Raw genomic sequence first — 461,373 nt, 5'->3', positions numbered from 1 at the left:
CTGAGAGTTTACTATTTCATAAAACATTTACTCACCCTACGAGCGATGAGTGGGTTGTATTTGTGCATGGCGCAGGAGGCAGTTCCTCCATCTGGTTCAAGCAGATCAAAGCGTATAAACAGCATTTCAACTTACTTCTCATTGATCTGAGAGGGCACGGTAAATCAGACAATATACTAAAAGGGCTGATTTCGAATCGTTATACGTTCAAATCGGTGACGCTTGATATTCTTAAAGTGTTAGACCATCTCAAAATCCGTTCTGCACATTTCGTTGGCATGTCTTTGGGCACGATTATTGTGCGTAACGTTGCAGAACTAGCAGCTGGCCGTGTACGTTCAATGGTACTAGGTGGTGCCGTGACTAAACTCAACACTCGCTCACAAGTGTTAATCAAGTTGGGTAATCTCAGTAAGCACATCATTCCTTACATGTGGTTATACAGCCTTTTTGCTTATGTTGTGATGCCACAAAAAAGCCAAAAAGAGTCTCGTCATCTTTTTATCCGCGAAGCTAAAAAGCTGTGTCAAAAAGAGTTTAAGCGCTGGTTTATCTTAACGGCTGATGTAAACCCCTTGATGAAATATTTTAAAGATAGAGAGCTACCAATACCGACTCTTTATTTGATGGGTGAACGTGACTACATGTTTATTAAGCCTGTAAAAGAAATGGTCGCAGCGCATGAGTCGAGCGAGCTAGTAGAAATCCCGAATTGTGGACACGTATGTAACGTGGAAAACCCTGAAGAGTTTAATCAGCGTTCGATTGCGTTTATTCAAAAACAAATTCAGTGATTTTCTAGGCGTGAAATCAAAGATGATGATTTAATCGAATTGAAATAAAAACGGGAAGCTAAATTTAGCTTCCCGTTTTTATTTGGAGGAGGTATCTGACCGAATCGTTCTATCAGATCACTGAAACCTTGCTATTCAGGTGAGGCAGCACCGCACTGCCAGCAAGAGCCGAATTGAGCTTCGTTGACTTCATGACACTCACCACAACGCCACTCTTCATAGATGATCGAATCTTGCTGCTTTTGGTAGTCATTTACGAGCATGCGAGCTTTACTGGCCAATTCTGGCTCATATAACCATACGTAAGGGTCAGTTTCTTCAGTGAATGGGATTTCCCCTTTCAATCCGAACAATCCCTCACCACGGACTTCACAGGCAATATTCTCGCTTTCTAACAATCCACAGATGATATGAGCTTCTGTTGGATTCGATGCACTGAAGATTTTCATTGAAATAGAACCTTATTCGGCTATCTGTGTTATTTAGCTATTATAAACTACTCTGCTATATACATTATTCAGCTACGGGCGCTGAGCGAAACTTACCCATTAACCATTTAGCCACTATTGGGAATATCCCCAATAACGCAAATGACAATAGTACTGAAGGGGAGATGATGCCCGAAAGTGAATCAATTTCTGCGAGCTGAGTACCAGCATTCAAGAAAACCGCCGTCCCCGGTAACATCCCGATTTGACTCGTAAGGTAGTAACGACTCACTGACATCGGTGTTAGACCCATCAATAGGTTGATAAGGAAAAATGGGAATACAGGAATCAGACGTAGAGAAAACAGGTAAAATGCGCCATCTTTTTCAACCCCCTTGTTAATCGTCGCCAATTTGTCACCAAACTTGGTTTGAATCCAGTCACGCAACAGGTAACGGCTACTTAAGAAGGCTAAGGTCGCACCGATCGCACTTGCGAAAGATACCAGCAGCAAGCTGTTCCAGAAGCCAAATAGCGCGGCCCCTAATAGGGTCACAACAGCGGCACCAGGAATGGAGAAAGCCGTAATCATGACATACGCGACAAAATAGATAGCGGCAGCCGCAATAAAGTTGCTGTCAATGTAGTCATTTAACACAGCTTGTTGGGCCTTAGCATTTTCAAGCGTTAAGTATTGGCCGAAATTGATGCCTAACAACACGATGGTCACGACCAACACAATACCCAATATCATTTTCTTACTCATTGATACTTCCTCTAAATTTTCAATGCATACCGATAGTATAGATAGACAGGCAAAACATAGATTAACTTTCACCAGTTAATAAAAAACTATTTATTCTAGACGATGGATTTGGGGTAAACAGCTAGCCTAATTGCTTAATCTTATCTTGCCGACAAGTATTGGCGAAATAGAGGTGGAAAAAGATTCGTTGATTAGAAGGTTGTGACTCTCTGCTAGCGACTTGTTTTGTATGCATTATTTTAATAGCGATAATTTGTACCACGTAAAAAGTAACAAAAATTTGAAAGAGTTTTGGTCTTGGCTCGTTCTATATACGTAACAATCGTGGCATGAAGATTGTTTTAGATAATTATTCAGGCAGACAACTAAGGAGCTAGCTATGAAATTATTATCAATGATTACGGTTATTGCTACAACGGGCCTATTCTCTTTCCAAGCCATGGGATCGGGCGTCTATCACCGTGCGGCTGTTGAGTCTAAAGTATTTAAAGGCGATGTAGTGGCGAGCCAATCACAGGCTTACGAATCTGGAAAAAAAATCTGGATGGATATAAACAGTAAGCGCTCATATGAATTGAGCAAAATCTTACCGCAAGCCTCTGAAAAAGTAGATGTACGCTCGTTTGAAATCAAAAACGGTACCATCAAAGTAAAAGAAATAATGGATTCCTCTGGAGAAATTAACTTCATTCCGATGGTTAAAGTGGATTACAAATACTATTACCGTCCATCTTTTTGATCACAGTGGTCCAGCTATACATAAGACTAGTCTTGTCGACATAAAAAAAGCCGCAGTAAATGCGGCTTAGTTATGTATATAGATTGCACTGACAATGTTAATTGACGCGATTGATAAGCTCTTCGCGACGCTGCTGCGGTATAACAGACCAATGTGTACCATTGATCGCGCCTTCTAGCGCCCAAAGTAGTTCAATACTGACAGAAGACGCATGCGATTCTTTGATGGCGTTAAATGCGTTTACAGAGCCAGATTCATATAAACGTTCTACAGAATCGATCCCTGCCTTTTTCAACATACGCTCGGTAGCGAGTCGAAGATTAGGCAGATCTTTGAGTCGGGTCGGCTTAGCAGAAGACTGCTCAGCTTTTTCTTCTTTAGCAAAACCTAGAGACGTGGTTGCAAGCTGCAAGATTTTCTCTTGGTCTTGCCAGAGGCCTTCAGGTAAAGCGAAATATTTAGTAACGACAGGGAAACCACGTTTTTTGTAGACGTACGGTTGAAACCCTTGTTGTTCGAATTGTTTCGTTGTGCCTTTGTCTGCGCGTATGTGCAACTGGTCATTTACAACCAGAGCAAACATAGTGTCATCAGCAAAAAGACCGAAGCCACCAAACATTGAGCGTGATTTTATTTTTCCTAGGGACTCAAATAACTTCATTGAGTCCTTTAGTATCGGTTTATCCATGTTATTTATCTCGGTGTATTTGAACTACGCCACCAAATAAGCAGGTCCGAGAGATTAGCAAAATGTTGCAATTAAATTGTCAATAAGCCGTAAATTACTAAATTATTAGTAGTTACTGCATTTTGCCATCGGTAACCCCGCTACCATACCAACGAGTGGTTTAGGCCGGAAGCTTTGCGTCTCACTCTTTCGAGTGGTTTGCCCTGTGCGTGACTGATTGAATAGAATAAAGTTTTTGTTGAATGAAGCTCACAGTTGATATTTCAAAGTGTGATATTGCTTCAATTAATGATCTTTCTATTGTGCATATGGGTTCATTATAGTTGCTGATAAAAAAAGCGCACCTAAAGGTGCGCTTGATGAAATTAAACTCGAATTATCAATTAATTTAACGTTTTAACTGTACTTCGTTCAACAATTTCAGGGTGCATTTCGAAGACGCGTTTTTCGTGGTCTTTGTCTTTGATGCGCTCTAATAGAATTTCGAATGCATTCTTACCAACACGACGTTTTGGTTGGTGAACGGTCGTTAGCGGCGGAGAGAAGTATTCAGCCAGTTCGATGTTGTCGTAACCGATCACTGAGATATCTTCTGGAATGCGAATGCCTTTTTCTTGCAGGCGGCTCATTAAGCCGAGTGCCATTGTGTCGTTAAAGCAGAATACCGCTGTTGGTCGATCTTCCATCTCAACGATTTGTTCTGCAGCAAGAACAGCCGTATCACACTCGAAGTTACCTTCGATGATCATATTTTCATCGGCAGAAATCTTTGCTTCGTTGAGTGCGCGCTTGTAACCGGCAATACGTTCAACACATGCTGCTTTGTCTAAGTGGCCACTTAAACATGCAATCTTAGAGTGACCGCGTTCAATAAGGTATTTGGTCGCTAGGTAGCCACCTTCTTCAGAGTTATCGATGATCTTATCAGCCTGAGAGCTCTCAGGGCCCCAGTCCATGATAACTTTAGGAATGTCAGCGTGACGGTCTAACATCTCTCTTAGTTCTTCAGTTAGGTCAGAACACATAACTAAGATGCCATCTACACGTTTCTCTGCAAGCATTCGAATGTAGTCACGTTGCTTCTCATAGATACCGCCCGTATTACACAGGATCAAAGTGTAACCTTGACGGTAGCAGTAGCTCTCAACACCATCGATAACTTCAGAGAAGAATAGGTTAGTTGATTGAGTCACTAGCATGCCGATGGTGCGTGTTGTATTACACTTCAAACTACGAGCAACAGCACTTGGTGCATAGTTCAGTTCATCTACGGCTTTGTTCACTTTTTCTTGAGTTGCTTCTGCAACAAAGCGAGTTTTATTGATTACGTGAGAAACGGTTGTTGTTGATACGCCGGCTAAGCGAGCGACATCTTTTATAGTGGCCATGGTTTTATCCTATTAGAAGCTACTTTCCCAAAGTACGGAATAAAGTAGCCGTTAAGCTACCTAACTAAGAGCTTAAATTTGTAGGGCTCTTTGGGTACTAAAGTGCTAAAAAACAAAAAACCGCTATTGAGCGGCTTGTCTTAACACCGAAATGCTCTGAACTTTAATAAGCATAGCATTTCGTGAATGTTTCATATTTTATCGTTTGCGGTCACAATTTTAGACTGACTAGAAATTACTCGCAATAAAATTCACCCAGAAATCCGGGTGAATTGTCACATTCTACTGAATTTATTTACCTAGTCATCCAATAAGCTATTCACCAGCTAAATATTGAGTGTCTAATTGACAGAATGCGAGTAGCAAAGATGAGACACTAGCGTAGAAACCGAATTCATCAACGTCATGACATTTCACGTTGAACTTTGGTACCCAAGTCAGCAGTTGTTGTTCGATAAACTGCTGTTGAACGGCAAATGAATTCTCTAGCTCTTCTTCAATATCCGTTTCGTTTGAACGAATGATCAAGTTACCAAGGAAATCGAGTTCAATAGCAATGTGGTCTGCTGGCTCTTTTAGATCTTGGTTCACAACTAAGTTGTGCTTAGCCATGATCTCTTCCATATCTTTTGCTGGCTTATCATTCAAAAGGCCAGTTTCGCCGATATACATAGAAGCGTAAGGAAGAGCACCGTGTTTATCTGTCTTTAAGAAAAGATCGCAAAAGTCTGCAGACAGTTCTAGCTGAGCATCTTCGCGTGTTTGTAGGCGGTTCAGCGCATCCACTAACTTATCAATCGCTGGCTTTAGTGTTTCATTTTCGCCTAAACCAGTTAGGAAAGAACGAATTTCAACAGAGTGGTAGTGATCGAGTTCTTCTTGAGTGAGCTCTTTGGCGAATAAGCTTGATAGCCACCAGTATATTTCTGCTCTTTGCTCGTTGAACGCTTTCGTATCTTTCATTTCTTAGATCCTGATTTAGTCTTGTGATGTTGCTTGTATGCATCTTGTAGTCACTTGGGCATAAGCACACCAAGGCTGAATAACAAGGTTATTTGCGAAACGCAAAGTTACTCGTTAGTAGTAATGCCTATATTGAATTGCGATGGACGATAAATAGCAAGGTTTAAGATTGTCTTGTATCAAAAAAAATCCATGTTTCTGGCTTTTATCTTCTGTACCACTAGAATTGTTACTAGTTATGAATAGAATAGTCACTGAAACTATTAAATAAGAAAAGTGGTGTAGATGAGCTATCACGTATTAGTCGTAGAAGATGATGTGGTAACCCGCAGTAAACTGGTTGGATACTTCCAGAACGAGGGTTACACAGTGAGCGAAGCAGAAAGCGGCGCTCAAATGAGAAACGTGTTAGAAGAAAACAACGTTGACCTCATTATGCTGGACATCAACTTACCAGGCGAAGATGGATTGATGCTAACTCGCGAATTACGCAGTCAATCAGACATTGGAATTATTTTAGTTACTGGACGCACGGATAGCATCGACAAAATCGTTGGCCTTGAAATGGGCGCTGACGATTACGTTACTAAACCCTTCGAACTTCGCGAGTTATTAGTTCGAGTTAAAAACCTACTTTGGCGTATTTCTGCCGCTCGTAAAACAGCAGCGGGCGCAGTAGAAGAGACATCAGATGAGTCTGTGGTTCGTTTTGGTGAGTGGACATTTGATATCCCTCGTCGCGCGTTAAGCAAAAACGGCGAACCGGTGAAACTGACCAAAGCAGAATACGAACTGCTAGTGGCTTTGTCTTCTTACCCTAACCAAGTATTAAGCCGCGAACGTATTCTGAATATGATCAGCCACCGAGTGGATGCACCGAATGACCGTACGATCGACGTACTGATTCGTCGCATGCGTGCAAAAATGGAATTCGACCCTAAGAACCCACAAATCTTTGTGACGGTTCACGGTGAAGGTTACATGTTCGCTGGTGACTAATGTTCTTCGTGAACTTCTAGTCAGCAACGATATATGAACGAAAAAGCCGAGACATCATTGATGTCTCGGCTTTTTTTACTTAATTGTACCGTCCTAAATGTTTTATGCGGTTTGATTATTGAGGCTGCGCTGCAGAAACGTCACCGCCATCAACTAGGCTGGACGCCTCTGGAACAACAATAGGATCTTGAATAGGGTCATTGCTTGTATCTAGCCAATCACGCAGGCTTTGCCAAACCAATCCCATGGTTTCGTGCCAGTAACGCTCAGTCTGCTCAAGGTAAAGAGCTTTTGGCATGTACTTGTTCCAAGGCTCAACAATACCTTCTTGTGCAAGGTAGTTAGTTGGTGCCGGCAGTGGTTTCATTCCAGCAGCATTGAATTCGTTCAGTGCGCGAGTCATATGGCTCGCTGAAGTCACCAACACCATTCTTTTATTCTTAACGAACGCAGCGGCTTGGCGGGCTTCTTCCCAGGTGTCTTTTGCTGTTTCAAGCAGAATGATGTCGGGCTTTGCTACGCCAAGTGCTAATGCAACTTTAGCCATCATTCTTGCGTTACTTACTTCAGTGCCTGCGCCATAGCCAGACAAAATGAGTTTTGCACCAGGGTAAAGACGTAGAATACGAATCCCTTCACTTAAACGCATCAGGCCGGTGCGGCTAAGTTCTGATGTCGGTGGAATTTGGTCGTCTACGACGTGACCACTTCCGAGAACCATCACGTAATCGACGGTTTCATCGACAGGTAAAAATGCGGTGTGTTGCCTTTCCATTGGCATTAAAAGTTGACTAGAAACTGGTTGGAAAGCGATTAGGAAAATACCACATAGGGCTGAGAGGGTGATTAGGCAACCAGTCTTCCTTTTGGTAGTAAACATCACTAGGGCTAAACCCAGAAAAGCGAGAATTAACATTGCTGGCAGTGGCATCAATAGCGAAGACACTACTTTTTTCAGCTCAAACATATCCGAATAGTCCGAAAAAACATCACTTAGTAGTAAAAAGAGACATCGCCTCTTTATTCCTGAAATTCCTGTGACAGAATAGCAGGCACGATAGGACATAATAACTCAAGTAGCCGTGACTGAAGACCGTAATTTCGACGATATTGCCCACAAATTTGCAAAAAATATTTACGGCTCTGACAAAGGAGAGATCCGTCAGATCATCGTATGGGAAGATTTAGAACAAGCTTTGAGCAAATTTGAGCAATCAGCTTCGCCGCTGCATGTGCTTGATGCTGGAGGCGGACTTGCACAGATGTCGCAAAAAATTGCGTCGCTTGGGCATAACGTTTCTCTGTGTGATCTCTCTTCTGAAATGCTGAAGCTCGCAGAAGAAAGTATCAGCGAAGCGGGTTTGCTAGAGCAATATCGATTTATTCATTCACCGGTACAAAAAGTCGCAGAACATCTCGATGAGAAAGTCGATTTTGTGATGTTTCATGCCGTAATGGAATGGTTAGCCGATCCTAAAGAGGCGCTTGATTTATTGCTTGAACAAGTTAAACCGGGTGGTGTTGCCTCGATAATGTTTTACAACCACCACGGATTAGTCCTGAAAAATGTGATTTGTGGCAACATTCCTCATGTATTGAATGGGATGCCACATCGAAAACGGTTTAAGCTGCAACCACAAAAAGGCTTGAAGCCGGAAGAGGTTTATCAATGGATAGAAGACGCTGGTCTAGAAATCTGTGGTAAATCAGGCATTCGCTCTTTCAGTGACTACATAGGTAATATGGAGTACATGGGCGATTACCAATTTGAAGATGTATTGGAACTGGAAAAACAGCTATGTCGCCAAGAGCCATATCTGTCACTAGGCCGTTATATTCACGTTTGGGCTCAAAAACCTGCGCAATAACAGCGGTGAATGTGGTAAAAGAAGCCACAACATGCGCTATGCAATCGTAAGAAGCCCGCGTCATAAAGAAATAGGCGTCATATCTAATACATTCGATATGACGAAGAACAGTAACAGGAACCACAATGAGTGAAATGACTCAAACTGCCGAAGAGCAGCCAATTGATGAGTTGGTGGGCTGGGTCAAGCAGCATGATTTTTCATTAAACTTGCCACCAGAGCGCTTAGCATTTTTGATTGCTATCGCAGTACTAAGCAATGAAAGGTTCGATGAAGAGTTGGGCGAGGGTGAACTGCACGATGCATTTACCATCGTCACTCGACTGTTTGAAGATACTGGCGAAGCGTCCGCGTTTCGTGCCAACAATGCCATCAACGAGTTAGTTAAACAGAAGTTGATTAGCCGCTTTACCAGCGAAATCACTGATGGTGCGAGTATTTATCGCTTATCACCATTGGCGATTGGTATTTCAGATTATTATTTACGCCACCGTCAGTTCTCTAAGTTGAAACTGTCTATCCAGCTTTCTATGGTTGCGGACGAGATGGCAAAAGCCATTGAAGCAGCACAAAAAGGCGGAACGCCAGGACATTGGAGAAAGAATGTTTACGGCGTGCTTAAGTATTCTGTTGGTGAAATTTTCGATCAGATTGATCTTAACCAACGTGTTATGGATGAGCAGCAGCAAACCGTTAAACAGCAAATTGCCGACCTTTTAAACAAGGATTGGCGAGAGGCGATTAACAACTGTGAAACCTTGCTTTCAGAAACCTCTTCCACGCTGAAAGAATTGCAAGACACCTTGCAAGCGGCGGGTGATGAACTGCAAACACAGATCCTCGATATTCAAGAAATTGTTTACGGTGACGATGAACTCGAGTTCGTTGGCGAAACCCTGTTCGGCTTGCAGATGAAGCTAGACCGAATCACCAGTTGGGGCCAACAAGCCATCGATTTATGGATCGGCTACGACCGCCATGTTCACAAGTTCATCCGTACCGCGATTGATATGGATAAAAACCGCGCCTTTAGCCAGCGCTTGCGTCAGTCGGTTACCGACTACTTTGATGCGCCTTGGCTTTTGACCTACGCCGATGCTGAGAAGCTGACGGATCTTCGTGATGAAGCGCTCGTGCTTCGTGATGACGAAGTGATGGGACAAGCACCAATCGACGTTGAGTACGAAGAATTTGAGCAAGTGAATGACCTGCTTTCAGATCGAATTGCAGAGATGTTAAAAGCTCACAAACAGCAAGGCGCGCCAATTGATCTTGGCCTTGTGCTACGCGATTACCTCGCTGAACACCCTCGCACACACCATTTTGATTTAGCCAGAATTGTTGTCGACCAAGCCGTGCGCTTAGGTTACTCAGAATCTGACTATCAGGCTATTCAGCCAGATTGGCAGGCAATCAACGATTTCGGTGCAAAGGTACAAGCAAATGTCATTAACAAGTACTGATGATTACATGCCAGAGAAACTGGTAAAAGCGATAGCGAACCCATTGTTCCCTGCGCTAGACAGCATGCTGCGTTCAGGTAAGCATATTTCAACAGAAGACTTAGATAACCACGCGTTACTGTCTGATTTTGAAGTTGAGCTTCAGCATTTCTATCAACGCTACAATACGGAACTGGTGAAAGCGCCAGAAGGCTTTTTTTACCTGCGTCCGCGTTCTACGTCGCTAATCGGTCGTAGTGTTTTGTCTGAGCTAGACATGCTTGTTGGTAAGGTACTGTGTTTCTTGTACCTAAGTCCAGAGCGTCTAGCACACGAAGGTATCTTTACTAACCAAGAGCTGTTTGATGAGTTGATGTCGTTAGCGGATGAGAAAAAACTCATGAAGCTTGCGACAAACCGTGCGTCGGGTTCTGATTTAGACAAAGAAAAGCTGTTTGAAAAAGTGCGTACTTCTCTACGTCGCTTACGTCGTATCGGCATGTTGATTGCGATTGGCGAGACGGGCAAGTTCCGTATCAGCGAAGCAGTATTCCGTTTTGGTGCTGACGTACGTGTTGGCGATGATATGAAAGAAGCTCAACTGCGTCTTATCCGTGATGGTGAAGCTGTGGTGCATACTCAAGAGCCTAACCAAGGCAGCTTGTTGAATGAAGAACAAGCGGAAGCCGTATCAGAAGTAGATGCAGGCGTAGACGAAAACGGTCAACAAGACATTTTTAACGATCAAGCTGACTTTGACCTTGAGTCAAACGACGGCGAACCAACAAAAGTAGAAGGTGAAGCATGATTGAAAGAGGTAAGTATCAATCATTAACCATGGTCAACTGGAACGGCTTCTTTGCGCGTACTTTTGATATTGATGGATTGGTTACAACGCTTTCTGGCGGTAACGGTGCAGGTAAGTCGACCACTATGGCGGCATTCATCACAGCGCTGATTCCTGACCAAAGCCTTCTGCATTTCCGTAACACAACGGAAGCGGGTAGCTCGCAGTCATCTCGTGACAAAGGTCTATACGGTAAGCTTCAACCTGGCGCATGTTACGCTGCGCTGGATGTGGTGAACTCTCGTAACCAACGCCTACTGTTTGCAGTAAAACTGCAGCAAGTTGCGGGTCGTGACAAGAAAGTAGACATCAAACCGTTCGTAATCCAAGGCCTGCCAAGCCATGTGAAACCAACGGATGTGTTGATTCAGAACGTTTCCGACAGCCATGCTCGCGTATGTCAGTTGAACGACGTAAAAGCCGCGGTAGCACAGTACGAAGGCGCGCACTTCAAAGCCTTCTCTTCGATTGTTGATTACCACTCGCAAATGTTTGAATACGGTGTGGTACCGAAGAAACTGCGTAACAGCAGCGACCGTTCTAAGTTCTACCGTTTGATCGAAGCATCGCTTTACGGCGGTATTTCTAGTGCGATTACGCGTTCTCTGCGTGATTATCTCCTACCGCAAAACGGTGGTGTGAAGAAAGCATTCCAAGACATGGAATCAGCACTACGCGAAAACCGTATGACGTTAGAAGCGATCAAAACGACTCAGTCGGACCGTGACCTGTTCAAACACTTGATCACTGAATCTACGAACTACGTGGCAGCAGATTACATGCGCCATGCCAACGATCGTCGTAACAAGCTTGATCAAACCATGAAGTTTCGTGGTGAACTGTTTGGTTCGCGTGAAACCTTGCATGATCAAAATAACTTGTTGAACCGTGTTCAAGAAGAATTAGAGCTGTTGGTCGATCAAGAGTCGGCACTAGAGCAAGATTATCAAGCGGCTTCGGATCATCTTCAATTGGTTCAAACTGCACTTCGCCAGCAAGAGAAAATTGCACGCTACAGTGAAGATCTAGAAGAGCTTAATGAGCGTCTAGAAGAGCAGATGATGGTGGTTGAAGAAGCTCAAGAGCGAGTACTTCTTGCTGAAGAGCAGGCAACCATTACCGAAGAAGAAGTGGATAGCCTGAAAACTCAGCTTGCTGATTACCAACAAGCGTTAGACGTTCAGCAAACTCGTGCGCTGCAATACCAGCAAGCCGTTCAAGCATTAGAGAAAACCAGACAGTTACTTGGTGATGAGTCTATTACGGCAGAAAGTGCATTAACTCTTGTTTCTGAGCTAAAAGCACAAGAAGAATCAAGCACTCAAACGCTACTGTCTACTAAGCATAAACTAGACATGTCTTCTGCAGCTTCTGCACAGTTCGACAAAGCACTGTCTTTAGTTAAAAGCATCGTTGGTGACGTTGAGCGTAAAGAAGCGTCTAGCAGCGCTAAGCAAGCTCTAGAAAAAGGCCGTAACGCAAAACACGTTGTTGAGAACGAACAGCAATGGCGTGCTCAGCACCGCGACATGGCTCGTGATGTGGCTCAGCAGCGTCAAGCAAAAGAGCTTGCGACTGAATACCAAAAACAGCACAACATCTCACTGACTGATGAAGCGGTTTTCGATGAAGAACGTGAACGTCACGCTATGCAGATCGAGTCCCTTGAGTTCGCTCAAGAAGAACTGCGTGAAGCGAAGAGTGAGCAACGTCGTGTACAACAAAACCACGACCAAGAGATTCAAAAACTTGAGTCAATTGCTCCTGCGTGGATCACGGCAAATGATGCACTTGAAGCTTTAAGAGATCAAACAGACGCTGAGCTAGAAGATAGCCAAGCGGTAATGACTCAAATGCAGCAAGTACTTGAAGACGAGAAATCTCAAGCGGTAGCAAAAGATCAGTTGGCAACGCGCCGAGCTGAACTTGAGCAAGAGATTGAGCGTTTAGCTTCGCCAGGTGGTTCTAACGATCCTCGCCTGAAAGGCCTGGCGGATACGCTTGGTGGCGTACTGCTTTCTGAGATCTACGATGACATCACGATCGGTGATGCGCCGTACTTTAGTGCGATGTACGGCCCAGCTCGTCACGCGATTGTGGTTTCGGATCTTGATGGTATTAAAGAGAAGCTGGTGGATCTTGATGATTGTCCAGAAGACCTTTACATCCTAGAAGGCGATGTAGACGCGTTTGATGACAGCTCGTTTAATGCCGATGAGCTTGAAGGCGCGGTATGTGTTCAGCTGAACGATCGCCAAATGCGTTACTCTCGTTTTCCTGAGATCCCACTGTTTGGCCGTGCGGCTCGTGAACAGCGCCTAGAGAAATTGCGCGAAGAGCGTGATGTTGTCGTTGAGAACCACGCGAAAGCAGCGTTTGACTCTCAAAAACTGAATCGCTTATACCAAGCATTCAACAGCTTTGTTGCGAAGCACCTACACGTTGCGTTTAACGCAGACCCAGAACAAGCACTTACTGCGATTCGTGATAAGCGCAATCAAATTGTTCGTTCTCTGGCTGAGCTTAACTCTAAAGAGCAGCAGCAACGTAGCCAGCTTCTACAAAGCAAGCAGGCACTCGGTGCGCTAGATAAATTAGCACCAATGGTTCGTATTTTAGAAGACGAAACATTGGCTGAGCGTTTAGCTGAATTAGAAGCGCAACTAGAGCGTTTAAGTGAAGCTAAGTCTTACTTGAATACTCACGGCAAAGCGCTTACTTCTCTAGAGCAAATTGTATCTGCACTAGACGCTGACCCAGAGCAGTTCGAAGCTTTGGAAGCCGAATATCGTCAAGCTGATAACGCGCTACAAACGCTAAAAGGCAAAGTGTTCGCGCTGTCTGATTTGATTGAGCGTCGTCACTACTTTGCTTACGCGGACTCTGTTGATTTGCTTAACAAGAGCAGTGAGCTGAGCGAGCAATTAAAAGCGAAATTGGTTCAAGCTGAACAAGCAAGAACCAAAGGCCGCGATGGCTTGAAGCAAGCTCGCGAACAGATGAACCAATACAACCAAGTATTGGCGGCACTGAAGAGCTCACATCAAGCGAAGCAAGAAACGGTTCAAGAGTTCAAACAAGAGCTACAAGAGTTTGGCGTAAACGCTGATGAAGGCGCTGAAGAGCGTGCTGTACGTCGTCGTGACGAGCTTCAAGAGCGTCTGCACACATCTCGCAGCCGTAAGAGTGAATACGAGCGTACGATTACGTCAACAGAACTTGAGATGAAAGCCCTAGCTAAGCGTCTTAAGAAAGTTCAGAAAGAGTACACAGAACTTCGTACCTTCGTTGTTGCAGCAAAAGCTGGCTGGTGCTCAGTACTTCGCTTAGCTCGTGAAAATGATGTTGAACGTCGTTTGCACAAGCGTGAACTGGCTTACCTAACGGCGGGCGAGCTTCGCTCTATGTCGGATAAATCACTGGGTGCGCTACGTCTGGCTGTGGCTGACAATGACGACCTACGTGACTCGCTGCGTCTATCGGAAGACAACGCACATCCAGAGCGTAAGGTTCTGTTCTACATTGCGGTTTACCAACACCTTCGCGAGCGTATTCGCCAAGACATCATTCATACGGATGATCCGGTTGAAGCAATCGAAGAGATGGAAGTTGAGCTAGCTCGACTAACAGAAGAATTGACTCAACGTGAAAACCGCTTGGCGATCAGCTCTGAGTCGGTAGCAAGCATCATCAAGAAAACGATTCAGCGCGAGCAGAACCGTATTCGAATGCTGAACCAAGGTCTGTCTAACATCTACTTTGGTCAGGTTAAGGGCGTACGTCTGAACGTTAAGATTCGTGAAAGTCACGAGATCTTGCTATCAGGTCTAGCGACTCAGCAAGAACAGCACAAAGACTTGTTTGAATCAACGCGCTTTACCTTCTCAGAAGCGATGGCGAAGTTGTTCCAACGTGTGAACCCGCATATCGACATGGGTCAACGTTCTCCGCAAGTTCTGGGTGAAGAGCTACTTGATTACCGTAACTACCTAGAGCTAAGTGTTGAAGTTAACCGTGGTTCTGATGGTTGGTTACAAGCGGAATCGGGCGCACTGTCTACGGGTGAAGCGATCGGTACTGGTCAGTCTATCCTACTGATGGTTGTTCAAAGCTGGGAAGAAGAGTCTCGTCGACTTCGCAGTAAGGACATCGTTCCATGTCGTTTGTTGTTCCTTGATGAAGCAGCTCGTCTGGATGCGAAATCCATCTCTACCTTGTTCGAACTGTGTGACCGTTTAGGTATGCAACTTCTGATTGCAGCACCGGAGAACATCAGCCCAGAGAAAGGCACAACCTACAAACTGGTTCGTAAAGTCTTTAAAGATCACGAACACGTGCATGTTGTTGGCCTGCGAGGTTTTGCTCAAAACAAACCGGCATCTCCAGTTCAAGAGCTTATCGAAGAAACTGAGCAATAACCTTGATAGCCGAGTTATAACCTTGATAGCGCAACTATAAGCTCGAAAGCGACTCAATGATATTTGTTCAAAGCCCCTAATCAATAGGGGCTTTTTTATATCTTGAATCTAATTCCTTACTTCTTACTTCTAGATCAGAACTCCTCCCGCTTAATCCTCTCTTCAATACTGATAAGACCACTCATACCTTAGGTTTATTATCAATGGAACTTGTTTGAGGTCACACGCACAAAACCACAAATAATGTATGGTAATGACATAGATTTAATAATATTAATAATATTGTATTACTTAAATTTTAATTATTGATAACTCGCGTGTGCGAAAGGTAAAGGTAGGACTTAGGTATGATTCAAATCGTTATTGATGGGAAATATCGAATCGTCGAGCAAGGACAAACCGTTCTTGAAGCGGCAAAAACATGTGGTTTGGAAATCCCATCTTTATGTGGTTTGAATAAAACAGCGGATAAAGTGCCGTGTGATTTGTGTGTCGTTGAAGTTGATGGCGTTGGTGTTACTCGCTCTTGTGAGCTTGAAGTGTCTAATGGGCTGAATATTACCACTCAGTCAAAACAGTTAACGAACCATCGACAAGAAGCGTTGAATCGCATCATGACCGATCACTACGCTGACTGTGAGGCGCCATGCCAAACAGCCTGTCCTGCTAGGGTCGATATCCAATCTTACCTGCACCATATTGCTCAAAATGATCACATCAAAGCGATTGAAGTGATCAAAAAGACATTACCAATGCCGCTTTCAATTGGTCGTGTGTGTCCTGCTTTCTGTGAAACCGAATGTCGTCGTAACTTGGTCGATGAATCCATCGCGATTCGCCAACTCAAACGACACGCTGCCGATGCGGATTTAGCGGCTCAAGAGAGCTACATGCCAGCGAAGAAACCAAATAAAGGCAAGAGCATTGCTATTGTTGGTAGTGGCCCCGGTGGTCTTACTGCGGGTTATTATCTATCTAACGAAGGTTATGATGTCAGCGTCTATGAGTCGATGCCGCAAGCGGGTGGTTGGCTGCGTTACGGTATCCCTGAATATCGCTTACCCAAGTCGATTCTAGATAAAGAAATCGAGCTGATGTGCCGCAACGGAATGGTGGTTGAGTGCGGTAAAAAACTCGGTGTTGATTTTACACTGTCTGATTTAAGTAACGATTTTGATGCAGTTTGTTTAGCGGTTGGCGCATCGCAAGCGGTCGAGATGAACTACCCGGGTAGTGAACTCGGCGGTTGTTATTTGGGTGTCGATTATCTCAAAGATTACGTGACCGATCAGCAGTATGTCACTGGTAAAAAGGTCGCAGTAATTGGTGGCGGTAATACCGCGATTGACTGCGCTCGAACAGCGGTGCGTGATGGAGCGGATACTACGCTGATTTATCGTCGAACTCGAGATGAGATGCCGGCAGAAGATTACGAGATCGAAGAAGCTGAGCATGAAGGTGTGAAGTTCCATTTCTTAACCAACCCTGCAGAAAACATAGCCGATGATAATGGTCATGTATCAGAAATACGATTAGAACGAATGGCTTTGGGTCCTGCTGATGCTTCGGGCCGCCGGAGCCCTAAACCAACTGGCGAGTTCTTTGGTGAAGCGTTTGATACGGTTATTGCCGCCGTGTCGCAAAAGCCTGATCTGAGCTTTATGGACAACGAAGCGATTGATATTCCTCTTACTCGTTGGAATACCGCAGATGCTGATCCGCAAACTATGCATACCGGAACCGGAAATATTTTCAGTATTGGTGATTTCCGACGCGGTCCTGCAACCGCAGTCGAAGCGGTAGGAGACGGGCGTATTGCTGCACAAGCGATCGATCGCTTCTTCCACGGTGATATGGAAAATATTCCGGCTAAACCGTTTAACTCAAGAAAGCACAAACAGCTCAAAGCGGTGGATCCTGAGCAATACCAGTCGATACAGCGCATGGCTCGTAAGATCATGCCAGAACTAACGCCCGAGCAGCGTGAACAAAGCTTCGATGAAGTAGAAACAGGGTTTGATAATGCCGATGCAATAGCGGAAGCAGCAAGATGTCTAGAGTGTGGCTGCCAAGCTAATACAGATTGCGACCTACGAGACTACTCGACCGAATACCAAGCAACGCAGACACATCCAGAATACAAAATCGATGTGGCTTCGAATGAGAGTTGGCAGGCGATTCGTGCTGAAGAAGCGAAGGTCGGGTTAACAAGACAAAAATTTTCGGTCGATGACAGTTCTGAGTTCATTATCTTTGACGCCAACCGCTGTATTAGTTGTGGCCAGTGTATCCAAGCGTGTCGCGAACAGAACGTCCATGGCGTTCTAAGCTTCATGAACCAATCTGATGGCAAGCCTGCATCAAGACCCGAATGTCGTCCTAACTTTGGGGCGGACAAGACCTTAATGGGCGACTCAAACTGCGTTCAATGTGGATCGTGTATTCAGGCGTGTCCAACCGGTGCAATGGTGGATGCTCGCGACAGAAAGCAGGGAGACACAGACGTACTCAAGAAAGTCGATACCATCTGCACCTATTGCGGTGTCGGCTGCAAGCTAACCATGCATATCGATGAGCAGAAAAACAAAATCCGCTATATCGAAGGCGGAGACTCTCCGGTTAATGAAGGCATGTTGTGTGTTAAGGGACGATTTGGCTTCGATTTTGTGGGCAGCGATGCGCGTTTAACCACACCATTAATTCGTAAAGATGGTTGGTTGCAACCTGCAAGTTGGGATGAGGCAGTTAAGCTCATTGCCGAGAAGTTTACTGCGATTAAGCAAGGCTTTGGCAGTAATGCTTTAGCGGGGTTCTCGTCGGCGAAAACCACCAACGAAGATAACTATGCCTTCCAAAAATTCATACGTCGTGAACTTGGCACCAATAACGTCGATCACTGTGCACGTCTTTGTCACGCATCGACTGTTACTGGTTTAGAGGCTTCGCTAGGTAGCGGGGCGATGACCAATGATATTCCAAGCATCAAGCACTCAGATGTGATCTTTATTATTGGCTCAGACACGACTTCAGCACACCCAATTATTGGCTCGCATATCAAGCAAGCGGTGAGACATGGTGGAGCAAGACTAATCGTTGCCGATCCAAAACGGATTGATATTACTGACCATGCTGAGCTTTACTTAGCGCACCGACCGGGTACCGATGTAATGTTGATTAATGGTGTGATGCAGCAGATCATCAAACACGGTTGGTATGACCAAGAATATATCGAAGACCGTGTGGATGGCTTTGATACCTTGCTTCAAGAGGTCATGTCACCAAGTTATTCGTTAGACAAAGTGGAGCTGGTAACTGGCGTTAAAGCGGAAGACATCTTCGCAATGGCACGATTGATTGGTACTGCAGAGCGTACTGCGGTGTACTATTCGATGGGCATTACGCAACATACCACTGGTCACGATAATGTTCGCTCAATCGCTAACCTGCAGCTCTTGTGTGGCAACATCGGTATTGAAGGTGGTGGCATCAACCCTTTACGTGGTCAATCCAATGTTCAGGGTGCGTGTGACATGGGCGCATTGCCAAACAACCTTCCGGGTTATCAGAAAGTGTATAACCCAATGGTTCGTCAAAAATTTGCGATGGAGTGGGGCGTTTCTGACTTACCGGCTGAAACAGGCTTAACGCTGACCGAAATTATTGATGGTGCGTGTCATCGAGATGTTCGTGGCCTTTACGTAATGGGCGAGAACCCAGTGCTGAGTGACCCGAACCAAGCGCATGTGATTGAAGGTCTTGAAGCGTTAGATTTCCTCGTGGTTCAAGATATTTTCTTAACCGAAACCGCGCAGTATGCCGATGTGGTTCTGCCATCTTGCTCGTTTGCTGAGAAGTCTGGTCACTTTACTAATACCGAGCGTCGTGTTCAGCGTATTAATCCTGCGGTATTGCCTCCAGGTGAAGCGAAAGAAGATTGGGTGATTATCCAAATGTTGGCCAACGCAATGGGCGGTAATTGGGAATATGGCTCGGTTGCTGATATCACCAATGAGATAGCGCGTGTCACACCACAGTATGGTGGTTTACGTTGGGAGAACATTACGGTCAACGGCGTGCAATGGCCAAGTAATAAGAACAACCCAGATGGCACACGTATCATGCACCAGACCCAATTTACGCGTGGGCGTGGTCAAATGGAGGCGATTCCGTTTAGATATGCTGCTGAGCTACCGGATGCTGAATACCCGTTAGTGTTAACGACAGGCCGCATTCTAGAACAGTTCCACACCGGAACCATGACACGTAAAACCAAAGGGTTGGATAACTTAGCAGGACCGCGTGCCATGGTGAGTGTTCATGATGCTGAGGCGCTAGGTATCTCGAATGGTCAGATGCTCAAGGTCTCAACACGTCGTGGTGAAATCGAAATCGCGGCGTTTGTCACTAAACGAATGCAAAAGGGTGTGGTGTTTATTCCATTCCATTTTGTTGAATCGCCGGTTAACCGCTTGACTACCACAGCGACTGATCCACACGCGAAGATCCCTGAGTTTAAGGTGGCGGCTGTGCGTATTGATCCCATTCGTGAGCCTGAAAGTGAAGTAACAGAGGCTTAGTCATATTAGCTAGGTAAAAGACGGCAGACATTAAAAAGCCGCGTAACTCTCAGAGTTATGCGGCTTTTTTATCGAGCTAGATTCAGTATGAATTACTTACTGAGTCGTTTCGCTTTTAATACAGATGAGCTTAGTTTGGAACAATTTCGCTGCCGTGAACACCAAATTGCTTAGCAGCGTAGGCAACGCGCTCGGCTGGTTTTGGGTATTCAGCTGGTGTGCCCAGGTTTTCAATATGATGCAAGCGAGGTAATAAACCTGCGCCGTTTGCAATCTGTATTGCTAATCCAGGACGAGCGTTTAGCTCCAGTACCATTGGGCCTTCTTCTTGGTCTAAAACCATGTCCGTACCCATGTAGCCAAGGCCTGTCATTTCCCAAGCACTTGATGCAAGAGTTAGCAGCTTTTCCCAATGGGGTACTTGTAGTAGCGCCAACTCTTTACCCGTATCTGGGTGGTGGGTCACTGGGTGGTCGAATTGAACCGCACGAACAGCTTTACCTGTAGCGATACAAATACCTACGCCCACAGCACCTTGGTGCAAGTTAGCTTTACCATCAGAAGCTGAAGTCGATAGACGCATCATCGCCATTACAGGGTAGCCCTTGAATACAATGATTCGTACATCTGGCACACCCTCGTAACTGAAGCCGTCAAAACACTCGTCAAACTTGATTAGGTTCTCAACTACAGCGACATCGTTCTTACCACCGAGTGAGAAAAGACCCGCGAGAGCGTTACTGATGTGACGCTCTACGTCTTCTTCATTGATAGTAGAACCTGATGGCTTGGTGTAAACGCCGTCCTTGTGAGAAGTCACAACAAGGATACCTTTACCACCACTGCCTTGAGCAGGCTTGATTACGAAACCCGGCCACTCTTTTACCATCTTATGGATTGTTTTTACTTCAGCTTGATGACCAATCACGCCAATCAGTTTTGGTACAGTAGCACCAGCCTGTTCAGCAATGATCTTCGTCTTAAGCTTGTCATCAACGAGTGGATACTTGGAACGATCATTGTAGCGACCAATATAACTATGGTTACGCTTGTTCATTCCCATTATGCCTTTGTCTTTCAACCTAAACGGTGAAGTAAACTGATCAAACATAACTTAGTCCTCCGCTAGCGGTTTAAAGCGACGAAGCTCGGTTAGACGGTATCCTGTGTAGTTACCTAGTAGCAAGATGGTCGCTAGAATAACAAGTTGTAAACCAATAAAGTTAAACGTTAAGTGCTGAATGAACGGGTTAGTCATGCCTAAGTAAACAAGAACTGCAGTGAATAGAGAACCGCCACCTTGTAACATTACTTCTTTCGCGCCTTCTTCTTCCCATAGGATAGACATACGTTCGATAGTCCAAGACAGGATAATCATTGGGAAGAACGTAATGGATAGACCTTCAGTCAGACCCACTTTAAATGCGACCACAGTAAACACAGAGATAATCATGATTACCGTGATGATTACGGCGGATATCCTGGCTACCAGTAGCAAGTTGAGTTTGGACAAGTAACTTCGAATAATCAGACCCGTACCTACAATAAGTAGGAAGCCAACAATACCCGTTACCAGTTGTGTTTGTACAAAGGCTACCGCAATCAGTACTGGCATGAACGTACCAGACGTTTTCAGACCGATGATGACACGTAGGAACACAACAATCAGAGCACCGATAGGAATCAGCATGATGGTTTTAAACATCGCTTGTTCTTCTAGCGGTAGGCTGTGAATGGAAAGGTTTAACAGTTGATCAGCAGAGACTTTACTATTGGTTGCTTCCGTTGGTGAAACCTCTTGAGCAATCATAGAGAAGTGAACTTTACTGTTCTGACCGCCAACAACATCCAGTAGAGAAACGTTTGATTCGTCCCAGATGAGTAGGTTTGGTTGAACTTGTTGTTCGCTTGATTCAGGAGAGAACAGAATCCACTCGTCGTTATCCCAGATCTGAATCATGTTTTGAATCGACTGACGACGACGACCATCTTCTAGCTCGATAACACCAACCACTTTGTTGTGTATTTTCGCCGCTGAAAGTAGCTTGTGTGTCGCTTCCACTTTGGTCATGTTGTTCAGAATCAGCGCTGAGTTTTGGCTGTCTGGATCATTAAGTGTTTTGATGAGCTCACGGGTAAAAGTGATATTGTCTGCAGAACGTTTTGTCGCTCTATCAATCAATGCAAGAGAAGCCGCTTCTTCAGGGCCGTCGAAGCTTGGTTGCGAGACTTCACCTTCTGGTGCGATAGCATCAACTTTTGCTTGGTTGTCGACTAGGAATTGTGTTTTGTAGTAGATGGTTTGAGGGCCATCTGCGTATCGAATAGACCACTCTGCGCGGCGACCTGATTCGGTATTCAAGTAAGAGATACCGTAACCTGGCGATGAAGCCGATTCGCCGATAAGTGTGTAGTTAGACTGAGTATGAGGAGCCGCTAAGGAAACTTTTGCTTCTTTGCCTACTGCGTTGAACTCGATGCGAGCTTCAACGTCCCAAACCTGTCTGGTTTCCCCTGGAGTCCAAGGTACACCGTAGGTCGTATGTCTGAACATACTCAGTGTTATACCTGCCACGATAAGCAGGAATATAGAGATATAAAATGGAATTCTTGACGTCATAGCTTACCCTACTATTGTTATTTAACTTCCGTTTGTACGTACTTTTTACTTACATCTACTAGCGCTATGTCTTTGATAAATTCGCGCCCTAGTAATACAGGGTGACTCATTTGAGAGCGATCCGCCAATGTAAATTGCGCTTTTTCATGGATTTTTCCAACTTTCACCCATAATTCGATCACAGCTCGACGTTCTGTTTGATCATTGGTTGATTGACGGATTTTTACATAACGTACAACAGGCGCTTCAATCCATTTCTGGTCTTCTTCAGCTTGGGCTTTGTCGTCTAGGTGAAATTTAACCCAGTTCTTGCCGTTACGTTCGAATTCTTTGATATCGACAGCGTTTAAAGAAGAGGTGGTTGCGCCAGTATCTACACGAGCATCAAAGCTTTGCTTGATAGAGTCGATAGACACTTTTTCGATGCCGCCAAGGATAGTCGGTTGTGATATAGGAGCGATAGGAGCAACGGCAACAGCGACCGGTTCTTCTTCCTCTAGCTCTTCAAGAACCTTGTGTTCCATGCTCGTTAGATGGGTATCTAATTGACTAGAAAGGGTAGTAATTTCGTCTTCTAAGCTTTCAATATAATCACTTTGATTGCTTAGTTGCAGTTCAAGATTTTGAACCTTATTTGCGATGTTTGTCTCTGAGCGGGAAATAGCGTCGAGAGTTTCTTGGTGGTAGGTAGCACCGTTCGTGAGGGTACAACCAGAGAGCAAACCAACCGCCACAATAGGCGATAATCGCTTAAACATAAAAAAAACCTTTGAGAATTAGAGAATAGTTCAGACTATTTAGAAGTTTAGCCCACAAAAAAGGATGCGTGAAGCATCCTATTGTAAGAGTCTGGTCATATTGAATCGCAATGTGAGCGCTACGCCAATTATTGCTATTTGAAATAGCTCACTTATTAAACATAAGTCAATTTTTGTTCAATTCGTGAGCTCAGGAAGCAAAGTTCACCGCGAAATTAACGGTGGCTTTTGACCATGCAAGCAATTGTTTTGCTGCCTTAATAGGCTTGTGCTTTATTTACTCAATATGCCACTGCTTTGTGGGCAGTAAATCTATGGCTTTGTTGCTACCAGAATCGCACGTCTCGGTGCAGGGTGACCTTCAACCGTTTTACTTGGATCGTTCGGATCTAGGTAATCTGGAAGAGAGTTGTGTGTCATCCATTCTGTGGTGCGTTGTTCACCAATTGTCGTGACATTTTCGTCAACGATTCGTACGTCTTCAAAACCAACTTGTTCTAGCCAGCGTTTCAGTGCGCGAGCTGAAGGGAAGAAGTAGACGTTTCTCATTTGCGCGTAACGGTCAACCGGAACCAGTACCGCATTTTCGTCGCCTTCGATAACCAAGGTTTCAAGAACCAGTTCACCGCCTGATACCAATTGGTCTTTTAGTTGAATCAAATGGTCCAGTGGCGAACGGCGGTGGTAAAGCACCCCCATGCTGAATACCGTGTCGTAGGCTTCTAGCTTTGGCAGCTGCTCAATACCTAGAGGTAATAGGTGAGCTCGTTGGTCATCGCCCATTAACTTACGAATCGCTTCAAATTGAACCAAGAACAGGTGAGAAGGATCGATACCAACCGTTAAGCGAGCACCTTCACCCAGCATGCGCCACATGTGGTAACCATTGCCACAACCTACATCGAGAACCGAACGGTTTTTCAATGGAGAGATATGTGGAAGCACACGATCCCATTTCCAGTCACTGCGCCACTCAGTATCGATATGAATATCGTGAACTGTGTAAGGTCCTTTTCTCCATGGGTGGAACGTCTTTAATAGGCTTTCTAGCTTTTTAAGCTCGCCCGTGTGAAACGGTTTTGAGCTACCAATCGTCACTGAGTTTTTCAGGTCAACTTGGTCTGGCACACCCTGTGGAATCTTGTTTAGTGCACGTAACCAGCGGTCGAAGTCACCGTGCTCTGCATTTTGCCAATCGGTCAGTTGCTGTGGCAGGACATTTAGCCACGGCTGAAGGCGAGTATCTTGGGCAATAAGTTGATAAAAATTGGCAAAATTAAACATAGGTTTTCACTGAGTTGGTGGTGTGGAAATTAAATTTGTCACTCCATTAAGAGTGTGGACAAACATGCTAGGGAATCTCGTTTATCGTGTTTGATAAGAGATCCCCAACTCGCTCGTTCCTCGCTCTTGAGGATGACATTTTAGTACGTGCTAACGGTGTCGCGACTGTTACGTAATCGAAAATATTTACTTTATCGCGAACATTGAACCAAAGTTGAAACATTGGAACCAGACTTCGCTGCTTGAGAAACCAATCTTATCAAATCGCTCTCTGTGAACAGGGATCGAATCAGGGCGCATCACGTTTTCAATTGCGCTACGTTTCTGACTTACTTCTAGCTCGCTGTACCCGTTAGCACGCTTGAAATCATGGTGCAGGTCTATAAGCAGCTCATTTGAGCTTTCATCTTCGAATACGTATTTTTCTGACAGGATTAAGATCCCGCCTGGGCGCAGGCCAGCATGAATTTTCTCAAGCAGAGCGTATCGATCGTCCGGAGAAAGAAATTGCAGCGTAAAGTTAAGTACCACAACAGAAGCGTCTATGATTTCCACTTCACGGATGTCTGCTTCAATCACTTCTACCGGCGTGTCACTGCGGTAAGCATTAACGTGCAATTTGCAGCGCTCAACCATGGCTTCTGAATTATCGATCGCGAAAATCGTGCAGCCTTCTTGCTGAATGTGACGACGCATAGAAAGTGTCGCAGCACCAAGCGAGCAGCCAAGGTCGTAAATATTTGAATGTGGCTTTACAAAGCGCTCAGCCAGCATGCCGATTGCAGAGATGATATTGCTATAGCCAGGCACCGAACGTTGAATCATATCCGGAAATACTTCAGCAACCCTTGCATCAAAGGTGAAGTCTCCAATTTTATCAATAGGAGCGGAAAAGATATTGTCTGTGTTGCTCATAGCATTTTCTCTCGACAGTCAGCGTAATTGGCACAAAATTCGTACCAAATAAAAGGGGACGTATTTTACGTAAAAAAAGCGCTACTGTCACGAAAACTGAGATTTAGCTCAAGGTTCGAAGTTACTCATAGATGATGGGTTAAAACATCGAGATTTGATGATTGCCTTTTTGAGCCGGAAACTGAGCCAGATCGGGCAGTAATAATGATGTATTTTCAGACACTTGCTTTTGTAGTCGTTTATAGATAGCAATCGCAAGTTCAGGTGCGTGGTTGTTGTCTGGGGTGTGGATCATTAAATAGGGCTGCTTGCCTTCATTAAGCCAGTTTGGGATTTTGGCAAACCAAGGCTTAAAAAACTCAATATTAGGTTCTTGGTCTGGGTGGCCAATAAATCGAATCATCGGGTTATTGGCGGTCGCAATTGCATGAACAGGAACACGCGGTTTTTTCTGATGCGCATCGATCACCGCTTCTGTGGTTGGTGGCGCAGAAAAAACGGGGCGGCTGTCCATAATGATGCGATTGATGCCTTCCTCAACCAGCCATTGGTTGAAGCGTTTTTCCGCATCACCCTTATCAAAGAAACCCAAGTGTCGAACTTCGACGCCAAGCTGCATATCTTTTGGGAATAAGGTGCAAAACTTTTGTAGGGCAGGCAGCATGCTGGGCTCAAAACTGTGCGGCAGCTGAATCGTCCATTGACCAATGCGGTCATGCAGTGGCGACATCGTCATCAAGAACTCTTTGAGTTCGGCTTGGCAGTGTCTCAGTTGTTGCTGGTGGGTGATAAATTTAGGTAGCTTAAACGTGAACCTGAAATCATCGTGACTCGCTGCTTTCCAGTTATGTACGGTAGACATACTTGGCGTAGCGTAAAAGGTCGTGTTGCCCTCGACGGTATGGAAAACTTGGGTGTATTTTTCCAAGCGTTCGGCAGGCTTGGTGCCTTTACCGTAGAACTGACTTTGCCACTCAGAGTGAGACCACATGGTTAATCCAAGTCTTAGAGGTAAAGTTTCTGTTATTATTACACGATTATCCATCTATTACACCGTTATCCATCACGCCATCAGTCATTACAAAAAGTTTTTGGGTTGAAACGAAAATCTACTTTACGAGAGTTTTGCTGATTAAGGTACTTTCGAGATATAATTATCGCAATTTTTTCGGTTTTGATGAATCTTTGCGCACTTGATGGGCTAAAAAGCAGCAAAGCCAGATAAAACACAATAAATTCGAATGTGGAAGGTCGATTTTAAGCGAGTTTCCGCGTATAAATGTTCCTTTGCTCTGTTGTGTGGAATGACCACTGACAGCTTGGAAATTAGTAAATAATTAAGAGATTGGGAAATTCATTATGCGTACCCATTACTGTGGTAACCTGAACAAGTCCCTGGCGGGACAAACTGTAGAATTGTGCGGCTGGGTAAACCGTCGCCGTGATTTAGGCGGTCTTATCTTTATTGATATGCGTGATCGTGAAGGCATCGTTCAGGTTGTTGTCGATCCAGATATGAAAGATATCTTCCCGATCGCTAACCAACTGCGTAATGAATTCTGTATCAAGTTTACTGGTGAAGTACGTGTTCGTCCGGACAGCCAAGTAAATAAAGACATGGCTACTGGTGAAGTAGAACTTTACGCGACTGGTCTAGAGATCATCAACCGTTCAGAAGCGCTTCCACTAGACTTCAACCAAACGAACTCTGAAGAGCAGCGTCTTAAGTACCGTTACATCGATCTTCGTCGTCCAGAAATGAGCGACCGTATCAAGCTTCGTGCACGTGCTTCTAGCTTCGTTCGTCGTTTCCTAGATGAGAACCTATTCCTAGACATCGAAACGCCAGTACTAACGAAAGCGACACCAGAAGGTGCTCGTGACTACCTAGTACCAAGCCGTGTTCACAAAGGTAGCTTCTACGCACTTCCTCAATCTCCTCAGCTGTTCAAGCAACTGCTGATGATGTCTGGTTTTGACCGTTACTACCAAATCGTTAAATGTTTCCGTGATGAAGATTTACGTGCTGACCGTCAGCCTGAATTTACTCAAATCGATATCGAAACATCTTTCATGACTTCTCAAGAAGTACGTAACGTGACTGAGAAGCTTGTTCACGATATGTGGAAAGAACTTCTAGATGTTGAACTAGGTCAATTCCCAGTAATGCCTTTCTCTGAAGCGATTCGTCGTTTCGGTTCTGATAAGCCAGATCTACGTAACCCACTAGAGCTAGTTGACGTTGCTGACCTGGTTAAAGATGTTGAGTTCAAAGTATTCTCTGGCCCTGCTAACGACGAAAAAGGTCGCGTAGCGGTTATCCGTGTACCAGGTGGTGCTAAGCTAACTCGTAAGCAAATCGACGGTTACGCTGAACACGTAAACATCTACGGCGCGAAAGGCCTAGCTTGGATGAAGGTTAACGACCGTGCTGCAGGCATGGAAGGTATTCAATCTCCAGTTGCTAAGTTCCTAAGCGAAGACGTAATCAACGGTATTCTAGATCGCACTCAAGCTGAATCTGGCGATATCATTCTGTTCGGCGCAGACAAAGCGGGCATCGTTGCTGAAGCAATGGGCGCACTTCGTCTTAAACTAGGTACTGATCTAGAGCTAACAGACACATCTGCATGGGCTCCACTGTGGGTTGTTGACTTCCCAATGTTTGAAGAAGACGGCGAAGGTAACCTACACGCAATGCACCACCCATTCACATCACCACTAGGTGTGAATGCGGAAGAGCTTAAAGCGAACCCAGCAGCAGCAAATTCTGATGCATACGACATGGTAATCAACGGCTACGAAGTAGGCGGCGGTTCTGTACGTATTCACAACGCAGAAATGCAAACGGCGGTATTCGGTATCCTAGGTATCGAAGCACAAGAGCAGCAAGAGAAGTTCGGCTTCCTACTTGAAGCACTTAAGTACGGTACGCCACCTCACGCAGGTCTAGCATTCGGTCTTGACCGTCTAGCAATGCTGCTTTGTGGTACAGAGAACATCCGTGACGTTATCGCATTCCCGAAAACAACAGCTGCAGCATGTCTACTAACAGACGCGCCAAGCCTAGCGAACCCAGCATCACTGGAAGAGCTAGCAATCGCAGTTAAATTGGCAGAGAAAAAAGAGCAAGCGTAAGCCTGTTATCTTTTCTTGTTGATGAAGAGATCCTAGTTGATAGAGAGCTCTTAATTAATTAGCCAGACTAGCCAGTAAATTAGAAAATGCCCGTTAATTTGACGGGCATTTTTTTTTGCGTTCGATATACTAAGCTCATAAAGCATGTATAAATAATCAGTATTGAAGTTATGTCTATTATCTTAGGGATTGACCCTGGCTCGCGTATTACCGGCTATGGCGTGATTCGTCAAAATGGTCGCCATCTATATTACTTAGGTAGCGGTTGTATTCGCACCTCTGAAAAAGAACTACCGGGCCGACTCAAACAAATCTACGCCGGTGTGAGCGAAATCATCACTCAGTTTCAGCCGGATGTGTTTGCGATAGAACAGGTCTTCATGGCTAAGAATGCGGATTCTGCACTTAAGCTGGGTCAAGCTCGTGGCAGCGCGATAGTGGCAGCGGTAAATGCGGATCTCCCCGTTCATGAATATGCGGCTCGTTTAATCAAACAAGCGGTGACAGGCAATGGTGGTGCTGACAAGTCGATGGTGCAGAATATGGTGATGAGCATGCTTAAGTTGCCTGCCAAACCACAGGCCGATGCTGCCGATGCTCTAGGCGTAGCGATCACTCACGCCAACACCAATAAAACCTTGGTTGCACTGGCAGGTAAAGCGACAGGCGCGAGAAAAGGGCGCTACCGTTAATTCCATCCCTCAATTTTCTGAAAGCTTGCATTACTTGAGCCTGACGCCCTGTTTGGCTCATATCAAAACAATACGCACCTAAATCCTTGATGAAATGAGATCTTTCGAACATAACCCAGATAATAACATTGCGTATCATTTAACATGTTATTAACATTGGTCGGAGGTCTTACAAGTTAATCAAGGATGATCACTGATGAACCCAATCAAGCTGTGGCGCGCGCTGTTTCTACCCAAAAGTAATGGATGGAATAGCAACGAAGTCAGACAAGCGGATATCTTATTACTTTTCACTTTTATCGCATTCTTCGTGGGTGTCTACAGCCTCATCAAGTGGACCAAGCATGAAGAGCAACTGCTGATTGCCACTTCCATATTTCTTATCGCCTTTGAATTAGTCTCTGCATTGCTATTACGCATTACCCGCAAGCCTAGCTTGGCATTGAACTTTGGCTTTGTTGGCATGGCGGTGCACGCCCTGAATATCATCTATCAAAGCGGTGGTGTGGTTGAGTCTACTCAGGCTTATTGGGTGCCGTTGTTAGTGGTTGCTTTTTTTCTGTCAGGAACTCGAATTGTCGCCCTTGTATGGAGTGGGTTAGTGATTGGTGTTTCACTGGTGATGACTTCGGCTCATCTTGATGGCTTTGAATTTCCGCAGTTAGTACTTACTCCGGAAGCGGTAGTGGTTGAGACGTGGTCTGGTGTGATCATGCCGCTGGTGGTGATTTGCATTGCTCAAGCCTTTACTGCTAAGCAAAAAGAGGTGGCGATTGAAATGGCAGAAGATGCGATTTCGGAAAGCCAACAGATTGCCAATCAAGCGACGCAAAGCGAAGGTCGACTTTCCATTGTCCTTGACCAAGCGAACTCAAACTCTGAAAGCTTACAGGGCGTATCTGTCCATTTAGATCAGCAGTCTCAAGACCTGCATGCTCAAGTTGAAGTGTTGAACATCAATTGCGAATCTCAGGCGAGTGCAGCAGAACAGATGAGCCAACAACTGCATCAAATGACTCAAGGCATCGAGGAATCTAATTCATTTGTGGGTGAGCTAAAAGAGCGTAGCGAAGCCGTGGGAACGAAAGCGCAAAAGAGCTCAGAATCACTAGAAGCCTCAACCAGTGCAATCAGCCAGATCATTCAAAGTAATCAAGAAATCATGAAAGTCGCTGATTTGATTACTTCCGTAGCCGAACAAACCAACCTATTAGCTCTTAACGCAGCAATAGAAGCAGCACGCGCCGGAGAGCAAGGACGAGGCTTTGCTGTCGTCGCTGACCAAGTGAGAGAGCTATCGGCGAAAAGTAGTCACTCCGCGATAGAAATTCGAACCTTATTAGACCGAAGTAAAGAAGAAGTGGAGCATGGCAGAGCAATCATTGAAACCACGGCCAATGAAATGAACGGCATTATCTCCGAGGTTCAGACTATCTCGACCGACGTTAATCAACTGACTAATATTATGGCGATGCAGATGAGCTCATTGAAAGAACTCGATCTCGCGAGTTCAGAAGTGGCACAGAGCGTTGCAGAAACCAAATCCGTGTCAGGTTTAGTCGCTAATTATGGTTCTGAACTGACCGGGCATGTCACCTCGGTAAAAGAACTGGTCGAAAGCTTAAACAGCGTGGTTTCCCAAGCTAAGCAAGCTTAAATAAATCATCCTAATAAACACAAAGAACTGGATAAGCATCCAGTTCTTTTATATTCTGTCCCTCAAATTATATTCCATCAAGAGAGTGAATTGTGATCGGACGTCTACGCGGTACATTAATAGAAAAACAGCCACCAGAATTACTAATCGAAGTGAGTGGCGTTGGCTATGAAGTTCAAATGCCAATGAGCTGTTTTTATGAATTACCAAACGTGGGCGAAGAGGCAATCATCTATACGCACTTTGTTGTACGTGAAGATGCGCAGCTACTTTATGGTTTTAACACGGTTAAAGAGCGTGCGCTGTTCCGTGAAGTGATCAAAGCAAACGGTGTGGGTCCTAAGCTTGGCCTTGGCATTCTTTCAGGCATGACAGCTAGTCAATTTGTGCAGAGTGTTGAGCGTGAAGACATCTCGACGCTGGTTAAACTTCCGGGTGTGGGTAAGAAAACCGCTGAACGTCTGGTTGTTGAAATGAAAGACCGCCTGAAAGGGTGGGGCGCAGGTGACCTATTTACTCCAGCGACGGATGCAGCTCCGATTGATTCTATGCCTACCGTTCACGACGCGGAAGAAGAAGCGGTAAGTGCACTACTTGCATTAGGCTACAAGCCGACTCAAGCTTCTAAGGTGGTTTCTCAAGTGGCTAAAGATGGCATGACTAGCGAACAGTTGATTCGCGAAGCTCTGAAATCGATGGTTTAATACCCAATATACTTGTTCGACAAAATAGACTTATTCACTTTGCCTTTACACAGAGTCAAGAAGCGCAGAGTCAAGAAGCGCAGAGTCAACAAGAGCATAGTTAGGAATAGCAGAATTTATGATTGAAGCCGATCGCCTTATTGCACCGGATAACCCAGTATTCAAAGATGAAGATGTCATTGATCGTGCAATACGCCCTAAAGCACTTGCTGACTATCAAGGTCAGGATCACGTTCGTGGCCAGATGGAGATTTTCATCAAAGCGGCACAACTGCGTAACGAGGCGCTCGACCACCTGTTGATATTTGGTCCTCCTGGCTTGGGTAAAACCACGTTGGCGAACATTGTTGCCAATGAGATGGATGTCAACATTCGTACGACTTCAGGCCCTGTTCTAGAAAAAGCGGGTGACCTAGCGGCGCTGCTGACCAATCTTGAAGAAAATGATGTCCTGTTCATTGATGAGATTCACCGTTTAAGCCCTGTGGTTGAAGAGGTGTTGTACCCAGCAATGGAAGACTACCAATTAGATATCATGATTGGTGAAGGCCCAGCGGCACGCTCTATCAAGATTGACCTTCCTCCTTTTACTTTGATTGGCGCAACCACTCGTGCTGGCTCACTGACATCGCCGTTACGTGACCGTTTCGGTATTACTCAGCGTCTTGAGTACTACAAGGTTGAAGACCTACAAAATATCGTGCAGCGCAGTGCAGATTGCCTTGGTCTTTCTATGGAGTCCGAAGGGGCGCTAGAAGTTGCTCGCCGAGCTCGTGGTACGCCACGTATTGCTAACCGTCTACTGCGCCGTGTTCGTGATTATGCGGAAGTAAAAGGGGACGGACATATTTGTCCAGAGGTTGCTGACAAAGCGCTAAACATGTTGGATGTCGATGCTAAAGGTTTCGACTACATGGATAGAAAGCTTCTGCTGGCGATTATGGAGAAGTTTGGTGGTGGTCCGGTTGGTATCGACAACATGGCTGCCGCGATTGGTGAAGAGAGAGATACCATTGAAGATGTGTTAGAACCTTACTTGATTCAACAAGGTTACCTACAAAGAACGCCAAGAGGTCGAATCGCGACCGACAGAGCATATTTACACTTCGGAATAGATAAGCCGTCTAATCGTTAAATTATTCATTTTTAAAGATCCCAGTTGCATAAGCGCTGGGATTTTTTGCTTTTTACTGAATAACAACTCTTTGAGCGAGTCGATAAAAAGACTGAATAGCGGTCATCAAAAATGAAAACTTTGATTGCAGGTTTGATTTGGCTAACAAAAAATGAAATAAGTTGTCATATTTTTTGTTAATACTTTATAGGTAGTTGTAATTCGTATGTTGAGGCGGTGCTGAGCTTTTGTCACAGATATCATGCGCTGTTATTAACTGAGGCTAAATTGGTGTGATTTTAATCATGATTGTTCAAAAATAACTCTAATTTGCTCGAATAAAATTGATACAAATCAACGCAAGGTTCTCCTATAAACCTTTTGAAACATACTGATTTTACCAGTAATATTAGCGCCAGCTATATTAGCTCATGCTTAACAATAATCTAACTATAACGGTACGTTTTTGCTACAAATTTCAATTTGTAATAACAATTACACAAATTGTTTTAACATGGATTTTTGCGGTGATTAATCACACAAGTGTCATTCAGCCGACACAAAGGAGTTACCATGATTGATGTTGTTGATCTGTCGCGATTGCAGTTTGCATTTACAGCGATGTATCACTTCCTATTTGTTCCACTGACACTAGGTATGGCATTTCTACTTGCCATTATGGAGTCAGTTTATGTAATGACTGGCAAGCAAATTTACAAGGACATGACTAAGTTCTGGGGTAAATTGTTTGGTATTAACTTTGCTCTTGGTGTAGCGACAGGCTTAACCATGGAGTTCCAGTTCGGTACTAACTGGTCTTACTATTCTCACTATGTTGGCGACATCTTTGGTGCTCCGCTGGCTATCGAAGCGCTTGTTGCATTCTTCCTAGAGTCTACTTTTGTTGGTCTTTTCTTCTTCGGTTGGGACAGATTGTCGAAGCGTCAACACTTAGCGGTAACTTGGTTAGTAGCACTTGGTTCTAACTTCTCTGCGCTTTGGATCTTGGTAGCTAACGGCTGGATGCAAAACCCAGTGGGTGCGGAATTTAACTTTGAAACTATGCGTATGGAAATGGTGAGCTTCGCTGAAGTTGTACTAAACCCAGTAGCACAGGTTAAATTCGTACACACAGTAGCGTCTGGTTACACAACGGGTGCAATGTTCGTCCTTGGCATCAGCTCATACTACATTCTTAAAGGTCGTGACCTTGCCTTTGCTCGTCGCTCTTTCGCGATTGCAGCATCTTTCGGTATGGCAGCGATCCTGTCAGTAATCGTGCTAGGTGATGAATCTGGTTACGAGCTTGGTGAAGTTCAAAAAGTGAAGCTAGCAGCTATTGAAGCAGAGTGGCACACTGAAGAAGCACCAGCCGCATTTACTGTTTTTGGTATTCCAAACCAAGAAACAATGGATACTGACTACGCAATTAAAATTCCTTACGTAATGGGTATCATCGCAACGCGTTCGCTTGATACTGAAGTAACGGGCCTACGTGACCTACGTGATGACCACGTTGATCGTATCCGTACTGGTATGTACGCGTACGAGCTGCTTGAAAAGCTACGTGCAGGCGATAAGTCTGAAGAAAACATGGCTGCGTTCGACGAAGTGAAAGGTGACCTAGGTTACGGTCTACTTCTTAAGCGCTACACAGACGACGTTGTTGATGCAACAGAAGACCAAATCCAAATGGCTGCGGATGATTCTATCCCAACAGTTTGGCCTCTATTCTGGTCATTCCGTCTGATGGTTGCTTGTGGCTTCATCATGCTGTTTGTATTCGGTGCTGCGTTTGTTCAAACGTGTCGTCAGAAAATCGAACAGAAACCATGGGTACTTAAAGCTGCGCTATTCTCAATCCCACTTCCTTGGATTGCGATTGAAGCAGGTTGGTTCGTTGCTGAGTTTGGTCGTCAACCATGGGCGGTTGGTGAAATCCTACCGGTTAACGTTGCTGCATCAGCACTGACTATTGGACAGCTTTGGACTTCTCTATTCGCTATCCTGGCACTTTACACAGTGTTCTTGATTGCTGAAGTTTACCTAATGCTGAAATTCGCACGTAAAGGTCCAAGTAGCTTGAAGACAGGCCGTTACCACTTCGAACAAAACGATAACTCTGTTGAAGACAAAGTTAGCCGTTCAGTTGAAGTATAAGTGAGGGAATATTATGTTTGATTACGAAAGCTTACGACTTATTTGGTGGGTATTGATCGGTGTTCTACTGGTTGGTTTCGCCGTAACTGATGGCTTTGATATGGGTGTTGCCGCTCTGTCACCTGTTATCGGTAAGAGCGACACTGAACGTCGTATTATGCTAAACACGATTGCCCCTCACTGGGATGGTAACCAAGTTTGGCTTATCACTGCGGGTGGTGCATTGTTTGCTGCATGGCCACTGGTTTACGCGACGTCTTTCTCTGGTTTTTACTTCGCAATGTACGTAACGCTAGCTGCACTTTGGTTACGTCCACTTGCTCTTGACTACCGTTCAAAGATCGAAGATCCAAAATGGCGCAAAACTTGGGACTACGCACTTTGCTTTAGTGGCGCAGTACCACCAATCATTTTCGGTGTGGCATTTGGTAACCTACTACAAGGTGTTCCATTTGAACTGAACGAGTTTATGATGTCTAAGTACCATGGTACGTTCTTCGCTCTGCTTAACCCATTTGCATTGCTTTGTGGTGTGTTGGCTCTGATGTTGTTCGTGATGCAAGGTGCAACATGGCTTCAAATGAAGACAACAGAAGAGCTGCACGCTCGTGCTCGTAACGTTGCTCAGATCACTGGCCTAATTGCTATTGCTCTATTCGTTATTGGTGGTTTCTGGGTTCAATCTATCGAAGGCTATGTAATTACGAGCACTATCGATACGTTTGCTGACTCAAACCCACTAAACAAAGAAGTATCACTTCAAGTGGGTGCTTGGATGACAAACTTCGAAACTTATCCAGCAATGTGGGCTGCGCCGATCCTTGGTGTAGCAATGCCACTGCTTGCTGTGATTGCATCTCGCTTTGAGCGTGGTGGTTTCGCATTCTTGTTCTCAAGCCTATCGAACGCTGGTGTTATTTTAACGGCTGGTTTTGCAATGTTCCCATTCGTAATGCCATCAAGCCTGAACCCTAACCAAAGCTTGACTATGTGGGATTCAACAGCGAGTGAGCTAACGCTTGGTCTTATGACTGTCGTTGCGGCGGTAATGGTTCCTGTGATTCTTGGCTACACAACTTGGACATACTACAAAATGTTCGGTCGTCTAGATAAGAAACACATCGAAGATAACGACGTTTCAGCTTACTAAGCTAGAAGTTAAATAACTTAGGAGAAATTTTATGTGGTATTTCGCATGGATTTTGGGTGTACTTCTAGCATGTGCATTCGGCATCATCAATGCTCTATGGCTAGAGCATTCAGAAATGATGGACAAAGACAGTGAGTAATCTCGCAGAGCAAATCGCTAAACTGCATCAACCAATGGATAAGACTCTGCTTAGAGCCTTATCCCTAGTATTGGGTTTCATGCATGTGGGTTTAGTGATGTGGGATCCTGAAGCGTATGCGACAAGTATCGGTGGCTTTAACGCGATCATCGGGCCAATGTTCATTTGGGCAGTATGCTCAAGCATGGTTTACGGTATCGGATTTAAGCCAAGAGCTTGGATGTGGCAGCTACTGTTTAGCCCATATGTTTCACTCACAATTTTGCTCTACCTAACGACGCTGCGCCTTCTATAAAAGGCAAAGGATTTAGGTTCATAACAACGTGAACCTTTATACTTGTTGGGTTTTTAGCCAAAAAGAGGTCATCTTATACAGATGGCCTTTTTTTTCGTCTCTCAAATCAAAAAATTCACAGCGATATACTATTAATGATAAGGAGTTAGGTTATAGTGAGATCTTTATCGTTTGGGATTGTGGTATCAAATTGCAGGGATTATCTAAGCCATTTACGTGGCCAGTGACAGTGTATTACGAAGACACCGATGCGGGTGGCGTTGTATACCATTCAAACTATCTTAAGTTTTTCGAACGCGCTCGAACTGAGATGCTGCGCTCAATTGGCGTTTCTCAGCAAGTATTGTTAGAACAAAACATCGGTTTTGTAGTCCGACATATGGACATTGATTTTATTCAAGGCGCGCGTCTTGATGATTCTTTACAAGTCATTACAAATATTTACGAGTTGAAGCGAGCTACCTTGGTCTTCTGTCAAGAGATCGTAAATCCTGATGGCAAAGCATTGTGTAAAGCAATGGTTAAGGTAGCATGTATCGACAATCAAAAAATGAAACCAAAGGCAATGCCAACATTTATTCTTACGGAGCTAACGAATAGTGACTGCTGAAATCTCAATCTTAGGCCTAATTTTAGAAGCTAGTTTACTAGTTAAGATGGTCATGCTGACTCTTATGGGCATGTCTGTTGTTTCTTGGGCGATGATCATAAAAAGAAGTAAAGTGTTATCTCAAGCTTCTAAACAAACAGAAGTGTTTGAAGACAAATTTTGGTCAGGCGTTGATCTTGCAAAACTGTACCAAGAGAGCAACAAGCGCAAAGACGAGCTTTCTGGTACTGAAGAAATTTTCTACGCAGGCTTTACTGAGTTCGCTCGCCTTCGTAAATCGAATGCAACATCACCTGACTTCATCATGGAAGGCACTGGCCGTGCGATGCGCGTTGCCGTTGCTCGTGAAGTAGATGAACTAGAAACTAACTTACCTTTCTTGGCGACTGTTGGCTCTATCAGCCCATACATCGGCCTATTTGGTACGGTTTGGGGCATCATGCACTCATTCATCGCATTAGGTGAAGTGAAGCAAGCGACGCTCGCAATGGTTGCTCCTGGTATTGCAGAAGCACTGATCGCAACAGCTATGGGTCTATTCGCTGCGATTCCAGCAGTAATGGCGTACAACCGCTTCAGCAGCCGAGTAGGCAAGCTAGAGCACAACTACGCGACTTTCTCTGAAGAGTTCCACAGTATTCTTCACCGTCAAGCGATGGCTGGCAGGGAATAATAGATGGCTGGATACCAACCTAAAAAACGCAAAATGACAGCAGAGATTAACGTTGTACCTTACATCGACGTTATGCTTGTTTTGCTGATCATTTTTATGGTGACTTCGCCGTTTGTTACTCAAGGCGTTGACGTTGAATTGCCTCAGGCTTCAACGGCTAAATCGGCACAAGACCTATTGGGTGACGACAACGCAAGTTTCATCATCGTTGAAGTGAACAAGGACGGTGAACTTGGCTTGAGCGTTAATGACGAAGAAGTACAGCGTGGCTTATCTATGGAAGATATTATCGTCCGAGTGAAAGCTGAGTTGTCTTTGAAGCCAAACTCTCCAGTGGCGGTTGGTGGTGATGCCGCAACGCCATACGCCGAAGTGGTTTTATTACTTGATGAATTAAGCCGTGCAGGTGTGCCAAAGGTTGGCCTTTTAACGGATATAAGGGAATAGCTCCGTAGCATTCATGAAAGCGAATAATAAAAAATCCAATAATTTCAGATCACCGCTTCTTATTTCTCTTGGGCTGCACGTCATTTTATTCGTTGCGCTCATTTGGGGAGCGGATTTCACGATGTCAGAGCCAAAGCCTACAGGGCAGATGGTTCAAGCTGTGGTGATTGATCCTCAGTTGGTTCGTCAGCAAGCCCAACAGATTCGTCAACAAAGAGAAGCGGCGAGCAAGAAAGAGCAAGAGCGTCTAGACAAACTGAGACGTGAAAGCGAACGACTTGAAAAGAATCGTAAAGCTGAAGAAGAAAATATTCGCAAGCTAAAAGAACAGCAAGCGAAAGAAGCTAAAGCAACTCGTGAAGCTGAAAAGCGTCGAGTTGAGAAAGAGAAACAACGCAAAGCTGAAGAAGCGCGTTTACAGCAAGAGCAAAAGAAAGCCGCTAAAGCAGAAGCTGACCGCAAGTTGAAAGAAGCGGCGTTAGTGAAAGCTGAAAATGAGCGCAAAGCCAAAGAAGCGGCAATCGCAAAAGCTGAACAAGAACGCGTGGCAAAAGAGAAAGCCGCGAAAGAGGCAGCAGACAAAGCTCGTAAAGAGAAAGAAGCCGCTGAACGCGCTGAAAAGCAACGTATAGCGAAAGAGAAAGAAGCGGCAGCCGCAGCAGAGAAAGCCCGTAAGGCTAAAGAAGCTGCAGCAAAAGCAGAAAAAGAGCGTAAACAACAAGAAGCAGCATTGAACGATATCTTTGCTGGGCTTGAAACGGAAGCGACTCAAAACTCTTCAGCAAGACAACAATTTATTAGTGATGAAGCGCAACGTTACGGTGCTATCTATACCCAACTGATTCAACAGAACCTGTTGTTAGAAGACAGCTATCGAGGACGTTCATGTCGAGTGAACCTTAAGCTGATTCCAACGGGCTCTAACGCGATATTGGGTAGTTTAAGTATCTTAGATGGCGATAGCCGTTTGTGTGCAGCAACCAAGCGTGCGGTGGCACAAGTGCAATCTTACCCGTTGCCTAAAGACCCAGACATTGTGAACTCACTGAAAGACATTAACTTAACTGTATCACCAGAGTAAAAGGACGAACTTGTGTTAAAGAAACTATTACTGAGTTTTGTTTTCTTAATAGCTACAAGCAGCCAGTTTGCACATGCAGCGCTGGAGCTGGTTATTACAGACGGTATTAACTCTGCAAGACCTATCGCTATTGTACCTTTCCGTTGGGAAGGCGCAGAGCCATTGCCACACGATGTATCAGCGGTTATCGCTTCTGACTTACAACGCAGTGGTAAATTCAGCCCAGTAGCAACTAGCAAAATGCCTCAAACGCCTTACAGCGAAGGTGAGGTGAATTTTGATGCTTGGACTAACCTAGGCGTTGATTCACTGTTAACCGGTAGCATCACTAAAAATGCCGAAGGGCAGTATGTGGTGAACTACCAACTGATCGACATTGTTCGTGGTCAACTGACTAAAGGACAAAGCCGTGCACTAAGCGATGAAGGCCAATTGGTACTTTCTAAAGATCACGTGTTGTTCAACAAGAAAGCGACAGTACCTGGTAAACGCTTGAGAGAGTATGCACACCGTATCTCTGACTTAGTTTATGAAGAACTGACTGGTGAGAAAGGCGCGTTCTTAACTCGTATCTCTTACGTAGTTGTAAACGACAAAGACCAATACCCATATCAACTTCGTGTTGCTGACTATGATGGCTTTAACGAGCGTTTAGTCCTTCGTTCTAAGCAACCTCTGATGTCACCTGCATGGTCACCAGACGGTAAAAAGCTTGCTTATGTGAGTTTCCAAAATGGCCAAGCGGAAATATTCATCATGAATATTTACACTGGTGAACGTGAGAAGGTGACGTCATACCCTCGTCATAATGGTGCGCCAAGATTCTCGCCGGATGGAAAAACATTGGCATTGGTATTGTCGAAAACAGGCAGCCTTCAGGTGTACACACTTGACCTTGCTAGCCGTAAGCTGACTCAAATTACCCGCGGCCGTTCTAATAATACTGAACCATTCTGGCACCCAGATGGCAAGTCTCTTATTTTCACATCGGATCGTGGTGGTAAACCACAGATTTATAATGTAAATTTGTCCAATAATTCGACTTCTCGTATTACTTGGCAAGGTAGCCAAAACTTAGGTGGCCAGATCACTCCTGATGGTCGATTCCTTATTATGGTGAATCGCAGTAACTCAGGCTTTAACTTGGCTAAGCAAGATTTGGAAACCGGTGCGGTTCAGGTACTAACAAAAACATTGTTAGATGAGTCTCCAAGTATTGCACCGAATGGAGGTATGGTTATCTATAGCTCTATTTACAACAAAACAAATGTACTATCGATGGTTTCTATCGATGGCCGTTTTAAAGCTAGATTACCGGCAACCAACGGACGTGTAAGAGCGCCTGCATGGTCACCGTTTCTCTAGTTAATTTGATACATTCTTTTAGCTATTGATAGTGTTAACTATTGTGGCATTTAACTATCTATAGCACTCTTAGTCGCTGTAGAAACTAAGTTTGATAACGTAAGGAAAAAAAGATGCAACTTAACAAAGTTCTTAAAGGCTTGATGATTGCACTACCAGTGATGGCAGTAACGGCATGTAGCTCAACTGATGAAGCAACATCTGCAACATCAGGTACAGAAAGCAACCAAACAACTTCAGGTTCAGAAGGCAACGTAGACACAACTGTTGTAACGCCAATTGACGCTAACGGTCAACTGTCTGAGCAAGAGCTTAAAGAGCAAGCGCTACGTGAAACTCAAACAATCTACTTCGCATTCGATAACTCTACTATCGCTGGCGATTACGAAGAAATGCTAGCAGCTCACGCAGCATACCTAGTTAAGAACGTTGACATGAACGTTACTATCGAAGGTCACGCTGATGAGCGCGGTACTCCTGAGTACAACATCGCACTTGGCGAGCGTCGTGCACAAGCTGTAGCGAAATACCTACAAGCACTAGGTGTTCAAGCTGACCAAATCTCTATCGTAAGCTACGGTGAAGAGAAGCCACTTCTTCTAGGTCAATCTGAAGATGTGTACGCTAAAAACCGTCGCGCAGTACTAGTTTACTAATTTTAGTAGACTATATAATTGAGGAATTGCCTCATGTTCAGTAACACAAAGCGAGTCATTTTGCTTTCGTTACTGGCAAGTGCAGCGAACACCGCGTTCGCTGCACCAGCTCCAGTATCCGATCTCAATAGCACCGCAACCAATTCATCATCTTCCTCTCGATCAGCATCTAACGAATCAGATATTGAGCGTTTAGAGCGCCTGCTTCAAAATCGCAATCTCGTTCAGCTTCAAATGCAACAGCAAATCGACGACATGGCACTGGAGATCAGTGAACTTCGTGGTGAGCTGGAACGAAACAGCTACGATATGAAGCAAATGCTAGAGCGCCAGCGTGAACTGTTCATTGAACTGGACCGCGTAAGAGGCGAGGTGAAAGCAGCAGGAACAGCAACGGTAGCAGTGGCGGCGAGCGAAGGCTCTAAAGACGCTTCTGGTACGTTCAGTACTGATGTGGATGAGCAAACTGCTTATCAAAATGCTGTAGATATGATTCTAAAGCAACGAGACTACACGGGTGCTATCGCTGCATTCCAGAAGTTTCAAAAAGACTTCCCAGATTCTACTTTCACACCTAACTCACATTACTGGTTAGGTCAGCTTTATTTCGCTAAGAAGCAAGATAAAGAAGCGGTGAAGAGCTTCGCTGCTGTTGTGTCTTACAAAGACTCAAACAAGCGAGCAGATGCACTGGTTAAGCTTGGTGACATAGCTGCGCGCAACAACAACGCGACGCAAGCTAAGAAATATTACCAACAAGTCGTAACCGAGTACCCAAACAGTGCTTCGGCTAAAGTGGCTAAAACCCACTTATAAACAAAATAGGGGTGCTTAGGCGCCTCTTTTTTATACCTGTTCACTTCCGTTTAGTGTTTACTTCTCTTGCTAGTGATGCCAACGCATTACCTTGTTTATGCGTTTTAAGCATTAGCTAGCCACCGCTTGCAACCAATCCTTTTTGATCCCAATCGCTGTCCTGTGTAGAATACTCTAATTCTCGGAAGAAGTTGCGTAGAGCAAGAGCAATGAGTCATATACTAGATAAAATCGATACAGTTTACCCGTTTCCGCCTAAGCCAGTTCCACTGAGCGACGCTCAGAAACAGGCCCACATCGCAAACATCAAAAAACTACTTCAAGAAAAAGATGCAGTTCTAATTGCACACTACTACACCGATCCTGAAATTCAGGCTCTGGCAGAAGAAACTGGTGGTTTCGTTGGCGATTCATTAGAAATGGCTAAGTTCGGTAACCGTCACTCAGCAAGCACTTTGATCATCGCTGGTGTTCGTTTCATGGGTGAGTCTGCAAAGATTCTTACTCCTGAAAAACGCATTTTAATGCCAACACTTGAAGCTGAATGTTCGCTTGATCTTGGCTGTCCAGCTGACAAATTTACAGAATTTTGTGATGCTCACCCTGACCACACCGTGGTTGTATACGCGAACACCTCTGCGGCTGTTAAAGCTCGTGCAGACTGGGTAGTTACGTCGAGCATCGCTTTAGAAATCGTTGAAAGCCTAGACGCTGAAGGCAAACCTATTATTTGGGGTCCAGACCGTCACCTAGGTTCTTACATCGCAAATCAAACTGGCGCTGACATGTTGCTTTGGCAAGGTGAGTGTATCGTTCATGATGAGTTCTCAGCTGATGCTTTGAAGAAAATGAAATCGGTATACCCAGACGCGGCTATCTTGGTTCACCCAGAATCACCAGCAAGCGTGGTGGAACTGGCAGATGCAGTGGGTTCAACAAGCCAACTGATCAAGAAAGCAAAAGAGCTGCCTCATCCACAGATGATTGTTGCGACAGACAAAGGCATCTTCTTCAAGATGCAGCAATTGGTTCCTGAAAAAGAGCTGATTGAAGCGCCGACAGCGGGTGCTGGTGCAACGTGTCGTAGCTGCGCGCACTGTCCTTGGATGGCAATGAACGGCCTTGAAGCGATTGAAAACGCGCTTGAGAATGGTGGTGAGCAACACGAAATTTTCGTTTCTGACGAACTACGTGTGAAGTCTCTTATTCCATTGAACCGCATGCTAGATTTTGCAGAGCAGTTAAATGTGCAGGTAAAAGGTAACGCGTAAGCCGTTCTTTTATCTAACCAATAAAAAAAACCAGCCAATAGTGCTGGTTTTTTTTGTATCTGCGTATAGGCCGCCAATATCAATCTTGTGGTCATGTATCTTTTTCTGATGATACATCTTGTTGATATCGCGTATTTTTTCTAGCATGTAAGTAAGAGGAAAAGATTAGAGGCTCGAATGATAATCTGGTTACAACTCAAACGCTGGATCAAAGCAAACATCTTTGTTTTGAATGGCAAAAACTTACTGTTCACTTTTCTTGGCTACATCGCTTTATCGTGGTCGATGCTGTATTTGGCGGGTGAAACAGATTTAACCAGTTCGGTTACCGTATTCGCTTACTACTTGGTGGTGACGGCTTCTACGGTTGGTTATGGTGATTTATCACCGACCACGGTAGCGGGGCAGTGGATCGTTATTCTATTTGTGATTCCAGGCGGGTTGAGCCTTTTTGCCGCGTTGCTCGGTAAAGTGGCGACAGAAGGTGTTGAATATTGGCGAGCGGGCTTGCTAGGAAAAAGGAGAGTTAGAGTGGACAACCACATTTTGATGTTGGGGTGGAATGAGCAAAGAACCATTCATCTCATTCGGATGCTACAACACGAAGAAACGGGTAAACGACCAATCGTGTTATGTACGCGTTCAGATATCGAGAACCCGTTACCCGGTGAAATCAATTTCGTTAAAGTAAACAGCTACACCGATGGCAAAGAGATGGAGAAAACGGGCATTGAGTCTGCAAGTTGCATCTTGATTGATAATCCAGAAGACGACATTACGTTATCTGCGGCGCTTTACTGTGCCAACCGAAATCCTAAGGCACACCTTCTTGTTTACTTTAAAGACGAAGCGCTGAGCGATTTGCTGCACAAGCATTGCCCTAACTCAGAATGTATTCCAGCGGTGGGTGCTGAGATGCTAGCAAAGGCTGCAGTAGACCCAGGATCAAGTGCGCTTCATCAAGAGTTATTGAGCTCAACAAGAGGCATGACACAGTATTCAACGTATTTCCCTGAAGACGCTGAGCCTGTCACCGTCGCGCCTATTTTCTCTGTGTTTAAAGAGAAGTATCAAGCAACACTGATCGCGATTGATACGGGGAGTGGTATTGAGCTCAACCCAGAGTTAGACCAAGTGGTCAGCAGTGGCACTAAGCTGTTTTATATTGCCGATGAGCGAATTGATGACTTCGATTGGAAAGGCTTCTAAAGCAACTATTTTAATTTCGTCTGAAAACTAAAAAAGGCCTCATAATGAGGCCTTTTTGGCATGTATAAAGCTAACTTTTATTGAGCTTCAGCCAGTGCAATGCCACGCTGCGTTAGACCGCAAAGCATCACAGGAACCGCGTTAAAGATCTCTTCGAACTGCTCTAGGCCTTCGATGCCTTGCTCTGCAAGCGTCGCGATTGACGTTTCTGGATCGTAAAGCATGCTCAGTGACAGCAGCACACCGCCAACGAGCGCATTATCTTCGCTCTCTTCAGGCATCAGTGTTTCCCAATCGTCACGAGCAATCTGCCAGCCTTGAAGTAAGCCTTCACAAAAATCACGAGCGGCAGTGTTCACCACTTCTTCGTCGTCTAATTGACAAGCTTCAGGCCAAACCCAAGTCCCTTCAATCAGTTCTGGGCGGGTTTTATTCCAAAGCTCGATGATAACTTCAATGTAGCTTTCTAGCTGTTCACCATCCGTAAAAGGTGCGACTTCTTCGCCACCCCATAAGAACGGTAGCCACTCATGCGGGGTTAACACATTCGGTGCCGCTGCCATTGCAGTGACAAAGCCCATTGTTTTGTGTTCTGTGATTAGCTTTCCTTCCAACTCTGGAAGCGCAAGAATATCTTGTAAAGTCAAAGTGAGGTACCGTAAAAGGGAACATATTTGCGCTTATAGTACCAATGAACTTGTGCCAATCAAGCTTCAATCTAAAAAGGCTTGATGTCATGGATGATAAACACTAGGTTTAACAGAAAAGAAAACAATAAAAGAATTATGCAGATACGGTCGTCTTTAAAGAAAAAAAGCATGGTAGCGCTTGGATTATACCTTGCGATGTTTATTGCCATTGTCGGTAGTGTGACGTATTACGTCGTAGAATCCCCTGTGCGCGCCAAATTACAACAAAACCTCGACTTGCGTACGCAACTGTTATCCGCATTGATTACAGAGCCACTCAGTAGTTCTCAAGGCTTTGTAGACAGTCTCGTTGGGTTTGCTCAAGCGCATCGTAACGGTGATGATGTTATTCCGCTCTTTAAGTCCATGCTGGCGGCGAGCGACGATACGATTGTCAGTGCCGGTATTTGGCCTGAACCTTATGCGCTCGATTCTAAAAAGCTTCTCAACAGTTACTTTTTTAATAAAGCCGACGATGGAAGAATCGATCAGATATATTCTTACAACAACCCCAAAAACGCCCCTTATCAAGAAGAGTATTGGTACACCTCTGTCGTCAACCAAAAACAAGGAACGATCTCTTGGAGCGATGTGTATATCGACCCATACACACACGTTCGAATGATTACGGCGTCTTCCCCTTATTATTACGACGGTATTTTTGCCGGTGTTGCCACGGTGGATCTCTCGCTCGAAGAGCTGCTTGGTTTTATCAAGAACCACGCCGAAGAATACAACCTTGGCATTACGCTCAGAGATAAGCTCAACCAAGTGTTGGTTTCGCATAACTTTAATCTCGTTGAAGGCATTTACATCAGTAGCAATCAATTTGGTGATTTCGGCTGGCAAGTGGATGTGGTGAACTCCAAATCACGAGTAGAAGACGAAGTGTTTCGTCAGGTGATGAGCATTGAAGGCGGTATTGTTCCGCTATTGCTACTTTGTGTCATGGCGGGGTATTACTTATTGAACCGTTATTTGATTAGTCCAATCACAAGGATTGCCGCACAGGTTGATAGCTCGAAAGCGGGCGAAATCATTGATGTGGATTACTCGAGTGATGACGAAATCGGCCATTTGATTAAAACCTTCAACGAAAAGACCATTTATCTCGAAGCGGAAAAGGTTAAAGCTCAGGCGTCCACTAATGCAAAAACCGCTTTCCTTGCGACCCTGTCACATGAAATTCGCACCCCTATGAATGGTGTGTTGGGTACCGCTCAGATCCTATTGAAAACGCCTCTAAATTCTGAACAAGAGAAGCATCTTAAGAGCTTGTATGAGTCCGGCGATCATATGATGACCCTGCTCAACGAGATCTTAGACTTCTCGAAGATCGAGCAGGGCAGGTTGGATCTTGATGAAACGCGTTTCCCGCTTGACTCGATCATCGGCAGTATTAACAGTGTTTACTACACATTGTCTTCCGAGAAAGGGCTTCAATTCAAAGTGTACTCTGAGGTACCTTCGGGTCGTTGGTACTTCTCAGATAAAGCACGTCTAAGACAAATCTTATTTAATCTATTGAACAACGCGGTGAAGTTCACCTCCAGAGGCTTTGTTGAGGTGTACCTGAAAGAAGTGGTTGAGGGGAGTGACACCTATCTGAGTATTCGAGTTCGTGATACAGGAATTGGTATTTCTAAAGAAGCTCAGAAGCGTATTTTTAAACCGTTTGAACAAGCGGAGTCTTCGACCACAAGGCGTTTTGGCGGTACTGGCCTTGGCCTAGCGATTGTGAAGAAAATTGCCCAGTTGATGGATGGCAGTATTACCGTCACCAGTGAAGAAGGGATAGGCACGAGCTTTGATGTTCGCTTGAAGATTCAACCATGTCAGCCAGGTGAAATCGAGAGCTTGCCACACAAGAAGTTGGACTACTCAGGCTTAAAAGTACTGATCGTCGAGGACAACCGAACTAACACGGTGATCATTGAAACCTTCATGAGCAGTAAAGGCTTTACTTGTAAGAGCGTCGAAAACGGTGAACTTGCAATACAAGCCGTGGTTGCCGAGCGCTTTGATTTGGTACTCATGGATAACCATATGCCTGTGATGGACGGTGTTGAATCAACCACTGCGATTCGTGCTTTGATAGGCGACGTGTCATCGGTATTGGTGTTTGGTTGTACGGCTGATGTCTTTAAAGAGACTCGCGAACGTATGCTGGGGGCGGGTGTGGATTATATTATTGCTAAGCCGATTGATGAGCGTGAACTGGATGATGCTTTGTTCCGCTATTCAAATAAGCTTTACCAATATCATGAAGTAAAAGCGGATGAGTTCGAAAGCCAAGACGCAAAACCACACGATTCGAAAAGTAAAAGCGAGTCACTGCCTAAACCTGATCTTCGAAACAAAGATAACACTGAAGAGCTGTTAGTGACGCTGTATGTGGCGCTAGAAGACAACAACCTAGAACTGATTCAATTTGCACTAGAGAGTCTACGTGGCCACGTTGAACCTATGAACAACGCGGAACTTACTGAACAAGTCGGTAAAGCCTTAGAGCAGGTTGCTTTAGGATCACCACCAACACAAGATGTCATTAATATCATTACTGTAAATCTACCGATGGCTTAAATGTTGTTTAATTACGGTAAGTAAATGACGAATTGTCCAATATTTGACCTTTGTTGGATTTTTTGGTGGAAGTGACTGCTTTTAAAGTGGTTTTTGGTTGTTAATTTACAACTTGATTTTTAATTTGGAATGTATGACTACTAATCTTGTGATTTAATAGCGACATTATCTGGTGAGGTGCAAATGCGCCTTGTTTATATGTTACTAAATCACTAACTAAGCAGTGATATATTTTAGGTTTGTCGTCGATGAAGTCTCGTGGTCCATTTTGTATTCGAAACGCAGCTGCGGATACATTTGCTATGGTCGTTTTCTGTTTTATTTCTGGCATGATCGTAGAAGTGTTTATTTCTGGTATGACGTTTGAGCAATCTCTTGCTTCTCGAACGTTATCTATTCCAGTAAACATTGCTATCGCTTGGCCTTATGGCGTTTTTCGTGATTGGTTCTTGCGCAATGGTGCAAAACTTTCACAAAGCTCATTGATGAAAAACTTGTCTGATTTGATGGCATACGTGTTATTCCAGTCTCCTGTGTATGCGGGTATTTTGTTGGCAGTGGGTGCTTCAGGCGACCAGATCGTTACGGCTGTCACCAGTAATGCAGTTATCTCGTGCGGTATGGGCGTACTTTACGGCTACTTCCTCGATATGTGTCGTAAATGGTTTCGAGTTCCAGGCTACTATCAACAAGCTTAAGAAAAGCAACAAGCGTAAGTGCAGCGAAAGAATGAAATTTGGTTTGTTTTTGATCTAATGAGTTAATTTGTAATCGAACAAACCGAAAAAGCCACTTTTTTTGAGAATGCCCCTTGACCAAAGCAAGCAGAATCAATAAAGTAGCGCCTCGTTGAGTGACATGCTCAACACACAATTTGTGGAAGGATGGCTGAGTGGCTTAAGGCGCTCGCCTGGAAAGCGAGTATACGTTTATAGCGTATCTGGGGTTCAAATCCCCATCCTTCCACCACTATTCAAAACCCTAGCAGAAATGCTGGGGTTTTCTCGTTTTAGAGCCCTTATATTCCACCTAACCTGTATATCTCCCTAGTATCCGTTCCTTTAATCATTTCTTTATAGTTATTACCTCTATTAATACCGTCGCAGAACCAACCATATTAGGTGTTTTTATCATCGATAATCGCTTGATTTTTTGGCATGAACCTAGATTATTAATAGTACGCAATATTATGAATAATCTAACTATTAGGAATCCATAGCCCCATGACAGAAACCCTAGTTTCTCCAATGCTCTCTTTTACGATCGCGATTTCGTTACTGTTTATCGGTAAAGGTTTGATTGAGCGATCTGAGGTATTAAGAAAGTATTCACTGCCAGAGCCTGTGATTGGTGGCTTTGTCTGCGCAGCGACCGTAGCGGCGCTTTACTATATTTTTGAAATCCAAATCACTTTTAGCCTAGATGTCAGAGACTTTTTGCTTCTCTACTTTTTTGCTGGCATCGGGCTCCAAGCGGATATTAAAACACTGATTAAAGGCGGGCGACCGTTGTTCATCCTACTGTGTCTTGCTGCCATTTTTATCGTGTTGCAAAACGTAGTCGGAATGGCAGTCGCTTCTGGCTTTGGAATGGATGCGAAAGCAGGCTTGCTGTCCGGCTCAGTTAGTTTAATAGGCGGCGTAGGCACAACGTTAGCGTGGGCGCCAATGTTTGTGGAAGAGTTTGGTATTGCTAACGCGCTCGAACTTGGTGTCGCTTCAAACACGGTTGGTTTAATTGCAGCGTGTGTGATTGGTGGCCCGATTGCCAACTACCTACTCAATAAACACAAAGTGAGCCCTTCTAATGAAGAAGAGGTTACGGTTGGTGCATTCCAAGAGAGTGAAACAAAGACAGAGCTAAGCCACTATGGCGTTCTTTGGGCATGGCTGATTCTTAACTTAACACTGATGCTGGGTTACAGTTTGAGTGAAGTTATCGACTCAATGGGCCTAAAACTGCCGTTATTCGTTAGCTGTTTAATCGCAGGTATCCTAATCGGAAACGTCGGTCGAGCACTGTTTAAGAAGCGTCGTACACAAGAGAAAATCGCTCAAGGCCGAAAAGGCTTAGCGATGATCTCTGATATCTGCTTAGGCATGTTCTTAACCATGGCATTGATGGGACTTCGCATCTGGGATCTTGATGGGTTGTTTGGCTATATCTCTGTTGTCATGAGTATCCAGATCTTGCTTTCGCTGCTATTTACTGTGTTTGTCGTTTATTACTTGATGGGAAGAAACTACGACTCTGTGGTGATATGTTCAGGCTTTGGTGGTATCACTCTAGGCTCGACAGCAACGGCAATTGTGAACATGACCGCAGTAACTCATCGCTATGGCGCAAGCCCACAAGCATTCATTGTGGTGCCCTTAGTATGTGGTTTCTTTGTTGATTTGATTAATGCATTGGTGATTAGCTTTTTTGTTGGTATGTAACCTTGTCGGCTAGTTCCTAAACGTAGACTTCAAAGCCTAGCGTTGATGCTAGGCTTTGTTGTATTCAAGTATGAGCATTCTCTTCTACTAAGTGTATGTTTAGCTCCGAAGGTAATTGGCTGCTATTGGTGTATATGCGGTCAAAGTCATTCAGTGACGCTACCTTTAGAGCGGCAAAGCGTCCCCATTTACTGGCATCTGCAACAAGCCAACTTTCGCGGCTGTTCTTAATAATCGACTTGGATAGGTCTGCTTCAACTTGCTCATGCTCCATAGCGAAATGACTGTCTGTTACTGAGCCACACCCACAAATACCAATGTCAGCTTCAAAATCGGAAAAGAAGTGGACCACGCTACTGCCTACCATATCTTGGTGTTCTCGTCTGAACAAGCCGCCAGCCAAATACACTTCGATTTGTTCATTTGCTTCAAGGATGCGAGCCACCTGAAGGTTATTGGTGATCACTCGCAAGGCTGGTTTTGCCAACAAATATTGAGCGATACGAGTGACGGTCGTACCGATGCCCATCATAACCGTTGAACCTTCGGGTATTGCGTCGGCAACCGCCATCGCAATACTGTCTTTTGTCTCTGACTCAACACCAGCACGGAATCTGTAGCTCGTGTTGGTGAGCGTAGTGGGTAAGCTCACACCTCCGTGCACTCTTCGTGCTAGGCCTTGCTCGCACAAGTGATTTACGTCACGACGAATGGTTTGAGTGGTGACAGAAAAAAGCTCGGCTAAGTGTTCTATCTGTATATCTTGGTTAGCCTTAAGCGTTGCGAGTATTTCTTTCTGACGATGGTTCAGTTCCATAGAGGCTCACTAAAATTGGTTTGGTACGTCGGTGATGATGTTATCGACGCCAAGGTTAAAATATTTAGCCGCCAATTGTGGATCGTTCAAAGTCCATATTTTCAGAACCGCGCCTGAAGCTTTGATCGCCTTCGCCGTTTTCTCATCAAGAATTCGGTGGTCAATATGAATGCTGTAAAGGTCGAGTGATTTGAGTGATTCCAAGCTGGAATCATTCCACACTTCGCAGATAAAGCCACGTTTAACCTCTGGCATCATCTGTTGGCAAAGGCTTAGTGCCTCTTTTTTGAAGCTTGAGATGAGTAGCTTTTCAGTAGGGAACTGCTTTTGTTCAATCAGTGCCGCGACTTTCTCAACTAAAGGTTGGATAGCCTTATCGTCGTAAATTTTGATTTCAAGGTTCAAAGTCACATCGAGCTCTAGGCACTTGTCGAGCGCTTCACTCAACGTAGGAATAGTTGTCCCCGCGAACTCGCTACCAAACCAGCTGCCAGCATCTAGCGCCTTGAGTGCAGTTAAATCTAAGTCGGCGATATTGCCCGTTCCGTTGGTACAACGATTTACCGTCTTATCATGAAAAACCATTGGGGTGCCATCAGCGCTTAACTGGGTATCAATTTCAATCCATTTAGCACCAGCTTTCGCGGCTTGTTCAATACTAACTAACGTATTTTCTGGTGCTAAAGAAGCAGCACCGCGGTGGCCTGTGATCATAATTCAATCTCGATGTTCATTTGAAAATTCAGGAAACAGTATATCTACTTTATTACAGATTTATTATCTACCCGCCATATCTGCTTATTTTAAATGAGAGCTAGCTTAAAGGTGTTGTACAGAGTTTATACAATAGTGAGACCTTATGCTCACAATGTTCAAATCGCTAAGATTAATGTTCATATGAATGTAATAATTCACTTACATACTCTACGAAAACTTAATAACACCCTCTATATTTAGAAAACGATAGCCAAGAAAAGGTGATTAGAAATGAAAAAGCTATTAGGTACAGTAATTATGGCGGCAACGCTGCTTGTTGGTTGTGGTGAAGCTGACAAGGCTGGTTCTGAAGCTAAAGATGAGCCGATTAATATCAACATGAGCCTTGTATTCACTCAGAATGAGTTGCTAACACAAGAACTTATCAAAGCGACCGACAAAATTAGAGAAAGAACCGATGGTTCGGTCAACATTAAAGTTTTCCCAGGCGGTCAATTACCTGTTTATAAAGATAACTTGGAACAAGTGGTTAACGGCGCAAACTGGATCGCTGTAGAAGATTTGACTTACCTAGGTGATTACGTACCTGATTTCGCAGCACTTGCTGGCCCAATGTTGTACAACACCTACGATGAATACTTAGCGATGATGGACACTGAATTTGTCGCAGGCCTAAAGGCCAAAGCCGAAGAGAAAGGCATCAAAGTACTGAATGCAGACTACATGTTTGGCTTCCGTCACATGATCACTAATAAAGAGATCGTGAACTCTGAAGACATGAAAGGCATGCGTATTCGTGTGCCACAAAGTCAGCTGTTCATTAGCACGCTTTCAGCAATGGGCGCAGCTCCAGCTTCTCTTCCATTCCCTGAAACCTATGCAGGCGTTCAACAAGGTGTTGTTGACGGTCTTGAAGGTTCTATCTTGACGATGTACTCAACCAAGATCTATGAAGTGGCGAAGAACATGTCTTTGACTAAGCACTTCCTAGGCACTGTGGGCATCTACATTTCACCAACGCTTTGGGACAAATTTACGCCAGAGCAACAGCAGATCATTAACGAAGAGTTAGAAGCGGGCGCTGAATCTAACACTGCTGAGCTAGTTAAACTGGATGTTGAATACACTCAGAAACTTGAAGAGCTAGGCGTTACCTTCAACGAAGTTAATTCTGATGAGTTCAACCAACTGACTGCGGATGTATACAACCAATTCCCAACATGGAGCGAAGGTATACACGCAACGATCATGAAAGAGTTGGAAACGATTCGAGCGGTACAGTAGTCCTGCACACGTAAATTAATTAGTTAATGATTACGGCCTAAACATCTTTAGGCCGTTTTATTCCTGAAATACCCACGTTGTATTAGGTATTTCGTTGGAGAAGTCTTTTGTTTTTATTGAAAAATATTGAAGAAATCCTCGCTTCTATCGCTATTTCGATCACCGTTTTGGTTGTTATCGTTAACGTCGTCTTGCGTTATGGATTTGGCTTTGTTGTCCCGTGGAGTGAAGAGCTGTCGGTTATTTGCTTTATCTGGGCTGTCTACTTAGGAATTAGCTCCTGTTACAAACACAAGCTTCACATGGGAGTCGATGTGGTGGTTGCCATGTTGCCAGAAAAAGCAAAAATCCCATTTAGATTGTGTGTTTCCGTTTTCCTACTGGCTCTCAACATCTTGATGGCTGTTCTGAGTTATCAATACCTGATGTTATCCAACAAGGTAACGCCAGTAATGGGCGTGTCATATTTTGTTATCAATGGCGTGCTGTTGCTTTGTTTCTCATTGATGGCAATCCACACCGTTCGATTTATCGCGAGCGATGTCGCTTCTCTAAAGCGCTCTTCTAAGTAGGTACGATTTATGGAAAGCTATCTTCCAATCCTTATTCTGTTTGTTCTATTTCTATTGAACATACCCATCGCGTTTTCTCTGATCGCATCGGCGATGGTTTACTTTCTTTTTATCAATGACTCTATTCCGGTGAGCTTGGTAATGCAGCGCTTTATTAGCTCTGCTGAGTCTTTTCCGTTGTTGGCTATTCCGTTCTTTATCATGGTGGGTTCGGTGATGAACTATGCGGGGATCAGTAAGAGCTTACTTGCTTTTGCTGACTCAATGATTGGCCATAAAACCGGTGGTCTTGCTCAAGTGAATGTCGCACTGAGTACACTGATGGGCGGTATCTCGGGCTCTGCAAATGCGGATGCGGCGATGCAGTCGAAGATTCTAGCCCCTGAAATGACCAAGCGTGGTTATGATTTGCCATTCACGGCCGCTGTAACAGCTGCGTCTTCAAGTATCAGCCCTGTGATTCCGCCGGGTATCAACTTAATCATTTTTGCTTTATTAGCGAACGTGTCAGTCCATCAAATGTTTATTGCGGGCTACGTTCCTGCATTTTTGATGGCTCTATCGCTGATGGTCACTATTGCGTTTATCGCGCGTAAACGTCGTTACAAACCTTCTCGTTCGGAGCCTGCGTCTGCCAAAGAGCGTTTTCATTACTTCCTGAAAGCGATTCCGGCACTGCTGATCCCGTTCGGCATTATTCTAGGCATGCGTTTTGGTTTGTTTACTCCGACAGAAGCGGGGGCTATTGCCGTATTGCTTTGTGCGATTATTGGCATCTTCGTTTATCGTCAACTGGGTTTGCGTCATATCCCGCTCATCATGCGTGAAACCGTGCAGGGCACAAGTAGCGTTATGTTCATCATTATTGGTGCCATGGTGTTTGGGTACTACATGACGCTAGAGCAGATCCCTCACAATGTTGCTTCTGCGTTGATTGAGCTTACCGACAACAAGTTAGTTTTGCTGTTGTTGATTAACGTATTGCTGTTAGTGGTCGGCATGTTCATCGAAGGCGGCGCTGCAATGATCATACTCACGCCATTGTTACTTCCCGCTGTGCTTAACCTAGGCGTTAACCCGGTTCACTTCGGCATCATCGTGATAGTGAATATCATGATTGGTGGTGTGACTCCGCCATTTGGCTCGATGATGTTTACGGTTTGCTCGATTTTAAAAGTTCGTATGGTCGACTTCGTGAAAGAAGTGGCTCCGTTGTTGCTAGCACTACTCACGGTTCTGATGTTGCTGACTTTCTCTGAAAGCTTGGTGATGTTTTTACCGAATTTGCTTTAACACTGTTTAGTGATTGATTATTTAGAGGTGTAGAAATGAATTCGGTATCGAATGAATTGAACCAAAATTGGAAAAAAATAGATTGGGTGTTAACCGATGTGGATGACACCTTAACGTGGCAAGGTCAACTGCCGCCTGAAACCTTGATCGCGTTAAGTAAGCTTCGTGATTCAGGGAGAAAAGTGGTTGCGGTAACGGGCGCTTGTGCTGGTTGGTGTGATCACATTGCTCAGCTGTGGCCTGTTGATGCGGTTCTCGGCGAGAACGGCGCGTTTATTATGGAAAAGAAAAATGGCTATCTGACATTGCGTTCTGATGTCCCTTTACCAGAAATCAGTGCCAATCAGAGTAAGCTGAAAGAACAAGTATTGGCTATTTTGGGCGATTACCCAGAGCTCAGTTTAACGCTGGACCAGTCTTACCGCCTGTGTGAGGTGGCAATCGACATCGGTCAAAACCGTCCTAAAGTCGACGATGCCATTATCGAAGAGATTGTCTCTAAGATTCAAGCATTAGGTGCACATGCGACAGCAAGCTCTATTCACATCAATGCTTGGTATGGTGAGCACTCTAAGAAAGCGACATCGACCGCTTTTCTTAAGGAGAAGGGGTTATCTGACCAAGAGATACTTGAGCGTAGTTGCTATGTCGGTGACTCGATGAACGACCAATATATGTTTGAAATTTTGCCGAACAGTGTCGGTGTAGCAAACATCCAGCATTACTGGGCGCGACTTGAGCATCATCCATCAGTGGTGATGAGCAAGCCGGGCGGGTACGGTTTCTCAGAGTTTGTCGATAAGCTGCTTGCCTTAAAATAGCGACCGTTTATCGGCTTCAAACAGCTGATTGTGAACATTAAACACAGCTCTTTTCTTCGTTGAATTGAGCTGTGTTTTTGTTTTCTTTGGCGCGAATGCATACTTTTTCTATATCGTGCCTATCGCTCTTAAAGGGCTTGTGTTGGTGACTCAGCCCACAACTTGCAAACTTGTTGTGCCGGTAACTCAATTCCTAGATGGGCAAATGAGAAAATTGTGAGACGCTTGATTACGTGTTAGTCGAATCACAAGGAAGTTGAATGCACCACTTTAATATCCGTGCTCTTGAGTATTTAAACGCGTTGTCAAAATATGGGTCGTTACGTAAGGCATCTAAGATGATGAACGTTGATCCTGCGGCAATGAGTAGAATGCTGACACAGTTAGAAGCGCAAGCGGAAATGAAAGTATGGGAGCGCAACAACCGTCAATCACTGTTAACCGAAGCGGGTAATGAGCTGCTGAATTACTACCGTTCCATTGTTCGTGGAGAGGCGGCAGTGCTTGCTCGACTAACCAAGCTTAAAAACCTCAAAGGAGGCAATGTCAGCATTGCCATCGGTGAAGGGTTTATTACTAACTTGGTGTCAAAGCCGATGCAAACCTTCATGACTCGTTATCCTGATATCAATTTATCGATTGAGATTGCGGGTGCATTGGATGCAGTCAAGATGTTGGAAGATCAGCAGATAGACTTTGCGATAACTTATGCCTCTGCACCGCACCCTAAACTGCACTCCCACGTTGAACGCAGCCATCCGCTCGAATTGATTGCTCCTAAGGGGCATTTCCTTACGATGAAAGAAGCGCCTGTGGTAATGCAAGATATTCAAGATGCTTCTCTCGCCTTGATCGATAACTCGACCGGTATGGGGAGGCTAGTAAAGCAGGCTGAACAAATTTCCCATCTTACCTTGCAGCCAAAGCTGCAAACTAACTCAGTCACGGCACTGACTAACTTCGTTTCAGCAGGGTTGGGCGTAACCTTTATGCCTAAGCTCACTGTGATCGATGAAATAAAGTCAGGGCAGATTGAAGTGGTTGCGACCGAGTTGGAGATGCTATCGAAGGCGACGGTTAAGGTTCAATCTTTGAAAGGCCGTGCACTCACGCTACAAGCCGAAACCTTGTTGGATTTCTTACTCGAAAACGCCACTTTCTTAAGTCATGACGCTTACAATATCTAAGCTTAATCGATTTACTTAGCGACTCCGAACTAAGCTTCCAAATACCGCCAATATCACACTTCCAAACTGCCGAATTTGTTTTCGAGTTGAATTGATTATTTATCAACGCCCCCTCTATTGTTAAGTCAACACACGCGGAATAAGTTACAAATTATTAACGAAACGAGTTTTAGACTGACAGCTGTGTTCGACAGATTTTAGTTTTGTCGGGCATTAGGGGAGGAGAATGGAAGTTATTGTAATTGGCAGCGGTGTTATTGGGTTGACCAGCGCTTGGTACCTTGCGAAGGAAGGTCATTCGGTTACGGTTATTGATCGTCAAGATAACAGTGGCAAAGAAACCAGCTTTGCGAATGCTGGGCAAATCTCTTACGGTTATTCTTCACCATGGGCGGCGCCAGGTATTCCATTGAAAGCGATGAAGTGGCTTACCCAAGAGCATGCCCCTTTAAAAGTTAAGCCTTCACTTTCTCCAGAGTTAGTTTCTTGGGCGACTAAGATGCTCGCCAACTGCAATGAAGCCAAATACGCACAGAACAAATCGCGGATGTTGCGAGTCGCTAACTACAGTCGAGATTGCCTGACTCATCTAAGAACCAGTGAACAACTGGCTTACGAAGGCAGGCAAAAAGGCACCTTGCAAGTATTCAGAAGCGAGAAGCAATTAGACGCTATTCAGCAGGATATGAAGCTATTAACAGAGAGTGGAATCGAACACTCGCTGTTTGATGTTGAACAGTGTCTGGCAGTGGAGTCGGGTTTAGCAGACGTGAAAGATAAGCTGGTGGGCGGCCTGTATTTACCGCACGATGAAACCGGTGATTGTCATCAGTTCTGTTTAACCTTGACAGAAAAAGCCAAGCAACTCGGCGTTCAGTTCGTGTTTGATACTGAAGTCGTCAAGCTCAATCATCTGAATCAAGCCATTGAGAGTATTACAACGACTCAAGGCGAATTCAAAGCGGATGCTTATGTGGTTGCTTCAGGAAGCTATTCTCGAGAATTGCTGAAGCAAGTCGATTTGTCGATTCCGGTTTACCCAGTGAAAGGGTATTCGTTAACACTACCGATCGTGAATGCAGATAAGTCACCAACTTCGACTGTGATGGATGAAACCTACAAGGTAGCGATGACGCGATTTGATGACCGTATTCGTATCGCGGGTACGGCCGAGCTTGCGGGTTTTGACTATCTAATTCCAGAAAAACGCAAAGCCACGATTGATATGGTGATTAAAGACCTTTTCCCACAAGCGGGGGACTTTTCTAAAGCCGAATACTGGACTGGGTTAAGACCAATGACGCCAGATGGCACGCCTATCATAGGAAAGACGCCTATCAAGAACCTATTTACCAATACGGGCCATGGAACTCTAGGTTGGACGATGGCATGTGGCTCAGGAAAGATTTTGGCAAGTGTGGTCAGTGGCTCAGCTAGTAATATTAAAACTGATGACTTAAGTATCCACCGCTATTTGTAGCGAGATGATATTTGATTGGCACTAGCTAATTGTCCATTAATTGATCTTAATTATAAACTTTAAATTTATATAAAATTTAAACAGCAAGAAAATCTTAAAACTATACCCCAAAAAATTATTCTAGAATTACAACCTACACATAGAATGCGAGCATCAAGCTTAACATTGGTCTATTGCTCGCTCCGTTCGTTTCTGCAAAAAATTCACAAATCGAAATGCGTCAAAGGCATCAATCAGCGATAGAAAATCACTCTTCTATCAATTGACAATAGTCGTCCAAGAAGAACAATCAACACAAATGGGTGTATTTATAAATGATCTCTAGCCTATTTATAAATACACGTTTTTGAAGCGATCTTCGATAATCAACCTCGTTAAACACTAGTTGTTTATTTTTTCCAAATCGAGGTCTTCGAAATGTCAAATAGAAAAAATGTTAAAATCTTTGGGTTAGCAATGGTTATGTTGGCTAGTGGTATTTCCACTAACGCTGCCGCATCTATAGAAGCTGGTGATTGGTTTCAATGGCAAGGACGTGTGCCTTTAGAAACAGTAGATGATATAGCATGGAAGTTAGTACCTAAAGATACGTCCACCCCAGACTTTACTGTTGGTGAAAGAGGGGAATTAGAATTTACGAACGGTGCCGGTGAAGGTGAATACACTTTAACAAGCGCGTCGACTATTGGCTTTAAATTAGAAGATATAGCTACTCCAGGAACATTTGCTACAGACTTTACTTATGAAGTTATTGCTGCGGATTATTCTATTGATGGTTCTTATGGTCAGGATATCAATGGTCGTCATTTTGATGTAATTGCTCCTGGTGGTGATAGTTTGATTCATAACCCACAGCAAGCTACATCAGGAGAAGGTACGGTAACAGTTGTCGCGGGGACTGAGTCGATAGTGGCAAATCCTCATGACAACGTCGTAGTTCAAGCTTATGTAGAAGCTAGTACGATCACTTTATAAAAATCATGGTGACCTTTAATATAATTATTGAAGGTCACTTGACTTGGTGGTTATATGAAGCTAAAAATTTCAAATTATCTAATTATGATTTCAGTGTTGTTCTTAGCGAAAAGTTATGCATCTGAAATAGAACATACATTCTATCCTTATAGCGACATTTTTTCTCCGGTAGAATCAAGTAGAATAAAAATCGTCTCAGAACAATCTAATTATGTTGCTAAATATGATGTTTCAGATCAGATGTTTGAGCGTATTTTAGTTGATTTTGATGTTATGAGTCCAATATCAGAGTCATCTCAAGGTTATATATTAACATTGAACCAATCAAGACATTATTGTGACTCGTCGCCTCTCATTGGAGTTGATATAACAATTGATGGCACTGTACTTCAAGAGGGGGACAGTTTGATTGAGGAACAGGTTTTTACTGAGTCAAATTCGGTAAATAAATGGCGAAGTCATGAATTGAATTTTTCTTATCCTACTATTTTACAAACGGATTCTGAAAAGATATGCAATGGATTTGCAGGAGTTGTTGTTGAGCTAAGTATATGATGTTAAATAAAACTAATTGTGCGGCTTTGGGGTTGATATTTTATTCAACAACATTGCTTGCTGATGCTCTATATCCTGAAGGGTTTTCTGATTTTTTTATCGAAACAGAAAAAAAAATTGGTATCTCAATTGCTGGTGAAAAGTCAATAGAAGAAATTAGTGCAATAGTAAACTATGAAGAGTTTAGGGTTGAAAAATATAGCGATGACTATGATGTAATCCAATCATATTTAACTAAGTTAGGTATTCGCTCCGAAATAATAAAACAAATTCTTGGTGATCTAACCCGTGGAGTCGTTACTGATAAAGATTGTGAAGGTAGACTTGAACAGTGTGTTTTAACCTCACAAGAGGCAACTCGCTATGTATTTGATTTTGACTCGGCTACGTTGAAGTTGTTTTTACCGATTAATTCACTGCGTACAGATTTAGGTGTAGTGGAATATGAGTCTCCGATAAACAAGGAAAACGCATTAATTAATTGGATGAATGTTTATGGTTTTACTGACTTTGATAACAATGACTATGCCAATGTATCGAATCAATCTATTTTAGGTTTGCCAGTCGGTCACGTACATCTTGATACACAGTTTAGTACAAAAAACAGTGAATTTGAGGTCTATAAAGCGATGTATGACGCCGATTTTAATGGACATAGGCTACAGGTTGGGGTAAATCAACACAATTTATCATTCAATACTACCGACTTTTTGAATAATAATGCCAGGCTTGGTGGTGAGTCGATTTTTTTTGGTTCAAGTCGAAATTTACTTAAAAATGCGACTAGCAATCAACAAAAAATTTATTTTTATGTACCTCAAAGTGCACAGCTAGAAGTTTATAGGGAAAAGCAACTACTCCTAAATCGACCTGTAACCGAAGGGCGAAAAGCAATTAGTTACAGTGAGTTACCTGGAGGCGCATATGAAATAACAGTTGTTTTGAAAGTTGGCGGGGAAATTATTCTCAGTGAACAAAGACAAGTTGTTAACAATGACAGATTTTCGCTAGAAGAGGGTAGCGTTGATTACGTTATTGGAATGGGCCAATTAGATGATCACTACAGCCTAGAAGACGAAATTGACAAGCAAGATAAATATTATGGAAGAGCTCTAGTTGGTTATCGTTATAATGACTATTTGATAGCGAATTTGGGGTTTAGCTCCAATGCAAATGAACAATATTACCAAGCTGGTGGCTCTTTTTTTTATGGCGATACATTGTCGCTTGATCTAATGCTCGGTCTATTTTCGAAGCAAAGTGAAATGTACTCTGCGAGGTTATCTTTAGCGCCATTTTATATAGATTACCGGGTTTTTGATAATGAAAAGACATCAACTAGCACCAGTTTTTCCAACCTACTTTATGGCGAAGATTCATATAAAGAATATGGTGTTGGTTGGTCAGGAGATTTTCTACAGGGTAGTATTTACGTTCGGTATGATTATTTTAGTTCTGAGGATTCGATACCAAATAATGATTTTACAACGGGGTCTAGCAGCGAGCGTTCTAGCATATCCAGTGGTTGGTCCCGTTCATTGCCTTTTGGGGACATCAGTCTAAATTTTAATTATGACCAGTATCGTAATGATAACGACGATTATCATTTTGGCATTACGTGGAGTAAAGATTTAGGTACTTCTGGAATCGTAGCACAGTCGAGTATATATACAGGGAAAAATGGGTTTGACCGCAATATTACAGCATTACGAGCAGAAAGAACTTATGACAACGCTCATGTGACAGGTAGCGCGGGCACTATCATAAACAATGATAATCAAATAGTAGGTGAATTGTCGGGAACACTTAATAGTAGCAACGATGTAGGAAATTTTAATTCTTATGCTTATGTCAATGATGATGGTCGAAAAACTGTTTCGGGTAACTTTACTGGGTCACAAATTTTTGGAAGGCAGGGTTTTGACGTAACAAATAAGCGTTCAAGTGCTTTTGTTAAAGTTAACAAAACTGAACAACGGGTTCATGAGGATCCATTCAGAGAATTGAAAGTTGTGATAAACCAAGATGACAGTTACCGCCACCGTGTGGAACTCAAAAGTGATGCCTCAATTGTAGACGTGCGTGAATTCCAATCGCTTGACGTAAAAATAGACGAGGGAAGTGAGAATGTCGATGTTGAAGGTAGAAGATTACAGGCGTTTGTACATCCAGGGTCTTTGTATCAGTTAGACACTAATATAGTAGAACTATTGAGTCGTATTGTCGTCTTAGATGATTTACATAACAATCCAATTGAGCACTTACAATGCGTTGGACAAGGGTGTGTAAGTGTCGAACCACTAAGTGAAGATGGCGTATATCGCATCAATTTCAGACAATCTAAACCATACCGACTAATATCGAAGCAAGGACTGTGTGTATTAGATGAATCTCTCACAGATGAATATGTGACAGGCTATTGTTTACCAGGGCTGTCTGAAGAAAATAAAGGATTAAGTATCTCTGAATTAAATGAAAACTTGCTTTCGAAAAATAACACAGGTGAGCTCATGATTTATTTAGGTATGTTTAATAGAGAACTAAGTGAAGTCTCGGTAATAAAATCAAATTTAGAACGCGTGAATATAAATTATAGAGAAGTTGTTGTTGGTAGAGATGTTCATATTTACGCTGTTAATAATGAGTCATTTAATAGTGCACAAAAATACTATCTAGAGGAATTAGATTCATACATTATGATTCAAAGTTCTGACTCAGAATCTTACACTCTTAATTAAAAAGTTACTAACCATGTTAAAGATAATGTTAAAGTTTTTTTTATTGATACCTTTTGTAATGTATTATCCGACTCAAGCAATGGCAATACAAATCAATAGCATGCTTATTATTGCGGATGACAATGATAGCGGTATTATAACCATAACAAATACTCAGAATCATAGGGTTTTTTTAAACGGTCTGATGTCAGAAATACGCGTTGTGGATGGTGAAATCGAGCGTCACCACTATGATCGCAGTAATATTGACAAATGGAAAATTGATATTCGTCCCGCTAGGACAATAATCGATCAAGGACTTGAAAAAGATTTTAAGATTAACCTTAAATGCGCGCCAAACTGTAAACGCGAATATGATGAGGTGTTTAAATTATCTCTGATTCCAACGCCTTATTTAGGTGATGACGATGATAATCATACGGTTCAAATGGCAGTAGGTTTTGCACCTGTTTTCATCGCTCCTGGAAAGGAATATCCTCTTGACTATAGTATAAATAATGATGAGGAAAAGGTTACAATTCATAATAAAGGCGAAAGCTTTATTAAAGTAAAGCTATCCTCATGTGAAACGAATAAACCAAAGTTGTCGAAGACAAATTGCAATAGGACAGTATATGTTTTAGCTGGAAGAGTACTGTCATTGGATTTATCCGAAGATATGAAAGGGGAGGAGCTTCTTGTATCTCTATCTACGTATAAAGACAAATATGTAGAGCGTGTAAAGTTAATAAACGAGGGATAACCATGAAGTTCATGATGCTTATGGTTGTTTGTCTTTTTTTAGAAACTGCAAACGCAAGTATAACTATCAGGGGAGAGACGTCAGGAAGTCATTTTCGGTGGGTGACAGGAGCTACTGCATTCGAAGATTACTCAATTCCATTCGATGCCTATTTTAATCGAGGACAACAGGGCGCCACGGCAAAATGGATTCCGGGCGGTTTGTACAATGTTGCGAACGCCAATTCAATAGTTTTAACTCTGGATGGTGGAGTGACTCAGGTGACAGTTCCTATTGAATTATCAGGAATGATGTATGGCATGGAGGCTGCGAGCTCCGAAGGAGATAGCCAAAATATAGCAAGTGTGTGTCCAGAAAATACGTCAAGTACCCCCTACCTCTACGTGATTGGTACTAATTGCTTCTATGATAAATACATAGAACAAGACTATTTAGATGGTGCATATCATTTTGCAAAGCCAATCTTGAAATTGAATGAGACCGCTGTGGCGAGTGCTTTTAAAGGCGCACCTGATGGAGTTTATAAAGGTACTGTGCCAGTTAAATTTAACCATCGCTGGACAAATTTCAACGGTACATGGACTCAAACTATTTATGATGAGCTATTGACTATTGAGATCAAGAATACAGCTAACGAGATAACAAATGTCATTGTAACGCAGCGCGATGAAATGACCCCACAGTATGATTTGTTAAATGAAACTGTGTCTGGAAGAACACATTATCCTGTGCTTGCTCAAGGGCGCTTTCATACAGGATTAAGGTTAAGTTTAAAAGACGTCAATAGACAATATAAGCTAACAGGTCCAAGCGGGAGTGAAATCCCTTACAGTATAGAGTGTAGTGAATGTCAAGATTCGACGTTGGTTGATAGCGGGCAGGTCTTGAATTCAACAACTTTAATATTGGATGCTGGTGCGACAGAAATTAACTTCAACATTGATGTTTTTTATGAAGATGCTGATTTAAATTCCATAGAACATGGTCGTTATCAGGATAGTTTTGTTTTGCTATTTGAACCAGAGATTTAATATGAAATATAAAAATCGCGCCTTAATCATTGGATCTGCGCTCTCTGCTTGTTTCCCTCTTGTGACGATAGGTGGTGAAATTGGCGTCAGCGATGAAGAGCCAGAGAGTTTTTTCGATAAGCTTTATTTAAATGGCGTTGCAGGAGTAGCACTCGGTAAATCAAATGAAGAAAGTGAGGCATTTGGGCGAATTGCTATCGGTTATGGCATTTCTGAATATTTAGATTTTCAATTGGCAAGCAGTCATTTGAAATATTCTGGGTTTGATAATAATAACCAAACTATAGAGGCAGCTATGAGAGCTAATTTCCCCGTCGATGATGAAGGTGAAGTGAAGTTCTATTTAGACAGTGGTGTTATTTTAAATAATGGAAGCGCAACGGTTGGAACGGGCTTACTCTATAAATTATCCCAAGATATTGATTTTGACATAGGCTATCGTTACTACCAAGAGCCAAATCAAGCTGCGCAGGGAGATGTGTATTCCTTAGCCATTGGGTTAAAATACTATTTTAATGATAGGGAACCTGAAAAAGAAGAACAATATCTAAGTTTGAACTCGGGTAGTTCAAGACCAAATCAAGCAAATGAAAAGTCTAAGATAAAGAATGTTGAATTAGTAAATAACAAAATTAAAACCGTTGATGACTATTGTGTTGAGGTTATCGATAATTGGGGGCGAGATGAACGAGATAGATACCCGCTAAAAAGCTACAAGATATCTCAAGGTGATTGGCCTATTCGAATTGCAAAGCAGCATTATTTGACCATTGAGGTCCTTGAAGAAATAAATTCTTGGTTGAGAGAGAGGAATAAAAACAAGGAATACATATTCCCAGGGGAAACACTTCTCATACCTAATATTAGAGAAAATCAGTGTACTGATGCTCATGGTCGTAAAGATACTAATCATATCGATGATAATTATTACACTATCTTAAAAGGTGATTGGCCACTACGAATAGCAAGGAACTTGCGGACAACGCTCGATGAGTTGGAAAAAAGTAATCCTTGGCTAAAGTCTAGAAATCGTGATGAAAAGTATATTTATCCTGGTGAAACTTTGGTTTTTCCTAGTTATAAAAATGATGTTAATAACGAATGAAAAATTGGTTATTTTTGAATGCTATTTAGCAAATATTGTAAGGTTCTATAAAATGCGAATGATATTAAAATGATAAAACTTTTTATTATATTACTTGTCATGTCAATAAGTGGATGTGATTTAGAAGAGGCAAGCGGTGGCCAAGATGTAACAGAGCCGTCAGATTCTGTAGTTCAAGCTACGCCGGGTGTGTATGGCGTCAGTACGAATAATGGCACCATAAATTTAAAAGAAAGCATAGTTGGAAATGCAAATGCGACGCTAATTGACGTTGTTGCCGATATTAGAGACACGCATTGCCTAGCCAGTATTCAGGATGATTTTATGTTTGAGTATACAATGGGTGATACGCAGCATAATGTAAATTCATGCCGATTTTTCTATACAATAGAGGCACCTACTGGGCAACAAACTGAACAAGTGACGGCAGTGCTTACTCAGGCTATGGATCCGTTACTTCCTCCTATTATTGATAGCATGCTCATTGGGACTGCTACCAATATTAAGATTGACTCTGATTACGCAATAGATCGTATAGTTTCGGTTTCTGGTGTCGATCAAAGCAAAGTAGAAATTACTGAAGACTCCTCAGGTATCGATCTGACTGCTGACGTACCATTCGCCTCTTCGATTACCATCGAGTATTTAGCAACAGATCGTGTTGATGAAGATATGGCCAAGTTCGGGTTAATCTCAATATCTGTTTATGAATCGGCTTTGCCAGGTCTAATCGCTGGTAATGGCGAGGTAGAAGACGTTGAAATAAATACAACTGTGAAGGTGGATATTAGTTCCTTTGTTGAGAGTGCTAGTGCAGATTATACAATTTTAGATGTTCATTCATTGACAGCACAGGTTTCCTTGAGTGAACCAAACGATCCATCAAATAAGTCGTTTGATTTTGTAACTTCAACACCTATTTATCATTATGTACATTACACAGTAAGTGATACAAAAGGAAATGTATCTTCGAATACAGTTCGGCTCGATGTTATTGTACCTCCGCAAACAAAGAGGTGGGGGTCCTTAAGTATTGATGGGAAGACATATTTTGGGCCTTTAACTTTTAACGAGGCACACCAATTACACGGACGAGACACATGGAATTATCATATTGATGGTAGTGCTGGGGGAGTATATGTTGCAACAGGCGATTATGCTAGAGCTACTAATAGTTGCCATAGCGCTTATGGCAACGAAACTTCGCTTTTGAATGTTCAGGAAGTTACTGACTTATTCTTGGAGAATGTTGGTGAAAATCATAGGTGGCCAATTGAAAAGCTTTACGTAGTTCGTGATGATCGCTCAGATGATCTTCGCTATGTTGTATTTGATATGAAGACAGGGGAATATCAGGATAGTTCTGATAGCGATATTTATACCGCTTGTGTCGAACGATAAATCAAATTTGTGCGAAATATACTTTAACCAATATAAATACTGTGAAATTTTTAACCATTACCAAATATTATGGTTATTCAATGATTGCAATAGTCAATTGTTTAATTACCTTCATGAGGCGAAATGAAATACATATTTGAAAAAGTCGCTATGTTAACTTTGATTTGCTTTCTTTCAGCTTGTAAGGAAGAGTCTCAAGATTATAGTAGTGAAAATACGAGACCAAGTGAGACGTTTGTTCAGGCAACACCAGCCTTATATTCCGTATCTTCCGAGTCGGGATTCTTGAATATAGAAACCAATATTATCGGATCTCAGGATGCCGAACTCATCGAATTACTAGCTTTGGAAAATCATTCACATTGCTCTGCTAGTATTTTACAAAACTTTAATTTTGAATATGCTATAGCACACACTTCAAATAATACTAAAGTGTGTGACTACATTTACACTATTAGTACACCTAATGGAACTCAACAGGAGTTAGTTCGTGTCTTTCTGACAGCTGCTGAAAATCCGATACTCGCGCCTATTAATGAGAACGTTACTATTGGTGAGTCTATCAGTATATTACCACCTCCTGGAAGCTTAATTGATAGCATTACTTCTGTGAGTGGTATTGATGATACATTGGTATATATTTCAGATGATTCCCACAGTGTTAAGTTGAAGGCCGATGTTACGGAATCTACTATTGTTGAGATCGAATATTTAGCTGTGGATGTTAACGATACCAATAAGCTTCGCTTGGGTTTGATGTCAGTTGTCATTAATGAGCATAGCAATTCTGACTTTGTTGCTAACCCTGGATTTGTTGAGATAATTAGGAAACAGCCAAGCGTTCCAAACACGATTGATGTTAGACAATTTGTAAGCGGTGAAGGCCAAGATTACCAGCTTTTTGGGGTTTCCTCGTTGAGTGGTACAGCAGTTTCAAGTAATTCTGACGACCTATTTAATACGAGTTTTGACTTTTTCGGAACTTTTGGGACACATTATATTCAATATTCGATTTATGATCACAATCAAAATTATTCGGCGAATGTGATTGAATTGGAGTTGTTGGTGCCAGATCAAACGCATCCATGGAAAGATATAGACGTTGGTATCGATACATATACAGCACCAGTTACATTAAGTGAAGCTATTGAAATAATGATAGGAACAGCGTCTGTAAGTTCAACTGCAGAGGATGATATGTACTTGGCTACTTTTACACATAACAAGCTTGGGGAATTTTGTGGTTACTACGGGAGGAGACCTACTCTCGCCGAGTTACAAAATCTGGTTGCTGCTGATGCGGCAGATGTGCACGGATGGCCTATATTGCGACCTTATATGTCATCTAACCTCTCAGAAAGCGGAAACCCTCTTGGCGTCTATTTAGATACTGGTGAAGTAGTAGAGTTTTCGAACTCTACAATCGGTGTGACTGGATACGGAACATGTAAAGTACATGATATTTTGAACCTGAAAGTAGATAAAAGCACTGCAATAGCAAACAGCAATGAAGAAGTAGAAGTCACTGTTACTTTAAATGATATGGGTTCTCCTATTGTTGGTGAACTGATAACCGCACAAGCTAACGGCAATGCAAATGTTTCACCTAGTAGTGGACATACTAATAGTCAGGGAGAGGTTAAGTTTTTTGTTACCAATACAGCAGTTGAAAGTACACGTATCGATTTTTCTTCATTAGAAGACACTCGTTCGGCTTTTTTTAACTTCATTGCTGACGAGAGCAGCGCAGAAGTCAGATTATTAGAGGTAACTATTAATAATGCAGAGGCAAATGGTACCGACGAGAATAGGGTGAGAGCCTCTGTTGAAGATGATTATTCCAATCCTGTAGGTGGCGTAGAGGTCTCGTTTTGGACAAGTGACGCCCATCTCCAACGTTATGATCGTGTTACTGATGTAAATGGTAAAGCTATTTTCAATGACACATTCCAAGGCACACGTGATGACGCGGCAACGGTGGACATAACTGCGCGAGTTCGTTTTGGCGGCACCTTATCAGAAAAAGTGACAGTGTCGTTCACTGGTCGACAACCACACCCTGTAATAACCACTCATGACAATGGAACTAGATATATGCTGCCTCCGTTTGAAACTGATGAAATTATTGAACTTATTGATGCAGGAGTGAATGTTCCAATGTACCAATCTACTATTTCTTTTGATGACGACGCGGCCGGTCCTGCTAACAAGACATATGGAATATATAATTTTAATAACGCTGTTCAATTTTGTCGAGAATTGGTGTTCGAAGGGCATAGTGATTGGACTATTTATGGAAGTGAACAACCTGACCATTTTGCTGAGCAATTGCATAACATGTGGATTTATTGGGCTTGGCCTGGGGAACTAGGGTATTGGTTCAGCTCGGCTGCGAGACCTGGCTTCGCAATTAACGGGAACTTAATGTCGCAAACGAAGCATTCAGAACCACATCAAACTGAACTATTGGTTACCTGTGGTCGAGAGATTTAGACCAAATTTTTAGTATCCAAAGATAAGTAACGCTTTTGGGATCATCGTGAGCCACCAAAAGCGTTTTTTATAAGGGATTAAAGCTTTTACTTTTACTTTATATTTAACAAAACTGTGTAATATGCGCTATTTCCTATGAATCGAAACCAAGCCCAAGCAACTAACAATAACATAGCCTGTAGGCTTTCAATAGAAAATATGCCTTTGGTGACATTGGGTTTAGTATTTAGTGGAGGGCAGGTTTTTTTTGTTGAAGTTTATTTGTTCAGAAGGTTAAAAAAACCACTAATACTTCTCGGTAAGTGGTTATTTTCACTGTGGTGTTCTTAAATTCTTGAGCTTTGGTCAAGTTTTTTTAAAATCGTCATTAAGTGTTTTCTATATTCAATATATGTTTTGTTGTGACGCATCAATAACTTCACCTCTCCATGTATGCCTAGATATCTCTCCATATCACCTATTGATATAAATGTCTGTTTTTTAATGTTATTCAATTTATCGCTCACATTTGTTCGTTATTAAATTGATATCTTATATTGTGATTTTTTATATTCAATGGAACGCTTTGTTCCCTATGATTAAGGTGATTTGCGTTTTTCGAGTTTTTACATTTGGCTCTGCGTTTTTATAGTTTATATAAAAGTGTAGATGCTCTATTTATAAATATGAATGGTATCGAAGATTTAATAAACTACACTTTATTAGATAATCAACTAGGAAAATAATTGTATGAAAAAAATGATGTTGTGCTTTGCCTTTCTTCCATTTGCATGTAACGCCGATTACTTCGTTGGAGGTGGTTACTCTTATTATAATGCTGAGTTAAGTTCAGGGGCATTCTCTGAAGACACTAATCGTTCATCTGTGTCTCTAAGAACCGGTGCTATTTTAGATAATAATCATCGACTTTACCTCGATCTGGCAACTGGATTTGAGGCTGATGATATTAAATTGAATACATATACAGCGAATTACGAGTATTTAGTTCCAATTAATGATGACTTCAATTGGTTTGCTGGGGGACATATTGGGTTAACTACAATTGATGATATCGCCTATGATGAAAACTATAGCGAGTTTTTATATGGCGTTCAAACAGGAATTGATTATCAGCCGACACAAAATATAACGACGACTTTAGCTTATCGATATGGTGCTTCAGAAATCGACGCGTATGAACGACTTGACCTCAATACTTCGGGGTTCCAACTGTCTTTAGATTATACTTTTAATTAAAAGTATTTTTACGTTAAAAACAAACAGTGATTTATAGGCGTTGAGATAACTAGTCTTTACGTCTATTTTTCTTTTTCTTTTTCTTCATTTCTCTGTTTTGACGTAAAGCACCTGCGGTTTTTGATAAATTTGAGCGAGTTAGTCATTCGGTTGGTGATAAGGGTTATCTGAAACTCAGTCTGATTCTTTCCCTGTTTTCGACTAAGATGGGTGTGAAACGCTTTGTTTCGTTGTGAGTCATATCTCAAATGTTAAGATTGCTTCATGTTCTAATGTAGAGTGGTGATGTGATGGAATCTTATAGTTGTCCTCAGTTTTTTTTGTTTGATAATAAGAAGTTTTTCGATGATGGGGTTGTTATGAATCGTGATGGTGAATACATCTGTCGGTTATCTAAAGCAGCTTATCGGGTTTTGTGGCTTTTTGTAGAAAACACGTCTGTAATCTATTCTAAATCTGATCTGTTAAAAATTGGGTGGGGGGAGCAAAGTGTAGCAGAGGCATATGTTGCGATAATCATTTCCAAGTTGAGATCATTGCTGTCTAAGCATTATATCGCTACTGTTAGAGGCTTAGGTTATGTTTGCAACCCTTAAATTGAGCTTTTTATAGGAGGTTATGTATCAACAAGATTATTCAAAGGTTACTTACATTTGTTTCCGTTTATGAAAAAAAGACTTTTCGTAACGCTTCAGATAGTTTGAATGTATCTTTAGCTACAGTATCACGGCATATAAAGTGGTTGGAAGATGACATTAATAAAAAACTATTTATTAAGACAACTTCAGGTGCGATTCCTACTCCGGACGGCGATGCATTGTATATTGTCATTAAGAAATATATAGGAGAAATATGTGGTGCCGTTGAAAAGTTTAAATCTGACAAGCACATAATTACATATGTGCACCCTCATTTATTTCAGGATTCGATGGTTAAGTACTTATACAGTGATTCAATGGAACAAAGCTGTCGATACTTCGAGTTACAACCTCCTTCTAGTCGCGATATGTTGATAGAAATGTTGAAATATGGGGAGCTCGATTTTGCAATTGATTATGTTGCAAGTAACGATCCAGCAATCGAGTCAATCGAATCCATGCCTGTAGATCTTTCTATTTATGGTTCGCGTAAATTCTATAGTGAGACACTGTTTTGTGTAAAGGATAATCAGTTTAAAGTAAAAGATGATGCTTTTTCTATTGATGATTTTTTTTATGTTAAACATCAGTGGCTAAATTATGTTGGTGAGTTGCTAAATATTAAGCTTGGTGTTGATTGTGATTCTAATATCGGTTCGATTTGTTTATCTAAGAAAAGTGTTAACTTCTTGGTTTGCGAAACGCCATATTTATCTCTTTTTGCTAAAACTATAGAAACTGAAAGTGATATATTTAATTTGAGCGATGATTATTTAAGTCAGTCATTTTATATTTTGGTTTCTAGAGCTAAGCTCAAGAGTAAGCCATTTCTCGAAGGTGTTATATCTGAACTAAGACAAAAATTTTGTGTTTCATGATTAATTTCATCGCTATTCTTCAGGCGTAAGTTCATCTGTGAATGTACTAAGAGCCTGCGGTTTACATTCCTATCATTGGCACCTGTCAAGAACCTATTCACCAATACAGGCCTTGGAACTCTAGGTCGGACGATGGCATTAGGTTCAGGAAAGATTTTGATACGCGCGACAGTTGGTTCAACTAGTGGTAGTGAAACTGATGACTTAAGTATCCACCGCTATTTGTAGTGATATGATGCAGTGATAATTAACAACCCCATTCTTAAGTTTTCAAATGGGGTTATGGGACAGAGAGACAAGATTATCTGGTGGCGGTTTCTAGCACGTGGGTAAATCTATCCCAGGATTTTTGGTTAGCTTCTTGTTGATAGTTGTTTGAGCCGAATACGGTAAAGGCATGTGGCGCACCACTGTAGGTAATCATTTCATGGGGAACTTTGATCGTTTCAAGTTGAGCGGCGAGGCTGCTAAAGTCTTCCATTGAGATCACGGCATCAGCTGTACCATGGAACACCACAACAGGAGCTTTTGTCTCTGAGTAGTCTTGCCCTTTTGGTGTTGATAAACCGCCATGGAAGGTGACATAAGCTTTCGATGGGATACCCGCACGAGCGGCTTCTAAAACGGCTGCGCCACCAAAACAGTAACCCATCATCACGTTGTTATCTAAGTTACCACCAAGCCTTTTCGCTTCCATTGCTCCCGCGCTAAGTAGCGCACGCATTTTTTCTCTGTCTTTATACAGCTCGCCGGTGTGTTGTTTTTTATCTTTTACTTCGGTCGGGCGAATGCCTTTACCAAATAGGTCGATGGCGAACACGTTGTAACCGAGTTCGTTGAGCATCTCAGAACGTTTCTTTTCGTAATCGGTTAAGCCATCCCAATCGTGTATTAGCAGTACCAAAGGTGCTTGGTCACTGGCTTCACTCCAATAACCTTCGTAATCCATTCCATCGACTTGGTAAGTGACGTTTTCTCCTGATATCGCAGAGAAGGGCAGTAAAACTGAAAACAGGCCGAGCGTGGTGAGTTTTCGCATGCGTTATTCCTTTCGAAGACAATTGACGTTTCAATCGAAAGTATAGATAACGCGATGATTCTCGCCAGATTTTATATCTAACGTGAAATGTCTGGCTGGGATATCTGGAAATCTATATCTGATGAACACAGAAAATGGCTTTTGACATTATAACTAAGCATTTTTAAGGTAGGGTAAGTGTGCCAGGGAGGGGGGGGCAAAGCTTCAGAACGATATGCGTGTATTATTCAGGAAAATCTCGACCGCTCATAATCGTATATCCATCAATTTGATCGAAATAGTGAAAGCTGACGAATTTTAGCTCTTTCTGAATGACAGATACCACCTTAATTGGCGGTATCTGTGTTGATATTAGATCGCTAGTTCGCAGGCGCTTTCGCTATAAATTGCAGATTATATACAAAATTAAAGGTGTTTGTGTTTGTGTTTTTGTTATTAATATGCCGATTGGACATTAATGCATTTACTATTGAATCAAAAAGCGTCCGTGGGCTTTGTTATTAATCCTCTGATATAAATATGGCCGTTTCTTCGAAGCCAAAATCCCATGTCAGGTTGACCATTAATCTTCTTGAGGTAAATTCACCGTTTGAGCTGTCACCTATGCTTGGAGTGAAGTGATAGCCGCCTTGGATGGTGAAGTCATCAGTGATACGATAAAATACACCACCTTCGAAAATGAGACTCCAACCATCGCTTTTGAAGTTGGTTTGGAAGTGGGGATCATCTGGTAGTTTTTTCTCTAAGTCCCACTTGGCTGTACCTAAACGAGCATATAAACCTAGGTGGTTGGTTAGGTTTAAATCATACTTTCCCGCGATTTCCCACTGTTTATATTCAATGTTAATTCCTTCATCTTTAAATGGAGCATCACTTGGGAAGAAGTAATTAAATTCAAGAGCCCAATCTGGTGACAATCGCATGCCAAATAAAAGGTTAAAATTTGATTCTGCGGGTTTATCGGCTGCTTCACTATCCAAGGCGACTCCTCGTGAAGAGCCACCGCCAATGTAATATTGGTTTGGAAAGATTAGGAAATAACCTTGATCATTTTTGGTTTGACTTTCTGAGTCATTTTCATCCTTATGCAGCATGAGCTCATGTTCGGGTGGCACACTTTGTGTCGTTGTGATTTGTTTTGACTTGTTAGACGTAGTCCTATTGGAATCCTCATGTATTACAACTCGACATTGTCCGGCTGCGTGCATTTCATTGTTATCAGAGGTAGATGCGCACCCAGAGGTAATCAGAGTGATGATAAATGCAGTGATGGACTTGATGATAAATTTCATTAGTTATCCTTCAACTGCAATAATATTGTTTGCATTAATGGTGATGATGTTTGACTTCATTCCATTAAAGCTTGCCTGGAGCCTCGCAATACCGTCATGCATTACAATAACATTGGAGTCAGTGAGCGATACGCTCTCATTGTTCGAACTTGTCCAGTGAGCGCTGTCGCTTAAATCTGTAACAACACCATCGCTGTGCTCGGCGTAAGCGAACACTTTTTGCTTAGATTCATTAAGTTCAATACGAATCGAATCGATAGGAGCGTTCGTTACTCTTAACCAAGTCGAATTAATGTAGTTACCGTAACTTGATAGTTCCAGTGTAAAGTTGCCTACTCTATTAGGTAAAATCCAAGAGTTAGCTTCTACTTGAGCGATGTCGTTTTGTGCAGATCTGAATTGAGCTTTATTTATACGATTAACATTTGGGTTTAGTAATGAGGCAATTTTCTGTTTTGAATTTAAACGAACCCCCGTCACTTTGGGGTTGATTGGGGCTGAGAATGTAGCAGGGGTTACATGTACACTAACATCTGTTTTACAAACCCCTCCGAAAGCAGAGCAATCACCATCATTGTAAGTTCTCAATTTGAACGACACTGGTATCGAGGTGTTTACCGGTGTTTGTTTCTTTCCTACAAAGTACCAGTTGGTGTCGTCAAAAGAACCTATAGACACATAATCGTTTACATTATCACAGTTAGAATCGTTACTTAGGTTGTAGCATATTTCTAGATCATTTGAGATCGTCGACACAGGGAAGATATCATAACCATCATTGTAAATGGTTAGTACTGTGAATGGTTCAGTTTGTTGGCCTTCTTCGATCACGAATAGTGTTGGCTCGGGGGTGCCGGACAGTTTGATGTCTGTAATAACGTAAGGAACGAGGTTAACGTTAATGGGTTCGCTTGAAAGCACAGTTGACCCGTTATCAACGTAATGAGCGATGATTGCAGCTTCAGTCCCTGATGCAAGATTGCCACCTTGAATATGAAAGTTGTAAGCATCATCGTTGACAGCCTGGGCAACATCTGGATTTGTAGAGCTGATGTTTAGTGTGTCATTAACTGGTACTGATAATTCACAGTCACCGGAATACTCAGCTTTAACACTAAATGATTCACGACTTGGTTTATTTTCGGGAATGGTGATATTTAGCGGATCGTCTGAACTTGCTGATGGAACGATACGTAAGTTAGTGATTGTTTGATTTTTTACCGTAACTTCAATATGAGCCATTACTTGATCGGAGAAGCGAGCAAAGATCATTGCTTTACCACCACCAATCGCAGTAAGTCGACCTTTGTACGCGTCGTTATTTACTTCAACAACGTTAGTGTTTTCACTGTGCCACTCAGAGTCACGAGTCACATCCGTAACTTTACTTTCACCTGTTATGTTTGTGGTAATACTCGCGAATGCTTGACCTAACTCCTTAGGGCAGTAGGCAAATTGACCATCTTCAAGGTTTATGTCGAAATCTTGAACGTAGTTCGTGTTTGATATAAATAATGTTGATTCGTTGTTATCCGTTGGAAGAGAATCGTGCTGGAACGAAACGGTACCTATTGACTCTACGTCAACTAAATCATCAGTAAATGTGTAACCCGTGGGTTTACCAATACAGCGAGTATCCATACCAATGTTGTCGTCATCACCTGCATTACAAACCGTGATATTATTTGGGCCTTCAGAGTCAGAACTCCAAGTTACGGAACTCGAAATGTCCTGAAGCTTAATCTCATCGTAACCGTTTATTTCAAAATATGCGGATGCCTTGTACTGAACATCACCACCTTGAGGGATTTGGTAAAAGTTAGGTGAAATGTTTACGTCACTAAGTGTATCTATGAACAGGATATCTACATGTTCACTATTACTCACATATTGATTTAAGTAGTGAGCATTTACCGTAGTAACTTCATCTTTCCCGGGAGTCAATTCACTGGAGGTAAGGAGACCTGTTGCGTTAATAGATGTATTGCTGTTAGAGGTGCTCCATTCAACTTCATTTGTAACATCGACTGACTCACCAGTGTTAGTGTTCGTATAGGTTGCACGAAATTGTCCTTCGGTAAGAGAGGTTATTGAAGGTTCGGTGATACCAGATATAGGATTTATTAATTCAATCCTCAGTTCACGATTTGCTTTGCCCGCACCTTCGGAGCCTAGGCAACCTACAAGAAATAAAGGGGCAGTTAGATAGAGAGCTTTTTTAAATTGATTACTCATTGATGTTTTTCTCTGTAATTTTATTTGTGTTTTCGATCGTTTCTTTCTTACTAGCCATTGGTATAGGTTCATCTAAATGGGTGAAGTAGGTAATGATAAATGCAGAACTAAAGTCTTTATCCATAGATATGTTGTCACGGACTGCTTTGATTTTGTCGTGTTCGTAAGGACCTAGGACAACTTTGTATCGGCCTGATGTTTTTATCACTGCAGAATTGTCAGGGAAGCGAGGTTTTACAGCATTAAGTACGCGGTTAGCATTTTCTTTAGTTTTGGAGGTGAAGATTTGAACATAAAACGCTTCTCGTAAGTTAATGCGTTGTTCCGTAATGACGTCTTCACATCCAACGCTTTCGATGTGTTGTTTTTCTATATTGCGTTTTTGCACGCAACCTGTACTAAATGCAATAATAGTTAGCACTAGTAATGGTTTTATTAGTCTTTTCATAAAATTATATTTTTTATATTGTGATGAGTATTAAGGGTATCAAAATCTATTACAAACAAAGGATGGGATATTTCAAGAAGCCAATGTTTCACTTCAGAAGAAGAGTTAGCAACCTATTTTTGTATTTCGAAAAGAAACTATATAAAGGTCATCGTTGTCTTAATTTTGACCACTGTCGTTACTTGACGAGATATAAAGTGGTAAGTATGCTTTATTTTTTACATTGCTTGGAAAAATCAAAGAATAGCTAAAGTCGATCTTGATTATAATTATCACTTAAACTTAAGGGTTTTCTGAGGAAACATATTGGAATTATGTTGTAATAAACCCCTTACATTCGCTTGTTATATAAGTTCATCGGGAGGAGTTAGTGATTTCATTAAGTTTAGTTGTAATTATTCAGCTTACTGCTTTTATATTTTTCTAAGGCAAGCTTGAAAGTAAATTATGCTTCGGTAATACAATATTAAACTAATTTATTTTTCGTATATTGAATTTATAGCTTATCTGGAGTGTGGAAAAAATAGCCTTGTAAATAATCAGCATCAATTTTTTGAGCTCTTTTGAATAGTGCCTCATCTGAAACGCCCTCTAGAATAACTTTAGCTGTCGGGGTACTGTTGCGAATCAGGTTTACAAGCTTCTTTATGTTACTTAGTGGTAGTGATGTGAAGGATTGCGCACTGATTTTTACATAATCAGGTTGTATCCTCTTGAGTTCTAGCTGTGAGAACTTATTGTTTATTATGAAGTCATCTAGCGCGATAGGTATTTTGGTGTTTTTCAGTGTCATTATAGCTTTCATCCCCTCAGTATGTTGCCATGAAATTAGGGACTCTGTGATTTCAACAACTATTGAGTTTTGGTTGTGTGTTAGCGATTTCATGATCTTTTCAAAATTTTTTTTGTGAAGTGAACTATTAGTTAGATTTACAAATACTTTCTGCGACTTCGGGAACTTATGAATATTTAATTGATCTAATACTTCAAGGTCTAATATATGACCTCTTTCGTTTCTTTCCAAATTGTTAACAAAAGTTTGAATGTCGACATCCCTTTTAGAGCGGGTCAATATTTCGAGTAAATTTGTGTTAGAGCCTTGTGCGGTGCAAATATGCTGCTTCACAAGTTGAATATCGGTCTGTTGAATGGTTGTATTCATCATTTTACTCTTAGTGTTTTAGGTGTTGTTATTGATAGTGTGTTATGTTTCAGATCTTGGGTTATAACCATATCTGTTATGGTAAGGCTGCCCTTTTTTTGAAAGAAAAAATATCAGTAAAGCCATTCCCATACCAGGGATAAGTAGCATAAATATGAGCCATCCAGAGTGTCCAGTGTCATGGATGCGTCTGATAAATAAAGATATGAGTGTTAATGTACTGAGACATATGTAAAGTGAAAGCACTGCATTGCTGGTAACACCAATTAGGTAGCCATAAATAAGGTAAAGACAAATGATAATATGCGGTATCATGAAAGATACAATATCGGTACGGGTGCTACGACCAGAGGTTGTTAGAGTGTTTGATAGGGCTTTACAATATAACTTCATGGTTCTTCTATTAAATATTAACGCTAAAGAATTTAGTATTTTCTGACGTCCTCTTCTTATTGTCGATTATAAATCGATTATAAATTACATGAGAGTAAGGAAAGAGCATTAAAATAGAGAATGATAGTCTTGGATAGCTAACTTGAAATGTATGGCAGGGGTAACAGGTGGCTATTACTGATAAACAGCCATCGAAAGGGAGTGCGATGGCTGTTCATGATGCGCTGAGAAATTCTCAGTTCGCAGAAACGCGGGGTATTAGAGTAGAAAAGAACGGATTACTACCAAGTAGCGTTATCAGCGGTGTGACTACTTCGAAGTTCTGGGTACTTACGTTGATAGCGCGGCAACATCGACTCATTACCTAAGATGCCACCTTGATGGATATAGATGACAGTTTTGGTTGGGTTCTCTTCTTGCCATTGTTCTAAGCACTGCCACATCAATGGGTCGTAAAGCAGGTCAAACTCGATGTCGGTTTGCTCTTGTAGATCCAACCAAGTTTGATAGTCCTGCTGGTACAACTTACCAAAGTGGTGTTTGGCTTTAAGCGGTAATATCTGCGGGTGATCGGTTTCGCCAAGCTCGTTGAACTGTTGCGTTAGGTAATCACTGCCGCCAACACACGCACAGGTTAATACCGGGATGTTGTGTACTTTTAAATGCTTATGTAGATACAGAGCCGTGCTGCCTGTGCCTGCTGGCAGTGCCACCACGAAATCGTGTTTGTTTTCGAAACGTGTCCAGCTGAGGATTTCAATCGCCAGTTGCTTCACGCCGTATTCAGAAAGCTGAGAGCGTCCACCTTCTGGTAACACTATGCATTGTGAATCTGGTTGTCTTACTTGCTCAATATACTCTTGTGGATGAAGCTCAGTGCCTGTTTCTTTGACTGAAATAACCTTAGCCCCAAGGTCGATAGCGCCACGGTAGTTGCCGAGTGGACGTTCTTGTAGCCATTGAGGCAGGTGGTCTACGTAAAACTCAAGCGTCCAACCTTTGATTTTTGCAAGTGCGGCTAGTGAGAACAAAGAGTTAGCTTGAACGGAGCCATAGCTTATTAGAGTGGTGGTGTTTGGGCTATCGTCTTCCAATAGCTTCATGAACTTTCTGGCTTTGTTGCCGCAAAAGTGGGAGTGAAGCTGATCGTCACGCTTTAAGAAAAAGGTGTGCTCGTTGTATTGATGTTGAGTTACAGGGCTATTATTTAGTTTCATCGCACTTAGACAAAATGCTGACTCAAGAGCCAGCATTTATTGTTCGAATAGGACTAACGAGTATCTAGTAGCTAGGGACCGCTGTAAACCAACTAAATCAAGTTTTCGCTCGATATTGAGCCGCGAACTACGAATTCATTTGCTCTGAGGTTGATGTGGATAGATCGGTTTGAAAGGTGATTTTAGCGTTACATCCACCACAACTGCGATTGACCAATTCAAAGCCCCATTGGAAGCGTTGACATAAGTCCTCGACAATCAATAAACCTAATCCATGCCCATTCGGATTGTACTGTTCTTGTAGGCCTTCGCCTTGATCTTCAATCACAACACTCTCTTGGGACAGAGTGACCGTTACGGTGCCACTATTGGTCGCTGCAATGGCATTTCTCAACAAGTTTCCGACCAACATATTCATTATCGCGCTGGTGGCTTGAATGGTGGGTTCGGATTGAACGTGCATGGAAATTTCGACGTCTTTCTCATCCGCCTGTGCTGAGTTTTTTGAGACGATAGCCTCTAACTCTTGTTGGCTAAACAGTCGCAGTGGCGCATCGTCACTGTTTCTTTCGTAACGCACCAGGCCGAGTAGGGCATCGACCATCTCCGACATCTGAACAATGGCTTCATCAATTCGCTCAATTTGGCGAGATTGAAACTCGGTGGTTTCGCTTCTTAGTAGCAATTTATTTGCGCCACGAGCGACGGTTAACGGTGTTCTCAATTCGTGACTTGAGTAACGAGCAAACGCCTGTTCACGTTTGAGTAAGGAATTGATTTCTCTTCGATACTGATTGAGTTGGTTAGTGAGCTGACGAAACTCAACCGCGGCGTCGTCATTGACACTAAATTCTTCATTGAGGTTAAGCTTATTCGATTCCAGTTGTTCGGAAATAGAATTGAAGGGTTCAATTAGCCGTTTAGATAATCGATAGAGTAGGGCGCCAAAGCTAAAAATTAAAATAGAGAGCAGAGTCAGTACAAAAGTGGTCGCATACACCAATTCGTAAACATCAATTTCGACACGGTCAATCTCAGAAAGCAGGATTATCGGATGGGTTTCTCCCTCATCAGAATACTCGCCCACATACACCATTCGTGATTCAGGCTCTTCACCCACCTCGCCAACAAAGCTTTCTTTGTCTTTAATGTACTTGAGGTATTCTGCAGGTATCAATGAAGGGTCGTTGTAGGCGATCGTCAGGTCATCAATTCTTAACTCACCGCTTTCGCCGGCTTGGAATAAACCAACCGCATAGTTACGGTCAATCAGGATGCGTCTTTCACCGACGCGATCTTCTGACATGTAAAGTGCAGCAATAAAAACTAAATAGACAAAGGCCGATACAATCACGGCCATTAACCCAAAGAAAACCGCTAAGCGACCCGTTAGGGTTTTGGTGCTCGTGAGAACATTTAAAATCAATTCGATGACTCCAGACGGAATCCAATTTTAGGGACGGTAATTAGCATCTGAGTATCAAAAGGCTTGTCGAGTTGGTTACGTAATTGATAGATGTGACTGCGTAACACATCATTGTTGGGTTCGTCTTCTTCCCAGAGTTTGTAGGAGATATCTTCGCGAGTAACCACTTCTGGTGCTTTTTGGCACAACATTTCAAGGATGGTGTAAGTGGTTGGGTTGAGTGCGAGCAGCTTATCCTGACGGTAGGCTTTACGCGTTTTTTGGTCGATGGTGAGTTCATCAAACTGCAATTTAGAAGACGCCACTTTTCCGCGGTAACGACGAACCAGTGCGTTCATTCTCGCTTCTAAAATATCCAAGTCGAAAGGCTTGGTTAGGTAATCATCGGCACCGTGTTCAAACCCTTTCAACATGTCTTCACGGCTATCAAGCGCGGTAAGCATCAGGATCGGAGTTGTATTGCCTTGGTCTCTTAGCTTGTTACAAACCGTTAGGCCGTCCATTCTCGGAAGCATCAGATCTAATATGATGATATCAAAAGAGTTATCCATCGCGAGTTGCAAGCCAAGCTCACCGTTGTCCGCGTAATCGAGCTCCATCCCAATGCACTCAAAATAATCAAATAATACGCCTGCAATTTCGCGGTTATCTTCGACTAATAGAACTCGTTTCATTTTGATTCTCATACAGAAATAGACGGTAACATTATCCTGAGTGAGCGTGAAAAATATGTCAATAACATAACTTTCACTTATGAGGGGGTAGATTGGATTCAGATTAAAAAATTAGAAGAACGTATTATGTCTGAACTTCATATTAGCCGACCTAAAGTCTCCACATCACGGATCAATCCTGCCGTTTCACTATCGATCATTGTGCCGTTTTACGATGAACAAGAGGTGTTAGAAGAGTTTCATTCTCGCTTAACCAAGGTGCTGGATAGCTTACCCATCACCAGTGAAATCGTTTATGTCGATGATGGCAGCAAAGACAACAGCTTGGATTTGGTGAGTTCATTCACTTCAATCAATAGCTCAATTTCTGTGATCGGTTTAAGCCGCAACTTTGGTAAAGAGTCCGCGATGAGTGCTGGCCTCGAACACTGCCGAGGACAAGCGGTAATCTTACTTGACGCCGATCTGCAAGATCCACCCGAGCTGATTCCTCAAATGATTGCCAAATGGCGCGAAGGTTATGACGTAGTCAATATGCAGCGCAGCCAACGTGACGGTGAGACGTGGTTTAAGAAGTTTTCAGCAGCAAGCTTTTACAAAGTCATGAACGTGGCAGCGAAGATCGATGTTCCAGAAAATGTGGGTGATTTTCGACTGTTAAGCCGAGAGGTTGTCGACCATATCAACCAACTGCCTGAACGTAACCGTTACATGAAAGGCATCTTTTCATGGCCAGGTTTTAGACAAGCAACGATTCAGTTTAAGCGCGATGCTCGCTTCTGTGGCGAGACCAAGTGGAACTACCTCAAGTTAATCGGATTGGCGATGGATGGCATCACATCGTTCTCTATCCGCCCACTGCGTATTGCGACGGCCGTCGGAGGCTTAGTGGCACTTACTGCTTTCGTGTACGGCGTCTTCATCGTGTTCAAAACCATGATGTTTGGTGAGCCTATTACTGGCTACCCATCCATGATGGTGGTCCAACTTGCCCTTGGCGGCATTCAACTTCTGAGTATTGGTTTAATGGGGGAGTACATAGGTCGTATTTTCATCGAAACCAAGAACCGTCCTTTGTATCTGATTCAATCGGTGGTCGATACCCCAGCATTAAAAACACATTTTAAATTAGAGGAGTCAGCATGAGCCTGAACCGAACGCACCTATGGTATTTGTTGGCTTTTGCATTGGTTCTAAGGCTCTTATCTCTGGCGACATACCCTTTAATGGATACTACGGAAGCGCGCTACGGTGAAATGGCTCGCTTGATGGTAGAAACCGGCAATTGGTTAACCCCTCAATTTGATTACGGTATCCCTTTCTGGGGTAAACCACCGTTGTTCACATGGATGAGTGCGGCTGGGATTGAGCTGTTTGGTTTGAGTGAGTTTGCTGTGCGAGCGCCACACTGGTTAGCCGGTTTCGCGACGATTCTGTTGGTTGCGTACATGGCCAAGCGTACCGGACAAAGTGCCTTGGTGGCGGCTGTGGTATTGGCGACATGTGGGATTTTCTCTATTGCGGCGGGTGCTGTGATGACCGACATGGCGTTAACGTTAGCGATGACCATTGCCATGTTAGGTTTTTATCTATGTTGGTTAGGAGGAGAAGGTTCGAAGGGAGAAGGCAGTGCGAAGACTAAGCGGTCTTGGGGCTATGTTGGTTTCATTGGTTTAGCACTAGGCTTGCTGGCAAAAGGGCCGGTAGCGATTGTGATCATGGGTATCGCTGTTTTCCCTTGGTTAGTATTACAACATGGCTTGTTTGGCGCTTTCAAAGTGTTATGGCAACGCTTTCCACTGTTGTCTGGCTTAGGTGTGATGCTGGCGATTGCTTTGCCTTGGTACATCATGGCTGAAATGGCAACACCGGGCTTTATCGATTACTTTATTGTTGGCGAGCACTTTAAGCGTTTTGTTGTGAGTGGTTGGGAAGGGGATCTTTATGGTTCGGCACATGATGAAACAAGAGGGATGATTTGGGTTTTCTGGATTCAAGCGGCTGCGCCATGGTCGATTGTGTTGCCTATTTTGACTTTCGCCCGTCGTAAGAAAATCGCAGAAGTTAACGCTGAACATAGTGGGTTGTTTTCATTCCTTGTGTGTTGGTTGGTCTCTCCTTTAATTCTTTTTACCATGGCAGGTAATATTCTTCCTGCGTATGTGTTGCCGGGTATTCCGGCCCTTGGCTTGTTGGTTGCTATACTCATAATTGAAAAAGATAAGAAGTGGTTTTCGAGTGTGGCTTTGGTGCTACCTGTGCTGTTAATGATTGCGATGGTCTACTTGAATTTAGGTAAAGCGAACGAGAAAAGTGACCGTATTATCTTTGAACAGATTACGGATGAAGCGCCCAGCTTTTATGTAGGTAAACGACCATTCTCTGGGCAATTTTATAGTCATGGTCAAGCGAAAAAACTTCTCGATATCGAGCTGCTAGATGGCATTGATAAGTTCTATCTGATTGGTAAAAGATCTGAAGTGGAAACCAAGATTAAAGACAACGCGTTAACCTGTATTTTAGAGCCGACGGTGAAAATAAAGCGTGCTTTATTCAGTTGTCATAGCCAAAACATTAAACCAAATTTATCGTTGAGTCATATTCGAAGTGAAAGTGATGTCCAGCGTTAACTCAAGGCTAAGAATGTTCAATAATAAGCTTCAAACACACAGCCAGAGGTTACAGTCTCACCACAAGATGGTTCGATTTGCGGTGGTCGGCGTTGGGGGATTTGTTGTTGATTGCTCTGTGTTTGTGTTGCTGCATTACGTTATTGGACTGCCGCTGATGCGTGCTCGAATTGGCTCTTTCATCGTTGCTGCAACGACAACCTGGTTTGGTAATCGAGTGCTGACCTTTGAGTTCAAAGGTCAGGGGAGTTGGTCCGAAAAGCTGATTCAGTGGCAAAAGTTCATGTTTTCAGCATCGATATCGGCGATTCCTAATTTGCTGTGCTTTAAGTTGATGGCTGAATTGCTGCCTGCATTTACTGGGGCTGTGTTTATCGCTATGGCGGTTGGTATCTTGGTGGGCATGGTCACTAACTATTTGTTTAGTCAGTATTGGGTCTTCACCCGTTAAGCTTTCTTGCAATCAATTAGCCAAGTGAAAACTGGTACAGACACAAAAAAGCGCAGCTAAATAGCTGCGCTTTGTGTTTTTACGATAGCGAAGTAAATTGGCTCGCGATATTAGCGTTGTGCTGCGCGCTGGCGGTTCTTGCCGTTGCCAGCAGGTTTGCCACCTTGACCATTACCTGCTTTGTTGCGGTTTCCGCTGCCATTGCCTTGTGATTGACCACCAGGACCTTTCTTAATGAAGCCAGTCGCTGGTTTACGACCGTTGCCATTACCGCCGCCTTGGTTAGCATTACCTTGGCTACCGTTGCCGTTACCAGTCGGCTTCTTGCCACCCGGTTTCTTTCCGGAGTGGTTACGTGGACTTTCGCCACCAAGACCTGGCTGAGATTTACTGTGCTTAGTCGCAAAGCGCTGTGAACCGTGACGACCAGATTTACGACGTTGTGCAGGTGTTTGCGCATCAAAATCTTCTGCTGGTACTAGGCAGTTTGCTTTGTCACCAATTAGATGCTGTTTACCCATGCTGATCAGTGCTTCACGGATGATCTTCCAGTTTTCAGGATCGTGGTAACGAAGCAGTGCTTTATGCAGGCGACGTTGACGATCACCTTTCGGTACAGGAACATCTTCACGCTTCTTATATTTCACGCGTTTCAGAGGGTTAGTCTCTGAGTAGTACATCGACGTTGCGTTACACATTGGCGATGGGTAGAAGTTCTGTACTTGGTCACACTCGTAGTTGTGCTTTTTAAGCCACATTGCAAGGTTAAGCATGTCTTCATCTTCTGTGCCCGGGTGAGCAGAGATGAAGTAAGGAATTAAGTACTGTTTCTTACCGGCTTCAGCGCTGTACTTCTCGAACATCTCTTTGAAACGATCGTAAGTGCCCATACCCGGCTTCATCATCAGATCCAGTGGGCCTTTTTCAGTATGCTCTGGAGCAATCTTCAAGTAACCACCCACGTGGTGAGTCACAAGCTCACGAACGTATTCTGGAGATTCAATCGCTAAGTCGTAACGAACACCAGAAGCGATCATGATCTTCTTAACGCCCGGTACTTTTCTCGCAGAGCGGTACAGGTCGATGGTGTGTTGATGGTCTGTGTTTAGCTTTTCACAGATTTTCGGGAACACACATGATGGACGACGACAGTTAATTTCAGCTTTTGGATCGGAACAACCTAAACGGTACATGTTCGCCGTTGGGCCGCCCAAGTCAGAAATAGTACCTGTAAAGCCCGGTACTTTATCTTTAATGTCTTCGATTTCATCCAAGATAGATTCTTTCGAACGGTTCTGAATGATACGACCTTCGTGCTCTGTGATTGAACAGAAAGAACAACCACCAAAACAACCACGCATGATGTTAACCGAGGTTTTGATCATGTCGTATGCAGGGATTTTCGCTTTGCCGTACATAGGGTGCGGAACACGCTTATAAGCAAGGCCAAACACGTAGTCCATCTCTTCTGTGGTCAATGGAATTGGCGCTTGGTTAACCCAAAGCTCGCGATCACCGTGACGTTGAATCAGAGCACGACCTGAGTACGGGTTTGTCTCAAGGTGCAGAATACGGCTAGCGTGAGCGTAAAGAATACGGTCATTGTTTAGCTTTTCGTAACCTGGGATACGAACCGCTGTAGTTTTTGCATCGTGACGAGAAGGGCGAATAGTAATAGGTTGCGCTTTTACTTCTTCTTTTTCGTCTTTCTTGGTATCACACTGGGTTTCAACTTCGTACGGGTTCACCGGAACGTACGCTTTGTTCGGCTTTTCGATACGAGAAGAGTCAATGATCTTGAAGCCTTCAGGGGCCGCAGGAAGATTGATAGCAGTACCGCGAATATTGGTCAGCGTAGACATGTCTTCGCCGTCGGCGATGCGGTGTGCCACTTCAACCAGTGCACGCTCAGCGTTACCAAAAAGAAGAATGTCAGCTTTTGCATCAAACAATACAGAGCGACGAACTTTATCTGACCAGTAATCATAGTGAGCCACACGACGCAAGCTCGCTTCAATACCACCAAGCACGATTGGCGTGCCTTTGTAAGCTTCACGACAACGTTGAGAATAAACCAGAGTTGCACGGTCAGGACGCTTGCCACCTTCATTGTTCGGTGTGTAAGCATCATCGTGACGTAATTTGCGATCAGAGGTGTAGCGGTTGATCATGGAATCCATGTTACCCGCTGTGATGCCGAAGAATAGGTTAGGTTTACCTAGCTTCATGAAGGCATCTTTATTGTCCCACTTTGGTTGAGCAATAATGCCCACGCGGAAACCTTGAGCTTCAAGCAGACGGCCGATGATAGCCATACCAAAGCTCGGGTGATCGACATAAGCGTCACCAGTTACAATAATAATGTCACAGCTATCCCATCCAAGAGCATCCATCTCCTTTCTACTGGTAGGCAAAAAGGGTGCAGTTCCGTAGCACTCGGCCCAGTATTTTTTGTGTTCGTGAATAGGAGTGATATCGCTGTACATATTTCAACCTCTGATTTTTGAGGCGGGAATTATAGCGGCATGAGCCTAGACTAGCCAGTAGAACATGCCCCTGTTAGTTCTGGTGTCTTTCGTCTTTTCACGGTAAATGGCGACAAAAGAGCCATACAACAGCATAGTTGAAGCCTTGAATAACGTCGCTAATTTGTGATTTTGATTAGTGTTCGCAGCAGTTTTTGATATTATTCGCGAAAATAAGTCTGAAGAAGTAGATCCACAATGGTCGAAACGTTATTAGTACAATTTGCTCCGATGCTTTTAGGAGCCCAACTGATCTTAACCCTTATCTTGGTGAAAGGGGATATTTGTCCAGGGCAACGTGGTCGTATCCACAAGATGTTACCTGCGATTGGCGTGCTGTGGCTTGCCGTTGCCTCAGTAAAAATTGAAGCCTTTCTGGTCGTGTTTGCGATATTTTATTTCTATTCTCAAGTTCAAACCAAGAAGACACGTGATTCCGGCCCTATTTGGGTGATGTACTTAGCTTGTGGTTTGGCATTGTCTTACGTTGCTATTCAAGCGACGGAACAAGCAACCACTGTCGGTATCATTACTACTGTATTGCTAGTGGCACTGTTAGGCTCAGCGTTTGGCCATTTATTGCTGACGATTGCAAGAACACGCTTACAGGCATTTCACCGAGTTCTGCCCGTTGTTGGTGTGCTGACTGGGATGTTAGTGGTTTTGGCGACAGTCGTGAGTGTTTATTCTCTTTCTGAAGCTCAATTAGAGCCTGTGATTTCAACGCTACTGTTCAGCTTTGCTTTGTTAATCTCCGCTATCGTGGTGTGGTGTTGGCATTTACTGTTCGTTAAAACCCCGGAAAAACTTCAATTGACGATTTCGTTGTTGATGTTATTGGCAGCGGCTGTGGGTTTAACGCCAGTGTGGGCACTTTAATCGCGCACTTTCATTAAATACGTTCGCTCATTAATCACGCATTCTCTTTAAGAAGTGTGATCAGTTTTTTAGCATGGCGTTGGTAAGCGTTCTAAACTTAATTCTAGTCGGTGTGTTCGTAAGGAGTACGAGATGGATTTAAGCAACGTCAAAGGTTTCGATAGCATTATCTTGCTGGGAATCGTGAATGAAAAACTTCGCCTAGAGTGCGATAGCTTTGAAGAGCTGATCAGTATGTATGAAATGGATATAGAAAGTGTCGTGGGTAAGCTCGATATGCTTGGCTATCAATACGACCCATTGACTAACCAGTTTAAGTCTTATCCAAGATAGTCTATTTTCGCGAATCAACAGATATCGAAAATCATCGGTACTGAAACTAAAAAGTCACAGATTATCTGTGACTTTTTTTGTTTCTGGCGTTTGCCTTTTCGATGTAACACAGGCTTAAGCTAACCCAATAATGAACCTCTTAAACGACCTCAATACCATCTAAGTGACTCTTGCTTTGCTGTCTTGCTGTGCTAAAGAAAGCCTGTAGGTAACGTTTGTCTTTTTCTGAGTTTCTTACTGCGGCAAACAGTCTTCTTGAAAGCCCTTTACCTAACGGTTTGCTGGCTATCAAACCTTGTCTTGAGAACTCACTGATCGCCCAGTTTGGCAATGCCGCCACACCTAAACCCGCCGATACCATTTGCACCAACATCAAGGTGTTGTCTGCTTGTTTCCACTTCTTAGGTTCTACGCCTGCAGGTTGCAAAAAGTGTTTCACGACGTCTAAACGCTGTTTTTGAACAGGATAGGAGAGCATGGTGAGATCGCTAAGATCTTGCGGATCAATACTCGCTTTATCGGCCAAAGGCGAGTTGATCGCGGTGATAAGGCGCATCTCAAAATCGAACAGCGGTTCGTAGTGAACTTCAGAACGAGGCTGTATATCTGATGTGATCACCAAGTCCAATTCACCAGCCATTAACGCCGGTAGCGGTTCAAAACCAAACCCTGACGAGAAATCTAGGGTCACGCTTGGCCATGCAACTTGATATTCCTTCAAAGCGGGCATTAGCCATTGGAAGCATGAGTGACACTCAATCGCCATGTGCAATCGACCATTCACATCCTCTTTCAGGCTCGCTAACTCATTCTCTGCTTTAGCGATTCTTGGCTGTATCTCATCTGCGAGCTTAAGCAAGATCTCACCCTCAGAGGTGAATTTTACTGGCCTAGTTTTACGCAGGAAAAGCTGACCACCAATACGTGCCTCTAGGTCTTTCAATTGGTGTGAAAGTGCCGACTGAGTCAGGTGAAGAGAGGTTGCAGTCGCTGTCAGTGAGCCGCTGTCTCTTAAGGTAGTTAATGTTCGAAGGTGTTTAAGCTCTATCATGAGTATTCCTCATATTCCCTAAGCCAATTCAATATTTCTTAATAATCACCCTACGGGGTTTTTTATCATTTGTAAACGTCTAGATGTCCAGATGGATTTGTTTCGTTCATCTTAGGTTTGTTCAAGATGAATATTTTTAATAAACAAGATGAATATTTGGACGTTGTTCATCGTTCAGATTAGGTGGATAGTTTAGCCATCCAGACGCCTTTTTGAGTAATCATAATTACGACAGGCCGTTTGAACAGAAACGAGGGCGTGTTGATCTTTCGAGCTGATTTTTGCAGCGAGTTGCTGGGTGTTTCTACAAGGCAGAGGCTTTGATGTGTAGTTAGCCTACATGAGAAGCCGATAACGCAGTAGAAATGACCAGCAAACGCTGCCCGAAGGGTTCGAGCTGGGCGCCCCCGCAAAAAGCGTTTTACTCTTTGTTGAGGGAGATTTGCTTAGAATGACTAGGCTACTTCCCCCTCGCCGCGATTAAAACGCTTTTGACTAGGCGTCCCCATCCGAACAAAATTTAACCGCGAAAGGTCAACACGCCCTATAACTATTGAATAAGGAACAGGTTCATGACTACAACAACGCATATTCTTGGCTACCCACGTATCGGCGAAAAACGCGAACTCAAATTCACACTAGAGAAGTACTGGCGCGGTGAGATTAATCAATCTGAGCTCAAGCAGCTCGGCAGTGAATTGAGAAATCGTAACTGGAATGTACAAGCCGACGCGAATCTAAGCTTTGCAACTGCGGGTGACTTCGCATGGTACGACCATGTTCTAACAACGACTCTACTGCTAGGTCATGTACCTAAGCGTCACGCTGGTGGATCAGAAGATGAAAAAGCCTTCCCAGATTTAGATACCTTGTTCCGCGTTGGTCGTGGACAATCTCAAACACAATCCACCTGTTGTGGCGCTAAGCACGGCTTTGAAAGCGCTAAAGATGGTGCAGCAGCATCAGATATGACGAAGTGGTTCAACACTAACTATCACTACATTGTTCCTGAGTTCAGTAAAGACGACACCTTTGAAGTGAGCTGGCCACAACTGTTTGACGAAGTGAGTGAAGCGATTAAAGCGGGGCATAAAGTGAAGCCAGTTCTTCTAGGCCCATTATCTTACTTATATCTCGGCAAAGAAATGGAAGAGGGCTTTGACCGTTTAACCTTGCTTCCACGCTTGCTTACTGCTTACCAAGCGATTCTGGCAAAACTGGCCAAGTTGGGTGTTGAGTGGGTTCAAATCGATGAACCTATCCTTTCTCTGGAACTTGAAACTAAGTGGGCAGATTCATTCAAATTGGCGTATCAAGTGATTCAAGGCGATGTGAAGCTACTCCTTACTACGTACTTTGATTCTGTGACTGATACGTTAGATAAAATCGTAGAGCTGCCCGTCAACGGTTTACACATCGATTTGGCTGCCGCACCGCAGCAACTTGATGAAGTGGTGAATAAGCTACCTGAAAATTGGGTGCTTTCTGCGGGTGCAATCAATGGACGCAATGTTTGGCGAGCAGACTTAGCTGCGCAGCTTGAGTTGCTGCAACCTGTGAAAGACAAGCTAGGCGATAAACTATGGGTCGCAAGTTCATGTTCACTGCTGCATAGCCCGATTGACCTTGAGTTAGAAGAGACGCTTAGCGAAGAAGTGAAGAGTTGGTTTGCCTTTGCAAAACAGAAAGTGACAGAGGTGAGCTTATTGGGTGCAGCGTTAGACGGCGACCAAAATGCCATTTTAGCGTGTGAGACTTACAGCCAACCTATTGTTGCACGCAAGAGCGCGACTCATGTGAACAAGCCGCAAGTTCAAGCTCGTATTAACACGATTACTAAAGCGCTAGCAGAGCGCACTACTCCATACGCAGAACGTGCCGCGCACCAGTCTGAGGTGTTGGGTTTACCGTTACTGCCAACCACAACTATTGGTTCGTTCCCACAGACAGGCGAGATCCGTGTTCAACGTAGCGCTTACCGCACTGGCAAACTGAGTGAAGCTGAATACACAACCGCATTGAAAGGCCATATTGCGGATGCTGTTAAGCGCCAAGAAGCTTTAGATTTGGATGTGCTTGTTCATGGTGAAGCCGAGCGTAATGATATGGTGGAGTACTTTGCGGAAAACCTAGCAGGCTTTCAAACCACTAAGTTTGGTTGGGTACAAAGCTACGGCTCTCGCTGCGTGAAGCCGGCGATTGTGGTCGCGGATATAGAGCGTGAGAAGCCGATGACAGTAGAATGGTCAACCTATGCCCAATCTCTGACCTCGAAGCAGATGAAAGGGATGCTGACAGGCCCAGTCACTATCTTATGTTGGACATTCCCACGTGAAGACATCTCACGTAAAGAGATCACTAATCAACTGGCGTTTGCTCTACGTGATGAAGTGTCTGATTTGCAAGAAGCGGGCATCAACATTATCCAAATCGATGAACCAGCGATTCGTGAAGGTCTGCCACTGAAAAAGCGCGACCATGCAGAATACCTAGAGTGGGCGGTCGATGCCTTTAAGATCTCAGCGGCAAGTGCTAAACCAGAAACTCAGATCCATACCCATATGTGTTACAGCGAGTTCAACGAGATCATTGATTCAGTAGCCGCGCTAGATGCCGATGTGATTACCATTGAGACTTCTCGATCGAACATGGACCTGCTGAAAGCGTTTGAAGAGTTCAACTACCCGAATGCGATTGGACCTGGCGTTTATGACATTCACTCACCAAACATTCCTTCAGAAGAGTGGATTGTTGATTTACTTAAGAAAGCGGCAGAGAAAATTCCAGCGGAACGTTTGTGGGCAAACCCTGATTGCGGGCTGAAGACGCGTAATTGGACAGAGACGGAAGCGGCGCTGACTAACTTAGTTTCGGCAACTAAAGCACTGCGTAAAGAGTGGGGATCAGCCGAGGCATAATTCAGTCTAGGATTTTGATTGCTTCATAAAACAAAGGCCTCGCAAATGCGAGGCCTTCTGGTTTGATACTTGTTCGAATCTCGAGCTAGAAACTAGCGGCTGCTCTGACACGTCTCTTTGCTGATCAACTTCTCAACCATCAGTTGTCCGCGAGTGTTGCGAATCTTGATGTTGTAAGCCAAGCCCATATCGAGGTTTGCTCTCACTTCAGAGTTGGTGCAGTAACTATTCACGCTCATGTCTACAACTTGGTTTAAAGGCTTAGCACCTTTTGCATCTTGGTTGTAGATCATCATGATTTCGATAACCGTGTTTTTTGCTAGCACGCGCATGACCGACAGTGGGCCATACTCAATCGGCAGGCCTGCAGATAAAACGCCAGCTCGGTGCTGCGCCATCATCTCTAGCTGTCTTTGTTCGTCTTGCTCACTTGAAGCACAGCCTGCAAGCAGAGTTAAAGCCAGTGAGCCAATAATCCATTTTTTCACGTTAAAATACTTTCTTGAATGGTTTTACAATCACATTTTGGTAAACGCCAGCATCAATGTACGGGTCAGCGTCTGCCCATGCTTGTGCATCTTCCAAAGAGTTAAATTCAGCAATCACAGTTGAACCTGTAAAGCCCGCTTCGCCAGGGTTATCTGAATCAATAGCCGGCATTGGACCCGCTGTTAACAGTCGGCCTTCATCGTGAAGTGTTTGTAGGCGTTCTAGATGTTGTGGGCGAACACTTAGGCGTTTTTCTAATGAATTTTCGACGTCTTGAGAAAAAATCACGTACCACATATTGAGATATCCTTATTTTACTTCACTAAATTTGGGGCGTTTAAATTCGCTATCTTGCTAATTTACGCGAACTAATTGGTATTGGAAGGGTTAATGATAAGAAATTGTGAATTGGTGCGAGAGAGTTGTATGGTCGTTAGGGCGTGTTGACCTTTCGTGGTTAAATTTTGTTCGGGTGGGGACGCCTAGTCAAAAGCGTTTTAATCGCGGCGAGGGGGAAGTCGCCTAGTCATTCTAAGCAAATCTCCCTCAACAAAGAGTAAAACGCTTTTTGCGGGGGCGCCCAGCTCGAACCCTTCGGGCAGCGTTTGCTGGTCATTTCTACTACGTTATCGGCTTCTCATGTAGGCTAGCTACACATCGACGCCTCTGCCTTGTATAAATACCCAGCAACTCGCTTAATAAAAGGTGTTATTTGTTGATTGGGCGAGGCTTACCACTTTCATCAACCGCAACGTAGTTGAATGTCGCGCCACATACCTTGTAGCGGTCACCGATACCGTGGTCAAGTACAGGTTTAACCCATACTTCTAGGTCGATATTCATCGAGCTGCGACCAATCTTAGTGCAGTCACCATAAACACACACAACATCACCCACAGAAACTGGCTGTTTGAACTCGATACTCGATACTGAAACCGTGACTATCTTGCCGTTAGAGATCTCTTTCGCCAGTATGCCGCCCGCAAGGTCAAGTTGAGACATTATCCAACCACCGAAAATCTGGCCTGCTGCATTTGTATCAGAAGGCATCGCTAATGTGCGAAGAAGTAAAGAACCAATCGGGTTCAAAGTTGATTGAATAGTCATTGTCGTACTCTTAATGGTATTGATTGTTTTATATAAAAATAGATGTGTTTACGAGACTCGCGGTGGTCGAATTTTTAACGTCTTCACCGAACACAAATAATCAGCGGCCAATGATCACGAGTATCATTGGCCAATCGCATATTGATAATAATTGTATCAAATAGGGTATGAGGACTCATCCCTAAGGGTTACTTCTCGTCGGTATTTTTATCCGTTAACTCTTTCTGCTGGTCTTTTTGTAGATGCTTGTAGATGTAGACACCAGTAAGCAAGGTGAAGAGCAAGGTAGCGATGAGCAAACCAAACACTTTGAAGTTCACCCAAACATCCAACGGTAGGCTGAAAGCAACGTAAACGTTGAGAACGGCACATAGGGTAAAGAACAGAGTCCATGCCCAGTTGATCTTGCCCCATACCGAATCAGGCAGTGTGATCTCTTTGCCTAACATACCTTTAATTGCTGATTTGCCCATGATGTGACTGACCGTCAAACCGATAGCAAACAGTGCGTAAACGATGGTGACTTTCCATTTAATGAAGTTGTCATCGTGCAAGAATATGGTCATGCCACCAAATATGGCAACCATTAGAAAGGTGATGATCTGAATTTTTTCGACTTTCTTGTAGATGAAGTACGTCAAAATAATTTGAACTGCAGAGGCAACGATCAAAGCACCGGTCGCGGTATAGATGTCGTACATCTTGTAGAGCGCAAAGAAAATAATGAGAGGAATGAAATCAAGAATTTGTTTCATGAGACACTGACTATCCAGTTAGTTGAGTTGCTGACAGTCTAACGAAAACTGTCTCGATGCTAAATAGCCCGAGACAATTGGGTGCTAATTAATTCCATGTAAATGCTTTATCTAGTCGGATCTTTTCAACATCGAGTTGGATAACGTTATCGCATTGATGTGGTTTGGTAGCGAGGTATTAGCTTCTTGATATCTTCAAGGTAACCTTCGCTCTTTAAGCTGTCTAAGGTGTTTTCGAGCTCTTGCTCACTCATGGCAAAACACGTCGATTTGCCTGTCGTTAGGTCGAGATACTCGTGATATTCACGCTCTGTGAAGTGGCCAATTCTGTCCATTAATAAGGTTTTAATTCCATGGTGAATCAAGCCGTAATACGTATGTCTTTGTAAGGTCATAGCCTATCCTCCGTGACAAGCTGCAGTGAAACTGTTGCAACCTGCTGTATATTGGTTGGGTTATCTATGACAAAGCAATTCGAATGCCATTTTCTCTAATTGAACGGAACATTTTCCCTACCAAATAGAATTGAACTTCTTTTCAAATAGTTAAAGCAAGATACGTTCTATTCTCTGACAACCAATACGTAACAGACATAAAATAGTTTCATTTTGAGAATGGTGAATTTCTCATTATGACGTAATACTGCCGATTATAGTGGAGCCTACCAACGATGATTGCCGCTAATCGACGAGCCAATCAACCAGCGTAGATAAGGATGTATTTTGTCGATTCTTAGGCTGCAGCAAGAAGTAACCATTTCCAGAAAAGACACTGCCTTCACTCACTTTCACCAACCTGCCCAAATCAATATCTTGCTTAGCCAGCGTGATATCGCCTATGGCAATGCCAAACCCTTGAATGGCTGCGTTCATCGCTTGATCGAGTGTCGCGAATTGTTGGTTGTTCTTGCTTGAAAGGTCGTGGCTGCCTATGTGTTCCAACCAAAGCCGCCAATCACTCTGCTCATTGTTGGCGTGCAACCAAGTGTATTGGGCGAGCTGATGTGGCTTGATGATGGTCGACGCGTCGTTGACAAGATGGCTTTGCGTAATGCTTTGCGCTTGGCAAACGGGCGCTAGCTGCTCGTTAAACAATAACTGGCTGATAATCGATTGCTGGTTTGGCTTCTTACCATAGGTAATTACGGCATCAAACGGGTCAAAGCTTGGTTCGAAGACGTGCTTGATGGTCGATGTGAGTTCGACATCAATTTCAGGATAGGCTTGCTGAAAAGACATCAACTTAGGTAGTAGCCAAGAGGTAATACAGCTCGGTGCGTTGAGTTTGATCTTGGAGGGAGAGCTAGCCACTTGATTTAGAGCCGATTGCAGCTGATGAATCGTTCCTTGTATCAGGGGAACCAGTTCTTCTCCTTTCGGCGTTAAAGACAACCCACGAGCATGGCGATAGAAGAGATCACAGCCAAGGCTTTCTTCAAATGACAATACCTGACGGCTCACTGCACCTTGCGTAACATTGAGCTCATGTGCGGCGCGCGTAAAGTTGAGATGTCTTGCCGTCGATAAGAACGCGAGCAAGGTTTTGGTTGAAGGAAGTGTGCGATTCATATCTTTACCTATGATTTTTTATCATGGCAATTATGTGATTATTTCGATTCATTTATCAATAGTGTTCTGTTTGAATGTAAATACTTAATCATCATTTGTGATTCAATATGTGTATTAGTCGCATTTTTTGAATATGAAGGCAATGGTGAAGACATTGTGATTTTGTGAAAGGGATAGCTTCTTGACATCTTTTATCGATAGTTTAGTACCTCAGGCTGTAAAAAAATTAATACCTTATCAATCAGCAAGAAGAATTGGTGGTGATGGACGTGTCTGGTTAAACGCCAATGAATTGGAAAGCTCGCTGTTTCTAGGAGAAGCAAGCCACAACCGATACCCAGACTTCTTACCACAAGATATTGCTAAGGCTTACCAAGATTACTGTGGCACTGATGCCTCGACTGTTGCTGTTCGTGGTGCAGATGAAGCGATTGATTTGCTGATCAGAACATTCTGTAAACCGGCGAGCGACAACATACTTATCTGCTCTCCAACGTATGCGATGTATGAGTTTTGCGCTGATGCATTGGCGATCGATACCTTGGACTCTCCGTTGCAGGAAGATTTCAGTCTTGATGTCGCTGATATCGTGAATAAGGCAGAACTGGCGAATATCGTGTTTCTTTGCTCACCAAACAACCCAACGGGTAATGTGATTCCTAAATCGGATTTGATTCAGGTACTGGAAGGCACGATTGGGAAGTCGCTAGTGGTCGTCGATGAAGCGTATATCGAATTTGAACCACAAACGTCAGCCGTTAGCCTTATTGAGCGTTATCCGCACTTGGTTGTGATTCGCACCTTGTCTAAGGCATTTGGATTGGCTGCGGTTCGCTGTGGTTTTATCCTAACGAGTCAAAATGTGATGCAGTATGTCGCGAAGCTGATTCCACCGTATCCGATGCCAGATTGCTCATCGCAAATCGTGCTAGACGCTTTGTCTGATGAACGAGTCTCAGTGATGCAAGACGCGACGCAGAATCTGGTTGAGCTGCGTAACTGGTTTGCTTGTGAGTTAACGCAGTTTGATTTCATCGAGTCTGTTTACCCTTCATCGACAAACTTCATTTTGCTGCGTCAAAAAGCTGGGCACGAAGTGTTCAGTGTCTTGGCGAAGGATGGCATTGTGACAAGGAACCAAAACCATGAACCTGCTTTACGTAACTGTGTTCGAATCAGTATTGGTAGCCAAGAGAGCATGCTAGAAGTGATAACGTCACTAACACGTTACCAAACCGAATTAGAACAGAGTCAACAAGGCAAACAAATTCAACAAGCTCAACATAAAGAAACTCAATCTCAACTCGATAAAGATCATATCTAGGATGGCAATGATGAAAAAGATAATACTAGGACTCGCTTGTGCGGCCGCTTTACTTGGTACAACGGTACAGGCGAAAGAAATCCGTTTGGCGTCGGACTTTACGTATCCGCCATTCAACTATAAAAACAGCGACGGTGTGCCTGTCGGGTTTGATATTGAGATAGCTGATGCCTTGTGTGAGCAAGCTAAACTCGATTGTACATGGGTTTCACAAAGCTGGGATTCTCTAATTCCAAGTTTGTTGGCAAGAAAGTCAGATGTGATTATGGCTTCGATGCGTATTACTGAAGATCGTAAGCGTAAGATCTTATTTACTGATAAGTACTACCAAACACCAGCCGTATTTGTTGCTGCTAAAAGCGCAGAATTCAGCGTTGATGAGGCAGGCTTAGCGGGCAAAACCATCGGTGTCCAGCAAGGTACGATTCACGATCGCTACGTAACCGACAAGTTTGGCAGTGTTGCCAACATTAAGCGTTATACAGGGCAAGATGAAGTGTATCTGGATCTGCAAAATGGTCGTTTAGATCTAACCTTCGGCAACTCAGATCAACTTTCATTGGCTTTCTTAGATAAGAAAGAAGGTGAGGGTTTTGAATTCAAAGGCAAAGCAGTAACCGACAAAGCCTACATTGGCGAAGGTACGGCGTTAGCACTAAGAAAGCAGGATTCAAAACTGGCGAAAGAATTCAATGCCGCCATTGAAGAGATCAGAGCAAACGGTACTTACGACAAGATCGCCGCTAAGTACTTTACGTTTGATATCTATGGCGCTGATTTGTAATTCGTCTAACGCCTAAAAATTAGGACGCCAAAAACAAAAATCCGAGGGCTGTAAGGCGCTCGGATTTTTGTTACAAACAATTCATCCTCTCAAGCTTCTTTCTATTGCCTTTATCTATTCTTGTTACCTAAATCCAGCCGAAAACCTTGCCTTCATCACCTCACAAAGCACTGTTCACGACTCGCGTTTTCGAACGAGGAGACCTTCTTTGTCGTGCTCCATAACTGAATTTAATGTCTTAAAATAGCATAAATATATCAGTTCTTTTTTGCTAAGAGATTGTTCTTAAAGTAGTTGAAAGTAATCAAAATTCCCCAAAAATCCAAAGTAGGGCTACTTAATGGTCTAATTAGTCCCAAATATGATTGGTATCACAATCAATTAGGTTCTCAGGCTAATAGATAAACCTTAGCTCACAAAATATACACATATTATTGTAATACAAAATTCATAGGGTAAGAATATTGTAATGAAACGTTACTGCTATGAGCGATGTGCAATTGAACGTTAGATTTCAAACTTAGCTATAGCGTTGCATATAAAAACTGTACCTCTTACAAAATGGATTCTGGAGAAGAACATGAAAAAACACCTACTGACGATTGCAGCGGCTTCAATTCTTATGGCATTTGGCGCTCAAGCAAAAACTTTGACGTTAGGACATGCAATGTCATTAGAAAGCGCAGCTCACCAAGGCATGGTGATCATGGCTGATAAAGTTAAAGAAAAATCGAATGGTGACCTTACGATTAAGATCTTTCCAAACGGTCAATTAGGCTCTGAACGTGACCAAGCGGAGCAAGTTGTTACTGGCGCGATTGATATGGCCAAAATCAATGGTGGGTTAGCCGAATCTTTTGAACCAACGTTTAAGGTTAATGCACTGCCTTTCTTATTCCGTGACGTTCCACATATGAGGACCTTCATGCGAAGTGAAGCTGCACAAGAGATGTTGCTTTCAAGTGAAGGTAAAGGCTTCATCGGTCTTACATTCTATGATTCAGGCACACGTAGCTTCTACGCTAAGAAAGCCATCAACTCACCAGCTGATCTAGCTGGCATGAAAGTTCGAGTTCCTGGTTCTCCAACCATGATGGAAATGGTTAACCTACTTGGTGGTAAAGCAACGCCTGTACCTTTCAATGAGGTATACACGGCTCTGCAACAAGGTGTAATTGATGGCGCTGAGAATAATATTTCTAGCTTAGTTGAAATGAAACACAGTGAAGTTGCCAAATTTTACTCTATGGACCAGCACATGATGACACCTGACGTGATCATCATTTCAGAATACAAATGGGGTTCTTTAACGGCTAACGAGCAAAAAATCTTAAAAGAAGCTGCAGCTGAGTCTCTTGAAGAGCAAATCAAAATCTGGGACGCAACAGATGACATGAACAAAGAGAAAGGAATGAAAGCAGGCGTGACGTTTGTTGAAGTTGATAAAGCCCCTTTCCGTGCCGCTGTTAAACCTATGATTGATGAAGCCAAAAAAGACCCTAAATTAGCTTCATTCATTGAAAAAATTGAAGTTCTTTAATCAGTCTTAGTGAAAATATAATTTTGCCTTGGCTTTGCTAAGGCAAAATTTTTTGAGGTATCACATCATGTTAGCAACTTTCAGAAACCTACTTGATAGGTTGATTCTTTTTGTCTCTTCTTTTGCATTAATGTTACTTGTCGTTACTGTCACTTGGCAGGTTTTTAGTCGCTATGTTTTGAATGACCCAAGTAACTGGACTGATGAACTTGCTCGTTATGCGATGGTATGGCTTGGATTATTAGGAGCAAGCTACTTATTCGGTATCAAAGGGCACTTAGCTATAACGTTATTAGATGGTTATCTTAAGGGTAAAGCGCATATAGCATTACATCTACTCATCAATGTAATTTCTGGCGCATTTGTATTTCTTGCAATGCTTCAAGGTGGCATCGCCTTAATGGGAAGAACCACGCAACAACTCTCTCCAGCACTGCAATTACCGATGTCGACGGTGTATTCAATATTGCCGATTTCAGCCGTTATCATCCTCATCTATTTGGTCATGAATACGTTTGATCTTTTTTGTGAACCCAACAAAAAGTAAGTTTTAAAAGGACTCTATATTATGGATTTGTCCATTGGTGTTTGGCTGCTAGGCCTATTCTTATTCATGATCGCGATAAGCATGCCGATTGCGATTGCAATTGCCATGTCATCTTTAACCATCATGTATTTCATCTTACCGTTTGAAGTCGCGAGTATTACTGCGGGTCAAAAAATCATTACCGGTATCGATAGTTTCAGTTTATTAGCCATCCCTTTCTTTATCCTCGCTGGGAATATAATGAATGTGGGTGGCATCGCGAGTCGACTTATCAACCTTGCAAAGCTCTTGGTTGGTTGGATCCCTGGCTCACTTTTTCACGTGAACATCTTCGCCAATATGATGTTTGGCGCCGTTTCAGGATCAGCCGTTGCAGCAGCAGCTGCGGTTGGTAAAACCTTAGGTCCTGAATTAGAAAAAGATGGTTATGATAAAAACTTAGCAACAGCAGTAAACGTTGCATCCTGCCCAGCAGGCTTACTAATACCGCCGAGTAATTCACTGATCGTATTTTCAGTGGTATCGGGTGGAACATCCGTTGCGGCGTTGTTTATCGCAGGTTATGTCCCAGGTATTTTAATGGGCTTAAGTTGTATGGTCGTCGCCTATTTCATCGCTAAAAAGAAAGGCTATAAAACAAGTGCCAATGACGGCTTCACAGCGAAAGATGTGCTGAATATTGTTTGGCAAGCAACGCCAAGCTTAGGGCTTATTGTTGTGGTTATTGGCGGTATTATTGGTGGTGTTTTCACTGCGACAGAAGGGGCGTGTATCGCGGTTCTTTACTCTTTTATACTGTCACTCTGTTACCGAACCCTCAAATGGGCACACTTCCCGGTAATTTGTAGAGAAACCGTTCAGGTCACTGGCATTATGTTGTTCTTGATTGGTGCTTCTACCATTATGTCATGGGCAATGGCTTTTACTGGTCTACCAACCATGATCAGTGATTGGATGCTCTCTATTTCAGACAATCCGATTATCATCTTTATTCTGATGAATCTGATTCTACTGATCGTGGGTATGTTTATGGATCTGACGCCAGCCGTATTGATCTTTACCCCTATCTTTATGCCGATTGCTGAGCATTTGGGCATGCATCCCATTCACTTTGCGATGATGATTATCTTCAACTTATGTATTGGTATTGCAACGCCACCCGTTGGCACGGCGCTATTTGTAGGTTGTAGCGTCAGTGGCTCCAAGATTGAAAACGTTATAAGAAGTATCATGCCGTTTTGTGCCGTATTGATCGTCACACTGTTGGCTATTACTTTTATTCCTGAAATTAGTTTGGCTCTGCCTCGTGCGTTTGGATTAATCAATTAGCCTTACAAGGGTAAGATTTGCCGACTCAATATTGATCATCACCTAATAAAAAACCGCCTGTATGAAGGCGGTTTTTTTAATCAAAACTGAAGCTTAATATTACGCTTGCTGTTTTTGTAGCTCAGCTTCTTTCGCTTCGTCTTCAATTAGAGAATCAACGATGACTGCACATGCTGCATCACCAGTGATGTTCAGAGCAGTACGGATCATGTCGAAGATACGGTCTAGAGCGAACAACAGAGGTAGACCTTCGATAGGGATACCAGCCGCAAGAAGAACCGCAACCACTAGGAAAGAAGGACCAGGAACACCTGCTTGACCAACTGCACCTAGGGTAGACGTTACGATGATAGCAACGTAAGCACCCATAGACAGGTCGATGTTGAACAGCTGTGCGAAGAAGATAGCAACTAGGCCGTAGTAAATTGCGTTACCAGACATGTTGATCGTCGCACCAAGAGGCAGAACGAATGAAGCCGTAGAGTTGCGAACGCCAAGTTCTTTCTCTACCGTTTCCATTGTTACAGGCAGTGTCGCCATTGAAGAGGCTGTTGATAGTGCAACCGCTTGAGGCTTCTTCATTGCTACTAGGAACTTCTTAGCTGAAGTCTTAGTGAAGATTTGAATCATTAGCGGGTAAGCAACAAAACCGAAGATTAGAATCGCAGCGATGTAAATAACGAACAGTTTGAACACAACCATAAGTGCGCCAAAACCGAATGTACCCACAGCTTCTGCCATTAGGCCGAATACGCCAAGTGGTGCAATGATCATGACTTTGTTGATCATCCAAACCATAGCGTCAACAATCGCGTTTACGCCATTGATGATAGGGTCACGTTTTTCTTTCGCTTGCTTAGAAAGCGCGATACCAAAGAATAAGCAGAAAACTAGGATTTGCAGAATGTTTGCTTCATTCAATGATTGGAAAACGTTGGTAGGGATCATGCCAGTAATGGTTGCCCAGAACGTTGGAAGTTCGCCTTTCGCAGCGTATTCAGAAGAGAACATGCCTTCTACGCCAGAAACATCGATACCACGACCCGGTTCGAATACTTCACCCATTACAAGCGCTAGTGCTACAGCAAGTGCAGACGTTAGTGCGAAGTAACCCAGTGTTGTTACACCGACTTTACCAGCCGATGAGCTATTACCTAGACCAGCAGCACCTGAAATTAGGGCAACCGCGACTAGAGGGATAACCAGCATCTTGATCAAGTTGATGAAGATAGCACCCAGTGGAGCGAACATAGTTGCGCTGTCACCCATCATCGCGCCGACTACGGTACCGATGATCATTGCAATAACGACTTGAACGCCGATATTGCTTAGTAAACCCTTTTCTTTTAACACTTCCATAACCTCTGTGCTACTAAATATAAAAATCCCAGAACTACTCACCAATGTACGATGTACCATTGGATTAATATTTCGCGAGAAGTTTTACACGTATCCTTTACATTTATCAATATGAGCAGAGATGAAAGCCCTCGAAAAGTAGGTGGTTTAATGTTATTTGTTGTTTTTCTATACCGATGCAATCGTTTGCTTTGTTTTTTATTGCTCTGATATTTGCGGGGTTTATAAAAGGATTCTTGTTGGGTGTTTTGTGAATGGTTTTGAGGTGTTGGTATTTGACTTGCTTTGTTAACATTTGGTTTTCATTTTTGGGTGTTTTTTGGTCTTAAGATTTGAGCTAATTCAAAGGTGCGTGTTGTGTGAAATTTAGCCTGAACTATGCTTAAGGTATCTATTTATTACCAAGATGTTACCTCTACGCTTTAAATAAAACGTCTATCTAGCATCTCAGTTGTAAGGAGAGGGGCTATGACTTTTATATTAAAGTACTTGTTTGCGTTTCTTCTGTTGTTCAGCTCTGTGTTTGCTCAGGCCGATGATGTCTGGGTGATTGAGGTGAATGGAGGGATAGGTCCTGCGACCAGTGACTACCTCACTAGAGAAATAGAACAAGCTCACGATGAGCAAGCGAAGCTCATTATTTTGAAAATGAACACGCCCGGCGGGTTAGATACGTCGATGCGAGATATTATCCGATCCATCACCACCTCACCAATTCCGATAGCAACTTGGGTTGGGCCTGCTGGCTCACGTGCGGCGAGTGCGGGAACCTACATTCTACTTGCTAGCCACATCGCCTCTATGGCGCCCGGAACCAATTTGGGCGCAGCCACGCCAGTGTCTCTTGGTGGTGGCAAAGCGCCGACTAATCCATTATCTCCTCAAGACGATGCTAATAAAGATGACAACACGTCAGCGAGCGAGCAAGACGAAACAAAACAACAGAACTCAGACCAAGTAAAAGCCAGCACTGCGATGGAGAAGAAAGTCATCAATGATGCTGCAGCTTACATTGTCAGTTTGGCTAAGCTACACAATCGGAATGAAGAGTGGGCTGAAAAGGCGGTAAGAGAAGCGGCGAGTTTGGACTCAGAGAACGCGCTAACACTTAATGTGATCGACTTTATTGCTAGCGACCTTCAGCAATTGGTTGAGCTGAGTAACGGACGCACCATCACCATCAACGGTATCAATCAGGAAGTTCAACTTAGTGAGGTGGCTTTTGTCGAGCGTGAACAAGACTGGCGCTTTAGTTTGCTTTCGGTGATTACTAATCCAAACGTCGCTTACATCCTCATGCTCATTGGCATCTATGGCTTGTTACTGGAGTTCTATAACCCTGGAGTCGGCTTACCGGGTGTATTGGGCGGTATCTGTTTGTTGTTGGCGATGTACTCCTTACAAATGCTGCCTGTGAGCTACGCGGGCCTTGCCTTAATTCTATTGGGAATAGCCTTAATGGTCGCAGAGGCCTTTAGCCCTAGCTTTGGTATTTTCGGTTTGGGTGGCGTTGCTGCGTTTACGCTCGGTTCAATCATGTTGATGGACACCGAAGTGCCCGGTTATCAAATCGCATTGCCGTTAATTATCGGGATCAGTTTGTTCTCTGTTGCCTTTATTGTCGTAACTATCTCTATGTTAGTCCGAGTGAGAAACAAGCCTGTGACTACAGGGATGGAGGCGGTGGTTGGTGAGACAGGTAAAGTTGTCAGCGGTTTCCCAGGTGCTGGCCGAGTGCTAGTTGAAGGTGAAATTTGGCAAGCTCAATGCGCCAGTGAACTGCAAGCAGGGCAGCTTATCAGAGTGACCAAACTGACTGGGTTGTTGTTGGATGTTGAGGCGCTACCCGACGAGATACCACCGAGGCCAAGTTAGCGCGGAATACAGGGATACACTTGATTGAATTATTTATTGCTTAACTATCGTTACCATTAGGGGGCGGTTATGTTTATACACACTATAGGTATTGTCATCGTGCTCGTTATCTTGTTGATAGCCAGCATGTTCAGAGTTCTGCGCGAGTACGAGCGGGCAGTGGTGTTCTTCCTTGGGCGCTTTTATGGCGTTAAAGGGCCGGGCTTGATTATCATCATTCCTTTCATCCAACAAATTGTGAGAGTGGATCTACGAACTATCGTTTTGGATGTGCCAACACAAGATTTGATCACCAGAGATAATGTGTCTGTGAAGGTCAATGCTGTGGTCTATTTTCGAGTGCTCGATCCGAAGATGGCGATCAACAACGTAGAGAACTACCTCGAAGCGACAAGCCAACTGTCACAAACAACGTTACGTTCAGTATTAGGACAGCATGAGTTGGATGAACTGCTGTCTGAGCGAGAAGAGCTCAATCGAGACTTGCAATCGATACTGGATCAACACACCGATAACTGGGGGATTAAGATTGCTAATGTTGAGATTAAACATGTCGACCTTGATGACAGTATGGTGCGAGCGCTTGCTAAACAAGCCGAGGCGGAACGTTCTCGTCGAGCCAAGGTGATACATGCGACGGGTGAGTTAGAAGCATCGACCAAATTACGCGAAGCGGCCGAAGTGCTGAACCAAGCGCCTAACGCCATTCAATTGCGATATATGCAAACGCTAACCGAGGTGGCTAATGAAAGAACCTCCACCATCATTTTCCCAATGCCCATCGATTTAGTGGAGAAGATAACCGATCCGATCAAAGCGACGCTCAATGAGGCAGCGATTAAGAAAGCGATGAAAGTCGATGAGTGATTGGCTTGAATGAAAAGCAATAAAAAAGGCTCCACAGTTGTGGAGCCTTTTAATATTTGAATCGCTGGTTCGATTTATTGACCGCAGATTACTTTTGCGTAGCCGCTTTCATTGGCGTAACAAACTCAGCAAGTGCTTTAAGCATTGCTTCTGGTTGTTCAACGTTGTTTTCAATGATTTTCACAACTGCTGAGCCAGAGATAGCACCGGCAGCGCCAGCTACAATTGCTTCTTTCACTTGTTCAGGAGCCGAGATACCGAAACCAAGCAGTGCTGGTGGCGCATCAAACTTGTTCAAACGATCAAGTAGGGCAGTCACAGGCATGTTTGCTTTGGTTTCTGCACCCGTAACGCCAGCACGAGAAAGTAGGTAAGTGTAACCACCACCTAGCTCAGAAACCGATTGAAGCGTCTCATCACTTGCTGTTGGTGGAGCAATAAAGATTGGGTGAATACCAAACTTTTTAGCTGCAGCAACAAACTCGCCACTCTCGTTGGTTGGGACGTCAGCAATCAATACAGAGTCGATACCTGCATTCGCACAACGCTCGTAGAAGTTCTCGATACCACGTGCGTACACCAAGTTTGCGTACATCAGCAGGCCGATTGGCAACTCTGGGTATTTAGCACGAATTTGACCAATAAGATCAAAACACACATCTGGCGTGACTTTAGAATCTAAAGCGCGAATGTTCGCACCTTGGATTGTTGGACCATCAGCAAGAGGATCAGAGAATGGGATACCAAGCTCAAGTGCATCTGCACCCGCTTCAACCAAAGTTTCCATGATCTTAAGCGATTGCTCAGGGTTAGGATCGCCAACTGTTACGAATGGTACGAATGCGCCCTGATTCTTTTCAGCTAAGCGAGTGAAGAGTGATTGATAGCGATCCATTATAATGCTCCTTTCTCTTTAAGAATGTCGTGTACAGAGAAAATGTCTTTGTCACCACGGCCAGATAAGTTAACGACTAGTAGCTGTTCTTTCTCTGGATCGTCATGAGCCATTTTGATTGCATGAGCCAAAGCATGAGATGACTCTAGTGCAGCGATGATACCTTCGTTACGTGCGATAGCTTGGAAAGCTTCTAGAGCTTCGTCATCGGTCACGTTGTCGTATTCAGCACGGCCAATAGCATTTAGGTGTGCGTGTTGAGGACCAACTGATGGGAAATCTAGACCCGCAGATACAGAGTAAGACTCTTCTACTTGGCCGTTCTCATCTTGCATCAGTGGTGCTTTCATACCGAAGAAGATACCTGTTTTACCGTGCTTAAGCGGCGCGCCGTGTTGGTCGGTATCAATACCTTTACCAGCAGGCTCTACACCGATTAGGCGTACAGACTCTTCTTCAATGAAATCTGCGAACATACCGATAGCGTTTGAACCGCCGCCGACACAAGCGATAACTGCATCAGGAAGGCGACCTTCACGCGCTAGAATCTGGTTCTTCGTTTCTTCACCAATCATGCGTTGGAAATCACGAACAATCGTTGGGAATGGGTGAGGGCCTGCTGCAGTACCCAATAGGTAGTGCGCGTCTTCATAAGTTGCAGACCAGTCACGTAGCGCTTCGTTACACGCATCTTTTAGCGTTGAAGAGCCAGAATGAACAGGGATAACCTCTGCGCCCATTAGCTTCATACGGAACACGTTCGGGCTTTGACGTTCAACGTCTTTTGCACCCATGTAAACACGACACTTAAGACCTAATAGAGCACAAGCTAGAGCTGTTGCAACACCGTGTTGGCCTGCGCCAGTTTCAGCGATGATTTCCTGCTTGCCCATACGTTTTGCTAGCAATGCTTGACCAAGAACTTGGTTTGTCTTGTGAGCACCGCCGTGAAGTAGATCTTCACGCTTTAGGTACAGTTTTGTTTTTGTACCTTTTGTTAGGTTGCGTGCTAGCGTTAGTGCCGTTGGACGACCAGCGTACTCTTGAAGAAGCGTCATGAATTCGCTGCGGAACTCAGGATCGGCTTGTGCATCGATAAATGCTTGTTCAAGTTGGTCTAGTGCTGGCACTAGGATCTGCGGTACGTATTGACCACCGTATTCACCAAAGTAGGCATCGAGTTTAGCCATTGTGTTATTCCTTCAATTCTACTGATGTGTATTCACACCAAGTCATTTAATCTTGTTTGAGCTTCGCAAAAGGCAAAGCTCACAAATATGTTTTTAGTTTCTGCTTTCTAATTTCTAGCGCCGAGTTTGGACTAGTAATTACGAATCGCTTCAAAAGCGCGTTGCAGTTTGTCTGCGTCTTTTTTACCTGGAGCGGATTCAACGCCAGAGTTTAGGTCTAATCCTAAGCAGCCCAACTTAGCCGCTTGGTTAGCATTTTCTGGGTTTAGGCCACCCGCCAACATGATTGCGCTTTGGTTGTTGATTAGGCTCCAATCGAACACTTGGCCTGTACCCCCTGTTTGAGAACCCACTTTAGTATCTAGCAGGTGACGAGTCACGTTGCTTTCCAGTAATTCTGGTAGCGAGCTCTCTGAATCGGAAGAAACACCGTAAGCTTTCCAAATCTCAACGCTTTCAGGTAGTGACTGTTTTAGCTCATCGACATATGCTTGAGACTCATCACCGTGCAATTGCACAGCGAACAGGCCTAGCTCAGAAACCGTTTTCGCAACGTCAGTAACGCTATGGTTTTGGAACACACCCACGTAGTTCAAAGGTGCGCCGCTCATAGTCAAACGAGCCGCTTCGATATCCACATGACGCTTCGATGCTTCAACGAAAATCAGACCACCGAATACCGCACCAGCTTGATACGCTTTCGCTGCATCATCAGAGTGAGTTAAACCGCACACCTTGTTTTCACCCAGCGTGACTTTACGCACCGCAAGCTCAAGGTTCTTTTCTGCCATTAGAGAGCTACCGATTAGGAAGCCATCTGCAAACGTTGAAAGGTCACGAACTTGTTGATGTGTGTAGATGCCAGACTCTGAAATCACGACTGCGTTTGGAGCCAGTTCGCGAATCAGCGGCGCCAACTCTTTAGTACGGTTCAAATCAGTCGAAAGGTCACGTAAGTTACGGTTGTTAATGCCGATTACTTTCGCGTTTAGTGCGACTGCGCGGTGAAGTTCTTCTTCGTTGCTGACTTCGGTTAACACACCCATGTTGAGTGAGTGAGCGACTTCTGCCAGCGCTTTGTACTCTTCGTCATCCAATACCGATAGCATCAACAAGATAGCATCAGCTGAGTAATGACGAGCTAAGTAAACTTGGTAGGTATCAACCATGAAGTCTTTACACAGGATAGGCTGCTTAGCAATGCTGCGAACCTTAGGTAAAAACTCAAAGTCACCCTGGAAGTACTTCTCGTCTGTCAGCACTGAAATCGCGTTTGCGTGGTTGTTGTAAACCGACGCAATGTAGTCGAGGTCAAACTCGTCACGAATTAGACCTTTTGACGGAGATGCCTTTTTACATTCAGTGATGAAAACAGTTTGCTCTCCGCTAAGGGCATCATAAAAGCTGCGGTCTGTTGCAGTTAGTGACGCTTTAAACTCGTCTAATGGTTGAGTCTGCTTACGCGCTTCAACCCATTGGTATTTATCACGAACGATTTTTGCTAATACTTCCGCCATTTCAGCTTCTTTGACTGAAACGTGGGTCGACAGTTTATCGGTAGTCTGTGTCATGTTCTTTGTCTCAATTCGTCGTTCGTTAGGCGTGTGCAGCAAGCTTTTGTACAAGCTCGTACGCTTTGCCAGAGTTCATCGCGTCAATCGCTTGCTGAGCGTTGGCTTTTAGGTCTTCGTGACCAAACAGACGCATCAGTAGAGCAACGTTGACTGCCACTGCGCCAACTTGAGCATCAGTACCTTTACCCGTCAGGATATCAGTTGTGATGGCTTTGTTCTCTTCTGGCTCGCCGCCCTTGATCGCTTCAAGAGGGTGAGTGTTCAAACCAAAGTCAGCTGGAGTCACTGTGTACTCGAGAATCTCGCCATCTTTAATTTCAGCAACCATGGTCTCGCCATGAATAGCCACTTCATCTAGGCCGCTACCGTGAACAACAGCTGCACGCTTCATGCCCATTTGCAGCATGGTTTCTGCGATAGGGCGAACCAACTCTTTGCTGTAAACACCCATTAGCTCGATGTTAGGACGAGCAGGGTTAATCAGTGGACCAAGGATGTTGAAGATAGTGCGTGTTTTCATTGTTTGACGAACAGGCATCGCGTGACGTACACCAACGTGATACTGCGGAGCAAATAGGAATGCTACGCCAAGCTCATCAACAGCCGTACGTGTGTCTTCAGCTGTCATTGCTAAGTTGATACCGAACGAATCCAGTAGGTCAGAAGAACCTGATTTGCTCGATACGCTGCGGTTACCGTGCTTTGCGACTTTTAAGCCACACGCTGCTGCAACAAATGCAGAAGTCGTCGAAATATTAATGGTGTTGTGACCGTCGCCACCTGTACCTACGATGTCTGCGAAATCGTAATCAGGGCGCGGGAACGGGTTAGCATTCGCAAGTAGTGCTTTTGCTGCACCTGCAATCTCATCGGGCGTTTCGCCTTTGATTTTTAGTGCAGTTAGCGCTGAAGCCATCAAGATTGGGTCTAGTTCACCCTTGATGATCACATCAAATAACTGTTGGCTTTCTTCTTGAGTAAGAGACTGCTGTTCGTAAAGTTTATTAATCTGTTCCATGATCGTTTCCTATATCGTCTTTTTCTCAAGAGCCCATTCGATAGCGTTTGCTAGAAGCGTTGCACCGTAGGTCGTCATAATTGATTCAGGGTGGAATTGGAATCCACACACCTTGTCTTGTTCTTGAACCACTGACATCACCAAATCATCGACTTCAGCTGTCACCGTTAAGCTATCAGATACATGCGTTGCCACTAAAGAGTGGTAGCGAGCGATAGCCAGTGGCGAAGGTAAGCCTTGGTAAGTCGCATGGTTTTGGTGTTCCATCATCGACACCTTACCATGAATGATTTCGCCAGCGCCTGCAACGGTGCCGCCATAGGCTTCAACAATTGCTTGGTGGCCTAAGCAAATACCAATCATTGGCACTTTACCTTTTAGAAGCTGAATCAGCTCTGGCATACAGCCCGCATCTGCTGGAGCGCCAGGGCCTGGCGAAAGCAGTGCAACAGGGTTGTCTAGTTCGTTGATCGCCGCTTCAACAACCTTTGCCGGAATGTTGTTACGGTAAATCTTTACGCTGTGACCTAATGAACGAAACTGGTCTACAAGGTTGTATGTGAATGAGTCGAAGTTATCGATGAATACAATATCAGCCATGATTACGACTCCTTCTTATTTGTTAGGTTTTTAGTATGTGCAGCTTGAATCGCAGAGATAACCGCTTGTGCTTTGCCGCGAGTTTCATCGGCTTCTGCTTGTGGGTCTGAATCGAAAACTACACCAGCGCCAGCTTGTACTTGTGCCACGCCATCTTCAACGTAAGCAGAGCGAATTACGATACAAGTATCTAGAGTCCCTTCACCGGTTAGGTAACCGACTGCACCACCGTAGCTACCACGACGCGTTTTTTCTACGTCACGAATAAGCTGCATTGCGCGGATTTTTGGTGCGCCCGTTAGCGTACCCATGTTCATACAAGCTTGGTAAGCGTGTAGAGCATCTAAGTCTTCACGCAGCTGACCAACAACACGAGAAACTAAGTGCATTACATGGCTGTAGCGGTCAACTTTTAGCAAGTCTGCTACGTGGCGAGTGCCAGCTTCGGCAATACGCGCAACATCGTTACGTGCTAGGTCGACTAGCATCATGTGCTCGGCGTTTTCTTTCTTGTCGGTACGCAGTTCAAGTTCGATACGGCTGTCTAGGTCGAAATCGATTTGACCGTCAGGGCGCTTACCACGACGACGAGTACCAGCAATTGGGTAAATCTCGATTTGGTTGGTTTCGGTCTCGTATTTCAGCGCGCTTTCTGGAGATGCACCGAACAGAGTAAACAGCTCATCTTGCATGTAGAACATGTAAGGGCTTGGGTTACTTTGTTTGAGTTCTTTATAAGCTGCCAGTGGAGCAGGGCAAGGTAGAGTGAAGCGGCGTGAAGGTACCACTTGGAACACGTCACCTTTAACAACGTACTCTTTTAAATCACGAACTGTTTGGCAGAAGTCTTCATCTGAAACGCTTGGTACTGCTTCAACGTTGTCTAACGGCGTTACTTCTGTGATGGCTTTCAGTGACTGACATTGAGTTTGAATGTCGGCTAGACGGTCAGTTAATTGTGCTTTGATGTTGTCATCTTGAGCGAACAAGCTCGCGTGAAGTAGGCCTTCGTTCTCTTGGTGATCGAAACGTAATAGTGTTTCAGCTACGTAGAATACAAAGTCAGGACAATTGTTGGTTGCTTCAGTATCACCGAGTGGCTCAAAGTTTGCCACGATGTCGTAAGCGAATAGACCCGCCATGAATAGCGCGTGTTTGTTATCAGCGTCTTGCTCAAAGCTGTGCTGAACTAAACGTAGAGCATCGAATGAAGACGCTTCTCTTAAGCGTGAGTCTTCGTCTAATTCGTTGCTTGGCTCGATAAAAGTTAGCGTCAAAACGTTATCAGTAAGGTCAGATTTAATTTCTGCTTTCACGTTTTGAGTGAGATGTTCGATAAGCGCTTGACCGTTTTCAGTCAATGCTTGAAAGGTTACTTCATGTCCGCGACATACGATGCGAACAGCAGAGTCGATAAGGAGTAGGCTTGTCAGGTTCTGTTTAGATTCAATCTCGGCAGATTCCAACAAAAGACTATCAGTTTTGTTTTCACACAAAGTATGAAAAACGCTGGTTGGATCTTGCGAGTAAGGAACTGAAGAATTGATGACCTCAATGGTTCCCAGCTTTTTGATTTCAATGGCCTTGTTCACAAGACCTCCTTTATGATTCTTTAAATTTCCTGCCGTACATAGTCGCATAAAGATACCTTTCACCCAATCTAGAATATGGTCAATTCGATGATTTGTTAGTCAGTTGAATGTGAGATGTTCGACAAATTAAAAAGCCCGCTATTAAAGCGGGCTTAGTGATAACTTTTTTATAAACAAACTGTTTAACTAGAAGTACACGTTAGCCCACCAAGAACTTGTCCAAGTGCGCCACCAATTAAGCTCTGAACTTGCTTCTACTGAAGAAAGTTCTAAAACTTTATCTTTATGGTTTTGGTTAAATTCTTGTAACATGGTGAACCTATCAAATGTGATACTTCGTATTTGTGTACTAGTTAACTAGTTTTGCGCTTGCAGGTCAAGTGTGTTGACACAAATATAACGATAAAAATTGAAAACAATGAAAAAGAATATATGAGAATTGATCTACATAGTCATACAACAGCCTCAGATGGCCGACTTACTCCACCTGAGCTAATTGACCGAGCGCTTGGCTTTAACATCGAAGCGCTAGCGATTACAGATCATGACACGACTGATGGGCTTGCTGAAGCACGCAACTATATTGCTGATAACAACCTTCCTATTCAGCTGATCAACGGCATTGAGATTTCGACTGTTTGGCAAAACAAAGATATCCATATTGTTGGGTTAAACGTTGATCCTGAATCACCAGAGCTTAAAGCGCTCATTGAGCAACAGAAGCAACACCGTATTGGACGTGCAGAGATGATTGCTCAACGCCTTGAGAAAGCGACTCGTGAAGGGGTGCTAGAAGAAGTTAAATTGATTGCGGGTGATGCGCCTATTACTCGCGCTCACTTTGCTAAGTGGTTAGTCGACAACGGCTACGCAAAAACCATGCAGCAGGTGTTTAAAAAGTTTCTTACTCGCAATAACCCAGGTTATGTGCCGCCTACGTGGTGTTCAATGAGTGATGCTGTCACGGCTATCCATGCTGCTGGTGGACAAGCCGTGCTCGCTCACCCTGGGCGATATGGCCTTACAGCCAAGTGGGTTAAGCGCCTGCTAGCGGCATTTGTTGAAGCGAAAGGGGATGCGATGGAAGTTGCTCAACCTCAGCAAGCGCAACAAGAAAGACGCACACTCGCGGATTATGCTATACAATACAAACTATTAGCCTCCCAAGGCAGTGATTTCCATTACCCATCTCCGTGGATGGAACTTGGACGCAATCTCTGGCTACCTTCTGGGGTCGAAGAAGTATGGAAAGATTGGGAGTTTCAAACGGTTTCACTATCTGAATAGTCTTTAGGTGAGCCAGCTCCTTCTGATGATAGAGTCGAGAGATTCGATAACGAGGATCAACAATGAGCCAGTTTTTTTATGTACACCCAGATAACCCACAAGCACGCTTAATTACTCAAGCGGTTGCGATTATTCGCAATGGCGGCGTTGTGGTTTATCCAACAGATTCCGGTTATGCGCTGGGCTGTCAGCTTGAAAACAAACAAGCACTTGAACGTATCTGTAAAATTCGTCGCATCGATGACAAGCATAACTTCACGTTGTTATGTCGTGATCTTTCTGAATTATCACTGTATGCACGCGTCGATAACGTGGCTTTCCGTCTACTGAAAGCACATACACCAGGTGCTTACACGTTTATCTTTAAAGCAACCAAAGAAGTGCCAAAGCGTTTGATGAACGCCAAGCGTAAAACGATTGGTATTCGTGTCCCAGACAACAAGATTGCACTCGACCTGTTGGAAGCTATGGGTGAACCATTGATGTCGACGTCTTTGATTCTGCCGGGTAACGAGACTACGGAGTCGGATCCAGAAGAAATTCGTGACAGCCTAGAACATGCGGTTGATGTGATTTTGAATGGCGGTTACTTAGGTGAGCAACCGACGACGGTTATTGACTTCAGTGACGATGATGCCGTGGTTCTACGTCGTGGTGCGGGCGATCCTGCGCCGTTTGAATAATCGCTTTACTGATTAACAGTCTGTAACGATACAGCAAACCTGCCACAGTAAATAACAAGTGCTTTTTGGCAGGTTATTTGCGATAATACGCGACCGCGATTTGGTCGCGAAAAATTCATTCGACGTCTGTGAAGACGACAATTAGGTAGAAAAGAGTAAATGAGCGAAAAATTACAGAAGGTTTTAGCGCGAGCTGGTCACGGTTCTCGTCGTGAACTAGAAGGTTTAATCAAATCTGGTCGTGTAAGTGTTAACGGTCAAGTTGCGAAACTGGGCGAGCGTCTTGAAGACGAGAACTCAGTGATCCGTATCGATGGCCATACTGTTTCAGGCAAGGCTTCTGAAGAAGTGGTTTGTCGTGTACTTGCTTACTACAAACCTGAAGGTGAGCTTTGTACTCGTCATGATCCTGAAGGCCGCCGTACTGTTTTCGATCGTCTACCTAAGATCCGTGGTTCTCGTTGGATTTCAGTTGGTCGTCTTGATGCAAACACATCAGGCCTTTTGCTTTTCACTACTGATGGTGAGCTTGCAAACCGTCTAATGCACCCAAGCCGTCAGGTTGAGCGTGAGTACCTAGTACGTGTATTCGGTGAAGTGACTGAGCAAAAAGTTAAAAACGTTACTCGTGGCGTACAACTAGAAGACGGCATGGCTCGTTTTGAAGATGTGGTTTACGCTGGCGGTGAAGGTATGAACCATACTTTCTACGTAGCGATTAACGAAGGTCGTAACCGTGAGGTTCGTCGTCTTTGGGAATCTCAAGAAACGACAGTAAGCCGCTTGAAACGTGTACGTTACGGTGATATCTACCTTGATAAGAAACTGCCTCGTGGCGGTTGGAAAGAGCTAGATCTTCAAGAAGTTAACTACCTGCGTGAGCTTGTTGAGCTTAAGCCTGAGAAAGAGACGCTGTTGGATCTTGATCCTTCAAACACTTCTCGTAAGCGTGAGCGTTCTCGTAGCCAAAAAATTCGTCGTGCTGTTAAGCGTCACGAAGAGCGTGCAAACGCACCAAAAGGCCGTAGCAACCAAACTAAACGCAAGAAGCCTGCAACTCGCGGTACTACAACACCTGATTCAGGTCGTAGCGCTCCAGCTGCAAACAAAGGCAAGCCTCAGGCTAACAAAAGTAAGCCTAAACTGAACAACGGTCGTCCGGCTAAACCAGCTAAGCCAAGAACACGTCAGTAGTTACTACAGTTCTTAAGCTTAAAGCTTCATTAGCTAAAAGCACTGAATACTAAAAAACCTGCTCATTGAGCAGGTTTTTTTACGTCTAGAAGAAATAAAAGATGCGAGATACGAGTAACCGAGTATCGAAAACATACTGCCATAATCGGCAGTAAGCATGCTCTTCGCATCTCTTATCTCATTTACGCGCACCTATAAATCTTTTCGTATCTCGTTCTATTTACTTATGATTCGAGAAGTTATCGCCTTTCGCCAGTCGGTCGTAAAGCACAACATTCACTGATGCCGCTAGATTCATGCAGCCGTTAGTCGGAACGTAAATCGTCTCACGACAGAAATCTGTGATCTCTTTCTTTAGCGTGCCATCTTCTGGGCCAAAAATGTAAAACGCGCGTGGTGGGTGTTTGTAATCAGGTAGAGGCTTAGCACCTTCAATCAGATCAACAGCAACCGGCACGCAGCCTACTGGAATAATATCTTTCAGCTCCTCAACACCAATTAAAGGTAGGGCTAGGTGCTTTTCTTTGGTGTCGGTATGGAATTTTCGCGCATGGTCGTAGCGTGTGCCAGTGTAAAACACAGAGTTGGCGCCGTAGCAGCCAGCAGCTCGCATCACAGAGCCTACGTTTTCAGGCGTCTTTGGGTTAACTAGGCCAATGCAGGCATAGCCTTTTGATTGTGTGTCTGTTTTTGCTTTGGTCATAATCAGTGAATCTAAAGTTGATGATGAAAGTGAGTAATCACGATGAGAAATGGCGTAATAAAAATAGCCGAGCAATCGGCTCGGCTAACTTTTAACTCGCTTACATGAATACTTGTTTACTCATGCAGATGAGCGTCAACAGCGGTATTAGTCGCGTTTCCACAGCATGTGACAGAACTTATGTTCTGGGTCACGGCTGATTAGCATGCGAGCAAATACGTCGTCTAGAACGTCATCAGCTTCATTCACAAGACCAATGCGCACTTCAGCGTAGATTTCTTTGTCGACGTCAAAGCCAACATGTTCAACCCAATCATCGCCAGTTTCAACAAGTTCTGCAGCGCCGCGATCTTCAAACTGAGCTGTGAATAGAATCACGTCTGCAGGTTCAAGATTGTCAGGTGCCATCTCTAGAAAGATGTCGTATGCAGTATCAATTGCATCGTCGTAAGACATTAGGTCGTTAGCTTCGGTCATAATAAGTATCTTAGCTTGCGCGGTTCATGTATTTACGTTCAGCTGTGTTCACAACAACTTTGTCGCCAGTTGCGATGTACTCAGGAACTTGAACAGTAAGGCCTGTAGACAGACGAGCTGGCTTAGTACGAGCAGACGCTGATGCACCTTTGATTGAAGGGTCAGTTTCTTCGATAACAAGCTCAACTGAAGTTGGTAGCTCAAGTGTTGCTGCATTGCCGTCGATAAGAATCGCGTACATGCCTTGAGTTTCTTCGTTGATGAACAGTAGTTCGTCTTCGATTGTTTCACCGTTGAAGATGAATTGTGTGTAATCTTCGTTATCCATGAAGATGTACTCGTTGCCGTCAACGTAAGAGAACATTACTGCACGCTTAGTTACGTCGATAGTTTCAACGATTTCGTCAGCCTTGTGGCGAACTTCAGTTTTAACGCCAGTTGCTACATCGCTACCACGGAAGCGGTAAATCTTTTGACCGCCGCGGCCACCCGGTGTTGTTACTTCGATATCTTTAACTAGTACTGTTTTACCATCAACGTCGATCGCAAAACCTTTTTTAATTTCACTTGCTCTAGGCATTTTGTGTTTGTCCTTAGTGGGTCTATCCGCTGATTATATCTCGGAGATGCTATAAATAGGAATAGCTTGAATCATAAAGTCACCTAGGCGATCATAGAGTTATAGTTAAATCATTATTTTATTTACCGAAACGACCTATGCAGCTACCTGTTATTGACCCAACGCAGCCTTTTCAACCTGAATTTCAACCTGTGGTTAACGATCTGATTACCTTTCTAAAAGGTGGATTAGGATCTAATCTGCACAGTATTTATATTTATGGCAGTGTGGCTCGTAAGCAAGCCGTCGTTGGTCGCTCCAATCTAGATGTGGTTGTGGTGACCCATAGACCGTTTCCTGACCAACGAACCACTTTGTTGAACACCATCAAATGGCGTTTCCAAAAGAGCTTCCCGCAGGTAACTCAAGTTGCAATCAAAACCACCTTAGTGAGTGAGATAGTCGATTTCGACAATATCTTCACTTGGGGTTTTATGCTCAAGCATTTAGCCGTGTGTGTGCATGGTGAGGACTTATCGGATTGCTATGGTGATTTTGAAACAAGTTGGGAAATTGCTAAGCATTGGAACATGGATGCTGAAAACTGGTTAGCGGTGTATCGCAATAAGATCGCCCGAGCGACAACGCCAGAACAGCAAGTCGCTGCGCAGGTGATTATCGCCAAGAAGCTTTTGCGAGCGAGTTACTCTTTGGTGATGTACCGCGATAAATATTGGTTCGATGACCCAATAGAGTGTGGCCAGCAATTTTTGAAGTATCATCCAGATCGAGAAGTCGAAATCCAAAGGTTGGGCATTTTGCTTTCTGGTAGACCAATCCCTAAACGTTCGGTGATCGGTATTCTTGATGGTTTTGGCGAGTGGTTGATTAAGCAGTATCAGAAAACCGAGTTCAGAATCGGATAGAGATTTATGACCGATCAATTGATACAAAAAAGCAGAGCGTGCTGAAGAGCATATCTCTGCTTTTTTCGTTTAAAGAGTATATTGAATATAGTGCTAGAACAGACCCAACTGCTGCCCACTGACTCTTTCAAAATCTAAACCGATGAAGGGTAGGATTGCCTCTGCTACGGGTTTAATCTGCTTGTCGATGTAGTGCTGATAATCGATACCACTCTTTAAATACTCCTTGGGCTCAGGGCCACTCAGAGTAATCAAATACTCAATGCGTCCTTTGTTTTGGTATTGAAGAGGACGTCCTAACTGAGCATTGATCTCGTCGGCCATTCGAGCTGCGCGAACCTGCGGCGGAATGTTCTTTTGGTATTCGTGTAATTTGCGGCGTAAACGTTTTTGATACACTAACAAATCATCATGCTTGCCAGCAGAGGTTTCATCGACAAACTGTCTGACGTAGTCGGTTGGATCTTGATCGTGAAACACCATCTCATACAAGGTTTGTTGGAATTGCTGTGCGAGAGGTGTCCAATCGGTGCGTGCACTCTCTAGTCCTTTAAAGATGATCTTCTCTTTCTCACCTTGAGTGATTAAGCCGGCATAACGTTTCTTTGAGCCGGTTTCTGAACCTCTAATGGTCGGCATTAGAAATTTGCGATAGTGAGTTTCGTATTCCAATTCAAGTATTGAGGTTAGGTTGTGGGTCTCTTTTAAGTGATTCGTCCACCAATCGTTGATGTAAGCGACCAGTTCATTCCCTATCTCGTCTGCTTTTTGCTGGTCATAACTGCCGTTTAGAGACACGAAGGTTGAATCGGTATCGCCGTAAATCACTTGATAGCCTTTGTCTTCGATCAGAACTTTAGTCTGCTTCATGATTTCATGCCCGCGCATGGTAATTGAAGACGCTAACCGGGTATCGAAGAAACGACAACCAGACGAACCTAACACACCATAGAATGAGTTCATGATGATCTTAATCGCCTGAGAGAACGCCTTCTCGTTGTTCTTCTTCGCCACATCACGTGCAGCCCAGAGGTTTTCAATCATCTCTGGCAAGAAGTGTTTAGAGCGGTGGAATTGCCCACCTCGAAAGCCATCAACGGCTTGGTCTTCTGCTGGGCCTAGTTCAAGCTTCAACCCTTCAATAAGCCCCATAGGGTCAATCAGAAACGAGCGAATGATCGATGGATACAGGCTCTTAAAGTCGAGTACCAATACCGAGTCGTACAGATTGGGAATTGAATCCATTACGTAGCCGCCGGGGCTAGCGATCCAATTCTCTGGCTCTAAGTTCGGTGCGACATAACCCGCTCTGTGGATTTGAGGTAAATATAAATTGGTAAATGCTGCAACAGAGCCGCCAACACGGTCTAGCTCAACACCGGTTAATCGAGAGCGCTCAATCGCGAAGTCGAGTAGGTGAGTGTGTTCGAAGATGCGGTTTACTAGCACGCAGTCTTGAAGGTTGTACTTGGCGAGCGAAGGTTTATCAAACTTAAACATTCGGTTTATCTCATCCATACGGTCGTGAACGTTATGGATGTCTTTGCCTTCACCAAGCAGTTCTTGTGATACCGATTCAAGCGACCAAGAACGGAAGTGGTAGGTCGCTGTCTTGAGCATATCAATACCATCCAAGACAACGCGCCCAGGAATCGTGATAAAACCTTGCTGATTTTGCGCAGAACTGCGGAAAAAGCTCGGTTGGTTGTCTCTGCCGATGTTGAGCTTCACTTCGTTCCATTCTGAACGTTTGTGCAGTAGCCTAAAATCGAAGTCGATAACGTTCCAACCAATGATGATGTCAGGATCAAATTCAGAGAACCAAGCTATCATTGCTTCGAGTAGCGCTTTCTCGTTGGCAACCCATTGGATATTGGTTTCAGCTTGTTGCGCTTCGCCGACCATGATCACTCGGCTGTCCATCGGACTGTCTAGGCCGATTGAATAAAGCACGCCTTTTTCCGAACACTCAATATCAAGCGAGACCACAGATAGACTGGGTAAGTAATCACCTGCTCGGCATTTTGCGTTTGAGACTCGACGGTGCTGATTTTTTTGCACAGCAGATCCGGTGAACTCAATACTTCCCTTGATAAAACGTTCCATTAAGAATCGATCGGCGAGTCGAATATCACTTTCAAAGGTTTGGATTTCTTCATTGTGAAAGGCTTGCGCTAAACCAAAGCTGCTTCTCGACAGTGAGGTGTAACACGCGGCGAGAGGTGTTTGCTCGAATGTGGCTAATTCTAGAGGCTTAAATTGGCAATCGATCGATTCTTTCGCTGCGATTGCCTGGCATGCTTCAACGTCAGATTGAGCAACAAAAAATACCGGTTTTTCATTTTGAATCGTCAGCAGAGTAGGGCCTTGAGGGGTGCTTAACCACAAGTCGATTTGTGTGCGCCCTGAAAAATCTCTTGCTTGTCTTGTGAGTACAAAGCCTTGCTGAATATCCAATGTAGTAACCTATTGAAATGGGGAATCGAATACTACCATCTAGCGACCCTCAGCGCACAATAGGCAGTAAAAATACTAACTAAATTCTAGTTAGTAGAGGCGAATAACGGGACTCTATAAGCAAATAAGTGAAATTGTCGCGAATGGTTATTCAATGGTATTGAAAATATCTCTATCTTATGTAATTTTATTGGGTGTTGTTTTAACTGGTTGATTTTTAGAAAAAGCTTGTTGTTTTAGTTAGCTTATTTGTTAATAAGTACTTGCTAAAGTTCGTGTTTCAGCACATATTCAACAGAGCTTTTTTTTAGTAATTAAGTTAAGATGTACTCAATGCTGCGATCCACTGTTCCTTTGTTCAATTGTTTCAAACAGATGAAACGACACAGTGGTTGCAGAGCCAATTAATAGTGTGGAGATACAAGTTTGATAAATGTTTTCCTTGTAGATGATCACGAGCTGGTTCGCACAGGGATACGACGTATTATTGAAGACGTCCGTGGAATGAACGTAGCAGGGGAAGCTGAAAGCGGTGAAGATGCTGCAAAATGGTGTCGTACTAACAATACTGACGTTATTTTGATGGATATGAATATGCCTGGTATTGGTGGCTTAGAAGCAACCAAGAAAATCTTGCGTTTCAACCCTGATGTTAAAATCATCGTTTTAACTGTTCATACGGAAAATCCGTTTCCAACTAAAGTGATGCAAGCTGGAGCTGCTGGTTACCTTACTAAAGGGGCAGGTCCGGATGAAATGGTAAATGCAATTCGAGTGGTTAATAGTGGCCAACGATACATTTCACCAGAAATTGCGCAGCAGATGGCTTTGAGCCAATTCTCGCCTGCGTCTGAAAATCCATTCGCAGACTTATCTGAACGTGAACTTCAAATCATGATGATGATTACCAAAGGTCAGAAAGTGACGGATATTTCAGAACAACTCAATCTAAGTCCTAAAACAGTCAACAGTTACCGTTACCGCTTGTTCAGTAAGCTGGATATCAGTGGCGATGTAGAGCTGACGCATTTAGCGATTAGACATGGAATGTTAGACACTGAGACCCTTTAACACTGAGATCGTATAGTGACCAACTTGTTTGACTCAGTCTCATTCCTCAAGACAGTAACAGAGCAGCCCGGCGTTTATCGAATGTATAACGCCGAGGCTGTCGTTATTTACGTCGGTAAAGCTAAGAACCTCAAAAAACGCCTTTCCAGTTATTTCCGTAAAAAAGTCGATAGTGAAAAAACACGCGCTCTAGTCAGTAATATTGACAAGATCGACGTCACTGTAACTCACACGGAAACAGAAGCGCTCATTCTTGAGCACAACTACATCAAGCAGTACTTGCCTAAATACAACGTACTTTTGCGTGATGATAAGTCGTACCCTTATATTTTTATTAGCGGTCACAAGCATCCTCGTTTGTCGATGCATCGTGGTGCTAAGAAGAAAAAGGGCGAATACTTTGGTCCTTATCCTGATTCCGGCGCTGTGCGTGAGACGTTACACCTAATCCAAAAGATTTTCCCTGCCCGCCAGTGTGAAGATACCGTTTATGCCAACAGAACACGTCCATGCTTGATGTATCAAATTGGTCGTTGTGCCGCGCCTTGTGTCAGCTCAATCATCTCTGATGAAGAGTACAGCGAGCTTATCGACTATGTTCGTCTGTTCCTGCAAGGTAAAGACAAGCTGGTGCTAGAGACGCTCATCGAGAAGATGGACACGGCTAGCCGAGACCTTCGCTTTGAACAAGCAGCTGCTTTCCGCGATCAAATCCAAGCGATTCGACGTGTGCAAGAGCAACAGTATGTATCTGACGACTCCATGGAAGATATGGATGTGTTGGGCTTTGCTCAAGAGAATGGCGTAGCGTGTATTCATATCTTGATGATTCGCCAAGGCAAGGTTTTAGGCAGCAGAAGTCATTTCCCAAAAATTCCAAACAATACGGTGCGAGAAGAGGTCTTCTCGAGCTTTTTAAGCCAATACTATCTTGCGCATAATGAAGCGAGAACCATCCCAACTCGTTTGATTCTCAATGCCGATTTGATGGAAGATGTCACACCGATTCAAGAAGCCTTGTGTGAAGTGGCGGGTCGTAAGATTCACTTCAATACCAACCCCTCTGGTACTCGAGGTCGTTACCTTAAATTGTCGAATACCAATGCATTGACGGCTATTACTACCAAGATTAATCACAAGATGACAATTAATCAGCGCTTCAAAGAGCTTCAAGAAGTGTTGTCGATGGATGCTATCAAGCGCATGGAATGTTTCGATATCAGTCATACCATGGGTGAAAGTACGATTGCGTCGTGTGTGGTATTCAATCAAGAAGGCCCGGTTAAACCAGAGTACCGTCGTTACAACATCACCGGCATTACAGGTGGTGATGATTACGCTGCGATGGCTCAGGCGCTTGAGAGACGTTATTCGAAGCAACTCGATGTCGACAAGATCCCCGACATCATCTTTATCGATGGTGGTAAAGGTCAGCTAAACCGCGCTCATGAGATCATTTCTAAATATTGGGGAGATTGGCCGTTTAGGCCAAGAATGATGGGTATTGCGAAAGGGGTAACGCGTAAACCGGGTTTAGAAACTTTGGTAACCCTTGAAGGTGAAGAGTTTAATTTACCTAGCGATGCGCCAGCACTGCACCTTATCCAACACATTCGTGATGAAAGCCATAATCATGCGATTGCAGGGCACAGGGCGAAACGTGGTAAAACGCGCAGAACCAGTGCTTTGGAAGGAATTGAAGGGGTAGGGCCTAAACGTCGTCAAGCTTTGCTGAAATATATGGGTGGCTTACAAGAACTTAAGCGTGCAACTGTCGAAGAAATAGCCAAAGTGCCGGGCATTAGTCATTCTTTGGCAGAAAACATTTATCAAGCATTGAAACAATAGTAAAAATCCCGCACCATTAAAGCGCAATTAATAAGAGCCCAATAATATGCGTTTGAATATACCTAACATTTTGTCCTTACTGAGACTATTTTTGATCCCAGTATTCGTTGTCGTTTTCTATCTACCTTATCAATGGGCTCCTTTCGCTGCTGCGATGGTGTTTTGGGTAGCAGGTTTCACTGACTGGCTAGATGGCATGCTAGCTCGTAAGTTAGGGCAAACGTCTCGCTTTGGTGCCTTCATTGACCCTGTGGCTGACAAAGTGTTGGTCGCTACGGCTCTTATCCTGATTACTGAGCATTACCACTCGATTTGGATAACTATCCCAGCGGTGACCATGATTGCTCGTGAGATCATCATCTCAGCGCTTCGTGAATGGATGGCTGAAATCGGTAAACGTGCAAGTGTTGCGGTATCTTGGGTTGGTAAAGTAAAAACGGTTTCTCAGATGTTCGCCCTTTGGGTACTTATCTGGCGCTACGACGATTGGATGGTATGGGTCGGATACATTGCGCTCTATGTCGCAACCGTACTTACTTACTGGTCAATGGCACAATACTTGATGGCCGCCAAAGACGATTTGTTAGACGAAAAACATCATTGATGAAGAAGCGAGCTGAGGCTCGCTTTTTTGATCTTTAACCTAAGGTTAAATTATCAATAGTGGATATCTAATGTGATATAGATCTCCTTTGAATAACCCGCTCACAGTGTGTTTTGAACATAAAGTCAGCTATTTGGCTTGTTTCGTATGAAATCTATTCAAACGAATTAAAAATACAAAAATAATATTGACTCAATCGTCTGAATCCGTAGAATGCATCCCGTACCCAAGAGGATGGCAATGAGCGATTCGATTGGAGTTACTAAGGCGCCTTGGCAGAGTGGCTATGCAGCGGATTGCAAATCCGTGGACCTCGGTTCGACTCCGGGAGGCGCCTCCATTCTCTCTTTCTTCTAGAAAGAAATTGAATGAAAATGCGATACTAGCTCAGTTGGTAGAGCGCAACCTTGCCAAGGTTGAGGTCATCGGTTCGAACCCGATGTATCGCTCCAAATTTTGTAATGTTGATTGGCGTCAGCATTAAGATGGTGTTTTACTTTTCAGTAATCGGCATCGCAATAAAGAATTGCGTGCCCTGGTGGTGGAATTGGTAGACACAAGGGATTTAAAATCCCTCGGCGTTCGCGCTGTGCCGGTTCAAGTCCGGCCCGGGGCACCATCTATTAAAGTCTTTATCTCGATAAAGCAAATGCGATACTAGCTCAGTTGGTAGAGCGCAACCTTGCCAAGGTTGAGGTCATCGGTTCGAACCCGATGTATCGCTCCAAATTAAGAAGCCCGAATAGAAATGTTCGGGCTTTTTGGTTTCTGGCGTTTAGATTTTACGGGTAAGTACTCTTGTTGTTTGAACCCGCACTCAAAATTTATTTCTATTTTTGCCTCAAAGTTTGCAATCAAGTTCGTTTAAGTAAGTTAGTTTTTAAAAGCGAGATTCCCTATGAACTCGTGCCTCGTGCTAGGGAATGACGGAAACGCGGACAGGTGATTAACTTTCGATTCCTTTATCTGTGTAGTGAACTTTGTTGGTTTCAGTGTGAGATTCCCTATGAACTCGTTCCTCGTACTAGGGGATGACGGAAAGACGGTATGACCTCAAAGTCTCTCTAGTAACGTTTATAACTCCACGTCGTCATCCTCGGGCGTGAGGAACGAGCGAACCGGGGATCTCTTGCCGCTTGCTGATTAACTTCAGTTTAATCTATTGCATCAGATAGTTTCTTGAATAAAGCAATACAATGACATGTTGTAAGGGGTTCTCTATGAACTCATTCCTCGCTCTAGGGAGTGACGCCTTGACCTCAAAGCTTCTCTAGCAACGTTTATAATCCCACATCGTCATCCTCGGGCGTGAGGAACGAGCGAACCGGGGATCTACTTACGGTCTGCTGATTAACTTGTGTTTAATTCATCGCATCAGATAGCGTCTTGAATAAAGCCATACAATTACATGTTGTAAGGGATTCCCTATGGACTCGTTCCTCATACTAGGGAATGACGTAAAGGTACCATGGCTCAAAGCTTATCTAGCAACGTTTATAATCCCACGTCGTCATCCTCGGGCGTGAGGAACGAGCGAACCGGGGATCTCTTACCGCTTACTGATTAACTTGTGTTTAATCTATTGCATCAGGTAATTTGTTGAATAAAGCAATACAATGACATGTTGTAAGGCGTTCTCTATGAATTCATACCTCGCGCTAGGGAATGACAGAATGAGGCCACAGCCTCAAAGCTTCTCTAGCAACGTTTATAATCCCACGTCGTCATCCTCGGGTGCGAGGAACGAGCGAACCGGGGATCTCTTTCCTAAACTTAGTGTTGACGATATTTGCAGCAATTGCTTAGCCACCGCTGCTATTTATCAAGCTATTATTAAAAACTATTGGTCGTTCATTTCACTTTATGTTACTTTCCCGCGCAATCTCGGAATGAACAATGTTCAAGAAGAGCAACGATTGCTTCTGGGGGATACGCGTAGTGACCATTCTTGCTGATTGGGACATTACGTAGGGTAGGTATTGGCTAGTCCTTTAGCTGATAGACGGGATACTTATGGCGCAGTTCGCCATGTTAATGGGAAACCCAACATTGAACACACTAATTACAACATTGCTAATCAGCTCTGCATTTCCAAAGGGACCAGCTCCTCATAGCTGCCCGATCCTGCAAAAATGTCCAATTCTTCAAAACAGTAGCATTACTGAACCTTGAGCTCACGCTAACAATTTATCGCTGTCTTAAGACGGCTTAATTTCGTATTCGTCATTTGACTTATGCGAGCGTACAGCTATATCTCATTTCTAGACAATACGTGTACTTCACTATGAACTCTCTCCAAATTTAACGAGAGTTGGTGGGTAATTGCGTCTGATGGAGGTGAGTATGAACACATTCAAGGGGACTTTTATGACTACCGCCTTTGAAGTCGATATCAATACTATCGCAAATTCATTTTCAACTATGGTTCCTATCTTAGAGGGAACGTACGACCTAACACCTGACGCTATTTTGCTAGAGCAAGAACAGCATGAGTCGGATGTTCGCTCTTACCCAAGACGCTTGCCTATTGCTATTAAACGAGCATGTGGCGCTTTAGTTGAAGATACTCGTGGCCAACTCTTTCTCGATTGTTTAGCCGGTGCAGGTACACTTTCTCTGGGTTACAACCACCCTGAGATTAACCAAGCACTTAAAGATCAGCTCGATTCTGGTTTGCCATACCAAACACTTGATATCACGACTCAAGCAAAAGAGACGTTTATCAAGCGAGTTAAAGCTTTTCTTCCTCAAGACTTTTCAAATAACTCGGTTCTTCAATTCTGTGGCCCATCGGGTGCTGACGCTGTGGAAGCGGCGATCAAGCTCGCTAAGCAAACTACAGGTCGCAACACCATGTTTGCTTTCCGTGGTGCTTACCATGGCATGACCAACGGCACCATGGGCATGATGGGTAACCTCGGCACTAAAGAGCGTCGTAGCGGCTTGATGTCTGATGTGCACTTTATGCCTTTCCCATACAACCTCCGCTGTCCGTTTGGCATTGGTGGTGAAGCGGGTGCCAACGCGAGCATTCGTTATATCGAGCGTATGTTGAACGATGACGAGTCTGGCATCATGAAACCAGCCGCGATGATCGTTGAACCTGTGCAAGGTGAGGGCGGTGTGATTCCTGCTCCAGCATCTTGGTTACAAGGCTTACGTCGCATCTGTGACGAGCACGGTATCCTACTGATTTTTGATGAAATTCAGTGTGGTGTGGGTAAAACGGGTCATCGATTTGCGTTTGAAGAGTCAGGCGTTAATCCAGATATCTTATGCTTGTCTAAAGCGATTGGTGGCGGACTGCCTATGTCGCTGCTTGTGTTCGATAAGAGCATCGATACATGGAAAGCGGGTGAGCACACCGGTACATTCCGTGGTAACCAATTAGCAATGGTGTCTGGCGCTAAGGCATTGGAAATCATCGAGCGTGATGGTTTGGTTGAGCACGCGAACATCGCAGGCCAATACTTACGTCATGGGCTTGAGAAGATTCAATCACGCGTTGGCTGTATTGCTGAAGTTCGCGGTAAAGGTTTGATGCTTGGCGCTGAGATCAAGCAACCAAATGGTGAGCTTAACAAGTTTGGCGAACCACAATCCGACGGCGAGCTAACTCTAGCGATTCAACGAGCAGCACTAGAGCGCGGCTTGATGGTCGAAAAGGGCGGCCGTGATGGTTCGGTTATTCGCTTCCTTCCACCAATGATTATCTCTTTTGAGCAGATCGACTTTGCACTCCGCGTAATGGAAGAAGCGATCATCGCAGCTGGTGGTGGTTTACAACAAGACCCAGCTTCAAGCGAACAAGCAAACCAAGAATGGAACAAGCATTTCATCCAGACAGGTTTAGGCGGTAGCGACGAATTTGCTAACGTGATGAACCAAACCACTCAAGCGATGAAAGCGGTTTTTGAACAGGTTGAAACCCCTTATTCGGGTTTAGATCCAAAAGTGTTAGAAGCAGCTATCAATGCTGTCGACCTTGATAACAATCAACACGCTTTGGTTGATGTTGTAGATAGCACTGCAGACCTTGTTGCTGCAAACTCCATCTTCGTGCAACACCCAGACTGTATTGCACACCTTCACACTCCGCCTCTTATGGCTTCGGTAGCAGCGGAATCGATTATCGCGGCGTTGAATCAATCAATGGATTCATGGGACCAAGCATCGGCTGCGACTTATGTTGAGCAGCGCGTTGTAGATTGGATGTGTGACAAATACCAACTTGGCGCACAAGCTGACGGTGTTTTCACCAGCGGTGGCACGCAAAGTAACCTAATGGGTCTATTGCTTGCGAGAGACTGGGTTGCGGATAAGCACAATGGTCATTCTATCCAAAAGCTTGGCTTACCAGAATACGCGAGCAAGCTGCGTATCTTATGTTCAAAGAAATCTCACTTTACGGTTCAAAAGTCAGCCTCTCTATTAGGGCTAGGCGAAGCGGCAGTGTGCTGTGTTGACACTAATGCAAACGGCACTATCAAGCCTGACTTGCTAGACGCAGAAGTGAAAGCGCTTAAAGCTCAAGGGTTGATTCCTTTTGCTGTTGTCGGTACTGCGGGTACTACCGATCACGGTGCTATTGACGACCTTGAGGCGATTGCTGACATCGCAAACCAACAAGATCTTTGGTTCCATGTCGACAGTGCTTACGGTGGCGCGCTTATCTTAAGTAGCCATAAAGCTCGTCTGAAAGGCATCGAGAAAGCGGACTCTGTCAGCGTTGATTTCCACAAGTTGTTCTTCCAAACAATCAGCTGTGGTGCTGTGCTGCTGAAAGACAAAGCGAACTTTAAGTTCCTACTGCATCACGCAGACTATTTGAATCGCGAGCACGATGAACTGCCAAATCTCGTCGATAAGTCTATTGCGACCACCAAGCGTTTCGATGCATTGAAAGTCTTCATGACGATGCAAAGCGTTGGGCCAAAGCAGCTGGGTGATATGTACGACCACCTTTTAGAGCAGACGCTTGAAGTTGCAGACCTAATTCAAAACCAAGACGATTTTGAACTGCTTGCAGAGCCGTCACTGTCTACTGTGCTATTCCGATCGGTGCCTCGCAATGGGCAATCAGCAAACGGTGAGCTAGATTTAGACAAACTGAATCAAACGTTAAGACTGGAAGCACTGACTCGTGGTGTTGCCGTGCTTGGCGAAACGGTCGTCGACGGTAAAAGCGCGCTGAAATTCACTATCTTGAATCCGTGCTTAACGACATCAGATTTCAAATCTCTAATTAACAAAATTCAAACTTTAGCTATTGAGCTAGCAGAACAACAAGGGTAATTAAAACTATGGCTATTCTACAAATTGGTGCAGGCGGCGTTGGTTGGGTTGTTGCACACAAAGCAGCACAAAATAACGAAGTTCTGGGTGATATCACAATCGCTTCTCGCACAATCGCGAAGTGTGAAAAAATCATCGAATCTATCAAGGGAAAAAACAACCTTAAAGATTCAACTAAGAAACTAGAAGCACGTTCAGTAGACGCTGATGATGTTGATGCGCTTGTTGCTTTGATTAAAGAAGTTCAGCCGGATCTAGTGATCAACGCTGGTCCTCCTTGGGTAAACATGGCGATCATGGAAGCGTGTTACCAAACTAAAGTCTCTTACCTAGATACATCGGTTGCGGTTGACCTATGTTCTGAAGGTCAACAAGTACCACAAGCTTACGACTGGCAGTGGGGCTACCGTGAGAAGTTCGCTGAAGCAGGCATCACAGGTATTCTTGGCGCTGGTTTCGATCCAGGTGTGGTATCAATCTTTGCTGCGTACGCGGTTAAGCACTTGTTTGATGAGATTGACTCAATTGACGTAATGGACGTGAATGCTGGCGACCACGGCAAGAAGTTTGCGACAAACTTTGACCCAGAAACCAACATGCTTGAGATCCAAGGCGATTCTTTCTACTGGGAAAATGAAGAGTGGAAACAAGTACCTTGTCACTCTCGTATGCTTGAGTTTGAATTCCCGAACTGTGGTTCTCATAAAGTTTACTCAATGGCGCACGATGAAGTTCGTTCAATGAAAGAGTTCATCCCTGCTAAGCGCATCGAATTCTGGATGGGCTTTGGTGATGCATACCTGAACTACTTCAACTGCATGCGTGATATCGGTCTTCTTAGCCCAGATCCGCTAACACTGCACGATGGTACAGTGGTTCAGCCTCTGCATGTTCTTAAAGCACTACTGCCAGATCCAACATCTCTAGCTCCGGGTTACACAGGTTTAACGTGTATCGGTACTTGGGTTCAAGGTAAGAAAGACGGTAAAGAGCGTAGCGTGTTCATCTACAATAACGCAGACCACGAAGTGGCTTACGAAGACGTAGAGCACCAAGCGATCTCTTACACAACCGGTGTTCCAGCAATTACCGCTGCACTTCAGTTCTTCCGTGGCGAATGGGCTGATAAAGGCGTGTTCAACATGGAACAGCTAAACCCAGACCCGTTCCTAGCAACTATGCCGGAAATCGGTCTAGATTGGCACGTTCAAGAGCTAGAGCCGACAGCTGGTTTACCTCTGATCCACACTTTGAAGTAATTTCTGGCTCTTTGCCCTCGTCGCGTTGTCCTAGTGACAAGGTCAAAGCTCTGCAAATCCCATTCAAAGTCATATGATTGACGAGAACGTATAATTACAAGCCGATGCTGTTGCGTCGGCTTTGTTCGATTATCATGTGCCTTCGTGAACTCGAGGGCCGCAAGGTATTAACATGCAAAACAACGAACTAAAAACGCCTTATTTCATGATCAACGAAGACAAGTTGATTGCGAACTTAGAGAAAGCTAAGCAGTTGAAAGAGATTTCAGGTGTGAAGCTGGTATTGGCCCTGAAGTGTTTCTCGACATGGGGTGTGTTTGACATCATCAAACCTTACCTCGATGGCACGACAAGCTCTGGTCCATACGAAGTGAAACTTGGCCACGAAACCTTTGGTGGTGAGACGCACGCTTACAGTGTCGGTTACAGTGAAGATGACGTGAGAGAGGTTGCTGACATCTGCGACAAGATGATCTTCAACTCTCAAAGCCAACTTGCTGCTTACCGTCATATTGTTGAAGGTAAAGCTTCACTGGGTTTACGTTTAAATCCGGGCGTGAGCTACGCAGGACAAGACTTGGCTAATCCAGCGCGCCAGTTCTCGCGTTTGGGCGTACAAGCTGATCACATCAAACCAGAAATTTTCGATGAGATTAATGGTGTGATGTTCCACATGAACTGTGAGAACAAAGACGTCGATGCATTTATTGGCCTACTTGATTCAATCTCAGAACAGTTTGGTGAGCACTTAGATAAGTTGGGCTGGGTGAGCATGGGCGGAGGTGTGTTCTTCACATGGCCTGGCTATGACATCGAAAAACTCGGTCTTGCGCTGAAAGCCTTCTCTGAGAAACACGGCGTGCAGATGTACCTTGAGCCGGGCGAAGCGATCATCACTAAAACAACCGATCTAGTTGTGACAGTGGTCGATATTGTTGAGAACGTGAAGAAAACAGCGATTGTGGATTCAGCGACTGAGGCGCACCGCCTTGACACGCTTATCTACAATGAGCCAGCATCGGTATTGGAAGCATCAGAAACAGGCAGTCACGACTATGTGATTGGTTCATGCTCATGTCTCGCGGGCGATCAGTTCTGCGAAGCGAGCTTTGATGAGCCACTTAAGATTGGTCAAAAGCTGCATCTGTTAGACAGCGCGGGTTACACCATGGTGAAACTGAACTGGTTCAATGGCCTTAAAATGCCATCAATCTACTGCGAACGTAGCGGTGGTGAAGTTCAGAAGCTAAATGAATTCGGTTATGAAGACTTCAAACGCTCATTATCACAATGGTCAGTTAAGTAACTGAATCACAAGTTCAGAGCAATAAAAAGAGCAGCCAATGAGCTGCTCTTTTTTGTTCTTTAATTTTGTTTATTTAGCTTTCAATCATCACACGAGTATCTTCACTGAGCGTTTCGAGTTCATTAACTACGTCGTCGATCTGTACTTCGATTGGCAGCTTAACGGCGATTTTTGATGTGAATAGACTTGAGCTAACACCGCCACCACCTGCGATAAAGACACGGTGACAGTCCATATCGAGAATACTGATCCCTTGTCTATCCAATACATGAGTCACTTCGTTGACGATACCTGCTCGGTCGTTAGAGTCGAGTCTCAAGTGATGGACCGTGTCTTGAACATTGTGCGTATGATCGGAATCGACAAACTGCACGATGAGATCTGGATTGGCGCTGAACGCTTCTTTTACAATCGATTCGTTGATGGCTGGAAGTTGAACCTTTAGTACGCCTGCGACTTGGTCTTCAATAAAGTTCACTTTACTGATGAGCCATTTGCCGTCGTTTTCGTGAGTAACCGCAGCAAGCTGTTTGATTGTTGCTGGTGATGCTTTTCCGATAAAGTTTACGATAAATGTACTGTTCATATCAGCCCCCAAGGTTTCAATTATTCTTTGCTAATTAAATGTTTGATATCACGTGATAAAGTTCTTTAATTTCAGTGTAGAAGGTTACATAGAACAATGTTTGACCTAGGTCAATTTTTGAAACTAAGCTTCGATGCAAAAAAAGAGAATGAAGAGTAGGGCACAAAAAAAAGCGGCTAGAGAGCCGCTTTTTAGAAGAGTTGTCACTGTGATTGATGATTCAGCAACTTATATTCAGTAACTTGTATTCAATAACTTATATTGAGTAGTACTAGAGACGAATTAGAACGTTACTTTGAAGTTCATACCAACAAACTGAGAGTCATATGGTGCGCCAGCATCGTAAGCAAAACGTGCAGCGTCTTGGTTATCCCACCAAGGGTTAGTATTCAGGTTAACTTCTGCGTCACCGCCCCATGCATCACTTACCCAGTAATGGATATGGCCAACAGGGTTAAGGAAGAATAGCGACACATCACCCATGGTTTGAGAGCCCATCACTTCGCCACCTGAAGCAATGATATCTTGCTCTGCTTCTAGCATCATTTCACCGACAACCGCACCGAAGAAAGGTGTGATGAAGAGATCCTGCCATGAAGGTACTTCAGCAAACGCTTCTACGCCGTATTCCCAGAAGAACGTCGACATAGTCCAAGAGTATAAGAATGACTCAAACTCGTCGTAACCTGCGTGTCGAGCTGCGGTGTAGTAAACACCACCAAAATATGGGTGCATTACGTAGTTTAGGAAGTGTTCGTCACGGTCCCATACTGGGCCTTCAGAAACGTTATCTTTCCACTTTTTACCTAATGAACTGATATCACGTTGGTCATCATCCCACTTAGTAATACTTTCAGGGAGTAGAGTCATTAGACCCACTGTCGCGACACTTAAGCCAAGAATGGTGTAGGTTTGACCCATTAGGTAATCCCAATCTTTCTCCTGGCTTACCAACATGTGTTTTGGTTGTTGGATTGAGAAGTCGTACTCATCACTCGATTCGCTCAGTGCGTAATTGGTACTAGGCTTGTAGGTGTACAAGTTGTCATTAAAACAGTAATCTTGAGCACATTCATCCGAGTAAGAAAGGTTGATTGGCTGGTCGAAGTCGTATTGGCTTGCAACCGAGTTAACTGACATTAGCATTGAAAATGCGGCAGTAACCTTTGCTAGTAACGGTGATTTGGCCACAAGGGTCTCCATGAGAAAGTTTGGAATTGATCAGGGTCACAATTATCTATTAAATGCCTGATTTAGGGAACTAATAATTTATAGCTTTTCCTAAGAAAACCTTAGGTTTAACATTATTAATATTAGTGAAAAGGCGAATTGCTCCAAATTCAACCATAGACCAGTTTGTAAATAATGCAGTGTCTTTTTATGACAACAAGGGATAGAAATATGACGAAAATCGCAATGTTAAGCACAGGTGAAGAAGTTCTTCATGGAGACATTGTAGATACAAACGCAGCTTGGATGTCTGCTGAGTTTTATCAGCATGGTTTTGCGCTTGCTAAGCGCTCAACTGTGGGTGATCAAATGAATGCTCTTGTTGAAGAACTGCTGATGCTGAGCTTTAACTATGATGTGGTTATCGTTAATGGTGGTTTAGGCCCGACAACCGATGATATGAGTGCTGCAGCCGCTGCAGCTGCTTCAGAGCAGAAACTCGTCATGTTCCCTGAATGGCTTGCTCGTATGGAAGAGATGTTCTCTGGACGTGGCATGCCAATGCCAGACAGCAACCTTAAACAAGCTTTGTTACCTGCGAGCTCAGAGATTGTCGATAACCCTGTGGGGACGGCTTGTGGCTTCAAACTGAAAATTAACGATGCGACTTTCTATTTCACGCCGGGTGTACCAAGTGAATTCAAGCGCATGGTGACGTTTGAGATTCTTCCTGACTTGTCGCGTACCTACCCTCAAGTGGTTGCTTCTGAATGCAGTCGACTGTTTACGTTTGGTTTGTCTGAATCCGGTATCTCTGATGTTTTGGACCAATTAAAGCTGCCAGAAGGTTATGAACTTGGCTACCGCTCTTATCTGCCGTTTATTGAGGTCAAACTGTTTGGTCCTAAGGCAGACTTAGAAACTCGCGTTAAGCTTCTGCAGATGGTTTACAAGCTGCTAGAGAGTAATGTCGTGAGTGTCGATGAGCCGATGATTGACCATATTGGACACATCATGGCGGAAAAAAAGAAGACGTTATCTGTGTCTGAAGTGTCGACCAAAGGTTCACTGTCAGCGTGGCTGCAATTGAATGAGCAGATAGAAGATTGCTTCGGACACTCGTGGGTGATGGCTGAGCCAAAAGAGAGCGAACTTGAAAAAAGCGATCCATTAGCCGCAACCTTTGCTCTGGCTGGAGCAACAAGAGAGAAGTGCGGGACTGAATTGGCGTTGGTGACTGGTAAGCTGGAAGGCAAAACATTCAGCGTTGCACTGTCGACTGAAGCAGGCGAGTGGGGTCAGGTACTTGAGTTTTATCGTCAGTACTCCCGTGAAGATCAACGTAACGTGATTAAGACCGTTGCCGCCGATATGCTGAGAAGGCATCTAGACAACAAACCGATGTTTGGTACTTACTCTTCGGTTAAGCGATTGAAAGACATGTTTATTCCAGCGGCTATCATTAAGTAGCTATGTAAGCTAACGATGTAAGCGAACTCGCTAAGTCTGTACTAAAAACGCTAGAAAAAACGAAATAAAAAGGCCCAACATCTAAATAGGTGTTGGGCCTTTTGTTTATCTAGCCTTCTAGATAACCAAACAAGCAGCGATGTTTACACGCAACTCATGTCTGTAAGAACTCGATTACAAACCGCTTGTCATATGTAGGCTGTAGAACAAACCACGGCCGATTAACTCTGAAGCCAAGAACAATACTAGTGCTAAGCTAAGGTTAACTGGGTTCACTTTTGCTTTGTTCAGCATAGGTAGAATCCAAATCAACAAGCTTGCCATTAGCAGTGCCACTTGAAGAATCACATAGCTACCTAAACCATCGACTAACTCAGACGCTTTTGCCGCTGAAGTTTGGATGTCACCGATTAGGTTCAGTTTTCCTACTGTCACAAGCAAGCTGATAGCAACAGCGATAACAGCCAGCATGGTGATGTTACGGTCAACCGTAAAGCGGCTGTCGTTTGCAAATACAATCACGAACTGAGATAACAGCAAGCCACCCACAACCATCGTCATGATGAAGCTCAGTGGTGTGTAGATGTTGTCCCACGTCGGTACTGTGTTGATCATGTATACGTTGATCATCGCGTACATGAAGATAACACCCAGTACCATCGCGCCAACCATCAGTGCTTTCTGGATAGCAACGCCACCTTTCTTAACTACCGACAGTAACCATTGCAGGCCACCGACAGCGAAGAATGCCGCACCGAAGAACACTTCGTTAGACAACCAAGCCGAACCTAGCTGATTAAAAGCGTTAAACGCGCGCAGTGGAGAGCCAAGGTGCGTTGTCGAGAACATGAAGCCAAGACCCATCAGTGCCCATAGGATGAACATTGGAACCTTGTAGCTGTTCAGCTTCTCTTCGTCATGACCAAGTACCAGTGCTCGTGCACCAATCAGTAAGTAACCGCCAACCGCAGTTTGCGCCAGCACCGTAAAGAAGATTAAAGACCACTCATGAAAAATCATCTTACACCTCCTTCGGGTTTGCTAAGTGACCACTGGTATCGCCAGTCGGCTTCGCGTTTTTGTTCAGCTTAATCACGATGTTTGGTAGCGTTTCTGTTGAAGATGGCAGTGGAGCCACATCAGCACCAGAGCCGTACTTCTCGCGAAGTGTATTGATTTCGCCAAACTCCAATGCACGAAGTGGGCAAGACTCAACACAGATAGGCTGTTTGCCTTCAGAAACGCGTTGGTAACAACCATCGCATTTCGTCATGTGACCTTTCTTAGCATTGTATTGTGGTGCGCCGTAAGGACACGCATTGCTACAGTGCTGACAACCAATACATACGCTCTCATCAACCACAACCAAACCGTCTTCATCACGTTTGTGCATCGCGCCTGAAGGACACACTTTCACACACGCTGGATTAGTACAGTGGTTACAAGCGATAGAAAGGTAGTAAGAAAAGACATCTTTCTGAACCCAGGTATCGCCATCTTGAGTGAAGCCACCACCGGCATATTCGTATACGCGACGGTAGTTCGTTTTGATGTCTAGATCGTTATAATCTTTACAAGCAAGCTGACAGGTTTTACAACCCGTGCATTTACTTGAATCAATGTAAAAGCCGTATTGTTTCATTCCAACCTACCTTATGCTTTCTTTAGCGCTTTGATTTGAACTAGGTTTGTATGCTGAGGGTTACCCTTAGCAAGTGGGCTCGGGCGCTGAGTGGTCAGCACGTTGATAGAGCCTGCATGGTCGATCTTCTGACCATCTGGTGCGTACCATGCACCTTCGCCTAGTGCGACAACTCGAGGAAGAATCCTTGGTGTCACTTTCGCTGGAATGTGTACTTCGCCACGGTCGTTGAAAATACTCACCATGTCGCCGCTTTCAATACCACGTTCTTTTGCATCGATTGGGTTGATCCACAACTCTTGCGGTGCGGCTGCTTTGATTTCTGCAACGTTGCCGTAAGTTGAGTGAGTACGAGCCTTGTAGTGGAAACCAGTTAGCTGAAGTGGGTACTTCTCTGCTAGTGGATCGTTATGACCTTCAAAAGAGTCCGCGTAAATCGGAAGTGGGTGAATCACTTCGTCTTCTTTCAGCTTCCAAGTCTTCGCGATATCAGCCAGTTGCTCTGAGTAGATCTCAATCTTGCCACTTGGTGTAGTCAGTGGGTTCGCTTCAGGATTTTTGCGGAAGTCTTCGTAAGCGATGTAGTGGTGGTCGTAGCTACGTTTGTAGATACCCAGCTCTTTCATCTCTTCGAAGGTTGGCAGTGTTGGATCGTTCTTACGAGTTTCTGCGTAAAGGTGCTCAATCCATTGCTCTTGAGTACGGCCTTCTGTGAACTCTTTTTCGACGCCCATTCGTTTCGCAAGCTGAGTACACATCTCGTAGATAGATTTGGCTTCAAACTGAGGCTCAATCGCTTTCTGCGCGTAGATGAAGTAAGGCATGTTCGCCGCTTTACCGTCCATACACCAGTCGTCTTGCTCAGACGTTGTTAAGTCTGGCAGGATGATATCGGCGTATTTCGCTGAAGAAGTCATATGGTTATCAACCACGACAATCATTTCACACGCACTTTCATCTTGAAGAATCGCGTGAGTCTTGTTGATGTCTGAGTGTTGGTTAATGATGCAGTTACCTGCGTAGTTCCAGATCATCTTGATTGGGTTCTTAAGGCGCTCTGCACCGCGAACACCATCAGTGATGTCGGTCATTTCATGGTGACGGTAAATCGCGTCTGTCCACATGAACATTGAAATAGACGTTTCAACTGGGTTTGGCACAGTAGGGAAGCGCACAAACGGAATGTTGATGTCACTTTCACGAGCACCTGTAGAACCACCTGATACACCCACAGAACCGGTGAGTAGCGACAGCATTGCGATTGCACGACAAGCTAGCTCACCGTTCGCAGTACGTTGTAAGCCCCAACCTTGGTGGATAGCACACGGTTTTGCTGTGCCCATTTCACGGCCAAGCTTAACGATGGTATCAACTGGAATACCTGTGATCTTAGAAGCCCACTGCGGTGTCTTCTCTACGCCATCTTCACCTAAACCTAGGATGTAAGATTTGTAGTCGCTGTTTTTAGGCGCTGATGCAGGCAGAGTTTTCTCGTCGTAACCTACGCAGTATTTATCTAGGAACGGTTGGTCGACAAGGTCTTCAGTGATCATCACATGCGCAAGGCCTGCAACCAATGCCGCATCTGTAGAAGGACGAATTGGGATCCATTGATCTTCACGGCCACCGGCAGTATCGGTGTAACGTGGATCGATGATGATCGTTCTTGCGTTTGATTTGTTTTTGCTTTCAACGTAGTGGTGGATCTGGCCGCCACCAGACATACGTGTCTCAGCAGGGTTGTTACCAAATTGGATGTTAAGCTTAGTGTTCTCTAGGTCAGAGAAAGAGTTGTTGTTTGCCCAACCGCCGTAGGTGTAGCTCAAGCCTTTCGCAATTTGCGCGGTTGAGTAGTCACCGTAATGGTTTAGGTAACCACCACTTAGGTTCATTAGACGAGCAATCAGCGTTTGTGCTGGTGGCCAAGACTTAGTTACTGTACCGCCCAGCGTACCTGTACCGTAGTTTAGGTAGATAGTGTCGTTACCGTAGTCTTTGATAAGGCGTTGCATGGTGCCAGCGACTTCATCATAAGCCTCTTCCCAGCTAATACGCTTAAACTTACCTTCACCACGTTTACCCACACGTTTCATTGGGTACTTTAGGCGATCTGGGTTGTAAACACGGCGGCGCATTGAGCGACCACGTAGACACGCACGAACTTGGTGATGACCGTATTCGTCAGTACCTGTGTTGTCTGTTTCTACGTATTTGATTTCACCGTTTTGGACATGCATACGCAGTGGGCAGCGAGAGCCACAGTTTACTGTACATGCACTCCATACGATTTTCTCATCCACATTCTCAGCAACCGCAGCCGCTACTGGTTTGGATTTGAAAGGTAAAGCGATACCGCCCGCGAGTGCGGCTGCACTACCTATCGCCGAAGAAGCTTTCATGAAGCCTCTTCGAGTAAGATTCATTACCCCAGATTCTTTCTTATTCGTCATTCTAAGATGCCTTTTGTTATTGATAGCTAGCACTTTATAGGTAGTTTGTTCTTTATGTATTTATTTCGAATTATTGATTGATTGGCATCAAATAAGTGTGAAATTTAAAGTTTATGAATTGAATGTATAAAATAGATCAAAGAATGAAATGAGTTAATTAATATAATTATCTTTAAACCTATAACGGTATAAATAATAATGATTATCGATACGCATAAATTATTGGGTTCGCTATTTTATCAAGCGACAAGTAAAGAACAGTTAATCACCATTGTCGAAGCTTTGGTTGAGAGCGAAGTACTCTCTGAAGAATGCTTGCAGGCATTGAGAAGTGAAGACGAAGATGCGCTCGCAGCAGAGTTCAGCCGCCTGTTTGAAGGCGTTGGAGACATGCCAGCTCCGCCTTGGGGTTCTGTATACCTAGATAAAGACCGCGTTGTGTTTGGCGCTTCTACGGTTGAGTATCGCCAGTTTTTAGAATTGAATCAGATTGAATTAGACACTGGGTTAAGAGAGCCGGAAGATCAATTTGGTTTAATGTTATTCGCTCATGCGTATTTGTTAGAAAATAATAATATTAATTCAGCGAGTGAATTGCTCGAAGGTCACTTATTAACTTGGTCTTCTGTTTATTTAGAAAAACTAAATAAAGCATCAGAGCTATCTTTTTATAAAAATCTATCGGTTGATGTAATAGATTGGCTTAAGTACTTAACATCTGAATATAATTTAAACGTTACTAGTAAAAAGTTATATATCGACTAATGTCTGAACAAATAAATTCAAATAGACGCGGTTTCTTAACTCGACTTTCTAAACCGGTTAAAGCAGCCGCGAATTATGAAGAGATATCACAGCGCTTGCATGCAAGACCGCCAAGAGCGGTTGATGAGGTGCTGTTTGAGCGTCTTTGTGACAGTTGTGGGCTGTGTGAACAAGCGTGTCCGAATAGCGTTATTGAGATGCTAGAGGGCAGTGCGCTGCTGAATTTGGATTACAACAGTTGTTCTATGTGTAACAAATGCACTGAAGTGTGTCCGACTGGCGCACTTCATCCAACGGTCACGCCTTATATCGACCTCAAGCCGAGCTTTGCGGATAGCTGTAATAATTACATGCAAATGGACTGTTCAGCATGTCAAACTGCGTGTTCAGAAGGTGCAATACACATCGAAGTAGGAGAGTTGCCTACAGTGGACAAAGATAAGTGTAATGGCTGTGGAGAGTGCCGAAGCGCTTGTTATATTGGCTCTGTGACTCTTAACCTGACTCAGCAATAAACGTTTGGCTTTGTATGACACAAGCCAACAGGAAGATTTGGTTGAGTGATAGACGAGTCGTTTAGATACCTAAAGACATAAATAGAAAAGGGTCCGCATTCCTAAAGGAAGCGGACCCTTTTTTGATTCTTATTGACGATATTCGAACAAAGCGACCTAAAGCCAGTTGGCTTATGCGCGTTTTTGCTTGTTTCTATGAATAACGTTACTCAGCGATAGCTCAGTCTTTGCTTTACAGATACAAGGCAATATTTCATTACCTTGTGTGTAAGCCATAGCAAAACCAACGTATTCGACCTCACCAGAATCCAACGTGCAGCGGCAAGCGCCACAGTGACCATCTCGGCAGTTGTATTCTGGCTCTAACCCAGCTTGTTCCATTGTTTCCAACAGAGTGTTTGAAGGGTTAGATTCAATTGAAGTCAGCTTGTTGATTTTGATTGTTGGCATTACAGCTCAAATCCTTCAAAGTCGTCAGCTTTTACTTCGTTGTCGATTTGGCCAACTAGGTAAGAACTGATTTCTGCTTCTTGTGGAGCAACTTGAACGTTATCTGAAGACAACCAAGCGTTAATCCATGGAATTGGGTTCGACGTTGCTGCTGGGTAAGCGGTACCTAGGCCAACAGCCTGCATGCGGATGTTGGTAATGTACTCAACGTATTGGCAAAGAATGTCTTTGTTTAGACCAATCATAGAGCCATCTTTGAATAGGTATTCTGCCCACTCTTTCTCTTGCTCAGCCGCTTCTTTGAATAGGTCGAAACACTCTTGCTTACACTCTTCAGCGATCTGCATGAATTCGAAATCATCTTGACCGTTACGTAGCAAGTTGATCATGTGCTGTGTACCAGTAAGGTGAAGGGCTTCATCACGAGCGATTAGCTTGATGATCTTCGCGTTACCTTCCATTAGCTCACGCTCAGCGAATGCAAATGAACATGCGAAACTTACGTAGAAACGAATCGCTTCTAGTGCGTTTACAGACATTAGACATAGGTAAAGTTTCTTCTTCAGGTCGTGAAGTGAAACCTTAACATCTTCGCCGTTGATGCTGTGGTTGCCTTCACCGTAGCGGTGGTAGTCAGCCGTCAGCTTGATTAGGTCGTCGTAGTAGAAAGCGATGTCTTTAGCACGCTTTAGAATCTCTTCGTTTTCAACGATGTCGTCGAATACTACGCCTGGATCATTCACGATGTTACGGATGATGTGCGTGTAAGAACGAGAGTGAATCGTTTCAGAGAAAGACCAAGTCTCAATCCAAGTTTCTACTTCTGGTAGAGATACCAATGGAAGTAGGGCAACGTTAGGGCTGCGGCCTTGGATAGAATCTAGAAGCGTTTGGTACTTCAAGTTAGAGATGAAGATGTGCTTTTCATGCTCAGGAAGCTTGTTGTAGTCGATACGGTCGCTAGACACGTCTACTTCTTCTGGACGCCAGAAGAAAGAAAGCTGCTTCTCGATAAGCTTTTCGAAGATTTCGAATTTTTGTTGGTCGTAACGTGCAACGTTTACCGACTGACCCAAGAACATTGGTTCTTTTAGTTGGTCATTTTTTTGCTGAGAAAAAGTACTGTAAGCCATAAATGCCTCAAATCCTTTAAAGACCCGTAATAAAACGGATCCTGTTAATGCTTTAAACCCAGAGAAGATAACTCTTCTCTGGGGTCTTAATGTTTATTGCGGTTTAGATCTTACAACCGCCGCCTTCACAATCTTCTTCCGGCACTTGAACTGCATCGCCTTGGTCGTCTTTAGCACCATCACGAGTGTTATGGTAGTAAAGCGTCTTAACACCGTACTTGTACGCTGTTAGTAGGTCTTGAAGCAGCTTCTTCATTGGTACTTTACCGCTGTCGTAAACACTTGGATCATAGTTAGTGTTTGCAGAGATAGCTTGGTCAACGAATTTTTGCATGATACCCACTAGGTGTAGGTAACCGTCGTTAGAACCAATGTTCCAAAGTAGCTCGTAGTTCTCTTTAAGATTTAGGAAATCTGGAACCACTTGCTTCAGGATGCCGTCTTTCGATGCTTTCACTGATACGTAACCACGTGGTGGCTCGATACCGTTAGTCGCGTTCGAGATTTGAGACGATGTCTCAGAAGGCATAAGCGCTGTTAGCGTAGAGTTACGCAGACCGTGCTCCATGATCTCTTCACGTAGAGAATCCCAATCGTAGTGCAGTGGCTCTTCACATACTAAGTCGATATCTTTTTTGTAAGTATCGATTGGCAGTAGGCCTTTCGCGTAGTTGGTCTCGTGGAAAGATGGGCAACGACCTTGCTCTTTCGCTAGTTCAACAGATGCTTTTAGCAAGTGGTATTGAATTGCTTCAAAAGTACGATGAGTCAGGCCATTCGCGCTGCCATCAGAGTACTTAACACCATTCTTAGCTAGGTAGTATGCGTAGTTGATTACACCTACACCTAAAGTACGACGGTTCATTGTCGACTTGTATGCAGCTGGAAGCGGGTAGTCTTGGTAATCAAGCAGTGCATCTAGAGCACGAACAACCAGCTCAGAAAGCTCTGCTAGGTCGTCCAGTTCATTGATTGCGCCAAGGTTGAATGCTGAAAGCGTACATAGTGCAATTTCGCCTTCGTCATCTTCTACGTTAGAAAGTGGCTTAGTAGGAAGCGCGATTTCTAGACATAGGTTCGATTGACGAACAGGTGCAACTTCAGAATCAAACGGGCTGTGTGTATTACAGTGGTCAACGTTCTGAATGTAGATACGACCAGTAGAAGCACGCTCTTGCATTAGCAGAGAGAACAGCTCAACGGCTTTAACCGTTTCACGCTTCACTGAAGGATCGTTTTCGTACTTAACGTATAGCTCTTCAAAACGGTCTTGGTTTTCGAAGAACGCATCGTAAAGGCCAGGTACGTCTGAAGGTGAGAACAGGCTGATGTTGCCACCTTGAACTAGGCGAGAGTACATAAGCTTGTTCAGTTGTACGCCGTAATCCATGTGACGAACACGGTTCTCTTCAACGCCGCGGTTGTTTTTCAGTACTAATAGAGACTGAACTTCACCGTGCCATAGTGGGTAGAACACTGTTGCTGCACCGCCACGAACACCACCTTGAGAACAACATTTTACTGCTGTCTGGAAGTATTTGTAGAAAGGGATACAGCCCGTGTGGAACGCTTCACCATTACGGATTTCAGAACCAAGTGCGCGGATACGACCTGCGTTGATACCAATACCAGCACGTTGAGATACGTAACGAACAATTGAGCTTGCTGTTGCGTTGATTGAATCAAGGCTGTCACCACACTCGATCAGTACACAAGAACTGAATTGACGAGTAGGCGTACGTACACCAGACATGATCGGTGTAGGTAGAGAAATCTTAAACGTAGACGATGCGTCGTAAAAACGTTTGATGTAGTCAAGACGAGTCGATTTCGGGTATTTAGCGAATAGACACGCAGCAACTAAAATGTAAAGGAACTGAGCACTCTCGTAGATTTCTTTCGTTACACGGTTTTGCACGAAGTATTTACCTTCGAGCTGCTTAACCGCTGCGTAAGAGAAGTCTAAGTCACGTTTGTGGTCGATGTACTCGTCAAGCTCTTCGAATTCAGCTTTCGTGTAGTCTTCCATAAGGTGGCTATCGTATTTACCCATATCAACCAGTTTTGCAACGTGGTCATACAGTGCAGGCGGCTCGTATTCGCCGTACGCTTTTTTACGTAGGTGGAATACAGACAGACGTGCTGCTAGATATTGGTAATCAGGAGTCTCTTCAGAGATTAAATCCGCTGCTGACTTGATGATAGTTTCATGAATGTCAGTAGTGGTGATGCCATCGTAAAACTGAATGTGAGCTTTCAATTCTACTTGTGATACAGAAACATTGTGCAAGCCTTCAGCTGCCCATGTAATCACGCGATGGATCTTCTCTAGATCGATCGTTTCTTTGCGCCCGTTACGCTTGGTAACAGTAAGTTGTTGGTTCATTCTGCTTAATTTCCCTAACAAAACTGAACAAGGCCGTGTTTTTGTGTATTTCTTTGTAATTTTTGTAAATTACGTTTCGGCTTTGTGATCTTGGTCTACCCATACATTGTAGTTCAAACACAACATATAGGGGTCATTTGTTTGTTGGGTTACAAGATAGTGCTACAACTGATATTTTTCAAGGTAAAGAAATGGGGTTGCTTGTGGATAAGTGGTGGATTGAAAAAAAACTGTAAGTGACCACTAACTGATGAGGTTAGATGTGACTTGATTGTATAAAAGTCGGCTTTTAATGATGCTTTATTTTTGCACGCCCATAAAAAAAAATCCCTTGATCTTTGAGCAAAATGGGCGATGGATTTTGGGCGATTAAATTTAAATCGAGGTGGTCAAAATGGAAGCTAGCGCACGAAATTTAGACTGAAAAAAGTCGCAAAGTTATGGTAATTGCAACTCTTTTCATTCGTCTTTTTCACAAAAGGTTTTACGGTAGGGCTACCGATATTTTTTAGCCAAAGTTTTGTGTGTGAACGATGTAGTTCACATCGACTTTTTGGCCTAAACGGTAGGTGTTCGTCAACGGGTTATAGTGCAGGCCTGTAATGCCTAATTCTTGCAGCGGAGTGTTATCAACCATCTTGATAAGTTCAGCAGGGCGAATGAACTTCTCGTGCTCATGAGTGCCTTCTGGAACGATCTTCAATAGCTTCTCTGCACCAACAATCGCAAACAAGTAAGATTTGAAGTTACGGTTCAATGTAGAAAAGAACACGTGGCCGCCCGGTTTCACCAATTTCGAACAGGCAGTGATAACAGATTGCGGGTCTGGAACGTGTTCAAGCATTTCCATGCACGTTACCACATCGTAAGTTTGTGGGTTTTGTTCTGCGTGGTCTTCGATAGTGCTCTGGATGTAATCGAGCTTGGTGCCAGTTTCCAATGCGTGAAGACGCGCAACTTCTAGCGGTTCTTTACCCATGTCTAGGCCAGTCACTATCGCGCCTTCTACCGCCATGCTTTCTGCAAGAATACCGCCGCCGCAGCCAACATCGAGGACTTTCTTGCCAAATAGGCCTTCCGTCTTCTCTAATACGTAATTTAGGCGCAGTGGGTTGATTTGATGTAGCGGCTTAAATTCGCCTTCTAGATCCCACCAGCGTGACGCCATGTCTTCGAATTTCTTGATTTCTGCTGGGTCTACGTTCTGTGATTTAGTCATAATCGGCATTTCCAAGTTAAATAATGCATCCATGAAATTGCAGGCATTATAACTTGCCTTTTCGCGCTGACCAGAAGATCTACAATTTTGCTAGTTTATTGGATGTAAAGTGACCATGTTTCAGCAAGATATGATGCGGAGGTGCAATTTCTCATCAATTGATTGGCTACAAGGGTCACAAGATGGTAAAAGGAGAGGGAAAGTGATGCCTCCGTAGGTAAATTTGTGTTATATTTTTCGGTCTTATACGTATTCAAAAATACGATCTGACTATAGAGGGAAAATGGCTCTATGAGCGATCTAGCGAAAGAGATCACGCCCGTAAATATTGAAGATGAGCTTAGAGGTTCATACCTAGACTACGCGATGTCCGTCATCGTTGGTCGTGCCCTTCCAGATGTGCGTGATGGCCTAAAACCAGTACACCGCCGCGTTTTGTTCGCGATGAATGTACTAGGTAATGATTGGAACAAACCATATAAAAAGTCTGCTCGTGTAGTAGGTGATGTAATCGGTAAATACCACCCGCATGGTGATAGTGCTGTATACGATACAATTGTTCGTATGGCTCAACCGTTCTCACTGCGTTACATGCTAGTTGATGGCCAAGGTAACTTTGGTTCTATCGATGGCGACTCCGCGGCTGCAATGCGTTATACCGAAGTTCGTATGGCGAAAATTGCTCACGAGCTACTGGCTGACCTTGATAAGGAAACTGTGGATTACGTACCGAACTACGATGGTACAGAACAAATTCCAGCAGTACTTCCTACAAAAATTCCTAACCTATTGGTAAACGGTGCTTCTGGTATCGCAGTAGGTATGGCTACCAACATTCCACCACATAACCTTGGTGAAGTTGTTGATGGCTGTTTGGCTTACATCAATAATGAAGAGATCACTATTGATGAGCTAATGGACTACATTCCTGGTCCTGACTTCCCAACAGCAGCACTTATCAGTGGTCGTAAAGGCATCGTTGATGCTTATAAGACTGGCCGCGGTAAGGTTTACATGCGTTCAAAAGCGGATATCGAAGTAGAGAAGAATGGTAAAGAAACCATTATCGTTACTGAGATCCCTTACCAAGTAAACAAAGCTCGTTTGATCGAGAAGATTGCTGAACTGGTTAAAGATAAGAAAGTAGAAGGCATCAGTGCACTGCGTGACGAATCTGATAAAGATGGTATGCGTATTGTTATTGAATGTAAGCGTGATGCAGTAGGCGAAGTGGTTCTAAACAACCTATACGCTCAAACTCAACTGCAAACGACTTTCGGTATCAACATGGTTGCGTTGAACAACGGTCAACCACAGTTGTTCAACATCAAAGACATGCTTAAGTGCTTCGTAGACCACCGTCGCGAAGTTGTGACACGTCGTACTATCTTCGAACTGAAGAAAGCGCGCGATCGTGCACACATCCTTGAAGCACTGTCTCTAGCACTTGCTAACATCGACGAAATCATTGAGCTTATCCGTAACGCTCCAACACCAGCTGAAGCAAAAGCTGGCTTAGTTGCACGCGGTTGGGATCTTGGTAACGTTGCTTCAATGCTTGAGCGTGCTGGTACTGATGCGGCTCGTCCTGATTGGTTGGAAGACCAATACGGCATACGCGATGGCCAATACTTCCTAACGGAAACACAAGCACAAGCTATTCTAGAACTTCGTCTTCACCGCCTAACTGGCCTTGAGCACGAGAAGATTCTAGACGAGTACAAAGCACTTCTAGAAGAAATCGCTGAGCTAATGCACATTCTTGCAAGCACTGAGCGTTTGATGGAAGTTATCCGTGAAGAACTTGAAGCGGTACGTGAAATCTATGGCGACGAGCGTCGTACAGAAATCACAGCGGCAGTTCATGACATCGACATGGAAGAGCTGATTGCTCAAGAAGACGTTGTAGTAACGCTTTCTAACGCAGGTTACGTTAAGTACCAAATCCTAAGCGACTACGAATCTCAACGTCGTGGTGGTAAAGGTAAGAGTGCAACTAAGATGAAAGATGAGGATTACATTGAGCGTCTGCTTGTTGCTAATACTCACGATAACATCCTATGTTTCTCTACTCGTGGTAAGACATACCGTCTGAAAGTTTACCAACTACCATTAGCAAGCCGTACTGCTCGTGGTAAGCCTATCGTTAACATTCTTCCTCTAGAAGAAGGTGAACGTATCACGGCTATCTTGCCTGTTTCTGAGTTCTCTAACGAGAAATTCATCTTCATGGCAACGGGTGACGGTACAGTTAAGAAGACATCACTGGATCAATTCGCAAACGTACGTGCTAACGGCCTAATCGCAGTTAACCTACGTGACGACGATTCACTGATTGGCGTTGATATCACTAACGGTGATAGCGACATCATGCTGTTCTCTAAATCGGGCAAAGTTGTTCGCTTTAACGAGGACAAAGTACGTGCAATGGGCCGTACTGCCTCTGGTGTTCGTGGTATGAAGCTTCCAGAAGACGATCAAGTGGTTTCACTGATTGTTCCTTCTAACGAAGGCGATATCCTAACTGTGACTGAAAATGGTTACGGTAAGCGTACTGAGCTAGCTGAATACCCAACGAAAGGCCGTGCAACGCAAGGTGTAGTATCTATCAAAGTCTCTGAACGTAATGGCCCAGTTGTTGGCGCTGTTCAAGTTGAAGAAGGCGATGAAATGATGATGATCACCGACGCAGGTACGCTAGTACGTACTCGCGTAGCGGAAGTTAGCCAAGTTGGTCGTAACACTCAAGGTGTAACACTGATTCGTACTGCTGAAGACGAGAATGTTGTAGGTCTACAACGTATCGACGAAGTAGAAGAAGCTGAGATTGTAGAAGGCGAAGCTGAAGAAGCTGGTGCTGAAACTATCAACGCTGAATCAAGTGAAGAGCAAGCATCAGATGCTTCTGACTCTGAAAGTGATAGCGAGCAAGACACTGAGTAATCTCAATTACGCTAAGTAATTAAGCTTACCATTGAAAAAACCGAGCCTAAGTGCTCGGTTTTTTATTACCTGTTATTTGTGGAGCTTGGTGTGACTTTATAGCTGGGCTGTGATCGCTAAAATCTCGATAGCTAAACCTTGATCAATATAGAGGTGAGATGAAAACGATAGAGTAGGGAGTGAATAGAAAGGAGTGTGAAATGGACATCTGGTTGTTGGTTGCGTTGGTACTAATGAGCTTGTTTTTGATTGTGGTCGTCATCGCGGCGAACAAAAACAGCGGTCATCTAAAAAGTAATATAGTGATTTCGATTACTGCGGTCGCTTTAAGCGTGCTTGTTTGGTCTCAACTGAAACAAGAGATACCTCAACTTCCTTTAGATGGTAACAATAGTTACACGGCAACAGATTTCCAAGATGAGCTGCAGCAAAGCCTCAAGCAAGATCCGAATCAATCCGACTTGTGGTTTAAGCTTGGTGGTGTGTATATGCAGAAAGGGGAATTTGATGCAGCGTTCACTTGCTACGACTACGCGATTCGATTAGATCCTCAAGCACCTTCTGGCCTCTATGCGGCCAAAGCAACCGCACTTTATTACCTTAGCTCTCAAGCGATGAGTGATGACGTGAATGCGTTATTGGATCACTCCATGCAGCTTGATCCCAATGATCGTACGGCCTTGATGTTGATTGCGACCGATCACTTCATCAGCATGCGCTATCAACAAGCGATTGATGCATGGACTCAAATTCTCGATTCCAATCAAAAAGGGATAGATCGCGTTTCGATTATTCACTCGATCAACCAAGCCAAACAGATGATCCGCTAGGCTTGGCATAATCGTTAATCTTTAGTTATTTACTTTCCTGCATTTCAATCAGGCCACCTGCGTTATGGATTTGAGTAAACCCTTGAGCTCGCAAGAATTGATAGGCTTGTCCTGAGCGATTACCACTGCGGCAATACAAAACGATGGGTTGGTCTTTATCTATCTTAGCGAAGTGAGTAGCCACTTCAGAAAGAGGGTAGTTGATGGCGTTGTCTAGATGCCCTTGTTCGAACTCTGCAGGTGTTCTGACATCAACCACTAATGCACCTTTCTCTATTAATTCCCACCCAGTCTCAGCACGCTCAGAAGCGTAAACGCCTGAACTGAGTAGTGCGATACATAATGCTGAAAGTGAAAGTAAGGTTTTCATTGTATATTCCTTGAATTGGCGAGTGGATTGGGGAGGAGATATTGATGTGTATTGCCCCAAACCTAAAAAACCAGCCACACAATAATAGTGTGACTGGTTTTTACCTAATGGTCTAATTGAAGAAACTAGTATTCGTAGTTGGCTTCACGCTTTTCAGCTTGCTCTTCCCATTTAGGAACAACCGTGTCTAAAAAATGTTGTTTCTCAGCGTTCATCTTATCCATGTCCATTCCAAGCGCTTTTTGAGCCGCTTCTTTGGTCGAGATGTCTGGAATCTCGATTGGATCAGTGATGCCTTTCTTCGCCAGTAGACGAACAATCTTAGTACGAGCATCGGCTGCGCGGTCAACGGCAGTACCTAGCACTTCTAGAGCGATTTCAGGAGCGTGCATATGAACACCATGAGATGCAATAGCGTAGTCCCAGCGCCATTGAGCATGACGGATATCTAGTAGGATAGGTTCCATCTCTTGCTCGGTCGCACCCGCTTCCCATGCCGCGCCTGCTTCAAAGTGAGCGGCTACGATTTGTTTCTCAGCAGTCAGCTTCATGTTCAGCACTTGCGCTTTACGGCTTGAAACGATGTTACGCATGGTCTCTTTAGATTGAGTGTGACAGTTTGCACAGGTATCTTCGAAGCGGTCGAATGGGTTACCCACTTTATGGTCGGTATAAACGGTGCCATCTTCTTTGGTCACTTTCGGCATATGACAGTCAACACAAGCAACTTTGTTTTTGCCGTGAATACCTTCACGCCACGTTTCATAGCCAGGGTGCTGTGCTTTTAGCATCGGCGCTTTAGATACTTTGTGCGTCCAATCTTTAAAGCCGATTCCATCGTAATACTCTTCCATTTGCTCAACACGAGTCCCTTTGTCCCAAGGGAATTTCACGCCTTTGGTTGGCCCTGTGAAGTAGTATTCCACATGACATTGAGCACAAACGGAAGCTTGTTGATCTAAGCGACCTTGGTCTTCAAACTTCTTACCAATCGCATCGAACGCACGTTCAACATAAGGACGCGTCACCTTCAGTGCTGGCTCACCATTTTTAAAGCCTTCGCTTTGGGTATCGTGACAGTCTGCACAGCCAATAGGATTCACAATCTCGTTGCCAAGACGTGCCCATTTACCTTCAAAGTAACCGTCTTCGCCACGCTCTTCGATAACACGTGCTACGTCTGGGCTTTTACAGCTCCAACACGCCATTGGCATAGGGCCTGAACTTTCGTCCGTTGGGCCGCCAGTACGAAGTGTTTGTCGTACATCGTCAATCGCATAAAAGTGACCACGTGCCTTGTTGTAATCTTTTGCGAAGCCGTAGCCAGCCCACATGATAACCATGTTGGGATCTTCTTTTAGTGCGTCTTCAATGGTTTCGCTTTCTGACGTTTGTCTCCATGAATGATATTGATCTGGGTGGTTTTGCTCGAACTGATCGTTACGAGGATCGCCAATTTCTTTTTGTTCAGACGCAGCAAAACTGGTCGCGCTTGCTAATGACGCGCTAACCATTAATAGTGCTGTGACCGAATTACGTATCCAATGCTTTTTCACAGTGATATCTCCAATATACTGATTTTTATACCAAGCGTTGTGAGTTTGCTATTCAAATTAAGAACTGGAGAATTCCTGTTTATATTAATTCATAAACAAACACATTTTGTTACGTGTTGGATATAGATTGTCCCAGATCAATTAATGGCAGTGACCTTAGTCACGTTGAAGTTTATATAACCCTAAAGTGGTATTGGTGGTTAGTTTAATTAGAATTTAACTGAGAATTATTATCATATATAACAATCAATTACCTAAATTGACCATGATATAAATAGGGTGATTGCGTTCACAGATTAACCTATCGAAATTTCGTATTACCCAATTAGAGGTATATTCTAACTATAGAAAGCGTTGTGGCTTATCCAAAATAAGAATTGATATCATTTAAACGGTAATAATATCGTTTAAGGGTACTTTTGTTTAACCGGAATATTATTTAGTTGAGAGTTAAATAATGCCGGTATAAGGAAAGGATAAAATGGGCAATATTAAATTGGCCATAGTCATAATGCTTAAATCCCTTCTAGCATTCTGCCTCTATGGTTATTCCATTCATGTTGTTGCTGAGCCTGCTGTTACGCCAGTAGGAGAATCAACAAGACATGAAGTCGAATTAATCCGTGACAAAGACTACAAGTGTGTTCAGTGCCATAAAGATTCAAAAGAAACGGTATTGGGTTCACATGGTGAAAGTGCACACGCTTTGCTTGGCCGTGAAGTAAATTGTACCGACTGTCATAGTTCTATTAGCCCCGACCACCGCGAAGGCGCGCCTAAAGTGGTGAAGTATCGTGAGGCTCAATCACAACCAGGGACCGACAAGGTTTACCTAGATCCTAGCTTAATTTTAGATGCCAATAGCCAGTGTATCGATTGTCACAAGCCTGATGATCTGCGCGAAGCGAGCTGGACCCACGACGTTCACGCACAAAATTTAACGTGTTCAAACTGCCATGATGTTCATGCGACTGAAGCAAAGGTGTTGGGCTTAGATAAGAAGCAAACCATCAAGCTGTGTGTGGATTGCCATTCAGACTTCAACCAGAAGAAAGAAGAGGAGTAATCTATGAGCTGCTCAAGAAGAAACTTTTTAGCTGGCGCGGGTGCCGTTATTTTTACCACAGGTGTAGCGGGAACAGCGGCAGTAACAAGTCGCAAGACGCTAGCCAATGTTCAAGAAGATGGCACTAAACGTTATGGAATGATTCATGACGAAACCGCTTGTATTGGTTGTACCGCCTGTACCGAAGCATGTCGTGAAGTAAACAAAGTACCTGAAGGTGTATCGCGCTTAGAAATTATTAAGAGTGAACCCCAAGGCGAATATCCCAATGTTGATTACCGTTTTACTCGTAACTCTTGCCAGCATTGTGATAACGCACCTTGTGTGATGGTTTGCCCAACAGGCGCGGCCTACAAAGATGAAAAAACCGGCATTGTCGACGTTCATCAAGAGAAGTGTGTCGGTTGTGGTTATTGTCTATTGGCTTGCCCATATCAAGTGCGCTTTTTCCATCCTGAGAACAAGTCCGCAGATAAATGTAACTTCTGTCGTGATACCAATCTTGCACAAGGGAAGTTGCCTGCTTGTGTCGAATCTTGCCCGACCAATGCGCTGGTCTTTGGCGATCTAAATGACCCTGAGAGTGAGATAAACCAGGTGCTTCAATCTGAGGTGGTTTACAGAGATAAAGCTTATCTCGGTACTCAGCCAAAACTCTATAAAGTGCCACACCAAAAAGGGGAGATTTGATTATGAGTGCATGGGACGCAGCTTTTCAGTCTGGTACGGTGGTATGGGACTGGATTATAGCAATCTATCTATTTCTCGCTGGGATGTCGGCGGGTGCCGTAATGATCTCCATTTACCTAAAACGTAAGATCATTGAAGGCGATCCTGCTCATAATGGAGTGTTAAAGGCCACGGCTTTTCTTGCGCCATTTGGGATCATTTCAGGTCTGCTTATCTTGGTTTTCCACCTGACAAAACCGTTATCCTTTTGGAAGATCATGATCTTCTATAATCCAACGTCTGTGATGTCGATGGGTGTGATCTTATTCCAAGTATATATGGTGATCTTATTCCTTTGGATCGGCATTATATTTAGAGATCAAATAGTCGTGTTCTTGAATGATCAAGCATGGCTAAAAGGGCGACTTGATTTTGTCGGTAATTGGATTGGCAAATTAGAAGTGTTTGAGAATGCTCTGGAAATATTCTTAGCTGTTCTTGCTCTTATGCTTGCCGCTTATACCGGATTCTTGCTTTCAGCTTTAAATACTTTCCCACTATTGAATAACCCAGTGCTGCCGATTTTATTCTTATTCTCGAGCTTATCTTCGGGAGCGGCGGCGTGTATTTTATTTGGTGTGTTGGTCTTTAAAGAATCACCTCATAGCCCGACTATTTCATGGATTCACGGATTCGAACGTCCAGTCGTGATGTTTGAATTGTTTGTTCTAATTACTTTCTTTACTGGGCTGATCTTCGCTGGTGGTCAAAGTGAACAAGCAGTATGGAACGCAATTGGTAGTGGTTTCTGGGCGAGTTGGTTCTGGTATGGCGTCATCGGTGTTGGCATGGTTCTACCGTTGTTGCTGAATGCCGTTACACCAACCTCAATCCGCCATAGCTCGGTGTATATTTTCTCGGTGACTTCACTAAGCCTAATGGGCGTATTAATGCTGCGAACTTTTGTCCTTTATGCAGGGCAGTTAACGATAGCTTAATTTCGCTCAAGTTTGTTAGTGAGCAGATGTTGGATACTAAATATCTGCTTATTAATGAACATGTTCTTAATAAACATGAGATGCGTGTTTAGATCGGCTCTGCTCAGGTAGAGCCTTATTGAGGTGATATGGTCGGTTCTTTGGGGCTGTTTAGTTTGGTTTTGGTTGCTGTACTCAGCAGCGTTATTGGTGTGCATTCGTTTTACCAAATGCTTAATAAACGGACGCAAAATCTAGGTTTAATCCGCAGTTTCTCTATTTCAAGCGCGCTGTTTTCTCTCACTTCTGTCGTATTGCTTGGCTATGCCTTTGTCAGTGATGACTTCTCTATCTTATATGTCGCTGAACATTCAAATACTCAATTACCCTCATTTTTTAAGCTTGCAGCCGTATGGGCAGGCCATGAAGGTTCGTTGCTGTTTTGGGTACTGACGATCAGCGTCTGGTCTGGCGTTATCGCCTTACAAAAACACTATTCGAATGAATACCAAAGCCGAGTGCTATGGGTGATGAATCTACTGCTCGCGATATTTGCTTGGTTCACCTTGTTCGCATCAAACCCATTTGAAATGAACACGACATTACCGCTAGAAGGGCGTGACCTTAACCCAATGCTGCAAGATGTCGGGCTGATTTTTCACCCTCCATTGCTTTACCTTGGCTATGTCGGCTTTTCTGTGGCGCTGGCATTTGCTGTCGCCGCTTTGCTGGTTGATCCTATTGAGTTTGATTGGGTTGCCCATTGTCGCAGTTGGTGTTTAGTTGCTTGGATCTTTTTAACCGCAGGGATCATTCTTGGTTCTTGGTGGGCGTATTACGAATTAGGTTGGGGCGGTTGGTGGTTCTGGGACCCGGTTGAGAATGCCAGCTTGTTGCCGTGGCTTACTTCGACCGCTTTGCTCCACAGCCTAGGCGTTGCTAAGGGCAAACAACAGTTGCTGAAATGGTCTCTCAGTCTCGCTTTCATTACGTTTTGTTTGAGTATCTTAGGCACCTTTATTGTTCGTTCTGGTGTACTCACATCGGTACACGCTTTTGCCGTCGACCCAACCAAAGGTATCGCACTGCTTCTTATATTAGTTCTGGTACTGGTGAGTTCATTTTCTCTGCTTATCGTCAGAGGAGAGTCTTTTGAATCTAATCCGATTACTAGCTTCGTCAGCAAAAGCTTTTTGAGCTTAGTTGCGGTGCTTATTTTTGTTCTGGCGACTGCTGTCGTGGTGTTCGGCACGTTTTATCCAATGGTCTTTGAGTTGCTTGGCCTAGGAAACATCTCGGTCGGTGCGCCTTACTTTAATCTATTGATTGCACCTTTGGCTTTGCTTGCGTTGGCTGTCGTCGGCCTTGCCCCGTTGCTGAGTATTAAGCCTCAAGCATCGAAAGGCGTTATTACGTTGATCGCTCTAGTATCTATTGGTCTCGGGTTCGCCTGTTACGCTTTGCAAGTAGAGAAGATTCAAGTGATGGCACTAATGACATGGTCACTCGCATTTTGGGTTTTACTCACTCATGTGTATGGCTTGGTGGTAACGCGCAGTTCCAAGTTCCAACGCAAAGTCTGGGTGATGACTTTTGCTCATGTTGGGGTAGCAGTGTTAGCGATCGGTGCTGCCATGAATAGCTACCACTCGTTTGAGCGCAGCTATAAGTTAAGCCCGGGCGTAGAAGTCGAATTCATGGATTGGACGCTTTCTCATCGTGATACTGAGCTGTATGTCGCTTCAAACTTTACCGCAGAGAAGGCGATACTCAACCTAGAGTCTGGCGAGCAGCGCTTCTCTATTTCGCCGGAAAGAAGACATTACCAAGTTCGAGTCATGAACATGAGTGAACCCGCAATGAAGTGGTTCTGGCATGGTGATGTCTATATCACCATGGGCGAGAAAGTCGATTTCACCGCTTACGCATTTCGTGTTCAGTATAAGGCGTATGCGCGCTGGATCTGGTTTGGTGGGTTGTTCTCCATTATCGGCGCTTTGCTCTCATTGACTCATCGTAAAAAGAAAACCGTTAAGGCGTCACAGTATGCATACCAGCGTTCGTAACAAGCTAATTAGTCTAATTGCCTTAGCATTGATTGTGGTGCTGGGGTTTGTCTTTGCGCTTGATAATAAGCAGCAGTCGACCATGGTGTCTGAACAACAAAGGGCATTTCCAGAATTTACATCGAGTGCGTTAGTAAATAGTGAAGACGTCAGTGGTCAGCAGAAAATTACGCTCGCTGATGTCACGCAGCATCCTTATCAACTGGTTAATGTGTGGGCTTCTTGGTGCGGGATATGTAAAACCGAACACGCCTTTTTGCTTCAACTTCACGATAAAGGCATTCCCATCGTCGGGCTTAATTATCGAGATAACTCTGGGGCTGCGATTAACGTGTTATCGAACGATGGCAACCCGTACTCAACCGTGATCAGTGACCCTCAAGGCAAGTTAGCGTTAGAGCTGGGTGTAATCGGCACACCTGAAACGTATTTGGTTGATGCCAATGGCCAGATCATTAAAAAGCTATTGGGCGTGATTAATGAAACGGTATGGAAAGATGAGCTTGCGATGTATTTTGATGGTGTGAATGGATGATGAAGTCTCTAATACAAACCTTGTTTATGCTGTCAGCGCTTTTAGTGATTAGCCTTCCGACTATGGCTGAAGATCTTTTTACTGCCGGTAATAAAGAGACGAGTATTCAAGTTGAACTGTTTGAGTTTGATAATCCAGAACAACAGCAACGTGCTATCAGCTTGGCGAAAACGTTACGCTGCCCACAATGTCAAAACCAAAATCTGATTGAATCCAACTCACCAATAGCAAAAGACTTACGTCTTGTTGTGTTCAATATGGTGAAAGCAGGGAAGAGTAATAGTGAAATTACTCAATATATGACGGAAAGATTTGGTGAGTTTGTACTTTATAAACCGGCAATGACGGCTTCAAATCTATTACTTTGGTTGCTACCGAGCCTATTACTTCTCTTATTTATATATTTATCAGTAAAAAGTGTTAGGAAGAGCTCATAAAAATTGTGTATTAGTGTTTACCAATTGAGCTGTATTTTGTAACATTAACCGATTATAAAGGCTAAGCACTGCTATATAAGGATGTATCTGTGGATAACGTAATCTCAAATTTAAAGAAAGAGTTCCATACTCATGTCCAGTCAGATAAATGGGCAGAGAGATACAGTGCTAAGTCGAGCATTTCTACGCTTACGCAAGAAGAGCTAACCGAATTAGAGAATGCTTGGGTGCAACTTGTCATCTGGAAGCAAACTCAAGTAAGTTGAGCGTTCTGTAAAAAAGTGTAGTTTTAGCCGCAACTGTTTAATTTATAACCCCATGTTGGTCATCCCAATGTGGGGTTTTTTCTTACTTGAAAAATAATTGTTATATTATAACAATTTGTACAAGGTCGACCTTGAAAAAAATTGTTAACAGCCTCATAGTGTCTATCATTAGATAGTTAGCTACAAAATATTGCCTAGACATATAATGTAGCGTCGTTAAATACATCGAATTTTCAAGTGAGTATAGCTATGGCGGAAGTACGTGCCAGAATAGATTTCAAAGTAGGGGCAACAAGCAGTATTGATGCTGAACTTCTGTCTTTTCATGGATTGAAAACAGATAAAGAGCATGTTGCTGTGATATTTAAATCAGCAGACAAGACACAAGACATACCTCTTGTTCGTATGCACTCTGAGTGTCTTACTGGTGATGTTTTCCATTCTTCTCGATGTGACTGTGGCGAACAGCTAGACGAAACCATTAGAATTATGGGTGAGACGGGTGGCGTGATCCTTTATCTTCGTCAAGAAGGTCGTGGTATTGGTTTGTACAACAAAATCGATGCGTACCGTCTGCAAAGCGAAGGCATGAACACCTATGAAGCCAACAACCACCTAGGTTTTGGCGATGACCTACGCGATTTTACTGAAGCTGCTGAAATGCTACGCGCTTTAGGTACCACAAAAATCCGCTTAGTCACCAACAACCCTAAGAAGATCAATGAGCTAAAATCCTTTGGTATTGAGATTGAAGAAGTGGTGAATACTTCTGCTCATATCAAATCAGGTAATGAAAGCTACCTAAAGGCGAAAGTCTCACACGGTAAGCATAACCTGGATATCTGATTAGCCACCTTTGTTGCGCATAACACAAAAATGTTCAAAGACCTCACAAATGTGAGGTTTTTTTGTATTTATCTTGCAATAAAATTGTAAGTTTGTATTATTCCAATCCGTAGTGTAAATGATAATGGTTTGCACTATTACTACGAATAATAATTTAAAGCTCAACAAGGATGCTTCATGACCATTAAATCTTTAGTGACAAAAGCCGTAACTTCGTCACTCCTTTTTGCTTCTGCTTCTGCTTCTGCTTCTTCTTTCGCTGCAGTAACTCAAGATCAAGTTGTAGAACATTACGCAGATATTGCACATGCAGTGTTTGCAGATTCAGTAATTACAGCAAAAGCGTTGAACTCTTCTATTGATACCTTCTTAGCTTCTCCTTCTGCTGGCAACTTCGAACAAGTAAAACAAGCTTGGCTTGAGTCTCGCGTACCATACCAACAGTCAGAAGTATTCCGCTTCGGCAACGCTGTTGTTGATGATTGGGAAGGCCAACTAAACGCATGGCCACTAGATGAAGGCCTGATTGATTACGTTTCGACTGATTACCAATATGAACTTGGTAACGAAGGCGCTAGCGCAAACATCGTGGCTAACAAGACTTTCCAAATTGGTCAGACTACCGTTGATGCAACTAACATTACTCCTGAGTTAATCGCAGACTTGAACGAGATCGGCGGCTCTGAAGCGAACGTAGCGTCTGGCTACCACGCGATTGAATTCCTACTTTGGGGTCAAGATTTAAACGGCACAAACAGCGGTGCAGGTGAGCGTGCTTACACTGATTTCGTTGTTGGCGCTGAGTGTACTAACGGCAACTGTGACCGTCGTGGCGCATACCTAAAAGCATCGGCTGAGCTACTTATCCAAGACCTAGAGTGGATGGAAAAGCAGTGGGCTGAAGGCGAGAAAGGTAACTACCGTCAAGAGCTTCTTTCTGAATCTAGCGAGAATGGCCTACGTAAAATGCTATTCGGCATGGGTTCACTGTCTCTAGGTGAGCTAGCGGGTGAGCGTATGAAGGTTGCACTAGAAGCAAACTCTACTGAAGACGAGCACGATTGTTTCTCTGATAACACGCACAACTCTCACTACTACAACGAGCAAGGCATCTACAACGTTTACACGGGTCTATACAAGCGTGAAGACGGTACTCTGCTTTCAGGTCCAAGCCTGTTTGACCTAGTAGAGCAAAAAGATGAACAAGCTGCGAAAGAGATTCAAAAGCAGTTTGACCTAGCACGTGCACAAGTAGGCGAATTAGTAACGTCTGCAGAGAAAAACAACCAGCACTTCGATCAGCTAATCGCTGCTGACAACGCTGCGGGTAACGCACTAGTTAACAAAACAATTGTTGCGCTAGTGTCTCAAACAGCGGCTATTGAGCGTGCTGCGGGTGTGATTGGCATTGATAGCCTAAACCCAGACACAGCGGATCACGAGTTCTAAGAACCCGAGCCAAACACCAATGTAAGGGCTCTCATTGAGCCCTTAATTGTTTGCTAATTAAGAAAGTCATTTCCTCATAAAAACTAAAATCAAAAACACAGCAAGGCAATGTATGAAGTCGTATCTCTCAGCCTCACTATTAACCGCACTGTTTTTCTTATCTCCGCTACACGCCCATGAAACCTACTCTGGTGGCAAAACGACCGTGAAGAAAGAGGGAGCGAACGCTTTTTCTCTTCCTGCTGCCAATCTACCCATGAGTAAACGCTTAGATTTCAGCGTAGGTAACAGCTTTTTTAGAAACCCTTGGGTACCCGCACCTTCATCAACCGATGCTCGTGATGGTCTTGGCCCACTGTTTAACACCAACGGCTGCCAAAACTGCCATATCAAAGATGGCCGTGGTCACGCGCCAGAAAAAGGCGATGAGAATGCGGTTTCAATGCTGGTTCGCTTAAGCATTCCAGCAGAAACGCCAGAACAGAGACAAGCCTTCATTCGAGATGGTGGTATTCCCGAACCGACGTACGGCGGTCAGCTACAAGATTTTGCGCTTCAAGGTGTAAAACCAGAGGGCAAAGTGAACATTAGCTACACGGATGTTCCTGTTGAATTCAAAGACGGCACGGTTGTTACTCTGCGTAAACCCTCTTTAAAGATCACTGAACTTGCTTTCGGTGAAATGCACCCTAAAACAGAATTCTCAGCTCGAGTCGCGCCGCCAATGATTGGTCTTGGTCTGCTTGAAAGTATCCCACAAGAAACGATTCTTGGATTTGCAGAGCAGCAATTGGCTGACAAGCAGGGAATTTCTGGTAAAGCTAACTATGTTCTTGATGTTCAAACCAATGAAATGGCGCTAGGTCGTTTTGGTTGGAAAGCCGGGCAGCCAAACTTAATGCAGCAAAACGCGGCGGCATTTAACGGTGACTTAGGCCTGACAAGCAGTTTATTTCCGAATGAAAACTGCACATCAGCGCAATCAACCTGTGATGATTTTCCAAATGGTGGTGAGCCAGAAGTTAGTGACAACATCTTAGATTTTGTTGAGTTCTATTCGCAGCATCTCGCGGTACCTATTCGTCGTAATGTCGATAACCCAGCGGTTGTTCAAGGTAAAAAGCTGTTTAAAGAGATTGGTTGTCAAAGCTGTCACCAAGCTGAAATTCGTACAGCAGAGCGTGAAGGTCTGCCTGCTCTTTCGAAACAGTTGATTAGCCCATACACCGATATGCTTTTGCATGATATGGGTGAAGGTTTAGCCGACAATCGCCCAGAATATCTTGCCAATGGCCAAGAGTGGCGTACCACACCACTTTGGGGATTAGGTTATACCAAAGAAGTGAACGGTCACACCTTCTTACTTCATGACGGTCGCGCAAGAAACGTCATGGAAGCGGTACTTTGGCATGGTGGTGAAGCAGAAATGCCAAAACAAAAAGTATTAGCTTTGAGTCGCAGTGAACGCGAAGCACTACTAGCGTTTTTGGACTCATTATAGGCTGTCTTGAATTCAGTTAAGCCAACGGCTTAGTTACTTAAGAAAGCCGCTAACAAAAGACTGACTACCGCTGAACTTGTAGCAATACGAGGTCAGCGGTCGTTTCATATTTATTGAACTCATATAATTAAAAGAAAAACTAGGAAGTAAGGTAACAGCATGGCACATAAATTTTTGTTAATGCCTTTATCGGTATTAGTCATAGCAGGCTGTCAATCATCGGGTGAGCAAGCCGCTTCATCTGAGGTTAACGGTGTCTCTTATCAAGCAGACACAACCAATCATATTAGTCGCAGTGTTTATCAGCAGGAGTTTGATTCTGCAGTCCTATTCACCAAGCAAGCCAACGAACTGGAAGTCTTGATGCAAGGGTACTGCCAAACTAATGATGTTGAGTTAGATGCTTTGAAAAATCAGTGGCAGCTCACCATGAACAGTTGGATGGCACTGCAAGGACAAGAAAGAGGCCCAACAGCGGCACTTGAAGAGAGCTGGAATGTTCAATTCTGGCCAGACAAAAAGAACACCACCGGCCTAAAAATGCGCCAGCTGACTCAGCAAGATAAAGCTTGGTCTCAAGATGAAATTGCTCAGCAGAGTGTGACGGTTCAAGGACTAGGTGCGCTGGAGTGGTCGCTTTATGACGAGCAATCGCCACTACTGCAAGATAAAGCGTCTGGTTGTCTATCTTCACAAGCTATTGCACAAAACTTGGCAATGAAATCTGCTTCTATTGCTGAAGCTTGGCAGGCTAACCCTTGGTTAGCATTGGATGAAATGCGTTGGGAATCTGAATACATCGCTTTACTGACTAACCAACTTGATTACAGCATGAAAAAGCTGAGTCGCCCTATGGCGAAAATCGGTCACCCACGCCCATATTTCTCGGAATCTTGGCGTGCTCAAACCTCAATGACTCAGTTGAAAGCGAACGTAGCGGCGCTAGAGAAATTGTACCTAGCTGAAGGTAATGGTCTTGATGGTTTATTGAGAGAGAAGGGCTTAAATGACCTTGCCGATCGTGTTGCAGCCCAGTTCACGCTAACTTTAGATACTTGGCCTACAGACTCAAGCTTGTTTGAGTTACTGCAGAGCAAAGAAGGCTACCGAGATGTGCTGACTCAATACAACAAACTAGAACGTTTGAAGTACCTGATTCATGAAGAAGTAGCGATAGAGCTTGGCGTGGTAATAGGATTCAATGCTACCGATGGTGACTGATAATACGCGAAGAACGCTACTCAAGGCTGCACTGGGTTGTGCAGCTGTTCCATTACTTCCATTTGGCTGTGCGAGTCGAAAGGATGGGGCAACTCGAAAGGATGGCATGAGCACATCTAATGATCCCCAACTGATTGGTTGTGCGCTTAATGGTCGTGGTCAATATTCAGCGGTTGTGGCTGACGAATTTGGTATGCCACTGAGCCAACTTCCGATCCCCGATCGTGGTCATGGCGTAGCAATTTGCCCAACATCATCACATGCGGTGGTTTTTGCTCGTCGTCCTGGTGACTATTTTATGGTGTTTGACTATAAAAGTGGTCAGCAGATCAAAATGGTCGTCAAAGGTAACAACCGCCACTTCTATGGTCATGGCGTTTACTCATTGGATGGTAAGTTACTGTATGCCACCGAAGGGAAAACGGACAGCAGCCAAGGCGTAATTGGCGTGTACGATGTCGCGCAAGGCTATCGTAAGGTTGAGGAGTTCACTGGTTTCGGTATCGGCCCACATGAAGTGATCATCATGCCTGATGGTAATCTCGCGATTGGCGTTGGTGGCGTTCATACTGATGGCAGAACACCGAAAAATTTGGACTCCATGCAACCGAGTTTGAGTTATGTTTCTCCTGAAGGTGTGTTGCTTGATCAGGTTGAATTGCTAAACAAGAAGCTGAGTATTCGACACTTAGCCCATGATGGTGCTGAAACCGTGCTTTGTGGTCAGCAATATCGTGGTGAGCCAGACGAGTATCCTTCGCTTTTGGCGATGCATACCAAAGGCGGGCAGTTTGAATCACTGAACGCTGAGCCTGAGCAATGGGCAAGATTTAATCACTATATCGCAAGCATTGCGGCGTCAGATGATTGGATTATCGCGACCTCGCCAAGAGGGAGTTGCTACGGTATTTGGTCTAAAGAGAGCAAAGAATTAGTCGAGCTTTCTGCGCTGTCAGATGCCTCTGGTGCCGTGTTACTTGATGGAGAGTTTCGACTCAGCTCTGGGGCGGGTAGTGTGGTCAGCCAACGCAAGCCTTATGAGAAATCAACTCAGCAATCATCGGTCCAGTGGGATAACCATTGGAGTTCTATCTGATTTATAAAGCAGCTTAAAAATAACATGCTTACTCCTATATCTTTGCCATACTTATGGGATGATTGATGATGGAGTTAAGCATGTTCGCGAAATACTTCTGTGGATTACTAGTTTTAGTCTCTGTGCATGCATGGAGCTATACGAGTTCTGACGAGAGCCGCTTCATTCCGGCTGATTCAGAACTCTCTTTCATGCTTATATATCCAGAGCTGACACAGAGTATCTATCAAGACACTTCTCTGCCTATCCTTTGGGATTCTCCTGAGCTGGTTAAAGCGTTTGAGTTCCAATTGTCGCTTCTTGAACAAGCGCAAATGGCACCGCTTTTTGAACGACAACTCAAGCAAATCCGCCAGTATCAATCTCGTCGTCAATGGCAAGAGTTAGACATCTTACTCACTGATACCTTTATCTATTATCTTAGCTACGTTGAAAACGCGCCGCTTGCCGGTAAAGAGTGGTACTTCTCGGGTAAGTTGCATTCTAAATTGCCTCAACCTTCGCCACATATTTTGATGAGACTGAAAAGCAGCGTTGCTAATGATTACTTATTAGAGATGGTGTTGTCTTACGCGCCGCCTGTTGGGGACTTTGACCAATTTAAGGCGACCTATTCCGTGTTGGAAACCGCGTCTGAACTCAATATTGAACGATACAGACAGAAAGGATTGAAACGCTTGGGAGACTCGCTCTCGGACAAAGCGACTTTGGTTGAGCGTATTGCATTGGTCGGCGTTGATACCTCGATGATCGCGGTCGATTTCCCTGAGTTCGATCGAGATCTGCAAAAGGCGATTAAATCTTTCCAACGCATGCACGGCCTTACGGATGATGGGATCATCGGGCCAGACACGATCAAGTGGATCAATATGGGTTTTGATGATCGGTTGAGCTCTTTGGCTCTGAATGCAGAACGCGTTCGTTTATGGCCAAGAGACAGAGACTCTCTTATCGTGGTCAACGTGCCTAGCTTTGATATGAAGTATTGGGAAGATGGCGAAGAGGTGTTTGAGTCGAAAGTCGTGGTAGGCAGAAAATCACGAAAAACGCCGCTTTTAGAGATAAACCTAGATTCGGTCATTCTAAACCCGACTTGGAATGTGCCATGGAAAATCATGGTCAAAGACATCTTGCCTAAGGTCAAAGCTGATGAAAGTTACCTTGAAACGAACAACTTCCAAGTGATTGACGGTTGGCGTTCAATGGAAACGGTCGACACCACAGAGATCGATTGGCAGACCATCAACTTCAATTCTTTCCCATATCGAATGCGTCAGCAGGCAGGTTCACGTAATGCATTAGGCTTGTACAAGTTCAACACTCCCAATAAGCGCGCGATCTATCTACACGATACACCAAGTAAAGGTCTGTTTAATGACGACTTCCGAGCTTATAGCTCAGGTTGTATACGTGTTGAACATGCAGAAGAACTGGCTGAGTTGTTGTTTGCCACCAAGGTAAGGAAGGTTCCGAACCAAAATAGCGACCTTGCGCCGAACACCAAGGTTCGTCTCAAGAAGCGAATTCCAGTGCACATCATCTATCAAACCGTGTTGTTTGAAGAAGGAGGTATACAATACCGCGGCGATATCTACCAATATGATAAAGAGGGCGGTTGATTAAAATACGACCAATAAAGGTGATCTTGACCGAAAAATGACAAGCAAGCTTCTATTGATAAAATTATAATGAGTATCAATAACTAACCGTGTAAAGGTTACAAATACTAACGTTTTGCACGGTTTTTGTACGTTGACGCAGCAAATTCCATTATGTATCGTGCATTTTTCGTTCGATCTAATTGGTTTTTTTGCTGTATGTCTCAAAGTTTATTTTCACGCCGTCAGTTTCTGACTTACGCTGGTGGTACTGCTGTTGTCGCCTCTCTTACTCCTTCTATCGCTTTTGCTTCATACCCGGATCAACCTAGAACGATTAGCATGAACAATCTTCACACTGGTGAACGATTAGAGACTTGTTATTTCGATGGCACTAACTATGTTGGTGACGAGATGGCACGCCTTAGCAAACTGTGTCGCGATTTCCGTCGCAATGAAATCCACCCAATGGATAAGAACCTGTTTGATCAGATCACTCAGATTCAAAACGTGTTGGGTATTCAAAAAGAAGTTCAGGTGATCTCTGGTTATCGTTCTCCGGCGACTAATGAAGCCCTTCGTTCTAAGTCGAGTGGTGTCGCTAAGAAGAGTTACCACATGCTAGGTAAAGCGATCGATTTCCGTATCGATGGTGTTGACCTTAAAGAGTTGAGAGACGTAGCGAAAAGCTTGAACGCAGGTGGTGTCGGTTATTATGCGCGTAGCAACTTTATCCATATCGATACTGGTCCAGTCCGCAGCTGGTAGAGCTAAGCTGAGTTATTGAGTGATACGGTAGGCACTTGTCAAAGTAGACATCCAATGTCATAGTTTGCCCAAATTTCAGTTTGTTCTAATAACTCGGTTTATTGCTGCTCAGTTTGTTGCTGTTTAGTTTGTTATTGTTGGGTTTGTTGCCAATAACATAACGATATTCGAGTTGTTCACCAGATTCGCTCTTTAAGGTTTGTATATGTCTCTTAAGTATCAAGTTGTACCTGTTACCTCTTTCTCTCAGAACTGCTCGATTGTGTGGTGTGATGAAACCATGGAAGGCATCGTTGTCGATCCGGGCGGTGATGTTCAACAACTCGCGGCTATCATTGAAGAGCTCGGTGTTAAGGTTGTGAACTTGGTACTGACGCACGGTCACTTAGATCATGTTGGCGGTACGGTACCACTTGCTGAGATCTTGAAGGTGAATATTGTTGGCCCACATAAGGCTGATAACTTCTGGCTACAAGGTCTAGAGAATCAAAGTCAGATGTTTGGTTTCCCTCTGTGTAAAGCTTTTGAACCAAACACTTGGTTAGAAGAGGGCGACAAAGTCACTTTTGGTCATCAAGTGATTGATGTGATTCACACGCCGGGTCATACGCCAGGTCACGTTGTATTGTTCAGCGAGCAAGCTCGTTTAGCGTTTGTGGGTGATGTGTTGTTCAATGGCGCAATTGGCCGTACTGACTTCCCTCAAGGTGATTTCAACACGCTTATCTCTTCAATCAAGACTAAGCTTTGGCCACTAGGCAGTGACGTAACATTCGTTCCGGGCCATGGTCCTGAATCGACATTCGGTCGCGAGCGCGCATCAAACCCGTTCGTCGCAGATGAAATGCCTCTGTACTAATTAAGCCTTTGATTAGCTGACCAATTATTTGTGTCGATTGATTGAAAATGAAGCTTAGCTTTTGTTCTTAAAGCTAAGCTTTTTTATTGCGTGTGAACTTACTGGTAAACTTTAATCAGAAAGGCGTTCAGCGGCAGCCAAGTAGCGTCGAGCCAGCCCCACAAACTCTTCTCCACTCATATTCAAATCATGGGTTGATATGAAAATGTCATAACCGTGGAAGCCCCTTTGATACTTCATTCTGTTGGCAAGCATCGCCTGTAATCCAGAATAGTCTTTAATCACCGCGTTTTGACTGTTTGTCTCACTCGGTGAATCAAGGTTGTCTTGTGATTGGTTATTGTTGAAATTAACGTCGTCGGTATTCTGCGACTCTTTGTATTGGCGTAGTTCGACACAGCCACTTTCAGTACAACGCGCATGGTAATGCGATGAGTCGAGAACCATATCCTCAAAGTTGGACTCTTTGCCTGCTTGTTTGGCTCCTAAGTACAAAAGTGCTCGTTGGCTGAGCAATAATTCACACGTGATTTTAGGACAAATAGAATCGAGGTAGGGCGAGTAATCTTTTACCTTAATTCCGACCCACGGCAGAGGTTGATGCCAACCATCTTGTTCATAGGTACAAAGACCAATTTTTTGGATGTTACTCCACTTTAAAACCCACCCTCCTTTATAGAAATGCTGCTGAAAATGAGTCGGGGTAAGTGTGAACATCACTCGGCTGCGCAGCATCAAATAGTAGCCAGTTCCCAGAAGCGCAATACTGCAAAAAGCACCCACGATCAGTAACTTTGGATTGTCACTGTAGAGCGCAACGATCAAGCAAATGAAGCCTAAAATAACCGCGAGGATACGGTACGAGCGAGTGAATGAAGGCAAAGAGAAATTAGTAAGGTGACGAGTGTCCATAGGCAACACCAAGTTTTCATATTTTTGTCTGGATGGATAACCAGTGTATATGACCCTGAATTGATAAGTCGATGTTTAAATAATAGACGCTAGTAGACAATATCGGTATTTTTCGTCGACTTTCGACGCTTCACTCTACAAATAGCTCCTGTTTTTTGGTATAAATCGCGCTTCAAATTTTCACCACTGCGAAAAGAGCAGTGAACTGGAGAAATATTCAATGAGACTTGCTCATAAGCGTAAGGTGCAGGCTAAACTGCAGAAACGCACTAAAGCGGCTGTAGTTAAAGCAGTGGCAACGCCGAAAAAAGCGAAGCCTGTCGCAGAGAAAGTTGTAGCAGAAAAAACTGTAGCAGCAAAACCAGCGGTAGAGAAAGTAGTAGCAGCAACTAAAGAAGTTGCAGTAGCACTGACTCCTAAGCAACAACAAGTTCTAGACATCGTTGTTAGCAATGCTGAAGGCATTAACCCTAAAGGTATCGGCCTAGAAGCTGGTCAAGAAGACGCGAAAGCAGCTTCATGGGCAACAGGCGCATTGAAAAAACTTCTTGAAGAAAACCTAGTAGCGAAAGAGCAGCTAGCAGGTAACAAGGTTATCTACAAAGCTATCTAATCCTGTGGGATTACATTCGCTTCGTTAAGTTTTTAAGCCTCGATTTTCGAGGCTTTTTTGTATCTGGCATATTATGCCAAGCCCAAGCCCAAGCCCAAGCCCAAGCCCAAGCCCAAATCTAAATCTAAATCCAAGCCTAAACCTAGGTTCTATAATCTCAATTCCAATTCGATATACGGCTTAACTGATTAATCTTGTCTCGTGTTTGAGCTTCGAATCAGCAAGCACTAAAGTAGGGCGTTAGCTAGGTAGATTAAGAGAGCAAAGCCTTGATTGTTTTCCCTAAAATACAGTAATGAATAGAGCTTCATCACGAAATGGCAATCAATTGTTAATAGTATTTAATTATTAATACTTAGGTATTTATCAATAAGCATTCCTCTGATGAATGAGCTCAATCCTTTAAAATCGACATTACCCAATCATCTCCTACGTAGTTCTACGTAATCCTTTGGTCTAATACGCAGTTTGTGTACGTCCGTCGTGCGTGCTCTCCCTGATATCTTGTTGCCTCATCACGGTGCACTCTTATGTTGAATCATAAAAAATGCTCATAGAAAGAGTGTTAACCTAACAAAGGACGTGAACATGAGTCTCATTTCTAACTCCCTCACACGAGTTTTTAAAAACGTTGCAGTAACTGCTGCGGCTTGTTTAGCTTTGGTCGCTACTGGTGCTACAGCCGCTGATAAGGTTTACCGTTTAAAACTTGCGGAAACTTGGGGGCCAAACTTCCCAGTTTTCGGTGATGCAACCAAAAACATGGCGGCGATGGCTGAGAAGATGTCGAATGGTCGACTGCAAATCAGAATCGATTCAGCAAACAAACACAAAGCACCTCTTGGCGTTTTTGACATGGTTAAGTCTGGTCAATACGACATGGGTCACTCAGGCTCTTACTACTGGAAAGGTAAAGTTCCAAACACTCTTTACTTCACTTCTATGCCTTTCGGTATGACGCCAGCAGAACAATACGCGTGGTTCTATCACGGTGGTGGTATGGAGTTGATGGAGCAGGTTTACTCTCCACATAACTTGATGTCGTTCCCAGGTGGTAACACAGATATTCAGATGGGTGGTTGGTTTCAAAAAGAGATCAACAGCGTTGAAGATCTACAAGGTCTGAAAATGCGAATCCCAGGCTTTGCGGGTGAGATTCTTGCAGAGCTAGGCGCTAAACCGACAAACATTGCCCCGGGTGAGCTTTACACCTCTTTGGAGCGTCGCACAATCGATGCACTGGAGTGGGTAGGTCCATCACTTGATCTGCGTATGGGTTTCCATAAAATCGCGCCTTACTACTACACAGGTTGGCATGAGCCGGGTTCAGAGCTTCAATTCCTAGTGAATAAGCGTACATGGAACAAGCTTCCTGAAGACCTACAAGAAATCTTGCGTGTTGCCATGCGTACAGCGGCTTACGACATGTACACACAAGCAACGCACGAAAGTGGTAAGAACTGGGTTTCAATGAAAACAGAATACCCAGATGTACAAGTTAAAGATTTCCCGCCTGAAGTAATGTCGGCACTGAAAGAAGCGAACGATCGCCTGCTCGCTGCCCATGCTGAGAAAGATGAGTTAGCAAAAGAGATTCAAGCTTCACAAGCAGCTTACCTAGAGCAAGTACGTTCATGGACGGATATTTCACACAGAGCTTATCTAAATAGCCAAGCGAAATAATCGACTGTTGTTGAACTGAAGTTAAATGAACCCAAAGCTTTTCTTGTTAGGTAACTAAGAGTGATTAAGCGGCGGGTTCATTTTAAACATAATAACTAAGCAGGATAAATCCTGTATTACGCTCAAGAACCCTTTCTACGTCGTGCCTATTGCTAGCTATAAACTGAATCGTTTTTAGTTGGGTTAGCTGTACTGCAAGATGTCTTTTCAAATTCCATGGAGTCGGGAATGCGAAGTCTAATTTATATTGAACGCGTGTTTAATCGTATCGGTGATGCACTGGGATGGCTTTCCAGTATGTTGTTTATTCTACTTATCGCTAACGTTGTGTATGACGTTGTCATGAGATATGCCTTCAATGATGTCTCAATCGCCTTCCAAGAGATGGAGTGGCACCTCTTTTCAGCCGTTTTCCTATTAGGTGTTCCTTATGCCATCAAGGCTGGTGGCCATGTGCGAGTGGATGTGTTCTACGAGCAACTGAGCTTCAAGGCGCAAGCGATTATTGACCTGCTCGGCACACTTATCTTTCTGATGCCTTTCTGTTTGCTGGTTGCTTGGTTTGGTATTGATGTGGCCAAAGAGAGCTATAACCTCGGCGAAACCTCAGGTGACCCGGGTGGCTTGCCATATCGCTGGATCATCAAAGCTATGATCCCGCTGTCATTCTTCTTAATGGCACTCAGTGGCGTAGGTTTAATCCTGCATTCGCTGAACAAGATTTTTAATCCGCACCTTATCCATGCAAACAATACTCATACAAAGAATAAGTAGAGGCTGAACATGATTGGAATAGTAATGTTTTTCGTAGCCTTGTTTGCACTTTTACTTGGCTTCCCAGTGGCGTTCACCTTTGGTGGTATCGCGTTAATCTTTGGTGTTTGGGCTGAGGGCATCGAAATGTTTGCCTTCATGCCATATCGAATTCAATCAATCATGGAAAACACGGTGCTGATGGCCGTTCCATTGTTTGTTTTCATGGGGCTTGTTCTACAAAAGACCAAACTTGCTGAGCAGTTGCTTGAGTCTATGGGACGACTCTTTGGTGGTGTTCGTGGTGGTATCGCAATCTCGACGGTACTCGTAGGTTCTCTGCTTGCCGCTTCTACTGGCGTGGTTGGTGCTTCTGTTGTTGCTATGGGACTTATCTCCCTACCTGTAATGCTCAAGTACAATTACGACAAAGGCTTAGCCTGCGGCACTATTTGTGCGTCTGGTACGCTAGGGCAGATCATTCCACCCTCCATCGTATTGATTCTATTGGGTGATGTTCTAGGTGTTCCAGTAGGCGACTTGTTCCAAGCGGCGATTTGGCCGGGCGTGATGCTGGTCGGCGCGTACATCGTTTATATCTTGATATACGCAAAGCTACACCCTGAAGCGGCTCAACCTATTGAACGTGATGACTCCATCAGCCGTAAGCAAGAAGTGTTTAATGCACTGAAAGCGATTCTTCCGCCTCTAGCGTTAATCATTGTTGTACTGGGCTCTATCTTCGCAGGTGTTGCTACGCCAACAGAGTCAGCGGCATTGGGTGGCGCGGGTGCGATGATACTTGCACTGCTTTACGGTCAGTTTAGTTGGTCGATGGTGTATGACGCATCGAAAGAGACGGTGAAAGTAACCGCGATGGTATTTGCTATTTTGTTGGGTGCAACGGCATTCTCAATGGCGTTTACCTACACTGGTGGTGACTATCTGGTTGAAGAGTGGATGCTACAGCTACCGGGTGAGAAATGGGGCTTCCTGATCATTACCATGTTAGTGATTCTGATTTTGGGTTTCTTCATCGACTTCGTAGAGATCTGTTTCATCATCGTGCCGATCATTGCGCCAGTTGCTGAACTGATGGGCATCAACATGACATGGTTCGCTATCCTTATCGCGATGAACCTACAAACCTCCTTCTTAACGCCGCCATTTGGTTTTAGTCTGTTCTATCTTAAAGGCGTAGCACCTAAAGGCGTGACAACTAAAGACATCTACCGAGGCGTGATGCCGTTCATTCTGATTCAAATCCTCGTACTTGGATCACTTCTCGCTTTCCCATCTTTCTATGGAATGTGAGTGAAGCCAAGAATGTGAATGATATGTTTCAACGGCTATCTATAAATTGCTAAAGTAAAACGGCTTATTGATGTTCAGTAAGCCGTTTTTTGTGAGGGAAAGGAATGCCTCTAAAAGCCAAGCTGATTTTGCTGACGTTGCTCCCGTTGCTGCTGGTAACGGCGAGTATTAGCTGGATCTCGCTACACCAGACTAAGACGTTAGGCGCTAAAGAAGTTGAGATCTTTAGAGACAGCCTAATCAAGTCGCGTGAAAACGCCCTCAAAGACACGGTTGACCTCGCTTTCGACGCCATAGAACACGTCTATAACGATCCAAATATCCAAGAAGCCCAAGCCAAAAAAAAAGTTCGAACCATATTGTCTAAACTTAGATATGGCTCTGATGGGTATTTCTTCGCATATGATCGCCACGGAACCAACTTGGTTCATCCAATTCAGCCAGAATTGATAGGCCAAAACCTACTCCAACTGCAAGATGAAGATGGCGACTTTCTGATAGAGGCTCTGTTAAGAGAAGCGCAAACCGGAGGCGGATTTCACCAGTATTTGTGGCAAAAACCCTCGACTGGAGAAGTGGTGTCTAAGCTGAGCTACGCTGCTTGGTTAGAGCGTTGGGACTGGATGATTGGCACCGGCTTGTATATTGAAGATGTACACCAAGAAGTGGCTTCGATGCAGGCTGCGATTAACAATAATATTGAAACCACGTTCTTTTCGATTGTGGTGATTTTGAGCGTGACAGTCGCGGTCATCATCGTACTGACCTTGGCCATTAACATGCATGAACATCGGATTGCGGATAACAACCTAAAGGAACTGGCTCATAAGACGGTGATGTTCCAAGAAGACGAGAAGAAGCATCTAGCGCGAGAGCTGCATGACGGTATTAACCAATTATTAGTGTCGAGTCGTTGCCATTTGGAACTGCTCGGTAATAAGCTACAAAATGAAGACCTTAAAGCACATTTGAATAAGTCGCAGCATTCACTGATGCGAGCGATCGAGGAAGTGAGGCACATTTCGCATCAACTTCGTCCAAGTTCATTGGATGACATAGGCTTAGAAGCAGCGTTGTCTTCGTTATTATTAGATTTTCAGGCGCACTCGGGTATTGAAGTAGAAACCTTGTTTAGCACTCAACAGGGCAAGCTGAAATCTGAGGCCGCGACAACCTTGTATCGAGTGGTGCAAGAGTCGCTGAATAATATCGAGAAACACGCGCAAGCGACCAAAGTGACCGTTATCGCGCAGCAAATTGGTAATGTGCTGCAGCTGTTGATTCAAGATGACGGTGTCGGTTTCAACACCTATAAAGCGATGGAAAAACGAGGGATCGGGCTGCGTAACATGAGAGAGCGAGTGGAGTTCATCGGTGGTGACTTTGAATTGATGAGTGAGATTGGCCTCGGAACGGAAATTACAGTGTTACTGACACTAGAGGGATTAATGAATGAGTGAAGTTATTCGAGTTGTGATTGCTGATGATCACCAAGTGGTACTGGATGGCTTTATGGCGAGATTGGAACTCGAGCCAGATATTAGCGTGATAGGTACCGCCAGCAATGGACTAGAAGCGGTAGAGGTGGTTAAGTCTCTGCGTCCTGATGTGGTGTTGATGGATATCAGCATGCCTATCATGAATGGCATTGATGCCACCCATCTGATCAAAGAAGAAGACCCAGAAGCCAAGGTACTGATGCTGACCATGCATAACAACCGTGAATATATCATGAAGGTGATGCAGTCGGGTGCTGTCGGCTACATGTTGAAAGAGATTTCGGCTGAAAAAATGGTGCAGGCAATCAAAACGGTCAATCAAGGATCGACCTATTTCTGTGAAAAAGTCACGCAGAATTTGTTTACTCAGCCGATTACTCCCACGCCATCGGTCAAGAATCCATTGAGCAGACGTGAAGAGGCTGTGCTGAAATTAGTCGCAAAAGGGGAGAGCAGTAAAGAGGTCGCGAAGGCGCTGAATATCAGCTATCGAACGGTAGAAACCCATAGGCAAAATATTAAGCATAAGCTCGATATTCACTCTACGGCAGAGCTTGCAAAATATGCGGTCAGCTCCGGCCTTGTGGACTGATCTTACGCTAAATAACGTTAAATGTGTAATTTAATTACTAAATGTGTAATTTACGCCTCCTTTATGGAGGTTTTTTTAGTATTTTTGCGACAGGTTGATATTCTTCTTTTCGAAATTTAAGCGCCGAATGCAATGTTGCAAACTGTGCGCTGCAAATTAGAGAGGAAGCATGGAGCCTGTAAAAGATAGGTATAGTATTGAAAATACCGATTATACAGTAGGACAAGATAACGTTCAGAAATGGGGTTTTGATGTTCATAACCCAGTATTTGGGATCAGTGCAGGGGCGATCATTATCTTCCTGTTGGCACTTCTAGTCGCAGACCCTGAAACCGCAAAAGCGGCGCTTGATGGAATCAAATGGAAAGTCATTGGTAACTTCGATGGTTTCTTTATGTGGGCAGCAAACATCTTCGTAATTTTCTGTTTTGCCCTCATTGTCTCCCCGTATGGCAAGATACGTATTGGTGGCAATGATGCCAAAGCAGAGCACTCAAACCTATCTTGGATGTCGATGTTATTCGCCGCAGGAATGGGTATTGGCTTAATGTTCTGGGGTGTGGCTGAGCCAGTGGCTTACTTCACTGGCTGGTATGAAACGCCATTAGGTGTTGAAGCTTACTCTCCTGAAGCGGCTAAGTTGGCTCTTGGTGCAACCATCTACAACTGGGGTCTTCACGGTTGGGCGATTTACGCGGTTGTTGCTCTAGCGCTTGCCTTCTTCACCTTCAATAAAGGTTTACCTCTATCAATCCGCTCTATTTTCTACCCTATCTTGGGTGATAGAACTTGGGGTTGGTTTGGTCATATTGTTGATATCGTCGCTGTGCTTGCAACGCTATTTGGCCTTGCAACTTCATTGGGCTTAGGTGCTCAACAAGCAACAAGTGGTATTAACCATGTATTTGGTACCGATGGCGGTATTGGCATGCAGCTGATTGTTATCGCAGTGGTTACTTTCTTAGCAACAATGTCAGTGGTTCGTGGTATCAACGGTGGCGTAAAGCTTCTGAGTAATGTGAACATGCTGGTTGCTTTGGGCTTGCTTATCTTCGTTATCATCGCTGGTGGTATGGCGGGCATTAAAGCAATCCCAACCGCGCTAATGGGCTACATCGAAAACTTCATTCCTTTAAGTAATCCTCATGGTCGTGATGATGAAACGTGGATGCAAGGTTGGACAGTATTCTACTGGGCGTGGTGGATGTCTTGGTCTCCATTCGTAGGTATGTTCATCGCTCGTATTTCTAAAGGTCGTACGATTCGTGAATTCATCGTTGCTGTATTGTTCATTCCAACGACTGTAATCATCATCTGGATGGCTATTTTCGGTGGTATCGCGATTGATCAAGTGGCGAACAAGGTGGGCGAGATTGGTATGAATGGTCTGCAAGATATTACACTTTCTCTTTTCCACACTTACGATGCACTGCCAATGAGCTCTGTGCTGTCAGTGGTATCGATTGGTTTGATTATGGTGTTCTTTATCACCTCGTCTGATTCAGGCTCATTGGTTATCGATAGCATTACCTCTGGCGGTAAAGTGGATGCTCCGGTTCCACAACGTGTATTTTGGGCGTTGATGGGCGGCGCGATTGCAGCGGTTCTACTATGGGTTGGTGGTACGGAATCTATTCAAGCACTGCAAGCTGGAACGGTATCAATGGCGCTACCATTTGCCTTCATATTATTGCTTATGTGCCTAAGCTTATTGCTAGGTTTACGAACTGAAAATCAATTGGTTAAGCACCAAAATGCTTTGAGTTAAAAGTATTTTTGATAAAAAGGTCGACAGGGTCGACCTTTTTTTCGTCATAAATTTGAGTAATTACGTGAATTTTGTTTGAAATTCCATCGAACCGATTCTGGTTTACTGAAAACAACAAGTTAACCTGCTAAACTTCAGACATCCAAGTATTTGAATTATTGTGACAACAGCTTGTACTACTTGGATCGTAGGTTCGAGTTTGTGATTAAGTCGCAGGTAAGTAAGGAATACGAGGTCAATAGACCCTAATAGTATTCCGTAGAGAGGGATAATGACTAAAGGTATAGATAAATACAGTATCGACAGTACGGATTACACTGTCGGTCAAGATAACGTCCAAAAATGGGGTTTTGATGTTCATAACCCAGTATTTGGTATCAGTGCGGGACTTATCGCTTTGTTCCTGATCGGTGTTCTTATTACGGATACCGCTTCAGCAAAGGCTGCACTAGATGGCGTTAAAGGCCAGATTATCAATTCGTTTGATTGGCTTTTCATCTGGTCGGGTAATATTTTCGTAATTTTCTGCTTAGGTTTGATTGTTTCTCCGTACGGCAAAATCCGCCTTGGTGGTGTTGATGCGACGGCAGATTACTCATTCTTCTCTTGGCTATCGATGCTGTTTGCCGCAGGTATGGGTATCGGCTTGATGTTCTGGAGTGTGGCTGAGCCAGCGGCTTACTTCACGGGTTGGTTTGAAACTCCGTTAGGTGTTGAACCAAACACACCAGAAGCTGCAAAACTGGCATTGGGTGCAACCATGTATCACTGGGGTCTACACCCTTGGGCGATTTATGGTGTAGTAGCACTGTCACTTGCGTTTTTCTCTTACAACAAGGGATTGCCTCTTTCTATTCGTTCTATCTTTTACCCAATTTTAGGTGATAGAGCTTGGGGCTGGGCAGGTCACATTGTTGATATTCTTGCTGTACTTGCAACACTATTTGGTCTGGCGACATCGTTAGGTCTTGGTGCACAACAAGCGGCAAGTGGTATTCAGCATGTATTCGGCATTGAAGCGGGCTTAGGTCTGCAAGTTATTGTGATTACAGCGGTGACTTTATTGGCGGTAGTATCAGTACTTCGCGGTATTGATGGTGGCGTTAAAGTTATCAGTAACATCAACATGTTGGTTGCTTTCCTACTGCTTATCTTAGTGGCTCTAATTGGCTACGCGGTGACTTTAGGTTCTATCCCAACAACATTGATGGCATACATTGAAAACATCATTCCGCTAAGTAACCCTCACGGTCGTGAAGATGAAACGTGGATGCACGGTTGGACTGTATTCTACTGGGCTTGGTGGATCTCATGGTCTCCATTCGTAGGTATGTTTATCGCACGTGTTTCTAAAGGTCGTACCGTTCGTGAGTTCATCACAGCAGTACTGATTGTACCGACTACAGTGACTATCATTTGGATGTCAGTATTTGGTGGCATGGCGATTGACCAAATCGTGAATAACGTTGGTATTCTTGGTCAAGACGGCCTAACAGATGTATCACTAGCAATGTTCCAAATGTTTGATGCACTGCCGTTCGGCACTCTGCTTTCAATCATTGCGGTTGTATTGGTTCTAGTATTCTTCATTACATCGTCTGACTCAGGCTCTCTAGTTATCGACAGCATTACTGCTGGTGGTAAAGTTGATACGCCTGTGCCTCAGCGTGTGTTCTGGGCGTTCCTTGAAGGTGCGATTGCTGTTGCTCTATTGTGGGTTGGTGGTACTGAAGCAGTACAAGCTCTACAAGCGGGTGCAATCTCTACAGCATTGCCATTCACCATCATTCTATTACTGATGTGTGTGAGCTTGCTAATGGGTATGCGTACAGAAAAGCGCTAGGCTTTTTAAGCTGAAATCTACAGCAATTTATACGCAGTAGAGTGGTAAATAATATGAAGGCAGAAGAGGAAACTCTTCTGCCTTTTTTGTTTCTTCTTTACCATGTTTTCTGTCCATTTTTAGCGTGTAAAGTGCGATAAAAAATCTAATAACCGCAGAGATAATGCCGCCTTAAATTTGGCGACAAGCCAAGGAATTGACATTAGGTAAGCTTATGGTTTGATTAAAATTATATTCCGATATTAAATTGTGAAATCGCTCGAATTTAATACTGATATTGGGTAGTATGCGCGGGATTTCCCACCACTCGTGAAACTTTGACATGAAACTAACACTAAAGCAGAAGTTGATAGGTGCTAGCCTATCTGCTGTTGTCGTTATGGCTACAGCGTTGACTTGGTTATCAGCAAACCAATTATTTGAACAGACTCGTAATGGCGTATACCTACGAGCTGAAAGCGTATCTGAAGCAGCATCTGAAGGTATTAAAAACTGGATTGATATCCGTACTGATATCGCATCAGCATTTAATGAGTTTTCACGAGAAGGTGATGTTGTCCCTTTCCTTAGACAAGCTCGTGTAGCGGGTGGCTTTGACGATATCTTTTTAGGTACCCCAGAAGGTGGAATGTACCGTTCACATCCTGAACGTAATCGTGCAGATTACGATCCTCGTCAACGTCCTTGGTACCAAGAAGCAAACGCTGCTGGTAAGCAAATCATTACTACGGCTTACCAAGATGCAATCACCAAAGCACTGCTAGTAACGATCGCAGAACCTGTTCGCCACAACGGCCAACTTGTTGGTGTTGTTGGTGCAGACGTACTTATCGACCAATTGGTTAACGATGTAATCAGCCTTGATGTTGGTGACAACGCATACGCAATGCTAATTGATGCTTCTGACGGCACATTCCTAGCACACCCAGATTCAGCACTAAGCTTGAAGCCGGTAAGCCAGCTTTCAAACGATATCTCTATGCCTATCATCGAAAACGCAGTGCGTACGGGTAGCATCGAGATCATCAAAGAGCGCGGCGCAGATAAGCTGCTTTACTTCACGAAGGTGCCTAACACTAACTGGATCTTCGCGGTTCAGATGGACAAAGCAACAGAAGAAGCGAACCACTCAACGCTACTTACTCAGCTGATCATCACTGCTGTCATTATTACGCTAATCGTAATCGTACTTGTGTCTTGGTTAGTAAGCTTCCTATTCCGCGACCTAAACCGCGTTTCAGCAGCACTTGAAGAAATTGCTTCAGGTGAGGGCGACCTTACTCAACGTCTTGAGCCTAAGAGCGACGACGAAATTGGTCAGCTTGCTGCAAACTTCAACCGTTTTGTGGGCAACATGCACACCATGGTGATCAAGCTAAGCGAAGTATCTGCTGCGCTGGGCAATCAAGCGCGTCAAACGGCTTCTCAAGCTGAAGAACGTAGTGCTCGTATCCAAATGCAACAAGACGAGATCAACATGGTAGCAACAGCCGTTAACGAAATGGCTGCAGCAACACAAGAGATTGCGGGTAACGCAGACCACACTGCACAGAACTCATCTGAAGCGGTTGGCGCGTGTGAGCACGGTACTGGTCAAGTGACACAGACTCAAAGCTCTATCCAAAACCTTGCTCAAGAAGTTCAAATCGCAACCAACGTGATTCTAGAACTTGAAGAGCACGGCAACAGCATCAACGCTATCTTGTCTAACATTCAAGGTATTGCAGAACAAACAAACCTACTTGCACTTAATGCCGCTATTGAAGCTGCACGTGCCGGTGAGCAAGGTCGTGGTTTCGCAGTAGTTGCGGATGAAGTTCGAGTTCTAAGCCAACGTACACACGGTTCAACGCAAGAAATTCAACAAACGATTGAGTTGCTGCAAGGTACAACAGGCAAAGCGGTTAACATCATGAACGATAGCCGTACTCTTGCTGAAACCAGTGTTGATGACGCGAACTCAGCGGCTGCAAGCCTAACGCAAATCCATGCTGCTGTTGAACGTATCAGCGACATGGCAACACAGATTGCTTCTGCTGCAGAAGAGCAAGCGTCAGTAACGTCTGAGATTACTCGTAACACTGAAGGAATCCGTGACGTATCTAACGAGCTAGCAGATGAAGCGCACCAAGCTGCAGAGCAAGCTGCGCAGCTTTCTGAACTGTCTCACGAGCTAGAAAGCGAAATCAGCCGCTTCAAGCTGTAAGCGCTAACCGATAATTTGAAAGCCGAATGTGAATATCACATTCGGCTTTTTTGTGCGTGCTAGTTAGAGTTGTGACCCAAACTAATTGTTCGGGTAACCTGGGAACTTGGCTTTAAGGGCAAGTCGCTTAGGGAAGTACTGCTCCATAAATTTCACCATCGCAGGGTCGTTCGCTTGTAGCTCTGTGAACGTTGCTGAACTTAACTCATCAGCGCTGTAACCTTTATGGTTCAGGTCGTAGTAGGCATACAGAGAATAGGCTAGGTACTCTTGATCATAAGATTCTGCATCTAAGTTTGCTTCATCCTTAGTCGAGTCTTTACCGTTCGGATAGTAAGAGCCTGAAAGAATCGCTTTCTCATTCAGTTCATCTAACTCTTTCTGCATCACACCCCAGTTCGACGAAGAAGATTGTACCGCTAGGTTCATCACACCGTAATCGTGAACAAAGTGAATGATCTCTTCAAACGCAGCGTCTCGTTGAGTGACTAGGTCCGGTTTATTCTCGCCTGTTGTTGTGTCAGTAGTTTCAGTCGCGAACAGATCTTGGAAGCGGTAATTTTCTTCTAAGAAGTCACCAACTCTTCCTTCCCAATATTCATCTGATAGAAATGCCATCGCAGCTTTACTGTCGTAAATAGCCTTAGTCACTTCAGCGGGGAAGCTATCAAGGTAGTACTCCATGATGTTCTTAACATGAGCGACTTTTGCCTCTGAATTGTTTGCAGATTTATCTTCGATCAACAGCGGGATCTTATAGCCATGAACTTCTACACAAGTTCGTTGCTTGATGCCATTTGCAAGCAGCTCACCCGTTGTGTTTGAGATAACAGAGCAGTCAGCTGTAGGCACACGTGAGAATGTCTCTGAGGCGCTTTGAGCAAAGGATGGAACAAATTGAATGCCATTGCTCAGAGTGTTACCAACACGAACATAGAGGTTCATAGGCCTCATTTGGTCGATATTAAATTTGTCACCGGTAGCATCAATAATGAATTGCTTATTGATGGTCACGGTGTCCGCTTTTTTCCATCGAATGACGTTGTTTATGTCGTTTTCAACCTCAGCGATAGCAAGCTTTTCAGGTGTCTTTGTTGTGTTAAAGTTTTCGTAGTAAATATCGAAATTTTCAACGTTAAACGTTTTACCCGCTGAGTTTGTTGCTGTTACAGAAAAGGTAATATCAGCATCGTTTTGGGTTTTGTAGTTGCGCTCAGGAATGCCGTGAACTTGTGCGAAGCTGCCGCTAGATTTTAGATTATTACCATACTGAGTAATATCAATGTTCACGTTCTTGTCTGTACCCGCATCAATCGATTTCACGCTGAATTGCAGTGAGTAATTACTTCCTAAGCTAACCACTGAGCTAGCGCTTGATGCGTCGATGACATTCTTTGATACGTTACCGTCGCTACTTCCGCCACACGCGGTGAGCATCGTAGTCAGAACTAGAGTTGGAATTGTGAGTTTGTATACCATAGTGGACCAAGTTATCTGCAAGCTATAAAGCCAGCATGTTACAAGAAATGGCATTTGCTCTTAGTAAGCTTTTGTAAGTAATGTATTAATAGTGCTTACAAATAAGCAATAAGTGATTGGCGGTGGTTATTTGTTTGAGTTGCTCGAAACTAGAATCACAAACAACAAAAAGCCCGAGTATAAACTCGGGCTTTGAATGGTTTTCTTTATAGCTTAAGGAGAAGCTAGATTGCCTGACGAAGTTGGAAGTAACGTCCTTCTTCGTTTAATAGCTTCTCGTGAGAGCCGTTTTCAACAATCTCGCCTTGTTCAATCAGAACGATAGAATCCATCGATTCCAGACCAATCAAACGGTGTGTAATGAAGATAACCGTCTTGCCTTCGAAGTGCTTCTCGAACAGCGTCATGATGCTTTGCTCAGTTTGCTTATCTAAGCCTTCTGTCGGCTCATCGAGAAGCAGGATAGGGGCATCATGAAGAATGGCACGTGCAATACCAATACGGCGCTTCTCACCACCAGAAAGTTGACGACCACCGTCACCCAACCAGCTATCAAGTGCATTATTCTCAAGCAGCTTTTCTAGGCCAACGTCTTTTAAGATATTCGCTAAGTGATCATCGGTTGCTTCTGGTCTTGCAATCAACAAGTTGTCACGCAAAGTACCATTTAGAATGTCGACACGTTGGCTTACTACACTGATTGATTCACGAAGTTGCGATTCATTCCATTGTGTCAGCTCAATGCCCGCGATAGAGATGTAACCCTTTTTCGGGTCCCAGTAGCGAGTCAGAAGTTGAATCAGAGTCGATTTACCAGAACCCGTTTGACCCACAATCGCAACCTTGTTCGTTGCAGGGATCGTTAGGTCGACAGCGTTCAGAACACTGCGCTCAGAGTCAGGGTAGTTGAACGTCACGTTTGAGAACGTAATATCAAGTGGCTTGTTGATGTCGAGCTTCTCTTCAGCAAACTGAACTTCAGGCTCCGACAGAATCACTTCGTTCAAGCGACGAGCAGAAGACAGAGTTTGACCTAAATGCTGGAACGCGCCTGCGATTGGCATTAATAGCTCGAAGCTTGCCATAGTTGCGAATGCCATTAGCGCGATGAACGGGTCTGGTGCATTACCACCCACACCGTCAGCGGCAAGCCAAAGCATAAGAACCAGCGTCAAACCGTTGAACAGCATTAGCGCTGCTGAAGCCATACCGGTTAGGTTAGCGTTCACAAACTGATTCGCCATCAGCTTGCGTTGCGTTTCTAGAATTGCATTGCGGTAACGCTCTTCAGCACCGAACAGAGTTAGTTCGCTATAGCCTTCAATCCAATCCAGAGTGGTAACACGAAGATCTGCTTTGTTCTGTGTTAGCTCACCGCCGTTACGCTTACCTAGCTTGTAGAACAAGACAGGCCAAACTAGCAGCATGATCAGAAGGATAGAACCTAAGATAAGGCCTAGCGAGGTATCAAACCACATCAAGAACAGAGTCAGGAAGAAGATCCCGAACACACCCACCGTCACTGGGCTTACTAAGCGCAAGTACACGTGGTCCATGGCGTCGACATCAGCAACCAAACGGTTGAGAAGGTCAGCATCACGAAGGTTTGAAATACGACCTGGGATCAGTGGAGCCAGCTTCTTGAAGAAGAAGATACGTAGATCTGTCAGTAGCTTGAATGTCGCATTGTGGCTCACAACACGTTCACCCCAACGACCCGCAGTACGGCTCATTGCTAAACCACGTACACCACCGCCCGGTAGCATGTAGTTGAAGGTTTCACGCGCAATCGTAAGGCCAGCAACCGCAGAAGCTGAAATGAACCAACCCGATAGCGTTAACAAGCCGATAGAAGCCGACAGAGTAGCAAAAGCCAATAGCATGCCTAGTGATAGGCCAAACCAATGCTTTTTATAGAGTTTCAGGTAAGGCAGTAAATCACGCATCTAAATTACCCTTATTATCTTGTTGAGCTAAGTTCGCGTTCAGCATCTCTTCGAACAAACCACCCGCAGTTGAAAGCTGAGAGTAATGACCTTGTTCAACCAGACCACCATCACGCATAACCAGAATATTATCGACTGATTTAAGAGGAGCGAGTTGGTGCGTCACAAGTAGGGCAGTGCGGCTTTCAATATTGCTATTGATGCCTTTCATTACTAACTGTTCGCTACGAGTATCTAGGCTGGCAGTGGGTTCATCTAACAACCAGAACTGGCCATCTTGAATCATTGCGCGAGCTAGTGCCAAACGTTGAGACTGACCAACAGACAGGCCACCAGAGCGATCAGAAATCATGTAATCCAAGCCGTGCTCGTTAACGAACTCGCTAGCAAATGATTGCTCTAGTGCGTTTTGAACTGTTTGGTCAGCGATATCGTGCTTACCAAGAGTGACGTTGTCACGAATGCTGCCGTGTAACAACAATGGGTTTTGACCAACCCAACTAATCGTTTTACGCCAAGAGGCTAAGTCTAAGTCACGCAGTTCAACCCCATTGATTTTCAAGCTTCCTTCATAAGGCATGAAACCAAGGATGGCATTGATCAAACTTGTTTTACCCGCACCACTTGGGCCAACTAACGCAGTCGATTGGCGAGTGTTCAGTGCGAACGAGATAGGACCAACCAATTGAACGCCTTCAGGGCTTAACACTTTTAGGTCGGTAGCTTCAATATTAATGCCTTGAGCCGGATCGAGTTGAGTGTCGCCTGATTTAACCTTAGTGATGTCGGTTTCTAAGAACTCGACAATACTTTCGGCTGCGCCAACCGCTTGTTGTTTCGCGTGGTAGAAAGTACCTAAGTCACGTAGAGGTTGGTAAAACTCTGGCGCTAAGATAAGGATAAACAAACCGGCGAATAGCGTAATGCCTGCACCGTAGTGGCCGAAGTTCAGCTCACCGATGTAGGTGAAACCAAAGTAAACCGCTGTCATTGCGATAGAGATCGACGTGAAGAACTCAAGTACAGCAGAAGACAAGAAAGCGATTTTCAACACATCCATGGTACGCGTTCTGAACACTTCAGATGCACCTTTAAGTACCTCTGTTTCAGCGTTTGTGCGGTCAAATAGACGGATGGTTGTCATTGACTGCAAACGGTCGTAAAAGTGACCAGAAAGACGTTGCAGTGCTTTGAAGTTTTTACGGTTTGCATCGGCTGCTTTCATACCTACAAGTGCCATGAACATCGGCACCAGTGGAGCAGTAATCAAGAAGATCAGTCCTGCTGCCCAGTTAACTGGGAACACCACAACCAAAATAATGAATGGAATCATTACCGATAAAGACATTTGAGGTAAGTAACGAGAGAAGAAGTCTTGCATGTCTTCTACTTGTTCTAACAACAAGGTTGCCCACGTACCCGCAGGTTTGCCTTTGATATAAGCAGGGCCTAGCTCACGTAACTTATCAAGGATGAGTTGCCTGATGTAGACACGGATCTGTTCACCACAGCGATAACCTGCGATTTCACGTCCCCATGTACAGCCAGCACGGCCAACGACCGATAATGCCAAGCCTGCGAAATGACCAACCAGTTCAGATTTATCGACATTCTCGATGATCAGCTGGTGAAGAATAGAGGCGAGAAGAGCTGCTTGAGCAATTAAAAACACGCTTGAAAGTACGCCAAGGCTAATCGCAATCATAAGCCAGCGTTTCGCTAACTTACTCTGTTGCTTAAGCCACTTGTTCAAGCTGCGTTGTTTTTTCTTATCCATTATGAAGGCTTAATGATAATTATTATTTGTTGAGGGCGGGTAGTATACAAAAGAAAGCCCAGTGGATATACCGCTGGGCTCTAGGGATTTACAACAAATTGTGATGATGCCCTGCATCTACTGAGGCGAGAGCTCCGATAATCAAATCTGCAATCTCAGATTTACTTATCGTTAAGGCCATCTAGGAAGCGTTCAGCATCCAATGCAGCCATACAACCCGTGCCTGCAGAAGTAATTGCTTGGCGGTAATTGTGGTCCATTACATCACCTGCAGCGAATACGCCTGGGATGCTGGTTTGTGTTGCGTTACCTTCAAGACCAGACTGAACGATGATGTAGTCATCTTTCATGTCGACTTGGCCTTTGAAGATTTCAGTGTTTGGTTGGTGACCGATAGCAATGAATGCGCCCATTACTTCGATGTCTTCTGTCTTATCAGACTGAGTATCTTTAATACGAACGCCAGTTACGCCCATGTCGTCGCCTAGAACTTCGTCTAGCGTGCGGTCAGTGTGAAGAACAATGTTGCCGTTCTCTACTTTGTCCATTAAACGCTTAACAAGAATCTTTTCAGCGCGGAACGTGTCACGACGGTGAACTAGGTGAACTTCAGACGCGATGTTAGACAGGTAAAGTGCTTCTTCAACTGCTGTGTTACCACCACCAACAACTGCTACTTTCTGGTTGCGGTAGAAGAAACCATCACACGTTGCACAAGCAGAAACGCCGCGGCCTTTGAATGCTTCTTCAGACTCTAAACCTAGGTACTTAGCTGATGCACCTGTTGAGATGATCAACGCATCACATGTGTACTCGCCAGAATCGCCTTTAAGACGGAAAGGGCGGTTTGATAGGTCGACTTCGTTAATGTGGTCGAACAGGATCTCTGTTTCAAAGCGCTCTGCGTGTTCTTTCATGCGATCCATCAGTGCTGGACCCGTTAAACCTTCAGCATCACCCGGCCAGTTTTCCACTTCTGTTGTGGTTGTAAGCTGACCACCTTGCTGCATACCGGTAACCAGTACTGGGTTTAGGTTTGCACGAGCAGCGTAAACTGCAGCTGTATAGCCAGCAGGGCCAGAACCAAGAATCAATAAATTACAGTGCTTTACGTCGCTCATGAGGACTCCGAAATTGAAATTGTTTTTATTTATAATCGCTTAGGATTGTATGGAAAATATGGAGGCAATAAAAGGTTAAACAAGGGCTGAAGTGTAATTAATCGTTATAGGTTAGAACATAAGCTATTTTTAGGAACTTAGGCACATCAAGGGGTGTTGCATTATTAATGCGTTGAGTGAGTGTTAATGCTGAAAATGCATGTAGTAGCTTATTGAGGTGCAGTTTGCCTAAACCAAGAAAGTTAATAACGTAATGGTATAGGACTGAACCCTGTTGTCGAGTTACTTGTGTTGGCATGGTCTAAAGCAGACTGCTAGATTGAAAAAGCCTCGCATTTGCGAGGCTTTTATCGAACGGCCTGTTATCAATAGTAATTAAAGCTCAGCGATCAATTCTATTTCTACTAGAGCATCTAATGGTAAACGAGCAACCTCTACGCATGAACGAGCTGGTTTATGTTCGCCAAAAAACTCAGAGTAAGCGGCATTGAACTCTGCAAAATTATTCATATCAGACAAGAACACCGTCGTTTTAACAATGCTCTCTTTTTCGCAGCCAGCTTCCGCAATTACGGAACTAATATTACGGAAAATTTGCTCAGCTTGCCCCGTCACGGTACTAGCAGAAAACTTCATTGTTTCTGGGTCTAGAGGTAGCTGACCAGAAAGGTAAAGCATACCGTTAGACTTGATAGCTTGAGAAAAAGGGCCAACTGCTGCAGGTGCTTGTGTCGAGAATACAATTTCCATGAAAACTCCAAAATATCATCGTGTGATGATGTGAAAAATAATTAATAAATGCGCGTGAAGCCGTTTTCTAGATCTTCAATAAGATCGGATACGTTTTCGAGACCTACATGGATTCGTACTAAAGTACCTTCAAAATCAACAGGGTTTGCAGGGCGAATAGCATTCAGCTCTTCAGGTTGATTAGCAAGAATCAACGACTCGTAACCGCCCCATGAATATGCCATTGAGAAATGCTTAAAATTGTCTAAATATTCCTCAAGTTCTTCTTGGCTGAGTCTCTTATTTAGGACGAAGCTGAATAGACCATTACAGCCTTTGAAATCGCGAACGTAGAATTCATGACCTTTACAGCTTGGTAGTGCAGGATGGTTAACTGTTGCAACTTCTGGGCGCTCCGTTAACCATTTAGCCACTTCGATACTAGCTTTCTCGTGTTGAGCTAAACGAATTCCCATAGTACGTAAACCACGTGAAGCGGTGTAAGCTGTGTCTGCATCAACCATCTGACCCATTAGGTAAGAACGCTCACGTAAACGATCCCAACAACGCTCGTTGCTTACAGCCGTACCCAGCATTGCGTCTGAGTGGCCAACGATGTATTTAGTGCCAGCTTGAATTGAGATATCTATACCGAATTCCAGTGCAGGAAATAGAATGCCTGCAGCCCAAGTGTTGTCGATCATAATAATGACATCTTTAGATACAGCGCGAACCGCTTTGACAATAGCTGGAATGTCTTGAACTTCCATGGTTACTGAACTTGGTGACTCTAAGAAAACTACTTTTGTATTAGGTTTTACTAAATCAGCAATTTCAGAACCAATTGTTGGGTCGTAGTATGTTGTTTCTACAGCCATGTCTTTAAGAATGATATTGCAGAAATCTTGAGTTGGCTCATAAGCGGCACCTGTCATAAGAACGTGATCGCCCGAGGCGACGAATGACAATATAGAATTTGTTACGGCAGCTGCACCACATGGGTATAGCGCGCAACCCGCACCATTTTCTAGCTCGCACATAGCATCCTGTAGAGAAAAGTGAGTCAGAGTGCCGCGACGTCCATAGAATAATTCACCTTTTGCACGGTTTGCTGTTGCGTCTTTCTTCTCTTTAACACTGTTAAACACAAGTGAAGATGCACGTTGAACGACAGCGTTTACAGAACCTTGTTGAAAACGAGGTTTGCGACCTGCGGTAACTAATTTTGTTTCGATATGTTTACTAGTCATTTTTTTATCCTATGCCAATTGTTCAGCAGGTTGTGATAGTTCTTGAGGTTGTTTTTCTTTACCCATGAAGCGTTCTACGATTTGTGTTGCGTTAATGTCGTGCACAACGTTGAGTACTGTTGCTGGCGCATCACATATAGTGCCGATTACTACGAGTACTGGAATTACTTCAAGTGGAAGGCCGAGCGTAGTGACAATGAAAATCTCACCTAAGAAAGCGCCGCCCGGTACACCACCGATGATGATTGCCGATAGCACGGCAATAACCATGGTCATAACGAATACATCAAAACTAAATGGAAGCCCTAAAACTGCGTAGATAAAGACCACTTTGATAGCCGCAGTAATAGCAACACCTGATTTATTAAGGTTTACGAAGAGTGGGATACAGATATCGTATATTTCTTTTTTGATACCCATGCTGTCAGCCGCTTTGATAGTGACTGGTAGAGTGCCAAGAGAAGAACATGTGCCTAGCGCTGTAATTGATGGGGCAGCTGCGTATTTCCAGAACTGCTTAACGGCATTAGTGCCACCACCGATGTATGAGTAGATAGTTGCACCAACTGCGTAATAAATGACCATATATCCGCACAGTAGGCCGATAACTGTAGCAAGAGGAGCTAAGATTGAACTGTCTTGAGATGCCATTGTTGCAGCAAAGAATGCGCCAAGGCCGACAGGAGCGAGTTTCATAATAAGGCCAACGATGTTCATCACTATAGCGTTAGCTGCATCAACCAACTCAGCAATTTTCTTACCTTGCTCACCGGCTTGGCTAATCGCTATTCCCGCCAGTACAGACATGATAATAAGTGCAAGAATGTTCGATTTAGATAATAAGCCCACAAAGTCGTTGGTCGTAAACATGCTGACAAAGTCCATACCACCAGCACTGCCTGTAAATTCTTGGCTTAAGTCGATGGTCACACCTTGAGATAGGTCAAATAGCTGAGCGATACCAACAATTCCCAGTGATGGGAAAAATGCCATTGCAATTGAAATCGTCAGTACTAAGCCTAGAATCTTGCCAAGTTTCTTTAAATCAGTCATGCCCGCAATTGAAGACATTACACTAAGTGAAACTAAAGGAACGATGATCATGAATAGAAGGTTAAGAAAAATTTGACCGATTGGTTTTACCTTAAGTGCAAGTTCTGGTGCGGTTATTCCAAAGATTGCGCCAATAATAAGCGCCAATAGTAAGACTATTGATGAGCGGTAAGGCTCTAGCTTTTTTAACATAATGTTTCACTCTTGTTAGTAATTGTGATTAATAATTAATTATACGAACACTTGAATTTGGAGTGATTATGGAGAAAAAATTATACTAAAACAGTGATTATGATCTCTAAAGTGATATTTATGGATAATTTTTTATAATTTAATGTATTGGATCAATTTTTGTGATAATTTTTTATTAAATAAAGAAATGGAGCGATTTAATGAACTACTTAGTCCCGTATGAACCGATTGTTGATATGCTTGCTGACTTTTTGGGAGAAAATGTCGAAGTAGTGTTACACGATCTTAGAGATATGGAGTCATCCATATACAAGCTTAGAAATGGACATATAAGCGGTAGGGTGGTTGGAGATCCTGTGACCAACCTTGTAGTCAAATCAATCGCTACAGATAATTCGGTCGATTATGAATACAACTATGTAGGTCTTTCGAAGGACGGAAAAAAGCTAAAATGCGCAACTCTTTATATTCGTGACGAGAATAAGAGAATTGTTGGTGCTTTGTGTATCAACATGGTTGTAGAGCAGTTTTTAAATGCTAAGAAATTTATTGACTCGTTTCTTGCTGGTTATGTGCCAAATGAGGAAGACAATAGTGTTGATGAGCATATTGGAGTTAGTATCCCTGAGATGGTTGATATTCGTATCGATAAAGTGATTGAAGCTTACCCTGTGACGCTAGCTGAACTATCGAAGGAAGACAAAATTGCTATTGTTACGGATCTAAATAATGAAGGGATATTTTTATTAAAGGGAGCTGTTGGAAAAATTGCTAATAAATTAAACATATCTGAACCTACTGCTTATAAATATTTGCAACAGCTTAAGTAATAACTGTTCGCCTCTAACTCGCTGTGAAGGTTAAAGTTAATTGTCATTTCTAGCATGTGACGTGTATAACTCATTGGTTTTTTTATATAAAAACCAATGAGGAATTCTAGATTAGAACTTAATGAAGACAAACGTCTTCGTGGCTGATCTAAAATCGATAAAAAGGGGCCTCAGCCCCTATAAATAGTAAATAAACCTATTGTCCAGTTTTTGATGTTCCTTGTTCACTGATTCCGTTTGTTCCGGAAGGGGAGGTGAATGGCGCTGGGCGTTCAACAATGATTGGCTTGGCTGGTTGTTTTTGATGAGGTTGTGTATCACTCGGAGCTATTCGGCTAAATGTACGGGCTGCTGTCGCAACATCTTTCATCTGTGCAATGAAGTCAGGGACGTTGTTGGTGTCCGCTTTACCGTCGTTAAATGTATAGAAGTTCTTGGCCAATTCCCCCTTCACATCCATTTTCTTGTCGTGGTTGAAATCACCAAGGTAAGCACCTAATGTTGCAAGCTGAGTACCACGTTGTCGGTATAAGTTTTCTTTATGTCTATGGCTAGCGGATTCTTTAAGGATGTAGACTGCAGGTGCAGTACAGAATGTTAATGTTAAAAATCTCGGTAAAAACCAATCTAAAATGCCAGCATTTTCAAGAGTGGTAAGCTGAATTAGGAATAAGATGGCGCTGCCAACAACAACGAAAAGAAGCCCTATACCAAAATTACGAAGTCTATCTGCAGCTTCTTTTTCATTTGTGGCTTGTTCAAGGTTATGTCGTGCGAGTTTCTCATCTCCGGCTTCCTCAAACATTCCTACCATCTCATGATAAATCGCTTTAAAGGCTCTGTGATCTTCTTCTGTCTTACGTTTTAAGTCATCAATTTCTTTTTGCTTATCTTGAACTGCTAGGTCTAATTTGTTTTCTATTTCTCGAATTAAAGAATCGCGTTTAGACTCTAAGGTTTCAGACAAATTATCTAACTGTTTGTTTAAAGTAACTTGAGCATTTGATGTTAAATTCGTGACATTAGATTCGAATGATTTAGTCGCATGTTGAGTTGATTTTACGTGCGCCAAAGCCTGATCGCTTAGGTCTTTTTGAAGCTTAGATGAAAGAGAATAGATGCTCTCCATGCTGTTATTTACGTCTTGCTTTATAGCCTCAAAATGTGCCTCACTTTTGGAAGTTAGATCTTTATTTTCAAGCTTAATATTTGCAATCTTTTGTTCAAGATTTTCGAATTTATCTAATTGTCTTTGATCGTAACTCTTTTGCTCTTTAGCAAGCTGTTCAACGGTCCTATTTGTTCTTGTCAGACGCTCTGCAGAAATAGAGATTAAATACCCTCTAAAAATGTCACGAAGTTCTGAGACCTGAGATGTTAGTAGATGTTTTGTTATGATTCTATCGTGGTATGTTTCATCTTCACTTTCGATAAAACGAAAATTATTTAGAGCTAGACTCAAGTGAATAATTGCTGATAACAGATCTACAGCAAGATCAAAGCGCTCTGGAATAAAGCTATCTTCAAAGTTTTCCTGATAGTAATGGTTGGACTTTCTTAATCTTTCTACTGCTATTAAAACTTTTTCATTTTCCGGGATGTCGAGACGAACCCAATTTATGCTGTCAATTAAAGTTATAAGCTCAGTTAAAGCTTTTTCCGTTTCATAGTGGCTCTTGAATATCTTAATGTATTCCATATTTCCTAAAACCTTTGCCCTGGCCAAACGACTTCGTTGGTGACTTCAAAATCTATCGTTGCCATATCATTTTTTGTTAGTTCCCACTGCTCTTAGGTCGTATCGCCGTCGACTACGCATAAGCCTGATTTCGTAAATTGCAGACGTTTAACTATTAGCTGATCATCGAAGTGAAACAGGCAAATACCGTATCTTACGAAATCTTCAATACTTGATTTTAAGATTTGGAATCATGCTGTTACACGAATAGGCATAATAAATCAGTGGTTTAGATTAGCATATATCTTTTTTATCAATGTGGTTTCGTTGAGGGCGGCCGAGTTCCCCCCGAACTCGACCTGTTCCAGACGCGCAAGCAAAGGCGTTTGGTTTCTGGCGTACTCATAAATTAACCAATTTCAGTTTGTTGTGTAAATAATCAATAGCTTGCCAATTGATAGGTAGGTCGTATTTCGTTGTGCAAAAGCATAGAAATGAATGATGGCGAGTGTGATGCCTGAACTCAGGCAAGGAGGCTGGCGTATTAAAGGGCAAGGGCTGACACAATATGAAACTTGGCTTGTTAGTTAATAATATCGTTAAATTTAAATTTGCAGGGATTTATAACTAGCTAGTGGAGTGTGCTAGTTTTAAGAGTTGGTCATCTTTTATTCTGGTGTTATACACTGCTTTTTATTTCTCGATTGGATTTAGTGTCTGAATTATTAAATCTGACGGGATAAATGATTGTTTAATGTTGATTTGGCAAGATCTTCAAGTATCCTTTATGTAAATAAAACGTTAAATATCGAAAGTTAATTAACAATCATTAAGGAGTCGATGATGTTACATGCTCACGAAAATACCCTACATATTACCCACCTCAGTAACCACGCGGTTAAGGAGTTGTCACCATCATTCTCTAAGCTACCAAGCACAGAGCATGCGGATGGCCAGTTCCGATTGAGAAGGTACTCAGTGGTTGAATTCAGTAATGGACAAGTCGTTGAGCTAGACAAACATAACTTTGTTCAGTCTGAAGACATTAATCACTTTCAAGGTGACGTTGTTCGTCAGTTCGAGCCGATTGAAGCGAATATTCTAAGCAGTGAAGGCATGCAAGAGATGTGTGAACTGTTTATTGAAACCAACGGGCTTGAAGACGGACAAGAAATCGAAATCCATCAGATCCGCATCGCCGCTATTTTTGAAGAAACTCAGGTTGCACCAGAAGGTGTTCACCAAGATGGTTTTGACCACATTGCGATCATTGGTGTTACTCGCCACAACATCGTTGGTGGTGAAGTGATGCTTTATCAAGATAGCCACGAAGCACCATTCTTTAGAAAAGTGCTAGGCGATGGTGAAGTGGCAATGCTTGCAGATAGTAAGCTTTGGCACAACGCACAACCGATTCGTACCATAGACCACGGCGAGATGGGCTACATGGATGTGTTTGTTCTAACGGCTAAGGATGCGCGCAATGTCCTTCACTCTTAATGATGTGCGCCAGCAGTTTAGCGCGTTAGGCCAATATCATAATGGAAAGCCAGTCACTTTCTTTGATGGGCCGGGTGGCTCACAGGTGCCTGAGAATGTTTTAGCGTCAATGACCGAATACCTAGGGCATTTCAATTCAAACCTAGGCGGCCACTATTTTTCTAGCCAAAAGACCACAAGCTTAATGCAGCAAGCGCGAGAAGCGGCGCAAGCACTGCTTAATGCGGAGTCTTCTGGCAACGTTGTGTTCGGTGCGAACATGACATCGCTGACCTTCCAACTGAGCCGAGCGATCAGTCGAGATTGGAAAGAGGGCGATGAAGTTATCGTCACGGCGTTAGATCATTATTCGAATGTATCGAGCTGGCAGCAAGCGGCAGACGATAAAGGCGCGATTGTTCGCCAAGTTCGTGTAGACGAATCGGATTGCAGCTTGGATATGGCGCATTTTGAGTCACTGCTTAACGAGAAAACCAAACTTGTCGCGGTGACGTTTGCTTCGAACACGACAGGTTCTATTGTCGACATGGCAAAAGTTATTGAGCTTGCACATCAGCATGGTGCGCAGGTTTATGTCGATGCCGTTCATTACGCACCGCACCACTTGATCGATGTTCAGCAATTGAATTGTGATTTCTTAGCGTGCTCGGCTTATAAGTTCTTCGGCCCGCATGTGGGCATTGCTTATGTTGCACCTCAATGGCTACACACGTTAAAGCCTTACAAGGTTGAGCCAGCGACAAACATTGGCCCAGGCCGTTTTGAGACAGGCACGCAAAGCTTCGAAGGCCTTGCCGGTGTGATTGCAGCAGTAGATTACTTGGCGCAGTTTGGTGAGCCAACCGACTCATTGCGTTCTCGTTTAGAGCAAAGCTACGCGCTTTATAATAAGCATGAAAGCCAACTGAGTGAGTACTTCCTTAAACGCTTGTCTGATCTTGAAGGGGCAAAGCTTTATGGAAAAACCGAGTTTGACTCGAACCTAAGAACGCCAACCTTTGCGGTTACCTTTGAAAACCATTCTCCAGAGTTCATCGCCAAGAAGCTGGGTGAGCATAATATCTGTGTGTGGAATGGTCACTTCTACGCACTAGGGTTGGTGAAGCAGTTGGGTATTGAAGAGCAGGGCGTGGTGCGTATTGGTTGTATGCATTACAACTCGATTGAAGAGATCGACTTGCTGTTCAATGTGCTTGAAGGGATCTTGCGAAGTCACTAGCGAGAAGACACTAGCACCTAATAGCGACAGAATTAGAAAAGAGCATACTTCTCTCATGAATATTGAGGTGGAAGTATGCTCTTTTTTGTTTCACCGCGCTTATTACTTATTTGCGTAACGCCAGTGATTTGATTAAGACCGCTATTCAATCAAGACAGCGATTCGACTAAGAAAGCTGCTTAACCAGAGCTGCACCTACAGCGTGTGCGCTGGTTGGGTTCTGGCCTGTAATCACTCGCTCATCAACAATCACAAGTTCTTGCCAAGGCTGAACCTTGTTGAAACGCGCAGCGCTGCGAGCAAGCGACTCTTCGAGTAGGAATGGAATGTCGTTGATGGTGCCAAAGTCGATCTCTTCTTCACGTGTAAAGCCAGTTACCGATTTAGAGCTTAGTAATTTTTCACCGTTGCTCAGAACAATCGGAAGTAGCGCCGCAGGGCCGTGACATACTGATGCAATCACACCACCATCTTCGTAATGCTTAGCCGCAATAGCAGCGAATTGCTCGTTGGTTGCTAGGTCTGAAAGCAAGCCGAATCCACCTGGGTAGAAGATAGCATCGTAGCTTTCTGCATTAATTTGGCTTACAGGAATCGTATTGTTGATGCGGTTCTGGAAATCATCATCAGCCAAGATCTCGGCGTTTACTGAATCCCCTTCAATATCGGTTCCATACAACGGGCCTTTACCACCCTTGATAGAAGCGATGTCGTACTCAAAACCCGCAGCCAAGATCTCTTTCAAAGCATGAGTCAGTTCAGGCGCGTAAGTCCCGTTCGCTTGGTCTGTATCGCCTAGTGTTGCGTGGTTAGTTACAGGTATTAGTATTTTTTTCATGATTCGTCCCTTTGAGCACGTTTGTTTGGGTTCAGCGTCGTTGTTTAGACATCCGCGTTTCTAAGACAGACATCAGTTTTTTTAAGAGAGATGCCGCTGTTTCGTTACCTGTAATACTAGTAGTAAACCATTTGAGTGATAATATGCCGAATAGACAAAACATTATTGCTATATAGCAACAGTAGAATGAGAATTAGTCTGATATGAATTCGTTAGATGTAAACAGGTGAAGTATGGATAGCTTTGAAGGGATTAATGAATTTGTAGCGGTAGCTGAGTGTCACGGCTTTTCTGCAGCAGCAAAACAACTGGGTTGCAGTACCAGCCATGTCAGCCGCCAAGTTTCAAGGTTAGAAGAGAGAGTGGGTGTGGCGTTGCTTGCACGATCTACACGAATGGTAAGCCTGACCGAATCGGGTCACACCTATTATCAGCAGTGCAAAGACTTGGTTATTGGGCTTCAGCAAGCGAATGAACAAGTGACTTCTCAACAAACTCAGCTTAGCGGTACTTTGCGTGTGAGTGCCGCAGGTGCGTTTGCCGAGAATCATGTCGCGGCGGCGTTGATGGAGTTTGCTAAAGATCATCCTGAGCTCACCATCGAAATGAACTTCAATACTAAGATGGTTAACTTCATCGAAGATGGTATCGACTTCGCCATTCGTTACGGCCGATTGGACGATTCAGGTTTGGTGGCAAGAAAGCTCGTTGATCGCCCAATGGCGGCCGCAGCCAGCAAAGACTATATAGAGCAATTTGGTACGCCCACTCACCCTGAGCAGTTGAAAATGCACAGCTGCATTATCGCCAACAGTGATCAGTGGCTATTTGAGAAAGAGGGCAAACCGTTAAATGCAGTGCGAGTGCATGGTCGCTGGCGCAGTAATAATTCGAGCGCAGTATTGAAAGCATGTGAAGAGGGGCTTGGTGTTGTCTACCTCCCCAAAAGTAGTTTCAATGGCGGTCTGACTAATGGAAAGCTTGTCCCGGTGCTTGAAGAGTATTGGGGAGCAGGAACCAGCAGTTGGGTCGTATATCAAAACCGTCGTTTTTTACCCCAGAGAGCACGGTTAGCGATCGACTTCTTGGTTGCTTATTTTTCGGATTGGAATGAGTAACCGACGAGGTTTTAAACGAACAGCCAACAAGATAGAAGTGAATAATGAACGGGTTTGAAAAGAGTCGTGATTAGCGCTAGCTATCCAATTTAACGCCCAAAACAGAAAAGCTAATGCTTACATAGATATACGTTATCTTTTTTTGTTTTTTGACGCGCGTAATAGGAATGAGAGACTTGTCTACTTTTGATAACTGATGTTAGCGATTGAATTGTAGAGAAGCCCGCAACAGTACGATATACTAGATACTATATTAATGTCCCTAACGCGTGATAGATTCTGTGGAAGCGTTGGCAGGATGTGTTGTTATGCTCCAGTTTATGAAGTGTAGCTAGAGTGCGGAGTTGGCAATGTCTTCAATAAATTTCGAATCCACGTACGGTGTAATAACTATTCAAGATATGAATGTAGTTAGTGTTGACGCTAACTATGCTCGCATCTATGGATACCCATCGCCCGAAGAACTACTTTCTAATATCGATAGCTTTCTAGATCTAATCTCAGAAGATTATCATGTTCTCGCCTATCAAAATTACCTTGAAACGGTCAGTGGTCAACGCGACCCTCAGGTTCACACCTATACCAATGTTGATCGTAATGGCAGAGAGTTCACCGTGTTTTCTATCGACCATGTGACGGAGTGGCAGGGAAGACCTGCACTGCAAGTCACGGTGATCGATCTTTCCCCTGCGATTCAGCTGCAAAATGCGGTGCGTGAGCAAGATAAGATGTATCACGACATGATCATGCAATCTGGGCAGGGCATCTTGGTTCACCGAGATTTTAAACCGTTGATGGTCAATCAATCGTGGGTCAAATTACAAGGTGGATCGTCCATAGAGCAAGTATTAGCGCTGGATTCGATCCTTGAGTTGGTACCCAAGCAGAACACTGATGGCATCAATAAGCACTATCATGCGCTTATGTCTGGTGAGTTGTCTGGAACGAGCACTGTGGTCGAAAACATTGGGTTTGACGGTGTGCATCGATTTTTCAATATTTACGACAATGCGATTACGTGGAAAGGTCAGCCTGCGGTTCAGGTTGTGCTCGAAGATGTGACGCAAAAGGTGATGTTGGAAAAGCAGTTGGTTCACCAAGCTAATTACGATGAAATGACGGATTTGCTCAATCGTAGGGCTATTTATGAATGGCTAAGAGAGCATATTATCTCTGAAAATTACCTTGTGTGTATGTTGTTGGATATCGATGATTTTAAGTCGATTAATGACACTTACGGTCATATGGTCGGTGATGAGGTCATTTGTGCTTTGGCTAATATTGCCAAGCGCAATGCCGATAGAGTGGGTGGAGTCGCAGGCCGTTGGGGTGGTGAAGAGTTCATTATCTTTATCCCAAATGCGTCTCTTGAACTAGCATACGAGGTGTCAGAAGAGATTCGCCAACAGTTCCATCACGTTGAGTTCAAAATTGATGAACAGGTTCGATTTAATTCGAGTGTCAGTATCGGAATCAGTGATAGTCGAGCTTGTGAAGACGGTGTCACTATTGACGCACTCGTGAATTTAACCGATCAGTCTCTCTATCGCGCGAAAGCCAATGGCAAGAATTGTGTCGACGGAGATGTGGTTGCGCTCTAACGCTTATAACCATTATCCAATGGCGAATAGAATCGATAGCGAAAAATGCCCTCAAGTCATCACTTGAGGGCATTTTAGTTTTTGGCTATTCACTAAACGCTTCTCACTATAAGAAACGCCTCTAACTATAAGAAACGTTTAAGTTCTACAAGTTATGCAGACACTTCCACTTCGTAAGAACCAAATTTACGGATGTTAATCACACCTGTATCTAGGATAAGGTATTGGCCTTTAATGCCTTGAAGTACGCCTGTCACTTCAGGGTTCTTATCAAAGTTATGCGACACAATCTTCACTGGGTGCTGCTCAACTGGGTAGCTCAGTGAAGTGATGTTCTCACTAAGAATCTCGATTGCATCGTCGCCAAACTTCGCTCTGATCTCTTGGATTTTATCCTCAACCAACGGCAATAGTTCTTTGGCTTTTTCTACCAACTCCATATCGTCGCCGTCGCCTTTAAGCAGCGTGCGCCAGTTGGTTTTGTCAGCAATGTGCTTTGCCAACTCTACTTCGATCAGGCCAGAAATCTGACGTGTTTTTACCTTCAAGATAGGCAAGCCTTGAGTCGCGCCTTGGTCAATCCAACGGGTAGGGATTTGAGTGTGACGAGTAATACCCACCTTAAGGCTTGATGTGTTCGATAGGTAAACGAAGTGATCAACCATGCAGTTCTCTTCACCCCATTGAGGCTCACGACAAGTGCCTTCATCGTAGTGGCAAGTCTCTGGCTTCATGATGCACATGTCGCAGCTTGCTAGCTTTTTCATGCACACAAAGCAGTGGCCTTGAGAGTAGCTTTTCTTGGTTTTCTTACCACACGAACAACAAAAAATATTGCCGGTATGGGTGAGGTTAATGGTTTTACCAATCAGAGGGTTTAGCTCTACAAACTCTTCACCTACAGGTAAACGGTAAGTAACCGCACCATCAAGGGAAGCACTCATCTTCTTGAGTGTACCTTTTGCTAATAAAGACATGACATTACTCGTTGTATTTTGATTATTATTTCGTCCACTCGCTCACCTTGTGAACAGGCGATACGGTTAACGATGATTATGCGATGAGTATAACAAATAGGGCCTGTTTTTATACGCAATATTACTTGATTATTGCGATGGATAATTGATGAGCAAACACTCGCTCAAAATTATGGTATGACATTTTGTTCAGGCGTGATATAACGTTTTTTAGTAAATTATTGGCATTAATATCACTAATTTACCTAACTTATTTTCTATCGTGAAATCCCAACTATAGGGACCTTAAGCCGGAAGCTTAGACGTGAAGTGGATCCATAAAATAGTCATCTTTTTAGTTATCACGACGCTGGCGATTGTCCAGTATTACCGTGTGAGCGGAAATCGTGTGATAACGGCAATTACCCCTGATAAATATGAGTTTATCGCGACCAGCGATCAAGTGGATAGAGGAGTCAGTACGTCCCAATTATCTTATCAAAATGGCCAGTATATTCTCGACTGTGAGCTTAAAAAGTCTGAGTATCCGTGGCCTTATTGCGGCCTATCGATTCGTATCAACCCAGACATTACCACTGGCCTTGACCTTTCTCAGTATCACACCTTTAGAGTCAATATTGATTACCATGCGGAGGCCGATTCTAGCGGTCGTTTGCGAACTTACCTGCGTAATTATAATCCTGCTTATTCGGTTCCTGATGACGAGTACACGCATAAATACAACGGGATGGAGTTTTCTCCAGGAGTCGATGGCGGTGTGATTGAGATTCCGATCAAAAACCTGCAAGTGATGACGTGGTGGTTGGCCGACAATGATGTCGCGCTAGAGCACTCCGCTCCTGAGTACTCGAACATTAATATGGTTGAGTTTGCTACTGCGTCTGGGGCGAAACTTGGCCATCATAGAATCGTTATCCGTAGCATTGAGTTTGAAGGCTCTTACATCACAGGCGAAAGCTTGTTCTTAATCTTACTGTTTGTTTGGGTGGGGACGGGCACCGTGTTCTTGATTTCAGAATTGCACCGTTCTAGGAAACGCATGGTGATTGTTGAAAAGAGACACAACCATCTAAAGAACGTCAACCGAGCATTGAGAGAGCAAAATTTTGAGTTCTCTGAAAAGGCCCATCGCGATGAATTAACCGGAATACTAAATCGCCACGCGATTCGTGATTGGTTGAAAATGCAGTCACAGCATGTGAAGCAAGGGCATGGCAAGCTGGGTATGTTGTATCTCGATATCGACTACTTCAAGAGCGTGAATGACAAGTACGGACACCAAATGGGTGACCACATCTTACGTGAGTTCAGCATGGTGGTGGGCAGTTCGATCAGCGCTACTGACAAGTTGGTGAGGTGGGGTGGTGAAGAGTTCATTGTTTTTTGCCCAGAAACTGATCTTGGCGAAGCACAAAGAAAGGCCGAGAAAATTCGACTTTTAGTCAGCCAGCACCTTTGGGTTCATGGCGATCCACTCACATGCAGTATTGGTGTTGCCGAGATGAAGCAAGAGCGAGTGACAGAGACCATTGCTCGCGCTGATGAAGCTTTATATCAAGCAAAGCATTCAGGTCGAAACCAGGTGATCTTGAGTCACTAATCTGAAAATTGTTTTGATGAGTTTATAAGCCACACGTGCATATGTGACGTGTGGCGTTTTTATGGCTGCTCGATGAGTTTACCCTCTAGAGCCTTTGTTGGTTTGCTTGGATAACGTATAAAAATGATCTCACTGTTCTTTAAATGTCTGCTGGGTGCCGCGGCGGTTTTGTTGATTGCACTATTGTCGAAGAGTAAGAGTTTTTACATCTCTGGTTTAGTGCCGCTGTTTCCGACCTTTGCTCTGATTGCTCACTACATTGTTGGTACGGAACAAACCATGGTGGAGTTGCGCACCACAGCGTTGTTTGGACTGTTTTCGCTTGTGCCGTACGCCGCTTATCTTGGCGCAGTGTACGTGTTCAGTTATCGCTATAACTTGGTGTCGACGCTCTCGTTAGCGACTTTAGTGTGGGTATTGTGTGCTTCTATGTTGTTGCTAGGTTGGACGCGTTTAGTACCAAGTGTGGCGTGAGAACCAGATCTTAAAGTGGTAATGATAGGTTGATGGCAAGCTGGAACAAAAAAGGTGGCGCGGGGCCACCAAAAGGGAAAAGCGTTTCTTGTTTTTATGTGCCCGTTCAGTGCTTGCTTACGCTGAACGGGCATTTTTGTATTGGTTGAACCGGGGGAAGTTCAACCAGTTTAGGGGAGCATTCCTGTAAGTATGCGCTTATAGGACGTTAGTGCTTACCAGAAGATCCAAGCGAACAGAGTCAGAACTAGGATACAAACTAGGTTCAACACCATACCGATTCGCATCATCTCTTTCTGCTTGATGTGACCCGAGCCAAACACGATTGCGTTAGGTGGTGTCGCTACTGGCAGCATGAAGGCACAAGATGCAGCAACCGCAATCAGTGCAGACAAGATAACCGGCGACATACCCAGCGCTTCAGCAATAGTTGCAAATACAGGGACAAGCAATGCCGCACTCGCTGTGTTACTTGCAAATTCCGTTAGGAATACCACGAACGCTACCACGGCTAGAATCGTAAGAAGTACGCCAGCTGTTTCTAAAAATCCGCTTAGTGAGTGCGCTAGGAATACGCTGGTTCCTGTCGCTTTCAGAATGTTACTTAAACAGATACCGCCACCGAACAGGATAAGAACACCCCAGTCCGTTGTCTTCTCAACGTCTTTCCATTCCACCGCTCTAGAGGCACCAAGCAGTACAATGGCGCCAATCGCTACCAAGCTATCAAATTTAGAGAATCCGCCAATCATTGCGTTGATTGGTTTGCCGAATATCCAAAGCGTTACTGTTAAAAGGAAGATAGACAGTGTGATTTTCTTGCTGTTTGTCCACTCAACGGGAGCGTGGTCTAGCTCGAATTTGTGGTCAAGCTTTGGCTTAGTCATCACGTAAAGAATAATCATCGCGATTGGCAGTAAGATCATTGAGATAGGTAGGCCAAGTGCCATCCATTCTGTGAAGCTCAAGCCAACTTCTGCCGCCGCAATTGCGTTTGGAGGACTACCAACCAAGGTTGCGATACCACCGATTGAAGCACAGTAAGCGATACCCAACAGTACGAAAACGTAGGTGTTGCGGTCTTCACTTTGGTCAACTTTGTTCATGATGCCAAGAACAAGCGGAAGCATCATTGCTGTAGTAGCTGTGTTTGAGATCCACATGGATAGACCCGCACTCACACCGAACAACATGAACACAGCGACCGACATTCTGCCTTTTGCTATAAGCAGTACTTTGTCAGCTATCGCTTTATCTAGCTCTTGCTTGTTCAGTGCAGCGGCTAATGCGAAGCCACCCATAAATAAGAAGATGATCGGGTTTGAAAAGTTAGCCAGCGCTGCGGGCGTGTTGAATACACCAAACAAGACAGCCAATAGGGGAACGAGCAAAGCGGTGATGCTGACGTGGATAGCTTCTGTTAACCATAGAATGGCAACGAACACGAGAATACTTAAACCTGTATTCACTTGCGCTTCGAATGGCAGGGTATTGAGCAAAACTGCAAATAGCGTGAAATTACCAATTAATATCATGCTGTTGCGGGTAAACAACCAGTGTTTCAGTGTAGTAACAAGTGCCGTCATAAGACGCTCCTTTTGTTTATCCTCGTTGTATTGGTGCACGACTTCATTGAGTTGTGCTTATTATTTTCGAGGTATATAGCTTGATGTAGGGTCAGACTTTGTTGGAAGAATGTTACTCAAGTTAATAAAGGAGTGTTGGTGTGTTTTTGCTTAACAATGGGGAAGTGTGAGGCAACAAATTCAAAATGTGTAGTTTTCTACACATCGGTCTCTGCTGGGTCTGCAATCGGGCTTGTTGTAGGGTCTACAGCAGGGTTTACAGTGGGGTCAGTCATAGGGTTTGGGATCGGAAATGATTCCGGTTTTGGACTGGGTTGAATCGGCTCTTTAGGTCCAAGGAACTTTGGCGTTGTACCCATAATATACAGATCAAGGAATGCTTTGGTGCGCGCAAACACTTCGCGTAAACGTATTGAGGTTCCCGAATGGTGGGTTGGCCCTGAAACGGCTAAACACTGCGCATGAATATCGTAAGAATTGGCGATGAAGAGCGCTCTTTCACAGTGGAATTTCTGAGTGATGATCAGAAAATTATCAGTATCGAATATCTTTTTAGCGCGAACAATCGAGTCCAAGGTTCTAAAACCTGCGTAATCTAGATTGATGCGTTCATCGGGGACACCCGCTTTCAACAAGTCGCGTTTCATTGTCCACGGTTCATTGTAAGAGCGATGAGCGTTATCGCCACTCAGTAGAAATTGATCCACTTTTTCACGATCGAACAGCTCAATCGCGGCTTCGATTCGATGCTTATAATAGTCGTTGAGTGTTCTACCCAAATATTTGCTCGTGCCAAGCACAACGGCGACCTCAAGCTCGGGCACGTCATCAATATCGTAGATGATGCGATCTTCCGCTTGCAATGAAACCCAATAATCGATCGCAATAACCGCAGCGCTGCCAACTAAGAACACGAGGAAAGCGCCAAACAGAAAACCTTGCAGTTTTTTGTAAGCTTTTTTTATGTAGCTACGGATAATGTGAGAATCAAATTTCACTCTCGGTATGGTCCTTTGACTGAGCATTAATTTTTGAGTGCTCGATAATACCAAATAAAAATGAGAAAAATCAGTTAAAAAGACAAGACAGTGTAAAGAAAAAAGCCCCTGCGATTGCAGAGGCTCTTGTAAGAGTAGTATTTGAGAACAAGTACGCTCTATTAGAATGCAGTACGCTTGTAGCGACGGTAAACTGGCTGCCAGAAGTGCTGGTCAATTGCTTGTTGAAGTGCTTCTTCAGTGATCTCTAGAGCAACGCCTTGTTCAATCGCCTTCTTACCTACAGCAAGAGCAATCTTCTTAGATACCGTGTGGATCTCTTCCAATGGTGGAAGCAGAGCGCCTGTGCCATTGATTGCTAGTGGAGAACACGTAGCAAGTGCACGGCTCGATTCCATTAGCATTTCGTCAGTGATGCGTGAAGCATTCACAGCCAATACACCAAGGCCAATACCTGGGAAGATGTAGCTGTTGTTACACTGAGCGATTGGGTAAGTTGTGCCGTTGTGAACGACTGGCTCAAATGGGCTACCTGTCGCAACCAGTGCTTGGCCATCAGTCCAACGAATAATGTCGTTTGGCGTTGCTTCAACACGGCTTGTTGGGTTCGACAGTGGGAACACGATAGGGCGTTCACAGTGTAGGTTCATCTCTTTGATGACTTCTTTGCTGAATAGACCTGGAGCACCAGACACACCAACCAATACGGTTGGTTTCGCGTGGCGAACAACGTCAAGTAGAGAGAAACCAGTGCCGTCGCTTTCCCAGTCTTTGGTGTTTTCGTTGGTTTGAACCAGACGCTGTTGGAAATCAAGCAGATTTTGCATGCCTTCCTGTAGCAAGCCCCAACGGTCAACCATGTAAACTTGAGAGCGAGCTTGTGCATCGCTGATACCTTCAGACACCATTTGAGCAATGATAGCTTCAGCAATACCACAACCTGCAGAACCCGCACCTAAGAAGGTAATACGCTGATCTGACAGTTTGCTGTTTGCTGCTTTACATGCTGCAAGTAGAGAGCCAACCGTTACGGCTGCTGTGCCTTGGATGTCATCGTTGAAACAACAGATGCGATCTTTGTAACGCTCAAGCAGTGGCATTGCGTTCTTTTGTGCGAAATCCTCGAACTGAACTAATGCATCAGGCCAACGGCGTTGAACCGCTTGGATGAACTCTTCAACGAATGCATCGTAGTCAGCACCCGTAATACGAGGGTGACGCCAGCCCATGTACATTGGGTCAGCAAGACGTTGAGGGTTGTTAGTACCCACATCGAGCACGATTGGTAGCATGTAAGCTGGGCTGATACCGCCACAAGCTGTATAAAGAGCTAGCTTACCAATTGGAATACCCATACCACCGATGCCTTGGTCTCCCAAACCAAGAATACGCTCACCATCCGTAACCACGATAACTTTAACGTTGTGGTTTGTCGCATTATTCAGTAGGTCATCGATACGATCGCGGTTCGGGTATGAGATAAACAGACCACGACCACGACGGTAAATATTTGAGAAGTTCTCACATGCTGCGCCAACCGTTGGCGTGTAAATGATAGGCATCATTTCAGAGATGTGGTTTTGAACTAAACGATAAAAAAGCGTTTCATTAGTGTCTTGGATGTTACGAAGGTAGATATGCTTATCCATATCACTTTCGAAGTTACAATATTGTTTGTATGCACGTCCTACTTGCTCTTGGATTGTTTCGGTTGTTTCCGGTAACAAACCTTCAAGGTTGAAAGAACTGCGCTCTTCAGCAGAGAATGCGCTGCCTTTGTTTAGAAGAGGTGTACTTAGTAGAGCAGGACCAGCATAAGGGATATATAGAGGGCGTTTATCGTTGTTCATTGGATGCCTAATATGGGAGAAAGGGTAACTGAAAAATGATAACGGTTTAGTTATTCAATTGTAAATAGTTTCTCCGCGATCTGAGCAAACAAAATGATATTCTTACCTCTGTTCCACACTTATCGAATTTCAACACGATAATTCGTTATACTTTGCTCACACTTTTTCGCGACTCGCCATTTTATGTCATTACTTCCCATCGATGCTTATCAAAACGTATTCCACGAACAAATCGTTAATTCACACCTTGTCGTAGAGGCGGAAACCGGATCGGGTAAATCTACGCGCTTGCCGCTTTGGGCTTCTCAGCATGGGCGAGTGTTGGTGGTGGAGCCAAGACGCATCGCGTGTACATCATTGGCAAAATATCTCGCACAGCAATCCGGCGAGAAGCTTGGGAGCAAAGTGGGCTACGCGATCAAGCTTGAATCGGAGTACAACGAGCAAACTAGCGTCGTTTTTGTGACACCCGGTATCGCGCTGCGTTGGTTATCAGAAGATGGACTCGCTAGTTTTGATGTGATCGTGGTGGATGAATTTCACGAGAGACGTTGGGACATTGATCTGCTGGTGGCGATTCTGAAACAAAAGGCGAGTCATCGTTTGGTGATCACTTCAGCAACCATTGAGGGTGAGCGCCTTGCTCAGTATTTGGGTGCGAATCGAATAAGCTGTGAAGGACGAACTTATCAAGTTGAGATTGAGCACCGAGCGAACGAATCCAGAACACTGCCTGATATCCGACATCTAGAACAGCGCATTGCGGAAGAAGTGAATCATCAGCTGATCGCTTCTTCTGGCGATATGTTGGTTTTTCTGCCGGGTAAAAAAGAGATCGTGCAATGTGAACAAGCCTTGGCAAAGAATCCAGATATCCAAGTCGTTAAATTGCATGCGTCGGTGAGTGATAAAGAGCGAGATTCAGCGTTATCGGGTCGGAATATCAATACTGAAGGTAATGGCCAGAGAAAGGTCATCCTTGCGACCAACGTTGCGGAAACCTCATTAACCATCCCAGACATTGGCGTGGTGATAGATTCAGGATTAGAGAGACGCACCGTTCAGCGTAATGGCAGAACCACACTGATGCTGAAATCCATATCACGAGCGAGTGCCAAACAGCGAGCTGGCCGCGCGGGTAGGGTAATGGATGGCGTTTGTGTGCGTCTATATGGAGAACATGCGGCGTTAGAGTTAGTCACACCGCCTGAATTGCAGCGTGAAGAGCTGACCGAACCTATGTTGGCCGCGGCATGTTGTGGTGCTCCGCTTGAGAGCTTGTCTTTCCTTGATCCTATTCCAGAGAAATCACTCAACAGTGCAACTCAAACCTTGCTGACGATGGAAGCGATTAACGCCAACCACCAAGTTACCGAGCATGGCAAAAAGCTTTACCCGCTGCCGATTGATGCTTTGTATGCCGATATCGTTACTCGAATCAAAACCAAAGCATTAAAAGAGGCGATGGTCGATCTCACTGCGGCGTTGTCCGTTCCTGCTCGCTTGTATCAGTTACCAAGCAATGCAGAACACCTAGAAGCGCTCGCGCAACAAGAGAAAGAAGGGTGTGATTTAAGCCTGTTGATTCAGATTGTGCGTGGTCGCGAATATCCGCATCTAGAAATAGATCAACAGGCACTGAATGAAGCACAAGGACTGGCTAAGCAAATGCGGGAGGTATTTGAACTTCCTCAAATAGAAGTCGCGTCACGTTTCCAACGCATTGAGCTGCTCAAGACCATTGTGAATCTGCATCCTGAACTGGTGTTTGTGCGTAGGCTGAAGAGGAAAGAAGCCTTTGCTAATGGAGTATTAGAGGTGGTACTCGGTCGTCAGAACCGTTTCCCTGATAATGCGCAAGCGATGTTGGTGCTGGATACTCACAGCTTGCCGGGAAGAGGCGTTAAGCAAACACTGACCTTAGCGACGGTCACGGCACCCATTCCTCTTGAGCTTCTCATTGATGCTGAACTAGGAGAGTGGGAGCAAGGCGAAACCGTTGTGAATGATGATGGTGTTTTTACCGAGATGGCATTGGTGTACGCAGGTCGCACGATTACAACCAAGCTCGTCGCGGCTGAAGGGCAACTATCGTTAAAACCTATCGTCGACCTTGTGTTAAATGGAGACCAGCTTCCCGGTTTTGCAAAGGCTCGCACTCAAGAAATCAAACACTGGCAGCTGTATGTGAAACTTGGTCTCGATGAACAAACACAATACACCCCAGAAATTGAGAACATTAACTTTGAGCTATGGTTTATAGAGCAGCTTGAAGTTTTGGGTGTTACTGATGTCAGCGAATTGGAAATGTTCGACCATGCAGACATACCGTTCGATGGCATTCCAACTTGGCTCTATTCAGAGTTTTCGGAAAAATACCCGTTTGCATTGAGCCTTGCCGACTTGCAACTCGATGTCGAATACTTGCCCGCAAGAAAGCTGATTTACGTCCATTATCAGTCGGGTAGTCGAAAGTTATCGCCAAAACGTTGGGAGCTACCGACATGGTCTGGTTGGCGCATTCAGTACAAAAAAGCGAGTCGAATAATTGATATCAAATAGATGGATAAGTTTTATCTCTAAAATATTAATCAAATAGATGCATATATGATTTTTCAGTGCTTATTTTGTTACAAGTTTGATTTTTATATGCCTTTTTAACCAATCAAAAGGTCATAAAAGACTATTCTTCTATATCCTATTGCTATAAAGAAAGAGTTGATAGATATTGAGTATATTGTGTTGCCAAAGTGTCGGGGGACATCATGGATAAACAGGAAGAGACGCGTGTAGAGTTCGATTACACAACATTTCTTGGCGCCTCATGCAGTAAAAAATGGACTTTTCTGGAAGCACTCACCACAATTGCGCCAGTGTTCAGTACCGTCTGGCGAGATAGCATTAAAGAGCTAGCAAGCCCTGAAGATCGTTTATGGCAGATGGCATTGAAATCAATGTCGACGCGTAAAAGTGATGAGTCGAACATTGTTACCTTACTCAAGCTCGCTAAGCTAGAAGGGATCAATGAGCTCAAAGTGGTGATGCCATATTCGCTTGAAGAAGAGCAGATCGAGTATATTGAATCGCGCAGTCATTTAGTGATTGCGGGTAATTCTGGAGAAGAGTTCACGATTAGGTTGTAACGTCAGTTCGCCTATAACCTCTCTCAGGAACAGTAAAACGTACACGTAAAAAGGGCCTCAAATATTGAGGCCCTTTTAGTATCTAAAACTTGTGTTTACGAGCTTATTAGCTTTCTAGCTTTTTATTTTGAGATTAAGCAATGAAGCAATGAAGCGACTAGTCGATTAGACCATAGTCAGCGCGTAGTACATCGATGATCTCTTGCTTAGGATTTTCGCTCAGTACGATCTCCGCACCTGTGATTTTTGCTGCGATATCAAGGTAAGTGCGAGACAGAGACATTAGCGAATCCAGTGGAAGCTCATTGTCACGAGCCAATGCTTCACGTTCTGGCATACGTTCTTTGTTCAAAAGAATGTCGGCATCAGGGAAGTAGTTAAGCAAGAACTGACGGAAGCCTTCTTTTGAATTCTCAACGATGTTGCCGTTGTTGTATTCCTGAGTATCCCAAATGCGAGATGAATCTGGAGTACCAACTTCGTCCATGTAGATAAGCTTTTCTTTGCCTTGAGCATCGTTGACGTAGCCAAACTCAAATTTAGTATCAACAAAAGTTTGGTCTACTTTTGCTAGCGCTTGGCTGATTACGTTGAAGCCTTCTTTAAGAAGTTTTTCGTAATGCGCGATGTCGCTTGCTTGAGTAAAGTTGAATGCTGCGAAGTTATCTTCGATGTTGTTACGTGTGATGTTCACATCGTCAGCTTCTGGAACGCCAGGAATACCTTTCAGAATCCCTTTTGTTGAAGGCGTGATCAGTAGCTCAGGCAACTTCTTGTCTTTCTCAAGGCCTTCAGGCATCTCGATACCACAGAACTCACGTTCGCCGTTTGCGTATGCGCGCCACATTGAACCTGTGATGTATTGACGACAAATCGCTTCGATCATGACTGGGCGAGCTTTTTGTACAATCCATACGAACGGGTGAGGGATATCAAGAATATGACTGTCAGCAAGTCCGTTGTCTTTAAACAATTTGAACCAGTGGTTAGAGATAGCATTCAGAGCCGCTCCCTTACCTGGAACACCTTTAAGATTCCCTTCACCACGCCAGATACAATCAAATGCAGAGATACGGTCACTGATCACCATGATTGCTAAAGGCGCATCTGGTGCTACATCGTAGCCTTTCTCTTTAATTAGTCGTTGGCTATCTTCTTCAGTTAACCAGTAGACCGAACGAACCTTGCCACTGTGGACAGGTTTATCAGTACGGATTGGTAGGTCATCATTTACGGCAAGAACTTGATCAGCAAGGCTCATTTAGACATTCCTATCTTTTATCAAACGTCATACAGAGAAGTGCGGTGTGCACATGATTAGACGGGCATTATACCCAATCTACTATTTGCTTCCAGAGAAAAAGCAAACGATTGCTAAATCTATTGTTTAAATAAAAACCCCCGCCTAACAATCCGCTAAAAAATTGGCGAATTGTAGGGCAGGGGAAGGCAGTATGTTTGGACTGTGTTTTGGCGAATTGTTTGTTAAGTTAACTTTGTTAGCTAAAAGATTAAGCTATGTTTGTGGGCAATGTTTTTGAGCCAAAATGTTATTAAGCAATATGGCTTAGTGAATACGCTCTGAATTTGCATCCATAAAGAAGACTTCACATTGAAAGCGTAACCCTAATGTTCTTAGGTACTGTTGGCTGAACTGATCAATCGATGAACTTGCAACAATCGCACTTGCATTCTTAGATCGAATGGCTTTCTCGACAGTCTCTACCTCAGTCATTTGATGAGAGGCTTTCATATGAATAACGCGGTCGCAGCAAACATTATGTTGCTTAAGCTGTTTAGCCGATGGTCTTGGTGTTTGAGCCGTAAACAGTAACCACTGATGTTGATTGGACAGCAACGCCATTCTTGCAAACAACGCTTCCTCGTTTGAATTTTTGCTTTTACGAGAAACTGATGTAAATGCGCAGTGAACTAGCGGGCTAGAGTGTTGTGCTTTAACGTGTGCTTGAATCATTTTGCTGTCCTTATATACATGCTGTATGTGTATACAGTAGTTTTAGTTACTTATAAGATCAAGCGTTTTTTGCGGGATTATTGGACGATTTCGTTTGGAATTATGGATGAAAAACAATTAAATCATTGAAATTATTCGATAAATTAAATTTGAATGAATTTGTTGTTTTGTCTCATAAGTTGAAAAAATGTGAGCTTTATACAGGTGTATACAGTGGTTTTGACAGAAAAGTACTGTATACACCTGTATAGAAGATAGAAGATAGAAGATAGAAGATAGAAGATAGAAGATAGAAGATAGAAGATAGAAGATAGAAGAGAGAAGAGAGAAGAGAGAAGATAGAAGATCTAAAACCGCAGGCACAAAAAAAGCGCCTTAGGCGCTTTCTTATATTTCACGGTGTTACTTATCTCAATGTCGCTTGGGAGAGTTTTGCTCTCATTTCCATTTCACCAATATTGAACTGGCGAACATCAATGGTTGCAATATCATTGCACTCTTTACATGCATGATGACACTTACCATCTAGGTAGTCGTGCTTTTTAACTAGGCTTGGCTTTTTGCACCAATCACAAACGCCTTCTATTGTGAACATATTCTCTCCTCACCTGTTTAAGTCAGGTGTATTTTCGGCGCAAATTATGACACAAGTAAGACCCATTAGTTAATAGTTTGTTACCCGTTTTTGAGAGGGGGATCGATTGCAACACCAATAAAATCGATATCTTTGAGATCTTGAAAAATGAAGATGTGTGTTTGTTTACGGTTTTGTAACATTTTGTAAAATGGTTTTTAGCGCATTGTTCAAACGTTTCATTTCTTCGTCACATCCGTGACCATCTGGATGGTAGATCTTTGATAGCTGTTTGTATCGGATCTTGATGCTTTTTTGGTCAGGGATTGAGCTAGGCGTGTAGCCAAATAGCGCGCAAGCCACCTGTAAATGACTTAGACCTTTGCTGTTTTTCTGCTTCTTCAACTCGTGAAACATCGTGTGCAGCTGGCGTTTTTGCTGCTTAATCGTATGGTCCTTCGAGCTAAGCTGCGCTTCAAGTGATTGTTGTTGCTGTCGCGAATCACCCGACTTTAGAGCTTGTCTTTTTCTTGAGATAACGAGAGTCGCAATAATACTGATGATTGAAATCAACACGGCCAACGCAGCACCAATCATATAGTCAGAGCTAGTTAGGTTAGAACTGGAGAGGTTAGAGCGTGATGCTTGGTTAGATGGCATTTGGTTAGATTGAAGAACGTGCTCAGATAACCCCTGACTGGTGTCTATTTCAGAGTCGATGCTGTCATCGAGCTGTTCTATTGAAGAGATCTGTTTTGCACGCTGCTGGTTGAATTGTGCTTCCAAAATGCGGTTGTAGCCATCTTCTGCATTCGGGTTGTTTTTTAAGGCTGCTTCATACCATAGCTGCGCTTTATCTAATGGCTGAAGGAGCTCCTTATCAAGTGAGGTTTCGTAGAGCTTTGCGACCTCGATAGGCGCTCGCTGGTTACCTTGCAACGCTGCTTTAATAAACCACTCCAAAGCAAGCTTGTTACTTTGTTCAACACCTGTTCCTGCTAAGTACCATTCACCCAGTCTAAATTGCGCGTTTGGGTTGCCGTTTTCTGCCGACTGCGTGTACCAATACAATGCATCACTGGTGCTAACAGGGACGTCGATACCCGACTCATAAGCTTGAGCTAACTGGTATTGAGAAACTGGATCTTGAGGTTGTGATTCTAGTGAAAATTCATCACTGCTTGCTGCGTGCACGAAACGTGTGGTGGACAGCTGTATCGTGGAAAAGATGAGGGCTAGAAATAGAGCTCTAAGAAGTGATGATGACAGAATGTTGGATAGGATTAGCAAAAGATAAGTCTCGTAAAAAAGCCCAGAATCGATATGTCAGTATGAATACGCTTTATGGTTGTTGGTTATTATTATCACGTTAAATGAGTAACATAACTGATAAACAACTATATAGAGGTTAATTCAAGAGATAAAGACGGACTGGGCTTTAATCGTGCTACTTAAGCGGCAAGATTTGAATTTCTACGCGACGGTTACAAGCACGACCTTGAGAGGTGTTGTTGTCACATAGAGGGTAACGCTCACCGTTACCACGAGCAATAGCACGACCTGCTGCAACGTCTTGAGAGATCAAGAATGCACGAACAGATTCAGCACGACGCTCAGAAAGGATTTGGTTGGTCGATTCGCTGCCAGTGCTGTCAGTATGACCTTCAATCACTAGGCTAGTGTCTGGGTATTCAACGAGGATGCGAGCAACGCCACGAAGGGTATTGTGAATGCTTGATTCTAAAGCGTAAGAGCCAGAATCAAAACCGATGCCGTTTTCTAGGCTAAGTAGAAGTTGGTTTTCGCCAACGCGTTCAACTTGAACGCCTGAATTCATTAGCTCTTCACGAAGGGCTGCTTCTTGTCGGTCAAAGTAGTAACCAATACCACCACCGACAGCCGCACCACCTGCTGCGCCGATAAGTGCACGTTTACCACGGTCTTTAGAGTCACCAGTTGCAGCACCAGCAACGGCACCAGCGAGTGCACCAATTAGAGCGCCTTGAGTTGCAGAGTTAGTCTCAGATTCGCCAGTTGTCGCGTTTTGGCGTTGAGTTGCCTGACAACCCGTTAAAGCGATAGTAAGCGCTAGGGCTAGTGTGATTTTTTTCAACGTATTTTCTCCATCATGTACTTCTGTCAAACGAATGAATCCGAGTGACAAACATAGTCCTGTAAATCTTATTGATGGTTTTTATCAATACGTCGAAGTAATGTAAAGTGGCTCTATGATTTAGTTATCTTTTTAGCTGCCTGGGTACCGCCAACTGGTCGATTAACAGACAATTTACGACCTTTCTTCAAACCAACTTCATAATCGGCGGTGAGGTTTTTCATCGCTTCTCTCAGTTGCTGCTTGAACGTTTCACGGTCGATATTTTTGAATTCTTTATCAATGTAATTATTGATCTTGTTGTTTGATTCGTCGTCTGGGGTAATGGTTGGTAGCTTTTCAAGCGCACCTTCAACCCAGCCTGAAACAAACGAGTTTACGCGGCGTGTCACTTCTAATGACCCTGTGCCAGAGCCAGCAAAGCTATTTCTGAATTGGCCGGTGTGCTCATTCAGTTCACGATAAATGATATCGAAAGCGAAGGCTGCGAAGATCGCGCGGTCGGCTTCACCAATGAACTCGACACGCTTGAGGCCTTTGTGATTCAGCAATACGGCTTCTACACCAAATTTGGTGTTGATACCGCGAATAACACGCAGCAGTGTAGAACTGATATTTGCAGGTAACAGGTGACTGGACTGAGTTTTCCCCATCTTGATAAATTCAATATCGTCTTTTTCGAGACCATATTTCAGCATCAAGTTATGCGCCATTTTTATCGCATTGGCCGCTTCATTGACGTTCGCAGAATTTCCAAGCTCAAGACACTTGGCAATTTTCTTTAGGGCTTTTTTCTTATCCATCGACAATTTAATCAGTACCGCAAATTTTTAAAAGTCCAACATTTTACATGTTTTCGCGGGTAACAGAAAGGCAAAACTGGTTTGATGAACAAGTGAGGCGGTGAACATTGGACTGCATGAGCCGACTCGGCGGCAAAAACAAAAACGCCATCAAGCGTATTGATGGCGTTAGTGACACGTTTTTTCAATGTGTCTAGAGCATTCGTAAACTAGATACCCAGTTCATCGAGTAGATCGGCTGCAGAATCATTGCCAGAGCTTTGAGCCGGCTTGTTCGCTTCTTGCATTTTTTTCTGAGTCGCTTCAAGAATGCTGTCTGGACATTCGTCTTCCGCGATTTCAAATTCTTCCAATTGAATGAATTCGGTCTTATCCATCGCAAGCTCAAGGTAGAAAATGTTGTTATTAGCGGTAGAGAAGGTAACACGACGAGCTTGTGGACGATCGAGATTGGTATCAACAGAAAGGTTAACTTGCTTGTTCAGAGCCAGCATTTTCGGTTGGTTTTGTGTGATGTTGGTTTGCAGCTCTTTGCGGATTTTGTTGGTGAAGTCGCCAACTAATTGGTTCATCAACTCACCCAACACATCACCCACTTCGTCTGAAGTATGAAGCACAGCAAGCTCGTTTTCAGGCATGCCCATATTGCGCATGTAATTGGTGTAGATCTCTAGCGCTGCTTTGGACGTAAAATTGATTACAACAAGACCAGAAAAGCCGCCGTCAAACAGAACGAAGCAACCAAAGTCTGGCTTTAGGCTTGTCTTGTTGATCTTTTGAACCATGGCTGAATAGGACACCTGAGAAGCCGTCGCTGAAGTTAGTACGCTTGAGACTGATTGGCATAGTTTAAGAAGGATATCTTCAGTTGTGACTGTTTTGTTTTTTTTCATTGTGATGTGCTCGTGGAGATGTCTTAAACAAAATGTTATTCAGTATATTACTACTGAATTAAGACGAAAGTGACTATTTCTCCATTCTTGCACTGAGATTCTGATTTGATCACCTTTTTATATGATCTTAATAGTAGTAAAGTGACGAAATTCAAAGAAAATTATTAAAAATCTCAGATAACCCAATGCTGATAGGATCAGCGAAGTAGGGGCAGGAAGCAAATGTTACCAAGACTTCAACTCAATGCTGATGTCGATCCAGTTGTCGTACGCTTTTTAGATGAACTAAAAACAGCGGGCTTTACTGGCGACATTGAATCTCAATATTCTAGCCGTTTGGCTGTGGCGACTGATAACAGTGTCTATCAGCAATTGCCGCAGGCGGTCATCCTTCCTAAAACAACGCAAGACGTTGTGCTTATCGGTACAGTGGTTTCTAAATCCGCTTACGAACGCGTGACTTTTTCCCCTCGTGGCGGTGGTACCGGAACCAACGGACAATCTTTAACAAAAGGTGTCGTGGTTGACCTGTCGCGATACATGAATAAGGTTCTTGAGATTAATGAGAAAGAAGGCTGGGTAAGAGTTCAGTCTGGTGTCGTTAAAGATCAATTGAACGACGCTGTTCGCCCTTATGGTTACTTTTTCTCTCCAGACCTTTCTACTAGTAACCGAGCAACTTTAGGCGGCATGATCAATACCGATGCTTCGGGTCAAGGGTCATTGAAGTACGGCAAAACCTCAGACCATGTATTGTCGCTGCAAGCGGTGTTCGCAGATGGTTCATGTCTAGAATCTGATTTATCACATGGCTTACCCGTTGAGGGTGAGTTTGCTCACCATGCACTTGCGGTGACTGAGGCGGTTTGTCGAGACAAACGCGCTCAAATCTTAGATAAATTCCCACCCTTGAATCGCTTCCTTACCGGTTATGACCTAAAGAATGCAATCAACGAACTAGATGACAGCTTTGACCTGACTCGCGTTCTATGTGGCGCTGAAGGCTCGTTAGCATTCATCACGGAAGCAAAGTTAAACCTAACCAAGATTCCAAAAGCGCGCACACTGGTTAACGTCAAATACAACACGTTTGATTCTGCGCTGCGTAATGCGCCGTTCATGGTAGAAGCGAAAGCACTGTCTGTTGAAACGGTGGATTCAAGAGTATTGAACTTAGCGAAGCAAGACATTGTTTGGCACACCGTGAGCGACCTGCTGACTGATGTTCCAAACAAAGAGATGCTTGGCATCAACATGGTTGAGTTTGCTGGCCAAGATGAAGCGGAAGTTGAACAGCAAGTTCAAGCGCTGACTGCACGCCTTGAAACCATGGTTGAAAGCGAAGAAGCCGGCGTGATTGGTTTCCAAGTGTGTAGCGATTTGGCGAGCATTGGCCGAATCTACAATATGCGTAAGAAAGCAGTGGGTCTGTTAGGTGCGGCGAAAGGCCGAGCTAAGCCAGTCGCTTTTGCTGAAGATACTTGTGTACCACCAGAAAACCTTGCGGATTTCATCTCTGAATTTAGAGTGTTACTCGATTCAAAAGAGTTGAACTACGGTATGTTTGGTCACGTTGACGCGGGCGTATTACACGTTCGTCCAGCATTGGATCTGTGTGACCCGATGCAAGAAGCCTTGATGCATGAAGTCTCTGATGAAGTGGTTAAGCTGGTGGCGAAATACGGCGGCTTGATGTGGGGTGAACACGGTAAAGGCTTCCGTTCTGAGTATGGACCTGACTTCTTTGGTGAAGAGCTGTTTACCGAATTAAGACGTGTGAAAGCGGCATTCGACCCGCACAACAAGATGAACCCAGGCAAAATCTGTACGCCTTTAGACAGTGACGCTGAATTGGTGAAAGTCACCGATACCAAGCGTGGTTTCTACGACCGTCAGATCGACGTACAAGTTCGTGACAGCTTCAAGCAAGCGATGGAATGTAACGGTAACGGCTTGTGTTTCAACTACGACACGAGCTCGCCAATGTGTCCTTCAATGAAAGTCACGGCTGACCGACGTCACTCACCAAAAGGCCGCGCAGGCTTGGTAAGAGAGTGGTTGCGTCAACTCACTGAGCAAGGCGTTGATATTCTCGACCTTGAGCAAGAAGCGTTAAAAGACAACACTCCCGTCAAGACTATGATTGAGCGTGTTCGCAATACGATGAACAAACGCCATGAGTACGATTTCTCGCATGAAGTTCATGAGGCGATGAACGGTTGTTTGGCGTGTAAAGCGTGTGCGAGTCAATGTCCGATCAAAGTCGATGTTCCAAGTTTCCGTTCTCGATTCTTAAACATCTACTACTCGCGTTACCAGCGCCCAGCAAAAGACTATTTAGTCGCCAACATTGAAACCATGCTGCCGCTGATGGCGAAAGCGCCAAAAGTAGTCAACGCTGCATTGGGTCAAAAGTGGATCCAAACGGCAACAGCTAAAACGGTTGGTTATGTTGATGCACCATTGATGTCGGTGCCTACGCTAAAAAATCGTCTAGCAAGTAAAGAGCTGCAACTCTTCGACCTACAGTATTTAGAAGGCTTGTCTTCTGAACAGAAGAAACAGCATGTGCTGATTGTTCAAGACCCGTTTACCAGCTTCTATGATGCTGAGGTGATTGAAGACTTCGTCACTCTGGCTCAAAAGCTTGGCAAAACACCGGTACTGCTGCCGTTCAAACCGAATGGAAAAGCGTTGCACATCAAGGGCTTCTTAAATCGATTTGCACGTGAGGCGAAATCGACTTCTGATTTCTTGTCGATGGTGGCGGATATTGGTATTCCTCTGGTCGGCGTTGATCCTGCTCTTGTGCTTTGTTACCGCGATGAATACGTCGAGATCTTAGGTGATAAGCGCGGCGACTTTGATGTGCTTACCGTGCATGAATGGTTAATGCCATCGTTAGGTGAGTTCGAAGCACGCTCAGCAAGTGAAGAAATGTGGTACTTGTTTGCTCACTGTACTGAGAAAACCAAAATGCCGAACGCTGAAAAAGAGTGGGGCACTATCTTCAAACACTTTGGTGCGGCGTTAACCAGCGTTCCTGTCGGCTGTTGTGGTATGGCGGGTACTTTCGGCCACGAAGTCGATAAGCTGCAAATGTCGAAAGACATATACGGTTTGAGCTGGAAGCCTCAAATGCAGGACTTACCAAAAGATCGTTGCTTGGTGACGGGCTATTCTTGTCGTAGCCAAGTGAAGCGTTTTGAAGGTGAGAAGCTTGCTCACCCATTACAGGCGCTAGCAAAAATTCTCTAATACATTTAGCCCAGCAATTGCTGGGCTTTTTTCTAAACTAACAAAGGAATGTTAATAAGGAAAAGTATGAAATTTCTAGAATTAAAAGTACCACCCGTTGCACTGTTCATTATTGTATTCGTAGCATCATACTTCTGCGCTCAGCAGTTGAGCCAAGGGGCACTGGCATTACCTTATGGAATGGTTGTGTTAGGTATCGGGGTCGCATTGAGTGGTGTGATTGGAATATCCGGGATATTGGAATTTCGAAAACAGAAAACCACCGTTAACCCGATCAAAGTCGAAACCGCTTCAGCCGTCGTGGACAGTGGGATCTTTGGTTACACGCGAAACCCAATGTACCTAGGGTTGTTCATCCTGCTATTTTGCTTTGGTTACTTCTTCCAGAATATCTTCAGTGTACTACTCAGCTTTGGCTTCGTAATCTACATGAATTACTTCCAAATCAAACCCGAAGAGCGAGCACTAGAACAATTATTCGGTGCGGAATATGTTGATTACAAACAAAAGGTTAGGCGCTGGATCTGATGTGGGTTCAGATACAATTAAGTAATTAGATAAGAATTATTATCGTTTGGTTGATCTATATCACAAATTAATGTGGTTTAGGTTTCATATTGATTTTTTATAAAATAGTCTGCACTTCATTATTAAAATGAATAAAGGCTAGGTAATGAAAATTGTTCAGGCGAAATGGTTGTCGCTAGGTATCTGTGTAGTGAGTCTGTCTTCAACGTCGGTGTTGGCAGATGTTTCAGCTCGAATTATAAATGGTAAAGAAGCGACACAAGAGAATTGGCCATTTATGGCTGCATTGGTCTCAAGAAATGTGAACGCTTACGATGGTCAATTCTGTGGAGCGAGCTTTATTGGTGAGCGATATGTATTAACTGCAGCTCACTGTGTAGACGAGAATAGCAGTGAAGATCTAGATGTAGTGATTGGCGTATCAAACCTTTCTGCCTCTCAAGCTGAACAACATAGATACGCTGTTGATAATATTTATGTACATCAATATTACAATTCTGTAGCGACAGGCAGTGATATAGCTATTATTGAGCTAGTAGAAAAGCCTGCAGAGTCAGTGGTTAACCTAGTCGATGGTTATGCTCGTGGTAATCTGAATGATGGTCAGATGCTAACGGTTATGGGCTGGGGTGATCAGGACGCATCCGATGTGTATTCATCGAAGAGTGAGTTGTACCAAGTCAATGTTCCCTTAGTTAACCAGTACACATGTAATAGTGTTCCCTACAGTGGTTACTCCTTTATAGGCAATGACGCGTTTTGTGCTGGTTACAGTGATGGTGGATACGATTCTTGTCAGGGTGATAGTGGTGGACCGATAGTTGTGTCAACCAATGGAACGTATGAACAACTGGGTATTGTAAGTTGGGGAGAAGGCTGTGCGCAGGCCAACGCTTACGGTGTCTATACTAACATTAGTTACTTTGATGATTGGATTGATGAGCAGAAAGTAGGGTTTAGTTACCGTCAATCTGAAATGCTAGGTGCAAGATTATTAGCTCCTATTTCACATACCTTTGAATTCACAAATAAGTCTGATCAAAACATTGACGTAAACCGTGTTTATCCAATTTCTGGTTCTGATACCGTTATAACAGACAACGGATGTAGCACCTTAACTGCAGGGCAAAGCTGTGAAGTTGAGGTTAGTTACACCCTAAACTCAATCGGCGAACACGACTTTGGTATTAATGTTGAAACTGACTCACTATTAGGCACGGTTACGTCAACAGCTTCTGTTATAGGAGCAACTACTGCAACAAGTACTGTAAGTGCTCTAGTGGGTATACCTCACAGTGGACTTTATAATACTGAACCTTGGAATGTAGAAGGAAGCACTATAGCTTCTCCGGTTATTGGTAATAGTGAATCTACATCATTTGTTGTTGAGGGCATACCTACGGGTACGGTTTCTTTGGACTTTACGACATCATCTGAAGAACAGTATGATTTTGTTGAGATTTACATTAATGGGCAACAACTCGATAGAGTATCGGGTGAGTTTTCTGGTTCGGTGAACCTACCGTTAGTTAGAGATGCAGACAACAGCTTTATGATTACCTATGTGAAAGACTCGTCTGGTTCTTCAGGGAGTGACAGAGCTACGATCACAAACTTTGCGTATACCGATGAGATAAAGATATCTAAGTCTGAAGGTACGCAGAACGCAAAAAGCTCAGGTGGCGGCAGTGGTGGTTCACTGGGTTGGCATTGGTTACTAGCACTTTTAGGTGGTTTGATGGTACGAAAGTTACCTTCACCACTGAAGTTTAGAAAGTAACCAGTACAAATATAATTTGATGGTTAAAAACTAAAAAGCCCAGCTTGAGGATATCAAGCTGGGCTTTATTGATCTTATTCTAGAGCTATTTACATCAAGTGGTGTAAATAATAATGCTGATTAAGCAGCGGCTGCGAACTGAGCTAGAAACATCTCTTTGCGCTCGTTGAAGCGGTTTACTAGGTCGTCGACAGAAGCTTGGTCGTATGGCTTAAGGCCACTTGCTACCATGCGCTTCACGCCTTTACCGACTACTTCGCCATCTTCCTTGAAATCGAAGTTCAGAGTCACGATGCCGCGCTTACCTTCGACATCAAAAGTTGCGCCAGAGAATTCAACTTCTGGGTGAGACAGGTCTAGGCGAGTAAATTCAACTTCCATGCTCTCGTAAATCACAAGAGGACGCTGGCAGTTGATCATCATTTGCTGTTCTTCCATAAGAGGAACCATGATGTGTGGGAAGTTCATGCCAGAGAACTTAACGTAGTTTGTTACCACGTGCTCGATAAATGCTTGGTCGTGGCTCTTTTCACCTTCACAAGACATGTGCAGGTACTCTTTGCCTTTCTCGTCAACCAGTGAGCTTTCTTTCTCACATTTGTTGTCAACGCTTAGCGCAATACCGTTACCAACCATACCTGAAAAATCAAAACGCATTTTTTGGCTGATGCCTTCTTTCTGCAGAAGAACTGCAAACAAAAGGTCGCCAGGCACGCAGAAGCGCTTGTTGTCTTCATCGTGAATTGGGTTGAAGTCAGCGGCTACTTTTTTAGCAAAGTGGCTAGCCTGTTCACGAGTGAATTGAAATTGATTGTCTTCAGTAGAAAAGTAAGGTGTCAGAAACATAGTATCGCTATTAGTCATCAAATCTGGGGTGGATTATAGCTAACTAACTTCGCTCTAATGGTCTATCCAGTTAACTTTGCTTATATATCAATCGATTAGATAAATACGTTGGATGGTATGTGACGATTTTAAGGGGAATATGGTCTTTGGCTCAATGCAACAAGGGCTAATCAATAGCCCTTGTTTATATAACAGTCTAATGGGTGTTGTTCAGATTGTTTCTGTCTTAAAAGCTACACAGAATACCTTCAGGCATTAGGTGATTGTGCACTGATAATTTGAGCAATAGGTTCGCTTGCTCGATATCAGGTGAGAAGTAACGGTCTTTGTCGTAGAAGCTCACTTTTTCACGCAGAATCTGTTTCGCTTCTTCTACTCGAGGTGACGATAGGTTTGGCGCTCGGAAGTCTAAGCCTTGTGCTGCTGCTAAGTATTCAACAGCCAAGATGCCACGGGTGTTTTCTGCCATGTCACGCAGTCGACGACCCGCAAAGGTGGCCATAGAGACATGATCTTCTTGGTTTGCCGATGTTGGAAGGCTGTCTACTGATGCTGGGTGTGCCAGTGTTTTATTCTCGCTTGCCAGAGCAGCAGACGTTACTTGAGCAATCATAAAGCCTGAGTTCACGCCGCCGTTGTCGACTAAGAAAGGTGGAAGTTTGCTTAGTGCGCTATCAATCAGCAGTGCCATTCTTCGTTCAGAAAGGCTACCAATTTCTGCAATCGCAAGTGCTAGGTTATCCGCTGCCATTGCCACAGGTTCTGCGTGGAAGTTACCACCTGAAATAATGTCGCCGTCTTCAGCAAATACCAGTGGGTTATCCGATACCGAGTTCGCTTCAACGTTTAACGTTTCTGCTGAATTACGAATTTGCTGTAAACAGGCACCCATCACTTGAGGCTGACAACGTAGCGAGTAAGGGTCTTGAACCTTTTCACAGCAAGTGTGTGATTCACCAATCTCACTCTTTTGATCAAGCATATGGCGATAAGCAAGCGCGGCATCCATTTGACCACGATGACCACGAACACGATGAATTCGAGGGTCAAACGGGCGACGACTACCGAGTGCAGCTTCAACAGACATTGCACCACACACAGTCGCAGACGCAAACAAGTCTTCTGCAGCGAACAGGCCTTCTAATGCAAACGCAGTCGATGCTTGCGTGCCGTTTAGCAGTGCCAAGCCTTCTTTCGGAGCAAGTGTGATTGGTTCAAGACCTGCGATTTGCATTGCTTCTAAACCCGTGATGATCTTGCCGTTGTGGCGTGCTTGGCCTTCACCTAACAGAACGGTACTCATGTGGGCGAGGGGAGCAAGATCTCCAGAGGCACCTACTGATCCTTTTTGTGGAACACATGGGTAAACCTGCGCGTTCACTAGATCGATAAGAGCATTAATCACCTTGAGGCGGATACCCGAGTAACCGCGAGACAAGCTGTTAATCTTCAATACCATCATCAAGCGCACGGTTTCATCAGACATGAACTTGCCAATACCCGCTGCGTGAGAAAGTACGATACTTTTCTGTAGAACTTCGAGATCTTCAGGCGCAATCTTGGTGTTTGCTAGTAAGCCAAAACCCGTATTGATGCCATACACAGTGCGGTCTTCAGCAATCACTTGCTCGACAACCTGCATGCTCGCTTCAATATCCGGGATTGCTGCAGGATCCAGTGAGAGGTTCACAGGGCTACGGCTGATTTTACGCAGTTCAGATAGGCCAAGAAGTCCTGGTTTAAGTAATAAGTTCAACATGTTCTCTCCAGACATTAAAGGCGACGAAGTTCTTCGTTTAGCATAGGTAAATCAAGTTTCTGCTCTTTAGCACACTGCTTAGCAATATCGTAACCCGCATCTGCATGACGCATAACGCCGGTTGCTGGGTCATTATGAAGTACGCGAGCAATACGCTGTGATGCATCTTCACTACCGTCACAACAAATCACCATGCCTGAGTGTTGCGAGAAGCCCATACCAACGCCACCACCGTGGTGCAAAGAAACCCAAGTTGCGCCGCCTGCAGTATTTAGAAGGGCGTTCAATAGAGGCCAATCTGATACGGCATCTGAGCCATCCATCATGCCTTCTGTTTCGCGGTTCGGGCTTGCTACTGAGCCCGAATCTAGGTGGTCACGACCGATAACAACTGGTGCTTTCAGTTCGCCATTTTTGACCATTTCATTGAATGCTTGTCCTAAACGTTCACGATCTTTCAAGCCAACCCAACAAATACGCGCTGGCAGGCCTTGGAACTGAATACGTTCACGCGCCATATCTAGCCAGTTGTGTAGATGTGGGTTGTCTGGAATCAGTTCTTTTACTTTTTGGTCTGTTTTGTAGATGTCTTCTGGGTCACCAGATAGGGCAGCCCAACGGAACGGACCAATACCTTCACAGAATAAAGGTCGAATATAAGCAGGAACGAAACCTGGGAAATCAAACGCGTTTTCTACGCCTTCTTCCAGTGCCATTTGGCGAATGTTATTGCCGTAATCTACGGTCGCAGCGCCGCGGTATTGTAGATCTAGCATTGCTTGAACTTGAATCGCCATAGATTGTTTAGCGGCTTTCACCACTTTCGCTTCATCAATGGTGCGCTCTTGTGCGGCTTTCTCCATCGTCCACCCTTGCGGCAAGTAGCCGTTAAGAGGATCGTGGGCAGATGTTTGGTCAGTTACCACGTCAGGCGTGATATTGCGTTCAACAAGCTCTGGGAATACGTCTGCGGCGTTACCTAATAAGCCAACAGAGATTGGTGTGTCTGACTCTTTAATCATTGCCATTGCTTCATCTAAGCTGGTGGCTTTTTTGTCTACATAGCCAGTGCGCAAGCGGTAGTCGATTCGTGATTCATCACATTCTACGGCGATCATTGAGAAGCCAGCCATCGTTGCAGCAAGAGGTTGAGCGCCGCCCATGCCACCAAGACCGCCGGTGAGAACCCATTTGCCGTTTGCTTCGCCTTGGAAATGCTTCTTGGCAATCGCGACAAAGGTTTCGTAAGTACCTTGAACGATGCCTTGTGAACCGATGTAGATCCAGCTGCCGGCGGTCATTTGGCCGTACATCATTAAGCCTTCTTTATCGAGCTCGTTGAAGTGCTCCCAGTTAGCCCAGTGTGGAACAAGGTTCGAGTTAGCGATCAGTACGCGAGGTGCGTTTTTATGAGTCGGGAACACGCCCACAGGTTTACCGGATTGAACAAGTAACGTTTGGTCGTCCTCTAAACGCTCTAATACTTCCACAATCTTGTCATAACATTTCCAATCACGTGCCGCGCGACCAATACCGCCATACACAACCAGTGCATGTGGGTGTTCTGCCACATCAGGGTCTAGGTTGTTCATCAGCATACGCAGCGGTGCTTCTGTTAACCAAGATTTAGCGCGCAAAGTGGTGCCATGAGGTGCGCGAATTTCGCGAGTCGTGTCGAGACGAGGGTCACTGTTGTGGTGTTCCGTCATTTTGGAATTCCTTCTGTTTCACGTTATATCGTTGTAGTTGTAGTTGTAGTTATCGGTATAGCTGGATTAGTCGCTGGCCATTGCAGAGGCAATATCCCAACACAAACGAGCCGCTAATCGAGCCGTTTGGCCATCGACGTCATAGTCTGGGTTGTATTCCGCAATGTCCGCGATAATGAGTTTTTCACTGTGTTGGAAAATCTGTTCTAGAAAAGGAGCGAGCGCTTCATAGCTCACGCCTCTTGCCGCTGGTGCACTGACGCCCGGCGCAGTAGTTGCGGGGAAAACATCGAGGTCGATAGTAAGATAGAGGTAATCACACTCAGCGATGAATTGTTGCAACTTAACCAGTTGATCGACTTGATTCACTTGAGTCATGTTGCGGTCGTGTTCATACCACACGCCCAGTTGGTCAGCTTTGTGAAACAGCGCTTTGGTATTACTAGCCGCGCTAACGCCAAGACAAGCGTAATGAAACGGCCATTGATGTATGTGGCAGTAATCACTTATCTGGTTAAAAGGCGTGCCTGAGCTCGGTTTAACATCGGCGATGTCGCTTTCAAATTCACGAAGATCAAAGTGAGCATCAAAGTTAACGATGCCTATCTTAGGATTGTGTTCTGATTGAATGTTATTTAGGTGCTCAGCGAGACCTTGGAACGTCGCCCAAGCCACCTCGTGACCACCGCCAAGGGTAATCACTTTGTTGGTTGCTAAGGCATTGGCAATCACAGAAGCACACTGTTTTTGGCTGACTTCTAATTGACCATCATTGCATTCGATATCACCGAGATCGGCGATGTGTGCGTCACTGTGCCAAGCCATATTCGCCAACGCTTGGCGTATCAAGTTAGGTGCTTGTTTCGCGCCCACGCGTCCTTTATTTCTTTCAACACCGGCGTCGCTGGCAAAGCCTACCAAGGCGATATCATCGTCAGTCAGCTTGTCACTTAACTCATTACTTTGCACTTGCTTGGTAATGTGATGAACGCGAGTACCGAGTGCGCCATCTTCAAGATCATTACGTCCGGTCCACACAAAGTTATGCACGGTTGTTACGTTCTCTTGGTTACCGTTGGATTTAGATTGAGTCATGACACACCTCGCCATTAACAATGCGCTTATGCAGATGAGGAACACCGACTTGATAGCTTAAGTCGGCAGGGTGCTCGATATTCCAGATAGCCAAATCTGCGGCATAACCGATTTCGACTTTGCCTTTGGTTTGTGACTCACCAATGGCTGCGGCGGCGTTACAAGTTACACCACGCAATGCTTCTTCAGGTGTCGTGCCAAACAGGGTGCAGCTCATGTTCATCATCAGCGTTAAATCTGCAAAAGGGGAGGTTCCGGGGTTTAAGTCGGTCGCGATCGCCATTGGAATCTTGTGTTCACGAAGTAGGGCGATAGGCGGCTGTTGAGTCTCTTTCAAGAAGTAGAAAGCCCCGGGTAATAAGGTGGCGACTGTGCCTGATTCAGCCAATGCTTTGACTCCGGTTTCATCAAGGTATTCAACATGGTCGACAGAGAGTGCACCGTATTTAGCTGCGAGCGCGCTGCCACCCATATTAGAAAGCTGTTCTGTGTGGCCTTTAATCGCGAGTCCATGTGTTTTGGCTGTTGCAAATACACGTTCGGTTTGTTCTAGGTTGAAGCCGATAGATTCGCAAAACACGTCAACGGCATCGGCGAGCCCTTGCTCTGCAGCTTTAGGAATGATCTCTTGGCAAACCAGATCTATGTAACGATCTGGTTGTTCTTTATATTCAGGTGGCACAGCATGCGCGGCAAGGAGAGTGGTGGTGATCTTAATACGGCGATGATTCTCTAACGCTTTGGCTGCACGCAGCATCTTGAACTCATCTTCAAGTGTTAAACCATAGCCAGATTTTACTTCGATGCTGGTTACGCCACTTCTTAGCAGACCATCGAGTCTAGGTAGCGCTATTTCAACCAGTTCAGACTCTTGTGCTGCGCGTGTTGCAGTGACTGTCGCAAGAATCCCGCCGCCTTGTTTGGCGATGTCGGTGTAAGAGACACCATTCAAACGCTGCTCAAACTCGTTGGCGCGATTTCCTGCAAATACGAGGTGAGTGTGGCAATCAATCAGCCCAGGGGTGACGAGCTTGTTCTTGCAATCATAGGTGATGTAATCCGCAGAGCTATCAGTGCTCGGTTGTTCTACCTCAGAAGCATTTACTTCGTGGTTTGACCAAGAGATAGACACGATCTTACCGTCTTCGATAACGATATCTTGAGGGGAAGAGGGTTGATAACCGTCGGCTCCCGAGCTCATGGAGACCACTCGTGCGTTTTTGAGGATCAAATTCATAATCACCTAGATCTATGCTAAACATTAAATGTATATACAAATAAATAGGCTAAACGCTGACCCGAATCAAGTTGATGTTGCAAAAATGTGATCGGCGATCAGGATGATGTTCTTTAATCTAGAAGTATCTTGGAGCTTAATTTGTACTTGGAGCCAGGATGGTAGAGTAATGCAAAGCTGATGAGGCGTTCTTTGCTCCATGTTCTTCTATTCAAAAGAAGGCAAGGCTCTGATTCAGATAGCTTTAGTGACGTTCTGATTTGAGAGTCTGGAATAATGGCTTCAACCGTGTGCTCGATAGCACTTAACGGGCAGCTCTTTGAAAGGTATTCGTTGGGTGTAGAGGTTGAAAAGTCTTGCTCTAGGTATTTTGGAGCGGCTTGAGAATTCACCCAACGCGCTTCCAATTGTATTGGCGTGTTGTCCGCAAAGTGTATGATTTCACTATAGAACACCTCTGCGTTAATCATCACACCTAACCGTGTAGCCGTGCTTTCATCAGCCTTGATACTATCGTGCTTGATAACTTGGCTAGTATACGTTTGGCCGCGGTCTTTGATCTCTTGCGCGATGTTGTTGATATCAAGCAGCGGAGATTGCGCTTTTTCGTCGGGTTCACAAACAAAAGTGCCAAGTCTTGGCTTCCTGATGAGCTTGCCTTCAGACACAAGATCGCGAATGGCTTTATTGACTGTCATTCTACTCACATTGAACTGCTCGGTGAGTTCAAGTTCGGTGGTGATTTGATAACCCACCGGCCAGTGACCATTGGTAATTTTGTCGTCTATGAACTGTTTTATCTGAAGGTAGAGCGGCGCTTTCGACATAATGAAACCTTATTTGACTATACAAATAGAGTAACGGATTTTTTAACGATTTCAACATTTCCTCGGGCAATGTGACCTTATTCAACATAGATGGGGCAAATTGCTTGATTCTGTGAGGCAAGTGTCGCAAATTGTCACGCAATAATGATTAGGGCATGTTGATCTTTCGAGCTGGTTTTTGCAGCGAGTTGCTGTGTATTTATACAAGGCAGAGGCTTTGATGTGTAGCTAGCCTACATGAGAAGCCGATAACGTAGTAGAAATGACCAGCAAACGCTGCCCGAAGGGTTCGGCTAAAAGCGTTTTACTCTTTGTTGAGGGAGATTTGCTTAGAATGCTAGGCTACTTCTCCCTCGCCGCGATTAAAACGCTTTTATCTCGAACAAAATTCAACCACGAAAGGTCAACACGCCCTAGTTAATCAAATAATTAGAAAGGGAAATAATATGTTTAAGAAATTAAAGGCCTCGTTGGGCATCGGTGCAGCAAAGGTTGATACCGTCTTAGATAATATTGAAGTTTTCCAAGGTGGAGAGTTGTCTGGCAATGTTCACATTGTTGGTGGCGACGTTGAGCAACAAATCGACTTGATTAACTTGGTTCTCAACACAGAAGTAAAAGTCGAAACGGAAGACAGCACCAGCTACGAAACTTTTTCACTGGGTCGTATTCAAGCCGTAGAGCCTTTCGTGATCCAACCGGGCGAAACAAAATTGGTGCCATTCCGTCTTAAGTTAAATGATGAAACGCCGGTTACTGCGTTGAACGCACAAATGAACCAATGCCATGTGTGGGTTGAAACTAACCTAGATATCGGCTTCGCGGTTGATCCGAAAGACCGTGATTTCATTTCCGTTCATCCACTGCCAACAGTCGCTAAAATTATCCAAGGTGTGGAAGCATCGGGCATGGCAATGGTGAAAGCAGACGTAGAGAAGGGCTTCTTGAAAGGCAACAGCTTTGCTTCTCGCTCTGGCTGTTACCAAGAGATTGAATTTCGCAGCGGAGGTTTTATGAATAACAAAGAAATCGAGCTGTCATTCATCGTTGAAGGTTCAATAGTTCACTGCCTAGCAGAAATCGATCGCGCAATGAGCTTTCGTGGCGACCAATACATCTCATTCAGCTTGCCAGTTAACGCGGCCGACTCAGACATCCGCAACGCTGTATCAAGAATCATGAGTGCGTAGTTCCCTTTCTGTTAGTAGTCGCTCTGTCTATTAATAGAGACAATACAACTTCTAAAGCCGAACTTAACCATTCGGCTTTTTTGATTCTATTATCTGTCCCGTCCTGAAATGGGTTTACCACTGTTGCCGATAGGCCAGTTGGAAGGCAACATCGGTGGAGTTGTCCATGTTAAAGATGTTCTCGATTATGGATATCTCAACTGCCGAGCGTTGCATCACATAGCGATAGCCAAACATCATTTCATTGGCGGCTTCTGAAAACTCAGTGTCACCATCTTCTGCGCCTTCATACCAACGGTATTCAAGGTGCAATTCATGGTTTTCAAATAGCGTGAGTTGATAGCCGCCCATCCATGACCATGTCGTCTTCTTATGCGAAAAGCTATTCTCCGCTTCTCTACTGGACTGATTCGCTAACCCTAGGCTGGTATAAAAGGTATTGATGTCGAGTTGGTATGCATAATTGAGTTGAGCGCTTTGTTCGGTGCTGTTTCCCTTAAATGCACCGTGGCTGACATTGTTATGATAAAGGGAAACGCCAAAAGATAAGCCGTGGTTTTCTATATCTATGATCTGATATTGGGTGTAGAGCGTGAAAGCGCTAGTCAATGTGTCACCGGAGAAGTCTCGATTATTGACGCCATGGTCTGGTGCATAGATGTCGAATTGGTGTCTGTCTTTCTGATCTCGACCTGCTTGGTCGATGCTAAATAGGTCGTGAAAGTTAATGGTAATTTTGTCGAGATGATTATTGGCGGCGTATAACCAGCGGTAATTGAGCTCTACTTGCCATGCTGGAGTCAATTGCCATCGTAGGCCTGTTTGAAGTTGGTTTTGATAATAGTCTAAGTGATAGTCGTGGGAGTGGGCCCAGATGCTCGCGGCAGTTAAGGCTGTAAATACTTCCACCTTATTCTCTTCAAGAGGAAAGCCTGAACGGAGCGACGGGGTGAGGCGAACCGACTGCAGTGGTGCTTGGGTATAACTGATGAAGGGGCCGTAATCTTTGTTGGCCCATGCGTTTGGCGCAGAAAACATGGCGGCTATTATTAGCGGTAAAGGTCGTATGAGCGATATACAAGTAGCCCGTCTTTCCATATGCACCTCATCTGCATTCCGTTGCTTCTATATAGCTTAGTTCTAAATAACTCGTTTGTAAGAGGTAAGTTGGATGAGCGAACTCGGAACAGGTAGGGTGCAGTTGTTTAGTCGGTGTAGCTTGGTAATCAAGAGGATTAGAAGAGTAGGTAAGTCACCACAGCATGGTTAACCTTACCCAACGAAGCCGTTGGATCGCTTGCGGGTTCGCTCTGTCATTGTCATTTCATATAATTTCGTTACAATGTTCGGCTACTCACAAGTGGGGCATCTGTATTTGCTTCTATGTGGGTATATTTATTATGCATATATCCCCAATCAGCGTACCCGTTGATTGAAAGACATATATTAAACATTTTCATGTGTTGCTTGGTGTGCAACACCACTGTAAAGGACAAATAATGCCAATTATTACTCTTCCTGACGGTAGTCAGCGTCAATTTGACAACCCTGTATCAACTCTAGATGTTGCCCTATCAATCGGTCCTGGCCTTGCGAAAGCAACCATTGCTGGTCGTGTTGACGGCGAGCGTGTTGATGCTTGTGATCTTATCGAAAACGATGCAAGCCTAGAAATCATCACAGCTAAAGATGAAGTTGATGGTCTTGAGATCGTTCGTCACTCTTGTGCTCACCTTTTAGGCCACGCGGTTAAGCAGCTTTTTCCAGAAGCGAAAATGGCGATCGGTCCTACTATCGATAACGGTTTCTACTACGATATCGACCTTGAGCACTCTCTAACGCAAGAAGATTTAGAAAAGATCGAAAAGCGTATGAAAGAGCTAGCGAAGACCAAGTACCAGGTTGTTAAGAAGAAAGTTAGCTGGCAGGAAGCGCGCGACGCATTCGAAGCTCGCGGCGAGACTTACAAGATTGAAATCTTGGACGAGAACGTTTCTAAAGACGATCGTCCAGGCCTGTACCATCACGAAGAATACATCGATATGTGTCGTGGTCCACACGTGCCTAACATGAGCTTCTGCCAGCACTTCACTCTACTTAACGTAGCGGGTGCATACTGGCGTGGTAACAGTGACAACAAGATGCTTCAACGTATCTACGGCACTGCATTCCACGACAAGAAGGCACTTAAAGCTCACCTTGTGCGTCTAGAAGAAGCGGCTAAACGTGACCACCGTAAAATCGGTAAAGCGCTTGACCTATTCCACATGCAGCAAGAAGCACCAGGCATGGTGTTCTGGCACCACAACGGTTGGACTATCTTCCGTGAGCTAGAAGTATTTATTCGTCAAAAACTGACTGAGTACGATTACCAAGAAGTTAAAGGCCCATTAATGATGGACCGTGTTCTTTGGGAACGCTCTGGTCACTGGGATAAGTACGCTGAAGCGATGTTCACTACTTCTTCAGAGAACCGTGAATACGCTATCAAGCCAATGAACTGTCCTGGTCACGTTCAAATCTTCAACCAAGGTTTGAAATCTTACCGTGATCTACCGCTACGTATGGCTGAGTTCGGCTCATGTCACCGTAACGAGCCGTCTGGCGCACTTCACGGCATTATGCGTGTTCGTGGCTTCACTCAAGATGATGCTCACGTATTCTGTACTGAAGACCAAGTTCAACAAGAAGTTAAAGCTTGTATTGAAATGGTTTACGATACTTACACAACTTTCGGCTTCGAAAGCATTGTTGTTAAGCTATCTACTCGTCCAGAACAGCGTGTAGGTTCAGACGAAATGTGGGACCGTGCAGAGGCTGACCTTAAGCAAGCGCTAGAGGCAATGGACATTGCATACGAGATTCAAGAAGGCGAGGGTGCGTTCTACGGACCTAAGATTGAATTTACTTTGCATGATTGTTTGGACCGCGCTTGGCAATGTGGTACAGTGCAGCTCGATTTTGCATTACCAGAACGTTTAGGTGCTACTTACGTAGGTGAAGATAACGAGCGTCACACGCCAGTTATGATTCACCGCGCGATTTTAGGTTCACTAGAACGCTTCATCGGTATTCTTATTGAAGAATACGCTGGCTTCTTCCCAACGTGGTTGGCGCCAGAACAAGCAGTTGTAATGGGCATTACAGACAAACAGTCTGAATATGTACAAGAAATTACGAAAAAACTGCAAAAAAGTGGATTTAGAGTCAAAGCAGACTTGAGAAATGAGAAGATTGGCTTTAAAATCCGCGAACATACTTTGAAACGTGTACCGTTCATGCTTGTGTGTGGTGACCAAGAAATGGAAGCCGGCGAAATTGCAGTACGTACACGTAAAGGTAAGGACCTTGGCAAATTTAAAGTGGATGACTTTATTTCATACATCCAAGCCGAGGTTTCAAGCCGTAAGCTCAATCTGGAGGAATAGCTATTAAAGGCGGAAGACGTGGCCAACAACCGGCCAAACAAAACCAGCACCGTTTAAACGGTGACATTCGTGGCGTTCGTGAAGTGCGTCTAACTGGCGCAGACGGCGAAGCTGTTGGTGTAGTATCAATCGCTGAAGCGATGGAAGCTGCAAATGAAGCTGGTATGGATCTTGTAGAGATCAGCCCTAACGCCGAGCCGCCAGTTTGTCGTGTGATGGACTACGGTAAGTTCCTCTTCGAGAAGAGCAAAGCTGCGAAAGAGCAGAAGAAGAAGCAAAAGCAGGTTCAGATCAAGGAAATTAAATTCCGACCTGGAACTGATATTGGAGACTATCAGGTAAAACTACGCAACCTGACTGGTTTCCTAGAAGACGGCAACAAAGTGAAGGTAACAATTCGCTTCCGTGGCCGCGAAATGGCTCACCAAGAAATCGGTGTTGACGTTCTTAATCGTTTGAAAGCGGATACTGAAGAATTTGCAGTAGTCGAATCTTTCCCAACGAGAATTGAAGGTCGCCAGATGATCATGGTGTTGGCCCCTAAAAAGAAGTAATTAACGGCTTTGCAAGTAATTGAACCCTGCAGCCTCAGGTTGCGGGGTTTTATTCGCCCTAATTACTATGTTATTAACAACTCAACAATGCGGAGTTATTCATCATGCCTAAGATGAAAACCAACAAAGGTGCTGCTAAGCGTTTCCAGAAAACTGCTGGTGGTATTAAGTTTAAGCACGCTGGTAAACGTCACATCCTGACTAAGCGTACTACTAAGAACAAGCGTCAGCTACGTCCGAACTCGATCCTTCCTAAATGTGAAGTTGCTCAAGTTCTACGTATGATGCCATACGCTTAATTCTTTTTAGTTTATAAATTCGTTTAGTTTAGGAGAAGCATAATGCCTCGCGTAAAACGTGGTGTACAAGCTCGTGCACGTCATAAGAAAGTTCTAAAACAAGCTAAAGGTTACTACGGAGCACGTTCACGTGTTTACCGCGTAGCTTTCCAAGCAGTTACCAAAGCTGGTCAATACGCTTACCGTGACCGTCGCAACAAGAAACGTCAATTCCGTCAACTTTGGATTGCACGTATCAACGCGGCATCTCGTCAAAATGGTCTATCTTACAGCCGTTTCATCAATGGCCTTAAGAAAGCATCTATCGAGATCGACCGTAAGATTCTTGCTGACATCGCAGTATTCGACAAAGCAGCATTTGCTGTTCTAGTTGAAAAAGCGAAAGCATCTCTATAATTTAGAGTTAGCTTAAAGGTTTAAGAAAAGGAGAACTTCGGTTCTCCTTTTTTATTGCCTGTAATTTGGCTTTGCCATATTTTCTCGCATCTCGCATCTCGCATCTCGCATCTCGCATCTCGCATCTCGCATCTAATTTTTATTCGCTTGAACAGGCATTCTGGTATATAAACACCTACCTAACCTTTAATGTTAAGCGACCGAAATAAATGACCGCACCGACCACTATGACGTTCTTCGAACGTTTTGAAACTGACATCCTTTCTGGCAAGAAGACGATTACTATTCGCGATGAATCTGAACGTGACTACCAGCCAGGCAGTGTTGTGGAAGTATCAACGTTAGAGCAAGGACGTGTGTTCTGTAATCTTAAGATCATCAGTGTTGAACCAATTTTGTTTGATGACTTAGGTGAGTTCCATGCTCAACAAGAGAACATGACGCTGCAAGTACTGAAAGACGTGATTCAAGATATCTATCCAGGTATCTCTCAGCTGTATGTGGTTTCTTACGAGCTTGTGTAGCCCGCTTTAAATAGAATTGGTTGATCAATACCGCGTCTAACGCAGAGCAATGAGAAAGGGAGTCACAATGAGTGAGTTACAGAACGAAACAGTTCAGAAAATTCAACTTCAACTTTATTGTCGTGAGCAAAATGAGCAGCCGTTAATCTCTAGAACTGATCTCGACATTGCTCTTTATGATAGCGAAGGCTTTCTAGCGTGGCGTGATACAAAGCGTGACTTCATTGTCAGTGATATCGAGAATCGAGTTTGGGTGAAGAGCTGCCCCGGCGGTTACATCACTGAAGTGCACTTCAATACTGACGGTTCTCTAATTGAATATCGTTTGTTCGATCGATTTGAAACAACAGGGCAGTGGCAACTAAAAGACGGTTTGTTACACGTCGAGATTTTAAAGGGTGAGAATCGCTACCAGTGTGCTGTTGTGGCTCGTGCTGATCTTAATATTCACTCTGCGGTGGAATATAAAAATGATGAGCTGCACTCGTATTTGAAATTGGTGCAGGCTGAGCGTTAATCCCTTTTAGCAGACCTTACTTGTCCATTAAAATAAGTGATGTTCCAAGAACAACAAAGCCAACAGTGATGTTGGCTTTGTTGTTTTCAATTCGACCGAGTACTTCTAATCAACGCACCATTAAGCCATTAAGCCATTAAGCCATTAAGCTTTGAAGTTCGCTAGTTGACTGTAAAGCTCGCTGTCTTGATCTTGCTTTGCACAAACCGTCAGTAGGTCTTCAATAAAGTACTTCAAGGCACGTGCTTCGATACGGCGAATACCTTGTTGCTGTTCTTCTGTCAGGTAGCCGTAGATAGTCGCAGCGCCAAAGTCACCAAAGATCATCTGACCTTGCTCGTTAACCAAAGTGTTGTGTGCATATAGATCACCATGACAGACTTTGTTGGCATGAAGGTGTTCAAACACATCAATCATCTGTTCGGTAATGCTATTGATCTGAGTAATTGAAAGCTCAAAGCTTTCGTTGAAGGTATCGCGAGTACAGCTTTCAAGCGTCGGAGGTAAGCCTAGGTTGTAATAGCTGCTTGGGATAAGCTCCATCACTAATGCGAGATAGTTTGGTTCATCGACTTGAGCTATCGACTTCACTAGGTTGCTATGATGACCAGCCTGCAAACAAGCTTCGAGTTCATCGTGTGGGTAACCGTCGCTTGTTACTTCACCTTTAAATACTTTTACAGCGACTTCCTGTGGGAAATCAAAATCACCGTTCACCCAGTTAGCATGTGAAATTACGCCAGACGCACCTTGACCAAGTACTTGATTCAGTGAGTAGCATTGCGAGCTTACTGCGGGCACGCTATCTAAGCTGCTCGGGTGTTTGCAAAACGGGTTACCCGCAAACGCTAACCAAGCCAGCTTTGGTAGCTTAATAAGGAATTCAGGGAACTCAGTCAGTTGGTTTGCAGACAGGCGAACTAGCTCAAGGTTGGATAGGTTTTCCATGCTTTCTGGTAACACGCGAATCTTGTTACCCGCCAATGCCAGTTTCTGTAGTAGTGGTCTTTCACCTAGCGAGCTAGGCAGAGCCTCAATCTCATTGTCGGTCAGGATCAACCAACGTAGTTGAGTCGGCAGAGATTGCTCGCTAACGGTTTTGATTTGGTTGGTTTTGAAGCCAACCATTTCAAGCTTAGGAAGTGACCCTAGAACATCAGGCAGGTGCGTAAACAGGTTATTCGACGCGAAGATAATACGCAGGTTAGTTAGCTTTGATAACTCGGCTGGTAGGTCTGACAGCTGATTACCTGAAAGGTCTAGGATCTCAAGAGAATCTGCAAGCTCTATGATTTCTAGAGGAAACTCGGTGAGACCTTCTGACAGTTTTAAACGCTTAATACCTTTAAGTTGCCCTGATTTTAATTGTTCTAGAGTATGCAAACCTTAGCCTTATGAATAGATGTTCGAGGCGCGTAGTTTACTTGTCTCAACCGAGAAAGGCGAGTATCCGGAAGAATACTCGCCTAACTAAACTAAGTGAACGAATTTACGAAGATTAAAGCTGTATATGGTTTTGGCTAACGCCGACCTCCTCAACAAAATCGCTATCATGACTGACCAAGATGAACGCACCTTGGTATTCACGCAGAGCCGAAGCCAATATTTGCTTTGAGTCTATGTCCAAGTGATTGTCTGGTTCATCAAGCAAAAGAAGTGGGGCATCCTGTTTATGGCTGACAATCAACATCGCCAATTTCATTTTCTCGCCACCACTGAGGTGAGCGACTTTGCGATATACCGAGTCTCGCCTGAATCCAATTCCCGCTAGCAGGGTTCGCGCGTCGCTCTCTGTTAATCCAAAGCTATGCGTTATTAAACTATCGAACATTGTCTCGTTGGTGTCTAACAGGCCAAAGTGTTGATCCAAATAGACGGTCGCCCCCAAGCGCTTAATCGAGCCTCTATAATTGGTGTGTTGACCGTGAAGCGCTTTTAACAGTGTCGACTTTCCACACCCATTAGCACCGGTTAGATAACACCGTTCCCCTTGTGATAAAGAGAAACTGATGGGCGCACCAGAGCCGTAAATAAGGCGGCAGTTTTCAACGGTTAACAAAGAGCTCTTTTTACTGCTATTACTTTGCTGTAAATACAAAGCTTGTGGTTTCAGCCGTTCCTTCTGTTCTTTAAGCGACTGAAGTTTATGTTGGTTTTGGTCAATGACATTCCTTTGGCTTGTCGCAGACGCGGCTTGGCTTTGTCCTGCTTTATCTTTCATCGCATCCAATAAGATCTTGGGTTGGCTACCTGACTTTCTGAGTCGGTTTCCCTGAGATTCTCGCTGCTGCGCCTTTTCCTTGTTGGCTTGAGCTTGACGCTCGAGTCGTTTCTTTTCGGACTGATGATGCGCGACCTGTTTGTTGAGCGCTTCGCTTTGGCTAGATACTTGTTTGAAGTAATCATCATAATTTCCTTTATAGAAACGTACGCCCAAGCTGTTGAGGTGGTAGATCCCCTCCATTCGTCTCAATAAGCTTCGATCATGGCTGACGACAAGTATTTTGCCTTCAAACATCAGGCATTGTTCTAGTAGCCAATTGCGTCCATCGTTATCCAAATGGTTCGAAGGCTCATCGAGGATCAGTATGTCGTTATTTGATACGAACAGCTGATGAAGCTGTAGCAAGGCGAGTTGTCCACCACTCAAAGAGCAACAGGGCGTGTTCAAATCACGAGTGATCTTTAATGTACCTAGCAACTGCTGGGTACGTGCCTCTAGATCCCAATCATCACCAACGATATTGAAGTGCTGCAATTCACAGCTACCTTGTTCTATGGCGCTTAATGCTTCTAACTTTTCGGTGAGCCCTAAGAAGTCAGCGATGGTGATGTTGGTATCCAGTAGCTTTGATGGTAACTGAGAGTAAAAGCCGATCGAACCTTGGTGCGAAACACTGCCTGTTGTGGGCTGTTTTTGTCCCATGAGCAATGAAAGTAACAATGACTTTCCAGCCCCATTTCTTCCGACTAGGCCGGTGAGGCGAGTGCTCAAATTGAAGGTGATGTTTTTGAATAACCACTCACCAGTATCGAGTTGGAATGAGATATTGTTGGCTAATATAGTAGGCATAGAAATACCTCCCTTTACGTGTAAACGAGTAAAAGGGGTGAGGCGCTTTTTCTATATAGAACCCTACACAGAATTCTATATATAGATCGCCAAAGACGTTACTTACTTAGCATGCCAATCAAAGATAGGAAATAGGGTGTTGATGTAATTTCTGTCTTTGAGGTATTGATCTTAAAGATGTTTGTTTGTCAAAAAACGGATCTTTAAGAGCTTGATTTGTCGCGAAAATAGATGACGAAGTAACGCCCACTAACCCCGAGTGTCCAAATGATTTTTATAAAAATAAATCGGATGTCAGGATGTTAGTACTTCATTATGGCGTTATTCTCTTTTGAAATGATGGTGGGATGGTACTGAAAGAACGTACTCTTAGTCAATATGCTGAGGTGATTAAATTGTGTTCAAATAATTAAAGCGCCTGTGTGGCGCTTTAGTGATCATTATTGGAAATAAGTTGAGTCTAGAACTTATATCTTTGGGTTTAGAGCTTAGAGCTTAGAGCTTAGAGCTTAGAGCTTAGAGCCTTGGGCTTAAAGCTAAAGCTACTTGGTTTGCCCACCAACGGCGCGCCAACACATATCAAAGCTATCGTTGATGTACTTCGATGTTTGCTCTGGTGGAGACTCGCTTTGTTCAATCAGCCAGTTTGCACAAATCAGAAAGTGGCTATGGATGAAGTGTCTAACAAGGTTAATGTCCAACACCATCAATTCACCATCTTCTTGCCCTTTCAAAATGATCTCGTCTAGCGATGCGAACATCTGTGAAACAATCACTTCTCGAGTTTGAGTCGTTGGGTCGAAATGAACATTGGTAAAGAACTTCATCGCAACCGGATTCTCTAATGCCCATTCAATTCCTGTGATCCACATGAACTTAAAGGCTTGGTAGCGATCTTCTACTGCCACATCAGTGTGCGGTTGAAGGGTCGAGAATAGCTCTAGCTTCAGCTCGCGAAACAGCTCATCAATCAATAGAGATTTGTTCTCGAAGTGGTGAAACAACGTCGCTTTTGCCACGCCGGCTGTTTTCGCTATTTGTCCGGTAGATGTGCCCTCTAGCCCTTGTTGAGAGAAAAGCAGGAGTGCAGCATCTAGGATTTTTTGTCTTTTGGTGATCATCTATTGAGTACTTTGAACATCAGTTTCTTGATTGGGTTGTTGTAAGGAGGATGCATTAACTTGGTGAAGTTGACTTTTCCTCTGCTTAGAACGGTTTTGGCATGGCTAAAGGTCTTGAAGCCCTCAATGCCGTGATAGTGTCCCATGCCTGAAGGGCCGATGCCACCGAATGGCGCGTCTTCTGCAGCCACATGCACCAAAGAATCATTAATACACACGCCGCCAGAGTGCGTGTCTGATAAAAACTTGTCTTGGGTTTCTTTATTGTGACTCATTAGGTACAGAGCCAGTGGGCGTTCTCTCTCTGTGATGTAGCTGATTGCTTCTTCGATGGAATCATAAGGCACGATAGGCAGAACAGGACCAAACAGCTCTTCTTGCATCGCGAGCATCTCATCGTTCACTTCGGTGAGAAGGTGCGGCGTCATTCTGTGGTTTACATCGTCCTGTGCTTGTTCGGTGACGGTGTGAATAACCGCGCCTTTGGCTTGTGCGTCTTCAATGACACCTTTCAAGCGATTGTATTGGCGCATGTTGATCACTGAGGTTAAGTCTTTGCTCTCAATACCGGCTTTATAAAGCTTCTTGAAATAACGCTTATAAGCTGTGATGAACTCGTCCGTTTTTTCTCGCGGCAATAAGATGTAATCAGGCGCTACACATATTTGGCCAGCGTTTAAGCTCTTGGCAAACAGGATACGTTCAACAGCGTCCGCCACATCAAAGTCAGGGGCAATGATGGTTGGAGATTTGCCGCCTAATTCCAGGGTAACTGGTGTTAAGTTGTTAGCCGCTGCTCTCATAACGTGTTTACCCACAGCGGTTGAGCCTGTGAATAGGATATGGTCAAACGGCAGTTGGCTAAATTTAGCGGAAACATCAGCTTCACCTTCGATGATCGCAACTTGATCTTCACTAAAGCCTTCAGCCAACATCGCTTTTAAAACTCGGTTGGTTGCTGGAGTAAACTCCGACATCTTAAGCATCGCAGTGTTGCCCGCTGCTAATGCTGTGATCAGAGGCCCTAAAGAGAGCATGACTGGGAAGTTCCATGGAACAATGATGCCTACAACGCCCACAGGCTGATAATGAACCGTTATCTTAGCTGGCGTTAGCATCAAACCAGCTTTGCGGCGTGATGGCTTCAACCACTTCTTAAGGTTCTTCACGCTGTAATTGATCTGGTGAAGAGAAGGGGTGATGTCAGCAATCAAGCTGTCGTGCTTTGCTCGATGGCCATAATCTTCAGATACTGCCTCAATCAACTGCTCTTGATAGCGCATTAACAACGCTTTTAGTAATGAGAGGTTTTCTCTTCTCTGCTCAAGCGTAGGATTAACGTTATTGCGGTAGTGATCTTTTTGTCGGTTGAACATTTGATCCATGTCGTTGGTGCTCGACGTGTTTGGTTCAAGGTCTAGATTATGGCTCATAGTATCCCCTAAATTCGAAGGCTGACCGATTGGTTGGTCAGTTAAAATTACAAGAAGATCGAATCGAATACAAGATATGTGCGAGAAAAGTTTATTTTTTGTTCAGTTAGGCGGATGCTGAGTTGAGATGGTTAGGAAGATAAAAAGTGCCTTTGACGCAATCAAAGACACACGCGATTTGCTTGCGGGCTAGGCAGACACTTTTTCGCAACGCATAAAGATGAAGTTAACGTTTTTTGATAGGCGTTCGTACGTTTCTTCAGAGATGGCTTTGGCTTTCTCGTCGATTGTCCCTTCAGTGATTTGTGAAATCAGCAAGCCCGATTGGCTGACAGCTTGGCAAAGCTCGGTTAATGAACGGCGGTAGAAGCTTACCTGAACGGGTTTGCCGACCGTGTTCCACTCTTCTTGAATGAATTCGCGCTCAAAGTAGTTACCTGAAAGGGTGCACTCGAAATCCGCAAATGGGTGGTGAGTGGAAAACACGATGTAGCCGCCCGGTTTTAGAACGCGATAAATGTCATCAAAGACAGGTTTTAGATCTTCAATATAATGCAGTACTAATGGGCACACGATGACATCAGCGCTGTTATCAGCTTCTTTAGGTAAACCAAGCGCAGCATCTTGCGCGTATGCGGTCACATTGGGGATCTGTTTTCCGTTCACTAGGTCGACCATATCTTGAGATAGATCGGTGCACGTGACTTTGTTTGCACCTTGGTCAATAAACCATTGTGCGTAAATACCTGATCCACAACCAAGGTCGACAATGTCGAGCCCATTCACATCATCAAGTAAGGCTATGGTTGATGGGCGTTCTAATAGGGCATTATAAATATTATCGCGAGCAGCAGAGTCGTATTGCTTTGCATAGGTGGTGTACATTTCGGACATGATTTAACACTCATCAATAGGCTTGGAATAACAGGATACAAGCTGTGTTGGTGATAGCGAGAGTTGTGATAGTGAAGTGCTTATATTTGTCACAACTCTGACTTAACCTCACTCAATTTACTAAAAATCTTATGGTTCCTGCACATTTTTTCTCCCTAATTTAATGTGAGAAATTGCTTTATATTTAATGCGCTTCAGCCTGTTTTTTACCCTAAAACCTTGTAATTCCTTACCTGTCACTTTAAGTCGATCTGTCGATAAAAAAACGTAATCGTCACCACAAATATCAATGGTTGGACTCGCTCTTAATAATATCGGTTAATGCAGCCAACAAATCGTTTTTGAACGCTTTTTGTTGGGTTATACCTCGCTATTCCAAAGAGGTATCTTCTGTCGATGGCCCTATAGTGTGAGGTCTCTAGAATTGGAAAATTCGGTTAATTTGGAACGCATCCGTGCTGAGTATAATGTAAAGCACTGGAGCCAAGGTTTTTATGGAATTGATGATAACGGTGAGGTGTATGTTTCACCGAGCGAAACCGATCATCAAGTTCCGCTAAGTCAGATCGTAAAACAGTTAGAGCAGCGAAATATTGGTTTGCCTGCTCTTGTGCGTTTTCCTCAAATAGTGCATCAACGTGTGCACAATATCTGTAACGCATTCAACCAAGCGATCGACGAATATCAGTACGATAACCGTTACCTACTTGTTTACCCGATTAAAGTTAACCAACAGAAAGAAGTGGTTGACGAGATCTTAGCAAGCCAAGCTCAATTAGAGCAGAAGCAACTAGGTCTAGAGGCGGGCAGTAAACCTGAACTATTAGCGGTATTGGCGCTGGCTCAAAAAGCGAGCTCAGTGATCGTGTGTAATGGTTATAAAGACAGAGAATACATCCGCCTTGCGCTTATTGGCGAAAAGCTAGGCCACAAAGTATTCATCGTTTTAGAGAAGTTGTCAGAGCTTGATCTTGTCCTTTCTGAAGCAAAAGCGCTTGGCGTGAAACCTCGTTTAGGTCTACGCATTCGTCTTGCATCTCAAGGTGCAGGTAAATGGCAAGCAAGTGGTGGTGAGAAGTCGAAATTCGGTTTGTCTGCATCACAAGTATTGACCGTTATTGAACGCTTGAAAGCAGAAGATCAACTGGATGTTCTAGAGCTAGTGCATTTCCACCTTGGCTCGCAAATGGCGAATATTCGTGATGTGCGAAATGGTGTGAGTGAGGCGGCTCGTTTTTACTGTGAACTGCGTGATATCGGTGCTCAACTGAAGTTCTTAGACGTTGGTGGCGGTTTGGCGGTCGATTACGACGGCACACGCAGCCAATCTTCAAACTCAATGAACTACGGCTTGCTTGAGTACGCTCGCAACATCGTGATGACAGTAGGGGATATTTGTAAGCTCTACAATCAACCACAGCCTGTGATTATTTCGGAATCTGGTCGTTCACTGACTGCGCACCATGCAGTACTAGTGACTAACGTGATTGGTACCGAAAGCTACTCGCCAGAAGACATGGCGGCGCCAGAAGCAGACGCACCACTGTTGCTAAACAACATGTGGAAGAACTTCTTGGAGTTAGATGCAGGTAATGATGACCGCGCGCTGATTGAGATCTACAACGACACGCAAAGTGATATCGCAGAAGCACACAACCAATTTGCGACCGGTATGCTGAATCTTCAGCATCGTGCTTGGGCAGAGCAAATGTCTTTGCGTATTAACTACGAGCTTAGCACTCGCATGAGCACAAAGAACCGTTACCACCGTCCAATTTTGGATGAGTTGAGCGAGCGTTTAGCGGACAAGTTCTTCGTAAACTTCTCACTGTTCCAATCGTTGCCAGATGCTTGGGGTATCGATCAGGTGTTCCCTGTATTGCCTCTAAGTGGTTTGGACAATGCGGATGAGCGACGCGCGGTAGTACTGGATATCACATGTGATTCTGATGGTACGATCGATCAGTATGTTGACGGTCAAGGCATTGAAACAACGTTGCCAGTTCCTGCATGGAACCCAGACGAACCTTACCTGATGGGCTTCTTCTTAGTAGGCGCATACCAAGAGATCTTGGGTGATATGCATAACCTATTTGGTGATACGCACAGTGTGGTGGTCAACGTTGATGAGAGCGGAAAAGCGAACATTGACTACATCAACGAAGGCGACACAGTAGAAGACATGATGCGTTATGTTCATATCGATATGGATCTAATTCGTCAGAACTACAAAGAATTGGTAACGGCGAAAGTACCAGCGCAAGAGCAGCAAAGCGTACTTGAAGAGTTAGAGCAAGGCTTGATGGGTTACACCTATCTTGAGGATTTTTAATGAACGATCTATTTACGAAACCAGATTACTCACTGTATTCCAATGCGATGACGTTTATGCGCCGCCCATTGGTGCAGAACCCAATCGACAACGACGCTGATGTGGTTGTATTAGGTGCGCCACTAGATATGGCGACATCTGGCCGCCCAGGTGCACGTATGGGACCGGATGCGATTCGTCGTGCGTCAGTTAACTTGGCGTGGGAAGGTAAAAAATTCCCTTGGGACTTCAATGTATTTGAACATACCTCAGTGATTGATGCTGGCGACCTTGTGTTTGATTGTGGTGATGCAGAAGATCTAACTCAACGTTTAGAAGCGGCTGCTGATGCGATTCTGAATAGTGGTAAAACTCTGTTAGGTTTAGGTGGCGATCACTTCATTACACTGCCTTTGTTAAGAGCATACGGTAAGAAGTACGGTGAGATGGCTCTGATTCACTTCGACGCGCACACTGACACTTACAGTCAGGGCAGTCGTTACGATCACGGCACTATGTTCTACCATGCGCCAAATGAAGGTTTAATTTCGCCTGAACATTCAGTGCAAATTGGTATTCGTACAGAGTACAAGCAGGAAGGCCACGGCTTTAACGTTATTAACGCGATGCAGGCGAACGACATGAGCGTGGACGAGATCATTGCTCAAGTGAAAGGCATTGTTGGTGATAAGCCAGTTTACCTAACGTTTGATATCGATTGCCTGGATCCTGCTTTTGCTCCGGGTACAGGTACTCCGGTATGCGGCGGTTTGAATTCAGATAAAGTTCTGAAAATTATCCGTGGCTTGCAAGGTATCAACATGGTTGGTATGGACGTTGTAGAGGTTTCTCCAGCGTATGACCAAAGCGAGATTACAGCATTGGCTGGTGCGACGATTGCTCTCGAGCTGCTTTACGTCTGGACTGCAAATCGCCTTGCTAAATAAGAGTGTGTCATTGCTAACAGCATAACGCTATATACTTATTTTAAAGCCCACTAAGGTTTAACTTAGTGGGCTTTTTTTTTGGATTCCTCGAAATATCCATTTGCAACTTCTACTCATTGTCCCTGCATACCTATTCAATGCTCCAGCAGTTGTATATGTAATTGACGCCATATATGGCGTTTGAACGGTTTCTCATCAGCTTTGTGCTGAACCTTGTCTCAAATATGGGATTTAGTTCTTCTTTGGGGTTTAGGTATATCTCGACCTTATTAATTGCCTATAAATCCTAATGATTTATCAACTTTATTACTGTATATATTTATAAAAATTTGAGGTGTAATTAATATGTGCATTTTATTGCACATTAATCAACACCCTATAAACTTTTGCTTAGTCCATGAACAAACTAAAGTGAATGCCTAGATTTGTGAAAAGAAGTCACTTCGCACAGACATGACATTTCGGATAAGGAAGACTAGGCTTAAGGTTAAGTAAACTATAAAAAAAACAGGCGAAACGGAACTGACTCATCACATACATCAGTCTACGTAATTGATTGTTAATGCAGAGAATAAGTTCTGAATATAATTTAAGCCTGAAACCGTTATTACTATCATTTTCACGATGTTGAGCAATACAGCATTTTGTGACCTCGGGGGATATATGGGTATTGAAGTTTCGCGCCAAGCTGCAGTTGTAGAGGCAGTGAGTGGAGAAGTCATTGCGGTTAAGTCTGACGGAAGCGCACGAAAAATTTCAGTTGGCGATATTATTCGTGAAAACGAGATTGTTATTACTGCCAACCAAGCAGAGCTTTTATTAGGTACCCCAAACGGTGTCACTGAGGTGGCAAGTAATTGTGTTGGCTGTGTTGATCAAGACTTAGCGTGGGCTGATGCTCCGATCGCTGGAGAAGTTAATTTTGACTTGCAGCAAGCCGATGCAGGAGATTTTGATGATGATGAATTTGCTGCTATCCAAGAAGCCATTTTAGGTGGTGCCGACCCGACCCAAATCTTAGAAGCAACGGCTGCGGGTAGCGGATTAGGTTCTGCAAACGCTGGCTTTGTGACGATTGACTACAACTACACCGAAACTCATCCGTCGACATTTTTTGAGACCGAAGGTCTAGCAGAACAAACGGTTGATGAAGACCGAGAAGAGTTCAGAACAATAACTCGTTCATCGGGCGGTCAATCAATCAGTGAAGTGCTCACTGAAGGCTCCATTTCTGATAATACCTATCCCCAATCTATTAAAACTACCGAAACGATTATTGCTGGTAGTTTAGCGCTCTCCCCTGATTCTTTCGCTCCAGAAGCACTGTCCCTAGCTTCGCTACTCACAGAGCTAAACAGTGATATTACCTCAAGTGGTCAGCCCGTTACGTTTACTTATGATGCGGCGACGAACTCTATCATTGGTGTGCAAGGCACCGATGAAGTATTCCGCATCGACATCGATGTTGTTAGTGTTGGAAATAACGCTGAGCTTTCACTGACCACAACGATTTCTCAACCAATTGATCACGTAACGTCTGTTGGTGGTGGTCAGGTTTCCTATACAGGCGATCAAATTAACATCACTTTTGATATTCAAGGTGAAGACACCGCGGGAAACCCATTAGCAACACCAATCAATGCACAAGTTGCCGTGGTTGATGGGGTCGATCCGTCTGCTGAAAGTGTGAATATCAGTAACGTAGAAACAAGCAATGTTCCAATCGAAGGGACATTCTCCAATATTGGCAGTGATAACCTTCAATCAGCCGTTTTTGATGCGAGTGCGTTGGATCAATTTGATGGAATACTCAGCGATAATCAAAATACGCTTGCAAGGCTATCTGATGATGGGACAACGATCACTTTGTCCATTCAAGGCCGAGGTGAGGTTGTTCTTACTATCTCACTAGATACCGATGGTACTTATAAATTCGAACAATTTAATCCAATCGAACAAGTGGGTACCGATTCACTGACGTTCGATTTACCGATCACGATTACCGATTTCGACCAAGATGTTGTAACCAATAACATCAACATTGTTATCTCTGATGGCGATAGCCCAGTTATTACCAATGTCGACAGTATTAGTGTCGATGAAGCAGGCATCATTGGTGGCTCACAAGAGGGAACCGCGCCTGTAGCGGGGAGCGGAAGTATCACTGCCGATATTTTCGAAAGCGACATCATCGACCATTATGAACTGGAGCCGACGGAATTTAATACGGGTGGCACCTTGGTTTCTAATGGTGCGGCGGTGCTACTCGAGTTGGTTGACGAAACTAATGGCGTAAGAACTTACGAAGGCTATGTAGAGGTCAATGGATCGAGAATTACGGTCTTTGACGTTAAAATTGATAGCCCTTCACTGGGTAACTACGAATTTAATTTGTATGAAGAGCTTTCTCACCAAGGCGCTGAAGACGCGTTGTTGACCTTTGCACTACCAATTTATGCGGTGGATGCGGATGGAGATCGTTCTGCACTGTCTGGAGGCTCGAACACACCAGAAGCCGCTGAGATTCTCGTTAATGTAAAAGATGATGTACCAGTGATGACAGCACCTACAGGGGAAACAGTTGTCGATGAAGACGATCTTACTGGAATTGGTTCAGATCAATCTGAAGATACTATTATTAATGGATTATTCACGGTTGATGAAGGCGCCGATGGCGTTGCGAAGTATGAACTGGTTGATGAAGATTTGGTTCTGACTGGCTTAACCTCTGATGGAGAAAGTCTAGAGTGGCAAGCTGTTTCACAAAACGGCACAACATTTACTTATGTTGCTCAAACTGCAACGAGTAATGAAGCGGTGTTCGAGATTATTTTCGATACCTCAGATAACAGTTATCAATTCGAACTGTTTAAACCAATTAAGCACCCTGGTGGCGCGGCTGAAAACACGATTGACCTTAATTTTTCTGTTGTGGCTGAAGATTCCGACCAAGATAAATCGAATGCGGTCGATCTGCAGATCACGGTGACGGATGATGTGCCAACCATCACTGATACGACTGTTGCGAGTACGTTTGTCGTTGATGAAGATGATTTAGGCACTGTTGTCGCTCAGGCGACAGGCTCGTTTGTTACCACAGAAGGTGCTGACCAAGCTGAGGTTTACGAACTACGCAATATCTCAACGCTGGAAGCGACGCTATCGTCGGGCAATGAAGGTATTAAGATCACTGAGATCACAGGTGCTGCTAACACGACCACCTACCAAGGCGCAACTGACGCGAGCGGAACGCCAATCTTCACATTAGTGCTGACTGATGATGGTGCTTACACGTTTACCTTGCTTGGTCCTCTCAATCACGCTACGACACCGAGCAACCTCGATACATTAACCATACCGTTCGATGTTGTTGTTGTTGATCGTGATGGCGATGATTCTAACCAATATGTATTGCCAATCGAGGTGCTTGATGGTGCGCCAGTAATGACGGCGCCGACTGGTGAAATGGTTGTCGATGAAGACGATCTTACTGGTATTGGTTCCGATCAATCTGAAGATAGCATTATTAATGGGTTATTCACGGTTGATGAAGGCGCCGATGGTGTTGTGAAGTATGAACTGGTTGATGAAGATTTGGTTCTTACTGGCTTAACCTCTGATGGAGAAAGTTTAGAGTGGCAAGCTGTGTCGCAAAGCGGCACAACATTTACTTACGTTGCTCAAACAGCAACGAGTAGTGAAGCGGTGTTCGAGATTATTTTCGATACCTCAGATAACAGCTATCAATTCGAACTGTTTAAACCACTTAAGCACCCTGATGGCTCTGATGAAAACACGATTGACCTTAACTTCTCTGTTGTGGCAAAAGATTTCGACCAAGATAAATCGAATGCAATCGATCTGAAAATCACGGTGACGGATGATGTGCCAACCATCACTGATACGACGGTTGCGAGTACGTTTGTCGTTGATGAAGGCGATTTAGGCTCTGTTATCGCTCAGGCGGCAGGCTCGTTTGTTACCACGGAAGGTGCAGACCAAGTAGAGGTTTACGAACTACGTAATATCTCGACTCTGGAAGCGATGCTATCGTCGGGCAATGAAGGTATTAAGATCTCTGAGATCACAGGTGCTGCTAACACGACCACCTACCAAGGCGCAACGGACCCAGGCGGAACGCCAATCTTCACATTAGTGCTGACTGATGATGGTGCTTATACGTTTACTTTACTTGGCCCTCTCAATCACGCTACGACACCAAATAACCTCGATACATTAACAATACCGTTTGATGTTGTTGCTGTTGATGGTGACGGCGATGATTCTAACCAATATGTATTGCCAATTGAGGTGCTCGATGATGCGCCAACTATCACTGATACGACTGTTGGGAGTACATTTGTCGTTGATGAAGATGATCTTGGGTCGGTGGTGTCTCAAGCAACAGGTGCATTTGTTACGACAGAAGGTGCTGACCTAGTAGAAGTTTACGAACTGCGTAATGTCTCAGCGCTTGAAGCGACATTAACCTCTGGAACTGAAGCGATTTCTATTACAGAAATCACAGGGGCGACTAACACAACGACCTATCAAGGTACGACGACAAGCGGGACTCCTGTCTTCACGCTCGCGCTAGCGAATGATGGCTCTTATACGTTTACGCTGTTAGGTCCTTTAAATCATCCAACAAGTCCGAATTCTAATACCTTAACGATTCCATTCGATGTCGTTGCGGTTGATGGCGACGGAGATGATTCTAATCAGTATGTATTGCCAATCGAGGTGCTCGATGATGTGCCTGTGATGACGGCGCCGACCGGTGAAATCGTTGTCGATGAAGACGATCTTACTGGCATTGGTTCAGATCAATCTGAAGACACAATTATCAACGGACTGTTCACGGTTGATGAAGGTGCCGATGGTGTTGTGAAGTTTGAACTGGTTGATGAAGATTTGGTTCTTACTGGCTTAACCTCTGATGGAGAAAGTATAGAGTGGCAAGCTGTTTCACAAAGCGGCACAACATTTACTTACGTTGCTCAAACAGTAACGAGTAATGAAGCGGTGTTCGAGATTATTTTCGATACCTCAGATAACAGCTATCAATTCGAATTGTTTAAACCAATTAAACACCCTGATGGCTCTGATGAAAACACGATTGACCTTAACTTCTCTGTTGTGGCAGAAGATTTCGACCAAGATAAATCGAATGCGATCGATCTGAAAATCACGGTGACGGATGATGTGCCAACCATCACTGATACGACGGTTGCGAGTACGTTTGTCGTTGATGAAGGCGATTTAGGCTCTGTTATCGCTCAGGCGGCAGGCTCGTTTGTTACCACGGAAGGTGCAGACCAAGTAGAGGTTTACGAACTACGTAATATCTCGACTCTGGAAGCGACGCTATCGTCGGGCAATGAAGGTATTAAGATCTCTGAGATCACAGGTGCTGCTAACACGACCACCTACCAAGGCGCAACGGACCCAGGCGGAACGCCAATCTTCACATTAGTGCTGACTGATGACGGTGCTTATACGTTTACTTTACTTGGCCCTCTCAATCACGCTACGACACCAAATAACCTCGATACATTAACAATACCGTTTGATGTTGTTGCTGTTGATGGTGACGGCGATGATTCTAACCAATATGTATTGCCAATTGAGGTGCTCGATGATGCGCCAACGATCACTGATACGACTGTTGGGAGTACATTTGTCGTTGATGAAGATGATCTTGGGTCTGTGGTGTCTCAAGCAACAGGTGCATTTGTTACCACAGAAGGAGCAGACCAAGTAGAGGTTTACGAACTGCGTAATATCTCAGCTCTTGAAGCGACATTGACCTCTGGAACTGAAGCGATTTCTATTACAGAAATCACAGGGGCGGCTAACACGACGACCTATCAAGGTACGACGACAAGCGGGACTCCTATCTTCACGCTCGCGCTAGCGAATGATGGCTCTTATACGTTTACGCTGTTAGGTCCTCTAAATCATCCAACAAGTCCGAATTCCAATACCTCAACGATTCCATTCGATGTCGTTGCGGTTGATGGCGACGGAGATGATTCTAATCAGTATGTATTGCCAATCGAGGTGCTCGATGATGTGCCTGTTATGACGGCGCCGACCGGTGAAACCGTTGTCGATGAAGACGATCTTACTGGAATTGGTTCAGATCAATCTGAAGATACCATTATTAATGGGTTATTCACGGTTGATGAAGGTGCCGATGGCGTTGTGAAGTATGAGTTGGTCGATGAAGATTTGGTTCTGACTGGCTTAACCTCCGATGGAGAAAGTTTAGAGTGGCAAGCTGTTTCACAAAGCGGCACAACATTTACTTACGTTGCTCAAACAGCAACGAGTAATGAAGCAGTGTTCGAAATTATTTTCGATACCTCAGATAACAGCTATCAATTCGAATTGTTTAAACCACTTAAGCACCTTGATGGCGCGGGTGAAAACGTGATTAACCTTAACTTCTCTGTTGTAGCTGAAGATTTCGACCAAGATAAATCGAATGCGATCGATTTGAAGATCACGGTGACGGATGATGTGCCAACCATCACTGATATTACTGTTGCTAGTACGTTTGTCGTTGATGAAGACGATTTAGGCTCTGTTGTCGCTCAGGCGACAGGCTCGTTTGTTACCACTGAAGGTGCAGACCAAGTAGAGGTTTACGAACTGCGTAATATCTCAGCTCTTGAAGCGACATTGACCTCTGGAACTGAAGCGATTTCTATTACAGAAATCACAGGGGCGGCTAACACAACGACCTATCAAGGTACCACGACAAGTGGAACGCCAATCTTCACGTTGGGATTAGGTGATGATGGCTCTTATAGCTTTACGTTGTTAGGTCCTCTGAACCATCCAACAAGCCCGAACTCCAATACCTTAACGATTCCATTCGATGTCGTTGCCGTCGATGGTGATGGCGATGATTCTAACCAATATGTATTGCCAATCGAGGTGCTTGATGATGCGCCAGTAATGAGTGCGCCAACGGGTGAAACAGTTGTCGATGAAGACGATCTTACTGGTATTGGTTCAGATCAATCTGAAGATACCATTATTAATGGGTTATTCACGGTTGATGAAGGTGCCGATGGCGTTGTGAAGTATGAGTTGGTTAATGAAAATTTAGTGATTGCGGGCTTAACCTCCGATGGAGAAAGCTTAGAGTGGCAAGCTGTTTCACAAAGCGGCACAACATTTACTTACGTTGCTCAAACAGCAACGAGTAATGAAGCGGTGTTCGAAATTATTTTCGATACCTCGGATAACAGCTATCAATTCGAACTGTTTAAACCACTTAAGCACCCTGATGGCTCTGATGAAAACACGATTGACCTTAACTTCTCTGTTGTGGCAGAAGATTTCGACCAAGATAAATCGAATGTGATCGATCTGAAAATCACGGTGACGGATGATGTGCCAACCATCACTGATATTACTGTTGCGAGTACGTTTGTCGTTGATGAAGGCGATTTAGGCTCTATTGTTGCTCAGGCGGTAGGCTCGTTTGTTACCACTGAAGGTGCAGACCAAGTAGAGGTTTACGAACTACGCAATATCTCAACGCTGGAAGCGACGCTATCGTCGGGCAATGAAGGTATTAAGATCACTGAAATCACAGGTGCCGCTAACACGACTACTTACCAAGGGGCAACGGACCCAGGTGGAACGCCAATTTTTACACTAGTACTGACTGATGACGGTGCTTATACGTTTACCTTGCTTGGCCCTCTCAATCACGCTACGACACCAAATAACCTCGATACATTAACAATACCGTTTGATGTTGTTGCTGTTGATGGTGACGGCGATGATTCTAACCAATATGTATTGCCAATTGAGGTGCTCGATGATGCGCCAACTATCACTGATACGACTGTTGGGAGTACATTTGTCGTTGATGAGGATGATCTTGGGTCTGTGGTGTCTCAAGCAACAGGTGCATTTGTTACCACAGAAGGTGCTGACAAAGTTGAGGTTTACGAACTACGCAATATCTCTACTCTAGAAGCGACGCTATCGTCTGGCAATGAAGGTATTAAGATCACCGAGATCACAGGTGCTACTAACACGACCACCTACCAAGGTGCAACTGACCCAGGCGGAACGCCAATTTTCACATTAGTGCTGACTGATGATGGTGCTTACACGTTTACCTTGCTTGGACCTCTCAATCACGCCACGACACCGAGCAACCTCGATACACTAACAATACCGTTTGATGTTGTTGCTGTTGATGGTGATGGTGATGATTCTAACCAATATGTATTGCCAATCGAGGTGCTAGACGATGCGCCAGTAATGAATGCGCCAACGGGTGAAACGGTTGTGGATGAAGACGATCTTACTGGTATTGGTTCCGATCAATCTGAAGACACCATTATTAATGGACTGTTCACGGTCGATGAAGGTGCCGATGGCGTTGTGAAGTATGAACTGGTTGATGAAGACTTGGTTCTGACGGGCTTAACCTCCGATGGAGAAAGCTTAGAATGGTTACCTGTTTCTGTATCTGGCAGTACGTTTACTTACGTTGCTCAGACAGACACAGGTCAAGTGCCTGTTTTCGAGATTATATTTGATACGTCAAACAACAGCTATCAGTTTGAACTGTTTAAATCTCTCAAGCACCCTGATGGTGCCGATGAAAACAACATCGAACTTGATTTTTCAATCATTGCTGAAGATTTTGACCAAGACCAATCAAACGCAATCGATCTGAAAATCACAGTAACCGATGATGTTCCGTTAGTGACAACTCAGTCTATCACTCGTATTGAAGGTCAGAATTACAATGGTTCTAAAGTCGATATGTTTGCCAATGCGACGGATGTGGGGGCTGATGGCGCGGTACTGAGTCGAATTGAAGGTATCTCAAGTAACGGGGCTGATATTGTTTTTCAACGAGGTAACAATACTGGCTTTAGCGATGGCTTGAATGTTCAAAGTGGACGTCGAACTATCCGTGTTTATGAGCAGACCGATGATGGCAATGGTGGTACTCAGGAAAGGCAGCTGGGTATTTTGCGTATCAACTCAAATGGCGAAATAGAATTTAGAGCTACCAATTATCTCGATCATGATGGTGACTCCATCGACTTCTCGATCAATGTGATTGCGACAGACAGTGATTTAGATACGTCATCTACGCCTTTGAACATCACGATTACGGATGAAGAGTCTTCAGCAATCTCGCTGAAAGTGACTACGTTTGAGGATGCGGGTAGAGACTCTACAATCCCTTACGCAACGGGCGATGCCCCAAGCCTAGAGAATACCCAAGATAATCAAAGTGGGTTACCTGATGCTCCTGCACAAGTTGCGTTACAGGTTAACCTGAAGGACCAAGATAACAACGAGTCCATTGGCCAACTGACGATCCAGAGTGGCAATCACAGAGGGACGTTCTATTACTTTGATGGTGTGGACTATCACAAACTAGTGGCAGAACCAAACGGTGATATCTTGTTTGGTCCACCTCAAATGCAGCAGAGCTTTGCTCCAAGTACGAATCAACCATTAGACACCATCGCGACAATCGACAACTTGTTCTTTGTCCCAGACCAGAATTTTGGTTCTGGTGAAAATGGGGTTCGAATCAATTATGAGCTCGAAATTGATAATAGTGGTTCGCTAGACCACACCGTTAACTCAAATTTCAGAATCGAGATTGAAGCGGTAGCGGATATTGCAACGTGGGATGACGCCAACAGTACTTATCAGTATCAAGTGAATGAAGATGAAGACAATGTTACGTTGCAGCTGAATGCTGAATCGCAAGATAACAGTAATACTGAGACGATTACCTATGAACTTGAAGCGATTCAGGGTGATGGGAAGTTTGAGTTACTTGATCAAAATGGCAATGTGTTAACGCCCGTTAATGGTGTTTATATCATCGCATCTGCTGATATCAATAGCACAGTCGTTAACCCAATCGACAACTTCTCTGGACAAATTGAGTTCAAAGCGACGGCAATTACTGAAGAGACACGTAACCCATACGATGATTCAGCTAACGGTGGGTTAGACAAAACGACCGCTCGCTCTGTTGAGCAAAATATTATCATTGATGTGACTGCCGATGCGGACCCTGGGTCGTTCAGTGTTAACCGGATTCGTATTAACGAAGACAATATTGATGACCCTAACTACCTAGGTCCTCTGGCTAACAAAGATGACTTCACGCTAGACGAAGTCATCACAATGAACGGCTCAGTGGATACTGATGGTTCCGAAGAGCTATTTGTTCGTATCAGCAATATTACTGAAGGTGCGGTGCTTTATTTCCTTGGAACTACGACCCCAGTTCCTACAATCACTATTAACGGTATTGATTATCAGGAAGTGGCGTATTCCGACTTAGCCAATGTAGAGATCGTTCCGACTAAACACAGTAATGTCGATTTTACTTTTGATGTAACCGGTGTGGTTAAAGACACCGCGAACCTCTCTAGTGGTGCTCAAGTTGATGAAGAAATCCTAGGGACTAAAACGGTTAACGTTGAAGTTAAAGGTGTCGCAGATATTCCTTACGGCGGTACTAGCGGAACGGCATGGACTGCAATACCTGATACCGATCCTAACCCTGCAAGTGGTGTGCAAACCACGATCCAAGAGAGCCAGAATGGAGACAGCTACGCCGAGCTTGATTTCACCGTGTTGTCGGGAGAGAGAAGACCTGATCCTGCAGCTATAGATCAAACCCCATTACCTGACGACGGTTCAGAATCCATAACCGTTATCCTCTCGGGTATTCCTGATGGCGTTATTCTGGAAGACGGTGACGGTACCATTATTGACCTTAACTTTGTCGGTTACGAAACTGGTCCGGGTGGTAGCCCTGATCTGTCTAAACCTATCTACGAAGCGAACATCACTGACGCGGGTAAAACCTCAGGAATCCGCATCAGACCCGTCGATTCTTCAACCGAGAACATTCACATTCAGGGTAAAGTGATCGTGACTGAGAATGACGGTCATACGCTTACGTTTGACCAAGAAGTGCGAGTGCTAGTCGAACCTAGAATCGATACCTCGGCGACGTACAGCACAGTCACTAATGGCGATGAAGATACGGTGATCAGTATTGATTGGCACCCAGAGGGTACTGACTATATTGATGATGATGAGCATTTCACTTCTATTGTGATCAGTGCCATTCCGACAGATGTTGAAAGTGTTGTGGTTAATGGCGATGTAACTTGGGTTTACGATGCTTCAGCAGGCACTTTAACCATTACGCCGAAGAGTGGACAAACGGCAGAAGAGTTTACTCAGATAGCACTGAACAACAATTTTATTCAGATCACACCTGAACAAGATTCGAGCACCGACTTTACGCTTAATACCGTTGTCATGATTGAAGAGCGAGATCATGAGTATGTTGATGCGACTGATCCTGGTCAGGGCATCGCTACCGCAACGATTACAGGTACGATTAATGTTGTCGTAACGCCAGTCGTTGAACCGCAAGACGCCAGCAACAAGCTTATCGTCGATGATGTGCTGGGTACTGGAGCACTAGCAACCGTAGTTGCTGATGCAAACACTGGCGTGCTTAAGTTCACTACCAACAGCGATAATACATCGGTTACGGATGAGTTCGTCATTCGATATCAAGAAACAGATGCTTCGTCCGCTATCGAAGAAGTGGATCAGTTAGTTATTCAATTAACAAATGTGGACGACTCGGCTCTATCTGATGCTGTACTCAATCAACTGCTCGTTATTGGCGCTGCTTATGAAGGCAATGGGCGCTGGGTTGTAACGAATGAAGACATATTTAGCATCAGTGCACCGAACGGCCTTGTTCTTCCTTCAGGAAACAGCGGGGCAGGAGGGTTCAATGACATCAAGATGGACATCTTTAGCACGGTGATAGACCGAGGTGATGGTGCTGAGGTTGAGTCATCTACGGCCGCTCGTAGGGATGGAGAAGTCACCCTGTCATTCCCTGAAGTGGTGGTTGGGAGCACTAAGGTCGCAGCCGATATTGATATTACGCCAAACAGTGTTGTTGATGCGGTTGAGGACACCCAGTTAGATCTGGGGACGGCATTGAATGGTTTAATTACGTTCTCGGGCGAAGACGACTCAACTGATCAAGTGACCATCATTATTGATGACAGTGTGACCATTAATCCAGGAGCGGCGAACGAAGTCACCTTCCCAATTAGTTTATCGGGAAGCAGCGACCTCGATTTTGTTAACGGGAAATATGTATTCCAGACTACCGTTGATCAAGGGGTCTCGACTGACTTCTCTGGACTACTACTTAACTTACCAGCCGACTACTCTGGCGACTTTAGGTTGCCGTTGACGATAGTAACTAAAGACGTATTGTCGGGTGATGAGAAAACTCTAGTGACCGAAGTAGTCATTAAAGTTGCTCCTGATGTTGAAGGTAACCCAGATATTGACGTGACTGTCGTTGGTTCGCTTGACGATTCGTTTAACCCTGTCGATACCGACGGTCAAGCAGGGCAAGATCCGGTGGGCTATGAAGATACCTATATCCAACTGGATTTCAGCTCGACCATTACTGATCAAGTAAGCGGAGATGAAGGTGGTGACGAAAAATTTACCTCTATCACACTGACTTTGAATGACACGAGTGTTGGGGCTTTTTATACCAGCGCAGGTGTATCGCTTGGCACATCGGTGACCTTTAATGAAGCTGAAATTAATGCAGGCGCGTTGGATAACGTACTATTCCGACCTGCGTTAAATTACCCAACAGATAATGACGTAAATCAGGTGCAAGTGAATGTCAGCGGGACGATTACCGATACGGCTACTTACGATGATGCAGCTTCGCCAGCTGGCAGCGCGACCGATACCGATACTTTCTCTACCAATGTTAGCTTTGAAGTGGTTCCAGTCGTGGACGATGTGCTCGTAACAGGACCGGGTAGCGATCCTGATGTTATCGAGATTACGGGTACTGAAGACCAGCTCATTTCTTTGTCGGGCACAGGGCCTGTATCGATTGCACTGACTGACCTTGATGGATCAGAACAGTTTGTGTCGATTAAGTTTACAGATGTCCCTGATGGCTTCCAAATGCGTGCAGACGCAACCTCAGCATATACCGTCAAGAACAACGGTAATGGAGAGTGGAGTGTTCAGCTGCCTCAAGCATCAGGACTGTCATTTGACCTGAGTGAGATTTCGATTTTACCGCCTAAAGACTTCAGTGGTACGGCTGAATTTGGTGTTGCCGTATTTACGCAAGAGTCCTTATTAGGTGTACCTACCGCAGCCTCAAATCTGCCAAGCTTTAAACTGCACGTGGTACCAGCAGGTGATGATGTCGATACTAACCCAACAGATTCTGTGACAGGTAACGAGGGTCAAAACATTGATATCGAAATTAATGCGACGATTTTGGATAAAGAGCTATCGGCAACGGGCAGCGGTACTTATACCGAGAATGCGCCAGAGACACTTCGAGTAGAAGTTGCTGGTGTGCCTCAAGATGCCTCTATCTACTACCCAGATGGCACGACCTTGGCTAGTTACGATTCAGTTACGCAGATCTGGACACTGGATGTTGCTGCGCAGTCACTTGATAAGATCGTATTCAATTCAGGTGAGCACAATAGCGATACGGGTAATGTATTAGGCATCAATGGCCCGCTGCAGATTACCGTTCGCTCTGTTGATACTGACGCAGATAACACCGAGTATTTGGGTACGCCAACCAGCTTCGATGTTGATTTGGTGATCGATCCTATTAACGATCAACCTATCTTTGTAAACGTAACGAATATTGAAACATCTGAAGACATTAGTGTTGCCATCGACAATTTTAGTATCTACGACGTTGATGCTAACTTTGATAATCCAGATGCTCCGTATGTTCTTACGTTGCAAGTCGATCAAACACTGCCGGGAGCACAGGGTGTGTTTGAGTTTACCAGCTCTCCTGACGTGACGTTTGTATTGCAACCCGACGGCTCATTGGTGATTACGGGTAAAGAAGCGGACATCAATACTGCATTGACCAATGGAGCAGTGACGTTCAAGCCAGATCCAGACCAGAACTACCTCAACCAGAGTGGTTTAGTCACGATCAATGCAACGCTCGATGATGGCGGTAATAACGGTCTGATTGATGCTGGAGATCCGAATACCGCTCAAACCAATCAAACCACCTTTACCATTAAGGTGACGGAAGTGAACGATGCTCCTGTTGCGACAGACGTTGATTTCGGTTCGATTGCCGAGGAAGGCCAACTTGTTATCGTTGAAAGTGACTTAATTGCAGCAAGCTCTGATCTTGAAAACCATAACCTCACGGTAACCGGCGTAACTCTTACTCAAGGGCAAGGTCAGTTAACGCACTTTGAAAATGCTGGTGGTGCTGATGACGCTGGGATTACGGGGCCATTCTGGATATTTACGGCCGCTGATGATTTCAACGGTGACGTTAAATTCGATTACAGCATCATCGATGATGGTACAACCCACGGCGTGGATGACTTCCTAACAGACAATGCGGAAATCAGCCTTGTAGTAACAGAAGTCAATGACCAACCGGTAGCAACCAATGTTGACTTGGGTACCATGCTTGAAGAAGGTCAGTTGATCATCAAAGCTGAAGACCTGATTGCAGCGACGACCGATCCTGAGGGCGATGCTATTACCGTGACTGGAGTCGTTATCGACCAAGGTCTGGGACAGCTTCAGAAGTTCGAAAATGTCGGTGGTGCGGATGACAACTCGATCAATGGTCCATACTGGGTATTTACGGCTGCAGATGGCTATAACGGAGACGTGAAATTCACTTATACCGTAGAAGACGATGGTACAACCAACGGCGTAAATGATTTCCTAACGGATACCGCTGAAATAAGCGTTGTGGTAACGGAAGTGAATGATCAGCCAGTGGCAACGGACATCGACTTGGGCACCATCCTTGAAGAAGGTCAGCTAATCATCAAAGAGGAAGATCTGATTGGCGCAACGAGTGACCCAGAGAACGACACGATTACCGTAACGAACTTGGTGCTCGATCAAGGGCAAGGCACATTACAACGCTTTGAAAACGTGGCTGGTGCGGATGACAACTCGATCAATGGACCATACTGGGTATTTACCGCAGCGGATGAATATAACGGTGATGTTAAGTTCACCTATACCGTAGAGGATGATGGTACCACCAATGGTGCCAATGACTTCTTGACGGATAGTGCTGAAATCAGTGCTGTGGTGCAAGGTGTCAACGATACGCCTGTTGTTAATAGTGACAGTGTCACCTTTATTGTCGACGAGGATGCCGGTCAGCTATTGAGTGGTATCAATGTCAGTGACCCAGATTATGTGGATGCATTTTCGAATGACCTAATGACAGTCACACTGACGGTGGATTACGGCACATTGAACGTAGCTCTCCCGGCAGGGACGACGGTGATGGTTAACGGGAACAACACCGGTTCGGTCATCTTAGTCGGTACTCTGAGCGATTTGAACGCACTGATTGATACGCCAACCAGTCCAACTGGCGTTTACCTCGATGCGAGCTTGTCTCCAACCAATAGTATTGGATTAGAAGTCATCGCTAAAGACAGCGGAAACCCTTCAGGTATCGCGATTGAAACTGCGCCAGTGGTGTATAACATCGCGGTGACACCTGTGGCGAATACGCCAACCTTGTCTATTGACCCGGCATTCAACTATGTGAGAAACATTACGACCAGCTCATCTGTGGTCGCTAATAGTGGAGTCGCTTTAGTCGGAATTGTCGCTGCATTGACGGATATTACTGAAGAGTTGACGTTGAAGCTCAGTGATATTCCGGACGGCGTTGAAGTAACCAGTGATGCGGGTACGGTTTCGCTGGTGGGTGATACTTGGATAGCGACGGCTGATGCGATTGATAGTCTCAGACTCGTCGAGCAACCATCAGCTGGTAAGCCGTTAACTCCGGGTAATTACACGTTGAAGGTTGAGGCGGTATCTGAAGAAACGGACAATAACGATATTGCGATATCTCAAAACATTGATCTAAACCTCAATATAGTTGCGAACCCAATAGATCTCGATCTGTCTTCTGAAACAGACGATGTGCAACTTTTAGCGAGTAACTTTGATACTAACCTCACTGGCGGATCAGGAAATGACCGACTTGTGGGTGGATCGGGTGACGATACGCTGGTTGGCGGTGACGGTAACGACACCCTGATTGGCGGTGGAGGCTCAGACATTCTGACTGGTGGCGATGGTATGGACTCGTTCGTATGGCTTAACATCGAAGATGGTGTTGAAGATACGATTACCGACTTTGATTTGTCGGAAGGGGACAGTATTGATTTGAGAGAAGTGTTGCCGGAGCTTAAAAATACATCTCCAGACATGACCGCGTTGCTACAACAGATAGACGCGAAAGTGGACGGGGATGACATTGAGCTTACGATCAACCCGGATGGCTTAGGTACTACGGAACAGGTGATTGTGGTTGAAGACCTTGCGCCACAGCTAACCTTAAGTGGCACCATGCCTTCAGACATCCTAGATGCGCTAGTACAGCAAAATGTGATAACTCACGGTTAAGCGAACCATTAAACCATAACGAAAGAGGCCAGCATTGCTGGCCTCTTTTTTGTTACGGTATAAACTGAAAAAGACGTTACTTAAGAGAGTTGTGGATCAGGAACTCTTCTTCAACACCTTTCAACTTCATTTCATCCATAATGAAGTTCACCGTATTCAACAAACGTTGTTCACCTTTAGGAATCAGGTAGCCGAACTGACTGTTGGTGAATGGAGTTTCGCAGCGTGCCGCTTCAAGACGTTCGTCAGTCACTTGATAGAACAGGCCTTCAGGGGTTTCTGTCACCATCACATCAACTTTACCTTCTGCTACTGCTTTCGGTACGTCGAGGTTGTTCTCGTAACGTGTGAAGCTCGCGTTTTGCAAGTTCGCATCGGCAAAGATCTCGTTAGTGCCGCCAATATTCACGCCCACACGAACAGAAGAGAGGTTCACCTTCTCAATGCTGTCGTACTGTTCTGCTGTGCCTTTCGCAACCAAGAAACACTTACCAAAGGTCATGTAGCCTTGAGTTTGTTCCGCGTTTAACTGACGCTGCATTTTACGCGTAATGCCGCCCATCGCGATGTCGTACTTATCGTCTTCTAGATCGGCCAGTAGATCTTTCCATGTGGTACGAACAATCTTCAATTCAACGCCTAATTGCTCCGCGATGTGCTGTGCAACGTCGATATCGTAGCCAGAGTAGCTTTTACCATCGAAGTAAGAGAAAGGCTTGTAGTCGCCAGTAGTACCCACACGAAGCGTGCCTGATTTTTGAATGTCTTCTAGCTGGTCAGCTTGTGCGACGCCAGAAAGTGCCAGAGCAATGGAAGCAAGTAATAGTGATGTTTTTTTCATTGTAATTGTCTGTTGTGTTTGTGTTGTCATTCAAAGTAACAGAAACAATCAGAGAAAGAGATCAAACCATTGGAAAGGTGGGAAAAGAAGATAAAACGAGGGCAGGAGATAGGTATTTCTACGGTTTGTGAGCATTGATCGAGATGCGTTTCATATTCTATTTTGATAAACCGAAGACAAACAAAAAGCCCATGTTATCGAATAACATGGGCTTCATTTTGGTTTAACTTGTTAGCTGCTTATTTAGCTATTTAGCTATTTAGCAACAGACTCGTTGTTCATCTTAGCCGGAGCTTTAGATGCGTTAACCAGTAGGATACCAACGGTTAGTACCATCGAACCACATAGTAGGAACAACAAGCGTCCTGTTGGTTCGTTTGGAATCAGAGCCATTGCTAGGATACCGAAACCTGCTGTGCTGATAAGCTTACCAAGCATTGAACGCTGTTTAGTATCTAGGTTTTGTTGCTCTTCACCTTCCGCTACAAGCGGCGTGTTCCAGTTAGTGAATAGTTGGTCAACTTCTTTCTCACGCTCTGGCGATAGGCCTTTGTAGAAGCGAGAAGTCATGATGAAGTAACCACCTGTGAACACTACGTGAGCAGCTAAGCTAAGACCTACTTTCAAGTCGCTCCATTCACGGCCTGTAAGCGCTGTTTCTAGACCAAATAGGTTCTCGATGTCTTCTGCTTGAAGAGAGATACCGAAGATGTAAGAAACGAAACCACCAACCACTAGAGTAGACCAACCAGCCCAGTCAGGTGTCTTACGAATCCACATACCTAGTAGTACAGGGATAAGCATTGGGAAGCCAATCAACGCACCTACGTTCATTACGATATCGAACAAGCTTAAGTGACGCAGAGAGTTAATGAATAGACCAATCGCGATGATGATAATACCCATCATGATAGTCGTTAGCTTACTTACAATAACCAGCTCTTTCTGAGTCGCATTTTGACGAAGAATCGGGCTGTAGAAGTTCATTACAAAGATACCAGCGTTACGGTTCAAACCTGAATCCATAGAAGACATCGTTGCAGCGAACATTGCTGACATAAGAAGACCAACCATACCTGCTGGCATTACGTTTTGTACGAATGCTAGGTAAGCAGCATCACCGGCTTTGTCGCCCATTGATGTGTATTGCTCAGCGAACTCAGGCATGAATGCACTAACGTACCAAGGTGGTAGGAACCAAATTAGTGGACCAACAACCATAAGGATACATGCTAGGCCTGCCGCTTTACGTGCGTTTTCACTGTCTTTTGCACATAGGTAACGGTAAGCGTTGATGCTGTTGTTCATTACACCGAACTGCTTCACGAAGATGAATACAACCCAAAGGATGAAGATGCTCATGTAGTTTAGGTTGTTACCTAACATGAAGTCGCCGTCGAAGTTAGCAACGATGTTAGTTAAGCCGCCACCGTGGAAGTAAGCTGCTACCGCACAAGTGATTGTCACGGCCATGATTACAAGCATTTGCATGAAGTCAGAAGCAACAACCGCCCAAGAGCCGCCCGTTACTGCCATCAATACTAGAACCATACCCGTTACCACAATGGTAGCTTCCATTGGGATGTTGAATACTGCTGCTACAAAGATCGCTAGACCGTTTAGCCAGATACCTGCAGAGATAAGGCTGTCCGGCATACCTGCCCATGTGAAGAACTGTTCAGACGTTTTACCAAAGCGCTGACGAATAGCTTCGATCGCCGTTACCACACGAAGTTGGCGGAACTTTGGAGCGAAGTACATATAGTTCATGAAGTAGCCAAAAGCATTGGCTAAGAATAGGATTACAATAACGAAACCGTCATTGAACGCGCGTCCTGCGGCACCTGTAAACGTCCATGCTGAAAACTGTGTCATGAAGGCAGTTGCACCAACCATCCACCACAACATTTTGCCGCCCCCTCTGAAGTAATCACTTGTAGAGGTGGTGAACTTACGGAACATCCAACCAATCGCGATTAAAAAGAAGAAGTAGGCGAGAACAACAAAAGTATCAATAGTCATCTTTTCAGCCTTTTAAATATCATAATTAACTGGGCTTAGATTAACGCGTCCCAAGGTTTATTTGTACTACAATATGTCTTTAGTATGATCTAGGTCGCATTGATTTTTCGATCTCCAATACGCATCTATATAAGTGGTTGTTTTGGTTGAATTTAAATGTGTGTGTATTTTGTTTGAGATCTAAAATAAATTGAGGGTTAAATGTTTATATGTATTACAATATAAGTAAAAGCGCTTACTTTGCCGTATCTATAAGATTTTAATTATAACCGTAACAAATGCGCTACAAATTGGTGTGTTGTGCGACGACATTCACGTTAATTTGGAACCCTATACTGAAAATTTTTGTATTGAGATTTCAAGTGTAGCTCATTGTTTTCACTTCGCTATTTTCTGTTTATCTGCGGCTATGAAGCCTTTCTATGCTATTTATTCATTTTTTCGTGCCATAGAGGCGCGTATTTGGAATTTTTGTCACTGAGTGGGCGTTAAACTGGACGGGCGGAACACACTTTCGCTCACTTTGTCTATTGTGGCTTTCAGTGCATGCTATGAGAGATGTTTGACGACGTATCGAAAAGGAACATTGCTGGGTAAGAAGCTGGATAGGCGATAGGGGGCACCAGTAACGTTTCGTTAGATGTGTGCTGAAGTCGATTGAAAGCTTACATTACTTGTTATTGCCTGTCTTAGTCGCGGAGCTGTGCGAACCCATAGAGAGAAAGGCGATAAGGTGTGGGGAAACAGAACGTTGATTGAGCGTGTTTTACGGTTAGTCAGCGCAATAAACGCCAGATAAAAAAAAGCCCCACCGAGGTGAGGCTTCATCACTAAATCTAAAATAGATTAAGCGTTAACGTGATCAACTGCGTCACGAACCAGCTTGCCTAGCTCGTCCCACTTACCTTCGTCGATAAGGTTAGTTGGAACCATCCAAGTACCGCCACACGCAAGTACAGAAGGGATCGATAGGTATTCATCAACATTCTTCAAGCTTACGCCACCAGTAGGCATAAATTTAACAGGGTAAACCGCTGTTAGTGCTTTAAGCATGCCAGTACCGCCAGAAGGCTCAGCAGGGAAGAACTTCAACGTGCGAAGGCCCATTTCCATTGCTTGCTCAACTAGGCTTGGGTTGTTAACTCCCGGTACGATTGCAACGCCTTTATCGATACAGTATTGAACAGTGCGCGGGTTGAAACCTGGGCTCACGATGAAATCAACGCCAGCTTCGATAGATGCGTCAACTTGCTCGTTAGTCAGTACAGTACCTGAACCGATTAGCATGTCTGGGAATTCTTTACGCATGATGCGAATCGCTTCGATTGCACATTCTGTACGTAGCGTGATTTCTGCACATGGCATGCCGTTTTCAACAAGTGCTTTACCTAGAGGGATAGCGTCTTCAGCACGGTTGATAGCGATTACAGGAATTACTTTTAGGTTTGCTAGTTGTTCATTTAATGTCGTCATGAATTCTTTCTCACGTTAAATGTGGGCTTGCTTTCAACTAAGCAAACCCTTGATTAATAGTTAAAGTGCGTAATTATAGAGACAGATCAGGCGTCGCTTCTAGAGGAATGATAGCACCTGGATGCTGAATCACAGTCCCTGCCACAATATGACCAGCTAACGCTGCATCACGTGCATTGCCACCGCTTAAGCGCTTAGCTAGGAAGCCCGCGCTGAACGAGTCGCCAGCCGCTGTAGTATCAACAATGTTGTCTACTGGGTTTGGAGCAACGTACTGAGCGCTTTGGCTCTCAACCACTAGGCAGTCTTTAGCACCACGTTTAATAATGATCTCTTTCACACCAGATTCAGACGTACGTGCAATACACTGTTCAATGCTTTCGTCGCCATACAACTCTTGCTCGTCATCGAACGTCAGTAGAGCCGTGTCTGTGTACTTAAGCATCTTCAAGTACCAAGAAATCGCTTCTTGTTGGCTTTCCCAAAGTTTTGGACGGAAGTTATTGTCGAAGAATACTTGGCCGCCTTGCGCTTTAAATTTGTCTAAGAAGTTGAATAGCTGCGTGCGTCCATTCTCTGTCAAGATAGCAAGCGTAATACCACTTAGGTAAACCGCATCAAAAGAGAATAACTTATCAAGTAGAGCAGGCGTGTCTTCCTGGTCAAACATGAATTTTGCTGCAGCATCATTACGCCAGTAGTGGAAACTGCGTTCACCAGTTTCATCGGTCTCGATGTAGTAAAGCCCTGGTTGTTTGTGATCAAGCTGAGCAATTAAGCTAGTGTCGATACCTTCCGCTTGCCACTTTTCTAACATGTCGGTACTGAATGGGTCAGTGCCTAGTGCTGTTACGTAGCTCGTGTTGATATCTTGCTCTTTTGTTAAGCGAGACAAGTAAAGTGCAGTATTTAGTGTATCGCCACCGAAACTTTGCTTAAGCCCGTCTTGTTTCTTTTGTAGCTCAACCATGCACTCGCCAATGACCGCGATGTTTAATGATTTCATATGCTTACCTTAGCAACTGAGGTTGCGCTGTTTATTATTTTAGGAAATCTTCACGCGCAGGGTTGAAGATATCAAGAAGGATGCTGTCTTGCTCTAGTGCAACTGCACCGTGCATCATGTGTTTACGAGCGAAGTAAGCATCGCCTTCTTTAAGGACTTTCTTTTCGCCTTCAATCTCAGCTTCGAAGCTGCCACGAACTACGTAACCGATTTGGTCATGGATTTCGTGAGTATGAGGGTGGCCAATCGCGCCCTTATCAAAACATAGGTGTACTGCCATTAGATCGTCAGTGTAAGCAACGATTTTACGCTTAATGCCGCCACCAAGTTCTTCCCATGGGTTTTCATCTAGGATAAAGAAAGAGTTCATTGTGTATCTCCTAATCTGTTTAAATCTTTTAAGTGTTACTTAACTTGCATCCATCATAAGGGAATGAGTCCAATTGTAATACAATATATCTAAATTTGTGTGATATTGATCAAGCGATACTTTATATAGCGTAAATAAATCAACAACTTAATAAATGGCCAATATTTACCATTAGTTAGCTACATCAATGACTTATAGCTAATTGTGTGACTCTACTCATCATTTAGCGACGAATAGGTATAATTAAAGCTCATATTGTATTACTTTATATGGAGTTTGAAAATTTAATCAAAGTTTAAGCAGATAAACTCTTTATTGAGGGTGACAAAGAATATGACGACTAAACCAGTATTGTTGACTGAAGCAGAAATCGAGCAGCTTCATCTTGAAGTGGGCCGTTCTAGCTTAATGGGCAAAACCATTGCAGCGAACGCGAAAGATCTAGAAGCATTCATGCGTTTACCTATTGATGTCCCAGGTCATGGTGAAGCTGGGGGGTACGAACATAACCGCCATAAGCAAAATTACACGTACATGAATCTAGCTGGTCGCATGTTCTTGATCACTAAAGAGCAAAAGTACGCTGACTTTGTTACAGAATTACTAGAAGAGTACGCAGACAAATACCTAACGTTTGATTACCACGTACAGAAAAACACTAACCCTACAGGTCGTTTGTTCCACCAAATCCTGAACGAACACTGCTGGTTAATGTTCTCAAGCTTAGCTTACTCTTGTGTTGCTTCAACCCTGACACAAGAACAACGCGACAATATTGAGTCTCGCATTTTTGAACCAATGCTAGAAATGTTCACGGTTAAATACGCACACGATTTCGACCGAATTCACAATCACGGCATTTGGGCAGTAGCGGCTGTCGGTATTTGTGGTCTTGCTCTTGGCAAGCGTGAGTACCTTGAAATGTCGGTGTACGGCATTGACCGTAACGACACTGGCGGCTTTCTAGCGCAAGTTTCTCAGCTGTTTGCACCGTCTGGCTACTACATGGAAGGTCCTTACTACCACCGCTACGCGATTCGCCCAACGTGTGTGTTCGCTGAAGTGATCCACCGTCACATGCCTGAAGTGGATATCTACAACTACAAAGGCGGCGTGATCGGTAACACAGTACAAGCGATGCTTGCGACGGCTTACCCGAACGGTGAGTTCCCGGCTCTGAATGATGCTTCTCGTACTATGGGTATCACAGACATGGGTGTTCAGGTTGCGGTAAGTGTTTACAGCAAGCATTACTCTTCTGAAAACGGTGTAGACCAAAACATTCTAGGTATGGCTAAGATTCAAGATGCGGTATGGATGCATCCATGTGGTCTTGAGCTATCTAAAGCTTACGAAGCGGCTTCTGCTGAGAAAGAAATCGGCATGCCTTTCTGGCCAAGTGTTGAATTGAACGAAGGCCCTCAAGGTCATAACGGCGCGCAAGGCTTTATCCGTATGCAGGATAAGAAAGGCGACGTTTCTCAACTTGTTATGAACTACGGCCAACACGGTATGGGTCATGGCAACTTTGATACGCTGGGTATTTCTTTCTTCAACCGTGGTCAAGAAGTACTGCGTGAATACGGCTTCTGTCGTTGGGTGAACGTTGAGCCTAAATTCGGCGGCCGTTACCTAGACGAAAACAAATCTTACGCTCGTCAAACAATTGCACACAACGCAGTAACGATTGATGAAAAATGTCAGAACAACTTTGACGTTGAACGTGCAGATGCAGTACACGGCTTACCACACTTCTTCAAAGTAGAAGACGAGCAAATCAACGGCATGAGCGCATTTGCTAACGATCATTACGAAGGTTTTGACATGCAACGCAGCGTGTTCATGCTAAACCTTGAAGAATTAGAATCTCCGCTACTATTAGATCTTTACCGTTTAGATTCTGAGAAAGGCGGCGAAGGCGAACATCAATACGACTACTCACACCAATATCAAGGTCAGATTGTTCGCACTAACTTTGAATACCAAGCAAACAAAGAGCTGAACACTCTAGGTGAAGACTTTGGTTACCAACACCTATGGAACGTGGCAAGCGGTGAAGTGAAGGGCACAGCACAGGTAAGCTGGCTACAGAACAACACTTACTACACGTGGCTAGGTGCAACGTCTAACGACAATGCTGAAGTTATCTTTACTCGCACTGGCGCTAACGACCCAAGCTTCAACCTACGTTCAGAGCCTGCGTTCATTCTACGCAGCAAAGGCGAAACAACATTGTTTGCTTCTGTTGTTGAAACGCATGGTTACTTCAACGAAGAATTCGAGCAATCAGTTAATGCACGTGGTGTTGTGAAAGACATCAAAGTAGTGGCTCACACGAATATCGGTTCGGTAGTTGAGATCACCACAGAGAAATCAAACGTGACAGTGATGATCAGCAACCAACTTGGCGCGACTGACAGCACTGAACACAAAGTAGAGCTGAACGGCAAAGTATACAGCTGGACAGGCTTCTACTCAGTAGAAACAACTTTAAACCCAGAATTAGCAGAGCAGGGGAAATAATAATGAGCTATCAACCACTTTTACTTAACTTTGATGAAGCAGCAGAGCTTCGTAAAGAACTTGGCAAGGATAGCCTTTTAGGTAACGCACTGACTCGCGACATTAAACAAACTGACGCTTACATGGCGGAAGTTGGCATTGAAGTACCTGGTCACGGTGAAGGCGGCGGTTACGAGCACAACCGTCACAAGCAAAACTACATCCATATGGATCTAGCGGGTCGTTTGTTCCTTATCACTGAGGAAACAAAGTACCGTGATTACATCGTTGATATGCTAACAGCGTACGCGACGGTATACCCAACACTTGAAAGCAATGTGAGCCGTGACTCTAACCCTCCGGGTAAGCTGTTCCACCAAACGTTGAACGAGAACATGTGGATGCTTTACGCTTCTTGTGCGTACAGCTGTATTTACCACACCATCTCTGAAGAGCAAAAGCGTCTGATCGAAGACGATCTTCTTAAGCAAATGATCGAAATGTTCGTTGTGACTTACGCACACGACTTCGATATCGTACACAACCACGGCTTATGGGCAGTGGCAGCGGTAGGTATCTGTGGTTACGCGATCAACGATCAAGAGTCTGTAGACAAAGCGCTTTACGGCCTGAAACTAGACAAAGTAAGCGGCGGTTTCTTAGCACAACTTGACCAACTGTTTTCGCCAGACGGCTACTACATGGAAGGTCCTTACTACCACCGTTTCTCTCTACGTCCAATCTACCTGTTCGCAGAAGCAATTGAACGTCGTCAGCCTGAAGTTGGTATCTATGAATTCAACGACTCAGTGATCAAGACAACGTCGTACTCTGTATTTAAAACAGCATTCCCAGACGGTACATTGCCAGCTCTGAACGATTCATCGAAGACAATCTCTATCAACGATGAAGGCGTTATCATGGCTACGTCTGTGTGTTACCACCGTTACGAACAGACAGAAACTCTGCTTGGCATGGCTGATCACCAACAAAACGTTTGGGTTCATGCTTCAGGTAAAACATTGTCTGACGCTGTTGATGCAGCAGATGACATCAAAGCATTCAACTGGGGTAGTCTGTTTGTAACGGACGGTCCTGAAGGCGAAAAAGGCGGCGTAAGCATCCTTCGTCACCGTGATGAGCAAGACGACGACACAATGGCGTTGATCTGGTTTGGTCAGCACGGTTCAGACCACCAGTACCACTCTGCGCTAGACCACGGTCACTACGATGGCTTGCACCTAAGCGTATTCAACCGTGGTCACGAAGTGCTGCACGATTACGGCTTCGGTCGCTGGGTAAACGTTGAGCCTAAGTTTGGCGGTCGTTACATCCCAGAGAACAAGTCTTACTGTAAGCAGACGGTTGCTCACAACACAGTAACGGTTGATCAGAAAACGCAGAACAACTTCAACACAGCATTGGCTGAGTCTAAGTTTGGTCAGAAGCACTTCTTCGTAGCAGACGACCAGTCTCTACAAGGCATGAGCGGCACTATTTCTGAGTACTACACTGGCGTAGACATGCAACGCAGCGTGATTCTTGCTGAACTTCCTGAGTTCGAAAAACCGCTAGTGATTGATGTGTACCGCATCGAAGCTGACGCTGAGCACCAGTACGACCTACCCGTTCACCACTCTGGCCAGATCATCCGTACTGACTTTGATTACAACATGGAAAAAACGCTTAAGCCGCTAGGTGAAGATAACGGTTACCAACATCTATGGAACGTGGCTTCAGGCAAAGTAAACGAAGAAGGTTCTTTAGTAAGCTGGCTACATGACAGCAGCTACTACAGCCTAGTAACCAGCGCGAATGCGGGCAGCGAAGTGATTTTTGCTCGCACTGGTGCTAACGATCCAGACTTCAACCTTAAGAGTGAGCCTGCGTTCATCTTACGTCAGTCTGGTCAAAACCACGTGTTTGCTTCTGTACTAGAAACGCATGGTTACTTTAACGAGTCTATCGAAGCCTCTGTAGGCGCTCGTGGTCTGGTTAAATCAGTATCTGTTGTGGGCCATAACAGTGTCGGGACTGTTGTTCGCATTCAGACTACTTCTGGTAACACTTACCACTACGGTATCTCAAACCAAGCTGAAGACACGCAGCAAGCAACTCACACTGTTGAGTTCGCGGGTGAGACATACTCGTGGGAAGGATCATTTGCTCAACTGTAAATGATTAACATACATGCCGTTTAACGATGGCTTGTATTGATGTGGTGCTTTGCGGGAACGAAGCATCACATTGAATTCAGTCGTGATTGCAAAATCGTTCGTTGAAACCAACAACGACTGAATATATCGGGAATAAGTCAAACCGAGTAACTCATTGCGAGTTGCTCGGTTTTTTTATGCGTGCTGCTTTTATAAGAAGGGGAAGAGAGGATGGGGCAATGGAGCTTCCCTTTTTCTTCGAATCCTACAGAGTGGGCTAAAGTATAAATTAGGATTTAAAAATGAAGGGATTCAAGGATGAAGTGGTTATTGGCAATAGTTACGATGTCTGGCGTCGCATTGGCGGCAGAAAATAACAGTGTTGAGGTGAGCAGTGAGCATTTCGTCCGTTATCAATACCAAGACAAAGTCAGCTATGGAAAGCTAGACAATGACGCAGTGTTACCGATCAGCGGCGATATCTTTGGAGAATATTCGGTAGAAAAAAATTCGATCCCGTTAGAGTCGGTTGAGGTGTTACTGCCGACAAAACCAGAGAAAGTCTTTGCGGTCGGAATGAACTTCGCTAGCCATTTAGCTTCACCTGCTGATGCACCACCGCCGATGTTTCTTAAACTTCCTTCTTCTTTGATTCTCACGGGCGAAGTGATTCAAGTGCCACCAAAAGCAAGAAACGTTCATTTTGAAGGCGAGCTGGTGGTTGTGATTGGGAAAGAGCTCAGTCAAGCCAGTGAAGAAGAAGCCGAGCAAGCGATTTTTGGCGTCACTGTGGGCAACGATATTACGGAAAGAAGTTGGCAAGGTTCGGATTTACAATGGCTCCGAGCGAAAGCTTCGGATGGTTTTGGCCCGGTTGGCAACACAATTGTGCGCGGCATTGATTACAACAATGTTGAATTAACCACTCGTGTTAACGGCAAGGTGGTTCAACAAGAAAATACTTCGTTCATGATTCACAAACCACGAAAAGTCGTGAGCTATTTGAGCCACTATTTTACCCTCAAACCGGGCGATCTTATTTTTATGGGAACGCCAGGTAGAACCTATGCTCTGTCCGACAAAGAGCAAGTGAGTGTCACGATTGAAGGGGTAGGGACTGTGGTCAACGAAGTGCGGTTCTGATGGTGAAAAATGTTTATCACGTTGCAATAAACGAAAAGCCTACTCATTGAGTAGGCTTTGATCTTATTACTAGCTAACCGTCTATTTGACGTTGTTTTTAGTATTTAGATAAGGGCTTTTCTTGCTTTCGCAGCCAGCCATTCAGAGAAGATGACCGTCACTAGAATCGCACAGAAAATCACAGTCACTTGAGGCCATGCCAACATCGCCATCGACTCTTGCAGTTTCAAACCAATACCGCCGGCGCCTACTAATCCTAATACTGTAGATTCACGAATATTGATATCCCAGCGGAACAAGCTCGTGCCGATGAAACTTGGCATCACCTGCGGAAGAATGCCGTAGTTCAATACTTGCAGCGGAGAAGCTCCAGTCGATTGGATTGCAGACATCTGTGTTGCATTCACTTCTTCAATCGCTTCATACATTAACTTCGCGACGAAACCAATCGAACGTAGCGCTATCGCAATGATACCAGCCAACAAACCTGGGCCGATGATTGCTACCAACAATAACGCCCAAATTAACGAGTTGATTGAGCGACTTGCCGCGATGATGAACAGCGCGATAGGTCTGATAAACGTCATGCTTGGCGTTGTATTACGTGCAGCTAAGAACGCAACTGGAAACGCGAGTACGATCCCTAACAGTGTGCCAAGTGTCGCGATGTTAATGGTGTCCCACAACGGGCTCCAAAGAGACTCCAAGTAGCTCCATCTTGGTGGCCACATACGTGAAGATATATCAGCAAATTGATTCGGTGAGTCGGTCACAAAGTACCAAATCGTATCTTTGTTCATGACTTGCCATGCGAATACTGTCAAAGCAACAAAGCAAAGCCAGCCCAGCCAAAGCATGAGGCTCTGTTTACTGTCGTAACGCTGCCATTGGGTACGATTGATGGCGCTTGTCGGTGTTTCATTTAGCGTGCTCATTGGTCGTTCCTTACTGCACATGCTTACGGATGATGGTTGATAGGTATTCACACAACATCACAATCACGATAATAATCAATAGAATAGCGGCTGCTGCGCTGTATTCGTAACGGTCCATTGCTGTGTTTAACGTTGCGCCGATACCACCTGCGCCAACAATGCCAATCACGGCTGACTCACGAAAGTTGATGTCGAGTCGGTACATAGAAAGTCCGATGAAGCGCGGCATCACCTGAGCTTGAATTGCGTAATTCACCTGTTGTAACCAACTTGCGCCCGTTGCACGCATGGCGGTGAGTGGTGCTGGGTCAATGGCTTCAATTTCATCGGCAAACAGTTTTGCGAGAAAGCCGATGGTCGCGAAGGTGAGCGTGACAAAACCCGCAAACGTACCAAAGCCAAATAGAGCAACACACAGAATCGCTACGATGATTTCTTGTAAGCTACGAGCAACCGAAATAAACGCACGACAGAATAGGTAAACGGGAGTAGGGGCAAGGTTTTTCGCTGCGCCTAATCCGAATGGGATAGAAAGAAGGACACCCGCCACGGTCGATGTCAGGGTCATGGTTAAACTTTCAATCAAACCTTGTGAGATGTTGTTCCATCGGCCACCAAAATCTGGGTTCATGAAAGCCAAAATGAACTGCCAGCCGCGTTCGCTGCCTTCGTAAATTCGAGTCCAGTTGACGTGTACCGATTGAGTCGCAAGGTACAAGTAAACCGCGACAATGATGATTAAGCTCCAGCGTAGCCATGGGCTAGAAATCAGTGGCGGCTTTGTCCACTGTGTCGGGTATTGTTTGGAATTCTGTTTTCCTGACTTTAAATGCTGCTGAACTTGATTTGGATATGGTTGAGTCATATTGTTGCCTCAGACAGGCGAGGGCTTGTGATGATGAGGTCATCGGCCTCTTCTTCTGCTTGTTGACTCCAGTCTTCTTCACCGTAGATTTGCGTTAAAACATCTTCAGTGAGCAGGTTTGGTTTGTCATCAAATACGACACAACCTGCATTTAAGCCGACAACACAGTCAACAAACTGCTTTGCTAATTGAACATCGTGAATATTGATGATGGCAGGGAGCTGTTGCTCTGAACAAATCTCACTGATCAGTCGCATGATTTGGCGCGCTGTACGTGGATCAAGTGCGGCCGTTGGTTCATCAATCAACAGTAATTTCGGTTTCTGAGCAAGTGCGCGCGCAATACCAACACGTTGGCGCTGACCACCCGACAGAGCATCGGCCCTTTTATTTGCGTGTTCTAACAATCCAACACGGTCGAGTAGCGCATAAGCGGCTTGGATATCCGATTCAGGGAAACGACGAGTAAAGCTTTGCCAGAAATTCACGTAACCCAAACGTCCTGAAAGTACGTTTTCCATCACCGTCAAACGCTCAATCAGCGCGTACTCTTGGAAAATCATCCCGATTTCACGGCGTGATTGTCTCAGTTGTCGCTTAGATAGCGTTTCTAGATTGGTATTGGAAAAGATCACTTCGCCGCTGGTGGGTTCGGTGAGCCGATTAATACAACGGATAAGCGTTGATTTACCCGCACCAGATGGACCAATTAAACCAACCACTTCACCGGCATTGACCGACAAGCTAACGTTGGTAAGGGCTTTATCAGAACTGGAGTAGTGCTTGGTAAGCCCTTTAAGGGTAAGAGTAGACATAGAATTCCTATAAGAGCGGTGTACTAAGAGTTCGCCTGAGACAGGCATGGAAAGTAAACCGGAAAGAGTGGTGAATAACTGCAGGCGATTACACCTGCAGTTAGTTTTATCGGTGTGTGATTGGCTTTTTAGTTCGGTTGAACTGTGCCTAGATTGAACTAGCTACACGTGTAAGAGACTTTGTTTGCCGTATCGATAGTGCGGATCACTTCCCAGTGCTCTTTGTAAGTAATAGGAACGAACTGCGCTTCGCCGTTACGTTCAAATTCTTCTTGAAGCTTTGTGCCTTCCCAATCGAAAGTGAAGAACGCTTTTTGAATCTTCTCTTGCAGTTCTGGCGTCAGGTTGTGCGCGGTGCCGTAAGCGGTAGTCGGGAAGGTTTGAGACTTGTAGATGCTCTTGATTTGGTCTTCTTTCACAACATCGCGTGAAAGCATGCGGTTTAATACTGAGTTAGCAACTGCTGCAGCATCGTAATCTTTGTGCGCCACACCCAAAATAGAGTTGTCGTGTGCGCCAGAGAATGCTGGTTTGAAATCTCGATCAGGTTGAAGTTGGTATTCAGCGTCCAAAATCGCAGAAGGTGCTTTGAAGCCAGAGTTAGACGTTTGTGATGTGAACGCTAGGTTCTTATCTTTTAGGTCTTCCACTTTCTCAATGCCAGAACCAGGGTAAGTGATGATTTCCATTTCGTAACCGAAAGAACCATCTTCTGCAGCCATCATTGTGAATGGGGCAAAGCCTGCACAGTTAACCGCTAGTGGAGTAGAACCTGTGTTGAAACCTGCGATATGTAGGCGACCTGAACGCATTGCTTCAATTTGAGCAGCGTTATTTTGAACAGGGAAGAAACGAACCGTCTTTTCCGTTGTTTTTTCAAGGTGGCTCAAAAACTCGCTCCACACATCAGCGTATACTGCAGGATCTTCAACTGGCGTATAAGCAAAAATTAGCGTGTTTGGGTCAACCCATTGTGATTCATCTTGAGGAACATCAGCAACCAAGTTGCCAGAGCGATCTTCGTATCGTGTATCCATTGCTAATGCAGAACCAGAAAAAATCAGCGCAGCAGTAATAGCGCTCTTAAGCGTGAGATTTGTTTTTGTTGGTTTCATTATTTCAGTCCAATTGAGTGATGTCTTGGGAAGGGAGTATAGAAATCGAGGATTACAGAACCGATGCGTTTTGATGACGGATTTATGAATGGTGTAACATAATGTTTCTAGCTGTGCGGAATAGGATGCTTTGTAAGTGTTTGATTCATTGGGTAAATTAATAGAGCACGACTGGTTGCTATTTTACTCAATTGGCGCAAGGTTGAAATCCTGTTATAGTAATCCTTAAATAATACATAAACATAACATATAAAATAAGTGAACTTATGGTTAGCACTTTTAATTCAATCTCGGGCTCGAAGCGCAGCCTGCACGTGCAAGTAGCGCGTGAAATCGCTCGTGGAATCTTGTCTGGTGAACTGCCACAAGGTTCTATTATTCCTGGTGAAATGGCGCTGTGTGAACAGTTTGGTATCAGCCGTACGGCACTTCGTGAAGCAGTTAAACTACTGACTTCTAAAGGCCTGTTAGAGTCCCGCCCGAAAATCGGTACTCGTGTAGTGGATCGCGCATACTGGAACTTTCTTGATCCTCAACTGATTGAATGGATGGATGGTCTAACCGACATAGACCAATTCTGTTCTCAGTTTTTAGGCCTTCGCCGTGCGATTGAACCTGAAGCGTGTGCATTAGCTGCAAAATTTGCGACTGCTGAGCAACGTATCGAGCTTTCAGAGATCTTCCAGAAGATGGTTGAAGTGGATGACGCAGAAGTGTTTGACCAAGAACGTTGGACAGACATCGATATTCGTTTCCACAGCTTGATCTTTAATGCGACAGGTAACGATTTCTACCTGCCATTTGGCAATATTCTGACTACCATGTTCGTTAACTTCATCGTGCACTCTTCTGAAGAGGGCAGCACATGTATCAATGAACACCGTAGAATCTATGAAGCGATTATGGCTGGCGACAGTGAAAAAGCTCGTACAATGTCAGCTGCTCACTTGCAAGATGCCAACCACCGCTTAGCCACTGCAAGCTAAACACGGTTTTCAACTTCATTTGAACCAGTCAAAAAGGTATGCCAAGTGCATGCCTTTTTTGGTTTTTAGGAAGCGTGTTGCACCATGTGTGGCACTGTTTTGGTTCACCCCCGCTTAACCCTTTCTTAAGTTAATTCCTTCTTGTATACGTCTAGCGATCGTTCTCTTTACCATCATAATAAAAACAATATTATGCTCGATATTCGTTTTTAGACACTCGAACTCCCCTCATATAATTATGCGTCATCCATGATTTTTCATTTTTGTATATTTTGAATCTACCATCGTTTGAACTGGATATGCTTCTTCTATATTGATTAATTTAAGTTGAATTCTAATGAAATTGTCCACTCTCAATAGATAAAAACACTGGTTTATTGTGTGATAAATGAGGGTGATTTAGCTCGGATTTGGCTTTTATTATTTTTGAGAATTTTATATTTATATGTGTTTGGTTGTATTTGTTAATAAGTGTGCAAAGTCTCACTTTTTTATAAGCCTTTGATTTTAATGGGTGTGATGTTCTTTGGCCTTGGTTTTTTGAGTTTTTACCTCAAACACCAATAATTTCCTTAATGGATTGGCCATATTCCATCCTATGTCATATATATAATTAACTTAATCAATCAAAATAAGATCGCCATCACTTATTTGGATTATTGTACTACAAATAAAGTTTGAGATTTCCTATAGTCCTCGTAACAAAATACAACGGACAAAGGATACACGATGGAACTCAACACGATTATTGTCGGCATTTATTTCCTATTCTTGATTGCGATAGGTTGGATGTTTAGAACATTTACAAGTACCACCAGTGACTACTTCCGCGGGGGCGGTAACATGTTGTGGTGGATGGTTGGTGCAACCGCCTTTATGACCCAGTTTAGTGCATGGACATTCACCGGTGCGGCAGGTAAAGCGTATAACGATGGTTTTGCAGTAGCGGTCATCTTCGTAGCTAACGCATTTGGTTACTTCATGAACTTCGCATACTTTGCTCCAAAGTTCCGTCAACTACGTGTAGTAACGGTAATCGAAGCAATTCGTATGCGTTTCGGTGCGACTAACGAACAAGTATTCACTTGGTCTTCAATGCCAAACAGTGTTGTTTCTGCCGGTGTATGGTTAAACGCACTAGCAATCATCGCTTCTGGTATCTTCGGTTTCGACATGACAGCAACTATCTGGATTACCGGTTTGGTTGTATTGGCAATGTCTGTAACGGGTGGCTCATGGGCGGTAATCGCATCTGACTTTATGCAGATGGTTATCATTATGGCAGTAACCGTGACATGTGCTGTTGTTGCTGTTGTTCAAGGTGGCGGTGTTGGTGAAATCGTGAATAACTTCCCAGTAGCGGAAGGCGGTTCTTTCCTTTCTGGTAACAACATTAACTACTTAAGCATCTTCAGCATTTGGGCATTCTTCATCTTCGTGAAGCAGTTCTCTATTACTAACAACATGCTTAACTCTTACCGTTACCTAGCGGCTAAAGACTCAAAGAACGCGAAGAAAGCGGCGTTACTAGCGTGTGTGCTAATGCTTTGTGGTGTATTTATCTGGTTCATGCCTTCTTGGTACATTGCAGGTCAAGGTGTCGACCTAGCAGCAGCTTACCCAGAAGCAGGTAAAAAAGCGGGTGACTTTGCTTACCTATACTTCGTACAAGAATACATGCCAGCAGGTATGGTCGGCCTTCTAGTTGCGGCGATGTTTGCAGCGACAATGTCTTCAATGGATTCTGGTCTAAACCGTAACTCAGGTATCTTTGTTAAGAACTTCTATGAACCAATCGTTCGTAAGGGTGCGGCTAGCGAAAAAGAACTAGTAACGGTTTCTAAGATTACTTCTGCCGTGTTTGGTATCGCTATCATCCTTATCGCACAGTTCATCAACTCGCTTAAAGGTTTGAGCCTGTTCGATACAATGATGTATGTAGGTGCACTGATCGGCTTCCCAATGACAATTCCTGCATTCCTTGGCTTCTTTATTAAGAAAACACCGGACTGGGCTGGTTGGGGTACGCTAGTAGTTGGTGGTTTTGTTTCTTACTACGTAGGTTTCGTTGTTAACGCTGAAATGGTGTCTTCAATCTTTGGTCTAGAAGAGCTAACAAGCCGTGAATGGTCTGATGTTAAGGTAGCTATCGGTCTGATTGCTCACATTACGCTGACAGGTGGTTTCTTCATCCTATCAACTCTGTTCTACAAGCCATTAACTGAGAAGCGTCAAGCAGACGTTGATAAGTTCTTCGGCAATCTGTCTACTCCATTAGTTGCGGAGTCAGCAGAACAGAAAGTACTGGATAACAAACAGCGTGAAATGCTTGGTAAACTGATTGCGGTAGCGGGTGTCGGTATCATGCTAATGGCTCTACTTACTAACCCAATGTGGGGACGTCTAGTCTTTATCCTTTGTGGTGTGATTGTTGGTGGTGTTGGTGTGCTATTGGTTAAAGCGGTCGATGACGGCGGTAAGCAAGCGAAAGCAGTAACCGAAAGCTAATATAGAGAAAACGTTTATAATAGAATGCGACGACTCGAAAGGGCGTCGCATTTTTTGTTCTGCGAAACGGAAAAACTGTCAGGTGGAAGATATCTGACCTAAATCACGAAAACTGTACAAAATGGTTCAATCGAACCGAAATAGATTCAATTGTCCTACAATAAGACGTATATTATTGCTAATTCCTTTCAATCAACTTGAAAAATAAGTGAGTTAGAATGAGCGACCAAAAATCTCTTGATGCAATCAGGAAGATGAAGCTGGAGAATGATACTTCAGCAGGTAATCTTGTAGACCTACTCCCTATCGAAGTTCAAACACGTGACTTCGACCTATCATTCCTAGACAACTTGAGCGAAGCACGTCCGCGTCTTCTTGTTCAAGCAGATCAGTTAGAAGAATTCAAAGCGAAAGTGAAAGCTGATGAAGCTCACTGTATGTTTGATGATTTCTACAATAACTCGACAGTTAAGTTCCTTGAGACTGCTCCTTTCGAAGAGCCTCAAGCGTACCCAGCTGAGACGGTAGGTAAGGCTTCTCTATGGCGTCCTTACTGGCGTCAAATGTACGTTGATTGCCAAATGGCACTGAACGCGACACGTAACCTAGCAATTGCTGGTGTTGTGAAAGAAGACGAAGCGCTAATTGCTAAAGCAAAAGCTTGGACTCTAAAACTGTCTACGTACGATCCAGAAGGCGTGACTTCTCGTGGCTATAACGATGAAGCAGCTTTCCGTGTTATCGCGGCTATGGCTTGGGGTTACGACTGGCTACACGGCTACTTCACAGATGAAGAACGTCAGCAAGTTCAAGATGCTTTGATTGAGCGTCTAGACGAAATCATGCACCACCTGAAAGTGACGGTTGATCTATTGAACAACCCACTGAACAGCCACGGTGTTCGTTCTATCTCTTCTGCTATCATCCCAACGTGTATCGCGCTTTACCACGATCACCCGAAAGCAGGCGAGTACATCGCATACGCACTAGAATACTACGCAGTACACTACCCACCATGGGGCGGTGTAGACGGCGGTTGGGCTGAAGGTCCTGACTACTGGAACACACAAACTGCATTCCTAGGCGAAGCATTCGATCTATTGAAAGCATACTGTGGCGTAGACATGTTTAACAAAACATTCTACGAAAACACAGGTGATTTCCCGCTTTACTGCATGCCTGTTCACTCTAAGCGCGCGAGCTTCTGTGACCAGTCTTCAATCGGTGATTTCCCAGGTCTAAAACTGGCTTACAACATTAAGCACTACGCAGGTGTTAACCAGAAGCCTGAGTACGTTTGGTACTACAACCAACTGAAAGGCCGTGATACTGAAGCGCACACAAAATTCTACAACTTCGGTTGGTGGGACTTCGGTTACGACGATCTTCGCTTTAACTTCCTTTGGGATGCACCTGAAGAGAAAGCACCATCGAATGATCCACTGTTGAAAGTATTCCCAATCACGGGTTGGGCTGCATTCCACAACAAGATGACTGAGCGTGATAACCATATTCACATGGTATTCAAATGTTCTCCGTTTGGCTCAATCAGCCACTCTCACGGTGACCAAAACGCATTCACCTTGCATGCATTCGGTGAAACGCTAGCGTCAATCACTGGCTACTACGGTGGTTTCGGTGTTGATATGCACACTAAATGGCGTCGTCAAACGTTCTCTAAGAACCTTCCACTATTTGGCGGTAAAGGTCAGTACGGCGAGAACAAGAACACGGGCTACGAAAACCACCAAGATCGCTTCTGTATCGAAGCGGGCGGCAACATCTCTGATTTCGACACTGAATCTGATGTGAAGATGGTTGAAGGTGATGCGACAGCGTCTTACAAGTACTTCGTTCCTGAAATTGAATCTTACAAGCGTAAGGTCTGGTTTGTTCAAGGTAAAGTCTTCGTAATGCAAGACAAGGCAACGCTTTCTGAAGAGAAAGACATGACTTGGCTAATGCACACAACTTTCGCAAACGAAGTGGCAGACAAGTCTTTCACTATCCGTGGCGAAGTTGCACACCTAGACGTAAACTTCATCAACGAATCAGCTGACAACATCACTTCAGTTAAGAATGTTGAAGGTTTTGGCGAAGTTGACCCATACGAGTTCAAAGATCTTGAAATCCACCGTCACGTTGAAGTGGAATTCAAGCCATCGAAAGAGCACAACATCCTGACGCTTCTTGTTCCTAATAAGAACGAAGGCGAGCAAGTTGAAGTGTCTCACAAGCTTGAAGGCAACACGCTAATGCTCAATGTTGACGGTGAAACGGTTTCAATTGAACTGTAATTCGCTGAAGTAACAGAAGCTAGATATTAAAAACTCCGAGTGAAAGCTCGGAGTTTTTTTGTTTGGCTAGCCAGTTAAATTGGATAAGTCAGTTAAGTTGTATTAGCTGGCAACGTCGGGAACCCCATCAAGTTGAAAGAAAACTAAATGGCCAAGAGATCAATCGCTTCTCGATGCCAAGTCAGTCGCTCGAGGGTTAAACCTGGAAGCTGATAAACACAAAGGCTGGGTATGTACTTAGCCACTATGCTCAATGAAATGTGCAGGAGTGGTATACGAGACCCGCATGTCTCGCTTTGTTAAAAGAATAGGGCGCCACCCCCTTTTTCCTAAAAACTGATATGACTTACTTCTGCGTGAATAGTCTAATCACTGGCTGATTACGGGAATAGTGAACTATACATAGGTAATGGCGTAGCTTGTGCTTACTAATCGTATGACATTTAACGTATGTTATTTCATCAATGGACGGTTTTTAAAGTGGCAAATAGTTCCTGTAAGTACAAAGCGTGACCCATATTTTCTCGTAAAGTGAACCCCCGTCACAACTTACGTCTAACCATTAAATCAATGCCCTAAAACTATTGCGTAACGAGAAAGACGTAGTTATTATAATGAGCATATAATCATACAATACTATATTTGGAGTTTAAACATGACTAAACCTGTAATCGGTTTCATTGGCCTAGGTCTTATGGGCGGCAACATGGTTGAAAACCTGCAAAAGCGCGGCTACCACGTAAACGTAATGGATCTAAGCGCTGAAGCTGTTGCTCGCGTTACAGATCGCGGCAACGCAACTGCATTCACTTCTGCTAAAGAACTAGCTGCTGCAAGTGACATCGTTCAGTTTTGTCTTACAACTTCTGCTGTTGTTGAAAAAATCGTTTACGGCGAAGATGGCGTTCTAGCGGGCATCAAAGAAGGCGCAGTACTAGTAGACTTCGGTACTTCTATCCCTGCTTCTACTAAGCAAATCGGCGCAGCTCTTGCTGAAAAAGGCGCGGGCATGATCGACGCACCTCTAGGTCGTACTCCTGCACACGCTAAAGATGGTCTTCTGAACATCATGGCTGCTGGCGACATGGAAACTTTCAACAAAGTTAAACCTGTTCTTGAAGAGCAAGGCGAAAACGTATTCCACCTAGGCGCTCTAGGTTCTGGCCACGTGACTAAGCTTGTAAACAACTTCATGGGTATGACAACTGTTGCGACTATGTCTCAAGCTTTCGCTGTTGCTCAACGCGCTGGTGTTGATGGCCAACAACTGTTTGACATCATGTCTGCAGGTCCATCTAACTCTCCGTTCATGCAATTCTGTAAGTTCTACGCAGTAGACGGCGAAGAGAAGCTAGGTTTCTCTGTTGCTAACGCAAACAAAGACCTTGGTTACTTCCTTGCTCTTTGTGAAGAGCTAGGTACTGAGTCTCTAATCGCTCAAGGTACTGCAACAAGCCTACAAGCTGCTGTTGATGCAGGCATGGGTAACAACGACGTACCAGTAATCTTCGACTACTTCGCTAAACTAGAGAAGTAATCGACGTACGACCTCGCTAGGGTATTACCTGTCCTTTTAGGCGGTGATACCTCAGCGAGGTTCGTTTTTATCTGCCATACCCAACCCTTTGTTCCCTCGTTAAACTCTTCTACTTCTACTTCCTCAGCTACACCTACTCAAAACTCTGTTTAACTATTTCACTGCCTCAATTCCTATTTTTTCTATATCTATTTGTAAATTCAAAGCCTTCTAGCACCCACTCGTTCACTCACTTTTCCTCGTAAGCTTAAACCAGCGCACTTACAGGATTGTTGGTGACGGCTTAACGCCACTCGAATATCGGGTCTAAAAAGAAAGTAAAAAAAAGCCCACACAGCTGGTGACTGTATGGGCATGTTCGGACGAGCCGTCTGGAAAAACAAATGATCAATAGCAAGTGAAAAAACGAATAACGAGATCCCCCGACAGTTTCTACGTTAAACGCGTTCAATGACCTTAAAGCGGCTGCTTCAATTATCACTTTGAACTGAACAAAAGCATCCAGAAAGAACTTAAGTTATGATTCAAATACACCATAACTCAAGGCTTATTGTATTACAAATAAATTTTAAAATTGAATGCCTTTAGTGAATGGTTAGTTGGTAGAAGTGTGAGTTAAGACTCATTTTTTTACTCTACTGGGTGAGGAGAAGAAGAAGAGTTTCCGAAAAGGTGTTATCGGAGAAATGATGAGCTGATTATCCAAAAATCGATCTATTTGAATGCGTTATGCGTCAATGTTTAACTTCGAACAAAATCCAAATTCATAAATGATACCTATGTCACAGGGCGGTTTTAGCCAGTTTTAATATATCAAGATCGCTCACAGAATGGTTGGTCAATTAAACATACAATATTAATTAAATTGATGGTTGTGACGATGGATCGGCATGAACAAGTTTCGCTTTCCGTATCTTCGAAAATGTAAAAAATGACCATTTCATTCGGATGAAAATAATAGACATAGGTTGATATGGATGATGAGTTTTATGAATTCAAAATTGTCTCTAGGGTTTAAAGGAAAATTGATTTTAATGGTAGCGATCGTCAGTTCTAGTGCTTTGGCATTTACGAACTGGTTTACGCTTAACTTGGCCACTGAACAGGTAAATCAAACGATTTATAACGAGATTGATCACTCGCTTACGATAGAAATCAATCAAATAGAAAGTACCGTTCAGCGCACCATTGATACCGTTAACTCTGTTGCACAAGAGTTCATGAAATCCCCATACCAAGTGCCGAATGAAGCACTGATGCATTATGCTGCAAAGCTGGGTGGCATTGACAAGATTGTGGTGGGTTTTGACGACGGCCGTTCTTATACTTCTCGCCCTTCAGAGTCTTTTCCTAACGGCGTTGGGATAAAAGAAAAGTACAATCCAACCACTCGACCTTGGTATCAACAAGCTAAATTGAAATCAGGCTTATCTTTTAGTGATCTGTTTTTCACTAAGAGTACTCAAGTGCCTATGATCGGTGTGACTTACTCATACCAAGATCGTGTCATCATGGCCGATATACGTTTTGACGATTTGGAAACTCAGCTTGAACAGCTGGACAGCATCTACGAAGCCAAAGGCATTATCATCGACGAGAAGGGGATGGTGGTCGCTTCAACAATCGAAAACGTACTTCCGCAAAGCAATATATCTTCTTCAGACACTCAGATGAAACTCAATAGTGCTATTGAACAGCCTGATCAATTCATTGAGGGTGTGATTGATGGCAACCAGAGAATTTTGATGGCCAAGAAAGTGGATATTGGCAGCCAGAAAGAGTGGTTCATGATCTCCAGTATTGACCCTGAACTCGCGCTCAATCAGTTGAATGGCGTGATGTCGAGTGCGCGCATTCTTATTGTGGCTTGTGTACTTGGCTCGGTGATATTGATGATTTTACTTTTGAATCGCTTCTACCGCCCAATCGTGTCACTGAGAAAAATCGTCCACGATCTATCTCAAGGTAACGGAGACCTCACTCAAAGGCTTGCTGAGAAGGGGAATGATGACTTAGGGCATATCGCCAAAGACATCAACTTGTTCATCATTGGCCTGCAAGAGATGGTTAAGGACGTCAAATTTAAGAACTCGGATCTCGATACTAAGGTACTGAGTATTCGTGAAGGTTGTAAAGAAACCAGCGATGTACTGAAAGTTCACACTGATGAAACGGTTCAAGTGGTCTCTGCAATTAACGGCTTGTCTGAAGCATCAAACGAGGTCGAAAAGAGTTCTCAGTCGGCGGCAGAAGCAGCAAGAGAGGCCGCTGTGTTCAGTGATGAGACGAAACAGATTAACACTGTGACGGAAACCTATATCAGTGATCTTGAGAAGCAAGTCTGCACCACTTCTGATGACATTCGCTCAATGGCCAATGAAACGCAGAGCATCCAGTCTATCGTGTCTGTGATTGGCGGCATTGCGGAACAAACTAATTTGTTGGCATTGAATGCGTCAATTGAAGCGGCGAGAGCGGGTGAGCATGGTCGAGGCTTCGCGGTGGTTGCTGATGAAGTCCGTGCGTTAGCCAACCGAACGCAAATCAGTACTTCTGAAATTGATGAAGCGCTGTCTGGCTTGCAGTCTAAATCAGATGGTTTGGTTAAATCGATTGAGTTGACCAAAAGCAATTGTGAAATGACTCGTGCTCAAGTGGTTCAAGCGGTAAATATGTTGGCGAAGTTAACGGAACAGATGGAAACGGTGAGTCGTTTTAACAATGACATTTCGGGTTCGTCTGTTGAGCAAAGCGCCCTTATTCAGAGCATTGCTAAGAACATGCATAAGATTGAAAGCTTTGTTGAGGAGCTTAATAAGCTAAGCCAAGATCAGTTGACTGAATCAGCAGAAATCAAAACACTTAACGGCAGCGTTAGTGAGTTGATGAACAGCTTTAAAGTTTAAATTGTTCCCTAATATGCTATAAAATCAATGTATTAATTTGGATTTTTAGTTTGAAAGCCACTCAATAACTATCGAGTTTAGAGTGGCCTTTCTGCGTTGTTCTTGATTCTAACTCTACGCAATATCCGTTCATTTCACTTCATTTGCCGCACCTCACATTCTGATAAATAGACAATTGACATAAAATAGTACAAATATACATTATCACTCAACTCTTATGGATAAGTGAGATAAATGTGAATAAGCCAATCTTCATCGTAGTACTCGCTTCGCTTACGTATGGCTGCGGTGGAAGCAGTTCCAGTGACTCAAGTGACAGTAGTGATCCTTCTGATAGCAATAATCCAGGAACGTCTTATGGTGTTGTTGCTCCCTATGATATTGCCAAGTATCAAAACATCCTTTCCAGCTCAGATCTTCAGGTATCTGATCCTAATGGAGAGGAGGGCAATAAAACCTCTGAAGTCAAAGATGGTAACTTCGATGGTTATGTCAGTGATTATTTTTATGCTGACGAAGAGACGGAGAATCTTATCTTCAAAATGGCGAACTACAAGATGCGCTCTGAAGTTCGTGAGGGAGAAAACTTCGATATCAACGAAGCAGGCATAAGACGCAGTCTACATGCGGAAATAAGCTTGCCTGATATTGAGCATGCAATGGCGAGCTCTCCCGCTGATCACGATGAAGTGACCGTGCTGCAGATCCACAATAAAGGTACAGACGAGAGTGGTACGGGTTATATCCCTCATCCGCTATTGCGTGTGGTTTGGGAGCAAGAACGAGATGGCCTCACAGGTCACTACTGGGCAGTCATGAAAAACAATGCCATTGATTGTAGCAGCGCTGCTGACTCTTCGGATTGTTACGCCACTTCATATAATCGTTATGATTTAGGAGAGGCGGATCTCGATAGCTTCACCAAGTTTGATCTTTCTGTTTATGAAAACACCCTTTCGATCAAAGTGAACGATGAAGTTAAAGTCGACGAAGACATCACCTACTGGCAGCACCTACTGAGTTACTTTAAAGCGGGTATCTATAATCAATTTGAAAATGGTGAAGCCACGGCTCACTTTCAGGCACTGCGATACACCACCACACTGGTCAACGGCTCAAACGATTGGGATATTAACGATTGGAAGTTGACGATTCCTGCGAGCAAAGACACTTGGTATGGAAGTGGCGGTGACAGTGCTGCTGAACTAGAACCTGAGCGCTGTGAATCGAGCAAAGACCTTCTCGCCAACGACAGTGATGTCTACGACAGCGATATTGGTCTTTCTTATTTCAATACCGATGAAGGGAGAGTGCACTTTAGAGCGGATATGGGATATGGCACCTCTACCGAAAATTCTAGCTATATTCGCTCTGAGCTCAGGGAGTTGTATCAAAGCAGTGTTCAACCGGATTGTAGCACCAGCGATGAAGATACAAGTTGGTATTTGAACGACACACGAACCAATAAAACTAACCATCAGCTCACCGCCACCTTGCGAGTTGAAGATTACCCGAACATCAACAATCAAGATCCAAAAGTGGTACTTGGACAAATCCATGGTTGGAAGATCAATCAAGCATTGGTGAAACTATTATGGGAAGGAGAGAGCAAGCCAGTAAGAGTGATACTGAACTCTGATTTTGAGCGCAACAACCAAGACTGTGATCATTGTGACCCGTTCAGTGTCGAGTTAGGGACTTATTCGGCAAGTGAAGAGTGGCGATATACGATTCGTGCCAATCAAAACGGTGTCTACTTGGCGACTCATGATTTAGATGGAACTAACACCGTTTCTCATTTAATCCCTTGGGGACAAGATTACACAGATAAAAATGGGGACACGGTTTCGTTAACATCAGATTGGACATCGACAGACATCGCTTTCTATTTCAAAGCGGGCATCTATCCACAGTTTAAGCCTGATAGCGACTATGCGGGTGAAGTGTTTGATGTGAGCTTTAGTTCTCTTAGAGCCGAACATTATTGAGTTAGCTGACGTTTGAGTAACAACAATGACTGCTTTAAAGACCATATTGATTCCTAACAATGTGGTCTTTTTTTAACTGCTGCGACACTTTTTAATGATGTGTTCTGAACGACAAATACTCTGCTCGAGTGATGCAAATTCTTACCATTACCGCTCGGTTTTTTCGCCCTTGATAGCCCATTTCGCATTCTAAATTTTTATATATTGTCTTTTATCAATAGGAAGTGTGATCCAGTTAAAGTATGGAAAATGCGGAAAGTGTTCCCAGTCTCATTTATTCAACGAAGTGTTTTATTTGTATTATAAGATTACGTAATATTTTTGTGTTGTCGCAAATACTGAGAGAATAAACGCCTTATAGCTCGTGTTTGCCAATTTTGTTTTCACTTACAAACGCTGCCTTTGTAATATAATAATGGATTAAATATGAAACAAATCACTCTAAAAACCTTACTCGCTTCTTCTATTCTACTTGCGGTTGGTTGTGCGAGCACGAGCACGCCTACTGCTGATTTTCCAAATAACAAAGAAACTGGTGAAGCGCTTCTGACGCCAGTTGCGGTTACCGCTAGTAGCCATGATGGTAATGGCCCTGATCGTCTCGTTGACCAAGACCTTACAACACGTTGGTCATCTGCGGGTGACGGTGAGTGGGCAACACTAGACTATGGTTCAGTGCAAGAATTTGATGCCGTTCAAGCATCTTTCAGCAAAGGTAACGAGCGCCAATCTAAATTTGATATTCAAGTGAGTGTCGATGGCGAAAGCTGGACAACCGTGCTTGAAAACCAACTGAGCTCAGGTAAAGCGATCGGCCTAGAGCGTTTCCAATTCGAGCCAGCAGTGCAAGCACGTTACGTAAGATACGTTGGTCACGGTAACACCAAAAACGGTTGGAACAGTGTAACGGGGTTAGCTGCGGTTAACTGTAGCATTAACGCTTGTCCTGCTAGCCATATCATTACTTCAGACGTAGTAGCTGCAGAAGCGGCAATGATCGCTGAAATGAAAGCAGTGGAAAAAGCACGTAAAGATGCGCGCAAAGATCTACGCTCTGGTAACTTCGGTGTAGCAGCGGTTTACCCTTGTGAGACGACCGTTGAATGTGACACTCGCAGTGCACTTCCAGTTCCGACAGGCCTGCCAGCGACACCAGTTGCTGGTAACGCACCGAGCGAAAACTTTGACATGACGCATTGGTACCTATCTCAACCATTTGACCATGACAAAAATGGCAAACCTGATGACGTTTCTGAGTGGAACCTTGCAAACGGTTACCAACACCCTGAAATCTTCTACACAGCTGATGACGGCGGCCTGGTATTCAAAGCTTACGTGAAAGGTGTACGTACATCTAAAAACACTAAGTACGCGCGTACAGAGCTTCGTGAAATGATGCGTCGTGGTGATCAGTCTATTAGCACTAAAGGTGTTAACAAGAACAACTGGGTATTCTCAAGCGCTCCTGAATCTGACTTAGAAGCAGCTGCGGGTATTGACGGCGTTCTAGAAGCGACGTTGAAAATCGACCATGCAACAACGACGGGTAATGCGAATGAAGTAGGTCGCTTTATCATTGGTCAGATTCACGATCAAAACGATGAGCCGATTCGTTTGTACTACCGTAAATTGCCAAACCAAGCAACGGGTGCGGTTTACTTCGCACACGAAAGCCAAGACGCAACTAAAGAGGACTTCTACCCTCTAGTGGGCGATATGACTGCTGAAGTGGGTGACGATGGTATCGCACTTGGCGAAGTGTTCAGCTACCGTATTGACGTTAAAGGCAACACGATGACTGTAACGCTAATGCGTGAAGGCAAAGACGACGTTGTACAAGTAGTTGATATGAGCAACAGCGGCTACGACGCAGGCGGCAAGTACATGTACTTCAAAGCCGGTGTTTACAACCAAAACATCAGCGGCGACCTAGACGATTACTCACAAGCGACTTTCTACCAACTAGACGTATCGCACGATCAATACAAAAAGTAATTTAACCGAATAACACTTAATATTAAAGCTATCGCAATAGCCTCCAGCCTCAGGGGTTGGAGGCTTTTTTGTGCCTGTTGTTTGGGTAAGGTAAATAACAGGCCGCTAAATAGCTCAAGTAAAGGGCTGATGGTTAGCCTTACTTCTAAGTTCTAAGTTCTAAGTTCTAAGCATTGTCGCTCACCCCTGACTCAATCTTCAACACAGATTCCCATTCGCTTCACGTGCCTATCTTAGTAAATAGCGGTTACAAGCAATGTTACTGGGAAAGATTGGCTTAGGTTGTCTTGGGGGTGATTAAACCAACAGATGAATTGGCATCAATACTCATGAAAGTTTCCTCATATTCAGAGACGAATTTATAGGCTGTGGATGCTTTGTGCGAACGAAGACTCTTGGGGGAGAGCGGGAGGGACTTGAAAATATCAATTGCTCTCGCATAGCTTTATTCAAGCGAAAAATTATACGGGGTGGCTAATACACAGAGAATATTTTGAATCGATAGGAATCAGTAAGATATGGAAGATAATCGCGTAGATTTGTATAGAAAAATAAAATGACGTTAATTATAGAAAATAATGCAAGCTACTGTTCTAACCTTTGTCATAAGGCTTAAGTCGTAAAAAGGAGGCTCAATGAGCCTCCTTTTAAGTCAATGGTATAAATCTAGAACAAGTCGGAATTTAAATCATCAAAATAACTATACGTGTCCACGTTTGCAGTGTCTCCTACATAAACTGCAAATAACGTGGGAGCTCCAGTGTCATTTTCTGCTTTCAACGGTATTGCTGAATCTGCATCCTGATAAGAAACGTACTCTTGACCATCTATATCGATGGTGATGTCATAAGTGTCATCAGAACCGTTTGGAGCCCAAGTTAACGTTACATCAATCCAAGTATCTTGTGCATAATTTGCAAGCGTTTTTTGGTCACCAGATTCGTTCCTGAACTTAATCTCTGTTGAGCCAAACGCTATTTCTGTAAACCTTTTACTCGATGAAGCACTGTCAGAAGTACCAAGGAACAAGTACGACGATTTATTGTAACCAGCGTCAGGGATATAGACAGATATGGATACTGAACCACTCTCAGCAGGGCCTGCGGAAAATTCGCGAGACACAACAGGTTTACCAGTATTTGAGTTATCGTGTAAAAGAAGTGAGCTAGTGCCTGAGTTTGCAAAATCAGCACTTACATTGGCTATAATTGTGTTGCTATCCGCTCCGGGTACGTTATAAGCGGAATTAGCTACATCAATTTGCTCACCAACAGTATAACTTTCAAAATCATCAGTGACTTCGCCGGGCTCTGGATCTGGTTCTGGTTCGGGTTCTGGCTCAGTACTGCCACCGTCAACAATAACAGTCGCTTCCGCTGTGTTGTTGTTGTATGGATTGCCTGACAAAACCTGACCGTTAGGGTAGCTATTAAAGTTATCTTCAAATACTAACTCGTCAGTAGCCGTGTCATTTGAATAAACCTTAAAGTTGTCCGCATTAAGTTCGTAGTGCGTAGTATTTTTAGTGTCGCCAAGCTTTAACGAAACTAGAGTAACAGCAGTTTTATCGAAAGCTTCAAAGCCGTTACCGCTATTGTCGTATACGGTGTCATTGACCTTGAATGTGTAGTACCCGTTAGCCCAACTGATTTCAACCGCGAGATCTTCACCTAAAGTGTAAGTACCTACAGGCTCATCAGGAATTTGAGGCTTACCATCTCCATCAGTAACCGTTGAACGATAGAAGATTTCCCCAGCGTTAAAAATGATTTCGCCGTGCAAGTTAGTGTTTGATGTACCCGAAGCATAAAGACTCACATAAGCGTTATTGCCTGACGTGTTAACTTCTTCTTTTGAGTCTTCATCCACTTGGTAGATCAAGTCAACGGTCACTTTACCTGACTCAATGCTATCAACAGTCGCGCCTGTACTGCTATCCGATAGCTTTAAGCGTAGTTCCCCTACATCTTTATCTACACCGTCATAACCCGTACCAAAGTTTGTATCTAAAATCTGAACATATCCGTTAATACCACTCGCTTCATTGGCCTGACTGATTGCGTCTTGTACGCTGTCGGTAGCGGTTTGATCTGAACCTGAATAATTGATACCGGTAGATTCATCAGAAATACTCAGTACACCTGCGTCATCGAATGAAAAAACACCATCTAAGATTTCAAGAGTCGATGATCCCGTTTCATAATAAGTAAAAGAAACAGTGCCAGCTTCTTCATCATAGTTATTGGTAGAAGCACTTGCATCTTTAATGGTGTATGTACCTAAGTCGTCGTCGTCGTCATAGTACTTATGATTACCGTCTTCTTGGAAAACATACACATTTGGAAGATCTGCGTTTGATGACGCGGATATTGAAGCGGAGTTACCATCACTGATTTGCCAGTAACCCGTAGTTAATGCTGAAGGTTGGCTACCTGGATCAGTAGAACCATCCGTCGGAATAGGTAAACCATCACTGTTACAACCGAATAATAAACCTGTCGAAAGAGCGACAGCTGTAGCGACTTTAGAAATCTGCATAAAATATTCTCTTTATGATATTAAATCCATATGTAAATCACATAAGAAATAGATAATGAATAGTCGTTAAATATTTATTAGGATGAAGCTAATTCTGATTAGAACATCCTATTATTTAAAATAAAGTAATTAAAATATGCCCAAATAAATTACAAGAGGAGAGGGCTATTCTATATTTTGACTATTTTTATTAGAATGAGTAAGCAATACCAACACGGTATTTAGCTTCACGATCTTTTGAAGATGAACTGATATCAGACGACCAGATCTCAGCAAAAGGTTTCCAAGAACCGAACTTATAGTTTACCTTTAAGCCAGCATCCCATTCCCAGTCATCACTATTATAAAGAAGTACGTTATCCAAAGATTTTACATAGTTTGCTTCGTAAGAAAGGCCAAGCTTCGGTAGAGATTCTACTTTGTAAGAACCCGTTAGTGTGACTTTAGACTTTTGAGCTGACTCTAAACGTTCACCAGTTTCAGAGTCTTTGTCACCAAATTGTGTGTGGTTACGGAAATCAGCATATTCGTGACGGTAACGAATTGCGGTGGTTAGACCCATGTCTGCTTTATAGCCAACACGGAACTGAGGCTTGAACGTAACCTTCTTCATCTTCCAGTCGCCGTCGTTGTAGTTCGGCTCATCCCAGTCCCAAGCGATTGGCATACCAACTTGTAGGTACCAGTTGTTATCAACCTTATAAGTTGCGGTATTTTCGACTTCCATGCCGTAGATGTACCAGTTGCCATCATAGAAGCTTCTACTGTTCGCTGATTTAACTTCGCCTGAATCTGCGTCGTAGTAAGAATCGTCAGTATGGAATTTAACTTCAAGGCCCGTTGAGTGCTTCCACTTATCTGACAGTTTGAAGCTATGACCTAGTTTTACACGGTGCTGGTGGCGAGCGTCGACATGAGCTTCATCGCCATTGGTTTTTGTATAATCAGTCGCTGCACGATACTCATAGCGGTAATCAAGTGTTGTCGCTGATGCCATTCCTGCAAATAAAGTTGTTGCCACTGCGATAGCAACCATATTCATTTTTTTCATCATTACTCTCGTATTTTTAGATTTAAGATTAAGTAAAGGTAGGGTATTCCTAGTGAGCCACCCAATAACTCATACAATAATCTTATATGTTAAGTTTATGAAAAACCGTGAGCTGGTACTCAATGCGAATAAATGGAGTATTGACTAGTTTGTTAATTCAGTTGTGAGTCACGAAAATTTCTATAATTCGAACAAAAAACACTCTTAATTGTTAAAATGTAGCGCTGTAGGTAACAAATTTAACTTTTTGAACTCGTTATATAGCAAAGTGTTATGAATATCCCACTTTTAATACTGTGTTTAATCTCAATAATGACTGGTCTCTCAATTTCCCCACTTGTCCAAGAAATACAAAAAGCATGTGATAAAATAATACAAATGTTTTATCGGTGGTCGTAACAACATGACCTGGATAACTGGAATTAAACTGTCTTTATTTCATTGGTTAGTTTGTTGGTTCCATGGTCTTTACGTTTACCAAATGGTTGGTCGAGTAAGAAAAATGAAAAACTTAATATGCTTAGCCGCAGCAACTTCACTTTCGTTAGGGGCGTATGCGTCCGATTTAGGAGTCCCTGCTAATTCCTCTCAATTCAAAGAGATTTTGAAAGTTTCTAAGCTGCAAATGTCTGATCCTAAGGGGAAGCCCGGGAATAAAAAGGACTACGCGAGTAAAGGTGAGTTCGATGAGGTGGTGTTTGAACATTTTTATCTTGATGAACCGACTCAAGCGTTAGTCTTTAAAATGGCGGGCTATAAAAACCGCAGTGAGATCCGCGTTAACGACAACTTCAAAATCGATGAACCCAGTAAATACCACCATTTAAGCGCTGAGTTTATGCCTATTAACCCTCGTGATTCGGTTCAGAATAGCGAAAAGAAACGAGATGAAATGACGTACTTGCAAGTGCATAACAAGGGTACGTATTACGATGGCAAACAGGGTTCCCATGGAGAAGGATATATACCTCACCCGTTGGTTCGCGTGGTTTATGATGCAAATAGAAGCGGTAAGACCGATTGGTATTGGGCAATCATAAAAAATAATGCGGTCAACTGCAGCTCCAAGAGTGGCAATAAAGGCTCAGCGGAATGTAAGAAAGCTTATATAAAGTTACCGCTTGGCCCGATAGCTGAAAAAGGCTCGGACAAATTTGATATTTACGTAGGTAACCAAAGATTAATCATCAACCATAACGACAGCACTGTAGTTAATCACGACATTAGCTATTGGAAAAATATGGTGAGTTATTATAAGGCTGGCGTTTATAACCAATTTAAAAATGGTGAAAGCGAAGCCCACTTCTACAAGTTAGCTTATTCAATAAAAAATAAACCTGTTATTACAGATTAGGGTAGTACTGCCTAGTTTAATATTAATGGGTCTACAAATACTCGTTTGTTATTAAGGATAATTTGGATGTTCAAAAAAAATATGCTTGCTGTAGCTTTGCTATCAGCAGTACCTATTGTGTCGTTTGCAAATAATGGTGTGTCTTATCCAGTGCCTGCGGATAAGTTTGATATGCGTAATTGGAAAATAACGATTCCTTCGGATATTAATGAAGATGGTCGTGTTGATGAAATAGAAGGGGTAGCTATGATGAGCTACTCACACAGTGATTTCTTCCATCTTGATAAAGACGGCAACCTTGTATTTGAAGTGCAGAACCAAGCGATTACGACGAAAAACTCGAAAAACGCGCGTTCTGAGTTACGCCAGATGCCACGTGGTGCTGACTTCTCTATCGATACGGCTGACAAAGGTAATCAATGGGCATTGTCTAGCCATCCATCAGCAAGCGAGTACAGTGCGGTTGGCGGCACACTAGAAGCGACACTAAAAGTGAATCACGTTGCGATTAACGCTAAGCACCCAGAAAAGTACCCAGCTCACTCGGTGGTTGTTGGTCAAATACACGCGAAGAAACATGACGCATTGATCGAAGCAAAAACAGGTTACGGGCATGGTAATGAACCGCTAAAGATCTTCTATAAGAAGTTTCCTGACCAAGAAATGGGTTCAGTATTTTGGAACTATGAGCGTAACCTAGAGAAGAAAGATCCTAACCGTGCCGATATCGCTTACCCTGTTTGGGGTAACACTTGGGAAAACCCAGCAGAGCCGGGTGAAGCAGGAATTGCTCTTGGTGAAGAGTTTAGCTACAAAGTGGAAGTGAAAGGCACCATGATGTACCTAACGTTTGAAACAGAACGTCACGATACGGTTAAGTATGAAATCGATCTGAGCAAGGGTATTGATGAGCTTGACTCACCAACGGGTTATGCTGAAGATGATTTCTATTACAAAGCGGGCGCATACGGCCAATGCAGCGTGAGCGATTCTCACCCTGTATGGGGGCCAGGTTGTGGCGGTACTGGCGATTTCGCTGTCGATAAAAAGAATGGCGACTACAACAGTGTGACTTTCTCGGCTCTTAAGTTGAACGGTAAATAGTACATAGCCAGTAGGCTAGCTCGACACAGTCCTTAAGGAATGTTTTCGAAGACCACTTAACCAAATGTTGAGTGGTCTTTTTGTTTTCTATGAGATTTAAGATGAACCGGGTATCAGCGAGAGTGTATTGAAGCTTACCAATGAAAGGTACAGTTGAAACAATACAACCTTGTCAAAAGACAAGGTTGTAATCAGAAAGCGTAGAAAGATTTTAGGACGGCAAATCGATATCGAGTTTAGTCATACATCAACTCTTTGGCTTTGTCGGCATCAAACTCTTTAAGAGACTTTCGAGCTAAGTGACGGAATGGGAAAGCTTTAACGACTTCTTCGAATGGTTGGATAGCAAAGGCCCAAAAGATAGAGCCATCTAAACCAAAGATGATCAATGCACACAATGGAATTGAAATTACCCATTGACCAGTAAAGTTGATTTTGAAGACTGCGGTCGTTTTTCCTAGTGCTCTTAGTACATTCCCATGAACCGTGTTGTAGCCACGAACAATTGGCAAGAAAATGTAGAGTGGGGCGATAACGGCCAATGCTTGATAGGTAGACTCATCCAAGTTCGGGTAAATGTCACCAATGACCAGACTTAATCCTGCGAACAAGAGTGCACAAACGAAAGAAATGACGACTGCAATATCGATACTGGTATCGACGTTTTTGACTAGGTCATCCATCTTTTTGGAGCCAATCGCTTGGCTGATAGTAATCGCGGAAGAGTGAGCCCAAGCGGTAATAAATTGAGAGACAGCCCTGATCCAAGGCATCACCAAAGTAATCGCTACGTAAGCGTTGATGTTAAGTTGCGAATACAACAATTGATATATCGTTGCGCCAATCAAAAGCATGGTCACGTTCGCTGCTACGGGGAATATTTCTATAAAGTGACGGCGAACGTTGGTAAAGAATTCAGATCGCTGAGCGTCTAATTTGAGTGAAATCGCTGAGCTTAAATGCACGCACAAAACCAAATACAGCAAGCGGATCGTTATTGCAATAATGCTGCCTAATGCAGCACCTTGTACTCCAATCCCTTCAAAATTAGAGAAGCCATGAATCAGCACATACGAGAGTACAGCATTGATAGGCAGTTCAATTAAGTAACCTTTGAATGGGACTTTAGTTCTGCCTAGCGCATTAAATAAAGCAATGATCACCTGCGTTAACGCGGTAAAAATAACGATGTATTTCGAGATGTCTAGATAGCGGCTGATTTCTAAGTAAAGGGCTTTATCGTCGGTTAAGGCTTGAATTAAAGGCTGTTCTAAAAAGGTGAGCAGAAACCAAAATATTGTCGCGATACCTAAGTTGATGAACAGACCTGCCCAAAACGCTTTGGATAATGAAGCGGTGATGCCAGAGCCCACTGCGCGGCTTAATACCAACTGAGTACCGTTTGCCAGCGCCATTTGAATTCCCAGTACAAAGGCAACGATAGTCGTCGCAATCCCCATTGCAGCTAAAGGGATTTCACCAAGAGGAGAAACCAGCAACGTGTCGATCATCAACATCGACTGCATTAAGATACCGTTTAAGGCGAGGGGCCAGGCGAGAGAGAAATTTTTCCTTACGTACGATTGCGAAGACACAAACAACACCTTATGTGTATAACCGTAAGCTTTCTCTGAGGTGACGGAGTAGAGCGTTTAAAGAAGAAAACACTACGGTAGTTGATGGTTAAAAAATGGGTGCTAAAACAAGACTGACTTGTGTCTTTGAAACACAAGTCAGTTTGGTTAATCTCGGTTATGCGATGGCTAATTCAACCCTAGAGAGCTTTTGGTTCTCATCGTCTAGCAGGACTTGAGAAGCAATTCGAGCTTGCTTGGCATCGCCTGACATTATCGCGTCGTAAATCGCTTTATGTTCTTCTAAACAGAAGCGACCGCCTTCAGCGGAGTGGTCGATAAACTGCTTGAAGATAGTCGACAGAATATTGGCGAATGGAATGTAAAACTGATTACCTGTCGATAAGAAAATCGTTTGGTGAAACAGGTGATCGTTGGTCGTCCACTCTTCATAATCGAAGCTATTTGCCGCGATGGTCATCTTCTGGAAAAGAATCGAAAGCTCTTTGCGTTGCTCAACGGTTGCATTAGTTGCAGCGAGTGCACACGCTTCCGGGTCAATCGCTTTTCTTAAGCCTAAAAATTGAGACAAGAAGGGTTTGGTATCTTCTAAATCTTGAATCCAGTACAGCAATTGCGGGTCCAAGAAGTGCCACTGTGTTCTCGGCTTGATACGAGTGCCCACTTTTGGCTTCGACTCGATTAAACCTTTTGCCGAAAGTAGCTTGGTTGATTCTCGAAGGGCAGTTCTGCTCACTCCAAAGATATCGCACAGCTCCATTTCGCTGGGTAACTTTTGATTTTCTTCTAACTCGCCTGACAAGATCTTGCGAGCAATTTGTCTCGCCACTTGAACATGAATTCGGCGGCTTGAATCTTCCACCAATGTAAATATTGACATTTAAACCACCTGAAATTGAAACTTTGAAAACACTAAAAGCCAGACGAATCTGGCGTTTAGTGTCAGTGTATCCGTCGAATTTAGTGTGAGGTTTTCCCTCATCTACTCGGGTCTGTTGACCTTATATAGTGTGGCGAACTTAAATCGCTGAGTGAGCTTATAAAAACCATCTAACTAAGGCGTTATTTGTCCGCCATTAACATCTAGGATTTGACCTGTGATGTAACCGCTGCAAGCGTGCGATGCAAAGAAAGCAAATGAAGGAGCAACTTCATCAATATTGCCAAAGCGTCCCATTGGAATGTTGTTAGCAATGGTCGCTTTCAAATCGTCGCTCTTGCCATCGTGAAATGCGGTGTCGATAGTGCCCGGTGAAACAATGTTGAAACGGATATTGTCTTGCGCGAACTCTTTCACCCAATTACGGTGAATATCGTGTAACCAAGCTTTAGATGCTGCATAGATGCCAGCACCAACACCACCGCCTTCGCGAGCGGCAATAGAGCCCGTGCTAATCACACAAGATGTTTGCCCGGACTCAGCAGCAGAGGCGCGTAAGTGCGGGATAGAGAACTTAGTTGTCATCAGCGCAGAGCGAACATTAAGGTTCATTACGCGCTCATAAAACTCATCATCGATATTTTCTAGATTGGCGCGACCACCAAGGCCACCGGCGTTGTTAATCAACACGTCCATGCCACCAAAATGATCAGTAAACTCTTTGACTAACCTTTTGCACTCTAATGTGTCCATTAGGTTTGCAGGGAAAAAAGCAACATCGCCACCCAGTGCGGTAAGTTCAGATAGAACGTCATCGACTTTTGGGCTGAAAGCACGACTATTGATGCCGATTTTTGCGCCGTATTTTGCAAAGACACGTGCGGTAGCTAAACCCATACCAGCAGTAGAGCCAGTAATTAGAATGCGTTTGCCTTTTAAATCGTTAAACATCAGAGCCGCCTATATTGTAGATTATTTACACCAATAAATCATACAATAACACTTGCTATATTCAAGGGTGTTCATCTAAAAACGGGTTATTACCGACATAAATAGTGAGAGTAAGGGTGGTTTTGTGAGTTCACGCATACATTGAAATTGTAAATGAGAACTATTTGTATGAATTAATGGGTTGAATTGGTTTTATAAACCTAAAGATGAGCAGGTTTGTGAAATATTGCTCCAGCCTTTATTGGTAGTGACCTCACGTTATTCTGATGCTGTGTTGGTGAAGATATAAATCAATGCTATAGTCCGGGTTAAATAATACATATCTAATAAGTAAGTAGACACATGGCTGGCTCTTTCAATTCTATTTCAGGCTCTAAGCGAAGCCTTCATGTGCAAGTTGCACGTGAAATAGCTCGTGGTATTTTGTCGGGCAATTTGCCTCAAGGTTCTATTATCCCTGGTGAAATGGCTCTGTGTGAGCAATTTGGTATCAGTAGAACAGCATTAAGAGAAGCGGTTAAGCTTCTGACTTCAAAAGGTCTATTAGAATCTCGTCCTAAGATTGGTACTCGCGTTGTTAACCGCGCGTTCTGGAACTTCTTAGATCCACAATTGATCGAGTGGATGGATGGTTTGGCCGATACAGACCAATTCTGTCATCAGTTTTTGGGTTTACGCCGCGCGATTGAACCAGAAGCGTGTGCTTTAGCTGCTCAGTTCGCGAGTGCAGAACAACGCATTGAGCTGTCTGGTATTTTCCAACAAATGGTAGAAATCTCTAGCGAAGAAACGCTTGATCAAGAGCGTTGGCTAGATATTGATATGAAATTCCATAGCCTGATCTTCAATGCAACAGGTAACGACTTCTATCTTCCATTTGGTAACATCTTAACGACCATGTTTGTTAACTTTATTTCTCACTCTTCTGAAGAGGGAAGTACTTGTATTAACGAACACCGCCAGATTTATGAAGCAATCATGGCAGGTAATAGTGACAAAGCACGCCACGCGTCAGCAAGTCACCTGTTAGAAACAAACCACAGATTACCAGCCGCTAGTTAATTGTTTTCACTGTTATTTTAGCTTTGATCGTTTTGCATTATCGACGAGAGGTCATTCTCGTAAAACTAGGGTAGTCAAAGTTAAAATTACGGTTATTCAAAAGCTAATTTCAGCAGTGACCTCTAAAAAGCACGTTTGATACGTGCTTTTTTTGCATCCAAATTTGATGAAAACCTGACTGGTGTCCAATATTTAATCTATTATTTGCTGTTTCGTTAAAAGCACTAGTAACCAGTATTTTAAGTTATATAATAATACTAATTAAATTATTGTGAGTGTGATTATGCCCCAGTCTCTACTGCCAAATATTCTTCAATTTATAGGTCAAATCGACCCATTCGATAAGATCCCTAAAGAAGCACTTCGCGAACTTGCCTCTAACGTTCAAATTACCTATCTCGGCAAGGGAGATGTGGTCGATTTGTGTGAATCGGGGAAGGAAAAATCGCTCTATATCATTCGAACGGGCTCTATGGAGCAACGAAAATCGGATGGTGTGCTTCGTGCTCGTCTAGGCAGTGAAGATTTGTTCGGCTTTACGTTCTTAGATTCTGAAGTCAACGACGAAAAAGGCTATAGAGCTGTCGCAATCGAGAACACCTTGCTTTATGTGATTCCACACTCGGCACTTCAAACGCTTTTCAAAGCCTTTCCAAGTTGCGCAGAACACTTTGCTTCACAGGCGCAGGTTCGCTTGAAGTCGGCACTGGATGTGGTTTGGTCAAATAAAGAGAAAGGCCTATTCATTCGTAAAGTCGAAGAAGTAGCAAGCGGGCAGGTTGCGATTGTTAAGTCTGAGCAAACCATCCAGTCGGTTGCGGTTGAAATGCTTCATCAACGCTCACCTTGTGCCGTGATCTATGAAGGTGAAACCATTGTTGGTCTGATCACCGACCGAGACATGACGAAGCGAGTGATCGCCCACGGCGTGAGTACTGATAGTTTGATCTCTGAGGTAATGACGCACTCTCCACTTACAGTAAAACCGGATGATTTAGTGCTACATGCGGCCTCTATCATGATGCAATTTAATATCCGTAACTTGCCCGTTGTGAAAGAGAATAAGGTTGTTGGTCTTCTTACTACGTCTCATTTGGTTCAAAACCACCGTGTTCAAGCGATATTCTTGATCGAGAAAATCAAGTACGCGGGCAGCGTGAAAACCATGTCTTCGTTCACCTCAGAGCGACAAGCTATTTTTGAAGCGCTGGTGGAAGGTAAAGTGGCGCCTGAAACCGTCGGCAAGGTAATGACCATGATTATGGACGCCTACACCCGTCGATTGATTCAAATAGCGATTGATAAGTTAGGCCCACCACCGTGTGATTTCTCTTGGATCGTAGCCGGATCGCACGCGCGTAATGAAGTGCACATGCTATCGGACCAAGACAGTGCGATTGTTCTGGCTGACGATGCAACAGACAGTGACCGTATTTACTTCAAGCACTTAGCGATGATGGTGACCAACGGCTTAGCAAGCTGCCACTATCCACTATGTCCAGGTAAATTCATGGCCGCGACGCCGAAATGGTGTCAGCCACTCAGTGTTTGGAAGCACTACTACAAGAAGTGGGTGGCTAACCCAGAGTATGAACGCTTACTTAACATCAGTGTGTTCCTAGAAATTCGTACTATCTACGGCAACAGTGAGTTCGAAGGCATTCTTCGCGATGAGCTGCACAGCAATATTCGCGGTAACCGTGAGTTTTTAAGCACGTTAGTGAAAGACGCGGTTAATACCAATCCACCACTTGGTATTTTCAATAGCTTAGTGTTAGAGAAGTCAGGTGAGAATAAGAAAACGCTGAACGTGAAGAAGTACGCGATCAACTTGATTATCGACTTAGCGCGTATTTATGGCCTTGCTGTGGAGTGCGACTTGTCGGCGACTGACGAACGTTTCGCTGCTGCTAATGAAAAAGGCATGCTGAGCGACGATGCATTCAAGAACATTCTGGGTGCTTACCAGTTCATTCTCTCTTTCCGTTTTGGTCATCAACTTGAAGCGTTGAAGAACGGGGATGTGCCTGACAACAACATCAACCCAGATAGCTTTGGTAGCTTTGAGCGTAAACACTTGAAAGATGCCTTTAGGATCATTGCTGACCTTCAAGAAGCGGCGAAAATTCGTTTCGGAGCACGTTAATGAAAGCCTTGTTAAACTATTTTCACCCGCTTGAGCGAATTAAACGTAAACGTAAGCAATATCTAGGAACGGTTAAGTTGCCAGAAGCGTTACATGATCTCGTAGAACAGCCATGCCCTGAAATGACGGACTTGGCCAAAGACAGCGAATACATTATTTTAGATCTCGAAACCACAGGCTTAGACAGCGAACAAGACCTTATCTTATCTATGGGGTGGGTCGATGTGGTTAAAGGAAGAATCGATTTAGCGTCAGCCAAGCATATTTATCTGAATAACGATTCGCAGATCAACGCTGAAACCGCTGTTATCAACCATATTACGCCGCAAATGTTGGAAGAGGGCGCGTCTATTCATGATGCGATGTTGACGTTTTTCGAAGCAGCAAAAGGCAAGATCATTGTCGCACACGCTTGTGTGGTCGAAGAGAAGTTCATTAGCCAATACCTTCTTCGCTGCTACGGTTTAAGAGCGATTCCTCTGCTTTGGCTTGATACCTTGTGTATTGAGAAAAGCATGGAGAAAGCGATCAGCAATCATGAAGAAGTCGATTTAACCTTGGCAGGGACTCGCGAAAGGTACGGGCTTCCTGAGTACAACAGCCACAATGCATTAGCCGATGCCGTTTCGACAGCGGAATTGTTTTTGGCTCAGCAGAAGCGAGTTGTCCCTAACGATGATGTGACTGTTGCATTCCTTTATCGGATCAGTCGCTAGGTAAAGGGCTTCAAATATGCGGCTCTATTTTACTGAACTGATTTAAAAGGAAAAAAAGCCAGCGATTAAGCTGGCTTTTGTTTAGGTCTTAGAAAATTAGGACAGTAATTATCTTAGATTATTCATATAGCTATCGATTAGAAGCTGTAAGTTAGACCAACACGGCTACGTAGTTCACGAGTCGCTTTAGTTGATGAAGTGCTCACATCACCAAACTCTACGTATGGTGCCCACTGACCCATGATATGGCGAATACTTGCGTTCAACTCGTAGTTGGTATCGTCGTTGTCGTAGATGTCATATCCATCCGCTTTGTAGTAGTTACCTTCTAGACCAAAGCGCCAGTTTTCCATTGAGTAGTTAACGTTTGCTGTTAGACGGTGACGACGTTGGTTTTCAATGTTTTTCTCAACACTGACAATTTCACCATCACTGTCGATCTCGTACTCAGTTGTGCTAGTGTTCTGTCTCATATCGTAACGGTAACGAGCACTTAGGCTTAGGCCATCAACGCTATCCACTTTGTATGTTGCACGAACTTGAGGCTTGTATGTAACGCCAGATTCACGACCTTCAATTGGCATACCGTAAGTCATTGTCCAATTATCGTTTAGTACATGACGGTAATTTAGACCAAGCTCCCAACCATTGTTCTTCAAATCTTCCATGAATTTACCGTCTTCTCCCTTGAATTTCGCCTCGATATCTACAAGGAAGTTGCCAATGCTATCGCCAAGTTTTACACGAGTAGCGTGTTGATCTGTATGACTCTTGTATTCGTGTCTCATATCGAAAGACGCAGCAGATACAGAGCCAGCAGCGAGTACAGATGCCACAGCAATCACGATTTTAGTTTTATTCATGGTATTAATTCCATATTTATAGGTTGAGTATTGGCCATAATTACAAGCCAAATAGAGTAGTTCTTGTCTTCAATGCATTTTGTTATTGAAATTATTTCGTGGTTATTTCAAATTTGTTTTGCATTTAAATAATACAAATATGCTAACGATTTGAAGGCGCATAATCTGTGAATTTGATCGTGTTGTTGGGACAAAACCACTATTTACAAAGGGTTACAAAGTTAGAGTTTGCTAGTAAGTTTATGATTTTTAGTGTTTTATTTGGATGTTGATAATGGTTTTGAAGAGTTTTGTTCGTCAATAAATGTGCGCTACAGCAAAAAATTGAACCTTTAGATATCATTTTTATTTGTAATACATTATTATTTACTAACTTTCTGTAGCAACACATAACTTTGCTGTGTTGATTGGATGCACTGACGGTGTGAAGCCGAATAAGTAAGAATGGTTTTGAAGCTAAATGGATTAAATCCAATCGCTTTAAGAACATGAGGCATTTACTTGAGGTGATTCAAAGCTCAATCAAAGAAGGTTTGAAATGTAGTAGGCAAGGCAGTGACATAGCCTGCTATATGAGTACGAACTTGATAGGAATGAACAGGGTTCGAATAGTTACCCGTTGTTCTCATCAGCGACAAAGAAGAAATCGTTGAAGTGCTTGCGAAAGCATTTTGATTATTGCTCCCAACTATTCTAATTATAACTTCTGCTTTCGTTTAGAAAGGTAGGAGATGGTAGTCGAAGATCTGCCCTTGCGCTCATGTTGATACAGGCAACATGAGCGTTTTTTTATCTGAAATTTGAGCAGAGAGTCGTTTGAGGCTTAATAAGCGTGTAAACCACGGCTTAATAGCTAGGCTTTTAGGTTGATGACAGCACGTTCAAGTGAGTCTGTTTGCTCTACGACTGAAGTTGCAGAAGCTGCGTTTTTTGAAGCACTTTTCACATTGGTCATTGTCAGCTGTTTGATGGCATCTACATTTTCGATGATCTCTGATGTGACCTCACTTTGCTCCTTCATGGCATTGGATACCTCTAAACTGTTATTTAGAATGGTTTCCATATCTGCGATAACCGATGTGATTCTAGAATGTGCCTTCTCACAAGAGTCGACACTGGTATTCCCTTTCTCACAACAATTTTGAATCGTGTTAACCACCATTTGGGTTTGGTCTTGAACCCCTTGAATAATGGTTGAGATCTCTTCGGTTGAAAGTTGTGTTCTGCCTGCCAAGGTTCTTACCTCATCCGCAACAACCGCAAAACCACGACCTTGTTCTCCAGCGCGCGCTGCTTCAATGGCGGCATTCAAAGCGAGTAGGTTGGTTTGTTCAGCAATGTCTTTAATCACCTCTAGCACGGTATTGATCTTCTCGGAATGAACAGAAAGACGATTCACTTCTTCACTCGCGCTCACGAGATCGGTTGAAAGAGTATTGATTGTGTCTCTGGTGAAGGCTACATCGTTCAGGCCATCATTCGCGGTGGCGAAACTGGTTTGCGCATTTGATGACGCGTTTTCACTGTTGTTGGCCACATTTTGGATATTGCTGCCCATCTGGTTTATCGCGGTCGCAATATTTTCTGTTTGTTGTTGCTGCTTATTCAACGCGCCTTCCACTTCGATACCGTCGTGTTGCAACTGGTTGGAAATGTTGCCCAGCTCCTGAATCGACCCCTGCACTTGACCAACAAGTTGGCGAATGTCTTCTAGTACGGTGTTAAACGACTTGGCAATCTCAGCAATTTCATCTGAGCCGCTGTCTTCCGCTGTGACGGTAAAGTCACGTTGTTGGGAGACGAGCAACATAGTTGCGTTTAATGAGGCTATCTTGTTTGCAACACGCGATGAGATCCCAAAAGATAAGGCCATCAGTAATACCGTGACGGCAAGTACTGAGCTCACAATAAACGTGGTAATGGTTTGTTGAATCGATTCGACCTGTTGTTCTAAACGGACTTCAACGCCGGTGAATATAGAGATGATATCTTCAAACAGCATTTTCATTTCTGATTTCAGTTCACTGACCTTTTCCGGGTTACGGTCTATCGCGTCTACCATTAAGGAAAAGTCTTTGTTGTATTGCTTCACTTCTCGATTGAGCTTATCTAGCTCAGGCACCGCTATGTCTGACTCTTCAAGTAAAACAGAGAAGCTATTCATCAACTGTTGGAAGTGTGAATACTCTTTGGCGAATTCAGGCTTGAGGGTTTTGTCGTGACTGATCAAAAACTCTAGTTCTGTTCGATTCAGTTGAAGCATAGAAACTTCAAGCGACTTCACCTTGATCAAGGTTTTCTCTAATTTGATCAGCTTTAGATTGGCGATTTCAGTAAATGAAACGACAACCAATAAAGAGACAATGGATAAACAAGCAAGGCTAAAAAGGGAGGTTTTAATTTTCATAGGCGGGCACCAAAGCAAAACAATATGACTCAACAACGTATTTGGAATCGTGTTTCTCTTATTTGCGTGTAGATAGCTTACGAGGTCGGTAATTGAGATCTGACTCGCAACGGAAACGTTTGCTTACAGTATTTTATGGAAAGGTTATGCGCAAGTTAAATATTTATTATTTTCAATGACTATTGGTGATTGTTTTATCACTAGATAGAGTGCTGTAAATAACAGTGAAGGGAGATAGGCAAAGTTGGAAGGAAGTGACGAGGGAAGAGGTCGTGAAAAGAGCAAGTGAAAAAGCCACGAACATTCACGCTTAATCACATGAATGTTCGTTTCTCTTCTCTTGTCTCTTAGTTGCAGACGTGCAGCTGCAAACTTTAACAGCAGGCGTTTAGCTATATCAAAGAGCTCAGTGAGAGCCGTTCTTGAGGCTTAGCTTTCTGTAGGCATCCACACCTGTTTAGAGGTGACTTTGTGGTCTTTAAAGGTCAGTTCTTCAACCTTGTCACCGTTAGTATTCCAGCGAGTAAGTTTTCCGTTCGCGACTTCACCTTCATCAAACTTCGCTTGGCTGGCCTTGTTACCGTTCGGGTAGTAGTCCGTTACCAATCCATCTTTTTGTCCGCCACTGTATTCAGCTGTCAGGCTTTGTTCCCCATTGGGATACCAGCGAGAGGCGGTGCCCGATAGTTCATTGTCTTTATAATTGAGTTCTGCTTTTTTCTGTCCGTTTGGATACCAGGTTTCAGCTTTGCCTTGCAGTTCACCTTTTACGTAATTCACTTTAGAAGCGACTTGGCCATTCGGATACCAGTTAGTTTCTAGCCCAAGTTCTAAGCCATCGGCAAACTGAGCTTGGGTCGCGACTTGGCCGTTATCGAACTTCTCTTCAAATTGACCAGTGAAGGGTTTTGAATGGTTTACTTGGTAAGCCACGCCTTTACGCATCTGTAAGTAGTCAACAGCATCTTCACGTGGTGTTGCTGCATAGCTCATAGAAGATACCGTACTAAGAGCAATTAAGATTGGAACGTATTTCTTCATAATGACACCTTTTTATTGGACGGGGAAAGTGTAACGGGTGTGTTAAAAGCATTTCACTTCCGTGTATCCCTGTCAGTATCTAATAGTGGTTTTCAAGTTTTCATTATTGGCTGCCTAATATAGGGAACTTTTCAAAGCAAATTTTCAATCCTATTTGTACTACAAATGTGTTGGTTTGATTCATGTTTATAAATTATATCTAACGATATTTTTGCTGTTCTTCTTTGAGCTTTGATCGTCAAGAATAATAGTTTTTAACGATGACTCTTCGGTTTTTAGAGGCTTTGTTCATGTTTTTCGGGTTTTTTGTCGAAATTTGGTACGGATAACTGCACTGACTTGAGGAATTGCGCTCCTAGGTGGTGCAACTTTGAACTCGATCACTTGTATGATTAATTGACTGTCAGACTGTAAGATCACTGTCACGCATTTGGGTTATTGTAGTACAAATATACTTGCCATCTATCTATAGTGACCTCAACAAAAAAACATAAATAAAAGGTCTAACGATGGAACTCAATACCCTGATAGTTGGCATCTACTTCCTATTCTTAATTGCGATAGGGTGGATGTTCCGAACGTTTACAAGTACGACAAGTGATTACTTCCGTGGGGGAGGTAATATGCTGTGGTGGATGGTAGGTGCAACCGCATTTATGACCCAGTTCAGTGCTTGGACATTTACTGGTGCAGCAGGTAAAGCCTTTACCGATGGTTTTGCCGTAGCGATTATCTTCATCGCGAACGCATTCGGTTACCTAATGAACTACCTTTACTTCGCTCCGAAGTTCCGCCAACTGCGTGTTGTGACGGTAATTGAAGCGATTCGTATGCGTTTTGGTAAGGTGAATGAGCAAGTATTTACTTGGTCTGGCATGCCAAACAGCGTTATCTCTGCTGGTATCTGGTTGAACGGTCTTGCGATCATCGCATCGGGTATCTTCGGCTTTGATATGACAACGACGATTGTCCTAACGGGTCTGGTTGTACTGGTGATGTCAGTAACGGGCGGCTCTTGGGCGGTAATCGCATCTGACTTTATGCAGATGGTTATCATCATGGCGGTAACGGTGACGTGTGCTGTGGTTGCTATTTACCACGGTGGCGGCGTTACGCAGATCGTTAACGACTTCCCAACAGATTCATTCATTACGGGTGATAACCTGAACTACATGAGCATCTTCAGCATCTGGGCTGTGTTCATCTTCTTAAAGCAGTTCAGCATTACCAACAACATGCTTAACTCTTACCGCTACCTTGCTGCGAAAGATTCAAACAACGCACGTAAAGCAGCACTGCTTGCTTGTGTACTAATGACGCTTGGTCCAATCATCTGGTTCATGCCTTCTTGGTTCATGGCTGGTCAAGGTGTTGATTTAGCAGCAGCTTACCCAGAAGCTGGCAGCAAAGCCGCTGACTTCGCTTACCTTTACTTTGTTCAAGAATACATGCCTGCAGGTATGGTTGGCCTTCTGATTGCCGCCATGTTTGCTGCGACTATGTCTTCAATGGACTCTGGTCTAAACCGTAACTCAGGTATCTTCGTTAAGAACTTCTACGAGCCGATTCTTCGCCCTAAAGCGACAGAGAAAGAGCTAATGGTTGTTTCTAAGCTAACGTCTACTTTCTTCGGCATCGCGATCATCTTGGTTGCTTTGTTCATCAACTCTCTTAAAGGTCTGAGCCTTTTCGACACCATGATGTACGTGGGCGCATTGATCGGCTTCCCAATGACAATTCCAGCATTCTGTGGCTTCTTCATCCGTAAAACACCGGATTGGGCAGGTTGGGGTACGCTAGTTGTAGGTGGTGTGGTTTCTTACTTCGTTGGTTTCGTTATTACAGCGGACATGATTCAAAACTGGTTCGGTCTAAATGAACTAACTGGTCGTGAGTGGGCTGACCTGAAAGTGGCTATCGGCCTTATCGGTCACATCATATTTACTGCTGGCTTCTTTGTTCTTTCAACATTGTTCTACAAGCCTCTTGCTGAGCACCGTGAGAAAGACGTAGACAAGTTCTTCAACAACCTAGCGACACCACTAGTTGCTGAAAGTAATGAACAGAAGAAACTGGATAACAAGCAACGTCGTATGTTGGGTTCACTTATCGCGGTAGCGGGTGTGGGCGTAATGACTATGTTCGTACTGCCAAACCCAATGTGGGGACGCATGGTATTCGTTCTGTGTGGCTTGATTGTGTTCTCTGTTGGTCTGTTACTTGTTAAAGCAGTCGATGACAAAGTCGAGCAACAAGACGAAGTCACTCCAGCCGAAGGCTAATTTAATACGCATCCTAAATAACATCACGGCCACCTAAATGGGTGGCCGTCATTTTTATAATCCAAACTTTAATGTGAGATGTACGATGAACAAAAAACTATTATCGGTAAGCATTATTAGCGCGTTCACACTCGCTTTTGCAACAGGCTGTACAACACAAGAAAAAACAGCACCCGTAGTCAGTGTCGCTGAACAAGCTACGCCTGCTGTTAGCGAAATCGACCGTAGTTACCTATTGAGCAGTGACCGCTTAACTGAGGTCGATGGCGACACTTTAGCCGTTGCTTCGGAAGATCAAGTGGCTGCGCTTAAAGCACAATTTGAAAACCTAAAAGATGGCGACGAAGTGGTTATCCCTGCCGGTAAATACGCGAACTTAGGTCAAGTGACGATTACGGCGAATGATATCACTATCAAGGCTGAGCAAGCAGGTTCTGCGTGGATCACTGGTTTGATTCAGTTTGAACTGAAAGGCGATGACATCACGCTTGATGGCTTGGTATTTACTGAGGGCGGTCCTAACGAACGTTTTGGCGCAGTTCGTATGATGGGTAATGGCAATACGCTTCAAAACTCAACATTCTACTACTTCAACCATGATTACACGTACGAGCCAGATGAGCGTCGTTCTGAGTATCCAAAGTACCTTTGGGTTTCTCTATGGGGTAAAGACGGCAAAGTCATCAACAACCGTTTCGAAGGTAAGCAAAAACGCGGCACTTTGATTGGTGTACAAAAAGATGACACAGCTGACAACCACCTGATCGCGAATAACATCTTCATGGATCAAAAGCCTAACCAGTTCAACGAATTCGACATCAAAGAAGCGATTCGTTACAACGGCAACAGCTGGGAAGCGATCCGTATTGGTGATTCTAAATCTTCACAGTGGGATTCAAGTTCTAAGTTCGTGAACAACCTAATGATCGATATGGATGGTGAGCGTGAGCTTATCTCGATTAAGTCGGGCGACAACACGATCTCAGGCAACACGATCTTCCAAAGTGCAGCTCTTATTTCACTGCGCCACGGTAAAGGCAACACAGTTGAGAACAACATGATTCTGGGTAACGAGAAGCGTCTAACGGGCGGCATTCGTATCTACGATGAAGATCATGTGATTCGCAATAACTACATTGCCAACACTCGTGGTCGTGATGGTGTGATTGAAGGCAACGCAGACCTACGTGGCGGCATTGTTATTAACACGGGCATCATCGACGTAGCGAATGGTGAGCAGCTAGATCAATCGGTGAAAGGCAAAGAGCTGAACAAGCAGTGGACACCGAAAAACATCACGATCGAGAACAACTCGCTAGTTGATACTGAGTGGGGCATTGTTTACGGCAACCAAAGCCACCGTGTAAGCCTGTTCAACAACGCAGAAGTGGAAGGCATTTATGCTGGCGTTGATGTGGCGTTCAAACACAACGTGGTTGATAACTCGCAGTCACCTGAATTTGTAAGTGTCCGTGCAACGCAAGACTTCCCATTAGTTGGCGCAACCTACACAGACGAAACCTACGTAGGCCAAGTAACGGATTCTGAACTGATCGAAGGCTACTCGGTAGAATTACCAAAAGTCGTTGTAGAAAACGGCATTAACGCTTACCAAGGTGAAGGCGCAGACGTGTCTAAACTTGCGGTCGTGACGGCTGAAACAGCGGGTCCGGACTACGTACTTGAGAATACGACTAAGTAATTTATTAGTTAATGGCTAATGGCTAATGGCTTAATGGTTTGAGCTATCAAATCAATTCACGATAGCAGTCCTGACCATAACACTTAAAAAGCCTCAACAGATAATGTCTGTTGAGGCTTTATCGATCTTAGGTCTTGACCATCTCAATCTTACGTCGTGACTATTGTGATTTATACTTATGCAGCAGATCCCAAGGGATATGACATAAGTGGTGATCTTCAGGGAAGTGACTTAAGTGATGCTGGTGGATGTCGTCGCTGGCGACATAATTAGTCAATGGCAATACTTCAACAGCGATGCGGTCGGCATCATCTCTTGAAGAAATATAGTGCTTAGCTTCGGTTAAGTGTTCTGCGTTAGTGCTGTAAACGCCTGTGCGGTATTTCTCTCCGACATCGACACCTTGTTTATTCACGCTGTAAGGGTCGATAATCTCAAACAAGTGTTCCATCAAAATCGTGACTGACGTGATGCTTGGATCAAATTCAATTTGTACGCACTCTGCGTAGCCATCGTAATCGTTTTGTGTGCCGTTGCTTTGAGTCGTCTTGTTCTCTGTTGGCTGGGCGCTTCCATTGGCACGACCTGCTTCTGTGCTGATAACACCAGGAACGTACTTAATAAATTCTTGTACACCCCACAAGCAACCACCAGCTAAATAAATTTGTTCCATACTTCTCTTTGAGCTCTCTGTGTTTGTTGATGTTCGTTAGGTACGCGAATCAATACGATGATACCCGCACGTATAAAAAAGCGTCTATAAAAATGAGCGCGCAAATAAAAACAAGCATTTAGGCATTGTAAACCTGTGCGACTGAACAAACATAAGTTTAATATGATTTGTGATTATATAAGTCAGTATTGCTTTGTCATCAACTCGAATCTCAACATCAAGTGAGCGTTACTCTAAACATGTTTGATCAAATAAAAGACTTCATTAATCCGAGCAAGAACCCAGACTTGACTCTGGCCCATGAATATCAGCGCAAGCATCTTCCTACATTGTGGCTGTTGGGCAAAACGGGGGCGGGCAAGTCATCGTTTATTCAAGCGGTTACTGGCGACTCTTCTGTCGAAGTGGGCAATGGTTTTGCTCCCTGTACCATGACAGCGATGTCGTATGAGTTTCCGCAAGACAAACCCGTGATGCGCTTTCTCGATACCAGAGGTTTAAGTGAAGCGAATTACGATGCGAAAGAGGATCTGGAAGAGATCGGTCAGGCAGGTAATGCGTTAGTCGTTGTGATGAAAGCCGACGAACCTGAACAATCCGCGGTGCTTACGGCTCTAAAACAGATTAAGAAACAGAAAAAGATTAAACACTTGTTGCTGGTTCATACGGCGGTGTTGTCTTCCAGTGAACCAGATCGAGCAAGGCAAATTCAGTTCAACACTAACCAAGTAGAGAAGGCTTGGGGTAAAGAGTTTGAATCGGTTGCGGTCGATTTCGAAACGGATGACTCGAGCAATAACAGTGGTTCAATTTACAACTATGACATCTTGTTAGAAAAGCTGACCAGTATTCTTCCGGTGATCGGAATGATGGTGCAAGACAAAGAGCACTCCACGCAAGAAGAAGCCAACTTTGATCAAGTAGAAAACGAAGTGCTTTGGTATGCAGGAAGTGCGGCAGCGAGCGACTTGATTCCGGGTGTTGGTTTGGTGTCGGTACCTGCGATTCAAGCCAAAATGCTTCACAGCTTGGCGAATCAATATGGGGTCGAGTGGAACAAGCGAGTCTTCAGTGAATTGATAGGCACTCTCGGAAGCAGCTTTGCTTTGCAATACGGAATGAAGCTGGGTACTCGACAGTTGATAAAGCTGATTCCAGTTTATGGTCAAACGGTAGGTGCGGTGGCTGCAGCGGCAATGAGTTTCGGCACCTCTTATGGTTTAGGTCGCGCGGCTTGTTTTTACTTCTATCATAAGAACAAAGGTGAAGAAGTGTCTGAACAAGAGATGCAGAAGATCTACAAAGAATCCCTGAAAAAAGGAAAGGCGGCGTCGGGTTATGAAGAAAATTAGAAACCTATTTCGATTACTGGCGGTGCTATCGAGCGGCCGCTGGGGCATTGCCCTGATTTCGGCCATTTTCCCAAGCATTATCATGATGGGTTTTGGTGTCTTCTTGGCGGTCAAATACGGTTACCTACTCGAAATGTCGATTGCCATTGCCGTGAGTACCTTGGTGTTCACCATTCCTTTGTTTATTTCTAGTCGTTCTTCACGCGATTCTTCACGCCGATCTTCAAGTACGGAGCCCTTCTCAAACAAAGAGAGCGACGACCTTGGTGAGGATGTTTCTGAATCTGAATCACAACATACAAAAGCTGATATCAACGATGCATTGGTTAAGGCTTCGGCTGATTGGTCTCAAAAAGAACTGTTGATCTGGAATGATTCAAAACACCATGTACGCCAACAATTAATGGTCGACATAGAGTGGGGCAACCTAGACCAAACCGGTTTAGAGGTACTTGAATTCGTTGCGAAAAAGTTTGAGAAGAAATCGCTCGATTTTTCGATTCCTGAAGGGCTAAAGTTGTTCGAAGAAGTCAGCCGACGCTACAAACTGGTAGTGCGAGAGCATATACCTGGTATTGAGTATCTCAAGGTTTCTTACATCAAAGCGGGCTATGAAGCCTATGACAAATATGGCGAGCTAGGGCAGAAGATCGTTAAGGCCGCTATTTGGGGGAATCACCTTAAAAACCTCTATTTGAACCCACTAAAAGTGATTTCCGATTTGGGTCGAGAACAAGCGACCGCATCGATGACAAGAGGTGTGGTCGATGACATGCAATACGTCGCTAAACAAGCCTTGTTAGATGAAGTGGCAGCGGTGGCGATTGATCTTTATAGCGGACGGTTCAGCATTGAAGACGAAGCGTTAACAGCATCTGATGTTTCAGAAGTCGACGAACAACGTTTTGCTCCTGAATTAGAGCCAGTACGGATTGTGCTGGTGGGGCAAACAAGTTCGGGTAAATCCTCACTGATTAATGCCCTTAAGCAGGAGCTGGTTGCCGAAGTCGATGTACTGCCATCAACCGATACTTCAACGGTTTACAACGCGTTTGTCGACGATAATGATGTTCGCGTTGTTGATCTCCAAGGGCTTGATGGCAACCCTAAAACCGAAGCCTTAATGCTGAAAGAGATGACCCAAGCCGACGTAGTGTTATGGGTGCTTAAAGCCAATCAATCTGCACGTGATTTGGATAAGCAGTTGAAAGATAGATTTGATGCTTTCTATGACGATCCTAAGAACATCTCACGTAAGAAGCCGATAGTTGTTTCGGTTGTTAATCAGGTAGACCGATTAAAGCCTGTAGACGATTGGCAGCCACCGTATGACTTAGAGAACCCAACATCGGCCAAAGCGAAGATCATTGCTCAAGCGCTTGAATACAATCAAACACTTCTGCTGCCGGACATTGCTTTGCCGTTAGCGATTGCGCCAAACAAGGTACAGTTTGGTTTAGATACTTTAAGGCAGACGTTGATCGAGCGTATCGCTGACGCAAATAACGTGCAGAGAAACCGCCAACGTTTAGAAGCCATGAAAAGAGGCTCGTCGGTTAAAGGCCAACTGAATAAAGCAGTCAAAGTGGGTAAGAAGGTGGCACCCAGCGCATTGAAAGCAGCGACCCCAAAACTGGCTGAAATGGCCATCAAGCAAGCTGTTAAGAAGAAGTAAGTCATTCACTGCGAATACGGTTCTGGTGAGGTTTGAGACTCATCAGAACTTATCTTTTCTAGATCGGCGAGTTTTAGAGCTTAGCTTTTTAGCTCTCTAGAAGATGGAGTTTTTAGAAAACAGCAATCTTCGTCCCTTATTAGAGAGGTAATGAGTTTAAAAGAGATTCGATATTATTAAGGTTCTCGCTGAACTAGTTTAATAGTATATAAACAGCTGTGATTCACAGTTTATATAACACGCTATCGTATTTAATTACCATTCTAAATATTGATCACATTTATACTTCTCTAAGCTTTATTTATAAAACAATTGCACTATATTTAAATTTCGGATCATCTTGATTTCAACGTAGGGATATATTGTGAACATGTATCTGAAATGGCAATCAACAACTTGGCTAACCTTGTTAGCTTGGTATACCTTAGATCACCAGCTCTCGTTCCACCTTTCTTCAGAGTAGTACCCTCTAGGCGTCACGCGCCAGCAAAGCAGCGTGCTTTGTTTACCTATCAGCAGCTTTGATAACCTTTGAACGCATGAATGTCGCACTTATTATTTCGTGCAAGGTGTTCGTTGTTTTGTCGTTCTCGCTAATTATCTTAGCCTCTGTTTAGGTTTGATTAATAAGTCATTATTTAATTTTTTATTTTCACTATTAATTTTCTGTGTGTCTTTATACGGAACTGTTAATTTAATGGTGAGGATTCGTGACATCTAAAGAAAATACATTTCGACCTGATCGGAATGTATTGAAAGGTATTATTATGGAAAACTTCAAACATCTACCAGAACCGTTTCGTATTCGCGTCGTAGAGCCAGTAAAAAGAACAACTCGCGCCTATCGTGAACAAGCCATTGTCGACGCGGGCATGAACCCATTTTTGCTCGACAGTGATGATGTGTTTATCGACTTACTGACAGACAGCGGAACCGGCTCTATTACTCAGCGTATGCAAGCCGCGATGTTAATGGGTGATGAAGCTTACAGTGGCAGTCGCAGTTACTACGCATTGTCGAATGCAGTTAAGGATATCTTCGGTTACGAGTTGACGATTCCAACACACCAAGGACGCGGTGCAGAGCAGATCTACATTCCGGTTCTTATCAAAAAGCGCGAAATGGAGAAAGGGCTCGACCGAAGCAAAATGGTCGCTCTGTCGAACTACTTCTTCGATACAACACAAGGTCACACTCAAGTGAATTGCTGTGTGGCTAAAAACGTTTATACCAAAGAAGCGTTTGATACCTCTGTGAATGCGGATTTCAAAGGCAACTTCGATGTGGTGAAGCTGGAAGAAGCGATCTTAGAAGCGGGCGCAGCCAATGTTCCTTACATCGTAAGTACCATTACCTGTAACTCTGCTGGTGGGCAGCCTGTCTCGATCGCCAATCTAAAAGCCGTGTATGAAATCGCTCAGAAGTACGACATTCCTGTGATCATGGACTCTGCGCGCTACGCTGAAAATGCTTACTTCATTCAACAACGAGAAGCGGGTTATCAGGATTGGACAATCGAACAGATCACGCGTGAGTCTTACAAATACGCGGATGGCTTAGCGATGTCTGCCAAGAAAGATGCCATGGTCCAAATGGGTGGCTTGTTGTGCTTTAAAGACGACGCTTTCATGGATGTGTACACAGAGTGTCGAACCTTGTGTGTCGTGCAAGAGGGCTTCCCAACCTATGGTGGCTTAGAAGGTGGCGCGATGGAGCGTCTTGCGGTCGGCCTTTATGACGGCATGCGCCAAGATTGGTTAGAGTATCGTATTGGTCAGGTTCAGTACTTAGTTGATGGATTAGAAGCGATAGGTATCGTGTGCCAACAAGCGGGTGGTCATGCTGCGTTTGTCGATGCGGGTAAACTGCTTCCTCATATTCCAGCGGGGCAGTTCCCAGCACATGCTTTGGCATGCGAGTTGTACAAAGTCGCGGGTATCAGAGCGGTTGAGATTGGTTCCTTATTGCAAGGTCGCGATCCTGCCACGGGCGAACAACATCCATGCCCTGCAGAGTTATTGCGCCTTACTATTCCTCGCGCGACCTACACACAAACACACATGGATTTCATCATCGAAGCATTCGAAAAAGTGAAAGAGAATGCAGGGCAAGTGAAAGGGCTCGATTTTACCTACGAACCACCGGTGTTAAGACACTTTACTGCACGCTTGAAAGAGGTTGAAACCGTTGAAAAACAGACAGAAAAGAAGAATGAACAAACGCTCGAAGAAGCATTTTAAAATAAAAACATAAGCGAATAGTCACTAGAAATATAATCAAAGGCTCCCTCGGGAGCCTTTTCTTTTTTTGATGGTAGGGGGAGTTAAACCGTTAAGCCTTTAAGCAGCTAACCCGTTAAAAGCTGAACTACGCTTGTTTGTTTTTCAGGGTAGATTTCAACATTTGGAATAACCACTGATTCAAAGGTGCGTCTTTTTGCGAGCGGCGACAGCTCATCACATAGCTCACATCTATGGTCAATTGTTCTGGCAAGTCCATACTGCGACAGCCTTCTGGCACGCTGCCACTGAGAGTGATACCAAAATAGTCGGATTTGAATATAACATCGTGAATCATCGCAGGGTGGTCGACTTCCACTCTTGGGTTTACGTGAAAACCGATATTTCCAAGACGCTCAAGGACCGGATATTTATTGTCATTCCATCCTGGTGTTTTAAATAGAGCGATTGGATAGTTGGCCAGTGATTCAAAGTCTTTCGCAGGGTGATCGTCTCTCACGAAGAAAACCACTTTCCCTTCCCCGAACGCCTTTTGAGAAATCGACTGTGGCAAGGTTTCATCAAAGTAGTGAACTGCAATGGATTCCTCACCGTCGATGAGCCTGTTCCTCGCGTTGCTTCCCCATCTAAGAAATGAATAGCGAGCATGCGGTGCCGCTTTAGTCAGAGCAAATAAGAGCTTCGAGCCAAAGCGTTCCCAGAACAGAGTATTCGCGTAGATTTTGATATTGCCTTGGTAAGTCTCCGGCGAAAATACTTGATGCTTTATCGCTTCGATACTGCTGAGTATCTGCTCAAAATTTTCGATGTTGGTTTCAACAAAAGTCGTGGGTTCAAACCCGTTTTTGGTTTGAATGAACAGTGGATCGTCGAGCTGCAACTTTAACTTCGAGAGGTTCTTGCTGATCGCCCCAGAGGTTTTTCCTAGCGACTCCGCCACCAGTCCAACATTGCGAAGTTCATACATACGCTTGATGACGAGGATATTTTGAATATCTAGATTGATGTCCACATTTTCTCCAAATGATTCCTTTTATAGGCAGCAATCTCTGTGCGGTTGGCGTACAGAAATTATGTGACTCTAATATCATAGTGGCAGTGCAAAACGGATAAGACAGCACAGCGTCAAAACTTCGCTAATCCCTTGATTTTCCATTTGGTAAATCTTGCTTTTCCTCGAATGGTTCATGTTCGATTGTTAGAGTTACCCCAACAAAAACACAGATATCAAACGAACAAAGAATTAGAAATACAACGAGGTGATGTATGAACAAGTTAATCGCACTTGGATTGATGGCTTTATCTATGAACACGGCTTTCGCGGCTGACGGTACTTATGCGAGTACTCTCGATATGACGAGAAGCGAAGGTAATCAAGTAAAGGCTGAGCGTGTTGAATCTGAGCCTGTGCTTGAAGGAAGAAATGACGCCGCTAATGGCGGAATAAAATTCCACAAGAGCGTCGATCAAGACCAAACGATCCAGCTTACCGGTCGTCGTGATTAACGTTAAAACGTGCTTACCATTGTCATAAGAAATGCTGCGCCCTTGGGTGCAGCATTTTTGTTTGGGGATTTGAGTTATTTTATAAACTCTAGTGTTCTAGCCTTGGCATGTTGTGTAACGTGTGGCATTTTGTTCTCCTCTAACTTAAGAACGCGACTCGGTGCTGGTTAAGCATGACAAACGAGCAAGCGAACGAACGATTCGAAAAGGACTAGGAATGACTCGAAAAGAAACAGGAATGATTCGTCATATTTTACTGATTAAGTTTAAAGAAAACGCAGAGGCTTCAGAGGTTCAAAAACTAAAGATGTTGTTCGAAGCGATGCCAAACAAAGTTGAAGGGGTGACTTCAGTAGAGTGGGGGCTAAATGACAGCCCTGAAAACAAGAATCAAGGTTATACCCATTCGGTGTTAATGACGTTCGCCGATGAAGAAGGCCGTCAGAAATACCTTCCGCACCCTGAGCATGATGCGCTGAAAGATGTGTTTCGTCCGCTTTTAGAAGACATCATTGTGTTTGATTACTCCCTGTAATTAGGTTCTGAGTAGGTCTCTTGTGTTTTACTTAGCTTCGATAATGAAGGGTTAGGGCCTAGCGATTAAGCCCTAACTCAATAAGAAACGACTTACTCTGTTGGCGAAATCGTGACTGGTGCAAACGATGCGACAGCATTCCCGCCTGCGCCCGGACGGTCTACATAAGGCGTGTTCTGCATTAAGGTGTAGTACACATCCACGAAGTCATCGTCATTGACTAATACGCCATCAGGAATCACATCGATAATCTTGCCTGTGATCTGAGGGATGATCGCATAGCCCTGAACCTCTGGATCAGGAATCATCTTCAGTATCTCTTCTGCGGCTTGAACCAAGAGTTTTGCTAGCGCTTTATAATCTGTTCCATCATCGTGCTCCATTAAGATCATATCAGCAGCGGCCCAGCGGTAGCGAGGCCAGAAGATAACGGTCTGATTTGGGTAGTACGTCTGTTTGTCGTAATCCAGATAAGGCATCTCAACGAGGTCTATTTGGGGCTCTAAACGACTTGAATCGACGCCCGTTACGATCGCGTAGATTTCCGCTTTCCCAGAGATCCAAGGCTCTTGGTCAACAGCCAAACGGATTTTGGTTAATTGCGTGGTATTCAATGGCTCAGGTTCCGACAAGGCCATCGAGCGGTGTGCCTTGTTCATCAAGGACGGCTTTTGAGATTTACTGACGTTGCTTTTATTCCCGTCGATATTGGTATCGCTATCGACATTGATTTGCGTTGTAGTACCCAGCTTCTGCATCTCTGCCTGCATTGCCATTAAGCCGGCTTTGAGCTCTTCCGCACCGTTACTATCAACCACAAACACTGGGACGTCTGGCATTTGGTACACATCTAGTTCATGAACCTGTCCGTACACGTCATACGCTTCAATGTATTGCCAATTTGAATCATCACCTGATGGTTCAAATGCAAACAGCGGGTTTTCGCCATTCTTCCAAGCTTCGATCATCGCTTCATCAGCCATGCGAATCTCTAACACGGAGTCGCTGAAGTCGTTGATCCCTTTCATCTTGCGATAACCAAGATCCGCTTTCTGCATCCGACTTGAAAATGCAGAGTAGGGCTTGGCTGAGTTAAGCTTGTCTATCGGTGTAGACAGTTGCTTTTCTGTTATCTGGTCTTTTAAAGAAAGCTCAAGATCGGAGTAGCGGGCACTGATTTGCAACGCCAGAGATTGCTTTTGCGCTGCGCTACTTTCTGCAATACCTAATGAATCAGTTGTCTCAATATTTTGCGCAAAAGACTGGAAGCCAACCACTGTCGTTGCAAGCACCATACTGATAGAAATAGATGGTCTCATAAATAATCCTTATTTTAATTTTTATCATTAATAGAGCATTTGCCCTATAAGGATTAACCTATCAGTAACGTGAATGTGTTCAAAAGTTAGGCAGCCATTTTTACTTCGTTGTGCAGCACAGGATCTCAATTTAAATAATTTATAAAATATTAAAATAGTGCTGACTTGATATATCTGAATTTATAAACCAATCAATAACTTAATGATGAAATTATTAACTGCTGAGTGGTATTTGGCCTATTTGGGGATTTATTAGAGACTGCGAAGAGTGACTTCTGATGGTGCTTTTAGAGGGGGAGATCTATAGGAGCCCCCTATATCTACTATAGCCAGTGCGTTATTTCAGACTTGATGGTTTCCGGTATAATTCGCTTCCCTTGATAAAAAGTAACGAATCAAAGCAACGCCTAAACGGTCCACAACGCTCACCAGATTGCTCTGAACATCAAACGCACTTTACACATCAACGTACTCTGTTCATCAACGTAGATTGCAATCGAACAACGTTAAGAAATGTTCCTTTACGTTGAATCGCTTCTAGCCCGATAGCTCCCAAGCAACACCTAACACTATTGAGGGTTTTGGCTCAAACGCATTAGGAATACTGAATATGACGAATTTTAATGGCGCTTCACGTTTATCGAAGGTGTTGGTTTTTCTTTCACTTATTTCCAAATCGACTCTTGGTTTTGAAATACCCGACAACGCACTCGAATCCTATGTGGGTGACTTCTCTGCGTTGCGTGAAAAAGGCGTTGTGCGTGTCTTAGTGTCTGGTGATATGGGTTTCTATCATATTGAAAATGGTAAGCCGAAAGGGATTCTTGCCGAGCAGATTTATTACTTTGATCAAGAGTTAAAGCTGCGTGACCCTTTACTGCGCGTTAAGGTGATTCCGGTTGAACGGAGCGAATTGCTCAATGCTTTGAATCAGGGGCAAGGTGATATTGCCATCGCCAACTTAACAGTGACCAAACAGCGTGAGCAATTAGTCGATTTCAGCATTCCCATTCGTAGCGACATTGATGAATTACTAGTGACAAGCCGTTCTACACCTTTGATTAACGACATCACCCAGTTACAGGGTAGAGAGGTTTGGCTAAAACAAAACTCCAGTTATATCAGCAGCGTTCACTCAGTGAATAAACAGCTAGAGAAGAACGGTTTAGCACCCATCTATATCCATTTGTTAAGTGACAACCTCCAAGATCTTGAATTGCTCGATTTGATTAAACGCGGACAAATTACCGCAACCATCGTGGATAGCCACAAGCTTGAACTGTGGGGTAACTTAGAGCAAGACATCAGAATCCATCACAATCTTGCCTTTAGGCACAATGGCGATATTGCTTGGGCGATTCGCAAAAACAGCCCGCAACTGAAAGCCAAAATCGACCAATATTTGCAAGATTCAAAGCAGGGCACTTTGCTGGGTAATGTCATCGACAATCGTTATCTCGAAAGTACGTCATGGATGAATAGAGCCTCTAACCCGATACAAAATGAAGAGCGGGATAAGCTAGAAAAGCTGTTCATGGTTTATGGGGAAAAGTTCGAGATCGATTGGTTTATTTTGTTAGCGATGGCTTTTCAAGAATCAGGCTTGGATAACTCAAAAATATCGCATCGTGGTGCGGTGGGTATTATGCAAGTGATGCCTAAAACCGCAAAAGATTGGTATGTCGATATTGATAATGTTTACGACTTAGAAAGCAATATTCATGCGGGCAGCAAGTATCTGCGTTTTATCTATGACCGATACTTCGATTTACCTGAAATCTCGGATATCGACAAGATTCATTTTAGCTTAGCCGCTTATAATGCTGGGCCTGCTAAGATCAGACGAATGCGTGTGCTTGCCGCCAAGCAAGGTTACAACCCAAATAAATGGTTTAATCACGTTGAAGTGGTCGCAAAACAAAATATTAGCCAAGAGCCTGTCAAATACGTCGCCAACATCAATCGATACTTCACTATTTACCAGCGATTGGATGAGTTTCAAGATACCCGAGAAGAACAGTTGAGCAACATGACTCGTCAGCTCAATATCAAACGTTTCTCTCCTTATTTCGCTTATTAGTGACGGTTATTCGTCATAAACCAAAATAAAAACGACAAACAAAAAAGAGAGGTTAGCGACTAAGCTAACCTCTCTTTTTTATAGGTACTGACTAACTGAATTGATTGGGGGTGTATCAGTTAATTCTGCGTTGCTTAAGACTGCTCAGCCGATGCCATGTACATCTGCATCTCTTCCAAGCTTGTTTTTGCAATCACTTGGTTATCAATAGAGTAATGAACTTCATCGCCGAAACGTTGACCCGTTAGAGTCGCGCGAGTACCGTCGTTGTAGGTTAGCTCAATTGCGATTTCGTCTTGGTTAAGTACTTTCATTTCACTGTGGTCAATCACATGCTTTGCCAATGGGTCGATAGGCGCTTCTGTTAGGCTGTCATCCAGTTGGTCATTAACATCAATGTAAGTATCCACCTTAGAATCGAAGATGTGTGGCTTCTTGTTGATTGGGTTCTTACCCGTCCAAAATTCCAGTGAGTTAAACACGATGTAATCGGCAGCAACGGTAATACCGTAAGCAGGGGCAAGTAACATGTTTAAGCCACCACGAGCGTAACGGTTATCAACGGCTTTAACGTTAAATTCCATTAGTTTACCAGTTACTGCGTTACTACCTACGCAGCCAAATAAAGTCACTAGGCTTGCTGAGATTATTATCGGTTTTACAAATCGGTTCATCATTCTCTATTTCTATATGTGTCTATTTAGGAATCGGGAATTATGTCAAACTCAAGCGTCTTCTAATATAACGCCATGCCTATACTAGATATCAGGAAAACCTATATCTTTATAAAAACCAGTCTGTTACCTATTTTCGAAGTTTATTCTTTAAATACTACCGTACTAGTTCGTGTCATTTTATTTTGGCGTTTTAACAATGTTCTGTCATAACCCTAACTAAAATATGGGAATGGAAAGCGATAATTCACAGTCATTTAAACGATATTATTTTTATCGTTTATTTAAATACATGACTGCCTGAAGAGCTCGAATGAAACGATTTAACCTCAACCTCATATATTACTTTATTGCGATATATGAAGAAGGAAACCTGACGTACGCGGCAGAAAGGCTCAATATATCTCAACCTAGTCTCAGCGCGCACCTAAAGCAGCTTAGAGACGAATATCGGGATCTCCTCTTCGTTAGAAAATCATACACACTCGAGCCTACGCCAGTCGCGAACGACCTGTACCCAATCTTCAAGCAAGCACATAAGCTGGTTTCACACTCACTCCCTGAAACTCACGATTTCGACCCGAAAGAGTGTAATTACACCTTCAGAATTGCTGCGATGAGCATTTCAAGCAGCGTGATCTTGCCTCGTATCTTGGACAGGATTCAAAGAGAAGCACCCAACTGCGTTATCGAAGTGGTGAACATCAAAGAAGACATGGCAACGGATATTCGAGAGAAGAAGATCGACCTTGTCGTCGACCTTACTAATGCTCACCCGACACTGCAGAGCCAAGAGATCTGGGGCGATGAACTGTGCGTTGTATGCAGCCAAAACCACTCGCAGATAGAAGAACAGATAACTTTAGAGCGCTACTTAGCTGAAAAGCACGTGATGTTGACGCATGATAATTATCGAGTAAACCAGTTAACCGAGCTTCACAGCCCAATCTTTTCCGAAAGAAAGGTGGCGAGAAAGCTCAATTCCATCGCTGACTTTTCGGACACTATTTATAACAGTGATTGGATTGCAACTTTCCCTAAAGGGGTCGCGGACGCGTATTTTGATAAAGACAAGATAAAGTTGCTAGAAGTGCCATTTGAATACCTTACACCATCATTGAGCGTGTATTGGCACAGCAACCGCAATGACGACATCGTGAACTTGTGGCTACGCGAACTCTTCACCAATTAAGTATGAAGTTAGCGTTGTGAAACAAAAAGCCTACTCATGAAAGAGTAGGCTGAAAAAGCTCAATAGCGATCAAGTTTAGAGTCGGGGAGCGACTACTTATTTTCAATCAACATAGTACCTGCGCCAGTATTTGAAATAGGTGCGTGATAGTCACTTTGTAGAACATTTAACTCGCCATTCAATGCACCACGCATCCCCATCCACATGATGAATTCAGGACCTTGAGCACCGCCATTGGCAATAAGATCGTGAATCGTCAGTTTAGATAGCTCGTCGGGGTCGCTGATTAGCTTATCCATGCAGTACAGGTCAAACTCTTTGTTGATGTAGCCCGCACGTTCACCATCTAGCTGGTGGGATAGGCCGCCAGTACCTAGCACCACAACTTTTAGATCTTTATCGTAAGAGTCGATAGCTTCACCAATCGCTTTACCTAGGTTGTAACAGCGTTTAGGTGACGGCATAGGGTGTTGCTCTACGTTCAAACAAACAGGAATCACCTTCATGTGTGAGTAGCTGTTGTTTGGCCACATCAACTGCATTGGTACTGTTAGGCCGTGATCTACCTTCATCTCTTGGCAGATAGTGATGTCGAACTCACTCTCAACTAGATGATTACAAATGTGCCAAGAAAATTCAGGATCACCCGGAATTGCTGGAATTGTAGGGATTCCCCAACCTTCATCGGCGTTCATGTAGCTCGCAGCGGCACCAATAGCAAAGGTTGGTTTCTTGTCTAGGAAGAACTCAAGGCCATGGTCGTTGTAGAATACAACGGCAACATCCGGTTTCTCTTGTTCTAACCAAGCGTGAATTCCCGGGAAGTTTTTGAAAAACGGCTGCCAATATTCTGTTTCTTGAAGGTTGTTTTCAATCGCTTTCCCGATTGAAGGAATGTGTGAAGTACTGATACCACCAATAACTCTAGCCATGATTATTTCCCTGCCTCAACCAACATTTGTTTGAATTCTTCAACGCTCATGCCTGTTTGCATGGCGCCAATGTCTTGCATGTTTAAACCCAACATACCAACGAATTTCGCTAAGTAGTAGATACTGCCGCCTTCGTTTAGAAGTGCCAATACATCGCGTTCTTGGACTGCTTTTTTCTGAGCATCACTCAGTCCAAATTTGTCACAGTATGCCTGTTCGTCGGCTTTGAATTCATCACGACCAGCCTGACCATTTAGCGTGTAACACATCTTGTTTAAGCCATAGCCTTTTATGGCCATTGATCCATCGAACAAAACGGTGCCTGGGATATTTCCTTTATCTTTCAAATAAGTCATTGCGGTTACTCACTCTCTGGCCAGTATAATTTCATTGGGTTTGTCACAAGCAGTGCTTGTTGAAGGGCATCGGTTTCAGCAATCTGTGGAATCACATCAACCAAGTGTCCATCATCAGGTGTGTGTGATTTCATGTTTGGGTGTGGCCAATCTGTACCCCAAAGTACGCGGGTAGGGAATCGCTCGACCAAGGTTTTAGCATAAGGCACAACATCACTATAGTTTGGTGGTGTTAATGTTAGACGCTCTGGGCAGCTGACCTTTGTCCAAATGTTTGGGTTGTTTTCCATAAGGCGGATGAACTTAGCAAAGGCTTCACTATTAATACCTTGTGCGATGTCTGGTCGACCCATGTGGTCTACAACAACCGTCATATCAAGTTCGTCGAGGAAAGGGGCAATGTCGTCGATGTCTTGAGATTCAAAGTACACCACGATATGCCAACCTAAAGGTCGAACGCGATCCGCAATTTTCTTAAGGACGTCTTTTGGTGTGGTATCAACTAAGCGTTTTACAAAGTTAAAGCGGATACCGCGCACGCCTGCGGCGTCCATGGTTTGCAGTTCTTCATCAGTGACAGTTTCATCGACAAAAGCCACGCCGCGAGCCAGTTCACCAGCGCTGTCTAGGGCATCTAGCAATGCTGAGTTGTCGGTGCTATGGCAAGAGGCCTGCACAATCACGTTACGACTAAAGCCAAGATGATCGCGTAAGGCGAACAGTTGTTCTTTTGAAGCATCACAAGGCGTGTATTTACGCTTAGGTGAATATGGGAATTGCGCCGCTGGACCAAATACATGGCAGTGAGCGTCGACAGCACCAGCCGGAGCGATAAACTTAGGCTTACTTGGGTTTTGATGAAACGGTAGGTAATCAGCGTCCATTATTCTTCCTTGTTATTACTGGTGTCCAAACACTGTGCCATCAAACAGTTTTCGCGCAGTGCGAAGAATGGCAGCTGATTGAACTTGGTTGTTTTTGATATCTAAAACCACACTCATTTTTCCAATAGGATGTTCTACATCCAGAGCAACTTTCACGCTGGTTTCAGTTTGTGTAGCGAGTTGTTCTGCCTGGCTCGATGAGTTGATTTGAGCAAGTTGTTTTGCTGGAGCGTTATCGAGTATGCAAGCACTGGCAACACTAACCGCGCCTAGTACACCGATAGACGCATGGCAACGGTGAGGGATGAATGTGCGAGTAGAGATTGCGCCGCCATATTGAGGCTCGCTGACCAAAGACATCTTAGGGACAGAGAGCTCAGAAACATCACCAAGGTTCATTAATGGACCAGCTTGAAGCCGTATAGACTCCAAACGCTGTTTTAAAGCTTGGTTATTGTCGAGTTGTTCACGTGATTCGTCACCTGTGATGCCGAGATCTTTCGCACACATCACAACAACTGGCATTCCGTTATCAATTAAAGTGACATCGATACCGTCAATTGTATCAATAACATTTCCTGACGGAATTAACGCACCACATGTTGAGCCAGCAGTATCTTCAAAAGTTACCGCAATTGGCGCTGATGAAGAGGGCACGCCATCGATATGGCAGTCGCCTTGATAGGTCACTTGTTTGTTTGGGGTTTGAACTTCTACCGTAGCGATTTGCTGTGTGTTTTCCATGAAGATACGAACTGATGTAGTTCCTTCTTTGGCTTCAACTAACCCACGCTCGATAGCAAAAGGAGCGACCCCTGCAAGGATGTTTCCACAGTTTTGTTTGCTGCTAACCAATGCTTGGTCGACAAACACTTGTAGAAATAGGTAGTCGATGTCTACAAGCTCTCGACTCGATGGTTCAACGATCGCGACCTTAGATGTTAGAGGGTCAGCCCCTCCTATACCATCGATCTGGCGTTCATCTGGCGAGCCCATCACCGACAGCAAAAATGCATCGCGTTCAGAAGAGTTGATAGGTAAATCATCTTTCAGAAAGTAGGCGCCTTTTGAGGTGCCAGCTCTCATCCACATGCATGGCGCTTGATTAGACATACTTCAGGCCTTTTTCTTCTAATCGACCACGCATGTCATAGATGTCTAGACCAAGCTCACCATTCGCTAGGCGAACGCGTTTAGCTTCTTCGCGCTCCATACGCTCTAGTGACGCATGCAGTACTTGTTCAGCCTCTTCACGGCGAACCACAACCACTCCGTCTTCGTCTGCGACCATGATGTCACCAGGATTAATGATTTCTTCTGCACACGTCATCTGAACATTGACTGAACCTAGCGTTTCTTTGATGGTACCTTGGCTAAATACGGCTTTTGACCACACAGGAAAATTCATTTCGCGTAAGTCACGAGTATCACGAACACCGCCTTCAATGATTAAGCCAACCACACCACGTGCCTGTGCTGACGTTGCTAATAAATCACCGAAGAAGCCGTGGTTTGAAGGTGAAGTAGGGGCGAACACCAAAAAGTCCCCCGCTTTCGCTTGCTCGATGGCAACGTGCATCATCCAGTTGTCGCCAGCAGCTCCTGAGATTGTTAGCGCTGAACCTGCAACGGCGTCACCTTGAAAAATAGGGCGTATGTAATCGGCCAATAAACCACGGCGACCTTGTGATTCATGAATGGTTGCTACGCCACATTTGCGTAAGCCTTCAATGATCTCTTTGTCTGCACGTTTAATGTGTTGAACAACGATGTTCTGACTCATGATGAATTCCTTTTGCTCTTTGCTTATGCTTCTTTTTTTAGAGAAAGTTTGTTCGAAGTGCCCATTCTTAAATGGGTAGAGTGGCATTAAGATGTTTTTAGTCGGCTGAATACGCGACGAGCGTTACCCTCAAAAATCATCGATTTCTCTTCGGCCGTGACCTTGTCACTGGCATCAATGTAGCGTTTCGTGTCGTCATAGTAGTGGCCCGTCTCTGGGTCAACACCGCGCACTGCGCCAATCATTTCTGAAGCGAACAAGATGTTCTTCGCTGGCAAGATATCAAGCAGTAGGTCGATGCCTTTCTGGTGATAAACGCAAGTATCAAAGTAGATATTGTTCAACACGGTTTCTTCAAGCGGTGGCAATCCCATATCTTGCGCGATACCGCGGAAACGACCCCAGTGATAAGGTACTGCGCCACCACCGTGTGGGATGATGATTTTCAACTCAGGGAAGTCTTTGAACACGTCAGAGGTCATTAATTGTTGGAAAGCCGTCGTGTCTGCGCCCAAGTAATACGAAGTTGTGGTGTGCAGACATGAGTTACAAGAGCCGCTTACATGGATCATTGCGGGTACGTCTAGCTCTACCAGTTTTTCATACAGAGGGTAGAAAGCACGATCGCCCAAAGAGGCATCTTTCCAAAAGCCACCTGTTGTATCTGGGTTCAAGTTACAGCCGATGAAGTCCATCTCTTCAACACAGCGAACCAACTCAGAAACCGATTTTGAAGGGTCAATGCCTGGTGATTGCGGCAGTTGAGCAACCGGTGCAAAGTTTTGAGGGAAAAGGTCGCACACACGACGAATAAGATCATTTTGATGTTCTGTCCAAAAGCGGCTCGTGTGCTCATTGCCGATGTGATGTCCCATCCAGCTTGCTCGAGGAGAGAAAATCGTTAAATCCGTACCACGTTCTTTCTGTAAACGAAGTTGATTATTTACGATACTTTCGCGAATCTCATCGTCTGAAATGTGAATTGAACCTTTGCTACCAATGTGGTTTGGGTTTTCAGCTAGCGCCGCTTTTTGGCTTTCGCGGTAGTCGCCCACCTGAGGTGGTGTGGTTGTGTAGTGTCCATGGCAGTCGATAATCATCTCGGCAGTCCTTTGTTGTTTTTGTTGCTAACAACTATAACGACCAAGGCTTATTCTCGACTATTTCAATTTATTTCGAAGGTATAAGATTTTGAGATAGAGAGCTGCAATGACGGCAACGAAAAAGCGATATTCCATATGGGTTGGTGCCATAGAAAATAAAAAATGAATAGGTGTTGAATAAAAGTGATTAGCGTTGAATAACGTGATTCTGGTAGCTTTAAATAAAATCCCGAAGAAGGTGAAGTGAAATGATTAATTGTCGACTTATTGGTGCCAATATTGATAAATCCAAGTCACCCGAGTTCCATAACCTATTAGCGGAACAACTTAATATAGAGCTCGATTATCAATTAAACCCATTAGAGAGTGGAGATATACTCGATTTTCGAGCGCATTCATCTCAAATGGAAGAGAGTAATATTCACGCGACTAATGTGACTTATCCCTATAAAGAGATGGCGGTTCAAGTGGCTGACTTTTTGGATACGTCAGCAAAAATAGTTGAAGCATCCAATACATTAGTTTTTCGCCCAGAAGGTACGTTTGCTTACAACACTGATTTCTCTGGCTTCATTAATGCCTACCATGTTTTTCGGCATTGTAAGCCCGGTAAAACAGTGCTTATAGGCTGTGGCGGTGTGGGTAAAGCGGTGGCAGCGGCTTTAACAGAATTAGAAACCGAACACATCGCGCTTTATGACCGTGATACCGAAAAAATGCATGGTTTAGCTCAGCTGTTAGAAAAAAGAAATGTTAAGGTAACTTGTCTTACAGAGACAACGTTAGAGCAGCACGTTAGAGAGGCGGATGGCCTTCTTAATTGCACTCCAATAGGGCATTACAAGACACCGGGCATACCTATCTCAAGTCATTGGATAGAGAACCAGATGTGGGTATTTGACGCTGTGTACACGCCAATTGAAACTGAATTTATCAAAGCTGCGATGGGGGCGAACCTCGCGGTTTTAACTGGCTTTGAACTGTTTTTTCATCAAGCGGTTGATGCGTTTCAACTGTTCACCGACCGTGAATTAACACCCCAAGAGCTATCTCAATTTCGTCAAAATCAATTTTCAAATCCCGTCTAAGGATAGAAGTAAGGAAAGGAACAATGAAAAAATTATTAGTGTTGAACGGACCAAACCTAAACCTACTAGGAACTCGTGAGCCTCAGCAATATGGTCATGAAACACTGGCAGATGTAGAAGAAAACTGCCGCAAGTTAGCCGCTAAATATGATTGCGAAGTCGAATGCTTTCAAAGTAACACCGAAGGTCATTTGATCGATGCCGTGCACAAAGCCGGTCGTGAATTTACTGCCGGTGAATGCGTAGGCGTGGTATTCAACCCAGGCGCTTACACGCACACATCAATAGCTTTGCATGACGCAATCAAAGGTGTCGATGTTCCTGTTGTTGAAGTGCATATCTCAAATGTTCACGCGCGCGAAGCATTTCGTCATCACTCTTACATCTCGCCTGTAGCCGCAGGCACAGTGATTGGTATGGGAACTAAAGGTTACGGCTTAGCCATTCAGTTCTTGTTAGACGACTAATACCTCTAATCAACATAAGCAGCAAAATTGAGCCTCTAGCATCGCTAGGGGCTTTTTTACGGCTTGGTTTCTGGAGTAGGGTAAAACACAGTGCACTCGACTGCATCGGGATGAGTGCACTAAGAAGCTCTTGCCCAAAAACTTGTTAGCCCTCCTACAAGCCCATGAACTAAAAACACCAGAACCTAGACACAAAAAAAAAGCTGCACTTACCGAAGATGAGTAAAGTGCAGCAAAGCTCAAGAAGAAAAATAGCAAGTTAATATATCTGCTGCCATACAAGTGAGGTTGTATCCAACGGATATATTTGGTGAAAAAAGTTAGGTAACAATGCCTGTTAGAACTGATTCGCTTGTGACGCTAGACGAATGAACGCGTTAGTCTCGCCGTATTTGCTGTAGTCTCCTATGCGTTGAACGACTTCGAAGAACAAGCCATTGATCTCTTTGGTGTAGAAATGGAAGAAGCTGCCTGTTTCGTCTTCCGTGTACAGAATGTTGTTTTCACTTAGGCGTTGAATCAACTCATCGGGTAAATCAAATTGCGCTTGAATATCCAAGTAGTAATTGTTTGGGATCTTCAACTGATAGATAGGAGAGAGATCCTGAACCGCTAAGAAGATGTCTTTACACTCCATGGCAATTTGGTTGATGCTCGCACCATTAGAGTCGTTCAAGAAACGTTGAGCAGAGGTTTGCTTAGCACTGGTGCTGTTCAATGCAATCTTGATCTTACTGTTAGCGCTCTTGATGGTACGGCTAGTGATTAGGCCATTCACATCTGGCAAGTCAAAGCTCTCTTCAGGTACAAAGCCGAAGATGGATTTGTAGAAGAACAGGTTAGACAGCAATGAATCAGGTGCTACAACTTGCCCCATGTGGTCGATGCGGACGAAGTTGTTGTCCATAGGCGCATGATCAGCGACTGGTTCAAAATCTACTTCATAGAACTTCGATGCTTCGTTCTCTTCAAGAAGGTGAATCAGCAAGTTGCCAGAGCTTTTGAGAGTAGGGATATCTAGCTCATTCTCTTGACGTGTTTGATGAATGGTTGGGCTGTTGTAACGGCTCGCTAATTCAACAAGACGGCTTGAATCTTCAGTGATAACGCCGAGCGCGCATACCGATTCACCATGACCTTCACGGTAAGTTTGCGCGTTTGAATTCTTCTCGTAGTTGAATATAAAGTTAATGTCACCGCGTTGGTATAAATCAACATTCTTACTCTTATGGCAATGAGTCTTTTTGAAGCCTAGAGACTCAATCACATCCGAGAAAGGGTTGTTCTCACGCTCTTTAACTGCGAATTCAATAAAGCTGAGGTCGTGGATCTTAGGTGCATTGAACGCGTCGTTAGTTTGATCTTCTAGCCATTTCAAAGAACGCACACCATCGATCGCTTTCTCGATTGGCGATGATGAACGGAACTCATCGTTAAAGACTTCATGGGATAAATAATCGTTGTAGCCTTTGTCTTTAAGCGCTTTTACGAAATCGATAACGGGGAAGTCACCTTGGCCAGGAAAACAACGATAGTGACGGCTGTATTGAAGAATATCCATCTGCATTTTTGGTGCGTCGGCCACTTGAACCAGAGCGATTTTGTCGACTGGAATATCGTTCTTCAACGTATCCAATGTGTTTCCACGTGCAAACATGTGAAAGGTGTCGAGAACCACACCAAGGTTAGGGTGGTCGACTGTTTTCACTAGGTTCCAAGCGTCATCATAATCGGCAATGTGGCGACCCCATGCTAGCGCTTCATAGCCTAATTGCATGTCTTCACGCTTTGCCAGTTCTGCTAATGCGTATAAATCTTCAGCACACTGTGCAACGTTTGGAGATGACTGAGGATGCACGTTACTGCACATCATTAAACGGCTAGTGCCTAGCTGGTGGGCGAGGTCCATCTTGCGCTCAAGCATGCTGTACTTTTTTTGGCGAAGGTGAGCTGGCATGCCTTCCATGTCGCGAAAAGGTTGCAGTACAAGAATCTCTAAGCCTAGGCTGTCTGCGATGCGTTTAACGTCAGAAGCGGAACCGCGGTATTGAGTGAGGTCATTCTCAAAGATCTCAATAGCTTGAAAGCCCGCTTTAGCGGCAGCATGCATTTTTTGTTCTAGCGTGCCAGACAAGCACACAGTCGCGATTGAATATTTCATGGTGGCTCCTTACTTAAGCTGTGGTGTTACATCTTGAACGGGTACGTATTGTTCTGTTTCACAGGCTTTGATGATCGCGTCGATAACCAATAGATTTTGTAGGCCATCCCAAATGCTGACTTTTGGTGTTTGTTCTTCGCCGCGAATCAATGCGCAGAAGTGTTCAAGCTGACGTTTTAGAGGATCTTCACGGTGAATATCTTCTTTGCGCTCAAGCATTTCGTTCCACCATGATGGAGTGACGTCTTTCGCGAACGATTTCACCTGCATAGTTGGTATAGAAAGGGAGCCATTGGTGCCCGCTACGTGGTAGCAATCTTCGGTTTCGTACGTCGCGTAAGACTTGTTCTCTTGTGAGGTTTGTTCCCAGCTGCGTGGGCTTGCTGAAGCGTCAGACAATAGGAAAGAGCCTAGTGTGCCGTTTTCAAAGCGCAGAGAGATGACTGTTGTGTCTTCGACTTCAAAGTCACGTGCACTGCTTGAGCTCATCGCCTGAACACCGACAATATCGCCAACAAGGTGACGCAGGTTGCCTATCTCGTGAATCATGTTGATAAGGATAGGGCCGCCGCCTTTTACTTTGCGCCAGTCGCCTTCATTAAAGTAGTAATCTGGCTTGTAAAATGCCGCACTGCCCATAATAGAAACCAGTTTGCCAAGCTCACCGCTGTCGATGATCTTTTTAGCGGTTTCCAAAAGCGGACTATAAGCGCGGTGATGACCAACCAGTATTTTACTGTTCTCATGTTTTGCATGCTTCAATAACTCAACCGCATCTTCGATAGAATCTGTCACTGGTTTTTCGACGACAGCTGCCACACCAGCGGCAATGCATTCGTGTGCTTGCAGAGCGTGTAACTTATTTGGGGTCGCGAGGATTACACCGTCTGGCTTTGCATCGGAAAACAGCGCTTCTAAGCTCTCATAAACGGGCACACCGTAATCATCGGCAATCTCTTTCGCCGCTGGGAACGGATCAACGATAGCTGCCAGTTCACATTGTTCATTTTCAACAATGAGCTTGATGTGTGTTTTCCCGATTAAGCCTGCTCCAGCAACAGCAATTTTAACTTTTTCCATGTTTAAGACCTTATGAGTGAACGTTTTAGTTATTGTTATTTGAGTTATGAGTTATGAGTTATGAGTTATGAGTTATGAGTTATGAGTTATGAGTTATGAGCGAAACAACGATAGACAAGGTAAATCCAGAGGCCAGCGTCGTTATAATCAATGTGTTCGCACAGAAGTTTTGTTGCTTATAAATCCCGCCAAGAATGGGGTAGATAGAGAGCATTGGTGATGCACAAAAGATAAGCAGTACATATTTTAAATCTCCTTCTACCGGCCAAACCAAAAGTAAGCCAAGCGCAATAATGGGGAAGCAAACCAATTTGATGCTAGTAACCAGCGCAATGCGTGATTTTTGGTTTAGCACCAGTGATTGCCCCAAAATTCCACCAATCGCAAACAATGCTAAAGCGACTGAGGTTTTGGCGAGAATGCCAACGCTTTCTCCAATCACGACTGGCAGCTGAATACCTAACAGGTTGATGCTCAGTGCCAAGGTGATCGAAATGATGATTGGATTCTTTCTTAGCCTGTTTCCAATCTCGATAAGTTGATCTTTGAGCGATGAGTCGGTTTCATTCGAGAACTCCAGTAACACCAAACACACAGGAATAAACACGAGATTTTCAATCAACACGCTCATTAGAAACGCTTCCGCGTACTGACCATTAAAAATCGACAACACGATAGGGAAACCTATGAATGCGCTGTTTGGCATCCCGCTACCTAAAGCGTTGATGAAGCAATCTTGCCACTTCAACCTCATGATTAATCGGCTATACAACACTGCGATGGTCATACACAGCAACCCGCCTACGGCATAGATCAACATGTAGTTTTTGTTGATCGCTTCGCTCAAATTTAATTGAGTGACACTGCCAAAAATGACCGCAGGAAGTGAGATATAAAGAACGAATTTGCTTACGTCGCCGATGAAATGGCGAGAGAAAAAGCCATTTTTAGTCGTGAGAAAGCCTGCCGCGACAATCAGTATCAGCGGCAGCAATATTTCATATACAGACATGGTTTTGTGTGTGCTCTAGTATCCGAATAGCTGTGGCAAGAACAGCACGCTTTGCGGAACAAAAGTGATGAAGAACAACACCAATACTTCAAGTAGGAACAGTGGAATCACTTGCTTAGAAATCGCGGCGATTCCGACCTTTGATATGGTGTTGGACACAAACAGACAAATCCCCATTGGTGGTGTAATCAAGCCAATCATTAGGTTGAAGATAACCACGATACCGAAGTGAACAGGGTCGATACCAAAGCTCATCGCAATCGGGTGAAAGATTGGGATAAGAATCAGCATTGCAGCAATGCCTTCAAGGAATAACCCAACGACCAGCAAGATAACGTTCACCATAATCAAAAACATGATTGGGTCGCTGATGCTGCCTAAAATCTGTTGGCTGATGAACTGAGGAACGCGAGAGAAAGTAAGAATCCAGTTCGCTACAGATACAACGGCAATCAGGATCAAGACAATTGAAGAATCTCGCATTGAACGCATAAACACTTCTGGTAGGTCGCTGAAACTCAGAGATTTATACACGAACATGCCAACCAGTAGCGCATAGAAAGCTGCGAACGCTGCTGCTTCAGTTGGTGTCACAATACCCATCAAGATTGAACCAAGGATGAAGATTGGCATTGTTAGTGGAACAAACGCCTTTACCAATGCTTTACGGCGGCTTTGACGAACCACGTTGCTTTTTATGTTGTGACGAGTCGCGTAAATAAACACGAAAATAGACAGAGCAACTGCAGACAATACGCCAGGAACAATGCCTGCTAAGAATAGGGCAGGGACAGATACGCCACTCGCAATAAGCGCATAAATGATCACCGGAATACTTGGCGGAATCATCGGTCCAATAACCGAAGACGCTGCCGTTAACGCTGAAGAAAACTCTTTGCTGTAGCCTTCTTTTTCCATTTGAGGAATAAACACGCGGCCAAGTGCTGATGTATCAGCAACTGCAGATCCTGAGATACCAGCAAACATCACTGAAGACCAGATATTTACTTGAGCTAAGCCGCCACGGAAGTGACCCACTAATGCGTTAGCGAAATCGATTATACGGCTGGTGATACCACTCTTGTTCATTAGCTCACCCGCAAGAACAAACAGAGGCACCGCAAGGATAGAGTAAGAATCCAAACCACTAAAAATACGTTGGGCTATTAGGCTGATAGAGATGGGAGTACTAGAGACGTAGAACGACATCGCCAAGATGATGCTGAATACGAGAGGAATACCAAAAATTAGCATGGATCCCATTAAGGCAATTGAAGGCATAACGATTCCTTATACGTCGCTTTGGATAGCTTGAGTTCTTGTGGATACACGCGCTGATGTCACGTGCTGAATTAAACGCAGTGTAGCGGCTATAAACAGGCAAGCGCCGCCAACAATCAATGCTGATTGGAAGTAGTACATAGAGACCCCAATACCAGCTGACTCAATGCCTCCGCGTTTGATCACAAATAGGTACGCTGAGTAAGTCCAGATCACCGAACATAACAAAACAGATAGGTCGACAATGACTTCCAGCGTTTTTTGAAATGCTTTTGATTTGACTGAATCAAGAACAGAAAATTTGATGTGTAAGCCTTCTAAATAACACAATGATGTAGCGAACATAACGCCATAAATCATTGAGTATTTGCTCAGCTCCTCGCCCCATAGGATAGAGGTATTAAAAAAGTAACGGCTGATTGTGGTGATCAACATCACTGCAAACAAATTGAAGAGTGAAGCCCCTGCGAGAATCGCAAGTAGCTTTTTATATTGCTCAATCATGTTCCCTGTCTCCTTGGGAAGAGTCGTTATACATCAGAGGTATAACGACTCATTTCTTATAAGTAATGCTGTAGGGTTTTTGTATTGATTATTCGGTTATGAATTAGTTAGTCGCGGTTTCTACTGCGTCTAGTGCATCATCAATCCATTTCGAGTCGATAGTGCCTGATAACCATTTGATCACAGCGGGCTGTGTCTTATCGCGGAATTGTTTCTGTTGCTCTGGCGTTAGCGAAGTAATCTTCATGCCTTTTTGAGCAAGTACTTCTAAGCCTTCTGCTGAATTCACTTGCTGAATAGCTCGACCTACTGTGCCTGCAACTTTTGCAGCGCGATCAATGATTGCTCGGTCTTCGGCATTCAAAGATGTGTAGAAATCGTCATTCATTAATAGGAAATCAGTACCATAAACGTGACCGTCTAGAGTGATGTATTTCTGAAGTTCATAGAATTTGTTCGCGTTGATTACGCTGACAGGGTTTTCCTGTCCGTCGATAACGCCAGTAGTCAGAGCGGCAGGAACTTCAGGGAATGCAATAGGTGTAGGCTCTGCATCCAATGACTTCATCATTTCAACGTAAAGTGGTGTTGTCATTACGCGGATTTTAAGACCGTTTAAGTCTTGCGGCGTAGTAATTTCACGCTTTGAGTTTGTGAAATGGCGGAAACCTGTTTCGCCATAAGCGAGGTTGCGTAGACCCGTCGTTTTCAAACATTGGTCATTCAATTTCTGACCAAACTCACCGTCTAGTACTTCCCAAGCAACAGGCGCTGAAGGGAACAGGTAAGGAATTTCTAGTACGTTAGCTTCCTTACAAAGCTTAGAGTAAGCACCAGAAACCATAGTCATGGTTAACATACCTTCTTGAGTCGACTGAAGTAGCTCTGTCTCGCCACCAAGTTGACCTGAAGGGTAGATATTTACATTAATTCGACCACCAGATTCAGCCTCTACAAGGTTCTTGAAAACCTGTGTTGCAGCGCCTTTCTTAGAGATCGTCCAATCTTGTGAATCTACATGCCCAATAGTGATGTCCAGAGCAGCAGCAGAACCTGCATATGCAAGCGATAGAGCGAGTGTAAGTTTAGTTATTGTTTTCATTTGTGAACCTCCTGTTTCTACGTCGATAAAGTTATCACCTAAAATTAACAACCGATAATTCATATAGTGAAAGTGTTATTCAATTTTGAGATAACATTAACTATTCGTGTTGGGGTTACAGTTTGATATTCCATTTGCATTGCACTATAAAACAGTGAGTTACTGATATATAGCTGTGGGTTATGTATTAAAAAAGGGGATTGAAAATGAATTTTCGTGTATTTCTTTTTTGGAGAATGAAGTCACATCTTTACCTTGGTGGAGTTACATTTTATCTACATCAACTCACAGATTTCAGCTTTTCTGCTGGAAGAGTATTCAAAAAATGTGCTGAATGTGTTCGATAGTTGACGGGGTTTAAATGTGGCATTTAGCACCGTTTTTGAAGTTGTCGTTTGTATTTGGAATTTGAATGTAAATGGCAGTTTGACAGCACTTTTGAGGCGATAACATGTTAAATATTCCAAACTTGAGACACCTAAGAGCGATATCAGAAGTGGTGAATACTGGAAGCATTAGCAAGGCTTCGGAAGTGGTGTTTTTGTCTCAGCCCGCTATCACACAAGCGATAGCGAAATTGGAAAAAAACATTCATAGTGAGCTGTTCGAACGTACCACCGATGGCATGAAACCGACCGAACAAGGAGAAGCGTTTTCATTTCGAATTGAACGTGCGTTGGAGTACATCAGTAAAGGCATTACTGATTCGCTAAAAGTCGCGAAAGGCCAGCGAAAAAGCAGCGTTCAGCGCTATTTATTCAATATAACAACCACTCAATTGAAAGCATTGATCGCGGTTTCTAACGGTAAAAGCTTTACTGAAGCCAGTCGAATTTTGGAAGTGTCGCAGTCGTCAGTGTATCGTGCATCTAAAGATCTTGAAGAGATCCTTGGTATCACTTTATTCGAAAAAAACAGCACGGGTATTACGATTAGTAAGGCTGGTAGCGCTCTGGTGATGTCGAGTAAATTAGCCTTCGTAGAAATCAAGCAAGGTATCGAAGAGGTTGGCTTATTGAGTAACCGCCATAACAGTGTGATTACGGTTGGCTGTTTGCCTCTTGCTCGTACATGTTTACTACCAAACACCATCAATGAGTTTTCTCGTAAGTTCCCTGATTGCCAAATTCATGTGATCGACGGCCCGTATCAAGACTTGCTCAATCACTTACGCCACGGTGAGCTAGATATCCTAATTGGTGCGCTGCGTTTCCCATCACCGAGCACCGATATTCGCCAAGAAACTCTGTTTCAATCACATAACAAAATCCTCTCTAGAAACGATCACCCACTGAGCTTGAAAGAGCAAATAACACTTGATGATTTACAAGGTTCGAGTTGGGTTGTATCTAATGTAAACACGCCTGGACGTAGAATGTTTGAAGACATTTTTACGTCTCAGGAACGTGATGTACCTACTCGAATTGTTGAGGCAAGCTCGCAGATGTTGGTAAGAGAACTGCTTTTAGGCAGCGATCGATTAACGATCCTCTCTCAGCACCAGATTACTCGCGAACTTGAAGAGGGGCACTTCACCATTCTGCCATTTGATTGCAAAAAGCAGTCGCGCCCAATCGGTTTAACCATGCGGAAGAACTGGTTTGCTACCTCGGTTCAAAACCATTTTCTAACGTTGTTACGTGAGAAAGGTGTACAGCTTTAGTTATTCTCAGTTGAGTTCAGTTCGGCTTGTTTTGTTTTCTGTTTGGCTTTCTATTTTCAACTTAAATCATGACACTTAAATGCGATCTAAAAGTGAAGGCATTTTTCCAAAATTGAATACCCCTTATATTTATTTGATTATCGCTCTTTAGGTGCCAATGCTAAGGTAACTGTCATGAAAAACGCAGATAAGTTGGCAGGTAAAAAGAGAATTATGGCGACGATAACAAGAGCTGCGTTCATTGGGTTTGGTGAAGCTGCACAAGCATTTTTGGTTAGCTGGGGTGATAAAGCACCAGAAGTGATCAGTGGATTCGATATCAAAAGTAACCATGCACAGCACCGCGAAAGCATTCTCCTTGAATACATAAAGCATGGCGTTCAAGGTGCATTTGAAGCCCACGAGGCGATAAATGGTGCTGAGTTAGTCTTTTCACTGGTGACGGCCGATCAAGCAGAAGCAGTGGCGAAAAACGTAGCGAAAACATTTACGCCCAAACAGATATTCTTGGACTGTAATTCATGTTCACCCCAAGTAAAACAAAGGAATGCTGAGCTAATTGAAGCATGCGGTGCAAGCTACCTTGATGTTGTAATTATGGCCCCGGTGTCGGGAAGAACATCTGCAATCCCATTGTTGATCTCTGGAAAAAAAGCATTAGAGATTGAACCGCTACTGACCACACTTGGCTTCAACGTTGAAGTGGTGTCTGACCAAGTGGGTGAGGCATCAAGCATCAAAATGATTCGTTCTGTGATGGTAAAAGGACTTGAAGCTCTCACTACGGAATGTTTGTTGGCAGCGCGTAAAGCGGGGGTTGAAAATCATGTGCTCGAATCACTTAGTACAACGTATCCAGCCCTGCCATTGAACGATCTTGGCCAATATCACTTGGAACGTATGTTATCTCATGGGGAGCGACGTTCCAACGAGCTTAAAGAGGTATCTAACACCTTAAGCGAACTAAATTTGAATGGCTCGATGGTGAACGGTGCGATGGAGTGGCATAGCGCACTCGGTAAGATGCCGGTCGAATATCAAGGGCAAGACCTATCTACACTGAGTGATTTGGTATTAGGGCAGTTGGCCAATACTCGAACTCGCGCAGTGAATGAATAACGGGATAACCAAAAAATCGAAAATCTCAGCAAGCGAATGTTGTGATTAGCTGAATGCAGAACTGGGTTAAACGTAGAAGCCATCGATTATTAAGCAATCAAACATTAAGTAACAAGTATTAAGCAACACCAGCCAAACAGGGCGGGTATCAAATTAAAGGAATGAATATGAACGTATGTGTTGTGGGCGCGACAGGTGCCTTTGGACGTAAACACCTGGATGCTATCCGTGAAATTGAAGGCGTTCGCGTAACTGCGATGGTTTCTCCAGAGCAAGATAAGCTTGATCAACTGATCACAGAGTATGGTCATGATTCAAAGGGCTTTACCAATCTATCTGACGCACTTGTACTTGATGAAGTGGAAGCAGTAATTCTTGCTACGCCAACACAAATGCATGCAGCACAAGCGATTGAATGTATGGAAGCAGGCAAACATGTTTTGGTTGAAATCCCAATGGCGGACAACATCGAAGACAGCTACCGTGTGGTAGAAGCTCAAAAGAAATCTGGAAAAATCGCAATGGCTGGCCACACTCGTCGTTTCAACCCAAGCCACCAATGGATTCAAAACAAGATTGCTGCCGGCGAACTTCATATCCAGCAGATGGACGTTCAAACGTACTTTTTCCGCCGCACGAACACCAATGCCAAAGGTGAAGCTCGTTGTTGGACAGATCACCTGCTTTGGCATCACGCGTGCCATACGGTTGACCTTTTCCAATACCAAACCGGTGAACAGGCAACTAAGCTGCAAGCGCTTCAAGGTCCAATTCACCCAGACTTGGGTATTGCAATGGACATGAGCATTGGAATGAAAGTGCCATCAGGTGCAATTTGTACGCTTTCACTGTCATTCAACAATGATGGCCCGTTTGGTACGTTCTTCCGTTACATCTGTGAAGAGGGCACTTACTTAGCGCGTTATGATGACCTGTATGACGGCAAAGAAAACCCTATCTCACTAGAGGGTGTTGCGGTTTCTAATAATGGTATTGAGCTTATCGACCGCGAATTCTTCGATGCAATCAAAACGGGTCGTGAGCCAAATTCGAGTGTGGCGAGCTGCCTTCCTGCAATGGAAACATTAGACAAGCTTGAACAGTTACTTGAAGCTGAGTAATTAAAAGCTGAGTAGCAAGTTAACGCTCAGTAGTGACTTAAAGAAGAACCGTTCTTTAAAGTCGTATTGGTTCCACAGTTGGTATTTTTAGCAGTATAAGGATAAACGATGATGGCTAGTATTGGTGGGCAGACATTAGCGCCAGTGGCTTTAGGTTGTATGAACTTGTCGCATGCTTATGGCACTCCGCCTCAGAAATCGGATAGCATTAAGTTACTCAATCAAGCATTGGATTTGGGCTATAACATGCTCGATACGGCTGCGTTGTATGGCTTTGGTGCGAATGAATCACTGTTAGCTGAGGCTGTTGGTCATCGTCGTCATGAGTTTTTCCTCGCCAGTAAATGTGGAATGTTCAAAGGGCCTGATGGCAAGCGAGCGATTGATGGGCGGCCAGAAACCATTCGCAAAACGTGTGAAGATTCACTAAAGCGTTTGAATACTGACGTTATTGATTTGTACTACCTGCATCGATGGGATAAAAGTGTTCCGATTGAAGAGAGTATTGATGAGCTTTCTCGTTTGGTGGAAGAAGGTAAGATCAAGCACATAGGTTTGTCAGAAGTTTCTGCCGACACCATCGCCAAAGCAAACGCGGTTCATAAGATAGCAGCCGTGCAATCGGAATATTCGCTCTGGTCACGTAATCCAGAAATCGCGGTAATCGAGCAATGCCAAAAGATAGATGCGATCTTTGTGTCGTTTAGCCCTGTTGGTCGCGGTATGTTGACGGGCGAAGTGAAAGATAATCAGTTTGTTGCTGGTGATATTCGCTTAGCCATGCCACGTTTCTCTGATGAACACTTCGAGTCTAATTTGTCTTTAGTACGACAGTTTGAGTCTGTGTTGCCGATGTTTGCTGAAGAGAACGGCTTTTCGATTAATGACAATCGCGGTTCAACTCCGACTCTGGCACAATTGGCGTTGGCTTGGACTTTGAAAAAAGCGCCGAACTCTATTGCATTGCCGGGCACTACAAGCCTTCAACACTTAGAAGAGAACTGGAATGCACAACAGCTATCAGTTTCTGATGAATTGCTGCGCGTGATAGACGGTATCATTCCTCAAAACAAGATAGCTGGTGGACGTTATAACGCGGCAACTCAACGTGAGATTGATACTGAAGAGTTCTAATCACTACTCGATGATTAGTTGTACCTTACTAGCTTTATCTTACTTGTAGTATCAATGACAACTTATCCAATAAACCTCCGGTCACGCCTGCGTAACCGGAGGTTTTTTATTTCAAGACCTAATAGGCAAAACAGTTTGGCCTTGTTGATCTCCATTTAACGCGGTTCGCTTTTTGCTCTAACTCAATCTAAACGCAATGTTAGGCCTGAGTAGTTCGAGTATCCGCGCAGTAACACATGATAGGTGACACCCGGTTGAGCGCTCACACTGCACTGCTCATTGTTTCCAGCGCGATAAGGGCGACAGTCGTAACTCGATGTCGTTGGCTTGCTACCCGATTTCACGTAAAGGTCGGCATCGCCGGAGCCACCAGACATTGAAACCGTCACGCTTGATGCAGAATCAACAGTGAACGTGTAGAAGCTTTCCGAGGATTGATTCCCGCTTAGGTTCGCAATTGGCGTTCCTTTCATCAGCACATTGCCAGTTGGAGGGGTTACGCCACAACTCGCATTCACGCCTACTGTGTTAAAAGCATCTTCAACATCAGCAACCACATAGCCCATGTCTGCTGCGGCTTTCGCGGCCCCACAAGCTCCAGCATCAAAGGTACTGTTTGCCGTCCAATACAATTGGTTTGCGACCGTGAATATTTCAAAGCCCTTACGTACATTCCAACCCGATTTGTTCGCTAAAAGGTAAAAGGCGCGGTTGTAAACACCGCTAGACAAGTGAACGTTCAAACCATCGTAGTATTGAGAGGCATGATCAATCGAGCGACCATCTTTTGAAGGTTGATCAAAGTAACGCAAACCACCTTCAGACTTGAAGATATCGCTACCGACAATCCAATCCACATTGCCACGCAAGTAGTATTCAGCCGCTTCGCCCGCAATATCGGAGAAGGCTTCATTGATGCCGCCCGACATGTTTCGGTACACAAGGCCGGAGTTTTGCTCGGTGAACCCGTGGCTAACTTCGTGAGCACTCACGTTGATATCGACTAATGGGTAAAAGGTATTTTTGCCATCTCCAAATGTCATGGATGAGCCATTCCAAAAGGCATTTTCATAATCGGTACCGTAATGAACTCGCATCGTCAGCTGGAAAGTCAAAGGCGATGTGTTCATCCACTCTTTGTACATATCGAATACGACATTACCGAAGTAGTGCGCATCGTTAAGAGGTGAGTAAGCCCCGTTGATGTATTTATGATCGGTGTAGTTGGTGCCGTCGGCACAGTTGTAACTGTAGGCTGCGCTGCCAGACGTTCCGTTCCTCAAATCGACTGTCTTAACTGATTCATTTTCTAACGTACAAGTCGTGCCTGTTTTGTCGATGGGAAAGCTAGGGAAGTCACTACCATATTCATATCGAGTGGTTTTGAGGTTGCCACCGGGGCCAGTACCTAATGCTTTAGCGTGGTTTAGTCCATTCCATTTTTGGAGAACATCGCCAGTCGTGGCATCAATAAAGTAAAAAGGGCGCTCTGGCATTGAAGACGCGATAAAGAAATCGACCAGATACACCAATTGCGCGGTTTGGTTCTCGTCCAGTCTCACCATCAGTTTTGCATTTTTGTTTTCAATCGACTTTTTGCCGACAGTAAACGTGCGGTGAGCAGACAGAGCGGCTTCTATCGCTTGTTCTTGATTCAGTTTTGGCGCGATGCTGGATAAGTCACCACTGATCCCTTGTGCCATCGAACCAAACACCTGAGTGGGTTGGTTTTTGGAAAGGGTAGCGACAACCGAAGTGTTGAAGACGGGTAAACCTAGGTGAGTTTGTTGATAGCGGACTTTTGTTTTTCCATTGGGCAGTACCACCCGTTTAACTTCAGAAAAACCTAATTCTAGTGGGGCAACACTCTTCGACTGCGCGACGAGGCTTTGTTGTAGCAGTGTATCATTATCGACTCTGATCATTTCTGCAGCGTGTGCATTAAAGCCAAAAGATGTCCCTAGAATAGCTGCTATTTTCCAGCTTAGTTGACGTTGTTGGTTCATTTTTCGTTCCTGATTTTAATATAAACTCCTTCTTCCCAACGGCTTTATAGGAAGTCTATATGCAACACGCTAATGCCATGTGTTGCGAATCAAGATTGGAAGAGCATTTGGATTTATGACAAGTTTATCAGGGAGATTAAATTTTATGGTATGTAATTCAAAGTTTACAAAAAAATATTATTGATCAAATTGTTTTTATAAAATTCAATTTTATTCTTTATCGTAAACGTATGAAGGGGCGGGAGTTATTAAAATCCGTTTTGTTTGAATTGATAGAATAAAATTATCTAAGTTAACTCCGATATTTCTCTGTTTTAATATTAATTACAAATTAGTAAATAAGAGAATTTTGGAAGTGGAGATATTATCTTTATTATCAATAGTAAATTTGTTTTAACAATACTACTAAGCACAGTTCTCAACTTTTCTACATTTGATCTTGTTAGACAGAAAAAATCTACATTTTCTTGTTCAATCACAAACTAAGAACGATAAGTAATTGTTATGAATAAAGTAAGTGGCTTAAGATAGGCTACATAAGAACTAGATAGAAAACTCTGCATTTAGATACGGAATTTTTCTGTCTAATAGCTGTTAGCTGCTAAAGAAACTATTGAGGTATTTATGGCAAGTTGTGCCTATTGTAAAAAAGATGAAAAGCTTACTCGAGAACATGTGATTCCTAATTTCATGTATAAGTATCAGAAGGAAAAAATTGGAAATCACACGGGATGGAATGAAAAAGCGGGTAAAATGTTGCCGTCAGAAATGATCGTAAAAGATGTGTGTGGTGATTGTAATAATGTAAAGCTTGGTGGGTTAGATGGATATGCTCAAACATTCGTGACAGATAACCAGATCATGGTTGAAAACTACACCAAGCCAAGTATTTCATTATCATACGATTTTGACCTTTTACTACGTTGGCTACTAAAAGTTTCATTCAACTCTACTCGTTCGGCAGGGTCGCATCCTGAATTATTCGAAAAGTTCATCCCCTACATACTGGATAATGATAAGTCTGATTGCGCACAAGAACTCTTTTTGTTAACTGGATTAGTTAAACCAAAAATATTAGATGCTACTCAAATAAAAGATTTTCAAGAAAATGGTCGCTCAGTTACCAGTAAAGGTGAATTAAACCCATTTCATGTTCGTATTTCGACGGTGCAGCATTCAGACAGTAGTTTTGTTATGAGAGTTGTAATTATAGGCGCACTAATGTTCTACATTCCTATATTTACAACTGAGATGAAGATTGGGTTTAAAAAATCAAAAATAAAATCATTCATGAAAGGCAATAAAAATATTGTTTTGCTCGATAGTAAGAAGTCTTTGCAAGCTTTAAGGCAAATGAATATTGATTTTGTTGATGCTTATGCTGCTCAAGCCGAACGCATACGCAGTTAACAAAGCATTTAAGAATGATTCGCAACGCTTGGCAGTTTCGCTTAGCTCAAGTATAGCCAAGCGCCGCTCACACCTTAATGCGGCGTTATCTTTCCCCCAATACAATGACTTAATGAGGTATAAATGGACTTTAAAAATGCAACACCAATGAATAAATTACAATATGCCAATGAGTGGTCGAAAAACTCATCTGGGTTTGAAAAAAGAAACTTTTACACATGGATGGCAAGCTCTTTACCTAGCGCGACTCGAGCACTAGAGATTGGCTGTGGTGCTGGTTTTAGTACTTTGGAAATAGCCAAAAAAGTTCCTAAGGTTATATGTGTTGAGGTAAATGAACACTTAGCTTCAAAAGCTGAAGAATATTTAACCAATCATGGCGTGTCCACGTCAGTTGTAAAAAGTGTTAACGGGAAATACCAAGAAACAAGTTCTCGAGTAGATATCTTTATCTTAAATCTATTTGACGTCGCGAAATTCCAAGTTTTCCAACAGGCTTCATTTGATGTGCTAATCTGCTGGTTTATTGGTTCAGACCCTTACACTATAGCTAATGGCTTCAACCTTAAGGTTGAAGATCTAGAGCCTAGTCATATGGCGAGCTATAGAAACAAGGTACACAAAGATGTCTACGACGCGGGCGGGCAATTATTAATTAATGGTGGAAGCGTTAGTATCATAGATAGAGGATTAGTACCGTTTGAAGTCAATATCGATGATGTAAAGAACTATCTTTTAGACCTACATTTAGATGTTTCTAGTGGTAATTACAATCGCGGAAAGGCTGAAATAAAATTTATTGATACTGAGTTTAAATCTTCACAATTACAGTACGTTGCCGAACAATCTAACCCTCAAGGAAATAAAGTGCTCAACTCAGTAGTTATGATTAAAAGATAACAAAGCATTTAAGATTGATTCGCAACGCTTGGCAGTTTCGCTTAGCTCAAGTATAGCAAGCGTCGCTCACACCTTAATACGGTGTTAGGCTTTCTTATAGATTCGGTGTAATTATGGACAAAATAAAAGTTTTAGATTTAGACCCTAAACGTTTCAATGCACTTGCTGCTCAATCAAGGAGTCCAGCCGCTGCATATATGAGTGAAGAACTAGCATACTTTACTGATGAAAATGAAATTGTCTTAGGACTTGTTCTAAGAGATACGATAGATAACGATTTTGTTGGAGTCTTGTTCGGTAGAGATGAAGGGGGTAGGTTTAGGGCATTCGATGTTGAAGCGTCAATTGAAACTCAAGAAGAAGCAACCAATTGGGTGAAAGGTGGCATTAAATGGCACGTTGGAAAAGGTAATAAAGAGTTTCCTCAAGGAGATAAGCAAAAAAACGTAGATTTGTTTACTCCTGTTGTTCCTTTCCACAAGCAACATTTATATTTCTCAAAATTATTGCAAGAAGAAGCATTTGTACCTGCTAAAACGGTTATTAATGAGCTGATGTCACATTTTGTTGATATTGATGGTAACTTTGTCGAACAATTTCAAAGTACAGGCTTTGATGCGAGATTGTGGGAGCTTTACCTAAATACTTACCTAAATGAGGAGCAGTTATTCTTTAATAGAGAATATAATGCGCCAGATTTCATTGTTGAGAAATATGGGAAAAAGGTAGCAATTGAAGCTGTCATAGTAGGTAGAAAGCCAGACAATCCAGTGTCTGCTTTTAAAGTCGAGCCTAAGTATCTAGATCCATCAGAGGTAAAAGAAAAACATAAAAATGAAATGCCAATTAAATTTGGAAGCCCTCTATACTCTAAACTAAAAAAGGAATATTGGAATCTTGAGCAGGTTAAAGGTCACCCTCTAGTTTTCGCTATCGCGGATTTTCATGATGATCAATCAATGCAGTGGAGTTCAACTGCGTTGATTAACTACCTTTATGGTGTTAAACATGACTTTGATTATGATGAAAACGGAAAGTTGGTAATTTCAGCTTTAAAAATTGATAAACATGAGCTTAATGGTAAAGAGATACCTTCTGGCTATTTCTTTCAACCAGATTCCGAAAATGTCAGTGCAATTATATTTTCTGCAAGTGGCACAATCTCAAAATTTAACCGTATCGGTAAACAGGCGGGCTTTGGTGGTGATAACATAATCATGCATCGTTTCGGGACGTGCCATGATCATAACCCTAATGCTTCATTGCCAAAAACGTTCATGTATCAGGTGACTACTGAATCAACAGAAACATGGGCGGAAGGCTTATCAATGTTTCACAACCCAAATGCAAAAATTCCAGTGCCGGAAGAGCTTTTCCCCTCGATCGCCCACCATCACTTCGATGATGGACAAATAGTAAGTTTGTTACCTGAGTTTCACCCGTATTCTTCTACAACAATGAATATGAAATTGACGAAATAAAAGCCTAACAATCTGTTTATGAGTGATTCGCAACACTTGGCATTTTTGCTGTGCGTTGCGTTTAGTGTTTAAGGTAGTATGCGGCGGCTTTGGTATTGCGTTGCTCACACCTAACAGGGCGTTATACCGTTTTCATAAGTGAGGAGTATTTTGAACGTATTCAATAATCGAGAATTAGCATCGGCGACTCTCATAATTGCCTTCTTTGCTTGGATGATGATTAAACACTCAGAAGTACGAAGCTCGCTAGGTTGTGTTGCCCGAACGATGTTACAGAAGACAATTCTTATTACGCTTGCGACACTAGCTGCTTATACGATCTTTGTGGTCTTCATACTTGAGCGTATTGATGTTTGGAATGTTGGTCAGTTAAAAAACACGATACTGTGGTTTGTGTTTATCGCATTTGTTCAGCTATTAAAAACGACGAAAGTTAGCGAGCCTATCGAGTTTCTTCGAGAGTCTTTAAATAGTCAGTTAAAATTAATAGTGCTTATTGAATTTTTGGTGGCATTTCATTCTTATAGTTTTGTGGTGGAATTAATTTTAGTGTCATTATTGACGTTTCTTAGTTGTTGCAGTGCTTTCGCTGTGAAACCGGAACATCAACCAGCGAAAAAAGTAGTCGATGTAATCATCGCTATTTTGGGGTTGTTCTTACTCATTGATTCGTTGCTAAGCATCTATAGCGAACCAACTAAATTTTTCAGTATCGGGACATTTCGTGATTTTCTCGTTCCTATGTTGCTATCTGTTAGTTTGCTGGCATACATCTATTGTTTTTACTATTTCCTTGCGTACGAACGGGCATTTTTAAAAGCTAAAATATACACTAAATCAAAGCCTTTACAGAGGTATGCAAAAATCCAGTCATTTATCGCGTTTCGAGGTAAACCAAAGGTAATTCATAAATGGATGCTTTACTCTTGCAATCCAGAATTTGAGTCTCGTGAAACGATTAAGGAATCTATTGAGCAATTTAAAACAAATCAACGTGAAACAACGGTATAACAATCTGTTTAAGAGTGATTCGCAACGCGTGGCATTTTCACTATGCGTTGATGTTAGTGATTAAGGTGGTTTGCGGCGGCCTTGGTATTGCGTTGCTCACTCCTTAACAGCGGCGTTATGGTATTCATAGTTCATCGTAACAATCACTTTCCCTAGGTTCAACGCCCACTAACTCAACGTATTTTCTGAATTGAACATAATTTGTGGGTGTTTAGTTAACACCAGATTTTCTCTTCCATAGCTCAATTAAAACTAATAGTATCAGTGCTTTAATAACGCATGATTTTATGAGAGCAAGAACATGAAACACACTCCAAGTTCTTTTATGGAAATGAAAGGGAAACAACGTATTCCGATGTTGACCGCTTATACATTCCCAGTGGCTGCAAGTATCGAATCTGCTGGGATACCTATTATTCTTGTTGGTGATACTGTCGGCATGGTTGAAATGGGCTTTAGCAGTACGCGAGATGTGACCATTGAGCACATGGAATATCATGTAGGGGCAGTGCGTCGCGGTGCTCCAAATACTCACATTATAGGTGACCTCCCATACTTAACCGACCGTTCTCCTGAAGTTGCGTTAGTTAATGCTAAAAGGCTGATGCAGGCGGGTGCCGACAGCATAAAGCTGGAAGGTGCAAAACTCGATGTTATTGCTCACCTTGTCGCAAACAGTATCCCAGTTGTTGGCCACACGGGGTTAACTCCGCAAACGGCAACAAACTTCAAGAAAGTAGGGCAATCTGCTGAAGATGCTCAAACCGTCAGCGAAGAAGCAAAAGCGATTCAAGAAGCCGGTGCGTTTATGTTGGTGCTTGAGCACATACCTTCTTCACTTGGCGAATCGATTACTCAAGAGGTCAGCATTCCTACAATTGGGATTGGTGCGGGTGCTGATTGTGATGGGCAGGTGTTAGTCATCAATGATGCGCTTGGGCTTGGTAGCCGATGGCCTCCGTTTTCAAAACAGTACGCCCATTGCAGCCAAACTATCTTTGACGCAGCAAATGAGTTTGCTACGGAAGTGAAAACGAACGTATTTCCGAACAACCTGAGCAAATAAGCCACTTAGATAATGGCTTTAGATTGAATTGTAATGCATGGTATTTTCCGTGCATTACGATAAGCATATGATGTGTATTTGGACGTTCGGTGTTGAGCAGTCCTGATTCTCTCATCAAACATCAGTTTCACGGAGGAAACATGACAAGCAACCAACTATTAGAAAAGGCACTTTATAGTAGTGCCAGTATCCATTACTTCATCCTTTAAAAGGTCGTTCAGCGCTTTTATCAGAAGCGGTCCTCAATTTATGGGTATGGCTTTAATTTATGGACGTGACTTTAAGTGACTGATCTGTTCTGACAGTATCTAGAGTAACTGGAACGGATTATGACTAGGAACGTAGAAACCACTCTCCTGAATTTAATTTCAACAATAAATGACATACAAACGTTGAGGTAGCGCACAGAAACGAAACTGGGGGTATCGCGATCACGTAATCATTGATCTAGCCGAGAGTGAGATAGCGATAAGAGCTCGATAATTCGTTGTCGGATCTAAATTAGAACTGTAAATCTAATTTCTAAGTAGTTGTTATCTCAGGAAGAGTTTTTGTGCTATGCGCCCCTATATTAAATACATTATCCCCATTTTAATTCCTTTCATTATCCTCGTAATGCCGCTATCAGCGTTTCCATTTGAAGGCCTTACGATTATTCAACAACGCGTTATTGCGATCTTTTTATTAGCGGCATTGTGCTGGGTGTTTGAGCCTATCCCGATTTACGCGACGTCTGTTGTTATTATCGTTCTGCAATTATTGATGTTGTCGGATAAAGGGCTGATCTTTTTACGATTTGAGCATGGGGAGGAACATTTTGGTGAGTTGTTAAAATACAGCGACATCATGGCGACATTCGCCAGTCCAATCATCATGCTGTTTTTGGGCGGTTTTTTCTTAGCGATGGCCGCCACTAAATATCGATTAGACGTAAACTTAGCCCGCGTGTTGTTGAAGCCATTTGGACAAGACCCAAAGTTTGTGATGCTCGGCTTAATGTTGATCACCGGTATCTTTTCGATGTTTATGTCTAACACGGCAACAACGGCAATGATGCTATCCATTTTAACGCCGGTATTGGCTGTGTTTGGTCCGAAAGACCCCGGTCGTGTAGCGTTTGCGCTTTGTATCCCCGTTGCCGCTAACATCGGTGGTATTGGTACCCCGATCGGTACCCCTCCGAATGCTATCGCACTTAAATATTTAGTTGGCGATAACCTCATTACGTTTGGCGAATGGATGGCATTTGGTGTGCCGTTTGTCGTTATTATGATGGCGTTAGCGTGGTTTTTAATAGGCTTTATGTACAAAGCCGACCAAAAGAAAATCGAGCTAAGTATTAAAGGTAAATTCCTTAAAACACCAAAAGCCATTGCGGTGTACGTCACTTTTGCGCTCACCATCATTCTTTGGTTAATGGGTTCAAGCCATGGCATGAACTCTTATACCGTCGCACTGATTCCTGTCGCTGTGTTCTCACTCACAGGGATCATCAATAAAGAAGACCTGAAGAAAATTTCTTGGGACGTATTGTGGCTTGTATCAGGTGGTATTGCGCTTGGTTTAGCTCTCGATAAAACTGGCTTAGCAAGGCTCGTGGTACACAGTATTCCGTTTGATAGCTACTCACCATATGTGGTGTTGTTCGGAGCGGCGTTCTTGTGCTTGGTAATGGCAAACTTTATGTCTCATACCGCAACGGCTAACTTGTTAATGCCAATTATGGCTGCATTAGGTTCGTCTATGGCTTCACTCACGCCACTAGGCGGTGAGTTAACGTTAATCCTAGTTGTGACTTTTGCCGCTTCATTAGGTATGTCGCTGCCAATCAGTACGCCACCGAATGCGTTGGCTCATGCCACTGGTCATGTGCAAAGTAATCAAATGGCCAGAATCGGTATTATTTTGGGTGTGGTTGGTGTGCTATTGAGCTTTGTTATGGTGTGGCTGCTACATTCAATTGGTCACATAGGGTAGCGATACGTGTATCAACAAAAGCTAGAAGCACTGATCGATCGCTATTTTAACCAGGCAGAACGTCGGGTGACGTGCCGTGCCGGTAACACCATTATTGAACAATCAGCGTTAAACACTCGTTTATATTATGTGTTGAGTGGGGAACTTGAAGGGTTTTATTCCGAAGATAATACACCGCAAGTGCGAGTATTTAGCGCGGGTAGTGGGGCTTTTATAGGCGTTCATAGCTTCTTTTCAGGTAATTGGACAGCATCTTCAACGGTTGTTGCTAAAACCGATGTTGAGTTAGCGTGGATCGATAAAGACACGCCAGCAGAAGATGAACGTAAATTTGGTCCTCTTACCGCACAGTTCACACCTGTGATTGTCAATGAGTTGTCGCGTCGTCAACGCCGCGCAACACAAGAAGCGATAGCGAAACAAAAAGCGCTAGAGAAGTTACATACTGCTGAGCAAATGACGACCTTGGGTCAATTAGCTGCAGGGATTGCCCATGAACTTAACAACGCTATTGGTGTAGTAAATAGTAAATCTGGCCGACTTGAAACGGTCATCATGGATCTGCTTGAAGAAGTGCATCCAGAAGCCAGTCAATTTTTCGATTTTGGGTTAATGCATGGCCAGAAAACGTCGTCGTTAGAAGCACGAACACGTGGGCGACAATTTGAAAGAAAATATGGTTTAGACAAAAACATTGCTCGCTCTCTTGCGAAGGCGATTCCAATTGACGCTTTATCTGCAACAGACGTTATTTCAAAACATTGGCTGAAAAACCCAGAAGAAGCGATTCGTTTTTGGCAGATGGGCTGTGATTTACATGATTTACGTTTGGCATCTAGACACACCGTCGGCATCGTAAAATCGGTTAAACAACTTGGCAGAACTGATATCGACACCGAAGAAGCGGTTGATATTAACGATTCCATTAACCATGCCTTATCCTTGTTACAAAGTGAGTTACGTAGAGTGTCTGTGCGATTGAGCCCTGCGGATTTACCGTCTTTTAAAGGCTCGAAAACAGAGCTCGTTCAGATTTGGGTCAACATTGTAAAGAATGCTTGTGATGCAATGTCGAATTCAGACGATGCCACAATAGAAATTCAAACCAGATTAAGTAAGAAAAGAATATTAGTTACGATCACGAATAACGGCCCTGAGATAGACGAGGCGACTCGTAGAAAGATATTTCAGCCCAACTTCACCACTAAAAAAGGTGGTCTATCGTTTGGATTGGGCTTGGGTTTATCAGTAGTTAAGCGGATTGTGGCAGGTTATGGCGGAAGTATCATTGTGAAAAGTGATGCTTCTAAAACTGTATTTAGAATCAAGTTACCAATAGAGGGTGAACATGGAGAAGCTTAATTTAATCTGTGTCGATGACCAGAGAGAAGTACTGAGCGCAGTGATACAAGATTTAGAGCCGCTGGCGAGTTGGCTGAATATTGAAGATTGTGAATCAGCGCAAGAAGTGCTTGATCTCATTGATGAACTTGACGCAGAAGGCGAACACATTACCGTCATCGTGTCTGATCATGTGATGCCAGGGAAAACGGGTGTGGAGTTACTCACTGAAGTGTTCCATGACAGCCGCTTTCCGAATACAAAGAAAATTCTTCTTACGGGGCAGGCCACTCATACTGATACCATCAATGCGATTAATGCAGCAGGCATCGACCGTTACTTTGAAAAGCCTTGGCAAGCAAGCACATTAGTTGAGTGCATTCGTACTCTTGTCACTGAGTACATATTTGATCAAGGGCTTGATTACACTGACTATCAGAATGAGCTTGACCAGCAGGTTGTGTTGAGACGCTTACGCTAGTCTTTTATGTTAGCGACTTACGCTAGTCATTGATGTCAGTCGCTTGAAATTGTATGCACCGAAGGACGCTTTCTGAAGGCTTTTCTCTTTGAAAGATGTAATCTTTCGGTGCATACATTACCTATCTCTTTTAGTACTTCAGGTTTTAGTACTCAGTTATTACCACACTGGTTGCTGGCTTAAGTCTCAGACCAAGACCAAGACCAAGACCAACGGATGCATTGTGTTTTCTTCACGAACGATTCCCTGAACATGCAGCAGAACTAAAAAGTGTCGCAGAATATCAGTGTCGTTTGTTAGAAAAGTAAGTCGAGATTATTCAAAAGTGATTCCTAACGCGTAGGATGTCGAGTTCTAAGTCAGATCGGTACTTACAACGTAAAGGATTAGGCTTTTCACGGCTTACTGCGTAATAATGCATTCGCCCACAAGTGGGGGTTTATAGTCAGTAGGATTTTAAAATGAGTGAGATTGCTCGCTTTATATCTGGTGAAGCGCCAGATAAATTTGGTCGAAATATAGAACAGTTATTGGCTTACAATCATTTTTGGTTGGAGCATGACCATAAATACATTCAAGTATTCTTCCCAATCGATGAGGGGACTAAGTTTAATCAACATGCCCCGTTGGTTACTCAAGAAGATAGGGCGCTTTTTGCTAATTCAGAAGCGCTTCGCGCTGCTCATCTACAAGTACTCGACCTGATGCTTGAGTTTTGGGGTATGCAGCGCAACGGGAATGAAATATCTTCATCCTTGCCACTTAGCCCGGCAAATCACGTATGGCTTAAAAATCATGACCATAACCAGTTAAGGCTAACGCGAGCCATTCGCAGTTTATACTTGTTAGGTAATGAAGAAGTCGCAACTCGCTTATGTGAGTTTCTAGTATCAGCGGCGAGCGAGACAGGCTCGGTGTCGGAGAAAACCGTTCAGTATTGGCGCAATGCCTTGGGAGGTTAGGGCTTCTCTGTGCAGATCTTTCGGCACTGCACATCATTGATTCTCAATGCGCGGCATTTTTGTACGATGCCGCTTTCTCTATATTCAACATTTGAATGCAATTTGTGGAATATGTCAAAATTAATTCAGTTGATGGTAAGTTATTACTTTTCATTATGTTAGGGTTCTTTTCTTAAGGTCAGCTGATTAGGAAGAGGCTCATGAAAAAGGGATTTGTGATAGCGATATCAATCGGCTTTGTTGTCTTCTTCCTTGTTGGTCGTGAACTCCAGTGGTTCGGGTCCAGTAATTCCGAGTCGTTTCCTAAACTTCCTGATAGTCCCCAATTTGTTCCCTCTACCGATTTCGACGGTGAGTGGCTAGGCCGCCGTATTAACACCACTGGCAATAATATGTGTGAACACACAACCATCACCGGAACCATTCGTGAGGGTAAGGCTATCCTGAGGCTTACCTACAATGGAACACCGTTAGAGGGTTGGGTGACGGAAAGCGGCGACTTACGTTTATATGCTAAACATCGCCAATGGGATTATCGTTTTTCCGCACATGGCAGTGGCAATAGATTTGATGGCCGATGGCACTTAACCAATGGACCGTGCCAAGGAAGTTGGTTTATAGAAAAGGTCGATGGCAAGTAGAGCTGTTACTACAAGACGCCGTTTAAAATTGACCAGCATAAGGTTCTTTTAGGAGAGATAAGTGATCAGATTAATCGCCGTGTTCATTGTGGCTTTCGGGCTAGGCGCATATGCGAGCTTACATGTTTTGACAGACTATGTTGTGAGCATTAAAGACAGTCATAAAGCTGCGGTACGGCAAGGTTTTGAAACCTATAAATATGCCAATACAAAAGACCTTGCCCCATTAATTAAAACATCGAACTTGTTAGCTCGTTATAGTGCTTGTGAATTAGAGGGAGATGAAGGCGATGCGATTGCATTAACCCTGTCTGTTAACGCTATTTCCTTTGGGATGTTATCGAAGCAAGCGTCTGACCTCGATCAAGACACCTTTAGGACTGGTTTGATGATGTACGGAAAACTCAAAGACAACGAGAAAGCGTCTGCTCAGTTAACTGAAATACTTACTTCGTACTGTAAAGATAGTCTTCGCTATCTATACGACTGTGAAAAACTTTCTAATTTGTTAGGCGAAGAATGGGATACACAATGGGAGGAAGTGAAACCAGAATGTACCTAAAAGTGATTCAACATATGCGGCATTTTTCTATGCCGTATTCAGATGTGATTTGAAAACAAAGGACACAATATGGAAGTAAGGTTGGTCAAAGGTTCAGATCCTAAGTTCGCTGAATCGATCACCAAAACGAATATGGCGAGTTACTACGATGCGCGTGGCATCGCTTGGGGTCATAGCCAGTTTTTACGGAGCTGGGATGAGCTGGATAACTATGAAATTTATGTGGAGGATAGCCGTATTGGTGTTGTTCGCTTCAGTTACGCTAGTGGTACAACGTTTCTTAGGGACTTGCAGATATTAGCTGACTATCAAGGTCGAGGTTTTGGCTCTAAGTGTCTCGATTTGGCTATTGAACATGCGAACAATCAAGCATCAACTCAGTTAGTGCTACGTGTGTTCAGTGAGAATCCCGCGATTAAGCTATATCAATCAAAAGGTTTTACTCAGTTGTCTGAAGTGAAAGGGCTCGTTGAAATGGAGCTGCTTTTAGGATCATCATTGAGAGGGTGTCATGGATAACCGTATCCAATTAAATTTTGTTAAATACTTATTTTCAGAGTTACTGTTTATTGTTATTGCACTAGGTATTGTCTATTGGATATCAGACGGTGATCGTTCATCGCTGCTAACCATAGGGCTGATAATTTATGTTCCTCCATTAATAAAAATTCTAATGTTGTGGTGGAAGCTTCGCGATAGCTCATTTGAAATCACGAACGGTCATGTACGTTTAAATGGCGTTGCTTGTGATGTGACTTTACAGCGTAGCTTTCTTCCGTTTGAAATTGGCTCATTCATCAAGCTTTCATACACGAAAGGCGCAATGCAGAAGCACAATATTTACCTTTCTAAAGGCGCTATGAGCCGAGAAGAATGGCAGCGTGTATTAGCGTGTCGAACATAGTTCCACTGCTTTAGTTTGTGTTGTGCGTCAGTTTGTATTTCGGATGCGGTTCGTGTGCTAGTATCGCCTTTTTTGCACTGAGCTATCTTATGACCAACGACCATTTCAAAGGCAAATATGAGGTTGAGCTGAAGTATCGACTTAGCTCTAAGTCTGAGTTCTTGAAAACTTTGAACCTAATTCCTCATGAAGTAATGCTGCAAGACAATCAGGAATGTGATTGGTATTTTGATAGCCCTGATAGAAGCTTACAGGCTCAGAACAAAAGCTTGTGTATTCGTACTATGGAGCCGTCGGGCATCAAATTATGGATCGTAAAAGGCCCTGAGCCTGATCGATGTGAAGCGACAAACATCACCGATGCGTCGAATGCTAAGAGCATGCTAGAGAACCTGGGATACGAAGTGATTCTTAAAGCGCAGAAAACTCGCAGTATTTACTTTGTTGGAGAGTTCCATATCACGGTTGATTCTCTTGCGGGTATCGGTGATTTTGCTGAGTTTGCAATCATGACGGACGATGAATCTAAGTTGTCTGTGTATAAAAGTGAGCTTGAGTTGTTAGCCAATAAATTCGGGCTGACTCAATCGGCACTGCAAACTCAGTCTTACAAACAGATGTTCGAAGAAATGAACGCATAGCACAGCGCTTAAGCGTCAGGGAGAGTTATGGACACCATTATCAAACAAGCCATCGAATTGCGAAAAGAAGAAAAGTATCAAGAGTCGCGTGACTTGTTGGCAACGCTTCTCACTGATGAAAACTATGCAGCGAAAGCTCATTTACAGATTGCTTGGTCTTACGACAACCAAGGCAAAGAGCAACAGGCGATTGAGCACTATGTGTTTTCTCTGTCTGGTGTGCTTTCTTCAGTAGAGCGTTTTGATGCGCTGTTCGGTTTGGCGAGTACTTATCGAAGCCTTGGCCTTTATGCAGAGGCTTTAGGCTATTTCGAACAGACTATGGATGAGTATCCTGACTCGATAGAAGTGAAACCTTTCTACGCAATGTGTTTGTACAATTTAGGTCGCCATAAAGAAGCGACATCGCTGTTACTTGAGTTGCTAGTTTCTACGACCAATAGTGAAGCAATTAAAGAGTACCAACGAGCGATCTCTTTGTATGCTCAAGACCTAGATAAAACCTGGTAAGCAGCGCGTAAAGCTCATTGACTCACATAACAAAAAGCCTAAGCATCGATATGATACTTAGGCTTAAAGGCATAGCTTTTGTTCTTTAGGAAAGCGTTACGCTGAAAGCTCTTTACGAACGATCTCTGCACCAGCACTGAGCGCATTAAGCTTCGCTGAGGCAATTTCGCGAGGCAGGGGAGCCATGCCACAGTTGGTGCAAGGGTATAGCTTATCGGCATCAACGTACTTAAGTGTTTCACGTAGAGTGCTAGCCACTTCTTCCGGTGTTTCAATTGAATCGGTTGCAACATCAATCGCACCGACCATTACTTTCTTGCCTCGCACCAGTTCAAGCAGTTCAAGCGGCACATGAGAGTTGTGACACTCTAAAGAGATAATGTCGATATTTGATTGCTGCAGCTTAGGAAACACCTCTTCGTACTGGCGCCACTCGGTGCCTAATGTCTTTTTCCAATCCGTATTCGCTTTGATGCCGTAGCCATAACAGATATGCACTGCCGTTTCACACTTAAGCCCTTCAATGGCTCTTTCCAAACACGCGATGCCCCAATCATTCACTTCATCAAAAAATACGTTAAACGCAGGTTCATCGAACTGAATAATATCAACGCCTGCGGCTTCTAACTCTTTCGCTTCTTCGTTGAGGATCTTTGCAAACTCCCAAGCCAGTTTTTCACGGCTTTGGTAATGCGCATCGTAAAGCGTATCTATCATCGTCATAGGCCCCGGCAGAGCCCATTTGATCGGTTGGTCGGTTTGCTGACGTAAGAATTTCGCATCTTCAACAAACACGGATTTCTGACGAGAAACAGGGCCAACGACTGTAGGAACACTGGCATCGTAACGGTCGCGGATTTTAACGGTTTCACGCTTTTCAAAATCAACGCCATTCAGATGTTCAATGAAGGTCGTTACAAAGTGCTGACGTGTTTGTTCGCCGTCACTCACAATATCAATGCCTGCTTGCTGTTGCTCGTGCAGAGAGACACGCAGCGCATCTTGTTTGCCGTCTGTGAGTTCGTCGCCTTGCAGTTTCCATGGCGACCAAAGCGTCTCTGGTTGTGCAAGCCAAGACGGTTTCGGCAAGCTGCCCGCTGTTGAAGTCGGTAATAGTGTTTTCATAATAATACTGCCTATCCTTGGGTGGTTTGAGAGCGCAATAGACGATTAAAGTGCGTAATTTGCCGACCAGTTCTCTAGAACTGATTGGTATGGCTTAATGAACTTCTCTTCTGCGAATTTACCTTGTTCAACCGCTAGCTGGCTTCGTTCTTCACGGTCGTACACGATTTGAGTCAGCGAGTGATCCAAGTTTTTCAAGTTTGGTTGGTAACAGTTGCCCGCAACCGCGTTCGCGTTGTAAATCTCAGGTCGGTAGATTTTCTGGAACGTACCCATGGTGCTGATAGTGCTGATAAGCTCTAGGTTAGAGTAATCGTTCAGTAGATCACCAAAGAAATAGAAAGCCAAAGGTGCAACACTGTTTGGCGGCATGAAATAACGAACCTGTAAGCCCATCTTCTTAAAATATTGCTCAGTTAAAGAAGACTCATTCGGTTGGTATTCAAAACCTAATACAGGGTGTTGGTTTTCAGTGCGGTAATAGGTTTTATTATCTGACACGCTTAAGCAAATAACAGGTGGCTTATTAAAGTTCTTTTTGTAAGCGTCAGAGTTAACGAAATATTTAAATAGCTTGCCGTGTAAATCACCAAAATCTTCTGGAATGCTGAATTTATCTTGGCCTTTATTATGATCCAATAGACGTACGCTAAAGTCATAATCTCGAACATAAGAAGAGAAGTTATTTCCGATAATGCCTTCAATACGCTCGTTAGTTTTACGGTCTACAATATTGGTTTTCAGCACTTCAATTGAAGGGAATGCTTCGCCGTTGCTTTCAATGTCCATGTCAACAGAAATGATTTCAAGCTCAACAGAGTAGCGGTCGCCCTTAGGGTTGTCCCAGTGTGCTAACGCGTTGAAACTGTTATCGATCATTTGTAGTGCATTACGTAAGTTCGCTTGACGACTGTCACCGCGAGCCAGGTTAGCAAAGTTGGTTGTGATACGCGTGCTGTCTGCAGGCTGGTAGTTTTCGTCGAGGCTAATGCTCTTAATCGTAAAATTAAATTCTTTATTCATGCTGATTTGGTATCCCAATTTGTTTTCTGATTCTCTCGGTCTTTAGTATTAAAACGGCTTTTATTTTTTGCTTGTGACCGGATTAAGAATCGAAGGCTATGCTGTCTGAAATTAATGCTTAATAGAATTAATGTCGTATAAAGTTAATCGCTTAAGGTTTTTATACGTGGATAGGTTGACCATTAACAATGGTATTACTTCACATTCAACATGAGGAATATTCATGATCTATTCTGTTTGAATATTTAAGTCGGTGTCAGTTATATTAATTAGCTTGATGGAAATATAACCACATTAATAGTGCGTTATTTAAGACAATTAATTTAATTAAGAGATGGATGAAATGAGTGAATTGCTGTTGTTGATTTTCTACTGTGCGTTACTGGGCAGTGGTGTTGGGTTTCTAGCCGGTTTGTTAGGTATTGGCGGAGGGCTGATCATTGTTCCCGTGTTAAGCAGCATTTTACTGTATTTAGAAGTTCTACCGTCTGACCAAGTGGTTGTCGCGGCGATCGCTACCTCGTTGGCATCAATACTGTTCACCTCTACGTCTTCTGCACTTGCTCACCATAAGAATGGCAACGTGCCTTGGGATCTGGCGCCTTGGATCATGTTGGGTGTTGCTCTGGGTGCACTGGTTAGTGGCTTTATGGCGGCTCTGTTGCCAGAAAAAGTCGTTCGTATTGTGTTTGCCGTGAGTGTGGTTCTTATTGCGATCAAGATGTTCTTAAGCAGCAAAAATGATGCGCCTAAGGAACGAAAACTGCCTAACAAAGGGGTACTCACTGTTTTGACAACCATTACGGGTGGCTTGTCTGCCATGATAGGGATTGGTGGCGGTGCATTGCTGGTTCCGCTATTAACGTTCTTCTCTGTTGATATGAAAAAGGCCATCGGTTGTGCGTCGGCTTGTGGCATTGTCATCGCGTTGTTTGGCTCGATAGGCTACATCAGTTCAGGCAGCAGCCACTTTGCTCTATCTGACGGTTTTGCTGGGTTTGTTTATTTGCCTGCGCTGCTAGGTATCGTGTGCACCTCTTGGTTTACGGCTCCGTTGGGCGCAAAAGCAACCAACCATTTACCGGTTCCAACGATTAAGAAAATCTTCTCAGTACTGCTGGTGGTTATCGCAGCAAGCATGGTTGCTCGTTAATTAAAGATCGTTCAAGTGTGAATATATAGAACAAAAACGAATAAATTGATCAACCACCAATAATTAGAAAAGGGCAGTTTCATAACTGCTCTTTTTTGTTTATCGGTCTATGCTTATACAGCTATGTACATGAGTATATTGATAAAATCGTTTAGTTATGAACAATTCACCGCTATAGCTAAATGTATCTTGTTTGATTCAACGAAATGCTATCAATGAGTGGTTTATGGATCCTTTAACGCAGGGCGTGCTAGGCGCTTCTTTGTCACAATCGGCCAGCAAAAAACAACATGTGGTAGTTGCTGGGGTATTAGGGCTGCTCTCCGGGTTAGCGCCAGATTTAGATGCACTGATTAAGTCTCAAAGTGACCCTTTGTTGGCTTTGGAATTTCATCGACAGTTTACCCATTCACTCTTCTTTATCCCCATTGGCAGTTTGATCTGTGCCTTGGTTCTACATCACCTGATTGCAAAAAGGCGTGGGCTTTCTTTCAAACAAAGTTGGCTGTTTTGTGCTTTGGGTTATGGCACTCATGCACTGTTAGACGCTTGTACCACTTATGGCACGCAGTTACTTTGGCCTTTCACCAACGCGCGTTTTGCTTGGAATACTATCTCAATCATCGATCCTGTTTATACGCTTCCCATCCTAGTATTGCTTGTGTTTGCAACGTTGAAACGAGCGCCTTGGCTAGCGCGTGTCGCATTTGCTTGGGCGCTAATCTATCCAACATTAGGGATGATTCAGCGAGACAAGGCAGAGGCGGTTGGCTGGCAATTAGCGCAAGAAAGGCAACACATACCGATTCGATTAGAGGCAAAACCAAGCTTTGCGAATATCTTGGTGTGGAAAGTGGTGTACGAAACAGAGGCTCATTACCATGTAGACGCAGTGCGGGTCGGCACATCGGTAAACACGTATCCCGGAGAGTCGATTGCGAAACTGAATGTTAGCAGGGATTTGCCTTGGCTTGATCCTGAATCTCAACAAGCCAAAGACATTGAACGTTTCCGCTGGTTTTCAAATGGTTATATCGCTCAAGACCCAACAGACGAGCTGCGTATTATCGATGTCCGATATTCAATTGTACCGAATCAAATGAAAGCACTATGGAGCATCAAGCTATCAAAAGCTGTTGATGCAAACACGCATGTAAAATACGAAACTCACAGAGAAAACACGCCAGAGTCGAGACAGATCTTCTTCGATATGCTCAATGGCGATAAATGATCTAGTTCTAAACAGTAAAAAGGCTGAGTCAGATAACCTGCTCAGCCTTTTTTATTCGTCTATTACCTAGTTTTCTTTGCTAGAACGCTCTTTTTGAGAATACTAAAGATAACGGCTTCTCAAATGGTCTTTGAAGTATTGCGCATTCAAGGTTTCACCTGTTGCACCTTTCACCAAATCATCAGTAGTAAGCAGGCTGCCTTTGCTCCAAATGTTTGATTCTAACCAAGTGAAGATAGGGGATAGGGGATAGGTTACCGCTTTCAATCACAGAGTTCACATCGACCGTTTTCTTCATTGAAGTCATGAACTGCGCCATGTACATCGCACCTAATGTGTAAGATGGGAAGTAACCGACTGCGCCGTCGGTCCCTCAGAAATGCCCCATTATTGCTGAGCTCATTACTATCTATCCGTTTGCTAATCATTATTTGACCAACTTTTCCTGATGTAGGTATGGTGTATAGGACTTATCATATAAATTTAGGCGGAGTTTAAGGTGAATAAAGAAACCAAAAAGAATTTTGATAAAGTATTTCAGGCTGCGTTAGCACTGTTTGGTAGTGAAGAAGCTGCTAATCAATGGCTTAAGCACCCAGTTCGAGGACTTGGTAACAAACGACCAATTGATTTGCTTTCGACAGCCGAAGATACCAAGGCTGTACTCAATTTGATTGACCGTTTGGAGCATGGAGTGTTTTCGTGAGCTTTGTTGCTACAAGCTTTTGTCCCATTCCAAGCTAGCACTCTTACTCGTTGTACTTTGTGGATGGGTATTGGACCTACTTTTTCAAATAACTCTAGCTTGGTAAATATTATTTCACTGCAGTGCTGAGTGGTAGGGAAAATGGAACAACAAATTATAATAGAATTCGTAAACAGCAAAATACGATAAACGCGGCATTAGTTGTTACTATTACCGCGAGTAATAGTTGTCTCGTATCTTACGAATAATTGGATGCTTAAAGTAAAATTAGATTAAATGTTCATCGGTAGCGCAAAACCAACTTGCCAACGGAGATCGTCTTCGTAGGATATGCCATCAAAAAAACCATCTTTCATGATTGTCGCTTGGAAGTATGGGCGCCATTTATTAGCAGTATAAGTGACGCGGAACTCATGGTCCGTTGCCATGTGGGTTCCATTACGGAAGGTGTCGGCAATTTCCTCATCGGTTTCAAAATTATCGACACGGTTGTAAAAGAACTCGTATCGATCAGAGTTATAGCCAACAAATAGGTCTGTACGGACAGATAGGTTAGTACCGTAGTTCACCTCGTTACCGTTCTCATCCTCACCAATCCAATCGTCATAACCGAATTCAGGGCGAACTCGTGCATTTATCATTAGGCCGTTATCGAAGTTGTAGCCTGCGCGTAGCGACAAGCGGTAGTTCCATTGTGTATAACCAACATAAGTATGAACCCATGCTTTTTCCGTCAATGGAACAAACTTGCCTAGGTTATATTCATAATAGCCATCGGTGTTCACTTCCGCACCAAACTGGATGTCATAAAAGTCAGTAAAAGTAATCCAACCAGTTAAACCTTGAAGACCTACGTTACGCTCTTCTTCATAACGTGTATAGAACTCTATATAAACAGGATTATTATCTAATATATCCTCATTTTCTAAGGAATTTTCTGCCATCGAAATAGTAGGGAACATCATGCTTGCTGCGAGTATAGATAGAGGGGGTATTTTATTCATTTTTTACTCTTTCTTTAATTATTGATTATATTTTTTGTTAGATTATAAAAATTAATATTTAACCAAGAAATTTTATTTTTAATTTTTTTCGATGGTTTTTAGTGCTTGTTTAATATCACCCCATCCGCAGGTTTACTCATCATGCTATTGTAGTAATCGGTTGTGATAATATATTTTCGCATAATTAGGCCAGTAATTAAGAAGAAAATAGCTGGTGTGATCGAGAGTGATAACGACAAGCCTTCTAATACTTCTTGTGTTTTCTCTGCGTCTGCTGAATAACCAAAATATTGCAGTGTATAACCGGTTACAATACCGGATAGGCCCATACCAAGCTTCTGACAGAATGAAATTGCACCCATCGAAATGCCTGATGAATCAATACCTGTTTTCTTTTTACCATAGTCGCTTACCTCAGAAATCAGTGCCCAGAAAATTGGGGTATTAAGATCAGTTAGGAAACAGTAAAGGAAGTAACAAATAACAGCAGCAACGAACTCGCCTTGGCCGACTAAGAAGTAGATCGACAAGCCCATGAGTGCTGAGGCGTACATCGATACGCGGAACACCCGAATCTTACAAAAATGTTTGGTCAGTTTTTTTGACACGATTGCGGCAAGGATGCCACCGACTGACCACATCCCTAGAAAAACGGAAATTTGTACACCAAAACTTGCGCCAGCGTATTCTGTCCCGTAGATAAAGGCGATGTTGCCACGTACCAAGAAGGCAAGCATAAGTGTGATGCAAGCAGAGCACAGCACGATCCATTGGTCGTTTCTAACTAAGCTTTTTAGCTGTTGTTTAACGGGTACAGTGTTTGGCTCTATCTCGATGTGTTCACGAGTTGTGAATGCACAAAATAGAAGACATGCTGCGCCAATCGTGCCAAGAATAGCAAACGAAGTTGCATAGCCTTGTACCTGATCCGTTTGTGATGTCACCCAGAATGGAACCAATGATGTACACATTAGCGTTGCCGTTTTCGCCATTGTGAAGCGCCACGAATTTGCTGTAATACGCTCGTCTGGATTATCCGTCACTACACCAATCATTGAGATGTAAGGAATTGTCACCATAGTGAACATCAACGTATTGAATATATAAGTGCCGTACGCCCAAATGAGCTGCATTTTATAAGTGTCACCAATCGTGGTGAACATCAGGTACATCGAGACACCCATAGGGATTGCAGCAAAGCCAATCCAATGGCGATAGTGACCCCAACGCGACTTGTAACGGTTCGTTGCCCAGCCCATTGCCGGATCGGTTACCGCATCAATAATACGAACCAGTAGCAGTAGCCAACCTGCATCAACAGGGGTTAAACCAACAATTTGAACGTGGAATGCGTAAATCAGCATACCTGCAGATATCATGGATAGGTTGATTGCAGAATCACCTGAACCAAAGCCAATCTTCTCTAAGACCGACATTCTATTTAAAGCCATAATGACCTCACCTTTAATTTAGAAACACGTTATTTAGGAAAAATTTAATAAATCGAGAATAATTTAAATTCTTTGCGATTAAACAGTTGGGGTTACTTGGTGTTCTGCCCCAAATTCCATCTTCAGTACACACCGTCATTCCGGTTGTGTATTCGCCTTTTAATTCGACATGAACTTGTTCTTGGTTATATTCAATATCGCTTTCTTCGAGCAGAGCAAATACAGTAAGAGGGTCGTGAAGAATTGGAGTGAATCCTGTTTTATCAAACCAAGCATCACAACTTTCTATTAGAATCTTTTTCAATTCTGTATTGGCATTATTTTTAGCCTGAGATAAATAGTCACCATCGAAATGACATTTAGTTGTAACATCCAAACCAACTGCACGAATATCAATGCCAGAGTTAAAAACAATATCGGCAGCTTCGGGATCGCAGATAATGTTCCATTCATTGACATGTCGGTAATAACATCCTCCCATTAAAACCAATTCATCAATATTTTTAATTAACTCTGGGTGTTCTTTTATTAGTGTTGCAATATTGGTTAATGGACCAATGGCAACAATGGTTAGTTTTTCCTGTGAGAGAGCATCAGCCATGAACTCGACAGCATGCTCGGTTTCGATAGGCTGGCTATCCATTTTTCCTTGGTACTGGCAGGGGATTTCTTCGTCATCGTTTTCTTCGCCATTAATACGATGTTCACACCCAGCATAGACAGGGATGTCTTCGCGACCTGCTAGCTGAAGCACACGCTTTGCCATTTTGGCTCTTAGGCGCGTGTTCTTGAATACTGTTGTCACACCCACAAGATTGAGCTGCTCTGTCGATAAAGCGAGACCTAATGCCAAAATATCGTCAGCATCATCGCCGATATCAGTATCAATAATAATGTTGCGCATTGTTACTTCCTTACAGTCGCAAGCTTTGCTTCTACTTGCGTCATGGAAGGCATGTTCGCAGCCCCTTCATTCTCTACTGAACACGATGCAAAGGCTGTCGCAAAGCTAATTGATTCCGTTAAGGATTTACCCAGAGATAAGGATGCCGCGAGTGAACCATTAAACGCATCTCCCGCACCACTGGTGTCTATCACCTCAGCGGGGTACGACAAAAAGCGCTTAAATTCATTACCGTCATAAGCTAGACACCCATTGCCGCCCAAGGTAATGATGACGTTGGTTGCCCCCATACGATGAATAAAACGCGCTGCTTGTTCTGCTGTCTCAATATCATGAATCACAATACCGCTTAGCTCAGAGGCTTCGGTTTCATTGGGGGTAATCACATCTACTAGTGGGACTAAGGTATGGACCTGCTCATGGTAAGGCGCTGGATTTAGGATGGTGGTTTTGGCCTGCTCTTTTGCCTTACGCAACATTGCCGCAACCGCTTCAATATTGTTTTCCAATTGCACAAGGACGACGGAAGTTTGCTCTATTTGCGGAGTGAGGTTTTCAATGTCCGCATCACTCACCTTCAGATTTGCCCCCAGGTCCAACACAATGCAGTTATCTTTTTCACGCTCAGAAACCGTGATCAACGCAACACCTGTCGATGAATGGTAGGTTTCAGCTAACGTGAGAGAGGCAAACTGTTGCCTTTCTAGGTGCTGCTTAGCTCGTTTAGCAAAGTCATCATGACCAATTTTGGCAAAGAAGTGCGTGTCTTTTGTTACTTGTCTACATGCGGTGGCTTGGTTTGCCCCTTTGCCACCAGAAAGAAACTTTTTAGATAGGATACGTACTGTTTCTCCCTTTTGAGGGAATGAAGCCACTCGCGAGACAATATCAAGGTTGTAAGAGCCTGCGACAAATACACCTTTATGGTTTGATGAAATATCCATGATTAACGCCTGTTCAAGATTACGTGGTGGCAGTATCTAGAACTCATGCAAGCTGGTATATCTCAAAAAAAGCACTTATTATGCTGTTACTCGGCACAATCCTATTGTTATTACTCCTTAATAACAGAGGTTTTTGGTCTGATTAGTAGACAGCCTGTTATTATTGGTGAAAATATCCTTATTAAACAGGCAATTAAATTTTGTGACCTCTTTACTCATTTTTTCTATCAGAGTATGGGCACATCGTGTACAGCTCGTGATAAAGATCACAGAGGAAACCATGCTAGATCACTCATCAAAGATCACACTTAAGATGCTCCGCTACTTTTTTCAAGTTGCCACGGACAAACACTTCGGCAATGCAGCAAAAAAACTGCACATCTCCAACTCACCATTAAGTGCTCAGATTAAAGAGCTAGAACGAATTATTGGTAGCCCGCTATTTATCCGTGATACACGAACCGTTGAGCTGACTAATACTGGCCAGATTCTTTTTGAGGAGTGTCAGACAATCTTCAGAGTTTTAGATACATCTGTGCGCAAGGTGATCGAGCAGGGAAGAAATGAAAGAAAATCGCTAAATGTCGGACTCATCAGCTCGTTCTTTTGGGCTGGGCTGGGGGATGCGCTGCGCAGTTTTAAAGATGCTTACCCTGATTACGACTTTCAGATCTTTGAGATGACCCCAGAAGAGCAGAAATCGAGCATAGATAAACATAAAATTGATATCGGTTTGGTTCGATTTGCCGACACCATCAATACAACGCCATTGACCGCTGAAAAAATGGTTGATGATGAAATGTGCGTGGTGGTTGCCAACAACCATGCCTTTAAAGACAGAAAAATGATCTCGATTGATGAGCTAAAAGATGAGCAGTTTATCTTTATGCAAAGGCAGGACTCGGCATCATCCAAGTTGATTGTCGATACCTTTATGACACATGGGCATCATATCCATATTGCCCAAGAGGTTTATGAGCCAAACACACTGGTTTCAATTGTGGCAAGCAGTAATCTAGTCTCAATAGTTCCAACTAGTTTTAGCTATCACCGTTGGAGCAATGTACATTTTATTAAGCTCAGAGAAAAGTTACCGGCTCACTTGTGTGCTTTGTATCTTGACAAGAATGATAATGTTGTATTGACAGCTTTCTTCGAGCATGTGACTAATGAATTAATTCGATTTAAAAAACATAGAAGGTAACTATTGGTGATTAGTATCCAACAATACTGGGCACCAAGTTTGGCAATTTTCCATACTTGTAGTTATCCGTAATTCGCTAAATTAGCAAATGCGCTGACAAGCTTTTGTCCACCTTTGAGTTAGAGAGCGCTGCTTTGCGGTGTGTGATCAAGGAATAAACCACGTTTGCCTTTGGCATTTTGAACCTTTGCATCAGGCCGTTGTGTTCCCAAGGGGAGTAATACCTGAACTATGCTTTTTTCAGCTTGGTTCTACTTACACAGCAAGCTCTGCAAGTAGAACACTTCAATGTGGTTGGGCGGTTTTATCTACAGATAACGACTTCTCAAATGATCTTTGAAGTATTGCGCATTCAAGGTTTCACCTGTTGCACCTTTCACCAAATCATCAGTAGTAAGCAGGCTGCCTTTACTCCAAATGTTCGACTCCAACCAAGTGAAGATAGGGGATAGGTCACCGCTTTCAATCACAGAGTTCACATCGACCGTCTTCTTCATTGAAGCCATGAACTGAGCCGCGTACATCGCGCCTAATGTGTAAGATGGGAAGTAACCGAATGCGCCGTCCGTCCAGTGGATATCTTGCATACAACCGTTAGTGAAATTGCCTTGAGTGCTTAAGCCAAGGTATGACTGCATCTTGATATTCCATAACTCTGGAACGTCGGTGTGTTTGATCTTTCCGTTGATCAAGTCACGCTCAATCTCGTAACGCAGGATAACGTGTGCAGGGTAGGTCAGTTCATCAGCGTCAACACGGATGAAGTCTTTCTTCACGCGCGTGTAGATCTTCTGGAAGTTCTCTTTCTCAAATTCTGAGCCTGAGAATTGCTGACCAGCCAAGTTCGCTAAGTGTCCGATGAATGGGTCGCTGCGGCCTACTTGCATCTCGAAGAACAAAGACTGAGATTCATGAATGCCCATAGAACGAGCTTCACCTGCTGGTTGGCCAGCTAGATGTTTTGGTAAGCCTTGTTCGTAACGTGCGTGGCCTGTTTCATGCACAATACCCATTAAGCTTTGAACGAATTCTGCTTCGTCATAGCGCGTTGTGATGCGTACGTCTGAAGGTACGCCACCACAGAATGGGTGAACACTTTCATCCAATCGGCCGTGTTCGAAATCGAACTGAAGCAGCTTCATGACTTCTAAACCTAGAGCTTTCTGTTTCTCGGTCGAATAGATGCCAGATGGTGCGTTAAATTGCTCGCTCGATTGTTTCTCGATCACTTCATCAATCAAGCTTGGTAGCCAGGTTTTAACGTCTGCAAACAAGATATCAAGCGAAGCAGAGCTAGTGCCCGGTTCATAGATGTCCAGCATCGCATCATAAGGCGTTAGATTAGCTGCGTCGGCGCGGATCTGCGCTTCTTCACGAGATAGTTCAACCACTTCACGCCAGTTCTTTTCGAATCCAACCCAGTCGTTGTTACCACGTTGGCTACGCCATGCATGTTCACATTTTGAACCGGCTAGAGATTTCGCTTCAACCAGCTTTTCTGGAAGTAGGTTAGCTTGTTGCCATTGGCGTTTAATTTCACGAAGTGACGACTGTTGTTCGTTGTTCAGCGCTTCGTTTTCAGCGTCTGCAATCCAATCTCCAAGTTGTGGTTGCGTCATTAGGCCGTGAATATGAACCGAAAGCTCGGCCATCGCTTCACTACGAGCTTGGTTACCACCTGCTGGCATCATTGAAGCTTGGTCCCAACCACAAATAGAGGCTAGGTGTTGAAAGCGTGAACATTTTTGAGAGTGTTCGACTAGTTTTTTGAATGCGCTCATTTGACTACTCTTAATTTGGTTTCTTTAAATGATCCTTAGGGCTGTGTCAGCGTTAAGGTTCATCTCTCGTGTACTTTGATTATGGCTCTGCTTTTTAATGACGCCGACCTTCGCAGTCGAAGATATAGCGAGAAAAGCATGAGGCGGTACGATGCCTTGAATTTACTATTTATTAACAAATTAAACTGTTCTATTGTGCACAAAATCAGTGAGTTGTATAGCTGGTGGCAATTGTTGCTTGCGAATTGTTCAGATACACGGTATTGATGATAGATCGCTGAACAAGAATGACAATGATATGGATATTTTGAACTTTGAGGCATTTCTAATTGCCATCACTATTTTAACGCTAACGCCGGGCTTAGATACGGCCTTGGTGATTCGTAATACCAGCCGCTCTGGCTTAGCTGACGGTTGTATGACGAGCTTTGGTATTTGTAGCGGCTTGTATGTACACGCGTTTTTCTCTGCGGTGGGTATATCTGCAATCCTCGCCCAATCCGCAGAGCTCTTTCAAGCCGTTAAGATGGTGGGTGCGGTTTACCTCATCTGGCTTGGCTTAAGCAGTTTACGAGCTTTGATGAAAAACGGTGGCGGTTTGAAGGTCGGAGAACAAGCTCAACAAGCTTACAGTGCAAAGCGTTCTTTGCGTGAAGGCTTCTTGTCTAACGTTCTTAACCCAAAAACGGCAGTTTTCTATCTGGCCTTTTTACCTCAATTTGTAAACTCTGAAGGTTCACCTTTATTGCAATCTATGTTGATGGCTTCGGTACACTTTATGATTGCGATGGTGTGGCAGTGTGGTTTGGCTGGTGCTCTTAATTCTGCTAAAAACTTGCTCAAGAACGCGAGTTTTATGAAGTGGATGGAAGGCGTGACGGGCATGGTGCTGGTTGGGCTAGGTGTTAAGCTTCTGATGGAAGAGCCTGTGTAGCTCACCGTTTCCAGTTGAACATGAATATATGAAAGCCCACGATGTGTCGTGGGCTTTGTGCTTTATTACTGGTAGATCTTTGTACCGATCTTATTCAACAGCGCAGTTATTCAACGACGCTAATGTTCATCTCAGCACCTTCGAAACCTAAGTCACTCAACTCATCGGCGTTAAAGTTGGTGGTAACTTCGATGTCGCCAATGCGCTCAGTAGATTCGTTGACGGAATCAGTACTTCTTTTGCTGCGTAGATTGTTAGTAATTGGTGTTGCTTGTCCAATTTCGATAGTACCTGCAAATTGAGATTCAGCGTAGAAATCTCCAGACACGTAAGAGTGGAAGGGGCGTAAGCTTCCGCCAGTCGCGTATTGCATGCTTGATAAGCCAGCTTCTTTAATCGCCCAGCCCCAATCCCACCATTTTGTTTCACCTGGGATGTAACGGTGATCCCATTGGTAGCGAATGTCGGCAGATTCACTGCTGCCACGACCCATGGTGAAGGTATGAGCCTTGTACGGGCGGTTATCTGGGTGGGAGTGCCACGCGTTGCCACCCCAACGAAGGAAGCCGTTGAATTCAACATCGTAGCTAATATCGGCGTTGAATCGGTACGGGTAAGAGATGCTTGAACGATACAGCTCAACTCGAATCGGTAGCTCCGAATTCGCAGGAACCATAGGACGAGCTTGGAGTGTTACTTGTTCGCTAGTGGAGTTGCCATTTGTTTCTGCGAAGCTTTGATTAGCCTCGAACTTAACAGTGAGCTTAGTTTCGCCAACCAAAGGCCACTTGAAGGTGTTCTCTGTTTGAACGCTTTGTGAGAATCCATAGCTGTTCGTTTTCGACCAGTTTGTTGATTCGTCTACTTTTAGGTCGACCACCACTTGTTGCGCGATGTTGCTGTTGTTTCTTGCCGTCGCGTAAACCGTTTTCACTAGTTCACGATCTGACTCGACAACATCACCATGCCAAAAGTTGTCATCGTTAACGGTGTAGGCAAAATTGTCGACGGTGATTTTGGTTTTTTCATCACAGCGATAGCCACTACAAGAACCATTGTTATTTCCTTGTATTACCCAGCTGTCGCCAGAGCGCTTTATCGTCATGTCTTCGCCAACATACTGACTGTTATTACCGCCAACCCAAGCGTAACCTAGGTTGTGAGCTAAATAGCTTAATGGGCGAACAAAGTCGTTACGGTTGTTCACTAATTCATACTGAACATCGATTTCGCTGCCTTCCTGAACCGATTTGGCGGAATAGTTAGGGATTTCAGATTGGTCGTTGTTTGGGTAACAGAACGTTGACCCACTGCTTGATTGTTTAATTTCGCCATGATAACCCGGCCCCATGATTACCCAGTTTCCTTTTAATCCGGTGATCTGCCAAGTGCCCATACGAGCGACCAAAGCACTCTTCTGCTCTTCGGCTTCATAACGGTCTATAGGACGATAACCAGAGCGACATACATCTTCACCAAGTTGGTCAAACACTATTTGGTCTGGGTAAATCTTCGCATTTACACCGGTTGATAGAACAGACAACACTGCGGTTGCTAAGAGACTTCTGTTTACTGTGATCATTAACAATTCCCTCATTTGTAATTTTTCTATTTTGATAATGTTTTGTGTGCCGTGCAGTTAACAAGACCAGTTCACTTTTTCATGTTGATAAATAGATAGATACTGAAAAGGGTTGAATTAAATTACCCCGTCAATTCAATGGTTTGTATTGTCATTAGTGTTTTTACGATGAAAGAGTATGCAACTAAACGTAAATTGTTTGATGGGGCTCAAACCGTTTTTAGAAAAATGAAGGCCTATTATTCGGGCTTAGACATCAAAATTATTTGACGTTATTTTTGGCGCTTGTATGAATGGTTAATTAGAAGAACAGATATAACCATTCATAATGCTCGTAGTTTTAAGGTGGGCAGGTAGTGAGTGACAAGGAGTAAAAGTCTAACTTGAATACTTTGATTTGCTATCGGTTTTAAAATGCAAACACTTAAAGTAAGGATGACGGTAATAATTGCATTGCTGATAGAATAATGAAAATAACCATCCGTTTTTTATGTGTAATATCGGAAAAGCTTGCTACTTGATAATAGGGCACTTGTTACTAGTGGTTAAACTATCTCTAATTATCGTTTGGCCAGAAGTTGCGTTCGGCCTGTATTACACGTTTTAATGATGGCGAATAAATCATTCGAACTTAAGATATCAATGTTTACCGTTAATGGGTCATCGTTGATTAACAGGTAAGGCGACAATCGGCTGTCATTCATTGTTTTATTTATTTTTTGCACAGAGACTAAGTCGATGGTGCCAGAAATAGAAAAGAAAAGTGATTGAGAAGGGCGGGCTGTTCCCCTGAATCGCAGAACAAGTGGGTCGGGCATGTTGTCATCTTGAACGGACATCAGGTGCAGCACCTTGTTGTTACTTATTTTCGTTAATCCGTCGGTACGTAATACATTGTCATTCACTATTAGGTCCACCACGCTATGTTGGTAGCGATGCTCTTCTTTTGGTTGGGGCGAAGGGATACTCCATATGCCAACCAATAAAACGAATGCAGAAATGAGCGCAACGATTGGCATCATAATTGACCTCTTTCTAGGAATAACGCCAGTTCGGTACTGGCTTGATCTAGTTGGGTTGGCGTGTAAAAGATGTTGACGGACTGGCGTGTGGCTTTGTTGAGAATAGAAAGCTCTGAATACTCAGCTTCTTCGCTAATGTACGCCACACAATCACATTGATACTGATAGAGAATGCTTTCTAGCTCTGGCGTCATCGCCATTTCAGGGGCTTGGAAAACTTGTATTTGACCTATCCACTGCTCGCTGAGTCGGTTAACGGGATTGATATCGCTGAGGTTTCTCTCATTAACCTTAGCAAAAGCCAATAGCGCTGATGCTAACAGTAAGCAGCCAGTGGTGAAGTAGCACAACTTGTTTCGGCTTTCAGCAGTGGGGAAGTAAGCCGAAGAACTTTGTTTAGGGTTAGGCTTAGGTTCGACTGCAACGGCTGCACCGATAGCAATACCATTATTGCCTACAGGTATTAGGTTGCTCGCAGCAACAAGGGGAGTTGTGGCTGCATTATTGACGGGCGAGTCGATCACCACGCACTCATCGATAAGGCGATAGCCCACCTTAGGAACGGTGACGATTGGGGTTTCTTTGATGCCTAATTTAACGAACCCTTGGCGCAGTAAACTTATACTTTTCGCTAGTGACGTATCCCCTATGAACTCGTTTCCCCAAGCGAAGCTAATAATATCTTGCTTGTTAACAATATCGGGTGAGTTTTTATGTAATAACTCCAGGACCCGAGTTTCACGGTATCCTACTTTAATAGAACGTTCATCGTTATAAATACGGTTTTTAATCGGGTCGAATCTGATCATATAGCCAACGTTTTATTTTTATTATAATTCTCTCTACAATGTAGATGACTATAAACTGACTAATATATGAATTAAAGTCACATGTTTTATTCTTCTGGTTTTTGTGTTGTTGAAAAAAAAAGAAATTTAATATTTTTGTGACAAAACGCCGACACCTACACACAATCTGTTAAATATAAGTAATATCTAATTAAGTGTTGGTTTTATTAGTGTCCTTTTTAGTAGTCTTCTATTTGCTTTATTAAATCGCATAGTAGTCGATTTAATATTCTTGTTATTTATAAGGGCATATGTTCTGCATAATAATTGAAGACGTTTCGCTATGTGATGAAAATAAAAAAGCCCGCCGTTGAGTGCGGGCTTGGTATTCAATCAATTCAGGTTACGCTTTAACTGCTTCACAATCTTTTGAAGAAGTTAACGGTTTGAAGAATAGCTTGGTTTCTTCGATAACAACGTGGCGCAGCAAGATAAGCCCGATTAGGTTCGGAATTGCCATTAGGCCGTTCACGATATCGGCTATTATCCAGATCATGTCGAGCTTCAAGAATGCACCAGAAGCCACCAAGGCGATGAAGATGATCTTGTAAGGCAAGACTGCTTTGGTGCCTAGCAAGAACACAACACAGCGCTCACCGTAGTAGTTCCAACCTAAAATTGTTGTAAACGCAAAGAAGATTAAGCCAACAGAAACCAACATAGGGCCAAGGGTGTCTGCATTCAAACCAACAGCGAACGCATGAGTGGTCATCGCAGCGCCTGAAAGGTCCGTCTGCCACGCACCCGTTAAGATAAGCGCCAAGCCTGTCATCGTACAGATGATGATGGTATCGAAGAAGGTACCTGTCATAGAGACAAGTCCTTGTTTCACACATGAGTCTGTTTTAGCCGCTGCTGCAGCCATTGGTGCGCTACCTAGGCCAGATTCGTTCGAGAACACACCACGAGCGATACCTGATTGGATAGCAAGCATGATGCTCGCGCCAAAGAAACCACCGGTTGCTGCTGTGTTGGTAAACGCAGAAATAACAACAAGGGTAATAGCATTCAGTAGTTGGTCTGCATTTGAAATTAGAACGCTTAAACACGCGACGACGTACATAACCGCCATAGTAGGAACAACTTTCCCTGCCACTTTGGCTATAGATTGGATACCACCAAGGGTTACCACCGCCACCAATATCGTAAGAACGACAGCAGAGATCTCACGAGAAGCGCCAAATGAGATTTGAGTTGCGTCTAAGATAGCGTTGACTTGTGGGAAGGTACCGATACCGAAGCAAGCAACACCGAGCGCGAAGACAGCGAACATTACCGCCAAGATTCGTGAGCCGACACCGTATTGCAGGTAGTACATTGGGCCGCCAACCATTTCGCCATTGCTATCGGTTCTGCGGTATTTAACGGCAAGTAGACATTCTGCGTATTTGGTCGCCATACCAAATACTGCGGCAAGCCACATCCAGAATAGCGCACCAGGGCCACCAATCTTGATTGCGGTCGCTACACCAACGATGTTACCTGTACCAATGGTTGCTGAAAGTGCAGTACACAAAGCTGCGAAACTCGATACGTCACCCGTACCAGATTTGTCTTTGCTGAATACCATTTTCAGTGCAGTTGGGAGGTGTCTAAACTGGAGTAAGCCTAAGCGAAAAGTAAAGTAGATACCTGTACCCACTAGCAGAATAAGCAGTGGTGGTCCCCAAACGAATTGGTTGATGGTTTGTAGTGTAGCTTGTAGGTGGTTCATAGATTCCCCTTAATAAATTAAAAATTTAAGGAGAAGAGGGAAGGCAGTGCAGATCGCAGGGATCGGGAGCACTACTTAATACATACGGATTTCTAGATAGAATTCTTTTGTTAATTAAGGCTGTTGCTTTCCACTCCTCTGTCCTTTTGCCTGAGAGTTTCACTTAGCGAATCACTTATAGATAAGTAACGGGCACTAAGCTTGCTCCTTCGGCGACCGATCTAACGGTTCTCTCCAGAGGTTCCTCCAACGACAGTCCTCACTTTTCTGGATTTCTCCAGCATAAAGCACCTGAAAGATTTACTTCTTCGGCGGGTCAATCTAACTAAATGTTAATATTTAGTTAAAAACCACTCTCCTGCAGTCTTCATCGGAACAATTACCTAAATAATTAGGTAATCTGTAGGCGTATCCTAGATCATATAAAATGTGATGTCAGCTACAAAATATCTGTTTGCACAAATGTTGTTCAACTAAATGATCAAACAACGAGTCTCTGACGTAACTTGCTTATTTAAATGGTATAAAATAGAGAAACAAGGAGGAGTTATGACTCGACTAATAGCGATTGTTTTTTTATTGGCTTTGGCATTTGTACTATTTCGTTATCGGACAAACGAAAAACTGCAAAAATGGGTAGTGATAGTTATCGTTAGCAGCTTCCTTTTGTATACTGCCAGCTTGATGATTTCGGAGTTAACTCGTTAACCCTGCCTGTAAACAGGTGGTATGAATGTGTTAGCAGAGCTTAAGTGCTTCTGGCTTGAGCGATAGGTTTAACTGAGCCTACACTATCAGTACTGGCATTCGTGTCAGTGACCGCGTAACGTTAAACAAATTTTTGGGAGTACCCGCTAGTGAACCAGCAATCTGGACAAAGCGAACAAGATGAAGTGGTTGTTATTGAAGAACGCGATAAGCGCAGTCAGCTCTATATCGGCATTGCTGCTGTCATAGGTTTAGCACTGGGTGGCTTAATTGGTTCTACAGTTACGGCTTCTAAGTGGGAGTCCACTTATCAGGTACTTGAAACTCGATATCAAGAACTGCATGACAGCAGAGCACAGTTGATGACATCCGTTGAAACTAAAGTGGCAAAAGTTGATACCGAAATCGATGCGAAAGTAGAAGCTGCTCTAGTGAAACAAACGGAAGAGCATCAAAAAGAACTCCAAGAATTAGCAAAACAGTCTTCGGTTTTAGAGAAGGCGAACTACTCGTTAGAGCAACAGCTAAATGAACAGAAGCAAACGTTAGAGCAAACTCAGCAAGACAACCAGAAACTTAATCGTCAGGCTGACATGCAATCGACTTTGTTTGAGCGTTCGCGTGAAGTTTTCCGAAAAGAATTACAGATATCTCAAGAACTTGAAAAGCTTGAGAAAGAAAGAGATCAACTCGAGCAGAACCTTAGCTCTCTTAAGAAAGCGTGTGATGTTTACTTAGACGGTACATCATGGGATGCGAAATCTGACGCGTGTGAGAAGCAAGATAACGCTAACTCTCGACTGAGTGATATCAGACAAATGATTGAAGTGCACACCATGGATCTCAAGCAGATCAAAACGCTCACTGAAGAGATGGGTCTATAAGCCGCAGGCTTTACCAGCCTAACATTGGTTTACAGTAAATATTGAAACGCCCACATCACACACGTGATGTGGGCGTTTTGCGTTTTCTCAGGAGCATGCGTCGGTGCTTTCTCATTATTGATTATTTGCGTGTTTTCATTGTTTGCTTAGATATTTGTGAATAGTTACGTATAACCATAATGATATGTCACTTGTTGTCTATTTAATGACTTTGCATACATATTTTTAGATCAGAGTCGCTGCATAATAGTGTTGTTCAGGATGAACACGCAGTCGATTGCTCACTCGCATTTGGCTGCTTTGACGACAAGGGATGGAGTGATGCCAGGGTATCTTTGTGAGAACTGCACCATAGCTTATTGTTTCGATGATTGTCGCTCGCCATTAGCGCAAAAAGAGATGATCGAAGTAGAAGAGTTGGTTCGTCGTGTCGATGTTGAACACGATAGTGAAAAGGGCGAAAAGAGTGAGCAGGGCATTGAAGATAAAAATTAACCTAATCATTCAGACATAAAAAATCCCCACAAGCCAAGCTGGTAGGGATTTTGAATAAGTTGCAGTCCTGTTCTCGCTTTCTCAAGCAAAGGGTCTTACAAAAATTTTTAGAACAGTTTCGTTTTTAGAGCTGTATCGTTTCTTAGAATCCAGTTAGCTACTAGAGCAACCTCATTCCACTAAACGTTATTTCTCATACGTTTTAATTTCGCCTGATTTCACACGAGCAACAAACGATTGCAGTTCTTTCTTCACAACTGGCATCAAGAAGTACAGACCAAGAATGTTGAAGATAGACATCGCAAAGATAGCCGCATCAGAGAAGTCGATTACCGCACCAAATTGAATCGTGGCACCAATAACAACGAACACACAGAACATCACTTTAAAAATCAGCTCCGTTGTTTTGCCTTCACCAAATAGGTAAGTCCAAGCTTTAAGACCGTAGTACGACCAAGAGATCATGGTAGAAAACGCAAACATGATTACTGCGAGAGCGAGTGTGTATTTGAATACTTCTGCCGTTTCAGTAAACGATGCAGCAGTCAGCGTTACACCTGTTAAACCAGAACCATCGAATGGACCTACGTTTAAGCCAGCGATAGTGATAACCAATGCTGTCATTGTACAAATGATTACTGTATCAACGAACGGTTCTAATAGTGATACTAGACCTTCGGTGATTGGTTCTTTTGTTTTAACCGCTGAGTGAGCGATAGCTGCTGAACCTACACCTGCTTCGTTCGAGAACGTTGCACGTTTCAAGCCTTGAATTAACGCACCAATGAATCCACCAACAACACCTTCACCAGTAAATGCACCTGTAAAGATTGCGCTGAACGCAGGGCCAACTTGATCAAGGTTAGAACCGATAACAATCAGAGCCATACCGATATACAGAGCAGCCATCCAAGGAACAACTTTTTCCGTTACCGATGCGATAGAAGGCATACCACCAACAATCACAGAGAAAACTAAAGAGGCAAGTACAAGGCCAGTGATCACACCGTATTCACTTGGTACATCAAATGCGTAAGTTAACATGGCGTGTGCTTGGTTAGCTTGGAACATGTTACCGCCGCCCAATGCGCCCAAAATACACATTAATGCGAAACCAATAGCGAGCACTTTACCTAGTCCGCCTAAACCTCTCTCACCAAGACCTTGACTTAGGTAGTACATTGGACCACCCGAAACAACACCTGAAGGTAGGATAGTTCGGTATTTCACACCTAAGGTACACTCACAGAACTTAGAAGCCATACCCAGAAGGCCACACAAGATCATCCAGAATGTCGCGCCAGGACCACCAATCGCAAGTGCAGCACCCACACCGGCAATGTTACCAAGCCCGACAGTACCAGAAAGCGCCGTTGTTAACGCTTGAAAGTGAGAAACCTCACCGTCCTCTTTAGAGTTAGGGTCGGTATACTTACCTTTGATAATGTCTATCGCCATGCCGACACGTTTAAATTGAACAAAGCCAAAGTAAACAGTGAAGATGATCGCAGCGAGCAACAGCCAGCCAACAATCACGGGGAAGTTAGCTTCACCAATCGGTACACTTTTAAATATCAGCCCAACGAACCAACCTGTGTATTCGTTGAAAAACCCATCAACACTTTGACTTAAGTTGCTGATAGCTTGGTTAAATGATCCTTCTTCTGCAAATGCACTGGAACTAAACAATAATATAAACCCAAAAAATAATTCACGTATGTTTTTCATGGTTTTCCCTGTCTTTTTAATAAATTATGTTTGTTGCTGTTGTGTTTGTTTTCTATTTGATTTGTATATCTCAGCGGTATATCTACTTCATTCGACGGCAACATAAACGGCTGTAGCTAGGTCTAAAAACGAAATAAATATAAGTACTGATCTTGCTTTATATGGATATCCTTTTGGTATGTGCACCAATAAGACTATGGTATTCGGGCTACCAAGTCCTACTGATAATCCTATACATAAAAATAATGCCAACAAAGAAATTTTTACAATAAATTTACAATTGTTCGGGTTTTGTCATCATTTTGGAATAAGTCGGTGCTTTTTAGGCTGAGAACAGTATATGCAGTAGTTGTTTTAGGGACGGGTGAAGGAGAATTCAGAGTGATGGGCTTTAGGGACATAGGGGGGACATAGAGGGAACGTAGGAGAGTTCGAGTATTCGATATGTTTTGGCGGTGTTTAAACATTCGAAGGCTGAAGGTGTATTCGGATCTGAGGATATTAAAAAAGCCCTTTATCAGAGCTTTTTTAATGAGCGGAAAGCATGAATACTTTCCGCTAGAACATAAAACTAAACGGCTCGATGACTATTGCTATTGCCAACCGTGCCTTTGCTGGATTTGTGGTAGAGCTTAAGTGCCAATAACGAACCCCACAATAAAACCTGTCCCCATAGTAATGTCCATTGAGACGCCACTTCTTGCCAAGATGCACCCATCTGATTAAGTGCTAAGAAACCTTGGATCGCCGGTGTGCTTGGGAACAGCTGTGATAACAAAACTAACCATTCAGGCATCATTTCAACCGGCCAGATAAAACCTGAAGAAAAGATCAGTGGCATTGAACTGATTAACACTACAACCGTGACCAGCTCTCTTCTTGGTACTAGCTCACCGATAAAAATCCCGATCAAACAACTGGCCAATAAGAAAGGCAGCAGTAGAGTTAGAATTTGAGTCATAGAGGCGAGCAAGTTGATCCCGTACATCGAAAAGCTAGCGCCGAAGTAGTACATCGATAATAGGTAGTAGATGCCAACTAAGGTGCAACAACGAGCAAGGATCAACTTGGCTGGTGGCGTTCTACTCCAATATCCGAATGTCGATTGAGCATTTTGCGTAGCGCCAACTAAACCAGAAGCCATGGCTAGGGTTTGTTGCAGAATCAACACAAATACAGCAGGAACAACATAGTCGATGTATCCCATGCGACTATTGAAGGTTGGCTTTAGGTTCAAGCTAAAGGCGCTGTAGCCTTTGGCTGCGGACTCTAACGGCACACCTTCGACTAACAAATGGCTGACCTTAACTTGCGCAGCTAACGTACCACCGGCCTTGGCAAGCCCTTCAACAATGGTTCCGTAGACCAAGAAGTAAGAAGCATCACCAGCGTAAGAAAGTGTCGGGCTCTTACCGAGCAGCAAGTCCTTATAGAAATCTTCTGGAATGACAAGGAATCCGCCAATCTCTTGGTTAAGCACGGCTTGTTTTGCATCGGCGATGGTGGAGTCTCGACGAACCAATGCGATTTGAGAGGTGGCATCCACCATTCGCTCTAATTGGTAGCTGCTTTGACTCTTGTCCAAGTTCACAACTGAGGCTTTCAGTTGTTGAGGAACTTGGTTCGCGTAAGGCAATGGATACAAGAATGAATAGAAGACCACACCACCAAATACCGTAAGAAGCACGACAGGGTTGCGCAATACCGCTAAGAGTTCTTGCTTGAGCAGTTGAGTAAAGCTCATCGTTTTACTCCTTGTTGTGCAGTTAGAGCTGATTGCGCCAAGTGTTTCTTAATTAACAACATCACCACCAAAGCAGGAACCGCGTACCACAACATAGAAGAGAGGTTGATCAAAGACTGTGCTGCGCTCGCGCCATAACTAGACTGCGCCGTTTGTACTTCGATGTAATGACTCACGGGCAATAAGCTTCTCCAAATTTGAGCTGCCGTGTTCATGTCTGTCACCGGAAAGGTAATGCCCATGAACGCAAAACTTGGTGCCGTAAATGCGCCAGCGAAACTCATCGCCCTTGCAGGATCAAGTGTTAAGAAGAAAAACATACAACCCATGATGATACAACTTATGACGGTTAGCAGTTGGGCAACGGTCAATGCCACAAAGCTGCCGTTAAATGGCCAGTCTAAGAGCACATAGAACCAAAAACTAAACGCGATACCAAACATAAAAAACAAGACAAGGTAGGGCGTTAATGTTGATGCGAGTGACTTCATAGGGGCGTTGGATAACCAAGCGTGAAGGCCGCGAGCCCTAACGTTTGCCGTCAAAACCAATATCGTGCCCACCACAATCATGATCTGCCACAGTGCAGGAATAACCGCAGACACCAAGAACTGAGCATAACTGGTGTTCTTGTTGAACAGTGGTGTGATCTGGCTTTGCACTGTTACTGCTTGGCCTAATGCGGATTGCACCGTGGTATCACCGTGTGACAGCTGTTTCACGACTTCAAGTTGCGCGTTAAAAGTCCCTTGAGCCTGTAGCAATGCAGAGTTCACCAGCTTACCGATTAAGATAAATTGGCTGTTATAGAACACAGACACTTGCGGATTCAAGCCGAGCAGAAGGTCTCGGTCGAAGTGCCTTGGTATCACAACATAGCCATAGATATCGCGTTCGATCATCGCTTTCGCCGCATCACTCGCAGAGCTGTATTTCTGAGTGACTTGCAGCGTTGGTGACGCATCAACAAGGCGTGTGAACTGTTGCGAGATTTGACTGTGCTCAAGGTCGACAACTGCGACCGGTAAGTCACGAGCGATCCCTTGTGAAAAAATCAGCCAGATACTGGCAGCAAGCAGCAAAGGAATCCAAGTTAGGCAAGACAACAACCATTTGTCTTTGCGGACAATCGCCCACTGCCTAAGCAAGGTATTCTTCGCTCTATGATGCTCAGTTGATTGCGAGCCTCTAGATTGCGATCCAGTATATTGAGAGTTAGCAGACATAAGTCACCTAAAGCTCAACCACTAGGCTCATGCCCATACGCAGTGTTTCGTTCGTATCGACAGGGTGCGCTTCTACTTCAAAAGTACGTAAATCGAAGCCTTGTGCTGCGTCTGTTGAGCGCCAAGTTGCGAAATCACCCATTACGGCGATGTGAGTTACTTGGAAAGTTAATGATTTATCCAGAGCCGGTAGGTACGCCTCAAACTGGCTGCCTTTCTCGAAATGCTTAAGCATGTCTTCACGAACATTGAGCACAGCCCAAGCATCCTTGGTGTCGATAACAGTTACAACAGGGAAGCCTTGTGGTGCGAGTTCACCGCTGCTTAATAGAACCTGAGAGACTTCGCCATTAAACCAGCTGTGGATCTGTGTGTCTTTTGCGTAAGCTTCAACTTCCGCTACCGCGCCAGCTGCCATTAACGCTTTTTGAGCGGCTGCCACTTTGGTTTCGTCACGAGCACCTTCTTGCGCTAATTGATACATTTGGAATGCAGCGCTTTCGGTGTACTTTGCCGCTTGCCACTGTGTTTTGGCTTCATCGCGTTTTTGCTCGGCAACCACACCATCGTTGTAAAGGTTGTTTACACGTTGGTAGGTTTTGTCCATCAGATCGGCAGCTGCTTTGGCTTTTAACCACTGGTCTTTAGCGGCTTGGATCTGTTGAGTACGCGCGCCATTCTCTGCTTCTTGTGCTAATGCACCAGCGGCTTTCTGACCGGCCTTTGCTTGTTCTAATTTCGCATCAATCTCAGGGCTTAATAGAGAGAAGATCAATTCGCCTTTTTCAACCGAATCGCCTTTGCGCACGAATATTTCATCAATTCTGCCAGGTACTTTCGATGAGATGCTGTATTGCTGCGCATCGATTTGACCTTGAAGCTTAACCGGCTGAGGTTGATAAGCTTGATAGAAACTGTATCCGACCCAGGCAATAACGCCGATACCAACTAAAGATAGAAGAAGGGGCTTAATAGGTTTCATGAATTATCCTTTTGACTGGCTAACGGTGTCTGTTTTTGAGTCGAAATCAGACGGAACAGAAGAGGTTAAGTAACTTGAGTAAGCATTCATTTCGCTGGTTAGCGCTAACAGCTTGTTGAGAGAGATTAGGTATTTGAAGCGAGCAGCAGATTGCTGGGTTTTAATGCTCGCAAGATAAAGCTCTGCATCAACCACTTCTAATGAGTTAGAGAGCCCTTGTGTGAAGGCTTTTTTACGAAGTAATAGATTTTCCTGAGCCAAAGACAAGCTTGAGTTTAGGCCTTGAACCTCTTCAATCGCTTGGTTTGCTTCAAGGTAAGTTTTTTGTACCAATACGGTTAAGTCTTGCTTGGCTTGTGACTTAAGGAATTGAACCTGTGATACGGCACTGTGAGCGGCGGCGACTTTGTCTGAACGGCCTGAAGTGTCAAGCAGTGGCACATTCACACCGATGCCAACCAGCCAATCGGGTTTCATTTCACTGGCTAAAGAGTCATCTTCATACAGGCTGTAATCACCATAAAGATAAACTTCTGGGTAGTATTTACCTTTCTCGGCTTTAATTAAGCTGCTTGCTTGTTTCTCTTTTGCATCAAGAATCTTAAGGCCGGGATAGGTCATGAGTGTCTGGTCAATGAACAAGTCCATATGAGGCAGGTTCTTATTGATAAACAGTTGTTCAGAGGGTTCTACACTTTCACTTTGACCAAGGATCTGAGTCAGCGCCAATTGAGCAATTTTAAGATCGTTCTGAGCTTTCGCGTGTTCAACAATGGCTTTATCTAAGGAAGCATCGGCTTGTAGACGTTCTACTCGGGCGATTTGTCCTTGCTGTTCAAGCTTGATGGCGAAATCACGATGTTGAGTTAGGCCAGCTTCTACGGCTTGGCGAGTTTTCACCACATCTTCCGCTAAGATCACCGAGAAGTAATACTTACTTAAGTCTTCGTAGCGAGCTTGTTTCTCCATCAACAGTTGGCTTTGCGCTTCTTCGCTTTTACCTTCAGCCGCATTTTGCGCAGCGGTTATTCGACCACCAGTGAAGATAGGCCACACCGCGCGAATAGAAGAGCTGAAGATATCTTGCTCGGTAATCGTTGAGGTAACACCACCTAACTGAGCTAAGAAGGGAGCAAATGCTGGATCTACGCCGCTTAAGCTGTCGCCGAACTGTTCACCATTAATCGTCACATCACTATCAAGGTGCGTGTAGTTAGCCCCTAAGGTAATAGAAGGAAGATTGAGGCTACTTGTTGAGTTCTGAAGGTGTTGATAACGTTCAACGTTGGCTTGTTGAGCCGCAAGTGAGTTGTTGTTTTCTTGCAATATTTGCCACGCTTCAGAAAAAGTGAGCGGAGCTGCATAGCCTGGCGAAGCCATAGTGCCGAGAAGCATACTGGCGATCGCAAGGTATCGGAATTTTGGTTTGGTCATCTGCATTAAATACCAATTAGAGTATTAACTCTAATGTTAACAGGGCGATAGTCATTTGTCTTGAATAGATTGTCTCATATGAATAGAAATTCTCATAACTCGTTAATCAAGTGTAAATAAGATTGAGTGACGTGAATATCAAAGATAAATGAAACTTAAAAAGCACGCATAAGCGTGCTCTTTAAGTTCAGTATAGAAGTGTTTTTACAAAATGAAGTGGCTTATTTAAAGCTAGGACAATGGTGATCGGCGCGCCATACCAATTGTCTTGAACCTTGCATTGTTTGTAATAAATCTCTACCTGACATTTGCGGGAATGCTAACAATACCTTGAGATCGAGTGGGGAGGTACCATCTTTCTCATAGGCTCTTACGTGAGTAAAAGTCGATTGTAAGTGTTTGAACAGCATAGTCTTAGTAAGACAAATTCCAAAGTTATCGCGTTTCATTGCCTTGTTTCCTTTTCAACAATGTTTATACGTTATGTTTGTTATCCTGTTTCTATTGGACGTTGCCACTGATCGATACTTCCTGCTCATCAATGCTTTATTATTGGGTGCTGCTTTTATCAGTCACCTCTTCGTTGTCTGGCTAGCCGAGTTTGAAATAACGATGGATGAATAGGGGAGAATACTTAATCCGTTTGTCCATCATTCGTAACGGCGAGCGTGCAACTTTTAGTTATAGATACGTCCAGCGAGCGAAGGGTTGTTACTATTTTGTTAATCGAAATTTCGATTTAAAGCGCGGTCTGAAAATCATGAACTATGGCTTAGCAACAATAAACTTCTTCATATGCAACCATTATAATTGTATTTATTTTAAACAACCTAAAAAACACCTAAAAGCTTAGTGATCTAGCTCAATATTTATTCGTTTATTTTGGTTTTTAATCTAATCCGTTCTAAAAATGAACGATTAATCGAAATGAACAACGTAAAGGATTATCAATTAACAATCTGCTCAATTATTTAGTTGAGTAGCAGTCACAAATTCACGTCCCTAGAAAGGTCATGCGATTAACTTGGTGTTAACATTGATCGTCTAACACTAGGGACGGTGGAATATGAAATGGAGCAGTATCAGTTTCCGTAAAAGGTTACTGATTATCATGACGGTCACTGGCCTCGTTGAACTTTTGATTCTTGCAGCGGCTGGTTTTTACTACATCAAACAATCTCAAGAACAAGAGATGGGTTTGAAAGCGTTAGGTGTTGCTGAATTTCTATCTGAATCGCCACTTGTCACCAGCATTATTCAAGAAAATGGAACGTTGGACCCTAATGGCGTTCCCTACGTTTTGTCTGAAGAAACCCAAGTTAAATTTCGTAACCTTACTCAGCTCATTGGCGCGGCGTTTATCGTTGTTGGAGATGATAAAGGTATCCGCCTGATTCACCCTTACGATGACAGGCTCGGTAAACCCATGCGTGGTGGCGATAACCAAAAAGCATTGGTATTGGGCGAGTCTTATGTGTCGACAGCCAAAGGGTCGCTGGGTTTTTCAGTTCGTGGTAAATCCGCGGTAAAAGACACTCAAGGTACCGTTATTGGGGTGGTGTCAGTTGGTTACTTATTGGATTCTTTACAAGATCGAATCGAACCTTATTTAGCCTTTTTGATTGTGATGGCGTTGCTGGTGGTTGCGGTCAACGCTTTGATTTCGAGTTATGTATCTCGCCGTTTTCAACGCGCTATTTTAGGCTTTGAGCCTGAAGAGATAGGCCGGTTGTATGTTGAGCTAGATGTAACTATGAGTACCGTGAAAGAGGGCATTCTGAGCATCGATAAGCACGGCATTTTACGTTCAATTAATAAGAGTGCCTGCGATATTTTATCGATAGACAGGGATAAAGCACTCAACCAACAGCGCCTTTCTGATGTATTGCCAGGCAGTGATTTAGAACAACTGCTATCAACCGGCGACACTGACCACGATGTTGAATTGTATTTGAACAATAAGCGGATTATTGCCAACCGCAGCCCGATTATAGTGGCTGGTGAGGTGGTCGGGGCGGTATCGAGTTTCCGATTACGCGATGAAATCAACGATTTAACAGACCAGCTCTCACAAACCAAAGAATATGCAGATCTACTGCGTTCACAAACCCATGAGCATCAAAACAAGCTCAACACAATTAGCGGCTTGATCCAGATGGGCGAGTTGGATTCAGTACAGCAACTGATTGGCCAAGAAACGGCGCACTATCAAAGCTTGATCGAGTTCTTGCGTGAAACCGTTAAAGACCCGCTCATCGCAGGTATGCTCCTTGGGAAAACGGAGCGCGCGAGAGAAATTGGTTTAGAGCTTAAAGTGGAAGAAGGCTCAAGGCTTGAAGCTCTGCCTAGTTGGTTGAACGCGGATGACGTTGTCACAATTCTCGGCAACCTGATTGATAACGCCTTTGACGCCACCATGACGGCTATTAAGCAAGAGGGGCAAATTGCGCCAGCGCGTCGGGTTATTGAAGTTTCAATCAGTGATTTTGGTAATGAAATTATCGTAGAAGTAGAAGACAAAGGGTGCGGTTTGCCGAAAGAGTTGGCAACCAAAACACTTACCGAAAAAGGCGTATCGAGCAAAGCGAAGCAAAATCGTGGTGTGGGTTTGTATCTGATAAAGCAGCTGGCAGACCGATATCAAGGGCAGCTTGAAATGGTCGACAACCACGATTTTGGCACGCGAATGACGGTTTATCTGCCAAAAGAAGAACAATAATTATTAAGCACGAAGCGATCTTGTGAAGATCATCGTGACGGAAAAAGCATGGTTAAAGGAAGAACATAAATGAACGCAATCACGAGAGTCATGGTCATTGAAGATGATATTGCGATTGCAGAGCTACACCATCGTTATTTAGAACAGATGGGTGGCTTTGACGTGGTCGGCATTGCCACTACACAGTCTGAAGCGCTGATGCAACTGGACATCTTAAAACCGGATTTGGTGTTATTGGATGTGTATCTGCCGGACGGGTGTGGGCTCGATATTCTTAATCACGTAAGAGGGAGCAATCAAGGCTGCGATGTTATCTTGATTACTGCTGCTCGAGATGTGGATACGCTGCAGCAAGCAATGCGTGGTGGAGTGGTCGATTATCTATTGAAACCAGTGATGTTCCCTCGCTTGGAAGCGGCACTGAAAAAGTATCAATCTCAACAGCAAGAGTTTGAAAGTGTGTCGGATTTGAATCAAGGTTTGGTTGATAAGATGCTGCAAGCCAATGCCAAAGCGGACTCTGGAAAAGTATCCACCTTACCCAAAGGCATTGATGGCGTAACGTTGGACAAAATCAGAGCCATTTTTCAGCAAGCTGATGCCGTCAATATTACCGCCGATGAAGCCGGAGAACGAATTGGTGCTAGCCGAACCACCGCCAGACGCTATTTAGAATTTTTGATTACCACTGGTGAGTTAGTCGCGGACTTAAATTACGGTACCGTGGGGCGTCCGGAGCGCTGCTACAACAAAGCGCAAAGATAAACACGACATCATCACAATAAATATAAAGCCAGTTGAATAAGCTGGTTTTACTTTTCTCTTCCTTTCCTATTGCTCACTCCACCGACCAGATAGCGTTCTTTCTTGACTACACTGTTTGAGGATGCCGATTTGCTTCTCCCTCGGGTCAAATGAATGGAACTATCGATTAGAATTTGTTCGAAATGAGTCAATATTTAATCGATTGCTTTCACAGTGGTTGATGTAAATCAAATAGTCATAGACAATACTGTCCCGAATAGAGGTGATAGCTTTCACCCTCGTTTACCAAACGCATTCTCAAATTTAATAGGTGCTTACTATTGATGTAATAGTTAAGACCTATTATCTATTTTCGTATGTCGCTGATACCTTTGGCGAATACTAAAAACCTTGTTTTTATAGGAAAGATGATGGTAATACCTGAAAACAGCAGCATCGTTATTTTTGGTGCGTCGGGAGATCTAACTTACCGCAAGTTAATTCCTGCTCTATACCACCTGTATGCTAGCAATCAACTACCAGAATCCTTTGCGATTCTTGGAGTGAGCCGTACTGAGTACAGCGATGAGTCTTACCGTGAGAAGCTGAAGAAGTCTCTTCAGGAAATGGAAAAAACTGAACCAGAGACGCTGAATGCATTTATCGAACATCTGCATTACCAAGCGATCAACACTTCAGATGTAGACGACTACGCTCGTTTAGCACAACGTCTAGACAAGCTTGAGCAAGACTACCAATTCGAAAACCATAACACGCTGTTCTACTTGGCAACCCCGCCAAGCCTATACGGTGTTATCCCAGCAAACCTTGCTGCGCATGGCCTTAACGATGAATCGAACGGCTGGCGTCGTCTGATTATCGAGAAGCCATTTGGTTACGATCTAGCATCAGCTCAAGCGTTGGATGAAGAGATCCATCATCACTTCCAAGAACACCAGATTTACCGTATCGACCATTACCTTGGTAAAGAGACGGTTCAAAACCTTCTAGTGCTTCGTTTCTCAAACGCGATGTTTGAACCACTGTGGAACCGTAACTTCATTGATTACGTTGAAATCACAGGTGCTGAGTTCCTTGGCGTTGAAGAGCGTGGCGGATACTACGACGGTTCTGGCGCAGTTCGCGACATGTTCCAAAACCACCTGCTGCAAGTGCTAGCGATGGTAGGTATGGAGCCGCCTGCGCAAATTAACGCTGATTCTATTCGTGATGAAGTGGTTAAAGTGCTTCAGTGTCTGAAACCATTAGAAGAAGATGATCTGCGTAAAGACTTAGTATTAGGTCAGTACACAGCATCAGATGTTCGTGGTCAGCACCTACTAGGTTACCGTGAAGAGCATGGTGTAGCGGATGATTCTCGTACCGAGACTTACATCGGCTTGAAAGCTCACATCAATAACTGGCGTTGGAATGGTGTTCCTTTCTACGTACGTACGGGTAAACGCTTACCAACACGTGTGACTGAAATCGTGATTCACTTTAAGAACACGCCACACCCAGTATTTGGTCAAGATGCACCAGAGAACAAGCTGATTATCCGTATCCAACCGGATGAAGGTATTCAGATGAGCTTTGGTTTGAAAGAGCCAGGCGCAGGCTTCAAAGCAAAAGAAGTGAAAATGAACTTCTCTTACTCTGACTTGCCTGAAACTCAGATGCTGACGGCTTATGAGCGTCTTCTTCTTGATGCACTGAACGGTGATGCGACTCTGTTTGCACGTACCGATGCGGTAGAAGCATGTTGGAAGTACGTTCAACCAATCTTAGACTTCAAGCAAGATCCTCAAGCACTGTTTGGCTATGCTTGTGGTACTTGGGGCCCACAGGAAGCAGATGAACTTCTGCAACGTGATGGCCGCGCATGGCGTTTCCCATGCAAAAACTTAACAGACACGGATTACTGCGAACTATGATCAATCACAAGATCTTTGCAACGCCTGAACTGGTTGTTGAAAACCTAGCAAATGAAATGAAAGCATACAGCGAGCAGGGCACACCTGTTCACATTTCACTGTCTGGTGGCAGCACGCCAAAAATGCTTTTCAAGCTTTTAGCACAGGCGCCTTACGCGGAAGGTATTCAATGGAATAACCTTCACTTCTGGTGGGGCGACGAACGTTGCGTTGCACCAGACGACGCTGAAAGCAACTTCGGTGAAGCAAACGCATTGTTGTTTACTCAAGTAAACCTTCCTGCTGAAAACATCCACCGCATCCGTGGTGAAGATGAACCAAAAGCGGAAGCAGAGCGTTTCGCAAAAGAGATGGCAGACGTAATCCCAACAGAAAACGGTACGCCTGTATTCGATTGGATTCTGCTTGGTGTTGGCGCAGACGGCCACACAGCTTCACTATTCCCGGGTGCAACCAACTACCAAGATGAGAACCTATCTGTATTAGCTTCTCACCCAGAGTCTGGTCAAATCCGTGTTTCTAAAACAGCGAAAGTTTTAGAAGCAGCAAAACGAATCAGCTACCTAGTACTGGGTGCAGGCAAAGTTGAGATCGTTAAAGAAATTCATACAACTCCTGCTTCAGAACTGCCTTACCCGGCAGCGAAAATCCAGTCTAAAACTGGCGAAACAGAGTGGTTCCTAGATTCAAATGCAGCAAGTGCTATCGCATAAGTGCGAATAGCCGCAAGGAGATAAAATAATGAAAGGTGATATCGGTGTAATTGGCCTAGCAGTAATGGGTCAGAACCTTATCCTAAACATGAACGACCACGGCTTCAAAGTTGTGGCTCATAACCGTACTGCTGCTAAAGTAGACGAGTTCCTAGAAGGTCCAGCTAAAGGTACTAACATTGTTGGTGCTTACTCTCTAGAAGAGCTAGTTGAGAAACTAGAAGCGCCACGTAAAGTGATGCTTATGGTTCGTGCTGGTGACGTTGTAGACACGTTCATCGAAAACCTAATCCCACTTCTAGACGAAGGCGACATCATCATTGATGGTGGTAACACTAACTACCCAGACACTAACCGTCGTGTAGCGCATTGTCGTGAGAAAGGCATCCACTTCATCGGTACTGGTGTATCTGGTGGTGAAGAAGGTGCTCGTTTCGGTCCTTCAATCATGCCAGGCGGCGCGGCTGAAGCTTGGGAAGCGGTTAAGCCAATCTTCCAAGGTATCTCTGCAAAAACTGACGCTGGTGAGCCTTGTTGTGACTGGGTTGGTAACGACGGTGCTGGTCACTTCGTTAAGATGGTACACAACGGCATCGAATACGGTGACATGCAGCTTATCACTGAAGCATACCAGTTCATGAAAGATGGCCTAGGTATGTCTGCTGACGAGATGCAAGCAGTATTCGCTGACTGGAACAAGACTGAGCTAGACAGCTACCTAGTTGAAATCACTGCTGACATCCTTGGCTACAAAGATGAAGACGGTGAAGCGCTAGTCGAGAAGATCCTAGACACTGCAGGCCAAAAAGGCACGGGTAAGTGGACGGGTATCAACGCACTAGACCTAGGTATCCCACTGACTCTAATCTCTGAGTCTGTATTCTCTCGTTGCCTGTCTGCTCTTAAAGACCAACGTGTTGAAGCTGAAGCTTTGTTTGAGAAGACAATCACTCCAGTTGAAGGCGACAAGCAAGAGTGGGTTGATGCACTACGTCAAGCTCTACTGGCTTCTAAGATCATCTCTTACGCTCAAGGTTTCATGCTAATGCGTGAAGCGTCGAATGAAAACGGCTGGGACCTAAACTACGGTAACGTAGCGCTAATGTGGCGTGGTGGTTGTATCATCCGTTCTGCATTCCTAGGCAACATCCGTGATGCGTACGAAGCAAACCCAGACATCGCGTTCCTAGGTTCTGACGAGTACTTCAAAAACATCCTACAAGGCAGCCTAGTGGCATGGCGTAAAGTAGCAGCGAAATCTCTAGAGTCAGGTATCCCAATGCCATGTACGATTTCTGCGCTATCTTTCCTAGACGGTTACACAACTGCACGTCTACCTGCGAACCTGCTTCAAGCTCAACGTGACTACTTCGGTGCTCACACTTACGAGCGTACTGACCGTCCACGTGGTGAATTCTTCCACACAAACTGGACTGGTACAGGCGGCGACACTGCTTCTACAACTTACGACGTATAATCGTTAGTTAGAATCAGTTAAGAACCTTGTTGTTCTTATCCGCTGTAGACTAGAAAACAAAAGGATGCCGATTGGCATCCTTTTTTGTTGGTTCTGCAAGAGAGTCACGTAAAGTAAATTTAATACAACCCGTTAAGCGAGCGCAGCTTGTGGACTTTGCACATCACTGTATTGCTCTCGTATCGACATGAAGTAATCAAGGTTTTGCTTCAGCGCAGACACACACTCTGGATCAAACATCAGCCCAGTATGGGCTTCAATGTAGTCCATTACCTTAGATGCTGACCATGCGTGTTTATAAGCTCGTTTACTCAGTAAAGCATCGAATACATCTGCTAGCGTTACAATTCTTGCCTCCAGTGGAATCGCTTCTCCAATGAGCGCATCTGGCAATCCCGAGCCATCAAACCGTTCATGATGGTGACGTACAATATTCTTGATGAACTGAACTTCTTCGCCGCACATTGAGCTGTGGTGGGAAAGGGCAACCACATCATCAATCATCTCTTCGCCATATATCGTGTGATTGTTCATGATGTTTCTTTCTTCTTCCGAAAAACGCTCAGTACTGAAGAGCACTTTGTCTGGAATTCGGTACTTACCTATGTCGTGAAACGGGGCATACAAGCGAATGCGGTGAACGAATTGGTGGGTAATCTCATTGTTACTATGCGAAAGCGTACGTGCCAGCTGCTCGCTGTATTTTCCCATGCGAATCAGATGCTCTTTGGTTTCAGGATCACGTGCGTGCCCCATGTTTAGGGCGATTGCTAATGAGGACTGAAAATGTCTCTGACGTTCGAAGAGTTGCACAAACAGGTTCGAAATCGCTTGAGTGAGGTAGGCGATGTCACTTTGTATTGTCTGCTTAGCAAAAAAGTCAGTGCATGATGCGTTGATGAAAACAAACCCGAGGTTACTCTCTTGGTAGTGGATTGGAGTGGTGTAGCTACTTTGGTGACCAAGCTCGAGTAGATGAGAGATTTGCTTAGTCGGATTCATCAAAGAGAGGTCATCAACAATTCTTGTTTCCAATGATTCAGCCAGACGACTTAAAGCAGAGTTGGGTTTGATCTCCTGTTCGATGTAGTGATGCTTGGCGTTTTGGCACAGTGAATCTGATACAAAATAATTCGATGCTTTATTTTCACTGCATAGCACCACGGATAGCCGAGATAATATGGGGTAGTGTTCGCGAGCTAGCTGGAAGAGATCATCGACTATGGCGACGATGTCTTTGTCTTGGGCCGCTGCTCTACTGAAATGGGAGTAGTCAAACATGTGGCAAGCCAACCTTTAATTATAATTATGTCATTGTTTAATCGGGTTTTTTACCGTTTCGATATTCAATAAAACCATAGCACTGTGTTATTAAAATGTAATACTGCGTACTGAAAAACTTTAATGTCATCACTAAATATATGGTTTTTGCATACGGTTACCGTAGGTTTTGTTAAGTTGAACCAGTTTCATAACCTTTGGGGTGAAGGTTTGTTTGCAGAATGTGCTTAGACTGTATAGCGAGCTAAGGTAGGGTGTTAAGTGACCAATTCGAAATTAATTTCAAAGATAAATAGGATAACGAGTATGCTTTATGCCATCATAAAGGCATAAATAAGGGCAATGGATGTAATGCCCAAGTGATTGAGCTAGAAATGGTCAGTGATGACTGTGTTCTAGAGTAAATTCAAGGCCTTTAGTTGCCTTGAAAAAGGTAATGTTATGACTGAAGAAGAAAGAATCGAACTGCAACAAAATAACCCGCTACACGGCTTAAAGCTTGAAACCATGATCACTGAATTAGTGGATCACTATGGTTGGGAAATTTTAGATGCGGCAATGCGTATGAACTGCTTTAACACTAAGCCTACAGTGGCAAGTGCAGTTAAATACCTGAAGAAAACCGAATGGGCTCGTGAAAAGGTTGAAAACTTCTACCTTTACCGTTTCAAGCGTATGCCTAAAGCATCGGACATTGAGTACCAGATGCCGCCGCGTTCACGTACATTCCGCCATGGGCTAGAGCCTCGTGAGCCAATGGAACTAACGGTTGAGTCTATCCACGCTTCTCAAGCTAAAGCTGCGTCTGCATTTAAAGAGCGCCGAGGTGGTAACGGTCGTAACTTCCGTCGTTAATAAGAAGGCGTCGTTAACAAGAAGGTGTCGGCGATTAGTACGCCTAATTAGATAAGCGAAAAACACAAAAGGAGCCTATGAGCTCCTTTTTTAATTCGTTCGCTTTAAACCGTAAATGGCTAAGCTTCGCGGTTCTTTCTTTGATTCTTCCAAAGATCGGTGACATAAACGATCGCACTGACCAGTAAGAATAGCGCCGACACAGAAAACAGAGCGGGCATTTTTAGGATCCACGCGAATGTGGCAGCAAGAAAAGCGACAAAGCAAATGAGTCGACTTGATGACATGACATGACCGAGTTTAGTGTTCATAACGCCTCCTAATGAAGTCTCACTTTCGACAGGAGAATTATCCCACCTTTGGCAAAATAAAGGCTAAAAAACAGTCTAAATTGTTATCAAATTTGCTAATTGAAGGACTCGTCTCACACATTTTGGCCTGGCTATTTTATAAGCAAGAAAATAGCGAAATCGATATGAGAAGGGTGGAGTCTTTTTGCTTTATCTTTCCAGTCGCAAGTCTTATTGACCGAATGTCTGGTTAGCTTAAAACCGAGTTGGTACAGAACTCACTTAACATAGAATCTAGTTGGTATAGAACCTACTTAGTATAAAACCTAGCTAGCATAGAAAAAGTAAGCGGTGATCAAAAAGCTCGCGATGATCACTGTGGTACGAACATATTGTTGAGGGATGCGGCGAGAGATTTTTGCTGAATAATAACCACCAACCAATGTACCCAATAATACAGCCATGCCAGACGGCCAATCAATCGAACCATTGACGATAAAAAACACGATCGCTGCTAGGGAAGCACACGCGGACACGAGCAGTTTGATGCCATTCATCACGTTGATGTTGGTGTAACCAGCAAGCGCCAAATAGCTCAATGTCACAATGCCCAAACCGGCATTAAAATACCCACCGTAGATACAGACAATCAAAAGCAATAAAGCGGAAAAGAATGCGCCTGCGCTGGTGGCGTGCTTATGTTTTGCTGTGGCTTGCTTTAACCATTTATTGAGCGTGCCACCAAACGTGAAAAGCAGAGCAGCAAACAGCAACAGCCAAGGAACGGATTGAGTGAACAGAGCTTCTGGTGTGTGAAGCAGCAAGAAAGCCCCGATACCACCGCCAATGACACACAAAGCAATGGTCAGTTTTAGCTGCTTAGTACCAGATTGAATTTCGTGGCGCAGAGCGTAGGCTCCGCTAATGTATCCAGCACACGAAGCAAAGGTATTGGTCGCGTTGGCTGCTATTGGTGGAACACCAGCAAACAATAGAGCAGGGAAGGTGATGAAGCTGCCGCCACCCGCAATGGAGTTAAGCACACCGCCAATCACCCCTGATAAGAACAGAACCAACCAATCCATAGTTTTAGAATCCAATACGTTAACTAACTGGTTACCTTACTTGAATTTGTTATGAATATCAGCGCGATGTGTGTTGTAAAGATAGGTTTGTGAGTTTGCTACCATCTTTAACCGCTGGTTTGAATTGAGGCTCTAAATGAAAAAAGGAGCCAATGGCTCCTTTCGTTGAGGTTTAGTTGATTCGATAAAGCTTTACACTTCTACTGGCTTCGCTCTAAAACTCTTAAATATTTTCACTAGAATCGGGCTAGACAGCACCAGTACCGCCAGAATAGTGAAGGTCATCGTAATAGGGCGTTCCCATAAGAAGTTCAGCTCACCATCGCTGATCATCAATGCACGTCTTAAGTTCTCTTCCATCAAGCCGCCCAATATGAAGCCTAACAGTAATGGTGCCAATGGGAAGTTGGCTAGCCTTAATGCTATCGCTGCCATCGCTACCAGTAGCATCACAAATACGTCCATCGTGTTGAATGACACCAAGTACACGCCAGTGATTGAAAAGAAGATAATCATTGGTAGTAGAACTGTTCTAGGTACCGCTAGCAGTTTAGAAATATAAGGGATTAAAGGCAGGTTCAAGATAACCAGTACGATGTTGCCAAAGTACATAGAGATGATGACTGACCAAAATACATCTGGGTGTTCAACGAACAAGCGAGGACCTGGCTGAATACCGTAGGCAATCAATGCACCAAGCATAATCGCGGTTGTACCAGAGCCCGGAATACCCAGCGTTAGTAGCGGAACGAATGAGCCACTTGAAGCTGCGTTGTTTGCTGATTCAGGTGCAACAAGACCACGGATACTGCCTTTACCGAACTCTTTCTGTTTGTCTTTTGGCGCTAGACTACGCTCCATACCGTAACTTAAGAAAGCAGCGATGGTTGCGCCAGCACCTGGAAGTACGCCAGTAAAGAAGCCAAGAATCGAAGAACGAATCGATACTGGCGCTACTTCTTTGAACTCTTCTTTGGTGACTTTCATGCTACCAATATCAGACATCTTTTGGCTTTCTTCCGCGCTGGTGTCTTGCTCTGGTTTTAGAATACCCATCAAGGTTTCACCCAGTGCGAATGTTGCCATCGCTAATAATAGAAAGCTAAAGCCATCCATCAGATCCGTTAAACCAAAAGTGAAACGTTCAACGCCAACGCCTTTGTCGATACCTACTGTTGATAGCATCAAACCAAGAATAGTCATCATCCACGCTTTGATTACCTGACCTGAGCCTGCAAACGCCGCTACAGCCGATAAACCTAATAGCATCAATGCAAAGTAGTCTGAAGATTGGAAGCTCAGTGACACGCTTGCTAGAGCCGGAGCTGCAATCAAAAGCATGATTGCTGAAAGCGTACCGCCTGTGAAAGAAGAGTAAGCTGCGAGAGCAAGTGCTTTACCTGCTTGACCTTTTTGAGCCATCGGGTAGCCGTCAAACGCAGTAACTACCGTTGAAGAACAACCCGGAGCATTGATTAAGATGGATGACGTTGAGCCACCAAATACAGCGCCGTAATACACACCAGCCATCAAGATTAGGCCAGAAGAAGGGTCTAGGCCGTATGTAATAGGGATCATCAACGCGATTGCTGAAATTGGACCTAACCCCGGTAGCATACCGATGAAGGTGCCAACGAAACAGCCCACAATTACCATCATGATGTTCATTGGCATCACAGCGGTAGAAAGTCCTTGTAAAATTCCGTCTAACATAATGTTATCCCTACCAAAGAGTGAAGATTAAACCAGGCTCTAGGTAGATATCTAAGCCTTGAGTTAATAAAAGAAAGAACGCGATAACGAAAGGGAACGACGCGCCAAATAAAACCGCTTTGCGGCGCTCACCCAGTAGGTAAAAGCCTGCAAGTAAGAAGAAGCTGGTTGCTAAAACAAAGCCAAGATAAGTCAGCCCAACACCGTACAGTGCCATTAACACCAAGAAGCCAATCAGCAGTTTCCAGTTCAGCGGTGTTGTGTCACATGTGACTTTCTTATCCGGTTGTCCTGTTATTAGCAGGATCAACGAAAGGCCAATGCCGATAAACGTCAACAGGGTAGGTAAGGTTCTTGCTGTGAAGGGTTCGTACTCGTCACCGGGGAACAGAGGAATCAGCGTGGTTTGATAGCCGTAGCACAAGCACGCTAGCATAAAGATCATGGCTCCGATGCGATCCTTCGAAAGCAAAGATTCCTTACTCAGAAATTTGGTTGGTAAGTCCGACATATCCAACTCCATTTGGGGTGGTATAAAAAGTAAAAAAGCCGTACATGAGCGAGTTAATGAAGAATGTCTGGGATCACTAACCAAAGGTGAGCGAATTACATGACTTGGTTAAGCCACTTGCCTCTACAACGAATCAACAAGCTTTAGCAATACACTACGAATAAACAAAGGAGTTTTAGTTAACTCATGTACGGCGAAACAGGAAAGAGTAAGAGGGCACAAAGACCCTCTCTGGTTGTTGGTTACTTCAAGAAACCAAGCTCACGCATTAGATCGCCCATCTGTTTTTCTTGGTCTTCTAGGAAGGCGTAAAAATCTTTGTCAGCTTTGTAGTTGTCGATCCAACCGTTACGGTCACGAACCACTTGCCACTCATCGGTTTTATACATTTTGCCAAGAGCTTCGTTCCACTCGTCGATTTTCGCTTGGCTTGTGCCCGGTGCCGCGAAGAACCCACGCCAGTTAGCAAATACTGTCTCGTTGCCGTACTCAGTCAGTGTTGGGATATTAGGCGCAGCGTCAAGACGTTTTGGAGCCGTCACAGCAAGCACTTTTACTTGGCCAGATTTAGACATCTCTAGCACTTCACCAAGGCCCGTTGAAAGCAGCTGTGTTTCGCCAGAAAGCAGTGCCGCCATCGCTTTACCACCAGCATCGTAGGCAATGTAACGCACTTTCTTCGCATCAAAGCCTTCGCCTTTGAATGCTGCAGCTACCACAAGGTGGTCCATGCTGCCACGAGCGGAACCGCCAGCAATCTTCACTTTACGTGGGTTGGTTTCGAACTCTTTAACGACGTCTTCCCAAGTGTCGTACTTAGAATCTGCAGACGCGACAATTGCACCGTAATCGGCAATGGTTGCTGCTACCGGAGTTAGGTCACGGAAAGATTGAGGGAAGATACCTGTTAGTGAGCGAACAACGATAGGCGTTGAGTTCACCATTAGCGTGTCTTCTTGGCGTTGTGCCGTTTCGATTAGGTGAGCAATCGCTTTACCGCCACCGCCACCAGACAGGTTTTGGAAAGAGACATTTTCTACGATGTCTGATTTCACCAATACATCACCCGTACCACGAGCTGTCATATCCCAACCGCCACCAGCGCCGCCAGGGATTAGGAAGTGGATTTTTTCTACGTCAGCAGCAAAAGTGTTGAAAGAAAAGGTTGCTGCGATGATAGAAGCCGCAAGAGTAGGTTTCAGTGCCTTGAACATGGTTCACGTTCCTTATGTAGGGGATCTCTTCAATGGAGAGAAACTTATGTTTTATTTCCAGCTACTAAACAGATGAGTAGGATATTGCTTAGCAGATGAAGCTAAAGTTAACGGTGTGTTAATGAAATGTCTGCAATGCGGCGATATTGAGAATAAAGAACATTGGATTAATATTGTTCATAAAGTTCACGGTGACGTGTTGTGCGAAGGCGAAAAAAAGAGAGCCATATCAGGCTCTCTATAAAATTTGGAATGTTTGTAAGGAATTCTTTTACTTATCAGACGGTTAATTAGGCAAGGTCGATCCTTTTAAGATCTCAGTTGCCTTGTCAAAATCAAACTCTTCCAACGAAACTTCGAGTCGTTTGAATTCTGAAGGGGATAACCCAATCTTAGCGCCATCTTCAATGTTAAGAATTATGGTGAGTGCATCGGTGTCATCATTAGCCGTCGCCTCCAACAATTGGCGGTAGAGTTGCTGGTCTGTAGTCGATGGTTGCTGCTGTTCAGAACTCTCTTCCGACTTGGTAGAATTGGTCGCTATTGAATCTTTCGATACTTCAATTTGAGACAAGGCTTGGCTGATTGATTTGCTTAGTTTAAGCGATGTGTCGATCACATTGTCTTTCAAATCGTTGTCATCTGGCTGTGCTTCTAGGTTTTCACACAACGTGTGCAGTTGTTTCGCCCCCAAATTGCCAGCCACCCCTTTCAGTGTGTGGAGATAACGTGGTGCGCTGCCGCCTGCTAGCTCGCTTTCAAGCTTATCTTTGTCAGAGTAGGCCTCGACAAATCGATGTAATAGCTTGCTATACAGTTGGTGATTATTGTTGGCTCTGATTAAACCAAGCGTAATGTCTAGACCTTCAACTTTGGAGAGTGCTGTATTAAAGGCACTGCTGTTTTCTGACTCGTCAGAGATAGAGCTCACTGATTCTGCTTGATGTGATATTGGATCAACAAACGCAGCAGGACGGGAAGGTGATACCCAATTCGCAAGAGTGGCAAACATTGAACCGACATCGATAGGTTTAGCAATAATGTCACTCATACCACAACCGAGCGCCTTTTCTTTGTCTCGCTCCATGACATTAGCTGTCATCGCGATGATCGGTATGTCTTGATCGTTGATCTGCTGACGGATGTAGTCTGTTGCTTCATAGCCGTCCATTACTGGCATTTGGCAATCCATCAAAATACCATCGAACGGTTGTCCGTCTGCAATGGCTTGTTGGTAAAGCTCGATCGCTAGCTTGCCATTTTCGGCTACCGAAACCTGAATTTGCTGTCCTTCTAGTAGTTCAGTCGCGAGTTCTTGGTTGATCTCATTGTCTTCAACTAAGAGTAACTTGGCTCCGGCTAGTTGCTGGACGTTGGCTAACTGAGTTTGTTGTTCAAGTTCACTGCGTGAGATACGGTCTGAGTCGAGCCCATAGAGTGAGACAATAGAGTCATAAAGGTGAGAGGAGGTGATTGGTTTGTCTAGAATACTCGGTACTTTAAAGTTTCTTTGTTCAATCGCTTCAGCAAGCTCTTCTCGATCGTAAGCGGTCAGCATCATGATCTTAGGTATTGTGTTTAGCTGCTGCCCATTGTTGAGCTCTGCTAATAAGTCTACGCCATCTCGCTTAGGCATCCTCCAGTCGGAGATAACCAAATCAAATGGCTTGTTCTGAGCGTCAGCGGTATGTAACTCAACAAGAGCGTCATCGACCGATGAACTTAGTGTTGGCGTTAGCTTCAACGACTCTAGAATGTCACCCATGATCAAGCGTGCGCTGGAGTTGTCATCGACGACCAACACTTTCAAGTCGTTAATTGATGCAGGCACTACTACACGATGCTGCTGGATGGAATGACTGACGCGAGTGGCAATCGTAAATGAAAAGGTCGAGCCTTTGCTAAGTTCTGTTGAGACATGAATATCACCGCCCATCAGTTGGCTCAATTCTTTACTGATGGCGAGGCCTAAGCCCGTGCCACCGTATTTGCGTGTGGTCGAGCTATCAGCCTGAGTGAACTTGTTGAATAACTTGGCGGCTTGCTCTTGCGTCATACCAATCCCACTGTCTGAGACGGCAAAGTTCAACTGGATGTCATCGCCTTCTCTTTCTGCAACCGAGATAGCGATCTTCACTTCGCCTTTCTCTGTGAATTTGACAGCATTGTTACTTAGATTAATCAATATTTGCCCAATTCTTAACGGATCCCCAATCAGGTTAGTCGGTACGTCTCTGTCGACTTGAATGAGCAACTCTAGGTCGCGTTCTGAGGCTCGTAAGCCAACCAAGTTAGTAATATTGTCGAGTACATTCTCAAGTTGGAAGTCCACTTTCTCAATATCGAGTTTTCCGGCTTCAATTTTCGAGAAATCGAGAATGTCATTGATTAGGCCGAGTAGGGTATCGGAAGAGAGCTTCACTTTATGGATGTAGTTACGCTGCGCCTTGGTTAAATCGGTTTTTAATGCCAGATAACTCATACCGATGATGGCATTCATTGGGGTACGAATTTCGTGGCTCATGTTAGCGAGGAAGTCAGATTTTGCTTGGTTTGCTGCATCGGCTTCATCCCTTGCTGCGGCAAGACTGTGTGCGAAAGTTTCTAAAGCAGAATGCGCTTTGTTAGCGAGCAAGCCCATTAACAAAATAATGACGAAGAAAATCACGCCACCTATGGCTAAATGGAACGTCACGCTAGAAGAGTCTTTGACATTGACGCTTTCTGAAAGGTGACGTTGGGATACGAAATCTCGAAATTCTAAGAAGCTCTCATCCATCGCCGTGAGTAGTTGGTGACCTCGCATCTGTGAACTGACTAACTCCATAAATTGCGACTCATAAACGCTGATATGCTCGTCAAAGGCAGTAATTTTTACGTTTGGTGCATACAAAGTAATAAGTCGTTGCGCGTTGCTAGATTTGGATTGCATCTCATTAATCACATGTGACACTTTGTCGGCGATGAGCTTCTGTTCCTTTGAATTTGCGAGCAGAAAATCTCGGTTGAATCGATTTGAACGACTTAGTAGCGTGCGAATCGCCAATAGGTCTTGCCCTATGAGCAATTGGGAAGAGAGTTCTGCTTGAGATTGAGAAACGAGATGACTCAGTTCCGCGACTTGGCTCTGTTTGGTTTGATAGAGCAAGCTAACTGAGCGTGAGAATTCAGAGCCACTTAGGGTGACTTGATTGATAAGGGATGCTCTTAACTTTTTCGAAGATGCTGGTATGCCTTGCAGCTGAACTAAGTTGGTGTAATAGCGATTTTTTGCCTTATCTACAACCTCTAACAGTTGTTGTCCTTTGTCATCCAAAATCTGCTCTTGCAACTCTGAAATGAGCTGTGAAGCCTTTTGCATCTCAAGTTTGACTAACGAGTGAGTCTTTAGGTCGCCATCGAGTAAATACTCTTTTTCAAGATTTTGGATGTTAACGGCGAGAGTGGCAAGTTGACTGGTTTTTAGTGCGACGTTGGTCAGTTCTTCGCTGTTTAGTCGTAGACCGCGAATTTTCTGATTGTTTTGATTGATCGCTTGATTGTGTAGATCCCTCATCTCTCGTAATAAGTCTGTTGCGGCATTGGAGCGCTCGTCCATAAGCGTTCGAGTTGATTGGTTCAACTCAACAATGTCGACATATTGCTTGAATTGAACTAAATATTCCGTGAGTAAATTGATAGGAAGGGACGTTGCATACTGGTCGGCGTAATCATTTGCTAGAACCTCGGTTTGTTCTGCTTCTTGATCAAAGCTAGAGATGACTTGTTCGCTGTAGTCGTTACTAAAAGACAACTCATAAACGCGAAGCTTATCGAGTGAGGTCAATAAGCGAGTACTGGAAGCGTATTGTTCAACGCCGATGAAGCGATCGTTGAGATTGATCCAAGCACCTACCGCGACAGAAAACACCACGATGGCTGCGACCAGAAAGGAGGTTAAGATTAATTTCGAATCAGTAGCAAATCTTGAAACAGTATTCATAAAGTGCCTGTATTGATAAAGTACCAGCGAACTTAGTGTTCTTGTTCATCAGTAAAAGAGTCTTTGATAGTGAGCATTTCATCGAGCTTACTAATGAAAATAGGAACCAAGTTAGGATCAAAGTGATGGCCAGCTTGCTCTTGTATTAACTCAATCGCTTTTTCAATCCGCCAAGCTTTCTTGTATGGGCGTTCGCTGGTGAGGGCATCGAATACATCTGCTATTGCAACAATACGTGCACTTAGAGGGATGTCTTCGCCTGATAGCTTATGAGGGTAGCCGCTGCCATCCCATTTCTCATGGTGATAAAGAGCGATCTCTTGGGCGAGTTTTAGCAATTTAGAGTCGTTGTCTCCAATAATATCCCCGCCGATCGTTACGTGTGTTTGCATGATTGCCCATTCATCCGCATCAAGCTTGCCAGGTTTACCTAATATGCAGTCAGGAATACCGATTTTGCCAATATCGTGCATCGGAGCTGCTTGGAATAACAACTCCACCCACTCTTCACTGACGTCTAACTGCTGAGCCAGAATCTTTGAGTAGTAACTCATTCTTACAACGTGCATTCCGGTTTCATTATCCTTGTATTCAGCGGCGCGGCCTAGTTTGCGGATTATCTCCAATCGACTCATGGCGAGAGCTTCCGTTCTCTGTCTTACCTTACGAGACAGTGCCAAGTTTTGGTCATACAGAGAGATATGTGTGACAACGCGAGCTTTCACAATAGGAGGGCTGACTGGTTTAGTTATGTAATCAACAGCACCGAGTTCAAAGCCTTTCTGTTCGTCTACTACATCCGTCTTAGCTGTCACAAAGATAACGGGGATGTCAGAAGTGACAGGGTTACTTTTAAGTCGGCGGCATACTTCATAACCGTCCATCACAGGCATCATGATATCGAGAAGAATGAGATGAGGCTTTGGGTGAGTAGAAGCAATTTTTAGCGCTTTTACTCCGGATGTTGCAGCCTTAATTTTAAAGTCGTCGTTCAGGATCCCTGAGAGGGTATGAATGTTGTCCGGGATGTCATCAACAACCAGAATGATCGGTTTATCTGTCGTAATTTGATTCATTTTTCGTCCCTAAAAAATTTAATCAGATTGCTATGTTTTATATTAATAAAGCGTAGTGGAATTTGGCGGAAATGCATGATTTCAGGAGGGTTAATTGTTGATTCTGGAATCTAAGAAAATAATGGTACGCCCTATTTTTAATAGATATTTTATATATTAACCGTTATTTGACAAAGAATAACTAAATGGATTATGTCGTAGTGCGATCAAGGTTGAATAGTTCAGGTTCTCGTTTGCTAACACTGAATCATTCAGAGTTACTCAGTCGTTCAATTAGCTTTTCAAATCTATCTTGGACTTGCTACAGGGGAAACACGCGATGCCGAATATCGGGCTTATCTATGCTGTTTCAGTAGAACCTGATACCGACTGGGTAGATTCGCTTCATCTAACTGTTCTTCCAGCATGACTGCAAGCGCGAACCAATCGTCTAGCCTACTTGTTACTGAACCAAGCATCGCGTATCGAGGTGTGTAGCTTTCAAAGCGAAGCGCAGCACGTTCAGTTCCCATTTTAGTGATGGAGCCAAAGTCGATGAGTTGGGCTTGTCCTTGTGGGCTGAGCACGATATTGGATGGCTTAATATCTCCATGAACAAAATCAAGAGTATGGATTCGGTTGATGGCTGATTCTAAAGTGCTAAGCCATTGAGAGGGCATACCGGCATTGATATTTGAGCTGTTTTGAATTTCCAGCAGTGTGTTACCACTCAAGTGAGAAAGAACTAGGCAGTCAGTCTGATGACAAGAAAAGTAATCACAATAGTTCGGCCAGGTATCCTTTTTATTAGAGTCGGTATTGGTATTTGAATACAGAAATTCAGCCTCTTGTTTTAAAAAGTGACGGTGCTTCAGCTCTTGAGCATATTTGATGGTCACCAGTCCCCAACTAGGATGTTGGGCCCTGAAAACTCGTAGACTTAAGCGAGTGAGACTAGTGTAGCCATGAGCTTTAAACGCTTGTAGAAGCTTTTCATCTTTCACATCTCCTTTCACGTATTCTCTGTTTGAAGAGACATTATCTTCAGAAAGTTGAGCTCGCCTTGATAGGCAAGACGAGCGAGTTGGGAAAGCGTTATTAGATCCCACTTGGCAGAGAGAATCCAGAGAAGAAGCCAGGGACAAACGGGTTCGATTGGCCTTGAGTCTTGATTGTTAATTTCACCTTGCTGTCACCGTAAACAAACTCCACCTGAGTGTCTTGTGCAGACGTAAAGTTCACGTTGGGTTCGAATAAGCGGAACCAACTCCATGTGCCTTTTACGGTGTTCTGGCCAATTGTAGAGTCCTGTGCACTAAGCTGAATACCTAGCTTTTCGATAAACTTCGCATCACCTTGCCACGATTGCTGGCTCCATAACGTCGGCCCATGACGATAGGTAAAGATTGGCTTATCAGAAATGATCGAAAACTCCGTGATGTTTGGCGTCATATCGACTGCCTTTAATTGGAAATTGATCAGGATGTTCGATGGGTCAGCTAAGAATAGGGCACTTTTTATATCGCCAGCTTTGTCCATCATTGTCCAAACCTCTGGCGTAATCGATAAGCCTGTACCCGGCAGTAGTCCCGGTAAATAAGGCGCTTCGTCGCTATCTTTAACGAATCCATTAAGGCGAGTTTGAGAGAACTTATCGACTATGCCATTCGTAACGAAGAAGGCTTTGACATCCGCCACACTGACATCCGTTTTAGACTTTCGATTGAACGGATAAAAAGAGGCCAAGCGCTGTTGATAAGGCTGATAAATTTCGTTCGACCACGCTGTGTTTAAGTAGTCGTGAGCCAGTGACATTACCGTTTCATTACTTTGGTGTACCACCTTGTTAACCAGCTCTTCAGCGACCGCTAAATGACTGTTGGATAGGCTCGATAGGGACGCAATAGGGTTACCGGCTTGCAAAGTGACGGACAGCGTATCAAAGGCAACCTTTTGCGGCTCTTTGGTTTCGTAAAATTTGTCTCCCCACTTTTTAGCGTTGATAAACGCAGTAAGTAGGTTGTCGATTGGCTTCTTACCTTGGTCGTTAGGCGATACCTGTTTTTTGTAAGCTTGGAAGCTGAGTGATATCTGACGAGCGGATTCTTTTTTGTCAGGGTCTTGAATCGGCATACTCGCAGGATCTTGTTTCTTGTCATCCTCTACAGGGATTTCAAGCTCAACATAGGTGTATTTAGCGATCGTCGAGTACAAGCTGACTAATGGGTTATTGCTTGCTTCCGACAGGCTCGTTAATGCACTTTTCAGTTGTGTAGGATTAGCCACTTCTTTGACTTCGACATTACGAACTAAATCACGCCAATAGTTGATGTAATCATTCTGGTAAGTTTGCTTTAACTCTCGACTGATTCGATGCAGCTCCAGTGCGCTAGGGTAAGCTCCTGCAACGCCTTCATAAGACTGTAAAGCGGATTTCAGAGTTGGGGAATTCACCGATAAATCGAGTTGGTTAAACCCCGTCGGGGTAAAGATATACGGAACCAAGTAGCCAGCGTAACTCGGTGAAAACTGAAGCACCGAGCCGAAATTGTCACCTAGCTCACCGCGAATATCGACGCGCTTAGCATAGGCCGTAGAACTCTGAATGTGTTCGTACAGCAGGGTTTCAATGCCCGTTTGCGTGATGACTTTCTTCGCGAGGCTTTCTAAATCATGATTCGATTTTACTGGTGTCAGGTTACGAGCAAAGATGTCACTGAGTAGCACATCAAGCTGAGCAATGTTGACGCTATCGGCTTCGCCTTGATCTTGGAGCGTACGAATGTAGTAGTTCTTGAGTTCTTGGACGTTGGTTCTGTCTTTGCTAAACAACAGACGATAGTTGTTTAACAGAGATAGGGTCTGAGATTGATCCTCAAGGTTTACATACACAAACAGGTCTTTCTCTAGCGTATTCTCCATTGAAGGAATCAGGACTTGTTGTAGCTCGGTGAAATAGGCTTCTTCGACTTCTTTCTTGATGCTCGGATTTGGCATAAACGGCAGGCTGTACCAAGGCTCTGGCTGCTTGTAGAGGTTATAGATACGCTGTAGTGAGAATAGGTTGGGGATATTGTCAGCCATATTCTCGATGTCATAAGGCGATGCCGATATCGCCTCTTTATAGCGCTCAAGCATGATATCCGCTCTGGTTTCACGTTGATTCTGGAAATCAAAATCAAACTTAATCACCAGCAACACGGCGGCGAGCAAGGCAATCCAAGATAGGGTGAAAACGACTTGGTTAACGAGCAGAGTGTTCTCTTTGCGTTTGTTGACGCCGACCAGCTCATGTTCCGATAGGATCACGTGAGTCATTAGGTATTGAGCAAATAAGGTTTGGTTAACCGGGATTTGCTCGTTTTGTTGATAATGCTCGTGACCTACTGAGTAAGAGACAGCGCTCGCCAATAAATCTGACTGCGCTGAACTTTGTCCATCATGCGTGAAGTAAAAGCCGCGGAATTGCAGAGCATCACTAAGTTGTTCTCCTCTGTATAAACGATTGAGGAACAACCAAAGATTCTGCTTTAATAATCCAAACTGGAAAGGGGCACTGGCTATGGAGTTGCGATAATCTTGATTGAGTTGTCCGGCAAGCGCATTGCTCATATTAGCAATCAGCTCGCTGATTAAGTGATCATACTCATCGTTAAACCAGTCTGCATCGATCCCACCGTGTTTAGAGTAAGGCGCGGTGGCACCAAACACTTCGTCTCTTTTGGATTCATCAAACGCAGAGAAGAACTGACAAAAGTCGCTGATGCTACCCATATTCGAGACAACATTATAAATCGGTAAGCTGACACCAAATGCTTGATTAAAAGTCTTAATAGTCGATTTAAGCTCGTCAGCTTGCTGTGTAATTTGCTCATTGTTTTCTAATAACGAGGAAACATCGGTGGTAAGCAATAAGCCATTGGCGGCTTGTCTTGGTCGCCACGCAGTTAACGACTGACACAGTGTTTTAAGGTACTCAGGGTGTTGGTCTTCTCCCATACTGATAGAAACCAAAATCGAGTGCTCACTGACCCAAAACAGGATTGGGAATTCAATGTCATTGCCGAAGTCATCGAGCTTATAAGCTTCATAGCCCATTTGAGTGATGATGCTTTTGTCTTTATTCGGGTTCTGACTTAGTAATAGATAGATTGGCTGGTCGTAACGGCTGGTTAAGCGAGTTTTACGTTTCTGCCCACTGATCATTCGCTTGAAATGACTGGCTAGTTGCTTTTGTCGCTTTTGAATCAATTCTTTATCTAATGACTCTTCTTGTGATTTTGCGCTGCGTTTGATCAGCACCCAGTAACAAATGAAGCCGATAAGCGTGGATATAATGGCGATAGTGGCAAGCGCCCACACCAAATAAGCGTTGAGAGGTGTTAGCAGAATGACGCTAGAAGCGACGGTAAAAAAGGCGACAGAGGCTAGGGCAGAAATGCCTACTGTTTTTTTTACATTGCCTGACTTGTTTGATTTGGCATCCGGCATAATCAGTTAGACTCTTCCTTGTTTAACTCGTGTGCAGAAGTGCGAACGATAATGGCGTTTATTTGGTCGTTTTCGACATACCACGCCTTGGTGCTTCTCGCTTCTTCTGAGGTGTTTGTTCTTAGTATCACTCGGTAGTACTTCTTGTAAGGAGAGATAATCGGCTCATAAGCTGAAGGTGATAGGTTCTTGATGAAAGCTTCGGCGTTCTTCTTACTTGAGAAGGTGGCGAGTTGAACCAACCAATTTGCTGTACTTGGCGTAAAGTCGTTGGTTTGTGATGCTTCTATTGCGTCCGCTTTGCTGGCGTGACGAGGTGGATTTACCAAGTCTTTATCATCGCTGATGAATACGATATCTTTGATTTCGCCCGATAAGACGTAACGTTCGCTAAAGCTTGGCAAGAATGTGAAATCACGCGCTCTTTGCTCGTGGGTCTTGGTGTACCAAAATTCAGTTAAGCCAATGCTGGTGGCGATTAAACAGAAGAAAAACAGGCTAGTGATGAAGTAACGTTTACGCCTAGTCGGTTTCCTTACTTCTGGGAGTTTTACTTTAGTACGACAATGCACACCGCTAGCCGAGCGATATTGGCTGATGGTTTGTTCTAGCTGATGAACAAATGCTTTTAACTGTTCAGCGCCGCCTTCACGATATTGGCCTTTAAATCCGATATTGATAAATAGGTAGATGATCTCTAAAAGGTCTATTAGCTTGTGGGGTTGTCTTGCGGCTTTTTCTGCAACAGAGAAGAACAGTTCGCCACCGTTACGCATGCCAAACAATTCGCTAAGTAGGGTCTTGTTTTCCCAACCGCGTTTTTCTCCCCATTCGGTGTAGATGATGAATTCATCAATGACTACAGCGTATAAAAAGCACAGCTTATCGATCACCGCGATAGGGTAAGTGAGCTCGGTTGCTTGAGCTTTTATGTCGTTGATGCCTTGAATAAATTGTTCTCGAAAGACCGTAAGATCTTCGGGTTCAGACAGTGTGGATATCTTGAGTGTTTTAGTCAGTAAATCACTGCTGATGTTGATCAGTTGATTCTCTGCCTTATCAAAATGACGCAGAAACTCTTCTTGAGTGCTGGTGGAGTGTACAGCAACCAATTTGGAGAATGCCTGATCAGACTCTGTGTTAGCAGAGCCTTTTGATGCTTTATCGATGACCAGTGTTTCTTCGTCTAAATAATCCATAGCCATTATCTCAACGCGTATAGAACGACTTCGAGAGCAGGAATGCGCGCATCAACATGTAGGGCAATCGCGTCACGTGTGTCTAGCATGTCTAACCAATTTCGATCCTTAGTATCCACTTCGAAATAAGCGACGCCTTGTATCGGCTTAAGCTCGCTTGGTGCAATCGGAAGCGGTGTTAATGAGATACCAGAAAGCGAGCTTCTTACTAGCTCTACGATCTTATTGTTACTGCTTAACTTGGCCGAAATAGGGAACAACTCATTAAGCTCTGTACTGCTGATGTCGGATTTAACACTTAGAACGAAGCGACGGTTATAAACGCTGCTTGGGTCTTTGATTAAGGTGCGAAGTAGACGGCGTTTCTCAAACAGTGAAATATCCCATTTGAATTCGATGACTGAATCTTGTTGAACCAACGTGAGTAGGTTTCGTAGGCTCGAAAACAATGGGTTAAAGTTGTCATAGAGCTTGTCATATTTTAGAGGCTGACACTCACCTGGAATCGCTGGTGTTAACGCCATGACTTGAGCTTCAAATTGTTTTAGTTTTGAATACAGTTCATGGGTCGGGTATTTGGTGTTGCTGATGGTCAACTCAAACCACGGTAACCAGGTGTTGAGAGTTTGCAGCCACAGAAAATCTTGCATCATAGACTGAGGGCTTTTTTGACCTTGGCCAGCTTCAATGCGTTTTAAAAGGTTTTGAGCTCGGTTGCTTACCAGCGCGTGGATCTCTTTGACTCGCTCGCTGAGGAGGGTAGAAGCGCCGTAATGCAAGCAAGCAGGGATGAAGGCTCTATCAAGCATCACTTCGTCTGAGTCGCTGATTTCTAAAATCTTAGCCACTGGAATGAGGGTAAAGCCAGAGGTGTCTTCTCCCGCGAATTTGAGCCCGATATTCAGCTGAGCTACGTCGACTTCGACGCTGGCGTTTTCGGAGGTAGAAGTATCGAATACATTGATTGAACGGGTGATGTAACGGCTCTGTTCTTGGCCATCTTCGCTGTAGTCATTATTGCCTTGCAAAGAGATTGGCAGAGCAAGGTAGACGATGGTTTCAATGGTGCCTTGCGGAATATCGACAACAATCTCTTGTTTGAGGTTGAATTGGGTTCCATCGGGGAACACACCTGAACAGCTCGGTATAGATAGCTTACCGATCTTTAAGAGATCGTGGTTAAGCACTAGCTCAGTGATGCCAAAGAAAGGGGCAAAACCAGCCAGTGTTTCAATGTTCTGACGAATGTAGTTTTGCACATAGCGATCTTGCTGCTGAAAGTGCTGAGGGGCAATAAACATCCCTTCTTGCCACACTACTTTTTTGAAAGCGTCCACGTAAAATCCTTTTCTATTATTTTTATATATTGGCTTTTTTATTAAAAGATTTGCCACCAGCTGGAGTCAGGCTGTATCACGGCTAACTCTGCTTTCTTCCCTGTAATCGTTAACTCTAAGGTTTGCTCTGGATCGGAAGGCATAATCAAAACGGTCTTGGTTGTGCCATTCTGGTAATCCGCGAATTCGACCAGAGCTGCAATGTATTGCGTGTTTTTGTTGATGTCTAACGTCAGCTTTTGCTCTGAGTTAGGTAGTACAATCGGTAATACCTGTTTTGAAACTAAGTTTGCCGCCAATAACTGCAGGTCATTGTTGTACAAATCAATAAACGGCAGTTGTTTGAACAGCTGTTGATCCGTGAGTTGGTAAAGCCTAACCACAACTGGGTTCGCTTGGTCATCATTGTATTGGTTGACGGTCGCATCAGCTTTAACGGTCAACGAATATTGAGTGACAACAGGAGCTGGATCTGATGAAGAACATGCTGTGATCAGTAAACAAAGCGATAAGAGTATGAGGCGTTTCATTCTCTTTCCTCACTTTGCTTTTGCATGTTCTCCATAAACAACGCTTTGAATTGGCGTCTGAAATCTCCGTTGTCTTGACGGTGTTGAAAATGCTTTCGGTAAATCTTCCAATACTTTTTATCTTTATTGGTAAAAATGCCGCTACTGACATACTCACTAAATTGGCTCTCAAGCTGCTTTGGTGCGAACTCATTTAAGAACTGATCAACGGTTTGTTCTAGGGCGTCGAACAGCGCTTTTTGTTGAAGCTGAGGATTCTGTAAGTATTGTTGGTTCTTTTCGGTCAGCGTGATGAGCTTGTCGATCGACTTTTCTATACGCGTATTGTTCTCAACATTGACGGGCAGATATTCTAACTCTGCAGAAGAGAGCATGTTGTTATCGGCGTGAGAGATTTCGTCTACTTCAATGTTCGGTATGACTTTGTCATCGTCCAAATCTTCAAACGGATCAGATGAGAAGGGGTCGTCACTCAGAACATTCTTCGAAGAGAAGTTCGAGGTCTTCTGAACGGTAGCAACTTCTGGTGAGTCATCTAAAAAGTCAGTATCGCTGTCATCAAGCTTTAAGTTAAAAGGTTCTATAAAAGTTTCATCCTGTGTGGTGTTATTGGCCGCGTTGACTTTTGGGTCACTCAATAAGCTAACCAGCAGTGTATAGCCACCAAGTTTGATGATGTCGCCGTCGGTAATGACGTACTCTTTCTCTTTTGCTAGAGACTTGTCGTTTAGTGATACGCCGTTGTTACTGATGTCTTTAATCACGTAACCTCGACCTGTCGGGTAGAGCTGACAGTGAGTTCTCGAGATCCATTTTGATTGATCTGGCAGCGCAATATCACATGAAGGAGAACGACCTAAGCTTCCGCCACTTTCGGGCAGATACGTCACTCTAGAGGAAACAACCTCTTCAGCAGGTACAGAAATCATGTGAACACTGATAGACAATGGCTACTCCTTGCACTTGGATATGGCTGAATTAAAACTGTCTAAGAAACCCGAATAGGTTTTAAGGAATCGATTCGAAAAATAGACCCCCATATCCTTGATATCTAAATTCGTCGAATTGAAGTAATCGAGTGGTAAAGAGGCTTTGTTCAACTCTCTTTTAAAGACCAACTCATCTTCTAAAACAACATCAATTTCCCTTTGTTTTAAAAGTCTTAGTAATACTTTAGCATCTCGTGGCTGCTTGACGACGTTAAATCCATTACGTTTTAGCCAAAACCATTTGTTTGAGCCAAATTTGGCAGAAAAGTTAAGGTTTAACTTTGACAATTCATCAACCTTCGGCTCCACTCCAGGGCCAAAATACCAATTCAATGTCTGTTTTGCGATGGGGGCTGAGAGCGTAGCGTATTCATCACGCTCAGAAGTTTTAGTGGCGACGAAAAAGCCGTGTTGGCTACCGCTATGCACGCGCAGTTGTGCGTCCGACCAAGTTGTCATTGTGAGTTGGTAAGGCTGTCCCATGATACCTAAGGCACATTTAACCTTGTCCAAAGCAATTCCTTGCATTGTCGCGTTTTCGTAGCTTTGGTAAGGCGGCCAATCTTGTGTGGTCAGCATTAGGCGAGATGGCCCAATTTTTACTTGAGCAAAGACACTCATCGACCAAAGCGTCGAGATGAGTAGGGTGACTAACGATAGTCTGATGGTAGAGGCTCTAGTTAACGTCATTAGAGTGTCCTATCACTTCAGAAATCTTCAAAATAGACACTGGCGGGTAATAGTCGAGCTTGTGTGCAGCCTCGATATTAACAATATAGGAATATTGGCTTAGTGATTCTATTGGGATGTCTGAAGCTTTTTGAGTTCCTTTCAATATGTTCTTCGCTTTGTATCCAGCGAATTGACCAACATTGTAGTAACGGCTAACAATGCCAAACAGGGCCTTATGTTTTCTTATCGGACTCTCGGTCGCCGAAAAAGTAGGTATACCTGCGGAATGTAGCCCCGATACGACGTCCCCGCCTTGGGTGATAATGTATGAATCCGGGGGTAAATAAGCCATATCGATACCATCACGTTTCATATTGTTTATCGTGATGTTAATTAAGTCGCTGTTTGACTTGGTTTTATCAATGTTTAATGGGTACAACATAACACGCTTGTTATAAATTTCCGATAACTCCATCATTTTATTTGCGGTGATAATCGAATTATTTTCGTCAGCGTTATATATAACCCCAAGGCTTGAAATGTTATTGAGCTTTTCTATCGCTTTAAACTGTATTTCATGGGGTACGATGTGCGATACACCAGTAAAGTTTCTGTCTGTTGAAGATAAATCAGTGATTAACTTAGAACCCACAGGGTCGGTCACGATACTGAATACAACGGGCGTCGTGTTGTTTATTCTAAATTCGCTAGGTTCAGTGTAAGTTCCTAATAAATTCAATGTGATAGTGGTACCAAATGAATAAATGAGGTCGGCTTCTTTATATTCTAGATCTCGAATATGTTGTTTGAGCTGAGCTTTATCTCGGTTAGCATCAAGAACGGTAAATCTCACATCAATATGTTGGGATAAATAATCCATGAAGCCTTGTTCAGCATCCGTTACTCCCCGCCATAATAAAAGAATGACGTGTTTTTCATCACTCTTAGCAAATGAAGATGGGGACATCAAAATAAAGCTGAGAACGAACACTATAAATCTCATGATTGAACCCCTAGCTTCTGTTTATCAGACTTCAGGAATATTGAGAAAAACACAATTAAACTAAAGGAGCTCGCGAGAAGCGACGCGCCAAATATAAGAATAGTTTGGTCGTAACCGAAGATACTCAAACAAACCCCAGCCAGCATTGGCCCCGCAATATTACCGATACGCTCTGTAAGTCTGAATATACCGATGATTTTTCCCTTCTCGATGCCCTGACCAGACAGGAGGTCGATGACCAAAGGTATTTGTGGAGAAACACAGATGCCGTGTGCAATACCAATAATGATCACGATAAGTAGCAGCCCTAATGTGCCTTGGAAGAAGTAGAAATTGAGCAAGGCAAGGGATGAAAGCAAACCACCAATAAAAATGAAGGCCATTTTGTTTTTAAGCTTATCAACTAAGATCGCGCTTAATGGTGAAATCAATATGATTGCGAGGCCATACGCCATTATCACCCGCCCAGAAACAGAGCTGCTTTCGCCAAGGAATTGCAGATAGACAGGGCAGATGTAGTAGAGGAAGCCTGTCAGTACGATCTTCGCTGGTATCGCACTGAATATCGTAATTAATGCAAAATACTTATTACTTAATAGCAGCTTAAAGTCTTTCAGCTGAACGGGCTTGCTTGAATTACTGGTGTTAGATCTTTCGAAAAACACATACACGAGTAACACACTGAGCGTTGCCAATAATCCCGCAAGCATAAACGTTTCTGAATAGCCCAGCTTCTCTGCAAGAATTCCACCGATCGCAGCACCACATAACGAACCAGAGAAGAAGGCTGACAAGAAAGTCGCCATTCCTTTGGTGCGGTTAGTGTCTTTTGTGGTATCTGACACATAACCTTGCGCTGAAATAAATACGATACCGTAGCCTACAGCGGTAAAAGCCCGAGCTACCAACAAGAGTTCGAGAGATTGAATGAACGCAGTAGCAACCAAGCCAATACAAGTGATGAGTCCACCTGTCATTAATGAATGTCTTCTGCCTACTTTATCTGACCAGTAACCTGCAAATGGCAGTGAGATAGCCCAGCACAACATGAACAGAGAAATGGGTAAGCTCGTGACTAGGTTTTCAGGGATCCAACCGGTTGTGTTTTCCAGTGAAGAGACAAACCTAGGGAAGAAGGCGAGTGAAGATGCTTCTGAGAACACCAATAAAAACAGTGGCAAGCGAATGAATCGAAAGTCTTGCTTATCGATGTCTTGTGATGGTTGAGTCGGGTTTAACTTAGTGATCGCTTGATTAGTCAGGTTGAGCAGTTTGCCAATTTCGTCGCGCGTAGAGATCTTGGCTAAGTGATTCACGATGTCGCGGTTGACCAACATGAACACTTTCTTTACCTGATTCCAAGGCGAAATAATCATGAAGTTACACATGAACAGAATGATTTCTGCAACCACGAGGCAAGAGGCGACCAACACGGTAATCATGTCCATGACGCTTTCTTTAAGCAGGTTAATGATCAAGTTGTTGTCGGTAGTGACATTCAGTTGAATTGTGTGGCTGTTGTTGAGTGAGAATGTCGATTCGCGAATAGAAGGGTGATCGACCTGTTCTGCAGGATAACGGTAAGAAGTGCCCGATTGTCCTTCAAAGTTAATCGATAGAATCTCACTATGATGATCAACGAAGAACGCAAATTCGTCTTCGAGGCCATGTAGCTTATCGGCAGGAACGCCTTTATCGAGTAGCTCTTTAATCATTTGATTTAAAGAGTCGCCAATCAGATTGGACTTCTGTTCGAGTTTAACCTCGTAAATCTGTGAAAACTTGTCTAAAGATTGATACGAAACGCCTAGGTTAGCAATGATCGTCAACAGGATGGCAAGAGAGATGATAAACACAGGAAAGTGTTTGTTTTTCAACTTCTCAAACTTAGACAATGAGTTTGGGGATTGCAGCGCCTTGTGAGCTTGGGTAATCGTTGGCAGTAATTCATCCGAATCGGTCGCGGACTCAAATATTGCAGTTGCGCCTTTTACTCGGCCGACAATACCTTTCAATAGGTACTTCAAAGCGACAAAGGCAAACAGGCAAGAGAGCAGTATCCAAATTGCCGAATAGAGGAACTGGAGCTTGAGCAAGAAGGTTTTTTGTTGTTCTAACAGAGTTGTGGAGTAGTAGAGCTTTACTTGCCCCTCAACTAATCCAAAAGAGTTGGTGATATCGAGTGATAGCTGACGGTTATTTTCGCTGTTTTGTTCTCCGGTACCGAACAGTCGTTCGCCAGAGCTTGAGACGACAACTAAGGCGGTAACACCGTCAACGATTTTCAATCGACGATCCAGCATGCCTTGTATGTTCGATATTGCTGAGAGCGGCAAGCCTAAACTGATCGCTTGATTGATATCGTTATGTGTTTCTTCTAATACAATTTCATAGATGGAGTCGGAGGTTTCAGTGAGCCTTTTCTCGAAATTAAAATAGTTTAGCGTTGCATTTAAGGTGATGGAAAACAGCAAAACCGCCATGATAGCAAACATCAACTTAACCCGAAGTGACAGGTTAATTAATGAAGGTTTGGTCAATGTTTGGCTGGCTTTGCTGTTCATAGTTAAAACCTACTTAATCGATAAATCGAAGTCAGCACTATTGTTGGTTGCGCTAACAGTGACTTGAGTAATAGGTTCGCTTCGGCTGAGCCTTCCAATACACTCTTCAGCTAATCTCGGCATCAATGAGCGGTTAATAATTTGCTCGACTGCACGGCCACCTGTCGTTGGATCGGTATTACGGTCGACCACGAACTGAATGAAGTCTGCATCCCAAGTAAAGGAAGCTTGATACTGTTCTGCGAGTTTCTTCTTGATTCGATTGAGCGAGATCTCAGTGATTTTCGCTAACTCTTCATCGTTAAGTGGGTAGTAAGGGACAATGGTGGTTCGTCCTAAGAAAGCGGGTTTGAAGTATTGTTGCAAGTCCGGACGAATAGCTTCAAGTAGCTCGTCGTTGTCGATACGGTCGGTGGTTTTAGCACAAACATCACAGATAGCTTGATCAGCTGCGTTCGATGTCATGATGATGATGGTGTTTTTGAAGTCGACGGTTCGGCCTTCACTGTCTTTGATATGGCCTTTATCGAAGATTTGATAGAACAAGTCATGCACGCCAGGGTGCGCTTTTTCCATCTCATCCAACAGTAGTACTGAGTATGGGTTACGTCGGATAGCTTCCGTCAACACACCACCTTCACCAAAGCCGACATAGCCAGCAGGTGAGCCGAGTAGCATCGAAATCTTATGCTCCTCTTTAAACTCGGTCATGTTAATAACGGTAAGGTCGTTGCTACCTCCGTACAGTTGCTCCGCAAGTGCCATGGCGGTTTCAGTTTTACCCACACCACTTGGGCCACACATCAGGAACACACCAATCGGTTTACGATTATCGGTTAACCCAGCGCGTGATATGCGAATCGCTTTTGCGAGCTCGTTTTTTGCGACATCTTGACCAATAACTCGAGTATTAAGCTCGTCTTCTAAGGTCAGCAGCTTGGCGATTTCATCACTCATCATGTTGCCAACAGGAATACCTGTCCAATTCGCAATCACTTGAGCAATGGTGTTGTCGTCGACCATGGCGTAAACAAGAGGTTCTTCACCTTGCAGGTCGGCCAGTTCAGTACGCAGGGTGTCGAGCTGTTTTTGCTTGTTAGCGTCGACAGCATCTTGCTCTTGTTCTTCAGTGATCTCTTGTTGAACGGATTTGATTTGGTCAACTAACTCAATCTCTTTCTCCCAACGTGTGTAATACGCTGACAATGCTTGTTGGTTTTCTTCAATCGACTGTGTGAGCTCTTTGATCAATTCAGCGCTATTTGAGAACAACGCATCTTCTTTTTCTAACGCCGACTTTTCGTTTTCTTGGTAACGAATGGTTTGCTCTAACGTTTCCAATACTTCTGGCTTCGCGCCTTGTGTCAGTGCGATTCGTGCACTGGCAGTATCAAGAAGACTAATGGCTTTGTCTGGCAGTTGGCGACTTGGAAGGTAGCGGATCGATAAGTTGACCGCCGCTTCAATCGCGGATTCAGCAATAAAAGCGCCATGGTGAGCTTGCAATGAAGCGGCTACACCACGCAGCATTTGCATCGCATCTTCTGCGTTAGGCTCTTCAATAGTCACGACTTGGAATCGGCGTGTTAGAGCAGGATCTTTTTCGAAGTATTTTTTGTATTCCGCCCATGTTGTCGCGGCGATGGTTTTGAACTCACCACGAGCTAGGGCTGGTTTGAGAAGGTTGGCCGCGTCGTTTTGTCCGGCAGCGCCGCCTGCGCCAATAAGGGTGTGGGCTTCATCGATGAATACAATGATAGGTACTTCTGAGCTTTTTACTTCGTTGATAACGTCTTTTAAGCGGTTTTCAAACTCACCTTTAACGCTCGCACCCGCTTGCAGTAAGCCAAGGTCTAAAGAGTGGATTTGCACGCCTTGTAGAGCACTAGGAACTTCGTCGGCTGCGATTCTTAACGCCAAACCTTCAACAACAGCGGTTTTACCTACACCGGGTTCACCGACCATAATCGGGTTGTTTTGGCGTTTACGACACAAGATATCAATCGCTTTTCTTACTTCGGCATTACGGCCAGAAATAGGATCGATATTGCCGTCAATCGCTTGTTGAGTCAGATTTACAGTGTACTTGCTCAGTGCGTCGTTTCCTGCTGGTGTGGTATCGACAGAGCCACCGGCTGAAGGCGTTGCAGAATTACGGGCAATAGGGGTTTTCTTTATCAGACCTTGCAGAGACTCGAGTGAAACACTGCTTAGCGTTTCTAGTTGCAGAGTGCTTACGCCTAACACATTCTGTTGCATCAGCGCTTGAATAAGGTGCAAGCTGACGATTTCACCATGACCATAGTTTACCGATGCAATCATCCAAGCATCTTTGATTAATTCAGTTAAGCCATGGCTTAGTGTCGGCTGACCTTCGCTGCCTTTTGGAAGCATAGATATTTTTTTGGAAAGCTCATTCACTAAGGCGTCTAATGACAGCTTTTGAGATTCGCACAACGCCATTAGCTTCGGATCTTTTTGGGAAATAAGCTGAAGGATCCAGTGTTCTGTTTCTATCGCTCCAACACCTTGGTTCATCGCCGCGCCCGCAGACGCTTCCAACGCTTGCTTCAGTTCGGGAGATAGCTTTCCTACTAAGTTAGTGAGAGTTACTTGTGTCATAGTCAATTCCTTGTATCTCTATAATCTACACATTCCGTATTTATGAACTACAAAAGCAAAATCTTTACGGTTTCATTGGGGTTACGCTCAGGTGCAAGGTAGTCAATTTCACCTAAACGAGCAGCTATAGAAACCTTGCTTGATAAACGGGGTTTGGTTAAATATGAACGTTTGACGTTCAGATAAATGGCAACAGGCGTACTGTCTTTTAAATAGTGCTGAGTCAAAGACAACACGGCTTTTGCAAATTGGTCATCTTTTTGAATCTCGAGGAACTCATTTCTGTTCTTTGGGGTAATAAAAATACTCAAGTTGTTGAAATGGGCTAAACAAGTTTTGCCGACCAAAAAACCTTGCCCTAAGCGACTGTTAAAATCTCGATTAACACCGATGCGAGTTAACGAGTCGGTCGGTAATAGACGTTGTTCAAATGCCTTGCACTCCACCTCGATGGAGTAAGGGAAGAAGTCATTTAAAATCTTTTTCAGAGTCGTCAGGTTTCGGCTTTGTTGGCTTAGCAGTAGTGAATATTGGAGATACTCTTTGTGCTCTTTTCCAAGCGCAGCAAAGTGATTCAATAATGCTGTTTTCTTTGGGTTTTGCTCACTTTCAACGAGTAGCCAACGTCGAGCATTGGTTCGATAGGTGATTTCAAAGTGTCGTTGATTAAATACGTCCAGAAAATCTTGCAGCGAATGATCTTCATTGTGGATCGCGGCTAACAACTCTTCGTATATGTAATTAGGTATCACGCCTTTAACGCCCGAGAGCGCTTGTTTTGCTAATCTGAGTTTGGCTTTGTTTCCCTTTAACGAGAAGTATTGGATCTCTTGAGGGTTGCCAGTCGGCATCACCTCCGATTTCAATTGGATCTGTATCGGCGCGCTACTTTGGGACTGAAGCTGCTCCAATAGCCTCATTGCCTGAGAGAAATCGTACTTTTCAGGCTGAGCGGCTAGGTCTTCGATGAAAGGCTTCATATATCCCCCTTACAGTCTAAGCTCTGGTCATTTTCAGTTCGCAGGATTGCCGATATTCGCTGAGTTATAAGCACAATTGACTACCGTGAATCTTAGGATATTTTTTAACGACACCATCTCGTCCGTAGATTCGGATCTTGAGTTGGATATATCGATCAAAGCTACAAAACTGTTGGAAGAAGCGATTCAACACATCGGCAAATGCCAAGTAGGGTGAGGTTGCATCGAGTGTGAGTTCGATCTCGGTTCCTGGAGAGAATACATTTTTGCCCAGAACGCGAATCGCAGACACTTGAGAGTTAAACGTGATCGAGTGAATCATTTGAATTTCAGCGCTCGATACTTGTTCTCGACTGCACAAACTCAACATATGCTTGAGGTCAGCAACCGGATTACTAGACTGCACCAGTGATGAAAAGTTGGTGTTCAGTAAGCTAATGAATTCCCAATGGATATTTTGGTCGACTTCCTTTGTTATGGGGGCCGAAGGCGGATAAATAGGTGAAAACTCACCGGGCAAATCAATACTCTCTAGGCATTCCAGAGTGCCGCTTACGCCACACGCTTGCTTGCCATTTGTGCACAGTAAATGAGTACCAAGTAGCTTGCTAAATTCAGCTTCTGGCGCTTCAGATAGTGAGATTGCGATGCTCATTTCACCAAAGTGATTGTGTTTACTTTGCCAGTAGTCATATTGCTGATTGTGGGTGTATTTCTCTTTAAAAAGAGGAACTAACGGTATTTCACCGTTAGGTGTGATTTCGTACACCTTCTGAATTTCGATGATTTCGATATTGTTGTCGCTATGCGCGTCGGCATTCACAGGAACTGAAAGGGTTCTGTGATCGTACGCAATAGGCTCGCCTGTTTGCTCAAACAAGTTAATCGCTGGCATTACGTTTAACTTAAAAACATCTTTATTGAATAGGCGGATAAATTCGGACGGCAATGACGACATGAACAAGTTAATGATGATTTCTGACTCATCAAATTGGCCTGCATAATCCGCAAAGTTCTTAAGCCTAAAGAACTGTCGCTTCTCTTTGAAAAAGAAAAACTCGTTAATCAGTTGGTAGCCCGTGAATTGATTACCATGCTCAGGTAAAAACTTGAACTCGAGATCGCTGATTCGATTTTTAAGCTGGTGGCTGTCAATGGTGACATGTCGAGCGCATTCGTTGTCTGAGATAGAAATCGCTAAGGTGTTATTGAGAAGAAGCTCGACTAGAGAGTCCGCATTGTTTTCAAACCCTTTAACGAAAAAGTCGAGGTCATTCAGTTCTAAGTGGCTGAAATGCACTTCGGGGTCGCCAGTGTTCAGTGAGATCTGAACGACCGCTGAGCTTTGATTCGCCGATTTGGGTCTATTGAAGCTAAACGGGGCGCTTAGCGCATTGATGTTACCTAAGCTAAACGGCGCTATTTTGAGTTCATCAACCGTTCTAAATAGACATTCGTTTTTGGTGTTTGTGCTTGAGAAAAGCGAACCCTTTGGCAAAGTACTCGATTCAATCGGGCCTTCTTCTGCGAGTAACTCAAGATAAGCAACGCTAGGAACGGTTTGTATATAAGAAGGATAGAGCACACCTAGTATACCTTCGATGACTTCAGGTAACTGCTCTGATAGTTTCTTTTCTACCTTAGCATTCAATAGTGCGACGCCATCTAATAGACGAGCCATGCTAGGGTCTTCAATCTTCCCCTGATGAATATTGAGCTTCTCAGCGTGCGTCGGGTATTCCTGACCGAACTGACCTAATGAACGGCGCACAAAAGCCAGTTCTTGCTCGAAGTAACGCATAATAGGTTCAGTCATAGTTATCTTCTTCTAATGAGGTGGTTAGGTCACTTAATGCGATCTTGGAGTCAAAAATAAGGTCTTGTTCGCCATGACTTGTCTTAACCTTGGCGATGATGTTGAACGACAGTGAGTTGTCACCCTCTTTGCGCTCTCCAAGCTCTACGGAGATGTCATGAAGTCGGGGTTCAAAGCTTTTAATCCACGTTTCAATACGTAGAGTCAGCTGCGTTTTTTCAAGAGTGGCGCTCAGTAATTGAATATCTTCGATACCAAACTTTAAGTTCGAGCGGTTGACTTCTATCAGTCGGTTATCGATATCTGTTAATGATGCCTCTGCTTCAAGGAGCTTGGTGAGATGGAACTTAATGTCTTCAATCTCCGCATCCTGATAGGGCTTTGAATCACTGATAAAGGTCTTCCAAAAACTCATTACGCCACCTCATTTAGGTCGGTGGTCAGCACTACTTCACCACTGAAGTAATCAAATTGGTATTGAGGAACAATACGCAGAGTACAAGCGAAGCTGCCAGCTTGAGAACTTGACTCCGTCACGCTCACTTTGGCAAAGCTCAGTGGGTACTTGGATAAGGTTTCCTCATTGGCAAATGAAACGTTACTCGAGAACTTTTCAATCCAATGGGTCAAAAACAGCTCACACTCGGTCGCGTTGTTGAAGCTGCCGATCATCTCTCTTACTTGAACTTTTAGGTAATGAGCAATTCGGCAAGACATCAGTGTGGTTTGAATCTGCGTGAGCACTTTGTCATTGTCGTTTTGCCCGCACTGCCAAATTGAGTTGTTACCATTGAAGTAAAACTTGTCGGTCAAAGGGCTCTTCGCTAATGGGATAAAGCCGCTTTGAGCGTAGAAGTTCGACAGTTGGCCGAACAAGCTGATATCCGTCACCGGTTTCTGCAGATGGCTGTCGAAATAGTGATTGCTTGGTAGGTTAACGACGGCACCTTGCAGCTTGTCGTTCCAACGGGATTTTAGGAAGCCAAACCAGTTCACGCGGTGAAACTCTCGCATGATAGTGGTAGCCAGTACCATATTGGCTAATCCCCAAGCCCCTTGACCTTGCTCGTTGTAAATGAAGCCAGCTCGTCGATTCTTGTATGCGTTTCTCAGACGGACTTGTGGTAGCGCCATGCCAATAAAGCGAGAGCTCGGTTTATTGCGTAAGTCTTGCCACGCTTTAAAGTCGGGGCCGGAAAGGATCTTATTGATACGTTCGACATCAGACAACCAATCGGCACCGCTTTCACCAAAGAAGGTTGATACGGGAGAAAACAGCATAGGGCAGAGTGTTGCTTCGCCTAATTTTCCTAACAGCTCTACGGTAAACAGATCGTCGTAGTCGGCATCAAAATCGATGTCCATCGAGATAGGGTGGCTAAAGGTGATGCAACCAAAAGGGTGACCACCTAAGGTATTCAGTTCGTTATTGCCGATCTTGTTATACAAGTCGCTGGATTTGGTGGAATAGGCTTGATTGACGTCGCTAGAGATCTCCGCCCAGTTCATATCGAGCAGTTTTACATGCGCTCTTTGGTAACTGACGGGTAGGGAAACAAGCTGCTGAAGACTTAACCAGTTACGTTCCAGTTTTTGAAACTCTGGTTCATGGAGGACTTCATCAAGCTGTAAACTGAGTTTGGAATCGATTGTTGATATAAGTGTAGATATCAATGAAATTAGTGAGGATTTAGAGCTTAAGGAGTGTTTGTCTAGCTCAGATAACAGAGATAAAGCCTCTTTCATAAAGGTATTATCTGTGTCATCTAATTGATTGAATTTGTTTTGCCATTCTGTATTTAACTTCATACAAAATTTTTGGCCGGATTGCTCCGGCCAAATCCATATTAGCCTGGAATCTTAGCAACCATTCGAACTGAAGTCGTCAGTTCTTCAAGTTGTAACCAAGGTCTTAGATGAGCGACAGCTGAGTATGCGCCTGGCTTACCCGGTTGCTCGACCACTTCAATGCGAGATTCACAAAGAGGGGTTTTTGCACGTTGCTCATTACCAATAGCACCCGCGTTGGTGTATTGGTCGATCCATAGTTGCAGCTCTCGTTTGATATCCGGAGCTTCAAGATTCGAGCCTAACTTGTCGCGACCCATTACTTTCAGGTAGTGGGCGATACGGCTACTTGCCATGATGTAAGGCAGACGAGCTGAAATTGCCGCGTTTGCTGTTGCATCTGGGTCAGTGAAGGTTTTAGGCTTCTGAGTTGTTTGACCACCGATGAACACAGCGTAGTTAGAGCTTTTGTAGTGAACTAAAGGAAGGAAACCAAGGTCAGAAAGCTCTTTTTCACGCTCATCCGTTAGGTTAACTTCTGTTGGACACTGCTGAAGTAGGTCGCCCGCTTCAGACTTGTACGTTAGGTTTGGAAGGTTCTCGACCTTACCGCCGTTATCAAGGCCACGAATAGACGTACACCAACCTGAAGCCGTGTAAGCTTGAGTCATTTTAAGACCCAGATCATACGCTGCATTAGACCAAACTAATTGATCATTGCTGGTTGGCTTAGGATTACCATCCATATCAGTACCAAGCTCTTCATAAGCGAAGACATCCGTACTCAAACCTTTGTCACCATAAGGTAGGCGAGCAAGAGTTCTTGGCAGTGTCAGGGTTACGTAGCGAGCATCATCACTCTCACGGAATGAATTCCACGCAGCGTAAGCCGGAGAGTCGAAACCTGCAGCAACAGGCTTGCCCTCAGAGAATGTTTGGAAGTCATTAAACTCGAACATCTCAGCATTGGCTGCAGCAACGAATGGCGCGTGACACGCTGCAGCGACTTCACCCATGTAGCGAAGTAGAGCAACATCTTCATCTTTCGCACTGAACTCGTAATCACCGATGAATGTGCCGTAAGGTTCACCACCCGCGGTACCAAACTCACCTTGGTAAACCGCATTGAATAACGGGCTACGGTCAATCGCTGGCGCATCTTCAAATTGATCAAGCAGCTCTTCTTGAGTGTAATCGACCATTTTGATCTTTAGATCACGACCAAGTTCGCTCTCTTTAACGAGTTTTTGTAGGCCACGCCAAGAGCCTTCAAGCTTCTGTAAGTCTTTTTGTTGCATGACTTCAGATAACTGTTGAGATAGCTTTTTGTCTATCTCTGAGATTGCGTTTTCAATTGTTTTTGTAACGTTCTTATCCCACGTCACGGTGCCAGAAAGAGCTTGTTCTGTAAGTACAGAAAACAGTTCTTTTGTCGTGTCTGCAGGAGTTTGAGTGGTTGCTTCAATCGCACGGTCTAGGAAGCTCAGTGAGCCTTCCGCTGCTTCCGGTTGCGCTTGATTCTCAGTTTCAGTACTCATTACTCAGCTCCTTCTTCTTTAATGCCAAGCTCATCAGAAAGAGCATTAATCGTATCTGCACTTTGTAGAACTTCTTTAAGCAGCTTTTCTAGATCGCGGGAACGATCGGCTTTAGAAAGAAGTACCTTCAGTTGGTTACGGGTTTCGACGAGTTTTTTCAGCGGTTCAACCTGTTCGATAATTGCTTCAGGTTCGAAATCTTTCATCGAGTCAAACTTAAGGCTCGCTTCAAACTGGCTGTCATCACCGGCAAGTACATTGTCTACTTTTAGGGATAATTCAGGGCCAACACGCTTCATAACAGTATCGAAGTTGTCTTTATCAACGTTATAGAAGGTACGATCTTCCACTTCTTCTTTGTCTTGCTTATGGCCTGAGTAGTCACCAATAACCCCAACAACAAAAGGGAGCTCTTTGGTTTCTACAGCGCCATTAGTCTCAACGTCATAGGTAATACTTACGCGGTTCTTACTTACGCGTTTATGTTGGGAATTTAGTGCCACGGTAACTCTCCTTGTTTAATTACTTAGCAGTTGAAGTAACTTTAGCTGTAGTAGCGTCGAAGCCAACCTCAGGGCCTTTCTCGATCTTACCGCCGTCTGCTTCAATGTAGTAAGCCTTAGAAATTTCTGTGTAGGTTAGGCTGAAAGACTCGCTTGGAAGTGAACCGTCTGTGCCAGACATGTTGTAGCTAGACATACGAGCCATCTTAAGCGTTAGAATCAGATATGGATCAGCACCAGAACCTTCACGGTTTGGTTTTGTCATAACGATTTCAACAGTGCGACCTTCTGGACCCGGCGCATATAAGAAAGTGGTTAGATGAGGTGTTGCACCATCACAGCCACGAGTCATGTTGACTTCACCAAGAGCAACCATACCTTGGTCCGCATTGTTTGCATTACCTACATCAATACCAACACCACGTACTGCACTCCAAGAAACGCTATCAAGTGCAAAGAATCCATCTTTACCCCCGATCTTTTCTACCGTTGCTGCACCTTTTGGTGTCGTACCATCAATTCTCATAAAAATAGAAGCCATTACTTTCTCCTTGCTCAACGCATTAATGTGCTTTACCACTCAAAATCTTGCAGGCTGCTCGATGATGAGTTGGAAGTCGGTTCAGATGTTTGGTTTTTATCTGTCGTACTATTTGAACTATCAGGAACTGGCGATACTGCCGCTGGCTCTTCAATAGTCGGTGTTGCTACCGGAGTTCTCTCCGGAGCGGAAGTCATTACTGGAACGGATTTTCCTGACAAATCGGTTTTGTCTAGGTTGTCCATTCCTGTCATTTGATTGATTTGGGCGATGACACTTTCATTGCCAACCATTTCTTGGAGTAACTCTGGGAAGCTCATATAGCCCCAACGAATTGAACGTTCGAGTAAGAATGCAATAGGGCTATGAGGTTCTGTTTCTTTAAAGTACTCAGCTATTTTTCTAATTTCTTGAAACGCATGATCGCGATTAACAATGCCGTTAATGCTCGAGACGTTTTGAACAATCGTTTGAGTCTGGTTTTGAGGGGCAAGGTTGCTTAGTGCTTGGCTGTCACTAGCCACGCTTCCGTTACCTTGATTTACCGGGTTACTTGACCCTGAGTTTTGGCTTGTTTCCGTGGTTAGACTCGAGTCATTCTGGGGAGCACTAGCTTGCATAGGTGCCGAGTGTGTCGAATCGTCTTGTTGAGGTGCTTCTGTTGAATTTTGGATAACGTGGAAGTTGTCATCCAACGGCCAAGGAGTGAATTTTTCTCCAACAAGGAAATGAATCGCTTTAATTAAGTCACGTACGTTTGTCTTAATGAAGTTGAAGCTGATTACGGTCGCACCAACAGCTTGGCATTTTTCAGCTAATTTTTTCTCTGCAATCTCTAATTCACTAAAAATACTCGCAAGTAGATAGAGCGTTTCTGAAACACTTCCATCAAATGAGCCTAATGCTGATTCTTTTAGCTCTGCGATATTGCCCTTACGCTCAGCAGTGAGGTAATCACCAAAAGTAACGCCTGCACAAAAATCAAGCATTTGAAAAGGAATATAAACGGAGCTCGAATCAACAGATTCACCAACGAGTTGAAGTAGGGGTTTAGTTTTAAATTCAGTGATTTCCTTTGCTTTCCCTGCATCGTCAGAAGCTTTGAGTTTAGCTTCCGGAAGCATAGGGTTTAGCGTATCCCAAAATTGGTCGATGAAAAGGTTTAAAGCCGGGATAGCATTAGCAAGGTTATGAAATGGTTGAGAAGTAAAAAGTTGGCTCGTGATGTACCAACCTAGTATCTCTAAGTCTTTAGACTGTGAAGTCAGCGTTTCCTCTGAAATCTTTCTTAATTCAGCCCAGTTGTCTGTATTGGCATCGACGATAGCGGGATCAGACGATGCATCAGGCGTTTCAACCAACTGTCGAAATGAGGATTGAGCGCTATTGTAAACGTTTCTCAAACTGCGATAGGCACTTCGATCTAACTTCAAATAAGAGCCTGAAGGCTCTTCATCCGAGATTGGAACAAGTAGGCGAGCGATTTCTGTCATATACATCCTGTAAAAATCTATTGTTATCCTGATCGCACCAAAGTGTCATATTAGATACATAATCCTTATGCTTCGTAAACACTTGTTAACATTTATTAATTCTAGAGCTTTTTCGTGAAAAGTCTCATGCAAAATAGATATTTACTCAAAACTTTGAACTTCATCTAAGAAAGTGGACCGATGTCACGGTTTTTTGAAACCTCATGAAAAGTAAGGTATTTAGCCTCCAATCATCACAGTTGGCATACCTAGAACAATCGTACCGCCGTGGCTGGTTGTATCTCCCATGCGTGCTGCTGGTTTACTCATTATGAGCACAGTGGCACTGCCTTTGATGATGCTATCTGGAGACCCGACACATACGCACATGTCCCCAAGCGTCGCGGCTGGCATATTGCCAATGAGAACTGTTGGTACTCCGGGCCCACTGATTGGCCCACCTACGTGAGGGATCGGCGGAACAGCGGGTGTCTGCATTGGGCAAACGTGCATGTCAGTTAATCGTGCGGCTAACGTCATCAGTAACTCCTATGCTTTACTGCCTTTGGCAAGCTCAAGAGCAATACCAATAGATTTCTTATAGTACTCGTCGGTTTTATCCCAATTGGGCAGTGCTGCGGAGTGGTTTATCGCGCCTGCTACCGCTTTCGAATACAGAAAAGGGTCTGGGAGTACATTGGGTAAATCAGGTGCCACAATGCTGCCAGAACCGTTCCAAAATACGGCTTGGGCTAACCAAGAAGGCCCGCAATTTAATTTGAGCTTATTAGAGAATAGTTCACTCTTGCGCCTTTGCTCTTCTGATGGCGATTTGACCCAAGCTTTGGCTGTGGAAATACATTGTTTTTGCATGGCAGACCAGACATCATTTCTCGCATCGAGCGTGTGCGCGCCCCACCAAATGGCTTCTCGAACCGGTAGTCCGTGAGCCAGAAACTGAACCAAATCGAAATAGAGCTCGTTTTCCAACAACGCTTCAATGGAGTCATCAATATTGAGTTCTTCATCGATCAGCGCTTGAGCTTCATCAGAGCTTGAGAACCTATCGAGTAACTGTCGGCCTGTCTGATACGGAATCTTTTTATACATGTTTTCGTTCTACCTAAATTTGTACTGCGGCGTGGTTTAAGTGTTGGCGATTTAAATTCGCTAATTCACCTTAACAATCGCACCTTTTAATTCACCCATCACGCCACCATCGAAAGTGCCTTTTAGGCCGGATTTAAACTCGGCACTTAGTGAACCTTCAGCTGAGAGGGTGGTATTGGCTTTAATCGCGACACTGAGCCCTTTAATGCTATTGGAGCTGGTTGCTTCTAAAGCTGTCGTCATACCGGAGATCTTGTTTGCAGATGTAGCCTTGCTGGTCACGTTCATCCCTTCGAGATTGAGTGCACTGCTGGCTTTAATATCAATGTTGCTGGCTTCGATACTGATTGAAGACGAAGACATGGTGATCTTACTTGAACCAACGGTCAGCTCTATCTTGTCATCGGCTTCAAGTGAAATGGATTTGCCTTTTTCACTGATCGCTTTATCCGAGCTAAGCGTGTAGTTATCTTCTGTTGAAACGGTCACTTGCTTGGTGGTTTTCTGAATCAGCTCACCTTTGATCGTCTCCGTCAGGTTGTTCTCGACCTCTTTGGTGAAGTCTTTGGTCGCGTGCATGTACAAAAGCTCATTGTCTTTCTTGTCATCGAAATAGAGCTCATTCGCCAATCCACTCAACTTAGTGCTAATGCCTGTTTTTGTGGTGTTCGCCTCTTTGTAAGGTGGCGGATTTTTACTGTTATAAACGCTTCCTGTGATAATCGGTTGGTCAGGGTCGCCATTAATGAAGCTGACTAATACCTCTTGTCCGACTCTTGGAATAAACTGAGCACCGTAACCGCTGCCTGCCATCATCTGAGCGACACGCACATAGCAACTTGTTTTGTCGCCAGAGGCTTCGGTATCCCAATGAAATTGAATACGCACGCGGCCTTGATCGTCTTGATTGATTTCACCTGCCGTACTGCCTGCGACAATCGCACTTTGCAAACCGTGGATTTTGGCTTTGTCTCTCGGTGACGGGTAATTAGGAATCGACGTATCGAGTAGGGTAAGTTTGGTCTCACAGTGATTATCTGTGTTGTATCGAATGTGAAGTTCTGTGACCAGATAATCGCCGAGTTGAGACTTATCTAAATGGGAAGATAATGAGAACCAAGTGCCTAATTCAAATGAATCGTGTTGAGCTTCGGCTTCAACGGTTTGATAACTTTGTTCAAGCTGCTCTATTCGCCTTTTGACTAGGTTGCTAGCGAGATCTTCCATCCCACCAGTGATACCAAGGTTAGGGTAAAACTGCTTGGTCAATTTGGTATTGTTGGCGATCTTATGGCTGGATTTCTTCTCTTTACTGCTCACCAATTTGGTTTGTGAGTAGTCGTAGTTGGTTAGCTCAATGCTAGCACCATGAAATTGCCCCTGTGGCATCCATTTGTTGATTAATGGATTGCTGCCTGATGGGACCTCAATCATGTCTAGCTTGCCAGCATCCGATTTTTGAAAGGGGCTTTGCGCATCTTGCAGCATCATTAGATGGTCGGAATCGCTGTGTTGGAAAAAGTAGTGAACGCCTTCTTCTGCAAGCAATCGGGTTACGAAATCAAAGTCGCTTTCATCGTATTGAACGCAATATTCGCGTTTAGACGAAGGCATGGTGCCCGTCTTATATGAGCCACTGAAGCCAGCTTGGGTCAATACGTCTGAAACGATGTCTTTCGTTGATTGGTTTTGATAAACGCGGAAAGAGTGGGTGTGCTTCAGTAACCAGAACCAAGGTCTTAGAGTGACGCGGTAACTAGAGTACTGCAGGTTACCGTCCATACCCAGTAATTGAACCTGGGTAACAATACCGTTGAATACTCGCGTAGCGGTCAAATTATCGGTGTCATTAACGAAGCGGGTGATAGAGAGCTTTTGCCCCAATTGATCATCGATGACAAAGTTTTTTGAGATGATGGTTAGTTCGATTTTAAAAGGCTTCGATAAGTACTCAGAAATAGCAAAATCGCTGACTGCATGCTCGTTGCTTTTAGAATCTTTTGCCACAATAGTGCTGGCAGAAGGGGAGAAATTATCCGTCATAGGCTCGCCTGATAATGCTCGAAGATGTTCTGACATAAGGTTATGTCGATACTAACGAACTGACTTAATGTTAAAATTTTATATCTAAATTTATAGCATAAAGTAAATAATATAATAAGCCTGACAATAAAGGCGTGAGGTGTTTCCATTTTATGAAAACTAATACCATTAAATTAATTATGGTAATTGGCAGCTGATTTATATTGTTAAATGTCATTTAAATACAATGATATTGCGACGTAGAAGGGGATATAGGGAGATCTTGAATAATATATAGAATAATGTGTTGCTAGAGATAGTATGCCGTAGTAATAATATAAATATTGCTAGCATTTTACATTTCTGGGCTAGTGGTTATTCAAGGATAGAATAATGGCAAACACAAAAATCTCGTTGCGGTTTACCGTTGGAGGGATGTTTTTACTTGCGACAGTGCTGACGGCGATCGTCGCGGTTTCACTTCAATACTACTTCAGTAAGAAAATGGCGACTGAGCATACCTTGTCGAAGTTGACCATGGTATCTCAGGATTTAAGCGACTATATCGGCAACGTCGATTCAGATGCGATAAATACCGCTCGCTTACTCTCTTCAGTGCATCGCTCTATTAGTCATCAAATCTCTCGCGAAGAGTCGCGTGGGATTCTCTCAGAAGCGATAAAAGATAACCCTCTTTTTTACAGTATTTATATAGGCTCTTCTAACGAACGCTTCTTCCAAATTATCAATCTGGAATCTTCTCCTTTTGTTAGAGAAAAAATTGGTGCCGATCGCTCAGACCGTTGGGTGGTGATCGAGATAAGCGACAGGGAAGCAGGTCGTATCCGCACGACTAAGTATTACGACCTTGAGTTTAACCTCAGAGACTCAAAGACTGAGCCAAGCAATTACTTTCCCACGACACGACCTTGGTATGTTTCCGCGAATACTGAGACAGTTGAAAAAACACAGCCTTATCTTTTCCAACACCTTCAGATCACGGGACAAACTTATTCCTTAGCTTTTGAATCAAAGGCCGTTGGTGACACGCAACATGTAATCGGCATTGATATCGTGTTGTCTTCGTTAGCGAGTAAGTTATCTGCGAGTGCGTTAGGTTTAGATGAAGACAGTCAGGTTGAGTCATTTCTGTACTCTAAATCGGGCAATATCATTGCGTCTAATCGAGACACTGAAGCGAAACATGCACTCCCTCAGACAAGTAAAATCGATTGGTCTGCTCAGCAACAAGCTGTCATTGAGAACACGCCTCCTTTGTTACTCTCTAACCAAAGCGATTGGGGGCCAATGGATTTTGCAGTATCCGGACAGCCACACGGTTATGCGATTGATCTTCTGAAAATGATCAGTGAAATGAGTGGCGTTAAATTCGAGTTTGTTAATGGCTTTTCGTGGGCAGAGCTAACGGGCAAGTTTCATGAGGGTAGCATCGATGGTTTGCACTCTATTCAGAATTACGAAAGCAACGGAGTAAAAGGCTTATATACGGATGCTATCTACGAGTTGCCTTTCTCTGTTGTAACACGAGAAAACGCACAAACCGTCTCAAACTACGGAGATCTCAGCGGCAAAAAGGTGGCGATTTTATCTGGGTGGTCGGTTATTCCTCAACTCAGAAAAGACTTCCCAAATATTGAGCTTGTTGAGTTTCCAAGTATGGAATTGGCATTTGATGCTGTTGATCGTGGTGAGAGCTTTGCAGTACTCGACGCTAAGCCTGTGTTGGAATTCTCTTTGGACAAATTTTTCCATGCAAGATTGAAAGTTAATGAAGTGCTGTTGGATCTCAAAGCTAATTACCCAAACCAATTCCACATTGTGTTGCAGAACAAACATCAGCAGCTATTACCAATCCTAAATCAAGCCATTCGCGCACTCACTGATGAACAGAAAGCAGTGTTGTCACAAAAATGGTTCAATCATCATGCTCTCAATACAGGCACAACCATTCCTTACACTGAACTCTATGAACGTACTGCGACCGCTACTACCGAAGGCGAAATGGTTAAAATTGTGCTCAATGGAGAACCTAAGCGTCTGTATCTGAAAAAGATTGAAACGGGCGAGCACTACTCTGAATATTTTGCCGTAGCGATACCGGAAGCGGAAATCTACAGCGCGGTAAACAAACGAGTTGCTACGTCTATTGGTGTGACGGTGCTACTTATGAGCCTAACCTTGCCAGTAGCTTGGATCTTTGGTGCGCCTATTGTTCGACCGATCCGTCAACTGAAAGCCGAAACGCAAAAAATTAGGCAGCGTGATTACGACAATGTGTCAGTGCTTAATACGCGAATCAAAGAGGTGTGGGAGCTGTCTGTGGCGGTGAAAGGCATGGCTGCAGAGATTAAGCAGCATGAACAGACACAAGAGGCGTTTGTAGAGTCTTTTATCAAGCTTATCGCCCAAGCTATCGATGATAAATCCGCTTATACGGCAGGGCACTGTAATCGTGTACCAGAACTCGGCTTGATGTTGGCTGACGCGGCTGAGAAATCACAGTCCGATCATTTCAAAGATTTTGAGTTTAAAAATGATGATGAACGTCGTGAGTTCAGAATTGCGGCTTGGCTTCACGATTGTGGCAAGATCACGACACCTGAACACATCGTCGATAAAGGTACGAAGCTAGAAGCGAACTACAACCGAATTCACGAGGTGAGAACTCGATTTGAAGTACTTTGGCGTGATGCGGAAATTACTGCTTTGAGAAAGCAACTTGAAGGTACGCTATCAACGCAGCAGATAACCGATGAGCTTGTGGCAACCAAACAACAGCTACAAGATGACTTTGCTTTTATCGCGACATCGAACGTTGGTGGTGAATTCATGAGTGATGACAAAGTCGCTCGCATTCGCTTGATAGCTGAGACGACTTGGACACGTAACTTTGATGATCAACTTGGTTTATCGCCGGTAGAGGCGTTAAATCGAGAACCGAGTTCGAGCTTACCTGCGACAGAGCCACTGTTAAGTGATAAAGCAGAGCATATAGTGAAAAGAGATAGACCGTTAGAGTTTGACCCGAAACATCAAATCAAAATGGATGTACCTGAGCACTTATACAACCTAGGCGAAGTCTACAATCTGAGTATTGCACGCGGCACGTTAACCGCTGAAGATAGATTCAAGATAAACGAGCACATGCTTGGCACGATTAAGATGCTTGAGAATCTGCCATTCCCGAAAGAGCTAAGCCGTGTTCCACGCTATGCTTCGACGCACCATGAAACACTCAAAGGTACGGGATACCCAAGGAAACTGACTGGTGATGACCTTTCAATCCCAGAACGTATTCTAGTTATCTCCGATATTTTTGAGGCGTTAACCGCTGCGGATAGGCCTTATAAGAAGGCGAAGCCAATCAGTGTTGCTGTCGACATCATGTACAAAATGGCGTTGGACGAGCATCTCGATATCGAACTGTTTAGATTGTTCTTAACCAGCGGTACTCACCTGCGTTATGCAGAAGAGTATCTCAAACCGGAACAAATTGATTTCGTTGATATCAACAAATACCTAGAAGTTACTCGTCAGATAGCTTGATTAAAGGTTGGCTTGTTAGAACGGGTTCGATGAATGAAAGGCGCACATGAGTGCGCCTTTTTTATATCTGTTTATCGGTGAGTAAGTGGATAGACACAACGGGATCTGCGTGTGACAAGTTCAGCGATAAGTTGTCGACACATCGATTTCAAATGATTTTAGGGTAGTTATCGGGTTAGTGGTTGTTAATCTATTTAAAGTTATAAATAACAATTGGTTAAGTTGTTTTGGTGCCTTTTGGTTGAATTTTTATCGTCTATAAAAAATACTACCTTAGTCTAAATTGTCGACAATTGGCTTGATTGTCGACAATTTAATCGTGTATTTTATGTTCATGTTATGAAATTGTTGACAATTAAGGTTCAGCAATCAGAAGTGAGCAGCGTGAATATGAATACTGCGATAAAAGATCTCAGCTTAAGTGCAAACACGAAGACACGTGTGAGCGATAAAGAGAACACTAAATCAGAAAACCTCACTGAGTATCTCGTTGAGGCGATTGTTAACGGTGAATTACCACCGGGCAGTAAGATCTCGGAACCTGAACTGGCTAAACGCTTTGAGGTAAGCCGAGGTCCACTACGTGAAGCGATAATGCGTGTTGAAGGGCTTGGCTTGATTGAACGCATTCCTCATGTAGGGGCTCGAGTTATTACCTTTTCGGCAGACAAACTACTCGAGTTGTACGCGGTGAGAGAGGCATTGGAAGGCATGGCGGCTCGCTTAGCAGCGCGATATATCACACAAGAAGAGCTTGTCGGGCTTGAAGGATTATTGTCGACACACTCAAAACACATCGATGAAGTCGAAGGTTCTTCTTACTTTCATCAACATGGGGATTTTGATTTCCATTACCGCATTATTAAAGCGAGTCGTAACAGCAAACTCATTTCGTTGTTGTGTGACGAGCTTTATCACCTATTACGCATGTATCGCTACCAATCGCCAAGAGCACAGTCTCGTCCAAAAGAGGCGCTTGATGAACATAAATACATCCTACAAGCGATTCGTAATCGCGATGAAGAGCTGGCAGAAATGCTAATGCGACGACACATCTCGGGTAGTCGATTGCTTATAGAACAACAAATTCAATCCAAAGATCTTGAATAACTGGCGACTGGTATTTGCTAGCGGTTCTTCGCTGGCGAGAGCTAAACATCAGTAGTCATAAAGATTAGAAATTAACAATTAACAGGGAGCGTCATTATGAAGTTATCAGCAGGAGCTAAGTTCCGACAAGCTGTGCAAGACAACGACCCATTACAGATTGTCGGTACGGTGAATCCGTATTGCGCGATGATGGCAAAGAACTTGGGGCATCAGGCGATCTATTTGTCTGGTGGAGGCATCGCCAATGCGTCTTATGGTTTGCCAGATTTAGGCATCACCACATTGAACGATGTGTTGGTCGATGTTGAACGTATTACTAACGCATGTGATCTGCCATTGCTGGTGGATATCGATACGGGATTTGGTGGCGCATTCAATATTGCACGTACCATTCGAGCTATGGAAAAAGCGGGTGCAGCTGCGATACACATGGAAGACCAAGTCGCGCAAAAACGCTGTGGTCATCGACCAAATAAAGCGATTGTGAGCCAACAAGAGATGGTCGATAGAGTCAAAGCGGCAACCGATGCTAGAACCGATGAGAGCTTTGTGATTATGGCGCGTACCGATGCATTGGCAGTTGAAGGCATTGATAGCGCGATTGAGCGAGCGATAGCTTGTGTTGAAGCGGGCGCAGACATGATCTTCCCTGAGGCGATGAATCAGCTAGACCAATACGTGAAGTTCTCGGCGGCGCTTAAATCTGCAACGGGTAAGCATGTGCCTATCCTCGCGAACATCACTGAGTTTGGCCAAACACCACTCTACAACTGTAATGAGTTAGCCCAATCAAGTGTCGACATGGTGCTTTACCCATTGAGTGCATTCCGCGCGATGAATAAAGCGGCGGAGAATGTTTACAAGCACTTGTTAGTTGAAGGCAATCAAGAAGCTCTATTGGATTCAATGCAAACCCGTAAAGAGCTTTACGAACACCTGAATTACCACGACTACGAGAACAAGCTTGATCAGTTGTTTTCAAGCGAAGAGTAAACCGGTTTCAATTAATCAAAAATCAACTTAATCCAATAACGTGAAATGGTTAGTCGCCATATCCAGTACCGATGATAAAGATCATCGGACACATAAACAGGCAGCACCAAAGAGTGCAGGCGACTAACACAGCAAAGGAGTTCACCATGTCTGTATCTTTGAGTGATAAAGCAGCTGTCGAAAAGGCTTCAACAGAAAACCAACAACAAAGCGAAAAAACAACCAGCACACCTGCAATCGGTGGTGCTGGTCTACGTGGCCAGAGTGCGGGAACCACGGCGCTATGTACCGTAGGTAAATCAGGAACCGGGTTAACCTACCGTGGTTATGATATTACCGATCTTGCTAATCATGCTCAGTTCGAAGAAGTGGCGCATCTGCTACTAAGAGGTCACTTACCCACTGAAAAAGAGCTCGATGATTACAAAACATTGTTGGTTGGTCTGCGCGGCTTACCTCAACCATTGAAAGCGGCCTTAGAACTGATCCCCGCAGACGCTCATCCAATGGATGTAATGAGAACAGGTTGTTCAATGTTAGGTAATCTAGAGCAAGAGTCCGGTTTCTCCGAGCAACTGCCTGCGACCGAACGAATGCTCGCACTTTTCCCTGCCATTATTTGTTATTGGTACCGCTTTAGTCATGATGGCGTGCGCATTGACACTGAAGATCAAAGTGAAGCGTGTCTGGGTGGCTACTTCTTGAAAATGCTAACGGATAAAGCACCGAGTGAACTTCACAAGAAGGTAATGCACTGCTCGCTAACTCTGTATGCGGAACATGAGTTTAATGCTTCGACTTTTGCCGCTCGTGTGTGTGCATCAACGCTGTCGGATATCCACTCTTGTGTCACAGCAGCGATTGGCACACTGCGAGGCCCTTTACATGGCGGTGCGAATGAAGCGGCGATGGAAATGATCCAAGATTGGCAAACCGCTGATGAAGCAGAAACTAACATCATGCAGATGCTTGCTAACAAAGACAAAATCATGGGCTTCGGTCATGCCATTTATCGTGAAAGCGACCCGCGAAATGCTCTAATAAAGCGTTGGTCAAAAGAGTTAGCTCAAGAGGCGGGAGATAAGCAGCTTTACGCCGTTTCTGAGCGTGTTGAAGCGGTAATGAAGCGCGAGAAAGGGTTGTTTTGTAATGCGGACTTTTTCCATGCATCGGCTTACCACTTCATGGACATCCCAACCAAATTGTTTACTCCTATCTTCGTGATGAGCCGCCTTACGGGTTGGACGGCACACGTATTCGAGCAAAGAGAAAACAATCGAATTATTCGTCCAAGTGCAGACTACACCGGGCCAGAGCATCAAGACTGGCTACCAATCCATTTACGTTAGTCCTCTATATCGAGCCGACTTATATCTCGAGGCGACTTTTCTCTTTATGTGATAAGGCCTCGAGAGCCAACGAATAGCATTTAACAGATAATGGTGGATGTATGTCTGATGTAAAACTTGAAAGAAACCAAGATCTTGATGAAAACAAGTATCGAAAGGTTCTACCGGGAACGGGCTTAGAATATTTCGACGCTTGCGAAGCGGTAGAAGCGATATCTCCGGGCAGTTATAAAACCTTGCCCTATACGTCGAGAGTATTGGCAGAGCAATTAGTAAGACGCTGTGATCCTGAAACCCTTGAAGACAGCTTAAAACAGATCATTGAACGCAAGAGCGACTTAGATTTTCCTTGGTATCCTGCGCGCGTAGTGTGTCATGACATTCTTGGTCAAACAGCCTTGGTTGATTTGGCTGGGTTAAGAGACGCGATTGCCGACCAAGGCGGAGACCCTGCCAAGGTGAATCCAGTAGTCGAAACTCAATTGATTGTTGATCACTCGTTAGCCGTGGAACACGCAGGCTTTGATAGTGAAGCGTTTGATAAAAACCGAGCGATTGAAGAGCGCAGAAACGAAGACCGTTTTCACTTTATAGAATGGTGTAAAACCGCGTTTAAAAATGTGAGTGTAATTCCTGCGGGTAACGGGATCATGCACCAGATCAACTTGGAGAAGATGTCTCCGGTTATTCAATCTAAAGAAGGTATCGCTTTCCCTGATACCTGTGTTGGTACCGATAGCCATACACCGCACGTTGATGCTCTGGGCGTTATTGCGATTGGTGTGGGCGGCTTGGAAGCTGAAACTGTGATGCTCGGTCGTCCGTCAATGATGCGTTTGCCTGATATTGTAGGCGTTAAACTGACGGGTCAACGACAAGAAGGGATAACCGCAACGGATATTGTGCTTGCGATTACTGAGTTTCTTCGTAATCAGAGAGTGGTCTCGAGTTACTTGGAATTCTTTGGTGAAGGGGCTCGTGCACTGACAATTGGTGACCGCGCAACCATCTCCAACATGACGCCAGAGTATGGTGCGACGGCAGGCATGTTCTACATCGATGAACAGACCATTCAATACTTGAAGCTTACGGGCCGTGAGCCTGAGCAGGTTGAATTAGTCGAACGCTACGCCAAGCAAACCGGGTTATGGGCTGACGATCTAGACTTCGCTCAATATGAGCGTGTATTAGAGTTTGATTTATCGAAGGTTGAGCGCAATCTTGCAGGGCCGTCTAACCCACATCGTCGTTTGCCAACCAGAGAGCTGGCTGAACAAGGTATTAGTCAAACATCTTGGAAAGAGCAGCATGCTAAGCAGTACAGCGACGAGCAGATGCCTGATGGCGCGGTGATCATCGCAGCAATTACCTCTTGTACCAACACCAGTAATCCAAGAAACATAGTCGCCGCCGCACTGGTAGCTAAGAAAGCCAATCAGCTTGGATTAGTTCGTAAGCCGTGGGTGAAAACGTCATTTGCGCCGGGTTCTAAAGTTGCCAAGCTCTATCTCGAGTCGGCAGGTTTGCTTCCCGAGCTGGAACAATTAGGCTTCGGTATCGTCGGCTATGCGTGCACTACCTGTAACGGAATGAGTGGGGCGTTGGATCTTAAAATTCAACAAGAGATCATCGACCGCGACCTGTATTCAACCGCTGTGTTGTCAGGGAATCGAAACTTCGATGGTCGAATCCATCCTTATGCAAAACAAGCGTTTTTAGCCTCACCGCCATTGGTGGTTGCTTATGCCTTGGCTGGCACGATTCGCTTTGATATCGAGAAAGACAGCTTAGGCACTGACAGCAACGGTAAGCCAATCTACTTAAGTGATTTATGGCCTAGTGATGCGGAGATCGATGCTGTTGTCGGTGAGCATGTTAAACCTCAGCAATTTCAACAAATCTACGTAAAAATGTTCCAGCCAGATGATGATCAGGTAACGACTGAACCGCTTTATGACTGGCGACCTCAAAGTACTTATATTCGCAGGCCACCTTATTGGGAAGGAGCTCTTGCGGGAGAGCGAAGCCTATCTGGTATGAGGCCTCTGGCTATTTTGGGTGACAACATCACTACGGACCACTTGTCCCCTTCAAATGCGATCCTCGCTTCGAGTGCGGCGGGGGAATACCTCACTAAAATGGGAGTGCCGGAAGAGGATTTTAACTCTTACGCGACCCATCGAGGTGATCACTTAACCGCGCAACGAGCAACATTCGCCAACCCTAAGCTGTTTAACGAAATGGTGAAGGACGCTGGAGAAGTCGTCCAAGGTTCATTAGCAAGAGTTGAACCCGAGGGTCAAGTTACGCGAATGTGGGAAGCGATAGAAACTTACATGAACCGCAAACAACCCTTGATTGTTGTTGCTGGTGCCGATTATGGACAAGGTTCATCACGCGACTGGGCGGCCAAAGGGGTGCGCTTAGCGGGTGTTGAAGTGATTGTGGCTGAAGGATTTGAAAGAATTCACAGAACCAACTTGGTTGGCATGGGCGTGCTGCCTTTGCAATTCAAAGCGGGAACCAATCGGAACACCTTAGAGTTGGATGGCACCGAGCTTTACGACGTGTACGGCGACATTGAAGCAGGTTCTGATTTGGCTCTAGTCATCACACGTAAAAACGGTGAAAAGCTGGATGTGCCAGTAACCTGTCGACTAGACACTGCAGACGAAGTGAATGTGTACAGCGCTGGTGGCGTGTTGCAACGTTTCGCCAAAGACTTTCTCGCCCAGTAGGAGCTTGTGATGAACACTAAACAGATAAAAGTACCGGCTACCTACATGCGGGGCGGAACAAGCAAAGGCGTTTTCTTCAACTTAAGTGACTTACCTGAAGCAGCGCAATTTGCCGGAGAAGCTCGAGACGCATTACTTCTGCGCGTGATTGGTAGTCCAGATCCTTATGGCAAACAAACCGACGGCATGGGTGGCGCAACATCCAGTACCAGTAAAACCGTTATTGTTTCGGAAAGCAGTAAAGCCGATCACGATGTTGATTACCTCTTTGGTCAAGTGGCAATAGATAAGCCGTTCGTTGATTGGAGCGGTAACTGCGGCAACCTGTCTGCTGCAGTGGGCCCATTTGCTATTCATAGTGGCCTAGTCGATTCAAACCGTATTCCAGAAAACGGAGTGGTCGAGGTCCGAGTATGGCAAGTAAATATAGAGAAAACCATCATTGTTCACGTGCCTATCGCTGATGGAGAAGTCCAAGAGTTGGGTGACTTTGAGCTCGATGGTGTGACTTTCCCCGCCGCGGAGATCCAAGTCGATTTCCTAGATCCAGCCGATGCTAGTGGCTCTATGTTCCCAACAGGGAATGTTGTCGATTTTTTAGATGTTCCAGACCTGGGTTGCATCAAAGCGACATACATCAATGCAGGAATACCGACCATTTTTGTTGATGCTGAATCGGTTGGTTATCAAGGTACAGAGCTTCAATCGGATATTAACAGTGATTCAAAAGCCTTGGCTCTGTTTGAATCCATCCGAGCACATGGTGCGGTTGCGATGGGACTTATTGATTCCCTAGAACAAGCTGAATCACGCCAACACACTCCTAAAGTCGCGTTTGTTGCTAAGCCTCAAGCGTACCAAGCTTCCAGTGGAAAATCGGTTGCTGCCGAAGATACAGACCTTCTGGTACGCGCTTTGTCTATGGGGCAACTTCATCACGCTATGATGGGTACGGCTGCGGTTGCTATTGCTTCAGCTGCAAGTGTACCAGGCACCTTAGTGAACTTGGCAGCCGGTGAGGGAAGTCGTGATTTTGTGACCTTTGGTCATCCATCTGGAACCTTAAAAGTGGGTGCTAAAGCTATTCAAACGGAAAGCGGTTGGAAAATTGAAAGGGCGATAATGAGTCGTAGTGCCCGAGTGATCATGGAAGGTGCCATTCGTGTGCCTTTTCCCAAGTAAAGCGATTGTCGTGAACGGTTAAATGTTCACGAACACAACGCTGAGAAAAGAGTGCTATCAAGTGCTACTGCTAAAAGCTAGTCGCTTGGACTAATGGATAAATCATGGAGGAGGCACTATGTCTGCTACGAATCGAATGAACAGAAAAACCGATCACATCACCGAGTACCAATGGGCGAGGGAGGACCCAAATTCGTTTTGGGAAACACAATCACAAGCCATTGATTGGTTTGAGTCACCAAAAACGATATTACAAACTGACGATAACGGTATTGAGCGTTGGTTTCCTGATGGGGTGATGAACACCTGCTGGCTGGCGCTGGATTATCATTGTGAAAATGGACGAGGTGACAATACCGCGCTGATTTACGACTCTCCTGTTACAGGAACTCAATCCTCGTACACTTACAACCAGTTACGTGAGCAAGTAGCTAAAGTCGCAGGTATGTTAGCCACGCAAGGCGTTACCAAAGGTGATCGTGTGGTGATCTACATGCCGATGATTCCTGAAGCGGCAATGGCAATGTTGGCCTGTGCGCGACTGGGCGCGGTGCATTCGGTGGTGTTTGGTGGATTCGCCCCTCATGAACTTGCCGTGCGTATCGAAGATGCCGAGCCGAAGGTGTTGATTACTGCATCCTGCGGTGTCGAGATAAATAAAGTCCTGCCATATAAGCCTATGGTCGATCGCGCGATCATGGACAGCCGCTGGAAACCCGAGAAAGTGGTGGTATTTCAAAGAGAGCAGTCTCTAGCCGAATTGAACAACGAACGCGATGTACTTTGGCAACAAGCTGTCGCGGATGCATTGCCTCACGTATGCGTGCCTGTTCTAGCGATTGACCCACTATATATCTTGTACACATCAGGGACGACGGGTAAGCCAAAGGGTGTGGTACGTGACAATGGTGGTCACGCGGTCGCGATGAAATACTCGATGAGCATTATCTACGATATGCCGCAAGATGGTGTGTTTTGGGCAGCTTCTGATGTCGGCTGGGTAGTGGGGCATTCCTACATTGTGTATGCGCCATTGATTCATGGCTGTACGACCATTTTGTTTGAAGGCAAGCCAGTACGAACGCCAGATCCCGGCGCATTCTGGCGTGTGTGTGAAGAGTACAACGTCGATGTATTGTTTTCTGCGCCAACGGCATTTAGAGCAATCAAGAAAGAAGATCCCGAAGGCGAGCTACTTACCAAGTATGACTTATCATCACTCAAGTCGATTTTCATGGCTGGCGAGCGTTTAGACCCGCCAACATTGGATTGGGTTGAATCTCATACCAATAAGCCGGTTATCGATCATTGGTGGCAAACAGAAACGGGTTGGGCTATTTCTGCCAATCCAACAGGGCTAGAATCTTTACCAGTCAAAGCGGGCTCTTCCACTAAACCTGTTCCGGGTTACCAAGTGGAGATTCTCAATGAACTCGGTGAAGTCGCTCAGCCTAATCAACAAGGGTTTGTGGCTCTGAAACGCCCGTTGCCACCCGGCTGTCTACCAACAGTTTGGCGTAATCATGATCGATTTGAATCTGGCTATCTGAGCCAATTCCCAGGATATTATGTTTCTGGTGATGGCGGTTATCTCGATGAAGATGGGTATCTATTTATCATGGGTCGTATTGATGATGTGATAAACGTAGCGGGGCATCGTCTGTCGACGGGGGAAATGGAAGAGATCGTGGGAGGTCATCCTGCCATTGCAGAATGTGCGGTAGTCGGGATTCACGATGACTTAAAAGGGCAACTTCCATTGGGTTTAGTTGTGCTGAAAGATGGCGTAAAAGTCGATGGCATTGAGTTGCAAGCGGAGTTGGTTGGCAAGGTTCGTAATGAGATTGGCGCGGTCGCTTGTTTTAAGCAAGCCTTGGTTGTTGAGAGACTACCTAAGACACGCTCAGGTAAGATTTTACGTAGAACGATCCGACAGATCGCAGAAGGTGAACAATATGTGGTGCCTTCGACGATTGATGACCCTACCAGCTTAACGGAAATTGCTGAAAAGCTCGGTAAATAAGTTTTGTTGCTTAGGTAATCTGATCTTCGGCTTGTTGATTTATACATAAGCCAGCGTGATGGTTTACCTAAACTCTACTTTATTCATCCGCTTATCCATTGCGTTTACTATGACCTCATTATGAATTCCACATATTGAGGTCTTTTTATGCGAGCTTACTTTTTGTTGATTGCTTTATTGGTAAGTGGTACTGCTAGTGCCAGTATTTCAAAGGATGAGGCGAGTAGAGCGTTGTTAGAACCTTTGAGTCATCCCAAGGTATTTAAATGTGTGTCCAAGACTGGCGTCGATCTCTATCAAGCGGTTTTTGATATTGGTGTGGGATATGAAGCCGACCCTATTAACTCGAAGATGATCGTTAATTCAAGGAAAGGCCGCTACGAATATCAAATCCTAGGCGCGGTAAGGTCTGAAAGAGCCGGTGAAATTGTCGTGTTAACTCGCCATGTGGGAGACGGTGTCAAAGTTGCCGCGATGATTGATGACGAAAATGGCAAGATACTGGGAATCGGTGATAAAAATCATTATCGAGATTGCGGTGTTAGGCCACCACCTAGCGTAGCAAACATGCAAAACTTTTGGTCTAAAGGCTAAGAGAGATATGTGAAAGACAAAATTATTGAGAAAGCTCGATTGAGGCGACCTTATTGGTCGCCTTTTTTGTTGGTGAGGATAAAGCGAGCTCAAAGCTATATATCATTAATAAGTTATGCGATGGCTGAATAATACATAGCTGAACATGATGTATCGTCTAAACGTGGCTTTATTTATCTCATTAACGGTTCTGCTTAAGATAGCTCTACTCAAAACGAAGAACTAAGCGAGACTCCTATGAAATTCACTAAACCTTTTCTTTTAGCGACACTGATTGTGACTCTTTCTGGTTGCGCATCACCAGCAATGGATAACGAAAATGAGAATGCTGCACGTAATCGTGGTGCTGTAGGTGGTGCTTTACTAGGAGCAACAGCAGGTGCTCTAACTGGAGATGCGAGTTTAGCCGTGAAGGGCGCTGCATTAGGTGGTGTGACCGGTGGTGTTGCGGGTTCAATGAAAGATACGGACGATGCAAGAAATGCACAACGAACCCAAGTTACTGCTGATGGTCTAGCGCAAGACAATCGCACCGATGCAGAAAAGCGTGTTGCTGAAGTTGAGGCTGAAATTAAGCTAATTGAACTAGAACAACAGCTTGCTGAACTCAAAGAAGAGAAAGAAGATAACGGTGCATAAAGCTGAAGCTACAACAACAGCAAAACCCACAGCTTCGATATTCGTTTAATTCAATCATTAAAACAGAATGGCCACGTAATGTGGCCGTTTTTGTATCTAAAATACACACTTCAAACAATGAATTAATTCAATAACTTGTATAGATACTCACGCCAAGTAAACTAGACTCAGTTTAAATATTAATTTGGTTTGAGAAGCGCAATAGTCATGAATGTCACCTTAAGGGCCGCAAAGCATGCGGATTTGGAACAACTTAACGAGTTAATGTTCGATCTCCACCATCATCATCACCTTGCTAGCCCAGAGCACTTTAAAACGGCAGAAGAGATTGAGCAGGAAAAAAGCATTGCACGATACTTGGATGATCCTGAATGTTTGGTTTATGTGGCATTAAAAGGTGAGCTCATTGTTGGCTTTATCTCTGGGCATTTTTGTGAGCTTATCTCAACGGTGAGCAAACCAGTGCCGATGGGAAGTGTCGATGAACTGTTTGTCTTGCCTGATTATCGAAAAGAATCGATTGCTGAAAAGTTGTTTAACAAAGTTGAAAGTACTTTTGATGATTATGGGGTTGAACAAGTCTTTGTAGAAGTTTGGGACTTTAACTCACCTGCCAAGGACTTCTATCAAAAAATGGGGTTCACACCTCACATTCAATGGATGAGGAAGGCTTTGCACAAAACGTAGACAGCGATTTTGTGTGGCTTTGATTACAATAGTTCAACTGCAACAGCAGTCTTAAATTTCTTCTATTATTTTTTAGGTAAACTCGTTGGTTATTCGATATTTATTAGTTTTCATACTGTCTCTTTTGAGTACTACTTCCGCTTGGGCAAACAACACTTTGCCCTATCATATCGCGGGCGCCTTGTGTGTAGTACGTGCTGATAACCAAATCGTGTTGGTTGATGAGTTGATCACAGGTCAATTGTCTCTACCGGGAGGCACTGTTGTTTCAGGTGAGCCGCCAGCAGTCGCGGCGCAACGTGAAACGTGGGAAGAGGCGGGTTTGTCGGTAACGGTCGGTGATGTACTGGGTTATACCGACAGTGCCGTCGTGTTTGATTGTATTTCTGACTCTGAAGTGATCAGCTACAAGGCTCGAAATGAGTTAGGTGGCTTTGAGCTGCCGATCTGGTTTGCTCCTCATTATGGCGTGGAAGTCAGCCGAGCGATGTTACTTCCTCCTACTGAATTGCAAGATCACCAATACCGCTATCCAGAACAGTGGTCTGAGATTAACGAGCTGTTTTTATCCGCAACAGATCAACCGGTAACGTATGTGACTGAGCTGGTGGGCGCAGCACCCAAAGTCCATCAAGTTGAATTAAATTGGATTGTGTCGCTTCAAAACGCGTTCGATAAGATGCCAAGCGTGTTTGCGAATACTGTGCTTTTGACTGACTTGTTGGCGAAGCCATGGGTTTTCACTGTGATATTGCCGCTAATTGCTTGGTACTTTGGCCGTAACTTCGCGTTGAAGTTTGGCTTCACTTTGATCTCGGTGACATTGCTTACTTTAATCGCGCACCAAGGTTTTGGTTTTCCACGTCCACACGCTTACTTGCCAACATTGAAACTGGTGATGAGCAGTGGGTATAGTTTTCCAAGTCTGTTGGCTGCCTTATGGGTCAGTTTAACCTTGTTAGTTTTTTGGAAACTAAAGCGCCTCTTGGAGCAAAAAGCTATTCTGATAGTGCTCGCTGGCCTGCTGTGGATCATGCTATTTAAGTCTTATTCAGGCAGTGCGTTTTTTAGCGATGTATTAATGGGTGGCGTATTAGGCGCTTTAACGACGTGGCATATCGTGAGATTAGATGCAAAACCGGATGTTGATATTAGTGCTTTATTGAGTTCTAAAGGTGTTTGGTGGGCATTGAGCTTACTGTCGATAGTTCTCACGGTGATATGGCCACTGCCAACATTCTCATTCTGGGTGGCGATTTTGATGACGATTGCATGCCTAGTGACGTTAACAGACTCGAAACCTTTGGTCGGTCAGTTCTCATTCAAGATCGTTCTTGGAGTGATGGCGATGCTGTTAGCGGGAAATCTGCTGATTAGCTGGGTTGGAAGCTTTGTCTCTTTCAGTGGTATTGCTTCATTTATTATTGAAACGTTACGTTTCCCAATATTGATTCTGTTTGGTGTGGTGGCATTTCGTCTGCCATGGAAAAGAGAGTAATCGACTCGACTAACACAAAATCAAAAAGGCTGTGCAGTGCACAGCCTTTGTCATTTCTGCAACAAGCAAAAAGTAATTCTCATTAGAACCTGTTGAGCGTTTATGAGTTGAAAATAAACTTCTCAATCGCGACTGCGACACCATGGTCGTCGTTGCTCGCTGTGATGTGATCCGCCAGTTTCTTGGTTTCTTCCATTGCGTTTTCCATTGCAATGCCAAGGCCTGCGTATTCAAGCATATGGTGATCGTTTTCAGCGTCACCCATGCAGATGACTTCTTCCGCTTTAATGCCTAAGTGTTTCGCTATCGCTTCAATACCGACACCCTTGTTTGATTTTGGGTTTAGGAACTCTAAGAAGAATGGCGCACTTTGTACGATAGTAAACTGAGTCTTAAGCTCTTGTGGCAACTTGCCGATGATTTCAGTCAGCTTGCTTGGTTCAGCGACAATCATGGTCTTGATGATTTCGTGGTCATCTTCTAGTTGAGAAAAGTCGAACTCGGTTATATCTAAGCCATTAATACGCGCTTCAATACCAGTGTACTCATTGTTTTCAGGTGTGATTAAGCCGTGGATCTTGCTGAAAGCATGGACATAACCACCAAGCTGTTCAGCGAGGGCAGCAATCTCTTTTGCGGCTTTACCGTTGCTGATCTCACTGTGAATGATCTCTTTTGTCGATACGTTCTGAACCATAGAGCCGTTGTAGAAGAGTACAAAGTCATCTTCGCCGTCAATCGAAAGCTCATCTAATTTGCTTTGCATGCCTTCTAAAGGGCGACCAGAAGCAAGAACCACTTTCACACCTGCAGCTCGTGCTTTGGCGATTGCGTCTTTGTTCTCTTGAGAAATCACTTTTTCACTGTTGAGTAGTGTGCCATCCATATCAAGAGCAATCAGTTTGTACATGTTGTTCCTTACTAAAAAATTAAAAGCTAACGAAATCTATGGGCGAAAGGATAAGGGAACTTGAAAGTTCAGGCTAGGGCTTTGATCAACTCATTTATCAGTACTCATTTGTTTGACCAAAAGGGGGAAGTGCTTTAAGGTCTGCGGTTGATTAATTTCATCAAATGATTGAGCTGAGGGAAAGTTGTACAAGATTAATGAAATGTTTGAAACCATTCAGGGTGAGGGCGTGTTTACTGGCGTTCCCGCTGTTTTTGTTCGTCTGCAAATTTGCCCAGTGGGCTGTTCTTGGTGTGATACCAAGCAGACCTGGGAAGCGTTGCCAGAAGATGAAACCAGCCTTGGCGATATTATGGTTAAGACAGAAGATTCACCTACTTGGTCAGCAATCGATGCTCAAGGAATCGTGAATGAATATATCAAGCAAGGTTACACTGCTAAGCACATTGTGATTACTGGTGGTGAGCCATGCATTTATGATCTTGTTCCTCTTACTGAAGCATTTGAGCAGCACGGTTGTCGCTGTCAGATTGAGACTAGCGGAACATCAGAAGTTAAAGCCACACCGGACACTTGGGTTACGGTGTCACCGAAAGTGGCGATGAAAGCGAAACTGGAAATCTTAGATAGCGCCTTGCAACGTGCTAACGAAATTAAGCATCCAGTAGGTACAAGCAAAGACATCGAACAACTTGACGGTTTATTGGAGCGAGCAGCAGTTCCTAACGACACTGTTATCGCTCTGCAACCAATCAGCCAAAAAGACCGCGCTACTCAGCTTTGTATTGATACCTGCATTGAGCGCAATTGGCGCTTATCAATACAAACTCACAAATATTTGAGCATCGCATAGGTTGTATTTTTACTGGGCAAGATAAGTCGCTAGTAGAAGGTTCTCGTAAGGATTTAAGATGAAAAAAGCAGTGGTAGTATTCAGTGGTGGTCAAGACTCAACAACGTGTCTTGTTCAGGCATTAAAAGAGTATGATGAAGTTCATGCGATTACGTTTGATTATGGTCAACGTCATCGACTAGAGATTGAAGTTGCGGAGTCATTGTCGAAAGAGCTTGGTGTGAAAGCGCATAAAGTGATGGATGTGACTCTGTTGAATGAACTGGCTATCAGCTCTCTGACTCGTGACGATATTCCTGTGTCTCATGAGCTGCAAGAGAATGGGCTGCCGAACTCATTCGTTCCTGGTCGTAATATTCTATTTTTAACTCTAGCGGGTATTTACGCTTACCAAATCGGTGCAGAAACCGTGATTACCGGTGTGTGTGAAACAGACTTTTCTGGTTACCCTGATTGCCGTAATGACTTTGTGAAGGCGATGAACTCTGCACTTGTACAAGGTATGGATAAGCAGCTTGATATCAAAACACCGCTAATGTGGTTAAACAAGGCTGAGACATGGGCGCTAGCAGACCAGTACTCAGCACTTGAGCTTGTTAGAAACAAAACACTGACTTGTTACAACGGCATTGTTGGTGATGGCTGTGGCGATTGCCCAGCATGTGAACTGCGTAAGGTTGGCCTTAACGATTACCTCGGTGATCGCGAAAGCATTATGGCTGAGTTGGTTCGCAAACAGGCTGAGAATAAATAATCTCTGGTAAATCAATCGGTTCGTTATATGCATCAATAATACAGTTTCGACCGTTGCTTTTGGCTTGATAGAGCGCTTGGTCAAGCACTGAATACAAGTCATCAAAGTCACTTAATGCGTTTGAGGTTGCTAGATAAGCAAAACTCGCGGTCACATTAAGTGACTTTTTGCTTTCTGATAAGAAGACAGTGCTTGAAATTGCGTAGCGCAACTCTTCAACGCGTTCTCGTACCTCTGCTGGTTGGGTATCGGTTAACATGATGACAAATTCTTCGCCCCCTAAGCGACCAAACAATTCACCATTCACTAAGTGTTTTCTAATTTGATCACTAATATGGACCAGTGCCCGATCACCAGTCGGGTGCCCATGCTGATCATTAATCTTCTTAAACTTATCTAAATCGAGCAGCACGATCACATGCTGTTTGTCCGTCCCTTTACAGCGTTTCACTCTTTTGATTCTTCGAATTATCTCAGTTCGGCTATATGCTTTCGTTAAGCCATCAATTGCGGCTTTTGCGCGAACCGTTTTGTTTACCAATACCGTAAAGCTTGCAGCACAAAGCAACAGAATAACAACGATGTTGTACATCCATCTTTGATGTTCCATTTTTTCAATTTGAACACGGTCGAGTTTCGCCTGATGTGTCAGGAAAGAGCTTTCTAGTTCTTGTTCATATTTGGCGTGCGTTAGGCCGAGCGCTTCGAGTGCGAGTCGATTATCGATGTCTCTAGCTTCCATTTGTATTGACGAGTATCGCTGGTAGAAATAGAAAGCTTGTTGGTAATCGCCGAGTGATTGATGAATATCAGAAAGCTGAAGAAGTGACTGCGCGATGTATTTATGCCTTGTGACTTGTTCAGCTAATTCTAGCGCTTGTTGAGCATAGTTGAGCGCTTCCGTTGGCAGTTTCTGTTCTTCGAACATATCGCTGATCGCCAAGTAAGCATTGATGCGAATGACATCATTACTCAGTTCGCTCGAAGCTGACAGAGACTCGATTAGGTAGGCTCTCGCCACATCATAGTCTTTCCTTTGAGTGTATGCTTTTCCCAAGCCAAGACTTGTTAGTGCGATACCGTAGCTATGCGACGTTGCGCTCAGCAGTGTTATTGCTGTCTGAAAGTGGTGAATTGCTAGGTCACTTTGCTCTTGGTTAAGGTAGAGATCCGCAAGGCTGTGATGAACTTGTGCTTTCATTAAATCTGAAGCGTTTGCTCTGAGAATGAGAGCTTGCTCTAGATACTCCGCCGATTTTTCATATTGCTTTAATTCTTTGAGCAAGTTACCCACATCGTTGTAAACCCCTGAAATATCATGTCCTTGTGGAAACACATTTATTAGTGATAGGTAGGTATCTAGTGCTGCTTGATAGTCACTGCGGAAATGGTGATTGTTCGCGATGACTCGATAAGTCCCGAATTTTGGTAATACAGGGTCGGCGATGTCATGTAAATCTGACTGAAGCGCAGAGCAGTAATAGTTCGCTTGATGGTATTTAGCTTGCTCGTTAAGCGATCGGCATAACTGGTATTTTAGTAAGGCTTTTCCAGTTAAATCACTGCGAGATTGCATTTTCGCCAAAAGTGTTAGAAAGCCTTGTTGTGCTTGTTCATATTGGCCTTTGCCGTCTTTCATCAGAGCAGAAATAAACGCTGTTTCTATCGCTTGGTAGTCGCTGTCGTTTGAAGCGATTCCGTAAAACGGCTGATCTCGGTGGCTCATGTATTGATACAGAAGAGACGCAAGGTAAAGCTTATCTCCATAAACCGTTGAGCCGATGTAGCGTGTTTGCAGCATGTTTAATGCGCGCTCAGGAGAGTGGTTTAAAGTAGAGAGATAAAGCGCGTTCCAATCAGCATTTGGAGTAGAACTTAGATTGGAGGTATAGACTGGTGAATTGTGGTCACGATCTGATGTTGATACTTGGCTATAAGAACAAAAGCTAATGAATAGTAGAAAGGTAACAAAAACGAAGTGATTCACAAGAGACGATCAATCAGATAAAGAACGATATTCTATTATTAGTTTGATGTTGCTTCAAATTTTGAATGGTGCGGCTACGAGGTTATGCGAGGTAGGTCTCTAATTTATTGATACTAATCAGAGGTATATCGGTCGCACGATTCGCGCGACCGATATCGGAAATTAGATGTATAATTTCGCTAGGTCAGAAGGCTCAAGTTCTTTGCCTTCTAATGTTGCATTCCAGTTAGTACCAACAAGAACGCCGTCTTCAGCAAGAGTCAGTAACCAATCTTCTACAAAGATATCTAGTGGAATTTCTAATACTTCGAAGTCAGCCCACTCTTCAACGTTGTGAGTTTGAGCATCTTCTTTTGAAGACCAGAATGGCATCACTTCGCTGTTTTCGAATTCACTTGAGTCACATGCTAGCCAACCTTCTTCGTTGCGAAGGCCCCATACCAGTTTAGTTTCTTGTGTTTCAGAAACGAAAAGTTCTAGATTTGCTTGAGTATCAGCTGTTAGTTTGCTCATGGATTAATTCTCTATGTTGATAACGTGGCAAGATTAACATTATAGACGGCTTAGGTATATGCTATTCAAGGAATTATCACCATACTGAAACGTTAACTTAAGATAACGTTTCAGTACGGTATAAGCAGGGTACGCCTACTTTTTAATTTTGGTGAAGATGTGCCATTCTTCTTTGATATTACCCTTAAATCCAACAACGGAAGCAACAACTTTTCGATGCAGTGCGTGATTGATTTGAGTGTCATCGCTGCTGAATTCAGAATCACCATGACCGACGATGTTGACTCTAGATGGCTGAATACCGTTGCTGATTAGCGCACGTCTTACATGCGATGCACGTTCCTTCGAAAGCTTTAGGTTGTGTGCCGCGTTGCCTACTTTGCTGGCATAACCTTGCAATTCAATACTGGTACTTTCGTAGCGCTTCAAAAACGCAGCCATTTGGCGTATCTGCCCTAGAAAGACAGGGTTTATTTCCGTTGAATTATTAGCGAAGAGTATATGCAGCTCTTTCTTTTCCGATGACTCGAAATATGATCCACAACCGTCGTTATCGATCTCAGCACCAATTTGTGTATCGGGACATAAATCTCGCGCGTTGATTACACCGTCATTGTCATCATCTTGAAGATCGTAAATTTGAGTAACAGGCGGAAGAGCGCGATATTCGAATTCATCTTCGCTGTTTTCAGCTAAAGCATTGGCAGATACAACCATGAAGCAAAGCGATAATACTGTGTTGGTAAGCTTCATTAATATTCCACCTTTTCATTCCATTCTTCTGGGATCTCAACTCGTAAACCGATGAGTAGGTTACCAGTTGCGTTCATTACGCGATATTTTGCGTATTGCTCGTCATACTTAGCATCTAAATAGCCTTTACGAGCTTCGAATAATTCATTCTCGGTGTTAAGTAAGTCGAGAAGAGTACGTTTACCGATGCGGTATTGTTTCTCATATGAGATTACCGTGTCTGATGCCGAGTCTACGTGGTCAGATAGGAACTCTTTTTGCTGAACCGTTAAATCAAGTGCGCTCCATGAAAGACGCAGACTCTCTTCTACATTGCGATAAGTGCTTTCGCGAAGGTCTTTGGCTTTGTTGAGTTGGTAAGCTGCACTTTCTGCACGGTCTTGATCCGAACCACCGTTGTAAAGGTTGTACCTTAAACGAACCATCGCAGAAAACTCATCGCTGCTGCCTTCTGTACCACCGGCGTCATCACGCCAAGTTTGAGCGGCTTCAAAAGAAACAGTCGGGTAGTTAGTGCTTTTGGATTGCTTGTACTGGAACTTCGCTGAGTCAACATCGGCTTGTGCAATCTTGATTACCGGGTGCTGGTTAAACGCTTTTGCCAACGCACCATCAACGGTATAAGGAATCGCGCCCACATCTGCGCGAGGGAAGGTTAACCCTAACGGAGATTGACCAACAATTCTTTTAAACTGTGTATGTGTATCAAAAAGGTTGTTTTGAGCAGCAAGCAAATTCCCGTGCGCTTTCGCAATACGAGCTTCAACTTGTGACATATCTGCGGTTGAACCAATACCTGATTCCACGCGCTTACGAATATCGTTATATATCTCTTTGTGCGTCGCTAAGTTACTTTCCGAAAGAGAAAGCACTTCATAGGCTTTCACTGCATCAAGATAAACCTTGGTGACTTCTAAAGCGATGTCTTGCGCGTTAGATAGTAGTTGATAGCGCACAGACTCTGCATCAGCGGCAGTACGGTCGATATCATTGGATGTATTAGCACCATCCCATATCAACTGGGTCAAGGTGATCGTTGCTTCTTTTCTAGTCAGATCGGTAGTGTCTTGGTTGGTTGCTAGATCAGTATGTTCATAACCAATCCCACCATCTAAGTCTATACTTGGTCGATAAGCACCACCAGAAGCGTCGTTAAGATAACGCTTACTGATATATTCGTTATAAGCACTTTTGATTTCAGGGTTGCTTTCTAAAGTAAACGCAACGGCTTGCTCTAAGGTTTGTGCTGTTGTCGGCAAACTTAGCGCTATAGCTAACCCTAATGTTGTCGTTTGAATGTAATTCAATTTCCATCTCTCCAAATTGGACTGCATCTAAACCTACGCTTTTTAATGTGCTAGATACGAAATTTAGATGAACCGCCAAAAATATAACGTTCGCTCGAGAAGCTACCGTAAATGGTTGTAAAGTTGTTAACAGCTTACTGTGCGCTTTATGATGATTTTAAGAGCGTCAATTTTACGTTTTTAGCTGTGTTATTTTTCGCAAACACAATAACTTATATTGATAGTGTGAGCACTTTCATTATTGTGTGATGTGATCAGCGTCATTACCTTGGCACTCGGTTTGTTAAATACTAGATTCATAACTAGGAATGATGTGACGTTAAATGTTATATTTTAAAGAATTATATAAATAAGATGTCACAAAATTGACGTGGCAAGCGAAAATTGGTTTTAGGGGTTGATATGGACATTACAGCATTGAATTTGACTGGTGCACTTGCATTGGGTCAGCGCATTGTTATTTCAGTGGATGGCACGGTTAGAGTACTTGAAGACGGAGAGCCTCTTCAGGCTGGAGATGTAACTCTTGAATCTCAAAATACACCTAATGAACCTCAGGTATCAGTTAAGCGTTTTTCACCTGAAGATGGTGAAGTTGAACTAGACCAAGATATCGCAAATATCTTTGCCGCATTAGAAGAAGGCCAAGACCCTACAGAGTTAGGAGATGAGTTCGCTACCGCTGCTGGTCAAAATGGTTCTAGCTTAGCAACTAGTGGGACTGTAGAACGAGACGGTGAAGAAACGACCCCAGGAACCGAATTTATAACAACGGGATTTGAAGCGCTGGGCTTGTCTCGTACTCAAAGCTTAAGCCTGCTAGAGCAATTTCGTTTCGCACAACAAGAGCCGATATTTGTAGACCTTTCTTTTAGTGCGCTTGAAGATGCACTAAGTGCATCTGTCCCAGAAGATACTTTGTTAAGCGGCCAGTTAACTGCGACCGATGCAAATAATGACCTTCTTACCTTCTCAGTTGAATCGGGTCCTTCTAACGGTAGCCTTACCCTAAATGAAGATGGATCTTGGCAATACACTCCAGATGCAAATTATAACGGACCAGATAGCTTCCAAGTTATCGTGACAGATGAAACTGGTCTGACAGACACGCTAACTGTCACAATTGATGTTACGCCAGTGAATGATGCGCCAGTAGCAGAGCCTGAGGACCGCTCCTTATTAGAGGACCAGTTTATTAGCGGTAGTCTAACAGCTACTGATGTTGACCTTCCTGCAGGAGAGTCTCTGGCGTTTAGTACCGACGCTGTCGTAGAAGGTTTAACCTTCAATGCTGACGGTAGCTACGAGTTTGACGCTTCATCATACGAGTACCTTGCTCAAGGTGAAGAGGTTACTTTTGAAGTACCAGTTACAGTAACTGATGACCTAGGTGCAACTGATGAGACTACTCTAATAATCGTTGTCAGAGGCACTAACGACAAGCCTGAGTTGACAGTTAATAGCGGTTCAGTAACTGAGAATGACACGCTTGCAACATTGAGTGTTAGCGGCGAGTTGTCTGTAGAAGATAAAGATGCAACTGATG

At 44.0% G+C, this 461,373-nt stretch carries 363 protein-coding genes, 5 tRNA genes, 2 pseudogenes, 2 riboswitches and 1 other annotated feature (1 of these 373 only partly in view); of the genes and pseudogenes, 197 read left to right on the top strand and 173 right to left on the bottom strand.

What is annotated here, in order from left to right; genetic code table 11:
• Window positions 1-794: the 3' portion of an alpha/beta hydrolase gene (locus MSG34_RS07200; protein WP_017062100.1), read on the top strand. The gene continues 4 nt to the left of window position 1, outside the view; only the last 794 of its 798 coding nucleotides appear in the window; its start codon lies beyond the left edge, outside the window; it ends in the stop codon at window positions 792-794.
• Between the two features lie 131 nt (window positions 795-925).
• On the opposite strand, the gene MSG34_RS07195 is transcribed toward MSG34_RS07200, so the two are convergent.
• The gene (locus MSG34_RS07195) at window positions 926-1,243 is read right to left on the bottom strand and encodes a DUF2007 domain-containing protein (protein WP_017062099.1); all 318 of its coding nucleotides are present in this window, start codon (window positions 1,241-1,243) and stop codon (window positions 926-928) included.
• A gap of 64 nt (window positions 1,244-1,307) precedes the next feature.
• On the bottom strand, window positions 1,308-1,988 hold the full coding sequence (locus tag MSG34_RS07190; protein WP_248336857.1) for a TVP38/TMEM64 family protein: 681 nt from the start codon (window positions 1,986-1,988) through the stop codon (window positions 1,308-1,310).
• Between the two features lie 379 nt (window positions 1,989-2,367).
• Between MSG34_RS07190 and MSG34_RS07185 the strand changes: the two genes are divergently transcribed.
• A complete protein-coding gene (locus tag MSG34_RS07185; protein WP_017067843.1) occupies window positions 2,368-2,727 on the top strand; it encodes a DUF3316 domain-containing protein in 360 nt (119 codons plus the stop codon).
• 97 nt (window positions 2,728-2,824) lie between these two features.
• Here MSG34_RS07185 and MSG34_RS07180 read toward each other — a convergent pair whose 3' ends face one another.
• From MSG34_RS07180 to torD, 3 genes are all read right to left on the bottom strand, one after another.
• Window positions 2,825-3,415, bottom strand: a complete 591-nt coding sequence (locus MSG34_RS07180; protein ID WP_019820997.1) for a TfoX/Sxy family DNA transformation protein — start codon at window positions 3,413-3,415, stop codon at window positions 2,825-2,827.
• Window positions 3,416-3,542: 127 nt separating this feature from the next.
• Window positions 3,543-3,628, bottom strand: a riboswitch (cyclic di-GMP riboswitch).
• 170 nt (window positions 3,629-3,798) lie between these two features.
• The gene (gene purR / locus MSG34_RS07175) at window positions 3,799-4,803 is read right to left on the bottom strand and encodes an HTH-type transcriptional repressor PurR (RefSeq protein WP_017062096.1); all 1,005 of its coding nucleotides are present in this window, start codon (window positions 4,801-4,803) and stop codon (window positions 3,799-3,801) included.
• A 315-nt stretch (window positions 4,804-5,118) separates the two neighbouring features.
• Window positions 5,119-5,766: a molecular chaperone TorD gene (gene torD / locus MSG34_RS07170; protein WP_019820999.1), complete on the bottom strand. Its 648-nt coding sequence runs from the start codon at window positions 5,764-5,766 to the stop codon at window positions 5,119-5,121.
• Between the two features lie 285 nt (window positions 5,767-6,051).
• Between torD and torR the strand changes: the two genes are divergently transcribed.
• Window positions 6,052-6,765: a two-component system response regulator TorR gene (torR, locus tag MSG34_RS07165; RefSeq protein ID WP_017067841.1), complete on the top strand. Its 714-nt coding sequence runs from the start codon at window positions 6,052-6,054 to the stop codon at window positions 6,763-6,765.
• A 115-nt stretch (window positions 6,766-6,880) separates the two neighbouring features.
• Here the strand turns inward: torR and elyC are convergent, their stop codons facing one another.
• Window positions 6,881-7,732: an envelope biogenesis factor ElyC gene (gene elyC / locus MSG34_RS07160; protein WP_048659667.1), complete on the bottom strand. Its 852-nt coding sequence runs from the start codon at window positions 7,730-7,732 to the stop codon at window positions 6,881-6,883.
• Window positions 7,733-7,847: 115 nt separating this feature from the next.
• Here elyC and cmoM point away from each other — a divergent pair, with 115 nt between their 5' ends.
• The 5 genes from cmoM to fdhF all read left to right on the top strand — a co-directional run bounded on the left by cmoM (window position 7,848) and on the right by fdhF (window position 19,917).
• Window positions 7,848-8,633: a tRNA uridine 5-oxyacetic acid(34) methyltransferase CmoM gene (gene cmoM, locus MSG34_RS07155; RefSeq protein WP_017063509.1), complete on the top strand. Its 786-nt coding sequence runs from the start codon at window positions 7,848-7,850 to the stop codon at window positions 8,631-8,633.
• Window positions 8,634-8,758: 125 nt separating this feature from the next.
• Window positions 8,759-10,096, top strand: a complete 1,338-nt coding sequence (mukF, locus tag MSG34_RS07150) for a chromosome partition protein MukF (RefSeq protein WP_102432933.1) — start codon at window positions 8,759-8,761, stop codon at window positions 10,094-10,096.
• Window positions 10,077-10,883: a chromosome partition protein MukE gene (gene mukE / locus MSG34_RS07145; protein WP_048664682.1), complete on the top strand. Its 807-nt coding sequence runs from the start codon at window positions 10,077-10,079 to the stop codon at window positions 10,881-10,883. The genes mukF and mukE overlap by 20 nt, the downstream gene beginning before the upstream one ends.
• Window positions 10,880-15,340 carry a chromosome partition protein MukB gene (gene mukB, locus MSG34_RS07140; RefSeq protein ID WP_248336855.1) on the top strand — a complete coding sequence of 1,487 codons (4,461 nt, stop codon included), beginning with the start codon at window positions 10,880-10,882 and terminating at the stop codon, window positions 15,338-15,340. Before mukE ends, mukB begins: the two co-directional genes overlap by 4 nt.
• A gap of 347 nt (window positions 15,341-15,687) precedes the next feature.
• A complete protein-coding gene (fdhF, locus tag MSG34_RS07135) occupies window positions 15,688-19,917 on the top strand; it encodes a formate dehydrogenase subunit alpha (RefSeq protein WP_248336853.1) in 4,230 nt (1,409 codons plus the stop codon).
• Between the two features lie 130 nt (window positions 19,918-20,047).
• Here fdhF and MSG34_RS07130 read toward each other — a convergent pair whose 3' ends face one another.
• The 6 genes from MSG34_RS07130 to MSG34_RS07105 all read right to left on the bottom strand — a co-directional run bounded on the left by MSG34_RS07130 (window position 20,048) and on the right by MSG34_RS07105 (window position 26,539).
• Entirely contained in the window at window positions 20,048-21,028 is a 981-nt protein-coding gene (locus MSG34_RS07130) for an alpha-L-glutamate ligase-like protein (protein ID WP_029235462.1), read from the bottom strand.
• A gap of 3 nt (window positions 21,029-21,031) precedes the next feature.
• Window positions 21,032-22,537, bottom strand: a complete 1,506-nt coding sequence (locus tag MSG34_RS07125; protein WP_048612747.1) for an inactive transglutaminase family protein — start codon at window positions 22,535-22,537, stop codon at window positions 21,032-21,034.
• A 17-nt stretch (window positions 22,538-22,554) separates the two neighbouring features.
• Window positions 22,555-23,295 carry an ATP-dependent zinc protease gene (locus MSG34_RS07120; RefSeq protein WP_248336851.1) on the bottom strand — a complete coding sequence of 247 codons (741 nt, stop codon included), beginning with the start codon at window positions 23,293-23,295 and terminating at the stop codon, window positions 22,555-22,557.
• Between the two features lie 312 nt (window positions 23,296-23,607).
• Window positions 23,608-24,579: a tRNA 5-methoxyuridine(34)/uridine 5-oxyacetic acid(34) synthase CmoB gene (cmoB, locus tag MSG34_RS07115; protein WP_248336849.1), complete on the bottom strand. Its 972-nt coding sequence runs from the start codon at window positions 24,577-24,579 to the stop codon at window positions 23,608-23,610.
• A gap of 186 nt (window positions 24,580-24,765) precedes the next feature.
• Window positions 24,766-25,494: a carboxy-S-adenosyl-L-methionine synthase CmoA gene (gene cmoA, locus MSG34_RS07110; protein ID WP_048616287.1), complete on the bottom strand. Its 729-nt coding sequence runs from the start codon at window positions 25,492-25,494 to the stop codon at window positions 24,766-24,768.
• A 139-nt stretch (window positions 25,495-25,633) separates the two neighbouring features.
• Window positions 25,634-26,539, bottom strand: coding sequence for a DUF72 domain-containing protein (locus MSG34_RS07105; RefSeq protein WP_248336847.1), 906 nt, complete (start codon window positions 26,537-26,539; stop codon window positions 25,634-25,636).
• A 314-nt stretch (window positions 26,540-26,853) separates the two neighbouring features.
• Here MSG34_RS07105 and aspS point away from each other — a divergent pair, with 314 nt between their 5' ends.
• From aspS to MSG34_RS07015, 18 genes are all read left to right on the top strand, one after another.
• Complete coding sequence (gene aspS / locus MSG34_RS07100; protein ID WP_017062081.1) at window positions 26,854-28,632, top strand: aspartate--tRNA ligase; 1,779 nt, start codon at window positions 26,854-26,856, stop codon at window positions 28,630-28,632.
• A 170-nt stretch (window positions 28,633-28,802) separates the two neighbouring features.
• Complete coding sequence (gene ruvC / locus MSG34_RS07095; RefSeq protein ID WP_004736470.1) at window positions 28,803-29,324, top strand: crossover junction endodeoxyribonuclease RuvC; 522 nt, start codon at window positions 28,803-28,805, stop codon at window positions 29,322-29,324.
• A 196-nt stretch (window positions 29,325-29,520) separates the two neighbouring features.
• Window positions 29,521-30,981 carry a methyl-accepting chemotaxis protein gene (locus tag MSG34_RS07090; protein WP_050643799.1) on the top strand — a complete coding sequence of 487 codons (1,461 nt, stop codon included), beginning with the start codon at window positions 29,521-29,523 and terminating at the stop codon, window positions 30,979-30,981.
• Between the two features lie 92 nt (window positions 30,982-31,073).
• Window positions 31,074-31,685 carry a Holliday junction branch migration protein RuvA gene (ruvA, locus tag MSG34_RS07085; protein WP_017062079.1) on the top strand — a complete coding sequence of 204 codons (612 nt, stop codon included), beginning with the start codon at window positions 31,074-31,076 and terminating at the stop codon, window positions 31,683-31,685.
• A 118-nt stretch (window positions 31,686-31,803) separates the two neighbouring features.
• Window positions 31,804-32,820 carry a Holliday junction branch migration DNA helicase RuvB gene (ruvB, locus tag MSG34_RS07080; RefSeq protein WP_017062078.1) on the top strand — a complete coding sequence of 339 codons (1,017 nt, stop codon included), beginning with the start codon at window positions 31,804-31,806 and terminating at the stop codon, window positions 32,818-32,820.
• A 552-nt stretch (window positions 32,821-33,372) separates the two neighbouring features.
• Window positions 33,373-34,959 (top strand): cytochrome ubiquinol oxidase subunit I, encoded by a 1,587-nt coding sequence (gene cydA, locus MSG34_RS07075; RefSeq protein WP_048616295.1) that lies wholly within the window; start codon window positions 33,373-33,375, stop codon window positions 34,957-34,959.
• 13 nt (window positions 34,960-34,972) lie between these two features.
• Window positions 34,973-36,109, top strand: a complete 1,137-nt coding sequence (gene cydB / locus MSG34_RS07070; RefSeq protein ID WP_019821033.1) for a cytochrome d ubiquinol oxidase subunit II — start codon at window positions 34,973-34,975, stop codon at window positions 36,107-36,109.
• Window positions 36,110-36,140: 31 nt separating this feature from the next.
• Window positions 36,141-36,248, top strand: a complete 108-nt coding sequence (gene cydX, locus MSG34_RS07065; RefSeq protein WP_000270284.1) for a cytochrome bd-I oxidase subunit CydX — start codon at window positions 36,141-36,143, stop codon at window positions 36,246-36,248.
• Window positions 36,241-36,543 carry a cyd operon protein YbgE gene (ybgE, locus tag MSG34_RS07060; protein WP_017067532.1) on the top strand — a complete coding sequence of 101 codons (303 nt, stop codon included), beginning with the start codon at window positions 36,241-36,243 and terminating at the stop codon, window positions 36,541-36,543. Before cydX ends, ybgE begins: the two co-directional genes overlap by 8 nt.
• 166 nt (window positions 36,544-36,709) lie before the next feature.
• Window positions 36,710-37,153 carry a tol-pal system-associated acyl-CoA thioesterase gene (ybgC, locus tag MSG34_RS07055; RefSeq protein WP_086970839.1) on the top strand — a complete coding sequence of 148 codons (444 nt, stop codon included), beginning with the start codon at window positions 36,710-36,712 and terminating at the stop codon, window positions 37,151-37,153.
• Entirely contained in the window at window positions 37,143-37,826 is a 684-nt protein-coding gene (gene tolQ, locus MSG34_RS07050; RefSeq protein WP_017062073.1) for a protein TolQ, read from the top strand. Before ybgC ends, tolQ begins: the two co-directional genes overlap by 11 nt.
• A gap of 3 nt (window positions 37,827-37,829) precedes the next feature.
• Entirely contained in the window at window positions 37,830-38,273 is a 444-nt protein-coding gene (tolR, locus tag MSG34_RS07045; protein ID WP_017062072.1) for a protein TolR, read from the top strand.
• A gap of 13 nt (window positions 38,274-38,286) precedes the next feature.
• A complete protein-coding gene (gene tolA / locus MSG34_RS07040) occupies window positions 38,287-39,354 on the top strand; it encodes a cell envelope integrity protein TolA (RefSeq protein ID WP_048612753.1) in 1,068 nt (355 codons plus the stop codon).
• A 12-nt stretch (window positions 39,355-39,366) separates the two neighbouring features.
• On the top strand, window positions 39,367-40,719 hold the full coding sequence (gene tolB, locus MSG34_RS07035; RefSeq protein WP_050648540.1) for a Tol-Pal system beta propeller repeat protein TolB: 1,353 nt from the start codon (window positions 39,367-39,369) through the stop codon (window positions 40,717-40,719).
• 113 nt (window positions 40,720-40,832) lie between these two features.
• Complete coding sequence (gene pal, locus MSG34_RS07030) at window positions 40,833-41,375, top strand: peptidoglycan-associated lipoprotein Pal (RefSeq protein ID WP_017062069.1); 543 nt, start codon at window positions 40,833-40,835, stop codon at window positions 41,373-41,375.
• A 33-nt stretch (window positions 41,376-41,408) separates the two neighbouring features.
• Window positions 41,409-42,191, top strand: a complete 783-nt coding sequence (gene ybgF, locus MSG34_RS07025; protein WP_048612755.1) for a tol-pal system protein YbgF — start codon at window positions 41,409-41,411, stop codon at window positions 42,189-42,191.
• Between the two features lie 209 nt (window positions 42,192-42,400).
• Window positions 42,401-43,462, top strand: a complete 1,062-nt coding sequence (gene nadA, locus MSG34_RS07020; protein WP_193841903.1) for a quinolinate synthase NadA — start codon at window positions 42,401-42,403, stop codon at window positions 43,460-43,462.
• Between the two features lie 177 nt (window positions 43,463-43,639).
• Window positions 43,640-44,671 carry a potassium channel family protein gene (locus MSG34_RS07015; RefSeq protein ID WP_019821052.1) on the top strand — a complete coding sequence of 344 codons (1,032 nt, stop codon included), beginning with the start codon at window positions 43,640-43,642 and terminating at the stop codon, window positions 44,669-44,671.
• Between the two features lie 77 nt (window positions 44,672-44,748).
• Here the strand turns inward: MSG34_RS07015 and MSG34_RS07010 are convergent, their stop codons facing one another.
• Window positions 44,749-45,318: a UPF0149 family protein gene (locus MSG34_RS07010; RefSeq protein WP_017062064.1), complete on the bottom strand. Its 570-nt coding sequence runs from the start codon at window positions 45,316-45,318 to the stop codon at window positions 44,749-44,751.
• Between the two features lie 171 nt (window positions 45,319-45,489).
• Here MSG34_RS07010 and MSG34_RS07005 point away from each other — a divergent pair, with 171 nt between their 5' ends.
• The 4 genes from MSG34_RS07005 (at window position 45,490) to gltS (ending at window position 50,381) form a co-directional block, all read left to right on the top strand.
• A complete protein-coding gene (locus MSG34_RS07005; protein ID WP_248336845.1) occupies window positions 45,490-47,943 on the top strand; it encodes a hybrid sensor histidine kinase/response regulator in 2,454 nt (817 codons plus the stop codon).
• 248 nt (window positions 47,944-48,191) lie between these two features.
• Entirely contained in the window at window positions 48,192-48,641 is a 450-nt protein-coding gene (locus MSG34_RS07000; RefSeq protein ID WP_048616306.1) for an L-alanine exporter AlaE, read from the top strand.
• Window positions 48,642-48,821: 180 nt separating this feature from the next.
• Window positions 48,822-48,912, top strand: a tRNA-Ser gene (locus tag MSG34_RS06995).
• Window positions 48,913-49,166: 254 nt separating this feature from the next.
• Window positions 49,167-50,381 (top strand): sodium/glutamate symporter, encoded by a 1,215-nt coding sequence (gltS, locus tag MSG34_RS06990; protein ID WP_048612760.1) that lies wholly within the window; start codon window positions 49,167-49,169, stop codon window positions 50,379-50,381.
• Between the two features lie 64 nt (window positions 50,382-50,445).
• Here the strand turns inward: gltS and MSG34_RS06985 are convergent, their stop codons facing one another.
• Both MSG34_RS06985 and MSG34_RS06980 read right to left on the bottom strand, forming a co-directional pair.
• Entirely contained in the window at window positions 50,446-51,198 is a 753-nt protein-coding gene (locus tag MSG34_RS06985) for a DeoR/GlpR family DNA-binding transcription regulator (protein ID WP_248336843.1), read from the bottom strand.
• Window positions 51,199-51,207: 9 nt separating this feature from the next.
• On the bottom strand, window positions 51,208-51,912 hold the full coding sequence (locus tag MSG34_RS06980) for a glycerophosphoryl diester phosphodiesterase (RefSeq protein WP_248336841.1): 705 nt from the start codon (window positions 51,910-51,912) through the stop codon (window positions 51,208-51,210).
• A 273-nt stretch (window positions 51,913-52,185) separates the two neighbouring features.
• Between MSG34_RS06980 and MSG34_RS06975 the strand changes: the two genes are divergently transcribed.
• The 17 genes and pseudogenes from MSG34_RS06975 to MSG34_RS06895 all read left to right on the top strand — a co-directional run.
• Window positions 52,186-53,199: a C4-dicarboxylate TRAP transporter substrate-binding protein gene (locus MSG34_RS06975; RefSeq protein ID WP_248336839.1), complete on the top strand. Its 1,014-nt coding sequence runs from the start codon at window positions 52,186-52,188 to the stop codon at window positions 53,197-53,199.
• A gap of 107 nt (window positions 53,200-53,306) precedes the next feature.
• Window positions 53,307-53,771: a TRAP transporter small permease gene (locus MSG34_RS06970; RefSeq protein WP_052879053.1), complete on the top strand. Its 465-nt coding sequence runs from the start codon at window positions 53,307-53,309 to the stop codon at window positions 53,769-53,771.
• Between the two features lie 9 nt (window positions 53,772-53,780).
• The gene (locus MSG34_RS06965; protein WP_048612770.1) at window positions 53,781-55,064 is read left to right on the top strand and encodes a TRAP transporter large permease; all 1,284 of its coding nucleotides are present in this window, start codon (window positions 53,781-53,783) and stop codon (window positions 55,062-55,064) included.
• Between the two features lie 35 nt (window positions 55,065-55,099).
• Window positions 55,100-55,885, top strand: coding sequence for an HAD-IIB family hydrolase (locus MSG34_RS06960; protein WP_248336837.1), 786 nt, complete (start codon window positions 55,100-55,102; stop codon window positions 55,883-55,885).
• Between the two features lie 260 nt (window positions 55,886-56,145).
• Window positions 56,146-57,072, top strand: coding sequence for a LysR family transcriptional regulator (locus MSG34_RS06955; RefSeq protein WP_017062039.1), 927 nt, complete (start codon window positions 56,146-56,148; stop codon window positions 57,070-57,072).
• A 226-nt stretch (window positions 57,073-57,298) separates the two neighbouring features.
• The gene (locus MSG34_RS06950; protein WP_248336835.1) at window positions 57,299-58,552 is read left to right on the top strand and encodes a D-amino acid dehydrogenase; all 1,254 of its coding nucleotides are present in this window, start codon (window positions 57,299-57,301) and stop codon (window positions 58,550-58,552) included.
• 417 nt (window positions 58,553-58,969) lie between these two features.
• Window positions 58,970-59,527, top strand: coding sequence for a hypothetical protein (locus MSG34_RS06945; RefSeq protein ID WP_248336833.1), 558 nt, complete (start codon window positions 58,970-58,972; stop codon window positions 59,525-59,527).
• Between the two features lie 54 nt (window positions 59,528-59,581).
• Entirely contained in the window at window positions 59,582-60,082 is a 501-nt protein-coding gene (locus MSG34_RS06940) for a hypothetical protein (protein ID WP_248336831.1), read from the top strand.
• A complete protein-coding gene (locus tag MSG34_RS06935; protein WP_248336829.1) occupies window positions 60,079-62,820 on the top strand; it encodes a TcfC E-set like domain-containing protein in 2,742 nt (913 codons plus the stop codon). Before MSG34_RS06940 ends, MSG34_RS06935 begins: the two co-directional genes overlap by 4 nt.
• A 13-nt stretch (window positions 62,821-62,833) precedes the next feature.
• Window positions 62,834-63,562: a hypothetical protein gene (locus MSG34_RS06930; RefSeq protein WP_248336827.1), complete on the top strand. Its 729-nt coding sequence runs from the start codon at window positions 62,834-62,836 to the stop codon at window positions 63,560-63,562.
• A 2-nt stretch (window positions 63,563-63,564) separates the two neighbouring features.
• Window positions 63,565-64,593, top strand: coding sequence for a hypothetical protein (locus MSG34_RS06925; RefSeq protein ID WP_122081743.1), 1,029 nt, complete (start codon window positions 63,565-63,567; stop codon window positions 64,591-64,593).
• Between the two features lies 1 nt (window position 64,594).
• Window positions 64,595-65,698 (top strand): LysM peptidoglycan-binding domain-containing protein, encoded by a 1,104-nt coding sequence (locus MSG34_RS06920; protein ID WP_248336825.1) that lies wholly within the window; start codon window positions 64,595-64,597, stop codon window positions 65,696-65,698.
• Between the two features lie 69 nt (window positions 65,699-65,767).
• Window positions 65,768-67,099, top strand: a complete 1,332-nt coding sequence (locus tag MSG34_RS06915) for a hypothetical protein (RefSeq protein ID WP_248336823.1) — start codon at window positions 65,768-65,770, stop codon at window positions 67,097-67,099.
• A 123-nt stretch (window positions 67,100-67,222) separates the two neighbouring features.
• On the top strand, window positions 67,223-69,592 hold the full coding sequence (locus MSG34_RS06910; RefSeq protein WP_248336822.1) for an Ig-like domain-containing protein: 2,370 nt from the start codon (window positions 67,223-67,225) through the stop codon (window positions 69,590-69,592).
• A 729-nt stretch (window positions 69,593-70,321) separates the two neighbouring features.
• Window positions 70,322-70,828, top strand: a complete 507-nt coding sequence (locus tag MSG34_RS06905; RefSeq protein WP_248336820.1) for an outer membrane beta-barrel protein — start codon at window positions 70,322-70,324, stop codon at window positions 70,826-70,828.
• Between the two features lie 622 nt (window positions 70,829-71,450).
• Window positions 71,451-72,344: a LysR family transcriptional regulator gene (locus MSG34_RS06900; RefSeq protein ID WP_122081737.1), complete on the top strand. Its 894-nt coding sequence runs from the start codon at window positions 71,451-71,453 to the stop codon at window positions 72,342-72,344.
• 81 nt (window positions 72,345-72,425) lie between these two features.
• Window positions 72,426-72,572 (top strand): annotated as a pseudogene (locus MSG34_RS06895) (D-amino acid dehydrogenase); the annotation flags it as partial.
• A 73-nt stretch (window positions 72,573-72,645) separates the two neighbouring features.
• Here MSG34_RS06895 and MSG34_RS06890 read toward each other — a convergent pair.
• The 8 genes from MSG34_RS06890 to MSG34_RS06855 form a co-directional block, all read right to left on the bottom strand.
• A complete protein-coding gene (locus MSG34_RS06890; RefSeq protein ID WP_248336819.1) occupies window positions 72,646-73,383 on the bottom strand; it encodes a dienelactone hydrolase family protein in 738 nt (245 codons plus the stop codon).
• A gap of 500 nt (window positions 73,384-73,883) precedes the next feature.
• Entirely contained in the window at window positions 73,884-74,675 is a 792-nt protein-coding gene (locus tag MSG34_RS06885) for an outer membrane beta-barrel protein (protein WP_248336817.1), read from the bottom strand.
• A 3-nt stretch (window positions 74,676-74,678) separates the two neighbouring features.
• Entirely contained in the window at window positions 74,679-76,910 is a 2,232-nt protein-coding gene (locus MSG34_RS06880) for a hypothetical protein (RefSeq protein ID WP_248336816.1), read from the bottom strand.
• Complete coding sequence (locus tag MSG34_RS06875) at window positions 76,903-77,358, bottom strand: SPOR domain-containing protein (protein ID WP_248336814.1); 456 nt, start codon at window positions 77,356-77,358, stop codon at window positions 76,903-76,905. Before MSG34_RS06875 ends, MSG34_RS06880 begins: the two co-directional genes overlap by 8 nt.
• Window positions 77,359-77,854: 496 nt before the next feature.
• Window positions 77,855-78,523, bottom strand: coding sequence for an EAL domain-containing protein (locus MSG34_RS06870; protein ID WP_122081732.1), 669 nt, complete (start codon window positions 78,521-78,523; stop codon window positions 77,855-77,857).
• Between the two features lie 671 nt (window positions 78,524-79,194).
• Window positions 79,195-80,130, bottom strand: coding sequence for a 1-aminocyclopropane-1-carboxylate deaminase/D-cysteine desulfhydrase (locus MSG34_RS06865; RefSeq protein WP_248336812.1), 936 nt, complete (start codon window positions 80,128-80,130; stop codon window positions 79,195-79,197).
• 127 nt (window positions 80,131-80,257) lie between these two features.
• A complete protein-coding gene (locus MSG34_RS06860) occupies window positions 80,258-81,556 on the bottom strand; it encodes a HAMP domain-containing sensor histidine kinase (protein WP_248336810.1) in 1,299 nt (432 codons plus the stop codon).
• A complete protein-coding gene (locus MSG34_RS06855) occupies window positions 81,553-82,230 on the bottom strand; it encodes a response regulator transcription factor (protein WP_248336808.1) in 678 nt (225 codons plus the stop codon). The genes MSG34_RS06860 and MSG34_RS06855 overlap by 4 nt, the downstream gene beginning before the upstream one ends.
• Window positions 82,231-82,356: 126 nt before the next feature.
• Between MSG34_RS06855 and MSG34_RS06850 the strand changes: the two genes are divergently transcribed.
• The 3 genes from MSG34_RS06850 to MSG34_RS06840 are packed head-to-tail and all read left to right on the top strand — an operon-like array spanning window position 82,357 to window position 85,311.
• Complete coding sequence (locus tag MSG34_RS06850; RefSeq protein WP_050634924.1) at window positions 82,357-83,376, top strand: glycosyltransferase family 2 protein; 1,020 nt, start codon at window positions 82,357-82,359, stop codon at window positions 83,374-83,376.
• A complete protein-coding gene (locus tag MSG34_RS06845; RefSeq protein WP_248336806.1) occupies window positions 83,373-84,860 on the top strand; it encodes a glycosyltransferase family 39 protein in 1,488 nt (495 codons plus the stop codon). Before MSG34_RS06850 ends, MSG34_RS06845 begins: the two co-directional genes overlap by 4 nt.
• On the top strand, window positions 84,847-85,311 hold the full coding sequence (locus MSG34_RS06840) for a GtrA family protein (protein WP_248336804.1): 465 nt from the start codon (window positions 84,847-84,849) through the stop codon (window positions 85,309-85,311). The genes MSG34_RS06845 and MSG34_RS06840 overlap by 14 nt, the downstream gene beginning before the upstream one ends.
• A gap of 110 nt (window positions 85,312-85,421) precedes the next feature.
• On the opposite strand, the gene MSG34_RS06835 is transcribed toward MSG34_RS06840, so the two are convergent.
• On the bottom strand, window positions 85,422-87,797 hold the full coding sequence (locus MSG34_RS06835) for a YgiQ family radical SAM protein (RefSeq protein WP_248336802.1): 2,376 nt from the start codon (window positions 87,795-87,797) through the stop codon (window positions 85,422-85,424).
• Window positions 87,798-88,034: 237 nt separating this feature from the next.
• Here MSG34_RS06835 and MSG34_RS06830 point away from each other — a divergent pair, with 237 nt between their 5' ends.
• Both MSG34_RS06830 and MSG34_RS06825 read left to right on the top strand, forming a co-directional pair.
• Window positions 88,035-88,715 carry a hypothetical protein gene (locus tag MSG34_RS06830; RefSeq protein WP_017069996.1) on the top strand — a complete coding sequence of 227 codons (681 nt, stop codon included), beginning with the start codon at window positions 88,035-88,037 and terminating at the stop codon, window positions 88,713-88,715.
• Between the two features lie 132 nt (window positions 88,716-88,847).
• Window positions 88,848-89,048, top strand: coding sequence for a DUF4250 domain-containing protein (locus tag MSG34_RS06825; RefSeq protein WP_004736508.1), 201 nt, complete (start codon window positions 88,848-88,850; stop codon window positions 89,046-89,048).
• 139 nt (window positions 89,049-89,187) lie between these two features.
• Here MSG34_RS06825 and MSG34_RS06820 read toward each other — a convergent pair whose 3' ends face one another.
• Window positions 89,188-90,099 carry a LysR substrate-binding domain-containing protein gene (locus tag MSG34_RS06820; RefSeq protein ID WP_050621806.1) on the bottom strand — a complete coding sequence of 304 codons (912 nt, stop codon included), beginning with the start codon at window positions 90,097-90,099 and terminating at the stop codon, window positions 89,188-89,190.
• 572 nt (window positions 90,100-90,671) lie between these two features.
• Here MSG34_RS06820 and metE point away from each other — a divergent pair.
• Entirely contained in the window at window positions 90,672-93,017 is a 2,346-nt protein-coding gene (gene metE, locus MSG34_RS06815; protein ID WP_248336800.1) for a 5-methyltetrahydropteroyltriglutamate--homocysteine S-methyltransferase, read from the top strand.
• A 92-nt stretch (window positions 93,018-93,109) separates the two neighbouring features.
• Here the strand turns inward: metE and MSG34_RS06810 are convergent, their stop codons facing one another.
• The 6 genes from MSG34_RS06810 to MSG34_RS06785 all read right to left on the bottom strand — a co-directional run bounded on the left by MSG34_RS06810 (window position 93,110) and on the right by MSG34_RS06785 (window position 96,936).
• Window positions 93,110-93,505 (bottom strand): GspS/AspS pilotin family protein, encoded by a 396-nt coding sequence (locus MSG34_RS06810; RefSeq protein WP_248336798.1) that lies wholly within the window; start codon window positions 93,503-93,505, stop codon window positions 93,110-93,112.
• A 1-nt stretch (window position 93,506) separates the two neighbouring features.
• Window positions 93,507-93,803 (bottom strand): YciI family protein, encoded by a 297-nt coding sequence (locus MSG34_RS06805; protein ID WP_004741234.1) that lies wholly within the window; start codon window positions 93,801-93,803, stop codon window positions 93,507-93,509.
• 411 nt (window positions 93,804-94,214) lie between these two features.
• Window positions 94,215-94,613, bottom strand: coding sequence for an acyl-CoA thioester hydrolase YciA (gene yciA, locus MSG34_RS06800; RefSeq protein ID WP_017061510.1), 399 nt, complete (start codon window positions 94,611-94,613; stop codon window positions 94,215-94,217).
• Window positions 94,614-94,801: 188 nt separating this feature from the next.
• On the bottom strand, window positions 94,802-95,368 hold the full coding sequence (locus tag MSG34_RS06795; RefSeq protein WP_248336796.1) for a septation protein A: 567 nt from the start codon (window positions 95,366-95,368) through the stop codon (window positions 94,802-94,804).
• 146 nt (window positions 95,369-95,514) lie between these two features.
• A complete protein-coding gene (locus MSG34_RS06790) occupies window positions 95,515-95,763 on the bottom strand; it encodes a hypothetical protein (protein WP_004736516.1) in 249 nt (82 codons plus the stop codon).
• Between the two features lie 285 nt (window positions 95,764-96,048).
• Window positions 96,049-96,936: a LysR substrate-binding domain-containing protein gene (locus MSG34_RS06785; protein WP_081229873.1), complete on the bottom strand. Its 888-nt coding sequence runs from the start codon at window positions 96,934-96,936 to the stop codon at window positions 96,049-96,051.
• A gap of 181 nt (window positions 96,937-97,117) precedes the next feature.
• Here MSG34_RS06785 and hisC point away from each other — a divergent pair, with 181 nt between their 5' ends.
• From hisC to MSG34_RS06760, 5 genes are all read left to right on the top strand, one after another.
• Window positions 97,118-98,260: a histidinol-phosphate transaminase gene (hisC, locus tag MSG34_RS06780; protein WP_248336794.1), complete on the top strand. Its 1,143-nt coding sequence runs from the start codon at window positions 97,118-97,120 to the stop codon at window positions 98,258-98,260.
• A 10-nt stretch (window positions 98,261-98,270) separates the two neighbouring features.
• On the top strand, window positions 98,271-99,044 hold the full coding sequence (locus MSG34_RS06775; RefSeq protein ID WP_248336793.1) for an ABC transporter substrate-binding protein: 774 nt from the start codon (window positions 98,271-98,273) through the stop codon (window positions 99,042-99,044).
• A gap of 580 nt (window positions 99,045-99,624) precedes the next feature.
• Window positions 99,625-100,584, top strand: coding sequence for a TRAP transporter substrate-binding protein (locus tag MSG34_RS06770; RefSeq protein WP_050654376.1), 960 nt, complete (start codon window positions 99,625-99,627; stop codon window positions 100,582-100,584).
• 67 nt (window positions 100,585-100,651) lie between these two features.
• Window positions 100,652-101,131 (top strand): TRAP transporter small permease, encoded by a 480-nt coding sequence (locus MSG34_RS06765; RefSeq protein WP_048613908.1) that lies wholly within the window; start codon window positions 100,652-100,654, stop codon window positions 101,129-101,131.
• 21 nt (window positions 101,132-101,152) lie between these two features.
• The gene (locus MSG34_RS06760; RefSeq protein WP_248336791.1) at window positions 101,153-102,460 is read left to right on the top strand and encodes a TRAP transporter large permease; all 1,308 of its coding nucleotides are present in this window, start codon (window positions 101,153-101,155) and stop codon (window positions 102,458-102,460) included.
• Window positions 102,461-102,559: 99 nt separating this feature from the next.
• Here MSG34_RS06760 and MSG34_RS06755 read toward each other — a convergent pair whose 3' ends face one another.
• A complete protein-coding gene (locus MSG34_RS06755) occupies window positions 102,560-103,879 on the bottom strand; it encodes a dicarboxylate/amino acid:cation symporter (RefSeq protein WP_348983359.1) in 1,320 nt (439 codons plus the stop codon).
• 408 nt (window positions 103,880-104,287) lie between these two features.
• On the opposite strand from MSG34_RS06755, the gene MSG34_RS06750 reads away from it, so the two are divergent.
• Both MSG34_RS06750 and MSG34_RS06745 read left to right on the top strand, forming a co-directional pair.
• Window positions 104,288-105,694 carry a nodulation protein NfeD gene (locus tag MSG34_RS06750; RefSeq protein WP_248336787.1) on the top strand — a complete coding sequence of 469 codons (1,407 nt, stop codon included), beginning with the start codon at window positions 104,288-104,290 and terminating at the stop codon, window positions 105,692-105,694.
• Between the two features lie 69 nt (window positions 105,695-105,763).
• Window positions 105,764-106,561 (top strand): slipin family protein, encoded by a 798-nt coding sequence (locus MSG34_RS06745; protein WP_248336785.1) that lies wholly within the window; start codon window positions 105,764-105,766, stop codon window positions 106,559-106,561.
• Between the two features lie 88 nt (window positions 106,562-106,649).
• Here MSG34_RS06745 and trpA read toward each other — a convergent pair whose 3' ends face one another.
• The 7 genes from trpA to MSG34_RS06710 form a co-directional block, all read right to left on the bottom strand.
• Window positions 106,650-107,456 carry a tryptophan synthase subunit alpha gene (gene trpA, locus MSG34_RS06740; protein WP_048607245.1) on the bottom strand — a complete coding sequence of 269 codons (807 nt, stop codon included), beginning with the start codon at window positions 107,454-107,456 and terminating at the stop codon, window positions 106,650-106,652.
• Window positions 107,456-108,646, bottom strand: coding sequence for a tryptophan synthase subunit beta (gene trpB, locus MSG34_RS06735; RefSeq protein WP_048613233.1), 1,191 nt, complete (start codon window positions 108,644-108,646; stop codon window positions 107,456-107,458). The genes trpA and trpB overlap by 1 nt, the downstream gene beginning before the upstream one ends.
• 131 nt (window positions 108,647-108,777) lie before the next feature.
• Window positions 108,778-110,217 carry a bifunctional indole-3-glycerol-phosphate synthase TrpC/phosphoribosylanthranilate isomerase TrpF gene (trpCF, locus tag MSG34_RS06730; protein ID WP_248336783.1) on the bottom strand — a complete coding sequence of 480 codons (1,440 nt, stop codon included), beginning with the start codon at window positions 110,215-110,217 and terminating at the stop codon, window positions 108,778-108,780.
• A 25-nt stretch (window positions 110,218-110,242) separates the two neighbouring features.
• On the bottom strand, window positions 110,243-111,238 hold the full coding sequence (gene trpD / locus MSG34_RS06725; protein ID WP_248336781.1) for an anthranilate phosphoribosyltransferase: 996 nt from the start codon (window positions 111,236-111,238) through the stop codon (window positions 110,243-110,245).
• Between the two features lie 9 nt (window positions 111,239-111,247).
• Window positions 111,248-111,838 carry an aminodeoxychorismate/anthranilate synthase component II gene (locus MSG34_RS06720; RefSeq protein WP_010438041.1) on the bottom strand — a complete coding sequence of 197 codons (591 nt, stop codon included), beginning with the start codon at window positions 111,836-111,838 and terminating at the stop codon, window positions 111,248-111,250.
• A gap of 2 nt (window positions 111,839-111,840) precedes the next feature.
• Window positions 111,841-113,430 (bottom strand): anthranilate synthase component 1, encoded by a 1,590-nt coding sequence (locus MSG34_RS06715; protein WP_248336779.1) that lies wholly within the window; start codon window positions 113,428-113,430, stop codon window positions 111,841-111,843.
• Window positions 113,431-113,555: 125 nt separating this feature from the next.
• Window positions 113,556-113,670 (bottom strand) — a sequence feature (Trp leader region).
• Window positions 113,617-113,742 carry a trp operon leader peptide gene (locus tag MSG34_RS06710; protein WP_009848753.1) on the bottom strand — a complete coding sequence of 42 codons (126 nt, stop codon included), beginning with the start codon at window positions 113,740-113,742 and terminating at the stop codon, window positions 113,617-113,619. (Overlaps the previous feature by 54 nt.)
• Window positions 113,743-113,862: 120 nt before the next feature.
• On the opposite strand from MSG34_RS06710, the gene MSG34_RS06705 reads away from it, so the two are divergent.
• The 3 genes from MSG34_RS06705 (at window position 113,863) to rluB (ending at window position 116,594) form a co-directional block, all read left to right on the top strand.
• A complete protein-coding gene (locus MSG34_RS06705) occupies window positions 113,863-114,717 on the top strand; it encodes a PHP domain-containing protein (RefSeq protein WP_248336777.1) in 855 nt (284 codons plus the stop codon).
• A 62-nt stretch (window positions 114,718-114,779) separates the two neighbouring features.
• Window positions 114,780-115,400 (top strand): L-threonylcarbamoyladenylate synthase, encoded by a 621-nt coding sequence (locus tag MSG34_RS06700; protein ID WP_009848751.1) that lies wholly within the window; start codon window positions 114,780-114,782, stop codon window positions 115,398-115,400.
• A gap of 159 nt (window positions 115,401-115,559) precedes the next feature.
• Entirely contained in the window at window positions 115,560-116,594 is a 1,035-nt protein-coding gene (rluB, locus tag MSG34_RS06695; protein ID WP_017055112.1) for a 23S rRNA pseudouridine(2605) synthase RluB, read from the top strand.
• Between the two features lie 220 nt (window positions 116,595-116,814).
• Here rluB and MSG34_RS06690 read toward each other — a convergent pair whose 3' ends face one another.
• From MSG34_RS06690 to yeiP, 3 genes are all read right to left on the bottom strand, one after another.
• Window positions 116,815-117,297 carry an RNA methyltransferase gene (locus MSG34_RS06690; protein ID WP_017061495.1) on the bottom strand — a complete coding sequence of 161 codons (483 nt, stop codon included), beginning with the start codon at window positions 117,295-117,297 and terminating at the stop codon, window positions 116,815-116,817.
• A 147-nt stretch (window positions 117,298-117,444) separates the two neighbouring features.
• Complete coding sequence (locus MSG34_RS06685; protein ID WP_248336775.1) at window positions 117,445-117,774, bottom strand: HI1450 family dsDNA-mimic protein; 330 nt, start codon at window positions 117,772-117,774, stop codon at window positions 117,445-117,447.
• A gap of 10 nt (window positions 117,775-117,784) precedes the next feature.
• Window positions 117,785-118,354, bottom strand: coding sequence for an elongation factor P-like protein YeiP (gene yeiP, locus MSG34_RS06680; protein WP_050651475.1), 570 nt, complete (start codon window positions 118,352-118,354; stop codon window positions 117,785-117,787).
• A gap of 137 nt (window positions 118,355-118,491) precedes the next feature.
• On the opposite strand from yeiP, the gene MSG34_RS06675 reads away from it, so the two are divergent.
• Window positions 118,492-119,259 carry a nucleotidyltransferase gene (locus tag MSG34_RS06675; RefSeq protein WP_050651474.1) on the top strand — a complete coding sequence of 256 codons (768 nt, stop codon included), beginning with the start codon at window positions 118,492-118,494 and terminating at the stop codon, window positions 119,257-119,259.
• A 93-nt stretch (window positions 119,260-119,352) separates the two neighbouring features.
• Here the strand turns inward: MSG34_RS06675 and MSG34_RS06670 are convergent, their stop codons facing one another.
• A complete protein-coding gene (locus tag MSG34_RS06670) occupies window positions 119,353-121,716 on the bottom strand; it encodes a DNA polymerase II (RefSeq protein WP_248336773.1) in 2,364 nt (787 codons plus the stop codon).
• Window positions 121,717-122,142: 426 nt separating this feature from the next.
• Here MSG34_RS06670 and uvrY point away from each other — a divergent pair, with 426 nt between their 5' ends.
• The 10 genes from uvrY to nspC all read left to right on the top strand — a co-directional run bounded on the left by uvrY (window position 122,143) and on the right by nspC (window position 133,099).
• Complete coding sequence (gene uvrY / locus MSG34_RS06665) at window positions 122,143-122,787, top strand: UvrY/SirA/GacA family response regulator transcription factor (protein WP_004729778.1); 645 nt, start codon at window positions 122,143-122,145, stop codon at window positions 122,785-122,787.
• 15 nt (window positions 122,788-122,802) lie between these two features.
• A complete protein-coding gene (uvrC, locus tag MSG34_RS06660; protein ID WP_248336771.1) occupies window positions 122,803-124,635 on the top strand; it encodes an excinuclease ABC subunit UvrC in 1,833 nt (610 codons plus the stop codon).
• Between the two features lie 46 nt (window positions 124,636-124,681).
• Window positions 124,682-125,239, top strand: coding sequence for a CDP-diacylglycerol--glycerol-3-phosphate 3-phosphatidyltransferase (gene pgsA / locus MSG34_RS06655; RefSeq protein ID WP_017061490.1), 558 nt, complete (start codon window positions 124,682-124,684; stop codon window positions 125,237-125,239).
• A 266-nt stretch (window positions 125,240-125,505) separates the two neighbouring features.
• Window positions 125,506-125,579, top strand: a tRNA-Cys gene (locus MSG34_RS06650).
• A gap of 36 nt (window positions 125,580-125,615) precedes the next feature.
• Window positions 125,616-125,691: transfer RNA gene (locus tag MSG34_RS06645), tRNA-Gly, on the top strand.
• Window positions 125,692-125,771: 80 nt separating this feature from the next.
• Window positions 125,772-125,858: transfer RNA gene (locus tag MSG34_RS06640), tRNA-Leu, on the top strand.
• A gap of 32 nt (window positions 125,859-125,890) precedes the next feature.
• Window positions 125,891-125,966, top strand: a tRNA-Gly gene (locus MSG34_RS06635).
• Window positions 125,967-127,582: 1,616 nt separating this feature from the next.
• A complete protein-coding gene (locus MSG34_RS06630) occupies window positions 127,583-130,534 on the top strand; it encodes a pyridoxal phosphate-dependent class III aminotransferase (RefSeq protein WP_248336769.1) in 2,952 nt (983 codons plus the stop codon).
• 8 nt (window positions 130,535-130,542) lie between these two features.
• Entirely contained in the window at window positions 130,543-131,793 is a 1,251-nt protein-coding gene (locus MSG34_RS06625; RefSeq protein ID WP_050052945.1) for a carboxynorspermidine synthase, read from the top strand.
• 172 nt (window positions 131,794-131,965) lie between these two features.
• Window positions 131,966-133,099: a carboxynorspermidine decarboxylase gene (gene nspC, locus MSG34_RS06620; RefSeq protein ID WP_248336767.1), complete on the top strand. Its 1,134-nt coding sequence runs from the start codon at window positions 131,966-131,968 to the stop codon at window positions 133,097-133,099.
• Window positions 133,100-133,172: 73 nt separating this feature from the next.
• On the opposite strand, the gene MSG34_RS06615 is transcribed toward nspC, so the two are convergent.
• Window positions 133,173-133,685 carry an ACT domain-containing protein gene (locus MSG34_RS06615; protein ID WP_017061000.1) on the bottom strand — a complete coding sequence of 171 codons (513 nt, stop codon included), beginning with the start codon at window positions 133,683-133,685 and terminating at the stop codon, window positions 133,173-133,175.
• Window positions 133,686-133,967: 282 nt separating this feature from the next.
• Entirely contained in the window at window positions 133,968-134,876 is a 909-nt protein-coding gene (locus tag MSG34_RS06610) for a DUF3943 domain-containing protein (protein ID WP_048607221.1), read from the bottom strand.
• A 210-nt stretch (window positions 134,877-135,086) separates the two neighbouring features.
• Between MSG34_RS06610 and MSG34_RS06605 the strand changes: the two genes are divergently transcribed.
• A complete protein-coding gene (locus MSG34_RS06605; RefSeq protein WP_248336766.1) occupies window positions 135,087-136,325 on the top strand; it encodes a CinA family nicotinamide mononucleotide deamidase-related protein in 1,239 nt (412 codons plus the stop codon).
• 174 nt (window positions 136,326-136,499) lie between these two features.
• Here MSG34_RS06605 and MSG34_RS06600 read toward each other — a convergent pair whose 3' ends face one another.
• From MSG34_RS06600 to MSG34_RS06590, 3 genes are read right to left on the bottom strand one after another with little or no spacing between them, the layout of a single operon-like run.
• Window positions 136,500-137,345 carry a DmsC/YnfH family molybdoenzyme membrane anchor subunit gene (locus MSG34_RS06600; RefSeq protein ID WP_248336764.1) on the bottom strand — a complete coding sequence of 282 codons (846 nt, stop codon included), beginning with the start codon at window positions 137,343-137,345 and terminating at the stop codon, window positions 136,500-136,502.
• Window position 137,346: 1 nt separating this feature from the next.
• Entirely contained in the window at window positions 137,347-137,967 is a 621-nt protein-coding gene (locus MSG34_RS06595) for a DMSO/selenate family reductase complex B subunit (RefSeq protein WP_004733360.1), read from the bottom strand.
• 11 nt (window positions 137,968-137,978) lie between these two features.
• The gene (locus MSG34_RS06590) at window positions 137,979-140,417 is read right to left on the bottom strand and encodes a DmsA/YnfE/YnfF family dimethyl sulfoxide reductase (RefSeq protein WP_248336762.1); all 2,439 of its coding nucleotides are present in this window, start codon (window positions 140,415-140,417) and stop codon (window positions 137,979-137,981) included.
• 198 nt (window positions 140,418-140,615) lie between these two features.
• Here MSG34_RS06590 and MSG34_RS06585 point away from each other — a divergent pair, with 198 nt between their 5' ends.
• Both MSG34_RS06585 and napF read left to right on the top strand, forming a co-directional pair.
• Window positions 140,616-141,182, top strand: coding sequence for a molecular chaperone (locus MSG34_RS06585; RefSeq protein WP_248336760.1), 567 nt, complete (start codon window positions 140,616-140,618; stop codon window positions 141,180-141,182).
• Window positions 141,182-141,697 carry a ferredoxin-type protein NapF gene (gene napF / locus MSG34_RS06580; RefSeq protein WP_248336758.1) on the top strand — a complete coding sequence of 172 codons (516 nt, stop codon included), beginning with the start codon at window positions 141,182-141,184 and terminating at the stop codon, window positions 141,695-141,697. The genes MSG34_RS06585 and napF overlap by 1 nt, the downstream gene beginning before the upstream one ends.
• A gap of 171 nt (window positions 141,698-141,868) precedes the next feature.
• Here napF and yfaE read toward each other — a convergent pair whose 3' ends face one another.
• The 4 genes from yfaE to ubiG all read right to left on the bottom strand — a co-directional run bounded on the left by yfaE (window position 141,869) and on the right by ubiG (window position 146,918).
• The gene (gene yfaE, locus MSG34_RS06575) at window positions 141,869-142,147 is read right to left on the bottom strand and encodes a class I ribonucleotide reductase maintenance protein YfaE (protein WP_010438115.1); all 279 of its coding nucleotides are present in this window, start codon (window positions 142,145-142,147) and stop codon (window positions 141,869-141,871) included.
• On the bottom strand, window positions 142,147-143,280 hold the full coding sequence (nrdB, locus tag MSG34_RS06570; protein ID WP_048613156.1) for a class Ia ribonucleoside-diphosphate reductase subunit beta: 1,134 nt from the start codon (window positions 143,278-143,280) through the stop codon (window positions 142,147-142,149). The genes yfaE and nrdB overlap by 1 nt, the downstream gene beginning before the upstream one ends.
• A gap of 103 nt (window positions 143,281-143,383) precedes the next feature.
• The gene (nrdA, locus tag MSG34_RS06565) at window positions 143,384-145,666 is read right to left on the bottom strand and encodes a class 1a ribonucleoside-diphosphate reductase subunit alpha (RefSeq protein ID WP_017060992.1); all 2,283 of its coding nucleotides are present in this window, start codon (window positions 145,664-145,666) and stop codon (window positions 143,384-143,386) included.
• Window positions 145,667-146,174: 508 nt separating this feature from the next.
• A complete protein-coding gene (gene ubiG / locus MSG34_RS06560; protein ID WP_172379706.1) occupies window positions 146,175-146,918 on the bottom strand; it encodes a bifunctional 2-polyprenyl-6-hydroxyphenol methylase/3-demethylubiquinol 3-O-methyltransferase UbiG in 744 nt (247 codons plus the stop codon).
• Window positions 146,919-147,176: 258 nt separating this feature from the next.
• On the opposite strand from ubiG, the gene gyrA reads away from it, so the two are divergent.
• A complete protein-coding gene (gyrA, locus tag MSG34_RS06555; RefSeq protein ID WP_048613158.1) occupies window positions 147,177-149,828 on the top strand; it encodes a DNA topoisomerase (ATP-hydrolyzing) subunit A in 2,652 nt (883 codons plus the stop codon).
• Window positions 149,829-150,028: 200 nt separating this feature from the next.
• Window positions 150,029-150,658: a tetratricopeptide repeat protein gene (locus tag MSG34_RS06550; RefSeq protein WP_248336756.1), complete on the top strand. Its 630-nt coding sequence runs from the start codon at window positions 150,029-150,031 to the stop codon at window positions 150,656-150,658.
• Between the two features lie 25 nt (window positions 150,659-150,683).
• Here the strand turns inward: MSG34_RS06550 and MSG34_RS06545 are convergent, their stop codons facing one another.
• Window positions 150,684-151,028 carry a rhodanese-like domain-containing protein gene (locus tag MSG34_RS06545; protein WP_123284452.1) on the bottom strand — a complete coding sequence of 115 codons (345 nt, stop codon included), beginning with the start codon at window positions 151,026-151,028 and terminating at the stop codon, window positions 150,684-150,686.
• A gap of 125 nt (window positions 151,029-151,153) precedes the next feature.
• On the bottom strand, window positions 151,154-152,584 hold the full coding sequence (nrfA, locus tag MSG34_RS06540) for an ammonia-forming nitrite reductase cytochrome c552 subunit (RefSeq protein ID WP_170930195.1): 1,431 nt from the start codon (window positions 152,582-152,584) through the stop codon (window positions 151,154-151,156).
• Between the two features lie 481 nt (window positions 152,585-153,065).
• Between nrfA and nrfB the strand changes: the two genes are divergently transcribed.
• The 15 genes from nrfB to MSG34_RS06465 all read left to right on the top strand — a co-directional run bounded on the left by nrfB (window position 153,066) and on the right by MSG34_RS06465 (window position 167,938).
• On the top strand, window positions 153,066-153,650 hold the full coding sequence (gene nrfB / locus MSG34_RS06535) for a cytochrome c nitrite reductase pentaheme subunit (protein WP_248336754.1): 585 nt from the start codon (window positions 153,066-153,068) through the stop codon (window positions 153,648-153,650).
• A 3-nt stretch (window positions 153,651-153,653) separates the two neighbouring features.
• Window positions 153,654-154,340 carry a cytochrome c nitrite reductase Fe-S protein gene (gene nrfC / locus MSG34_RS06530; protein ID WP_004733373.1) on the top strand — a complete coding sequence of 229 codons (687 nt, stop codon included), beginning with the start codon at window positions 153,654-153,656 and terminating at the stop codon, window positions 154,338-154,340.
• 2 nt (window positions 154,341-154,342) lie between these two features.
• A complete protein-coding gene (gene nrfD, locus MSG34_RS06525) occupies window positions 154,343-155,317 on the top strand; it encodes a cytochrome c nitrite reductase subunit NrfD (protein WP_029223973.1) in 975 nt (324 codons plus the stop codon).
• Window positions 155,318-155,445: 128 nt separating this feature from the next.
• A complete protein-coding gene (locus tag MSG34_RS06520; RefSeq protein WP_248336752.1) occupies window positions 155,446-157,362 on the top strand; it encodes a heme lyase CcmF/NrfE family subunit in 1,917 nt (638 codons plus the stop codon).
• Window positions 157,343-157,897 (top strand): DsbE family thiol:disulfide interchange protein, encoded by a 555-nt coding sequence (locus MSG34_RS06515; RefSeq protein ID WP_086969576.1) that lies wholly within the window; start codon window positions 157,343-157,345, stop codon window positions 157,895-157,897. The genes MSG34_RS06520 and MSG34_RS06515 overlap by 20 nt, the downstream gene beginning before the upstream one ends.
• Entirely contained in the window at window positions 157,894-158,334 is a 441-nt protein-coding gene (gene nrfF / locus MSG34_RS06510; RefSeq protein WP_248336751.1) for a heme lyase NrfEFG subunit NrfF, read from the top strand. The genes MSG34_RS06515 and nrfF overlap by 4 nt, the downstream gene beginning before the upstream one ends.
• 89 nt (window positions 158,335-158,423) lie before the next feature.
• Entirely contained in the window at window positions 158,424-158,600 is a 177-nt protein-coding gene (locus MSG34_RS06505) for a hypothetical protein (protein WP_017060980.1), read from the top strand.
• A gap of 249 nt (window positions 158,601-158,849) precedes the next feature.
• Window positions 158,850-159,446: a GTP cyclohydrolase II gene (gene ribA / locus MSG34_RS06500; RefSeq protein WP_017632055.1), complete on the top strand. Its 597-nt coding sequence runs from the start codon at window positions 158,850-158,852 to the stop codon at window positions 159,444-159,446.
• A gap of 177 nt (window positions 159,447-159,623) precedes the next feature.
• Window positions 159,624-160,895 (top strand): imelysin family protein, encoded by a 1,272-nt coding sequence (locus MSG34_RS06495; protein WP_248336749.1) that lies wholly within the window; start codon window positions 159,624-159,626, stop codon window positions 160,893-160,895.
• 112 nt (window positions 160,896-161,007) lie between these two features.
• On the top strand, window positions 161,008-162,396 hold the full coding sequence (locus MSG34_RS06490) for a di-heme oxidoredictase family protein (RefSeq protein ID WP_248336747.1): 1,389 nt from the start codon (window positions 161,008-161,010) through the stop codon (window positions 162,394-162,396).
• Window positions 162,397-162,555: 159 nt separating this feature from the next.
• The gene (locus MSG34_RS06485; protein ID WP_248336745.1) at window positions 162,556-163,617 is read left to right on the top strand and encodes an imelysin family protein; all 1,062 of its coding nucleotides are present in this window, start codon (window positions 162,556-162,558) and stop codon (window positions 163,615-163,617) included.
• Window positions 163,607-164,713 (top strand): DUF1513 domain-containing protein, encoded by a 1,107-nt coding sequence (locus MSG34_RS06480; protein WP_248336743.1) that lies wholly within the window; start codon window positions 163,607-163,609, stop codon window positions 164,711-164,713. The genes MSG34_RS06485 and MSG34_RS06480 overlap by 11 nt, the downstream gene beginning before the upstream one ends.
• Window positions 164,714-164,793: 80 nt before the next feature.
• Window positions 164,794-166,332 (top strand): L,D-transpeptidase family protein, encoded by a 1,539-nt coding sequence (locus tag MSG34_RS06475; RefSeq protein ID WP_122081699.1) that lies wholly within the window; start codon window positions 164,794-164,796, stop codon window positions 166,330-166,332.
• A 198-nt stretch (window positions 166,333-166,530) separates the two neighbouring features.
• On the top strand, window positions 166,531-167,079 hold the full coding sequence (locus tag MSG34_RS06470) for a YcbK family protein (RefSeq protein WP_048613171.1): 549 nt from the start codon (window positions 166,531-166,533) through the stop codon (window positions 167,077-167,079).
• A 205-nt stretch (window positions 167,080-167,284) separates the two neighbouring features.
• On the top strand, window positions 167,285-167,938 hold the full coding sequence (locus tag MSG34_RS06465) for an MBL fold metallo-hydrolase (protein WP_248336741.1): 654 nt from the start codon (window positions 167,285-167,287) through the stop codon (window positions 167,936-167,938).
• Window positions 167,939-168,049: 111 nt separating this feature from the next.
• On the opposite strand, the gene MSG34_RS06460 is transcribed toward MSG34_RS06465, so the two are convergent.
• Window positions 168,050-168,850 carry a DUF2982 domain-containing protein gene (locus MSG34_RS06460; RefSeq protein ID WP_248336739.1) on the bottom strand — a complete coding sequence of 267 codons (801 nt, stop codon included), beginning with the start codon at window positions 168,848-168,850 and terminating at the stop codon, window positions 168,050-168,052.
• A gap of 220 nt (window positions 168,851-169,070) precedes the next feature.
• On the opposite strand from MSG34_RS06460, the gene MSG34_RS06455 reads away from it, so the two are divergent.
• From MSG34_RS06455 to MSG34_RS06415, 9 genes are all read left to right on the top strand, one after another.
• The gene (locus MSG34_RS06455) at window positions 169,071-169,463 is read left to right on the top strand and encodes a MarR family transcriptional regulator (RefSeq protein ID WP_248336737.1); all 393 of its coding nucleotides are present in this window, start codon (window positions 169,071-169,073) and stop codon (window positions 169,461-169,463) included.
• Between the two features lie 588 nt (window positions 169,464-170,051).
• Window positions 170,052-171,146: a TRAP transporter substrate-binding protein gene (locus MSG34_RS06450; protein WP_050711965.1), complete on the top strand. Its 1,095-nt coding sequence runs from the start codon at window positions 170,052-170,054 to the stop codon at window positions 171,144-171,146.
• A gap of 228 nt (window positions 171,147-171,374) precedes the next feature.
• On the top strand, window positions 171,375-171,920 hold the full coding sequence (locus MSG34_RS06445) for a TRAP transporter small permease subunit (RefSeq protein ID WP_029405356.1): 546 nt from the start codon (window positions 171,375-171,377) through the stop codon (window positions 171,918-171,920).
• Between the two features lie 9 nt (window positions 171,921-171,929).
• Window positions 171,930-173,213 (top strand): TRAP transporter large permease subunit, encoded by a 1,284-nt coding sequence (locus MSG34_RS06440; RefSeq protein WP_019821215.1) that lies wholly within the window; start codon window positions 171,930-171,932, stop codon window positions 173,211-173,213.
• Window positions 173,214-173,317: 104 nt separating this feature from the next.
• Window positions 173,318-174,673 (top strand): cache domain-containing protein, encoded by a 1,356-nt coding sequence (locus MSG34_RS06435; protein ID WP_050643846.1) that lies wholly within the window; start codon window positions 173,318-173,320, stop codon window positions 174,671-174,673.
• Window positions 174,666-175,304, top strand: a complete 639-nt coding sequence (locus MSG34_RS06430; protein WP_017060961.1) for a response regulator transcription factor — start codon at window positions 174,666-174,668, stop codon at window positions 175,302-175,304. The genes MSG34_RS06435 and MSG34_RS06430 overlap by 8 nt, the downstream gene beginning before the upstream one ends.
• A 169-nt stretch (window positions 175,305-175,473) precedes the next feature.
• Entirely contained in the window at window positions 175,474-177,072 is a 1,599-nt protein-coding gene (locus MSG34_RS06425; RefSeq protein ID WP_248336735.1) for a BCCT family transporter, read from the top strand.
• Window positions 177,073-177,343: 271 nt separating this feature from the next.
• Window positions 177,344-178,915, top strand: coding sequence for a BCCT family transporter (locus MSG34_RS06420; protein WP_017060963.1), 1,572 nt, complete (start codon window positions 177,344-177,346; stop codon window positions 178,913-178,915).
• A 322-nt stretch (window positions 178,916-179,237) separates the two neighbouring features.
• The gene (locus MSG34_RS06415; protein WP_048613181.1) at window positions 179,238-181,121 is read left to right on the top strand and encodes a methyl-accepting chemotaxis protein; all 1,884 of its coding nucleotides are present in this window, start codon (window positions 179,238-179,240) and stop codon (window positions 181,119-181,121) included.
• Between the two features lie 81 nt (window positions 181,122-181,202).
• On the opposite strand, the gene MSG34_RS06410 is transcribed toward MSG34_RS06415, so the two are convergent.
• The 7 genes from MSG34_RS06410 to MSG34_RS06380 form a co-directional block, all read right to left on the bottom strand.
• On the bottom strand, window positions 181,203-182,600 hold the full coding sequence (locus MSG34_RS06410; protein WP_248336733.1) for a hypothetical protein: 1,398 nt from the start codon (window positions 182,598-182,600) through the stop codon (window positions 181,203-181,205).
• Window positions 182,601-182,824: 224 nt separating this feature from the next.
• Complete coding sequence (gene cydC / locus MSG34_RS06405) at window positions 182,825-184,546, bottom strand: cysteine/glutathione ABC transporter ATP-binding protein/permease CydC (RefSeq protein ID WP_248336731.1); 1,722 nt, start codon at window positions 184,544-184,546, stop codon at window positions 182,825-182,827.
• On the bottom strand, window positions 184,539-186,323 hold the full coding sequence (cydD, locus tag MSG34_RS06400; RefSeq protein ID WP_248336729.1) for a cysteine/glutathione ABC transporter permease/ATP-binding protein CydD: 1,785 nt from the start codon (window positions 186,321-186,323) through the stop codon (window positions 184,539-184,541). Before cydD ends, cydC begins: the two co-directional genes overlap by 8 nt.
• 161 nt (window positions 186,324-186,484) lie before the next feature.
• A complete protein-coding gene (gene trxB / locus MSG34_RS06395) occupies window positions 186,485-187,444 on the bottom strand; it encodes a thioredoxin-disulfide reductase (protein ID WP_050052961.1) in 960 nt (319 codons plus the stop codon).
• Between the two features lie 375 nt (window positions 187,445-187,819).
• Complete coding sequence (locus tag MSG34_RS06390; RefSeq protein ID WP_248336727.1) at window positions 187,820-188,194, bottom strand: RidA family protein; 375 nt, start codon at window positions 188,192-188,194, stop codon at window positions 187,820-187,822.
• A gap of 41 nt (window positions 188,195-188,235) precedes the next feature.
• On the bottom strand, window positions 188,236-189,423 hold the full coding sequence (metC, locus tag MSG34_RS06385) for a cystathionine beta-lyase (protein WP_248336726.1): 1,188 nt from the start codon (window positions 189,421-189,423) through the stop codon (window positions 188,236-188,238).
• A 9-nt stretch (window positions 189,424-189,432) separates the two neighbouring features.
• On the bottom strand, window positions 189,433-190,668 hold the full coding sequence (locus tag MSG34_RS06380) for a dicarboxylate/amino acid:cation symporter (RefSeq protein WP_248336724.1): 1,236 nt from the start codon (window positions 190,666-190,668) through the stop codon (window positions 189,433-189,435).
• 200 nt (window positions 190,669-190,868) lie between these two features.
• Between MSG34_RS06380 and MSG34_RS06375 the strand changes: the two genes are divergently transcribed.
• A complete protein-coding gene (locus tag MSG34_RS06375) occupies window positions 190,869-191,498 on the top strand; it encodes a PAS domain-containing protein (RefSeq protein WP_102447696.1) in 630 nt (209 codons plus the stop codon).
• Between the two features lie 196 nt (window positions 191,499-191,694).
• On the opposite strand, the gene MSG34_RS06370 is transcribed toward MSG34_RS06375, so the two are convergent.
• On the bottom strand, window positions 191,695-193,197 hold the full coding sequence (locus MSG34_RS06370; protein WP_248336722.1) for a hypothetical protein: 1,503 nt from the start codon (window positions 193,195-193,197) through the stop codon (window positions 191,695-191,697).
• Window positions 193,198-194,019: 822 nt separating this feature from the next.
• Here MSG34_RS06370 and MSG34_RS06365 point away from each other — a divergent pair.
• Entirely contained in the window at window positions 194,020-194,676 is a 657-nt protein-coding gene (locus MSG34_RS06365) for a 2OG-Fe dioxygenase family protein (protein ID WP_050711972.1), read from the top strand.
• On the top strand, window positions 194,660-195,895 hold the full coding sequence (locus tag MSG34_RS06360; protein WP_050621231.1) for a cysteine desulfurase-like protein: 1,236 nt from the start codon (window positions 194,660-194,662) through the stop codon (window positions 195,893-195,895). The genes MSG34_RS06365 and MSG34_RS06360 overlap by 17 nt, the downstream gene beginning before the upstream one ends.
• 166 nt (window positions 195,896-196,061) lie before the next feature.
• Here the strand turns inward: MSG34_RS06360 and MSG34_RS06355 are convergent, their stop codons facing one another.
• A complete protein-coding gene (locus MSG34_RS06355) occupies window positions 196,062-196,733 on the bottom strand; it encodes a type 1 glutamine amidotransferase domain-containing protein (RefSeq protein WP_050711974.1) in 672 nt (223 codons plus the stop codon).
• A 233-nt stretch (window positions 196,734-196,966) separates the two neighbouring features.
• On the opposite strand from MSG34_RS06355, the gene MSG34_RS06350 reads away from it, so the two are divergent.
• The gene (locus MSG34_RS06350) at window positions 196,967-197,851 is read left to right on the top strand and encodes a LysR family transcriptional regulator (protein ID WP_050052967.1); all 885 of its coding nucleotides are present in this window, start codon (window positions 196,967-196,969) and stop codon (window positions 197,849-197,851) included.
• 350 nt (window positions 197,852-198,201) lie between these two features.
• Window positions 198,202-199,452, top strand: coding sequence for a sensor domain-containing diguanylate cyclase (locus MSG34_RS06345; RefSeq protein WP_082241968.1), 1,251 nt, complete (start codon window positions 198,202-198,204; stop codon window positions 199,450-199,452).
• 152 nt (window positions 199,453-199,604) lie between these two features.
• Here MSG34_RS06345 and MSG34_RS06340 read toward each other — a convergent pair whose 3' ends face one another.
• Window positions 199,605-200,429 (bottom strand): DUF2797 domain-containing protein, encoded by an 825-nt coding sequence (locus tag MSG34_RS06340; RefSeq protein ID WP_017063586.1) that lies wholly within the window; start codon window positions 200,427-200,429, stop codon window positions 199,605-199,607.
• A gap of 304 nt (window positions 200,430-200,733) precedes the next feature.
• On the opposite strand from MSG34_RS06340, the gene MSG34_RS06335 reads away from it, so the two are divergent.
• Both MSG34_RS06335 and MSG34_RS06330 read left to right on the top strand, forming a co-directional pair.
• Window positions 200,734-202,029 (top strand): GGDEF domain-containing protein, encoded by a 1,296-nt coding sequence (locus tag MSG34_RS06335; RefSeq protein ID WP_248336720.1) that lies wholly within the window; start codon window positions 200,734-200,736, stop codon window positions 202,027-202,029.
• Window positions 202,030-202,152: 123 nt separating this feature from the next.
• Entirely contained in the window at window positions 202,153-202,503 is a 351-nt protein-coding gene (locus tag MSG34_RS06330; protein WP_048663603.1) for a GlpM family protein, read from the top strand.
• Between the two features lie 215 nt (window positions 202,504-202,718).
• Here MSG34_RS06330 and MSG34_RS06325 read toward each other — a convergent pair whose 3' ends face one another.
• The 3 genes from MSG34_RS06325 to MSG34_RS06315 all read right to left on the bottom strand — a co-directional run bounded on the left by MSG34_RS06325 (window position 202,719) and on the right by MSG34_RS06315 (window position 206,937).
• On the bottom strand, window positions 202,719-204,089 hold the full coding sequence (locus tag MSG34_RS06325; protein ID WP_048607137.1) for a DASS family sodium-coupled anion symporter: 1,371 nt from the start codon (window positions 204,087-204,089) through the stop codon (window positions 202,719-202,721).
• A gap of 197 nt (window positions 204,090-204,286) precedes the next feature.
• Window positions 204,287-205,087, bottom strand: coding sequence for an ElyC/SanA/YdcF family protein (locus MSG34_RS06320; protein ID WP_248336718.1), 801 nt, complete (start codon window positions 205,085-205,087; stop codon window positions 204,287-204,289).
• A 161-nt stretch (window positions 205,088-205,248) separates the two neighbouring features.
• On the bottom strand, window positions 205,249-206,937 hold the full coding sequence (locus MSG34_RS06315) for an NAD-dependent malic enzyme (RefSeq protein ID WP_019821850.1): 1,689 nt from the start codon (window positions 206,935-206,937) through the stop codon (window positions 205,249-205,251).
• A 183-nt stretch (window positions 206,938-207,120) separates the two neighbouring features.
• Here MSG34_RS06315 and MSG34_RS06310 point away from each other — a divergent pair, with 183 nt between their 5' ends.
• Together MSG34_RS06310 and MSG34_RS06305 are read left to right on the top strand one after the other, a co-directional pair.
• Complete coding sequence (locus MSG34_RS06310; RefSeq protein ID WP_248336716.1) at window positions 207,121-209,499, top strand: helicase-related protein; 2,379 nt, start codon at window positions 207,121-207,123, stop codon at window positions 209,497-209,499.
• Between the two features lie 203 nt (window positions 209,500-209,702).
• Window positions 209,703-210,080, top strand: a complete 378-nt coding sequence (locus MSG34_RS06305) for a hypothetical protein (RefSeq protein ID WP_019821854.1) — start codon at window positions 209,703-209,705, stop codon at window positions 210,078-210,080.
• A gap of 157 nt (window positions 210,081-210,237) precedes the next feature.
• Here the strand turns inward: MSG34_RS06305 and MSG34_RS06300 are convergent, their stop codons facing one another.
• The 7 genes from MSG34_RS06300 to MSG34_RS06270 all read right to left on the bottom strand — a co-directional run bounded on the left by MSG34_RS06300 (window position 210,238) and on the right by MSG34_RS06270 (window position 216,438).
• Window positions 210,238-211,341 (bottom strand): phosphoribosylaminoimidazolesuccinocarboxamide synthase, encoded by a 1,104-nt coding sequence (locus tag MSG34_RS06300; protein ID WP_017055177.1) that lies wholly within the window; start codon window positions 211,339-211,341, stop codon window positions 210,238-210,240.
• Window positions 211,342-211,647: 306 nt separating this feature from the next.
• Complete coding sequence (locus MSG34_RS06295) at window positions 211,648-212,055, bottom strand: SulA-like leucine-rich domain-containing protein (protein ID WP_017072931.1); 408 nt, start codon at window positions 212,053-212,055, stop codon at window positions 211,648-211,650.
• A 406-nt stretch (window positions 212,056-212,461) separates the two neighbouring features.
• Entirely contained in the window at window positions 212,462-212,650 is a 189-nt protein-coding gene (locus tag MSG34_RS06290; RefSeq protein ID WP_004733419.1) for a hypothetical protein, read from the bottom strand.
• A gap of 165 nt (window positions 212,651-212,815) precedes the next feature.
• The gene (locus tag MSG34_RS06285; protein ID WP_248336714.1) at window positions 212,816-213,919 is read right to left on the bottom strand and encodes a tetratricopeptide repeat protein; all 1,104 of its coding nucleotides are present in this window, start codon (window positions 213,917-213,919) and stop codon (window positions 212,816-212,818) included.
• A 157-nt stretch (window positions 213,920-214,076) separates the two neighbouring features.
• A complete protein-coding gene (locus MSG34_RS06280; RefSeq protein WP_248336712.1) occupies window positions 214,077-214,742 on the bottom strand; it encodes an OmpA family protein in 666 nt (221 codons plus the stop codon).
• 113 nt (window positions 214,743-214,855) lie between these two features.
• Entirely contained in the window at window positions 214,856-215,545 is a 690-nt protein-coding gene (locus MSG34_RS06275) for a DUF2786 domain-containing protein (RefSeq protein WP_017059769.1), read from the bottom strand.
• 209 nt (window positions 215,546-215,754) lie between these two features.
• Window positions 215,755-216,438, bottom strand: a complete 684-nt coding sequence (locus tag MSG34_RS06270) for a DUF3334 family protein (protein WP_017059770.1) — start codon at window positions 216,436-216,438, stop codon at window positions 215,755-215,757.
• Window positions 216,439-216,660: 222 nt separating this feature from the next.
• On the opposite strand from MSG34_RS06270, the gene MSG34_RS06265 reads away from it, so the two are divergent.
• From MSG34_RS06265 to MSG34_RS06255, 3 genes are all read left to right on the top strand, one after another.
• A complete protein-coding gene (locus tag MSG34_RS06265; protein ID WP_248336710.1) occupies window positions 216,661-219,696 on the top strand; it encodes an FAD-binding and (Fe-S)-binding domain-containing protein in 3,036 nt (1,011 codons plus the stop codon).
• A 66-nt stretch (window positions 219,697-219,762) separates the two neighbouring features.
• On the top strand, window positions 219,763-220,224 hold the full coding sequence (locus MSG34_RS06260) for an isoprenylcysteine carboxylmethyltransferase family protein (protein ID WP_048615113.1): 462 nt from the start codon (window positions 219,763-219,765) through the stop codon (window positions 220,222-220,224).
• A 151-nt stretch (window positions 220,225-220,375) separates the two neighbouring features.
• Window positions 220,376-222,004 (top strand): serine protease, encoded by a 1,629-nt coding sequence (locus tag MSG34_RS06255; protein WP_248337239.1) that lies wholly within the window; start codon window positions 220,376-220,378, stop codon window positions 222,002-222,004.
• Between the two features lie 120 nt (window positions 222,005-222,124).
• Here the strand turns inward: MSG34_RS06255 and MSG34_RS06250 are convergent, their stop codons facing one another.
• From MSG34_RS06250 to hutC, 6 genes are all read right to left on the bottom strand, one after another.
• A complete protein-coding gene (locus MSG34_RS06250; RefSeq protein ID WP_010438254.1) occupies window positions 222,125-222,850 on the bottom strand; it encodes a DUF3581 domain-containing protein in 726 nt (241 codons plus the stop codon).
• 226 nt (window positions 222,851-223,076) lie between these two features.
• Window positions 223,077-224,609, bottom strand: coding sequence for a histidine ammonia-lyase (gene hutH, locus MSG34_RS06245; RefSeq protein ID WP_048607477.1), 1,533 nt, complete (start codon window positions 224,607-224,609; stop codon window positions 223,077-223,079).
• Between the two features lie 14 nt (window positions 224,610-224,623).
• Entirely contained in the window at window positions 224,624-226,318 is a 1,695-nt protein-coding gene (gene hutU, locus MSG34_RS06240) for a urocanate hydratase (RefSeq protein WP_048615115.1), read from the bottom strand.
• Window positions 226,319-226,384: 66 nt separating this feature from the next.
• Window positions 226,385-227,413 carry a formimidoylglutamase gene (gene hutG, locus MSG34_RS06235; protein WP_248336708.1) on the bottom strand — a complete coding sequence of 343 codons (1,029 nt, stop codon included), beginning with the start codon at window positions 227,411-227,413 and terminating at the stop codon, window positions 226,385-226,387.
• Window positions 227,400-228,650, bottom strand: a complete 1,251-nt coding sequence (gene hutI, locus MSG34_RS06230) for an imidazolonepropionase (RefSeq protein ID WP_248336706.1) — start codon at window positions 228,648-228,650, stop codon at window positions 227,400-227,402. Before hutI ends, hutG begins: the two co-directional genes overlap by 14 nt.
• 113 nt (window positions 228,651-228,763) lie before the next feature.
• Window positions 228,764-229,477 (bottom strand): histidine utilization repressor, encoded by a 714-nt coding sequence (gene hutC, locus MSG34_RS06225; RefSeq protein WP_017070233.1) that lies wholly within the window; start codon window positions 229,475-229,477, stop codon window positions 228,764-228,766.
• Window positions 229,478-229,923: 446 nt separating this feature from the next.
• Between hutC and MSG34_RS06220 the strand changes: the two genes are divergently transcribed.
• The gene (locus MSG34_RS06220; RefSeq protein ID WP_061038948.1) at window positions 229,924-230,667 is read left to right on the top strand and encodes a sporulation protein; all 744 of its coding nucleotides are present in this window, start codon (window positions 229,924-229,926) and stop codon (window positions 230,665-230,667) included.
• A gap of 114 nt (window positions 230,668-230,781) precedes the next feature.
• On the opposite strand, the gene MSG34_RS06215 is transcribed toward MSG34_RS06220, so the two are convergent.
• Window positions 230,782-231,705 carry a DUF3187 family protein gene (locus MSG34_RS06215; RefSeq protein WP_248336705.1) on the bottom strand — a complete coding sequence of 308 codons (924 nt, stop codon included), beginning with the start codon at window positions 231,703-231,705 and terminating at the stop codon, window positions 230,782-230,784.
• A 461-nt stretch (window positions 231,706-232,166) separates the two neighbouring features.
• Between MSG34_RS06215 and thrS the strand changes: the two genes are divergently transcribed.
• The 6 genes from thrS (at window position 232,167) to MSG34_RS06185 (ending at window position 236,385) form a co-directional block, all read left to right on the top strand.
• Window positions 232,167-234,095 carry a threonine--tRNA ligase gene (gene thrS, locus MSG34_RS06210; RefSeq protein ID WP_016768282.1) on the top strand — a complete coding sequence of 643 codons (1,929 nt, stop codon included), beginning with the start codon at window positions 232,167-232,169 and terminating at the stop codon, window positions 234,093-234,095.
• 2 nt (window positions 234,096-234,097) lie between these two features.
• Window positions 234,098-234,649: a translation initiation factor IF-3 gene (gene infC / locus MSG34_RS06205; RefSeq protein WP_076654893.1), complete on the top strand. Its 552-nt coding sequence runs from the start codon at window positions 234,098-234,100 to the stop codon at window positions 234,647-234,649.
• Between the two features lie 104 nt (window positions 234,650-234,753).
• Window positions 234,754-234,948, top strand: coding sequence for a 50S ribosomal protein L35 (gene rpmI / locus MSG34_RS06200; RefSeq protein ID WP_004738430.1), 195 nt, complete (start codon window positions 234,754-234,756; stop codon window positions 234,946-234,948).
• Between the two features lie 42 nt (window positions 234,949-234,990).
• Entirely contained in the window at window positions 234,991-235,344 is a 354-nt protein-coding gene (gene rplT, locus MSG34_RS06195) for a 50S ribosomal protein L20 (protein WP_004733517.1), read from the top strand.
• A gap of 209 nt (window positions 235,345-235,553) precedes the next feature.
• On the top strand, window positions 235,554-235,868 hold the full coding sequence (gene yqfB, locus MSG34_RS06190; protein ID WP_004733516.1) for a N(4)-acetylcytidine aminohydrolase: 315 nt from the start codon (window positions 235,554-235,556) through the stop codon (window positions 235,866-235,868).
• 67 nt (window positions 235,869-235,935) lie between these two features.
• Window positions 235,936-236,385 (top strand): hypothetical protein, encoded by a 450-nt coding sequence (locus MSG34_RS06185; RefSeq protein ID WP_248336703.1) that lies wholly within the window; start codon window positions 235,936-235,938, stop codon window positions 236,383-236,385.
• Window positions 236,386-236,529: 144 nt separating this feature from the next.
• On the opposite strand, the gene MSG34_RS06180 is transcribed toward MSG34_RS06185, so the two are convergent.
• The 5 genes from MSG34_RS06180 to MSG34_RS06160 all read right to left on the bottom strand — a co-directional run bounded on the left by MSG34_RS06180 (window position 236,530) and on the right by MSG34_RS06160 (window position 242,906).
• Entirely contained in the window at window positions 236,530-237,768 is a 1,239-nt protein-coding gene (locus MSG34_RS06180) for a leucine-rich repeat-containing protein kinase family protein (RefSeq protein WP_248336701.1), read from the bottom strand.
• A 115-nt stretch (window positions 237,769-237,883) separates the two neighbouring features.
• Window positions 237,884-239,458 carry an ATP-binding cassette domain-containing protein gene (locus tag MSG34_RS06175; RefSeq protein ID WP_248336699.1) on the bottom strand — a complete coding sequence of 525 codons (1,575 nt, stop codon included), beginning with the start codon at window positions 239,456-239,458 and terminating at the stop codon, window positions 237,884-237,886.
• 542 nt (window positions 239,459-240,000) lie between these two features.
• Window positions 240,001-240,579, bottom strand: coding sequence for a TetR/AcrR family transcriptional regulator (locus MSG34_RS06170; RefSeq protein WP_048607093.1), 579 nt, complete (start codon window positions 240,577-240,579; stop codon window positions 240,001-240,003).
• Window positions 240,576-242,012 carry a coniferyl aldehyde dehydrogenase gene (locus MSG34_RS06165; RefSeq protein WP_248336697.1) on the bottom strand — a complete coding sequence of 479 codons (1,437 nt, stop codon included), beginning with the start codon at window positions 242,010-242,012 and terminating at the stop codon, window positions 240,576-240,578. Before MSG34_RS06165 ends, MSG34_RS06170 begins: the two co-directional genes overlap by 4 nt.
• Window positions 242,013-242,201: 189 nt before the next feature.
• Window positions 242,202-242,906 (bottom strand): methyltransferase domain-containing protein, encoded by a 705-nt coding sequence (locus MSG34_RS06160; protein WP_248336695.1) that lies wholly within the window; start codon window positions 242,904-242,906, stop codon window positions 242,202-242,204.
• Window positions 242,907-243,330: 424 nt separating this feature from the next.
• Between MSG34_RS06160 and speA the strand changes: the two genes are divergently transcribed.
• The 3 genes from speA (at window position 243,331) to MSG34_RS06145 (ending at window position 262,712) form a co-directional block, all read left to right on the top strand.
• Window positions 243,331-245,238 (top strand): arginine decarboxylase, encoded by a 1,908-nt coding sequence (speA, locus tag MSG34_RS06155; RefSeq protein WP_282449663.1) that lies wholly within the window; start codon window positions 243,331-243,333, stop codon window positions 245,236-245,238.
• Window positions 245,238-246,164 carry an agmatinase gene (speB, locus tag MSG34_RS06150; RefSeq protein WP_017105806.1) on the top strand — a complete coding sequence of 309 codons (927 nt, stop codon included), beginning with the start codon at window positions 245,238-245,240 and terminating at the stop codon, window positions 246,162-246,164. The genes speA and speB overlap by 1 nt, the downstream gene beginning before the upstream one ends.
• A 663-nt stretch (window positions 246,165-246,827) precedes the next feature.
• Complete coding sequence (locus MSG34_RS06145) at window positions 246,828-262,712, top strand: retention module-containing protein (protein WP_248336693.1); 15,885 nt, start codon at window positions 246,828-246,830, stop codon at window positions 262,710-262,712.
• 76 nt (window positions 262,713-262,788) lie between these two features.
• Here the strand turns inward: MSG34_RS06145 and MSG34_RS06140 are convergent, their stop codons facing one another.
• From MSG34_RS06140 to MSG34_RS06120, 5 genes are all read right to left on the bottom strand, one after another.
• On the bottom strand, window positions 262,789-263,553 hold the full coding sequence (locus tag MSG34_RS06140) for a transporter substrate-binding domain-containing protein (RefSeq protein ID WP_061039640.1): 765 nt from the start codon (window positions 263,551-263,553) through the stop codon (window positions 262,789-262,791).
• A gap of 255 nt (window positions 263,554-263,808) precedes the next feature.
• On the bottom strand, window positions 263,809-265,575 hold the full coding sequence (locus MSG34_RS06135; RefSeq protein WP_048613936.1) for a transporter: 1,767 nt from the start codon (window positions 265,573-265,575) through the stop codon (window positions 263,809-263,811).
• Window positions 265,576-266,421: 846 nt separating this feature from the next.
• Complete coding sequence (locus MSG34_RS06130; protein WP_017069898.1) at window positions 266,422-267,048, bottom strand: bifunctional 4-hydroxy-2-oxoglutarate aldolase/2-dehydro-3-deoxy-phosphogluconate aldolase; 627 nt, start codon at window positions 267,046-267,048, stop codon at window positions 266,422-266,424.
• A 73-nt stretch (window positions 267,049-267,121) separates the two neighbouring features.
• The gene (locus tag MSG34_RS06125) at window positions 267,122-268,054 is read right to left on the bottom strand and encodes a sugar kinase (protein WP_017061485.1); all 933 of its coding nucleotides are present in this window, start codon (window positions 268,052-268,054) and stop codon (window positions 267,122-267,124) included.
• Between the two features lie 34 nt (window positions 268,055-268,088).
• A complete protein-coding gene (locus MSG34_RS06120) occupies window positions 268,089-268,424 on the bottom strand; it encodes a cupin domain-containing protein (protein WP_009846518.1) in 336 nt (111 codons plus the stop codon).
• A 333-nt stretch (window positions 268,425-268,757) separates the two neighbouring features.
• Between MSG34_RS06120 and MSG34_RS06115 the strand changes: the two genes are divergently transcribed.
• From MSG34_RS06115 to MSG34_RS06105, 3 genes are all read left to right on the top strand, one after another.
• Window positions 268,758-270,947 carry a heparinase II/III family protein gene (locus MSG34_RS06115; RefSeq protein WP_050621209.1) on the top strand — a complete coding sequence of 730 codons (2,190 nt, stop codon included), beginning with the start codon at window positions 268,758-268,760 and terminating at the stop codon, window positions 270,945-270,947.
• Between the two features lie 2 nt (window positions 270,948-270,949).
• Window positions 270,950-273,103: a heparinase II/III family protein gene (locus tag MSG34_RS06110; protein WP_048607077.1), complete on the top strand. Its 2,154-nt coding sequence runs from the start codon at window positions 270,950-270,952 to the stop codon at window positions 273,101-273,103.
• A gap of 324 nt (window positions 273,104-273,427) precedes the next feature.
• Complete coding sequence (locus MSG34_RS06105) at window positions 273,428-274,225, top strand: fumarylacetoacetate hydrolase family protein (RefSeq protein WP_248337235.1); 798 nt, start codon at window positions 273,428-273,430, stop codon at window positions 274,223-274,225.
• Window positions 274,226-274,329: 104 nt separating this feature from the next.
• Here the strand turns inward: MSG34_RS06105 and phnE (MSG34_RS06100) are convergent, their stop codons facing one another.
• The 4 genes from phnE (MSG34_RS06100) to phnD form a co-directional block, all read right to left on the bottom strand.
• The gene (gene phnE / locus MSG34_RS06100) at window positions 274,330-275,160 is read right to left on the bottom strand and encodes a phosphonate ABC transporter, permease protein PhnE (RefSeq protein ID WP_048616507.1); all 831 of its coding nucleotides are present in this window, start codon (window positions 275,158-275,160) and stop codon (window positions 274,330-274,332) included.
• Between the two features lie 10 nt (window positions 275,161-275,170).
• Complete coding sequence (gene phnE / locus MSG34_RS06095; protein ID WP_052878558.1) at window positions 275,171-276,025, bottom strand: phosphonate ABC transporter, permease protein PhnE; 855 nt, start codon at window positions 276,023-276,025, stop codon at window positions 275,171-275,173.
• Complete coding sequence (gene phnC, locus MSG34_RS06090) at window positions 276,022-276,840, bottom strand: phosphonate ABC transporter ATP-binding protein (RefSeq protein WP_248336691.1); 819 nt, start codon at window positions 276,838-276,840, stop codon at window positions 276,022-276,024. The genes phnE (MSG34_RS06095) and phnC overlap by 4 nt, the downstream gene beginning before the upstream one ends.
• A 158-nt stretch (window positions 276,841-276,998) precedes the next feature.
• Window positions 276,999-277,955: a phosphate/phosphite/phosphonate ABC transporter substrate-binding protein gene (gene phnD, locus MSG34_RS06085; RefSeq protein ID WP_048607068.1), complete on the bottom strand. Its 957-nt coding sequence runs from the start codon at window positions 277,953-277,955 to the stop codon at window positions 276,999-277,001.
• Between the two features lie 266 nt (window positions 277,956-278,221).
• Between phnD and MSG34_RS06080 the strand changes: the two genes are divergently transcribed.
• The 7 genes from MSG34_RS06080 to MSG34_RS06050 all read left to right on the top strand — a co-directional run bounded on the left by MSG34_RS06080 (window position 278,222) and on the right by MSG34_RS06050 (window position 292,172).
• Entirely contained in the window at window positions 278,222-278,941 is a 720-nt protein-coding gene (locus MSG34_RS06080) for a FadR/GntR family transcriptional regulator (protein ID WP_017061478.1), read from the top strand.
• Between the two features lie 729 nt (window positions 278,942-279,670).
• A complete protein-coding gene (locus MSG34_RS06075; RefSeq protein ID WP_248336689.1) occupies window positions 279,671-281,449 on the top strand; it encodes a transporter in 1,779 nt (592 codons plus the stop codon).
• 218 nt (window positions 281,450-281,667) lie between these two features.
• Window positions 281,668-283,746: a DUF4962 domain-containing protein gene (locus tag MSG34_RS06070; RefSeq protein ID WP_048616501.1), complete on the top strand. Its 2,079-nt coding sequence runs from the start codon at window positions 281,668-281,670 to the stop codon at window positions 283,744-283,746.
• 655 nt (window positions 283,747-284,401) lie between these two features.
• The gene (locus MSG34_RS06065) at window positions 284,402-285,283 is read left to right on the top strand and encodes an NAD(P)-dependent oxidoreductase (RefSeq protein ID WP_048607064.1); all 882 of its coding nucleotides are present in this window, start codon (window positions 284,402-284,404) and stop codon (window positions 285,281-285,283) included.
• A 1,034-nt stretch (window positions 285,284-286,317) separates the two neighbouring features.
• Window positions 286,318-288,189, top strand: a complete 1,872-nt coding sequence (locus MSG34_RS06060) for a methyl-accepting chemotaxis protein (RefSeq protein ID WP_248337234.1) — start codon at window positions 286,318-286,320, stop codon at window positions 288,187-288,189.
• Window positions 288,190-288,425: 236 nt separating this feature from the next.
• Entirely contained in the window at window positions 288,426-290,177 is a 1,752-nt protein-coding gene (locus MSG34_RS06055; protein WP_248336687.1) for a polysaccharide lyase family 7 protein, read from the top strand.
• 426 nt (window positions 290,178-290,603) lie between these two features.
• On the top strand, window positions 290,604-292,172 hold the full coding sequence (locus MSG34_RS06050) for a polysaccharide lyase family 7 protein (RefSeq protein ID WP_248336686.1): 1,569 nt from the start codon (window positions 290,604-290,606) through the stop codon (window positions 292,170-292,172).
• A 666-nt stretch (window positions 292,173-292,838) separates the two neighbouring features.
• On the opposite strand, the gene MSG34_RS06045 is transcribed toward MSG34_RS06050, so the two are convergent.
• Both MSG34_RS06045 and MSG34_RS06040 read right to left on the bottom strand, forming a co-directional pair.
• Window positions 292,839-294,710: a hypothetical protein gene (locus MSG34_RS06045; protein ID WP_248336684.1), complete on the bottom strand. Its 1,872-nt coding sequence runs from the start codon at window positions 294,708-294,710 to the stop codon at window positions 292,839-292,841.
• A gap of 190 nt (window positions 294,711-294,900) precedes the next feature.
• A complete protein-coding gene (locus tag MSG34_RS06040) occupies window positions 294,901-295,761 on the bottom strand; it encodes an oligogalacturonate-specific porin KdgM family protein (RefSeq protein WP_050621198.1) in 861 nt (286 codons plus the stop codon).
• A 502-nt stretch (window positions 295,762-296,263) separates the two neighbouring features.
• Here MSG34_RS06040 and MSG34_RS06035 point away from each other — a divergent pair.
• Together MSG34_RS06035 and MSG34_RS06030 are read left to right on the top strand one after the other, a co-directional pair.
• Window positions 296,264-297,115 carry a polysaccharide lyase family 7 protein gene (locus MSG34_RS06035; protein ID WP_248336682.1) on the top strand — a complete coding sequence of 284 codons (852 nt, stop codon included), beginning with the start codon at window positions 296,264-296,266 and terminating at the stop codon, window positions 297,113-297,115.
• Window positions 297,116-297,181: 66 nt separating this feature from the next.
• A complete protein-coding gene (locus MSG34_RS06030; RefSeq protein WP_050621196.1) occupies window positions 297,182-298,219 on the top strand; it encodes a polysaccharide lyase family 7 protein in 1,038 nt (345 codons plus the stop codon).
• A 236-nt stretch (window positions 298,220-298,455) separates the two neighbouring features.
• Here the strand turns inward: MSG34_RS06030 and MSG34_RS06025 are convergent, their stop codons facing one another.
• The 3 genes from MSG34_RS06025 to MSG34_RS06015 form a co-directional block, all read right to left on the bottom strand.
• A complete protein-coding gene (locus MSG34_RS06025; RefSeq protein WP_082242226.1) occupies window positions 298,456-299,823 on the bottom strand; it encodes an MATE family efflux transporter in 1,368 nt (455 codons plus the stop codon).
• Between the two features lie 148 nt (window positions 299,824-299,971).
• Entirely contained in the window at window positions 299,972-300,694 is a 723-nt protein-coding gene (locus tag MSG34_RS06020; protein ID WP_048616485.1) for a FadR/GntR family transcriptional regulator, read from the bottom strand.
• Window positions 300,695-300,868: 174 nt separating this feature from the next.
• Window positions 300,869-301,645, bottom strand: a complete 777-nt coding sequence (locus MSG34_RS06015; RefSeq protein ID WP_248336679.1) for an SDR family NAD(P)-dependent oxidoreductase — start codon at window positions 301,643-301,645, stop codon at window positions 300,869-300,871.
• A 342-nt stretch (window positions 301,646-301,987) separates the two neighbouring features.
• Between MSG34_RS06015 and MSG34_RS06010 the strand changes: the two genes are divergently transcribed.
• From MSG34_RS06010 to MSG34_RS06000, 3 genes are all read left to right on the top strand, one after another.
• Window positions 301,988-302,707 (top strand): FadR/GntR family transcriptional regulator, encoded by a 720-nt coding sequence (locus MSG34_RS06010; RefSeq protein ID WP_048607044.1) that lies wholly within the window; start codon window positions 301,988-301,990, stop codon window positions 302,705-302,707.
• Between the two features lie 283 nt (window positions 302,708-302,990).
• The gene (locus MSG34_RS06005; protein WP_050621193.1) at window positions 302,991-304,853 is read left to right on the top strand and encodes a DUF294 nucleotidyltransferase-like domain-containing protein; all 1,863 of its coding nucleotides are present in this window, start codon (window positions 302,991-302,993) and stop codon (window positions 304,851-304,853) included.
• Entirely contained in the window at window positions 304,853-305,569 is a 717-nt protein-coding gene (locus MSG34_RS06000; protein WP_248336677.1) for a 3'-5' exonuclease, read from the top strand. The genes MSG34_RS06005 and MSG34_RS06000 overlap by 1 nt, the downstream gene beginning before the upstream one ends.
• 137 nt (window positions 305,570-305,706) lie before the next feature.
• Here the strand turns inward: MSG34_RS06000 and MSG34_RS05995 are convergent, their stop codons facing one another.
• From MSG34_RS05995 to MSG34_RS05985, 3 genes are all read right to left on the bottom strand, one after another.
• Window positions 305,707-306,432, bottom strand: a complete 726-nt coding sequence (locus MSG34_RS05995) for an oligogalacturonate-specific porin KdgM family protein (RefSeq protein ID WP_248336675.1) — start codon at window positions 306,430-306,432, stop codon at window positions 305,707-305,709.
• Between the two features lie 853 nt (window positions 306,433-307,285).
• Complete coding sequence (locus tag MSG34_RS05990) at window positions 307,286-308,839, bottom strand: methyl-accepting chemotaxis protein (protein WP_248336673.1); 1,554 nt, start codon at window positions 308,837-308,839, stop codon at window positions 307,286-307,288.
• A gap of 429 nt (window positions 308,840-309,268) precedes the next feature.
• Window positions 309,269-309,880, bottom strand: a complete 612-nt coding sequence (locus MSG34_RS05985) for a toxin-antitoxin system YwqK family antitoxin (protein ID WP_050712686.1) — start codon at window positions 309,878-309,880, stop codon at window positions 309,269-309,271.
• 509 nt (window positions 309,881-310,389) lie between these two features.
• Between MSG34_RS05985 and MSG34_RS05980 the strand changes: the two genes are divergently transcribed.
• Window positions 310,390-312,162 carry a transporter gene (locus MSG34_RS05980; protein WP_017061461.1) on the top strand — a complete coding sequence of 591 codons (1,773 nt, stop codon included), beginning with the start codon at window positions 310,390-310,392 and terminating at the stop codon, window positions 312,160-312,162.
• 85 nt (window positions 312,163-312,247) lie between these two features.
• Window positions 312,248-313,864 carry a polysaccharide lyase 6 family protein gene (locus MSG34_RS05975; RefSeq protein ID WP_050653384.1) on the top strand — a complete coding sequence of 539 codons (1,617 nt, stop codon included), beginning with the start codon at window positions 312,248-312,250 and terminating at the stop codon, window positions 313,862-313,864.
• A 160-nt stretch (window positions 313,865-314,024) separates the two neighbouring features.
• Here the strand turns inward: MSG34_RS05975 and MSG34_RS05970 are convergent, their stop codons facing one another.
• The gene (locus MSG34_RS05970; RefSeq protein ID WP_248336670.1) at window positions 314,025-314,537 is read right to left on the bottom strand and encodes a peptide-methionine (S)-S-oxide reductase; all 513 of its coding nucleotides are present in this window, start codon (window positions 314,535-314,537) and stop codon (window positions 314,025-314,027) included.
• Between the two features lie 239 nt (window positions 314,538-314,776).
• Between MSG34_RS05970 and MSG34_RS05965 the strand changes: the two genes are divergently transcribed.
• From MSG34_RS05965 to tnaA, 3 genes are all read left to right on the top strand, one after another.
• Complete coding sequence (locus MSG34_RS05965; protein ID WP_248336668.1) at window positions 314,777-315,889, top strand: GTPase; 1,113 nt, start codon at window positions 314,777-314,779, stop codon at window positions 315,887-315,889.
• Entirely contained in the window at window positions 315,876-317,564 is a 1,689-nt protein-coding gene (locus MSG34_RS05960; RefSeq protein WP_248336665.1) for a GTPase, read from the top strand. The genes MSG34_RS05965 and MSG34_RS05960 overlap by 14 nt, the downstream gene beginning before the upstream one ends.
• Window positions 317,565-318,331: 767 nt before the next feature.
• On the top strand, window positions 318,332-319,804 hold the full coding sequence (gene tnaA / locus MSG34_RS05955; RefSeq protein ID WP_248336663.1) for a tryptophanase: 1,473 nt from the start codon (window positions 318,332-318,334) through the stop codon (window positions 319,802-319,804).
• 127 nt (window positions 319,805-319,931) lie between these two features.
• On the opposite strand, the gene MSG34_RS05950 is transcribed toward tnaA, so the two are convergent.
• Window positions 319,932-320,816, bottom strand: a complete 885-nt coding sequence (locus MSG34_RS05950; protein ID WP_052878540.1) for a LysR family transcriptional regulator — start codon at window positions 320,814-320,816, stop codon at window positions 319,932-319,934.
• A 254-nt stretch (window positions 320,817-321,070) separates the two neighbouring features.
• Here MSG34_RS05950 and MSG34_RS05945 point away from each other — a divergent pair, with 254 nt between their 5' ends.
• Both MSG34_RS05945 and MSG34_RS05940 read left to right on the top strand, forming a co-directional pair.
• Window positions 321,071-321,310 (top strand): hypothetical protein, encoded by a 240-nt coding sequence (locus MSG34_RS05945; RefSeq protein WP_017101685.1) that lies wholly within the window; start codon window positions 321,071-321,073, stop codon window positions 321,308-321,310.
• A gap of 217 nt (window positions 321,311-321,527) precedes the next feature.
• A complete protein-coding gene (locus MSG34_RS05940; RefSeq protein WP_248336661.1) occupies window positions 321,528-321,845 on the top strand; it encodes a Dabb family protein in 318 nt (105 codons plus the stop codon).
• 92 nt (window positions 321,846-321,937) lie between these two features.
• Here MSG34_RS05940 and MSG34_RS05935 read toward each other — a convergent pair whose 3' ends face one another.
• Window positions 321,938-323,164: a DUF3103 domain-containing protein gene (locus MSG34_RS05935; RefSeq protein ID WP_248336659.1), complete on the bottom strand. Its 1,227-nt coding sequence runs from the start codon at window positions 323,162-323,164 to the stop codon at window positions 321,938-321,940.
• A 610-nt stretch (window positions 323,165-323,774) separates the two neighbouring features.
• Between MSG34_RS05935 and MSG34_RS05930 the strand changes: the two genes are divergently transcribed.
• Window positions 323,775-325,244, top strand: a complete 1,470-nt coding sequence (locus tag MSG34_RS05930) for a transporter substrate-binding domain-containing protein (protein WP_282449661.1) — start codon at window positions 323,775-323,777, stop codon at window positions 325,242-325,244.
• Window positions 325,245-325,378: 134 nt separating this feature from the next.
• Here the strand turns inward: MSG34_RS05930 and MSG34_RS05925 are convergent, their stop codons facing one another.
• Window positions 325,379-325,921: a DUF3332 family protein gene (locus tag MSG34_RS05925; protein WP_048613988.1), complete on the bottom strand. Its 543-nt coding sequence runs from the start codon at window positions 325,919-325,921 to the stop codon at window positions 325,379-325,381.
• Between the two features lie 310 nt (window positions 325,922-326,231).
• Here MSG34_RS05925 and MSG34_RS05920 point away from each other — a divergent pair, with 310 nt between their 5' ends.
• Window positions 326,232-327,110 carry a LysR family transcriptional regulator gene (locus tag MSG34_RS05920; RefSeq protein ID WP_060982162.1) on the top strand — a complete coding sequence of 293 codons (879 nt, stop codon included), beginning with the start codon at window positions 326,232-326,234 and terminating at the stop codon, window positions 327,108-327,110.
• Window positions 327,111-327,202: 92 nt separating this feature from the next.
• Here the strand turns inward: MSG34_RS05920 and MSG34_RS05915 are convergent, their stop codons facing one another.
• The 6 genes from MSG34_RS05915 to MSG34_RS05890 form a co-directional block, all read right to left on the bottom strand.
• Window positions 327,203-328,042 (bottom strand): class III extradiol dioxygenase family protein, encoded by an 840-nt coding sequence (locus tag MSG34_RS05915; RefSeq protein ID WP_050644737.1) that lies wholly within the window; start codon window positions 328,040-328,042, stop codon window positions 327,203-327,205.
• 2 nt (window positions 328,043-328,044) lie between these two features.
• Window positions 328,045-328,398 carry a protocatechuate 4,5-dioxygenase subunit alpha gene (locus tag MSG34_RS05910; protein WP_050621179.1) on the bottom strand — a complete coding sequence of 118 codons (354 nt, stop codon included), beginning with the start codon at window positions 328,396-328,398 and terminating at the stop codon, window positions 328,045-328,047.
• A 5-nt stretch (window positions 328,399-328,403) separates the two neighbouring features.
• A complete protein-coding gene (locus MSG34_RS05905) occupies window positions 328,404-329,282 on the bottom strand; it encodes an amidohydrolase family protein (RefSeq protein ID WP_050653377.1) in 879 nt (292 codons plus the stop codon).
• Between the two features lie 15 nt (window positions 329,283-329,297).
• Complete coding sequence (locus tag MSG34_RS05900) at window positions 329,298-330,395, bottom strand: 4-oxalomesaconate tautomerase (RefSeq protein ID WP_248336657.1); 1,098 nt, start codon at window positions 330,393-330,395, stop codon at window positions 329,298-329,300.
• The gene (locus MSG34_RS05895) at window positions 330,388-331,065 is read right to left on the bottom strand and encodes a 4-carboxy-4-hydroxy-2-oxoadipate aldolase/oxaloacetate decarboxylase (RefSeq protein ID WP_050644735.1); all 678 of its coding nucleotides are present in this window, start codon (window positions 331,063-331,065) and stop codon (window positions 330,388-330,390) included. Before MSG34_RS05895 ends, MSG34_RS05900 begins: the two co-directional genes overlap by 8 nt.
• A gap of 86 nt (window positions 331,066-331,151) precedes the next feature.
• Window positions 331,152-332,165 (bottom strand): amidohydrolase family protein, encoded by a 1,014-nt coding sequence (locus MSG34_RS05890; protein ID WP_050621175.1) that lies wholly within the window; start codon window positions 332,163-332,165, stop codon window positions 331,152-331,154.
• 251 nt (window positions 332,166-332,416) lie between these two features.
• On the opposite strand from MSG34_RS05890, the gene MSG34_RS05885 reads away from it, so the two are divergent.
• Together MSG34_RS05885 and aroQ are read left to right on the top strand one after the other, a co-directional pair.
• Window positions 332,417-333,256, top strand: coding sequence for a saccharopine dehydrogenase NADP-binding domain-containing protein (locus tag MSG34_RS05885; RefSeq protein WP_248336655.1), 840 nt, complete (start codon window positions 332,417-332,419; stop codon window positions 333,254-333,256).
• 23 nt (window positions 333,257-333,279) lie between these two features.
• Window positions 333,280-333,723 (top strand): type II 3-dehydroquinate dehydratase, encoded by a 444-nt coding sequence (gene aroQ / locus MSG34_RS05880; protein WP_248336653.1) that lies wholly within the window; start codon window positions 333,280-333,282, stop codon window positions 333,721-333,723.
• A 337-nt stretch (window positions 333,724-334,060) separates the two neighbouring features.
• On the opposite strand, the gene MSG34_RS05875 is transcribed toward aroQ, so the two are convergent.
• From MSG34_RS05875 to MSG34_RS05850, 6 genes are all read right to left on the bottom strand, one after another.
• On the bottom strand, window positions 334,061-335,884 hold the full coding sequence (locus tag MSG34_RS05875) for a sugar phosphate isomerase/epimerase and 4-hydroxyphenylpyruvate domain-containing protein (protein WP_248336651.1): 1,824 nt from the start codon (window positions 335,882-335,884) through the stop codon (window positions 334,061-334,063).
• Window positions 335,885-335,893: 9 nt separating this feature from the next.
• Complete coding sequence (locus MSG34_RS05870) at window positions 335,894-336,964, bottom strand: Gfo/Idh/MocA family oxidoreductase (protein ID WP_248336649.1); 1,071 nt, start codon at window positions 336,962-336,964, stop codon at window positions 335,894-335,896.
• A 79-nt stretch (window positions 336,965-337,043) separates the two neighbouring features.
• On the bottom strand, window positions 337,044-337,976 hold the full coding sequence (locus tag MSG34_RS05865; protein WP_248336647.1) for an AEC family transporter: 933 nt from the start codon (window positions 337,974-337,976) through the stop codon (window positions 337,044-337,046).
• 15 nt (window positions 337,977-337,991) lie between these two features.
• Window positions 337,992-339,257 (bottom strand): TRAP transporter large permease, encoded by a 1,266-nt coding sequence (locus tag MSG34_RS05860; RefSeq protein WP_082241965.1) that lies wholly within the window; start codon window positions 339,255-339,257, stop codon window positions 337,992-337,994.
• 9 nt (window positions 339,258-339,266) lie between these two features.
• Window positions 339,267-339,761, bottom strand: coding sequence for a TRAP transporter small permease (locus MSG34_RS05855; protein ID WP_248336645.1), 495 nt, complete (start codon window positions 339,759-339,761; stop codon window positions 339,267-339,269).
• 103 nt (window positions 339,762-339,864) lie between these two features.
• Window positions 339,865-340,863 carry a DctP family TRAP transporter solute-binding subunit gene (locus MSG34_RS05850; RefSeq protein ID WP_146489929.1) on the bottom strand — a complete coding sequence of 333 codons (999 nt, stop codon included), beginning with the start codon at window positions 340,861-340,863 and terminating at the stop codon, window positions 339,865-339,867.
• A gap of 451 nt (window positions 340,864-341,314) precedes the next feature.
• Here MSG34_RS05850 and MSG34_RS05845 point away from each other — a divergent pair, with 451 nt between their 5' ends.
• From MSG34_RS05845 to MSG34_RS05830, 4 genes are all read left to right on the top strand, one after another.
• Entirely contained in the window at window positions 341,315-342,526 is a 1,212-nt protein-coding gene (locus tag MSG34_RS05845) for a LysR family transcriptional regulator (protein WP_050621166.1), read from the top strand.
• A gap of 174 nt (window positions 342,527-342,700) precedes the next feature.
• On the top strand, window positions 342,701-343,645 hold the full coding sequence (locus MSG34_RS05840) for a DUF1932 domain-containing protein (RefSeq protein WP_248336643.1): 945 nt from the start codon (window positions 342,701-342,703) through the stop codon (window positions 343,643-343,645).
• A gap of 167 nt (window positions 343,646-343,812) precedes the next feature.
• Window positions 343,813-344,766 carry a Gfo/Idh/MocA family oxidoreductase gene (locus MSG34_RS05835; RefSeq protein WP_050621165.1) on the top strand — a complete coding sequence of 318 codons (954 nt, stop codon included), beginning with the start codon at window positions 343,813-343,815 and terminating at the stop codon, window positions 344,764-344,766.
• 108 nt (window positions 344,767-344,874) lie between these two features.
• A complete protein-coding gene (locus MSG34_RS05830) occupies window positions 344,875-345,900 on the top strand; it encodes an aldo/keto reductase (protein WP_248336641.1) in 1,026 nt (341 codons plus the stop codon).
• Window positions 345,901-346,082: 182 nt separating this feature from the next.
• On the opposite strand, the gene MSG34_RS05825 is transcribed toward MSG34_RS05830, so the two are convergent.
• Window positions 346,083-347,906: a M4 family metallopeptidase gene (locus tag MSG34_RS05825; RefSeq protein WP_248336639.1), complete on the bottom strand. Its 1,824-nt coding sequence runs from the start codon at window positions 347,904-347,906 to the stop codon at window positions 346,083-346,085.
• A 624-nt stretch (window positions 347,907-348,530) separates the two neighbouring features.
• On the opposite strand from MSG34_RS05825, the gene MSG34_RS05820 reads away from it, so the two are divergent.
• From MSG34_RS05820 to MSG34_RS05740, 15 genes are all read left to right on the top strand, one after another.
• Window positions 348,531-349,316, top strand: a complete 786-nt coding sequence (locus tag MSG34_RS05820) for an HNH endonuclease (RefSeq protein WP_248336637.1) — start codon at window positions 348,531-348,533, stop codon at window positions 349,314-349,316.
• A gap of 123 nt (window positions 349,317-349,439) precedes the next feature.
• Entirely contained in the window at window positions 349,440-350,216 is a 777-nt protein-coding gene (locus MSG34_RS05815) for a methyltransferase domain-containing protein (protein WP_248336635.1), read from the top strand.
• A gap of 113 nt (window positions 350,217-350,329) precedes the next feature.
• Complete coding sequence (locus tag MSG34_RS05810; RefSeq protein WP_248336633.1) at window positions 350,330-351,697, top strand: hypothetical protein; 1,368 nt, start codon at window positions 350,330-350,332, stop codon at window positions 351,695-351,697.
• 150 nt (window positions 351,698-351,847) lie between these two features.
• Window positions 351,848-352,708, top strand: coding sequence for a hypothetical protein (locus MSG34_RS05800; RefSeq protein ID WP_248336631.1), 861 nt, complete (start codon window positions 351,848-351,850; stop codon window positions 352,706-352,708).
• 301 nt (window positions 352,709-353,009) lie between these two features.
• Window positions 353,010-353,774, top strand: a complete 765-nt coding sequence (gene panB / locus MSG34_RS05790) for a 3-methyl-2-oxobutanoate hydroxymethyltransferase (RefSeq protein WP_248336627.1) — start codon at window positions 353,010-353,012, stop codon at window positions 353,772-353,774.
• A 558-nt stretch (window positions 353,775-354,332) separates the two neighbouring features.
• Window positions 354,333-355,751 (top strand): SLC13 family permease, encoded by a 1,419-nt coding sequence (locus tag MSG34_RS05785; protein WP_050653364.1) that lies wholly within the window; start codon window positions 354,333-354,335, stop codon window positions 355,749-355,751.
• A gap of 6 nt (window positions 355,752-355,757) precedes the next feature.
• A complete protein-coding gene (locus tag MSG34_RS05780) occupies window positions 355,758-357,113 on the top strand; it encodes an ATP-binding protein (protein WP_248336625.1) in 1,356 nt (451 codons plus the stop codon).
• Window positions 357,100-357,573 carry a response regulator gene (locus tag MSG34_RS05775; protein WP_017070648.1) on the top strand — a complete coding sequence of 158 codons (474 nt, stop codon included), beginning with the start codon at window positions 357,100-357,102 and terminating at the stop codon, window positions 357,571-357,573. Before MSG34_RS05780 ends, MSG34_RS05775 begins: the two co-directional genes overlap by 14 nt.
• A 461-nt stretch (window positions 357,574-358,034) precedes the next feature.
• Entirely contained in the window at window positions 358,035-358,535 is a 501-nt protein-coding gene (locus tag MSG34_RS05770; protein WP_248336623.1) for an opioid growth factor receptor-related protein, read from the top strand.
• A gap of 200 nt (window positions 358,536-358,735) precedes the next feature.
• A complete protein-coding gene (locus MSG34_RS05765; RefSeq protein ID WP_248336621.1) occupies window positions 358,736-359,176 on the top strand; it encodes a hypothetical protein in 441 nt (146 codons plus the stop codon).
• Window positions 359,177-359,237: 61 nt separating this feature from the next.
• Entirely contained in the window at window positions 359,238-359,738 is a 501-nt protein-coding gene (locus tag MSG34_RS05760; RefSeq protein WP_172379627.1) for a hypothetical protein, read from the top strand.
• 69 nt (window positions 359,739-359,807) lie between these two features.
• Window positions 359,808-360,257 (top strand): GNAT family N-acetyltransferase, encoded by a 450-nt coding sequence (locus MSG34_RS05755; RefSeq protein ID WP_248336619.1) that lies wholly within the window; start codon window positions 359,808-359,810, stop codon window positions 360,255-360,257.
• Window positions 360,250-360,642: a hypothetical protein gene (locus tag MSG34_RS05750; RefSeq protein WP_172379625.1), complete on the top strand. Its 393-nt coding sequence runs from the start codon at window positions 360,250-360,252 to the stop codon at window positions 360,640-360,642. Before MSG34_RS05755 ends, MSG34_RS05750 begins: the two co-directional genes overlap by 8 nt.
• Window positions 360,643-360,731: 89 nt before the next feature.
• Window positions 360,732-361,283 (top strand): class IV adenylate cyclase, encoded by a 552-nt coding sequence (gene cyaB, locus MSG34_RS05745; RefSeq protein WP_050646551.1) that lies wholly within the window; start codon window positions 360,732-360,734, stop codon window positions 361,281-361,283.
• Between the two features lie 27 nt (window positions 361,284-361,310).
• Window positions 361,311-361,793, top strand: coding sequence for a tetratricopeptide repeat protein (locus MSG34_RS05740; RefSeq protein ID WP_248336617.1), 483 nt, complete (start codon window positions 361,311-361,313; stop codon window positions 361,791-361,793).
• Window positions 361,794-361,889: 96 nt separating this feature from the next.
• On the opposite strand, the gene MSG34_RS05735 is transcribed toward MSG34_RS05740, so the two are convergent.
• Both MSG34_RS05735 and MSG34_RS05730 read right to left on the bottom strand, forming a co-directional pair.
• Window positions 361,890-362,918: a methionine synthase gene (locus tag MSG34_RS05735; protein ID WP_050621147.1), complete on the bottom strand. Its 1,029-nt coding sequence runs from the start codon at window positions 362,916-362,918 to the stop codon at window positions 361,890-361,892.
• A gap of 45 nt (window positions 362,919-362,963) precedes the next feature.
• Complete coding sequence (locus MSG34_RS05730) at window positions 362,964-363,941, bottom strand: DUF1852 domain-containing protein (RefSeq protein ID WP_029405689.1); 978 nt, start codon at window positions 363,939-363,941, stop codon at window positions 362,964-362,966.
• Between the two features lie 343 nt (window positions 363,942-364,284).
• Here MSG34_RS05730 and MSG34_RS05725 point away from each other — a divergent pair, with 343 nt between their 5' ends.
• Together MSG34_RS05725 and MSG34_RS05720 are read left to right on the top strand one after the other, a co-directional pair.
• A complete protein-coding gene (locus MSG34_RS05725; protein WP_029235341.1) occupies window positions 364,285-365,094 on the top strand; it encodes a sulfite exporter TauE/SafE family protein in 810 nt (269 codons plus the stop codon).
• Between the two features lie 226 nt (window positions 365,095-365,320).
• On the top strand, window positions 365,321-366,325 hold the full coding sequence (locus MSG34_RS05720) for a metal-dependent hydrolase (protein WP_248336615.1): 1,005 nt from the start codon (window positions 365,321-365,323) through the stop codon (window positions 366,323-366,325).
• A gap of 102 nt (window positions 366,326-366,427) precedes the next feature.
• Here the strand turns inward: MSG34_RS05720 and MSG34_RS05715 are convergent.
• Window positions 366,428-366,695: pseudogene (locus tag MSG34_RS05715) on the bottom strand (carboxypeptidase M32); the annotation flags it as partial.
• A 129-nt stretch (window positions 366,696-366,824) separates the two neighbouring features.
• Between MSG34_RS05715 and MSG34_RS05710 the strand changes: the two are divergent.
• On the top strand, window positions 366,825-367,031 hold the full coding sequence (locus MSG34_RS05710) for an antitoxin Xre/MbcA/ParS toxin-binding domain-containing protein (RefSeq protein WP_248336613.1): 207 nt from the start codon (window positions 366,825-366,827) through the stop codon (window positions 367,029-367,031).
• A 272-nt stretch (window positions 367,032-367,303) separates the two neighbouring features.
• Here MSG34_RS05710 and MSG34_RS05705 read toward each other — a convergent pair whose 3' ends face one another.
• The 4 genes from MSG34_RS05705 to MSG34_RS05690 form a co-directional block, all read right to left on the bottom strand.
• Entirely contained in the window at window positions 367,304-368,035 is a 732-nt protein-coding gene (locus tag MSG34_RS05705) for an oligogalacturonate-specific porin KdgM family protein (protein WP_061039678.1), read from the bottom strand.
• 98 nt (window positions 368,036-368,133) lie between these two features.
• Window positions 368,134-369,486: a glycoside-pentoside-hexuronide (GPH):cation symporter gene (locus MSG34_RS05700; protein ID WP_248336611.1), complete on the bottom strand. Its 1,353-nt coding sequence runs from the start codon at window positions 369,484-369,486 to the stop codon at window positions 368,134-368,136.
• A gap of 13 nt (window positions 369,487-369,499) precedes the next feature.
• Entirely contained in the window at window positions 369,500-370,390 is an 891-nt protein-coding gene (locus MSG34_RS05695; RefSeq protein ID WP_061039680.1) for a nucleoside hydrolase, read from the bottom strand.
• 2 nt (window positions 370,391-370,392) lie between these two features.
• The gene (locus MSG34_RS05690) at window positions 370,393-371,334 is read right to left on the bottom strand and encodes a ribokinase (RefSeq protein ID WP_248336609.1); all 942 of its coding nucleotides are present in this window, start codon (window positions 371,332-371,334) and stop codon (window positions 370,393-370,395) included.
• Window positions 371,335-371,614: 280 nt separating this feature from the next.
• On the opposite strand from MSG34_RS05690, the gene MSG34_RS05685 reads away from it, so the two are divergent.
• The gene (locus MSG34_RS05685) at window positions 371,615-372,538 is read left to right on the top strand and encodes a LysR family transcriptional regulator (protein ID WP_061039682.1); all 924 of its coding nucleotides are present in this window, start codon (window positions 371,615-371,617) and stop codon (window positions 372,536-372,538) included.
• Between the two features lie 308 nt (window positions 372,539-372,846).
• Here the strand turns inward: MSG34_RS05685 and MSG34_RS05680 are convergent, their stop codons facing one another.
• Window positions 372,847-374,319: a carboxypeptidase M32 gene (locus tag MSG34_RS05680; RefSeq protein WP_248336607.1), complete on the bottom strand. Its 1,473-nt coding sequence runs from the start codon at window positions 374,317-374,319 to the stop codon at window positions 372,847-372,849.
• A 298-nt stretch (window positions 374,320-374,617) separates the two neighbouring features.
• Here MSG34_RS05680 and MSG34_RS05675 point away from each other — a divergent pair, with 298 nt between their 5' ends.
• A complete protein-coding gene (locus tag MSG34_RS05675; RefSeq protein WP_248336605.1) occupies window positions 374,618-375,253 on the top strand; it encodes a LysE family translocator in 636 nt (211 codons plus the stop codon).
• A 106-nt stretch (window positions 375,254-375,359) separates the two neighbouring features.
• Here MSG34_RS05675 and MSG34_RS05670 read toward each other — a convergent pair whose 3' ends face one another.
• From MSG34_RS05670 to MSG34_RS05655, 4 genes are all read right to left on the bottom strand, one after another.
• Window positions 375,360-376,835 carry an aerolysin family beta-barrel pore-forming toxin gene (locus MSG34_RS05670; RefSeq protein WP_050712006.1) on the bottom strand — a complete coding sequence of 492 codons (1,476 nt, stop codon included), beginning with the start codon at window positions 376,833-376,835 and terminating at the stop codon, window positions 375,360-375,362.
• A gap of 560 nt (window positions 376,836-377,395) precedes the next feature.
• Window positions 377,396-377,857, bottom strand: coding sequence for a hypothetical protein (locus tag MSG34_RS05665; RefSeq protein ID WP_248336603.1), 462 nt, complete (start codon window positions 377,855-377,857; stop codon window positions 377,396-377,398).
• Complete coding sequence (locus MSG34_RS05660) at window positions 377,854-378,666, bottom strand: winged helix-turn-helix domain-containing protein (protein WP_248336601.1); 813 nt, start codon at window positions 378,664-378,666, stop codon at window positions 377,854-377,856. Before MSG34_RS05660 ends, MSG34_RS05665 begins: the two co-directional genes overlap by 4 nt.
• A gap of 382 nt (window positions 378,667-379,048) precedes the next feature.
• Entirely contained in the window at window positions 379,049-380,419 is a 1,371-nt protein-coding gene (locus MSG34_RS05655; protein WP_248336598.1) for a sodium:alanine symporter family protein, read from the bottom strand.
• 128 nt (window positions 380,420-380,547) lie between these two features.
• A riboswitch (glycine riboswitch) is annotated at window positions 380,548-380,667 on the bottom strand.
• A 609-nt stretch (window positions 380,668-381,276) separates the two neighbouring features.
• Here MSG34_RS05655 and MSG34_RS05650 point away from each other — a divergent pair.
• Both MSG34_RS05650 and MSG34_RS05645 read left to right on the top strand, forming a co-directional pair.
• On the top strand, window positions 381,277-382,011 hold the full coding sequence (locus MSG34_RS05650; protein ID WP_052878498.1) for a chromosome partitioning protein ParA: 735 nt from the start codon (window positions 381,277-381,279) through the stop codon (window positions 382,009-382,011).
• A gap of 321 nt (window positions 382,012-382,332) precedes the next feature.
• Window positions 382,333-382,506: a hypothetical protein gene (locus MSG34_RS05645; protein WP_248336597.1), complete on the top strand. Its 174-nt coding sequence runs from the start codon at window positions 382,333-382,335 to the stop codon at window positions 382,504-382,506.
• A gap of 186 nt (window positions 382,507-382,692) precedes the next feature.
• On the opposite strand, the gene MSG34_RS05640 is transcribed toward MSG34_RS05645, so the two are convergent.
• The 6 genes from MSG34_RS05640 to MSG34_RS05615 form a co-directional block, all read right to left on the bottom strand.
• Window positions 382,693-384,234 carry an alanine/glycine:cation symporter family protein gene (locus tag MSG34_RS05640; RefSeq protein WP_017059723.1) on the bottom strand — a complete coding sequence of 514 codons (1,542 nt, stop codon included), beginning with the start codon at window positions 384,232-384,234 and terminating at the stop codon, window positions 382,693-382,695.
• A gap of 571 nt (window positions 384,235-384,805) precedes the next feature.
• Window positions 384,806-385,978, bottom strand: coding sequence for an ABC transporter permease (locus tag MSG34_RS05635; protein ID WP_248336595.1), 1,173 nt, complete (start codon window positions 385,976-385,978; stop codon window positions 384,806-384,808).
• Complete coding sequence (locus MSG34_RS05630; protein WP_248336593.1) at window positions 385,975-387,204, bottom strand: ABC transporter permease; 1,230 nt, start codon at window positions 387,202-387,204, stop codon at window positions 385,975-385,977. The genes MSG34_RS05635 and MSG34_RS05630 overlap by 4 nt, the downstream gene beginning before the upstream one ends.
• A 7-nt stretch (window positions 387,205-387,211) precedes the next feature.
• Complete coding sequence (locus MSG34_RS05625) at window positions 387,212-388,186, bottom strand: efflux RND transporter periplasmic adaptor subunit (RefSeq protein ID WP_248336592.1); 975 nt, start codon at window positions 388,184-388,186, stop codon at window positions 387,212-387,214.
• Between the two features lie 3 nt (window positions 388,187-388,189).
• Window positions 388,190-389,626, bottom strand: coding sequence for a TolC family protein (locus MSG34_RS05620; RefSeq protein ID WP_248336590.1), 1,437 nt, complete (start codon window positions 389,624-389,626; stop codon window positions 388,190-388,192).
• Between the two features lie 215 nt (window positions 389,627-389,841).
• Complete coding sequence (locus MSG34_RS05615) at window positions 389,842-390,069, bottom strand: hypothetical protein (protein WP_009846577.1); 228 nt, start codon at window positions 390,067-390,069, stop codon at window positions 389,842-389,844.
• A gap of 617 nt (window positions 390,070-390,686) precedes the next feature.
• Between MSG34_RS05615 and MSG34_RS05610 the strand changes: the two genes are divergently transcribed.
• From MSG34_RS05610 to gnd, 5 genes are all read left to right on the top strand, one after another.
• Complete coding sequence (locus MSG34_RS05610; RefSeq protein WP_248336588.1) at window positions 390,687-392,339, top strand: sensor histidine kinase; 1,653 nt, start codon at window positions 390,687-390,689, stop codon at window positions 392,337-392,339.
• A 69-nt stretch (window positions 392,340-392,408) separates the two neighbouring features.
• Window positions 392,409-393,104 carry a response regulator gene (locus tag MSG34_RS05605; RefSeq protein WP_017063807.1) on the top strand — a complete coding sequence of 232 codons (696 nt, stop codon included), beginning with the start codon at window positions 392,409-392,411 and terminating at the stop codon, window positions 393,102-393,104.
• 410 nt (window positions 393,105-393,514) lie between these two features.
• Window positions 393,515-395,017 (top strand): glucose-6-phosphate dehydrogenase, encoded by a 1,503-nt coding sequence (gene zwf, locus MSG34_RS05600; protein ID WP_048606938.1) that lies wholly within the window; start codon window positions 393,515-393,517, stop codon window positions 395,015-395,017.
• Entirely contained in the window at window positions 395,014-395,730 is a 717-nt protein-coding gene (pgl, locus tag MSG34_RS05595; RefSeq protein ID WP_048606936.1) for a 6-phosphogluconolactonase, read from the top strand. Before zwf ends, pgl begins: the two co-directional genes overlap by 4 nt.
• A gap of 28 nt (window positions 395,731-395,758) precedes the next feature.
• The gene (gene gnd, locus MSG34_RS05590) at window positions 395,759-397,207 is read left to right on the top strand and encodes a decarboxylating NADP(+)-dependent phosphogluconate dehydrogenase (protein ID WP_017059712.1); all 1,449 of its coding nucleotides are present in this window, start codon (window positions 395,759-395,761) and stop codon (window positions 397,205-397,207) included.
• 132 nt (window positions 397,208-397,339) lie between these two features.
• Here gnd and MSG34_RS05585 read toward each other — a convergent pair whose 3' ends face one another.
• Window positions 397,340-398,500 (bottom strand): HD domain-containing phosphohydrolase, encoded by a 1,161-nt coding sequence (locus tag MSG34_RS05585; RefSeq protein ID WP_050646515.1) that lies wholly within the window; start codon window positions 398,498-398,500, stop codon window positions 397,340-397,342.
• Between the two features lie 429 nt (window positions 398,501-398,929).
• Between MSG34_RS05585 and MSG34_RS05580 the strand changes: the two genes are divergently transcribed.
• On the top strand, window positions 398,930-399,343 hold the full coding sequence (locus tag MSG34_RS05580; RefSeq protein WP_010438513.1) for a VF530 family DNA-binding protein: 414 nt from the start codon (window positions 398,930-398,932) through the stop codon (window positions 399,341-399,343).
• Between the two features lie 119 nt (window positions 399,344-399,462).
• On the opposite strand, the gene MSG34_RS05575 is transcribed toward MSG34_RS05580, so the two are convergent.
• The 28 genes from MSG34_RS05575 to tssI all read right to left on the bottom strand — a co-directional run bounded on the left by MSG34_RS05575 (window position 399,463) and on the right by tssI (window position 436,391).
• Window positions 399,463-399,654, bottom strand: a complete 192-nt coding sequence (locus tag MSG34_RS05575) for a hypothetical protein (RefSeq protein WP_017059711.1) — start codon at window positions 399,652-399,654, stop codon at window positions 399,463-399,465.
• A 305-nt stretch (window positions 399,655-399,959) separates the two neighbouring features.
• Window positions 399,960-400,718 (bottom strand): sulfite exporter TauE/SafE family protein, encoded by a 759-nt coding sequence (locus tag MSG34_RS05570; RefSeq protein ID WP_248336586.1) that lies wholly within the window; start codon window positions 400,716-400,718, stop codon window positions 399,960-399,962.
• Window positions 400,719-400,910: 192 nt separating this feature from the next.
• Window positions 400,911-402,431 (bottom strand): tripartite tricarboxylate transporter permease, encoded by a 1,521-nt coding sequence (locus tag MSG34_RS05565; protein WP_248336584.1) that lies wholly within the window; start codon window positions 402,429-402,431, stop codon window positions 400,911-400,913.
• A 10-nt stretch (window positions 402,432-402,441) separates the two neighbouring features.
• Window positions 402,442-402,942 carry a tripartite tricarboxylate transporter TctB family protein gene (locus MSG34_RS05560; protein WP_041472791.1) on the bottom strand — a complete coding sequence of 167 codons (501 nt, stop codon included), beginning with the start codon at window positions 402,940-402,942 and terminating at the stop codon, window positions 402,442-402,444.
• 242 nt (window positions 402,943-403,184) lie between these two features.
• Window positions 403,185-404,156 carry a tripartite tricarboxylate transporter substrate binding protein gene (locus tag MSG34_RS05555; protein WP_048615086.1) on the bottom strand — a complete coding sequence of 324 codons (972 nt, stop codon included), beginning with the start codon at window positions 404,154-404,156 and terminating at the stop codon, window positions 403,185-403,187.
• Window positions 404,157-404,442: 286 nt separating this feature from the next.
• Window positions 404,443-408,138, bottom strand: coding sequence for a response regulator (locus MSG34_RS05550; protein WP_248336582.1), 3,696 nt, complete (start codon window positions 408,136-408,138; stop codon window positions 404,443-404,445).
• Window positions 408,139-408,170: 32 nt separating this feature from the next.
• Window positions 408,171-409,214: a two-component system response regulator gene (locus tag MSG34_RS05545; protein ID WP_248336580.1), complete on the bottom strand. Its 1,044-nt coding sequence runs from the start codon at window positions 409,212-409,214 to the stop codon at window positions 408,171-408,173.
• Between the two features lie 335 nt (window positions 409,215-409,549).
• A complete protein-coding gene (locus MSG34_RS05540; RefSeq protein WP_248336578.1) occupies window positions 409,550-410,197 on the bottom strand; it encodes an AarF/UbiB family protein in 648 nt (215 codons plus the stop codon).
• Between the two features lie 94 nt (window positions 410,198-410,291).
• Window positions 410,292-413,684 (bottom strand): type VI secretion system membrane subunit TssM, encoded by a 3,393-nt coding sequence (gene tssM, locus MSG34_RS05535; protein ID WP_248336576.1) that lies wholly within the window; start codon window positions 413,682-413,684, stop codon window positions 410,292-410,294.
• Between the two features lie 2 nt (window positions 413,685-413,686).
• On the bottom strand, window positions 413,687-414,883 hold the full coding sequence (gene icmH / locus MSG34_RS05530) for a type IVB secretion system protein IcmH/DotU (protein WP_050648306.1): 1,197 nt from the start codon (window positions 414,881-414,883) through the stop codon (window positions 413,687-413,689).
• Between the two features lie 5 nt (window positions 414,884-414,888).
• Window positions 414,889-416,220, bottom strand: coding sequence for a type VI secretion system baseplate subunit TssK (tssK, locus tag MSG34_RS05525; RefSeq protein WP_248336574.1), 1,332 nt, complete (start codon window positions 416,218-416,220; stop codon window positions 414,889-414,891).
• Between the two features lie 41 nt (window positions 416,221-416,261).
• A complete protein-coding gene (gene tssJ / locus MSG34_RS05520; RefSeq protein WP_050621123.1) occupies window positions 416,262-416,750 on the bottom strand; it encodes a type VI secretion system lipoprotein TssJ in 489 nt (162 codons plus the stop codon).
• Window positions 416,747-417,697, bottom strand: coding sequence for an FHA domain-containing protein (locus MSG34_RS05515; RefSeq protein ID WP_248336572.1), 951 nt, complete (start codon window positions 417,695-417,697; stop codon window positions 416,747-416,749). The genes tssJ and MSG34_RS05515 overlap by 4 nt, the downstream gene beginning before the upstream one ends.
• Before the next feature lie 3 nt (window positions 417,698-417,700).
• Window positions 417,701-418,429 carry a transporter substrate-binding domain-containing protein gene (locus tag MSG34_RS05510; RefSeq protein ID WP_248336570.1) on the bottom strand — a complete coding sequence of 243 codons (729 nt, stop codon included), beginning with the start codon at window positions 418,427-418,429 and terminating at the stop codon, window positions 417,701-417,703.
• Window positions 418,416-419,414, bottom strand: coding sequence for an ABC transporter substrate-binding protein (locus tag MSG34_RS05505; RefSeq protein ID WP_248336568.1), 999 nt, complete (start codon window positions 419,412-419,414; stop codon window positions 418,416-418,418). Before MSG34_RS05505 ends, MSG34_RS05510 begins: the two co-directional genes overlap by 14 nt.
• Window positions 419,411-421,978 carry an MFS transporter gene (locus MSG34_RS05500; protein ID WP_248336566.1) on the bottom strand — a complete coding sequence of 856 codons (2,568 nt, stop codon included), beginning with the start codon at window positions 421,976-421,978 and terminating at the stop codon, window positions 419,411-419,413. Before MSG34_RS05500 ends, MSG34_RS05505 begins: the two co-directional genes overlap by 4 nt.
• A gap of 9 nt (window positions 421,979-421,987) precedes the next feature.
• On the bottom strand, window positions 421,988-424,600 hold the full coding sequence (gene tssH / locus MSG34_RS05495) for a type VI secretion system ATPase TssH (protein WP_248336564.1): 2,613 nt from the start codon (window positions 424,598-424,600) through the stop codon (window positions 421,988-421,990).
• A gap of 47 nt (window positions 424,601-424,647) precedes the next feature.
• The gene (locus tag MSG34_RS05490; RefSeq protein ID WP_248336562.1) at window positions 424,648-425,580 is read right to left on the bottom strand and encodes a type VI secretion system baseplate subunit TssG; all 933 of its coding nucleotides are present in this window, start codon (window positions 425,578-425,580) and stop codon (window positions 424,648-424,650) included.
• 64 nt (window positions 425,581-425,644) lie between these two features.
• Window positions 425,645-427,396, bottom strand: coding sequence for a type VI secretion system baseplate subunit TssF (gene tssF, locus MSG34_RS05485; RefSeq protein ID WP_248336560.1), 1,752 nt, complete (start codon window positions 427,394-427,396; stop codon window positions 425,645-425,647).
• Window positions 427,389-427,811, bottom strand: coding sequence for a type VI secretion system baseplate subunit TssE (gene tssE / locus MSG34_RS05480; protein WP_048606902.1), 423 nt, complete (start codon window positions 427,809-427,811; stop codon window positions 427,389-427,391). Before tssE ends, tssF begins: the two co-directional genes overlap by 8 nt.
• A complete protein-coding gene (locus MSG34_RS05475; RefSeq protein ID WP_248336558.1) occupies window positions 427,811-429,205 on the bottom strand; it encodes a type VI secretion system contractile sheath large subunit in 1,395 nt (464 codons plus the stop codon). The genes tssE and MSG34_RS05475 overlap by 1 nt, the downstream gene beginning before the upstream one ends.
• Before the next feature lie 38 nt (window positions 429,206-429,243).
• Complete coding sequence (gene tssC / locus MSG34_RS05470) at window positions 429,244-430,722, bottom strand: type VI secretion system contractile sheath large subunit (protein WP_048606898.1); 1,479 nt, start codon at window positions 430,720-430,722, stop codon at window positions 429,244-429,246.
• A complete protein-coding gene (gene tssB / locus MSG34_RS05465) occupies window positions 430,722-431,225 on the bottom strand; it encodes a type VI secretion system contractile sheath small subunit (RefSeq protein ID WP_009846607.1) in 504 nt (167 codons plus the stop codon). The genes tssC and tssB overlap by 1 nt, the downstream gene beginning before the upstream one ends.
• Window positions 431,226-431,244: 19 nt before the next feature.
• Window positions 431,245-431,766, bottom strand: a complete 522-nt coding sequence (locus MSG34_RS05460) for a type VI secretion system tube protein Hcp (RefSeq protein ID WP_017110736.1) — start codon at window positions 431,764-431,766, stop codon at window positions 431,245-431,247.
• 32 nt (window positions 431,767-431,798) lie between these two features.
• The gene (locus MSG34_RS05455) at window positions 431,799-433,259 is read right to left on the bottom strand and encodes a type VI secretion system ImpA family N-terminal domain-containing protein (protein ID WP_248336556.1); all 1,461 of its coding nucleotides are present in this window, start codon (window positions 433,257-433,259) and stop codon (window positions 431,799-431,801) included.
• A 219-nt stretch (window positions 433,260-433,478) separates the two neighbouring features.
• On the bottom strand, window positions 433,479-433,778 hold the full coding sequence (locus tag MSG34_RS05450) for a PAAR domain-containing protein (RefSeq protein ID WP_248336554.1): 300 nt from the start codon (window positions 433,776-433,778) through the stop codon (window positions 433,479-433,481).
• 9 nt (window positions 433,779-433,787) lie between these two features.
• Window positions 433,788-434,348: a hypothetical protein gene (locus MSG34_RS05445; RefSeq protein WP_048606891.1), complete on the bottom strand. Its 561-nt coding sequence runs from the start codon at window positions 434,346-434,348 to the stop codon at window positions 433,788-433,790.
• 60 nt (window positions 434,349-434,408) lie between these two features.
• A complete protein-coding gene (gene tssI / locus MSG34_RS05440; RefSeq protein WP_248336552.1) occupies window positions 434,409-436,391 on the bottom strand; it encodes a type VI secretion system tip protein TssI/VgrG in 1,983 nt (660 codons plus the stop codon).
• 372 nt (window positions 436,392-436,763) lie between these two features.
• Here tssI and MSG34_RS05435 point away from each other — a divergent pair, with 372 nt between their 5' ends.
• The 11 genes from MSG34_RS05435 to MSG34_RS05385 all read left to right on the top strand — a co-directional run bounded on the left by MSG34_RS05435 (window position 436,764) and on the right by MSG34_RS05385 (window position 452,750).
• Window positions 436,764-439,937, top strand: coding sequence for an HD domain-containing phosphohydrolase (locus tag MSG34_RS05435; protein WP_248336549.1), 3,174 nt, complete (start codon window positions 436,764-436,766; stop codon window positions 439,935-439,937).
• A gap of 390 nt (window positions 439,938-440,327) precedes the next feature.
• Entirely contained in the window at window positions 440,328-441,047 is a 720-nt protein-coding gene (locus MSG34_RS05430) for a GntR family transcriptional regulator (RefSeq protein ID WP_248337229.1), read from the top strand.
• A gap of 96 nt (window positions 441,048-441,143) precedes the next feature.
• Window positions 441,144-442,040 carry a methylisocitrate lyase gene (gene prpB, locus MSG34_RS05425; protein WP_017100223.1) on the top strand — a complete coding sequence of 299 codons (897 nt, stop codon included), beginning with the start codon at window positions 441,144-441,146 and terminating at the stop codon, window positions 442,038-442,040.
• Between the two features lie 146 nt (window positions 442,041-442,186).
• Window positions 442,187-443,389 carry a 2-methylcitrate synthase gene (gene prpC, locus MSG34_RS05420; RefSeq protein WP_248336547.1) on the top strand — a complete coding sequence of 401 codons (1,203 nt, stop codon included), beginning with the start codon at window positions 442,187-442,189 and terminating at the stop codon, window positions 443,387-443,389.
• A gap of 101 nt (window positions 443,390-443,490) precedes the next feature.
• On the top strand, window positions 443,491-446,127 hold the full coding sequence (acnD, locus tag MSG34_RS05415) for a Fe/S-dependent 2-methylisocitrate dehydratase AcnD (protein ID WP_248336545.1): 2,637 nt from the start codon (window positions 443,491-443,493) through the stop codon (window positions 446,125-446,127).
• A 9-nt stretch (window positions 446,128-446,136) separates the two neighbouring features.
• Entirely contained in the window at window positions 446,137-447,309 is a 1,173-nt protein-coding gene (gene prpF / locus MSG34_RS05410; RefSeq protein WP_248336543.1) for a 2-methylaconitate cis-trans isomerase PrpF, read from the top strand.
• Between the two features lie 118 nt (window positions 447,310-447,427).
• On the top strand, window positions 447,428-449,332 hold the full coding sequence (locus MSG34_RS05405; RefSeq protein WP_248336542.1) for a propionyl-CoA synthetase: 1,905 nt from the start codon (window positions 447,428-447,430) through the stop codon (window positions 449,330-449,332).
• Window positions 449,333-449,479: 147 nt separating this feature from the next.
• Complete coding sequence (locus MSG34_RS05400) at window positions 449,480-449,926, top strand: hypothetical protein (protein WP_248336540.1); 447 nt, start codon at window positions 449,480-449,482, stop codon at window positions 449,924-449,926.
• Window positions 449,927-450,163: 237 nt separating this feature from the next.
• A complete protein-coding gene (locus MSG34_RS05395) occupies window positions 450,164-450,565 on the top strand; it encodes a glycine zipper domain-containing protein (protein ID WP_248336538.1) in 402 nt (133 codons plus the stop codon).
• Between the two features lie 207 nt (window positions 450,566-450,772).
• The gene (locus MSG34_RS05390) at window positions 450,773-451,252 is read left to right on the top strand and encodes a GNAT family N-acetyltransferase (protein WP_009846623.1); all 480 of its coding nucleotides are present in this window, start codon (window positions 450,773-450,775) and stop codon (window positions 451,250-451,252) included.
• Between the two features lie 85 nt (window positions 451,253-451,337).
• Window positions 451,338-452,750, top strand: coding sequence for a phosphatase PAP2 family protein (locus MSG34_RS05385; protein WP_248336536.1), 1,413 nt, complete (start codon window positions 451,338-451,340; stop codon window positions 452,748-452,750).
• A gap of 100 nt (window positions 452,751-452,850) precedes the next feature.
• Here the strand turns inward: MSG34_RS05385 and MSG34_RS05380 are convergent, their stop codons facing one another.
• Window positions 452,851-453,660 carry a Cof-type HAD-IIB family hydrolase gene (locus tag MSG34_RS05380; protein ID WP_048615105.1) on the bottom strand — a complete coding sequence of 270 codons (810 nt, stop codon included), beginning with the start codon at window positions 453,658-453,660 and terminating at the stop codon, window positions 452,851-452,853.
• Between the two features lie 184 nt (window positions 453,661-453,844).
• Here MSG34_RS05380 and queE point away from each other — a divergent pair, with 184 nt between their 5' ends.
• Both queE and queC read left to right on the top strand, forming a co-directional pair.
• The gene (gene queE / locus MSG34_RS05375; RefSeq protein ID WP_338107884.1) at window positions 453,845-454,513 is read left to right on the top strand and encodes a 7-carboxy-7-deazaguanine synthase QueE; all 669 of its coding nucleotides are present in this window, start codon (window positions 453,845-453,847) and stop codon (window positions 454,511-454,513) included.
• 58 nt (window positions 454,514-454,571) lie between these two features.
• Window positions 454,572-455,267: a 7-cyano-7-deazaguanine synthase QueC gene (gene queC / locus MSG34_RS05370; RefSeq protein WP_017063822.1), complete on the top strand. Its 696-nt coding sequence runs from the start codon at window positions 454,572-454,574 to the stop codon at window positions 455,265-455,267.
• Here the strand turns inward: queC and MSG34_RS05365 are convergent.
• From MSG34_RS05365 to MSG34_RS05350, 4 genes are all read right to left on the bottom strand, one after another.
• Window positions 455,227-457,254: a diguanylate cyclase gene (locus tag MSG34_RS05365; protein ID WP_248336534.1), complete on the bottom strand. Its 2,028-nt coding sequence runs from the start codon at window positions 457,252-457,254 to the stop codon at window positions 455,227-455,229. The genes queC and MSG34_RS05365 overlap by 41 nt on opposite strands.
• Window positions 457,255-457,416: 162 nt before the next feature.
• The gene (locus tag MSG34_RS05360) at window positions 457,417-457,767 is read right to left on the bottom strand and encodes a DUF2750 domain-containing protein (protein WP_017062305.1); all 351 of its coding nucleotides are present in this window, start codon (window positions 457,765-457,767) and stop codon (window positions 457,417-457,419) included.
• A gap of 135 nt (window positions 457,768-457,902) precedes the next feature.
• Window positions 457,903-458,520 carry an OmpA family protein gene (locus MSG34_RS05355; RefSeq protein ID WP_059020346.1) on the bottom strand — a complete coding sequence of 206 codons (618 nt, stop codon included), beginning with the start codon at window positions 458,518-458,520 and terminating at the stop codon, window positions 457,903-457,905.
• A complete protein-coding gene (locus MSG34_RS05350; RefSeq protein WP_050648222.1) occupies window positions 458,520-459,827 on the bottom strand; it encodes a TolC family outer membrane protein in 1,308 nt (435 codons plus the stop codon). Before MSG34_RS05350 ends, MSG34_RS05355 begins: the two co-directional genes overlap by 1 nt.
• Before the next feature lie 402 nt (window positions 459,828-460,229).
• Here MSG34_RS05350 and MSG34_RS05345 point away from each other — a divergent pair.
• Window positions 460,230-461,373: Ig-like domain-containing protein (locus MSG34_RS05345; protein ID WP_248336532.1), on the top strand; the 1,144-nt coding region annotated here is incomplete at its 3' end.

This window comes from Vibrio sp. 1CM2L (genome assembly GCF_023161695.1).
Classification (GTDB): Bacteria; Pseudomonadota; Gammaproteobacteria; order Enterobacterales; family Vibrionaceae; genus Vibrio; species Vibrio coralliirubri.
The sequence above is the reverse complement of the archived record's forward strand: the minus strand, read 5'-3'. Positions and strand labels throughout refer to the sequence as shown.

Coding starts and splice junctions, on each gene's coding strand:
- MSG34_RS05755 (WP_248336619.1), top strand. CDS start 359,808: ATGGAAGTAAGGTTGGTCAAAGGTTCAGATCCTAAGTTCGCTGAATCG.
- MSG34_RS05430 (WP_248337229.1), top strand. CDS start 440,328: ATGAATACTGCGATAAAAGATCTCAGCTTAAGTGCAAACACGAAGACA.
- MSG34_RS06965 (WP_048612770.1), top strand. CDS start 53,781: ATGGAAAGCTATCTTCCAATCCTTATTCTGTTTGTTCTATTTCTATTG.
- MSG34_RS06250 (WP_010438254.1), bottom strand. CDS start 222,850: ATGTTTCTGACACCTTACTTTTCTACTGAAGACAATCAATTTCAATTC.
- tssI (WP_248336552.1), bottom strand. CDS start 436,391: ATGACGGATAATTTCTCCCCTTCTGCCAGCACTATTGTGGCAAAAGAT.
- gyrA (WP_048613158.1), top strand. CDS start 147,177: ATGAGCGATCTAGCGAAAGAGATCACGCCCGTAAATATTGAAGATGAG.
- rpmI (WP_004738430.1), top strand. CDS start 234,754: ATGCCTAAGATGAAAACCAACAAAGGTGCTGCTAAGCGTTTCCAGAAA.
- MSG34_RS06145 (WP_248336693.1), top strand. CDS start 246,828: ATGGGTATTGAAGTTTCGCGCCAAGCTGCAGTTGTAGAGGCAGTGAGT.
- MSG34_RS07090 (WP_050643799.1), top strand. CDS start 29,521: ATGAACCCAATCAAGCTGTGGCGCGCGCTGTTTCTACCCAAAAGTAAT.
- nrdB (WP_048613156.1), bottom strand. CDS start 143,280: ATGGCTTACAGTACTTTTTCTCAGCAAAAAAATGACCAACTAAAAGAA.
- MSG34_RS06375 (WP_102447696.1), top strand. CDS start 190,869: ATGAACTACTTAGTCCCGTATGAACCGATTGTTGATATGCTTGCTGAC.
- MSG34_RS05510 (WP_248336570.1), bottom strand. CDS start 418,429: ATGACGTTAACTAGAGCCTCTACCATCAGACTATCGTTAGTCACCCTA.
- MSG34_RS06415 (WP_048613181.1), top strand. CDS start 179,238: ATGAAACTAACACTAAAGCAGAAGTTGATAGGTGCTAGCCTATCTGCT.
- napF (WP_248336758.1), top strand. CDS start 141,182: ATGTCTGAACAAATAAATTCAAATAGACGCGGTTTCTTAACTCGACTT.
- MSG34_RS06875 (WP_248336814.1), bottom strand. CDS start 77,358: ATGAAAAGACTAATAAAACCATTACTAGTGCTAACTATTATTGCATTT.
- cydX (WP_000270284.1), top strand. CDS start 36,141: ATGTGGTATTTCGCATGGATTTTGGGTGTACTTCTAGCATGTGCATTC.
- MSG34_RS05565 (WP_248336584.1), bottom strand. CDS start 402,431: ATGTTAGACGGAATTTTACAAGGACTTTCTACCGCTGTGATGCCAATG.
- MSG34_RS06490 (WP_248336747.1), top strand. CDS start 161,008: ATGAAGTCGTATCTCTCAGCCTCACTATTAACCGCACTGTTTTTCTTA.
- MSG34_RS06270 (WP_017059770.1), bottom strand. CDS start 216,438: ATGAAAAAAAACAAAACAGTCACAACTGAAGATATCCTTCTTAAACTA.
- tssM (WP_248336576.1), bottom strand. CDS start 413,684: ATGCCGGATGCCAAATCAAACAAGTCAGGCAATGTAAAAAAAACAGTA.
- MSG34_RS05885 (WP_248336655.1), top strand. CDS start 332,417: ATGATTAATTGTCGACTTATTGGTGCCAATATTGATAAATCCAAGTCA.
- MSG34_RS06750 (WP_248336787.1), top strand. CDS start 104,288: ATGACTTTTATATTAAAGTACTTGTTTGCGTTTCTTCTGTTGTTCAGC.
- ubiG (WP_172379706.1), bottom strand. CDS start 146,918: ATGGATGCATTATTTAACTTGGAAATGCCGATTATGACTAAATCACAG.
- MSG34_RS05905 (WP_050653377.1), bottom strand. CDS start 329,282: ATGGACGCTGATTACCTACCGTTTCATCAAAACCCAAGTAAGCCTAAG.
- MSG34_RS05910 (WP_050621179.1), bottom strand. CDS start 328,398: ATGACTTATTTGAAAGATAAAGGAAATATCCCAGGCACCGTTTTGTTC.
- MSG34_RS05835 (WP_050621165.1), top strand. CDS start 343,813: ATGAACGTATGTGTTGTGGGCGCGACAGGTGCCTTTGGACGTAAACAC.
- MSG34_RS06370 (WP_248336722.1), bottom strand. CDS start 193,197: ATGGAATACATTAAGATATTCAAGAGCCACTATGAAACGGAAAAAGCT.
- MSG34_RS05435 (WP_248336549.1), top strand. CDS start 436,764: ATGGCAAACACAAAAATCTCGTTGCGGTTTACCGTTGGAGGGATGTTT.
- MSG34_RS06220 (WP_061038948.1), top strand. CDS start 229,924: ATGTTTAAGAAATTAAAGGCCTCGTTGGGCATCGGTGCAGCAAAGGTT.
- MSG34_RS05390 (WP_009846623.1), top strand. CDS start 450,773: ATGAATGTCACCTTAAGGGCCGCAAAGCATGCGGATTTGGAACAACTT.
- MSG34_RS05460 (WP_017110736.1), bottom strand. CDS start 431,766: ATGGCTTCTATTTTTATGAGAATTGATGGTACGACACCAAAAGGTGCA.
- MSG34_RS06515 (WP_086969576.1), top strand. CDS start 157,343: ATGCATACCAGCGTTCGTAACAAGCTAATTAGTCTAATTGCCTTAGCA.
- MSG34_RS06260 (WP_048615113.1), top strand. CDS start 219,763: ATGAAATTTCTAGAATTAAAAGTACCACCCGTTGCACTGTTCATTATT.
- MSG34_RS05695 (WP_061039680.1), bottom strand. CDS start 370,390: ATGCGCAACATTATTATTGATACTGATATCGGCGATGATGCTGACGAT.
- MSG34_RS06975 (WP_248336839.1), top strand. CDS start 52,186: ATGAAAAAGCTATTAGGTACAGTAATTATGGCGGCAACGCTGCTTGTT.
- MSG34_RS05405 (WP_248336542.1), top strand. CDS start 447,428: ATGTCTGCTACGAATCGAATGAACAGAAAAACCGATCACATCACCGAG.
- MSG34_RS06450 (WP_050711965.1), top strand. CDS start 170,052: ATGAGTCTCATTTCTAACTCCCTCACACGAGTTTTTAAAAACGTTGCA.
- yeiP (WP_050651475.1), bottom strand. CDS start 118,354: ATGCCTAGAGCAAGTGAAATTAAAAAAGGTTTTGCGATCGACGTTGAT.
- MSG34_RS06310 (WP_248336716.1), top strand. CDS start 207,121: ATGTCATTACTTCCCATCGATGCTTATCAAAACGTATTCCACGAACAA.
- tolA (WP_048612753.1), top strand. CDS start 38,287: ATGAAAGCGAATAATAAAAAATCCAATAATTTCAGATCACCGCTTCTT.
- MSG34_RS05875 (WP_248336651.1), bottom strand. CDS start 335,884: ATGAAATATTCAATCGCGACTGTGTGCTTGTCTGGCACGCTAGAACAA.
- cydC (WP_248336731.1), bottom strand. CDS start 184,546: ATGCGTGATTTACTGCCTTACCTGAAACTCTATAAAAAGCATTGGTTT.
- MSG34_RS06710 (WP_009848753.1), bottom strand. CDS start 113,742: ATGTTACAAGAATTTAACCAAAACCATAAAGATAAAGTTTTAGAACTT.
- MSG34_RS05815 (WP_248336635.1), top strand. CDS start 349,440: ATGGACTTTAAAAATGCAACACCAATGAATAAATTACAATATGCCAAT.
- mukE (WP_048664682.1), top strand. CDS start 10,077: ATGTCATTAACAAGTACTGATGATTACATGCCAGAGAAACTGGTAAAA.
- MSG34_RS06930 (WP_248336827.1), top strand. CDS start 62,834: ATGTTAAAGATAATGTTAAAGTTTTTTTTATTGATACCTTTTGTAATG.
- pgl (WP_048606936.1), top strand. CDS start 395,014: ATGATCAATCACAAGATCTTTGCAACGCCTGAACTGGTTGTTGAAAAC.
- MSG34_RS06600 (WP_248336764.1), bottom strand. CDS start 137,345: ATGATTTTTCATGAGTGGTCTTTAATCTTCTTTACGGTGCTGGCGCAA.
- mukF (WP_102432933.1), top strand. CDS start 8,759: ATGAGTGAAATGACTCAAACTGCCGAAGAGCAGCCAATTGATGAGTTG.
- MSG34_RS05785 (WP_050653364.1), top strand. CDS start 354,333: ATGCGCCCCTATATTAAATACATTATCCCCATTTTAATTCCTTTCATT.
- MSG34_RS06630 (WP_248336769.1), top strand. CDS start 127,583: ATGAACACATTCAAGGGGACTTTTATGACTACCGCCTTTGAAGTCGAT.
- MSG34_RS05635 (WP_248336595.1), bottom strand. CDS start 385,978: ATGAGCTTTACTCAACTGCTCAAGCAAGAACTCTTAGCGGTATTGCGC.
- MSG34_RS05700 (WP_248336611.1), bottom strand. CDS start 369,486: ATGGCTTTAAATAGAATGTCGGTCTTAGAGAAGATTGGCTTTGGTTCA.
- fdhF (WP_248336853.1), top strand. CDS start 15,688: ATGATTCAAATCGTTATTGATGGGAAATATCGAATCGTCGAGCAAGGA.
- tssE (WP_048606902.1), bottom strand. CDS start 427,811: ATGAGTTTTTGGAAGACCTTTATCAGTGATTCAAAGCCCTATCAGGAT.
- aspS (WP_017062081.1), top strand. CDS start 26,854: ATGCGTACCCATTACTGTGGTAACCTGAACAAGTCCCTGGCGGGACAA.
- MSG34_RS05610 (WP_248336588.1), top strand. CDS start 390,687: ATGAAATGGAGCAGTATCAGTTTCCGTAAAAGGTTACTGATTATCATG.
- MSG34_RS06705 (WP_248336777.1), top strand. CDS start 113,863: ATGAGAATTGATCTACATAGTCATACAACAGCCTCAGATGGCCGACTT.
- tssJ (WP_050621123.1), bottom strand. CDS start 416,750: ATGAAACGCCTCATACTCTTATCGCTTTGTTTACTGATCACAGCATGT.
- MSG34_RS06950 (WP_248336835.1), top strand. CDS start 57,299: ATGGAAGTTATTGTAATTGGCAGCGGTGTTATTGGGTTGACCAGCGCT.
- MSG34_RS06850 (WP_050634924.1), top strand. CDS start 82,357: ATGTCTGAACTTCATATTAGCCGACCTAAAGTCTCCACATCACGGATC.
- MSG34_RS06050 (WP_248336686.1), top strand. CDS start 290,604: ATGAAACAAATCACTCTAAAAACCTTACTCGCTTCTTCTATTCTACTT.
- MSG34_RS06365 (WP_050711972.1), top strand. CDS start 194,020: ATGTTACATGCTCACGAAAATACCCTACATATTACCCACCTCAGTAAC.
- MSG34_RS05450 (WP_248336554.1), bottom strand. CDS start 433,778: ATGACGTTAGCCGCACGATTAACTGACATGCACGTTTGCCCAATGCAG.
- cydB (WP_019821033.1), top strand. CDS start 34,973: ATGTTTGATTACGAAAGCTTACGACTTATTTGGTGGGTATTGATCGGT.
- gltS (WP_048612760.1), top strand. CDS start 49,167: ATGACAGAAACCCTAGTTTCTCCAATGCTCTCTTTTACGATCGCGATT.
- MSG34_RS05445 (WP_048606891.1), bottom strand. CDS start 434,348: ATGTATAAAAAGATTCCGTATCAGACAGGCCGACAGTTACTCGATAGG.
- MSG34_RS06865 (WP_248336812.1), bottom strand. CDS start 80,130: ATGAAACTAAATAATAGCCCTGTAACTCAACATCAATACAACGAGCAC.
- MSG34_RS06840 (WP_248336804.1), top strand. CDS start 84,847: ATGTCCAGCGTTAACTCAAGGCTAAGAATGTTCAATAATAAGCTTCAA.
- MSG34_RS05810 (WP_248336633.1), top strand. CDS start 350,330: ATGGACAAAATAAAAGTTTTAGATTTAGACCCTAAACGTTTCAATGCA.
- MSG34_RS06890 (WP_248336819.1), bottom strand. CDS start 73,383: ATGCGAAAACTCACCACGCTCGGCCTGTTTTCAGTTTTACTGCCCTTC.
- MSG34_RS05380 (WP_048615105.1), bottom strand. CDS start 453,660: ATGTACAAACTGATTGCTCTTGATATGGATGGCACACTACTCAACAGT.
- MSG34_RS06380 (WP_248336724.1), bottom strand. CDS start 190,668: ATGTTAAAAAAGCTAGAGCCTTACCGCTCATCAATAGTCTTACTATTG.
- MSG34_RS06290 (WP_004733419.1), bottom strand. CDS start 212,650: ATGTTCACAATAGAAGGCGTTTGTGATTGGTGCAAAAAGCCAAGCCTA.
- ruvC (WP_004736470.1), top strand. CDS start 28,803: ATGTCTATTATCTTAGGGATTGACCCTGGCTCGCGTATTACCGGCTAT.
- MSG34_RS05665 (WP_248336603.1), bottom strand. CDS start 377,857: ATGATGCCAATCGTTGCGCTCATTTCTGCATTCGTTTTATTGGTTGGC.
- acnD (WP_248336545.1), top strand. CDS start 443,491: ATGTCTGATGTAAAACTTGAAAGAAACCAAGATCTTGATGAAAACAAG.
- tssF (WP_248336560.1), bottom strand. CDS start 427,396: ATGACTGAACCTATTATGCGTTACTTCGAGCAAGAACTGGCTTTTGTG.
- yfaE (WP_010438115.1), bottom strand. CDS start 142,147: ATGCCAACAATCAAAATCAACAAGCTGACTTCAATTGAATCTAACCCT.
- MSG34_RS06465 (WP_248336741.1), top strand. CDS start 167,285: ATGTCTCTTAAGTATCAAGTTGTACCTGTTACCTCTTTCTCTCAGAAC.
- MSG34_RS05705 (WP_061039678.1), bottom strand. CDS start 368,035: ATGAATAAAATACCCCCTCTATCTATACTCGCAGCAAGCATGATGTTC.
- MSG34_RS05970 (WP_248336670.1), bottom strand. CDS start 314,537: ATGGAACAAATTTATTTAGCTGGTGGTTGCTTGTGGGGTGTACAAGAA.
- MSG34_RS05870 (WP_248336649.1), bottom strand. CDS start 336,964: ATGGAAAAAGTTAAAATTGCTGTTGCTGGAGCAGGCTTAATCGGGAAA.
- MSG34_RS06870 (WP_122081732.1), bottom strand. CDS start 78,523: ATGATGAATACAACCATTCAACAGACCGATATTCAACTTGTGAAGCAG.
- cydA (WP_048616295.1), top strand. CDS start 33,373: ATGATTGATGTTGTTGATCTGTCGCGATTGCAGTTTGCATTTACAGCG.
- cmoA (WP_048616287.1), bottom strand. CDS start 25,494: ATGAGCAACACAGACAATATCTTTTCCGCTCCTATTGATAAAATTGGA.
- MSG34_RS06265 (WP_248336710.1), top strand. CDS start 216,661: ATGTTACCAAGACTTCAACTCAATGCTGATGTCGATCCAGTTGTCGTA.
- MSG34_RS06160 (WP_248336695.1), bottom strand. CDS start 242,906: ATGTCCGAAATGTACACCACCTATGCAAAGCAATACGACTCTGCTGCT.
- MSG34_RS05730 (WP_029405689.1), bottom strand. CDS start 363,941: ATGAATAAAGAATTTAATTTTACGATTAAGAGCATTAGCCTCGACGAA.
- MSG34_RS06830 (WP_017069996.1), top strand. CDS start 88,035: ATGGTCGAAACGTTATTAGTACAATTTGCTCCGATGCTTTTAGGAGCC.
- MSG34_RS06140 (WP_061039640.1), bottom strand. CDS start 263,553: ATGAAAAAAACATCACTATTACTTGCTTCCATTGCTCTGGCACTTTCT.
- MSG34_RS06460 (WP_248336739.1), bottom strand. CDS start 168,850: ATGGACACTCGTCACCTTACTAATTTCTCTTTGCCTTCATTCACTCGC.
- MSG34_RS06585 (WP_248336760.1), top strand. CDS start 140,616: ATGATTATCGATACGCATAAATTATTGGGTTCGCTATTTTATCAAGCG.
- MSG34_RS05675 (WP_248336605.1), top strand. CDS start 374,618: ATGGATATTTTGAACTTTGAGGCATTTCTAATTGCCATCACTATTTTA.
- queC (WP_017063822.1), top strand. CDS start 454,572: ATGAAAAAAGCAGTGGTAGTATTCAGTGGTGGTCAAGACTCAACAACG.
- hutG (WP_248336708.1), bottom strand. CDS start 227,413: ATGACTCAATCTAAATCCAACGGTAACCAAGAGAACGTAACAACCGTG.
- MSG34_RS06455 (WP_248336737.1), top strand. CDS start 169,071: ATGAGACTTGCTCATAAGCGTAAGGTGCAGGCTAAACTGCAGAAACGC.
- trpB (WP_048613233.1), bottom strand. CDS start 108,646: ATGGCTAAACTCGATGCCTACTTTGGTGAATACGGTGGTCAATACGTA.
- MSG34_RS06295 (WP_017072931.1), bottom strand. CDS start 212,055: ATGATTCAAGCACACGTTAAAGCACAACACTCTAGCCCGCTAGTTCAC.
- MSG34_RS06080 (WP_017061478.1), top strand. CDS start 278,222: ATGGTTAGCACTTTTAATTCAATCTCGGGCTCGAAGCGCAGCCTGCAC.
- MSG34_RS05975 (WP_050653384.1), top strand. CDS start 312,248: ATGAACAAAAAACTATTATCGGTAAGCATTATTAGCGCGTTCACACTC.
- MSG34_RS06925 (WP_122081743.1), top strand. CDS start 63,565: ATGAAGTTCATGATGCTTATGGTTGTTTGTCTTTTTTTAGAAACTGCA.
- zwf (WP_048606938.1), top strand. CDS start 393,515: ATGGTAATACCTGAAAACAGCAGCATCGTTATTTTTGGTGCGTCGGGA.
- MSG34_RS05490 (WP_248336562.1), bottom strand. CDS start 425,580: ATGAAGCCTTTCATCGAAGACCTAGCCGCTCAGCCTGAAAAGTACGAT.
- MSG34_RS05845 (WP_050621166.1), top strand. CDS start 341,315: ATGTTAAATATTCCAAACTTGAGACACCTAAGAGCGATATCAGAAGTG.
- MSG34_RS06785 (WP_081229873.1), bottom strand. CDS start 96,936: ATGAATCGCACACTTCCTTCAACCAAAACCTTGCTCGCGTTCTTATCG.
- MSG34_RS07125 (WP_048612747.1), bottom strand. CDS start 22,537: ATGACGTCAAGAATTCCATTTTATATCTCTATATTCCTGCTTATCGTG.
- phnC (WP_248336691.1), bottom strand. CDS start 276,840: ATGTCTACTCTTACCCTTAAAGGGCTTACCAAGCACTACTCCAGTTCT.
- MSG34_RS05555 (WP_048615086.1), bottom strand. CDS start 404,156: ATGTTCAAGGCACTGAAACCTACTCTTGCGGCTTCTATCATCGCAGCA.
- cmoB (WP_248336849.1), bottom strand. CDS start 24,579: ATGTTTAATTTTGCCAATTTTTATCAACTTATTGCCCAAGATACTCGC.
- MSG34_RS06350 (WP_050052967.1), top strand. CDS start 196,967: ATGGATAGCTTTGAAGGGATTAATGAATTTGTAGCGGTAGCTGAGTGT.
- MSG34_RS06480 (WP_248336743.1), top strand. CDS start 163,607: ATGGTGACTGATAATACGCGAAGAACGCTACTCAAGGCTGCACTGGGT.
- nrfC (WP_004733373.1), top strand. CDS start 153,654: ATGAGCTGCTCAAGAAGAAACTTTTTAGCTGGCGCGGGTGCCGTTATT.
- MSG34_RS06475 (WP_122081699.1), top strand. CDS start 164,794: ATGTTCGCGAAATACTTCTGTGGATTACTAGTTTTAGTCTCTGTGCAT.
- MSG34_RS07180 (WP_019820997.1), bottom strand. CDS start 3,415: ATGGATAAACCGATACTAAAGGACTCAATGAAGTTATTTGAGTCCCTA.
- MSG34_RS06120 (WP_009846518.1), bottom strand. CDS start 268,424: ATGAACTCTTTCTTTATCCTAGATGAAAACCCATGGGAAGAACTTGGT.
- MSG34_RS06605 (WP_248336766.1), top strand. CDS start 135,087: ATGACGAAAATCGCAATGTTAAGCACAGGTGAAGAAGTTCTTCATGGA.
- MSG34_RS06945 (WP_248336833.1), top strand. CDS start 58,970: ATGTCAAATAGAAAAAATGTTAAAATCTTTGGGTTAGCAATGGTTATG.
- MSG34_RS05575 (WP_017059711.1), bottom strand. CDS start 399,654: ATGAACACTAAACTCGGTCATGTCATGTCATCAAGTCGACTCATTTGC.
- MSG34_RS05475 (WP_248336558.1), bottom strand. CDS start 429,205: ATGAAGTTAAATACAGAATGGCAAAACAAATTCAATCAATTAGATGAC.
- aroQ (WP_248336653.1), top strand. CDS start 333,280: ATGAAAAAATTATTAGTGTTGAACGGACCAAACCTAAACCTACTAGGA.
- MSG34_RS05400 (WP_248336540.1), top strand. CDS start 449,480: ATGCGAGCTTACTTTTTGTTGATTGCTTTATTGGTAAGTGGTACTGCT.
- phnE (WP_052878558.1), bottom strand. CDS start 276,025: ATGACTCAACCATATCCAAATCAAGTTCAGCAGCATTTAAAGTCAGGA.
- MSG34_RS06545 (WP_123284452.1), bottom strand. CDS start 151,028: ATGAAAACCTTACTTTCACTTTCAGCATTATGTATCGCACTACTCAGT.
- hutC (WP_017070233.1), bottom strand. CDS start 229,477: ATGTCGAAAGCGCCGCTCTACCTTCAGATAAAACAGTTCATAGACGAC.
- MSG34_RS06315 (WP_019821850.1), bottom strand. CDS start 206,937: ATGAACAACGATAAACGCCCTCTATATATCCCTTATGCTGGTCCTGCT.
- MSG34_RS05505 (WP_248336568.1), bottom strand. CDS start 419,414: ATGAGATTTATAGTGTTCGTTCTCAGCTTTATTTTGATGTCCCCATCT.
- MSG34_RS05825 (WP_248336639.1), bottom strand. CDS start 347,906: ATGAACCAACAACGTCAACTAAGCTGGAAAATAGCAGCTATTCTAGGG.
- MSG34_RS06685 (WP_248336775.1), bottom strand. CDS start 117,774: ATGACCGAAGCTAACGACCTAATGTCTTACGACGATGCAATTGATACT.
- ribA (WP_017632055.1), top strand. CDS start 158,850: ATGGCGGAAGTACGTGCCAGAATAGATTTCAAAGTAGGGGCAACAAGC.
- MSG34_RS06435 (WP_050643846.1), top strand. CDS start 173,318: ATGCCTCTAAAAGCCAAGCTGATTTTGCTGACGTTGCTCCCGTTGCTG.
- MSG34_RS06935 (WP_248336829.1), top strand. CDS start 60,079: ATGATGTTAAATAAAACTAATTGTGCGGCTTTGGGGTTGATATTTTAT.
- MSG34_RS06105 (WP_248337235.1), top strand. CDS start 273,428: ATGTCTGGCGTCGCATTGGCGGCAGAAAATAACAGTGTTGAGGTGAGC.
- MSG34_RS06130 (WP_017069898.1), bottom strand. CDS start 267,048: ATGACGACATTAAATGAACAACTAGCAAACCTAAAAGTAATTCCTGTA.
- MSG34_RS06485 (WP_248336745.1), top strand. CDS start 162,556: ATGGCACATAAATTTTTGTTAATGCCTTTATCGGTATTAGTCATAGCA.
- MSG34_RS06430 (WP_017060961.1), top strand. CDS start 174,666: ATGAGTGAAGTTATTCGAGTTGTGATTGCTGATGATCACCAAGTGGTA.
- MSG34_RS05630 (WP_248336593.1), bottom strand. CDS start 387,204: ATGTCTGCTAACTCTCAATATACTGGATCGCAATCTAGAGGCTCGCAA.
- MSG34_RS06855 (WP_248336808.1), bottom strand. CDS start 82,230: ATGAAACGAGTTCTATTAGTCGAAGATAACCGCGAAATTGCAGGCGTA.
- MSG34_RS06390 (WP_248336727.1), bottom strand. CDS start 188,194: ATGGAAATTGTATTCTCGACACAAGCACCTGCAGCAGTTGGCCCTTTT.
- MSG34_RS06305 (WP_019821854.1), top strand. CDS start 209,703: ATGGATAAACAGGAAGAGACGCGTGTAGAGTTCGATTACACAACATTT.
- MSG34_RS05865 (WP_248336647.1), bottom strand. CDS start 337,976: ATGTCTGTATATGAAATATTGCTGCCGCTGATACTGATTGTCGCGGCA.
- MSG34_RS05935 (WP_248336659.1), bottom strand. CDS start 323,164: ATGAGACCATCTATTTCTATCAGTATGGTGCTTGCAACGACAGTGGTT.
- MSG34_RS06420 (WP_017060963.1), top strand. CDS start 177,344: ATGACTAAAGGTATAGATAAATACAGTATCGACAGTACGGATTACACT.
- MSG34_RS06550 (WP_248336756.1), top strand. CDS start 150,029: ATGGACATCTGGTTGTTGGTTGCGTTGGTACTAATGAGCTTGTTTTTG.
- MSG34_RS05545 (WP_248336580.1), bottom strand. CDS start 409,214: ATGAATCAAATTACGACAGATAAACCGATCATTCTGGTTGTTGATGAC.
- trpD (WP_248336781.1), bottom strand. CDS start 111,238: ATGGAACAGATTAATAAACTTTACGAACAGCAGTCTCTTACTCAAGAA.
- nrfD (WP_029223973.1), top strand. CDS start 154,343: ATGAGTGCATGGGACGCAGCTTTTCAGTCTGGTACGGTGGTATGGGAC.
- MSG34_RS06005 (WP_050621193.1), top strand. CDS start 302,991: ATGCCCCAGTCTCTACTGCCAAATATTCTTCAATTTATAGGTCAAATC.
- MSG34_RS06110 (WP_048607077.1), top strand. CDS start 270,950: ATGAGCTATCAACCACTTTTACTTAACTTTGATGAAGCAGCAGAGCTT.
- MSG34_RS05995 (WP_248336675.1), bottom strand. CDS start 306,432: ATGAATAAAACTAAAATCGTGATTGCTGTGGCATCTGTACTCGCTGCT.
- thrS (WP_016768282.1), top strand. CDS start 232,167: ATGCCAATTATTACTCTTCCTGACGGTAGTCAGCGTCAATTTGACAAC.
- MSG34_RS05455 (WP_248336556.1), bottom strand. CDS start 433,259: ATGACAGAAATCGCTCGCCTACTTGTTCCAATCTCGGATGAAGAGCCT.
- MSG34_RS06170 (WP_048607093.1), bottom strand. CDS start 240,579: ATGATCACCAAAAGACAAAAAATCCTAGATGCTGCACTCCTGCTTTTC.
- MSG34_RS06215 (WP_248336705.1), bottom strand. CDS start 231,705: ATGTTTTCTGCGCCAAACGCATGGGCCAACAAAGATTACGGCCCCTTC.
- MSG34_RS05820 (WP_248336637.1), top strand. CDS start 348,531: ATGGCAAGTTGTGCCTATTGTAAAAAAGATGAAAAGCTTACTCGAGAA.
- MSG34_RS06410 (WP_248336733.1), bottom strand. CDS start 182,600: ATGGTATACAAACTCACAATTCCAACTCTAGTTCTGACTACGATGCTC.
- MSG34_RS06915 (WP_248336823.1), top strand. CDS start 65,768: ATGATAAAACTTTTTATTATATTACTTGTCATGTCAATAAGTGGATGT.
- MSG34_RS07130 (WP_029235462.1), bottom strand. CDS start 21,028: ATGTTTGATCAGTTTACTTCACCGTTTAGGTTGAAAGACAAAGGCATA.
- tnaA (WP_248336663.1), top strand. CDS start 318,332: ATGGAAAACTTCAAACATCTACCAGAACCGTTTCGTATTCGCGTCGTA.
- MSG34_RS05850 (WP_146489929.1), bottom strand. CDS start 340,863: ATGAAAACAATAACTAAACTTACACTCGCTCTATCGCTTGCATATGCA.
- MSG34_RS06325 (WP_048607137.1), bottom strand. CDS start 204,089: ATGACGGCACTTGTTACTACACTGAAACACTGGTTGTTTACCCGCAAC.
- MSG34_RS06425 (WP_248336735.1), top strand. CDS start 175,474: ATGGAGCCTGTAAAAGATAGGTATAGTATTGAAAATACCGATTATACA.
- rluB (WP_017055112.1), top strand. CDS start 115,560: ATGAGCGAAAAATTACAGAAGGTTTTAGCGCGAGCTGGTCACGGTTCT.
- MSG34_RS06700 (WP_009848751.1), top strand. CDS start 114,780: ATGAGCCAGTTTTTTTATGTACACCCAGATAACCCACAAGCACGCTTA.
- MSG34_RS06960 (WP_248336837.1), top strand. CDS start 55,100: ATGAATTCGGTATCGAATGAATTGAACCAAAATTGGAAAAAAATAGAT.
- MSG34_RS07015 (WP_019821052.1), top strand. CDS start 43,640: ATGATAATCTGGTTACAACTCAAACGCTGGATCAAAGCAAACATCTTT.
- MSG34_RS05640 (WP_017059723.1), bottom strand. CDS start 384,234: ATGAAAAACATACGTGAATTATTTTTTGGGTTTATATTATTGTTTAGT.
- MSG34_RS06000 (WP_248336677.1), top strand. CDS start 304,853: ATGAAAGCCTTGTTAAACTATTTTCACCCGCTTGAGCGAATTAAACGT.
- purR (WP_017062096.1), bottom strand. CDS start 4,803: ATGGCCACTATAAAAGATGTCGCTCGCTTAGCCGGCGTATCAACAACA.
- MSG34_RS05550 (WP_248336582.1), bottom strand. CDS start 408,138: ATGAATACTGTTTCAAGATTTGCTACTGATTCGAAATTAATCTTAACC.
- MSG34_RS06020 (WP_048616485.1), bottom strand. CDS start 300,694: ATGTCAATATTTACATTGGTGGAAGATTCAAGCCGCCGAATTCATGTT.
- MSG34_RS06300 (WP_017055177.1), bottom strand. CDS start 211,341: ATGAGCCTTGCTGATCAAGTTCTTGCCGTAAATGATGACCTACCAATC.
- MSG34_RS06805 (WP_004741234.1), bottom strand. CDS start 93,803: ATGTGGTACGTGATTTTTTCTCAAGACGTCGAAAATTCATTAGAAAAA.
- MSG34_RS05770 (WP_248336623.1), top strand. CDS start 358,035: ATGAGTGAGATTGCTCGCTTTATATCTGGTGAAGCGCCAGATAAATTT.
- MSG34_RS05690 (WP_248336609.1), bottom strand. CDS start 371,334: ATGGATATTTCATCAAACCATAAAGGTGTATTTGTCGCAGGCTCTTAC.
- panB (WP_248336627.1), top strand. CDS start 353,010: ATGAAACACACTCCAAGTTCTTTTATGGAAATGAAAGGGAAACAACGT.
- MSG34_RS06035 (WP_248336682.1), top strand. CDS start 296,264: ATGAAAAACTTAATATGCTTAGCCGCAGCAACTTCACTTTCGTTAGGG.
- MSG34_RS05765 (WP_248336621.1), top strand. CDS start 358,736: ATGAAAAAGGGATTTGTGATAGCGATATCAATCGGCTTTGTTGTCTTC.
- mukB (WP_248336855.1), top strand. CDS start 10,880: ATGATTGAAAGAGGTAAGTATCAATCATTAACCATGGTCAACTGGAAC.
- rplT (WP_004733517.1), top strand. CDS start 234,991: ATGCCTCGCGTAAAACGTGGTGTACAAGCTCGTGCACGTCATAAGAAA.
- MSG34_RS07185 (WP_017067843.1), top strand. CDS start 2,368: ATGAAATTATTATCAATGATTACGGTTATTGCTACAACGGGCCTATTC.
- MSG34_RS05890 (WP_050621175.1), bottom strand. CDS start 332,165: ATGATTATCGACTGCCATGGACACTACACAACCACACCACCTCAGGTG.
- MSG34_RS06720 (WP_010438041.1), bottom strand. CDS start 111,838: ATGGCTGATATTGTATTCATCGATAACTTCGACTCATTCACATACAAC.
- MSG34_RS05980 (WP_017061461.1), top strand. CDS start 310,390: ATGGAACTCAATACCCTGATAGTTGGCATCTACTTCCTATTCTTAATT.
- MSG34_RS06015 (WP_248336679.1), bottom strand. CDS start 301,645: ATGTTTAACGATTTAAAAGGCAAACGCATTCTAATTACTGGCTCTACT.
- MSG34_RS07005 (WP_248336845.1), top strand. CDS start 45,490: ATGGTAGCGCTTGGATTATACCTTGCGATGTTTATTGCCATTGTCGGT.
- MSG34_RS06795 (WP_248336796.1), bottom strand. CDS start 95,368: ATGAAACAAATTCTTGATTTCATTCCTCTCATTATTTTCTTTGCGCTC.
- MSG34_RS05965 (WP_248336668.1), top strand. CDS start 314,777: ATGTTTGATCAAATAAAAGACTTCATTAATCCGAGCAAGAACCCAGAC.
- torR (WP_017067841.1), top strand. CDS start 6,052: ATGAGCTATCACGTATTAGTCGTAGAAGATGATGTGGTAACCCGCAGT.
- trpCF (WP_248336783.1), bottom strand. CDS start 110,217: ATGACACAGACTACCGATAAACTGTCGACCCACGTTTCAGTCAAAGAA.
- pal (WP_017062069.1), top strand. CDS start 40,833: ATGCAACTTAACAAAGTTCTTAAAGGCTTGATGATTGCACTACCAGTG.
- phnD (WP_048607068.1), bottom strand. CDS start 277,955: ATGAAACCAACAAAAACAAATCTCACGCTTAAGAGCGCTATTACTGCT.
- MSG34_RS05570 (WP_248336586.1), bottom strand. CDS start 400,718: ATGGATTGGTTGGTTCTGTTCTTATCAGGGGTGATTGGCGGTGTGCTT.
- MSG34_RS06985 (WP_248336843.1), bottom strand. CDS start 51,198: ATGGAACTGAACCATCGTCAGAAAGAAATACTCGCAACGCTTAAGGCT.
- MSG34_RS07190 (WP_248336857.1), bottom strand. CDS start 1,988: ATGAGTAAGAAAATGATATTGGGTATTGTGTTGGTCGTGACCATCGTG.
- MSG34_RS06625 (WP_050052945.1), top strand. CDS start 130,543: ATGGCTATTCTACAAATTGGTGCAGGCGGCGTTGGTTGGGTTGTTGCA.
- cyaB (WP_050646551.1), top strand. CDS start 360,732: ATGACCAACGACCATTTCAAAGGCAAATATGAGGTTGAGCTGAAGTAT.
- MSG34_RS06940 (WP_248336831.1), top strand. CDS start 59,582: ATGAAGCTAAAAATTTCAAATTATCTAATTATGATTTCAGTGTTGTTC.
- torD (WP_019820999.1), bottom strand. CDS start 5,766: ATGAAAGATACGAAAGCGTTCAACGAGCAAAGAGCAGAAATATACTGG.
- MSG34_RS06885 (WP_248336817.1), bottom strand. CDS start 74,675: ATGAAATTTATCATCAAGTCCATCACTGCATTTATCATCACTCTGATT.
- MSG34_RS05680 (WP_248336607.1), bottom strand. CDS start 374,319: ATGAGCGCATTCAAAAAACTAGTCGAACACTCTCAAAAATGTTCACGC.
- MSG34_RS06770 (WP_050654376.1), top strand. CDS start 99,625: ATGAAAAAACACCTACTGACGATTGCAGCGGCTTCAATTCTTATGGCA.
- MSG34_RS05930 (WP_282449661.1), top strand. CDS start 323,775: ATGACGAATTTTAATGGCGCTTCACGTTTATCGAAGGTGTTGGTTTTT.
- MSG34_RS05560 (WP_041472791.1), bottom strand. CDS start 402,942: ATGTCGGACTTACCAACCAAATTTCTGAGTAAGGAATCTTTGCTTTCG.
- MSG34_RS06165 (WP_248336697.1), bottom strand. CDS start 242,012: ATGAGCCATAATCTAGACCTTGAACCAAACACGTCGAGCACCAACGAC.
- MSG34_RS05395 (WP_248336538.1), top strand. CDS start 450,164: ATGAAATTCACTAAACCTTTTCTTTTAGCGACACTGATTGTGACTCTT.
- phnE (WP_048616507.1), bottom strand. CDS start 275,160: ATGAGCACGCTAAATGAAACACCGACAAGCGCCATCAATCGTACCCAA.
- MSG34_RS06125 (WP_017061485.1), bottom strand. CDS start 268,054: ATGAAATCATTAAACATCGCGGTCATTGGCGAGTGCATGGTTGAGCTA.
- MSG34_RS06045 (WP_248336684.1), bottom strand. CDS start 294,710: ATGCAGATTTCTAAAGTCGCTACAGCTGTCGCTCTTTCGACAGGTTTA.
- metE (WP_248336800.1), top strand. CDS start 90,672: ATGACTACAACAACGCATATTCTTGGCTACCCACGTATCGGCGAAAAA.
- MSG34_RS06060 (WP_248337234.1), top strand. CDS start 286,318: ATGGTAGCGATCGTCAGTTCTAGTGCTTTGGCATTTACGAACTGGTTT.
- MSG34_RS06360 (WP_050621231.1), top strand. CDS start 194,660: ATGTCCTTCACTCTTAATGATGTGCGCCAGCAGTTTAGCGCGTTAGGC.
- MSG34_RS06820 (WP_050621806.1), bottom strand. CDS start 90,099: ATGATAGAGCTTAAACACCTTCGAACATTAACTACCTTAAGAGACAGC.
- gnd (WP_017059712.1), top strand. CDS start 395,759: ATGAAAGGTGATATCGGTGTAATTGGCCTAGCAGTAATGGGTCAGAAC.
- MSG34_RS05985 (WP_050712686.1), bottom strand. CDS start 309,880: ATGAAGAAATACGTTCCAATCTTAATTGCTCTTAGTACGGTATCTTCT.
- pgsA (WP_017061490.1), top strand. CDS start 124,682: ATGCGTTTGAATATACCTAACATTTTGTCCTTACTGAGACTATTTTTG.
- speB (WP_017105806.1), top strand. CDS start 245,238: ATGAACGATCTATTTACGAAACCAGATTACTCACTGTATTCCAATGCG.
- MSG34_RS06470 (WP_048613171.1), top strand. CDS start 166,531: ATGTCTCAAAGTTTATTTTCACGCCGTCAGTTTCTGACTTACGCTGGT.
- MSG34_RS06040 (WP_050621198.1), bottom strand. CDS start 295,761: ATGAAAAAAATGAATATGGTTGCTATCGCAGTGGCAACAACTTTATTT.
- MSG34_RS07195 (WP_017062099.1), bottom strand. CDS start 1,243: ATGAAAATCTTCAGTGCATCGAATCCAACAGAAGCTCATATCATCTGT.
- MSG34_RS05620 (WP_248336590.1), bottom strand. CDS start 389,626: ATGCAGATGACCAAACCAAAATTCCGATACCTTGCGATCGCCAGTATG.
- MSG34_RS05360 (WP_017062305.1), bottom strand. CDS start 457,767: ATGAGCAAACTAACAGCTGATACTCAAGCAAATCTAGAACTTTTCGTT.
- MSG34_RS06920 (WP_248336825.1), top strand. CDS start 64,595: ATGAAATATAAAAATCGCGCCTTAATCATTGGATCTGCGCTCTCTGCT.
- MSG34_RS06010 (WP_048607044.1), top strand. CDS start 301,988: ATGGCTGGCTCTTTCAATTCTATTTCAGGCTCTAAGCGAAGCCTTCAT.
- tssH (WP_248336564.1), bottom strand. CDS start 424,600: ATGACACAAGTAACTCTCACTAACTTAGTAGGAAAGCTATCTCCCGAA.
- MSG34_RS05625 (WP_248336592.1), bottom strand. CDS start 388,186: ATGAAACCTATTAAGCCCCTTCTTCTATCTTTAGTTGGTATCGGCGTT.
- tssC (WP_048606898.1), bottom strand. CDS start 430,722: ATGAGTACTGAAACTGAGAATCAAGCGCAACCGGAAGCAGCGGAAGGC.
- ruvB (WP_017062078.1), top strand. CDS start 31,804: ATGATTGAAGCCGATCGCCTTATTGCACCGGATAACCCAGTATTCAAA.
- nrfB (WP_248336754.1), top strand. CDS start 153,066: ATGGGCAATATTAAATTGGCCATAGTCATAATGCTTAAATCCCTTCTA.
- MSG34_RS06355 (WP_050711974.1), bottom strand. CDS start 196,733: ATGAAAAAAATACTAATACCTGTAACTAACCACGCAACACTAGGCGAT.
- MSG34_RS07120 (WP_248336851.1), bottom strand. CDS start 23,295: ATGTTTAAGCGATTATCGCCTATTGTGGCGGTTGGTTTGCTCTCTGGT.
- trxB (WP_050052961.1), bottom strand. CDS start 187,444: ATGAGCGACGTAAAGCACTGTAATTTATTGATTCTTGGTTCTGGCCCT.
- hutU (WP_048615115.1), bottom strand. CDS start 226,318: ATGACGGAACACCACAACAGTGACCCTCGTCTCGACACGACTCGCGAA.
- MSG34_RS05940 (WP_248336661.1), top strand. CDS start 321,528: ATGACTCGAAAAGAAACAGGAATGATTCGTCATATTTTACTGATTAAG.
- MSG34_RS06030 (WP_050621196.1), top strand. CDS start 297,182: ATGTTCAAAAAAAATATGCTTGCTGTAGCTTTGCTATCAGCAGTACCT.
- MSG34_RS05355 (WP_059020346.1), bottom strand. CDS start 458,520: ATGAAGCTTACCAACACAGTATTATCGCTTTGCTTCATGGTTGTATCT.
- MSG34_RS05500 (WP_248336566.1), bottom strand. CDS start 421,978: ATGAACAGCAAAGCCAGCCAAACATTGACCAAACCTTCATTAATTAAC.
- MSG34_RS05685 (WP_061039682.1), top strand. CDS start 371,615: ATGCTAGATCACTCATCAAAGATCACACTTAAGATGCTCCGCTACTTT.
- MSG34_RS05925 (WP_048613988.1), bottom strand. CDS start 325,921: ATGATGAACCGATTTGTAAAACCGATAATAATCTCAGCAAGCCTAGTG.
- trpA (WP_048607245.1), bottom strand. CDS start 107,456: ATGGATCGCTATCAATCACTCTTCACTCGCTTAGCTGAAAAGAATCAG.
- MSG34_RS06755 (WP_348983359.1), bottom strand. CDS start 103,879: ATGGTACATCGTACATTGGTGAGTAGTTCTGGGATTTTTATATTTAGT.
- MSG34_RS06775 (WP_248336793.1), top strand. CDS start 98,271: ATGAAAAAGATAATACTAGGACTCGCTTGTGCGGCCGCTTTACTTGGT.
- MSG34_RS06745 (WP_248336785.1), top strand. CDS start 105,764: ATGTTTATACACACTATAGGTATTGTCATCGTGCTCGTTATCTTGTTG.
- MSG34_RS06115 (WP_050621209.1), top strand. CDS start 268,758: ATGACGACTAAACCAGTATTGTTGACTGAAGCAGAAATCGAGCAGCTT.
- hutH (WP_048607477.1), bottom strand. CDS start 224,609: ATGTTGAACTTATTACTTAAACCAGGACTTCTTGGCCTATCTGAACTG.
- MSG34_RS05670 (WP_050712006.1), bottom strand. CDS start 376,835: ATGATCACAGTAAACAGAAGTCTCTTAGCAACCGCAGTGTTGTCTGTT.
- prpB (WP_017100223.1), top strand. CDS start 441,144: ATGAAGTTATCAGCAGGAGCTAAGTTCCGACAAGCTGTGCAAGACAAC.
- MSG34_RS05580 (WP_010438513.1), top strand. CDS start 398,930: ATGACTGAAGAAGAAAGAATCGAACTGCAACAAAATAACCCGCTACAC.
- MSG34_RS06275 (WP_017059769.1), bottom strand. CDS start 215,545: ATGGATAAGAAAAAAGCCCTAAAGAAAATTGCCAAGTGTCTTGAGCTT.
- nrdA (WP_017060992.1), bottom strand. CDS start 145,666: ATGAACCAACAACTTACTGTTACCAAGCGTAACGGGCGCAAAGAAACG.
- prpC (WP_248336547.1), top strand. CDS start 442,187: ATGTCTGTATCTTTGAGTGATAAAGCAGCTGTCGAAAAGGCTTCAACA.
- nrfF (WP_248336751.1), top strand. CDS start 157,894: ATGATGAAGTCTCTAATACAAACCTTGTTTATGCTGTCAGCGCTTTTA.
- MSG34_RS05860 (WP_082241965.1), bottom strand. CDS start 339,257: ATGCCTTCAATTGCCTTAATGGGATCCATGCTAATTTTTGGTATTCCT.
- MSG34_RS07000 (WP_048616306.1), top strand. CDS start 48,192: ATGAAGTCTCGTGGTCCATTTTGTATTCGAAACGCAGCTGCGGATACA.
- MSG34_RS06070 (WP_048616501.1), top strand. CDS start 281,668: ATGAGCGACCAAAAATCTCTTGATGCAATCAGGAAGATGAAGCTGGAG.
- MSG34_RS06345 (WP_082241968.1), top strand. CDS start 198,202: ATGTCTTCAATAAATTTCGAATCCACGTACGGTGTAATAACTATTCAA.
- MSG34_RS05735 (WP_050621147.1), bottom strand. CDS start 362,918: ATGAAAACACTATTACCGACTTCAACAGCGGGCAGCTTGCCGAAACCG.
- MSG34_RS06595 (WP_004733360.1), bottom strand. CDS start 137,967: ATGAAACAATACGGCTTTTACATTGATTCAAGTAAATGCACGGGTTGT.
- MSG34_RS06845 (WP_248336806.1), top strand. CDS start 83,373: ATGAGCCTGAACCGAACGCACCTATGGTATTTGTTGGCTTTTGCATTG.
- MSG34_RS05900 (WP_248336657.1), bottom strand. CDS start 330,395: ATGTCTAATCAAGCGCCATGCATGTGGATGAGAGCTGGCACCTCAAAA.
- ybgF (WP_048612755.1), top strand. CDS start 41,409: ATGTTCAGTAACACAAAGCGAGTCATTTTGCTTTCGTTACTGGCAAGT.
- MSG34_RS05840 (WP_248336643.1), top strand. CDS start 342,701: ATGAAAAACGCAGATAAGTTGGCAGGTAAAAAGAGAATTATGGCGACG.
- MSG34_RS05895 (WP_050644735.1), bottom strand. CDS start 331,065: ATGAGTCAGAACATCGTTGTTCAACACATTAAACGTGCAGACAAAGAG.
- MSG34_RS05605 (WP_017063807.1), top strand. CDS start 392,409: ATGAACGCAATCACGAGAGTCATGGTCATTGAAGATGATATTGCGATT.
- MSG34_RS06075 (WP_248336689.1), top strand. CDS start 279,671: ATGGAACTCAACACGATTATTGTCGGCATTTATTTCCTATTCTTGATT.
- MSG34_RS05775 (WP_017070648.1), top strand. CDS start 357,100: ATGGAGAAGCTTAATTTAATCTGTGTCGATGACCAGAGAGAAGTACTG.
- MSG34_RS06445 (WP_029405356.1), top strand. CDS start 171,375: ATGCGAAGTCTAATTTATATTGAACGCGTGTTTAATCGTATCGGTGAT.
- MSG34_RS06520 (WP_248336752.1), top strand. CDS start 155,446: ATGGTCGGTTCTTTGGGGCTGTTTAGTTTGGTTTTGGTTGCTGTACTC.
- MSG34_RS05830 (WP_248336641.1), top strand. CDS start 344,875: ATGATGGCTAGTATTGGTGGGCAGACATTAGCGCCAGTGGCTTTAGGT.
- MSG34_RS06825 (WP_004736508.1), top strand. CDS start 88,848: ATGGATTTAAGCAACGTCAAAGGTTTCGATAGCATTATCTTGCTGGGA.
- yciA (WP_017061510.1), bottom strand. CDS start 94,613: ATGACTATTCAATCAACTTTGAACCCGATTGGTTCTTTACTTCTTCGC.
- metC (WP_248336726.1), bottom strand. CDS start 189,423: ATGACTAGTAAACATATCGAAACAAAATTAGTTACCGCAGGTCGCAAA.
- MSG34_RS05960 (WP_248336665.1), top strand. CDS start 315,876: ATGAAGAAAATTAGAAACCTATTTCGATTACTGGCGGTGCTATCGAGC.
- hutI (WP_248336706.1), bottom strand. CDS start 228,650: ATGAATTTGATCCTCAAAAACGCACGAGTGGTCTCCATGAGCTCGGGA.
- MSG34_RS06065 (WP_048607064.1), top strand. CDS start 284,402: ATGACTAAACCTGTAATCGGTTTCATTGGCCTAGGTCTTATGGGCGGC.
- MSG34_RS07105 (WP_248336847.1), bottom strand. CDS start 26,539: ATGGATAATCGTGTAATAATAACAGAAACTTTACCTCTAAGACTTGGA.
- MSG34_RS05615 (WP_009846577.1), bottom strand. CDS start 390,069: ATGAAACGCGATAACTTTGGAATTTGTCTTACTAAGACTATGCTGTTC.
- MSG34_RS05660 (WP_248336601.1), bottom strand. CDS start 378,666: ATGATCAGATTCGACCCGATTAAAAACCGTATTTATAACGATGAACGT.
- prpF (WP_248336543.1), top strand. CDS start 446,137: ATGAACACTAAACAGATAAAAGTACCGGCTACCTACATGCGGGGCGGA.
- MSG34_RS05655 (WP_248336598.1), bottom strand. CDS start 380,419: ATGAACCACCTACAAGCTACACTACAAACCATCAACCAATTCGTTTGG.
- MSG34_RS05945 (WP_017101685.1), top strand. CDS start 321,071: ATGAACAAGTTAATCGCACTTGGATTGATGGCTTTATCTATGAACACG.
- elyC (WP_048659667.1), bottom strand. CDS start 7,732: ATGTTTGAGCTGAAAAAAGTAGTGTCTTCGCTATTGATGCCACTGCCA.
- MSG34_RS06910 (WP_248336822.1), top strand. CDS start 67,223: ATGAAATACATATTTGAAAAAGTCGCTATGTTAACTTTGATTTGCTTT.
- MSG34_RS05740 (WP_248336617.1), top strand. CDS start 361,311: ATGGACACCATTATCAAACAAGCCATCGAATTGCGAAAAGAAGAAAAG.
- MSG34_RS06765 (WP_048613908.1), top strand. CDS start 100,652: ATGTTAGCAACTTTCAGAAACCTACTTGATAGGTTGATTCTTTTTGTC.
- MSG34_RS06880 (WP_248336816.1), bottom strand. CDS start 76,910: ATGAGTAATCAATTTAAAAAAGCTCTCTATCTAACTGCCCCTTTATTT.
- nspC (WP_248336767.1), top strand. CDS start 131,966: ATGCAAAACAACGAACTAAAAACGCCTTATTTCATGATCAACGAAGAC.
- MSG34_RS05920 (WP_060982162.1), top strand. CDS start 326,232: ATGAAACGATTTAACCTCAACCTCATATATTACTTTATTGCGATATAT.
- MSG34_RS06330 (WP_048663603.1), top strand. CDS start 202,153: ATGATCTCACTGTTCTTTAAATGTCTGCTGGGTGCCGCGGCGGTTTTG.
- MSG34_RS06175 (WP_248336699.1), bottom strand. CDS start 239,458: ATGCCTACTATATTAGCCAACAATATCTCATTCCAACTCGATACTGGT.
- MSG34_RS06690 (WP_017061495.1), bottom strand. CDS start 117,297: ATGACCAAAGCAAAAACAGACACACAATCAAAAGGCTATGCCTGCATT.
- MSG34_RS05750 (WP_172379625.1), top strand. CDS start 360,250: ATGGATAACCGTATCCAATTAAATTTTGTTAAATACTTATTTTCAGAG.
- MSG34_RS05855 (WP_248336645.1), bottom strand. CDS start 339,761: ATGATTGAGCAATATAAAAAGCTACTTGCGATTCTCGCAGGGGCTTCA.
- MSG34_RS05915 (WP_050644737.1), bottom strand. CDS start 328,042: ATGGCTAGAGTTATTGGTGGTATCAGTACTTCACACATTCCTTCAATC.
- yqfB (WP_004733516.1), top strand. CDS start 235,554: ATGACCGCACCGACCACTATGACGTTCTTCGAACGTTTTGAAACTGAC.
- MSG34_RS06185 (WP_248336703.1), top strand. CDS start 235,936: ATGAGTGAGTTACAGAACGAAACAGTTCAGAAAATTCAACTTCAACTT.
- icmH (WP_050648306.1), bottom strand. CDS start 414,883: ATGGATTATTTAGACGAAGAAACACTGGTCATCGATAAAGCATCAAAA.
- MSG34_RS06760 (WP_248336791.1), top strand. CDS start 101,153: ATGGATTTGTCCATTGGTGTTTGGCTGCTAGGCCTATTCTTATTCATG.
- MSG34_RS06905 (WP_248336820.1), top strand. CDS start 70,322: ATGAAAAAAATGATGTTGTGCTTTGCCTTTCTTCCATTTGCATGTAAC.
- MSG34_RS06675 (WP_050651474.1), top strand. CDS start 118,492: ATGCAGCTACCTGTTATTGACCCAACGCAGCCTTTTCAACCTGAATTT.
- MSG34_RS06135 (WP_048613936.1), bottom strand. CDS start 265,575: ATGACTATTGATACTTTTGTTGTTCTCGCCTACTTCTTCTTTTTAATC.
- nadA (WP_193841903.1), top strand. CDS start 42,401: ATGAGTCATATACTAGATAAAATCGATACAGTTTACCCGTTTCCGCCT.
- MSG34_RS06790 (WP_004736516.1), bottom strand. CDS start 95,763: ATGACCTTACAAAGACATACGTATTACGGCTTGATTCACCATGGAATT.
- MSG34_RS06440 (WP_019821215.1), top strand. CDS start 171,930: ATGATTGGAATAGTAATGTTTTTCGTAGCCTTGTTTGCACTTTTACTT.
- MSG34_RS06615 (WP_017061000.1), bottom strand. CDS start 133,685: ATGAACAGTACATTTATCGTAAACTTTATCGGAAAAGCATCACCAGCA.
- MSG34_RS06590 (WP_248336762.1), bottom strand. CDS start 140,417: ATGACGAATAAGAAAGAATCTGGGGTAATGAATCTTACTCGAAGAGGC.
- MSG34_RS06835 (WP_248336802.1), bottom strand. CDS start 87,797: ATGTACAGCGATATCACTCCTATTCACGAACACAAAAAATACTGGGCC.
- MSG34_RS05720 (WP_248336615.1), top strand. CDS start 365,321: ATGGATCCTTTAACGCAGGGCGTGCTAGGCGCTTCTTTGTCACAATCG.
- MSG34_RS05645 (WP_248336597.1), top strand. CDS start 382,333: ATGCCAGGGTATCTTTGTGAGAACTGCACCATAGCTTATTGTTTCGAT.
- MSG34_RS05725 (WP_029235341.1), top strand. CDS start 364,285: ATGAGTGAATTGCTGTTGTTGATTTTCTACTGTGCGTTACTGGGCAGT.
- cydD (WP_248336729.1), bottom strand. CDS start 186,323: ATGGATAAGAAAAAACAACGCAGCTTGAACAAGTGGCTTAAGCAACAG.
- MSG34_RS06495 (WP_248336749.1), top strand. CDS start 159,624: ATGACCATTAAATCTTTAGTGACAAAAGCCGTAACTTCGTCACTCCTT.
- tolR (WP_017062072.1), top strand. CDS start 37,830: ATGGCTGGATACCAACCTAAAAAACGCAAAATGACAGCAGAGATTAAC.
- MSG34_RS06955 (WP_017062039.1), top strand. CDS start 56,146: ATGCACCACTTTAATATCCGTGCTCTTGAGTATTTAAACGCGTTGTCA.
- MSG34_RS05990 (WP_248336673.1), bottom strand. CDS start 308,839: ATGAAAATTAAAACCTCCCTTTTTAGCCTTGCTTGTTTATCCATTGTC.
- MSG34_RS06980 (WP_248336841.1), bottom strand. CDS start 51,912: ATGATCACAGGCCACCGCGGTGCTGCTTCTTTAGCACCAGAAAATACG.
- MSG34_RS06340 (WP_017063586.1), bottom strand. CDS start 200,429: ATGTCTTTATTAGCAAAAGGTACACTCAAGAAGATGAGTGCTTCCCTT.